This window comes from Streptomyces sp. NBC_01454 (assembly GCF_036227565.1).
GTDB lineage: Bacteria > Actinomycetota > Actinomycetes > Streptomycetales > Streptomycetaceae > Streptomyces.
The window spans coordinates 957842-1419214 of the sequence record NZ_CP109460.1 but is presented as its reverse complement, the minus strand read 5'-3'; the positions used below and the strand labels follow the sequence as shown (position 1 = coordinate 1419214).

The 461373-nt window shown below is 71.7% G+C and carries 379 protein-coding genes, 3 tRNA genes and 7 pseudogenes (2 of these 389 only partly in view); 189 read left to right on the top strand and 200 right to left on the bottom strand.

Annotated features, from left to right (window positions below):
* Positions 1–384 carry the final stretch of a TIGR03086 family metal-binding protein gene (locus OIU81_RS06050; protein WP_329144607.1) on the top strand. The gene continues 1191 nt to the left of window position 1, outside the view, so 384 of the gene's 1575 nt are visible here — the last part of the coding sequence; its start codon lies off the left edge, out of view; its stop codon occupies positions 382–384.
* A 155-nt stretch (positions 385–539) separates the two neighbouring features.
* On the opposite strand, the gene OIU81_RS06045 is transcribed toward OIU81_RS06050, so the two are convergent.
* On the bottom strand, positions 540–1013 hold the full coding sequence (locus tag OIU81_RS06045) for a hypothetical protein (protein WP_329144605.1): 474 nt from the start codon (positions 1011–1013) through the stop codon (positions 540–542).
* Positions 1014–1317: 304 nt separating this feature from the next.
* Entirely contained in the window at positions 1318–1794 is a 477-nt protein-coding gene (locus tag OIU81_RS06040; RefSeq protein ID WP_329144603.1) for an SseB family protein, read from the bottom strand.
* A 271-nt stretch (positions 1795–2065) separates the two neighbouring features.
* On the opposite strand from OIU81_RS06040, the gene OIU81_RS06035 reads away from it, so the two are divergent.
* Together OIU81_RS06035 and OIU81_RS06030 are read left to right on the top strand one after the other, a co-directional pair.
* A complete protein-coding gene (locus tag OIU81_RS06035) occupies positions 2066–2671 on the top strand; it encodes a GrpB family protein (protein ID WP_329144602.1) in 606 nt (201 codons plus the stop codon).
* A 199-nt stretch (positions 2672–2870) separates the two neighbouring features.
* Entirely contained in the window at positions 2871–3281 is a 411-nt protein-coding gene (locus OIU81_RS06030) for a nuclear transport factor 2 family protein (RefSeq protein WP_329154915.1), read from the top strand.
* Positions 3282–3391: 110 nt separating this feature from the next.
* On the opposite strand, the gene OIU81_RS06025 is transcribed toward OIU81_RS06030, so the two are convergent.
* Entirely contained in the window at positions 3392–4207 is an 816-nt protein-coding gene (locus OIU81_RS06025) for a helix-turn-helix domain-containing protein (RefSeq protein WP_329144600.1), read from the bottom strand.
* A 200-nt stretch (positions 4208–4407) separates the two neighbouring features.
* Between OIU81_RS06025 and OIU81_RS06020 the strand changes: the two genes are divergently transcribed.
* The gene (locus tag OIU81_RS06020) at positions 4408–4719 is read left to right on the top strand and encodes a 4a-hydroxytetrahydrobiopterin dehydratase (RefSeq protein WP_329144599.1); all 312 of its coding nucleotides are present in this window, start codon (positions 4408–4410) and stop codon (positions 4717–4719) included.
* Between the two features lie 12 nt (positions 4720–4731).
* Here OIU81_RS06020 and OIU81_RS06015 read toward each other — a convergent pair whose 3' ends face one another.
* The 3 genes and pseudogenes from OIU81_RS06015 to OIU81_RS06005 form a co-directional block, all read right to left on the bottom strand.
* Positions 4732–5676, bottom strand: a complete 945-nt coding sequence (locus OIU81_RS06015; RefSeq protein WP_329144597.1) for a YihY/virulence factor BrkB family protein — start codon at positions 5674–5676, stop codon at positions 4732–4734.
* A gap of 86 nt (positions 5677–5762) precedes the next feature.
* Positions 5763–7141, bottom strand: a pseudogene (locus OIU81_RS06010) (cryptochrome/photolyase family protein).
* A 58-nt stretch (positions 7142–7199) separates the two neighbouring features.
* A complete protein-coding gene (locus OIU81_RS06005) occupies positions 7200–8276 on the bottom strand; it encodes a DUF1266 domain-containing protein (RefSeq protein ID WP_329144595.1) in 1077 nt (358 codons plus the stop codon).
* 101 nt (positions 8277–8377) lie between these two features.
* Between OIU81_RS06005 and OIU81_RS06000 the strand changes: the two genes are divergently transcribed.
* From OIU81_RS06000 to OIU81_RS05990, 3 genes are all read left to right on the top strand, one after another.
* Positions 8378–9292 (top strand): class I SAM-dependent methyltransferase, encoded by a 915-nt coding sequence (locus tag OIU81_RS06000; protein WP_329144593.1) that lies wholly within the window; start codon positions 8378–8380, stop codon positions 9290–9292.
* Between the two features lie 156 nt (positions 9293–9448).
* Positions 9449–11557 carry an NB-ARC domain-containing protein gene (locus tag OIU81_RS05995; RefSeq protein WP_329144591.1) on the top strand — a complete coding sequence of 703 codons (2109 nt, stop codon included), beginning with the start codon at positions 9449–9451 and terminating at the stop codon, positions 11555–11557.
* 110 nt (positions 11558–11667) lie between these two features.
* Positions 11668–13386, top strand: a complete 1719-nt coding sequence (locus OIU81_RS05990) for a hypothetical protein (RefSeq protein WP_329144589.1) — start codon at positions 11668–11670, stop codon at positions 13384–13386.
* 46 nt (positions 13387–13432) lie between these two features.
* Here OIU81_RS05990 and OIU81_RS05985 read toward each other — a convergent pair whose 3' ends face one another.
* From OIU81_RS05985 to OIU81_RS05970, 4 genes are all read right to left on the bottom strand, one after another.
* Complete coding sequence (locus OIU81_RS05985) at positions 13433–14218, bottom strand: VOC family protein (RefSeq protein WP_329144587.1); 786 nt, start codon at positions 14216–14218, stop codon at positions 13433–13435.
* Between the two features lie 207 nt (positions 14219–14425).
* On the bottom strand, positions 14426–15259 hold the full coding sequence (locus OIU81_RS05980) for an aldo/keto reductase (protein WP_329144586.1): 834 nt from the start codon (positions 15257–15259) through the stop codon (positions 14426–14428).
* Between the two features lie 155 nt (positions 15260–15414).
* Entirely contained in the window at positions 15415–17241 is a 1827-nt protein-coding gene (locus OIU81_RS05975) for an AMP-dependent synthetase/ligase (protein WP_329144584.1), read from the bottom strand.
* 312 nt (positions 17242–17553) lie between these two features.
* Complete coding sequence (locus OIU81_RS05970) at positions 17554–18417, bottom strand: LysR substrate-binding domain-containing protein (RefSeq protein WP_329144583.1); 864 nt, start codon at positions 18415–18417, stop codon at positions 17554–17556.
* 177 nt (positions 18418–18594) lie between these two features.
* On the opposite strand from OIU81_RS05970, the gene OIU81_RS05965 reads away from it, so the two are divergent.
* A complete protein-coding gene (locus OIU81_RS05965) occupies positions 18595–19677 on the top strand; it encodes a bile acid:sodium symporter family protein (RefSeq protein ID WP_329144581.1) in 1083 nt (360 codons plus the stop codon).
* 15 nt (positions 19678–19692) lie between these two features.
* On the opposite strand, the gene OIU81_RS05960 is transcribed toward OIU81_RS05965, so the two are convergent.
* Both OIU81_RS05960 and OIU81_RS05955 read right to left on the bottom strand, forming a co-directional pair.
* Positions 19693–21666: a sialidase family protein gene (locus OIU81_RS05960; protein WP_329144579.1), complete on the bottom strand. Its 1974-nt coding sequence runs from the start codon at positions 21664–21666 to the stop codon at positions 19693–19695.
* A gap of 247 nt (positions 21667–21913) precedes the next feature.
* Positions 21914–22855, bottom strand: coding sequence for a quinone oxidoreductase family protein (locus OIU81_RS05955; protein WP_329144576.1), 942 nt, complete (start codon positions 22853–22855; stop codon positions 21914–21916).
* Positions 22856–22997: 142 nt separating this feature from the next.
* On the opposite strand from OIU81_RS05955, the gene OIU81_RS05950 reads away from it, so the two are divergent.
* Positions 22998–23441 (top strand): MarR family winged helix-turn-helix transcriptional regulator, encoded by a 444-nt coding sequence (locus OIU81_RS05950; protein WP_329144574.1) that lies wholly within the window; start codon positions 22998–23000, stop codon positions 23439–23441.
* Positions 23442–23498: 57 nt separating this feature from the next.
* Here OIU81_RS05950 and fdhD read toward each other — a convergent pair whose 3' ends face one another.
* Genes fdhD through OIU81_RS05935 form a run of 3 tightly spaced genes read right to left on the bottom strand, consistent with a single transcriptional unit; the run spans position 23499 to position 25903 of the window.
* Positions 23499–24383 carry a formate dehydrogenase accessory sulfurtransferase FdhD gene (gene fdhD / locus OIU81_RS05945; protein WP_329144572.1) on the bottom strand — a complete coding sequence of 295 codons (885 nt, stop codon included), beginning with the start codon at positions 24381–24383 and terminating at the stop codon, positions 23499–23501.
* A gap of 18 nt (positions 24384–24401) precedes the next feature.
* On the bottom strand, positions 24402–24533 hold the full coding sequence (locus OIU81_RS05940; protein WP_329144570.1) for a hypothetical protein: 132 nt from the start codon (positions 24531–24533) through the stop codon (positions 24402–24404).
* Between the two features lie 17 nt (positions 24534–24550).
* Positions 24551–25903, bottom strand: a complete 1353-nt coding sequence (locus tag OIU81_RS05935; RefSeq protein ID WP_329144568.1) for an FAD-dependent monooxygenase — start codon at positions 25901–25903, stop codon at positions 24551–24553.
* 583 nt (positions 25904–26486) lie between these two features.
* Here OIU81_RS05935 and OIU81_RS05930 point away from each other — a divergent pair.
* Both OIU81_RS05930 and OIU81_RS05925 read left to right on the top strand, forming a co-directional pair.
* Complete coding sequence (locus tag OIU81_RS05930) at positions 26487–26864, top strand: chorismate mutase (protein WP_329144567.1); 378 nt, start codon at positions 26487–26489, stop codon at positions 26862–26864.
* Positions 26865–27302: 438 nt separating this feature from the next.
* Complete coding sequence (locus tag OIU81_RS05925) at positions 27303–28898, top strand: aldehyde dehydrogenase family protein (protein WP_329144564.1); 1596 nt, start codon at positions 27303–27305, stop codon at positions 28896–28898.
* Between the two features lie 77 nt (positions 28899–28975).
* Here OIU81_RS05925 and OIU81_RS05920 read toward each other — a convergent pair whose 3' ends face one another.
* Positions 28976–30310 carry a DUF2254 domain-containing protein gene (locus tag OIU81_RS05920; RefSeq protein ID WP_329144562.1) on the bottom strand — a complete coding sequence of 445 codons (1335 nt, stop codon included), beginning with the start codon at positions 30308–30310 and terminating at the stop codon, positions 28976–28978.
* A gap of 105 nt (positions 30311–30415) precedes the next feature.
* On the opposite strand from OIU81_RS05920, the gene OIU81_RS05915 reads away from it, so the two are divergent.
* A tRNA-Leu gene (locus OIU81_RS05915) sits at positions 30416–30500 on the top strand.
* Here the strand turns inward: OIU81_RS05915 and OIU81_RS05910 are convergent.
* Both OIU81_RS05910 and OIU81_RS05905 read right to left on the bottom strand, forming a co-directional pair.
* Positions 30465–31169 carry a zinc ribbon domain-containing protein gene (locus OIU81_RS05910; RefSeq protein ID WP_329144560.1) on the bottom strand — a complete coding sequence of 235 codons (705 nt, stop codon included), beginning with the start codon at positions 31167–31169 and terminating at the stop codon, positions 30465–30467. The genes OIU81_RS05915 and OIU81_RS05910 overlap by 36 nt on opposite strands.
* Before the next feature lie 300 nt (positions 31170–31469).
* Entirely contained in the window at positions 31470–32369 is a 900-nt protein-coding gene (locus tag OIU81_RS05905) for a sterol desaturase family protein (RefSeq protein ID WP_329144558.1), read from the bottom strand.
* Positions 32370–32484: 115 nt separating this feature from the next.
* Here OIU81_RS05905 and OIU81_RS05900 point away from each other — a divergent pair, with 115 nt between their 5' ends.
* Positions 32485–33459: a helix-turn-helix transcriptional regulator gene (locus OIU81_RS05900; RefSeq protein ID WP_329144555.1), complete on the top strand. Its 975-nt coding sequence runs from the start codon at positions 32485–32487 to the stop codon at positions 33457–33459.
* A gap of 457 nt (positions 33460–33916) precedes the next feature.
* Here OIU81_RS05900 and OIU81_RS05895 read toward each other — a convergent pair whose 3' ends face one another.
* Positions 33917–34831, bottom strand: coding sequence for a biotin-dependent carboxyltransferase family protein (locus OIU81_RS05895; RefSeq protein WP_329144553.1), 915 nt, complete (start codon positions 34829–34831; stop codon positions 33917–33919).
* On the bottom strand, positions 34828–35004 hold the full coding sequence (locus OIU81_RS05890) for a carboxyltransferase domain-containing protein (RefSeq protein WP_443073932.1): 177 nt from the start codon (positions 35002–35004) through the stop codon (positions 34828–34830). Before OIU81_RS05890 ends, OIU81_RS05895 begins: the two co-directional genes overlap by 4 nt.
* Positions 35005–35080: 76 nt before the next feature.
* Here OIU81_RS05890 and OIU81_RS05885 point away from each other — a divergent pair, with 76 nt between their 5' ends.
* Positions 35081–35845, top strand: coding sequence for a sodium:solute symporter family transporter (locus OIU81_RS05885; protein ID WP_329144551.1), 765 nt, complete (start codon positions 35081–35083; stop codon positions 35843–35845).
* Here OIU81_RS05885 and OIU81_RS05880 read toward each other — a convergent pair.
* Positions 35829–37910, bottom strand: coding sequence for an alkaline phosphatase family protein (locus tag OIU81_RS05880; protein WP_329144549.1), 2082 nt, complete (start codon positions 37908–37910; stop codon positions 35829–35831). The genes OIU81_RS05885 and OIU81_RS05880 overlap by 17 nt on opposite strands.
* Positions 37911–38531: 621 nt before the next feature.
* Positions 38532–39596: an NAD(+)/NADH kinase gene (locus OIU81_RS05875; protein WP_329144547.1), complete on the bottom strand. Its 1065-nt coding sequence runs from the start codon at positions 39594–39596 to the stop codon at positions 38532–38534.
* A gap of 388 nt (positions 39597–39984) precedes the next feature.
* Here OIU81_RS05875 and OIU81_RS05870 point away from each other — a divergent pair.
* A pseudogene (locus OIU81_RS05870) lies at positions 39985–40356 on the top strand (SDR family oxidoreductase); the annotation flags it as partial.
* Between the two features lie 59 nt (positions 40357–40415).
* Here the strand turns inward: OIU81_RS05870 and OIU81_RS05865 are convergent.
* Positions 40416–41375 (bottom strand): alpha/beta hydrolase family protein, encoded by a 960-nt coding sequence (locus OIU81_RS05865; protein ID WP_329144544.1) that lies wholly within the window; start codon positions 41373–41375, stop codon positions 40416–40418.
* A 166-nt stretch (positions 41376–41541) separates the two neighbouring features.
* Here OIU81_RS05865 and OIU81_RS05860 point away from each other — a divergent pair, with 166 nt between their 5' ends.
* The 3 genes from OIU81_RS05860 to OIU81_RS05850 all read left to right on the top strand — a co-directional run bounded on the left by OIU81_RS05860 (position 41542) and on the right by OIU81_RS05850 (position 44373).
* Complete coding sequence (locus tag OIU81_RS05860; RefSeq protein WP_329154913.1) at positions 41542–42138, top strand: TetR/AcrR family transcriptional regulator; 597 nt, start codon at positions 41542–41544, stop codon at positions 42136–42138.
* A gap of 621 nt (positions 42139–42759) precedes the next feature.
* Positions 42760–43947: an alpha/beta fold hydrolase gene (locus OIU81_RS05855; protein ID WP_329144542.1), complete on the top strand. Its 1188-nt coding sequence runs from the start codon at positions 42760–42762 to the stop codon at positions 43945–43947.
* Between the two features lie 87 nt (positions 43948–44034).
* Entirely contained in the window at positions 44035–44373 is a 339-nt protein-coding gene (locus OIU81_RS05850) for a hypothetical protein (protein WP_329144540.1), read from the top strand.
* Positions 44374–44924: 551 nt separating this feature from the next.
* On the opposite strand, the gene OIU81_RS05845 is transcribed toward OIU81_RS05850, so the two are convergent.
* On the bottom strand, positions 44925–45566 hold the full coding sequence (locus OIU81_RS05845; protein ID WP_329144538.1) for a TetR/AcrR family transcriptional regulator: 642 nt from the start codon (positions 45564–45566) through the stop codon (positions 44925–44927).
* 131 nt (positions 45567–45697) lie between these two features.
* Between OIU81_RS05845 and OIU81_RS05840 the strand changes: the two genes are divergently transcribed.
* Positions 45698–46633, top strand: a complete 936-nt coding sequence (locus tag OIU81_RS05840; RefSeq protein WP_329144536.1) for a carotenoid biosynthesis protein — start codon at positions 45698–45700, stop codon at positions 46631–46633.
* Positions 46634–47051: 418 nt separating this feature from the next.
* Positions 47052–48419 (top strand): ferredoxin reductase family protein, encoded by a 1368-nt coding sequence (locus tag OIU81_RS05835; protein WP_329144534.1) that lies wholly within the window; start codon positions 47052–47054, stop codon positions 48417–48419.
* A 29-nt stretch (positions 48420–48448) separates the two neighbouring features.
* Here OIU81_RS05835 and OIU81_RS05830 read toward each other — a convergent pair whose 3' ends face one another.
* A complete protein-coding gene (locus tag OIU81_RS05830) occupies positions 48449–49936 on the bottom strand; it encodes a sensor histidine kinase (RefSeq protein ID WP_329144532.1) in 1488 nt (495 codons plus the stop codon).
* Position 49937: 1 nt separating this feature from the next.
* A complete protein-coding gene (locus tag OIU81_RS05825) occupies positions 49938–50666 on the bottom strand; it encodes a response regulator transcription factor (RefSeq protein ID WP_329144530.1) in 729 nt (242 codons plus the stop codon).
* Between the two features lie 254 nt (positions 50667–50920).
* Here OIU81_RS05825 and OIU81_RS05820 point away from each other — a divergent pair, with 254 nt between their 5' ends.
* The 8 genes from OIU81_RS05820 (at position 50921) to OIU81_RS05785 (ending at position 59178) form a co-directional block, all read left to right on the top strand.
* Positions 50921–51601, top strand: a complete 681-nt coding sequence (locus OIU81_RS05820) for a DUF3159 domain-containing protein (RefSeq protein ID WP_329144528.1) — start codon at positions 50921–50923, stop codon at positions 51599–51601.
* Positions 51598–52788 carry a cytochrome P450 gene (locus OIU81_RS05815; protein ID WP_329144526.1) on the top strand — a complete coding sequence of 397 codons (1191 nt, stop codon included), beginning with the start codon at positions 51598–51600 and terminating at the stop codon, positions 52786–52788. The genes OIU81_RS05820 and OIU81_RS05815 overlap by 4 nt, the downstream gene beginning before the upstream one ends.
* Positions 52789–52864: 76 nt before the next feature.
* Entirely contained in the window at positions 52865–53059 is a 195-nt protein-coding gene (locus OIU81_RS05810) for a ferredoxin (protein WP_329144523.1), read from the top strand.
* 8 nt (positions 53060–53067) lie between these two features.
* On the top strand, positions 53068–54240 hold the full coding sequence (locus OIU81_RS05805) for an NAD(P)/FAD-dependent oxidoreductase (protein WP_329144521.1): 1173 nt from the start codon (positions 53068–53070) through the stop codon (positions 54238–54240).
* Between the two features lie 1208 nt (positions 54241–55448).
* A complete protein-coding gene (locus OIU81_RS05800; RefSeq protein ID WP_329144519.1) occupies positions 55449–56906 on the top strand; it encodes a phage tail sheath family protein in 1458 nt (485 codons plus the stop codon).
* Between the two features lie 25 nt (positions 56907–56931).
* On the top strand, positions 56932–57372 hold the full coding sequence (locus tag OIU81_RS05795; RefSeq protein WP_329144517.1) for a phage tail protein: 441 nt from the start codon (positions 56932–56934) through the stop codon (positions 57370–57372).
* A 35-nt stretch (positions 57373–57407) separates the two neighbouring features.
* Positions 57408–58733 (top strand): phage tail sheath family protein, encoded by a 1326-nt coding sequence (locus OIU81_RS05790; protein ID WP_329144515.1) that lies wholly within the window; start codon positions 57408–57410, stop codon positions 58731–58733.
* Positions 58734–58740: 7 nt separating this feature from the next.
* Positions 58741–59178, top strand: coding sequence for a hypothetical protein (locus OIU81_RS05785; protein ID WP_329144513.1), 438 nt, complete (start codon positions 58741–58743; stop codon positions 59176–59178).
* A 30-nt stretch (positions 59179–59208) separates the two neighbouring features.
* Here the strand turns inward: OIU81_RS05785 and OIU81_RS05780 are convergent, their stop codons facing one another.
* The 15 genes from OIU81_RS05780 to OIU81_RS05710 form a co-directional block, all read right to left on the bottom strand.
* Complete coding sequence (locus OIU81_RS05780) at positions 59209–61377, bottom strand: ATP-binding protein (protein ID WP_329144511.1); 2169 nt, start codon at positions 61375–61377, stop codon at positions 59209–59211.
* Positions 61374–62000 carry a DUF4255 domain-containing protein gene (locus tag OIU81_RS05775; protein WP_329144509.1) on the bottom strand — a complete coding sequence of 209 codons (627 nt, stop codon included), beginning with the start codon at positions 61998–62000 and terminating at the stop codon, positions 61374–61376. The genes OIU81_RS05780 and OIU81_RS05775 overlap by 4 nt, the downstream gene beginning before the upstream one ends.
* Before the next feature lie 48 nt (positions 62001–62048).
* On the bottom strand, positions 62049–65021 hold the full coding sequence (locus tag OIU81_RS05770) for a beta-propeller fold lactonase family protein (RefSeq protein WP_329144507.1): 2973 nt from the start codon (positions 65019–65021) through the stop codon (positions 62049–62051).
* Positions 65018–68332, bottom strand: a complete 3315-nt coding sequence (locus OIU81_RS05765; RefSeq protein WP_329144505.1) for a baseplate J/gp47 family protein — start codon at positions 68330–68332, stop codon at positions 65018–65020. The genes OIU81_RS05770 and OIU81_RS05765 overlap by 4 nt, the downstream gene beginning before the upstream one ends.
* The gene (locus OIU81_RS05760; protein WP_329144503.1) at positions 68329–68889 is read right to left on the bottom strand and encodes a phage tail protein; all 561 of its coding nucleotides are present in this window, start codon (positions 68887–68889) and stop codon (positions 68329–68331) included. Before OIU81_RS05760 ends, OIU81_RS05765 begins: the two co-directional genes overlap by 4 nt.
* Before the next feature lie 17 nt (positions 68890–68906).
* The gene (locus OIU81_RS05755) at positions 68907–71093 is read right to left on the bottom strand and encodes a hypothetical protein (RefSeq protein WP_329144501.1); all 2187 of its coding nucleotides are present in this window, start codon (positions 71091–71093) and stop codon (positions 68907–68909) included.
* A complete protein-coding gene (locus OIU81_RS05750) occupies positions 71086–71487 on the bottom strand; it encodes a GPW/gp25 family protein (protein ID WP_329144500.1) in 402 nt (133 codons plus the stop codon). The genes OIU81_RS05755 and OIU81_RS05750 overlap by 8 nt, the downstream gene beginning before the upstream one ends.
* Positions 71488–71510: 23 nt before the next feature.
* Complete coding sequence (locus tag OIU81_RS05745; RefSeq protein WP_329144497.1) at positions 71511–73307, bottom strand: VgrG-related protein; 1797 nt, start codon at positions 73305–73307, stop codon at positions 71511–71513.
* Entirely contained in the window at positions 73304–74026 is a 723-nt protein-coding gene (locus OIU81_RS05740; protein WP_329144495.1) for a CIS tube protein, read from the bottom strand. The genes OIU81_RS05745 and OIU81_RS05740 overlap by 4 nt, the downstream gene beginning before the upstream one ends.
* 52 nt (positions 74027–74078) lie before the next feature.
* The gene (locus tag OIU81_RS05735) at positions 74079–74510 is read right to left on the bottom strand and encodes a phage tail protein (protein WP_329144493.1); all 432 of its coding nucleotides are present in this window, start codon (positions 74508–74510) and stop codon (positions 74079–74081) included.
* 57 nt (positions 74511–74567) lie between these two features.
* Positions 74568–74906, bottom strand: coding sequence for a hypothetical protein (locus OIU81_RS05730; RefSeq protein ID WP_329144491.1), 339 nt, complete (start codon positions 74904–74906; stop codon positions 74568–74570).
* Positions 74907–76549: 1643 nt separating this feature from the next.
* Positions 76550–76708: a DUF6760 family protein gene (locus OIU81_RS05725; RefSeq protein ID WP_329144489.1), complete on the bottom strand. Its 159-nt coding sequence runs from the start codon at positions 76706–76708 to the stop codon at positions 76550–76552.
* Positions 76705–77100, bottom strand: a complete 396-nt coding sequence (locus OIU81_RS05720; protein ID WP_329144487.1) for a hypothetical protein — start codon at positions 77098–77100, stop codon at positions 76705–76707. The genes OIU81_RS05725 and OIU81_RS05720 overlap by 4 nt, the downstream gene beginning before the upstream one ends.
* Positions 77101–77205: 105 nt before the next feature.
* On the bottom strand, positions 77206–78762 hold the full coding sequence (locus tag OIU81_RS05715; RefSeq protein WP_329144484.1) for a hypothetical protein: 1557 nt from the start codon (positions 78760–78762) through the stop codon (positions 77206–77208).
* A 53-nt stretch (positions 78763–78815) separates the two neighbouring features.
* A complete protein-coding gene (locus tag OIU81_RS05710; protein ID WP_329144482.1) occupies positions 78816–80138 on the bottom strand; it encodes a hypothetical protein in 1323 nt (440 codons plus the stop codon).
* An 817-nt stretch (positions 80139–80955) separates the two neighbouring features.
* Here OIU81_RS05710 and OIU81_RS05705 point away from each other — a divergent pair.
* Positions 80956–82695: an eCIS core domain-containing protein gene (locus OIU81_RS05705; protein WP_329144480.1), complete on the top strand. Its 1740-nt coding sequence runs from the start codon at positions 80956–80958 to the stop codon at positions 82693–82695.
* A gap of 101 nt (positions 82696–82796) precedes the next feature.
* On the opposite strand, the gene OIU81_RS05700 is transcribed toward OIU81_RS05705, so the two are convergent.
* The 5 genes from OIU81_RS05700 to OIU81_RS05680 form a co-directional block, all read right to left on the bottom strand.
* Positions 82797–84218 carry a PE-PGRS family protein gene (locus tag OIU81_RS05700; protein ID WP_329144479.1) on the bottom strand — a complete coding sequence of 474 codons (1422 nt, stop codon included), beginning with the start codon at positions 84216–84218 and terminating at the stop codon, positions 82797–82799.
* 524 nt (positions 84219–84742) lie between these two features.
* A complete protein-coding gene (locus OIU81_RS05695) occupies positions 84743–86467 on the bottom strand; it encodes an eCIS core domain-containing protein (protein ID WP_443074124.1) in 1725 nt (574 codons plus the stop codon).
* Between the two features lie 1613 nt (positions 86468–88080).
* A complete protein-coding gene (locus OIU81_RS05690) occupies positions 88081–89643 on the bottom strand; it encodes a GMC family oxidoreductase (RefSeq protein WP_329144477.1) in 1563 nt (520 codons plus the stop codon).
* Positions 89644–89657: 14 nt separating this feature from the next.
* Entirely contained in the window at positions 89658–91232 is a 1575-nt protein-coding gene (locus OIU81_RS05685) for an APC family permease (RefSeq protein ID WP_329144475.1), read from the bottom strand.
* Positions 91229–92698 (bottom strand): aldehyde dehydrogenase family protein, encoded by a 1470-nt coding sequence (locus OIU81_RS05680; RefSeq protein ID WP_329144473.1) that lies wholly within the window; start codon positions 92696–92698, stop codon positions 91229–91231. Before OIU81_RS05680 ends, OIU81_RS05685 begins: the two co-directional genes overlap by 4 nt.
* A gap of 310 nt (positions 92699–93008) precedes the next feature.
* Here OIU81_RS05680 and OIU81_RS05675 point away from each other — a divergent pair, with 310 nt between their 5' ends.
* Complete coding sequence (locus tag OIU81_RS05675) at positions 93009–93479, top strand: DUF6314 family protein (RefSeq protein WP_329154909.1); 471 nt, start codon at positions 93009–93011, stop codon at positions 93477–93479.
* Between the two features lie 89 nt (positions 93480–93568).
* Here the strand turns inward: OIU81_RS05675 and OIU81_RS05670 are convergent, their stop codons facing one another.
* Positions 93569–95101: a hypothetical protein gene (locus tag OIU81_RS05670; protein ID WP_329144471.1), complete on the bottom strand. Its 1533-nt coding sequence runs from the start codon at positions 95099–95101 to the stop codon at positions 93569–93571.
* Positions 95102–95293: 192 nt separating this feature from the next.
* On the opposite strand from OIU81_RS05670, the gene OIU81_RS05665 reads away from it, so the two are divergent.
* Complete coding sequence (locus OIU81_RS05665; protein ID WP_329144469.1) at positions 95294–96586, top strand: helix-turn-helix domain-containing protein; 1293 nt, start codon at positions 95294–95296, stop codon at positions 96584–96586.
* 40 nt (positions 96587–96626) lie between these two features.
* Here the strand turns inward: OIU81_RS05665 and OIU81_RS05660 are convergent, their stop codons facing one another.
* Both OIU81_RS05660 and OIU81_RS05655 read right to left on the bottom strand, forming a co-directional pair.
* Entirely contained in the window at positions 96627–97499 is an 873-nt protein-coding gene (locus OIU81_RS05660; RefSeq protein ID WP_329144467.1) for a class I SAM-dependent methyltransferase, read from the bottom strand.
* Between the two features lie 87 nt (positions 97500–97586).
* On the bottom strand, positions 97587–98234 hold the full coding sequence (locus tag OIU81_RS05655) for a TetR/AcrR family transcriptional regulator (protein ID WP_329144465.1): 648 nt from the start codon (positions 98232–98234) through the stop codon (positions 97587–97589).
* A 604-nt stretch (positions 98235–98838) separates the two neighbouring features.
* Here OIU81_RS05655 and OIU81_RS05650 point away from each other — a divergent pair.
* Positions 98839–99654 (top strand): SAM-dependent methyltransferase, encoded by an 816-nt coding sequence (locus tag OIU81_RS05650; RefSeq protein WP_329144462.1) that lies wholly within the window; start codon positions 98839–98841, stop codon positions 99652–99654.
* A gap of 72 nt (positions 99655–99726) precedes the next feature.
* On the opposite strand, the gene OIU81_RS05645 is transcribed toward OIU81_RS05650, so the two are convergent.
* Positions 99727–100635: a helix-turn-helix domain-containing protein gene (locus OIU81_RS05645; protein ID WP_329144460.1), complete on the bottom strand. Its 909-nt coding sequence runs from the start codon at positions 100633–100635 to the stop codon at positions 99727–99729.
* A 168-nt stretch (positions 100636–100803) separates the two neighbouring features.
* Entirely contained in the window at positions 100804–101046 is a 243-nt protein-coding gene (locus tag OIU81_RS05640) for a DUF397 domain-containing protein (RefSeq protein ID WP_329144458.1), read from the bottom strand.
* Positions 101047–101242: 196 nt separating this feature from the next.
* Between OIU81_RS05640 and OIU81_RS05635 the strand changes: the two genes are divergently transcribed.
* Positions 101243–101749, top strand: a complete 507-nt coding sequence (locus OIU81_RS05635) for an ATP-binding protein (protein ID WP_329144456.1) — start codon at positions 101243–101245, stop codon at positions 101747–101749.
* Between the two features lie 90 nt (positions 101750–101839).
* On the opposite strand, the gene meaB is transcribed toward OIU81_RS05635, so the two are convergent.
* From meaB to OIU81_RS05620, 3 genes are read right to left on the bottom strand one after another with little or no spacing between them, the layout of a single operon-like run.
* Positions 101840–102844 (bottom strand): methylmalonyl Co-A mutase-associated GTPase MeaB, encoded by a 1005-nt coding sequence (gene meaB, locus OIU81_RS05630; protein ID WP_329144454.1) that lies wholly within the window; start codon positions 102842–102844, stop codon positions 101840–101842.
* 10 nt (positions 102845–102854) lie between these two features.
* Positions 102855–105086 (bottom strand): methylmalonyl-CoA mutase, encoded by a 2232-nt coding sequence (scpA, locus tag OIU81_RS05625; RefSeq protein WP_329144452.1) that lies wholly within the window; start codon positions 105084–105086, stop codon positions 102855–102857.
* A complete protein-coding gene (locus OIU81_RS05620) occupies positions 105086–106969 on the bottom strand; it encodes a methylmalonyl-CoA mutase subunit beta (RefSeq protein WP_329144450.1) in 1884 nt (627 codons plus the stop codon). The genes scpA and OIU81_RS05620 overlap by 1 nt, the downstream gene beginning before the upstream one ends.
* 250 nt (positions 106970–107219) lie before the next feature.
* On the opposite strand from OIU81_RS05620, the gene OIU81_RS05615 reads away from it, so the two are divergent.
* Positions 107220–108494 (top strand): DUF4185 domain-containing protein, encoded by a 1275-nt coding sequence (locus OIU81_RS05615; protein WP_329144448.1) that lies wholly within the window; start codon positions 107220–107222, stop codon positions 108492–108494.
* Between the two features lie 36 nt (positions 108495–108530).
* On the opposite strand, the gene OIU81_RS05610 is transcribed toward OIU81_RS05615, so the two are convergent.
* The 4 genes from OIU81_RS05610 to OIU81_RS05595 all read right to left on the bottom strand — a co-directional run bounded on the left by OIU81_RS05610 (position 108531) and on the right by OIU81_RS05595 (position 111981).
* Positions 108531–108932, bottom strand: coding sequence for a J-domain-containing protein (locus tag OIU81_RS05610; RefSeq protein ID WP_329144446.1), 402 nt, complete (start codon positions 108930–108932; stop codon positions 108531–108533).
* A 120-nt stretch (positions 108933–109052) separates the two neighbouring features.
* A complete protein-coding gene (locus OIU81_RS05605) occupies positions 109053–109700 on the bottom strand; it encodes a hypothetical protein (protein WP_329144443.1) in 648 nt (215 codons plus the stop codon).
* A complete protein-coding gene (locus OIU81_RS05600) occupies positions 109697–111241 on the bottom strand; it encodes a HAMP domain-containing sensor histidine kinase (protein WP_329154908.1) in 1545 nt (514 codons plus the stop codon). The genes OIU81_RS05605 and OIU81_RS05600 overlap by 4 nt, the downstream gene beginning before the upstream one ends.
* Positions 111242–111273: 32 nt before the next feature.
* On the bottom strand, positions 111274–111981 hold the full coding sequence (locus OIU81_RS05595) for a response regulator transcription factor (protein WP_329144441.1): 708 nt from the start codon (positions 111979–111981) through the stop codon (positions 111274–111276).
* 159 nt (positions 111982–112140) lie between these two features.
* On the opposite strand from OIU81_RS05595, the gene OIU81_RS05590 reads away from it, so the two are divergent.
* Positions 112141–112917: a polysaccharide deacetylase family protein gene (locus OIU81_RS05590; protein WP_329144439.1), complete on the top strand. Its 777-nt coding sequence runs from the start codon at positions 112141–112143 to the stop codon at positions 112915–112917.
* 138 nt (positions 112918–113055) lie between these two features.
* On the opposite strand, the gene OIU81_RS05585 is transcribed toward OIU81_RS05590, so the two are convergent.
* From OIU81_RS05585 to OIU81_RS05575, 3 genes are all read right to left on the bottom strand, one after another.
* Entirely contained in the window at positions 113056–113469 is a 414-nt protein-coding gene (locus OIU81_RS05585; RefSeq protein WP_329144437.1) for an SsgA family sporulation/cell division regulator, read from the bottom strand.
* A 211-nt stretch (positions 113470–113680) separates the two neighbouring features.
* Positions 113681–115360: a PH domain-containing protein gene (locus tag OIU81_RS05580; RefSeq protein WP_329144435.1), complete on the bottom strand. Its 1680-nt coding sequence runs from the start codon at positions 115358–115360 to the stop codon at positions 113681–113683.
* Positions 115357–115875 (bottom strand): PH domain-containing protein, encoded by a 519-nt coding sequence (locus OIU81_RS05575; RefSeq protein ID WP_329144433.1) that lies wholly within the window; start codon positions 115873–115875, stop codon positions 115357–115359. The genes OIU81_RS05580 and OIU81_RS05575 overlap by 4 nt, the downstream gene beginning before the upstream one ends.
* 145 nt (positions 115876–116020) lie before the next feature.
* Between OIU81_RS05575 and OIU81_RS05570 the strand changes: the two genes are divergently transcribed.
* Positions 116021–116659 (top strand): TetR/AcrR family transcriptional regulator, encoded by a 639-nt coding sequence (locus tag OIU81_RS05570; protein WP_329144431.1) that lies wholly within the window; start codon positions 116021–116023, stop codon positions 116657–116659.
* Positions 116660–116809: 150 nt separating this feature from the next.
* Here the strand turns inward: OIU81_RS05570 and OIU81_RS05565 are convergent, their stop codons facing one another.
* From OIU81_RS05565 to OIU81_RS05555, 3 genes are all read right to left on the bottom strand, one after another.
* On the bottom strand, positions 116810–117223 hold the full coding sequence (locus tag OIU81_RS05565) for an SsgA family sporulation/cell division regulator (RefSeq protein ID WP_329144429.1): 414 nt from the start codon (positions 117221–117223) through the stop codon (positions 116810–116812).
* 461 nt (positions 117224–117684) lie between these two features.
* On the bottom strand, positions 117685–118191 hold the full coding sequence (locus OIU81_RS05560; RefSeq protein WP_329144427.1) for a MarR family winged helix-turn-helix transcriptional regulator: 507 nt from the start codon (positions 118189–118191) through the stop codon (positions 117685–117687).
* An 83-nt stretch (positions 118192–118274) separates the two neighbouring features.
* A complete protein-coding gene (locus tag OIU81_RS05555) occupies positions 118275–120179 on the bottom strand; it encodes an FUSC family protein (RefSeq protein WP_329144425.1) in 1905 nt (634 codons plus the stop codon).
* 530 nt (positions 120180–120709) lie between these two features.
* Here OIU81_RS05555 and OIU81_RS05550 point away from each other — a divergent pair.
* Complete coding sequence (locus OIU81_RS05550) at positions 120710–121327, top strand: TetR/AcrR family transcriptional regulator (RefSeq protein WP_329144423.1); 618 nt, start codon at positions 120710–120712, stop codon at positions 121325–121327.
* Between the two features lie 68 nt (positions 121328–121395).
* Here the strand turns inward: OIU81_RS05550 and OIU81_RS05545 are convergent, their stop codons facing one another.
* The 4 genes from OIU81_RS05545 to OIU81_RS05530 form a co-directional block, all read right to left on the bottom strand.
* Positions 121396–121707 (bottom strand): hypothetical protein, encoded by a 312-nt coding sequence (locus OIU81_RS05545; RefSeq protein ID WP_329144421.1) that lies wholly within the window; start codon positions 121705–121707, stop codon positions 121396–121398.
* 699 nt (positions 121708–122406) lie between these two features.
* Positions 122407–123210 carry a DeoR/GlpR family DNA-binding transcription regulator gene (locus OIU81_RS05540; protein ID WP_329144419.1) on the bottom strand — a complete coding sequence of 268 codons (804 nt, stop codon included), beginning with the start codon at positions 123208–123210 and terminating at the stop codon, positions 122407–122409.
* 146 nt (positions 123211–123356) lie between these two features.
* Positions 123357–124238 carry a class II fructose-bisphosphate aldolase gene (locus tag OIU81_RS05535; RefSeq protein ID WP_329144417.1) on the bottom strand — a complete coding sequence of 294 codons (882 nt, stop codon included), beginning with the start codon at positions 124236–124238 and terminating at the stop codon, positions 123357–123359.
* A 79-nt stretch (positions 124239–124317) separates the two neighbouring features.
* Positions 124318–125223 carry an SIS domain-containing protein gene (locus OIU81_RS05530; protein ID WP_329144415.1) on the bottom strand — a complete coding sequence of 302 codons (906 nt, stop codon included), beginning with the start codon at positions 125221–125223 and terminating at the stop codon, positions 124318–124320.
* A gap of 365 nt (positions 125224–125588) precedes the next feature.
* Here OIU81_RS05530 and OIU81_RS05525 point away from each other — a divergent pair, with 365 nt between their 5' ends.
* A complete protein-coding gene (locus OIU81_RS05525; protein WP_329144413.1) occupies positions 125589–127052 on the top strand; it encodes a sugar porter family MFS transporter in 1464 nt (487 codons plus the stop codon).
* 74 nt (positions 127053–127126) lie between these two features.
* On the opposite strand, the gene OIU81_RS05520 is transcribed toward OIU81_RS05525, so the two are convergent.
* On the bottom strand, positions 127127–127426 hold the full coding sequence (locus tag OIU81_RS05520) for a YciI family protein (protein WP_329144412.1): 300 nt from the start codon (positions 127424–127426) through the stop codon (positions 127127–127129).
* Between the two features lie 85 nt (positions 127427–127511).
* Here OIU81_RS05520 and OIU81_RS05515 point away from each other — a divergent pair, with 85 nt between their 5' ends.
* A complete protein-coding gene (locus OIU81_RS05515) occupies positions 127512–128216 on the top strand; it encodes an endonuclease V (RefSeq protein ID WP_329144410.1) in 705 nt (234 codons plus the stop codon).
* Positions 128217–128237: 21 nt separating this feature from the next.
* Here the strand turns inward: OIU81_RS05515 and OIU81_RS05510 are convergent, their stop codons facing one another.
* Positions 128238–129425, bottom strand: a complete 1188-nt coding sequence (locus tag OIU81_RS05510; RefSeq protein ID WP_329144408.1) for a saccharopine dehydrogenase family protein — start codon at positions 129423–129425, stop codon at positions 128238–128240.
* Positions 129426–129795: 370 nt separating this feature from the next.
* On the opposite strand from OIU81_RS05510, the gene OIU81_RS05505 reads away from it, so the two are divergent.
* The 6 genes from OIU81_RS05505 to OIU81_RS05480 all read left to right on the top strand — a co-directional run bounded on the left by OIU81_RS05505 (position 129796) and on the right by OIU81_RS05480 (position 138213).
* Positions 129796–131280 carry a sialate:H+ symport family MFS transporter gene (locus tag OIU81_RS05505; RefSeq protein WP_329154906.1) on the top strand — a complete coding sequence of 495 codons (1485 nt, stop codon included), beginning with the start codon at positions 129796–129798 and terminating at the stop codon, positions 131278–131280.
* A 278-nt stretch (positions 131281–131558) separates the two neighbouring features.
* The gene (locus OIU81_RS05500; RefSeq protein WP_329144406.1) at positions 131559–131939 is read left to right on the top strand and encodes an MmcQ/YjbR family DNA-binding protein; all 381 of its coding nucleotides are present in this window, start codon (positions 131559–131561) and stop codon (positions 131937–131939) included.
* Between the two features lie 178 nt (positions 131940–132117).
* The gene (locus OIU81_RS05495; protein ID WP_329144404.1) at positions 132118–133317 is read left to right on the top strand and encodes a CaiB/BaiF CoA transferase family protein; all 1200 of its coding nucleotides are present in this window, start codon (positions 132118–132120) and stop codon (positions 133315–133317) included.
* A gap of 239 nt (positions 133318–133556) precedes the next feature.
* Complete coding sequence (locus OIU81_RS05490; protein ID WP_329144402.1) at positions 133557–134699, top strand: acyl-CoA dehydrogenase family protein; 1143 nt, start codon at positions 133557–133559, stop codon at positions 134697–134699.
* Between the two features lie 61 nt (positions 134700–134760).
* Entirely contained in the window at positions 134761–135975 is a 1215-nt protein-coding gene (locus OIU81_RS05485) for an acetyl-CoA C-acetyltransferase (protein ID WP_329144400.1), read from the top strand.
* A 33-nt stretch (positions 135976–136008) separates the two neighbouring features.
* Positions 136009–138213: a 3-hydroxyacyl-CoA dehydrogenase NAD-binding domain-containing protein gene (locus OIU81_RS05480; RefSeq protein ID WP_329144398.1), complete on the top strand. Its 2205-nt coding sequence runs from the start codon at positions 136009–136011 to the stop codon at positions 138211–138213.
* A 33-nt stretch (positions 138214–138246) separates the two neighbouring features.
* Here the strand turns inward: OIU81_RS05480 and OIU81_RS05475 are convergent, their stop codons facing one another.
* Positions 138247–139002 (bottom strand): MerR family transcriptional regulator, encoded by a 756-nt coding sequence (locus OIU81_RS05475; protein ID WP_329144396.1) that lies wholly within the window; start codon positions 139000–139002, stop codon positions 138247–138249.
* Positions 139003–139591: 589 nt separating this feature from the next.
* Here OIU81_RS05475 and OIU81_RS05470 point away from each other — a divergent pair.
* The gene (locus tag OIU81_RS05470; protein WP_443073931.1) at positions 139592–141052 is read left to right on the top strand and encodes an amino acid permease; all 1461 of its coding nucleotides are present in this window, start codon (positions 139592–139594) and stop codon (positions 141050–141052) included.
* Positions 141053–141210: 158 nt separating this feature from the next.
* Entirely contained in the window at positions 141211–141627 is a 417-nt protein-coding gene (locus OIU81_RS05465; RefSeq protein WP_329144394.1) for an Appr-1-p processing protein, read from the top strand.
* 55 nt (positions 141628–141682) lie between these two features.
* Here OIU81_RS05465 and sph read toward each other — a convergent pair whose 3' ends face one another.
* Complete coding sequence (gene sph / locus OIU81_RS05460) at positions 141683–142654, bottom strand: sphingomyelin phosphodiesterase (protein WP_329144392.1); 972 nt, start codon at positions 142652–142654, stop codon at positions 141683–141685.
* Between the two features lie 316 nt (positions 142655–142970).
* Here sph and OIU81_RS05455 point away from each other — a divergent pair, with 316 nt between their 5' ends.
* On the top strand, positions 142971–143822 hold the full coding sequence (locus tag OIU81_RS05455) for an oxygenase MpaB family protein (RefSeq protein WP_329144390.1): 852 nt from the start codon (positions 142971–142973) through the stop codon (positions 143820–143822).
* Between the two features lie 67 nt (positions 143823–143889).
* On the opposite strand, the gene OIU81_RS05450 is transcribed toward OIU81_RS05455, so the two are convergent.
* A complete protein-coding gene (locus tag OIU81_RS05450) occupies positions 143890–145389 on the bottom strand; it encodes a M1 family metallopeptidase (RefSeq protein WP_329144388.1) in 1500 nt (499 codons plus the stop codon).
* Positions 145390–145625: 236 nt separating this feature from the next.
* Between OIU81_RS05450 and OIU81_RS05445 the strand changes: the two genes are divergently transcribed.
* The 3 genes from OIU81_RS05445 (at position 145626) to OIU81_RS05435 (ending at position 150847) form a co-directional block, all read left to right on the top strand.
* On the top strand, positions 145626–147590 hold the full coding sequence (locus tag OIU81_RS05445) for a Xaa-Pro dipeptidyl-peptidase (RefSeq protein ID WP_329144386.1): 1965 nt from the start codon (positions 145626–145628) through the stop codon (positions 147588–147590).
* Between the two features lie 98 nt (positions 147591–147688).
* On the top strand, positions 147689–149032 hold the full coding sequence (locus tag OIU81_RS05440) for a M14 family metallopeptidase (RefSeq protein ID WP_329144384.1): 1344 nt from the start codon (positions 147689–147691) through the stop codon (positions 149030–149032).
* 78 nt (positions 149033–149110) lie between these two features.
* Positions 149111–150847, top strand: a complete 1737-nt coding sequence (locus tag OIU81_RS05435) for a BCCT family transporter (RefSeq protein ID WP_329144382.1) — start codon at positions 149111–149113, stop codon at positions 150845–150847.
* A 60-nt stretch (positions 150848–150907) separates the two neighbouring features.
* Here OIU81_RS05435 and OIU81_RS05430 read toward each other — a convergent pair whose 3' ends face one another.
* Together OIU81_RS05430 and OIU81_RS05425 are read right to left on the bottom strand one after the other, a co-directional pair.
* Positions 150908–151798, bottom strand: a complete 891-nt coding sequence (locus OIU81_RS05430) for a D-alanyl-D-alanine carboxypeptidase family protein (protein ID WP_329144380.1) — start codon at positions 151796–151798, stop codon at positions 150908–150910.
* A gap of 170 nt (positions 151799–151968) precedes the next feature.
* Positions 151969–153006 (bottom strand): FAD-dependent oxidoreductase, encoded by a 1038-nt coding sequence (locus tag OIU81_RS05425; RefSeq protein WP_329144378.1) that lies wholly within the window; start codon positions 153004–153006, stop codon positions 151969–151971.
* Between the two features lie 240 nt (positions 153007–153246).
* Between OIU81_RS05425 and OIU81_RS05420 the strand changes: the two genes are divergently transcribed.
* Entirely contained in the window at positions 153247–155250 is a 2004-nt protein-coding gene (locus OIU81_RS05420) for an FUSC family protein (protein WP_329144376.1), read from the top strand.
* A 176-nt stretch (positions 155251–155426) separates the two neighbouring features.
* Here the strand turns inward: OIU81_RS05420 and OIU81_RS05415 are convergent, their stop codons facing one another.
* The gene (locus tag OIU81_RS05415) at positions 155427–157874 is read right to left on the bottom strand and encodes a Tex family protein (RefSeq protein WP_329144374.1); all 2448 of its coding nucleotides are present in this window, start codon (positions 157872–157874) and stop codon (positions 155427–155429) included.
* 275 nt (positions 157875–158149) lie between these two features.
* Complete coding sequence (locus tag OIU81_RS05410; protein ID WP_329144372.1) at positions 158150–159019, bottom strand: SCO6745 family protein; 870 nt, start codon at positions 159017–159019, stop codon at positions 158150–158152.
* A 143-nt stretch (positions 159020–159162) separates the two neighbouring features.
* Between OIU81_RS05410 and OIU81_RS05405 the strand changes: the two genes are divergently transcribed.
* Both OIU81_RS05405 and OIU81_RS05400 read left to right on the top strand, forming a co-directional pair.
* Positions 159163–160134 (top strand): GlxA family transcriptional regulator, encoded by a 972-nt coding sequence (locus tag OIU81_RS05405; protein WP_329144370.1) that lies wholly within the window; start codon positions 159163–159165, stop codon positions 160132–160134.
* Between the two features lie 60 nt (positions 160135–160194).
* Positions 160195–160839 (top strand): DJ-1/PfpI family protein, encoded by a 645-nt coding sequence (locus tag OIU81_RS05400; protein ID WP_329144368.1) that lies wholly within the window; start codon positions 160195–160197, stop codon positions 160837–160839.
* Positions 160840–160875: 36 nt separating this feature from the next.
* Here OIU81_RS05400 and OIU81_RS05395 read toward each other — a convergent pair whose 3' ends face one another.
* Positions 160876–161646 carry an enoyl-CoA hydratase/isomerase family protein gene (locus OIU81_RS05395; protein ID WP_329144366.1) on the bottom strand — a complete coding sequence of 257 codons (771 nt, stop codon included), beginning with the start codon at positions 161644–161646 and terminating at the stop codon, positions 160876–160878.
* Positions 161647–161701: 55 nt separating this feature from the next.
* Here OIU81_RS05395 and OIU81_RS05390 point away from each other — a divergent pair, with 55 nt between their 5' ends.
* The 3 genes from OIU81_RS05390 (at position 161702) to OIU81_RS05380 (ending at position 164253) form a co-directional block, all read left to right on the top strand.
* A complete protein-coding gene (locus OIU81_RS05390; protein WP_329144364.1) occupies positions 161702–163357 on the top strand; it encodes an ABC-F family ATP-binding cassette domain-containing protein in 1656 nt (551 codons plus the stop codon).
* A gap of 86 nt (positions 163358–163443) precedes the next feature.
* Positions 163444–163517: transfer RNA gene (locus tag OIU81_RS05385), tRNA-Met, on the top strand.
* Positions 163518–163761: 244 nt separating this feature from the next.
* Complete coding sequence (locus OIU81_RS05380; protein WP_329144362.1) at positions 163762–164253, top strand: ATP-binding protein; 492 nt, start codon at positions 163762–163764, stop codon at positions 164251–164253.
* Here OIU81_RS05380 and idi read toward each other — a convergent pair.
* Positions 164228–164839 carry an isopentenyl-diphosphate Delta-isomerase gene (idi, locus tag OIU81_RS05375; RefSeq protein ID WP_329144360.1) on the bottom strand — a complete coding sequence of 204 codons (612 nt, stop codon included), beginning with the start codon at positions 164837–164839 and terminating at the stop codon, positions 164228–164230. The genes OIU81_RS05380 and idi overlap by 26 nt on opposite strands.
* Positions 164840–165397: 558 nt before the next feature.
* On the opposite strand from idi, the gene OIU81_RS05370 reads away from it, so the two are divergent.
* The 16 genes from OIU81_RS05370 (at position 165398) to OIU81_RS05295 (ending at position 184734) form a co-directional block, all read left to right on the top strand.
* Entirely contained in the window at positions 165398–167251 is a 1854-nt protein-coding gene (locus OIU81_RS05370) for a DUF5941 domain-containing protein (RefSeq protein ID WP_329154903.1), read from the top strand.
* A complete protein-coding gene (locus tag OIU81_RS05365; RefSeq protein WP_329144358.1) occupies positions 167248–167985 on the top strand; it encodes a phosphocholine cytidylyltransferase family protein in 738 nt (245 codons plus the stop codon). Before OIU81_RS05370 ends, OIU81_RS05365 begins: the two co-directional genes overlap by 4 nt.
* Positions 167973–169034: an iron-containing alcohol dehydrogenase family protein gene (locus OIU81_RS05360; protein ID WP_329144356.1), complete on the top strand. Its 1062-nt coding sequence runs from the start codon at positions 167973–167975 to the stop codon at positions 169032–169034. Before OIU81_RS05365 ends, OIU81_RS05360 begins: the two co-directional genes overlap by 13 nt.
* Positions 169012–169791: a CDP-alcohol phosphatidyltransferase family protein gene (locus tag OIU81_RS05355; protein ID WP_329144355.1), complete on the top strand. Its 780-nt coding sequence runs from the start codon at positions 169012–169014 to the stop codon at positions 169789–169791. The genes OIU81_RS05360 and OIU81_RS05355 overlap by 23 nt, the downstream gene beginning before the upstream one ends.
* An 8-nt stretch (positions 169792–169799) precedes the next feature.
* On the top strand, positions 169800–170672 hold the full coding sequence (locus OIU81_RS05350) for a glycosyltransferase family 2 protein (protein WP_443074123.1): 873 nt from the start codon (positions 169800–169802) through the stop codon (positions 170670–170672).
* A gap of 79 nt (positions 170673–170751) precedes the next feature.
* A complete protein-coding gene (locus tag OIU81_RS05345) occupies positions 170752–171681 on the top strand; it encodes an ABC transporter permease (RefSeq protein WP_329144352.1) in 930 nt (309 codons plus the stop codon).
* Positions 171656–172477: an ABC transporter ATP-binding protein gene (locus tag OIU81_RS05340; RefSeq protein ID WP_443074122.1), complete on the top strand. Its 822-nt coding sequence runs from the start codon at positions 171656–171658 to the stop codon at positions 172475–172477. The genes OIU81_RS05345 and OIU81_RS05340 overlap by 26 nt, the downstream gene beginning before the upstream one ends.
* A gap of 452 nt (positions 172478–172929) precedes the next feature.
* Positions 172930–173829, top strand: a complete 900-nt coding sequence (gene hpnC / locus OIU81_RS05335; protein ID WP_329154902.1) for a squalene synthase HpnC — start codon at positions 172930–172932, stop codon at positions 173827–173829.
* A complete protein-coding gene (gene hpnD, locus OIU81_RS05330; protein ID WP_329144350.1) occupies positions 173826–174779 on the top strand; it encodes a presqualene diphosphate synthase HpnD in 954 nt (317 codons plus the stop codon). The genes hpnC and hpnD overlap by 4 nt, the downstream gene beginning before the upstream one ends.
* 100 nt (positions 174780–174879) lie before the next feature.
* On the top strand, positions 174880–176355 hold the full coding sequence (gene hpnE / locus OIU81_RS05325) for a hydroxysqualene dehydroxylase HpnE (RefSeq protein ID WP_329144348.1): 1476 nt from the start codon (positions 174880–174882) through the stop codon (positions 176353–176355).
* Positions 176356–176408: 53 nt separating this feature from the next.
* The gene (locus OIU81_RS05320) at positions 176409–177473 is read left to right on the top strand and encodes a polyprenyl synthetase family protein (protein ID WP_329144345.1); all 1065 of its coding nucleotides are present in this window, start codon (positions 176409–176411) and stop codon (positions 177471–177473) included.
* Positions 177474–177580: 107 nt separating this feature from the next.
* A complete protein-coding gene (shc, locus tag OIU81_RS05315) occupies positions 177581–179599 on the top strand; it encodes a squalene--hopene cyclase (protein ID WP_329144344.1) in 2019 nt (672 codons plus the stop codon).
* Positions 179599–180267 carry a phosphorylase family protein gene (locus tag OIU81_RS05310; RefSeq protein WP_329144342.1) on the top strand — a complete coding sequence of 223 codons (669 nt, stop codon included), beginning with the start codon at positions 179599–179601 and terminating at the stop codon, positions 180265–180267. The genes shc and OIU81_RS05310 overlap by 1 nt, the downstream gene beginning before the upstream one ends.
* A 5-nt stretch (positions 180268–180272) precedes the next feature.
* The gene (gene hpnH / locus OIU81_RS05305) at positions 180273–181298 is read left to right on the top strand and encodes an adenosyl-hopene transferase HpnH (protein ID WP_329144341.1); all 1026 of its coding nucleotides are present in this window, start codon (positions 180273–180275) and stop codon (positions 181296–181298) included.
* A 146-nt stretch (positions 181299–181444) separates the two neighbouring features.
* Positions 181445–183349 (top strand): 1-deoxy-D-xylulose-5-phosphate synthase, encoded by a 1905-nt coding sequence (gene dxs / locus OIU81_RS05300; protein ID WP_329144339.1) that lies wholly within the window; start codon positions 181445–181447, stop codon positions 183347–183349.
* Positions 183346–184734 (top strand): aspartate aminotransferase family protein, encoded by a 1389-nt coding sequence (locus OIU81_RS05295; protein WP_329144336.1) that lies wholly within the window; start codon positions 183346–183348, stop codon positions 184732–184734. Before dxs ends, OIU81_RS05295 begins: the two co-directional genes overlap by 4 nt.
* A gap of 25 nt (positions 184735–184759) precedes the next feature.
* On the opposite strand, the gene OIU81_RS05290 is transcribed toward OIU81_RS05295, so the two are convergent.
* Positions 184760–185179: a GNAT family N-acetyltransferase gene (locus OIU81_RS05290; RefSeq protein ID WP_329144334.1), complete on the bottom strand. Its 420-nt coding sequence runs from the start codon at positions 185177–185179 to the stop codon at positions 184760–184762.
* Positions 185180–185216: 37 nt separating this feature from the next.
* Positions 185217–186023 (bottom strand): tyrosine-protein phosphatase, encoded by an 807-nt coding sequence (locus OIU81_RS05285; RefSeq protein ID WP_329144332.1) that lies wholly within the window; start codon positions 186021–186023, stop codon positions 185217–185219.
* Between the two features lie 254 nt (positions 186024–186277).
* Between OIU81_RS05285 and OIU81_RS05280 the strand changes: the two genes are divergently transcribed.
* Positions 186278–187078 carry an SGNH/GDSL hydrolase family protein gene (locus OIU81_RS05280; RefSeq protein ID WP_329144330.1) on the top strand — a complete coding sequence of 267 codons (801 nt, stop codon included), beginning with the start codon at positions 186278–186280 and terminating at the stop codon, positions 187076–187078.
* Between the two features lie 86 nt (positions 187079–187164).
* Here the strand turns inward: OIU81_RS05280 and OIU81_RS05275 are convergent, their stop codons facing one another.
* Positions 187165–187551 carry an ATP-binding protein gene (locus tag OIU81_RS05275; RefSeq protein WP_329154901.1) on the bottom strand — a complete coding sequence of 129 codons (387 nt, stop codon included), beginning with the start codon at positions 187549–187551 and terminating at the stop codon, positions 187165–187167.
* 215 nt (positions 187552–187766) lie between these two features.
* On the opposite strand from OIU81_RS05275, the gene OIU81_RS05270 reads away from it, so the two are divergent.
* The 3 genes from OIU81_RS05270 to OIU81_RS05260 are packed head-to-tail and all read left to right on the top strand — an operon-like array spanning position 187767 to position 189817.
* Positions 187767–188633 carry a helix-turn-helix domain-containing protein gene (locus OIU81_RS05270; RefSeq protein ID WP_329144328.1) on the top strand — a complete coding sequence of 289 codons (867 nt, stop codon included), beginning with the start codon at positions 187767–187769 and terminating at the stop codon, positions 188631–188633.
* A 3-nt stretch (positions 188634–188636) separates the two neighbouring features.
* A complete protein-coding gene (locus OIU81_RS05265) occupies positions 188637–188915 on the top strand; it encodes a DUF397 domain-containing protein (RefSeq protein ID WP_329144326.1) in 279 nt (92 codons plus the stop codon).
* Positions 188912–189817: an SAM-dependent methyltransferase gene (locus OIU81_RS05260; protein WP_329144325.1), complete on the top strand. Its 906-nt coding sequence runs from the start codon at positions 188912–188914 to the stop codon at positions 189815–189817. Before OIU81_RS05265 ends, OIU81_RS05260 begins: the two co-directional genes overlap by 4 nt.
* A 75-nt stretch (positions 189818–189892) precedes the next feature.
* On the opposite strand, the gene OIU81_RS05255 is transcribed toward OIU81_RS05260, so the two are convergent.
* Entirely contained in the window at positions 189893–190912 is a 1020-nt protein-coding gene (locus OIU81_RS05255; protein ID WP_329144323.1) for a carbohydrate kinase family protein, read from the bottom strand.
* A 405-nt stretch (positions 190913–191317) separates the two neighbouring features.
* Here OIU81_RS05255 and OIU81_RS05250 point away from each other — a divergent pair, with 405 nt between their 5' ends.
* The 3 genes from OIU81_RS05250 to OIU81_RS05240 all read left to right on the top strand — a co-directional run bounded on the left by OIU81_RS05250 (position 191318) and on the right by OIU81_RS05240 (position 195132).
* Entirely contained in the window at positions 191318–192748 is a 1431-nt protein-coding gene (locus OIU81_RS05250) for an NAD(P)/FAD-dependent oxidoreductase (RefSeq protein WP_329144322.1), read from the top strand.
* Between the two features lie 3 nt (positions 192749–192751).
* Positions 192752–193606 carry a GNAT family N-acetyltransferase gene (locus OIU81_RS05245; protein ID WP_329144320.1) on the top strand — a complete coding sequence of 285 codons (855 nt, stop codon included), beginning with the start codon at positions 192752–192754 and terminating at the stop codon, positions 193604–193606.
* 308 nt (positions 193607–193914) lie between these two features.
* Positions 193915–195132, top strand: a complete 1218-nt coding sequence (locus OIU81_RS05240) for an MBL fold metallo-hydrolase (RefSeq protein ID WP_329144318.1) — start codon at positions 193915–193917, stop codon at positions 195130–195132.
* 85 nt (positions 195133–195217) lie between these two features.
* Here the strand turns inward: OIU81_RS05240 and OIU81_RS05235 are convergent, their stop codons facing one another.
* On the bottom strand, positions 195218–195802 hold the full coding sequence (locus OIU81_RS05235) for a TetR/AcrR family transcriptional regulator (protein WP_443074121.1): 585 nt from the start codon (positions 195800–195802) through the stop codon (positions 195218–195220).
* A gap of 286 nt (positions 195803–196088) precedes the next feature.
* Here OIU81_RS05235 and OIU81_RS05230 point away from each other — a divergent pair, with 286 nt between their 5' ends.
* A complete protein-coding gene (locus OIU81_RS05230) occupies positions 196089–197282 on the top strand; it encodes an FAD-dependent oxidoreductase (protein ID WP_329144314.1) in 1194 nt (397 codons plus the stop codon).
* A 63-nt stretch (positions 197283–197345) separates the two neighbouring features.
* Here the strand turns inward: OIU81_RS05230 and OIU81_RS05225 are convergent, their stop codons facing one another.
* Positions 197346–197990: a LysE family translocator gene (locus tag OIU81_RS05225; protein WP_329144312.1), complete on the bottom strand. Its 645-nt coding sequence runs from the start codon at positions 197988–197990 to the stop codon at positions 197346–197348.
* A gap of 376 nt (positions 197991–198366) precedes the next feature.
* Here OIU81_RS05225 and OIU81_RS05220 point away from each other — a divergent pair, with 376 nt between their 5' ends.
* From OIU81_RS05220 to OIU81_RS05200, 5 genes are read left to right on the top strand one after another with little or no spacing between them, the layout of a single operon-like run.
* On the top strand, positions 198367–200538 hold the full coding sequence (locus tag OIU81_RS05220; RefSeq protein ID WP_329144310.1) for a sensor histidine kinase: 2172 nt from the start codon (positions 198367–198369) through the stop codon (positions 200536–200538).
* Entirely contained in the window at positions 200528–200977 is a 450-nt protein-coding gene (locus OIU81_RS05215) for a roadblock/LC7 domain-containing protein (protein ID WP_329144308.1), read from the top strand. The genes OIU81_RS05220 and OIU81_RS05215 overlap by 11 nt, the downstream gene beginning before the upstream one ends.
* A 2-nt stretch (positions 200978–200979) precedes the next feature.
* A complete protein-coding gene (locus OIU81_RS05210) occupies positions 200980–201378 on the top strand; it encodes a DUF742 domain-containing protein (protein ID WP_129250974.1) in 399 nt (132 codons plus the stop codon).
* The gene (locus OIU81_RS05205) at positions 201356–201976 is read left to right on the top strand and encodes a GTP-binding protein (protein WP_329144301.1); all 621 of its coding nucleotides are present in this window, start codon (positions 201356–201358) and stop codon (positions 201974–201976) included. Before OIU81_RS05210 ends, OIU81_RS05205 begins: the two co-directional genes overlap by 23 nt.
* Positions 201973–202578, top strand: coding sequence for a GAF domain-containing protein (locus tag OIU81_RS05200; RefSeq protein ID WP_329144299.1), 606 nt, complete (start codon positions 201973–201975; stop codon positions 202576–202578). The genes OIU81_RS05205 and OIU81_RS05200 overlap by 4 nt, the downstream gene beginning before the upstream one ends.
* A gap of 119 nt (positions 202579–202697) precedes the next feature.
* On the opposite strand, the gene OIU81_RS05195 is transcribed toward OIU81_RS05200, so the two are convergent.
* On the bottom strand, positions 202698–204017 hold the full coding sequence (locus OIU81_RS05195; protein ID WP_329144297.1) for an acyl-CoA dehydrogenase family protein: 1320 nt from the start codon (positions 204015–204017) through the stop codon (positions 202698–202700).
* A 300-nt stretch (positions 204018–204317) separates the two neighbouring features.
* Positions 204318–207521 carry an amidohydrolase family protein gene (locus tag OIU81_RS05190; protein ID WP_329144295.1) on the bottom strand — a complete coding sequence of 1068 codons (3204 nt, stop codon included), beginning with the start codon at positions 207519–207521 and terminating at the stop codon, positions 204318–204320.
* Positions 207522–207703: 182 nt separating this feature from the next.
* Between OIU81_RS05190 and OIU81_RS05185 the strand changes: the two genes are divergently transcribed.
* Positions 207704–208627 carry an alpha/beta hydrolase gene (locus OIU81_RS05185; RefSeq protein WP_329144293.1) on the top strand — a complete coding sequence of 308 codons (924 nt, stop codon included), beginning with the start codon at positions 207704–207706 and terminating at the stop codon, positions 208625–208627.
* A gap of 87 nt (positions 208628–208714) precedes the next feature.
* Here the strand turns inward: OIU81_RS05185 and OIU81_RS05180 are convergent, their stop codons facing one another.
* Positions 208715–209008 carry a YiaA/YiaB family inner membrane protein gene (locus OIU81_RS05180; protein ID WP_189095771.1) on the bottom strand — a complete coding sequence of 98 codons (294 nt, stop codon included), beginning with the start codon at positions 209006–209008 and terminating at the stop codon, positions 208715–208717.
* A gap of 164 nt (positions 209009–209172) precedes the next feature.
* Between OIU81_RS05180 and OIU81_RS05175 the strand changes: the two genes are divergently transcribed.
* From OIU81_RS05175 to OIU81_RS05150, 6 genes are all read left to right on the top strand, one after another.
* A tRNA-Pro gene (locus OIU81_RS05175) sits at positions 209173–209246 on the top strand.
* Positions 209247–209694: 448 nt separating this feature from the next.
* Positions 209695–210183: a helix-turn-helix domain-containing protein gene (locus OIU81_RS05170; RefSeq protein ID WP_329144290.1), complete on the top strand. Its 489-nt coding sequence runs from the start codon at positions 209695–209697 to the stop codon at positions 210181–210183.
* Positions 210184–210262: 79 nt separating this feature from the next.
* Positions 210263–210874 (top strand): hypothetical protein, encoded by a 612-nt coding sequence (locus OIU81_RS05165; protein WP_329154899.1) that lies wholly within the window; start codon positions 210263–210265, stop codon positions 210872–210874.
* Complete coding sequence (locus OIU81_RS05160) at positions 210867–212087, top strand: MAB_1171c family putative transporter (RefSeq protein ID WP_329144288.1); 1221 nt, start codon at positions 210867–210869, stop codon at positions 212085–212087. Before OIU81_RS05165 ends, OIU81_RS05160 begins: the two co-directional genes overlap by 8 nt.
* Positions 212088–212300: 213 nt before the next feature.
* Positions 212301–213524: a cytochrome P450 family protein gene (locus OIU81_RS05155; protein WP_329144286.1), complete on the top strand. Its 1224-nt coding sequence runs from the start codon at positions 212301–212303 to the stop codon at positions 213522–213524.
* 216 nt (positions 213525–213740) lie between these two features.
* Positions 213741–214910: a D-alanyl-D-alanine carboxypeptidase family protein gene (locus OIU81_RS05150; protein WP_329144284.1), complete on the top strand. Its 1170-nt coding sequence runs from the start codon at positions 213741–213743 to the stop codon at positions 214908–214910.
* A 102-nt stretch (positions 214911–215012) separates the two neighbouring features.
* On the opposite strand, the pseudogene OIU81_RS05145 reads toward OIU81_RS05150, so the two are convergent.
* The 6 genes and pseudogenes from OIU81_RS05145 to OIU81_RS05120 all read right to left on the bottom strand — a co-directional run.
* Positions 215013–215519: pseudogene (locus tag OIU81_RS05145) on the bottom strand (DUF309 domain-containing protein); the annotation flags it as partial.
* Positions 215520–215839: 320 nt separating this feature from the next.
* Entirely contained in the window at positions 215840–216172 is a 333-nt protein-coding gene (locus tag OIU81_RS05140; protein ID WP_329144282.1) for a DUF427 domain-containing protein, read from the bottom strand.
* A gap of 158 nt (positions 216173–216330) precedes the next feature.
* Positions 216331–216816 (bottom strand): thioesterase family protein, encoded by a 486-nt coding sequence (locus tag OIU81_RS05135; protein ID WP_329144279.1) that lies wholly within the window; start codon positions 216814–216816, stop codon positions 216331–216333.
* Positions 216813–217784: a 3-hydroxyacyl-CoA dehydrogenase NAD-binding domain-containing protein gene (locus OIU81_RS05130; protein WP_329144276.1), complete on the bottom strand. Its 972-nt coding sequence runs from the start codon at positions 217782–217784 to the stop codon at positions 216813–216815. The genes OIU81_RS05135 and OIU81_RS05130 overlap by 4 nt, the downstream gene beginning before the upstream one ends.
* A gap of 53 nt (positions 217785–217837) precedes the next feature.
* Complete coding sequence (locus OIU81_RS05125) at positions 217838–218725, bottom strand: 3-keto-5-aminohexanoate cleavage protein (protein WP_443073930.1); 888 nt, start codon at positions 218723–218725, stop codon at positions 217838–217840.
* A 74-nt stretch (positions 218726–218799) separates the two neighbouring features.
* Positions 218800–219663, bottom strand: a complete 864-nt coding sequence (locus OIU81_RS05120; RefSeq protein WP_329144274.1) for a TetR/AcrR family transcriptional regulator — start codon at positions 219661–219663, stop codon at positions 218800–218802.
* A gap of 206 nt (positions 219664–219869) precedes the next feature.
* On the opposite strand from OIU81_RS05120, the gene OIU81_RS05115 reads away from it, so the two are divergent.
* The 4 genes from OIU81_RS05115 (at position 219870) to OIU81_RS05100 (ending at position 225236) form a co-directional block, all read left to right on the top strand.
* Complete coding sequence (locus OIU81_RS05115; RefSeq protein WP_329144272.1) at positions 219870–221933, top strand: SpoIIE family protein phosphatase; 2064 nt, start codon at positions 219870–219872, stop codon at positions 221931–221933.
* 83 nt (positions 221934–222016) lie between these two features.
* Positions 222017–223417 carry a glutamine synthetase family protein gene (locus OIU81_RS05110; protein WP_329144271.1) on the top strand — a complete coding sequence of 467 codons (1401 nt, stop codon included), beginning with the start codon at positions 222017–222019 and terminating at the stop codon, positions 223415–223417.
* Positions 223418–223532: 115 nt separating this feature from the next.
* Positions 223533–223721, top strand: coding sequence for a hypothetical protein (locus OIU81_RS05105; protein ID WP_329144269.1), 189 nt, complete (start codon positions 223533–223535; stop codon positions 223719–223721).
* 240 nt (positions 223722–223961) lie between these two features.
* Positions 223962–225236: an MFS transporter gene (locus OIU81_RS05100; protein ID WP_329144267.1), complete on the top strand. Its 1275-nt coding sequence runs from the start codon at positions 223962–223964 to the stop codon at positions 225234–225236.
* Positions 225237–225343: 107 nt separating this feature from the next.
* Here OIU81_RS05100 and OIU81_RS05095 read toward each other — a convergent pair whose 3' ends face one another.
* On the bottom strand, positions 225344–226132 hold the full coding sequence (locus OIU81_RS05095; RefSeq protein ID WP_329144265.1) for a L,D-transpeptidase family protein: 789 nt from the start codon (positions 226130–226132) through the stop codon (positions 225344–225346).
* A gap of 484 nt (positions 226133–226616) precedes the next feature.
* Between OIU81_RS05095 and OIU81_RS05090 the strand changes: the two genes are divergently transcribed.
* On the top strand, positions 226617–228014 hold the full coding sequence (locus tag OIU81_RS05090) for an NADP-dependent succinic semialdehyde dehydrogenase (protein WP_329144262.1): 1398 nt from the start codon (positions 226617–226619) through the stop codon (positions 228012–228014).
* 200 nt (positions 228015–228214) lie between these two features.
* On the opposite strand, the gene OIU81_RS05085 is transcribed toward OIU81_RS05090, so the two are convergent.
* The 5 genes from OIU81_RS05085 to OIU81_RS05065 all read right to left on the bottom strand — a co-directional run bounded on the left by OIU81_RS05085 (position 228215) and on the right by OIU81_RS05065 (position 235079).
* Positions 228215–230350, bottom strand: coding sequence for a SpoIIE family protein phosphatase (locus OIU81_RS05085; RefSeq protein WP_329144259.1), 2136 nt, complete (start codon positions 230348–230350; stop codon positions 228215–228217).
* Positions 230351–230573: 223 nt separating this feature from the next.
* Positions 230574–231797 (bottom strand): metallophosphoesterase, encoded by a 1224-nt coding sequence (locus tag OIU81_RS05080; RefSeq protein WP_329144257.1) that lies wholly within the window; start codon positions 231795–231797, stop codon positions 230574–230576.
* Positions 231798–231970: 173 nt separating this feature from the next.
* A complete protein-coding gene (locus OIU81_RS05075) occupies positions 231971–232480 on the bottom strand; it encodes a DUF1990 family protein (RefSeq protein WP_329144255.1) in 510 nt (169 codons plus the stop codon).
* Between the two features lie 173 nt (positions 232481–232653).
* Positions 232654–233421: a crotonase/enoyl-CoA hydratase family protein gene (locus tag OIU81_RS05070; protein ID WP_329144253.1), complete on the bottom strand. Its 768-nt coding sequence runs from the start codon at positions 233419–233421 to the stop codon at positions 232654–232656.
* Positions 233421–235079 (bottom strand): acyl-CoA dehydrogenase family protein, encoded by a 1659-nt coding sequence (locus OIU81_RS05065; protein ID WP_329144251.1) that lies wholly within the window; start codon positions 235077–235079, stop codon positions 233421–233423. The genes OIU81_RS05070 and OIU81_RS05065 overlap by 1 nt, the downstream gene beginning before the upstream one ends.
* 74 nt (positions 235080–235153) lie before the next feature.
* Here OIU81_RS05065 and OIU81_RS05060 point away from each other — a divergent pair, with 74 nt between their 5' ends.
* The gene (locus tag OIU81_RS05060) at positions 235154–235927 is read left to right on the top strand and encodes a PaaX family transcriptional regulator C-terminal domain-containing protein (RefSeq protein WP_329144249.1); all 774 of its coding nucleotides are present in this window, start codon (positions 235154–235156) and stop codon (positions 235925–235927) included.
* Between the two features lie 4 nt (positions 235928–235931).
* Here the strand turns inward: OIU81_RS05060 and OIU81_RS05055 are convergent, their stop codons facing one another.
* Positions 235932–237338, bottom strand: a complete 1407-nt coding sequence (locus OIU81_RS05055; protein WP_329144247.1) for an amino acid permease — start codon at positions 237336–237338, stop codon at positions 235932–235934.
* A 166-nt stretch (positions 237339–237504) separates the two neighbouring features.
* Entirely contained in the window at positions 237505–238713 is a 1209-nt protein-coding gene (locus OIU81_RS05050) for a lactonase family protein (protein WP_329144245.1), read from the bottom strand.
* A gap of 295 nt (positions 238714–239008) precedes the next feature.
* On the opposite strand from OIU81_RS05050, the gene OIU81_RS05045 reads away from it, so the two are divergent.
* Positions 239009–240097, top strand: a complete 1089-nt coding sequence (locus OIU81_RS05045; RefSeq protein WP_329144242.1) for a tetratricopeptide repeat protein — start codon at positions 239009–239011, stop codon at positions 240095–240097.
* Here OIU81_RS05045 and OIU81_RS05040 read toward each other — a convergent pair.
* Positions 239991–241415: a lipase maturation factor family protein gene (locus tag OIU81_RS05040; RefSeq protein ID WP_329144241.1), complete on the bottom strand. Its 1425-nt coding sequence runs from the start codon at positions 241413–241415 to the stop codon at positions 239991–239993. The genes OIU81_RS05045 and OIU81_RS05040 overlap by 107 nt on opposite strands.
* Before the next feature lie 424 nt (positions 241416–241839).
* Here OIU81_RS05040 and OIU81_RS05035 point away from each other — a divergent pair, with 424 nt between their 5' ends.
* The gene (locus tag OIU81_RS05035; protein ID WP_329155616.1) at positions 241840–242010 is read left to right on the top strand and encodes a hypothetical protein; all 171 of its coding nucleotides are present in this window, start codon (positions 241840–241842) and stop codon (positions 242008–242010) included.
* A 305-nt stretch (positions 242011–242315) separates the two neighbouring features.
* On the top strand, positions 242316–243878 hold the full coding sequence (locus OIU81_RS05030) for an AMP-binding protein (RefSeq protein ID WP_329144239.1): 1563 nt from the start codon (positions 242316–242318) through the stop codon (positions 243876–243878).
* A 30-nt stretch (positions 243879–243908) separates the two neighbouring features.
* Here OIU81_RS05030 and OIU81_RS05025 read toward each other — a convergent pair whose 3' ends face one another.
* Positions 243909–244751 carry a nitroreductase/quinone reductase family protein gene (locus OIU81_RS05025; RefSeq protein WP_329144237.1) on the bottom strand — a complete coding sequence of 281 codons (843 nt, stop codon included), beginning with the start codon at positions 244749–244751 and terminating at the stop codon, positions 243909–243911.
* 885 nt (positions 244752–245636) lie between these two features.
* Here OIU81_RS05025 and OIU81_RS05020 point away from each other — a divergent pair.
* The 4 genes from OIU81_RS05020 (at position 245637) to OIU81_RS05005 (ending at position 250367) form a co-directional block, all read left to right on the top strand.
* Entirely contained in the window at positions 245637–245855 is a 219-nt protein-coding gene (locus OIU81_RS05020) for a hypothetical protein (RefSeq protein WP_329144235.1), read from the top strand.
* 79 nt (positions 245856–245934) lie between these two features.
* Positions 245935–247614, top strand: a complete 1680-nt coding sequence (locus OIU81_RS05015) for a DUF6895 family protein (protein ID WP_329144233.1) — start codon at positions 245935–245937, stop codon at positions 247612–247614.
* A 142-nt stretch (positions 247615–247756) separates the two neighbouring features.
* Entirely contained in the window at positions 247757–248101 is a 345-nt protein-coding gene (locus OIU81_RS05010; RefSeq protein WP_329144231.1) for a DUF1330 domain-containing protein, read from the top strand.
* A 181-nt stretch (positions 248102–248282) separates the two neighbouring features.
* Positions 248283–250367 carry a restriction endonuclease gene (locus tag OIU81_RS05005; RefSeq protein ID WP_443073929.1) on the top strand — a complete coding sequence of 695 codons (2085 nt, stop codon included), beginning with the start codon at positions 248283–248285 and terminating at the stop codon, positions 250365–250367.
* Between the two features lie 51 nt (positions 250368–250418).
* Here the strand turns inward: OIU81_RS05005 and OIU81_RS05000 are convergent, their stop codons facing one another.
* Positions 250419–251222: an alpha/beta fold hydrolase gene (locus OIU81_RS05000; RefSeq protein WP_329144227.1), complete on the bottom strand. Its 804-nt coding sequence runs from the start codon at positions 251220–251222 to the stop codon at positions 250419–250421.
* Between the two features lie 194 nt (positions 251223–251416).
* Between OIU81_RS05000 and OIU81_RS04995 the strand changes: the two genes are divergently transcribed.
* The 4 genes from OIU81_RS04995 (at position 251417) to OIU81_RS04980 (ending at position 257074) form a co-directional block, all read left to right on the top strand.
* Entirely contained in the window at positions 251417–252589 is a 1173-nt protein-coding gene (locus OIU81_RS04995; RefSeq protein ID WP_329144225.1) for a CapA family protein, read from the top strand.
* Positions 252590–252903: 314 nt separating this feature from the next.
* A complete protein-coding gene (locus OIU81_RS04990; RefSeq protein WP_329144223.1) occupies positions 252904–254283 on the top strand; it encodes an NAD(P)/FAD-dependent oxidoreductase in 1380 nt (459 codons plus the stop codon).
* Between the two features lie 20 nt (positions 254284–254303).
* Complete coding sequence (locus OIU81_RS04985) at positions 254304–256778, top strand: excinuclease ABC subunit UvrA (RefSeq protein WP_329144221.1); 2475 nt, start codon at positions 254304–254306, stop codon at positions 256776–256778.
* A gap of 83 nt (positions 256779–256861) precedes the next feature.
* The gene (locus OIU81_RS04980) at positions 256862–257074 is read left to right on the top strand and encodes an EF-hand domain-containing protein (protein WP_329144219.1); all 213 of its coding nucleotides are present in this window, start codon (positions 256862–256864) and stop codon (positions 257072–257074) included.
* Between the two features lie 86 nt (positions 257075–257160).
* Here OIU81_RS04980 and OIU81_RS04975 read toward each other — a convergent pair whose 3' ends face one another.
* Positions 257161–259542 (bottom strand): GH92 family glycosyl hydrolase, encoded by a 2382-nt coding sequence (locus OIU81_RS04975; RefSeq protein WP_329144217.1) that lies wholly within the window; start codon positions 259540–259542, stop codon positions 257161–257163.
* Positions 259543–260007: 465 nt separating this feature from the next.
* Between OIU81_RS04975 and OIU81_RS04970 the strand changes: the two genes are divergently transcribed.
* The gene (locus OIU81_RS04970; RefSeq protein WP_329144214.1) at positions 260008–260484 is read left to right on the top strand and encodes a hypothetical protein; all 477 of its coding nucleotides are present in this window, start codon (positions 260008–260010) and stop codon (positions 260482–260484) included.
* A gap of 70 nt (positions 260485–260554) precedes the next feature.
* Here OIU81_RS04970 and OIU81_RS04965 read toward each other — a convergent pair whose 3' ends face one another.
* From OIU81_RS04965 to OIU81_RS04950, 4 genes are all read right to left on the bottom strand, one after another.
* Complete coding sequence (locus OIU81_RS04965; protein WP_329144212.1) at positions 260555–262009, bottom strand: amino acid permease; 1455 nt, start codon at positions 262007–262009, stop codon at positions 260555–260557.
* 136 nt (positions 262010–262145) lie between these two features.
* Positions 262146–262361, bottom strand: a complete 216-nt coding sequence (locus OIU81_RS04960) for a dodecin (RefSeq protein ID WP_329144210.1) — start codon at positions 262359–262361, stop codon at positions 262146–262148.
* A gap of 98 nt (positions 262362–262459) precedes the next feature.
* The gene (locus OIU81_RS04955; RefSeq protein WP_329144208.1) at positions 262460–262939 is read right to left on the bottom strand and encodes a universal stress protein; all 480 of its coding nucleotides are present in this window, start codon (positions 262937–262939) and stop codon (positions 262460–262462) included.
* A gap of 79 nt (positions 262940–263018) precedes the next feature.
* Positions 263019–263729, bottom strand: a complete 711-nt coding sequence (locus OIU81_RS04950; RefSeq protein WP_329144206.1) for a PAS domain-containing protein — start codon at positions 263727–263729, stop codon at positions 263019–263021.
* A gap of 105 nt (positions 263730–263834) precedes the next feature.
* Between OIU81_RS04950 and OIU81_RS04945 the strand changes: the two genes are divergently transcribed.
* The 3 genes from OIU81_RS04945 (at position 263835) to OIU81_RS04935 (ending at position 269595) form a co-directional block, all read left to right on the top strand.
* A complete protein-coding gene (locus OIU81_RS04945) occupies positions 263835–267020 on the top strand; it encodes a cytochrome P450 (RefSeq protein WP_329144204.1) in 3186 nt (1061 codons plus the stop codon).
* A gap of 132 nt (positions 267021–267152) precedes the next feature.
* Complete coding sequence (locus OIU81_RS04940) at positions 267153–268334, top strand: FAD-dependent monooxygenase (RefSeq protein ID WP_329144202.1); 1182 nt, start codon at positions 267153–267155, stop codon at positions 268332–268334.
* 226 nt (positions 268335–268560) lie between these two features.
* Positions 268561–269595, top strand: a complete 1035-nt coding sequence (locus tag OIU81_RS04935; RefSeq protein WP_329144200.1) for a phosphatidylinositol-specific phospholipase C domain-containing protein — start codon at positions 268561–268563, stop codon at positions 269593–269595.
* Here OIU81_RS04935 and OIU81_RS04930 read toward each other — a convergent pair.
* The 8 genes from OIU81_RS04930 to OIU81_RS04895 form a co-directional block, all read right to left on the bottom strand.
* Positions 269567–270691, bottom strand: a complete 1125-nt coding sequence (locus tag OIU81_RS04930; RefSeq protein ID WP_329144198.1) for a trypsin-like serine peptidase — start codon at positions 270689–270691, stop codon at positions 269567–269569. The genes OIU81_RS04935 and OIU81_RS04930 overlap by 29 nt on opposite strands.
* Before the next feature lie 246 nt (positions 270692–270937).
* Entirely contained in the window at positions 270938–271873 is a 936-nt protein-coding gene (locus OIU81_RS04925) for a phosphatidylinositol-specific phospholipase C (RefSeq protein WP_329144197.1), read from the bottom strand.
* Between the two features lie 147 nt (positions 271874–272020).
* Positions 272021–272983: an L-histidine N(alpha)-methyltransferase gene (gene egtD / locus OIU81_RS04920; RefSeq protein ID WP_329144195.1), complete on the bottom strand. Its 963-nt coding sequence runs from the start codon at positions 272981–272983 to the stop codon at positions 272021–272023.
* Positions 272980–273735, bottom strand: coding sequence for an ergothioneine biosynthesis protein EgtC (egtC, locus tag OIU81_RS04915; protein WP_329144193.1), 756 nt, complete (start codon positions 273733–273735; stop codon positions 272980–272982). Before egtC ends, egtD begins: the two co-directional genes overlap by 4 nt.
* A 37-nt stretch (positions 273736–273772) precedes the next feature.
* Complete coding sequence (gene egtB / locus OIU81_RS04910) at positions 273773–275092, bottom strand: ergothioneine biosynthesis protein EgtB (RefSeq protein ID WP_329144191.1); 1320 nt, start codon at positions 275090–275092, stop codon at positions 273773–273775.
* Positions 275089–276366, bottom strand: coding sequence for an ergothioneine biosynthesis glutamate--cysteine ligase EgtA (gene egtA, locus OIU81_RS04905; protein WP_329144189.1), 1278 nt, complete (start codon positions 276364–276366; stop codon positions 275089–275091). Before egtA ends, egtB begins: the two co-directional genes overlap by 4 nt.
* A 424-nt stretch (positions 276367–276790) precedes the next feature.
* A complete protein-coding gene (locus tag OIU81_RS04900; RefSeq protein WP_329144187.1) occupies positions 276791–277057 on the bottom strand; it encodes a hypothetical protein in 267 nt (88 codons plus the stop codon).
* A gap of 59 nt (positions 277058–277116) precedes the next feature.
* Positions 277117–277437 carry a hypothetical protein gene (locus OIU81_RS04895; protein WP_329144185.1) on the bottom strand — a complete coding sequence of 107 codons (321 nt, stop codon included), beginning with the start codon at positions 277435–277437 and terminating at the stop codon, positions 277117–277119.
* A 444-nt stretch (positions 277438–277881) separates the two neighbouring features.
* On the opposite strand from OIU81_RS04895, the gene OIU81_RS04890 reads away from it, so the two are divergent.
* From OIU81_RS04890 to OIU81_RS04880, 3 genes and pseudogenes are all read left to right on the top strand, one after another.
* Positions 277882–278412 (top strand): phosphatase domain-containing protein, encoded by a 531-nt coding sequence (locus OIU81_RS04890; protein ID WP_329144183.1) that lies wholly within the window; start codon positions 277882–277884, stop codon positions 278410–278412.
* A 16-nt stretch (positions 278413–278428) separates the two neighbouring features.
* A pseudogene (locus OIU81_RS04885) lies at positions 278429–279220 on the top strand (IS5 family transposase).
* Between the two features lie 176 nt (positions 279221–279396).
* Positions 279397–280122: an SDR family NAD(P)-dependent oxidoreductase gene (locus OIU81_RS04880; protein WP_329330909.1), complete on the top strand. Its 726-nt coding sequence runs from the start codon at positions 279397–279399 to the stop codon at positions 280120–280122.
* 224 nt (positions 280123–280346) lie between these two features.
* Here OIU81_RS04880 and OIU81_RS04875 read toward each other — a convergent pair whose 3' ends face one another.
* The 6 genes from OIU81_RS04875 to OIU81_RS04850 form a co-directional block, all read right to left on the bottom strand.
* Positions 280347–280823 carry a polyketide cyclase gene (locus OIU81_RS04875; protein ID WP_329144180.1) on the bottom strand — a complete coding sequence of 159 codons (477 nt, stop codon included), beginning with the start codon at positions 280821–280823 and terminating at the stop codon, positions 280347–280349.
* A gap of 437 nt (positions 280824–281260) precedes the next feature.
* Entirely contained in the window at positions 281261–283843 is a 2583-nt protein-coding gene (locus tag OIU81_RS04870; RefSeq protein ID WP_329142860.1) for a TniQ family protein, read from the bottom strand.
* A complete protein-coding gene (locus OIU81_RS04865; RefSeq protein WP_329142858.1) occupies positions 283840–284967 on the bottom strand; it encodes an ATP-binding protein in 1128 nt (375 codons plus the stop codon). Before OIU81_RS04865 ends, OIU81_RS04870 begins: the two co-directional genes overlap by 4 nt.
* Complete coding sequence (locus OIU81_RS04860; protein WP_329142857.1) at positions 284964–287153, bottom strand: integrase; 2190 nt, start codon at positions 287151–287153, stop codon at positions 284964–284966. The genes OIU81_RS04865 and OIU81_RS04860 overlap by 4 nt, the downstream gene beginning before the upstream one ends.
* A complete protein-coding gene (locus OIU81_RS04855; protein ID WP_443073917.1) occupies positions 287150–287794 on the bottom strand; it encodes a TnsA-like heteromeric transposase endonuclease subunit in 645 nt (214 codons plus the stop codon). Before OIU81_RS04855 ends, OIU81_RS04860 begins: the two co-directional genes overlap by 4 nt.
* A 276-nt stretch (positions 287795–288070) precedes the next feature.
* Positions 288071–289516 carry a glyceraldehyde-3-phosphate dehydrogenase gene (locus OIU81_RS04850; RefSeq protein ID WP_329144178.1) on the bottom strand — a complete coding sequence of 482 codons (1446 nt, stop codon included), beginning with the start codon at positions 289514–289516 and terminating at the stop codon, positions 288071–288073.
* 260 nt (positions 289517–289776) lie between these two features.
* Between OIU81_RS04850 and OIU81_RS04845 the strand changes: the two genes are divergently transcribed.
* From OIU81_RS04845 to OIU81_RS04830, 4 genes are all read left to right on the top strand, one after another.
* Positions 289777–290847, top strand: coding sequence for a glycosyl hydrolase family 18 protein (locus OIU81_RS04845; RefSeq protein ID WP_329144175.1), 1071 nt, complete (start codon positions 289777–289779; stop codon positions 290845–290847).
* A gap of 170 nt (positions 290848–291017) precedes the next feature.
* Positions 291018–292016: an NADPH:quinone oxidoreductase family protein gene (locus OIU81_RS04840; protein ID WP_329144173.1), complete on the top strand. Its 999-nt coding sequence runs from the start codon at positions 291018–291020 to the stop codon at positions 292014–292016.
* Entirely contained in the window at positions 292013–293308 is a 1296-nt protein-coding gene (locus tag OIU81_RS04835; RefSeq protein WP_329144171.1) for an acyl-CoA dehydrogenase family protein, read from the top strand. Before OIU81_RS04840 ends, OIU81_RS04835 begins: the two co-directional genes overlap by 4 nt.
* Positions 293305–294462, top strand: a complete 1158-nt coding sequence (locus OIU81_RS04830) for an acyl-CoA dehydrogenase family protein (protein ID WP_329144168.1) — start codon at positions 293305–293307, stop codon at positions 294460–294462. The genes OIU81_RS04835 and OIU81_RS04830 overlap by 4 nt, the downstream gene beginning before the upstream one ends.
* Positions 294463–294484: 22 nt before the next feature.
* On the opposite strand, the gene OIU81_RS04825 is transcribed toward OIU81_RS04830, so the two are convergent.
* On the bottom strand, positions 294485–295027 hold the full coding sequence (locus OIU81_RS04825) for a Ser-Thr-rich GPI-anchored membrane family protein (RefSeq protein WP_329144166.1): 543 nt from the start codon (positions 295025–295027) through the stop codon (positions 294485–294487).
* A 203-nt stretch (positions 295028–295230) separates the two neighbouring features.
* Between OIU81_RS04825 and OIU81_RS04820 the strand changes: the two genes are divergently transcribed.
* Positions 295231–296601, top strand: a complete 1371-nt coding sequence (locus OIU81_RS04820) for a hypothetical protein (RefSeq protein WP_329144164.1) — start codon at positions 295231–295233, stop codon at positions 296599–296601.
* A gap of 4 nt (positions 296602–296605) precedes the next feature.
* Here OIU81_RS04820 and OIU81_RS04815 read toward each other — a convergent pair whose 3' ends face one another.
* Positions 296606–297055, bottom strand: coding sequence for a cell wall hydrolase (locus tag OIU81_RS04815; protein ID WP_329144162.1), 450 nt, complete (start codon positions 297053–297055; stop codon positions 296606–296608).
* Positions 297024–297149, bottom strand: a complete 126-nt coding sequence (locus tag OIU81_RS04810; RefSeq protein ID WP_329144159.1) for a hypothetical protein — start codon at positions 297147–297149, stop codon at positions 297024–297026. Before OIU81_RS04810 ends, OIU81_RS04815 begins: the two co-directional genes overlap by 32 nt.
* Positions 297150–297251: 102 nt before the next feature.
* Between OIU81_RS04810 and OIU81_RS04805 the strand changes: the two genes are divergently transcribed.
* From OIU81_RS04805 to OIU81_RS04740, 14 genes are all read left to right on the top strand, one after another.
* Positions 297252–298481 carry a S1 family peptidase gene (locus tag OIU81_RS04805; protein ID WP_329144157.1) on the top strand — a complete coding sequence of 410 codons (1230 nt, stop codon included), beginning with the start codon at positions 297252–297254 and terminating at the stop codon, positions 298479–298481.
* A gap of 153 nt (positions 298482–298634) precedes the next feature.
* Positions 298635–299108, top strand: coding sequence for an acyl-CoA thioesterase (locus OIU81_RS04800; RefSeq protein WP_329144155.1), 474 nt, complete (start codon positions 298635–298637; stop codon positions 299106–299108).
* A 72-nt stretch (positions 299109–299180) separates the two neighbouring features.
* Positions 299181–299492: a LysR family transcriptional regulator gene (locus tag OIU81_RS04795; protein ID WP_329154895.1), complete on the top strand. Its 312-nt coding sequence runs from the start codon at positions 299181–299183 to the stop codon at positions 299490–299492.
* Complete coding sequence (locus OIU81_RS04790) at positions 299456–299776, top strand: hypothetical protein (RefSeq protein ID WP_329144153.1); 321 nt, start codon at positions 299456–299458, stop codon at positions 299774–299776. Before OIU81_RS04795 ends, OIU81_RS04790 begins: the two co-directional genes overlap by 37 nt.
* Positions 299777–300304: 528 nt before the next feature.
* A complete protein-coding gene (locus OIU81_RS04785; protein WP_329144151.1) occupies positions 300305–302326 on the top strand; it encodes a LodA/GoxA family CTQ-dependent oxidase in 2022 nt (673 codons plus the stop codon).
* Positions 302323–303471 (top strand): NAD(P)/FAD-dependent oxidoreductase, encoded by a 1149-nt coding sequence (locus tag OIU81_RS04780; RefSeq protein ID WP_329144148.1) that lies wholly within the window; start codon positions 302323–302325, stop codon positions 303469–303471. The genes OIU81_RS04785 and OIU81_RS04780 overlap by 4 nt, the downstream gene beginning before the upstream one ends.
* Before the next feature lie 465 nt (positions 303472–303936).
* Positions 303937–310959, top strand: a complete 7023-nt coding sequence (locus tag OIU81_RS04775) for an SDR family NAD(P)-dependent oxidoreductase (protein WP_329144146.1) — start codon at positions 303937–303939, stop codon at positions 310957–310959.
* Positions 310952–315535 carry a polyketide synthase gene (locus OIU81_RS04770; protein ID WP_329144144.1) on the top strand — a complete coding sequence of 1528 codons (4584 nt, stop codon included), beginning with the start codon at positions 310952–310954 and terminating at the stop codon, positions 315533–315535. The genes OIU81_RS04775 and OIU81_RS04770 overlap by 8 nt, the downstream gene beginning before the upstream one ends.
* Positions 315525–315839 (top strand): phosphopantetheine-binding protein, encoded by a 315-nt coding sequence (locus tag OIU81_RS04765; RefSeq protein WP_329144142.1) that lies wholly within the window; start codon positions 315525–315527, stop codon positions 315837–315839. Before OIU81_RS04770 ends, OIU81_RS04765 begins: the two co-directional genes overlap by 11 nt.
* A gap of 7 nt (positions 315840–315846) precedes the next feature.
* Entirely contained in the window at positions 315847–316638 is a 792-nt protein-coding gene (locus tag OIU81_RS04760; protein ID WP_329144140.1) for an alpha/beta fold hydrolase, read from the top strand.
* Positions 316639–316640: 2 nt separating this feature from the next.
* The gene (locus OIU81_RS04755) at positions 316641–317909 is read left to right on the top strand and encodes a glycosyltransferase (protein ID WP_329154893.1); all 1269 of its coding nucleotides are present in this window, start codon (positions 316641–316643) and stop codon (positions 317907–317909) included.
* Between the two features lie 5 nt (positions 317910–317914).
* A complete protein-coding gene (locus OIU81_RS04750) occupies positions 317915–319795 on the top strand; it encodes a class I SAM-dependent methyltransferase (protein ID WP_329144139.1) in 1881 nt (626 codons plus the stop codon).
* A complete protein-coding gene (locus OIU81_RS04745; protein WP_329144136.1) occupies positions 319792–320751 on the top strand; it encodes a galactokinase in 960 nt (319 codons plus the stop codon). Before OIU81_RS04750 ends, OIU81_RS04745 begins: the two co-directional genes overlap by 4 nt.
* 39 nt (positions 320752–320790) lie before the next feature.
* Positions 320791–321942, top strand: a complete 1152-nt coding sequence (locus OIU81_RS04740) for an alkaline phosphatase family protein (protein ID WP_329144134.1) — start codon at positions 320791–320793, stop codon at positions 321940–321942.
* Between the two features lie 151 nt (positions 321943–322093).
* Here OIU81_RS04740 and lysX read toward each other — a convergent pair whose 3' ends face one another.
* Positions 322094–325411 carry a bifunctional lysylphosphatidylglycerol synthetase/lysine--tRNA ligase LysX gene (gene lysX / locus OIU81_RS04735; protein ID WP_329144132.1) on the bottom strand — a complete coding sequence of 1106 codons (3318 nt, stop codon included), beginning with the start codon at positions 325409–325411 and terminating at the stop codon, positions 322094–322096.
* A 68-nt stretch (positions 325412–325479) separates the two neighbouring features.
* Positions 325480–326334, bottom strand: coding sequence for an Ig-like domain-containing protein (locus tag OIU81_RS04730; RefSeq protein ID WP_329144130.1), 855 nt, complete (start codon positions 326332–326334; stop codon positions 325480–325482).
* Positions 326335–326776: 442 nt separating this feature from the next.
* Between OIU81_RS04730 and OIU81_RS04725 the strand changes: the two genes are divergently transcribed.
* Positions 326777–326971 (top strand): hypothetical protein, encoded by a 195-nt coding sequence (locus tag OIU81_RS04725; protein WP_329144127.1) that lies wholly within the window; start codon positions 326777–326779, stop codon positions 326969–326971.
* 96 nt (positions 326972–327067) lie between these two features.
* On the opposite strand, the gene OIU81_RS04720 is transcribed toward OIU81_RS04725, so the two are convergent.
* The 6 genes from OIU81_RS04720 to xylB all read right to left on the bottom strand — a co-directional run bounded on the left by OIU81_RS04720 (position 327068) and on the right by xylB (position 335231).
* Positions 327068–328306 (bottom strand): phosphodiester glycosidase family protein, encoded by a 1239-nt coding sequence (locus OIU81_RS04720; protein WP_329154891.1) that lies wholly within the window; start codon positions 328304–328306, stop codon positions 327068–327070.
* A gap of 169 nt (positions 328307–328475) precedes the next feature.
* The gene (locus OIU81_RS04715) at positions 328476–329120 is read right to left on the bottom strand and encodes an N-acetylmuramoyl-L-alanine amidase (RefSeq protein WP_329144125.1); all 645 of its coding nucleotides are present in this window, start codon (positions 329118–329120) and stop codon (positions 328476–328478) included.
* Positions 329121–329362: 242 nt separating this feature from the next.
* Entirely contained in the window at positions 329363–330778 is a 1416-nt protein-coding gene (locus OIU81_RS04710; protein WP_329144123.1) for a family 2B encapsulin nanocompartment shell protein, read from the bottom strand.
* A 105-nt stretch (positions 330779–330883) separates the two neighbouring features.
* Entirely contained in the window at positions 330884–332293 is a 1410-nt protein-coding gene (locus OIU81_RS04705; protein WP_329144121.1) for a family 2B encapsulin nanocompartment shell protein, read from the bottom strand.
* 167 nt (positions 332294–332460) lie between these two features.
* On the bottom strand, positions 332461–333771 hold the full coding sequence (locus OIU81_RS04700; RefSeq protein ID WP_329144119.1) for an ROK family transcriptional regulator: 1311 nt from the start codon (positions 333769–333771) through the stop codon (positions 332461–332463).
* Between the two features lie 29 nt (positions 333772–333800).
* A complete protein-coding gene (gene xylB, locus OIU81_RS04695; RefSeq protein WP_329144117.1) occupies positions 333801–335231 on the bottom strand; it encodes a xylulokinase in 1431 nt (476 codons plus the stop codon).
* Between the two features lie 235 nt (positions 335232–335466).
* On the opposite strand from xylB, the gene xylA reads away from it, so the two are divergent.
* Positions 335467–336630 carry a xylose isomerase gene (xylA, locus tag OIU81_RS04690; RefSeq protein ID WP_329144115.1) on the top strand — a complete coding sequence of 388 codons (1164 nt, stop codon included), beginning with the start codon at positions 335467–335469 and terminating at the stop codon, positions 336628–336630.
* Between the two features lie 55 nt (positions 336631–336685).
* Here the strand turns inward: xylA and OIU81_RS04685 are convergent, their stop codons facing one another.
* Complete coding sequence (locus tag OIU81_RS04685) at positions 336686–337651, bottom strand: acetylxylan esterase (RefSeq protein ID WP_329144113.1); 966 nt, start codon at positions 337649–337651, stop codon at positions 336686–336688.
* Between the two features lie 135 nt (positions 337652–337786).
* On the opposite strand from OIU81_RS04685, the gene OIU81_RS04680 reads away from it, so the two are divergent.
* Positions 337787–338662 (top strand): hypothetical protein, encoded by an 876-nt coding sequence (locus tag OIU81_RS04680; protein ID WP_329144111.1) that lies wholly within the window; start codon positions 337787–337789, stop codon positions 338660–338662.
* 73 nt (positions 338663–338735) lie between these two features.
* On the opposite strand, the gene OIU81_RS04675 is transcribed toward OIU81_RS04680, so the two are convergent.
* The 6 genes from OIU81_RS04675 to OIU81_RS04650 all read right to left on the bottom strand — a co-directional run bounded on the left by OIU81_RS04675 (position 338736) and on the right by OIU81_RS04650 (position 346016).
* Positions 338736–339575 (bottom strand): amino acid ABC transporter ATP-binding protein, encoded by an 840-nt coding sequence (locus OIU81_RS04675; protein ID WP_443073928.1) that lies wholly within the window; start codon positions 339573–339575, stop codon positions 338736–338738.
* Entirely contained in the window at positions 339572–340357 is a 786-nt protein-coding gene (locus OIU81_RS04670) for an amino acid ABC transporter permease (protein WP_249636210.1), read from the bottom strand. Before OIU81_RS04670 ends, OIU81_RS04675 begins: the two co-directional genes overlap by 4 nt.
* 11 nt (positions 340358–340368) lie before the next feature.
* Positions 340369–341166, bottom strand: a complete 798-nt coding sequence (locus tag OIU81_RS04665) for a basic amino acid ABC transporter substrate-binding protein (protein ID WP_443073927.1) — start codon at positions 341164–341166, stop codon at positions 340369–340371.
* A 164-nt stretch (positions 341167–341330) separates the two neighbouring features.
* Positions 341331–342251, bottom strand: coding sequence for a homocysteine S-methyltransferase (mmuM, locus tag OIU81_RS04660; protein ID WP_329144107.1), 921 nt, complete (start codon positions 342249–342251; stop codon positions 341331–341333).
* Positions 342252–342365: 114 nt separating this feature from the next.
* The gene (locus OIU81_RS04655; RefSeq protein ID WP_329144105.1) at positions 342366–345434 is read right to left on the bottom strand and encodes a glycoside hydrolase family 2 TIM barrel-domain containing protein; all 3069 of its coding nucleotides are present in this window, start codon (positions 345432–345434) and stop codon (positions 342366–342368) included.
* A gap of 108 nt (positions 345435–345542) precedes the next feature.
* Positions 345543–346016 (bottom strand): MarR family winged helix-turn-helix transcriptional regulator, encoded by a 474-nt coding sequence (locus tag OIU81_RS04650; RefSeq protein WP_329144103.1) that lies wholly within the window; start codon positions 346014–346016, stop codon positions 345543–345545.
* A 111-nt stretch (positions 346017–346127) separates the two neighbouring features.
* Between OIU81_RS04650 and OIU81_RS04645 the strand changes: the two genes are divergently transcribed.
* Positions 346128–346520, top strand: coding sequence for a nuclear transport factor 2 family protein (locus tag OIU81_RS04645; protein WP_329144101.1), 393 nt, complete (start codon positions 346128–346130; stop codon positions 346518–346520).
* A 536-nt stretch (positions 346521–347056) separates the two neighbouring features.
* On the top strand, positions 347057–347239 hold the full coding sequence (locus tag OIU81_RS04640) for a hypothetical protein (RefSeq protein ID WP_329144099.1): 183 nt from the start codon (positions 347057–347059) through the stop codon (positions 347237–347239).
* 178 nt (positions 347240–347417) lie between these two features.
* On the opposite strand, the gene OIU81_RS04635 is transcribed toward OIU81_RS04640, so the two are convergent.
* Positions 347418–348200 carry a hypothetical protein gene (locus tag OIU81_RS04635; protein ID WP_329144097.1) on the bottom strand — a complete coding sequence of 261 codons (783 nt, stop codon included), beginning with the start codon at positions 348198–348200 and terminating at the stop codon, positions 347418–347420.
* 403 nt (positions 348201–348603) lie between these two features.
* Between OIU81_RS04635 and OIU81_RS04630 the strand changes: the two genes are divergently transcribed.
* Positions 348604–349503 carry an oxygenase MpaB family protein gene (locus OIU81_RS04630; RefSeq protein WP_329144095.1) on the top strand — a complete coding sequence of 300 codons (900 nt, stop codon included), beginning with the start codon at positions 348604–348606 and terminating at the stop codon, positions 349501–349503.
* Between the two features lie 36 nt (positions 349504–349539).
* Here the strand turns inward: OIU81_RS04630 and OIU81_RS04625 are convergent, their stop codons facing one another.
* Positions 349540–350151, bottom strand: a complete 612-nt coding sequence (locus tag OIU81_RS04625; protein WP_329144093.1) for a class I SAM-dependent methyltransferase — start codon at positions 350149–350151, stop codon at positions 349540–349542.
* Positions 350148–350336 carry a hypothetical protein gene (locus OIU81_RS04620; RefSeq protein WP_329144090.1) on the bottom strand — a complete coding sequence of 63 codons (189 nt, stop codon included), beginning with the start codon at positions 350334–350336 and terminating at the stop codon, positions 350148–350150. The genes OIU81_RS04625 and OIU81_RS04620 overlap by 4 nt, the downstream gene beginning before the upstream one ends.
* 303 nt (positions 350337–350639) lie before the next feature.
* Here OIU81_RS04620 and OIU81_RS04615 point away from each other — a divergent pair, with 303 nt between their 5' ends.
* Positions 350640–351254, top strand: coding sequence for a GTP-binding protein (locus tag OIU81_RS04615; protein ID WP_329144088.1), 615 nt, complete (start codon positions 350640–350642; stop codon positions 351252–351254).
* Between the two features lie 58 nt (positions 351255–351312).
* Here the strand turns inward: OIU81_RS04615 and OIU81_RS04610 are convergent, their stop codons facing one another.
* Positions 351313–351741 carry a PPOX class F420-dependent oxidoreductase gene (locus OIU81_RS04610; RefSeq protein WP_329144086.1) on the bottom strand — a complete coding sequence of 143 codons (429 nt, stop codon included), beginning with the start codon at positions 351739–351741 and terminating at the stop codon, positions 351313–351315.
* A gap of 168 nt (positions 351742–351909) precedes the next feature.
* On the opposite strand from OIU81_RS04610, the gene OIU81_RS04605 reads away from it, so the two are divergent.
* Entirely contained in the window at positions 351910–352317 is a 408-nt protein-coding gene (locus OIU81_RS04605) for a roadblock/LC7 domain-containing protein (protein ID WP_329144084.1), read from the top strand.
* Between the two features lie 79 nt (positions 352318–352396).
* A complete protein-coding gene (locus OIU81_RS04600) occupies positions 352397–353296 on the top strand; it encodes a DUF6397 family protein (RefSeq protein ID WP_329144083.1) in 900 nt (299 codons plus the stop codon).
* On the opposite strand, the gene OIU81_RS04595 is transcribed toward OIU81_RS04600, so the two are convergent.
* Both OIU81_RS04595 and OIU81_RS04590 read right to left on the bottom strand, forming a co-directional pair.
* On the bottom strand, positions 353227–354096 hold the full coding sequence (locus OIU81_RS04595) for an acyl-CoA thioesterase (RefSeq protein ID WP_329144081.1): 870 nt from the start codon (positions 354094–354096) through the stop codon (positions 353227–353229). The genes OIU81_RS04600 and OIU81_RS04595 overlap by 70 nt on opposite strands.
* A gap of 52 nt (positions 354097–354148) precedes the next feature.
* Complete coding sequence (locus tag OIU81_RS04590) at positions 354149–356662, bottom strand: DEAD/DEAH box helicase (protein WP_329144079.1); 2514 nt, start codon at positions 356660–356662, stop codon at positions 354149–354151.
* 935 nt (positions 356663–357597) lie between these two features.
* Here OIU81_RS04590 and OIU81_RS04585 point away from each other — a divergent pair.
* A complete protein-coding gene (locus OIU81_RS04585; RefSeq protein ID WP_329144077.1) occupies positions 357598–358389 on the top strand; it encodes a metal-dependent hydrolase in 792 nt (263 codons plus the stop codon).
* A 111-nt stretch (positions 358390–358500) separates the two neighbouring features.
* Here OIU81_RS04585 and OIU81_RS04580 read toward each other — a convergent pair whose 3' ends face one another.
* Both OIU81_RS04580 and OIU81_RS04575 read right to left on the bottom strand, forming a co-directional pair.
* Positions 358501–360282, bottom strand: coding sequence for an ABC transporter ATP-binding protein (locus OIU81_RS04580; protein WP_329144075.1), 1782 nt, complete (start codon positions 360280–360282; stop codon positions 358501–358503).
* Positions 360279–362087 carry an ABC transporter ATP-binding protein gene (locus tag OIU81_RS04575; protein WP_329144074.1) on the bottom strand — a complete coding sequence of 603 codons (1809 nt, stop codon included), beginning with the start codon at positions 362085–362087 and terminating at the stop codon, positions 360279–360281. The genes OIU81_RS04580 and OIU81_RS04575 overlap by 4 nt, the downstream gene beginning before the upstream one ends.
* A gap of 227 nt (positions 362088–362314) precedes the next feature.
* On the opposite strand from OIU81_RS04575, the gene OIU81_RS04570 reads away from it, so the two are divergent.
* Positions 362315–363079, top strand: coding sequence for a hypothetical protein (locus OIU81_RS04570; RefSeq protein ID WP_329144071.1), 765 nt, complete (start codon positions 362315–362317; stop codon positions 363077–363079).
* Between the two features lie 121 nt (positions 363080–363200).
* Here OIU81_RS04570 and OIU81_RS04565 read toward each other — a convergent pair whose 3' ends face one another.
* The gene (locus tag OIU81_RS04565) at positions 363201–364658 is read right to left on the bottom strand and encodes a Gfo/Idh/MocA family protein (RefSeq protein ID WP_329144069.1); all 1458 of its coding nucleotides are present in this window, start codon (positions 364656–364658) and stop codon (positions 363201–363203) included.
* A 330-nt stretch (positions 364659–364988) separates the two neighbouring features.
* Here OIU81_RS04565 and OIU81_RS04560 point away from each other — a divergent pair, with 330 nt between their 5' ends.
* A complete protein-coding gene (locus OIU81_RS04560; RefSeq protein WP_329144067.1) occupies positions 364989–366359 on the top strand; it encodes an alpha-amylase in 1371 nt (456 codons plus the stop codon).
* Between the two features lie 11 nt (positions 366360–366370).
* On the opposite strand, the gene OIU81_RS04555 is transcribed toward OIU81_RS04560, so the two are convergent.
* Positions 366371–369340: an FAD-binding and (Fe-S)-binding domain-containing protein gene (locus OIU81_RS04555; protein ID WP_329144065.1), complete on the bottom strand. Its 2970-nt coding sequence runs from the start codon at positions 369338–369340 to the stop codon at positions 366371–366373.
* 32 nt (positions 369341–369372) lie between these two features.
* Positions 369373–369831 (bottom strand): MarR family winged helix-turn-helix transcriptional regulator, encoded by a 459-nt coding sequence (locus OIU81_RS04550; RefSeq protein WP_329144063.1) that lies wholly within the window; start codon positions 369829–369831, stop codon positions 369373–369375.
* 125 nt (positions 369832–369956) lie between these two features.
* On the opposite strand from OIU81_RS04550, the gene OIU81_RS04545 reads away from it, so the two are divergent.
* Entirely contained in the window at positions 369957–371774 is a 1818-nt protein-coding gene (locus tag OIU81_RS04545) for an ABC transporter ATP-binding protein (RefSeq protein WP_329144061.1), read from the top strand.
* A 135-nt stretch (positions 371775–371909) separates the two neighbouring features.
* On the opposite strand, the gene OIU81_RS04540 is transcribed toward OIU81_RS04545, so the two are convergent.
* The 3 genes from OIU81_RS04540 to OIU81_RS04530 are packed head-to-tail and all read right to left on the bottom strand — an operon-like array spanning position 371910 to position 374793.
* Positions 371910–372557 (bottom strand): LutC/YkgG family protein, encoded by a 648-nt coding sequence (locus tag OIU81_RS04540; RefSeq protein WP_329144059.1) that lies wholly within the window; start codon positions 372555–372557, stop codon positions 371910–371912.
* A complete protein-coding gene (locus OIU81_RS04535) occupies positions 372554–374044 on the bottom strand; it encodes a lactate utilization protein B (protein ID WP_329144058.1) in 1491 nt (496 codons plus the stop codon). The genes OIU81_RS04540 and OIU81_RS04535 overlap by 4 nt, the downstream gene beginning before the upstream one ends.
* Positions 374041–374793: a (Fe-S)-binding protein gene (locus OIU81_RS04530; RefSeq protein ID WP_329144056.1), complete on the bottom strand. Its 753-nt coding sequence runs from the start codon at positions 374791–374793 to the stop codon at positions 374041–374043. Before OIU81_RS04530 ends, OIU81_RS04535 begins: the two co-directional genes overlap by 4 nt.
* A gap of 619 nt (positions 374794–375412) precedes the next feature.
* Here OIU81_RS04530 and OIU81_RS04525 point away from each other — a divergent pair.
* Positions 375413–376789 carry an MFS transporter gene (locus OIU81_RS04525; RefSeq protein ID WP_329154888.1) on the top strand — a complete coding sequence of 459 codons (1377 nt, stop codon included), beginning with the start codon at positions 375413–375415 and terminating at the stop codon, positions 376787–376789.
* 442 nt (positions 376790–377231) lie between these two features.
* Here the strand turns inward: OIU81_RS04525 and OIU81_RS04520 are convergent, their stop codons facing one another.
* Together OIU81_RS04520 and OIU81_RS04515 are read right to left on the bottom strand one after the other, a co-directional pair.
* A complete protein-coding gene (locus OIU81_RS04520) occupies positions 377232–379523 on the bottom strand; it encodes a protein kinase domain-containing protein (protein WP_329144054.1) in 2292 nt (763 codons plus the stop codon).
* 810 nt (positions 379524–380333) lie between these two features.
* Positions 380334–380768: a cupin domain-containing protein gene (locus OIU81_RS04515; RefSeq protein ID WP_329144053.1), complete on the bottom strand. Its 435-nt coding sequence runs from the start codon at positions 380766–380768 to the stop codon at positions 380334–380336.
* A 403-nt stretch (positions 380769–381171) separates the two neighbouring features.
* Between OIU81_RS04515 and OIU81_RS04510 the strand changes: the two are divergent.
* Positions 381172–381390 (top strand): annotated as a pseudogene (locus OIU81_RS04510) (IS5/IS1182 family transposase); the annotation flags it as partial.
* A gap of 794 nt (positions 381391–382184) precedes the next feature.
* Positions 382185–383144: a hypothetical protein gene (locus OIU81_RS04500; protein ID WP_329144051.1), complete on the top strand. Its 960-nt coding sequence runs from the start codon at positions 382185–382187 to the stop codon at positions 383142–383144.
* A 54-nt stretch (positions 383145–383198) separates the two neighbouring features.
* On the opposite strand, the gene OIU81_RS04495 is transcribed toward OIU81_RS04500, so the two are convergent.
* Both OIU81_RS04495 and OIU81_RS04490 read right to left on the bottom strand, forming a co-directional pair.
* Positions 383199–383534 carry a hypothetical protein gene (locus OIU81_RS04495; RefSeq protein ID WP_329144049.1) on the bottom strand — a complete coding sequence of 112 codons (336 nt, stop codon included), beginning with the start codon at positions 383532–383534 and terminating at the stop codon, positions 383199–383201.
* Complete coding sequence (locus OIU81_RS04490) at positions 383500–384168, bottom strand: zeta toxin family protein (protein ID WP_329144047.1); 669 nt, start codon at positions 384166–384168, stop codon at positions 383500–383502. Before OIU81_RS04490 ends, OIU81_RS04495 begins: the two co-directional genes overlap by 35 nt.
* Before the next feature lie 387 nt (positions 384169–384555).
* Between OIU81_RS04490 and OIU81_RS04485 the strand changes: the two genes are divergently transcribed.
* From OIU81_RS04485 to OIU81_RS04460, 6 genes are all read left to right on the top strand, one after another.
* Positions 384556–386238 carry a WXG100-like domain-containing protein gene (locus tag OIU81_RS04485; RefSeq protein WP_329144045.1) on the top strand — a complete coding sequence of 561 codons (1683 nt, stop codon included), beginning with the start codon at positions 384556–384558 and terminating at the stop codon, positions 386236–386238.
* 70 nt (positions 386239–386308) lie between these two features.
* Complete coding sequence (locus OIU81_RS04480) at positions 386309–386938, top strand: SUKH-4 family immunity protein (protein WP_329144043.1); 630 nt, start codon at positions 386309–386311, stop codon at positions 386936–386938.
* A 12-nt stretch (positions 386939–386950) separates the two neighbouring features.
* Positions 386951–387790: a nucleic acid/nucleotide deaminase domain-containing protein gene (locus OIU81_RS04475; RefSeq protein WP_329144041.1), complete on the top strand. Its 840-nt coding sequence runs from the start codon at positions 386951–386953 to the stop codon at positions 387788–387790.
* 36 nt (positions 387791–387826) lie between these two features.
* The gene (locus OIU81_RS04470) at positions 387827–389590 is read left to right on the top strand and encodes a WD40 repeat domain-containing protein (RefSeq protein ID WP_329144039.1); all 1764 of its coding nucleotides are present in this window, start codon (positions 387827–387829) and stop codon (positions 389588–389590) included.
* Between the two features lie 630 nt (positions 389591–390220).
* The gene (locus OIU81_RS04465) at positions 390221–390469 is read left to right on the top strand and encodes a hypothetical protein (RefSeq protein WP_329144037.1); all 249 of its coding nucleotides are present in this window, start codon (positions 390221–390223) and stop codon (positions 390467–390469) included.
* Positions 390462–391559 carry a response regulator gene (locus tag OIU81_RS04460; RefSeq protein ID WP_329144035.1) on the top strand — a complete coding sequence of 366 codons (1098 nt, stop codon included), beginning with the start codon at positions 390462–390464 and terminating at the stop codon, positions 391557–391559. Before OIU81_RS04465 ends, OIU81_RS04460 begins: the two co-directional genes overlap by 8 nt.
* Before the next feature lie 172 nt (positions 391560–391731).
* Here the strand turns inward: OIU81_RS04460 and OIU81_RS04455 are convergent, their stop codons facing one another.
* Complete coding sequence (locus tag OIU81_RS04455; protein ID WP_329144033.1) at positions 391732–391977, bottom strand: LysR substrate-binding domain-containing protein; 246 nt, start codon at positions 391975–391977, stop codon at positions 391732–391734.
* Here OIU81_RS04455 and OIU81_RS04450 point away from each other — a divergent pair.
* A pseudogene (locus OIU81_RS04450) lies at positions 391978–392478 on the top strand (alcohol dehydrogenase); the annotation flags it as partial.
* Between the two features lie 491 nt (positions 392479–392969).
* Here OIU81_RS04450 and OIU81_RS04445 read toward each other — a convergent pair.
* From OIU81_RS04445 to OIU81_RS42240, 6 genes are all read right to left on the bottom strand, one after another.
* Positions 392970–394088 carry an NAD(P)-binding domain-containing protein gene (locus tag OIU81_RS04445; protein ID WP_329144031.1) on the bottom strand — a complete coding sequence of 373 codons (1119 nt, stop codon included), beginning with the start codon at positions 394086–394088 and terminating at the stop codon, positions 392970–392972.
* Between the two features lie 170 nt (positions 394089–394258).
* The gene (locus tag OIU81_RS04440) at positions 394259–395464 is read right to left on the bottom strand and encodes an LLM class flavin-dependent oxidoreductase (RefSeq protein WP_329144029.1); all 1206 of its coding nucleotides are present in this window, start codon (positions 395462–395464) and stop codon (positions 394259–394261) included.
* A 1-nt stretch (position 395465) separates the two neighbouring features.
* Positions 395466–396512, bottom strand: a complete 1047-nt coding sequence (locus tag OIU81_RS04435; RefSeq protein WP_329144027.1) for an ABC transporter substrate-binding protein — start codon at positions 396510–396512, stop codon at positions 395466–395468.
* Positions 396509–397495: an ABC transporter ATP-binding protein gene (locus OIU81_RS04430; RefSeq protein ID WP_329144025.1), complete on the bottom strand. Its 987-nt coding sequence runs from the start codon at positions 397493–397495 to the stop codon at positions 396509–396511. The genes OIU81_RS04435 and OIU81_RS04430 overlap by 4 nt, the downstream gene beginning before the upstream one ends.
* Positions 397468–398256 carry an ABC transporter permease gene (locus OIU81_RS04425; RefSeq protein ID WP_329154887.1) on the bottom strand — a complete coding sequence of 263 codons (789 nt, stop codon included), beginning with the start codon at positions 398254–398256 and terminating at the stop codon, positions 397468–397470. Before OIU81_RS04425 ends, OIU81_RS04430 begins: the two co-directional genes overlap by 28 nt.
* A 640-nt stretch (positions 398257–398896) precedes the next feature.
* Positions 398897–398986 (bottom strand): putative leader peptide, encoded by a 90-nt coding sequence (locus tag OIU81_RS42240; RefSeq protein WP_362608349.1) that lies wholly within the window; start codon positions 398984–398986, stop codon positions 398897–398899.
* A gap of 149 nt (positions 398987–399135) precedes the next feature.
* Between OIU81_RS42240 and OIU81_RS04420 the strand changes: the two genes are divergently transcribed.
* From OIU81_RS04420 to OIU81_RS04410, 3 genes are all read left to right on the top strand, one after another.
* Positions 399136–399561 carry a secondary thiamine-phosphate synthase enzyme YjbQ gene (locus tag OIU81_RS04420; protein ID WP_329144023.1) on the top strand — a complete coding sequence of 142 codons (426 nt, stop codon included), beginning with the start codon at positions 399136–399138 and terminating at the stop codon, positions 399559–399561.
* A gap of 414 nt (positions 399562–399975) precedes the next feature.
* Complete coding sequence (locus OIU81_RS04415) at positions 399976–400590, top strand: ParA family protein (RefSeq protein WP_329144021.1); 615 nt, start codon at positions 399976–399978, stop codon at positions 400588–400590.
* Entirely contained in the window at positions 400587–400838 is a 252-nt protein-coding gene (locus OIU81_RS04410; protein ID WP_329144019.1) for a hypothetical protein, read from the top strand. Before OIU81_RS04415 ends, OIU81_RS04410 begins: the two co-directional genes overlap by 4 nt.
* Positions 400839–401454: 616 nt before the next feature.
* Here the strand turns inward: OIU81_RS04410 and OIU81_RS04405 are convergent.
* On the bottom strand, positions 401455–402399 hold the full coding sequence (locus OIU81_RS04405; RefSeq protein WP_329330894.1) for a hypothetical protein: 945 nt from the start codon (positions 402397–402399) through the stop codon (positions 401455–401457).
* Positions 402400–402976: 577 nt separating this feature from the next.
* Between OIU81_RS04405 and OIU81_RS04400 the strand changes: the two genes are divergently transcribed.
* The 4 genes from OIU81_RS04400 to OIU81_RS04385 all read left to right on the top strand — a co-directional run bounded on the left by OIU81_RS04400 (position 402977) and on the right by OIU81_RS04385 (position 408283).
* Positions 402977–403138: a hypothetical protein gene (locus tag OIU81_RS04400; RefSeq protein ID WP_329144015.1), complete on the top strand. Its 162-nt coding sequence runs from the start codon at positions 402977–402979 to the stop codon at positions 403136–403138.
* A 176-nt stretch (positions 403139–403314) separates the two neighbouring features.
* Positions 403315–403605, top strand: a complete 291-nt coding sequence (locus OIU81_RS04395; RefSeq protein WP_329330892.1) for a hypothetical protein — start codon at positions 403315–403317, stop codon at positions 403603–403605.
* 1163 nt (positions 403606–404768) lie between these two features.
* Positions 404769–407282, top strand: coding sequence for an SdrD B-like domain-containing protein (locus OIU81_RS04390; protein WP_329144011.1), 2514 nt, complete (start codon positions 404769–404771; stop codon positions 407280–407282).
* Between the two features lie 320 nt (positions 407283–407602).
* Complete coding sequence (locus OIU81_RS04385) at positions 407603–408283, top strand: hypothetical protein (RefSeq protein ID WP_329154884.1); 681 nt, start codon at positions 407603–407605, stop codon at positions 408281–408283.
* Between the two features lie 7 nt (positions 408284–408290).
* Here the strand turns inward: OIU81_RS04385 and OIU81_RS04380 are convergent, their stop codons facing one another.
* A complete protein-coding gene (locus OIU81_RS04380; protein WP_329154882.1) occupies positions 408291–409502 on the bottom strand; it encodes a right-handed parallel beta-helix repeat-containing protein in 1212 nt (403 codons plus the stop codon).
* Between the two features lie 215 nt (positions 409503–409717).
* On the opposite strand from OIU81_RS04380, the gene OIU81_RS04375 reads away from it, so the two are divergent.
* Positions 409718–410761, top strand: coding sequence for a Dyp-type peroxidase (locus tag OIU81_RS04375; RefSeq protein WP_329144009.1), 1044 nt, complete (start codon positions 409718–409720; stop codon positions 410759–410761).
* Positions 410762–410782: 21 nt separating this feature from the next.
* Positions 410783–411643, top strand: coding sequence for an alpha/beta fold hydrolase (locus OIU81_RS04370; protein ID WP_329144007.1), 861 nt, complete (start codon positions 410783–410785; stop codon positions 411641–411643).
* A 211-nt stretch (positions 411644–411854) separates the two neighbouring features.
* Here the strand turns inward: OIU81_RS04370 and OIU81_RS04365 are convergent, their stop codons facing one another.
* From OIU81_RS04365 to OIU81_RS04305, 13 genes are all read right to left on the bottom strand, one after another.
* Positions 411855–412451, bottom strand: coding sequence for a DUF4328 domain-containing protein (locus tag OIU81_RS04365; RefSeq protein ID WP_329144005.1), 597 nt, complete (start codon positions 412449–412451; stop codon positions 411855–411857).
* Positions 412375–413082 carry an AAA family ATPase gene (locus OIU81_RS04360; RefSeq protein WP_329144003.1) on the bottom strand — a complete coding sequence of 236 codons (708 nt, stop codon included), beginning with the start codon at positions 413080–413082 and terminating at the stop codon, positions 412375–412377. Before OIU81_RS04360 ends, OIU81_RS04365 begins: the two co-directional genes overlap by 77 nt.
* Before the next feature lie 99 nt (positions 413083–413181).
* Complete coding sequence (locus OIU81_RS04355) at positions 413182–413310, bottom strand: LPFR motif small protein (RefSeq protein ID WP_329144001.1); 129 nt, start codon at positions 413308–413310, stop codon at positions 413182–413184.
* Between the two features lie 164 nt (positions 413311–413474).
* The gene (locus OIU81_RS04350; protein WP_329144000.1) at positions 413475–413888 is read right to left on the bottom strand and encodes a gas vesicle protein K; all 414 of its coding nucleotides are present in this window, start codon (positions 413886–413888) and stop codon (positions 413475–413477) included.
* Between the two features lie 60 nt (positions 413889–413948).
* The gene (locus tag OIU81_RS04345) at positions 413949–414206 is read right to left on the bottom strand and encodes a gas vesicle protein (protein WP_443073926.1); all 258 of its coding nucleotides are present in this window, start codon (positions 414204–414206) and stop codon (positions 413949–413951) included.
* Positions 414203–415084, bottom strand: a complete 882-nt coding sequence (locus tag OIU81_RS04340; RefSeq protein WP_329143998.1) for a GvpL/GvpF family gas vesicle protein — start codon at positions 415082–415084, stop codon at positions 414203–414205. The genes OIU81_RS04345 and OIU81_RS04340 overlap by 4 nt, the downstream gene beginning before the upstream one ends.
* Positions 415081–415542 carry a gas vesicle protein GvpJ gene (gvpJ, locus tag OIU81_RS04335; RefSeq protein WP_443073925.1) on the bottom strand — a complete coding sequence of 154 codons (462 nt, stop codon included), beginning with the start codon at positions 415540–415542 and terminating at the stop codon, positions 415081–415083. Before gvpJ ends, OIU81_RS04340 begins: the two co-directional genes overlap by 4 nt.
* Before the next feature lie 73 nt (positions 415543–415615).
* Positions 415616–416743 (bottom strand): SRPBCC family protein, encoded by a 1128-nt coding sequence (locus tag OIU81_RS04330; RefSeq protein ID WP_329143996.1) that lies wholly within the window; start codon positions 416741–416743, stop codon positions 415616–415618.
* Positions 416736–417407 (bottom strand): hypothetical protein, encoded by a 672-nt coding sequence (locus tag OIU81_RS04325; protein WP_329143994.1) that lies wholly within the window; start codon positions 417405–417407, stop codon positions 416736–416738. Before OIU81_RS04325 ends, OIU81_RS04330 begins: the two co-directional genes overlap by 8 nt.
* A gap of 27 nt (positions 417408–417434) precedes the next feature.
* On the bottom strand, positions 417435–417692 hold the full coding sequence (locus OIU81_RS04320) for a gas vesicle protein GvpG (protein WP_329143992.1): 258 nt from the start codon (positions 417690–417692) through the stop codon (positions 417435–417437).
* 32 nt (positions 417693–417724) lie between these two features.
* Complete coding sequence (locus OIU81_RS04315) at positions 417725–418438, bottom strand: GvpL/GvpF family gas vesicle protein (RefSeq protein WP_329143990.1); 714 nt, start codon at positions 418436–418438, stop codon at positions 417725–417727.
* A gap of 2 nt (positions 418439–418440) precedes the next feature.
* Positions 418441–418890, bottom strand: coding sequence for a gas vesicle structural protein GvpA (locus OIU81_RS04310; RefSeq protein ID WP_329143988.1), 450 nt, complete (start codon positions 418888–418890; stop codon positions 418441–418443).
* Positions 418891–418967: 77 nt separating this feature from the next.
* A complete protein-coding gene (locus OIU81_RS04305) occupies positions 418968–419264 on the bottom strand; it encodes a gas vesicle protein GvpO (protein ID WP_329143986.1) in 297 nt (98 codons plus the stop codon).
* A 397-nt stretch (positions 419265–419661) separates the two neighbouring features.
* Between OIU81_RS04305 and OIU81_RS04300 the strand changes: the two genes are divergently transcribed.
* The 3 genes from OIU81_RS04300 (at position 419662) to OIU81_RS04290 (ending at position 420991) form a co-directional block, all read left to right on the top strand.
* On the top strand, positions 419662–420027 hold the full coding sequence (locus OIU81_RS04300) for a hypothetical protein (RefSeq protein WP_329143985.1): 366 nt from the start codon (positions 419662–419664) through the stop codon (positions 420025–420027).
* Positions 420028–420161: 134 nt separating this feature from the next.
* A complete protein-coding gene (locus OIU81_RS04295) occupies positions 420162–420332 on the top strand; it encodes a hydrophobic protein (protein ID WP_086717956.1) in 171 nt (56 codons plus the stop codon).
* A 230-nt stretch (positions 420333–420562) separates the two neighbouring features.
* Positions 420563–420991 carry a hypothetical protein gene (locus OIU81_RS04290; protein ID WP_329143981.1) on the top strand — a complete coding sequence of 143 codons (429 nt, stop codon included), beginning with the start codon at positions 420563–420565 and terminating at the stop codon, positions 420989–420991.
* Between the two features lie 63 nt (positions 420992–421054).
* Here the strand turns inward: OIU81_RS04290 and OIU81_RS04285 are convergent, their stop codons facing one another.
* The 4 genes from OIU81_RS04285 to OIU81_RS04270 all read right to left on the bottom strand — a co-directional run bounded on the left by OIU81_RS04285 (position 421055) and on the right by OIU81_RS04270 (position 424414).
* Positions 421055–421528 (bottom strand): VOC family protein, encoded by a 474-nt coding sequence (locus OIU81_RS04285; protein ID WP_329143979.1) that lies wholly within the window; start codon positions 421526–421528, stop codon positions 421055–421057.
* Positions 421529–421593: 65 nt separating this feature from the next.
* Entirely contained in the window at positions 421594–422541 is a 948-nt protein-coding gene (locus OIU81_RS04280; protein WP_329143977.1) for a DUF5996 family protein, read from the bottom strand.
* 419 nt (positions 422542–422960) lie between these two features.
* Positions 422961–423644 (bottom strand): DUF4232 domain-containing protein, encoded by a 684-nt coding sequence (locus OIU81_RS04275; protein WP_329143975.1) that lies wholly within the window; start codon positions 423642–423644, stop codon positions 422961–422963.
* 173 nt (positions 423645–423817) lie between these two features.
* Positions 423818–424414: a TetR/AcrR family transcriptional regulator gene (locus tag OIU81_RS04270; RefSeq protein WP_329143973.1), complete on the bottom strand. Its 597-nt coding sequence runs from the start codon at positions 424412–424414 to the stop codon at positions 423818–423820.
* Between the two features lie 377 nt (positions 424415–424791).
* On the opposite strand from OIU81_RS04270, the gene OIU81_RS04265 reads away from it, so the two are divergent.
* From OIU81_RS04265 to rocD, 12 genes are all read left to right on the top strand, one after another.
* The gene (locus tag OIU81_RS04265; RefSeq protein ID WP_329143971.1) at positions 424792–425406 is read left to right on the top strand and encodes a (2Fe-2S)-binding protein; all 615 of its coding nucleotides are present in this window, start codon (positions 424792–424794) and stop codon (positions 425404–425406) included.
* The gene (locus OIU81_RS04260; protein WP_329143970.1) at positions 425403–426404 is read left to right on the top strand and encodes an FAD binding domain-containing protein; all 1002 of its coding nucleotides are present in this window, start codon (positions 425403–425405) and stop codon (positions 426402–426404) included. Before OIU81_RS04265 ends, OIU81_RS04260 begins: the two co-directional genes overlap by 4 nt.
* On the top strand, positions 426401–428545 hold the full coding sequence (locus OIU81_RS04255) for a xanthine dehydrogenase family protein molybdopterin-binding subunit (RefSeq protein ID WP_329143968.1): 2145 nt from the start codon (positions 426401–426403) through the stop codon (positions 428543–428545). Before OIU81_RS04260 ends, OIU81_RS04255 begins: the two co-directional genes overlap by 4 nt.
* Positions 428546–428605: 60 nt before the next feature.
* On the top strand, positions 428606–429763 hold the full coding sequence (locus tag OIU81_RS04250; protein WP_329143965.1) for an XdhC/CoxI family protein: 1158 nt from the start codon (positions 428606–428608) through the stop codon (positions 429761–429763).
* 71 nt (positions 429764–429834) lie between these two features.
* Positions 429835–430659 (top strand): DUF72 domain-containing protein, encoded by an 825-nt coding sequence (locus tag OIU81_RS04245; RefSeq protein ID WP_329143963.1) that lies wholly within the window; start codon positions 429835–429837, stop codon positions 430657–430659.
* A gap of 7 nt (positions 430660–430666) precedes the next feature.
* Positions 430667–430933, top strand: a complete 267-nt coding sequence (locus OIU81_RS04240) for an acylphosphatase (RefSeq protein WP_329143962.1) — start codon at positions 430667–430669, stop codon at positions 430931–430933.
* Positions 430934–431137: 204 nt separating this feature from the next.
* Positions 431138–432070: a MurR/RpiR family transcriptional regulator gene (locus OIU81_RS04235; protein ID WP_329143960.1), complete on the top strand. Its 933-nt coding sequence runs from the start codon at positions 431138–431140 to the stop codon at positions 432068–432070.
* 101 nt (positions 432071–432171) lie between these two features.
* Positions 432172–433650: an APC family permease gene (locus OIU81_RS04230; protein ID WP_329143958.1), complete on the top strand. Its 1479-nt coding sequence runs from the start codon at positions 432172–432174 to the stop codon at positions 433648–433650.
* A complete protein-coding gene (locus OIU81_RS04225) occupies positions 433647–434954 on the top strand; it encodes a glutamine synthetase family protein (protein WP_329143956.1) in 1308 nt (435 codons plus the stop codon). Before OIU81_RS04230 ends, OIU81_RS04225 begins: the two co-directional genes overlap by 4 nt.
* Positions 434944–436092 (top strand): amidohydrolase family protein, encoded by a 1149-nt coding sequence (locus tag OIU81_RS04220; RefSeq protein ID WP_329143954.1) that lies wholly within the window; start codon positions 434944–434946, stop codon positions 436090–436092. Before OIU81_RS04225 ends, OIU81_RS04220 begins: the two co-directional genes overlap by 11 nt.
* Complete coding sequence (locus OIU81_RS04215) at positions 436089–437249, top strand: M20 metallopeptidase family protein (protein ID WP_329143953.1); 1161 nt, start codon at positions 436089–436091, stop codon at positions 437247–437249. Before OIU81_RS04220 ends, OIU81_RS04215 begins: the two co-directional genes overlap by 4 nt.
* Before the next feature lie 42 nt (positions 437250–437291).
* Positions 437292–438539, top strand: a complete 1248-nt coding sequence (rocD, locus tag OIU81_RS04210) for an ornithine--oxo-acid transaminase (protein ID WP_329143951.1) — start codon at positions 437292–437294, stop codon at positions 438537–438539.
* Between the two features lie 117 nt (positions 438540–438656).
* Here the strand turns inward: rocD and OIU81_RS04205 are convergent, their stop codons facing one another.
* The 5 genes from OIU81_RS04205 to OIU81_RS04185 all read right to left on the bottom strand — a co-directional run bounded on the left by OIU81_RS04205 (position 438657) and on the right by OIU81_RS04185 (position 445250).
* Positions 438657–439790 (bottom strand): UDP-N-acetylmuramate dehydrogenase, encoded by a 1134-nt coding sequence (locus OIU81_RS04205; protein WP_329143949.1) that lies wholly within the window; start codon positions 439788–439790, stop codon positions 438657–438659.
* Between the two features lie 52 nt (positions 439791–439842).
* The gene (locus OIU81_RS04200) at positions 439843–441162 is read right to left on the bottom strand and encodes a hypothetical protein (protein WP_329143946.1); all 1320 of its coding nucleotides are present in this window, start codon (positions 441160–441162) and stop codon (positions 439843–439845) included.
* A 244-nt stretch (positions 441163–441406) separates the two neighbouring features.
* Positions 441407–442696, bottom strand: coding sequence for an MFS transporter (locus OIU81_RS04195; RefSeq protein WP_329143944.1), 1290 nt, complete (start codon positions 442694–442696; stop codon positions 441407–441409).
* 374 nt (positions 442697–443070) lie between these two features.
* Complete coding sequence (locus OIU81_RS04190; RefSeq protein WP_329143942.1) at positions 443071–444084, bottom strand: 2-hydroxyacid dehydrogenase; 1014 nt, start codon at positions 444082–444084, stop codon at positions 443071–443073.
* Complete coding sequence (locus OIU81_RS04185; RefSeq protein ID WP_329143940.1) at positions 444081–445250, bottom strand: lactate 2-monooxygenase; 1170 nt, start codon at positions 445248–445250, stop codon at positions 444081–444083. The genes OIU81_RS04190 and OIU81_RS04185 overlap by 4 nt, the downstream gene beginning before the upstream one ends.
* 114 nt (positions 445251–445364) lie before the next feature.
* Here OIU81_RS04185 and OIU81_RS04180 point away from each other — a divergent pair, with 114 nt between their 5' ends.
* A complete protein-coding gene (locus OIU81_RS04180; protein WP_329154877.1) occupies positions 445365–446528 on the top strand; it encodes a PucR family transcriptional regulator in 1164 nt (387 codons plus the stop codon).
* A gap of 18 nt (positions 446529–446546) precedes the next feature.
* Here OIU81_RS04180 and OIU81_RS04175 read toward each other — a convergent pair whose 3' ends face one another.
* Positions 446547–447008, bottom strand: coding sequence for a MarR family winged helix-turn-helix transcriptional regulator (locus OIU81_RS04175; RefSeq protein ID WP_329143938.1), 462 nt, complete (start codon positions 447006–447008; stop codon positions 446547–446549).
* A gap of 104 nt (positions 447009–447112) precedes the next feature.
* Here OIU81_RS04175 and OIU81_RS04170 point away from each other — a divergent pair, with 104 nt between their 5' ends.
* Entirely contained in the window at positions 447113–447997 is an 885-nt protein-coding gene (locus OIU81_RS04170) for an SDR family oxidoreductase (protein WP_329143936.1), read from the top strand.
* Between the two features lie 73 nt (positions 447998–448070).
* On the opposite strand, the gene OIU81_RS04165 is transcribed toward OIU81_RS04170, so the two are convergent.
* Positions 448071–448958 carry a phenylalanine 4-monooxygenase gene (locus OIU81_RS04165; RefSeq protein WP_329143934.1) on the bottom strand — a complete coding sequence of 296 codons (888 nt, stop codon included), beginning with the start codon at positions 448956–448958 and terminating at the stop codon, positions 448071–448073.
* Positions 448959–449689: 731 nt separating this feature from the next.
* Here OIU81_RS04165 and OIU81_RS04160 point away from each other — a divergent pair.
* On the top strand, positions 449690–450772 hold the full coding sequence (locus tag OIU81_RS04160; RefSeq protein ID WP_329143931.1) for a sugar ABC transporter substrate-binding protein: 1083 nt from the start codon (positions 449690–449692) through the stop codon (positions 450770–450772).
* 150 nt (positions 450773–450922) lie between these two features.
* On the opposite strand, the gene OIU81_RS04155 is transcribed toward OIU81_RS04160, so the two are convergent.
* On the bottom strand, positions 450923–451645 hold the full coding sequence (locus OIU81_RS04155) for an HAD family hydrolase (protein WP_329143929.1): 723 nt from the start codon (positions 451643–451645) through the stop codon (positions 450923–450925).
* A 26-nt stretch (positions 451646–451671) separates the two neighbouring features.
* Positions 451672–452148 carry an Lrp/AsnC family transcriptional regulator gene (locus OIU81_RS04150; RefSeq protein ID WP_329143927.1) on the bottom strand — a complete coding sequence of 159 codons (477 nt, stop codon included), beginning with the start codon at positions 452146–452148 and terminating at the stop codon, positions 451672–451674.
* A gap of 208 nt (positions 452149–452356) precedes the next feature.
* Between OIU81_RS04150 and OIU81_RS04145 the strand changes: the two genes are divergently transcribed.
* On the top strand, positions 452357–452893 hold the full coding sequence (locus OIU81_RS04145) for a 2'-5' RNA ligase family protein (protein ID WP_329143925.1): 537 nt from the start codon (positions 452357–452359) through the stop codon (positions 452891–452893).
* Positions 452894–452975: 82 nt separating this feature from the next.
* On the opposite strand, the gene OIU81_RS04140 is transcribed toward OIU81_RS04145, so the two are convergent.
* The gene (locus OIU81_RS04140; RefSeq protein ID WP_329143922.1) at positions 452976–454511 is read right to left on the bottom strand and encodes an alanine/glycine:cation symporter family protein; all 1536 of its coding nucleotides are present in this window, start codon (positions 454509–454511) and stop codon (positions 452976–452978) included.
* Between the two features lie 581 nt (positions 454512–455092).
* Here OIU81_RS04140 and OIU81_RS04135 point away from each other — a divergent pair.
* Together OIU81_RS04135 and OIU81_RS04130 are read left to right on the top strand one after the other, a co-directional pair.
* Positions 455093–456601 carry an FUSC family protein gene (locus OIU81_RS04135; RefSeq protein WP_329143921.1) on the top strand — a complete coding sequence of 503 codons (1509 nt, stop codon included), beginning with the start codon at positions 455093–455095 and terminating at the stop codon, positions 456599–456601.
* 107 nt (positions 456602–456708) lie between these two features.
* Positions 456709–457753 (top strand): annotated as a pseudogene (locus tag OIU81_RS04130) (lactonase family protein).
* Between the two features lie 14 nt (positions 457754–457767).
* Here the strand turns inward: OIU81_RS04130 and OIU81_RS04125 are convergent.
* The 4 genes from OIU81_RS04125 to OIU81_RS04110 form a co-directional block, all read right to left on the bottom strand.
* Complete coding sequence (locus OIU81_RS04125) at positions 457768–458109, bottom strand: nuclear transport factor 2 family protein (RefSeq protein WP_329143919.1); 342 nt, start codon at positions 458107–458109, stop codon at positions 457768–457770.
* 462 nt (positions 458110–458571) lie between these two features.
* Positions 458572–459528 carry a sirohydrochlorin chelatase gene (locus OIU81_RS04120; RefSeq protein ID WP_443073924.1) on the bottom strand — a complete coding sequence of 319 codons (957 nt, stop codon included), beginning with the start codon at positions 459526–459528 and terminating at the stop codon, positions 458572–458574.
* A gap of 91 nt (positions 459529–459619) precedes the next feature.
* Positions 459620–460651, bottom strand: a complete 1032-nt coding sequence (locus OIU81_RS04115) for an N-acetylglucosamine kinase (protein ID WP_329143917.1) — start codon at positions 460649–460651, stop codon at positions 459620–459622.
* Positions 460644–461373: the 3' portion of a phospholipid scramblase-related protein gene (locus OIU81_RS04110; protein ID WP_329143915.1), read on the bottom strand. Its footprint extends 362 nt past the window's final position; 730 of the gene's 1092 nt are visible here — the last part of the coding sequence; the start codon falls outside the window, past its right edge — the gene reads right to left on this strand; it ends in the stop codon at positions 460644–460646. Before OIU81_RS04110 ends, OIU81_RS04115 begins: the two co-directional genes overlap by 8 nt.

Genomic DNA, 461373 nt, shown 5'->3' with positions numbered 1-461373 from the left:
AACGGTGCCCCTCGCTCCGATGTCACCGCCGACCACCTCGGCGAGGACCACATGGAAGCGTTCCATGCCGCCGCACAGGCTTCGCTGGCCGCCTTCCGCCGCCCCGGCATGCTCGATCAGCGGTACGGGCCCGCACCGGGGCGACGGCTCGTCGAGCAACTGGTCATCGAGATGCTGGTGCACAGCTGGGACCTGGCCACAGCCATCGGACACCCACGTGACCTCGTCCCGGACCTCGCCGAGTCAGCCCTCCCGGTAGTACGGGAGATCTGCGGCAGCCTGCCGCGGACACCCGGCGGCTCCTTCGCCCCACCCCAGCCTGTGCCCCACGACGCGTCCGCCCTCGATCACCTCGCCAGCTACCTCGGCCGCACCGTCAGCTAACCTCCGGGCCCCTCAGCACAGCAGCCGACGATCGTGGACTGGACGGTGAAGTACACAAGCAGGTCCGCCAGCGGGAAATTCCGGCGGAGAGCCTCGTCACCGCCTATCTGCGCGACCTCTAAGGTTCAGGCCTCTGCCGTCGGGGACCTGCGCTCTCACGGCAGAATTCGCCCGCGCTGTGCAGGGCGAAGAACGGGATCGATCTCTGTCAGAATTTCGTGCAGCGCACGAGCCCCCAGGGCAACGCGGTCGTTGGCGTCCCGCGACATCTCCTCACACAGCCGTATCGCGCTGTCTCGATCGTCGGAGAAGATGCCGAATACGTCGACGATCGCGGTGTGGATCCATTCACTGTGATTCGAGTCGGCGACTGGCAGTGCGGAAGCGACTATCGTCAGCCCGACCCTGTCCTTTCGCCGGAGCAAGGCTTCCACGGTCCGCTGGGTGACGAAGGTGTCATCCGGGTCGAGCACGAGCGCCAGCAGCGGCTCGAGGGCCTCCTGCATCTCGGCGAACCCTGCCAGGCCGTGACCGGCATCCGCTCGGTCACGGTAGTCATGACTTCGCCCGAGCTCGCCGAGCACCACGACAGCTGCATGCCGCAGGTCACTGTCCACCTGCTTGCCCACCCCTCCCACGATTTCCGGCAAAGTACCATCGAGGCCCCCCACAGGGTGATCGCCAGGGCAGTGCCAGAGTGCTCCCGCCACCCAGCGGCACGTGGCCCATGAGAACAAGAAGCGGCGCGGGGCGGGCGCCTACACCCTCGCCTCATCTCCGTTCGGGAAGACGATCGTTCGCCGCCTGCGGGGGGGCGCTGCATCCGACTGAGGATGAATTCATCGACTTCAGCACTTCCCTTGATCGGGCGGCTATCGAAGTAGAAGTCGGTCATGAGTATGACCGGCCGTCATTCCCTGCACCCCCGCGAGTTCATCCGCTCGGATCCTCACCGAACGCCCCCGCCGCACCCCCTCCCTCGCCCTCCGCCTGGCCGTTGCGGCGGTTGAAGACGGGCAGCGCCCGCACCAGGTCCGGGGGAAGGACGAGGCCCTGTTCGGTGGACGGGTTGACCGCCAGCCACAGGTCGTCCGCCGGCCAGTTCGCGGCCAGCTCCACGACGGGCAGGCGGAGCGCGGCACCGGGATCGCCCCCGGCCGCCAGCAGCGCGTCCTCGGTGGTGAAGACGGGGACGTACCGGTTCCCGTCCTGTTCGATCACCGGCAGGGAGATGGTGCCCTCGGGGCGCTCCTCCTCGCCCTCGGCCGGCGGCGACTGCGGCAGCAGGGCCACGCTGGTCGCCAGATCGATCAGGGCGGCCTGGGTCTCCTCCGCCTCCTGCGCGGACGGGCCTCCCTCGGCGGCGGCCTCCGCCGGAGGCCCGTGTTCGTCGGGGCTGGAGCTGCTCATGGAGTGTCCTCTCGTCGGCCTTGCTCACCGGCACCCGCGCGACACGGGCCGGACGGGGGCCCCAGCCACCGCCGGACGCCGCCCAGCGGCACGGAGCCGGGGCACGCACGCCCCTACCACCAGGCTAGGCCGCCCCACGATCTCTGCAACGTCCCCGGTGCGGGCAGCGGTGGTGAGCACGAGTCGCCTGCGTGGTCGCACGGGGCCACCGGAAGGGGACAGCTCAGAATCTTCGGAGTCAGTCCGGGTGTCCTTCCCTACACTTGATCAGATGGCCAAGGACACCTCGCTCGCTCCCCTCGTGGTCGACCATGACCCTGCCTGGCAGGCGCGAGGACTCGCTCTCGCCGCGGAACTGCGCTCCGCGCTCGCCCCACTTGCGCTGCACGTGGAGCACATCGGCAGCACAGCGATCCCCGGCATGGCGGCCAAGCCGGTCCTTGACTTCCAGGTCAGCGTCGATGACCTCCAAGAGGCCGAGCGCGCCTTCGATCAGCTCCTGGCCGACCAGGGTTTCCAGCGGTCCGTCCACCAGCATGATCACGTTCCCGCCGGACGCGACGACGCGCCGGAGCGCTGGGCGAAGAGACTGTGGTTGCGGCGCGGGCATTCAGGCGAGGACGTCAACCTGCACGTCCGCGTCCTGGGCGCTCCCAACGAGCGCCTGGCGCTGCTCTTCCGCGACTGGTTCCGGTCTCACCCCGGGGCGGTTCCTGCCCATTCCCGCTTCAAGAGCACCCTCGCGGCCACCGTCGACGATGTCGGCGTCTATTCCGACGTCAAGGACCCCGTCGTCGATCTCGTCAGCACGGTCGCCGAGTCCTGGGCCGGCGAGACCGGATGGACGCCACACCCCGGCTCGAGCCCCCGAGTCTGACTCTTTGGCCATGGCCTGCCGGCAGTCCCGCGCCCGCCCCTCCGCCATTACCTCCCACGTAATCGCCCCCGCCCCCTCCGCCCGGCAAGCTGACGGCACCGGTTCACGGGCCGGCGCACTCCGGCCCGTGAACCGGCCTGTGGCAAAAGGCCGTTGATCCGTTGTGGATCACGTGGAGTACGAGGAAGAGGAGCAGGTCATGGCGCAGCGCGAGCGGCAGGGCGGGGAGCAGGGCGGCGTGGGGGACCGGTATGCGCAGGCCGTTGCGCGGTACTTCGAGGCGTGGAATGCCGCGGGGGAGGGGACGTTGGGCAAGGCCGTGGCCGCCGCGTTCGACGAGGGGGCCACGTATACCGATCCGCTGGCCGATGTGGCGGGGCACGAGGGGCTGGCGGCGGTCATCGCGGGGGCGCAGGCGCAGTTCCCCGGGTTTGTGTTCCGGCCGTCGGGGGGCGTGGACGGGCATCACGACATCGCGCGGTTCGGGTGGGAGCTGGTGAGTGCGGCGGACGGTTCGGCGCCGGTGGCCGGGTTCGACGTGGTGCGGCTGGGGGAGGACGGTCGGATCCGGTCCGTCCTCGGGTTTCTGGACCGGGTACCCGCGGCCTGATGAGGTCGCGGGTACCCGGGCGGAGGTCAATGCCGGAGCCGAGGCCGGAATGGGGGGCTGGGAGGCCGGCTCTGTCGGCCCGCCTCCTGGCCGTCCCGCCCCCGGCCCCGCTAGGACGCCGCTTCCCGCAGGTACGTGAGCGTTTCCGGGGTGGCGGGGAGGAAGGTTTCCACTGCCAGTTCGGAGACGGTCACGTCCATGGGGGTGTTGAAGGTGGCGATGGTCGAGATGAAGGAGAGCACGGTGTTGTCGTGTTCGAGCATCATGGGGAGGGCGAACGGCGCGTGGTCGCCGAGGGCCGCCCGCTCGCGGCCGCCCGGGGGCAGGGGGTAGCCGCTGACCTCGTCGTAGAGGGCGCGGAGGGGCGCGGAGCGCAGCAGGGCGAGCTGTCGCTCCATCTGGGCGAGAAGGTGGCCGCGCCACTCACGGTAGTTGCGGATGCGGGGGGCCAGGCCGTCCGGGTGCATGGTGAGCCGCATGGCGTTCAGCGGGGGCTCCAGCAGTGCGGGGTCGACGCCCGCCAGCAGCATGGTGATGCCGCGGTTCGCCGCCTGCACGTGGTAGGTGCCGTCCAGCACCAGTGCGGGGAAGGGCTCGTAGCCGGTCAGCAGCCGTTCCATGCCGGAGCGCAGGGCGGCCATCGAGGGGTCGTCCAGCGGGGTCTCGGGGAAGGTGGGGGCGTAGCCCGCGGCGATCAGCAGGGCGTTGCGTTCCCGTACGGGGACGTCGAGGTGTTCGGCGAGCCGGAGCACCATCTCCTGGCTGGGGCGTGAGCGGCCGGTCTCGATGAAGCTGATGTGGCGGGCGGAGGAGTCGGCGCGCAGGGCCAGTTCCAGCTGGCTGATCCGGCGGCGGGCACGCCACTCGCGCAGCAGGGTGCCCACACCCGTGATCGTCTCCGGCGAGGACGCCGCAGCAGTTGTCATGGCAGGGACGGTAGTCCAGACGCGTGCGGAGGCGGGCGCGGCCGTCTGGAAGGCAGGCGCGTGCCGCGGGGGCGCGGCGGAGGGGCGGGCGTGCCAGGCTGGAGGCGTCGTGGCTGCCGGGAAGCGGGGCGGCCCGGCGGGGACGGACACGTAGCGGAGCCGGCGCACCGGCGGACGGCTCACGGCGAGAGGCGGCGCACATGAATGCTCAGCTGGAACCGCTCAGCGACAAGGACATCGAGGAGCGCCTCGCGGAGCTGCCCGGATGGTCCGCAGAGGGGGACCTGCTGTGTCGCAGCTACCGGTTCCACGGGCACTTCCCGGCGGCCGCGATGGTGGTCCATATCGCGCAGATCCAGGAGGAGTTGGGCCATCATGCCGAGCTGACCCTCGGCTACAACCAGCTCGGCGTGACGGTGAACACCCACAGCGTCGGGGGCCGGATCACCCACCTCGACTTCGGGCTCGCCCGCCGTATCGAGGACATCGCACCGGCACACGACGTGCGCTGAGACGCGGGCGGTTCAGCTGCCGGAGCGCGGCCGCACCACCCGCCCGGCCCGCGCCAGCTCCACATTGAACTGCGCGCCGGACAGCAGCGACAGATGGGAGAACCACAGCCAGATCAGGAAGACCACCGGCCCGGCGAGCGAGCCGTAGAGCCGGTTGAAGGTGCCCACGTACGAGGTGTAGAGCGCGAAGGCGGCCGACGAGACCAGCCACAGCAGCACGGCGACCACCCCGCCGGGCGCCGCGCGCCGCACCCCGCGGGAGGTGGGCGGCCCGGAACGGAACAGCACCATCGCCAGCACCGTGGCCAGGAGCAGCAGCAGCGGCCACTTCAGCAGGTTCCAGGTCGCCTCGCCCGCCTCGCCGAGCCCGATCGTCCGGCCCAGCGCGGTCGCGAGCGGTCCGCTCACCAGTAGTGCCACCGCGCTGCTGATCAGCAGCGCCATCAGCAGCAGCGCCGTCATGAGGATGCGCGGTGCCTTGCGCCACGGCGGCCGGTCGTCCCGGGTACGGTGCATGGCGTGCAGCGCCCGGCGGAACACCGCCAGATAGCTGCAGGACGACCACAGGGCACTGACCATGGCGCCGCCGACCACCACCCACGCGGCGGTGCTCTGATGCGCCATGCTCAGCAGCGCACGGTGGACGGTCGGGCCGGACTGGGCCGGGGCGATCGAGCTGATCTGGTTGATGAGCTGCTCGGTGGCCGCCGGATCGGCGAGACCGACCAGCGACACCGTCACGATCAGCGACGGCAGCAGCGCCAGCACCGAGTAGTACGTCAGGCTCGCCGCCCAGTCCGTCACGTCGTCGTGCCACACGGACAGCGGCGTATGGCGCAGCGCGGTACGGCACTGGGCCCAGGTCGGCAGCGCGGCCGGCTGCCTGGGTCCCGCCGCCCCGAGCGCACGGTCCAGCAGCGTCCGGTCCATCCCGCGGCGCATACCGCTCCCGCCCATGTCGTATCCGTCCTCTCCGTCGGTCCGTCCTGCATCATCTCCCGCCGGCGCGCCGCCCGGGACACACCGGCCGCACCCCGCTCCGCCTACTCCAGCCCGCGTGCCCGCCGGAACCGCACCAGACCGTCCGCCAGTTCCACCACCGGATCCGGGTAGTCGTACGCGGCGCGCTCCGCCCCGGTCAGCTTCCACGGGCGGTGGACGGCCGCACCCGCCAGGCCGGCCAGTTCCGGCACCCAGCGCCGTACATAGTCGCCCCGCGGATCGAAGCGCCGGGCCTGGACCAGCGGATTGAGCACCCGGTTGGGCCGGGTGTCGGTGCCGGTGCCGGCCATCCACTGCCAGTTGAGCTGGTTGTTCGCGAGGTCGCCGTCCACCAGCAGATCCAGGAAGTGCCGCGCGCCCACCCGCCAGTCGGCATACAGCGTCTTGGTCAGGAAGCTCGCCACCAGCATCCGGGCCCGGTTGTGCAGCCATCCCTCGTACAGCAGCTGCCGCATTCCCGCATCGACCACCGGATACCCGGTGCGGCCCTCCTTCCACGCGCTCACCTCGTCCTCGTCGTGGCGCCAGTGGTCGTCCCTGGGGCGGTAGTCGGTGTGCGCCGCGCCGGGGCGGGCCGCCAGCACCTGATGGTGGAAGTCCCGCCAGGCCAGCTGCCGGACGAACGCCGCGGCGCCGGCGTCCGGGCGGGCGGAGGCCTTGTGCACCAGCTCGGCCGGCGAAAGACAGCCGAAGTGCAGATACGGCGACAGCCGGGACGTCGCGTCGCCCGGCAGATCGTCCTGCCGGTCCTGGTAGTCGGCCATGCCCGACCGCTGCCAGGCGGCGAACCGGCGGCGCCCCGCCCGCTCACCGCCCTCCGGCAGTGCCGGCGACTGCTTCCCACCCGGGCACAGGAACTCCGCCGACGGCAGCTCCCCGGCACGCACCCCCTCCGGGACCGGCACGGACCGCGGCGCGGACAGCACCGGCCGCACCCCCTCGGCCTGCCAGCGCCGGAAGTACGGGGTGAAGACCGCGAAGTGATCCCGGTCCGTCCCGGAAGGCAGCACCGCGCCCGGCGGCAGCGCCGTGATCACCGCGTCGTGCACCACCAGTGTCCGCCCGGCGCCCGCCAGCTCCGCGCGCAGCCGCCGCTCCCTGCGCAGCGCGTAGTCGCTCACCCCGGCCGCGAATGGACCTGCCCGGCGCCGGTCTCCGCCGCCACCCGGCAGGTCTCGGTGACCACGTCCCCCGTACGGATGACCAGCCGACCGCCGCGTTCCCGCAGTCCCGCGTCGAGATCCGCCAGCGCACCGGCCAGGAACGCCGCCCGGTTGGGGACCAGGAAACCGGCGTCAGCCACCCCGGAGTCCACCACGAACAGGGGTACCACCCGGGTCGCGGAGCGCAGCGCGGCCCGCAGCACCGGCTGGTCGTGCAGCCGGAGATCGGAGCTGAACAGGCAAACCGCTACATCCATGCCCTACGTCTACACCGAACGCGTGCCTCATGAGCCCGCCACCGCGGACGCCCGGCCGTCAGGCGAAGGGCAGATGGCGCCACGGCGACGACGGGTCCTGGGTCAGGACCCGGTGGAGGTGCAGGACCTGGGCGTACTCCGGGCCGAAGGCGCCGTTGTCGAACGCCAGCATCCGGCCGAGCGCATGGCCCGCGGCGAACTCCTCCCACGTGCCGTACGCCGCGCGGGCCCGCGCACCGGCTTGCTGCACGGCCTGCTCGGCCTGTTGCGGTCCGCACAGCCGGGCGCCCAGGCCCCAGCGGACGAGGCCGACGGCATGGGCGTGGTCCAGCGCGACGAGGGAGGTCACCCGGCCGTCCGCCGGCAGCAGGCCGTCCGCGCGGAACCGCTCCTCGTAACGGGTCACCAGCTCCGGGACGGCAGGCACCTCCGGGGCCCCGCCCGGCTTCCCGGCCGCGGCGTCCGCGGGCTCCCCGCCGGCCCGGGCGCGCAGTGCCGCCTCCGTCTGCGCCGGGACGAACTGCCCGCCGAGCAGCTGGTCGAGACGCTGCTGCCAGCCGGCCGGGTCGGTCACCGACCACTGGGTGCGCAGCGTCTCGGCGTCCGCGGCGTGGTCGAGGAAGGCCGTGCCGAGTTCGTTCCACGGCACGCTGTGGTGCACCGCGATCGGCGCGCCGCACGCCAGGCCCTGGGCGAGGGGGCCGTGCAGCGGCCCGCCGAAGTGGGTGACGAGCAGCCCGCCCGGCCGCACCCCGGCCCGGGAGCGGTGCTGCAGCCAGCCCATGCGGTGCGCGGGCGACGCGTCCAGATACGCGGCGCACGGCGTCCCGGGGTTGACCGCCAGGCGCCATTTGTCGTGCGGCCAGTCCTGTGCCAGCTCCTCCACCGACACCCGGTCGAAGAACTGCTGCGGCTGCCACGGCGGGAGCATGCCGCGGGTCAGGACGGGGATGCACCGGCCGCCCACGGCCGGGTCGTCGTAGACGGGCAGCGGGTCCTGCCCCTGCTGAGGTACCGCCAGATACAGATCCTCGCCGGCGATCGCCGCGAGCTGATCGTCCCGGTCGCCCCGCGCCGTCGCGTCGTACAGTCGCCGTTCGGTGTCCGTCGGCGGTATCCATCCCGGAGTAGCCACAGGCAGACTTTACGAGCCCCGCGGCCCCCGCCGGAAACCGGGGGTTGCCGCAACGGCAAGGATGATTGCACCTCCGCCGGTGGTGCCCCAGGCTCGCCGGCATGAGTCCTCACGAAGGCCCCGCCACCGGGCATCACCACGCATCCCACGACAGCACCGCTGTGGACTGGGCGACGCTCGCCTCGCACCTCGAACAGGAGGCCGAGCTGTACGCGCCGCTCCTCGAACAGGCCGTGGCCTGGCTGCGGGAGCTGCTCGCCGACGGGACCGGCGCCGGACCCGACGGGGTACGCCGGGTGCTCGACATCGGCAGCGGGCCGGGTGTCATCAGCTGTCTGCTGGCCCGCGCCTTCCCCGCCGCCGAGGTGGTCGCGGTGGACGCGAGCGCGGAGCTGCTGGAGCGGGCCCGCGGCCGGGCCGCCGGCCTCGGCCTCGGCGAACGGCTCCGCACCCATCTCGCCGACCTCCCGGACGGGCTCGACGCCCTGGGCGGCGGCGATGTCATCTGGTCGAGCAAGGCCCTGCACCACCTCGGTGACCAGCGCCAGGCGGTCGCCGCCCTCGCCGGTCATCTGCGGCCCGGCGGGCTGCTCGCCGTCTGCGAGGGCGGTCTGCCCCCGCGCTACCTCCCGCGGGACCTCGGCCTCGGCCGCCCGGGGCTGCAGTCCCGGATGGACGCGGTCGCCGACGAGTGGTTCAGCACGATGCGCGAAGCACTGCCCGGCTTCGTCCACGAGACCGAGGACTGGCCGGCGTTCCTCGCCGACGCCGGTCTGCGCACCCCCTCCACCCGCAGCTTCCTGCTCGATCTGCCGGCCCCGCTGTCCGACGGGGCCCGCGCCTTCGTCGTGGCTCACCTGAGCCACGGTGCCGAGAGGTGGGCCGACCGCTTCGACGAGGAGGACCGCACCACCCTCGCCCGCCTCACCGACCCCGAGGACGCCGCCGGGATCAGCCGCCGCCCCGACGCCTTCCTGCTGTCCGCGCAGACCGTCCACACCGCCCGCGCGCTGTAGGCCCCGCGACCGACGGCCGGCCCGCCGCGGCCGGCCGGGCCGGATCCGCGCGGACCCGGCCGGCGCCCGCCGCCCAGGCAATACGCTGGGCGGCGGGCCGCGACGGGGGCACCTCCCGCGCCCCCGGGGCGCGGTGACGGCATGGAGGGAGATCGGGTGGACAGCGACAGGAGCGACGGCGTCGGCGACTCCGTCCGCAATGTCATCTCGGGTGACACGGTCGTGGCCGGCCCGGTCGTGCAGGCCGGCCGGATCGAGTCCCTCACCTTCGCCGCGGCGCCGCCGCCCGCACCCCTGACGCCACGTCAAGTACCGCCGCCCCGCCCGGGCTTCGTCAACCGCACCGCGGAGTTCGCCGCCCTGGGCGAAGCGCTCGCCGCGTACGGCCCGGACAGCCCGCCGGCCACCATCGTGATCACCGGCCTGGGCGGCGTCGGCAAGACGGAACTGGTCTCCCAGTGGGTCTGGCGGGAGCTGGCCGAGCGCTTCCCCGACGGACAGCTCTACGTCGACCTCGCCGAGGTGCGCCGCGACGGCGGCATCGACGTCGGCGGCGTCATCGGCACCCTGCTGCGCGCCCTCGGCGTCCACGAGAGCCTCATCCCCGCGGGCACGGCGGACCGGTCCGCTCTGTTCCGCTCGGCGACCGCCGGCCGCCGGCTCCTCGTGGTCCTCGACAACGCCCAGCACGCCGCGGAGGTGCGGCCGGTGCTGCCCGGCCACGGACTCGTCGTCGTCCTGAGCCGCAAACGGCTGGCCTCCTTGGAGGTGGATGGCGCGGTGCCGCTGACGGTGGCCCCGCTCGACGCCGACGCCGGTCTGCAGCTGGTACGGCGCTGGCAGCACGCGGCCGCGGAGCCGGGCACGGCGTCCGGCACGGACCCCGGGGCGGCGGCCCGGCTCGTGGCGGCCTGCGGCGGTCTCCCGCTGGCGCTGCGCGCGGCCGGCGAATGGCTCATCGAGCGGCCGCACATGAGCCTGGAGGCCGTGGTCGACGCGCTGGCCGACGAACGGATCCGGCCCGCGGACACCGGCCGTTCGGTCGCGGCCGTCTTCGACGCGGTCACCGCGACCTTCTGCGCACACACCCTGGCCCTCTACCGGTTCCTGGGCGCCTTCCCCGGAACCACCTTCACCGCGGACGTCGCCGAGGCCGCGGGCGTGACCCGGTTCGAGGACGGGCTGCGCGATCTGCGCACCGCCCACATGGCCGTCGGGGCGGGCGCGCCGGGCCGGTTCCGGCTGCACGACGTGGTGGCCGCGCACGCCCGTGCGCGGACCGGCCCCGAGGAGGAGGTGCGGCAGGTACGGGAGGTGCGGCAGCGGGTGACGGACTTCTACCTCACCGCCGCGGCCCGCGCCGACCGGCTCGTCCTGGGACCGCGCCTGCGCCTCCAGGAAGCCCCGCCGGACACGTCGGCCCCCGAGGGCAGTCAGCAGCTCTTCCACACCGGCGCCGAGGCGCTGGAGTGGCTGGACGCCGAACGGGCCAATCTGCTGGCCGTGCTGCGGATGGCCGCCGACGAGGGGCGGCACGACGCGGTCTGGCGCCTGTGCGAATCGCTCTGGGCGCTCTACCACAGCCGCAAGCACTACGCCGACTGGATCGAGTCCCACCGGCTGGGCATCGAGGCGGCACGCTGGGAGGGCCGGATCGACGCCGAGGTCCGCATGCGCAACCAACTGGCCCGCGCCCACCACGCGTTGGGCGAGTACGACCTCGCCGACGCCGAGCTGCGCCGCGCCGACGAGCTCCTGGACGCGGTGGCGGACGCCCGGCTGCCCGGCATGATCCGGGAGACCCAGGGGCTGCTGTGCCTCGCCCGAAGCCGCCCCGAGGAGGCCATCGCCCTCTTCACCCGCGCCCTGCACGCCAACGAGGGGGACGCCCACGGCATCGTGGTGCAGACCTACAACCTCGGCCAGGCGGTCCTCGCCGCCGGCCGCCCGCAGGAAGCCCTGGACCTGCTGGACGGCGCGATGGCGACGGCCCGGGCCGAAGGCGATGACGCCATGCGGCTGCGGATCGGCATCGTGCGCGGCCGCGCCTACCGGGCGAGCGGAATGTTCGAGCACGCGCTGGCAGCGGCCACCGATGCCGCGCTGCTGGCCGAGCGGCTCGGCCAGGTGGTCAAGCTGAAGGAGGCGCTGGAACTCGCGGTGGAGCTCGGTGACCGGATCCAGAACCCCCAGGTCCAGCGCGCCGGCCGCCGCATGATGCGGGAGCTGCGCCAACGCACCGGAATCGGCGAACCGGTGGACTGACGGCGACCTGCCGGGGCCTTTGCTCCCTTCCCCGGCGAGCGGGGTACGGACGCTACGATCGCCCCGGCCCCGCCGCCCCGCCGTCCCGCCGCCCCGAGAGTGGATCGCCCGTGTCCCTGCTGCCCCGCCGCCGCCCCCGCAGCCGGCGGTCGCGCTGGGACACCGTGCCGGAGGACGCCCAGGTACTCGGCGTGGCGCGCACCCTCACCTCGGCCACCCGGCTGCTGGACGTGATGCGCCTGCTGCGCCCGGAGGACGGCATCGCGGTGTCCTACACCGTCAACCCGGGCTCGGTCTTCGCCGACGGACTCGCGGACTACTTCGACGGCCTGGGCGCCCGCGTGCTCAGCTGGCGCGAGGCGACCCGGCGGCGTTTCGATCTGGCCGTGGCCTGCGCGGTGCACCCCTCCATGCGGCAGCTGGACGCCCCGCTGCTGGTCATGCCGCACGGCGCCGGGTACAACCGGCTGGTCACCGAGTCCACCGGCGATCCCGGCGCGCCCGCGGGGCTGTCCCGGCGGGAGCTGATGCGTGGCCGGCGGGTGCTGCCCGCCGCGATCGGGGTCTCGCACGAGGAGCAGATCGACCGGCTCGCCCGGACCTGCCCCCAGGCCGTCCCGGTCGCCCGGCTGGTCGGCGACTACTGCTGGGACCGGATCGAGCAGAGCCGCCCCCGTCGCGACCTCTACCGTGCGCGGCTGGGCGTCGGACAGGGGCGCCGGCTGGTCGTCGTCAACAGCACGTGGAGCGAGCACTCCCTGCTCGGGCGGCATCCGGACCTGCCCGCGAAGCTGGTCGCCGCACTGCCGGCGGACGAGTTCGCGGTCGCCCTCGTCCTGCATCCCAACGTCTGGGCCCGGCACAGCCGGCACCGGGTCCACCAGCGGCTGGCCCGGGCGATGGACGCCGGGCTGCTCGTCCTGCCGCCGCAGGAGGGCTGGCGTGCCGCGCTGATCGCCAGCGACTGGGTGGTGGGGGACCACGGCAGCACCACCTTCTACTCCGCCGCCCTGCACCGCGTGCTGCTGCTCGCCGCCACCGGCCTCGACGAACTGGACCCGGCCTCGCCCACGGCCGCCCTCAGCCGCGCGGCGCCCCGGCTCGACCCCGACGGCGACCTGCTCGCCCAGCTGCTGGCCGCCGCCGAGCAGCACCGCCCGCAGCGGCTCCAGGCGCCGGTGGACGGGCAGTTGGAGGCACGGGGCGAGGCCGGCCGGCGCCTCCAGGAGGTGATGTATCCGTTCCTCGCCCACCGGAACATCACGCTGCCCGCGGAATCGCCCCTGCCGGATCCCGTCCCCGAGCCGCACCCGGAGCGGCGCGTGGGGCCGACGGCCTTCGACGTGACGGGTGAGGTACTGCCCGACGGCTCCGTGGCCGTGCGGCGCCGGCCGGTCCTCGCCCACGCAGCCCACGAAGCCCACGATCACGACGAGTCCCGCGGCTTTCTGGCGGTCACCGAGCAGGAGACCCACCGGCTGTGGCGGTCCTCGGCGGAGGTCATGGCCCGGACCGTCACCGACGGCGAACTCGCCCCCGCCGACTGGCTGCGCGCCCGCATCCACAGCCCCCGGGCGAGCCTCGACGTCGCCGTCGCCGCCCTGGCCGAGGACCGCTGTCTGCTGTTGCTGCGGCGCTGCGGCACCCTGCTCGAAGCGCATGCCCAACGTGCCTACGGCGACCCCGGGCCGCGCCTCGACCCCCTGCTGCTCGGCGCCGCCGTACAGGTGTGGCTGAACGCGCGGCGCACCGCCGCGGAACTCTCCGGCGGGCTGCTCGTCCGCACGGGACCGCGCACGCTGAACGTGGCCTTCACCTGGCCGCCGTGACCGGGCGGGCGACGGCGGGGGGCCGCCGCCCGCACACGTCCCGGCCCTACTGCATCGGCTTCGGGTTGATCACGGCGAAGGTCGCGCCCTGCGGGTCGGTCACCACGGCCATCCGCCCGGCGATCATGTCGAAGGGCTCCTGCAGCACGGCGCCGCCGGCCGCGGTCACCTTCGCGACCGTGGCATCGGTGTCGTCCACCGAGAAGTACGCCAGCCAGTGCGAGGGGGTGTCGGCGGGCATCTGCGCGGACATCGGCTGCATGCCGCCCACCGGGCGGTCGTTCACCGTCAGGCCGTAGTAGTGCTCGGCGCCCTCCATGGGTGCGTTCTCGATGCCGAAGGCCGCCTGGTAGAAGGCGCCGGCCGCCGAGGGGTCGGTGGTGTTGAGCTCGTTCCAGATCAGGGCGCCGGCTTCGTTGACGATGCCGGCGCCGGGGAAGTCCGTGGCCTGCCAGATGCCGAACACCGCTCCCGTGGGGTCGGCCACGATGGCCATCCGGCCGAGCGTCATCACGTCCATGACGGGCATCAGGACCGTGCCGCCGGCCGTGCTCACCGCCTGTGAGGTGGCCTCCGCGTCGGCGGCCGCGAGATAGGTGGTCCACACCGTCGGCGGCGCGGGCTGGCCGCCCATCGGGACCGCGGCCATGATGCCGGCCACCGGCTTGCCGTGCAGCCGGCACACGGCGTAGCCACCGGTCTCCGCCGGCCCGATCTCTCCGGTCCACCCGAGGACCTGGGAGTAGAAGTCGATGGCGGCTTGCTGGTCAGGTGCCGCGAGATCGACCCAGCAAGGCGTCCCGGGCTGGTAGGGATCGGTGACTTCAGACATCGTGGCCTCCTCGACGGGGGCACCTCCCCCGGCCGTACGGCACAAGGGAGGAGCAGGACGAAGCGCAGGGGTACCGGCCCCGGTCGGCGCGCCGCGGGGGCCGCCCCGCACTCACCCTCCACACTTCCTGGCGTCCGCCGAGCCCGCCACTCGGGTACGCCGCGGCGCCGCCCGGCCGGGCCGGGCGGCGCCGTCGGGGAAGCCGGGTCAGCCCACGTCGAAGGTGGCCGGGTCCGGGCCGAGGCGGTTGCCGGAGTCCAGTGCGGCGAGGGTTGCGAGGTCCGTGTCATCCAGCGCGAAGTCGAAGACGTCGATGTTCTCGGCGATGCGCGAGGGCGTGACGGACTTCGGGATGACGACATTGCCCAGCTGGAGGTGCCAGCGCAGCACCACCTGAGCCGGCGTCCTGCCGTGCTTGGCGGCGAGCTCGGCGAGCGTCGCGTGCTCCAGGAGGCCCTTGCCCTGGCCCAGCGGCGACCAGGCCTCGGTGACGATGTGGTGCCGGGCGTGGAGGGCGCGGGACTCGGCCTGCTGGAACTGCGGGTGCAGCTCGATCTGGTTGACGGCCGGGACGACGGAGGTCTCGCCCAGCAGCCGCTCCAGATGTCCGGGCAGGAAGTTGGAGACGCCGATCGCCTTGGCGCGGCCGTCCGCGTGGATCTTCTCCAGAGCCTTGTACGTGTCGACGTACGTGTCCCGGGACGGCAGCGGCCAGTGGATCAGATAGAGGTCCACATACTCCAGGCCGAGCTTGGTGAGGGAGCGGTCGAAGGCCCGCAGCGCCGCGTCGTGACCCTGGTCGCCGTTCCAGAGCTTCGTCGTGACGAACAGCTCCTCACGGGCGAGGCCGGACGCCGCGAGTGCCTTGCCCGTGCCCTCTTCGTTGCCGTAGATCGCCGCGGTGTCGATGCTGCGGTACCCGGCCTCCAGGGCCTGGCCGACGGCGGTGAACGCCTGGTCGTCCTCGATCTGCCAGACGCCGAAGCCGAGCTGCGGCATCGCGATGCCGTTGTTGAGCGTGATGGAGGGAACCTTGCTCACGGGGAAATCGGTCCTTACGTCGACTGCTGCGTTCAGGGATGACAACGATCATCCGCCGTCACGCATTCCCGGGCATGCCCACGGGATGCGTGCGGCCCGCGGTGGAGGGCGGCCGTGGGGCCGGCCTACCCCGGCGAACCGGCCCGCCCGGCCCCTCACGACCCGTAGAGCGCGTCCACCTCGACCGAGTACGCCGTCTCGATCGCCTTGCGCTTGAGCTTCAGCGACGGGGTCAGCAGCCCGTGCTCCTCGCTGAACTGGTGAGCCAGTATCCGGAACGTACGGATCGACTCTGCCTGGGAGACCAGCGTGTTGGCGGCCACGACGGCACGCCGGATCTCGGTCTCCAGGTCCGGGTCGCGCACCAGGTCGGTCGGCGGCATCTCCGGCTTCTCGCGCATGGCCAGCCAGTGGGTGACCGCCTCCGGGTCCAGGGTCACCAGCGCGGCGATGAACGGGCGGTCGTTGCCGACCACGATGCACTGGGCGACCAGCGGATGCGCCCGCACCCGCTCCTCCAGGCCCACCGGCGAGACCGTCTTGCCGCCGGAGGTGACCAGGATTTCCTTCTTCCGGCCGGTGATCGTCAGATAGCCGTCCTCGTCGAGCGCGCCGAGGTCACCGGTGGAGAACCAGCCGTCGTGCAGCACGGCGTCGGTCGCCTTCGGGTCGTTGTGGTAACCGTGGAAGACCTGTCCGCCGTACAGCCAGACCTCGCCGTCCTCCGCGATGTGCACGGTGGTCCCCGGCACGGGGGTGCCGACGGAGCCGAAGCGGGTGCGCTCGGGCGGGTTGGCGGTGGCGGCCGCGGTGCTCTCCGTCAGGCCGTAGCCCTCGAAGATCCGCACGCCGGCGCCGGCGAAGAACAGCCCGAGGCGGCGCTCCATCGCCGAGCCGCCCGACATCGCGTGCCGCACCCGGCCGCCCATCGCCGCCCTGACCTTGCTGTAGACCAGCTTGTCGAAGAGCTGGTGCTGCATCCGCAGCGAGGCGCTGGGGCCGGACCCGGTGCCGAACGCCTTGTTCTCCTGCGCCTCGGCATAGCGGACCGCGATCTCGACGGCCTTGTCGAACGGCCCGACCTTGCCGTCCGCCTCCGCCCGCCGCCGGGCCGCGGCGAAGACCTTCTCGAAGATGTACGGCACCGCGAGGATGAACGTCGGCTGGAGGGACTGCAGATCGGGCAGCAGGGCACGGGCCGCCAGCTCGGGCTGGTGGCCCAGCTTGACCCGGCCACGGAGCGCCGCGACCTGCACCATCCGGCCGAAGACGTGCGCCAGCGGCAGGAAGAGCAGGGTGGCCGCCTCGTCGCCCGGCTTGGAGTGGAAGACCTTTTCGTAGCGGAGCACCATGTTGTCGGACTCGGCCATGAAATTGGCGTGGGTGATCAGACAGCCCTTGGGACGTCCGGTGGTGCCGGAGGTGTAGATGATCGTCGCCGTGGCGTCCGGGGTGACGGCCATGCGGTGCCGGTGCACCACGTCGTCGTCGATATGCGCACCGGCCGCGGTCAGCTCGGCCACCGGGTCGGCGTCCAGCTGCCACAGCTTGCGCAGGTGGGGCAGCCGGTCGATGACCGAGCCGATGGTCATCGCATGGTCCTCGTGCTCGACCAGACAGGCCGAGACGTCCGCGTTGTGCAGCATCCAGAAGACCTGCTCGGCCGAGGACGTCGGATACAGCGGCACGGACTGGACGCCGATCGACCACAGCGCGAAGTCGAACAGGGTCCACTCGTAGCGGGTACGGGACATGATGCCGATCCGGTCGCCGAACCGGACGCCCTGCGCGAGCAGGCCCTTGGCCAGCGCGAGGACCTCGTCCCGGAATTGCCCGGCGGTGACGTTCTGCCAGTTTCCCTCGTCGTCCTTACGCGCCAGCGCGACGCGTCCGGGATCGGCTTCGGCATGCTCGTAGACGGTGTCCGCCAGCCCGCCGACCCGGGGCGCGGTCGCCAGTGGCGGGACGGTGAACTCGCGCAATGACCCAGCTCCTCGTGGTGCTCCTCACAAGGCCGCGACCGTACCCCACGGTGACCGCATCCGGCAGTGCCGTACCACGTCACGAAACCGGCTGCACGGGAAATGGCCAACAGGCGAAAACGGGCTACTTCGGAGAAGCGCGGACACGTTCCCGCCGGTTCAACGTCGGACGATCACGACGCCGGGACCATATCTGCACCAAATCTCTGCACAGGAAAACGCCGCTTTCGCCGCACATGAGGACGGCGCTCCGAAGGGCCCGGCCGAAGGGCTCGGAGGCGGCCCCGGACCGGCGGACAGGTCACCGCCCGGTCAGGGGAGCTGCAGCCGGTCGCCGCCCGCGAGGATCGCGTCGGCGAGGGCCTCGGCCGGTCCCCGCGCCGCACGGTCACGCTCTCCATGGAGAAGAGCGAAATCCACCCCGCCCAGTTCCGGCAGACCGGCGCGTGGCGAGATCTCAGCCAAACCTGGCGGGATCATGCCCCTCGTATGTGCCATCACGCCCAGACTTGCCCGAGTTGCGGCGATCAGTCCGTTGAGACTCCCGCTGGTGCAGACGATCCGCCACTCCCGGCCCGCGCGCTCCAGTGCCTCCAGGGCCCGGGCGCGGGTCAGCGCGGGTGACGGGAAGACGACCAGCGGGACCGGACGCTGCGGATCGAGACGCAGCCGCCCGGCGCCGACCCACACCAGGCGGTCGCGCCACACCAGCCGTCCGTGGGACGCCCCCGGGCGCCGCTTGGCGAGAACGAGATCGAGCCGCCCGGCCGCCAGCAGCTCGTGCAGGGTCCCCGACAGTTCGACCCTCAGCTCCAGATCGACCTCGGGGTGGTCCCGCCGGAACCCTTCGAGGACCTCCGGCAGCCGGGTCAGCACGAAGTCCTCCGAGGCGCCGAAGCGGAGCCGGCCGCGCAGCCGGGTCCCCGTGAAGAAGCTCGTGGCCCGCTCGTTCGCCTCCAGGATCGTCCGGGCGAAGCCGAGCATCGCCTCACCGTCCTCGGTCAGCTCCACGCCGTGGGTGTCCCGGGTGAACAGCCGGCGCCCGGCGGTCTCCTCCAGCTTCCGTACGTGCTGGCTCACGGTCGACTGCCGCAGCCCGAGCCGGTGCGCGGCCTGGGTGAAGCTCAGGGTCTGCGCCACGGCGAGAAAGGTGCGCAGCTGCACGGGTTCGAACACGGGCCCTCCGTCCCGGCCGCTCCGCCGCCGGGCGCCGTTCATCGTGGAACGTGATAGCAGTGACCATGGTAAGCAGGGTTCCCGATCGTCGCAGCTCGCGGCAGTCTGGACCGGGGCTGCGCCGGCACCGCACCGGGCAGCCCGGCCCGAGAGACGCCGAACGACCGAAGCGAGATCATGCACCGCCCTGTGCCCAAGCTGCCCTCCTGGCTGCCCGTGGACGGATTCATCCTGGCGCTGCTGGGGACCGTCGCGCTGGCCGCGCTGCTGCCCGCCCGCGGACCGGGCGCCACCGTCGCCGAAGGCGCCTCGACCGGGGCCGTGGCACTGCTCTTCTTCCTCTACGGCGCCCGGCTCTCCACCCGCGAGGCCCTCGACGGGCTGCGCCACTGGCGGCTCCACCTCACCGTCCTGGCCTGCACCTTCGTGCTGTTCCCCGGGCTCGGCCTGGCCGCTCGCGTCCTGGTCCCCGAGGTGCTCCCGCCGACCCTCTACACCGGGCTGCTGTTCCTGTGCCTGGTGCCGTCCACGGTCCAGTCCTCGATCGCCTTCACCGCCCTGGCCCGCGGCAATGTCGCGGCGGCGATCTGCGCCGGCTCGTTCTCCAGCCTCGCCGGCATCGTCCTCACCCCGCTGCTGGCGGGACTCGTCCTGCCGGGCAACGGCGGTGGTTTCCGAGCGGGTGCACTGCTGCCGATCGTCTGTCAGCTGCTGCTCCCGTTCCTCGCCGGGCAGCTGCTGCGGCGGTGGATCGGTGGTTTCCTCACCCGCCACAAGAGGGTCCTGGGCCGGGTGGACCGGGGCTCGATCCTGCTCGTCGTCTACGCCGCCTTCAGCGCCGGCGTCGTCCGGGGCATCTGGCACCAGGTCTCCGCACCGCGGCTGCTGTGCCTGCTGGGGGTGGAGGCGGTGCTGCTCGCCGTGATGCTGACGGTCTCCTCGTACGGCGCCGGGAAGCTCGGCTTCCGCCGCGCGGACCGGATCGCGATCACCTTCGCCGGTTCGAAGAAGAGCCTGGCGGCCGGTCTGCCGATGGCCAGTGTCCTCTTCGGCGCGCAGGCCGGGCTCGTGGTGCTGCCGCTGATGCTGTTCCACCAGATGCAGTTGATGGTGTGCGCGTTCCTGGCCAAGCGGATGGCGGCCCGCGCCGTACCGGAGCCGCGGCGGGCAAAGGCCCCGGTCGGTCCCGAGGGCACGGCCCCGGCGGACGCGCCGGCGGTGGCGGCGGCCGGGCAGCGGCCGCCGCCACCGCGTGGGTGACGCCCGGCCGCGGGCCTAACGCCCCGCGCCCCGCACCCGGTCCAGCGGAAGCCCGAGGACCAGCGGGCCGGGCGCGGCGGCGTTTTCGGTGCGCAGGGCGGTCAGTTCGGCATCGCTCAGGGCGCGCCGGTAGACGCGGACCTCGTCCAGCGCGCCGGTGAACTGGACCCGGCCGTCGGGCTTCTGCCCCAGGTGCACACCGAACACCGAGCCCTGGCTGACCGACCCCGGGACATCGGGCACCACGGTGGTCTCGCCGCCGTCCACGTCGAGCAGCAGCCGGCCGCCGGTGCGGCGCAGCGCCAGATGGTGCCAGCCGCCGTCGTTGTAGGCGCTGTGGGTCACGGCCTGGGCGGTGGCGGCCGGGGCGGCGCCGTTGACGGCGGTCAGGCGGCCGACGATCCGGCCGTGGGCGGGGTCGGCCTCCACCGCGACCTGCGGGGTTCTGGTGCCCACACCGCCCATCCACAACAGCGGCTGTTCGCCGGTCGTGGCGTCGTAGCGGAACCACAGACTGCACGTGAAGTCGCGGGTGCCCAGGGGGAGGGAGGAGCGGAAGGGGAGGCGTACCGCGTCGTCGGTGCCGTCGAAGGACAGCGCCCGGCCGAAGCGGCCGTCGGTGCCGCGGGGGCCGCCGAGCACGGGCGCGGGCCGGGCGCCGGGGGCGGTGTCGCGGGTCGTGGGGTCCGGGCCGCGGCGCGGGCCGAGCCAGTCCTCGGTGAAGCGGGCGAAGCGGATCTCGTCCCGGGCGTCGACCGCGCCGCCCTCGTACATCAGGCCGGTGACCTCGGGGGAGAGGGCGACCAGGTCCGAGTAGCCGGACCAGTCGGTGGTGACCCGGGCGCCCCGCTCCACGCCCTCCCAGGTCCGGCCCTCGTCCCAGGAGGAGCGGATGGTCATGGTGCGGCGCCGGTCGGGGTCGGCGGGCGCCGCGAGGAGGGTGCGGCTGCGGCCGCCCGCGGCGGACGAGTGCGGCAGCAGCAGCGCGGAGCCCTGCACCATCGGGGTGTAGAGGTCGGGCAGGGCGCGGAACGGCGCGCTGAACGACGCGCCGCCGTCGCGGCTGACGGCCGCGGTGCGATGACCCAGATCGGTGCCGTCCTGCTCCCGGCCGTTGACGTAGACCGAGCCGTCGGAGCGTTCCAGGAGGGCCATCTCGGAGGGCTTCTGCCGGAAGGTGCCGTCGGCGGCGACCGGCCAGGTGTCCAGCGCGCCGACCTTCCAGGTGGCGCCGCCGTCGTCGCTGTGGACCAGCGCGGCGTGGTTGGCGGTGACCCGGTTGTCCGCGTAGCTCTCGGAGTTGATGCCGAAGACCAGCCGGCCGCGGTGCCGTCCGCGGGTGAGCTGGATGCCGTGCAGGGGGCCGGTGGCGTACCAGGAATTCCACTGCGGGGGACGGATGGCGGGGGTCAGGTCCCGGGGCGGGGACCAGGTCACGCCGTCGTCGTCGCTGTACTGGAGGTGCGGGGTGCGGTCACAGGGGACGTCGCAGCTGAGTCCGTCGGTGCGGCCCTTGTTGTAGGTCTCGGCCAGCACGATACGGCCGGTGCGGCGGTCCACCACGGGCGCCGGGTTGCCGTGGGTGTCGCCGCCTCCGTGGTTGACGACCTGGAGCGGGCCCCAGGTGCGGCCGCCGTCGGTGGACCGCTTGAGGACCAGGTCGATGTCGCCGGCGTCCCCGCAGTCGTGCCGCCGGCCCTCGGCGAACGCGAGGAGGGTCCCCCGGGCCGACTCCACGACGGCCGGTATCCGGAAGCAGAAGTAGCCCTGTTCCTGGGACGCCTTGAAGAGGATCCGCTGGTCGAATCCGCCGGCCGGGGAGGGCGCCGCGGCAGCCGGGGCGCCGGGCGCACCGCCGGGCGCGGCCTGGGCGGGGGCGGTCGGCAGCAGGGCGAGGGCGGTGGCGGCCAGCGTGGCGAGCAACGTCGCGGCACGGCGGTGCGGGGGTCTGCTGCGGTGGCTGGGGTGTGCGCGGAGAACTGACGTCATGGTCCGGCCTGCCCTTCGAGGCATCGGCGTCGGGTCATCAGGACATCCCACGTCCTATGTGCATCGCGACGGAAGCTACTGCCGCGTGCGGACCGCGACAAGGAGCATGCGTCGGTTCTCCGCGCCGCAGCCGGAATTCACCCGCCCGGCCCGCAAGTGCTGCGTCGCGTGGGCCGGACGGGGCGTGGGGGAGGGGAGTGCCGAGTGCGCCGGGTGCCCCGCAGACACCGCGGCGGCCCCTCGTGGCTCACGGCCGCAGCACCACCTTGCCGAGGTTGGTCCTGGCCTCGATGATCTCGTGCGCCTTCGCGGCCTCGGCCAGCGGCAGTTCGGCATGGACGGCGGCCCGCAGCCGGCCGGATCGGGCCAGCTCCCACAGAAGTTCCCCGTCCCGCGCGTACCGCTCGCGGTGCACGGCGGCGAAGCGGCGCATGGTCAGCCCGGTGATGGTCCGGTCGCCGGCCAGCAGCTCGTACGCCGGGACCGTACCGCCACCGGAGTTGAAGAAGATCAGCCGCCCGCCGGGAGCCGACGCGGCCAGGGCGCGCGGCAGCAGCTCGCCCCCGACGCCGTCCAGCACGATGTCGACCGGCTCGCCCCAGGACTCCTGGTCGTAGGTGACCACCTCATCGGCGCCCAGCCCGCGGAGGAACTCCGCCTTGGCGGCCGAGCTGACGGCGGCCACCACGCGCGCTGCGCCCCGGAGCTTCGCGAGTTGGACGGCGAGATGCCCGGTGCCGCCGGCCGCGCCGGTGATCAGGACGGACTCGGCAGCCCTCGGCGCGGCGGTGTGCAGCACGGCGAGCGCGACATGCCCGCCGCGCACCAGTGCCACCGCTTCCACGGCACTGGCGCCGTCCGGTATCCGGCTCGCCAGAAAGGCGGGGGCGAGGGCGAGTTCGGCGTAGGAACCGGTGAGGGTGAGCGAGGTGACGCGGTCACCGACGGCGAAGCCGGTGACGCCCGCCCCGAGCGCGACGACCACACCGGCGATCTCGCCGCCGGGCATGGCGGGCAGGGGATCGCCGCCCCCGTTGCCGTCGCCGCGCACCCGGCGCACACACGGCAGCGTGACGCCGATCGCCTCGGTGCGGACGAGGAGTTCACCGGGGCCGGGCTCCGGCGCCTCGGCTTCCTCGACGCGCAGGACCTCGGGACCGCCGTAGGCATGGAAGCGGACTCGGCGCATGGGGGACACCTCCTGGACGATGTCTCCGGCCGGCGCGCACCGCCCGGATGTCATTGGGTTGCCCAACGATAACGCGAAACCCGTTGGTGTCACCCACGTTTTTTCGTAGGGCCTCCCCATGATTTCCGGGTACGGTGGTCCGATGTCCGACACCCCCTACGCCCCCAGCCGCATCCGCGCGCTCCCCAGCTGGCTGCTGGGCCGCGCCGCCGCCCGGGGGCACCGGCTCGTCGCCGACGCCCTCGCCGCCGAGGGCATGCGGATGATGCATCACGCCGTGCTGTCGGCCGTCGCCGAACTCGGCCCGGTCTCCCAGGCGGAGCTCGGCCGGACGCTCGGTATCGACCCCAAGGACATGGTCGTGCTCGTCAACGACCTGCAACGGGACGGGCTGGTGACCCGCACCCCCGACCCGGCGGACCGGCGCAAGAATGCCGTCGAGATCTCCGCCGACGGCCGGCGGCGGCTGCGCCGCACTCAGCGGCTCGGTGACCGGGCCAACGCGGAACTGACCGCCGCCCTGACCCCGGCCGAGCGCGAGCAGCTGATCGCCCTGCTCACCCGGATCGCGCTGCCCGAGGAGTGACGCACGGCGGCCCGGGCGCCGGCGTCACCCGCCTGGCGGGCCCGGCCCGCCGCAGGCTCAGCCGGCCGTTCCGGGCACCACCACACGGTGCTCGCCCGCGTACACGTTCATCGAGGAGCCGCGCAGAAACCCGATCAGGGTCAGTCCGGTCTCGGCGGCCAGATCGACGGCGAGCGAGGACGGCGCCGAGACCGCGGCCAGCACCGGAATGCCTGCCATCACGGCCTTCTGCGCCAGCTCGAACGAGGCGCGCGCGGAGACCATCAGCACACACGAGGACAGCGGCAGCCGCCCCTCCTGCAAGGCCCGGCCGATGATCTTGTCGACGGCGTTGTGCCGCCCCACGTCCTCCCGGATGTCGAGCAGTTCACCGTCCGCCGTGAACAGCGCCGCCGCGTGCAGACCGCCGGTGCGCTCGAACACGCGCTGGGCGGCCCGCAGCCGGTCGGGCAGCGCGGCGAGCGTCGCCGGCGTGACACGGACCGGGGTGCCGGGGCCGGTCTCCAGGGGCCAGCGGGTGCGGGTGCGCACCGCGTCCAGGCTGGCCTTGCCGCACAGCCCGCACGACGACGTCGTATAGACGTTGCGCTCCAGGGTGATGTCCGGGACCGGCACCCCGTCCGCGAGCCGCACATCCACGACGTTGTAGGAATTCATCCCTCCCGCACTCCCCGCTTCGCTCGCGGGGGAGGGGGCCTCGCCGGTCGCCCCCGCGCAGTAGACGATGTGCGCCAGCTCGTCGGCGCGCGCCAGGACGCCCTCGCTGACGAGGAAGCCGGCGGCGAGCGCGAAGTCGTCACCCGGTGTGCGCATCGTGATCGCCAGCGGCTTGCCGCCGAGCCGGATCTCCAGCGGCTCCTCGGCGACGAGGGTGTCCGGCCGGGTGCTCACGACACCGTCGCGGATGCGGATGACGCGGCGTCGCTCGGTGACCCGTCCCATGTCTGATCAGTCCCGTCCTCACCGGCCCTGGATCCGGTGGCGTAGGTGCGGAGCGCCGAAGCGGCCCTGGATGCGGCGGCTGCCGTGGGGCGGGGGCGCGTGCTGCGCCACGGCGGCTCCGCCCGTCTTGGCCTCCTCATTCTCCCGCATGCGTCGCGGCCCCGGCCTCAGCGCCCCGGCCCGCCGGGCCCCGCCTCGTTCCCCGCTTCCTTCAGCTCGCGGCCGCCGAAGGCGCCCGAGCCGTCGGCCGCGGCCCAGGCCGCCTCCAGCCCGGCCTGGTCCAGCGTCCGCCAGTCCGGGGTGTCCTGGACGAAGGACCGTCCCAGCCGCCGCCCCAGCTCGACCATGCTCCGGCCGGTCCGGCCCCGCTCGGTGCCGTACTCCGCCAGCGCGTCCGGCCGCTCCGGCAGGGCCCGCAGTGCGGCCTCCAGGGCGGCGGCGTCCTGGAGCGCCTTGACCGCGCCGCCGCCGGTGTGCGGACGGGCGACGGTGGCGGCATCGCCCGCGAGCAGCAGCCGCCCGGCGGTGTAGCGCGGCGCCGTGAAGTCGTACATGGGCTGGAGGAACAGCTCCTGGCGCGTCGTCAGTCGCATCAGCCCGCCCCAGTAGGGCGGCAGCAACTCGCCCGTGACGTACTGGAGATGGGCGTGCAGCGCGTCGGTGAGGGCGCCGGGCGGCAGGCCGGCGGGGGCGTGCGGCCCGAAGTCGAGGCCGTCGGGCGGCGCGGTGTACAGCACCCAGTTGGCGCGCAGTCCGCCGTGGCCGTCGGGGATGCGGTAGATGATGACGTGGCCGCCGGGGAAGACGCCGTAGACACAGTCCTCCTCCGCCCACGGCTCGGACGGCAGGCCGGGAAAGTCCAGCGCCGCCATCCGGTCGGCAGGGACGGTGCCCCGCCAGGCCAGATAGCCGGCGTAGCCGGGCCGGACGCCGGGGAACGCGGCCTCGCGCACCACCGAGCGGTAGCCGTCCGCACCGATGACCAGATCGAAGCGCTCCGAACGGCCGCCGGTAGCGGCGTGGTCCCGCGGCCCGCCGGCGCCCGAGGCCAGGTCACCGCCTCCGCTGCCGTCGTCGCCACCGAAACGCAGCACCGCACCGTCCGCGTCGCTGTCCACTCCGGCCACCCGGGTCCCCGGCCGGAACACCGTGTCCCGCGGCAGCCGTTGGCGTAACTCCCGCCAGAGCGGCCCCCAGCAGTACGAGCGGAACGGGAAGGGCTGGACGGCGATCTGGCGGCCGAGCGGAGCGGCGCCGTCGCGGACGTACCAGCGGCGGGTGGTCAGCTGCGCCCACGGCATCGCGGTGTCCAGATAGCCGGCCGCCGCGAGCTCGGCGTACCGGGCGTCGTGCACCACGAGGCCGACACCACGGTCCGCGAGGAGACCCGCGGTGCGCTCATGGAGGGTGATCCGGCCCGCGCCGGCGCGGTGTGCGGCCAGTGCCGCGGCGCATCCGGCGATGCTGCCGCCCACGACGGCGACATCGGCCCCTGCGATCGTCATGTGGTGCGTGCTCATACGGTGCCCCCTGCGCTGTCCCGCAGCCGAGGGCCGGTCGGCCGCCCGGTCCGATCGGGCGCATTGTGGCAGGAGTTCCCCTTCGGCGCCCGGAGATCCGGAAAGACCGCGGGAATGACGTACATGCGGAGCAGGAGGGATGGCCGGGCGACAGCCTGGGTATATGCCTGAGCCGGGGCCGGACGAGTGAATCGGCCCCGCGGCAAAGCGGCCCGGTGGCGGGATCTGTGGGGGGTCCCGTCACCGGGCGTACACCGGGTCCGTCCGAAGGACGCGCCCCCGGGCCGCGCCGGACCGCGCGACACCGCCGAAGCACCCCGCGCAAGCTCCGCGCCCGCGCCGCACCAGGCCCCCGCCCGACCGCCGCGCCCCTGCTCAGGGCCGTTCCCCGCCCGTGTCCCCCGGCCAGGGTTCCCGCCGGTCCGCTCCGTGAGATCACCCCCGGTCAACACCCACCGTCCGGGTAATGTGCCTGTGGATCACTCTGATCATCCTGATCATCCTGATCACCCGATCCCCCCCGACGCACCGGAAGCACCACATCGCACCGGGCACCCGACCGACCACGAATGGCGAGACGCACATGAGCGAAGGGACAGCACCGGCGGCCGGCGACGCGGCCTCCGTCGCTGACGAGGCGGCCCGCGAGCAGCTGCGCTACCTGCGCGGCAGCATCGACAACCTCGACGCCGCCCTGGTGCATCTGCTCGCCGAGCGCTTCAAGTGCACCCAGCAGGTCGGCGAACTCAAGGCCCGGCACCACCTGCCGCCCGCCGACCCGGCCCGCGAGGCCGCGCAGATCGAACGGCTGCGCCGACTGGCCGAGGACGCCAAGCTGGACCCGGCCTTCGCCGAGAAGTTCCTCAACTTCATCATCGGCGAAGTGGTCCGCCACCACCGGGCGATCGCCGACCGCACCCAGGAAGGGGCGGCGGAGCGCCCCGAACCGGCCGCGGGCTGAGTACGGGGCGTCTGCCATAGGGGGTGGGCGGGCAGTGGGAGCGGCCCACCTCTCGCGGAGCAACTTCCCTCCGTCAAGGGGGACTTGGCGAGCCATTCGGCCACAGGGCGCCCCTCTTCGCTGAGTACGGCCACTGCCCGGAATCAGGCTGCCTCCGTACCTCGTCACCCACCGGCCACCTCACCACCGGCCGTCCCGCGCGGCCATGTCACGCACCGGGCACCCCGTCCGCGGTCGCTCGTCCCTCGCTCACCACCCACCCCGACCGCCTCACCCGGGTGGCCCCGTCGCGCGGGCCGAGTGACACTCGCCATACCTGACGCTGGACCGTCCCGCAGTGCCCCCATGCCCACTACCGTCCAGTAGCGCGGTTCCCCCGGGACCGCCCGAGCGCCACCACCCTGCCCCTCCGGCCGTGCACCGAGAGCGGAGACAACGATGGCCCCCACCTCCCCATCCACCTCGAACGCGCAGCGGGACGCGCGCGCCACGCCCGCCCCGACGCTCATCCTCAAACCCGGTACGTCCTGGCAGGACGCCTGGCAGCGCAGCCTGGCGGCGGCCCCCGAGGCGTTCCGCGACGACCGGGCCCTCAATCTGTGGGCCGGCGCCTGGCACCCGGACGGCGATCCGCTGCCCGCCACCAGCCCCGTCGACGGCACCCCCATCGCCGGCCCGCCCCGCCTGGACGCGGATGCCGCGCTGCACGCCGTACGGGCCTCCCTCGACCAGCACCGGGCCTGGCGCCAGGTCCCGTTGACCGAGCGCAAGGCCAGGATCTCCGCCACCCTCGACGCGCTGACCGAGCACCGTGAACTGCTCGCCCTGCTCCTGGTCTGGGAGATCGGCAAGCCCTGGAAGCTCGCCCAGGCCGATGTCGACCGCGCCATCGACGGCGTCCGCTGGTACGTCTCCGAGATCGAGCGGATGCTCGCCGACCGCGCCCCGCTGCCCGGCCCGGTCAGCAACATCGCCAGCTGGAACTATCCGATGTCGGTGCTGATCCACGCGATGCTGGTGCAGGCACTGGCCGGCAACGCGGTGCTGGCCAAGACCCCCACCGACGGCGGTCTGGTCTGTCTCACCCTCGCCTGCGCCCTGGCCGCCCGCGAGGGGGTGCCGGCCACCCTCGTCAGCGGCAGCGGCAAGGAACTCTCACCCGCCCTGGTCCGGTCACCCGAGATCGGCTGTGTCTCCTTCGTCGGCGGCCGGGACACCGGCGCCCGGGTCGCCACCGCCGTCGCCGACCTCGGCAAACGCCACATCCTCGAACAGGAGGGCCTCAATACCTGGGGCATCTGGAACTTCAGCGACTGGCAGGCCCTGACGCCGCTGCTGCGCAAGACCTTCGACTACGCCAAGCAGCGCTGCACCGCCTACCCCCGCTTCGTCGTCCAGCGCGAGGCCTTCGCCGACTTCCTCACCGCCTATCTCCCGGCCGTACGCAGCGTCCGCTTCGGACACCCGCTGGCCGTCGCCGATCCCGCGGACCCGCTCCCCGAACTCGACTTCGGCCCGCTGATCAACGCCGGCAAGGCCAAGGAGCTGGCCGACCTCACCTCCGAGGCGATCACCCGGGGTGCCGTCCCCCTGCACCGGGGCAGCCTCGCCGACGGCCGCTTCCTGTCCTCCCAGGACACCTCGGCCTACTTCCCGCCCACCACGCTGCTGGCCCCGCCCTCCTCCTCCCCGCTCCACCACGCCGAGCCCTTCGGCCCCGTCGACACGATCGTGCCCGTCGACACCGAGGCCGAGCTGCTCACCGCCATGAACGCCAGCAACGGCGCGCTGGTCGCCAGCCTGTCCTGCGACGACAAGGACACCTACGACCGCCTGGCCCCGCAGATCCGCGCCTTCAAGGTCGGCCATGGCAAGCCCCGCTCCCGCGGCGACCGCGATGAACTCTTCGGCGGCTTCGGCAACTCCTGGAGCGGCGCCTTCGTCGGCGGCGAACTCCTGGTCCGCGCGGTGACCGAGGGACCGTCCGCCGAACGCCTGCCGGGCAACTTCCCGGACTACCACCTGATGCCGTAGCGGGGCGCCCGGCTACGGCAGCCCGGGGCCGGCGGACCGGGGACAGGACGCCCGCCCCCCCCGCGCCGTCGGCCCCCCTAGCCGATCCCCTGCCGGTCCGGACACGAGGCGAACCGCCGGTCCGCCGCCGAGGGCACCGCACGCTCGATCGCCTGCAGGAGCAGCGTGCGGTGCCGCAGCAGCGGCTGCCGCCGTTCCTGCGGTGCGAGCAGCAGCAGATCCTCGATCCCGGCCAGGAGCCGCCGACTGACCTGCGGGCCGGCCACCGCGGCCGTCCGGATCTCGGTCAGCCCCAGATCCACCAGATCCGTCCAGCCCGGGATGCTCTGCGTCAGCCGCACCGCACCCCGGCGGTCCCGGTGCTGCACCGTCCCGAGCGGCAGCGGCGCCACCGCCGCCAGAATCTGCACGATCCGGTCCAGGCACTGCACGGCCGTGGTCGGGTCGTTCACCGCCGGCGACAGCGCCCGCAGCGCGATGTCCGACAACTGCCGGAGCCCGAGGCCGAGATCCTGGTGAAAGGTCCGCTCCATCCCCACCGACACCGTGTACCGCAGCGCCCGCCGCGGTGGCGCCGCCCCGCCGTGCACCGCGAGCACCGGCGTCCCCGGCAGTACGAAGTCCCCGATCCGGGGGATCAGCCGCAGAACGACCCCGTGCCGCCGCGCCACCCGCACCAGCCGGGCCACATGCACATCCAGCAGCACACCGGCCCGCCCCTCATGCGCCACGCGCTCCGTCTCGGGCCCCGGCGGCACCCCGGATCCCGCACCCTCCGCCCCCGTCCCCTGGCGCGCCAGCATCCGCAGTGCCTCCCGGGCGATGCGGTCGACCACCGGCCCCACCTGCATCAGCCGCAGCGTGGCGGACACATAGACGACGAACAGCACCAGACTGAGCCCCACCAGCAGCAGCGTCAGCACGGTCTGCGCCAGGGGCACCGAGGTCACCTGCCGCGCGTTCTGCTCACTCTCGTAGGAGGTGAGCACCAGCAGCGAGAAGAGAAAGGTCGCGAGGAAGACCGTGAAGGTGAGCTTGCTGATCCGGCTGCGGATGAAGATCCGCACCACCCGCGGTGTGCGCTGACCGCTCGCCATCTGCAACGCGACCAGCGAAATGCTGAAGACCACCCCGATGAACGTCAACATCGCCGAGCTGATCGTCGTCACGATGACTTTGGTGTCCTCGGTGAGCGCGGCCAGCTCCCGCACCTCCGCGTAGGCATGAATCCGCCGCAGATGCGCGAGGAACGCCTCATCGAGAGCGCCTGCCGCCCACCACAGCAGGACCGCACACACCAGCCCCGCCATGGGCGCGAACCAGAACGTGTCCCGCAGATGCTCCCGCAACGGGGAAAGCGCTCTTGGCCTGCGTGGACCATCGATATGCGCGATGTGTACTTTATTGCCCATAAATCGAGGTTATGTGGCGCCCGGATACGCAGGTGAAGGGCACTCCGAAACCTTGGTATTGTTGTCCATGTCGCCGCGGGGAACGCCCCGTGACGATCACACCTAGTCCGGGTGGCGGAATGGCAGACGCGCTAGCTTGAGGTGCTAGTGCCCTTTATCGGGCGTGGGGGTTCAAGTCCCCCCTCGGACACGCAGATAGGCACATGTCAGCGGGTTGTGACCGTACGGTCACAACCCGCTGATTTGCGTGGTACTCCAGCTCAAGGCCGAAGTCGGCGTAGAGCGGTGCTTTGTCCTCGGGGTCGGCGGCCTGGAGCCGGCCGGTCATGTTGCCGAGGGTCTTGATCATGTGGTGGATCTGTTCCTCGGTGAGGATCTCCCGCTGGGCGTGCGACGCGGCGGCGAGCTGTTGGCGGGCAGCTGTCTGCTCGTTCTGGGCGGCGGTGATCCAGCCGGCTACGACCGCGGGGTCGGCTCCGGCATCCAGTGCAACGCGGTATCGGTCGATGCGTCGATTCGTCTCGGTGATGGTCCGCCGTGCGGTTTCCAGGCCGGGGGCGGCAGCCGGTTGCCGCTGCTGGCTCTCACACATGGCCCGGATGGTGCGGCCAAGATGTCCGGGCGCGAAGACGCGGGCGAGCCATGTGTCGAGCGCCGGAAGGATCGCGTTCTGACGCACGTAGACGGTCAGCGGATGTTCCAGGGCGGCACTCTTGGCGTACTCGGCGGTGTAGCGGCAGCGGTAGTAGGGCTGACCGTTGTTGTAGTTGCCCTGCATCTTGCGGCGGCAGATGCCGCAACGCAGTCGGCCACGGAGTGGGTAGGCGCGGTGGGTGGTGCGGGGGCTGCGCTCGGGCACCCCCGATCGGCGGGTGAACGTCTTTGCCCGGGCGCGCCGCGGATGAACGGCGGGATGGTCAGCTCGGGGCGAAGAACTGGAGTTTCACGCCCTCGGCCAGCGGCAACGCGGTCTCGTCGCCGTCCCAGGTCCCGGCGAAGAACGCGATGAGCTGGCCGGCCGCTCGCAGTGCGGTATCAAAGACGGCCCCAAGCCCCTCAGTATCAGAGAGTGGACCTGCGGAGCATGCGGGGCCGTCCTCGACCCCTTTAGGGAGGAGTGGATGTCAATTGGCCCCTCGTGGAGCCTCGTCGCGGCCGGTCACTCGGCAGGTGCCGGGATCGAGGCGCGGGCCGGGCGGAACGGCCAGGCAAGGGTGGCAAGGAATCGGCGCGGGTCGGGGTAGGAGGCCGGGTCGTCGAGGCCGAGGCGACCGGGGACTCTCCTGGGCTCGTACATGAAGGTGCCGAAGGCTATGTCCCAGATCGCCAGCACTGAGCCATAGTTGACCCGCTCGCCTGCGCCGTGGTGCCAACGGTGCGTCTCGGCTCCGATCAGCAGGTAGTTGAGCGGCCCGGTGCGGATATCGGCGTTCACATGGCTGATCGTCTGCTGAAGGTTGAGTGCCATCAGGACCAGGAAAGCGGCGTCAGGGGTGGCGCCGCTGAACCGGAACACCAGCAGGGAGATCACGAACCGGGAGACCAGCAGGTCGATCGGGTGGAAAACCGGGTGCATGAACATGTACAGCTGCGAGGGCGCGTGGTGCACTCCGTGCGCTCGCCACAGCCGCGGGATGGTGTGCGCAGTTCGGTGATAGCCGTACCAGAGCAGATCCAAGGCCAGCAGCACCAGCAGGGCCTGGACCAGGAGCGGAAGGCGTGTGATCGGTCCGAAGCCGCCGTCGGGGACGAGCTGGGCTGCGACGAAGGAAACGCCCATTGTTGCGACCTGCTCGACCATGAAGGCCAGTCCGATGAACGGCAGGTCACGGCCCACGAAGCTGTCGCGGGTCATCCCCCAGCGGTCGAGCATCGGGTTGACCCGCTCGACGGTGAAGGCGACCGCGATGGTGCATATGGTCAGCAGAGCGATGGCGGCCCCCCTCGGGATCGCCAGTTGGTGAGTGACGGCCGCCCAGGCGATGACGGTCGTGGCCGCGGCCAGGAGGGGATAGGTACCGTAGGTCAGAACCGGCCGCGCCGGTTTGTCGAGTTCCATGCGGCCAACTTCGCAGCCGACCCGAGGGGCGTGCTTTCCTGTGGGCGTAACCCTTTTCCCTTCTCGCGCACCCAGGGACGACGACAGGGGCGGCCCTGACGGCGCTGCCCTGATCATGGAGCTGGAGCTGCGGGCCTACGCCCTCACACGGGGGGCTGTTCTGCCGGATCTCCTGGCGACGGATGATCGCGCGCAGGTCGATTGGCTGGCACCGCTCTGGGACGCACTGCGGCAGGCCGGTGTGGTCTATCCCGGGCTGATGTTCGGCACGTCGGCCGAGCCCTCCGCGCTCGGCGGAGTGCTGTCATCGATTCTCGCCAACACCCCCGACATCGGCGCGATGCTGGACACTCTGGTGCGCTTCCACCCCCTGATCGGTCGCAATGAGCTGGTGGTAAGGCGGCGCCCCGGCAGCCGCGGGCCGGGTGAGGTCTCGCTGAGCCTGCGGGCTCTGGATGGCGGGGCGGGACATCCGGACACCGTGGATGCCTTTTTCACGATGCTGTGCGCCGCCGTTCGTCGGCGCGCCGGTCAGGGCGTGGGGCCGGACCGTGTACTGCTGCGGCGGTCCGAACCCGCGCGGCCAGAGGCGTACCGGCGCGCGCTGGGCCCGGTGGCCTTCGGGCAGCCGGCGGATGCCTGCGTGTTCGGGGCGACCGCACTGCGCGCGCAGGTGCGGCACGCCGATCCGGTGGTGCTGGCGATGCTCGCTCCCTACGCGCAGCGGCAGCTTGCGGTGAACCACACACCATGGTCGGAGGCGGTGCGGGCGGCTCTGCAGGAGGGCGGGGGCTCACTCGGCTCGCCTCGGTTGGCGGACGTGGCACGGGCATTGGCGGTCAGCCGCCGCACGCTCCAGTTGAGGCTTCAAGAAGAAGGGTGCTCGTTCTCAACCCTGATGGAGACCAGACAGCGGGAACGCGCGCTGGCCTTGTTGGCCGAGCCCGAGCCGGTCGGACTACCGATGACCGCCATCGCTACGCAGGTGGGCTTCGCGACACCGGCCGCCTTCACCCGCGCTGTGCGCAGATGGACGGGCCTGACCCCCTCGGCGTACCGGCGAGGCGAAGGCGCGCAGCACAGCGGGTGAATTTTCCGATGGTGGGCGAACCTGGGTGGCCGGGGGAACTTCCAGTTCTGCGGGTGGGCGTTGATGCGTCCCACGGCGGCGGGTCACGGCGTGGGGTCGCCGCTGCTGGCCCCAGACTCCCCTCAAAGAGGGGGCGGCTCCCTGCTCCACTGCTTTGTTCTTGTAGCCGGTGTCGGCCCAGGCCTTGGTGACGGTGGGGTGGCTGGCTGCCGGCACGGCAGTCTGGGCGAGCGGGACCAACACCGGGTCGTCGAGCCTCTTCACTCCAGCAGGCCGACCGTAGGAAGGCCGTCCGGGAAATCTGCCTTGTTGCCAACGAACCGAACCGGCGCATCCACCGGGACCTGGACCGTTTCTCCCCTGTCCGCTGGCTCGTTGAGCTGAACGGGTCAAGGGAAGCGAGAGGGGCACCCGAACGTGGGGCGGGATCTGGGGCTGGACGGGATGGTGGACCACTTCACCCTGTCCGAAGACGAGGCGGGCTGGTTACGGAACAAGACCGGGGCCGGGTGGTGCGGCGGCGCGGGGAGGTCCGGAAACGTACGGTCTGGCCGGGGCGCAGTTGGGCGGCCTGGTCGAGGTCGGCCTCGTGCACCACGGCCATGACGGGATAGCCGCCGGTGACGGGGTGGTCGGCGAGGAAGAGGACCGGTTGACCGTTGGGCGGTATCTGGAGGGCACCTCGGACCATGCCTTCGGGCGGCAGCTCGTGGTGGATGACCCGGACCAGTGGTGGTCCGGCCAGGCGTGCGCCGACACGATTGCTGTCAGCGGTCACCTCGTAGGCGCTGGTGCACAGAGTCGTCAGCGCTTCGGGGGTGAACCAGTCGTTCCGGGGGCCGGGAACGATGTGGAGCACGGGTTGGTGCTGGAATTCGCGGCGGGGCGCGAAGTCGGTGGGAGGGAAGCGGAGTGCGGCCGTGCCCGTTGGCAGGTGGATGCCCGCGCCCAGCGGTGCCGGCCCGATGCCGGAGAGGGTGTCGGTGGAGCGCGAGCCGAGCACCGGCGGTATGTCGATGCCCCCGCGGACGGCGAGGTAGGTGCGCAGGGCACGGCTCGGGAAGCCGACGGTGAGTTCCTGGCCGGAGGCGGCATGGACGGGTCCGTTCATGCCGATCTGGCGGCCGTCGAGCGTGGCCGGGCAGGGCGCCCCGGTCAGGGCCAGGGTGATCGGCGCGTGGAAGCGGACGGTCAGGCCGCCGCAGGTCATTTCCAGGGCCGCGGCGGATTCGGCGTTGCCCACCAGGCGGTTGGCCAGCCGTAGGCTGCCTCGGTCCGCGGCGCCGCCGGCCCCCACGCCTCGAGCGGCGTGCCCCGGACGGCCGAGGTCCTGCACCGTGGTCAGGGGGCCTGGACGGAGTATTTCGATCATGATGTCGCCTGTACGAAGCGGACCTGAGTTCCCGGAGTGAGCAGGCTGGGCGGTTGGCGGTCGATGCTCCACAGCTCGGCCGAGGTACGGCCCAGCAGGTGCCAGCCGCCGGGCGACGCGCGGGGGTAGACGCTGGTGAACTGGTCCGCGACGGCAACTGAACCGGGGTCCACGCGGGTTCGCGGGGCCGCTCAATGTCGGTTTCGCCCCTGCGCTGTTGCTCCTCGCCACTACCGTCGGCGCGACGCAGTGGCACGCCCGCTACGCCCGCACCGCCCCGGTCCCCCCGGACGGACCGACCGGACCGGCCGTACAGCAGCGGGAGCCGAGACGGCGACTCCGTCCACGCACGCCTCCTCCGTCCTCGTGGTCTTCCCCTTCTTCGTCGTCGGCGCGCTGTTCCTGTCGGTGTGGGCCGCCTCGTACCGCGACACCACGAGCGACTTCTACATTGGCGGAGGCCGGCTGACCTCCACCCGCAACGGGCTCGCGCTCTTCGGGGACCACATGTCCGCCGCGGCGCTGCTCGGGAACCCCGGGCTGTTGGCCCTCAACGGCTACGACGGCATTCCGTACGTCCTCGGGCCGGCCGTCGCCTGGACGGTCATCGGGCTGCTGGTCGCCGAGCGCTTTCACGGCACGGGACGGTTCACCGTCGGGGACAGTCTCGCCGACCGTCTGCGCCCACGGTCCGCGCACCTGGCCTCAGCAGTGGCGGCGAGCCGTGTCCCGGCGGCCGGCCCCTCGCCCCGCGGCGCCCGTCGAGCCGGCGGTCCGCAGGCTCCGTACGGCGGCGCCGACCGCTCGACAGTGTTCGGTAATGGCGCGCTGCGCTGGCGAGGTCGCTGTCGTCGCAGGGGATTCTGTCTCCTGCGTTTGTTGCATAGCGCAGAAGGTGGCGGTCAGCCGTCCGGGGGCGAAGGTCGTTGCGCAGCACGGCGAGCACCGTGGCGACGGTGGCCAGGACGGCCGCCGTCGCCGCGGATGTCCTGGCCGATCAGTCCTTTCCGGTAGTGGCGATCCGGCCGGCGTAGCGCTGCGTCCAGGTCGTGTCGGTGTCGACGGTGACGACCACGTCGTAGTAGCCCTCCTGGGTCGGCCACATGACAGCCTTCGTCTCGCCGTGGGCCACCGTGACCTTCCGGGTACGGCCGAGGTAGTCGTGAGCGGTGAGCGTGTAGTCCACCGGCTTGGTGCCGTCGTTGTGCAACGTGAGCTTCGCCTGGGCCTCGGGCTTGGTGCCCTCGCCCTTCAGCAGGTCGACCTCCACGCGCGGGAGGCCACCGTCCGACTTTCCGGCGGGCGCGACCTGGCCGGCGAAGGAGCGCACAAAGCCGTCGTTGGAGTAGATCGAGAACGCGTACTTGCCGTCGGTGGCCTTGGCGTCCCAGGTGTACTCGCGCGGCTTGCGCGCGGTGACGGTGAACGGCGTGCTGGAGAACGCCCGGTACTTATCGGGGAAGACCTGGAAGCACAAGGCCTTGTCCGTCGGGCCGCCGGTCAGGGTCATCCTGGCGGTGACCGTCCCCGACGCGCGGTCCTCCGAGATCGTCGCGTGCGGATGGAAGCTCAGCGGGCGCGGCTTCATGTGGTCGGCGGCGATAGACACCGGTTGCTCGGCGCGCGGGTCCGGGAAGGTGGCCGGCCCCGGTTGCGGGTGGGCGAAGTCGAGCGCGCTGGTCAGGTCGCCCGCGATCGAGCGCCGCCAGTCGCTGATGTTGGGGCAGCGGAACGGCTTGCCGAGGTGGGTCGCCCAGGTTTCGAGGAACTTGATCGTCGAGGTGTGGTCGAAGACCTCCGAGGCCACGTACCCGCCGCGGGTCCACGGCGAGACCAGCAGCATCGGCACCCGCGCACCGAAACCGAGCGGGTAGTCGCCGGCGTACTCACGCGCCGTGCCCGGCTCGGGCCACGGCGGCAGCACGTGGTCGAACTTCCCGTCGTTCTCGTCGTAGTTGAGGATGAAGAGGGTGTGGTTCCAGATGTCGGGGTTGCTCTGGAGGATGTCGAGCACCTTCTTGACGTAGCGCTCGCCGTGCAGGCTGTCCGCGTCCGGGTGCTCGGACCAGCCGTAGGGCGCCACAATCCAGGAGACTGCCGGCAGCGGGTGTTCCGCGCCCGGCCGGCAGGCGTCATGGAGGTTTTTGAGGACCGCGTCGAGGTTGTCGTCGGAGTCGTCGTTCGGCGAGGTCATGCCGGAGTAGTACGTGGCGTTGCCGCGCCAGATCAGCCCGGTGCCGGGCGTCAGCTTGGGGTCGTCGGCGCTCAGTCCCTCCGGGTCGAACCCCTTGAAGTACTTCAGCTCGTTGTCGCCGTAGTCGCCGACCCAGGTGCTGACGTAACCCTGTCGCCCGTTGCCGCTGTTGTCGGAGTAGAGCCGCCAGTCGATGCCGGCCTGCTGGAGCTGCTCGGCCACCGTGATCCAGGGACGGGAGTAGTTGGACTCATCGGCATTGCCCGTCTCGCTGTTGGCGGTACCGCTCCACAGGTACTTCCGGTTGGGATCGGTCGGCCCGAACTCGGAGCAGAAGTTCTGGTCGGCGATGGTGTACTGGGCGGCGACCGAGTGGTAGAAGCCCATGTAGGCGTCGCTGTGGTAGTTCATGCAGCTGGCGCCGCTGTGCTGCACCCACAGGTCCCACTTGCGGTGGTCGACGTCGCCCCAGGCTCCGTGGTCGTTGCCCCAGGCTCCGTCGTCGACCTGCGGGGTGACGATGTTGCCGTTGCTGTCCTTCTGCTGGAAGACGGTGGTGCCGTCCTGGAACCGCAGCGCCTGCTTGTCGTGAAAGCCGCGTATGCCGGGGAGCGTGCCGAAGTAGTGGTCGAGGGACCGGTTCTCCTGCATCAGGATCACGACATGCTTCAGGTCGGACATGTTGCCCTTGAAGCCCTTGGGCATGACGTACCTGGGATTCGGAGCGGCGTACGCGCCGCCCGCCCCGGCGGTCGCGCCGAGCACCAGCGCCCCGGCGGCAACCCCCGTGCCCTGGAGGAACCTACGGCGGGTGGTACCGGTCGTCGTCGCGGGTCTGTCGCCGAGCTCTGACTCGGACGTCGGGATGATCGGATCGGGGACCATGGAAGCTCCTCACATGGGCATGGAGAGTCGGGGATGGGTGCTGCAGTCCGCTCATCGAAGCGAGTGGACACCAACTCTGTGTGAACACTGGCCGAGCGATCAGCAGGACATCGACTGCTAGGTCGTCAACTTCTGCGGGTATGTGGTGTTGTGCGTCCTTCACGACAGCCGTAAGTCGTGGTCTCCATGGGGTTGTTGGGCAGGGTCAGCTGCTGGGATGAGGACAGTCGCCGCGATGCGGCTGCGTGAGGAGGCCGAGCCGCGCCGAGCTGGAGGCATGGAGGCGTCGGTCCTTGCGCCGGCCGACTGACGGCGCCTGGGCGGCGGCGCTTCGACATCGGGGAACTGTGCCAGGGCCCTGGGATGGTAGTGGTGCCCATTCGGGCGGGTGATGGGCTGCGGCCTTCCGCTCGGCGGCGGAGGATCAAATCGGCTGCTGCGAAACGTACTTGCTCACGCCGGGCCCGCTCCTCAGCGGTCAGCCCACCCGCGGCTCTGTCGCCGTCTGCGGCTGGCCGCGGGAAGAAGCATGTCAACGTCGCCATTGCGGGCTGCCGGCGCCGGAAATGGGGTGGGAGAACGAGCCGGTGAGGGCCAGTGCCCGTCCAAGTGGAGTTCAGTTCAGTCGACGTCCGCGGGCAGAGGCGGAAGGCGCAGGTGTGCGAGGTCATCGGGGGCTGGGCTGGTGTGGGGCCACATGGGGGTGATGTCGGCGTCGGCTGTCGCGGGGGCATCGGTCAGGCGCATGCGCTCACGCAGCCTGCCGTAGAAGTCGGTTGGTCCGAGCCGCGCGACGCGCAGGCGCTGGGGAGCCGCGTAGACACCGATCCAGTCCCCCGGATCCAGGACACCGCGCAACTGGCCGTCGACGCTCACCGCCGCGCGGCCGGAGTGGCTCAGGACGCGTAGGGCGACGGCCTCGTCGGGTGCCGCCACGACCGAGCGGTTGAAGGTCATGTGCGGAGCGACAGGGGTGAAGACGATGGCGTCGGCTCCGGGGGAGATGACGGGGCCGCCGGCGGCGAAGCTGTAGGCGGTGGACCCGGTGGGTGTGGCGACCAGGACGGCGTCGGCGGAGTAGGAGGCGAGCAGTCGGCCCGCGAGGTACACGCCGAGGGAGACCTGCCGGTCGCGTGCCAGTTTCTCCAGGACGATGTCGTTGAGGGCCGTCACGTTCAAGGCCACCCCCCAGTCCAGGGCGACGGCACACTCGGGGCGCACCGGCGGAGGTGGCAGCGCGGGACCGCGGCCGTAGCGCAGGAGGGTCTCCATCCCGTCGGGGACTTCCAGCGGACAGGACGCCCGCATCGTCAGCATCAGGCGGGTCTCGACATCCGCGTGGCCGCGGTGGACGGTGTCCAGCGCGCACTCGACGTCGTCGGCCGGGACCTCGGTCAGGAAGCCGAGGGTGCCGAGGTCGACACCGAGGACAAGCGCGTCGTTCTGTGCGGCCAGGCATGCTCCGCGGAGGAAGGTGCCGTCTCCTCCGAGCGTGACGATCAGGTCGGGGCTGCCGGCAGCGTCGACCTCCTCCCGCGCGTCCCGCCGTTGTTCGTCCTGACTCCACACGTCGATGGCGACGCAGCCGACGTCCCGGCGTTCGCACCACCGTCGGACGACGTCGGCAGCCGCCACGGCACGGGGACGTCCTCCGCGGACGACGATGCCCACCCGTTGCACGCTCACGTAGCGTCCTCTCCCTCCGGATGGCCTGTTCGCCCGCCCCTGTGGGACGGTCGCGGACTTCCCGTCCGTCAACCGACCAGGTGCCACGAGCACCATGACTGACCGCTTACGGCCGACCAGGAACGCCCACTCCGCTCGCGGACGGAACCCGCCCCGGCGCACCGTTCGGACACCAGCACCCGAAGGCCGCCGATAGCGCCCTACATGTGGAAGTTTGACTGCATTCTCAGGGCATCTTAACGGGCATCCCGATCCCCATTGGGGCAGCAGGTCACGCCAAGCGGCATAATTTCCCGTCTGGATTTCCCGTCTGGAAACCCGCAATCACCGACGTACACAGCACCTCACTTGCTTCCGCGCATCGAGGGCGTAGGAGTGCAGCTCCGTCAACGCGCGACTGCCGTTCCCCATGGTGGTCGACTACTCGGCGGCCAAAGCCGCGTTGAGCAACCTCACCAAGGCGTTGTCGGAAGAGTTCGCGCCGCGCGGCGTGCGTGTCAACGCAGTTGCTCCTGGACCGGTCCGCACCCCGTTCTGGACCGCTCCCGGTGGCTTTGCCGATTCCGTCCCCGCCGATGCCGGCAGTACTGCCCAAGAGGCGTTGGACGAGATCGTGCCCCAGCAGATGGGCCTCTCCACGGGACGGATCAGCGAACCTCAGGAGGTTGCCGACCTCGCCGTTTTCCTGGCCTCTCCCCGTGCCGGCAATATCACCGGCGCCGAATTCGTCATCGACGGCGGCCAGATCAAGACCACCTGACTCGTCTGCCTGCCTGAGTCCCGTAACGGCATCACGCAAAGAGATGGTGCTTCTTTGGCTTACTTGGAATCGACTCGTCCGAGCGGGTTGGGGCCGGCCGTCAGCGCGTCACGCGCTGCCTGCCAAGAGGAATCCCCGGGATAGAGCTCGGTGCGGAGGTAGGCCCAGGTGAGCCGCTGGACCGCAGACACCCGCTCGGGGCTCTCGTCCGTGGTCTCGGCGACGTCATATCCAGAGACCCCGCCGAGCCCGTGCTCTGCGTCGAACAGGGTGAGCAGGGACTTGGCGCCCGGGGAGAGGGCGTACGGATCGGTGTGCCAGTCCGGGCCCCGAACCGTCGGGTGGGCAGAGGTGTCCTTATCGCCGGCGACCACGAGCGCGGGCGTCGTCATCTCGGAGAAATCCGTGGTCGAGAAGAAGGAGTAATTCTCGGCCACGAACTCGGTGAGGGCATCGCCCCCTCTGCCGGGCGCGGCAAGCAGCACACCCGCCTTGATCCGGGGCTCGGCCAGGTTCACTTCCGTTCCGTCGTGCGGATCGGTGAGCCGGGCGCCCAGCAGCAGGCTCGCGGTGTGCCCGCCCATCGAGTGCCCGGCTACGGCGACCTTGCTTCGGTCCAGGCGCCCGAGAAGCTGCGGGACAGCGGCCTCGATCACGTCGAGCTGGTCGAGGATGCGCTTCATGTCCTCGGCCCGTGATCGCCAGTACAGCGGCGCCCCGGGGGTATCGGGATCCAGGCTCAGCGTCCTGGAGCTCAGATGGGTGGGCTGGATCACGACGAAGCCGTGCGCCGCCCAGAAGTTGGCGAGTGGCGCGTAGCCGTTCAGCGAGGAGAGGTTGTTCGAGTAGCCCTGACCGTGCGAGAGGAGGATGACCGGCAGGTCGCTCCCGGTCACGGGCGCGGAGACTCGCACCTGAAGGTCCACGGCCCGGCCGGGAGCTGACAGCGCTACCGGACTGACCGAGAGGACGGGAGTGGGCGAGCTGACGGTATCGGCCGTGTAAGTCGATGCACTCATGATGCGTTTTTCCCTTCCATGGCCTCGGCTGCCGGTCTCATTCGGCCGGCGGTGGGTGAGGCGGTTAGGAGCGTCCCGCTTCAGCTAGACTGAAAGCGGAGCGTTGTTCCATTTAACATACGGAGCAGTGTTCCGCTTTGTCAACGGCCGCCGGAAGGAGAGCGTGGTGCCCGCTTCAAGCCCGTCCGGGGAGGTGCCTGGCCGAAGCAAGCGGGCCGACGCGCTGCGCAACCAGCAGACGCTGCTTGCCGCCGCCGCTGAGGTGTTCGTCACCTCCGGCGTCGACGCGCCGATCCGTGAGATCGCAGCCAGAGCCGGCGTCGGGATGGGGACGATCTACCGCCACTTCCCGACTCGGGCGGATCTCGTCGTCGCCGTCTACCGCCACCAGGTCGAGGCCTGCGCCGAGGCCGGCCCGAGGCTGCTGGTCAGTGCCGACTCTCCGCTCGCAGCACTGCGTCAGTGGGTCGACCTCTTCGTTGATTTCCTGGTCACGAAGCACGGACTCGCCAACGCGCTGCAATCGGACAGCAGCGGCTTCGACGCACTACACGCCTACTTCCTCGACCGCCTGGTGCCTGTCTGCGCGCAGTTGCTCGACGCCGCAGTCAAGGCTGGCGAAATCAGGCCCGGTACGCACGCCTACGAACTGATGCGCGGCATCGGCAACCTCTGCATCGGACGTGACAGCGACCCCCGCTATGACCCCCGCCGATTGGTCGAACTGCTCCTCCAGGGACTACAGAGACCGCAGTCATCCTGATGCCGACGGTCACCCGGTATGCGGTGAGGGACTGTTCGGGCGGCGTGGTGTCGTCAGGCTGCCTGGGTAGCAGAACGTGTACGCGCCGGCGAGATCGCCCGGAGCCGGCCCCCATGCTGCCTGTCGACGGCGGCCGCACGGCCGTGTGAACCAGGCGTCCATGTCTCCAGGCCCCGGATATTCGCCCGCGCCAGGACCACCCCCGGCCACGGCGGCGATCAGGGTGGGTACGGAGGCTCTCAAGGAGCGGTACTTCAGAGTGGGCCATGGACCGCTGCTGCTCAGGATGTCGCTACGGGGCGCGGTCACGGTGCACCTCTACTGGCCCCGGATGTCTGTCTCCCCCGTGTCGGTGTGAAAGCCCGGCTGCTGTTGAGTGCATCGGATGGTGAGCCTTGCCATGTGAGGCGCTCAGTCGAATCGGCGTGAGGCCTGAGCTCGATCCGCTCCCTCCGGTGGCGAGGCGAACGTCGCTCGGCCGATCGGAGCGATTGGCCTACCCGTTGGGGTCACACGGGAGGCTCCGGCGGCCGTGCGCATGGCATCGGGTGGCCGCCCCTCGGATTCTGGCCTGGTCCGGACATCCGTCTCGTGCTGAGCCGACCGAGAGGAACGCAAGTAATGGCAACGGGCATCATCACCAAGGACTACGCGGTCCCGCATACCTCGACCAATCCCGCGAACGTGAACGACAGCGTCGAGCTCTTCGTACGGGAGTACGACGGTACCAAGCCGAGCCATTCGCCCGAGGCCGTCCTGATGCTGCACGGCAGGAGTACCCCGGCCCTGCCGGGGTTCGACCTCGAACACGGCCGACACGACAGGTACAGCTGGTCCAAGAATCTGGCAGATGCGGGCTACGACGTGTTCATCATGGATCTCCAGGGATCCGGCCGGTCGACGCGCCCGAAGATGGATAACCCCTGCAATGCCAACCCCGCCCAGCAGCAGGACATCCTGGTCCCCAACCCGCTGTCGGCGCCGTGCTCACCGGTCTACACGTCTCAGCTGAACAACTCGCAGAGCGACTGGGACGAGCTGGACACCGTCATCAAGTTCATCCAGCACCAGCGCGGCGTGTCGAAGGTCCGGCTCGTCGGCTGGTCCGCGGCCGCGTTCGTGATGGGACCGTACGCGGTGCAGCACCCCCAGAACGTGGAGAGCCTGCTCCTGCTCGCACCGATCTTCCCGCCGCAGGGCAGGGCGAGCAAGCCCGGAACCGATTTCGGAGCACCGGTCGCGCTGCCGGTCTCCACCCCGGCGGCACTGTTCGGCTTCCCGATGAACCTCGGCACCAAAGAGGCCTTCGCCAGCTCATGGGACAGGGAACTGCACTGCGCGAACCAGCGGGAGCCCGGCATGGTCGACGTGGTGTGGGACGCCACCATGGACAACGACACCGTCAGCAGTGGCTGGGGACCCAAGGAAGACGGGGTGGCGCAGGGCGTGAACCGGATCCGCAACTCCTATTGGTGGGGCTGGAACTCCACCACGGTGCCGCTGCACGGCACGCTCGGCCGGGACGTGCCGGTGTGCATCGTGTACGGAGAGCTCGACACCCAGGCGAACACGCCGGTGTCCTCGGGCCCCTTGCTCCACTTCTCGGTCCCCGCGCTCTACGACGCCGTCCCGGGCACCAAGAAGCTGATGTTCCGCGTCGCCTGTACCGGGCACCTCATGGTCTGGGAACGCCAGTCCAAATTCCTTCACCACATGTCCCGGCAGTGGCTCAAGCACGGCACCGTCGAAGGCCTCTCCAACGGAAGCTATTTCCGGGACGAGGACGGCGTCATCATGCCCGCAGCGTAGAAGGCTCCGCAGGCTGCCGAGACCGGCAGTCCGTGGCGGGCTCTGCGGCGCTCCCCACCCGTAGTCGCACAGGCCCTTGTGGGCCTGTTGACCGTCGCGCTGGGCTGCGGCGTGCTGCTCGACGTCGACACTGCGACACCCGCGTGGGTGACTGCCCTGCTGATGATCCCGCTGGGCGTCGGCGGCTCCCTCGCCATGCCGGCGCTGACCTCCCTGATGCTTGACAGCGTCGCCGCGGAGCGGGCCGGCACGGCAGCGGCGCTGCTCAACACCAGCCGGCAGACGGGTGGGGCGCTCAGCATCGCCGTCTTCGGTGCGCTCCTCGCAGGGGACTTCGCGTCGGGTATGCGGGAGAGTCTGTTGCTCGCCGCCTGCCTGCTGGTGGCCATGGCGCTGGGCGCGGGGGCACTGCTGCCGCGACGGTGAGGGCAGCCGCCGTGGCCGCAGTACGCATGCGGTCACGAGGTGCCGTCCGCCAGATCTCTTGCGCAGGCGCAGGAAGCCTCGGGAGCGAAAAGCCGTCACGCGCGTCGAGCCGCCGCTCCGGGAACACGGTCTGCCGGTGCCTCTCCCGGATCTGGTGAAGACCACTACGTCCTCGCGTTGGACGGCTGAAGGGGAGATGCCTTGTCGGCGGGCGTCGCGGACGTCCTTCATCTGGAAGAACGACGGGCGGGCAACGAGGCGGCCGTTGCGAACAGTGATCACCCACTGTCGGCCACGAACTTCCGGCACATGACGGGCAGTCAGCTCACTGCGCTCGGAAACAGCCTCAGGGGACCAGCAGGAAGAGCGAAGTGCAACGGGAGTACCAGGGCCTGCCCGATGGGGCATGGCCGGTTCCGCGGCGTCTGGCAGGACACCTCGCCGCTTTGCCGAATCAGTCCGCACAGTTCCGCTATGAGGATGCTCCGGCGCCTTGTGATGCACCGCACCCGACGCCGCGGCCCGTCCGCCCCTGACCCATCGGACGGACCCTAGGAGGGTGACCCGTCCGCCCGGACGACGGCCTCGAAGACCTGGACGCAGTGGGCGATCAGGCACTCGGCCGAGATGTCCACTTCCTTGAAGTGCCAGGCGGTGACCGCCTGATCCATCGCCCCGATGGCCGAGAAGGCCGTCATGCGGAGGTGGGCCTCAGACGTGTCCGGCGGCAGGATGTCGCGGATCATGTCGGCGACGAGGTCGACGAAGCGCCGGATGCCCGCGCGGGCGTGCTGCCGCACGACGTCGTTGACGCCGTGCACTTCGACGAAGAGCAGGCGGGCCTTGCGCGGGTCTGCGGCGAGTTCGCGCACGAATGCCTCGACCGTGGCCTGCTCTCGCTCCGGGGAAGTCTGGGGTGCCGAGGCCGCCGCCTGCGTGATGCGGTGCAGCAATTGCTCGGTCACGGTGTCGAACACGGCGAGGAGGAGAACCTCCCGGTTCGCGAAGGATTCGTAGAAGTAGCGGTCGGTGAGTCCGGCCTCGCGGCACAGGTCCTTGACTCCGGTGGACATGTAGCCCTGGGCGGTGAAGAGCGCCAGGCCTGCCTCGATCAGCTTCGCTCGCCGAGCGGCGATGCGCTCGGAGGCGTCGACCCCGGCGTAGGCGCGGAAGGGCGGGTTGGGGGTTGTCATGGCGGCCAGTCTAATTGACGAAATGGTTCTTCAGTTTTAATATTCTGACTATCTCAGTCGTCGGTATTGCCGTCGGCCCGACCGGCTCGCTCGCCGCATCGGCGTCAGCCCTGAACAACGGAGCTGCGAAGATGACCCCGCAGTCGAACCAGCGAAGTAAAGCCTCATCCAGCCTCGCCCTGTGGGCGGTGGTCGCCGTGTTCGCGTTGTGCGCACTACTGTGGCCGCTGCTCCCCGGCGCTCTGTCCAACCTGCTCTTCATCGTCCCCTTGATCGCTTTCGGGGCGATGCACGGGACGATGCGTTACGGCTGGCGGGCGATGGTGGTGTTCACTGTCATCACGTTGATCGTGAGCAACATCATGGAGAACCTGAGCATCATCACGGGCTTCCCCTTCGGTCACTACCACTACACGGACAACTTGGGTCCCAAGCTCTTCCTCGTACCGCTGCTCATCGGACCCGCATACGTCGCGGTCGGGTATCTGTCGTGGGTGATCGGCACCGTTCTGATCGGTCCGGTGCGAAGGGGATCACGCCTCTTCAACACCGTGGCCGTCCCCGCCGTCGCCACGTTCGTGATGGTCTTCTGGGACATCTGCATGGACCCCACCATGGCCAACGTGCACCGGAACTGGATCTGGGAGGAAGGGGGCGGCTTCTTCGGCGTACCGCTGGAGAACTACCTCGGCTGGTTCTTCACGGTCTACCTGTTCCTCCAGATGTTCGCGCTCTTCCTGCGTCACCGCGGCGACGCCGGGGCCGACGTCACACCTCTGCCGAAGGCGTACTACTTCCAGGCCATCGCCATGTACGCCGCTGTCGCGGTCAAGTACCCCACTGTCTACGTTGCCGGCCTTCTCAGGGGTGACAGCGGGTCGGTGACGGATGCGGCCGGCCACACGTGGTGGACCGGGGACATCAGTGAAACCGCCACGCTGATGAGCATCGTCACCATGCTCTTCGTGACCGTCCTCGCCGCACTACAACTGGCCCAGGGGCGCCCCACCCTGCCCAGTACGGACCGCACGGACACACCGGCCCTGAGCACGGCCGGTCAACGATGACCAGGGGTGCCTCCGGCGCCCCGATCGCTGTACGGCCGCTGCGGAAACCGGGCGCGTGGGACGCGGAGACACAGCTCGCCACTCACGCCATGGGTGTCCGGGCCGGCCGCTGCCCGGCGATCCGAGCTTCCCGCCTCCCTCCCACCGTCGCGCTCCAGGCGACCTGACTCCCGGCACAGCAGGAGCAGACCGTGGTGTACCGGCCGGCCGATCGCGGCGCTGCTGCGGTCGGCGCACCACTTCCCGCTCCTCCTGATCGGAACCTGCCGACCGGGCCACCTCAGTGAGGCCGTGGGAATGGCCCCTGCGCTGGGGCATCGGGCGGGCCGCCTTCGGCCGCGGCGGGCCGTCCACCTGGGGGCGACGGGGTGAGCCCGGTGCCCTGTCGTACCCCTTCCACACCCTTGAGAGGCCGGCCATGTCCCTTCTGATCGCGATGGCCTTCTACGCCGTCCGGATTGCGCGCGCTCCCGTGGATGTGCGCCTGAAGAAGCGCCACGCCGGTCCGCTGGCGGTGGCGGCCGGGGGCGTTGTCCTCTACCTGGCCTGGGACCGGCTCCGTCCGGACGGCATCGGCACCGGGTACTTCGTCGGCGAGTTCGCCGGCGTGGGCGCCGCATACCTGATGTCGTGCACCCTGGTGCTGGCGACCCGGCTGACGTGGCTGGAGCAGTGGTTCGGCGGCCTGGACCGCATGTACTTGCGGCACAAGCAGTATGCCCTGCTGTCCATGCTCCTGCTCGCGCCCCACCTCCTCCTCCACTTCTTCTCCGGCTTCGAGGCGAGCGCAATCGACCACGTCGACGCCGACCAGGCCGCCCAGTTCGTGGGGACGGGCCGCCTCCTCGGCGCCCTCTCCGCCCTCGGGCTGCTCGCGCTCGTCGCCATCTCACTCGGCCGGATCAGCCGCATCATGCAACTGCCCTACGAGCGCTGGCTTCTCCTGCACCGCCTCACCGGCCTGCTGCTCCTGAGCGCCCTCCTCCACGGCTGGTTCCTGGACCTGGTCATCCGCGGATCCACGCCCCTTCTGGCCCTCTACGTCACGATGGCCACCGTCGGCATGGCCGCCTACGCCTACGACGAACTGGTGCTGCGGCGCAGGGAGCCCGGGGCCGACTACACCATCCGCCGCGTCGAACGGCCCACGGCCGACATCGTCGACCTCACTCTGGCTCCCACCGGCTCGGACGCGCTGCCCCTGACCGGCGGGCAGTTCGTCTACTTGCGAGTCGGCGGCCGCCGCGCCTGGCGCGAACACCCCTTCAGCGTGGCCGGAGTCCAGCCCGACGGCTCGGTCCGTCTCACCATCCGCGCGCTCGGCCATGACACCCGCAGGCTCCACACAGACGTGCGCGAAGGACTGCCCGCCACCCTCAACGGCCCGTACGGCATGTTCGACCACACCCTCGGCGGGTCCCGCCAGATCTGGATCGCCGGTGGCATCGGCGTCGCCCCCTTCCTCGGCTGGCTCACCCACCCGAGCGACACGCTCCCCCGCGCCGACCTCTTCTACTGCGCCCCCAGCAGCGACGACGCACCGTTCCTCCCGGAACTCACCGCAGTCGCCGAACGCCTCCCCGCTCTCCGGCTCCACCCGACGTTCAGCCGCAGCCAGGGCCACCTCACCGTCGACAGGATCCAGGCAGCGGCCGGCCCACTCACTCCGGACACCCATGTCTTCCTCTGCGGCCCCGCGTCCATGGTCGAAGACCTCAGCCGCGGCCTCCACCGCCAGGGCATCCCCCGGGACCACGTCCACGCCGAGCACTTCGCCTTCCGCTGAGGCTGCCCGGGCCCCTGCGTTGACGCGCGTCAGCAACTCGGCCCGACCGAGCGGACCAGCCGGCCGGCCGGTCCGCCGGGGCGAGTGCCGCAGGCGGGCAGCGTGACGGTGAACGTGCTGCCCTCACCTGGCGCGGTGCGTACCGTCACCGTGCCGCCGTGCGCTTCGACGATCGACTTGACGATGCTCAGGCCGAGTCCCGTGCCGCCGCTGCCGGGGGTGCGGGATTCGTCGCCGCGGTAGAAGCGCTCGAAGATCCGGTCGGCGGTGTCGGGGGCCATGCCGGGCCCCTGGTCGGTGACGCCCAGCTCGACGGTGTCGCCGTCCGGCGAACGCATCGCCACCGATATCGGCGTGTCGGGTGGGGTGTACCGCAGGGCGTTGTCCAGCAGGTTCCGCAGCACCTGGAGCAGCCGGTCCTCGTCACCGTGCGCGAACGCCCCGCCCTGCTCCTCGACGGTGATCGGCCTGCCGGGGTCGAGGGCGTGGGCGTCGGCGACGGCATCCCGGGCGAGTCTGCCGAGGTCGACCGGTGTGGCGGCGAGCGGGCGGCCCTGGTCGAGCCGGGCGAGCAGCAGCAACTCCTCGACCATGGTGTGCATGCGGGCTGCCTCGTCCTCGATGCGCAGCATCGCCCGCTCGACGAGTTCGGGGTCCCGGGCGAGGCCGTGCAGGTGCAGTTGGGCCCAGCCGCTGATCGTGGTCAGGGGGGTGCGCAGTTCGTGTGAGGCGTCGGCCACGAACTGGCGCAGCTTCTCCTCGGAGCGCTGCCGCTCGTCGAACGCGCGGTTGAGCGCGGTGGCGACCTCGCCGATCTCGGAGGGACGGCCGGCGACCTCGATGCGCTGGTCCACGTCGCCGTCGGCGATCGCGGTCGCGGTCGCGGCCATGTTCCGCAAGGGGCGCAGGCCCACGCGCAGTACGCCGTGGCTGAGGAGGACGATTCCCCCGAGTGCGGTCAGGGTGGCGACGGCATCGGCGCCGATCAGCCAGTACAGGAGGTCTTCCGAGGGCCCGAGGCTCGCAGCGACTATCACGGTGCTGAACTGCTTCGGGGGGACGCCGGGCCGTGGCTGGACCGTGGCGTGCCGGCCGAGGGGGAAGGCAAGGGTGCGGTATTTCGGCAGGGAAGCGCCCTGGGCCGGCAGGGTGACGGCGGGCTCGGCGAATCCGTCCGGGACCGGTGTCGGCAGGTCGGGTCCGGGGGTGGGGCGGCCGGTGAGGTTCTTCGACGGCGCCTGTGCGACCACTCGGCCGTGCTCGTCGAGCAGCGCGACGTAGCCGCCGCCGGGCACCAGAGGGAGGAGGTCGGCCTCATTCACCCGTGCGGGCAGGTCCACGACGTGCTGCTGGAGGGTGTCGCGGGTCTTGGTGAGCTTGGCGTCGGCGACATCGACGAGGTAGGCGCGCAGGCCGACCAGCGAGGCCACGTTGACCGCCACCATGCCCAGGGCTGCCAGCAGGACGACCCCCACCATGAGGCGGGCCCGCAGGGAGCCGTGCCATGCGCGGGCCATGTCACCCGTCTCCGGGGAGCCGAAGGCTGTAGCCGAATCCGCGCACCGTCTGGATCAGGGGCGGCGCCTGTGCGTCCACCTTCGCCCGGAGCCGGGAGACCAGCTTCTCGACGACACCGTCGCTGAAGTGGTGCTGCCAGACGTGGTCCATGATCTGCTCCTTCGAGACCACGTACTCGGCGTTGACCAGCAAGTACCGCAGAAGCTTGTACTCGGTCGGCGACAGTGCGATCAGGCGGCCGGCGCGGCGGACCCGCCGGCTGCGTTCGTCCACGGTCAGGTCCGCGAAGCCGAGTACGGGGCTGGTCTCTGCGGTGGTGCCGGCTCTGCGCAGCAAGGCGTGCACCCTGGCCAGCAGTTCGGGAACGCTGAACGGCTTGGTGAGGTAGTCGTCGGCACCCATGGCGAAGCCGGTCACCCGGTCCTCCACCGCGTCCCGCGCGGTCAGGAACAACACCGGCAGCCGGGCCCCGTTCCCGACGAGTCTCCGGCATACCGCGAACCCGTCCATGTCGGGCAACATCACGTCCAGGACCAGCAGTTCCGGGGAGACCGCGTCGTAGGCGCGCAGGGCTGCGACGCCGCGGTCCGCAGTCGTCACCTCGTACCCCGCCAGGCTCAGCGTCGTCTCCAGCAGCTCTGCCATCCGCTGGTCGTCGTCCACGACGAGCAGTCGCTGCCCGGTGCCCCGGGGCAGTGACAGTCCGTTGGCCGGTGAGGCGGAGTGCATGACAGATACCCATCGGGGGAGGTTGCCGCGTTCGCGGTGACAACGCGCACCCGCGCCCACAGGTTCCCTGCGCGGCGGACCGGCTGCCGCCCGGCGCGCGGTGTCCACGGCACCGTGATCCACGCGGGCGCATGGGATCGCCGACTGTCAGGCAATGGTCAGGTGGGCGACCGGGGCGGGTCAGCGGTAGTGGGTTTTCTTGAGGCAGCAGGACACCCCAACGACCATCGTTCGCCGAGAGGCCGGGAGCAGCCGTGGACCGCGCAGTACACCCTGAAGCCGGCAGTGAGGACGCGGCCCAGGCCGCCGTCCGCAGCCGGCTGCGCAGCGGAATGATCGACGTCGCGCCCTTCTTCGGCTTCACCCTGAGCCTGGCCGCCACCCATCGTGTTGCCGTTGCGTTGACGGTCGCTCTGACGGTCGGGGCCGGGGCCTGCGTCGTGCGGCTGGTGCGCAGAGAACCTGTGCGGCGCACGCTCGGAGTGCTCGGCCTCCTCTGCGTCGGCGGTGCTCTGGCCGCAACCACCGGGCAGGCCACCTCCTTCTTCCTCCCGAGCCTGGTGGTCCACTGCGTGATGGCCGTGGCGACTCCGGTGCTGCTGCTCCTCGGATGGCCCCCGATGGGCCTGGCGGTGGGCCTGATCACCGGTGAGAAGACCCGATGGCGCCGTTGCCCGGTGCGCCGACGGGCTTTCACCAGGGGCAACTTGGCCATCCTCGCCGGGAATTACGCGACGTTGGCCATCCAGCTCCCGCTGTTCCTGTCCGGCCAGGCCGTCGCTCTCGGCACGGTCGAAGTCTTCAGCCCGATCGTTCTCGCGATCGGCACCCTGCTGGGCTGGCGCATCTACCGACGCGTCGTCGGCACGCACCGCTGCGCCGACAGCCGCCTGAACACCGCTACACCCCCTACCTTGGAAAGGACTGCTTCATGACCGCGACACAGCCCACCACCAGGACACAGCCCACGGTACGGACCTGCCCCTTCGACCTGCCGGAGGAGTACCGCACGCTGCGTGAGCAGGACCCGATCATCCAAGGGACCCTCCCCGACGGCGTGCCGGGCTGGCTGATCACCCGGTACGAAGACGTCAGGGCGGTGCTTGCCGATCCGCGGTTCGGCGCCAGCCGCCCCCGGATGGTGGGCGGTGACGCGGACGGCGCCACACCGGCACCGCCCCCGGGGACGTTCATCTTCCTGGACCCGCCGGAGCACACCCGGTTCCGGCGGCTGCTCACCGGCCGGTTCACCGTGCGCCGGATGCAGCAACTGACCCCGGCGGTGGAAGAGATCGTCGCCGAGCGGCTGGATGACATGGCCCGCGCCGAGTCCCCGGTCGACCTCGTCCAGGCCTTCGCACTGCCGGTTCCCTCACTGGTGATCTGCGAGCTGCTCGGGGTGCCCTACGCCGACCGTGAGGAGTTCCAGCGGAACTCGGCCACGATGATCAGTCTCACCGCAAGCCCCGAGGCGTTCCAGGAGGCCCGGGAGGCAATGCGGCAGCACATCCACCGCCTGGTGCTCGCCAAGCGCGCCGATCCCACCGACGACATCCTCAGCGAGCTCGTCCAGACCGGCGAGCTCACCGACGAGGAACTGGCCGGCGTGGGATCGCTGCTGCTGCTCGCCGGGCACGAGACGACCGCGAACATGATCGCGCTGGGCACCATGTGCCTGCTGCGCAACCCCGAGCAGGTGGCGGCGCTCCGCGCCGACCCGACGCTGATGGACGGTGCCGTCGAGGAACTGCTGCGCTACCTGACCATCGTTCAGTTCGGCCTGCGCCGCGTGGCGCGGGAGGACGTGGAACTGCACGGGCACCGGATCAAGACCGGCTCCGTGGTGGTTGCCGCCCTGTCCTCGGGAAACCGGGACTCGACGCAGTTTGCCGACGCCCCCGACCAGTTGGAGGTGGGCAGGAAGTACAGCCCGCACCTCGCCTTCGGCCACGGTATCCACCAGTGCCTCGGGCAGCAGCTCGCCCGGGTGGAGATGAAGGCGGCGCTGGGCGCCCTGTTCAAGCGGTTCCCCACCCTGCGGCTCGCGGTGCCGGAGGAGGACGTGCCGATGCGCCACGACATGCTCGTCTACGGCGTCCACGAGCTGCCGGTGACCTGGTAGTCGGCCGGCACGACATGGCCGGCAGACATGACTGCCGAAGAGCAACCCGCATTCTCACCTGACACGGAGAACCGCCATGAAGGTCATCATTGACGAGAACAAGTGCGTCGGCGCAGGACAGTGCGTGCTGGCCGCCGCCGACGTCTTCGACCAACGCGACGAGGACGGCATCGTCGTACTGCTCAACCCCCTCCCGCCGGACGACCTCGGCGCCCAGGTCGAGGACGCCGCCCTCCGCTGTCCCGCGCTGGCCATCGAGGTGGTGAAGTAGTGCCTGCCATGGACCACATCGTCCTGGTGGGCGCGTCGGCCGCGGGCCTGACCGCGGCCGACGCCCTGCGGCTCGAAGGCTTCACCGGCACCCTGACCATGGTCGGCGAGGAACTGTGTCCGCCGTACGACCGCCCACCGCTGTCGAAGCATGTCCTGGCCGGCACGCTGGAACCGCACAAAACCACCCTGCGACAGGACGCCGACCTTCAACGGCTGCGGATGGACCTGAAACTGGGCCGCCGCGCCACCCACCTGGATCCGGCGGCGCGTACCGTCACACTGGCCGACGGGGACCGGCTGGACTTCGACGGCCTGATCATCGCCACCGGACTGCGCCCCCGCCGGCTGCCCTTCGGCCGCGACCTGGCCGGTGTGCACGTGCTGCGCACCCTCGACGAAGCGCTGACGCTACGCGCACAGTTGCTGGCCGGACCACGCGTCGTCGTCATCGGCGCCGGATTCCTCGGCACCGAAATCGCCGCCACCACCCGCAGCCTCGGCCTGGACGTCACACTCGTCGGCATCGAACCCACCCCACTGGCCGGGCAACTAGGCACCCAGGTGGGCGGTCTGGTGGCCGATATGCACCAGGAAAACGGGGTCCGCCTGTGCATGGGCCGCAGCGTCACCGACCTGCTCGGTGCGGGCGGCCGGGTCAGCGCGGTGGTACTCGACGACGACACCCTGCTCCCCGCCGACGTGGTCGTGGTCGCCATCGGCTCGGTACCGGCCGTCGACTGGCTGGCCGACTCCGGGCTCCCGCTGGGTGACGGGGTGCTGTGCGACAGCACCTGCCAGGTCGCGCCCGGGATCTACGCGGCAGGGGACGTCGCCAACTGGCCCCACCCCCTCACCGGCGAACGCACCCGCCTGGAACAACGCACCAACGCCACCCAACAAGCCCTCACCGCCGCCAGAAACCTCCTCGCCGGACCCGGCGGCGCGAAACCCTATGCACCGATCCCGTTCGGGTGGACCGACCAATACGACGCCAAGATCCAGTTCCATGGCTGGTGCCCGGCCGATGCCCGCATCGAATACGTCGACGGCGACCCACAGGCACGCAAGTTCGTTGCGCTCTACCACGCCGGCGGCCGCGTCGTAGGCGCTCTCGGCTGGAACAGCGCCCGTACCCTGCGCGCCTACCACGGCCGGCTCGCCGCGCCCATCGCCGCCTGACCCTCGTCGCCGGCTCCCGACGGTTGTCGCGGCGCACAGTGGTGGCGCCGGGAACCTGCTCTGTCTGTGTGCGCTTCCGCATTCCGCAGATCAGCGCTCCGAGCACGACCAGCTCTGCCGGGTGGCCGCTCCCCAGGGCCCTCGAACCGATGGTTACGGCAATGGCAATTCGCCCCGCATCACCGGCATGTGCGTAAGGTGCGTGTCCCCCCTCGGACACGTTTCATATGTACATGCAGAAGAGGGTTGTGACTCTACGGTCACGACCCTCTTCTGCATGTCGAGGAGCATGTGGGGTTCCAGAACGGGGCCACCAGTGCTGACCTGCGCGCCTACGCCGCGCGCTGGTACTCGTTGATGAGGCCTCCGAGTGCTGGTCGGCGCTTGATCCGCTCTCGGGAGAGGTCAGCCATGGGGTGGTCCGGCCGAGGCGGGTGCAGCCGTTGTCCGCGGTGAGGCCTGCGGCCGTTGTAGTGCTGGGAGTATTGCTTCAGGACGGTTCGCAGGTGGTGCTGACCGAAGATCAGCATTCGGTCGGTTACCTCCGATCGGACGGTCCCGTCCGAAGCGGGCAACCTCGGCCGGCCGGAGGTGGCGGGCCGGTACCGCCTGCTGGCCGGGCGGATCACGGAAGCGCGGCGGCCGCCGCGACAGCCCCAGGCTGCCCCGGGAGTTCGCGGGCGGACGTTGATAGCCGGCACGACGGGCCGTGGAGGGGGCGACCTGCCGGCTGTCAGGGGCCCGTGCCGGAAGTGACACCGTGGTTCCGCTTCTCACGTTCGTGAGTCTTCTGGCGCGGCCACGACGGGGGACCGGTGGCCACAGTCCGCAGCGGGCCTGATCGGACGGTGCCTGTGTCCTTGCGCCGGGTGCCCCAGCTCGTCGTTGCCCGTGGCCTGCCCTTTCACGCGTGTAAGCGCCATTGGAGGAGACGTGGAGGGGCAGCGGGTGGCCACTGCGATGGACCTCGACGGCTGACACGGGAAGGGGGGCTCACTTGGCGGGATACAAGCGGACACACTACGTCTTCTGTCGTACCTTCCTCCGTTTGCATGCGTGCGCCCCACGGGAGTGGTTGGCTGAAGTACCGCATTCTCGATGAGAGCCGCATTCTCGATGAGAGGGGCAAACAGGGCATGGTTTCAGGTCCGTTGGCACCCGGAGTGTTCGTCAAGGAGCGTTCGAGCGGAGTCCGAACGATCACCGGGGTGGGGACGTCCACCCCCGCATTTCTCGGCTACACCGTGCGCGGCCCACAGAAGTCCACGCCGCCGGTACGGGTCGGCAGTTGGTCGGAGTTCGTGGACACGTTCCACTTCCGCTCCCCGATGGGTGCGGAGGGGGTGGGGCGGGAGCTGGCGAGGCTGCCCGGGGCCATCGCGGAGGGCACTGCGGAGCTTGAGCGTCTGGGAACGGATCTCGCCGAGAAGGCCACCACGGGCGAGTCCCCTGTCCTCACCGAGCAGGAAATCACCGTCCTCGCCTTGGTGCAGGCTGCCGACTGGGCCGGGGAAGCCGTCGCGGAGGAGGACAGGAAGGCGGCGGAGGCCGCGGCGAAGAAGGTGGTGGAAGCCCTTCCCGGGCCGTACGGGCTCTGGGTCGCGGCCGGGAACGACGTGGCCGGCCTCGAGCGGCGTGAGGGGGAGCTGACCGTCATCGCCGGATACTTCGTTGAGTCCGGAAGGTACCAACTGCCCGAAGTGGTCTACGGGTTCTTCGCCAACGGAGGAACAGCCTGCTACGTCCTCCGGCTCGACCCCGACCAGCCCCTCTCGGACGAGGTCGACGGACACCCCGACGCACGCACGGGTCTGGCCGGACTCAAGACGGTGCCGGACGTGACCATGGTTGCCGTCCCGGACGTATGGCATGAGGAGACCCCTGCGGAGGTCCGCCCCGTCATCATGCGCAAGGTGGTCGGCCACTGCGCGACCATGCGCAACCGGCTCGCCCTCCTCGAGCCGCCACCCGACACGACACCTGCCGAAGTGCCGGCGTTCCTCGAGAAGTTGGACGGCCCGGATGAAGACGCCGCGGCGTTCACGGCGCTGTACTACCCCTGGGTCACGGTGCCCGGCGTGGACGGCACCCCGCGCACCGTCGTCCCGTCCGGCCATCTGGCCGGTGTGTGGGCCCGTACGGACGCCGAGCGCGGCGTGTTCAAGGCCCCCGCCAACCAGAGCCTGCGCGGCGTGCTGTCCCTCCCCACGCCGCTCACCGACCAACGGCACGGCGAGCTGAACGAGAAGGGGGTCAACTGTCTCCGCGTCTTCCCCGGCCGGGGGCTGTTGGTGTGGGGTGCCCGGACGCGCTCAAGTAGTCGTGACTGGCGTTATCTCAATGTGCGGCGGCTGGTGTCGTTCCTGTCCGACTCCATCCGCCAGTCCTCCACCTGGGCCGTCTTCGAGCCCAACGACGACCGTCTCTGGGGCACCCTTCGGCATGCGGTCAGCAGTTTCCTGACCGATCAGTGGCGTCAGGGTGCGCTGCTGGGTCGTACGCCCGACGAGGCGTTCTACGTGATCTGTGACCGTACGAACAACACCTCGGCGACGATCGACGCCGGTCAGGTGATCTGCGACATCGGTATCGCGCCCGTGCGCCCCGCCGAGTTCGTCCAGTTCACCATCACCCAGATCGCCGGCCAGCCCGGTACCGACAACTGACGCCCGGAATTCAGGAGGCACGCACGTGTTGACCGGTGACACCTTCAGCAGCAGCACCTTCGCCATCGAACTCGGTAAGTTCCAGGTCGAGACCGTCCAGGACGTATCCGGCCTGACACTGGAACAGGACGTCGTCGAAACCCGGCAGGTGTCCTCGACCGGCGAGCTGATCGTGCGCAAACAGCCGGGCGCGCGCAGGACCGGCGAGATCACCGTCACCCGCGGCATGGACAAGAGCACCGCGTTCACCGACTGGATCAAGGCCACCCTGGTCAACGCCGACCTCGACAGCGCCCGGCAGAACATCACCATTGCCCTGAAGGACGCGCAGAAGCAGACCGTCCGCCGCATCCACCTCACCAACGCCTGGGCATCCCGCTGGGAGGGTCCCCAACTCGGCGCGACCAACTCCGCGAACGCGACGGAACAGGTGACGATCACCTACGAGGACATCACCGTCGAATAACCAGGAGCCGACCAGCCGAGAGGGGAACGACAGCGATGACCACAAAGCCTCCGGGTGTCTACGTCACGGAGAAGTCCAGCGGCGTGCGCATGATCGTCGGAGTGGGCACCTCCACCCCGGCCTTCCTCGGATACACCACCACACCGACCGGGCCTGCCGGTGAGACGACGACCCCTCCGTTCAGACCGGACGAACGGACGATCCCGCAGCCGATCCGCGGGTGGCAGGAGTTCGCCGACCGGTACAGCATTCCAGCGCTGGGGACGGAGCTGGCGGCCCTCCTGAAGAAGAAACCGCAGGTGGCCGAGGACCTGAAGAGGGTCCAGGTGCTCCAGCGCTGCTTCACCCTTGCCGAGGCGGTCTATGGGTTCTTCGCCAACGGCGGCACGTCCTGCTACGTCGTCGGCTTCCTGAACCCGGAGGCGGCCGTGACGGAATCCGGCCTCGGCGGAGACCCGGAGGCGCGCACGGGCCTCGGCGGCCTGGCGACGGTGCCGGAAGTGGCCATGGTCGCGGTGCCCAGCCTCTGGGACATGACCGTCGCGGCCACCGACACCGAACACTCGCCAGAGCCGAATTTGCCGATGGGAAAGACACTCATCGGCAAGGTCCTTGCCCACTGCGCCGACCAGCGCAACCGTCTCGCAGTGGTCGACGCTCCTCCCGGCCAACTCGTCGGACCGCTCAAGGGGTTCGTCGACACGCTTGTCTCGCCGGACGAGGACGCCGCGGCGTTCATGGCGCTGTACTACCCGTGGGTCAAGGTGCCCGGTGTGGACGGTGTTCCGCGTACGGTGCCGCCCTCCGGCCATCTGGCCGGTGTGTGGGCCCGTACGGACGCCGAGCGCGGCGTGTTCAAGGCCCCCGCCAACCAGAGCCTGCGCGGCGTGCTCGACCTCCCCACCCTGCTGACCGATGACCAGAACGGGGAACTCAACGAGAAGGGGGTCAACTGTCTCCGCGTCTTCCCCGGCCGGGGGCTGTTGGTGTGGGGTGCCCGGACGCGTTCCAGTAGTCGTGACTGGCGTTATCTCAATGTGCGGCGGTTGGTGTCGTTCCTGTCCGACTCCATCCGCCAGTCCTCCACCTGGGCCGTCTTCGAGCCCAACGACGACCGTCTCTGGGGCACCCTTCGGCATGCGGTCAGCAGTTTCCTGACCGATCAGTGGCGTCAGGGTGCGCTGCTGGGTCGTACGCCCGACGAGGCGTTCTACGTGATCTGTGACCGTACGAACAACACCTCGGCGACGATCGACGCCGGTCAGGTGATCTGCGACATCGGTATCGCGCCCGTGCGCCCCGCCGAGTTCGTCCAGTTCACCATCACCCAGATCGCCGGCCAGCCCGGTACGAGCAGCTGAGACGCCCATGCCGAAGATCGTGGTCAGGCAGGGCGACACCCTTACCCTCGTGCCGGCCCTGACGCCCCTGGCGACGCTCGTCCCGCCACCCCCGACACCCATCCCACACGGCACAGCGGGTTTCCGGATCGAAGGGCCTCCCGCTTGTGTACCGGACGACATCGAGTCGCTGGTCATCTCTCCCGTCGCCTATACGACGCCGGCCCTACCGCAGGCCGGATCAGGCCGTGTCGAGCTGAAGGTTCCCGCACAAAACCGTGCCAAGTACGCCAGGGCGAGCCAGGGCGAGACGGAGGTCGTCGTCAACGGTGGTCCGTTCGACGTGGTCTTCACCGTGCAGACCCCGGCGAGCAACTCCGCCGGCGCCACGGACACCCCAGGGGCCACGTATCGGGGCAAGGCACCCGTCAACTGCCCCCGCGTACGGCCGGTGCGGGCCGGATAGCCCCGCCTGAGCCCTTGACCCCGAAAAGGGTCAAGGGCTCAGGCGCGCTCGGTCCGCGGCAGCCGTCCCGGGCAGCCGGCCCCCGGTCGGGAAGCGGGACTCGTCCACATAGCGGCCGAGTTTGGCGTACTCCTCGCGGACGGCCGTCAGCAGATCCGCCATGGCGAGCGGACGGTCCTCGTCGGCGGCCCGGTAGGCGGCGGTGATGACGCAGCAGCGGATCGCGCCGCCGGACAGGTCGACGGCCGCGGCGAGGGCCGCGAGGCCGGCCCGGTCGACGTCGTCGGCCCGGGGCACGGCGGGTCCCAGACAGCGGTCCCACAGGGCCTGGCGCCGGGCTTCGTCGGGCGCGGGGAAGTGGACGACGAGGTCGAGACGGCGCAGGAACGCCGAGTCGATGTTGGCATGCATGTTGGTGGTGAGCAGGGCCAGGCCGGCAAAGGACTCCAGGCGCTGGAGGAGGTAGGACGTGCCGGTGTTGGCGTAGCGGTCGTGGGCGTCCTGGGTGGCCGTGCGCTTGCCGAAGACGGCATCCGCCTCGTCGAAGAGGAGGAGGGCGTCGACGGCGTCGGCCTCGGTGAAGATCCGTTCCAGGTGTTTCTCGGTCTCGCCGATGTACTTGTCGACCACTGCGGCGAGGTCGACGACGTACAGGTCGAGGCCGAGATCGGCGGCCACGACCTCCGCGGCCAGGGTCTTTCCGGTCCCGGAGCCGCCGCTGAACAGGGCGGTGACGCCACGTCCGCGCCCCCCTCCCGGCCGCATCCGCCACTCTCCCAGGACCCGGTCACGATGGCGTACGCGCCGGGTGAGACCCCGCAGTTGCTCCTGTGTCCGCTCGGGCAGCACCAGATCGTCCCAGCCGACAGCCGGGCGTACGGGCCGGGCGAAGCGGTCGAGCGCGGCGCCGTTCCAGGAGCGGGCCGCGTCCCGGACCGCGGCCGCGTCGACGGGGGTGCCGTGCGCGGCGGCCTGCCGGCCCGCCGCGGCGGCCACGGCGCGGATCCGGCGGGGGCCGAGCCGGTACCGGGCGCCGGCGGCGACCGCCTCGTCGGTGACGGTGCCGGCCTGGGCGCCGAGCTCGAGGCGCCACAGTGCCGTGCGTTCCGGTCCCGTCAGGGGCGGGCAATCGGCGAGCAGCGGGCGAACGGCCGTCCAACGGGCGTCCCAGGGCTGCCGTCCGGTGAGGACCAGCGGGACCGGTGCGCCGTCGAGCGGGGCGAGCAGGTCGTGTACGTGCCGCGTGTCGGGGGAGTCGACGGAGCCGACGATCAGCCCGTGGCCGCGCAGCCGCGCTTCGAGGAGCGCCGCGCGAACGGACCCCGCCGGGTCCGCCTCGTGGGCCAGGTCCGCGAGGTCCAGACGGAGCGCGGGGCGTCCGCACGCGCGCAGCGCCGCCTCCGCGACGGGTCCCGCCGTACCGTCCGGGCTGTCGCGCAGGTGCACCGGGTGGCGGTGGGCGAGTAGCCGGGTCAGGTGCCGCACGGCTTCGGACACGGGGCCTTCGCCCCATGCCTGGCCGGGTTCCGGCAGGGCCGGCAGGTGATGCGGACCGGGCGGAAGGGGGGCATCGCCCAGCAGATGTGCGGTGACCCGGTCGGGGACACGCAGGGCCCGGGTCAGATAGGGGCGGGAGACGTCGGGGATCTCCACGAGGCCACCGGCGCGCAGGGGCGCGTCGGCCGCGAAGACCCGGTGGGCGGTCGCCGAGGCGCTCGGGACGCCACAAAGGGCGAGCGCCAGGCCGGTGGTGGCGTGGCGGCAGGTGATGTCGTCGTTGAGGTAGCCGTAGCAGCGCTCGAACCGGGCGTCGACGTCGGGGGCGAGCGCGAGCACCACGATGTCGAGGGCGAGCGCGTCCAGCCCGAACTCCTCGGCGAGGCGGCGCAGGGGCGGTGCGGCCCCGGCCGCCGCTGCCGCGTCCTCCCGGGTGCGCAGAGCGGTGGCAAGGGTGTCGTCCGCGGTGGCGGGGGGCAGGGGCACGGCCGGTGTGTCCAGGAGGTGCGTGGCTGTGTCGTCGGAGATGTAGAGCCCTTGGAACGGGTCGAAGGGCGGCTCCAGGAGCTCTGCCGGTGTGGACTCCTCGCCCGTGCGGAGAGCGATCGCGCGCCGCACCCGGGCCTCGACGACGGCCAGCCGGGCGAGGAGCCAGTCCGCGGCCGTGGGGGCGGGTGCTCCGGGGTGCACGGTTGCGGTCACCGTGCCTCCTCGTCCGTCCCCGGCCCGGACTTGAGCACCTCGCGGACGACCGGCGGCGCGGTGACCCAGTGGGTGTAGCTCTCCGGGACGAAGGTCGGCAGGGGGATGGTCACGGTCACGTTCAGGGCGGGGAGGAGGGTGTGGCCCACCGCGCTCCACAGTTCCGTCAGGGCTCGGTCCTCGGCGGGCGGATGGCCGACGTCGAGGAGACCGGACAACTCCATCTCCTGCAGTTCCGGGGGCAGGGGCACGGGGAACGCCCGGCTCCTGGCGAAGCCGACGAGGAGTTCTCCGAGGATGCGGTGGACGCCCAGGGCGTCCGGCGCCCAGGCCGTGACCAGGTACGACAGCCGGGTGTAGCGCGGCGGGTCGAACTCTGCCCTCTTCAAACAGGGTGCGCCGCCGACCGACGCCACGTCGTACTGGTAGACGGTGCCGGTCTGCCGCCGGTCGAGGTCCTCGCGGATGTCGTACAGATAGATGCCGACCGCCTCGGAGCCGGCGGTCTCACCGTGCGTTCCGTCACGGCCGGGCGGCTGGAAGGTGACCGGGAAGCCCGGTGGCGGCCACGTCAGGTCCTGCCGTACGCGCGACTCCAGTGCCTGGTCGACCAGTTCGATCATGTCTGTGCCCCTGTCCGACGCCGGATGGGTGGGTGAGAGCCGATGGGGTCAGGCCGTGGCGGTCCCGCCGACCGCCTGCCGTACGTCGAGCCCCAGCGGTGTCCCGTCCAGAGAGCGGAGCGGCGTGGTGTCGACCACCGCGACGGCCTCTCCCGCCTCGTCGACCAGGTACACCAGATGGGTTGTGGGGTGCGGGTGCGGTGTGCTTCCGACGAGCTTCTCGCCAGCCGGCACGGTGAACCCGGGTGTTCCGGTCCGGGTGTCGAGCATCAGCAGTGCTCCGCTGTTCTCGGTGGTCACGAAGAGCCAGGCACCGTCGGCCGATACCGACACCGACTCGGGCTTGGCGATCCGTGGGTGCCGCCAGGTCGCCACGACTTCGGGCGCGCCCGGCGCACCGTCGCCGTTGCCGGAGGAGCGTTCGATGACCGAGATGCTGTCGTCCCCGTGGTTGGCGACGTAGGCCCGCAGCCCGCCCGGGGCGCTCGTCACGCCCATGGGGTCCCGGCCCACGTCCAGGGAGGTCACGTCGTGGTCGGAGAGGCGGATGCACCGCAGGGCGGCGGCGGTGCGGTCGGTGATGTAGGCGTAGGTGCCGTCGTCGGTGACGGCCACGTCCCACGGCTGTGACGCGCCCGGTTGACCGACCGGGACGGGCGTCACCTTGGACCCGAGGACGGTGACCGTCCTGCTGGTGTAGTTGGCGACGTACAGTGTCCCGTCCTCGGAGATCGCCGCCGCGTACGGCAGGTCGTTCTTGTCGAGGGGGCGGGACTCGGCGCTCTCGACACCGAGTCGCGAAGCATCCAGGGTGATCACCGCCAGGCACGCTTCGCCGGTGTCGGGGCTTTCCTTCCTGCCCTGGTTGACGACGTACAGGGTGTGGTCGTCCCGGCAGACCAGCGCATTGGGCCGGTCGATGTGTGCTTGGGGGGCGGTGGCGACGACGTGCATCTCGTCGCCCTCATCGAGTTGGATGCCGTACACCGTGCCCGACGCCCCGGTGGGCGACCGCGAGGATTTGGCGTCGACCGCGTAGAGGTAGTCGCCGCGAGGGGAGAGGGCGAGCCCGGCGTTGAGGGGGACCTCGGTGGTCTTGATCTTGATCGTTCCCTGATGCTCCGCCGGGTTGGTGGAGACGTCGAACACCTCGACCGTTGCCTTCTTGTCGGCGTCGTTGGACACGTAGAGCGTCCCTCCGTCCGGTGACAGGGCCAGGCCGGTGGGCTGCTTCATGGCGGTTGGGGACTTGGCCACCGTCATCTCATGACGCCATCGGGCGTTCACCGTGTCGCGGGTGAGGACCGAGACGGTCCCGTTCTGGTAGTTGGCGACGTAGAGCCGGAGTTCGTCGCACGACAGGGCCATCTCGTGCGGTCCCGACAGGGCACCCGTCGTCGCGTCGACGATGTCCTGGGGCTCCCACTCTCCCGGCCCTGTCCTCCGGAGGATCGCGAGCTGCCCGCCTGGCTCCCCTTGCGAGGTGCGGGCGAAGTCCGCCACGTAGAGCGTCCGGCCGTCCTTGGAGACGGCGGCACCGGTGGGCTCCTGGCACCCCACGATCTCGGCATTGATCGTGTACTTACCGCCCTTCGGGTCGACGAGCCAGACCGTCGCCGTACCGCTGTCGGCGGTCACCGCGTACCGGCTGTCGGAGGTGACGGCCACTCCGTGAGGGCGTGCGCCGGACTCCAGGGGAACCGGCGTCACCTCGACGTCGCCGTCGGCACCGAGCTTCGTCCCCTGCGCGGGTGTGAGGACGAGGAGATGCGACGAGTCCGGACTGGTCGTGCAGGCGAACCCCAGGTCGGGTGCGAGGGCGACATCCCAAGGCTTGTGCCCGGCCCCGAGGTTGATCGGGTCGAGCGGGGCGAGGCCGCCGAGGTCCAGTACCGCGACCCGGTCCGATGCGGAGTCGGCCACGTAGGCCCAGGTGCCGTCCGGAGAGACGGCGGCGTTGACCGGCCTCGACCCCGCTCCGGTGGGGATACCGGCCGTCGTGCAAGGTGCGGCCCGTACGACGGTCAGCGCTCCGGTGGCCTGGTCGGTGACGAAGGAGTGCCGGCCATCCGGGCCGAACACCACCCCCGCGGGCACCCCTCCCACCGGAACGGCCGTGTGGTCGAGGGTGTCCGCGCGGATGGCCGTGAGGGTGCCCGAAGTCTGGCCGACGACATGGATCACGCCGCCGTCCGGGGCGAAGGCCACCGCGACCGGATGCGATCCGGTCGGGACCGCTACGGGAGCGTCGACCAGACCGCTGCCCGGGTGCACGGTGGCGACGGAGACGGACGCGGAGCCGTAGTTCGCCACGCAGAGGCGGTCGCCGACGGGACTGAGCGCGAGGGCGCGGGGCTCGGCCCCGACGGGCACGGGGTCGCCCGACGGCGCGCCGTCCGAGTCCAGGTCCAGCACCGTCACCCGGCCATCGGCCGTGCCCTCTCCCCGGCTCGCGACGTACGCGAACCGCCCTCCCGGCGCCACCGCGGCCGCCCTGGTGAGCCCGGGTACGGAGACGGGAGGCACGGTGACGAACGGCGCGTCCGCCCGGTTCACATCGACCACCGACACCGCGGCGTCCGTCTCGTCGATCACACAGACCCGTCCCGCCCCACCGCCCGGGGCCGCCACCAGCGCGCAGGGGCCGCTGCCGACCGGCAGGGGCGGCCCCTGCCGAAGTCCTTCCTTGTCGAACACCACGACCGCGCCGTCCGCCCACGCGGCCACGCAGACCTGGTCGTCCACAAGCCCTGCCGCGACGGCGCACGGGCCGTTCCCGGCGGGAACGGTGCACAGCACCGGGTGTTCCGGAGCCGTGAGGTCCACCACGGACAGCGTTCCGTCGTCGTGGTTCACGACGTAGGCCCGGGTGCCGTCCGTACTGACGGCGACGGCACGTGGGTTGCCGCCCGCAGCGGTGATACGGACCTCGGGCTGTTCCGGTGCCGTGAGACCCACGACCGCCAGGGCGTCCGCACCCCAGTCCGGGGCCACCAGCAAGGGCTCGTTCCGATCGCTCATGAGGGCACCTCCGCCACGGTGACTCGGTGTTCGACGGAATACACGGTTTCGCCGGGCCCGCAGGGGATCCGCACGACCGGGTCCGACTCCGAGCCGTCGAGCGGATCGACCGGGACGAGCTCGGCCGTGGCGACCCGGCCCACCCCCGGCACCCGTTCCAGGACCCGGAACGCCTCGCCCGCGTACACCGGGCGCCCCAGCGGCCATCCGGTGCCGTCCGGCCCGCCGCCGACGGGGCTGAAGTACCGGTACAGGGCGCGTTCCGCGGCGGCACGGAGCTCGTCGCGTTCGTCGGCGGTGCGGTAGTCGGCGGGAACGATCCGGGCATCGACCCGGACGCCGTGGTAGACGGGCTGCTTCAGCCACACCGGAACGCCCTCCGGCTGGACGGCGCGCAGGGAGCGGCGCAAGGTGTCGCAGGCGTCGCGGGTGGGGGTGAGCATGTGGAAGGGGAACCAGCCCCGTTCGTCGGCGGTCACGAAGGGGATGATCATCAGCGTCACGCCGGCCTGGGTGCTGCCGCCGCTGGTGTCGGTGTAGCCGTTCCTGCCGTCGTGTGAGGTGGTGAGGTTGTGCACGCCGACGATGCGGTCGTCCGGGTTCTTCAGCCGGTTGATCTCGCCCGGGCGTCTGCCGTTGCCCGCGGCGCCGAACGTGGTGTTGTACGAGCCGTCCACGGTGATGGGCGTGCCCGGGGGCAGGGGAACGGCGCCGTACCGCCGGCTGCCCGAGGGGCCGCCCGTCACCTCCGGGCCGAAGTGGACCTCGCCCGTACTGGCGTTGATGACCACGTCCTTGCTGTCCTCACGGGAATCGTGGAAGGACGTGACGGTACGCCAGTCCTCGTCGCCGACGCGGACCGTGGGGAGGGGCTTGTTCCCGGCGGTGTGCACCTCCTCCGGGACGTACACCGGGGAGTACAACAGGGGGTAGACCTGACCGGGCTTGTCCGTGGACGAGAACGGCTCTCGGGCCCGGCTGTGCTCCTCGTACTGTCCGGCGGGCACGGCGTCCGTCGTCCCGGAGTCGACGTAGACGGTGTAGGGCGTGGTGGGTGTGCCTTTGGGGTCGAGGATCTGGACGGCGAGCCAGCAGGCGGCCCGCTCGCTCGGGAAGCCGTTGCCCCGCGTGCCGACGGCGTCCTGCGCCGTGCCGGCGAGGTCGCCGCGGGCGACGGCCGCCCGCCAGCGCGCGGACTCGGTCAGGTGGACGGGATGGGCGGAGACCGTCGACCCGCCGGCCACCGTGATCTCTTGCGCGGGCGCGGAGGCGTAGGCAAGGGGGGCGGCGGTGTCCCACCACGGAGTTGTCTTCCTCGGTGCGAACACGGATACCGCGATGCGGTCCTCCGGTGCACGGTCGCCTCCCGCCGTCACCCAGAGCGTGAGGCGGTCCGGATCGTGCGGTTCCCCGATCTCCACCAGGGCCAGGACCAGTCCGGCGCCCTCCTTGAAGGGCCCGGAGAACGTCCCGTTCGCCTGGTAGTCATCCGCCTCGAACATCTCGACGGCGGCGCTGCCGGGAGCGAGTCCGAGGCGTGCCGCGCCCGCCGCGTCCGGCGGTCTGCGCGTGGCCTCTCCCGTAGTGGTGAAGACCAACTCGCCGTTTTCGGTGGTGACTTGAACCCCTGCGGGAACCGTCCGTGTGCCTGGCGCCAGAGTGAAGAGGACGTCTGTCCTGGCCGGCTGCCACGGCAGGTAGTTGCGGGCCGGGTCGAGCGCGTCGTCGGGTACGTCCCGGACGTGGTGGATGCGGGCCATGCCCGCAGAGGCGGCCAGTGCGAGCTGCTCGTAGTCGGCGGGGACGACCGCTCGCTCCGGCACCGGGGAACCCAGGGGCAGGCGCGTGGCGCAGGCGGCCGCGCTCTCGCCTTCCGTGCCGCCGACCGCCGGTGCGGGGTTGGTCACGGCGGAGACGTACGGCAGCGGAGTGCGCAGCACGGTGACGGTGCGGGCGGGTACGTTGCCCCGGGCACCGCCGCCGGTCAGATAGCGCCGGATCCGTACGACAGCTCCCGCCGGAAGTGGCGCACCGTGCTGTCCCGGTCCTCGGGCACCGGCCACCACGGGTGCGAAGACGGCCTGCCCGGTGCGCGGGTCGAGGGTGAAGTGCCGGTCGTCGGGCCCCGATCCGGCGAGCGAGGCGACGTACGTCCACTGTGTGGTCCGACCGTCGAGGAAGGCTTCGACGACGAGGGGGTCGGTGCTGCGGGTCAGCGGGGGATGGGCGAAGCGGAGGCGTTCGCCGGGGGTGCCCGTCGCGGTGCCCAGGGTCTCGTGCTGTACGAGCCGGGCCTGGATGACGGGGACGGAGACGGCGAGCACCGGGGCGAGCTCGACCCGGGTCAGCGGGCTCCGGCCCGCGTCGGCGCGGTAGCGGATCAGCCCGACGTCCCTCAGCCGCTGCACGGAGTCGCCGCCGTCCTCGCCGGCCGTCCGGTGGAGCAGGAGCTGGGCGGGGGCATGGGCGGGGGGCAGGTCGAGCGTGACCTTGCCCGACCGGCCCCGGGCGGCCACGGTGTCCGTGACGACCCGGCAGCCGGTCCAGTGCGTCCCCTGCCATGCCTCCCAGTGCCCCCGGCTGAGGCTGGTGCCCGCCTTGGGTGCGAGACCGACGCCCATGCTCACGCCCAACGTCACCCGCGTACTCGGTACCGGGACCGACAGGACGACCAGGGCGTACGACGGGAGCGGGGAGTCGCCACTGCTTGTGCTCACCCGGCCGGTGTCCGCCAAGGCGTCCCCGGGCGGCGGGAAGTCGCCGAGATAGGGGAGGTTGAGGTGGAAGGCCGGTCCGGCGAAGTCGGGGCCGCCCGGTTCGACGGTCCGGCCCGTCCGCGGGCCGAAGGCGGTGAGTGTGCCTTCGAGGGCGCCGTCGGCCCGCCCCGACTCCGCGAAGTTCCCGTCGGCGAGGAGCACACAGGGGTTGAGCACCGCCTCCGTCAGCGTGCTGAAGACGACCGGCTCCGCTGCACCCACCGGTCGCGTGGCCACCTCCTGGCCCGCGGGGACGACCACCGGCTCGGGCGGCGGTGCGGCGAGCCCGAGGACGACCTCGGCCTGCGCGGGCGCGGGCCGGTAGGGCCGCACGCCCAGGAGCCGCAGTATCTGCAGCCGGCGCTGGTCGGGGGCCAGGTTGAGCCGGTCGCGCAGGGCCGTGACCATGTCGGTGCACATCTCGATCAGGCCCCGGCCGGGGTCCGTCCGGTCCTGGCCGTTCCAGGCCGGCTCCGCCCGCCGTACGGCGGCGACGGCGGTGGCGACGACCTCGTCGCGGGTGCGCCCGTCGTACTCGGGCGTCGGCAGACTCATCCCTGCTGTGACCTCTCATCAGGACCCTTGCGCGCGAGGGTGACCGTGACCTTGAAGGGGAGATGGGCGGGGCAGTGCGCCCGTACCAGGCGCGTGAGGCTGCTCTCCAGTGCCCGCTGGTCCTCGGCGGCCGGGGCGGTCAGGGTGACGTTGAGCAGGCGTCCGGCTCCGGGCGCCTGGTCGTCGTGGGGGAAGACGTGGCCGGGGTCGTCGACGACGAGTGCGAAGCCGGGCGGCACCCAGCCGTGGATCTCCTGGGCCTCCAGCAGCAGCCCGTACGGTGTCCCGCGGTGAGCGGCCAGGCGGGGCGCGAGGTCGACGGCCTTGCGTCGCAGGACCTCCGGCCAGCCCGGCTCCACCCGGGCGCCGGTGATCCGGATCAGCCAGTCCAGGAAGGCCGGTGGCGCGCGCCATGGGTCGAGCACCGCGTCGAGACCGTCGATCCGTTCCTCGGCGGGGGCCATGACCTCGCCGATCGCGGCGGCGAACGCGAGCGCGACCTCGTCGTGCCCGTAGACGGCCGGCAGGGGGAGCGGACGTGCGGGGTACGGGGACATGCGCGGTCCTCTCTTCCTCAGCCTTCGGTGATGTCGACGAGGATGCCCACGCCGCCCAGGAGGACCAGTCCGCCTTCCGAGACCTCGACGGACGGCACGGCACGGTCGCCGTCGCCGACGAACAGGCTCACGTCCGTCGTGTCCCGGACCTGCGGCACCGCCTCCAGCACGGCGAAGACGTCGCCCGCGTGGACGCGCCGGCCCCACGGCCAGCCCCGCCCGTCGGGCCCGCCGGCCGTGGGGTGGAAGAAGTGGCGCAGGGCCCGTTCGGCCGCCCGCCCGGTCTGCTCCTGGTCCGCCGGCGTGCTGCTCCAGGGGCGTACGGTCGCCGCGATCCCGAAGAGGTGGTACTGGGGTTCCCTGACCCGCAGTCGTTCGCCCAGCAGTCGGGCGGCGTCGGCGACGCCCACCACCGAGTCCCGGACGCCCGGAGGGATGCCGAACGCGTCATCGGGCGGATCCTCCTCCGGGTCTCCCTCGAAGCGGGGCACCAGAAGGACGTGGAGCGGGTCGTCCTCGCGGCGCCAGAGGGCGGGCTCGGTCCGCATCCCCTTCATGAAGAAGAAGACGCCGTCGATGACGGCCACCGCGTCCGGGGACACCTGGCACTGTGGGGAGAGGCCGGGGAACGCCTCCGAGATCAGGGACCGCACCCCCCGGCTGCCCGGCTGCGGCACGAAGGCCCGGCCGGTGGAGGCGTAGGCGCGGTGGTAGAAGGTCTCGCCCTTGAAGAAGAACAGTTCGTAGGCGTCGGCCGAGGCGGGGTCGGCGAGGACGGCCACCTCGTCGAGCTTCGACGAGAACTCCTCCGGCAGATCGGGGAACGCGCCGCTGATGGCCTGCGATGAGGCGTCCGCGCCGTCCCAGAGGCACTGGGCCCCGTAGAACCACAGTCTGGGCTTGTCCTCGCCGGTGCGGATGACGGCGTCGAGGCACTTGGCGTCCGCAACGGGCTGTGGCACCGCATCGACGGACTGCGGCACCGCATCACCTTCGTCGGGCCCGCCAGGTGGTTCCAGGGACTCCGGGTGAGGGGCGATGGTTCCGCCGTCGTCGAAGTAGTGCACGGCCCGCAGCGGGTGCCGGGCGGCGACGACACAGGCGAGGACTCCGGCCGGGCGTCGCGGCACCGTGAGGGCGGTGGGCAGGCGTGAGTCGGTGGGCCGGGTGAGCGCCGTGACCCGGACCCGGGCGAGCCCCGCCACGTGCTCCTCGATGATCTGCTCGTGGTCGGCGGCCGTGACCGCGCGGCGCAGCGGGGCCAGGCCCAGCCCCGCGCGCTCCAACGCCTGCTGCCAGTCCTCCGCGTCCTCGGCGGGGGCGAGCACGCCGTGAACGGTCGCGGACAGCCCGGTCTGCGACACCGCCGTCAGTGGTGTTCCGATGGGCACGCTGCCCTTCCGCCCTCGGTACACGCGGTATTCCGCGCTGATTTCCGTGCCCTTCGACGGCACGTTCCCATGCTGCTCGGGCCCGCCCTCGGCGGGGACCAGAGGTCCGAGAACGACCTCGCACGAGGCGTCGTCCCACCAGTGGACCCGGTCGTCCGGCCCGGCCTCCGCGAAGGTACGGACCGCCCGCCAGACGTCGCCCCCGACCCGGAGCGTCAGCGGCGGGCCGAACACCGGCTCCGCGACCGGAGTGCCGGGCCCCCAGGGGCGGTGGCGGGTCGCGAAGCGACCGCCCGCGAGGCCGTCGGACGTGCCCAGCACCTCGGTGACCGGGACGAGTTGTTCGACGGCCTCCACCACTCCTGCGGACTGCTTCTCGGCGAGGACGAGAGGTGCGGTGGTCGCCAGGACGACCGGCTGCTCGCCCTCGGTCACGACCTGGGTTCCCTCAGGGATCTTGCGGCGTCCGGTCGTGGTGTCGGTGCGTGCGAACAGAACGGTGATCCTGGCGGGTGAGGCGGGCAGCGGCGCGATGCCCATGAGCCGTAGTAGGGCCGATCGCTGACGCTCTGTCATGCGGTTGATGCGGTAGAGAAGTTGGTCGGTCCGCTCGGCGCAGGCCTCGATCAGGGTGACGCCGGGGTCGGAGACGTTGTGGTCGGTCCACTCGGGGACACGCTGCGGCAGGGCGCGCTTGGCGGCGTCCACGAGCGGCTGGAAGCGCAGGTCGTCCAGGTCCGGGACGGGAACGTCGGACGCGTCGGACAACGCGGATGGCTCGGGCGGCGGTTCGGCCATGGGGAGGTCACTCACTCGGGGAGTCTCCGGGCAGGGTGTAGAAGGGGAAGACGAGGTTGCGGGGTTCGTTGGTGGCGCGCAGCCGGTAGCGGATGTCGATGTAGAGCACGCCGATGTCCTCGCTGTCCGTGCTGAACAGCAGGTCGTCGACCTCGATCCGCGGTTCCCACCGGTCGAGTGCCCGGCGCACCTCCGCATCGGCACGGGCGACAGTCGTGGCGTCGAGCGAGCCGAAGACCAGGCCGTGGATGCCGCAGCCGAACTCCGGCCGCATCGACCGCTCGCCCGGCGCGGTGGACAGGATGATGCGCACGGCCTGTGCCACGTCCTCGGCACCGGTCGCCAGACCCACGCGGCCGGTGCCGGTGATGACGGCGGGGAACGCCCACCCCGCGCCGATGATGTCCACGGTCTTCTTCCCTCCGTGCCGGGTCAGTTGATGTCGACGGTGTTGCCGGTGATCGTGGTCCGCTGCCCTTCGAGCTTGAGATCGCCGCCGCTCTTCACCGTGACGGTGGCGCCCTCCAGCGTCAGCTGCCCGCCGCCGCTGCCGGCCGCCGTGACGTTCACCGTGCCGGCCCTGAGAATCAGGGTGCCCGTCTCGCCCGCGTCGATGGTCAAGGTGCCGTCACCGCGGCCGTCGAGCGAGACCCGTACGGTTTTCGCTCCCTCCCCCGCCGTGACGGCGATGGTGGTGTCCTTCCGGTCGAGGTGGGTGACGAGCTTGCCGTCGCCGCTCAGGAGGCGGACGCCCTGGGGGCCGTCGGCGGCGCTGAGCAGTTCGAGGCGATCACCTGAACGGGACGCCAGGGAACGCCTGTTGGCCCGGCCGGTACCGGCGTCGACGAGTGGCAGGCCGTGATCGGTGGGGGCGTCGACGCCGTTGTAGAGCCCGCCGAGGACGTACGGCCGGTCCAGCCGCCCGTGCTCGAACCCGACGAGGACCTCGTCCCCCGCCTCCGGAGCGAACACGCCGCCGCCATCGACCCCGCCCCACTGGACGGTACGGACCCAGTCCGTCACATAGTCCTGCGACAGCCACGGAAGACGCAGCCGTACGGCGCCCCGCTGCCCCTCTCCCGGTTCCTTGATGTCCGTGACGACCGCCACCGCGACGCCCAGCGCGCACAGCGGCGGCGGGTAGGGCACGACGGGCGGGGGAAGCGGGCCCACCCGGACCAGGGTCCGGTAGCCCTGGTCCCCGTCGAAGACGTGACCACAGGAGGTGATGGTGTACTTGCCGGTGAACGGCTCACCCACCCCGGCCAGCGCCACCGCGACGCCCGCCCGCAGCTCGGGGGTGCCCGCGACCTCGGCGGCCAACGTGGCCATCGCCGCCGCCGACTCCGCCGCCAGGGCGCGGGCCGCCGCGTCCACCTGCGGCGCGGTGGTGTCCGCCCGGCCGCCGACGAGCAGTTCCGGCGCCGGGCCGGGGAAGGCCGTGCCGAGCCGCGCGGGCGTGACGCCCAGGCGCAGCCGTTCGCTGTCGCCCGCACCGGCCTTCGCGGACAGCGCGGCCTTGCCGTCGGGATCCCAGCCCCGGACCTCCACCTCGGCGACCTGCGCCTCGGAGGACACGGCGGCGCGCAGCCCCAGCAGGTTCACCCCGTGCTCCAGGACGAACGGGCTTCGGTCCGCCCCCGTGCCGGGTGCGGGCGCCGCGTCGGCGGCGGCCGGGCGGCGCATGTGGAGGGTGCTCCCGTCGACCGTCAGGCGCAGGCCGCGCTGGTCGGCGAGGTGGTTCAGGAACTCCCAGTCGGTCAGGTTGGGTTGGGCCACGTGCGGGATGCGGGTGCGCTCGGCGTCGATCCGGCCGGTCGTCAGCCCGTGCCGGGAGGCGGCCTGCCGGGCGACCTCGGCCACCGTGGTCTCGACGTAGGCGGTCACCCGCCGCCCCCGCGTCAGTCGGTGCCCCCGGTCCATGGCCCGCACGGTCGTGAACGTCCCGTCCGCGTCCACCTCGGTCTCCAGCGCCGTGACCTCGCCGTCGAAGATCCCCACCCGGGTGCGGCGGCGTGCGGCGGCCACCGCCACGGTCAGCGGCTCGCCGACGGCGATGCGCGCCGCTGCCAGGAGCTGGTGCCCGGGATCGCGGAACCGTAGGGTCGCGCGGGCCGGCAGACCCACGGACGTGTCCACGGAAGCCTCCACCAGCCGTTCCGCCCACTGCTCCCGCAGCGGGGAACCGAAGGCCATGAGCGGCTCCGCCGCGTACAGCCGCTCTGTCACCAGGTACCTCCAGAGGGTCGTTCCTCCAGGACCGGCAGAACCAGCACCGTGCCCACGGGCACCTGGGCCGGATCGTCGACGCCGTTGGCCGCGGCGATCGCCCGCCACCTCGTCGGATCGCCGTACGCCTGCCACGCCAGTCCGGCCAGGGTGTCGCCCGCCACCACGAGGTGGGTGTCCACCGCCCCGTCGCCGCCCGACGTCGGGTTCTGTCGGGGCGTCGAGCCGCCCACCTCCTCCAGGGAGACGGTGCAGGTGGCGCGCAGCGGTGTGCCGTCGTGCCCGAACCGGGTGTACGCCGCGTCGACCTGCGTCACGAGCGCGAGGAACGCGGTCGTGCGAGAACGCCCCCACTCCAGCCGCACCCAGGGTGCCGACGCGGGCTTCGCCGTGGCGCTCCGCGCGGTCGGGGCGCAGCAGTCGAGCAGCTTCTCCACCTGGTCCTGTACGCCGGAGCGGAAGTCGCCCGCGTCCAGGAACACCTCCAGCGTCATCGTGCGCGGCTGGGCCCCCACGAACTGCGCCCGCGCCGCCTCCTCGCTGGAGGGCGCCGGGCTGCGGTCCCAGCGGGCCTGCTTGCCGACCTGGACCCGGTCGGGGTTGAAGTGGAAGCGGACGCGGCCGCGTTCCGGCCCCGGGGCGTTGCCGGTCCCCGTCGGCGGGTCGTAGATCACGAGGGCGGCGCGTACCGGCGCGCCTCCCAACAGCTCGGGAAGCATGTGGTCCTCTCGGCGGTTCGGACGGGTCAGCGGTTCGGAGGGCTCGGACGGGTCAGACGGTGATGCCCAGGAAGCCGTCGTGGGCGATCTCCAAGGTCTCCCGGGCAGGCTGCGACTGGTCCACATCGAACGTCGGTCCGCTCCAGCGCACCGGCAGCACACCGTCGAGCAGCCACCGCACCAGCGGCCGCCGGTCCGGGCCGAGGGCGACGAGTTGCCCCGGCAGCCGCACCGGTTCGATCACCTGCGCCCGCAGCCACGCCCAGACGAGCACGGTCTCCTGGGTCAGCGGCCTGCTGACCACGACGTTCGTGTAGCGCAGCCGTGTCGGCAGCTGCCACACGTGCCCGTTCGTCCCGCCCTCGATGCGCTCCTCGACGTCCATGGCGCAGCCGAGCCCTTCGCAGGAGGTGAAGGAGCCGAGGGCGTGCATGCCGATGGAGAGCTGGAAGTGGGAACTGACGGCGAACGGCTGGTCCGGCATGTGCGTGCACTCCGTGGGATCAGGCGGTTGGCTGCTGCGGGAGTGAAGCGTGGGGCGTCAGCGGGGCGGATAGGTACCCCAGGGGTTGTCTTCCCTGGGCGGTGGTGCGGGCAGCGACTGCGACTGCCACCGCGTCGCCGCGCGGCGCATCAGCCGGGAGAGCCCGAGGGACGGAACCACGGCCTCGGCCAGGAGACCGGCGTGCCGCCGGGCGATTTCCTGAGCCACCTCGCGGGCGAGGGCAGCGGTGTCCGGTGTGGTCGGTTTTCGTGTGGTCTGCGGGGGTGGGGCGGGGGACGGGGTGGAGGTGAACACGGGGGCGTCGGTGGACGGACCACCGGCCGCTGCGCCGGGCGGTGGTCCGTTCCCGGCGGCGGGCGGGGTGACGAACGGCATGGCGGTGACGGGTACCTGAGGGAGCGGCTGCCCGACGCCGAGTCGGTGCCGGGGACCGGTCGGAGGGAGGGTTCCCTGTTCCCGCCCCTTCCCCGGTCCGGGGCTCCGCCTCGGCCCCCGCGGAGGGTTGGGGGCGGGCGGTTCGCCGGGGGCCTGCCGGCCGCTGAGTTGCTCCGACACTCCCGGCCGCGTCGTGCTGGGGAACGCGTCGTGGTCCTGCCGGTCCAGGGGGCGACCGGAACCTTGCGGCGGCGTCGCTCGGCCCTCGCTGTGGCCGCCCCGGGTCCCGGCGCGGCCGGGGCTCCTCGGGGTGACGGGATCGGGGACATCTCCTTGTCCCCACTTGCCTTGACCGTCGCCCGGTTCCCTTGCCGGGTCGGGAGTATCGGCTGTGTCCCGGCCCGGTTGGCGCCGCCGCCGGCGGTGCCCGGGGTTCCCGGGAGGGGCAACGCCGGGGGCTTCGCCCTGGCCGGTCTGGTCCTGATGGCGCCCCGCACCCCATGACGCGCCGGAGCCGTCGGCCGCGCCCTGGTTCGATCCGTGCCGGCGGTGCCTGCGGCTCCAAGGAAGACGAAACACGGGGCGCTCGCCTTGGCTTGGTCGGGCACGGTGCGGTTCCTGGCCCTTTGCCGGGTCGGGGCGGTCGGCTTCGGCCCGGGTGGGGCGGGGTCGGCGGTCTCCGAGGTGATGAGGAAGCCCACGGCCGGGTGCTTCACCCGGGCCGGTTGGGCTCTGGCGAGGTCCCGGGGCGCCCCCTGTCGGGTTGTGGCCGTCGGCTTCACCTCGGTTCGGGTGAGCTTCACGGTGGCCGAGGCAGTCTCCGTCGCGCCCCGGGACGATGGCACGACCAGGGGCCCGGTCGGCTTCGGGCCCGTCGTGCCCCGGACTCGCCGGCGTATCGGTGCCGTCGGCTTTCCCCCTGGCCCCTGGCCCCCGGTGCTTCCCGGGGCTGTCGACAGGCCCGGGTGTACGGTCCTCGGCACGCTCCGGGCCCGGCGAAGCTCCGGACCGGTCCTCGGGCCCGCTTCGGGCTCGCCGGTCCGCGCCATCTCCCTGCGGGGGCAGGCGGATTCCCCGCGAAGGCAGGCGGAGTTCCGCAACCTCGTCAACGGCCTCGTCCCCGCACCGGGCGCCCGTCCCGTACGCGCCGGGCCGATGACCCACGTGCCCGGCGTCCACCAGCGGAACGGCGGCGAAGCCCCCGGTTCCGGGAAGGGGTGGGACCGGGGAGGAGGCCACCTCCACCCCCGACAACTCGGATGGCGGTAACCCCCCGGCGGCCGGCGGCACTTCCGTCACCACTGCCACCGCGAACGGTGGAGCGCCATGGTCGGCCGGCACCAGCGCCAGCGGCACCCCGCGTGGCAGCAGCCGGCCGTCGGCCGTGACGAGCGGCGCCGGGCGCCAGGCCGCGAGGTCCTGCCGGAAGCCGTCGAGCCCGCAGGAGAGCGGCACCGGCAGCCGTAACAGGCCGACAGGTGCGACGACGCTCCAGTCCGCACGTGGCGGAGGGCCGGGCAGAGCCCCCTCCGGAGAGGCCGGCGCCGGTGCTCGGCCCGTACGCCGCCCCCGCCGCCACCGCTCGGGCTTCAAAGAGCCCAACGGGTTCAACCGCTTGAGCACCCCCACCACCCCCACCACACTCACCGCCCCTCACCGATCGAGGAGTTGATCCGCGCGATCTCACGCACCCACGCGCGCCGCTCCGCGTGCGGCAGGGCGAGGATGTCCTCGTACGCCCAGTGGAAGTGATAGGCGAGGTAGGCGCTCTCCTCACGGAGCCGGCGCTCCGGGTGCGTCATGCTTCCCCCAGGCGGCCGCCCGTGGCCGGTCCGGGCAGGGCGAAGCTCGTTCCGCAGGAGGGGCAGGCGACGGCTCCGTGACCGGAGTCCAGGCCGTTGATGCGTCGGTAGAGGTCCTGGAGATGGGCGAGGTCCTTGGCGAAGAGCCGTTCCACCACGCCCGCGTGGATGTCGCTCACGGTCCCCAGCCGCGTGATGACGAGGCTGAGGAGGACGACCCCCAGATAGGCGGGGTTCTCCCGGACCCGCTGGTCGATCAGGGGCGACAGCTCGTCGCGGGCCGTGGCGAGCCGCATGGCGCCCTTGCGGTGCACAGTGCCCGCGGCGTCCACATAGCCGTGGGGAAGCTCGAAGTCGTACTCGGTGCGCAGCAGCGAATCGTTCTCCTGCATGGTGGGGCGGTCCCTCCTTCTGCGCCGGGCAACCGGGTGCCGGCCGGCGGATCCCGGCTCCCGCCGCAGGGGTGGGAGCCGGGAGGGTCGGTCAGTGCGCGGCCGTCACTGGATGTACTGGTCGAGCAGAAGGCTGACCGGGGTCTTCGCCACCCGGACCCGTACGGCGAACACGTCCGCCTTGTCACCGGCCGTCAGCACCGGGGAGGCGGCCGAACCGTCGGTTCCGCTGGTCACCTTGGCGGTGTCCACTCCGCCGGGGAACGTCGCCGCACCCTCGTCCCGGATCTTGAAGGTGACCTCGGCGCCCGGAACGGGACTGCCGTTCTCGTCCTCCACGATGACCTTCATCGGCTCGTCGAAGGACTTCCCCGGGGTTACGGTCTGCCCGGCACCCGCGATGTACCGGACGTGGTGCGCGGCACCCACCGGCGGGGTGACGGTGAGCCGGGAGAAGGAGGCGACGGCCTCGGTCTCCGACCAGCGGGCGGTGACGACGCAGGGGCCTTCCTTGAGCGTCTTGAGCAGGGAGCTCGTGGCGACGCCGGCCTGGTCGAGGTCGCTGCCGGTGTATCGGACCTCCTTCGGTTTGCCGTTCTCGAAGACGGCCGAACCGCCCTCGACGGAGAACTCGATCCGTTGCTGGGCCACCGGCGTACCGTCCAGCTGGACGGCCTTGACCACGAGCGGTTCGGGGAAGCGCTGACCGACCGCGACCGACTGGTCGTCTCCGGAGACGACGGCCAGCCGGTACCGGGACACGCGCCGCAACGCCGGCCTGCCGGAGAGCGCGGCCCACAGTCGGCTGTCGGCGGACACGGCCAGCCCCGAGGGCTGCGAACCGTCGCCGGTGGAGAACATGGTCGCCCTGCCCTCTCCGGGCAGGACGTAGCCGATGGCGTCGCCCTGGGTGCTGGTGAACCAGAGGGTGCCGTCCGCCGTCGTCTTCAGGCGGTGTGCCGGAGAGGGGGCGTCGACACGCGTGATCAGACCGTCCTCGACGCCGTACTTGAAGATCGCGTTGTCCGGGCCGGCCACCCATACGGTGTCGCCCGACGGCGTCACCGCCAGGTCCCGTGCCTCGACGCCGATGTTGACGGGAGGCAGGAAGGCGCCGTTGTGCGCGTCATACCTGACCAGCGACCTGCCCCCGGGAGAGCTGAGCCAGTAGAGGGTCGGCTCGCGCTCCGAGACGGCCACGCCGTAGAGGCCGTCATCGTACGAGAGTGAATTCGAGGTGACACCACCGGAGTTGACGAAGACCAGCCGGTTCCGGTCGGACAGTACCGCGACGATGCGGTCCCATCCTTCACGGCTCTTGGCGAACGCCATGGAGTGGCATTCCCGCCCGCTGTCCAGAGGGTGGATCTGATAGCTGCCGTGGTTGTCGCATTTGACGAAGGCGGCTTCGCTCTGTCCCGAGACGAAGGTCCACACCCCGTGGCCGGGCCAGGCGACCAGGGAGTCAGCGGTACCGGCAAAGGGCGGCCCCGGAGTGAAGACGGTGCTGCCCCAGGGGCTACGGGGCTCGAAGCGGCCGATCGTGCCCTCTGCTGTCACGAACCACAGGTTCTGGTCGTCGCTCTGCCACGCCAGGTCCACGGCGGGCGCGCCGATGGGGAACTCGTCGGGATTGCTGGCTGGGATCGTAGTGGCTGTCATTCTGGTGCTCCCTCCTGAAGGCGGGATGAACCGCACGGGTCGATGCCGGTCCGCTAGTCCTGGGTGATCCTCAGCGTCGTGGTCGCGTGCGGTTCGGTGTTGCCCAGACCGACGCTCAGGATCGCCACTTCCTCGATCAGCCCGGCAGCCACGGGCGGCACGGCGACCCGGCCGAGCTGGTCGGTCAGCACCACACGCTCCCGGGTCCCGTCGTCGAAGGTCGCCCCGTCCGCATCGATGCGGCAGGTGAGCGGAATGCCCGGTACGGGGTGGCCGTTGGAGATGTACTCGGCGATGAGGGGCTGCTGGACGTGGTCCTTCATGTGCACCACGGACTCGCCCTGATAGACCACCTGGGTTCGGCCGACGAGGGAAGCACCACCGTATGGAGGCGGAGGTACGACGTACTTGCCGAAGGACTTGTTCCCGGGACTCGTGTACCAGAGCTCCCCGTTGATACCGACGCAGAGGCCCTGAGCGCCTTTGCCGTGGGGGAGGTCGATCGTGGATTCCAGGCTCGGCTGATGGCGGTCGATTTCGTGCAGGCCCTTGCTGGAGGCCACCCACACCTTGTCGTCCGTGTAGAACACCAGCTGTTGCGGCACCGCGTCGCCCAGCGACACGGTGGTGCTGAGGCCCTCCGCGATGTCCCAGCGGATCACCTGGTTGGGGTTGGTGGCGGTGAACCAGACCGCCTCGGTGTCGGCGATGATGTAGAAGGGCTTCTGCTCGGGGCCGTCGAGGATTCCGACGCTTTCCCATGTCGACTGTCCGGGCGAGCGCCGGAACACGCCGTTCTTGGTCCTGGTGGGGTTGCTGGCCCGCTTCTGACCTGTCGCCCAGTAGGTATGGGTCTTCTTGTCCGTCGGGTCCGTCGCGACGGCCACGTCCCAGAGATAGGTGTCGTGACCGACGGGCATCTTGGCGTATGTGCCGCCCTGGGCGGGGATGGGGAGGATGCCGATGTAGTTGTGGATCGGCTCGGCGAACAGCAGGTCGTAGCTGATGTTCGGTTTGCCCTCGGTACCCTTGTCGGTCGTCCGGAGCTTGATGCTCTCCGCCCGGCCGTCCCGCGGCTCCAACTCGTACACGGTGATCGGGAAAGACCCTTGGGTTTCCATCATCAGGATGGGGTCCACCTTGTCCGGCGACGCCATCCAGATCCGCTGGTTCTCGGACACCGGGTCCTTCATGACTCCGGCGGTGAGGTCGTAATTCAGGGTCGGGATTTCTCGCCTGCTGTTGGGGTCGTTGGGATTGACCCTGATGACCTTCCGGTTGCTGGTGGTGATCCACAAGTAGCGCTGATTTCCCACGGCCACCGAATGCGGTGTCAGATTGAGGTTGAAGTCCTGGATGTTGGCGGTGTCTGCCACGTGATCCCCCTCTGGCCTTTTGTTGAAGCGTGAACCCATCGGAGGGCGCGTGGAAGTGAACACCCGCAAAAGGTGCCGCAGAGTGATGGCTCACGTCAGGACGATGCTCGGCCGGTTGAGAGTATGCCGCCAGCACTCGCCTACGCACCTGGGTGAAACCGGCCACCGCGGGGGCAGTGTTTCGAGCCTCCGGGCGGTGCGACTCCGACACCTGGGGCATGGATGGCCGTTCGGCTGCAAACAGGGGTGTCCGGCGGCATCATTCCACGCGATCCCCTTTTGTTTCCTCTCGTTTGTCGTCACGTCAAGGACGCTTATCCGCCGTCGATTTGAAGGAAGGGCGTGGCCGGAAATATGTCAAGAATCGTTTCCGCACACGGGGAAAGTAGCTTTGCGGAGGGAAACGACCTCAGCTGAATTCGTGCGGACCCGTGAATGCCCATAGCCGGCCCCTCGTGCTTCACAGCCCCGAGGTACCGGCAGGAAGGCCAGGCCACCGACAGGCAGCATCGCAGTCTGGTCATCGGACCGGATTGGCAGGGCCTCCCCTCAATGTCCCATCGTGTTCTCCTCTCCCCAACGGACAGGAAACGGACCGCACTTGACGCTGCTGAACGTCACGGTCCACTGTGTGGTGGTTTTGCCTTGAGGAGGAGCCTTGCGCAGTCGGACTCCGTTATCGGATCGGTCGCAGTGCCCGGCGCGGAAGCCGCCTGGGTCCGAGCGGGCCAGGCCGGCGTCGGCCCGGGCTCCCTCCGGGAGGTCCCCATTGCTCCTGGCCCTCCAACGAGCCGTGGGAAACGGCGCGGTCCTCAGGATGCTGCAAGCCGGCGGTGCTCCCCGCGAACAGTCCACCGTGCCCGAGGTGCTGCGCAGCGGCGGCCGTCCGCTCGACGCCCCCATCCGGAGCGAAATGGAAGCACGGCTCGGTGCCGACCTGTCCGACGTGCGCGTCCACAGTGATGCCGCCGCCCACCGCTCGGCCAAGGAGATCGGTGCGCGCGCCTACACCGCCGGCAATCATGTCGTCATCGGGCACGACGAGGCGGACCTGGCTACTTTGGCGCACGAGCTCACGCACGTCATCCAGCAGCGCCGGGGCCCGGTGGCGGGTTCCGACACCGGTCACGGATTCGCGGTGAGCGACCCGGGCGACCGCTTCGAACGGGAGGCCGAGGCCCACGCGTCACGGGTCATGAGCGCGTCGGTGGGAGCGACGGAGCGCCGGCCTCTCGCCCCAGCGCCTGCACCGCCCGCGAGCACTCCGGTCGTGCAGCGCGCGATGCACCTGGCCAATTACGACGAGCGTATCTACCAGGACTCGCGCGACCCGAATGCCGAGTACGCCTTTGTGAAGAAGACCGACGGCAGGCTGCTCTTCGCGCGGTACGACGGCGTCGACAGGCTGAAGGCTGCACTTGGTGCCGCCGGCTTCGTCGGCGACGTCCGGCCGAGCGCCCTCGACGATTTCATCAAGGACGCCTACCGGGAGAGGAGCCGCCGATGGAGCCGTCTTTGGCACGCACTCGGGGGCCTCTTCCACTACGACAGCGTCGCCAAGACCGTCCTTCCGGTCGACGAGGAGACTCTGGGCCGCGCCACGCCCGGTCTCGTCGCCGCGATCGCCAGGCACGGTCCGCAAATCTGGCACCACTCCGGTGGCTCGCGAGTACCGAGGGCGGAAGGACATCTGTACGGCCTGGATCTGTCCCACTGCCAGGCCCTGGAAGTGCTCGGCATCGACGAGGACACCGCCTCCGACTTCGATGGCGTGCCGTACGAGCGTCTCGCTGAGCGCCAGTACGAACAACGACGCCTGATTTTCGAGAACCAGGACAACGGTGCCAACTTCTTCGAGTACGGAGGCCGCTTCCCGGGAGACCGTACGCGGGTCATGTACGTCTCCACGGCCGGCACGGTCCGGTCCGCCGCGCACCGCATCCGCATCGCGAACCGACGGTTCGGCGACGCGGAGTTCTTCGCGCCGGACCTGTCCGAGGAGACGCAGAGCGCGCTACGGGCCGAGTACGCCCGGCTCACCCCTCCCCGCTCGGACACCGGCTGGGTGCCGGGCACGGAGCTGACCGCCGTGGACCGCGGCGCCGGCCAGGACAGCGCGATGAACGGGTGGAACGCTCTCGGCGTGGTGGCCTACGCCAAGCGCTTCCTGGGCACCCCGTACGAGCTGGACCAGAACTGGGAATGGCTGCACGTGCAGGGCGCGCAGATCGGCGGGGTAACCGACGCGAGCAACCTGGTGGCGGGCACCTACGTCACCAACTCCGCGATGATCCCCTACGAGGACATGATCGCCAAGTGGGCCAGAACGGATGCCCGGAGCTTCTGGGCCCGGTTCGAAGTAACCCCTGGGGGGACCCTGTTCCCGGACAGGATCAGGTTTTCCCTCAAGACCGACGAGCACCGGGACCTGGGCACGCTCCCCGGGATGGTTCTCGCGGAGTTCGATCCGCTCCGCGGCAGGATCGTCGATCGCCTCGCCGGTGAAATCACGAAGCGCAATGTCGACGCCACCCGCGGGCTGTACGAGCCCGGCTGAAACCAGGACCTCGGCCGGCCATCACCTCCACCCGCCACGGGGCTCGCCGAGGCCCGCCTCGGCACCGACGACAACCGTGCCCAACGCCGCCTCTTCCGCCGTCATTCGTCCCGGCGGCGGCCGGCCAGCTCCGAGTAGAGCGCACGCCGTGCGACGGGATCGGTCCCGGCCGCGGCCAGCCGTCGCGCCCAGTCCTCCTTCAGCTCCTCCAGGAACCGCATCCAGCCGCCGCCCGTCGGGGTCCGGAACTCGCCGATGTCGACGTAGCGCTGGTTCACGGCCAGCTTCCCCTCGCCGATCTTGTCCTTCTTGTGCCCGTAGAAGCTGGATTCCGGGTTGGCGGTGGCCTCGGTGGAGCGCCACGTGTGCCGGTACCCGACCGGGCTGGGGCCACCCGGTGACGTGGTCTCGATTCCCACTTGCAGGGCACCGGCGCGATTGCGGCGCGGCGGGGTGAAGCCGAGGAACATATGGCCGTGCCCACCGTCCGGGAGGACCACGTCGCCATTGAAGTCGCGGCTGCCCAGGCCACCGGCGGCCAGATCGAGGCCGTAGAGCCGCACCCGCTCGAACCTGCTTCCGAACTGCACGACGTTCTTCACCGAGGCGAGCTTGCCACCCTGCTCCCTGAACTTGCCCGCGACGCCGTCCCTGTTCTCGCCGATCTTCATGTGGTGGGTGCCGAAGGCGCGTCGCTCTGCGGGATTCACCTCGTGCCCGCCGTCGCGGGTCACCCCGAGCCAGTCGGTGAGCGCGAAGGCGGAATCCCTGACCTCCAGTTGCGGGATCCGGATGTTGACCCGTCCGCCGTGGGCCAGCGCGCGGGCGACGTCTCCTTCCCTGAAGTCGATGTGATCCGCGCCTTCCTTGTACACCTTCAGGCCGTTCTGCAGGATCAGAAAGACGTGGGTCAGGATGGTCCGGGCCCGGGCGTCCTTCCGCCACGCGTCCGGGTCGTTCGGTACGAGGGCGGCGCGGGGATCCAGCGTGTCGACGAAGGTCCCGTGGATCTGCCGATCACGCTCTTCTTCGGCGCTCTTTCGCGCGTCGTCGGGCAGGGAGCCGCGCAGGGCCAGGTGACGGCCGAGGGTGTATGCGGGACTGGTGGGAGTCGGCTGGCCCTCTTCCGGCCGGCGCCTCGTCCACTCCAGGGTGGCGATGAGCAGGCGGCGACCCGGCTGCAGCCGCAGCCAAGTGCGATAGTCGCCCTTCTCGGTGTACTTTTCGGCGTCCTCGTAGCGGCCGATGCCGATGTCGTCGAGCCACTCCGGTGACCGGGAGAGGATCTGGATGTTCCGGAGCTCGTCGGCGCTGAACACCGGACCCTCGGTGAGACGTCGGGTCAGGGCGGCCCTGACATGGCTGGTACGGATCTGCCGGGTACCGCTGTCCCGTCCGGTGAGCAGCTCACCGAGACGCCCCCTTGCGGCGCGTTGCTCGGCGACCAGTGCCACGGCGCGGTTGCCCAGGACGGGCTGCAGATCGGCCAACCCGGCGGCCGGCGGCGCTAACGGCCGTGTCACGGCCTGGTGTGCGGGGCTGGTAAGCGTCGCCGAACCCGTCCGACGGCTTTCGTCGAGGTGTTGCCCCCTGTACGAGCGCATCCGCCTACCCCTCCGTGGTCGATGAAGCCCAGGGCCACCGCTTGAAGGACGGTCGCCCCAGCGCCCATTTTATCCGGAGACAGAGGGCGTTGTCAGAGTATGGTCACGCTGCGAAAGACCTTGGGCGCACCCGGTGGGAGTGGGATACGACGTCTCCCCGTGAACTACGGATGAGGGAGAGACGTGCGGGGTCGCCCGTAGTCGGCTATGGCATGACGGCCGGTGGAGTCGTTGCTCAGGGGCGGTAGTCGGTGGAGGAGGAGCGGGATGCGGGCTCAGGAATCGCGGCATGCCCGGCAGAGGAGCGGGGGTGGCCGGCTCCCGACGGAGTGCCGATGCCTTCTCCAAAGCGCAAAGCACACCCGTACTTTCTCCCGGGGTTGCTCGGAGTGCGAGCCCGGGAAGCCCATCGACCCCAGGGGGCGGGGTCCGCGAGCGACGGTTCAGCGACCCAGCTCCTTGTAGGCGCGGCTGACTGCGTAGAGCAGACTGTTCCTGCTCCGGAACGCAATCTCCACCACCTGGTCATCGAGCTTCGCCAGCATCTGGTTCTCCCTGATCCTGGCCTTGAGGCCCTTGGTGTCGATGGGGCTGTTGGAGGTCAGTTTCTTGGCGGCCAGACTCCTGAGCACGCTCAGGTCGGTCACTTTCGCGTAGACGAGTTCGGCCAGGGCCAGCTTCACGTCATTGTCCAGTCCGTACACCGTGGCGACGCGGTCCTGCCACTCCTGCTTCCTGGCATGGCTCTGTGCGAGGTCGAAGAGCTTCTTGAGCGTGTCTTCGGTGACAGCCTGGCCCTTCCTGTGCCCCCCGACGTTCGTGCCGACCCGGTCCATGTCGGTGGTGATCGCGTACCGGGAGTCGAAGCCCTCTGTCACGTTGTCACGCTTGGAGCGCAGCGAGTTCACCAACTGCTCGCCCTCCAGCCTGCCGGTCCCGAAGGAGATGCCGTCCTCCAGCTGGTCCATGTCCCAGTCTGTCTTCACCTTCACGAAGGTGTTCGGCTCGGGGTAGTAAACGGAGCGTGGATTCACCTCGGCCATGGCGTTCCGGACGGCGAGGTCCACCTGATTGGCGTGCCAGATCAGGATGCCTTCGTCGGTGTCCTTGGTGTCCTCGGAGGCCGTGTAGCCGCCGCTGAACAGGTCCTTCTCCCCGGTGTCCAGGACCTTGGCGGCTGCCGAGAACAGCGGTCCCGCCTTGGTGTCGAACGACTGGGTGTCGGAGTCGCCGGTGTGCAGATAGACATGGTCCCTGCCACGGTCCGTCAGCCCTCGGACCAGTTCGCTCACCACGGGGTGGCGCAGGATCTGGTCCCTGATCTCGCCGTAGGGGATGGTGGCCTGGTTGATGTTCGCGGTGGACGAGACCCTGTGGTCGGCCCAGGTGAATCCGACGACCTCGACCCGGAATCGGTTGTTGTCCCAGCGGCTCGTGAAGTCGTTGATCTTGTTCCTGAGCAAGGTCTCCTTGGCAGCCGCGCTCTCCTGTCGCTGGAGCCAACAGTTCACCCCGATCACCAGGGCGAATCGGTCCACGGGCGCCGTCTCCCCGGTGAATCCCGTGTTGTACTTGTCGGCGATCGCGAAGAGGTCCAGTTGGTCGCTGAGCACGGCGGGCACGAGCGCGACCGTCCCCATGCCTCCGGGTTCGACTTCGTCCTGGCCGAAGGTGCCGGCCCGCGCGGATGCGTCGAGGGGGGTGATCTCCCCCGCCCGCTGTACGGCCAGCGGCCCTGCCTTCAATGCGGACTGCGGCGCTGAGCGCTCCACTGCCCGTTGGGCCGAGCCCGCCGGGCTGGGGCCGAGGCTCATGGCGCGGGTGGCGTTGGCCACGGCCGCGCGTTCGAAGCGGTCGGACGGGTCGCTGATCTTCAGGCCCGTCCCATCGTCGGTACCGGCGACGGGGCCTTGGCGTTGTTGGATGATGTGGGCGAGTTCGTGGGCGAGGGTGTGTTTGTCGCTGCCGCCGTCGCCGATGACGATGTGGTTGCCGCTGGTGTAAGCGCGGGCGCCGACTTCGGCTGCGGATTTCTTGGCGGAGGCGTCGGTGTGGATCCGGACGTCGGAGAAGTCCGCGCCGAAGCGGGCCTCCATGTCCGTACGGGTGGCAACGTCCAAAGGTCGCCCGCCGGCGCGCAGGACGTTGTGGACTGCGGAGCGCTGCATCTGGCGTTGTGCGTCCTGGTGGCCGCAGCCGACACCGTACTGGTGCTGTTTTTGGGCCCGGGGGCGCCTGGCCTGGCGGAGCATCTGTACAACGGCGGCGTTTCCGGCCGTACTCTGAAGAGCGAGGAGATGCGGGACCTGGGCGCGTACTGCGGCCTCAGGCTTGCGGGCGGGGGCTCGCCCGCTCGTGGTGCAGGCCGAGGAGATCTTGTCGTGGTCGCGCAACGGGGCCTCTTTCCCGCATCTGGTCGGCGACTACCTCATGCAGTCTTACTGGATGGTGACCGAGAAGGTCAAGCGCTGGTCGCCTGCCCTCGTGCATGGCGCCACGCACGGACTGCCGTTCCCCCTGATCACGCAGTCTCCGTTCGACCTGACGGTGATTGTGGTGACGCATATCGTCCTGGACCGCACTCGTGCCGCGAAGTATCCGGTCCGGGTGCGCAACCTGCTGGTGCTGACCTTGCGCCGGGGGCGGGGCGACGTGCAGCGGAACCAGGGCTCGCCGGTGGCCGTTCCGTCCGGCCCGGCGAACGTCTTGGTCCTTGCCGCCGGCAACGTGGTGCACCTGGCCATCAACGCGGCTGCGCTGGCGTGGTGGGCTGCCGCCGCTGACCCGGTCAGTGGTTCACCGGGGCCATCAGCTTGCGGTTGGCCGTTCGTGCCGCGGCGAAGTCCTCGTCCCGTTCGGCGAGTTCCGCGCGGTGGCCGAGGACCTCCTGCTCCAACTCACCGACCCGGCGGGCGAGCCTTCCGACGTCTGCCGGGGCGCCGAGGCCGGAGGCTTCCCAATCGTTTGCCCAGGTCCTCGGAGACCGTCTGTGTCGCACTTTGACTCATCACCAAGTCCGCCGACCCGTGTCTTTGGTAGGTGCATCGACACAGTCACCACGAGCGAATCTCCACAGGCCAAATGGCGTGCAACACGACCAGCCTCTCTTTGCGGCCCCCGCCCAGGGGCCGAACCGGCTGTTACGGCAAGTGCAACTCACCCCGCAATACCGGCATGTGCGTAGGGTTCCATTCTCCCCTCGGACACACAGCGAAGCACATCGCAGCGGGTTGCGGCCACACGGTCACAACCCGTTGTTTTGCGTGCTGCCCCTCTCCGCCGCGCGTTCGGGATATCGCGGCGCTTTACCGGTCGGTTCGACGGCTCGATCACGAAGACGGGTTACGTACGGCGAAGGGGCGGTAGGGCCTGCCGAGGGAGAACATGGCGACCGGCTCCACGTCCGGACGGCACCGGTTTGGCGAAGCCGGTGTATACGGATGGTGGCCGTTTGTTCACGCAGGGCTCGCATGTGCCTCAGGTCCCCGCGCAGACCCCTCGTGACCAGGGCTTTTCTCCCTGCGTGAGGCTGTGGGATGGGCGGCAAAATACCCCTTCCATCCCTCTTGTTCCGGAGTATCCTGGTACAAGGCCTACGGGGCGAGCGAGGGAGTTCGACCGGACGGGCCTCGGGGAAGAGAGTTCTGGCTCTCGCCGAGGACATGAAGGAAGGTCGGGCTGAGAGGCTGGAAGGTCGTGAGACCGGAAGGCGACCCCTAGCACCTGATCCGGACAATGCCGGCGAAGGGAGCCCACCTCGTAGGTCGTCAGTGTGCCTTGATCAGGCGGTACGCAGCAGGTCGGCGCACTTCTCCCCGATCATCATGGTGGTGATGCACGGGTTCACGGCGGGCAGGAACGGCATCACGGAGCCGTCGGCCACGCGCACGCCGGTGACGCCCTTCACGCGGAGTTGGGGGTCGAGCGGGGTCGCCCGGTCGTCCGTCGCGCCCATGCGGACGGTGCAGGCCGGGTGGTAGACGGTGTTGTGGGTCGTGCGGATGTAGTCGAGCAGGTCGGCGTCGGAGCGGGCGGAGGGGCCGGGGGCGAGTTCGGTGCCGGCCCAGTCGGCCATGGGGGGCTGGGAAATGATCTCGCGGGCCAGGCGGAGTCCCGCGGTCATGACGCGCACATCGTGCTCATCGGTGAAGTAGCGCGGGTCGACCATGGGCTTGTCGCGGAAGTCGCGGGTGCGCAGACGTACGGTGCCCAGGGAGCGGGCGCGGGTGACGTTCGGGGTGAGGCAGAAGGCGTTCTCGGAGGTCGGGTAACCGCGGCGGTAGGTGTTCATGTCGAACGGCATCGCGCCGTAGTGGAACATCAGGTCCGGGCGGTCGAGGCCGGGTTCGGTGTCGGCGAAGATGCCGATCTCCCACCACTGGGTGGACGAGGTGACCATGGGCCGCCGGGCGTCCCACATGATCACGCCCTCCGGGTGGTCCTGGAGGAAGGAGCCGACGCCGGGGGAGTCGACGAGCGGGTCGATGCCGGTGGCGCGCAGATGGGTGGCCGGGCCGATGCCGGAGAGCATGAGCAGCTTCGGGGTGTCGATGGCGCCGCAGGAGACGACGGTCTCGCGGCGGGCGTGGACGGTGCGGGTGTGGACCAGGTCGGGGGCGAGGTAGTCCACGCCGGTGCAGCGCCGGGAGGAGTCGAAGTTCAGGCGTCTGGCCTGGAGTCCGGTGCGTACCTCGAGGTTCTTGCGGGTGCCCATGACGGGGTGGAGGTAGGACACCGAGGACGAGGAACGGGTGCCGTCCGGGCGGCAGTTGATCTGGAACCAGTGCGCGCCGCGGATGACGGTCCGGCCGGTGTTGAACGGCGTCGTCGGGATGCCGGCCGCCGCGCAGGCCTCCAGGAGGGCCACCCCGCACGGATCGTTGGGCGGGATGGTGCGCAGGGTCACCGGGCCGCTGCGGCCGTGGTGGTCGCCGGGGGCGTCGTTGTTCTCCAGCCGCTGGTAGAGCGGGAAGCAGTCGGCCGCGCTCCAGCCCGTACAGCCCATCGCGGCCCACTCGTCGAGGTCCTCGGCCGGGGCCCAGAAGGCGATGCAGGAGTTGTGCGAGGAGCAGCCGCCGAGCACCTTGGCACGGGCGTGCCGCATGAAGCTGTTGCCGTTCTCCTGGGGCTCGACCGGATAGTCCCAGTCGTAGCCGGACTCCAGCAGCCCCATCCAGCGGTCCAGGCGCAGGATGTCGTCGTCACCGACGTCGGAGGGGCCGGCCTCCAGGAGGCAGACGCTGACCGCCGGGTCCTCGCTGAGCCGGGCCGCGACGACGGCTCCGGCCGTGCCGCCGCCGACCACCACGTAGTCGAACTCGTCCACAGGCGCTTCTCGGGACATCGTGCCGCTCCAGATCAGGGGGTGGGGGCGCCGCTGTCGCCCGGGGTGCCGCTGTCGGAGGCGACGGCGGCATGCATGGCCAAAACGCCCGTCTTCTTGCGCTGGACGAACCAGTAGTAGGCGAACCCGCCGATCGCCACGACTCCGATGAACAGGAAGGCGCCCCAGCGCAGATACCAGTGCTGGGGGCCGGTCGCGTTGTAGACCGCGGCGCGCGGCCAGGCGAGGTTGAGGGACATGGCGAAGCCCCAGAGGACGGCCAGGACGTTCACCGGGAGGCCGAACCTGCCGAGGGAGAACCTCCCCTTGACCGGTGTCCAGTTGCCGCGCAGCCGCTGGACCAGCATCGGCAGGGTGACCGCCAGATACGCCAGATAGATCATGATGATCGCGATGCTGGTGATCACCGAGAAGATCTGCGGCTGGTTGACGTTGATGAGCAGGATGCCGATGCCCACCAGCCCGATGATGACGGCCGGCAGCACCGGCGTCTGGAAGCGCGGGCTGACCTTGGCGAGCAGGGAGGCGGCCGGCAGGTTGTTGTCCCGGGCCATCGCGAACGCCAGCCGGATGCCGGCGGTGTGCACCGCCAGCTCGCACACCGTGATCGCGATGACCACACACCAGAGCACGATCTGTCCCACGGTCGATCCGAGCGTGGAGAGCACCACGTACTGCAGACCGTCCACGGACAGCTGCTTGGCGTGCAGATCGGGCACGGCCAGCAGGGCGAACAGCAGGATCAGGCCGCCGATGATGAAGGAGGCGACCAGTGCCCGCAGGATCGCCCGGGGGGCGTTGCGGCCGGGGTCCTTGGACTCCTCACCGAGCGAGGAGGCCGTGTCGAAGCCGTACATCACATATGCCGAGGCCAGCGACGCGGTGAGGAACGCGCCGAAGTAGCCCAGGCTCTGGCCCTGGCCCAGACCGAAGGTTTCGGTCACCGCGGAGGGGCCGCGGGCGATGTGCGCGGCCAGCAGCAGGACCAGGACGATGGCGGCGATCAGCTCGATCGCCACGCCCGCGGAGTTGATCCGTGCCATCAGCTTCACGCCGAAGGCGTTCACCAGGGTGGTGAAGGCGATCAGGACGGTGCCGAGGAGCACGGCGTTCTCGGCGGCGGACTTGCCGGTGCCGTCGCCGATGAACTGGAACCACGACGAGATCTGCGGCAGCGTCACCTGGTAGGCCAGCGCCACCGCGGACAGCGAGACCATGGAGGCGGTCAGCATCATCCAGCCGCCGAGCCAGCCGACGTGCGGACCGCCGAGCTTCTTGGCCCAGTTGTAGATGGATCCGGCCACCGGATAGCGGGCGGCCAGTTCACAGAAGCACAAGGCGACCATCAGCTGCCCGAGGAAGACCATCGGCCAGGACCACCAGTACGCCGGGCCGCCGTGGGCGATACCGAAGTAGAACAGCTGGAAGGTGCCGGTGAGGATCGAGATGTAGCTGATGCCGGCCGCGAAGGTGTGGAAGTTGCCCAGGGTGCGCTTGAGTTCGGGCTTGTAGCCGAGTTCGGCGATGGCCTCGTCGTCGTGCGCGTGGTCCGCCGCGGTGTCGGGCCGCGAAGCTGCGGGATCGGTCACTCGAACCACCTCTGCGGACGCGGCGCGGTATTGCGCCAGACGTGCTTGGCCTCCTGGTACTCGGCCAGCCCCGCGGGCCCCAGCTCCCGTCCGACGCCCGACTGCTTCATCCCGCCCCACTCCGCCTGCGGCACGTACGGATGGAAGTCGTTGATCCACACCGTTCCCGCGCGCAGCCGGGCGGCGACCCGGTGGGCCCGTTCGCTGTTCTGCGTCCACACCGCGCCGGCCAGCCCGTACACCGTGTCGTTGGCCAGTGAGACCGCCTCGTCCTCGTCCCGGAACCGTTCGACGGTCAGCACCGGGCCGAAGCTCTCGTCGCGGACGACGGACATGTCCGGGGTGCACTCGTCCAGCACGGTCGGCAGGTAGTAGAAGCCGTGGGACAGCGACGGATCGTCGGGCGCCGAGCCGCCGCAGAGGAGGACGGCGCCCTCGTCCAGCCCGGCCGCCACATACGCCTCCACCTTCGCGCGGTGCGCGGCCGAGATCAGCGGACCGGTGCGGGCGTAGTCGTCGAACGGTCCGCCGAGCCGGATCCGCTGGGCGCGGGAGACCAGCTCGTCGACGAACGCGTCGTGCAGCTCCTCCTGGACGAGCAGCCGGGCGCCGGCCGAGCAGACCTGGCCGGAGTGCAGGAAGACCGCCATCAGGGCGTAGTCGACGGCGGTGTCGAAATCGGCGTCGGCGAACACGATGTTGGGGTTCTTGCCGCCCAGCTCCAGAGCGATCTTCTTCACGGTGGGCGCCGCCGCGGCCATGATGCGCCGGCCGGTGACCAGCCCGCCGGTGAACGAGACCATGTCCACCCGCGGGTCCTCGGTCAGCAGTGCGCCCACGGTCTGTCCGGTGCCCAGCACCAGGTTGGCGGCGCCGTCCGGCACCCCGGCCTCGGCCAGCAGCCGCAAGAGGTGGATGGCGGTGTGCGGGGTCAGCTCGCTGGGCTTGAGGACGAAGGTGTTGCCGGTGACCAGGCAGGGCGCGACCTTCCAGGCGGTCTGCAGCAGCGGGTAGTTCCACGGGGTGATCAGCGAGCAGACCCCGACCGGCTCATGACGCACCGTGCTGTCGATCTCCGGTGCCCCGGCGTCCACCACCCGGTCGGCCGCGCCGGCCGCGCCGAGGTTGCCGAAGTAGCGGAAGCAGTTGGCGATGTCGTCCATGTCGTAGGCGCTCTCGACCAGCCGCTTCCCGGTGTCCAGCGACTCGGCCCGGGCCAGCGTGTCCTTGTCGCGCTCCAGCAGCTCGGCGATCCGCAGCACCACCTGGCCGCGCTCGGCCGCCGGGGTCCGCGGCCAGGATCCGTCGTCGAAGGCGGTACGGGCGGCGAAGACCGCTGCCGCCGCGTCCTTCGGTCCGCCCTCGTCGACCGTCGCGACCAGCGTGCCGTCCGCGGGGCAGCGGATCTCACGCAGCTGCCCGTCGGCCGCTGCGGTCCACTGGCCGCCGATGAACAGATCCGGCATGTGCTGCCTCCGGTCTCCGGGCTCGTACGGGGCGGCAGCGGCGGGCGCGGCGCCCCGACCGGCGGCGTCAGGCCGCCGGCTGGCCCGCCGTGCGGACCTCGGTGACGATCACTGCACCGAGAGTAAGACGGGCACTGCGGCTCCGCACGGCACGAGGGGCCGGGGGAGCGGGGGCCGCCCCGGGTGGGGCCGGCGGAGTGCCGGGGCGGGCGGACGGGAGAATGGGGGCATGGGCAGCGAGCGGGACCGGGACCGGGAGCGGCGGCGGGCGCCGGGGCCGGGGACGTACGCCGGGCCGGCGGCGGATGCCGTGAGGGAGCCGGACCCGGACCCCGGGTGTGCGCACCCGTACCCGGTGCCCGATGCCGCCGCCTATCTGGCCGGCCGCTGGGACGTCGAGCGCACCGTCCACGATCTGCGGACCGGCATCGAGGGGCACTTCCGCGGCACCGCGGTGTTCCGGCCCGAGGGGACGGGCGACGTCCTGCTGCATCAGGAGGAGGGGCAGCTGACCTGGGGCGGCACGGTGTATCCGGCGAGCCGCACGCTGCGGCTGCGGCCCCGCCCGGACGGCACCGCCGGGGTCGACTTCGCCGATGGCCGGCCCTTCCACGACCTCGATCTGCGAACCGGCCGGTGGACCGCGCGCCACCCCTGTGCCGAGGACCGCTACGAGGGGTGTTTCACCGCCGTCACGGCCGACGAGTGGCGGCTGCGCTGGCGGGTCGGCGGGCCCGCGAAGGACCAGCTGCTGTGCTCGGTCTACCGGCGCCGGACGTGAGCGCGGCGGCCGGCCGGTGACGAACGGAAAGGCGCCCCCGGGGGCAGGAGTTCCCCCGGGGGCGCGGTCTTTCGTCCGGCAGCGGCCGGTCAGGCGGCGGGCAGTTTGCCCTGGCCGAAGAGCTTCCGCTCGTCATGCAGGGCGAACGGCGTGGTCCGCAGATCGGCGATCTGGATGCCGAAGATCTTCAGTTGCAGCATCAGTTCGGTCTTCAGGTCGTAGCCCGCGCTGAGCGCCCATGCCGGGGCCCCGCCGCCGTGCGCGGCTGCGGCCTGTCCGGTCAGGTGGACGGACAGCTCGCCGCCGACACCGGCCGTGTCGTAGAGGAACACCTGGGCGTGTGCCCCGATGCGGGCCGTCGCCGTGGCCGCGCCCTCGACCCGGGGAGTGGAGCCCTTCGTCTGCTGGTCCGCCGTGTGCAGCGGCTGCCAGCCGTTCGTGCGGTCGTACTTCGCGCCCACCGCGAACGCGCCGGAGGTGCGCTGGTCGGCGTCGAGCACGATCCGGCCGCCGGCCGTGAAGCGGTAGGTGAAGGTCACCTCGGTGCTCACCACGACGGGAACCGGGCCCACCCAGAAGACGTGCCGGCCGGTGACCGCCGCCAGCGGCACCGAGACCTGCCCGGTGTCGGCGGTCCCGCGCACCTTGCCGTGCACCTGCCAGCCGTAGGCGTAGGAGCCGCCGAGGCCGACGGCCGCGCGCTGCGGCAGCAGGTTCAGCCCGCCGCGCTTCTCGTACTGGAAGATCAGCTCGGGCCGGAACTTCACCTCACCGGACAGCCGGGCCGGCGACCGGTCGGTGGCCTGTATGTCCTTGGGCAGCGGCACATTGACGCCGAGGCCCAGGGTGGTGAGCGCCTTCCTCGCCTCGGGCGGCAGCGCGTCGCCGGAGCCGGAGGAGGCACCGGCCGCGCCCGCGCCGGGGCGGGCGAGCTGCGCACGCGTCCCCGGCGCGGGCGACGCGTCGCTCGCCGAGGGGCTGGGGGAGGTGCTGGGTGAGGCGTCCGGGCTTCCGCCGGAGGGCGCGCTCGGCTCGCCGGACGGCGTGGACGACGCGCCGCCGCCCTGGCCGGTGCCGGGCTTCTGCACGGTGACACCGGACGACAGCGGCTTGACGGAGAGCTCACCGGGCCGCAAGGCCGTGCGCTGGTCCACCTTCTGATCGCCGAGCAGCTCGGAGAGCGTGGCGGGGGCGGTGGACACCCGGACCTCGCCGTCATGGGAGCCGGTGACCTTGCGCACCTTGAACAGCGCGCCCGAGGGGGCGTGCCGGTTCGGTGCGGCGGCGATCACATCGCCGCTGCGCACGGTCTTGCCGGCGGACGGCTTGAGCACCGCCCGCTTGCTCTGCGCGTCATACGAGGAGAGCTTCACCGCGACCGAACGGCCTTGTCCGGTGGGCGCGTTGGACGGCGCGGCGGCCACGGCGGCGCCCTCGGAGCCGCTCGCTCCCTCGGTGCCGTCCGGAGCCGAGTTCGGGCCCGGGGACCCGGCGGCACGTATCGCGGCCGGGGACGAGCCGGGGTCGTCGTGCGACAGAAGCGCATGGGTGCCGAGGGCGGCGGGGACGAGTACGCCGACCGCGGCGGCGGGCACCGCTATCCGGCGCCAGGAAACAGCCAATGGAATTCCTTGGGGTGCGGGGGGTGGCAAGGAGGTACTACGGGGCCGCGGGCCGAACCCGGAACGATCCGGGCGACGGGGGAAAAGTCATCCAACATCGAACATCTGTAGGGGTTCGGGCGGCTTCCTCGTAGCATGGCGACGAATGATCGCTTTCGCCATGGGGAAAGTCACTGAGTCGGGAGGGGACGCGTGGAGAATTCCACAACGGTGCCGGAGGCCGTCGCCGCGCTGCACACCGCGATCGACGCGCTCACCGACGAGGTCGTCGACGGGCTCCGCGCCCAACTCCCCTCCTACGCCGCGGTCCGCCTCGACAAGCTCCGGCCACGGGTGCTGGCGTCCCTGCGCAACGGCCTGTCGCTGGTGCAGCGCTGGTCCGGGGAACGGCGGGGCGCCCTCGGATCCGTGCCCGGCGAAGGCGGCACCTACGGCGTTCCGGAGACCCATCTCGACGAGGTCACGGCGCTGGCCCGCGCGCTGCCCGTCGAGGACATCATCTCGGCCTACCGGATCGGCGCGGACGTCGTCTGGCGGCGGTTCGGCGAGGAGATGGCGGCCCGCCGCGGCACCGCCGAGGACCTGCTGCCGATCGCCGAGACCCTGCGCGCCTGGGCCGACGCCAACACCCTGCGCGTCGTCCGCAGCTGCCGCATCGGGATCCAGGAGGACGCGATGACGGACCGCCGGCGCGCGGCGCTGGTCCGCGCCCTGCTGCTCGGCCAGGCGCAGTGGGACGAGTCCCTGTCCGGGGACCGCACGGCCGCCGACGGGCCCGGTGACGGGGAGCTGACGGACGGCTCGTACGACCGCAGCGCACTCCGGCTCCCCTTCCGCGCCTGCCTGCCCGGGGCCGCCCCGCCCGACGGCCCGGGGGCCGGCCCCGCCGCGCACACCCCCGGCCACCCCGGCCCGGGGCACGGCGCCTTCCACCGGATCGTCGCCGCGCTGCGTCCCTGGCTCGCGCTGGACAAGGCGGGTGCGCCCCTGGTCACGACCGTGGACGGGGAGGTGGCCGGACTGCTGGCCGGGCGCCCGGGCGGGCTGTGCCGCAGCCTGGTCCTGGGGCTGGGCGCCCCGGTGCCGCCCGGCGGGCTCGCCGCGGAGTTCACCCGGGCCACCCAGGCGCTGCGGGCCGCCCTCGGGTTCGGGCTCGTCGGTGCGTTCACCCGCGAGGAACTCGGGCTGCGGGCCACGGTCGTGGCGCTCCCGGCCGTGGGGGAGGGCCTGGTGCGGCTGCGCCTGGCGCCGCTGGCCGAGCGCGGCGAGGACGGCGCCCAGCTGGAGGAGGCGGCGGCCGCCTATCTGCGGCAGGGGCTGCGCCTGGACGCCGCGGCCCGGACCCTCTACGTGCACCCCAACACCCTGCGCAACCGGCTCCGGCGCTTCGAGGAGATCACCGGCACCAGCCTGCGTGACCCGGCCGATCTGGCGGAGATCTGGTGGGCGCTGACGCACCGCCGCCTCCACGGCCCGGAGGGCTGAGGCGCCCGCCCGCGCCGCGGGCGCTCAGCGGCTCAGCGGCTCAGTCCTTCACCGCCCGCAGCGCGTACAGCAGCGGAACGATCGGCTCCGACGGCGGCAGACGCCACCAGCCGTTCTCGGCCGGCACCATGGCGTCGAACCGCTTCCAGGGCAGCAGCTCGGTCTCCCGCACCAGCTGGAGGGTCATCCCCGCGCCGATCACCGCGGACACGACCTCCCCGAGGCCGTGCCGCCACTCATAGCTGGTCGTGGCGCCCCGCACCGGCGGACCGTCGGTGTAGGTGTGGGGGGTATCGCTCCTGAGCGGCCCGCGTCCCGCCAAGTAGTCGTGGTGCAGCCGCAGTTGCTGTCGGTCGGGGCTCGGCGTCGGCCCCAGGGCGTCGAGCAGCGGATGGAACTCGACCAGATAGAACGTCCCGCCGGGCCGCAGCAGCGAGCTGACGACCTCCGCCCAGGCCGTCAGGTCCGGCAGGTAACACAGCGCCCCCTTGCCGGTGTAGACGACGTCGAACCGTCGCCCGCCGAGCGCGTCCACGGCCCGGTGCACATCCGACCGGACGAACTCCACGGACCGGCCGGCCTCCGCGGCGAGCCGCCGCGCCTCCGCCACGGCCGCGACGGAGAAGTCCAGCCCCACCGTGTGCGCGGCGCCCCGCTCGGCGAACGCGGCGGTCTCGGTGCCCAGATGGCACTGCAGATGCAGCACCTCCCGCCCCGCCAGATCGCCGAGATCCGTCCACTCGAACGGCGCGAACCAGTCCTCGGCGGTCCGTGAACCGTCCAGCCCGTAGAACGCGCTGGACACATGGACCGGGGTGCGCGCATCCCAGTTCGCCTGGTTGGCCAGGAGCATCTCCTCGGTGCTGGGCAGGGTCACCGGGAGCGGCGCCGGCTCGCTCTTCTCTGTGGTCATCCATGACTCCTACCCGCGGGGCGGCGAAGCCCATTCCCCGCGGGACCGCGGAGGCGAGCCGGGCGGAGCCCGCGCGCCCGAGGGCTCCTACGGGGTCTGCGACGGCGTCGTCCACACCTCCCCGTCGAGCACATTGCGCATCCCCACCCACACCATGTTCATCAGCCGCAGGGTGATCCGCTCCGGGGGCTCGTCGGGGTGCAGCGCCATCCAGTCGGTGAGCGAGTCCGCCGCACCGACCAGGGTGTACGCCACGAACTCGGCGTCGTCGTCGGGACAGGCGGGCCCGTCACTGGCCGCGATATCGGCCCGGACCAGGGCGGTGACCTCCGCCAGCAGCGCCCGCCGCGACCGGGCCAGCTCCGCGGTGATCGCCGGGCTCGGCTCCGAGGACTGGCGGTGCAGCACCACCCAGCTGTCGCGGTGTTCGGTGACGAAGGTGAAGAACGCCAGCAGTCCGGCCCGCAGCCGCAGCTCGGGGGAGTGCGCGGGGACCGCGGCGGCCCGGAAGGCGGCCAGCAGGCGTTCGGCCTCGCGCCGCAGACAGGCGAGGAACAGCCCTTCCTTGGAGTCGAGATAGAGATAGACCATCGGCTTGGAAATCCCGGCGAGTTCGGCGATCTCGTCGACCGAGGCGGCGTGGTAGCCGCGCCGGGCGAAGACCCGGATCGCCGCATCGATGATCTGCTGCTCCCGGACCGGCCGGGGGACGCGTCGCCTGCGTATGTCGCTCATTCGCGTCAGCCTACCGTAACCTTACTGCCGAGTAAGGTTACGCAGAAGTAAGGCCGTGGAGTGCGGGGGAGGCCCGTCCTCCTGATCGTCGGCAGGTGTAAAGCGGGCCGGGGGTGGTAGGCGATTCCACGTAACGCCCCGTACCGCAACGGCCGTTGATCGGGTGATGGCCGAGGCGGCGCTGTATGTGGCACGAGCCGGGAGTGCTCCTCGGCCGGGCCGTGTCACACGGGGCGGAGCCCGGCGCTGGGTGTCGCCGGGGGAAGTGAGAGCGGGTCGCCGCTGATGAGTGGCGAGGCGGCGGCCCGCACCCAGCCCCCGGCCGACCTCTGACCCCGCGGGCGATTCCCGGCCACAGGGTCCCTGGAGCGACTCCCCGCGACCGCCGACTGGCCGGTTGAACCCCCTTGATTCGCACGCCTGTTGGGATTACTTCCCGTCGACGGAGCCACAGCGGTAACTCCGTGCACGTGACCCGCTCACTTGTCTGCACCAACCCCCGTCCGGTGGGTATGTTGGGGGCTGCGGGGCGTGGTCGTACACATACGGAACGATCGCGGCTGCCCCCTGGCTGAATGCTGTCGAAGCGACGGGAAAGTGTGGAATGAGCCAAGAAGCGCGACCGCAGTCCGGAGTCGTCGACGTCAGCATCCCGAGCGTTGCCCGGATGTACGACTACTACCTCGGCGGCAAGGACAACTACGCCGTCGACCGCGAGGCCTGCGAAGAGCTGAGCAAGGTCGTTCCGAGCACTCAGGTGCTGGCGATCAACAACCGGCGCTTTCTGCAGCGGGTGGTCCGCTGGCTGGCTCGCGAGCACGGCATCCGGCAGTTCATCGACCACGGATCCGGCCTCCCGACGCAGGACAACGTCCACCAGGTCGCCCAGCAGGTCGACCCCGCCTCCCGTGTGGTCTACGTCGACAACGACCCCATCGTGCTGGCACACGGCCGCGCCCTGCTGGAGGAGAACACCCACACCGCCGTCATCCAGGCGGACATGCGGGACACCGACGGCATCCTGAGCAGCCCGGAGGTGACCCGGCTGATCGACTTCGACCAGCCCGTCGCCGCCCTGTTCGTCTCCGTGCTCCACTGCATACCGGACGCCGACGACCCGGCCGGTCTCATCAAGCGGGTCGCCGACCGTCTGGCGCCGGGCAGCTTCCTGGTGGTGTGCCAGCTGGTCAGCGAGGACGCCGCCACCCGCGACTTCGTCACCGAGTTCATGCGGGTCAGCACCCAGGGCCAGTGGGGCCGGGTACGCCAGGCGCATGAGCTGGCCGGCTTCCTGGAGGGTTTGGAGATCCAGGAACCGGGTCTGAGGGAGGTCTCCACCTGGATGCCGGATGCGGACATCGGCCCCAAGCAGCTGACCCAGGAGTGGATCGAGTTCGGCGGCGTCGCCCGCAAGCCGTAGCGCGGCGGCCGCGGGCGAAGAGGGGCGGGGCAGCCATCGGAACCCGGCCCCTCCTCCGCCCGGAAACGGGCGTCAGCTCTCCTGCTTGAGCAGCCGTTCCAGTATCACCAGGGATTCCCGCGGGGACTCGGACTGTGCGCTGAGCCGGTCCATCACCGCGAGGTAGTGGTCGACATCATCGCGCTTGTCCAGATAGAGCGCGCTGGTCAGCTGCTCCAGATAGACGATGTCCGGCAGGTCCGGCTCCAGGAACCGCAGGATCGTGATCGGACCGCCGGCCGCCGCCAGACCACCGAGGCTGAACGGTGCGATCTGCAGCGTGACATTCGGCAGCTCGGCCATCGTCAGCAGATGCCGGAGCTGACCCTCCATCACCTCGGGCCCGCCGAGCGGACGGCGCAGCGACGCCTCGTCGATCACGGCCCACACCCGCGGCGCATCCGGGACGGTCAGCAGCTCCTGACGCTGTACGCGCAGTCGCACCCGTCGCTCGATCTCCTCGGCCGACGCCCGCGGATGACCGAGCTGCGTCACCGCCCGCGCGTAGTCCGGCGTCTGCAACAGGCCCGGCACGAACTGGACTTCGTAGGTGCGGATCACCGAGGCGGCCTCTTCGAGGCCGATGTGCGTCTCGAACCAGCCCGGCAGCACATCGCCGTACTGATGCCACCAGCCGGGAGTGCTGGTCCGGCGGGCCAGGGTGAGGAAGTCCGAGCGGATCGTTTCATCCGTGACGTTGTAGAGCGTCAGCAGATCGGCGACGTCCCGCTCCTTGCAGCTCACCCGTCCCAGCTCCAGGCGGCTGATCTTCGCGTGCGAACCGCGGATGGCGTCCCCCGCGGCCTCGCGGGTGATGCCCGCGCCTTCCCGCAGCCGGCGAAGCTGGGTGCCCAGCACGATGCGCAGGACGGTCGGGCCGCCCCGCGGGTGTTCGAGATAGCGGCGCAGGGACGGATCGCTGCTCGGCTGCGCGGCGCTCATGCCGACACCTCGTTTCGCTCGGCCTCGCACTCGCGCGGCGCGCACCGTTCCACGGTTCGCTCGCGGCGCTCGCTCATGCTGACTCCCCTGGGTGGTCGGGCGAACGCCCAGTGTCCCATCGGCTCCAGTCCGCGTACAGCCGGGGCGGGTATTCGGCCGACATATGCGTCAGCCGCGGCCGATGAGATCGTCGAAGTCGCCGTCCTTGGCGCCCTGGACGAAGGCGGTCATCTCGTCGCGGGTGTAGACCAGCGCCGGACCCGAGGGAAAACGGGAGTTGCGCACCGCTACCTCGCCGTCCGAAAGAACCGCCAGTTCAACGCAGTTGCCACTGGGGTTGCTGCGGCGGCTCTTGCGCCAGGCGGCGCCGTCGAGGGCGGTTGCCTGTATGCCGTTGGTCACCGGCTCCATATCAGATGCTCCCTTGCTGGAGGACGCGCCTCCGACCGATCCCGGGCCGTCGCTCACCTTGGCGTGAACGTGCCCCTGTGTCCCCGTACTTACCGATGTAATTGCAGATGCACTTGCATCGACGGACGGCTGACGAGGATATTAGCTCTCCGAGGCAGTCCGGCCCAGTCCCGAAATCCCCCTCGCGGAGATGTTGATGACCACTCATCCGGCAGAGACCGTGCACGACGCCCTCCGGGATGAAGCGTGTGACGACACCTGGTGGATGCCCGCCCCGGACGACTTCGCGGCGTGCGCACTGAGCAGCTCGGCCCGCACCGTCGCCGAGGCCCGCCGGTTCACCCGGGTGACGCTCGAAGGCTGGAAACTGTGCGCCGGCGTCGCCGAGGACGCGGCCCTGGTCGTGTCCGAACTCGTCAGCAACGCCCTGCGCTACGGCAGTCGGACCGAGGGGGAGCGCGAGCGCCGCGAGGCGTTGGCCGCGCTGTGTCCGGCCTGGCTGGCCCTGACCCGGCAGGGCGCCACGGTGCTGTGCGCGGTCTCGGACGCCGGCGCCGGCGCACCCGTCGTCGGGCCCCAGGACACCCTGGCGGAATCGGGGCGCGGGCTGCAGATCGTCGACCGGCTGAGCGACGCCTGGGGCTGGACGCCGCCGGACCGCTCGGGGAAGACGGTGTGGGCGACGGTGTCGGAGCGCGACTGAGGCAGGCTCCTGCCGCTGCGACGACGCGGCCCCGCCCCGAGTGTGCCGATGGCTGCTCGGGGCGGGGCCGCGTCATGGTGCGGGTGGCGCTCAGTTCCGCGGGGGAGGGTCTCCCAGTCCGAACGCGGTCAGCAGCCGCTCGGCCGCCAGCGTCGCGGTCAGTTCGCCGTCGCGCACGGCCTGTTCGACCTCGGGGCCCAGCCGGCGCACCTCCGGGTGCTCCTGGAGCCGGTCGATCATCCGGTCCCGGACCATCGACCACGTCCAGTCGACCTGCTGGGTGCGGCGCCGCTCGGCCAGCGCCCCGGTGGAATCCAGCAGGGTGCGATGCTGCTCGACCCGCTCCCACAGCGCCTTCAGACCGGTGCCCTCGCGGGCGCTGCAGGTCAGGACGGGCGGCGTCCAGGCCGCGTCGACGGGCTGCAACAGCCGCAGCGCACCGGCCAGTTCGCGGGCCGCGGAGCGGGCGTCCCGCTCGTGCGGCCCGTCGGCCTTGTTGACGGAGACCAGGTCCGCCAGCTCCAGTACGCCCTTCTTGATGCCCTGGAGCTGGTCGCCGGTGCGGGCCAGGGTCAGCAGCAGAAAGGTGTCGACCATGCCCGCGACGGTGGTCTCGGACTGGCCGACGCCCACCGTCTCCACCAGGACGACGTCATAGCCCGCCGCCTCCATCACCACGATGGACTCCCGGGTGGCCCGCGCCACTCCGCCCAGCGTGCCGGAGGTGGGGGAGGGCCGGACGAACGCCGCCGGGTCGGTCGCCAGACGCTCCATCCTGGTCTTGTCGCCCAGGATGGAGCCGCCGGTGCGGCTGGAGGACGGGTCCACGGCGAGCACCGCGACCCGGTGCCCCCTCCCCGTCAGCAGCGTGCCGAGGGCGTCGATGAAGGTCGACTTGCCGACACCCGGCACCCCGCTGATGCCCACTCTGCGGGCCGCACCGGAGTACGGCAGCAGCTCGATCAGCAGCCGCTGGGCCGCCGTCCGGTGGTCGGGGCGGGTGGACTCGACCAGGGTGACGGCCCGGGCGATCCAGGCCCGGGAACCCGCGCGGACACCCTCGGCGTACCGTTCGACATCGATCCTCGCCGGCATGTCCCCCCGCTCACAGCTCGTGGCCGAGGACCGCTGCCAGGTCCCGCACCAGATCGTGGGCGGCCTCGGGGATCACCGTGCCGGGCAGGAAGACCGCGGCGGCGCCCATGTCGCGCAGCGGCTGCACGTCCTGCGGCGGGATCACCCCGCCCACCACGATGGTGATGTCCTCCCGGTCCTCCGCGGCCAGCGCCTCCCGCAGCGCGGGCACCAGCGTCAGGTGGCCGGCCGCCAGGGAGGAGACCCCGACGATATGGACGTCCGCCTCCACGGCCTGGCGGGCCACCTCGGCCGGGGTCTGGAACAGCGGGCCGACATCGACGTCGAAGCCCAGGTCGGCGAAGGCCGTGGCGATCACCTTCTGGCCGCGGTCATGGCCGTCCTGGCCCATCTTGGCCACCAGGATGCGCGGCCGGCGGCCCTCGGCGCGCTCGAACTCGGCCACCAGCGACCGGGTGCGCTCGACACCGGAGGAGGGGCCCGCTTCGTCTCGGTACACACCGGAGATCGTACGGATCTGGCCGGAGTGCCGCCCGTAGACCGACTCCAGTGCGTCCGAGATCTCACCGACGGTCGCCATGGCGCGGGCCGCGTCCACCGCCAGCGCCAGCAGATTGCCCTCCAGCCCTTCGCCGGGACCGGACTTCGCCGCCGCGGTCAGCGCCCGCAGCGCCTCCTGGCAGGCCTGCTCGTCGCGCTCGGCACGCAGCCGCTTGAGCTTGTCGATCTGCTGGGCGCGCACCGAGGAGTTGTCGACCTTGAGGACCTCGATCTCCTCATCGGTCTCCACCCGGTACTTGTTGACGCCGATCAGCGCCTGCCGCCCGGAGTCGATCCGCGCCTGGGTGCGGGCCGCGGCCTCCTCCACCCGCAGCTTCGGGATGCCGGCGTCGATGGCCTTGGCCATGCCGCCGGCCTCCTCGACCTCCTCGATGTGCTGCCAGGCGCGGCGGGCCAGATCGTGGGTGAGCTTCTCGATGTAGGCGCTGCCGCCCCATGGGTCGATGACCCGGCAGGTGCCCGACTCCTGCTGCAGGAACAGCTGGGTGTTGCGGGCGATCCGGGCGGAGAAGTCGGTGGGCAGCGCCAGCGCCTCGTCCAGGGCGTTGGTGTGCAGGGACTGGGTGTGGCCCTGGGTGGCGGCCATCGCCTCCACACACGTCCGCGTGACGTTGTTGAACACGTCCTGCGCGGTCAGCGACCAGCCCGAGGTCTGCGAATGGGTGCGCAGCGAAAGGGACTTGGGGTTCTTCGGCTCGAAGCGCTGCACCAGGCGCGCCCACAGCAGTCGGGCCGCGCGCAGCTTGGCGATCTCCATGAAGAAGTTCATGCCGATCGCCCAGAAGAAGGACAGGCGCGGCGCGAAGGCGTCCACGTCCATCCCGGCCGCCAGGCCCGCGCGCAGGTACTCGACCCCGTCGGCGAGGGTGTACGCCAGCTCCAGGTCGGCCGTCGCACCCGCCTCCTGGATGTGATAGCCGGAGATCGAGATGGAGTTGTAGCGCGGCATCTTCTGCGAGGTGTACGCGAAGATGTCGGAGATGATCCGCATCGAGGGCTGCGGCGGATAGATGTAGGTGTTGCGGACCATGAACTCCTTGAGGATGTCGTTCTGAATGGTCCCGGCCAGCTTCTCGGGCGCTACGCCCTGTTCCTCCGCCGCCACGATGTAGAGGGCGAGCACGGGCAGCACCGCGCCGTTCATCGTCATCGACACGGTCATCTTGTCCAGCGGGATGCCCTCGAAGAGCTGCCGCATGTCGTAGATCGAGTCGATGGCGACGCCCGCCATGCCGACGTCACCGGTCACCCGCGGGTGGTCGCTGTCGTAGCCGCGGTGCGTGGGCAGGTCGAAGGCGACCGACAGGCCCTTCTGGCCGGCCGCGAGGTTGCGGCGGTAGAAGGCGTTGGACTCCTCGGCCGTGGAGAAGCCGGCGTACTGCCGGATCGTCCAGGGCTGGTTGACGTACATCGTCGGGTAGGGGCCGCGCAGATACGGCGTGATCCCCGGGTACGTCCCCAGGAAGTCCAGGCCGTCGAGGTCCGCCTCCGTGTAGAGCGGTTTGACGTCGATGCCCTCCGGCGTCTCCCACGTCAGATCCGCCACGCCCTTGCCGGTGGCCCGTTCGACCGCCTCGGCCCATCGTGCGCCGTCGCCCGCGCCGTGCGCCGCGTCCGCATCCCCCAGCTCGACCGTGCTGAAGTCCGGGATGGCGCCGGCCTGCTGCGTCGTGTCTCCCATCACGCCACCTCCATGACATCCAGGGCCGAGGAGAGGACCTCGACCGCGTCGCAGCCGGCGAAGACAAAGGTGTCCACGCCCGCCGCGGTGAATTCCTCCCGGCGCTCGCCCGGCTTGCCCGCCAGCAGCACCCGTACCGCTCCCGCCGACTTCAGCGCGGCCGCCACGGCCGCCGCCTGCTCGCCGTACACCGTGTCGCTCGCACACAGACAGGCGATCCGCGCGCCGCTGCGGGCGAACGCCTCGGCGACCGACTCCGTGTCCACCGGCGCGGGTTCGGCCACCGTCTCGATGCCGCCCGCCTGGAACAGATTGGCGGCGAACGCCAGCCGGGCGGTGTGCGCCGCGACCGGGCCCAGCGCGGCCAGAAAGACCTTCGGGCGGGCGCCGCTCGCCGCCAGATGGGCGTCGGAACGCGACCGCAGCCGCTCGTACGCGTCGTCCCGGCGCACCCGTGGCAGCCCTCCGCCGATCGGCGCGGGTGCCGGCTCGCGGTGTACCGGGGGCTCGGCGAGATGGGGGAACTCGCTGACGCCGGTGATCGGTTCGCGCCGGCGGGCGAGGTCGTCGGTGCGGCGCTGCCAGGTGCCGGCCAGCCGGCCGGCGATCATCCCGGAGCGCAGCGCCGCGGCCTGGCCGCCCGCGCCCTCGATCTCCTGGAACCACGCCCAGGCGGCGCGGGCCAGCTCGTCGGTGAGGCTCTCGACGTACCAGGAGCCGCCCGCCGGGTCGATGACCTTCGACAGATGCGACTCCTCCAGCAGCACGGACTGGGTGTTGCGGGCGATCCGCCGGGCGAACGCGTCGGGCAGGCCCAGCGCGGCATCGAACGGCAGCACCGTCACCGCCTCCGCGCCGCCCACTCCGGCGGACAGCCCGGCGACCGTGGTGCGCAGCATGTTCACCCAGGGGTCGCGACGGGCCATCATCACCGTGGAGGTGACCGCGTGCTGGCGCTGCGCGGCCGCGGCGGGCGAGGCCCCGCACACCTCGGCGACCCGGGCCCACAGCCGGCGGGCCGCGCGCAGCTTGGCGATGGTCAGGAACTGGTCCGCGGTGGCGGCATAGCGGAACTCCAGCTGCCGGCAGGCGTCGTCGATGCCGAGCCCGGCTTCCGTCAGCTGCCGCAGATAGGCGACGCCGGTGGCCAGCGAGGTGCCCAGTTCCTCGGCGGCCGAGCCGCCCGCCTCGTGGTACGGCAGCGCGTCGACGGCCAGCGCCCGCAGGCCCGGCGCCTCGTCGGTGCAGCGCCCGGCCAGGCGGGCGGCCGACTCCAGCTGGAGGCGCAGCTTGGCATCGTCACCCGTACGGGCCAGCAGGCCGAGCGGGTCGGCGCCCAGCGCGCCGGCCGCCTCGCCGAGCGGTGCGCCGGAGGCCGTGTACAGCCGCAGCAACTCCTCGGCGGCCGCCGTGAAATCGGCGCCCGCGTCCAGGACCACCGCGGCCAGATCCAGATAGACGCCCTGCAGCGCCTGCTCCAGACCGGAGACCGGCACCCCGCCGTCGCCGACGGTCAGCCAGATCGACGTGACGCCGTTCTCGAGGTCGGCCAGGATCGATGCATTGGCCCGCCGCGGATCGGTGTGGACGTGCTGCTGGCGTACGTCCCACCCGGCGACGGTGGTGCCTTCGGGCCGGCCGGCCCGTACGAAGGGAGGGAAGCCCGGGTGGCCCGGGACGGCCGTACCGTCCTCGGCGGTGTAGAGCGGGCGGATGCGGATGCCGTCCTGGAGGCCGGTGGCGAGCGCGTCCTCGGCGGCGGCGCCGGACGCCTCGGTGACGCCCGATTTGCGCAGCACACCTTCGACGAGGCGCTGCCATTGCTCTCGGTCGGCATCCGGGAAGGCGGCGGCCAGGGGGAGTTCGGGGGACTCGGCGGTCATGGCAGCAGGCTAGGCGAACGACCGTTAGCCGGAGCAGGGTCTCAGGCTGTGACCTTGCACTCGTTGACCATGAGTGGATCTTCCTGTTCTTACGCGAGAAGGGGCAGGTGGGACGGGTCGGCCGGATCGTGCGCCGTCGTCTTTTCCGGTACCCGACGCGCCTGCTCCGGCGCGGGCGCCCGGTTCACTACGGTGGGCGCGGCACCCTCCCCCGGGCTCGTAAGGAGCAGGGGACCCCCAGAGGAGCGCGATGCCCCAGGCGCCGATCCGCACCGCGGCCGCCGCCGGACTGCTTCTGCTCACCGCCGGAGCCGTCCGGCTGCTGCCGGGGCCCGCCGCCCCGGGCCCGCGCGCGGACTGCGCCGGACGCCGGATCGCCTCCTGGTCCGACGATTTCCGGCATACCGCGGAATTCACCCGTTACGGCAACGACAACACCCGCCTGGACGACTGGACCGGCGGCGACGGCACCCACTCGGTGCGCCTCCCCGACGGCCGCACCCTGTGGCTGTTCTCCGACACCTTCCTCGACCGGGTCCACGCACCGCCCGGCCCGCACGGCGAAAGTCACCACTGGCGCACCTCCGGCACCGGCGGTACGCCCTCCCTGCGGCACAACTCCGCCGTGGTGATGTCCCGTTCGGGCCGCCTGGAGCGCACCCTGACCGGCGGTGGGGCGGCCGCTCCCGGACCGCTCTTCCCCGACCCGCCGGGCGGCGGCCGGCGCTGGCCGGTCGGTGCGCGCGTGGAGCCCCGTGCGCCCGGCGCCACCAGGAAGGTCGTCCGCGTCCTGCTGTGGCACCGCACCCCCGGCACCGGGCCGTGGATCTTCGGCGAGCCGCGCGCCACCGAGGTGGCCACGCTCTCGCTCCCCGGACTGCGTCCGGAGGGCCTCACGCGGACCGTGGACCAGGCGGCCGTCCCGGACCCGGGACGGCGGGTCCTCTATGGTACGGCGGTGGTCCCCGCGGGCGGCTGGACGTATGTCTTCGGCGGCGACGATCCGCCGTCCTCACCTGCCTCCAGCGCCTTCCTCGCGAGGGTCCCGGCCGGGCGGCTGGCGGATCGCGGCAGCTGGCGGTTCTGGGACGGCGCCCGCTGGCAGCGCCGGGCCGGCCGGGCCGGGCCGGTGCTGCGGGGCGGCGGCCGGCGCGGCGTGGGCAGCGCCTTCACCGTGGTGCGCGACGGCCCGGCCTGGGTGCTGTTCACCATGGACACCGGCGGCGACGGCACGGCCGGGCTGCGGGCGGTCACCAGCTACTGGTCCTGTGCGCCGCAGGGCCCCTGGCACGGTCCGCACGGCCGTCTCACCCCACCCCGTCCGCCCGCCGCCGACCCGCGGTACGTCGCCGTCTACAACCCGCAGGCGCACCCCGAGTTCACCGCGGGCCGTGGGCTGCTGCTCAGCTATGACATCAACTGGCTCGGCCCGCCCGGCGTCCCGCCCGGCCCCCGGATCAACGGCGCGGTGGAGCTGTACCGGCCGCGGTTCCTGCGGGTACGGCCGGCGCCGGCCGGGCCGTGACGACGGGCGGGCCGGTGCGGCCCTCGCGCCCCGGCCTCAACCCCCGTGGTCCCGGCGCCAGGTGCGGGCCGCCTCCTCGATGTCGAACGGGACGAGGTGCAGCGGGGGGCCGTCGAGGGGCGCACGGAGTGCCGCGCGGATCCGCTCGTTGATCTCGGACAGGATGCGGCGCAGCGCGGCCTCGCCGGGCGCCGCGGCCGCGGCCTCCCGGGCGTCCTCGGCCTCCTTGCGCAGGACCAGGCTGGGCGGCAGGAAGGAGAGCTGCTCGCGGCGCATCTTCTCCTTGATCCACCACATCTCGTCGTACGGCCGGTCGAGGTGGGGGAGGGGCTTGCCGGCCCCCGTGAGCCCGTCGAAGGCGCCGCGCTCGGCGGCCTCGCGGATCTGCCGGTCCGCCCAGGTCTCGAAGCTGATACCGGGGGGTTTGCGCTCGGTCATCGTCAGCGTCTCCCGAGGATGCGGACGCCGGCCGAACCGCTCCGTCCGGCGTGCGGGGAAGGCGGAAGCCTGTCTTCACCGTAACGCGGGGCCCGGGCCCGGCGGGCGGTCCGCGGTGGTTCAGCCCGTCGGCTCCGATGTCCCGCCCGCCGCGTCGGTGCCGCCCGGGCCCCCTTCGGACGGCCGGGTGACGGAGGGAGTGGGCTCGACGACCGGGAAGACGTTGTTGCCGCCGCACACCATCGGGCCGATGCGGACGGACGTGCCGACGAGGGTCACCGGCACCCGGTCCGGCGGCTTGTTCCCGGGCACCCGGGCATTGGCCGCGGTGCACACCAGCTGGTTGAGCGAGGCGGAGTCCAGTAGCTTCACATTCATCGGCAGGCCGATCTCGACGCCGCCGTTGCGGGCCTCGGCGGTCAGTGGGCCGGGGAACTTCGGCAGCACGCTGGACAGACCCCGCATCCGTTCGGCGTGGTTCGGCCCGTCCAGCAGCAGCTTGATGGCCTGATCCGGGTCGGCCGGTGCCTTCGCCGGCCGGGTCGCGGAGCGCAGCCCGGAGGGGCCGTAGAAGAACAGCTGGACATCGGCCTCGGGCTGGCCCGGCGACTTCACGCCGCTGGCGGGCTCACCGGCGTCGATGACATCGGTGGGCGCGATACCGCAGCCGGCCAGCGCGGCGGTGAGGACACCGGCGAGCGCGACGCCCGGCAGATGGCGCCGGGCCCGCAGCGCACGCGGGACGTTCGGGACGGACGGGGTGTTCATACGTGGTGTGCCTTCCCGGCCACGGGACGTGCGTCGTCCCGGTCGTCCTCCGCGGCCGGCTCCGCGGCCGCCCCCGCGTCCTTCGGCAGCGCGGAGTCTTCCTCGTCGGCGGCCTCACCCGCCTCCTCGTGGCGCAGCGGCAGCTCCACCGTGAACACCGCACCGCCCTCGGGGGAATTGGCGGCGTGCAGGGTGCCGCCGTGCAGCCGGATGTTCTCCTGCGCGATGGCGAGCCCCAGGCCGCTGCCCTCCGAGCGGGCGCGGGCGGAGTCCGCCTTGTAGAAGCGGTCGAAGACATGCGGCAGGACCTCGGGGTCGATGCCGGGGCCGCTGTCGAAGATCTCGATCCGCAGCCGGTCCGCGTCCCGCTCCGGGGCGTGCAGCACCACCCGGACCGGCTCGCCGCCGTGATGCAGGGCGTTGCCGACGAGATTGGCGACCACCACATCCAGCCGCCGCGGATCGAGCCGGGCCCGGACGTCCGCCGGCAGATCCGCGGCCACCCGCTTCTGCCAGGCCCTGGCCTGCAGCGTCTTGCGGATGGTCTCGGCGACGTCCACCTCGTCCAGATGCAGGGCCGCGGCCCCCGCGTCGAAGCGTGACACCTCCATCAAGTCCTCCACCATCCGCGCCAGTTTCCCGGTCTCCTGGCTGATCAGCCGGACCGCGGAGGCGGTGTCGGGGTCCAGGGACCCGGCGTCCTCGTCGAGCACATCGGTCACCGCGGACATCGCCGCCAGCGGTGTGCGCAGCTCGTGCGAGACATCGGCAGCGAACCGCCGGGCGTTGGACTCCAGACGGCGCAACTCGGCCATGCTCTCCTCCAGCCGGGCTGCCATGTCGTTGAAGGTCCGGGACAGCTCGGCGAGTTCGTCGGCACCCTTGACCTCCAGCCGGGTGTCCAGCCTGCCCTCGGCGATCCGCCCGGCGGCCTGCCGCAGGCCGCGGACCGGCCGCAGCACCCCGCGCGCGGCCAGCAGCGCCAGGACCACGGTCAATACCAGCACCGGCACCACGCCCCGCTGGGCGGCGCTCACCAGCGCCTCGACATTGGACTCCTCGGCGCTCAGCGGCACCTGCGCATAGACGGACAGCGCGGAGGCCCGGCCGTCCGACTGCCGTACCGGCATCCCGATCAGCAGCCAGGGATCCCCGCCGCGGTCCACCCGCTGGAAGGCCGGCACATGCCGCTTCTCCACGGAGTCCTTGAGGCCGGCCGGTACCGTGAAGCCGCCCTGCAGACTGCTGTCGCCGCCGTCCGGCACCCCCCGGTAGTGCGCCGAGATGTCCCAGTCCCGTGACTTGCCCGAGCGCTCCAGCTGGACCCGGAAGAAGTCCAGGTCGGCCCGGGACGGCGGGGTCGGCAGCTCGGGGGCCAGCGAATTGACCTGTGCCCGCAGGTCGTTGACGGCGGTGTCCTGGGAGCGCTGGAGGATGGCGTTACGGGCCTCCTGGTAGGTCAGCAGGGCGGTGGTCAGCGCGCTGATGGCGGCCACCACCAGAAATCCGACGACGAGCCGGGCCCGCAGCCCGCGCAGCATGGTGCCGGTCGGTATCCGGCGGCCGAGGCGCTTCACAGCGGGCCGAAGCGGTAGCCGAAGCCGCGCACGGTCTGGACGTAACGGGGGCTGCGCGGGGTGTCCTCTATCTTCGTCCGCAGCCGCATGACACAGGCGTCCACCAGCCGCGCATCGCCGTGGTAACTGTGCTCCCACACCTGCTCCAGCAGCTGCTGGCGGCTGAAGACCTGCCCCGGAGTGGCGGACAGGAACAGCAGCAGCTTCATCTCCGAGGGGGCCAGCGCCAGGTCCTTGCCGGCCTTGCCCACGACCAGACCGGCCCGGTCTATGGCGAGTTCGCCATAGGTCTCGACGGGGGAGGGGCCCGGCTCGGCGGCGGCCGGCGCCCCGTCGGCGGGAAGAGCAGTACGGCGCAGCACCGCACGGATGCGTGCTTCGAGGACCTCACCGCGGGCCGGCTTGACGATGTAGTCGTCGGCCCCCGCCTCCAGTCCGAGCACCACGTCCAGATCGTCACCACGGGCGGTGAGCATGATGATCGGGAGCTGCCGCTCGGCGCGGATCAGCCGGCAGACCTCGAAGCCGTCCTTGCCGGGGAGCATCAGATCCAGCAGCACGATGTCGGGGCGGAAGCCCGGCAGGGCGTCGAGGCCCTCCTCGCCGCTGGCCGCGGCAGCCACTTCGTGGCCGCGCCGCCGCAGCGCGAGGGACACCCCGTCCCGTACGGCGGCGTCGTCCTCGATCAGAAGTACACGTGGCATGGGTCCAGTATCAATAATTTTCATGATGGATCCGTAACAGGAGCAGCCTCCCCGGCCTCCCGTGCATCTCTCGTGGTGCAGGTGGCGTGAGACGTACGGAAGAAGTATCCGCCGCCGACCGGTACGGACACGAGCACGGTGATGAGGGACGGGATCAGGATGGCACGGCGCTTCGGAGTTGAGGGCGGCATCATCGGAGTGACCGCGGCTGCGGTGGTATCGGTGGTGGTCGCGGGGGCACTTGCCTTCTCGAACGCCGGGGGAGGCTCCAAAGCGGAGGCGGACGACGTCGCGTCCGGCCAGAAGGCCAAGGGGGCGGGCGCTCCGGTCTCCTCCTCCATAGTCCACTCCTCGGACCGCCCCGGCCGTAGCCTGAACATCACCATCGACGACGGCCCGGACCCGACGTGGACCCCGAGGGTGCTCGACGTGCTGAAGAAGCACAACGTCAAAGCCGTCTTCTGCATGATCGGCCCGCAGGCCGCGGCCCACCCGGATCTGGTCAAGAAGGTGGTGGCCGCCGGCCACAAGCTCTGCGACCACACCATCAGCCACGACACCACCATGAACAAGAAGCCGGAGAGCTACCAGTCCAAGGAGATACTCGACGCCGAGAAGATGATCGAAAAGGCGGCGGGCGGTGCGCAGGTCGAGTACTACCGCGCCCCCGGCGGTGCGTTCACCCCCTACAGCCGGAAGCTGGCCGCGGACCGCGGGATGCGCCCGCTGGGCTGGAACGTCGACAGCAAGGACTTCGAGGGCGGCAGCGTCGAGACGATCGAGTCGACGGTGCGCCATGAACTCACGCTCCCCCACCACACGACCGTCCTGTTCCACGACGGCGGCGGCAACCGCTCCCGGACCGTCGACTCCCTGGACCGCCTGCTGCCGTGGATGCAGAGCCAGGGCTACGGGTTCGGCTTCCCGCAGCGCTGAGCGAGCGGCGTACGAAGGCACTCGGCGCAACAGGACCGAAGACTGATCGGGGCCGGACACCTTGAGGGGTGTCCGGCCCCGAGTGTGCAACGGCTGGGTGGCGTGGGCGGGTTGGGGGACCTGCATGGATCACCCGCCTTACGCCGCGCCGAACAGTTCCGCGAGGTCGCGCTCCATGCCGAGGTACGCCATTTCGCTGCCGGCGGGCACGGCCCGGTACGAGCGGGCGAGGAACCGCCGGACATCGGCGGTCTTCAACTGGAGTATGGCGATGCCCTCGTCCGAATGGAACTCCATCACCGTCCGGTCCGGACCGCAGGGCCGCACCCGCACATCGCCCCGGCCGGCGGGCGTCCGCAGCCCCTCCTGGAGCAGCTCCCGGGCGAACGCCCAGTCCACCCCGGTGCCGTCCAGCGAGATCTCCGGCGGGAACGACATCCGCACCGCCAGCGGGTCGGCGGGCTGGTAGTGCAGCACGGCGGGCGCGGGGTGCATGCGGGGAGAGGTGGCGACGAGACGGACCTGAACGGCTTGGTCGATGACGCGGTGCATCGCGCTGCTCCCTCACGGCTGTCGAATCACGGTGGCTCATCCAGTAGGACGATGCCGCCGCCCCCGTAGTGCACACGAGAGGTGTGTGAGGTATCTCATGTCGGCCGCTCTTGACCGGGGTCCGGGTGGGGAGGTGGGCGGCGAGCGCCGCGGTGTCCGGCGGGTGGTGGGCCGCCTCACCGGACCGACACCCACTGTCCCGCCGGGCCCCTCAGTGCAACCGCTGTTCCGGAAGGTGCCCCGGTTCCCCTGGGTGCACCAGGAACTCCTCCAGGATCCCCGGGGCCGCCGTCGCGGCGAAGCCGGGGGCCTCCTCGGCCGCGAGGTCCGGGATGCGATAGCCGTCGTCGCCGGCCGCGACCGCGGCGGTGAGTGCGACGAGGCCGGCCCGGCGAGTGAAGGGCGAGGTCGTGAACGTCCAGGCGGCGATGGCATCGCGCTGAAGGGCGAGGGTGTCACGGCTGATGGTGCCCGAGCGGGCGACCAGATACGGGCCGTCGACGCCGTGCCCCAGACTGCGGTACGCATCCCGGGCCAGCCACCGCACCAGCACCGTGCCGACCACCGCGTAGATCCAGGCGCAGTGCAGCAGGACGGGGGTGAACGCCGCGCCGAGACCGGCGAGGACGGTGGTGCCGGGCAGCACCACGAACAGCAGGCCGCGCACCCGCCGCCGGCGCAGGGCGACGCGGGGGTGCGAGGTCAGCGCGGCCGGCGAACCGTCGCCGGGGAACGGCGCCCGCAGGGCGCCGCCCGCCACCCGGAGCGCCTCCGTGCGGGGCGCGGGCGGCAGCAGACCGCTGCGCTTGCGGTTCTCCTCCCGGTTGCCCAGGCCGCCGGCCACCGCACGCACCGTCGCCCCGCCACCGGCCCGCAGCAGCAGCGGTTCGCGCAGCAACACCCCGCGCATCCGGGCCCGTTCGATGGTCACCGCGCGCGTGGTCAACAGTCCGCGGCGCACCCGCAGCGTGCGGGCGTCGGTCCACTCCAGGCAGTAGTTCCACCAGTTCTCGACGTACAGCACCACGGCGCCGACCGAGCCGAGAGCGAGGACGGCCAGCAGCACCGCCGGGACCGTCAACCAGAGTGCGCCGGCGCCGAGTTCGGTGAACGCCCGCCGGACGATGCCGAGTTTCCACGGCTCGATGCCGATGCCGTCCAGCACCCGGTAGGCCGACCCGGCCACCACGAACACCCCTCCGATGACCCAGAAGGTGAGCGGCGCATACCGCAGCCAGCGCCAGCTGATGCGCGCCACCACCGGGTCGTTCGCGGTCGCGTCGGCGTCGGCGTACGCGAGCAGCTCCGCCCGCAGCCGTTCCGCCTCGGGGACCGCGAGCGCCTCCAGCGACAGCTCCTTGCTGCCGTCACCCGAGCCCGCCGTACCGGCCCGCAGCACGGTGACGCCCAGCAGCCGGTGCAGCGGTGAGGCCGTCAGATCGACGGTACGGATCCGGTGCAGCGGCACACTGCGCAGCCGCCGGGTCAGCAGCCCGCTGCGGACATCGAACGTGCGGGCGCCGCTCGCGCGGTCACCGCCGGCGGCGTCGCCCGTCCCGCCGTCATGACTCCGGGGCGCGGCGATCCGGAACTCCGTACGGGCCCAGCGGATCAGGCCGATCGTGGTCACCACGGCGAACGAGACGGCGAGGGCGCCGAGGGTGAACCAGGCCTTGGCGGTGATCCGGCCACCGGTGGCCAGCGCCGTCAGCGCCATCGAGCCGAGAGGTGCGGCCAGCCAGCCGCAGTGCACCAGCAGCGTGCGCGGATCCAGCCGCCGCCACTCGCCCGTACCTCCGGCGGGGGCGCCGGTGCCCGAGGCGGCAGGGGTTGTGCCGGGGTGCGTGCCGGGCTGCGTATCGGGTGCACGCGGGTCCAGTGGCGCGCTCATGCGGCGTCACCCGGCACGTCCTGCGCGGCCTCGCCGATCCGCCGGGACAGCTCTTCGGCGTCCGCGTCGGACAGCCCCGCGATCTTGATGTCGCCCGCGGTCGAGGCGGTGGTGACGGTCACCGTCGCCAGCCCGTACCGCCGCTGAAGCGGGCCGCGCACGGTGTCCACCGTCTGCACCCGGCTCAGCGGCGCGATCCGCCGCTTCTGCCAGAACCAGCCGCCCGCCGCGTAGACCGCCCGCTCGCCCAGCTCCCAGGCGTGCACCGCGTACCGCCACCGCGGCATGACCGCGAGATAGCTCACGGCCGGCGCCACGAGCACGACCAGCAGCAACGGGCCCAGCCAGGGCAGTGCGCCGGGAAAGAAGAGGAGGGAGAGAACCGCCATGGTGAGCGCGATGAGCAGCATCGGGCCGCTGAGGGTCACCAGTGCCTGAAGCGTCCACCAGCGTCGGGCCCGGGGGTCGACGCGGTGGCGGGGCGGACGCAGCAGCGCCGCGGCGTGTTCGGGCATGAGGTCACCGGTTTCCAAGTCAAGCGTATTGAGTGGCGATACGTTATAACGGTACAAGCGACTTGTGAAAGTGGGCAGGGTTCCGCGAAGCCAGAACTCCCTGCAGGGGGCCACGTAGCGAAGTACCGAGCGTGGGAGGTCATCCGTGCCCAAGAAGGTGGACCACGAAGCCAGGCGCCAGGAGATCTCCGAGGCGCTGTGGCGGCTCGCGAGCGCCCGCGGGCTGGAGGGCGCGAGCCTGCGCGATGTCGCCGCGGAGGCCGGCATCTCGCTCGGCCGGTTGCAGCACTACTTCCGCTCCAAGGACGAGATGCTGCTCTTCGCCCTCCGGCACATCAACCGGCTCGCCGGGGACCGCATCCGCGAGCGCATCGAGGCACTGCCCGAGGAGCCGACGCCCCGCGAGGTGCTGCGCGCCTGCCTGTCGGGCATGCTGCCGCTGGACGAGAAGAGCCGCGTCGGAGTGCTGGTCGGCGCCGCCTACTTCGCCCGTGCCGCGTATGACGAGAGCCTGCGCGCCGAGGCCAAGAACGGCATCCCCCAGCTCCGTGCCTTGTTCGCCGACCAGCTGCGGCGCGCCGCGGAACGCGGCGAACTCCCCCCGGAACGCGCCACCGAGGACGAGGCGATGCTGCTCATCAGCATGGTCGACGGCCTGTCCACCTACGTCCTGCTCGATGTGCACGACGCCCGGACCGCGCTGCGACTGCTGGACCTGCATCTGGCGCAGCTCTTCGGGACGGACGGGGCTGCCGTCGGTGCGCCGGTGGCGGGCCGGGTCTGACCTTGCCGGGGTGGGGCGCGGGGTGAGGTGAAGGGGGCGGTTGATGCGGTGGGGGGCGGCGCGGCGCGGTGGTTGAGGTGGCGGGAGGGGCTGCCGCGGCGACGAACGCGCGGGTGCGCCGCCCGGTGCCGGCAGAGGGCCGGGGGCGGTCTACGCCTCGCGCAACAGCGCGGCGAGATCGGCCTCGACGTCCAGGTGGCCGGCCTCCTCGCCCTTGGCGACGATCCCGTACGACCGGGTCAGAAACGTCCGCAGCTCCAGCGCGTCGAACTGCACCACCGCCATGCCGCCGACCGCATGGAACTCGATGACCACCGCGTCGGAGTCGTACGGCCAGATCTGCACATCGCCCGCCCCCGCCGGTGTGTGCAGCCCCTCCTCCAGCAGATCCCGCCCGAACGTCCAGGCCACCTCCGCGCCGTCCAGCGACGCGGCGGGCGGGAAGACCAAGCGCACCGCGAACGGATCGGCACGGTCGTATCGCAGGTTCGCCGGAATCACCTGCGACCGGGGAGCGGTCGCGATGAGACGGGCCTGAACGGCTTGGTCGATGACGCTGGACATCGCCGGCTCCCTTGCATTCGTTGCGGACACTTGCGGCTTTGGCCACTAGGACGCACGGGATATCGCGCCAGTGCATTGGATTCCTGCGTGACTTGCATCACGGGCCTTCGAATGTACGTATATGCCCTCTTTGCTGGGGCCCGGTGGGTGCAATCGGCGCCCGGAAGCTCGATCTGACGGAGCTTCAGTGGCCTGAGTGTGGCCTGATCATGACCCCCGGAATGACGCCGAGGCGTGTCGTGTGGTGGCGCAGCTATGGGTGCGGATGGCGACCGGGGCGTGGCGCGGCGGCATTCCGGGGGAGGGGCCGGAGCTGCGTGCGTCCGGGACCGATCGCCAGTGGGGCCAGTGGGGCCAGTGGGGAGCTGGGCCGGGCGGCCCGTGGGCGAGGGCCCCCACGGCATGCATCGCCCGAGTGCGCCGGACTCCGGACTCTGGACTCGGGACCCGGGACCCGGGACTCAGTCCATCAGGCCGGCGAGCCGCCCCTCCAACACCACCAGCAACTCGCTCAGCGCCGCGGAGAGTTCCTCTTGCCGGTGGTCGTCGATGCCGCTGAGCAGCGCTGCCTCGTACCCCAGCTGTTCGGGCAGCAGCCGGTCGACGGTTTCGCGGCCCTCGTCGGTGAGCGAGAGGTGCGCGACCCGGCGGTCCCGGCCGTCGGGCCGGCGGGCTACCAGTCCCCGCTCCTCCAGCTGCCGTACGCGCTTGGTCACCGCGGCGCCGGAGGCGAAGGTCTCGCGGGCCACCCTCCCGGGGGTCAGCTCGCGGTCCATCCGGCGCAAGGTGCCGAGGATGTCGAACTCGGGACGGGTGAGTCCGGCCTTCCGCAGCGGCGCATCAGCCGCCTGCTGGAGCAGCGCGGAGCAGCGGTTGAGCCGCCCGATCACCGCCATCGGGCCGGTGTCCAGCCCGGGGTGCACCTGCTGCCACTGGCGCTGCACCCTCGCGACGATGTCCTCGGTCACCCGCACTCTCCTCTCGGTCCGGCCGTACGCCACCTCAATTGTGCCTGCCGCACGCTGTCGTCCGCCGGGCGGCACCGTGTGCGTCAGACGGCTGCCACCGGCACCGGGAGCCGGACGAGCAGCGCCAGCGTCCGGTGGCCCTGCTGCTGGGCATGGTCGATCCGTTCCTCCGGAAGGGCGCGCTGCCACCATTCACCGGACGCCACCTCCACGGCCTCACGGAGCTCGACCAGACAACCGGCCAGCCGGTCACGGGCCCAACCGGTCTCCCGCGCACCGTCCGTACCGCCCGCACTGTCCGTACCGCCCGCACCGGGCGCGGACCGCGCTGCGAGCAGCCGGGACGCCGCCGCTTCCGCGGCCGCGACCCGCTCCAAGGCGCTCTCGATACGGTCCGCGGCCCGTCGATTGGTGACCGCGACACAGCAGGCCAGACCCACCGCCGCGCCCACCACGGTGTCGATCCAGCGGTCGGCGATCAGCGCCCTCGCCGGCAGCTGACTGCCGAACCCGGAGAGCAGCAGGGCCAGTGGTGTGACACAGGTCGAGCCGAGCCAGTAGTTGCGGCTGATCCAGGCCTCCGCGCCGACCTGGCAGGCCAGCGCCAGCCCGATCATCGCGAGGTGCCCCAGGTGTATCAGCGGCAGCAACGCCGTATAGAGCAGCAGACCGAACAGATTCCCGAGGGTGCGCTGCAGCGCCCGCTGCCAGGTGAGGGTGGTGTTGGCCTGGTAGATCGAGGCGGCGGTGACCACGGCCCAGTACGGGTGCCCGACACCGAGAGCCATCGATGCCCAGCCCGCCAGCACACAACCGGCAGTGACCCGCGCACCGATCGGCAGCAGCGGAGACCCCGGCGTGAGCCGGGCGAGCACCGGCCGCACCCCGCGCGGATGACCGGGCGCGGGCCGCCGCACGCCGGACACCTCGCCTCCGACGCCCACCCCCTCCCCGTCCTGCCCGGCCGAGGCGACGGCCGCCACCTCCGGCAGCGGCCCTCCACCGCGCAGCTCACGGGCCCAGCCACTGAGCAGGTCGGCTTCGAGGTGCTGGAGGCGCCGGCCGAAGCCATGGTCAAAGTCGTCGTCGAAGCCCTGCCCGTAGTGCCGACCGTCATACGGCCCGGCCGCCCGCTCGGCCGCCCGCTCGGCCTCCCGTCCGGCTTCCTGCCCCACACTCCCCAGCACCGACTCGGCCCGCACCAGCAGCCGTTCGAGCCCTGCCCGGGCAGCGGCCTTCGCCGGGTTGTGTGCCGGGACCATGTACAACGTGTGCCAGGCGGCATTCACCGCGGCGGCGGTGGTATGCCGGGCGTCCGCCACCCCGGTCGGCCGCATGCCGTCGGCGCCCGGTTCCGCATGCAGCAGCCCCGCGGCTGCCTCCAGCGCGCGGGCGACGACGATCCGCTCGGGACCCTGCGGCCGCAGCAGTGCCGGAGCCATACAGATCAGCCAGGCCAGGATGCCGGCGCCGAGTGTCAGAGCGAGGTGCAAAGGCACCTGCCCGAGGTGCTGCGGCACAAAGAACGCCGACGCGGTGACGAACGTCAGGATGATGTTCCCCGGCGGCCCGATGCGGGTCGCCTCACAGACCGTCTTGTGGATCGCGGCGACCAGTGCGGCGAACACGACGAGCAGTGCGGTCGACGTGGTCAGCGACGCCGCGGTCAGCGCGACACCGAGGCTCGCCACCATTCCGAGGACCACCCACGGCAGGGTGCGGGCCCGGGCGGCATACGGCAGACCGTGCCCGTACAGGGCGCACAAGGCCCCGGCCGAGGTGTAGAGGATCAGGTCCAGCCGCCCCAGGGCGAACAGCGTGAGGTCCGGAACGGCCATCGCCACCAACGCCCCGACGGCCGACTTGTGCCAGATATCGCTGGGGCGACGCAGCCGCAGGGTGCCGCGGAGGGGCAACGGTCGGACCCGCACCGTGCTTCCCGGCCCGGTACGGCGGCTTTGCCCGAACGGCTTGCGATGCTTCCCCATACGAAAAAGATTAACAGGTGTTTCACTCGTAAAAGACATGCCTCTGGCCGGGAGGGGCCTGGGCGCTGTGCACCCGGCACTGGCGGAGCGGCCGCAGGGGGAGAAGCGGGTGGGGCGGGGGAGGCCGACAGGGAACGGGAGCCCCGGCAACGACGACAAGGAAGAGAGAGAAGCGGGCATCGCGAACAGGTACCGAAACCAGGGCCGGCGCATCCAAGGGGGCAGCGCAACGAAGGCGACAGCGCATCGAAAGGGCAGCGCATCGAGGAAGCCAACCCGGCGAAGAACGTGCGAGGCAACGGAGAGGAGGGTGACAGGGAGGAGTAGCAAGGCAGCAGGTATGTGCAGAAGCGGCGACGCGCAGAAGCGGCGACGCGAGAAGCGGCGTAGCGAGAACGGGCGTAGCAAGAAGGCAGAGTGAACCAGGGGAGGGGCGAAGCAAAGAAGAGAGCTGCCGAAGCAAAGAAGAGAGCTGCCGAAGTAAAGAAGACGGAACGCGACAGTGACGCCCGGGAAGCGACAATGGCTGGGTGTCAGCCGCCAAGAAGAAGACGACGACCGCGAACGCGTCCCCCGAGCGACGCCGCGAACTGCTCCACACCGCGGCGGAGGTCTTCGCCGCGCACGGCTACAACGCCACCACCGTCCGCCGTATCGCGGACGAGGCCGGGATGCTCGCGGGCAGCCTCTACTACCACTTCGATTCGAAGGAATCGATGCTGGACGAGATCTTGTCCAGCTTCCTCACCGAGTTGTGGGACGGCTATGACGCCGTACTCGCCGCCGGACTGGGCCCCCGGGAGACCATCGAAGCCCTGGTCACCGAGTCCTTCCGGGAAATCGACCGGCACCGTGCGGCCGTCGCCATCTACCAGAAGGAATCCAGGCACCTCGCCGCCCTGCCCCGCTTCGGCTATCTCACCGATTCCCAGCGGAAGTTCGAAAAGGCCTGGCTCGGCACACTGGAGCGCGGCGTGGCCGATGGAGTCTTCCGTGCCGACCTCGATATCCGGCTCACCTACCGCTTCGTCCGCGACACCGTCTGGGTCGCGGCGAGCTGGTACCGGCCGGGCGGACAACACAGCCCCGAGGAGATCGCCCGCCAGTACCTCTCCATGGTGTTGGACGGCATCGCCGCACGCGGGTGACGCCCCCCGGCGGGCGGCGGTGCTCTCCGCGCCCGCCGAGGTTCGTCCCGTCCGTTACCGGGGTCCGGTCAGCAGGGCGTGTTCTTCACGAACAGCGCTCGCGAGCCCTCGGTCGTGCCGTAGCGGATGTCCTTCGTCGCGCCCTTGGGGAGGCTGCCGTGAGGGTCACGCTGATGCGGGACGACGATGGTGAAGCACGAGGTCCGCTTGGTGCACAGATTCGTCAGGCGGACGTAGCGCTGATGGCCCTTGTTGAAGTACTTCCGGACTTTGACGCACTGCGGCGACCGGTCGGCGGCTGCCGCACTCGAGGCCGCGGTCAGCGTGATAGAGGCGCTGCACGCCACTATCGCCACCACTATGGCCAAAAACTTCCTCATGTGATCCCCCCGCTGGACAACTCAGATTCCCCCGCGAAGCGTCTCGTCGCTTCGCACGTGCATTCCCCATTGTCCACAAGTACTCAGGGAAACTCAGCCCCGGGGGCCACACAGGGACACAAGCGCGACACAAGCGCGACCCTTTCGGGACCGGCCCGGGCGGCGGCGGTGTGGCTCCGCGACCCCTCGGTCGAGGGGAGCCCCTGGCACCCCTCCCGCCGGCCTGCGACCCATTACGTCGCAGGTCAGGGCCCTCTCAGCGGTGCGCGATGGGCGCCGTCATCCGACGCGCAACCTCCTCCGCCGCTCGCCGATGCGGAGATAGTTCAATGCGAGACGGGCCAGGTTGGTCACATTTTCCGGTTTGCCCTGTCTGCCCTGTCCGGCCCGGCGCGATCCGGCCACGCTGGACCCCCACACCGTGCCTCCGGCACGCCTTGTGCGGGGTAAGCGCCGCTACGGGCGGTCCTGAATCTCTCGGCTGGAAGGGAGCCATCGCCTCCGAATGGCCGGATCCGTGTGCATGATCCGCATCGGTCGACGAGCCTGCCCGAGCCCGGCGAGCCGCCGGACCGAAGTCGAGCGCCGAAGCCAACGGCCGGAGCCAACGGCCGAAGCCGGGGATCACAGCCGAGCGCTGAGGCCAAGGGCCGGGGTCACACCTGCCACTCCGCCCCCTGGGCGGCCCCGGCCGGGAGGTCACTCGCCCGCGGAGGGGCGTGCCGTCACCACTCTCAGGCCGCGGTCCGCGAACTCGCGGCGGGTGGCCTCCTTCGCCCCGCCGTCCGTGATGAAGGTGTCAAAGACATCCGCGTCGCCTACCCGGGCGAAGCAGCGCTCGCCGATCTTCGACGAGTCCGCGACGACCACGGCACGCCGGGCGCGCTCGGCCATCAGGCGGTTGACCCGGGCCTCGGCCTCGTCGTGCACTGTGGCGCCCATCATCGGTTCCATGCCGTTGGCTCCGATGAACGCGATGTCGATCGAGATCTGCTGAAGCACCAACTCGCTGAAAGGGCCGACCAGTTCGAACGACCTGGAGTGCGCCACCCCACCCGTGAGCACAATCTTGATCTGTGGCCGCACCGCCAGCTCATTCGCGATGTTGAGGGAGTTGGTGACAATCGTCAGATGCGGTTGCGGGCCCGCCTCCGCGAAGTCCGGACGGGTGGCGAGCGCACGGGCGATGGCCGTGGTCGTGGTGCCACCGCTGAGTCCGACCACATCTCCCCGTTCGACCAGCTTCGCCGCGGCGTGGGCCACCGCCTCCTTCTCCGCAGAGCGGTGAGCGTGCTTGTAGCGGATCGGCAGGTCGTACGCCACCGAGCTGAGCACCGCGCCACCCCGGGTGCGGGTCAGCAACTGCTGCTCCGCCAGGGCGTCCATGTCGCGCCGCATCGTGGCGGCCGAGACCTCCAGGGCGGTCGCGGCCTCCTCGACGTCCACCCGGCCCCGGTCCCCGAGCAGCTCGAGCAGTGCGTTCATCCGTTCATGGCGCTTCATGCCGCGAGCCTAATTCGTTTCAGCACGTCACGGTGGTGCACGGTGGGCGCCCTCGCGAGGGGTGGCAGACGGGCCGGCCTCCAAGCGGTACTGCCGGGGTGAGGTGCCGTGGGGAAGCCAGTGCCGCCTCCACCTCCTCCACCGGGTCATCCCGGGGCCGGGGCCTGGGTGGCGTACTGGCCCGGGACCGTCGCCGGTGTGCCCAGGACGTCCAACAGGCGTGCCGCCTCCTCGGCCACTGCCGCCCGAGCCGGCTTGACGTACTTCCGGGAGTCGACGAGCGCCGGGTCGGCATCCAGAGTCTGCCGTATCGACTGGGTGAAGACGGACACCAGATGAGTGGAGATATTGATCTTGGTCATTCCGGCGGCGATGGCGTGGCGCAGCTCGTCGTCCGGCACTCCGGAGGAGCCGTGCAGTACCAACGGCACCGGCAGGGTGGAATGCAGCGCCGCGATGAGTTCCTTGTCGAGAACGGCCGTGCGTTCCTGCATCGCATGGGAGGAGCCGACGGCCACGGCGAGGGCATCGACGCCCGTTGCGCGGACGAAGGCCAAGGCGTCGTCCGGGTCGGTACGCACCCCTGGTGCATGGACCCCGTCCTTGCCGCCGATCTCGCCGAGTTCGGCCTCGACGTAGGCGCCGCGCTCGTGACACCAGGCGGTGACTTCTGCGGTGGTGGCGACGTTCTCCTCGTACGGAAGGGCCGAGGCATCCACCATGACGGAGCCCACCCCGGCCCTGATGCCCTGATGAACCAGCTCCCTGTCGGTGATGTGGTCGAGGTGTACCGCGATCCGGGCGGTGGACTCCTCGGCGAGGGCGAGGGTGGCACGCGTGAGGGGCAGCAGGCTGCCGTGATAGCGGATGCAGTTCTCGCTGATCTGCAGGATCAAGGGGATGCCGGTGCGCTCGGCGGCGGTGACGAGTGCCTCGGCGGTCTCCAGATGGATGACGTTGAAAGCTGCGGCACCGACCCGCGCCGCAGACGCGGCAGCGACGATCGATGAGGTCGGAACGAGGGGCATGGGACGCTGACTCCCTTGCGGGTGGGGCTGGTTGACGTGAGGAAGGCGGCTGCGGTGCGCGGTGGAGGCGGGCGGCGGGCTAGGAGACGGCCGGCGCCTCGAGCATCACCGAGCGGGTCAGACTGCGCGGGTTGTCCGGATCCAGGCCGCGGGCACGGGCCCGCTCCAGCGCCACCCGCTGGACCAGCACCAGATCCGCCAGCGGATCGCGGTCATGGCGCACGAAGCGGGCACCGGTCCGCACCACATCGGCCTCCAGCCCGTCCGGTGCCTGGCCGAACAGCCAGGTCACCCGGCCCGGTGCGGCTATCGCGATCGGACCGTGGCGGTACTCCATCGCGGGGTAGGACTCCGTCCAACTCTGCGACGCCTCCCGCATCTTGAGCGCCGCCTCATTGGCCAGACCGAAGGTCCAGCCCGTGCCGAGGAAGGAGAACTGCTCGGCTTCCACCCATTCCTTCTCCACCGGTGCGGCCAGTGCCTCTTCCGCGTCGGCCACCGCCCGGGAGACGTCCTCGCCCAGATGCGCACGCAGCAGTGTCAGCGCCGTCGTGGCGAAGCGGGTCTGCACCACCGACTTCTCGTCGGCGAAGGGCAGCGCGAACGTCCTCTCGGAGAGAGCCACCGCGGGTGTCCCGGGATCGCCGATGATCGTCACCGTCGGGATACGGCCCTTGACGGCGTCGAGCACGCGCAGTACCTCGGTCGTGGTCCCGGACCGTGTGATGGCCACGACCACGTCATAGCCGCGGTCGCTGCCGAGGAAGGCCTCCGAGGCGGCGAACGGATCCGTCACCCCCTGCCCGGCCGCCTCCCGCAGCGCCGCATACGACTGCGCCATGAACCACGACGTGCCGCAGCCGATGACTGCCACCCGCTGTCCGGCCTCGGGCAGCGGGCCGGCCGCCATACCGAGCCGCGCGGCCTCCCGCCAGGTCTCCGGCTGACTGTGCAGTTCCTGCTCCATGTACGAGATCTCGTTCATGGCCACCCTCCCGTGATCTTCACCGTGCCGTGCTGGACGACGTGTCTGCGCAAAGCTGCAATCTTTTGCTTCGTTGCAATCGACTGTACGCAGAAATCGCGCAGCGTTCCATCCCTCGAACGAGTGGACGCATCGGAGGGGGCGCGGGCGCGGAAACTTCGCATAGCTCCGGCCTTCCCGGCGCGCATGGACCGCAGCTGAGCCTGATCGGAGTGCCCGGCCCGGGTGGGCGGGGGGCGGAAAGGGCGGTGAGGAGGTGAGAGATGGGTGTTGACAGCTGCGCGAAAGGAGCCGAATACTCGCAAGATCAGTCACACACGTTCCGTCATGCAGCAAGGCCCGCCCCGCCGCACAAAGGACTTCCCGTGTCCACTGCCACGCTCTCCGCGAAGCCCCCGCCGCCCTCACCCGAGACCGCACGCCGCACCGGCAGGATGTTCGCGCTCACCGGCGCCGTCGTCGGCGTCATCTATGGCTATGACACCGGCAGCATCTCCGGTGCCCTGGTGTTCCTGAGCAGGGATTTCCATCTCACCGAGGTCGAAAAAGGCCTGGTCAACAGCATCTTGGTGGGAGGCTCCATCGTGGGCGCACTGATCGGCGGCAGGCTCGCGGATGCCCTGGGCCGCAAGGCCGCGATGCTGATCGTCGCCGCTTCCTACGCGGTGTTCGTCGCGCTGTCCGCCCTCGCACCCGACGTCATCGTGCTCGACATCGTCCGCTTCCTGCTGGGCATCGCCATCGGTATCTCGATCGTCGCCGCCCCGCTCTATGTCGCCGAATCAACACCGGCACGCATCCGCGGAGCCTCCGTCGCCGCCTATCAAGTCGCCACGGTCGCGGGCATCGTCCTCACGTACTTCGTCAACTGGGGCCTGTCCGGCGGCGGTCACTGGCGCTGGATGCTCGGCCTCTCCGCGATCCCCGCCGCACTGGTCCTGATCCCGCTGCTCCGGCTGCCGGACACGCCGCGCTGGTACGTCCTCAAGGGGCGTACGGAACGAGCCGTCGAGGTCATGGCCATGACCGACCCGGAGGTCGATCCGCGTACCGAGGTCGCCGCTGTGGAGGCGGCGCTCGCGGAGGAGAGCGGCGGCGCGGTGAGGTCCTTGCTGCGCAAGCCGTACGCCCGTGCCGCGCTCTTCGTCGTCGGCCTCGGGTTCTTCTGCCAGATCACCGGCATCAACGCGGTGACGTACTACAGCCCGCAGATCTTCGAGGAGATGGGCTTCACCGGCAACGGCCAGAACTTCCTGCTGCCGTCGTTCGTCCAGCTCGCCTCGCTCGCCGCGACGGTGCTCGCCATCCTCATCATCGACCGGCTCGGCCGCCGGGTGGTGCTGCTCAGCGGCATCGGCACGATGGCCGTGATGCTCGCCGTGCTGACCGCGGTCTTCGGCACGGGTGAGCTGCACGGCACCATGACCTGGGTGGGTTTCGCCGCCATCCTGTTGTTCACCGCGGCCTTCAACTTCGGCTTCGGCTCACTGATCTGGGTCTATGCGAGCGAGTCGTTCCCCGCCCAGCTGCGCTCGACCGGGGCGTCGGTGATGCTCACCGCCGACCTGGTCGCCAACCTCCTGATCGCCCAGTTCTTCCCCTCGCTGATGGCATGGGCGGGCGCCGCCCGGACGTTCGCGGGACTCGGCGTCCTCGCGCTCGCCGCCCTGGTCTTCGCCTTTGCCACCGCGCCCGAGACCAAGGGGCGCCAGCTGGAGGAGATCCAGGACTTCTGGCGCAACGGGGGACGCTGGCCCGCGCCGCTCGCAGCGGCGTCCGCGTCCGCCTCGGATGGTGAGGCAGTGGTACCTCCCACCACGACGACGTAGAGGCGAGCCGGCGGCGCCCCACGAGTCCCGGTGGGTGCGCCGCCTGCACACCGCGGGCTGCGCGGGCTGCCGTCTCAGGACGGCAGTTGCTCCCGGTACTGCTCCAGCGCGGGCGCGGTCGTCGTCGCCACGAACTCGGTGACGCGGTACTCGCACACGCCGGCGAGGACGAAGGGGTCCTCGGCCACGATCCTCTCCACGGTCGCACGGTCCGTCCCGGCGGCGAGAATCACGCCGCCCTCGCGCGGAACCTTGCGGCCGGCCGCGATGAAATGCCCCGCGGCGTATTCCTTCTTCAGCCACTCCACGTGGTCGGGAAGGACCTCGTCGACGCGTGCGAGAGGTGCGGTATAGGTCAACTCCAATACGAACATGGCGGCAATATAGAGGAGAACCGGGCGGGGCCGGCCGATACGCCCGCACCGGACTCGCGCAGTGGTCGGTAGCGTGGCGATCATCATGGACACTCCCGGAATGCTCCCCAGCGACGACGAACTGCGGCACTGGCCCACCGACGAATCCCAGGCGCGCGCGGTGCAGGACCGACTGCGGCCCCGTGTACGGCTCGATGAACCCGGTCCGGAACCGGGGTTCGACGGCACCGTGGTGGGTGTGGATGTGGCCTACGACGACGCCCGGGATGTCGTCGCCGCGGCCGCCGTCGCGCTGGACGCCCGTACGCTCGCCGTCGTCGACGAAGCCACCGCCGTCGGCCGGATCTCCTTTCCGTACGTCCCCGGGCTGCTCGCCTTCCGTGAGATCCCCACCGTGCTCGACGCGCTCGCCCGCCTCGCCCGCGTGCCCGGCCTCGTGGTCTGTGACGGGTACGGGCTGGCGCACCCGAGGCGCTTCGGACTGGCCAGTCACCTGGGGGTGTTGACGGGGCTGCCCACCATCGGGGTGGCCAAGAACCCCTTCACCTTCCGCTACGCACCTCCCGGACCGGACCGCGGCGCCACCTCCCCGCTGCTGGACGGTGCCGAGGAGGTGGGACGTGCGCTGCGTACCCAAAAGGGCGTCAAGCCGGTCTTCGTCTCCGTGGGGCACCGGGTCGGCCTCGACCGGGCGTGTGCGCATACGCTCCGCCTGGCAGCCCACTACCGCCTTCCGGAGACGACGCGGGCCGCCGACTCGCTGTGCCGGAAGGCACTCGCGAACGCCTGAGACGGGGGCGAGGGATCCGGACTACTCCTGGACGACGCGGAAGGTGATGCCGGCCTCCTGGAGGCGAGCGGTCAGCGCGTCCCCCATGGCGACCGCGGTCGTCACCTGGCCCGCGGTTTCCGGCAGGTCGTCGAAGGCCAGGCTGAGCGCCGACTCGGCGAGCATCTTCGCCGTCTCGTCATAGCCGGGGTCCCCGCCCGCGACTTCGGTGATCAGGCGTTTTCCGCCGGCGGAGGCGACGAAACGCACCTTGAACCAGCTGCGTGCACGGCGCTCGGGGTCCGGCCCGTCACCCGGCTCCAGCCGCCCCGACAGCCAGCGTCGTGCGGGCGGCACCTGGGCGAGTGCGACCAGCGCCCCCGCTCCCAGCGTCCCGCCGACCGCGATCGGCAGTCGTTGGACGCCGGCGTAATGGCGATAGCGGAAATCGGGTCCGTAGCGCTCCAGCGCGGCGGCCGAGCGGGCGATGACCTGCGCATCGACGGTCGGCAACGGCACACCCCAGGTGCCTGTTTCGCGGCTCCTGAGGGGCGTGCCGAGAGGCGCGCGCACCGTACGGCCGGCCGGTCGGGGTGTGGTCCGCTGCCGTGCGCGGGCGGCCCGCGCCATGGCGACCGGACGCGAGGCGGCGGTCAGTACGGAGGCCAGCGTGCCGCCGGAGAACGTGGCGTTGGTCCGTACGAAACCGTCGATGCGTACGGGGGCGCCTTCGGGGAGGAGCCCCACCGTGAAGAGCACCCCCAGGTCGTGCGGGACGGAGTCGAAGCCGCAGGCGTGGACGAGGCGGGCACCCGTGGCGCGGGCGGTGGCGTCGTGCCGGACGTACATCCGGTCGATGAACTCCGACTCCCCGGACAGATCGACATAGTCGGTGCCGGCTGCGGCGCACGCGGCCACCAGCGGCTCACCGTGCCGCACATAGGGGCCGACCGTCGACACCAGTACCCGGGTGCCGGTGGCGAGTGCGCGGAGCGAGCCGGGGTCGCCGCTGTCGGCCCGCAGCAGCGGCAGCTCGGCACAGGCGGGGTCGATCTTCACCAGCCGGTCGCGCAGCTGCTCCAGTTTGGCGGTGTTGCGCCCGGCCAGGGCCCAGCGGCAGTCCCTGGGGGCGTGGGCCGCCAGATATTCGGCAGTGAGTGCGCCGGTGAAACCTGTCGCGCCGTAGAGGACGAGGTCATGGGCCCGTCCGGTGGTGTCCTGCCGTCGCATCCCGCGTCCTCTCCAGCACCCGCTCGACCTGGAGTCCGGACCCTAGGCAGTCACCGTCGCCCCGTCAACGTCCTTCGACGGCAGCTGCCTTGGGGGGTTCGGGGGCGGGCGCGGTGCGGCGCGCAGTCTTGACAGTGCGTCGGTACGGGGCCAGATTCACGGAGAGCACCCTGACATAGGACGTCCGATGTCCGGTCTGCCGGTCGCTGCTCCCGCCCCTCCGCCCTCCTCCTCCGACCGCTGCCGGGCCGGTGTGCCGGTGTGCGGTCGCCGCGCCGGACGGGTGCCGGTGGCATCGCGGTCACCGCGCCGACGATGCCGCGCACCGAACCGTCCGCCGACTGCCGGAGGAGGCCGGATCGCTGTGACGATGCGCCCCAGGGACATGCCCGGCCGGATACGGAGCGGGTGGCGGGAGGTCACCCCGCCCCAGTGGAAGGCGATGTTCGCCGCCTGGATCGGCTATCTCCTGGACGGCTTCGACTTCGTCCTGATCACGCTGGTGCTGACCGACATCGCCGATGACTTCCATCTGCGCACCGCCACCGCGGCGTCGCTGATCTCCGGTGCCTTCATCACCCGGTGGCTGGGCGGTGCCGCACTGGGCGCGATGGGTGACCGCTACGGCCGCAGGGCCGCCATGATCGCCAGCATTCTGCTCTACTCGCTCGGCACCTTCGCCTGCGGGTTCGCCTGGGACTACACCAGTTTGTTCGTCGCCCGGCTGGTCATCGGTCTGGGGATGGCGGGGGAGTACAGCGCCAGTGCTACGTATGTGCTGGAGAGCTGGCCCACCCGATGGCGTAACCGCGCCTCCGGATTCCTGATCTCCGGCTATGCGGGCGGCACCGTCCTCGCGGCCGAGCTCTACAAGTGGGTGGTCCCTCACGGCGGCTGGCGCTGGATGTTCTGGATCGGCGTACTGCCCGTCCTGGTCGCCCTCTGGGTGCGCAGATCGCTGCCGGAGGCCGGGGACTGGCAGCGGCAGATCGCCGCCCGTGCGGACGGGGAACGCCCTGACGCCTTGCGGCCGTTGTTCACCGGCCGTCTCCGCGGCTGGGGCAACGCGGCCCTGGCGGCGGTCGCCTCGGTCGCGCTGTTCTGCGTCTTCACGCCGGTCGGCGCCGGCGGCGTGCCCTGGCTGTCGGGCGTCGCCGCGCTGTGCCTGATCGCGTTCGCGGTGCAGCTGGGCGGCCGCCGGGGTGGGCTGCTGTACGTCTCCCTCATGGCGACGGTGTTCTGCGCCTTCCTCTACAGCTGGCCGATCCAGGCCCTGCTGCCCACCTACCTCAAGACCGACCTCGGATATGCCCCCGCGCAGGTCACCGACGTGATGTTCTACGCGGGCTTCGGCACCATGGCGGGCTGCTGGCTGGCGGGCTTCGCCGGCGACCTGCTCGGCACCCGCCGCGCCTACGCGTACACCCTGCTGGCCTCACTGGCCTTCGTCTTCCCGGTCTTCGCGGTACGGGACAGCCTCCCGGTGCTGGGTGTGCTCCTCTTCGGGCTGCTCGCGCTCGGCCAGGGCATCTCCGGAATCCTGCCGAAGTACCTCGCCGGACACTTCCCCACCGCGACCCGCGCCGCCTCCCTGGGCTTCGTCTACAACGTCGGCGCCCTGGGCGGCGCGGTGGCACCCGTCCTCGGGGCCCGTCTGGCCGAAGGCATGCCCCTGGGGAGGGCACTCGCCGTGCTCACCTTCGGGCTGACGCTCGTCGTCATTCTCCTGGTGGGCGGCAACGTCCCCCGGCGGCTGGGGCGCCTTGCGGACCGTCAGGCGCCCGACGACCAGCTCGTACCGGAGACCGGGGGAGTGGGAGGCCGGCCCTCGGGAGCGGCGCCTGACGTGCCGTAGCGGTGCCCGGCGCCTCGGGGCCACTGCCGGCCGCACCACGCGGGCGCCGTGCGCAGCAGCTCACGCCGCGCGCCGCGGCCGCCGGCGAGCGTGGCGCCCTGCCGGGCCGGGCAGGCATGGCGGCAGGTGTCCCTCGGCCGGCAGGGCGTCCGGCGCTCCGCGAAGCCGTTGTCAGTGGTCGCCGTTAGCGTGGAATGCGTTGGGCCGGCCCGCGCGGTGTGCGCGTGGCGCCGGGCGGCACCGCGGGTGCCGTACGGGGGACGGACGTGGAGGAAGCCATGGCGAAGGCGTCGGATCCGGCGGCGGTGCGGGAGCGGGTGCGGGCGTTCGCGCTGGGCCTTCCCGGGACCGTGGAGGAGTTTCCCTGGGGCGAGAGCGTCATCAAGGTCAACAAGAAGGTCTTCGTCTTCCTCGGTGTCGGGGACGGCAGCCATCCGCTCGGGGTCACGCTGAAGCTCAAGGACCCGGAGGCGCATGCCCACGCACTGACCTCGCCCGGTGCCAAGCCCGCCGGTTACGGCCTGGGCGCGTCCGGGTGGGTGCAGGTCCCCCTGGAGGGGAAGGGCGCTCCGCCGGCCGACCTGCTCTGCGACTGGGCGGAGGAGTCATATCGCGTCATAGCCCCCAAGAAGCTCATCGCCGAGCTCGACGGGGGATAGCGGCGCAGCGGCAGCGGACGCGCGAAGGCCCGTGACGGCGATGGCAGTTGAGCCTCGCCGGCACGGGCCTTTTCCGCGGTCGCCACTTGGCATGAGGGGCTTGTGGAAAGTGGAACACGTTCTTAACATCACGAGTGTTACATCAGAAGTGTCACAGTGCGGAAAGGCATGGGGCGCGATGGCAGAGTCAGGGAACGGCCCGCTGAGCGGGGTGCGGGTCGTCGAACTCGCAGGCATCGGCCCCGGCCCCTTCGCGGCCATGCTGCTGGCCGACCTGGGCGCCGATGTCGTCCGCGTCGACCGCCCCGGAGGCGCCGGGCTGGGCATCGACCCCGCCTACGACATCACCAACCGCAACAAACGCTCCGTCCTGGTGGACCTGAAGAGCCCCGATGGGGTGGCGCAGGTACTGGACCTGGTCGAACGCGCCGATGTGCTGGTGGAGGGCTACCGTCCCGGGGTGGCCGAGCGGCTGGGAGTGGGCCCCGAGGAGTGCCTGGCGCGCAACCCCCGGCTGGTCTACGGCCGGATGACGGGCTGGGGGCAGCAGGGCCCGCTCGCCGACACCGCCGGACACGACATCGGCTATATCGCCATCACGGGTGCCCTAGGCATGATCGGCCCGCCCGACGGCCCGCCCGCCATTCCCGCCAACCTCGTCGGTGACTACGCCGGCGGCTCCCTCTACCTCGTCATCGGCGTCCTCGCCGCCCTCCAGCACGCCCGTACCGAAGACGGCAGGGGCCAGGTCGTGGATGCCGCCATCGTCGACGGCACGGCCCATCTGACGGCGATGATCCACGGCATGCTGGCGGCCGGCGGCTGGCAGGACCGGCGCGGCAGCAATCTGCTCGACGGCGGCGCACCCTTCTACGGTGCCTACGAGACCGCGGACGGCGGCCATATGGCGGTCGGCGCGCTGGAGAAGCGCTTCTACGCCGAGTTCATCCGGCTGCTGGGCCTCGCACAGGAGGTCCCCGACCGCGACGACCTCGCCGCATGGGGAGAGCTGCGCACGGCCATCGCCGACCGCTTCAAGACCCGGACCCGGGAGGAATGGACGGCGGTCTTCCAGGAGTCCGACGCCTGTGTGGCGCCCGTACTCTCCCTCCGCGAGGCGCCGCAGCATCCGCATCTCGCCGCCCGTGGCACGTTCGTCGAGCACTCCGGGATCACCCAGCCCGCGCCCGCGCCGCGGTTCTCCCGCACGCCGGGAACGGTCCGCAGACCCCCCGCACGGCCCGGTGCCGACACCGCAGAGATCGCGCGCGACTGGCAGGTCCCCGGCCTCCTCGCTCCGTCGCCGGCCGATCCGTCCGAAGCCGCGCCCGCCGGCCGGGGCGTGGGACGGACCGAGGAGAAGGACGCGGCCGGCTGATGGCACGCGCCACCGCACTCCGCGCGCCCCGCCCCGCCGGGCACACACAGGTGGCCGCCGCTGCCCCGGACGCATGCCGCCCACCGCTGCCGCCCCGCGCGCCCGGGAGGGGAGCCGTCGACCGGAGCACGGCATGGCGGGAGGCGGGCGTGACGTCTCCCGTCGTCTGCCCCCAGGGGCCGGAGGCCGCCACCTTGACCGAGACCGTCCAGCACTGGCTCTGAGGAGGGCCCGGACAGATGAAGCGCCAGATCTTCACCGCGGACCACGACGCATTCCGCGAGACCGTACGCACCTTCCTCGCCAGGGAAGTGACACCCCACTACGAGCAGTGGGAGAAGGACGGCATCGTCAGCCGCGACGCCTGGCGGGCGGCCGGTACCCAGGGGCTGCTGGGCCTCGCGGTGCCCGAGGAGTACGGCGGGGGCGGACAGTCCGACTTCCGCTACAGCGTGGTGCTCGCCGAGGAATTCACCCGGGCCGGCGCCGCCGGGCTCGCCGTGGGCCTGCACAACGACATCATCGGCCCCTATCTGACGTCCCTCGCCACCGAGGAGCAAAAGCGCCGCTGGCTGCCCGGTTTCTGCAGCGGCGAGATCATCAGCGCCATCGCGATGACCGAACCCGGAGCCGGCTCCGACCTGCAGGGCATCCGCACCCACGCCGAGGACGCCGGGGACCACTGGATCCTCAACGGTTCCAAGACCTTCATCTCCAACGGGATCCTCGCCGACCTGGTCATCGTCGTGGCCAGGACGACACCCGAGGGCGGGGCGCGCGGCCTGAGCCTGCTGGTCGTCGAGCGGGGCATGGCGGGTTTCGAGCGCGGCCGCAACCTCGACAAGATCGGCCAGAAGGCCCAGGACACCGCCGAACTGTTCTTCCACGACGTGCGCGTCCCCAAGGAGAACCTGCTCGGCGAGCGGAACGGCGCCTTCATCCATCTGATGACCCATCTTGCCCAGGAACGGATGAACATCGCCGTCTCCGGGATCGCCGCCGCCGAGCATCTGCTGGAGATCACCAGCCGGTACGTCAAGGAGCGCGAGGCCTTCGGACGCCCCCTGGCCAAGCTCCAGCACATCCGCTTCGAGATAGCCGAGATGGCCACCGAGTGCGCCGTCACCCGCGCCTTCCTCGACCGCTGTATCTCCGATCACGCCGCCGGTGAGCTGGACGCGACGCATGCCTCGATGGCCAAGTGGTGGGCCACCGAGCTGCAAAAACGCGTCGCCGACCGCTGTCTGCAACTCCATGGCGGTTACGGCTATATGGCCGAATATCGCGTGGCCAAGGCCTTCACCGACGGCCGTATCCAGACGATCTACGGAGGGACCACCGAGATCATGAAGGAGATCATCGGACGCTCCCTGCTCGATTGACCCGGACGGCCCCGGACCACCCGCCGCCCCTGCCCCACCCTCATGCGAAAGGCTTGTTGACTTGAGTACCGAAGCGTACGTATACGACGCGATCCGCACCCCGCGCGGCCGCGGCAAGGCCAATGGCGCGCTGCACGGCACCAAGCCGATCGACCTGGTCGTCGGACTGATCCACGAAGTGCGCCGGCGCTTCCCCGGGCTCGACCCGGCCGCCGTCGACGACATCGTGCTCGGCGTGGTCGGCCCGGTCGGCGACCAGGGATCCGACATCGCCCGGATCGCGGCGATCGCCGCCGGGCTGCCCGACACCGTCGCCGGCGTACAGGAGAACCGCTTCTGTGCCTCGGGTCTCGAAGCCGTCAACATGGCCGCGGCCAAGGTGCGTTCGGGCTGGGAGGACCTGGTCCTGGCCGGCGGTGTCGAATCCATGTCACGGGTCCCGATGGCCTCGGACGGCGGCGCCTGGTTCGCCGACCCGATGACCAACTTCGACACCGGCTTCGTCCCGCAGGGCATCGGCGCCGACCTCATCGCCACCATCGAGGGCTACACCCGGCGCGATGTCGACGAATTCGCCGAGCTCTCCCAGGAGCGCGCCGCCGAGGCATGGAAGGACGGCCGCTTCGACCGCTCCGTCGTCCCGGTGCGCGACCGCAACGGCCTGGTCGTCCTCGACCGCGACGAGTACATGCGGCCCGGCACCACCGCCGACTCCCTGGCCGGCCTCAAGCCGTCCTTCGCCACCATCGGTGACGCCGGCGGCTTCGACGCGGTCGCCCTCCAGAAGTACCACTGGGTCGAGAAGATCGACCACGTCCACCACGCCGGCAACTCCTCCGGCATCGTGGACGGCGCGGCGCTCGTCGCCATCGGCTCCAAGGAGGTCGGCGACCGCTACGGCCTGACCCCGCGGGCCCGCATCCTGTCCGCCGCGGTCTCCGGCTCCGAGCCGACGATCATGCTCACCGGCCCCGCGCCCGCGAGCCGCAAGGCCCTGGCCAAGGCCGGGCTGACCATCGACGACATCGACCTCGTCGAGATCAACGAGGCCTTCGCCGCGGTGGTGCTGCGCTTCGTCAAGGACATGGGCCTGAGCCTGGACAAGGTCAACGTCAACGGTGGTGCCATCGCCCTGGGCCACCCCCTCGGCGCCACCGGCGCAATGATCCTCGGCACCCTGATCGACGAGCTGGAGCGGCAGGACAAGCGCTACGGCCTGGCCACCCTCTGCGTCGGCGGCGGCATGGGCATCGCCACCGTCATCGAGCGCCTCTGACCGCCCGTCCCCACCCCTTACGGAGAAGCCACAGTGAGCGAGTCCCCTGCGTCGTCGACCATCCGCTGGGAACAGGACGAGACCGGCATCGTCACCCTGGTCCTGGACGACCCCGCCCAGTCCGCCAACACCATGAACAACGCCTTCAAGGCCTCCCTGACCGCGGTCGCCGACCGCCTGGAGGCCGAGAAGGACAGCATCCGCGGCATCATCTTCACCTCCGCCAAGAAGACCTTCTTCGCCGGCGGCGACCTGCACGACCTGATCGCCATCACCCCCGCACAGGCTGAGCAGGCCTTCGCCGCGGGCAACGGCATCAAGCGGGACCTGCGCCGTATCGAAACCCTCGGCAAGCCCGTCGTCGCCGCGATCAACGGCGCCGCGCTGGGCGGCGGTTACGAGATCGCGCTGGCCTGCCACCACCGCGTCGCCCTCGACACCCCCGGCACCAAGATCGGCCTGCCCGAGGTCACCCTCGGCCTGCTGCCCGCCGCCGGCGGTGTCACCCGCACCGTCCGGCTGCTCGGGATCGCCGACGCACTGCTGAAGGTGCTGCTCCAGGGCACCCAGTACAACGCCACCCGCGCCCAGGACGCCGGGCTGATCCACGAGGTCGCCGCCACCCCCGAGGAACTGCTCGCCAAGGCCCGCGCCTTCGTCGACGAGCACCCCGAGTCCCAGCAGCCCTGGGACGTCAAGGGTTACCGCATCCCCGGCGGCACTCCCGCCCAGCCGAAGTTCGCGGCCAACCTCCCGGCGTTCCCCGCCAACCTCAAGAAGCAGCTGAACGGCGCGCCGTACCCGGCCCCGCGCAACATCCTGGCCGCGGCGGTCGAGGGCTCTCAGGTCGACTTCGACACGGCGCAGACCATCGAGGCGCGCTACTTCGTCGAGCTGGTCACCGGCCAGATCTCCAAGAACATGATCCAGGCCTTCTTCTTCGATCTCCAGGCCGTCAACTCCGGGGCCAACCGGCCCCAGGGCATCGAGCCCCGCAAGGTCGAGAAGGTCGCGGTCCTCGGCGCCGGCATGATGGGCGCGGGCATCGCCTACTCCTGCGCCCGGGCCGGGATGCAGGTCGTCCTCAAGGACATCTCCCCGGAAGCGGCCCAGAAGGGCAAGGCCTATTCGGAGGGGCTGCTCGCCAAGGCGGTCGCCCGGGGCCGGACGACCGAGCAGCAGCGCGATGAGCTGCTGGCGCGCATCACGCCCACCGCGGAGCCCACCGACCTCGCGGGCTGTGACGCCGTCATCGAGGCGGTCTTCGAGGACGTGGGCCTCAAGCACAAGGTGTTCAAGGAGATCCAGCACATCGTCGCCCCCGACGCGCTGCTGTGCTCCAACACCTCCACCCTGCCCATCACGCTGCTGTCCGAGGGTGTGGAGCGCGAGCAGGACTTCATCGGGCTGCACTTCTTCTCGCCGGTCGACAAGATGCCGCTGGTGGAGATCATCAAGGGCGAGCGGACCGGTGACGAGGCGCTGGCCCGCGCCTTCGACCTGGTCCGGCAGATCCGCAAGACGCCGATCGTCGTCAATGACTCGCGGGGCTTCTTCACCTCCCGCGTCATCGGCCACTTCATCAACGAGGGCGTGGCGATGATCGGCGAGGGCCTCGACCCGGTCTCCGTCGAGCAGGCCGCCGCCCAGGCCGGCTACCCGGCCAAGGTGTTGTCGCTGATGGACGAGCTGACCCTGACCCTGCCGCGCAAGATCCGCGAGGAGAGCAAGCGGGCGGTCGAGGAGTCCGGTGGCACCTGGCAGCCGCACCCTGCCGACGCGGTCATCGACCGGATGGTCGACGAGTTCGGCCGCCCCGGGCGCAGCGGCGGCGCCGGCTTCTACGAGTACGGCGACGACGGCAAGCGCGCCGGTCTGTGGCCGGGGCTGCGGGAGCACTTCGTCCAGGAGGGCGCCGCCATCCCGTTCGCCGACATGCAGGAGCGGATGCTGTTCGCCGAGGCGCTGGACACCGTCCGCTGCCTGGAGGAGGGCGTGCTCACCTCCGTCGCCGACGCGAACATCGGCTCCATCCTCGGCATCGGCTTCCCGGGCTGGACCGGCGGAGTGCTCCAGTACATCAACGGCTACCAGGGTGGGCCAGGGCGGGAGAACCTCGTCGGTCTGCCCGGATTCGTGGCCCGCGCCCGTGAGCTGCAGGCTGCTTACGGAGACCGGTTCGCGCCGTCCCCGCTGCTGGTCGACAAGGCCGGCAAGGGCGAGAAGTTCAGCGACTGAACGGTGGGGGCGGGCCCCGGCGGCCCGCCCCCGTCACCCCTGGGGCCCCTCCCGCCGGCTCCGGTCGCCTTCCTTGCCGAACGACTCCCGCAGCTCCTGCTTCATCGACCGCTGGAAGGCGGTGACCAGTGCCTGCACCACCATCGGCTGCATATGGGCCGACAGCGACTTCATCCGCGCCATCTCCTCCTCGTCCGGCCCGCCGTGCCGGTTCGGCTCCCATACCTCGTCCTTGAAGAGCCGGCTGAGCTCCCGGGCCGCCGCACGGGTGTGCTCGATGACCACGCTGCGCGCCGCGAGGATGGTCTCCAGCGCGATCGGGACGTCCAGCAGACGCGTGCCCAGGTGGAGCAGCCCCGGATCGACCCGGAAGATCCGCGGGTCATCGGTCCGTACGAGCACACTCATCGCCGCCAGACGGTCCACGTCCTCCTCGGCCAGTGCCCGGCCGACCCGTCGCTCCAGCTGCTCCCGGGTCGCGTCCTCCGCCTTGTCCGGAATCCAGCTCGCCACCAGCGCCCGGTGGATGGCCAGGTCCTGCGCGCTCAGATCGGGCGGCAGCTGCTCCAGGTAGCGCTCGATCGCCGACAGCGTCAGCCCCTGGTGCTGGAGCTCCTCGATGAGCGCGAGCCGTGAGAGGTGGTCCGGCCCGTAGCGGCCGACCCGGCGCGGACCGATCTCCGGCGGCGGCAGCAGACCGCGGGTGCTGTAGAAGCGGATCGTGCGGACCGTGACGCCGGCGCGGGCGGCCAGCTCGTCGACGGTCAGATCGGTGGCGGGCTCCATCATGTTCAACAGTATTGCTGTCTCACCACTCTTGTGAAACCTCTCTGCGCCTTCTCCGCCGGGCGGTACCGCCGCGGGCCCGGGCGCGTCCGCGGCTCCGCGGCACGTGCGCAGGAGGCCACCGTGACCACGCTCCTCCGCATGCCCGGCGCACCGGACGAATGCACCTCGCCGACGGCTGATTCGCGACGGATGAGGGCCCTGAATGCCGGGTCTGCACCCGCCTGGGCGGCGCGGCGCGCTATCGAGGGGAGTTTGCGGGCGTCGGCCGGGCATTCCCCCTCGCGCGGTCGGCGATCGAGCAAGTTGTCGTTTTGGCCAACATCCGCCGCAGCGGGGCCGAACGGGTTCAAAAATCTGCGGTGCCGGGCGCGGAGTGAGGTCCGGAATCGGGCGAACTGAGGCCCTCATTCAAAAAGATAGGCCGGGCAAATCGCTGGAAATACGGACAAATCTTAGATGGCCTGTACGCGATGTGATCTTGCGCACAGACGGGGGGCCGCTCTTCAGGGAGGGTGTGCCGTCGGCCGGACGTGCGATCCGCGAAATCCGGCCATCGCTCAAGCCTGCCCGAAAGCGAGATGCACCAGCAGTGAGCACAGAAACCGTCATCGACGCAGCCCACAGGTCACCTGACGGGGGGAGCGGCGCCCAGCAGGATGCGGGCGACGCGGGCTACAGCAAGGGCCTCAAGGGCCGGCACATCAACATGATCGCCATCGGTGGAGCGATCGGCACCGGGTTGTTCCTGGGCGCCGGAGGCCGGCTGCACTCCGCCGGACCCGCACTGGCCATCGCCTACGCGGTCTGTGGCCTCTTCGCCTTCTTCGTTGTACGTGCCCTGGGCGAGCTGGTGCTGCACCGCCCGTCGTCCGGCTCGTTCGTCTCCTACGCCCGCGAGTTCCTGGGGGAGAAGGGCGCCTACGTCGCCGGATGGATGTACGTCGTCAACTGGTCGACGACCGGTATCGCCGACATCACCGCGATCGCGCTCTACACCCACTACTGGAGCATGTTCACCAGCGTTCCCCAGTGGGTCATGGCGCTGATCGCGCTCGCGGTCGTGCTGACGGTGAACCTCATCTCGGTGAAGATCTTCGGTGAGCTGGAGTTCTGGTTCGCGATCATCAAGGTCGCCGCGCTGGTCGCCTTCATGTTCATCGGCATCTTCCTGCTGGCCACCCACCACCCGGTCGCCGGTCATGCGCCGGGTCTGAACCTGATCACCGACCACGGCGGTATCTTCCCGACCGGCCTGCTGCCCGTCGTGATCGTCCTGCAGGGTGTGGTCTTCGCCTACTCCGCGGTCGAGCTGGTCGGTGTGACCGCTGGTGAGACCGGTGAGCCGGAGAAGGTCGTGCCCAAGGCCGTCAACTCCATCATGTGGCGGGTCGGCGTCTTCTACGTCGGTTCGGTGATCCTGCTGGCCATGCTGCTGCCGTGGAACAAGTACACCGGCAGTGAGAGCCCCTTCGTCACCGTGCTGTCCAACGTGGGTGTGCCGGCGGCGGGCGATGTGATGAACCTCGTCGTGCTGACCGCGGCGATGTCCAGCCTGAACTCCGGGCTCTACTCCACCGGCCGCATCCTGCGCTCCATGTCGATGGCGGGGTCCGCGCCCAAGTTCGCCGGCCGGATGAACCGCAACCAGGTGCCGTACGGCGGCATCATGCTCACCTCCACGGTCTGTGTGCTGGGCGTCGCGCTCAACTACGTCGTGCCGGGTAAGGCGTTCGAGATCGTGCTGAACATCGCGGCGCTGGGCATCATCAGCACCTGGTGCACGATCATGGTCTGTCACATGGTGTTCGTCCGCAGGTCGAAGGAGGGCCTGGTCGAGCGTCCGCGCTTCCGGCTGCCGGGCACGCCGGTCACCGACATCGCCACCATCGTCTTCCTGCTCGGCGTCATCGTGCTGATGTGGTTCGACGACGGTGTCGGCCGGCAGACCGTGATGATCATTCCGGTGCTCGCCGCCGCCCTGGTGGCCGGCTGGTTCGCGGTCCGCGGCCGGGTGAGCCAGCTCGCCAAGGAACGCGAACTGTCGCAGTAGCCACGCGGGAGCGGGGCGCCTGAAACCTGGGGCGGTCGCGGATGCCGAGAGGCGTCCGCGACCGCCCTCGTGCGTGGCAGGCCCCGCAGGTACGGTGCCGGGCGCGTCCGGCGGTGCGGTCCCGGCCGATTGTCAGTGCCTGGCCCTACCGTGAAGACATGGCCGAGAACACGGGGATCACGTACATCAGGGGGGACGCCACCGCGCCGGAGGGCAAGGGCGAGCGTGCGCACAACGACTTCGGGCTGGGTGCGGTGCAGTTCGTCCAGGTGGGCGACGACCTCTGGGTGGCCAACGTGGTCGGGCAGCGGGGGATCCTTCCCTCAAGCTCTCGACCCGGCTCGAGGAGTGCGAAGAGGGGCGCCCCTTTCAGCAGCGAGGGTGCCCCGGTGCGTGACGAGGCGATCGACGTCGGGCTCGGTCGGATTGCGGCCAGGGCCCGGCAGCTCGGGGCGTCCGTCCATATGCCACGCATCGGGTGCGGGTTGGCGGGCGGCGTCTGGTCCAGGGTGGAGCCGCTGATATCCGGCCGGCTGACCCGGTGCGGCATACCGGTGACGGTCTACGACCGCTGAACTCCGCCTGCCGCCTGCCGCCTGCCGCCTGCCGCCTGCCGCCCGCCGTAGGCTGTCAGCCGCCGATGAGCGGATAGTGGTCGGAGAGGTTGGTGTAGGTGTAGTCCTTGCCCCAGCTGGATACCGTCCAGGGTGCCGACTCCTCCTTCACCACGGTGTTCTGCCATCCGGCGGGCCGGGCGTGGCCGTTGCGGTGCAGGACGTAGTCCAGGTCCTCGCGGGGGTCGTTCGGGTAGCGGTACTTCGCGATCGAGTTTTCCTGGGTGTCGAAGGAGTAGGGGTGTCCGGTGCGGCTGTCGGCGGGTGCCAGATCGGCGTTGGTGAGCAGTGTGTGGTACTCGTCGCTGTGTGAGTCGATGTTCAGATCGCCGGCCACCATCACCTCTTCGTCCGCCGGGATGTTCTTGGCGTCCAGGAAGGCGTCCATCTCCTTGAGCTGCTTGGCGCGGTCCGCGGCCGCCTCGCCCGCCCGGCAGCCCGAGTCGGTGGACTGTGCGTGGGTGCCGACCACGTGCACCCTGGTGCCGTTGACGTCCAACACCGCATAGACGAAGCCCTTGTTGGAGAAGTAGTCCGACCCGCAGGCGTCCTTGTAGATGTACTGCTCCTTGTGGACGACGGGCCACTTGCTCAGCAGCGTGACCCCGCCGTCCTCCGGGGTGACGGCCGAGTAGGCACCGCCCGTGGCGTCCCAGCCGCTGCGGCTCCGGCCCACCACCGGTGTCTGGTAGGGGTACCGCGCCGCGGCCCGGCTCTTCAGTGCATCGGAGGCGGAGTTGTCGAACGCCTCCTGGAGCACGACGACGTCGTTGCCCTGGAAGAAGTCCGCGTCCGCGATGGCCTGCGCGCGGTGGTCCTGGCCCCAGTTGGGGTACAGCGTCTTGCTCATCAGGAAGGTGTTGTAACTGAGCACCTTCAGATGGGGGACGGGGGCGGCCGACGCGGAGGGGGCGGCGGCCACGGTGACGGCGGCAAGGGCCGCGGCGAGGGCAGCGATCCGGGACGTGCGCAGCGAGGAGTGCGACACTGAATCTCCCTGTGGGGGTGGGGACTTGAATCGGCGACGCTCATCCAACCAGCTGGGGTTACTTTCAGGTAGCCGCTCGGGGGGTGTGAGATGTACGGAGCGAAGCGGTAGCGGGGGGCGGGGGCCCGGCGGGCTCGGGGTCCCCGGGCCGGGGGCCGCGGGAGCGGGAGCCGGGGTGGCCGCGAGGCCCGTTCCTCCCGCCGGTGACCCGTCGGCGCGCCGGATGCCCGGACCGCGCAAAGGGCCCGAGCGGGTGACGCGGACACGGTGCCCTCCCACGCCGGTCACAGGGTGTCGCCGTATGATTAGTAGTGCAATGAACACGGTAGATAACGATCCAAAACCGCCGCCGGTCGGAGGTGTGCTCTGGTCGCTGGCCGGGGACATCCGCATGCTGCTGACCCTGCCGGCGGCGCTGACCATGCAGGTAGCCCACCCGGCGGTGGGTGCCGGAGTGGACGAGCACTCCGTGTTCCGTACGGATCCATGGGGACGCGGCGAGCGGTCGCTGACCTCGCTGCAATTGTGGGTGTACGGCGGTGAGGGCGCGGCCGCGGAGGGGCGCCGGCTGCGGCGGCTGCACAAGACCATTCAGGGGACCGACGCACACGGCCGCAGGTACCACGCGCTCACCCCCACCTACTACGCCTGGGTGCACGCCACCGGCTATCCCGTCTTCCGCCACGCCCAGCAGTATCTGGGCCGCCCCTTCACCGAGGCACAGGAGCGGCAGCTGTATGCGGAGTGGCTGCAGGTCGGCCGGGTGCTGGGCATCCATGACCGCGATATGCCGCAGACCATCGAGGAGTTCTGGCCGTATTACCGCAAGGTCCTCGAGAACGAGCTCGAAGCGACCATCGTGGTACGGGAGTTGATCGCGCCGGACCAGCCGGTCCCCGCCCCCGACCGCGGCCCCCGGTGGCTGCGCCTGCTCCTCCGGTTGGCCTGGCCGTGGCTGTGCCCGCGGTTCACCCGCGTCCGGCGCTTCCTCACGATCGGGCTGATGCCTCCGGACGCCCGCGATGCCCTGGGCCTGGAGTGGACGGACGCGCAGGAGCGCAGGCTGCGCCGCGTCGGCCGGGTGGTGCGCGCCGTGGTGCCGGCCCTTCCGGAGCGGCTGCGTTTCATGCCGCTCGCCCGCCGGGCCCGCCGGGCGGCGCGCGGCTGAGCCCGCGGTACGCGCACGGAGCCGAGGGCGTCCCCGGCTCCGTGCGATGGGGCGTGTGACGGCCGGCTCAGTGCCCGTGCACTCCGTGCACGCCATGGGTGGCCGCCGCGATCTGCCGCCACGACCTGGGCTCGGCGACGGCCGTGTGCGGCGCGCCGAACGCCTGCCGGCCCGCGCCCGCGGCGGGCCGGGTCGGCTCGAAGAGCCAGGTGTCGAAGAAGCCGTCCAGCGACTTGCCGGACTTCTTCCCGGCGAACTTCACGAAGTCGGCCACCGAGGCGTTGCCGTACCGGTGCTCCGTCGGCCAGGACTTGAGGATGCCGAAGAAGACCTTGTCGCCGACCTTGTTGCGGAGCGCCTGCAGGGCCAGCGCGCCACGGTCGTAGACCGCGTCGTCGAACTGGTTCTCCGCGCCCGGGTTGCCCGGCCGGACCTTCCAGAACGGGTCATCGGCCGGGTGCTGGGCGTAGACGTAGTCCGCCAGCTGCTGAGCGGTGCCGTCGCCCTCCTTCTCCGACCAGAGCCACTGGCTGTAGGCCGCGAAGCCCTCGTTGATCCAGATGTCCTTCCAGTCCTTGAGCGAGACGCTGTCGCCGTACCACTGGTGCGCCAGTTCATGCACCACGACGGACACGTTGGTGCCCTTGTCGAAGGCCTTCTTCCCGTAGAACGGGCGGGTCTGGGTCTCCAGCGCGTAGTGGGCCGGCACATTCGGCACATAGCCGCCCACCGAGTTGAACGGGTAGGGGCCGAAGACGCTCCCCAGCCACTCGGTGGCCTCGGCGGTGCGCGCGATGCTCGCCCTCGCCGATCCCTCGTTCGCGCCGAGGTCCTTGCTGACCGCGTTGATCACCGGCAGGCCGTTCGCGGTGGTGTCGGTGGTGATGTCGAACTTGCCGACGGCCAGCGTCGTCAGATACGTCGCCTGCGGCTTGTCCGAGCGCCAGTTGTAGCGGGTCCAGCCCAGCTTGGAGGACTGCGAGGCCAGTACGCCGTTGCTGAGCGCCTGGGTGCCGTCCGGGACCGCCACCGAGACGTCGTACGTCGCCTTGTCGGTGGGGTGGTCGTTGCTGGGGAACCACCACACGGCGGCGTCCGGCTCCTGTGCGACCACACCGCCGTCGGGCGTACGGGCCCAGCCGCTGTAGTTGTCGATCTTCACTTCGGAGGGCTTGCCCGCGTAGCGCACGACGACGCTGATCTGCTTGCCCTTCTCCAGCGGGGTGGCCGGGGTGACCTCCAGCTCGTGCTTGCCGGAGGTGGCGAAGCGGGCCTTCGTGCCGTTGACCCGGATTTCGCTGACCTTCAGCGCGAAGTCCAGGTTGAAGCGGGAGAGGTCCTGGGTGGTCGTGGCGAGCAGCGTCGCCGTGCCCTCCAGCAGATCCGTTTTCGGCTGGTACTTGAGCCGCAGATCGTAGTGGGAAACGTCGTATCCGCCGTTCCCGCTCTCGGGGTAGTAGGTGTCGCCCACACCCGGAGCGCCCGGGGTGAAGTCGGCCGCGGAGGCCGGGACCGCCAGCACCAGGCTGAGTGCGGCCGCGCCCGGGACGAGGAGTCTGTGACGCACGAGTCCTCCAACTCGTAGGGGGGATGGCTCTGTTCAGACCTTATGTACTCCGTCGGGTCAGCGTCATGTACATGGCCTCATCTGACACATGACCGACATGAACGCCATCCGGCCACTTCCGGCCACCTCTGGCTACGTCTGCCCCGTCCCGCCCGCCCTGGCTCCGTCACCGGCCGCACATCCGTCGTCACCCGCACCCTTACGCACAGGAGTTGAGCCGCGCTACCGTCCGCTTCGTGACCAGTCCTGCGCGAATCCCCCGCATCTCCTTCACAGTGCTCGTGCTGGCGGCCGTCGCCGCCCTGCTGTCCGCCCTGCTCGGGCCGGCCGCCGCGCAGGCGGCGCCCGGCGAGAGCAGACCCGTCTACTCCTACGACCACGCGATACGCGAATCGGTCTGGGTGGACACGGGGCTCGACGGCGACGCGGACGGGAGGACCGACCGGGTCGCCGCCGACATCGTGCGGCCGTCCGAACCCGCCCGGCAGGGCCGCCGCATACCCGTGATCATGGATGCCAGCCCGTACTACTCGTGCTGCGGACGCGGCAACGAGAGCCAGAAGAAGACCTATGACGACCGGGGCCGGCCGGCCGGCTTCCCGCTCTTCTACGACAACTACTTCGTGCCGCGCGGCTATGCGACGGTCCTCGTCGACCTCGCGGGGACCAACCGCTCCGACGGCTGCGTGGATGTCGGCGGCCGCTCCGACATCCGGTCGGCCAGGGCCGTCGTCGACTGGCTCGGCGGCAGGGGCCGCGCCTACACGGCCCGGACGGGCGGCAGACCCGTCACGGCGGGCTGGTCCAACGGCCGCACCGGCATGATCGGCAAGAGCTGGGACGCCACCATCGCCAACGGAGTGGCGGCCACCGGGGTCAGCGGGCTGAAAACCATCGTTCCGATCTCCGGAATCTCCTCCTGGTACGACTACTACTTCTCCCAGGGCGCCCCGCTCTACGACTCCGGCCCCGACTCCCTCGCCAACCTGGTCGAGAGTCCCGAGGCCCGCCGGCACTGCGCCGCGGTGCAGCACGAGCTCGCCGCCGGCGCCCCGCGCAGCGGCGACTGGACCCGGCTGTGGACCGCGCGCGACTACGTCCGCAGCGCGGGCAAGGTCCGGGCCAGCGTCTTCCTGGTCCACGGCATGCAGGACCTCAACGTCCGCACCCGGCACGCCGGACAGTGGTGGGACGCGCTCGCCCGGCACGGCGTGGAGCGCAAGATCTGGCTGTCCCAGACCGGGCACGTCGACCCCTTCGACTACCGTCGCGCCGAGTGGGTCACGACCCTGCACCACTGGTTCGACCACTATCTGATGGGCTACGACAACGGCATCGAGCGCGCTCCGGGGGCCGATGTCGAGCGGGCGCCCGGCCACTGGTCCACCGACGCCCGATGGCCCGCACCCGGCACCGCGACGACCGTCCTGCGGCCGCGCGGCGGCGGCGCGCCCGGCGTCGGCGTCCTGGGCACCGCCAAGGCACCGCGGGGCGCGACCGAGACCTTCACCGACGACCCCGAGCACGGCGAGGCCGACTGGGCCGCCCGGGCCGGTCAACCGACCCCGGACAAGGCCGGGTTCAGCACCGGGGCGCTACGCACGCCGCTGCGGCTGTCCGGCTCCGGAACGGTAACGGTGACCGCCACCCCGAGCACCTCGACCGCCCATCTCTCCGCCGTCCTGGTGGACCTCGGCCCCGCCACCATCCGCAACTACACCGCCGACGGCGAGGGCATCACCACGCTCGACAAGAGCACCTGCTGGGGCGCGGGCACCCCGGCCGACACCGGCTGCTTCAAGGAGACCGCCGCCGACACCCGGAAGGTGGCATACACCGTCTTCAGCCGCGGCTGGGCCGACCTCGGCACCTACGCCGACGCCCGCAAGGGCCGCCCGCTCACCCCCGGAAAGCCGTACACGATCACCCTGCACCTCGCCGCGAGCGACCATGTCGTGCCCGCCGGACACCGGCTCGCGCTCCTGGTGGGCGGCACCGACGCCGGACTTATCGACCCGCCCGCCTCCCGCCCGGCGCTCACCCTCGACCTGTCCCGCACTGCCGCCGCGCTCCCGCTGACCGGTGGCGCCCCCGCCTTCGTACGGGCCACCGCGGGCGCGCCCCGGCCCCCGGTGGGCGGTACCCCGCTGGACGGTCTGGCCCCGCCGCGCGCCCCGAGCCGGATGCCGGCCGGCGGCTGACCGCCCGGCACCGTACCGCCGCGGAACGACCGTCGGGGCCGCCCACCGCGGGCGGCCCCACCCCACCCCCACCGCTCACCCAAGGGAGGCACCCCCTCGTGACACCCCGCTCCCACCGCCTCGCCCGAGGGATGCTGGCCATCGGACTGACGGCCACCCTCGGCGCGACCCTGCCGGCCCCTCCCGCCGTCGCCACCGGAACCCCCACGCCCCGTACGGGATTCGAGTCCAGCCACGGTGCCCACTGGACCACTGAGGCCGAGGAGCAGGAGTTCCTCGCCGCCGTCGACCGCGGATCCGCGCGCGTCCGCATCGACCGGATCGGCACCACCGCGCAGGGCCGGCCGATACGGCTCGTACGGATCGGGGCCCCGGCTCCCGCGCGGCCGGCGGACGTACGGCGCGGCAACTCCGTCCTGCTGACCTGCTCCCAGCACGGTGACGAACCCTCCGGGCGCGAGGCGTGCCTGACCACCGTGCGCGCTCTCGCCTACGCCCGGGACCCGGCGACCCGGCGCTTCCTGGCGCGGACCGGCGTCCTGGTCATCCCCACCGCCAACCCCGACGGCCGGGCCGCCGACACCCGCGGCAACTCCGACGGTGTGGACATCAACCGCGACCACCTCGCCCTGAAGACCGCCGAGGCCGGTGCGATGGCCGCCGTCCTGCGCGACTACCGCCCCGACACCGTCTACGACCTGCACGAGTACGGGCCCACCGCCCCGTACTACCGCAAGGACGTGCTGTCGCTGTGGCCGCGCAACCTCAACACCGCGGATCCCGTGCACCGCGAAGCCGCCTCGCTCTCCCAGGACTTCGTGGCGCCCGCCGTCCGCCGGGCCGGCTTCTCCGCCGGCGTCTACGGCATCTGGACCGACCCGGAGACCGGCGACCCCGTCAAGCAGGTCGCGGGCGACGGTCAGGAGCGGATTCTGCGCAACACCGCGGGGGTCAAGGGCTCGCTCGGCATGCTGGTCGAGACCCGGGTCGATGCGCTGACCGACGCCGAGAAGGCCGATCCCGCACGCAACAACAGGCGCCGGGTGGATTCCCAGCTCGCCGCGCTCAGGGGCGCGTTCACCTTCCTCGACCGGCACCGCCCGCGCATCGAAGCGGCCACCACCGCCGCCCGGCTCGCCGGTGACACCGACCGTGGCCCGGTCTACCTCGGCGGCGCGGACAACGAACCCGCCACCGCCGAGCAGACCCTGACCGATCCGCCCTGCGCCTACCGCCTGGACGCGGAGCGGTTCGCGCAGGTCAAGGACGTGCTGAGGGGGCACGGGGTGCTCTGGAAGCGGGATCGCGAGGGCGTGGTCGTCCCGCTGCGCCAGTCGCTGCGCACCCTCGTCCCCCTGCTGCTGGACGCACGGGCCGCCTCTCACGTCACGGCCGCGGCACCCCTGTACGCCTGCCCCCGTGTGGTAGGGGGTAACGGGTAAGGAAAATATGGCTCCTTGAAAGGTTGACAGGTGTCGGACACAGCCAAGAGAACCGGAGAGGGGGGTGGCACGTCCTCGGTGGCGGATCTCCCCGATGTCCCGCAGGGGACCGGGCCCCCGCAGACCGACCGGGTGGTCTTCGGCGTGACCGCGCTGCTCACCCTCGCCTTCATCGCCTGGGGAGCGGCCTCCACGGCCTCGCTCAAGAACGCGTCGACCGCGATGCTGAACTGGGTGATCGACAACGGGGGCTGGGCGTTCGTGCTGTCCGCCTCCGGCTTTGTGATCTTCGCGATCTGGCTGGCCGTCAGCAAGTACGGCCGGATCACGCTTGGCGAGGAGGGCGAGGAGCCCGAGTTCCGCACCGTGTCCTGGATCGCGATGATGTTCAGCGCGGGCATGGGCATCGGCCTGATGTTCTACGGCGTCAGTGAGCCGCTGGGGCACTTCACCAGCCCGCCGCCGGGCACCGATCCCCGGGACGCCGCCCAGGCGATGGACACCGCGATGGCCACCACGATGTTCCACTGGACGCTGCACCCGTGGGCGATCTACGCGGTCGTGGGCCTGGCCATCGCCTACAGCTGCTTCCGGCGGGGGAGGCGGCAGACGATCAGCGCGGTGTTCACGCCGCTGATCGGCGCCCGGCGCGCGAACGGCTGGGGCGGCCGCGTCATCGACATCCTGGCCATCTTCGCCACCCTCTTCGGCTCCGCGGCCTCGCTCGGGCTCGGGGCGCTGCAGATCGGCAGCGGCCTGAAGGTGCTCGGCTGGATGGACGGCGTCGGCACCGGTCTGCTGGTCGTCATCATCGCCGTGCTGACCCTCGCCTTCGTCCTGTCCGCGGTCTCCGGCATCGCCAAGGGCGTCCAGATGCTGTCGAACATCAACATGGTGCTGGCGGTGATCCTGGCGGCCTTCGTGTTCGTGGTCGGGCCGACCGTCCTCGTCCTCAACCTGCTGCCGACCTCCCTCGCCTCGTTCCTCGGCCAACTGCCGCAGCTGGCGGGCCGGACGGAGGCGAGCAGCGGCGCCGAGGTGGGCAGCTGGCTGCGCCACTGGACGGTCTTCTACTGGGCGTGGTGGATCTCCTGGACGCCCTTCGTCGGCATGTTCATCGCCCGGATCAGCCGGGGCCGGACGATCCGCCAGTTCATCGGCGGCGTCATCCTCGTTCCGAGCGTGGTCAGCCTGGTGTGGTTCGCGGTGTTCGGCGGCTCGGCCATGAAGCTCCAGGCAACCGGGCAGCTGGGCGGAGCCGGCACGCCCGAGGGCCAGCTCTTCGATGTGCTGCACCAGTACCCGCTCGCCACGGCCATGAGCATCCTGGTCATGATCCTGGTCGGCATCTTCTTCGTGTCGGGCGCCGATGCCGCGTCCATCGTCATGGGCACCCTCTCGCAGAAGGGCACCTTCGAGCCGACCCGGCCCGTGGTGATCTTCTGGGGTGTGGTGACCGGCGCGGTCGCCGCGGTCATGCTGCTGATCGGCGGCGGCTCGGGGGACGCCCTGACGGGATTGCAGAACCTGACGATCCTGGTCGCGGTGCCGTTCATGGTCGTGATGATCGCCATGTGCGGGGCGCTGCTGCGCGACCTGCGCAGCGATCCGCTGATCGTCCGCGGCCGGCAGGGCGCGGAGGCCGTCGAGAGGGCCGTCATCGCGGGCCACGAGCGGTACGACGGTGACTTCGCGTTCCGGATCGGGCCGGGCGGCAACGGCAACGGCGACGGCGGCGGTGACCGCAACGGTGACGGCGAGGCCATCGGGGCCGGGAGCCGCCGCGCGGGTCCGGGAGGGACCACCCGCCCATGACGAAGGGGCCCGTCCGCGGCTGTTCGGCCGCGGACAGGCCCCTCGCCGGACCCGGACGGGTTACTTCTTGAAGCCGTAGTCCATCAGCTTCTTGGCGTCCGCGGTGCGGTTGGCCACCGAGGAGGAGGCCAGGACCGTGCCGATGACCGTCTTGCTGCCCCGGGTGGCGGCGAAGACCAGGCAGTACTTGGCCTCCGGGCCCGAGCCGGTCTTGACGCCGATGGTGCCCGCGTAGCTGCCCAGCAGATTGTTGGTGTTGGTCCACGACATGTAGCGGTAGCCACCGCTCTTCGTCGTGACCTTCTGCTTGGTCGACTTGGTCTTCACGACCGTACGGAACGTCGAGTACTTCATCGCGTTGCTGGCGAGTTTCGTCAGGTCGCGCGGGGTCGAGTAGTTCCCGCCGCTGCCGATGCCGTCGAACGAGTCGAAGCGCGTGTTCGTCAGGCCGAGACTCTTGGCCGTGGTGTTCATCTTGCCGATGAAGGACTTCACCCGCGCGGCCCGGGTCGACCCGCTGCCGAACTTGTCGGCCAGCGCGTACGCCGCGTCGCAGCCGGACGGCAGCATCAGCCCGTACAGCAGCTGGCGGACGGTGACCTTGTCACCGACGATCAGATGCGCCGACGACGCCGTCTTGGAGACGATGTAGTCGCTGTACGCCTTCTGGACCGTGACCTTGGAGTCAAGGTTGAGGTTCTGCTGTGCCAGCACCACCCGAGCCGTCATGATCTTGGTGGTGGAGCCGGTGGAGAGCTGGGAGTCCGCGGCCTTGGTGAAGAGAGTCTTCCCCGTGCCGTTGTTCATCACGAAACCGCCCTTGGCGGAGATCGTGGGGGTGTTGAGCGTGGCGGCCTGCGCCGGGGACGTGAACGCCCCGGCCGTCAGGACGGCTCCCGCGGTGACGACAACCGCGGACACGCGCCGAATGCCCTTAATGCCGATTTTCAAGTGAATGCTCCAAATGAAATGCCCCTGCTGTGCGGCCTCATGAGAGTGCCGCTCGGAGGTGAGACGCCTGAGACAGGCGGATGGATGCACGCGCGGAGCGGCAAATATGTTCGTGTCCGGATGCCGGACGGCGTGCTGAGGTGGGGCGGCCCCGTCAGGGAGCGCTTCGACTAGCAGCGGTCGCCCTCCCGGATCTCCCGTACGGTCCGCAGGACTTCGTCCGCGCAGCCCCATGCCACGGTCACGCCCGCACCGCCGTGCCCGTAGTTGTGGACGCACACCGCGCCGCCGGCCAGCCGCTCGGCCTCCAGCCGCACCGCGGGGCGGGCCGGCCGCAGGCCCACCTTGTGCTCCAGGACCCGGGCCCGCGCCAGCTCGGGGAAGTACCGGGCGCACCGTGCCACGATGGCCCGGGCCACCGCCGGATCGGGCTCCCTCGACCAGGCGTGCTCCACGGCCGTACCGCCGAGGACCAGGCCGTACGGCTGCGGCAGCAGATAGGTCGTGTCCGCCGCACCGGTGTCGGCGCGGACGTACCACTCCTCGATACCGGGGTTCTCCACGACCACCAACTGGCCCTGGACCGGATGGACGTCCGGGTCGGGTACCAGGTCACGGGCGCCGAGTCCCGAGCAGTTCACGAGCAGGCCCGCGGCCCGGCCGGCCTCTTCCAGGGAGGTGACCGTGCGCTGCTCCACGGTCCCGCCGGCGGCCGTCAGCCGCCCTTCCAGGTACCGGAGATGGGCCGGCATGTCGACGAGAGGGGTCCGGGCCCGCCACCCGGAGGCGCACCCGGCGAGGAGCTCCTCCGGGTGCGCCCGCCGCAGCCCCGGGACCGCCTCGTACCAGGAGGCCAGGCCGTCCTCGACGCCGTCGTCCGGCTCCTGCGGGGTGTGGTCCTCGCGCACCGCGTCGGGCTCCGTGCCCACCGCCATCGTGCCGGTCACCATCCGGGCGCCCGTCTCCTGCGGCCGCCGGGCGAGTGCGGCGAGCGCCTGGAAGGACCGTACCGACCACCGCACCGCCCGCTCGTACGGCTGGATGCGGTAGGGCCAGCACAGCCCGCCGGCCACCGCGGACGTCGTCCCGCCGGCCGCGTCACGGCGCACCACCCGTACCCGGAGCCCGTCCTCCGCCAGCGCGATCGCCGAGGTCAGCCCGATCACGCCGCCGCCGATCACCCATATGTCGTCCGTCCTGATCGTCATGGGGCGACGCTAACCCGTGCGGCCCGGGAAGCCGAGGGCCGGAAAGGGGGCGGAAGGAGAGCGGCGGACCGGTGCGGCCGTCTTCCCGCCGCCCGCTTGTGATCTTGCGGTAACCCCGCAGCCGCGAGGCGGACAATCCCGGCGCTTAGGCTGGGAGCACCACCGTCGGCCGATGTCGCCCTTCGGATCCCGCCGGACCGGCCCCACGCGCCGTCCGGACGTCGTCGTCTGAGGAGGCCCATGCTCCGCGCGCAGCGCGCCGTGCCCGCCTGGCTGGCCCACCCCTTCCGCTGGCAGCGGCTGCCCGTGCCCTGGGCGGCCGTGGCCCGTGGTGCGCTGTGTGCGGGACCGCTGCTGGGCGCGGGTATCGCGACCGGCCACCCGGCGCCCGGCGTGCTGGCCGGGCTCGGCTCGATGCTGGCGGGGGTCAACGACCGCCCCGGTACGCGGCGCACCGGCATCGTCCACATCGGTCTGCCGGCCCTCGCCTCGGCGCTCGGCATGCTGATCGGCGCCTCTTTGCAGGCGGCCGGTGCGGGCTGGTGGATCGTTCCGGCGCTGTTCGCCGTCGCCTTCGTCTCGGGCGCGGGCAGCGTGGCCGGACCGGTGCGCTCCAACGCCGGGATGCAGATGCTGGCCACCACTGTGCTCGGCGCCGGGATGCCGCTGCCCGGCGCGCCCTGGACGAAGGCCCTCTATGTCCTCGCCGGCTGTCTGTGGCTGCTCCTGCTGCGGCTGGCACTGCGCTCGCCGCGTCCCGCCGGCGGGGCGCTCAGCGGTGAGCGGGCGGCCGTCGCCACGGTCTTCGACGCGCTCGCCGGCGCCCTGGGCGCGGTCGGCGGGCCCGGTGCCGAGCCCGCACGGCGCCGGCTGACCGCGGCCCTGGACCGCGCCGACGAGGCGCTGCGGCTGCGCCGGCTCACCAGCCGGCTGCTGCATCGTCCGGCCCGTACGGAAGAACTCCTGCTCACCGAGCGGTTCGCCGCGGCCACCGCGCTGTGCGAGGCGAGCGTCGCGCTGTTGTGGGAGGCCCGTCCGCTGCCGTCCCGGGTGGCGGAGAGCCCCCGCCGGTTCGCCGACGCACTGCGCACGGGACGCTCCCCGGGACGGGTGGCCGCCCCGGAGACCAGTACGGCCGCCCGCGGCGCCTTCGACCGGGCGCTGCTGGACGCCGCGGTCGCCTTCGCCCGCCCGGAGCCGCTGCCCGGTACGGAGCCGGTCCCGGCGCCGCGGAGCCGTCCCGGCCGGGTGCGGATGCCGTTGGCCGTGGCCGGCCGCGCGCTGGCGGCCGTCGGTGGCCGCACCCGGCGCGGCCGCAGCCTGTTCGGACCCGCCGGCCGCGACTACGGGCTGCGGGTCGCCGTCTGCATCGCCGCGAGCGCCGCCGTGGCCCTGATGCTCCGCGCCGACCACTGGTACTGGCTCCCGGCGACCGCCACCTTCCTCGTCAAGCCGGACCTGGGGCCGCTCTTCTCCCGTACCGTCAACCGCTTCGCCGGGACCGTCGCCGGTGTGCTGGTCTTCGCCGGGGCGGGGCTGCTGTTGACCGGCACCTGGTGGCCGGCGCTGGTGGCCGGCGCTGGCGGTGCGCTGCTGCCGTTCGCCACCCGCCACTTCGCGCTGCAGACCGTCGCGATCACCCTCATGGTGCTGTCGTTCGTGACCGTGAGCGGTGATCCCCAGGCCGCCGCCGAGCGGATCGTCGACACCTCCATCGCCTGCGGGATCGTCCTCGTCGTCGGGCATCTGCCGCACCTCGCCGATCCACGGCGACGGGTCGGCCAGCGGGTGACCGCGGCGCTGCGGGCCGCCGAGCACTTCCTCCGGCACGTCCTGGAGGCCGAGCCGGGCGCGGACCCCACCGCGCGGCTGGCGCTGCGCCGCGCCGCCTACCGGGCGCTGGCCGAGGCCAGGGCCGCGGCCGAGACCGCCGCGGCCGAACTCCTCGCCGCCCGCGACCGCAACCCCGACTGGCTGACCGTCGTCACCGCGGCCGAACGCATCGTGGACGCCGCGACCGCCTGTGCGGTACGCCTCGATCACGGCGCGCACCGCCCGGACACGGCCGAGGCCGAGCGCCTGTGCCGGGCGCTGTCGGCGATGGCGGACGCCCTGGAGGACCCGCGCCGTCCGTCCGGCGCCGGCCTGCCGGGCTCCGCGCTGCGGCCGGTCCCGGACTGCGCCACGCTCACCGATGTGGCGGCGGAGCTGGAGCGCATCCGCGGGTACGCGGGCGCCGGCTGAGCAAAGTTGAGCCGCGGCGGGGCGACCGGCCGGGCCGCGGCTTCGGAGTGCGGCTCCCGCCGGCACAACTCCGCAGCGGCCGAAGCCTGCTGGGCCGGCGCGTCGTCATCCGGCCGCGGTGACCGGGCGCGGCAGCGGCGGGAGCCCGTCCCGCCGCTGCCGGCCGCCGGCGAGCCTCAGCGGCCGCCCCGCTCCTTGCCCAGGAGCCCGGCCCGCCGCAGGGCGTCCGCCATCGCGTCGTTGGCGGGCGCGGCGTCACGGCCGCCCCGGCGGTCACCCCCGCGCCGGCCGTCGCCGCCCTGCCGCTGCCGCGGGGCACCGCCCCGGCCGCCCTCCCGGCCGCCGTCCCGCGGTCCGCGGCCGCCGCCCGTGCCGCCGCCGCGGCGCTCGCCGCCGCCCGCCGCCTGGCCGCCCTTGCCGTGCTCGTCCTCCAGCCGCAGCGTCAGCGAGATCCGCTTGCGCGGAATGTCGACATCGAGCACCTTGACCCGCACGATGTCGCCCGGCTTCACCACGTCCCGCGGGTCCTTGACGAAGGTCTTCGACATCGCCGAGACATGGACCAGACCGTCCTGGTGGACGCCCACGTCCACGAACGCCCCGAAGGCGGCGACATTGGTCACCACGCCCTCCAGGATCATCCCCGGCTGCAGATCGCCGATCTTCTCCACGCCCTCCTTGAAGGCCGCGGTCTTGAAGACCGGGCGCGGGTCGCGACCCGGCTTCTCCAGCTCCTGGAGAATGTCGCTGACCGTCGGCAGGCCGAAGGAGTCGTCGACGAAGTCGGCGGCCTTCAGGGCGCGCAGCACCGAGGCGTTGCCGATCAGCGAGCCGACCTCGGTGCCCGCCGACTTCACCATCCGCCGCACCACCGGGTACGCCTCCGGGTGCACGCTGGAGGCGTCCAGCGGGTCGTCACCGCCCCGGATCCGCAGGAAGCCCGCGCACTGCTCGTACGCCTTCGGACCGAGCCGCGCCACGTCCTTGAGGGCCTTGCGGGAGCGGAACGGGCCGTTGCTGTCCCGGTGTGTGACGATGTTCTCGGCGAGCCCGGAGCCGATGCCCGACACCCTCGACAACAGCGGCGCGGACGCGGTGTTGACGTCCACCCCGACGCCGTTCACACAGTCCTCGACGACCGCGTCGAGCGAGCGCGACAGCTTCACCTCGGACAGGTCGTGCTGGTACTGGCCCACCCCGATCGACTTCGGGTCGATCTTGACCAGCTCGGCCAGCGGGTCCTGGAGGCGCCGGGCGATGGACACCGCGCCGCGCAGCGAGACATCCAGCTCGGGCAGCTCCTGGGAGGCGAACGCGGAGGCGGAGTACACCGAGGCACCGGCCTCGGACACCATCACCTTCGTCAGCTTCAGCTCCGGCTGGGCGGCGATCAGATCGGCCGCCAGCTTGTCGGTCTCGCGCGAGGCGGTGCCGTTGCCGATCGCGATCAGCTCGACGTTGTGCGCACGGGCCAGCTTCGCGAGCGTGGCCAGCGAGGCGTCCCACTTCTGCTGCGGGACATGGGGGTAGATGGTCTCCGTGGCGGCCACCTTGCCGGTCGCGTCCACCACCGCGACCTTCACGCCCGTACGGAAACCGGGGTCCAGGCCCATCGTGGCGCGCGTCCCGGCGGGCGCCGCCAGCAGCAGATCACGCAGGTTCGACGCGAAGACCCGCACCGCCTCGTCCTCGGCGGCCTGCCGCAGCCGCAGCCGCAGATCGATCCCGAGGTGCACCTGGACGCGGGTGCGCCAGGCCCAACGGACGGTGTCCTTGAGCCACTTGTCCGCCGGGCGGCCGCGGTCGGCGATACCGAAGCGGTGCGCGATGGACTGCTCGTAGGAGCTCGGGCCCTCCGTGACCGCAGACGGGTCCTCCGGGTCCAGGGTGAGGTCGAGGACCTCCTCCTTCTCGCCGCGGAACATCGCCAGCACCCGGTGCGAGGGCAGTGCGGTGAACGGCTCGGCGAAGTCGAAGTAGTCGGCGAACTTCGCGCCGGCCTCCTCCTTGCCCGCGCGCACCTTCGCCGCGACCTGCCCGCGCGACCACATCCGCTCGCGCAGCTCACCGATCAGATCCGCGTCCTCGCCGAACCGCTCGGTCAGGATGGCCCGCGCGCCCTCCAGGGCGGCGGCCGCATCGGCGACGCCCTTGTCTGCGTCCACGAACGCCGCGGCGGCCGCGGCCGGCTCCGCCGACGGATCGGCCAGCAGCCCGTCGGCGAGCGGCTCCAGGCCCGCCTCCCGGGCGATCTGCGCCTTGGTGCGCCGCTTGGGCTTGAACGGGAGGTAGATGTCCTCCAGGCGCGCCTTGGAATCGGCGCCGCGGATCTGCGCCTCCAGGGCGGCGTCCAGCTTGCCCTGGGACCGTACGGACTCCAGGATCGCGGTCCGCCGCTCCTCCAGCTCCCGCAGATAACGCAGCCGTTCCTCGAGCGCGCGCAGCTGCGCGTCGTCGAGCGTCTCGGTGGCTTCCTTGCGGTAGCGCGCGATGAACGGGACGGTCGAGCCGCCGTCGAGCAGTTCGACCGCGGCCTTCACCTGCCGCTCCTTGACGCCGAGCTCCCCGGCGATCCTCGCTTCGATGGACCCGAGGGCCCCGATGGGCTCAGTGGATGCCGTCACGTTGATCCTGACCTGCCTTCCAGCGCTTGCATGAGCCTGCATTGTGCCGGGTGGCGGGCCGCACTGTCGTGCCGCCCAGCCGACGGGGAGTGTCCGCGAGGTTTCCCGGCCACCCGCAGGCCCGCGGGCACTTCGTGTCCGTTCCCCGGCGCCGGGGGTGTGCGTGCGGCCGCGCACACCCCCGCCCGGAAAGCCGGATTCGCCACCTCCGAGGGGCCGTTGCTCCCGGGAGCGGTTCCCGGACCGCCCGCCGGATCACCGCCCCGGCTGCCGGCTCACTTGCCGAACAGCGTGGCCGGGAACGCCCCGGCCTCCATGACGGCGGTGGTGAATCCGGTGGCGAGCTCGGTGAGCCGGGCCACGCCCTCGGCGCCCAGGTGCGCGTACGGCGCCCGGTCCAGCCGGTCCGTCGCCTGCTCCAGGTCCTTGCGCAGCTGCACCCCGGCCTCGGTCAACTCGCCCTCGGCATCCAGCAGCCCGCGGCCGCGCAGCCGCTCCTGTGCGGCGCTCCAGTCCTCCTCCGACCAGCCACGGGTCGCCATGACGCCCTGGTAGCTCATCCCGCGGCCGCTGGCGGTGTGCGTGACCAGCGCCTCCAGGCCGTCGAGTCCGGCGTCCAGCAGCGCGGACAGATGGCCGTCGCCGCGGTGTTCGCGCAGCAGCGTGGCGGCGTGCCAGTAGGCCAGGTGCGGGGCGTCGGGCACCGGCAGGTCGGCGTGCGCGGCGTACAGCGGCCGGGCCCGGCGGGAGCAGCCCTCGGTGGCGCGCAGCGCCAGCTCCGCGGCCTCGGCCATCTCCGGGGAGGCGACGGCCTCCGGGCCGAGCAGCCGGCGCAGCGTGGCGTCCGCGGCGCGCAGCCGCGCGTCCAGCACCGCCTGCGGCGTGGTGACCGTCCAGACGTGCGGGACGTGCGCGGCGACGAGCTCGTGCTTGAAGTTGTAGAAGGTCGCCGTGATGGTGCCGGGGCCCACCGCGCCCATGGCCGCGCCACGACAGGCGAAGTAGCCGGCGCTGCGGTTCTCGATGCCGGCCTTCGCCAGCTCCGCGGCGAGCTCCGGCGCGAAGTAGTGCGTGGAGTGGAAGGGGTTGATGACGTGGTGGCAGGTACGGCCGGCCTGCTCGGGCAGTGCGCTGGAAGTGGTCATGGAGGCAGGCTACCGACCGGTGGGTATGGAGCAAGCGCCAGGGGACCGGAACCGGCCGCACCCTCCGCTTTTGGCCCGCCGGTGGCAGGAAAGGTGGGAAACCCGTCATTGCTGCCGTCCGCCGCGGTGCCGAGGATGGAGACATGGAACAGCGCGAGGTACTCGTGGTCCTTTTCGACGGTGTGCAGGCACTCGACGTCTGCGGACCGGTCGAGGTCTTCCACGGGGCGTCCCGGGGGGAGCCGGCCGCCTACCGGATCCGCACCGCCGCACTCGACGGCGCCCCGGTCCGCACCACCAGCGGGCTCACGCTCGTCCCCGACCTCACGCTCGCCGAGGCCGGGGTACCGCACACCCTGCTGGTGCCCGGTGGCCAGGGCACCCGCGCCCCCGACCCCCGGCTGATCGACTGGCTGCGCGACAACGCCCACCGCGCCCGGCGGAAGGTCTCGGTGTGCAGCGGAGCGCTGCTGCTGGCGGAGGCCGGGCTGCTGGACGGCCGCCGCGCGACCACCCACTGGATGCTCTGCGACACCCTCGCCCGCCGGTACCCCGCCGTGCACGTCGAACCGGAGCCGATCTACGTGCGGGACGGCGATGTGGCCACCTCCGCGGGCGTGACGGCCGGCATCGACCTCGCGCTGGCCCTGGTGGAGGAGGACCTCGGCCGGGACATCGCGCTGACCGTCGCCCGGCACCTGGTCGTCTTCCTGCGCCGGCCGGGTAACCAGACCCAGTTCAGCGCCCAGCTCGCCGTCCAGCTCGCCGAGCGGCGGCCGCTGCGCGACCTCCAGCAGTGGATCACCGAGCACCCGGCGGCGGATCTGTCCGTCGATGCCCTCGCGGACCGTGCGGGCCTGTCCCCACGGCACTTCGCCCGGGCCTTCCGCGACGAGGTCGGCATGCCGCCGGGGCGCTATGTCGACCGGGTCCGGCTGGAGGCTGCCCGCCGGCGCCTGGAGGACACCGCCGACGGCATTGCGCAGGTCTCGCGCCACTGCGGCTACGGCACCCCCGAGGCCATGCGCCGCGCCTTCCTCCGCGCCCTGGACACCTCCCCGGCCGAATACCGCCGCCGCTTCCGGCCGGCCGCGCCGCCCGTGCCCGCAGCCTGAACCACACCGGCCACCGGGACCTCACCGGGCCGGCACCACCCCTACCGACAGGAACCCGCCATGCAGCTCGCGATCCTCCTCTTCGACCGGTTCACCACCCTGGACGCCGTCGGCCCCTACGAAACCCTCAGCCGGCTGCCCGGGGCCGAGGCGGTCTTCGTCGGCGAACGCACCGGCCCCTACCGCAACGAGACCGGCTCGCTGGGGCTGGTCGCCGATGCCGCGCTGGACGAGGTCACCGCACCGGACATCCTCGTCGTGCCCGGCGGACCGGGGCAGACCGCGCAGATGGCCAACGGCCCGCTGCACGAGTGGATCCGTGCCGTGGACGCCACCACCGCCTGGACCACCTCGGTGTGCACCGGCTCGCTCATCCTCGGCGCCGCGGGCCTGCTCAGGGGGCGGCGGGCCACCTCGCACTGGCTCGCGCTGGACCAGCTCCCGGCGCTGGGCGCCGAGCCGACCGGGGAGCGGGTGGTCTTCGACGGCAAGTACGTCACGGCGGCCGGCGTCTCCTCCGGCATCGACATGGGGCTGACGCTGGCGGGCCGGATCGCCGGGGACGGCACGGCCCAGATGATCCAGCTCGGCATCGAGTACGACCCGCAGCCGCCGTACGACGCGGGCTCCCCGGACAAGGCCCCGGCCGAGGTCACCGCGGCGCTGCGGGAGCGCAGCCGGTTCCTGCTGGCGGGGGAGCGGTGAGGGGCCGGCACCCGGCGCCCGCGCGCCCCGGCCCGCTCAGCCCGCGGGCCAGGTGAAGCGCGGCGCCCTGCGCTCCAGGAAGGCGGCGGCCCCCTCCACGGTGTCGCCGCTCGCCCGGGCCTGCGCCGCCCAGTGGGAGCCCCGTTCCTCGGCCTCGGCCGGCGGCACGTCCCAGGTGCCGTTGGCCAGCTCCTTCGCCGCGGTCTGCGTCAGCAGCGACCGGCTCGCCAGGACGGCCGAGAACTCCGTCACCCGCTTTCCCAGCTCGCCCTCGGCCAGCACCTCGTCCACCAGGCCGGTGCGCAGCGCCCGCGCACAGTCGATCAGCTCCCCGGAGAAGAGCAGGTACTTGGCGGTGGAGAGTCCGACCAGCCGGACCAGCCGCCGGGTGGCGGACGCCGGATAGACCACCGCCAGCTTGGCCGGCGTCACCCCGAACAGCGCGCCCTCCTCCGCGAAGCGCAGATCGCAGGCGGCCGCCAACTGGGCGCCGCCGCCCACGCAGTAGCCGCGTATCGCCGCCAGCGTCGGACCGGGGAACGCCGCCAGCGCCTCCTCCGCCGCCACCGCCAGGCCCTGCGACTCACCGGCCGCCTCCCGCAGCGCCCCGATGTCCGCCCCCGCGCAGAACGTCCCGCCCTCCCCGGTCAGCACCAGCGACCGTACGGACCCGTCGCCCGCCAGCCGCTCCAGCAGCGGCGGCAGATCCCGCCACATCTGCACCGTCATGGCATTCCGCTTGCCGGTGTTGCTGATCGTGACGGTCGCGGTGCCGTCGCTGACATGCGTTTTCAGGCCGGGTTCCATGCCCCGGATAGTAGAGCGCCCGCCGCGGGCCCGGCCGGATAACATCGGCGGCCTGATGTCAGCCACTCTCGTCGCCAAAGACCTCGCCGCCGGCCACGGCGAGCGCGTCCTGTTCTCCGGTCTCGACCTGGTCATCGCCCCCGGCGATGTGGTCGGCCTCGTCGGCGCCAACGGCGCGGGCAAGTCCACCCTGCTGCGCCTGCTGGCCGGCCTGGACACCCCGGAGGACGGCAAGCTCGCGCTCAGCCCGCCCGCCGCCACCGTCGGCCACCTCCCGCAGGAACCCGACCGCCGCCCCGGGGAGACCGTACGGGCCTTCCTCGCCCGGCGTACGGGCGTGGCCGCCGCCCAGCTCGCCCTGGACACCGCCACCGAGGCGCTCGTCGAGGAGCGGCCCGGTGCGGACGACGCCTATGCCACGGCGCTGGAGCGCTGGCTCGCGCTGGGCGCCGCCGACCTCGACGAGCGCGCCGCGGAGACCGCCGCCCAGCTCGGCCTCTCCGTCGGCCTCGACCAGCCGATGACCACGCTCTCCGGCGGCCAGGCCGCCCGCGCCTCCCTGGCCTCACTCCTGCTCTCCCGCTACGACATCTTCCTGCTGGACGAGCCCACCAACGATCTCGATCTGGACGGCCTGCACCGACTGGAGTCCTTCGTCACCGGGCTGCGCGCCGGCACCGTCCTGGTCAGCCACGACCGCGAGTTCCTGACCCGTACGGTCAGCCGCGTCGTCGAACTCGACCTCGCCCAGCAGCAGGTCAACACCTACGGCGGTGGCTACGCCTCCTATCTGGAGGAGCGCGAGCGGGCCCGGCGCCACGCCCGCGAGCAGTACGACGAGTACGCCGACACCAGGTCCGCCCTGGAGACCCGGGCGCACACCCAGCGCAACTGGATGGAGAAGGGCGTTAAGAACGCCCGCCGCAAGGCCCCCGACAACGACAAGGTCGGCCGCAACGCCCGGGTCGAGGCCACCGAGAAGCAGGCCGCGAAGGCCAAGCAGACCCAGCGCATGATCGAGCGGCTGGAGGTCGTCGAGGAGCCGCGCAAGGAGTGGGAGCTGCGGATGGAGATCGCCGCCGCGCCGCGGGCCGGCGCGGTGGTGGCCACCCTCCGCGGCGCCGGGGTGCGGCGCGGCACCTTCCGCTTCGGCCCGGTGGACCTCCAGATCGACTGGGCGGACCGGGTCGCCATCACCGGCCCCAACGGCGCGGGCAAGTCCACCCTGCTCGCCGCCCTCCTCGGCCGGCTGCCGCTGGACGAGGGGCATGCCGCGCTGGGCCCCGGGGTCGTGGTCGGCGAGGTCGACCAGGCGCGCGGCCAGCTCTTCGGCGACGGCGGGGGCCAGGAGCCGCTGATGGAGGCCTTCCGGGTCCATGTCCCGGAGCTGTCGCCGGCCGATGTCCGCACCCTGCTCGCCAAGTTCGGGCTGAAGGCGGCGCATGTCCAGCGCCCGGCCCGCACCCTCTCACCGGGCGAGCGGACCCGCGCCGCGCTCGCGCTCCTCCAGGGCCGCGGGGTCAACCTCCTCGTCCTCGACGAGCCGACCAACCACCTCGATCTGCCGGCCATCGAACAACTGGAGTCGGCTCTCGCCACGTACCCCGGCACCCTGCTGCTGGTCACCCACGACCGACGGATGCTCCAAGCGGTGCACACCACCCGCCGGATCGAGGTCGACGCCGGACGGATCACCGACCGGCCGGTGTGAGCGCGGCGGGACCAGGCGCCCGCGGGACCCGCGCGGATTATCGATTTGGCCCACCGGCCACCGACCCGTAGGGTGGTGTGCACCGACGCGGGGTGGAGCAGCTCGGTAGCTCGCTGGGCTCATAACCCAGAGGTCGCAGGTTCAAATCCTGTCCCCGCTACTGCACAGATACAGCCGGTCCGGTGCTCAGGCACCGGACCGGCTGTGCTGTAGGGCCGGACGGTCCACGGACGGGCCGGCGGGGCGATGCTTCGCGGCAGTCCGCGAGCGAGGCACGAGAGGGACAGGACCGGTCGCCGGGCCCGCCGAAACGCTCGGATGTGGCCAAAAGGCGTCGATAGACGCCGACTTGTGGTCAGCAGCCCGGTCCGGACCAGCGCATTCCCAACACTCTTCCTGTGAGGATGCCTTCCGGACCCCCCGCAGAACCCCCCGAAGAGCTGACCTCCCCGCTCGCGTACGAAGGTGTCTGGCGGTTCACCGCCCCGGCACTGGATGCCTCGGTGCCGCAGGCACGGCACGCGGTCCGGGATCTGCTCGCCGAACAGCGCGTGCCCGTGGCCGCCGAGATCATGGACGGCCTGCTGCTCATCGTCTCCGAACTCGTCACCAACGCCGTCCGGCACGCCGCCCTGCTCTCGCCCCAGATCGCCGTACAGCTCACCATCGGCCCGAACTGGCTGCAGATCGCGGTCGAGGACAGCCACCCCTACCGCCCCAAGGCTCTCGAGGCGGATCAGGGTGACGTCGGCGGACGCGGCCTGTGGCTGGTCAAGTCGCTCACCGCGGAGGCGGGCGGCAAATGCGGTGTGGAGCTCACGGCGAACGGCGGCAAGGCCATCTGGGCCGAGCTTCCGCTCGCCCCGTTCGCTACCAGCCCGCCGCGTGTCCGGTGAGTTCGCGCACCGCCGGGCGCGCCGCATCCAGCACGGTCATGAACCACGCGGAGAACGGCGCCTCGGCATGCCGGTCGGCCAGTTCCTGGGGCGTCACGAACGCGATCTCGCCGATCTCCTCCGGGTCGGGCGCCGGTTCGGCCCGCACCAGCCCGACGAACAGGTGGTTGTACTCCTGCTCCACGAGGCCGGAGGCCGGATCGGGGTGGTTGTAGCGCACCGTGCCCGCCTCGGCCAGCAGGGAGGGGGCCAGGCCCAGTTCCTCGGCCGTGCGGCGCGCCGCGGCCGCGAAGGGCGCCTCACCGGGATACGGGTGACCGCAGCAGGTGTTGGACCACACACCGGGGGAGTGGTACTTCCCCAGGGCCCGGCGCTGGAGCAGCAGTCGGCCCTTCTCGTCGAAGAGAAAGACCGAAAACGCGCGGTGCAGCTGCCCGGGAGGCTGATGGGCGGCGAGCTTCTCAGCGGTGCCGATCGTCGTACCGTCCTCGTCGACCAGCTCCAGCATGATCGGTTCGGCGGCGCCGCCCGGTGTGCTCACCGCCGGGTCCCCGGCGGTCTGTCCGTTGGCAGGTGTGATCGGCATGCCCATCCTTGTCGTCGGTCTTCGACGCCAAGTCTGCCCTAGCCAGGTCCGCATCAGCGGCACAGCGGGTGCGCGGCGCCACATGCCAGCGCGCCGGACCGGGAGTGCGCCCGCCGTGAGAGGGGCCACATCGGCCGCCCCGTGCGGTGCCCCCGGCGCCGAGATCGCGGCCGCCCGGTCGGTGGCAGCGGCGCGCGGCCACCGCCCGCCGGATGCGGGATGGCGCGCACCACACCTGCCCCGGCACAACCCGCCCGCCTCGTGACCAGCCCTCTCATAAGGGGCACCGGGGCGGCCACCGGGGGCGCAGCGCAGTTGTTCATGCGCCGCCCGATCCACCATGATGATCGCGGCAGGCGCAGCCGTCGGTCACTCGATCGTGCGGTGAATGCGCGGTGAACGGCCGCATCCGGCGATCCGATAACCTCTGCCGACGTGCCACCCCACCCCTCCGGGGGCGAGGTGTGCCACGCCCGCTGCCCGGGTAGCTCGTGTCGAATGCGGAATCGACTGCGGACCGCCCGTGCTGCCTTGTCAGCTTCCAAGGAGTGAGTTCGTCTGTCGACCGCCATCCTCACCGGTCCGCCGGTCGCCGGGTCGCCGCTCGAAGCCGACCTGCGCACGCTGGGTTTTGACGTCCGCACGGCGAACGATCCCGCTGCCGCCGGCGAGCTGATCGCCGCGGTGCCCGCACAGGAGCGGGTCGCCGTCGTCGACCCCCGTTTCGTCGGCCATCTGCACGCCCTGCGGCTGGCGCTGACCGACCCCCGCTTCCCGGCCGCGGCCGTGCCGGGCGCGCTCACCGTGCAGCCCGGGGCCCGCGGCGCGCTGGCCCGGGCCGTCGGCCGGATCCCGGTCGGCGCCGGCACCGCCCACCTCACGGACGTCCTCACCGACACCCTCACCGAGGCCCTCGACCGCGACGGCGCCGGCCTGCACCGCGTCGAGCTGGGCAGCCTGGTCGCCACCGTCGCGCTCACCCCCGCCCGGCGCGAGGAGGCGCGGGAAGCCGTCGCCGCCGTCGACGACGAGGCGGTCCGGCTGCGCACCGCCGTGAAGTCCCGCGACGGGTTCTTCACCACCCACTGCATCAGCCCGTACTCCCGCTACCTCGCCCGCTGGTGCGCCCGGCGCGGGCTCACCCCCAACCAGGTCACCACCGCGTCCCTGCTCACCGCGCTGATCGCGGCCGGCTGCGCGGCCACCGGAACCCGCGGCGGCTTCGTCGCCGCCGGCCTGCTGCTGCTCTTCTCCTTCGTCCTGGACTGCACCGACGGGCAGCTCGCCCGCTACTCCCTGCAGTACTCGACGATGGGTGCCTGGCTGGACGCCACCTTCGACCGGGCCAAGGAGTACGCGTACTACGCGGGCCTGGCCCTGGGGGCATCGGCCGCGAGCGGCAGTGGGGGAGGGGACGACGTCTGGGCGCTGGCGCTCGGCGCGATGGTGCTGCAGACCTGCCGCCATGTCGTCGACTTCTCCTTCAACGAGGCGAATCACGATGCAACGGGTGCGAGCGCCAATACGAGCCCGACCGCGGCGCTCTCCGACAAGCTCGACAGCGTCGGCTGGACGGTCTGGGTGCGGCGCATGATCGTGCTGCCGATCGGCGAGCGCTGGGCCATGATCGCGGTGCTCACCGCCCTCACCACCCCGCGCATCGTCTTCTACGCCCTGCTCATCGGCTGTGCGCTGGCCGCCTGCTACACCACGGCGGGCCGGGTGCTGCGCTCGCTGACCCTCCCCCGGCTAACGCCGGGGGGACCCCCAGCCCGGCGCACCGACCGCGCCGCCCGGGCGCTGGCCGACCTCGCCGACTCCGGACCACTGGCCGAGCTGATCGCCGCCGGGGCCCGCGGCCGCGGCCGCACCGGTTCCTTCCTGGCCCCCGTCATGGCATTTCTCTCAGCCGCCGTGCTGCTGGTCTGGGTGCTCTTCCAGGACGACCCCACGTCCTGGCTCACCGTCGGTGTCGCCGTCTGCTCCGCACTGCTGGCCGGTGCGGCGGTGTCCCGCCCGCTCAAGGGCGCCCTCGACTGGCTGGTGCCGCCCTTCTTCCGGGCCGGCGAATACGTCACGATCCTGGTGCTGGCCGCCCGCTCGGACGTCCCCGGGGCGCTGCCCGCGGCGTACGGGCTGGTCGCGGCGGTCGCCTACCATCACTACGACACCGTCTACCGCATCCGCGGTGGCACCGGGGCCCCGCCGCGGTGGCTGGTCCGGGCAACCGGCGGGCACGAGGGACGCGTCCTTGTGGTCACCGTCCTCGCGGCCGCGCTGTCCCCTGAAGGTTTCACAATCGCGCTCACGGCCCTTGCCGTGGTCCTGGCGCTGCTGGTGCTCGTCGAGAGCATCCGTTTCTGGGTGTCCTCCCAAGCACCCGCCGTACACGATGAAGGAGAACCCGCATGATCGGCCTCGTGCTGGCTGCCGGCGCCGGACGGCGTCTGCGCCCCTACACCGACACCCTGCCCAAGGCTCTGGTGCCGGTCGATGGGGACACGACCATCCTCGACCTGACCCTCGGCAACTTCGCCGAGATCGGCCTGACCGAGGTCGCCATCATCGTCGGCTACCGCAAGGAAGCCGTCTACGAGCGCAAGGCCGCCCTGGAGCAGAAGTACGGCCTCAAGCTCACCCTCATCGACAACGACAAGGCCGAGGAGTGGAACAACGCCTACTCCCTGTGGTGCGGCCGTGACTCCCTCAAGCACACCGTGATCCTCGCCAACGGCGACACCGTGCACCCGGTCTCCGTCGAGAAGACCCTGCTCGCCGCCCGCGGCAACGGCCAGAAGATCATCCTCGCCCTCGACACGGTCAAGCAGCTGGCCGACGAGGAGATGAAGGTCGTCGTGGACCCCGCCAAGGGCGTCCAGAAGATCACCAAGCTGATGGACCCGGCCGAGGCGACCGGCGAGTACATCGGTGTCACCCTCATCGAGGGCGAGGCCGCCGACGAGCTGGCCGACGCCCTGAAGACCACCTTCGAGCGGGACCCCGACCTCTACTACGAGGACGGCTACCAGGAGCTCGTCAACCGCGGCTTCAAGGTGGACGTGGCGCCGATCGGCGACATCAAGTGGGTCGAGATCGACAACCACGACGACCTGGCGAAGGGCCGTGACATCGCATGCCAGTACTGACCCGCCTCATTCCGTCCCCGGTCGTCGTCGACATCAACGCCGGCGCCCTGGACGACCTGGCGGGCCTGCTGGCCGATCAGCGCATCTCCGCGTCCGGCAAGCTCGCCATCGCGATCAGCGGCGGCTCGGGGGCCCGGCTGCGGGAGCGGCTGTCGCCCGCGCTGCCGGGCGCCGAGTGGTACGAGGTCGACGGCGGCACCCTGGACGACGCGATCAAGCTTGCCGACGCCATGAAGAAGGGGCACTACGACGCCGTCGTGGGCCTGGGCGGCGGCAAGATCATCGACTGTGCCAAGTTCGCCGCGGCGCGCATCGGCCTGCCGCTGGTCGCCGTCGCGACGAACCTGTCGCACGACGGCCTGTGCTCGCCGGTCGCCACCCTCGACAACGACGCCGGCCGCGGCTCCTACGGGGTGCCGAACCCGATCGCCGTGGTGATCGACCTCGACATCATCCGTGAGGCCCCGGTCCGGTTCGTCCGCTCCGGTATCGGCGACGCGATCTCCAACATCTCCGCGGTCGCGGACTGGGAGCTCGCCCACCGCGAGACCGGCGAGGACCTCGACGGACTGGCCGCCGCCATGGCCCGCCAGGCCGGCGAGGCCGTGCTGCGTCACCCCGGAGGTGTCGGCGACGACAAGTTCCTCCAGGTGCTGGCCGAGGGCCTGGTCCTGACCGGCATCTCGATGTCGGTCGCGGGCGACAGCCGTCCGGCCTCCGGCGCCTGCCACGAGATCAACCACGCCTTCGACCTCCTCTTCCCCAAGCGCGCCGCGAGCCACGGCGAGCAGTGCGGCCTGGGCGCCGCGTTCGCCACGCATCTGCGCGGGGACAAGGAGACCCGTGACCTGATGGTCCAGGTGCTGCGCCGGCACGGCCTGCCGGTCACGCCGGGTGAGATCGGCTTCACCGACGAGGAATTCGTCCAGGTCGTCGAGTACGCACCCAAGACCCGCCCCGGGCGCTACACCATCCTGGAGCACCTCGACCTGTCCACCGACCAGATCAGGGACGCTTACGCCGACTATGCAGAAGCCATCGGTAGCTGAGCTCCGCCCGGTCGTTCACCCTCCGGGGGTGAAGGACCGGCGGAGCGGCGAGCACTGGGCCGGCCGGCTCTACATGCGCGAGCTCTCGCTGCGCATCGACCGCCACCTGGTGAACACGCGGATCACGCCCAACCAGCTGACCTACGTGATGACCGTCGCCGGCGTCCTCGCCGCTCCGGCCCTTCTGGTGCCGGGGATCGCGGGGGCACTGCTCGGCGTGCTGATGGTCCAGCTCTATCTGCTGCTCGACTGCGTCGACGGCGAGGTCGCCCGCTGGAAGAAGCAGTTCTCCCTGGGCGGGGTGTACCTGGACCGGGTCGGCGCCTACCTGTGCGACGCCGCGGTGCTGGTCGGCTTCGGCCTGCGCGCTGCCGACCTGTGGGGCGCGGGGCGGGTCGACTGGCTGTGGGCCTTCCTCGGCACGCTCGCCGCGCTCGGCGCCATCCTGATCAAGGCCGAGACCGACCTCGTCGGTGTCGCCCGTCACCAGGGCGGTCTGCCGCCGGTCAAGGAGACGGCGTCCGAGCCGCGCTCGTCCGGCATGGCGCTGGCCCGCAAGGCGGCCGCGGCGCTGAAGTTCCACCGCCTTGTCCTCGGGGTCGAGGCCTCCCTGCTGATCCTGGTCCTGGCGGTCCTGGACACGGTCCGGGGCGACCTGTTCTTCTCCCGGCTCGGTGTCGCCGTGCTGGCCGGCATCGCGCTCCTGCAGACGCTGCTGCACCTGGTGTCCATCCTGGCGTCGAGCAGGCTGAAGTGAGGAGCACGATGAAGGTCGGCGCGGTCATCATCACGATGGGCAACCGCCCCGAGGAGCTGCGCGCCCTCCTGGACTCGGTCGCCAAGCAGGACGGCGACCGGGTCGAGATCGCGGTGGTCGGCAACGGTTCGCCGCTGCCCGAGCTCCCCGAGGGCATACGGACCGTCGAGCTGCCGGAGAACGTCGGCATCCCGGCCGGCCGCAATGCCGGTATCGAGGCGTTCGGGCCCGGCGGCCGCGATGTCGATGTGCTGCTCTTCCTCGACGACGACGGACTGCTGGCCCACGAGGACACCGCCGAGCTGTGCCGCCAGGCCTTCGCCGCGGACCCCCGGCTGGGCATCATCAGCTTCCGGATCGCCGACCCGGACACCGGCGAGACCCAGCGCCGGCACGTCCCGCGGCTGCGCGCCGCCGACCCGATGCGCTCGTCGCGGGTGACCACCTTCCTCGGTGGCGCGAACGCGGTCCGTACGGCGGTCTTCGCGGAGGTCGGCGGGCTGCCCGACGACTTCTTCTACGCCCATGAGGAGACGGACCTCGCCTGGCGGGCCCTGGACGCGGGGTGGCAGATCGACTACCGGTCGGACATGGTCCTCTTCCACCCGACGACGGCCCCGGCCCGGCACGCGGTCTACCACCGCATGGTGGCCCGCAACCGCGTCTGGCTGGCCCGCCGCAACCTCCCCGCCCCGCTGGTGCCGGTCTACCTCGGCGTCTGGCTTCTGCTCACCCTCGCCCGCCGGCCGTCGCGGCCGGCGCTGCGGGCCTGGCTGGGCGGCTTCAAGGAGGGCTGGGTCTCGCCGTGCGGTCCCAGGCGCCCCATGAAGTGGGCTACCGTTTGGCGACTGACCCGACTGGGCCGCCCTCCCGTCATCTGACAAGCTCGTATCTGAAGAGCATCAGGCGCGAGCCGGGGCGTGGCCCCGGCAGCGCACCTTGAGGACGAAAGTGTCAACTGTGAGCGAGACCACGCACGACAGTGCGGTCGCCATGAGTGCCCCGCCATCTTCCGATGAGGGGCTCACCCCTGCCCAGCGGGCCCAGAAGTACGGGCTCTCGCAGAGCGGCGCCCGTCCGGGCCTCCTGGAGTACATCGGGCAGCTGTGGCACCGCCGGCATTTCATCTCCGCCTTCGCCAGCGCCAAGCTGACGGCGCAGTACAGCCAGGCCAAGCTGGGCCAGGTCTGGCAGGTGGCGACGCCGCTGCTCAACGCGGGCGTCTACTACTTGATCTTCGGTGTGCTGATCGGCACGAGCCGGGGCGTTCCCAACTACGTCCTGTTCCTGGTGACCGGCGTCTTCATCTTCACCTTCACCCAGAGCTCGGTGATGGCCGGCACCCGGGCGATCTCGGGCAGCCTGGGGCTGGTGCGGGCGCTGCACTTCCCGCGGGCCTGTCTGCCGATCTCGTTCTGCCTGATGCAGCTGCAGCAGCTGCTGTTCTCCATGGGCGTGCTGGTGATCATCCTGCTCGGCTTCGGGCAGGTGCCGACGTGGTCGTGGCTGCTCGCCCTGCCGACGCTGGCGCTGCAGTTCGTGTTCAACACCGGTCTGGCGATGGTGATGGCGCGGCTGGGGGCGAAGACCCCGGACCTGGCGCAGCTGATGCCGTTCATCATGCGGACCTGGATGTACGCCTCCGGCGTGATGTTCAGCATCAGCGTGATCCTCAAGGGCAAGGACGTCCCGAAGTTCGTGGAGGTTCTCCTCAACGGGAATCCGGCCGTCGTCTACATCGACCTGATGCGGTTCGCGCTGATCGACACCTTCAAGGCGAACCAGCTGCCGCACCATGTGTGGGCGTTCGCCATCGGCTGGGCGCTGCTCGCGGGCGTGGCCGGCTTTGTGTACTTCTGGAAGGCTGAGGAGCGGTACGGACGTGGCTGAGCAGACCAACGGCGTCCAGCCGACCGAGGCGGCGCGGGAGCGGATCCCCACCGTGATCGCGGACGATCTGCACATCGTCTACCGCGTCTACGGCACGGGCGCCGGCAAGGGCAGCGCCACCGCGGCGCTGAACCGCATCATCCGCCGCAAGCCCTCCACGGGTGTGCGGGAGGTGCACGCGGTCAAGGGTGTGTCCTTCACCGCCTACCGCGGCGAGTCGATCGGCCTGATCGGCTCCAACGGCTCGGGCAAGTCCACCCTGCTCAAGGCGGTCGCCGGCCTGCTGCCCGCCGAGAGCGGCAAGGTCTACACCCACGGCCAGCCCTCCCTGCTGGGCGTGAACGCGGCGCTGATGAACGACCTGACCGGCGAGAAGAACGTCCTGCTCGGCGGCCTGGCCATGGGCATGTCCCGCGAGCAGGTCCGCGAGCGCTACGACGGGATCGTCGACTTCTCCGGCATCAACGAGAAGGGCGACTTCATCTCGCTGCCGATGCGCACCTATTCGTCCGGCATGGCGGCCCGGCTGCGGTTCTCCATCGCCGCCGCCAAGGACCACGACGTGCTGATGATCGACGAGGCCCTGGCCACCGGCGACCGCAGCTTCCAAAAGCGCTCCGAGGCCCGCATCCGCGAACTGCGCAAGGAAGCCGGCACCGTCTTCCTGGTCAGCCACAACAACAAGTCCATCCGCGACACCTGCGACCGGGTCCTGTGGCTGGAGCGCGGCGAACTGCTGATGGACGGCCCCACCGACGAGGTCATCAAGGCGTACGAGAAGGAGACGGGCAAGTAGCCCCCGTCCCGCACCCGAAGGCCTCCGCGAGTCCGCCTCGCGGAGGCCTTCGGATGTGAAGGAATCGTCAACTCTCCGGGCATCGGGAACAGTTCGGATGGCCGGGATGTTGAGCGGAAGAGGGGCGGGGGCACGGGTACCCCCGCGGAGGCGGGCGAGACGTACGGCGTAAGCTGTACGGGTACTGAACAGCGTCAAGTGGTACATGTCGGGCAGTGCTCACCCAAGCGGGCGATACGGGCCCGATCGGGCGCGTCGCCTGCTGCGGCGTGTCCGAAATAGGATGTTTTAGCTTGGCGGTGTAGAACGGGAGACGTGACGGCAATGGCTACTGGTTCGCTCCGGCACCGAAATGCGCCGGGCAGCCCCCGGTGAGCCGAGACAACGAGCAGGTGCGTCGCGCCTTCCCCCGGAAGGGGGCGGCGGGCGACGGGCGGGAGCAGACGCGCACCGTGCTCGATCAGGCCGCACACGAGAACTTCCCGGTCGCGCCGTTCTTCCTGCCCCGGGTCTGGCGGGCCGATCTGATGGCCGTTTACGGCTTCGCCCGGCTCGTCGACGACATCGGTGACGGCGATCTCGCACCCGGCGGCGGCGACGCCGTGCTCCTCGGGCTGGACCGCGCGCAGGACGGGGGCACCGCCCGCTCGAGCGCAGAGAGCGGGGGAGAGCGGCTCGCGCTGCTGGACGCCCTGGAGGCGGATCTGCACCGCGTCTTCAGCGACCGTGCCCCGGGGCCCCGCCATCCGCTCATGCGCCGGCTCGGCCCGACCGTCCGCCGCTGCCGCCTGACCCCCGAGCCGTTCCTCGATCTGATCGCGGCCAACCGGCAGGACCAGCGGGTCAGCCGCTACGGCACCTACGACGATCTGGCCGCCTACTGCGAGCTGTCCGCGAACCCCGTCGGCCGGCTCGTCCTCGGCATCACCGGCACCGCGAGCCCCGAGCGCATCCGCCGCTCGGACGCCGTCTGCACCGCCCTCCAGATCGTCGAACACCTCCAGGACGTGGCCGAGGATCTCGGGCGCGACCGCATCTACCTCCCCGCCGAGGACATGAAACGCTTCGGCGTCACCGAGTCCGATCTGGCCGCGCCCAGCGGGGGCGCATCGGTGCGCGCGCTGATCGCCTACGAGGCGGAACGCGCCCGTGACCTGCTGAATGAAGGCACCCCGCTGGTGGGTAGCGTCCACGGCAGACTCAAGCTGCTGCTGGCCGGTTTCGTGGCCGGCGGGCGTGCCGCGCTCCAGGCGGTCGCGGCCGCCGATCATGACGTACTCCCTGGACCGCCCAAGCCGACCAAGCTCAGCCTGCTGCGCGAGGTAGCGGCGACATTGCGAAGAGAGGGGTGAGTCGGACCGTGGAGGACACTGCACACGCGTCCGCGCCGGTGCTCGCTGCGTACCGCTACTGCGAGGCCATCACCGGGCAGCAGGCACGGAACTTCGCCTACGGCATCCGGCTGCTGCCGACCGACAAGCGACAGGCCATGTCGGCGCTCTACGCCTTCTCCCGCCGGATCGACGACATCGGTGACGGCACCCTGGAGCCCACCGCCAAACAGGGGCGCCTGGAGGACACCCGGGCGCTGCTGGCCCGCATCAAGGACGGCCGGATCGACGACGACGACACCGACCCGGTGGCCGTCGCGCTCTCCGACGCCGCCCGCCGCTTCCCGCTGCCCCTGGACGGTCTCGACGAGCTGATCGACGGCGTGCTGATGGACGTGCGCGGCGAGACGTACGAGACCTGGGACGAGCTGAAGGTCTACTGCCGTTGTGTGGCCGGCGCGATCGGCCGGCTCTCGCTCGGTGTGTTCGGCACGGTGCCGGGCGCGCAGGACGCCGAGCGCGCCTCGGAGTACGCCGACACCCTCGGCCTCGCCCTCCAACTGACCAACATTCTCAGGGACGTTCGCGAGGACGCCGGCAACGGCCGCACCTACCTCCCCGCCGAGGACCTCGCCAAGTTCGGCTGCGCGGACGGCTTCGACCGCCCCGTACCGCCGCCCGGCTCCGACTTCGCCGGCCTGGTGCACTTCGAGGTCAACCGCGCCCGTGCGCTGTTCGCCGAGGGCTTCCAGCTGCTGCCGATGCTCGACCGGCGCAGCGGTGCCTGCGTGGCCGCGATGGCCGGCATCTACCACCGCCTGCTCTCCCGGATCGCCGCCGACCCCGGGGCGGTGCTGCGCGGCCGGGTCTCGCTGCCCGGCCGGGAGAAGGCCTTCGTCGCGGTGCGCGGGCTGTCCGGGCTCGACGCACGGGCGATCGGCCGGCGGCAGTCCGTCCGGAGGCGCGGATGATGCGCCCGACGGCGAAGGACGGCGGTGACCCCGCGTCAGCGCGGCGGGCAACCCTCCCCGGGGTGGCTGCGTCCCTGACAGCAGTATGGGGGGAGAGCACATGACACCGGGAGCCACGCGGCTCGGTCACGACTCCGGCCTGCCGTCCGGCCGTCCGCAGGGGGCGGCCGCGGTGGTCATCGGCGGCGGTCTCGCGGGCACGACCGCGGCGCTCGCGCTGGCCGACGCCGGGCTGCGGGTCACCCTGATCGAGGGCCGGCCCCGGCTCGGCGGGCTGGTCTTCTCCTTCCGGCGCGAGTCCGCGGCCGGTGCGCTGAGTGTCGACAACGGCCAGCACGTCTACCTGCGCTGCTGCACCGCGTACCGCACGTTCCTGGAGCGGATCGGCGCCACGGACCTGGTGCCCCTCCAGGACCGCATGGACGTACCGGTCCTGGACCCCGGAGGCAGCTTCGGCCGGGGAAGGATGCGGCTGGGCCGGCTGCGCCGCACCGCCCTGCCCGTCCCGCTGCACCTCGCCCGCAGCCTGGCCGGCTACCCGCATCTCTCCCCCGCCGAGCGGGCCCGCGTCGTCCGCGCCACCCTGGCGCTCAAGGGACTCGACCCGGCCGACCCCGCGCTGGACGGGATCGACTTCGGCAGCTGGCTGCGCTGCCACGGCCAGTCGGACCGGGCCGTCGAGGCGCTGTGGGACCTGGTCGGCATCGCCACCCTCAACGCCCGTGCTGAGGACGCCTCGATGGGCCTGGCCGCCAAGGTCTTCCGGACCGGGCTGCTGTCCGCGCCGGGCGCCGCCGACATCGGCTGGTCCCGCGTCCCGCTCGGCGACGTCCATGACACCCTCGCCCGCACCGCACTGGAGAAGGCCGGGGTGCGCCTCGCCCTGCGCACCCGCGCCGGTGCCGTCACGCGCGGCGGGGACGGCTGGCAGGTCTCGGTGGAGAACGGCCCGCACGGCGGCGAGCGGCTGACCGCCGACACCGTCGTCCTCGCCGTACCGCAGCGCGAGGCCCACGGCCTGCTGCCCGACGGGGCGCTGGAGGGCAAGGACCGGCTGCTGGAGATCGGCACCGCGCCGATCCTCAACCTCCATGTCGTCTACGACCGCAAGGTGCTGCGCCGCCCCTTCTTCGCCGCGATCGGCTCCCCGGTCCAGTGGGTCTTCGACCGCACCGACGCCTCGGGGCTCACGCGCGCGGGCGGCAACGAGCGCTGCCAGTATCTGGCGGTCTCGCAGTCCGCCGCGCAGGAGGAGATCGACCAGCCGGTCGCCAAGCTCCGCGCCCGCTATCTGCCGGAGCTGGAGCGCCTGCTGCCCGCCGCCCGGGGCGCCAGGATCCACGACTTCTTCGTCACCCGCGAGCGCACCGCGACCTTCGCGCCCGCACCGGGCGTCGGCAGGCTCCGCCCCGCCGCCCGCACCCAAGCTTCCGGCCTGTTCCTGGCCGGCGCGTGGACCGCCACCGGGTGGCCCGCGACCATGGAAAGCGCTGTTCGCAGCGGCACTGCCGCCGCTCGCGAGGCACTCACCGAACTCGGCTTCCCCCAGGGCCAGTTGCCTCAGGAGGCGGCATGACTACGAGTACGAGCGCTCGCACGAGCACGAGCATCGGAAACAGAGGAGAAACCGTGAATCCGGCTTCCCCAGCTATCGACACCGAGAGCGTCACCGCGCTGCTGGAGCGCGGGCGGACACTCGCCACTCCCGTGCTGCGTGCCGCCGTCAACCGGCTCGCTTCTCCCATGGACACCGTCGCCGCCTACCACTTCGGCTGGATCGACGCCGAGGGCCACCCCACCACGGGGGACAGCGGCAAGGCGGTACGGCCCGCGCTCGCCCTGCTGTCGGCCGAGGCCGCGGGGGCGGCCCCCGAGGTCGGCATCCCCGGCGCGGTCGCCGTCGAGCTGGTGCACAACTTCTCGCTGCTGCACGACGACCTCATGGACGGCGACGAGCAGCGCAGGCACCGCGACACCGTCTGGAAGGTGCACGGCCCCGCGCAGGCCATCCTCGTCGGCGACGCGCTGTTCGCCCTGGCCAACGAAATACTGCTGGAGCTCGGCACGGTCGACGCCGGCCGCGCCACCCGCCGCCTCACCCAGGCCTCCCGCAAGCTGATCGACGGTCAGGCCCAGGACATCTCCTACGAGCACCGCGAGCGGGTCACCGTCGAGGAGTGCCTGGAGATGGAGGGCAACAAGACCGGCGCGCTGCTGGCCTGTGCCGTCTCCATCGGCGCGGTGCTCGGTGGCGCCGACGACCGTATGGCGGACACCCTCGAGAAGTACGGCTACCACCTCGGTCTCGCCTTCCAGGCCGTGGACGACCTGCTCGGCATCTGGGGCGACCCGGACGCCACCGGCAAGCAGACCTGGAGCGATCTGCGGCAGCGCAAGAAGTCGCTGCCGGTCGTCGCGGCCCTGGCCGCCGGCGGCGAGGCCTCCGAGCGGCTGGCCCGGATCCTGGCGGCCGACGCCAAGAAGAGCGAGAGCGAGATCGCCGACTTCACCGAGGAGGAGTTCGCCTCCCGCGCGGCCCTCATCGAGGAGGCCGGCGGCCGTGAGTGGACTTCCCAGGAGGCCCGCCGTCAGCACACCACCGCCATCGCCGCGCTCGACGAGATCGAGATGCCGCAGAAAGTCCGTGCCGAGCTCGTCGCGCTCGCTGACTTCGTCGTCGTACGAAAGAGATGAGCGCCATCGACACCGAATAGTTCGCAGTCGCCGGCCGGTGCCAGCCGGGCGCCGGCCGACGGAATCCCTGAGCACGCTTTTCACAGTTCACTGCCGAAGGGGAAGCCATGACAGCGACGACCGACGGAAGCACCGGGGCGCTGCCGCCCCGGTCCCCTTCGGCCAGCGATGCCACCACTGAGAACACCACGGCATCCGCCCGTACGCGCACCGCCTTACGGGACGACACGGCGGACACCGCCCGCCGCGCGACCACCCGCGCCACCGACCATCTGCTGTCCGCCCAGGACCCCGCCGGATGGTGGAAGGGCGACCTCGAGACCAACGTCACGATGGACGCCGAAGACCTGCTGCTCCGTCAGTTCCTGGGTATCCAGGACCCCGAACTCACCGAGGCGGCCGCCCGCTACATCCGCGGCGAGCAGGGCACGGACGGCACCTGGGCCACCTTCTACGGCGGGCCCGGCGAACTCTCCACCACCATCGAGGCTTATGTCGCCCTGCGGCTCGCCGGGGACGCCCCCGACGCACCGCACATGGCCAGGGCCTCCGCATGGGTCCGCGAGCAGGGCGGCATCGCTTCGGCCCGGGTCTTCACCCGCATCTGGCTGGCCCTGTTCGGCTGGTGGAAGTGGGACGACCTGCCCCAACTGCCCCCAGAACTCCTCTACTTCCCCAAGTGGTTCCCGCTCAACATCTATGACTTCGGGTGCTGGGCGCGGCAGACGATCGTGCCGCTGACCATCGTCTCGGCCAAACGCCCGGTGCGCCCGGCGCCGTTCGCCCTCGACGAGCTGCACACCGATCCGCGCCGCCCCAACCCGCCGCGGCCGCTCGCCCCCGCCGTCAGCTGGGACGGCCTGTTCCAGCGCCTCGACAAGGCGCTGCACCTCTACCGCAAGGTCGCCTTCCGCCGGCTGCGCCGTGCCGCGATGCGCTCCGCCGCCCGCTGGATCATCGAACGCCAGGAGAACGACGGCTGCTGGGGCGGTATCCAGCCGCCCGCCGTCTACTCCGTCATCGCCCTGCATCTCCTCGGCTACGACCTCGACCACCCCGTGCTGCGCGCCGGCCTGGCCTCCCTCGACCGGTTCGCGGTACGGCGCGAGGACGGCGCCCGGATGATCGAGGCCTGTCAGTCCCCGGTCTGGGACACCTGCCTGGCCACCATCGCGCTCGCCGACGCCGGTCTGCCCGCCGATCACCCCCAGCTGGTCAAGGCCGTCGACTGGATGCTCGCCGAGCAGATCGACCGCCCCGGCGACTGGAGCGTGCGGCGTCCCCAACTCCCCTCCGGAGGCTGGGCGTTCGAGTTCGAGAACGACAACTACCCGGACATCGACGACACCGCCGAGGTGGTGATCGCCCTGCGCCGGGTGAAGCACCCCGATCCGCAGCGGGTCGACGCCGCGGTGCGCCGCGCGGTGCGCTGGAACTTCGGCATGCAGTCCAAGGACGGCGGCTGGGGCGCCTTCGACGTCGACAACACCAGCCCGCTGCCCAACCGGCTGCCGTTCTGTGACTTCGGGGAGGTCATCGACCCGCCGTCGGCCGATGTCACCGCCCATGTCGTCGAGATGCTCGCGGAGGTGGGCCGCACCCACGATCCGCGCACCCGCCGCGGTATCGCCTGGCTGCTGGCCGAACAGGACACCTGCGGCGCCTGGTTCGGCCGCTGGGGCACCAACTACCTCTACGGCACCGGATCGGTGCTCCCCGCGCTGGCCGCCGCCGGCATCCCGCGCGCGCACCCCGCCGTCCGCCGCGCGGTCCTGTGGCTGGAGCGGGTGCAGAACGACGACGGCGGCTGGGGCGAGGACCAGCGGTCCTACCAGGACAAGGAGCAGTGGGCCGGGCGCGGCGCCTCGACCGCCTCACAGACCGCCTGGGCACTGATGGCGCTGCTCGCGGCCGGCGAGCGCGACAGCGAGGCGGTACGGCGCGGGGTGCGCTGGCTGGCCTCGACCCAGCGCGAGGACGGCACCTGGGACGAGCCGTACTTCACCGGCACGGGCTTCCCCTGGGACTTCTCCATCAATTACCACCTCTACCGCCAGGTCTTCCCCCTGACGGCGCTGGGTCGCTACCTGGGCGGGGGACCGGCCGCCGCACCGGTGAGGGCCTGATGCCGGGCCGGCACCCGGCGGACGCGGATCCGCCGCTGCTGGTTGCCTGTGCGCTCGGGATCGAGCGGTTCGCGCTGCGCGGCGGCGACCGCGGGGGAGCGGCGGAGCGGGCCTGGCCACGGCCGGTCGTGCTCCGCACGGGCATGGGCCCCCAGGCGGCCGAACGCACCCTGGCCACGGCGCTGGGTGAGGGTGCGGTCACCGAGCGTTCCCCGGTGGTCGCCAGCGGCTTCTGCGCCGGTCTCGCCCCCGGCATGCGGCCCGGGGACGTGATCGTCGCCTCGGCCACCCGCGGCCACCACCCGGACGCCCCGGAGACGCCCTGCCGGGACAACGGTCCGCTGCTGCGGGCCCTGCGGGAGCGCGGTCTGAGGGTGCACAGCGGTCTGCTGTGCGGCTCCGACCACGTGGTGCGCGGTGCGGAGCGGGCCGAGCTGCACGCCGCCGGGGCGGTCGCGGTGGACATGGAGTCCGCCGCCACGCTCCGTGCGGCACGGCGGGCCGGTCCCCGTCCGGTTGCGGCCGTCCGGGTGGTCGTGGACGCTCCAGAACATGAACTCGTGCGTATCGGCACCGTGCGCGGTGGAATATCAGCCTTCCGAGTCCTGCGTTCCATCCTGCCTGTTTTCTACGAATGGCACCGTTCTTTGCTGCTCCCCTGGAGGTGAGTCAGATGGTCATGCCGCTTCGTCAGTCCATCCGGGTCGGTACCTATCTTTTTGAGCAGAAAATGATCCGGCGGCGGGAGAAGTTCCCGCTCATTGTCGAGCTGGAACCGCTCTTCGCCTGCAATCTGAAATGTGAGGGCTGCGGGAAGATCCAGCATCCGGCGGGCGTGCTCAAGCAGCGCATGCCGGTGGCCCAGGCGGTCGGCGCGGTGCTGGAGTCGGGTGCCCCGATGGTCTCCATCGCCGGTGGCGAACCCCTGATGCACCCGCAGATCGACGAAATCGTGCGGCAGTTGGTGGCCAAGCGGAAATATGTCTTCCTGTGCACCAACGCCATGCTGCTGCGCAAGAAGTTGGAAGACTTCCGGCCCTCCCAGTATTTCGCGTTCGCCGTGCACATCGACGGTATGCGTGAGCGGCATGACGAATCGGTCGCCAAGGAAGGTGTATTCGACGAGGCGGTGGAGGCGATCAAGGAGGCCAAGCGGCGCGGCTTCCGGGTCACCACCAACTCCACCTTCTTCAACACCGACACCCCGCAGACCATCATCGAGGTCCTCAATTTCCTCAATGACGACCTCCAGGTCGACGAGATGATGCTCTCGCCCGCCTACGCCTACGAGAAGGCTCCCGACCAGGAGCACTTCCTGGGCGTCGAGCAGACCCGTGAGCTGTTCAAGAAGGCCTTCGCCGGCGGCAACCGGCGCCGCTGGCGGCTCAACCACAGCCCGCTCTTCCTGGACTTCCTGGAGGGTAAGGCGGACTTCCCCTGCACGGCCTGGGCGATCCCCAACTACTCGCTCTTCGGCTGGCAGCGCCCCTGCTACCTGATGAGCGACGGCTACGTCCCGACGTACCGGGAGCTCATCGAGGAGACCGACTGGGAGAAGTACGGCCGCGGCAAGGACCCGCGGTGCGCCAACTGCATGGCGCACTGCGGCTATGAGCCGACCGCCGTCCTCGCCACCATGGGCTCGCTGAAGGAGTCCCTGCGGGCGGCCAGGGAGACCATCGCGGGAAACCGCGGATGACCCGCTGAGCGAAGGGGAGCCCGCGCAGCCGGGCTCCCCGCGTCACGGCCCGGCCCGCCGTCGCACCCCGCCCGCGACGGCGGACCGGACCGGCAGGACCGGCAGGACCGGCAGGGACGCCTGAACGAGTGAGTGGGGGACCGTACATGACGATGCTGGAACACCTCCGGGAACCGCGCCACCTCAAGGCGCTCCCGGAGGCCCGACTGCCCGAACTCGCCGAGGAGATCCGGCACTTCCTCGTCCGGGCGGTCACCCGCACCGGCGGCCATCTGGGCCCCAACCTCGGTGTGGTCGAGCTGACCATCGCCCTGCACCGGGTCTTCGACTCACCCGCCGACCGCATCCTGTGGGACACCGGGCACCAGTCCTATGTGCACAAGCTGCTGACGGGACGGCAGGACTTCTCCAAGCTGCGGGCCAAGGGCGGGCTGTCCGGATATCCCTCGCGCGCCGAGTCCGTGCACGACGTCATCGAGAACAGCCATGCCTCGACGGTGCTGGGCTGGGCCGACGGTCTGGCCAAGGCCCACCGCATCCGCGGTACCCGAGGCACCCGCAACCATGTGGTGGCCGTGATCGGCGACGGCGCGCTGACCGGCGGCATGGCCTGGGAGGCGCTGAACAACATCGCGGCCGCCAAGGACCGCCCGCTGATCATCGTCGTCAACGACAACACCCGCTCCTACGCCCCGACCATCGGCGGCCTCGCCGACCACCTCGCCCTCCTGCGCACCACCGACGGCTACGAGAAGTTCCTGGCCTGGGGCAAGGACGTCCTCCAGCGCACCCCGGTCCTGGGCGCACCCCTGTACGACTCGCTGCACGGCGCCAAGAAGGGACTGAAGGACTTCATCGCCCCCCAGGGCATGTTCGAGGACCTGGGCCTGAAGTACGTCGGTCCGGTCGACGGCCATGACATCGCGGCCGTCGAATCGGCGCTGCGCCGGGCGGCGGGCTTCCACGGGCCGGTGCTGGTGCACTGCCTGACCGAGAAGGGCCGCGGCTACCCGCCCGCCCTGGAGGACGAGGCGGACCACTTCCACACCGTCGGCGTGATGGACCCGCTGACCTGCGCGCCGGCCGCCGCGCCCGGCGCTCCCTCCTGGACCTCCGTCTTCGGCGACGAAATGCTGCGCATCGGCGCCGAACGCGAGGACGTGGTCGCCCTGACGGCGGCGATGCTGCAGCCGGTCGGTCTGGAGCAGTTCGCCCGGGCCTACCCGGACCGGGTGTGGGACGTGGGCATCGCCGAGCAGCACGCGGCCGTGTCGGCGGCGGGCCTGGCGACCGGCGGCCTGCACCCCGTCGTCGCCGTCTACGCCACCTTCCTCAACCGTGCCTTCGACCAGGTGCTGATGGACGTGGCGCTGCACAGGTGCGGGGTGACCTTCGTGCTGGACCGGGCCGGTGTCACCGGCACCGACGGCGCCTCCCACAACGGCATGTGGGACATGTCGATCCTGCAGGTCGTCCCGGGCCTGCGGATCGCCGCGCCGCGCGACGCCGACCAGCTCCGCGCCCAGCTGCGCGAGGCGCTGGACGTGGACGACGCACCGACCGTCGTCCGCTTCCCCAAGGCGGCGGTGGACGACCCGGTCCCGGCCGTCGACCGGATCGGGGGCGTCGACGTCCTCCACCGGGCACCGCACCCGGACGTCCTGCTGGTCGCCGTCGGGGTGATGGCCCCGGTCTGTCTGCGGGTCGCCGAACTCCTCGCCGCGCGCGGGGTCGACGCCACCGTCATCGACCCGCGCTGGGTCAAGCCGGTCGACGAGACCATCGGGCAGCTCGCCGCGCAGCACGCCATGGTGGCCGTCGTCGAGGACAACAGCCGGACCGGCGGCGTCGGCTGGGCGGTCGGCCAGGCCCTGCGGGACGCGGAGGTGGACGTGCCGCTGCGCACCTTCGGGATCCCCGAGCAGTTCCTGCCGCACGCCCGGCGCGGTGAGCTGCTGGCCGACATCGGACTCACGCCGGCCGAGATCGCCGGACAGATCAGCGCCGCGCTGGGCCGCGCCGCGACGGGCCGTAAGGAGAGCACACCGTGACCGGATTCGATCTGACCGGGCTCCTCGCCGAGCGCGGCGGTGAGCGCTACGAGCTGCACGCCCGCCACCTCAACCACCAGCTCCCGCGGATGCTGCACACCATCGGTTTCGACCGGGTCTACGAGCGGGCCGAGGGCGCGTACTTCTGGGACGCCGAGGGCCAGGAGTACCTCGACATGCTCGCCGGGTTCGGGGTGATGGGCCTGGGCCGGCACCATCCCGTCGTCCGGCAGGCGCTGCACGACGTCCTCGACGCCTCGCTGGCCGATCTCACCCGCTTCGACTGCCAGCCGCTGCCGGGGCTGCTCGCCGAGAAGCTGCTCCGCCATGCGCCCCACCTCGACCGGGTCTTCTTCGGCAACAGCGGCACCGAAGCCGTCGAGACCGCCCTGAAGTTCGCCCGCTACGCCACCGGCAGACCGCGCATCCTCTACTGCACCCACGCCTTTCACGGCCTGACGACCGGCGCGCTCTCCGTCAACGGCGAGGACGGCTTCCGCGACGGCTTCGCCCCGCTGCTGCCGGACACCGCCATCGAGATGGGCGATCTGGCCGCACTGGAGCGGGAGCTGAAGCGCGGCGACGTGGCCGGGTTCGTGGTCGAACCCATCCAAGGCAAGGGCGTCCACCCCACCCCGCCCGGCTTCCTGCGCGCCGCCCAGGAACTGCTGCAACGCCACAAGGCGCTGCTCATCGCCGACGAGGTGCAGACCGGCCTCGGCCGCACCGGCGACTTCTTCGCCTACCAGCACGAGGACGGCGTCGAACCGGACCTGGTGTGCGTGGCCAAGGCGCTCTCCGGCGGCTATGTCCCCATCGGCGCGACCCTCGGCAAGGACTGGATCTTCAAGAAGGTCTACTCGTCCATGGACCGGGTCCTGGTGCACTCCGCGAGCTTCGGCTCCAACGCCCAGGCGATGGCGGCCGGTCTCGCGGTGCTCGCGGTGATGGAGGACGAGCAGCTCGTCGCCCACGCCCGGCACATCGGTGACCTGCTGCGCTCCCGGCTCGCCGCGCTCATCGACGACTACGAGCTGCTGCACGACGTACGGGGCCGCGGCCTGATGATCGGCATCGAGTTCGGCCGCCCCAAGTCCCTGAGCCTGCGCGGCCGCTGGACCATGCTGCAGGCCGCCCGCAAGGGGCTGTTCGCGCAGATGGTCGTGGTGCCGCTGCTGCAACGGCACCACATCCTGACCCAGGTCTCCGGCGACCACCTGGAGGTCATCAAGCTGATCCCGCCGCTGATCATCGACGAGCGGGACGTCGACCGGTTCCTCACGGCCTTCACCGCCGTCATGGACGACGCCCACAACGGCGGCGGCCTGATGTGGGACTTCGGCCGGACACTGGTGAAGCAGTCCTTGCAGACGGGCCGGGGCTGACCGGCGCCCCCACTGTGACCGGGCACTACTGGCGTCCGTACGCCATCCACTTCGCGGGTTCCGTCAACGGGCGGAACCCGGCCTTCCCGTAGACCTCATGGGCATCGGCGGTGGCGAGGAGAATGCGGCGCACGTCGTAGGGGGCCAGCTGGTCGCGGACCGCGGCGACCAGTGCCGTGCCTATCCCCTTGCCGCGCGCCTCGCGGGCGACGTAGACATCGCAGAGCCAGGCGAAGGTGACCCGGTCGGTGACCACCCGCGCATAGGCGACCTGGGCGCCCGAGCGGGTGTCGTAGGCACCGAAGTTCAGTGAGCCGGCGATCGCCCGGTCCTGCTTGTCGCGTGAACGGCCCGCCGCCCAGTACGTGTCGGTGGACAGCCAGTGGTGCACCAGAGCGGCGTCCAGCCGGGCCGGATCGCTGGAGAACTCATAGTTGTCGATCATGCCGGGAAGACTGCCACAGGGGCACCGCTCGCGGGTGTCAGTCCGTCAGCAGCTGGTCCCGCAGCCGGTCCCGGACGGCGGGGGTCAGCTTCAGCCCGTCGGCGAGGTAGGCCTCGGTCGAGCCCCAGGTCCGCTCGATCGCGTCGTAGGCGGCCGTGAGGTAGTCGGTGTGCGCGCCGAACAGCGGCGAGAGCAGCTCCATGACCTCCGGCGACATCCCCACCGCCGAGCTGTCGGAGCGGCGGATCTTGTAGCGGCGGTGCGGGTCGTTGGACTTGAGGTAGTCCGCCTCGATGGCGTCCCGCTCCACGCCGACCGCCAGCAGGGTCACGGCCACGGACAGGCCCGCCCGGTCCTTGCCCGCCGCGCAGTGCATCAGCGCCGGCACGCTGTCCTCGGCGAGCGCATGCAGCACCCGGCTGTGGTCCTCGGTGCGGGTGGTGATGATGTGGCGGTAGGTGGCGGCCATCCGGGCCGCGGCCTTCCCGTCGCCGAGCGCGCCGCGCAGCTGGTCCAGCTCGCCGTCGCGCACCATCGTCCAGAACTCCGCACCGTCGGCCGGGTCGGTGAGCGGGATGTTCACATTGCGCACACCGGGCAGGGCGACATCCGGCCCCTCCAGCTTGATGTCCGAGGCATTGCGGAAATCAAAGACGGTGTGCAGTCCGAGTCCGGCCAGAAATGCCGCATCGTCCTCCGTCGCATGGGCGAGATGCCCGCTGCGGAACAGCCTGCCCTCCCGTACACGACGCCCGTCCACGGTCGGCAGTCCGCCCACGTCACGGAAGTTGCGGACCTCCGCGAGCTCGGTCTGGGCCGGTGGAACCTGCGGCGTCTGCGTCACGGGCGCTCCTCGGTGTCGGCCGCCGACGCTGCTCGTCGACGTGGCGGGTCACCATCCGACGATACGACATTGATGCAAGGGGCAATCAGGCCGCAATCAGGGCGCGTGGGGGTGCGGCGAAGCGCTCGGGAAGCAAGGGGTGATCGTTCGTTATTCCCATTTGGGCAGAATTTGACTTGGTGGCATTTATCACCCGCCGTCAACCCCTGGTTACGGTGGCGTAGGTCACTTCTCGAGGTGAAATATGTCCTGACGTGGCAGACGATTCGAAGAACCTCAGCAGCGGCGCCCATGGCGCCATCGGGTCGTACGCAGCCGTCGGGGACAGCTTCACGGAGGGGGTCGGGGATCCCGGCCCTGACGGGGTGTACATCGGTTGGGCGGACCGGCTCGCGGTCCTGCTCTCGGACCAGCGGGCGGAGGAGGACTTCCGCTATGCGAACCTCGCCGTCAGGGGACGGCTCCTGGGCCAGATCATCGAAGAACAGGTGCCGCGGGCCAAGGAGCTCGCCCCCGCGCTGGTGACGTTCTGTGCCGGCGGCAATGACATCCTGCGCCCGGGCTCGGACCCGGACGCGGTCGCCGAGCGTTACGAGGCGGCGGTCCGCGATCTGGCCGGATCGGTCGGCACGGTCCTGCTCTGCACGGGTTTCGACACCCGCGGGATCCCCGTGCTCAAGCATCTGCGCGGCAAGATCGCCACGTATACGGCGCACGTCCGGGCCATCGCGGACCGGCACGGCTGCCCCGTCCTGGACCTGTGGTCGCTGAAGTCGGTGCAGGACCGGCGGGCCTGGAGCGAGGACCGGCTTCATCTGTCGGCCGACGGGCACACCCGGGTGGCGCTGCGCGCGGCCCAGGTGCTCGGGCTGGGGGTGCCGGCCGACCCGGACCAGCCGTGGCCTCCGGAGGCGGAGCGGACGGCCGCCGACGCGCGGCGGGACAACATCCACTGGGCGCGGGAGCATCTCGTACCGTGGATCGGCCGCCGGCTGCGCGGTGAGTCCTCCGGCGACCACGTCGAGCCGAAGCGGCCCGATCTGCTGCCGCTCTAGGGCATGTCCGCCCCAGGGATCCTCGCCGGGCGGCACCGGCCCGAGCATGACGGAGGCCCCGACTGCGCCGATGGCGGAGCGGGGCCTCAGTGTGCCGCGGTGCCGGTGTAGGGCAGGTCCGCCCAGACGACCCGGCCCGGTCCGCTGTCGGCGGGCCGGGAGCCCCAGCAGTCGGACAGCGCGCCGACGAGGAACAGGCCCCGTCCGCACTCCTTGTCCACGCTGCCGGGCTGGACGTGCGGTGCCGCATTCTCCGGGCCGCCCTGGTCGGTGATCTCTATGCGTATGTGCGCGCCGGACAGGGCGAGTTCACACCCGATCTTCTCGCTGTCGGTGTGCCGCAGCGCATTGGTGAACAGCTCGGAGACCACCAACTCCACGTCGTCGCGGACTTGTTGAGCCGCGCCCCACTCGCTCAGCAGCGCGCTGACGCGCCGCCGTGCCTCGGGCACGGACGTGCGTTGCGCCGGCAAGTGGAACGCGTCCTGCGGGTACTGGGCGACGGAACTGCCACAGCGCCCTAACGAAGGAGCGTTGTTGGAGGAAGCCACTCCGTAACTATGTGCGATGCCGGTGACCGATGGCAAGGATCACTCTGCAATTTGCAGAATCGTAAGATGCAGTCTGTTCGCGCTCCTGACGGCATGACACACTGCTGCACACTGAATTCAGTGGGAGGCGATCGGACGTGGCGGACCCACGGTCGGCAGGTGCACCGACCGTCCTGCGGGTGGTGCTCGGCAAGCGACTGCAGGACCTGCGCGAGAAGGCGGGGCTCTCCTTCGAACAGGCCGCCGCGGCTCTCGACGTGACCCACGCCACGATACGGCGCATGGAGAAGGCCGAGGTCGGCCTCAAGCTCCCCTACGTCGAGAAGCTGCTGGCGACCTACGGCGTGGTCGGCGAGGACGAGATCGAGGGCTTTCTCTCGCTCGCCCGCGAGGCCAACAAGCCCGGCTGGTGGCACCGGTTCCGGGACGTCCTGCCCGAGTGGTTCAGCGCATACGTCAGCCTGGAGAGCGAGGCCAACCTCATCCGGGCCTACCAACCGCACTACGTCCCCGGGCTGTTGCAGACGGAGGACTACGCCGCCGCCGTGCTGCGGGCGGGGATGCCGCACGCCGCACCGGCGGACATCGACCGGATCGTCGCCCTGCGGATGGAACGGCAGTCCCTGCTGACCCGCGACAACGCACCGATGCTGTGGGTCGTCATGGACGAGACCGTGCTGCGGCGGCCGATCGGCGGCTCCCCGGTGATGCGGGAGCAGATTTCCCGGCTCATGGAAGCCACCGCGTTGCCGAACGTCCGGCTGCAGATCATGCCCTTCGCCGCGGGCCCGCACCCGGCCATGTACGGCCCTTTCCACCTCTTCCGCTTCCCGATCCCGGAGCTTCCGGACATCGCATACGCGGAAAGCCTCGTCGGAGCCGTGTACTTCGACCAGCGCAACGACGTCTCGCAGTTCCTGGAGGCCCTCGACCGGATGTGTGCGCAGGCCGCGCCGGCACACCACACCGAGGCCATTCTGGGTGGCTTTCGCAAGGAGATCTGAACCATGGATCGCATACGTATCTACAACGGCATGCCCGCCAAAGAGCTGGGCACGGACGGCTGGCACAAGCCGTGGAGCGGCGGAAACGGCGGCGAGTGCGTCGAGGCCATGCGGCTGGGGGACGGCCGGATCGCGCTGCGCCAGTCGACCGACCCGGACGGCCCTGCCCTGATCTACACGCACCGCGAAATGGTGAGCTTCATCGAGGGCGCGAAGGCGGGTCACGCCGACTTCCTCCTCGCGGCGGCACCGGGCCGGTGCACCGAGCGGAGGACGGCATGAGCGCCCAGAACAGCTCCCCGCCCGCACCGGACGACGCGGTCACCGGCATCGGACCGTACGTCCAGGGCCCGGAGCACTCCGGCTTCTCGGCCGAGGAGATCGACACCAGCCGGCCGCACCCGGCCCGGATGTACGACTACTACCTCGGCGGCTGGGACAACTACGAGGTCGACCGGGTGGCCGCGGAGCGCGTCATCGAGGTCCACCCGCAGGTACGGCTCAGCGCCCGCGCGAACCGGGCCTTTCTGCGGCGGGCGGTGCGCGCACTCGCCGCCGACGGCATCCGGCAGATCATCGACATCGGCACCGGCATCCCCACCTCACCCAGCACCCACGACGTGGCCCGCGAGACCGCGCCCGACACCCGCGTCGTCTACGTCGACAACGACCCCATCGTCGCCACCCACGCCGGGGCCCGGCTGACCAACACCGAGGGCACCGCATTCGTGCTCGGGGACGTCCGGGACCCCAAGGCCGTGCTGGACCACCCGGCCGTCCGGGAACTGATCGACTTCGACTGTCCGGTGGCGCTGCTGCTGGTCGCCGTCCTCCACTTCATCCGGGACGACGAGGATCCCGCCGGGCTCGTCGCCACCCTCGCCGAGGCGCTCCCCGCGGGCAGCTGTCTCGTGCTGTCGCACGCCACCGGCGAACCCTACGAGGCCTATGCACCGGGCCGCACGGACGAGCGGGCGCGCGACGGCGTGGTGAGCGTCTACCAGAGCTCCACCGCCGGCCTCAATCTGCGCGGGAAGGCCGGCATCGCGCCGCTCTTCGGACCGTTCACCCTGCTGGAGCCGGGTGTCGTACGGGTGCCGCTGTGGCGGCCGGACGGTGCGGTGCCCGGCGCCGAGGAGCTCAACAACACCATTTTCTACGGCGGCGTCGGCCGCAAGGACTGAGCCGGGCGGCCGGACGGGCGGGGCGTCCCCTGACGGGGAAGACGCCGCGCGGACCGTCCGGCCGGGAGCGGGCGGCTACGCCCCCGCGGGGGAGACCCGGTCGTCCGCCGGGCCCGCGAGGCCGGTGCCGGGCGGCGTGGCGGAGTGCGGCGGAGCGGCGGGCCGCGGCGTCGTGGTGGGCACCGCGCGCAGCACGTCCGGACCGATGAGGGCGGTGTACGTGCCGGCCGAGGTACAGGCATGGGCCCCGGCGACGGCGCCCAGCCGCGCGCAGTCCTCCAGGCTCCGGCCCAGATACCGCCCGTAGAGGAACCCGCAGGTGAAGGCGTCGCCCGCGCCGTGGGTGTCCACGACCGGCCCGGGCGGCACCACGGCCGGCACCGGACGCGGGGAGCGGTCGTCGGCGGCCAGGAGATAGGCGCCGCCGGCCCCCGCCGTCGCGATCACGGCCTCGGCACGCCCCTCGTGCAGGATCTCCCGCATCACGGACGCGATCCGTTCCCCCGCCCCGGAGGTGCTGAGGAACACCAGGTCCGAGCGGAGTGCGAACTCCCGGTGATGCTCCGTCAGCCCGTCCCAGTCGTGCAGGTCCGTGGAGACGGGGAGGCCCAGCGCTTCGATGTCGTCGTACAGGAAGCGGGCGAAGTGCGTGATCGACAGATGGACGTGCCGGGCCCGGCGCAGCGCCGGGAGGTAGTGCTCCGGCGGCATGCGCAGGTCGAGCGGGTCGCGGGCGTCGTAGAAGGACATCCGGCGGCCGTCGGGGGCGACGAGATTGACCGCGCGCCGGGTGCCGTGCGGGGAGATCAGTGGCCGGAAGTCGACGCCGGTGGCGGCCATCCGTGCGCGGACCAGGCTGCCGGGGTGGTCGTCGCCGATGAAGTCCACGAATCCGGTGGTGAGCCCGAGCGCCGCGCAGCCCAGCGCGACGCCGGTGCCGGTGTGTCCCACCCCTTCGCGAATGGGGGGCACCGCGGCGGAATCGGTGAGCGGCAGCGGCAGCGCGCCGACCGGTACGACGGTGTCCACGCCCGACCCGCCGACGACGAGTACGTCATAGGCGTCATACGGCTCAGAAACCTGCTGGAATGTCACAAGCGTCCCTGGATCCCTTGCTGGTGAGACGAATCCCTTGCTGGTGAGACCGTTTGCGGACGATGTCCGTCCGCTGCCGGGAGTCTAGACGCAGGCGCGCCTCATGACGGGATGTCAGGGAGGGTGGTGACGCGAGGGGGAAACGCATCGCCCGGGGCCCTGGGTGCGTCTGTGGTGGGTGAGGAGCGAGGGAGAACCGGCGCCCGGCGGGAGCGCACCGCACATTCGTCCAGCAGGTGAGACGGAAGGCCGTTGACACGGGCGTCGCGGACACTGAAGCGTGAACAACCACCGGTGACCGGCTACCGGAAGCGGCGGGCGGAGCCCCGGCGCGCGAGCCGGCCGGGAGACATGAACGAGCGGGCGTACGGCGGCCGGACGGGCCGGCGGGGGAGCGAGGCAGGGATGGCAGAGCACTCCAATGGCGGACGCACCGCGATCGTCATCGGCGGCGGACTCGCCGGGATGCTGGCCGTCACGGCCCTGACCGGGCAGGTCGACGCGATCACGGTCGTCGAACGCGACCGCTATCCGCAGGGCCGGGCCTTCCGCAAGGGCGTCCCGCAGGCCCGCCATCTGCACATCCTCCTCAGCGGCGGCGAGCGGGCACTGGAGGAGCTGTTGCCCGGCACGGTCGACGCCCTCGGCGAAGCGGGCGCCCGCAGCCTGGAGCTGCCGCGCGATCTGCTCACCCGTACCCCCACCGGCTGGCAGCGCCGCTTCGACGAGCGCCGGCACCGCACCCTGAGTGTGACCCGGCCGGTGCTGGACGCGGTCGTCCGCGAGCGGGTGCTGCGGGCCGCCGCCGGTTCGGGCACCCGCGTCGAGGTCCTCGAAGCGACCGAGGCCGTCGGACTGACCGGGGACGCCCGCCGGGTGACGGGTGTACGGGTGCGGTCGCGGGACGGTGCGCGGTCCGTGCGGGATCTGACGGCCGGGCTCGTCGTGGACGCCTCGGGCCGCGGCTCCCGCACCCCGCAGTGGTACGCCGCACTCGGCCGCACCGCCCCGCACGAGGTGACCGTCGATGCGGGGATCGCCTACGCCACTCGGATGTACCGCCCCAAGGACGCGGCCGCGCCCGACGTGGGCGTCAACGTCCCCGGCTGGCCCGAGTGCCCGCGCGGCGGGGCGTACGTACCGGTCGAGGACGGCAACTGGCTGCTGACACTGTCCGGTGTGCGCGGACACCACCCGCCCACGGACGCCGCGGAGTTCACCGCGTTCAGCGCGACGATCGGCGACCCGTACGTCCATGAACTGCTCAGCGGGGCCGAGCCGCTCTCGCCGGTGTACGGCTTCCGCGACACCTGCAACCGCCGCCGGCACTTCGAACGGTCCGGTGCGCTCCCCGACGGATTCCTCGTCCTGGGGGACGCCTGCTGCACCTTCAACCCCGTGTACGGGCAGGGCATGTCGGTGGCCGCCCTCGGCGCGCTGGCGGTGCGCGGCACGCTCGCCGGCGGCGGGAGCACCGCCGAGGCGCAGCGGGCGGTGGCCCGTGCCATGGAGCCCGCCTGGCTCGCCGCGGTCGGCGCGGACCGCCCGTATGCGAGCGCCGCGGACGCCAAGGCCGGTGCCGGCGAGCGGCTGACCACGTGGTATCTCGACCGGCTCGCCGCCCGCGCCGCCATCGACCCCGTCGTCGGCGCGGCCTACCGGGACGTTTTCTGCCTCACCGCGCCGCCCGCCCGCCTCATCGCCCCGCGCATCGCCCTGCGCACCGTCTTCCTGCCGCGCCGCCCCGGTCTCCCCGTCCCGCCCACAGCCGTCGAGGGGGTGTCCGCCGGCCCGCGAAAACCGGCTGCGTCCGCGCGCAGGCCCACGGGAGGATGAGGCATGGCGTGGACCACGACCCAGGATCCTGAGGACTTCGAAGCGGCCGCGGGAGCCTTCCTGCGCAGCCGGCCCACCGCGCACACGGTGCTGCTGTCGGTGGTGTCGTCGCTGCGCTCGCTCGGGGCGGATGTGTACGGGGCGGACGCGCCGGCGTTCGGCTGGTGGCGGCCGAGCGGGCAGGCCCCGGTCGGCGCCGCGTTCGTGTGGACCCCGCCGCGTACGGTGCTGCTGTCGCCGATGCCGGACGAGGCCGCGGGCGCGCTGGTGGAGACACTGGCGGCGGAGCGGACCGAGATCCCTGGGGTGAAGGGCGGCCGGGCGGTGGCCGAGGCGGTCGCCGGTGCCTGGCAGCGGCGCCATGGCGGCACGGTGATCTGCGCCCAACGCCTCCGGCTCCACCGGCTGGACCAGCTGATCGAGCCGTCCCCGGCGCCACCGGGCGCGGCCCGGCGCGCCACGACCGCCGACCGGGACCTGCTGCTCGCCTGGTTCACCGCCTTCGCCGCGGAGATCGGGGGCACGCCGCCCCGCGACGCCCGGGCGGCCGACGACCGGATCGCCGGCGGCCGCTGCCTGTTGTGGGAGACCGGCGGCCGTCCCGTCTCGATGGCCTGCCACACCGACCCGCTCGCCGGCGCGGCCCGCGTCGCCCCCGTTTACACCCCTCCCGAGCTGCGCGGACGCGGGTATGCGGGAGCGGTGACGGCCGCCGTCTCCCGCGCCGTACGGGCCCGTGGCACGCAGGAGGTGCTGCTCTTCACCGACCTCGCCAACCCCACCAGCAACGCCCTCTACCGGCGGCTGGGCTATCGCCCGGTCGAGGATCAGCTCGCCCTGGAGTTCGGGCGGGAGTAGGGCTCCGCCGCAGGTGCGGGCGAACGGCGGCCGTCCGTCCTTGCGGGCGCCGCAGCTCACCGCAATGGACGCGTCCGAGGTGCCGAAATGCCCCTACCGGGAGGCGCCGCGGCCGCCCTTGGCAAAATCACCTCCGATCCCCGGAATGTCACAGCCGGTCGCGCGGTTTGACTCAGAGGGTGATGGTGTGGAGTCCGGGTGTCGTGGTGCGGAAGCCGTACGACGGCGCCGAGTGGCGCGGTGTGCCGGAACCTGCCGCTTACGGGCGGCCCGTATCACTACGCGTTCGCCCTGACCATGGAGGTGCCGTGACCGGTTCCCGTCCCCGCCGTGCTGGCCTTTCCGCGCTGCGCCCCGCGAGCTTCGGCATCGAACCCACGGGAGAGCGCCTGGCCAGGATGCGCAGATCGCCACAGTTCGTGGACGGCCAGTTCCGTAATCCGGCGCCGACCGGACGGCCGCCCAAGGGCGCCGCGCTGGAGATGGCGCGGGCGCAGTTGAGCCGGGAGGGACGGCTGCGCCGGGCGCCGGTCGGCCCGATTCCGGTGCACCGCCCGACCGCCGAGGACTGGGGGCAGCCGCCGGCTTCCGGGCTGCGGCTCACCTGGATGGGGCATTCGAGCGTGCTGGCCGAGATCGACGGCCGGCGGGTGCTCTTCGACCCGGTCTGGGGGGAGCGCTGCTCGCCGTTCGACTGGGCCGGCCCCAAGCGGCTGCACCCGGTCCCCGTCGGGCTGGACGAGCTGCCGCCGGTCGACGTCGTGGTGATCTCGCACGACCACTACGACCATCTGGACATGCCGACGGTCCAGGGGCTGACCGGCACCGGCGCGGCTTTCGTGGTACCGCTCGGTATCGGCGCCGACCTGGAGTTCTGGGGCGTGCCGGCGGAGCGGATCACCGAGCTCGACTGGCACGAGTCCACCCGCGTCGGCGGGCTGACCCTCACGGCCACCCCCGCGCAGCACTTCTGCGGCCGCGGGCTGCGCGGCCCGCAGCACACCCTGTGGTCGTCCTGGGTGGTCGCCGGGCCCGACCACCGGATCTTCCACAGCGGCGACACCGGCTACTTCTCCGGCTTCGCGGAGATCGGCGCGGCGCACGGCCCGTTCGACGCCACGATGATCCAGATCGGCGCGTACAGCGATTTCTGGCCCAGGAACCACGCCTCCGACACCCGGCACCCGGGCATGTGGCCGGACATCCACATGAATCCCGAACAGGGCGTGCTCTCCCACCTCGACCTCCAGGGCGGTACGCCCGGCGGGGTGCTGCTGCCGATCCACTGGGGCACGTTCAACCTGGCGCTGCACCCCTGGGCGGAGCCCGCCGACTGGACGCTGACCGCTGCCCGCAAGGCCGGCGTCAGCACCGTGCACCCGAGGCCGGGCGAGCCCTTCGAGCCTGCCGATCCGCCGGCCGTCTACCCGTGGTGGCGGGCGATCGCGGTACCGCCCGCCCATGGCTGGCCCGCCTGGCCCGCGGTGGTGTCCCCCACGGACGTGGACCTCGCTGCGGACCGCTGAGGCGGGGGACCCGGCGGCCGGCCGACGCGGCGCTCCGCGGGCCGGCCGCCCGTTTCGCTGAGCGCGCCCGCCCGCCCCGTGCTCCTCAAGTCCCCTGGCCCGTGCCCCGGGTGGGGCCGGGCCAGCCGTGTTCGAGGAGGGCGAAGGCGGCTTCGAGGGTGGTGCGGGGATCGTCCCGGCCGTGGGTGAGGGCGACCGATTCCAGGGCGAAGTGGGCGAGCGCGGCGCAGGCGGGGTCGTCCTGGGGGGCGCCGGTCTCGTCGGCGATCGCCTCCGTGAGGGCGGCCTCATGGCGCATCCACATGCGGTGGCCGTACTCGCGCAGCACCGGCGTGCTGAGAATGAGGTGCTTGTAGCGGGTGAATCCGGGGTCGGCCGCCTTGGGGAGGTGGGTGCGCAGGAGGTGGTCGAGCAGAGCGGCGGGGAGGGAGCGGCCGGTGGGCCGTTCGCGGACCGCGGCGACGAGGGCGGCCTGCTGGTCGGTGTCCTCGTCGAAGACCAGGGCCTCCTTGCTGGGGAAGTGCTTGAACAGCGTCGTGGTGGACACGTCGGCGGCCTCGGCCACGTCCTTGACGCTGACCTGGTCATAGCCGTGTTCGAGGAACAGGTTCAGGGCCGCGTCGGCCAGTGCCTGACGGGTGGCGGCCTTCTTGCGCTCGCGGCGCCCCACGGGCTTCGGTGTATCGCTCACCACCGCACTGTACCCACTTGTTGCCTCGCTCCGAAAGTTGACTCGTTGCACTTTTTTAGTGAGTGTGCTCTTCTGGGTAGGCCGGTGGCGGGGCGCAGTCCCGACCGGCATCACCCCTCGCCCTGACGGATCGAGCGAGGTGCTGCCCTGCCCACCCCGGATCCGGCGGCGACCGGTGCACCCGCACCGCCGTCCCCCTCGGATCCGGCGGCCCGGGTACCACCGACGCCCACCCACCGCACCGTCCCGACGCAACGGAGCCCTCATGAACGCCAATCCCACCCCCGCCCCCGCACCCCGCATCGCCGTCATCGGCGCCGGCCCCGGCGGCCTGACCTGCGCCCGCGTCCTGGAGCGGCACGGCATCGCGGTCACCGTCTACGAGCGCGACGCCTCCGCCGACGCCCGCGACCAGGGCGGCACCCTCGATCTGCATGCCGACTCCGGGCAGATCGCCCTCAAGGCGGCCGGCCTGCTCGACGAGTTCTTCGCGCTGGCCCGGCCGGAAGGGCAGGCCATGCGCGTCCTCAGCCGTCATGGCGAGGTCCTCGTCGACTACCGGCCCCCGGCCGGCGAGGACGCCGCTCCCGAGATCGACCGCGGACGGCTGCGCACACTCCTGGCCGACTCCCTCGCCCCCGGCACCGTCCGGTGGGGTCACGCCCTGCGCTCCGCCGCCGCCCGCCCGGACGGCACCCACCGCCTGACCTTCGACAACGGCACGACTGCCGATGCCGACCTCGTCATCGGCGCGGACGGGGCCTGGTCACGGGTGCGGCCGCTGGTCAGCGACGCCATGCCCGTCTACTCCGGAGTGACCTTCATCGAGGCCCACTTCGACCAGGTCGACACCGACCACCCCGACGTCGCCGCACTCGTCGGCGACGGGCACACCTTCGCCACCGGCGACCACAAGGGCCTGCTCGCGCAGCGCAACGGCAACCAGCATGTGCGCGCCTACATCGCCGTCCGTGAGGAGAGCGACGGCGGCCAGCCGGCCGGTATCCCCGGCGACACCGAGGCCGTACGCGCCGCCCTGCTGGAGAAGTTCACCGGCTGGGACGAGCGGCTCCGCATCCTGATCACCGACAACGACGGTCCCTACGTCCACCGCCCGCTGTTCGTCCTGCCCGCCCCGCACACCTGGCCGCACACCCCCGGCGTCACCCTGCTCGGCGACGCCGCCCATCTGATGGCGCCCTTCGGTGGCAACGGCGCCAATCTCGCCATGCTCGACGGCTGTGAACTCGCGCTGGCCCTTGTCCGCCACGACACCGTCGATGCGGCGGTCACCGCCTACGAGGAGGTCATGCTGCCCCGGGCGGCCGAGACCGGTGACGGCGCGGACGCCCTCGACCGGGTCTTCGGCCCCGGCGACCGCACCGCCGCCGACGTGCCCGACTTCGAGCGGGAGAAGGAGGAGTACCGGCGCGCCGCCGACGCCTACGGCAGCCGGTGATCCCGCCGCGCCGCCGGCTGCTGCGCACGGCGGCGCGAAGGGGCCGGCGGCAGGGCGTGGCGGTCAGTCCGCGCGGCCGGTGACCGCCACCGTCACACCCAGGCCGATCATGGCGAAGCCGCCGGCCCCGCCGATCATCGACAGCCGGCGCTCGGAGCGGGCGAACCAGCCGCGGGCCGCCGAGGCCGTCAGCCCCCACACGGTGTCGGTGATCAGGCCGATGCAGATCGGCACCAGGCCCAGGATCAGCATCTGGGCGGGCAGCCCGCCCGCCGACGGGTCCACGAACTGGGGGAGCACGGCGGCGAAGAAGACGATCCCCTTCGGGTTGGTGACGCCGACCAGGAGGCCGTCGGCGATCGTCCGCAGATCACCGCGAGCCGCCGGCCCGGACGCTTCCATGGCCCCCAGCTTCATGTCCTTGCGGTGCCGGAAGGCCTGGACGCCGAGGAAGACCAGGTAGGCCGCACCGGCCAGTTTCACGGCCACGAAGACCGCGGCGGACCGCTCCACCAGCGAGCCGAGACCCAGCGCGACCGCGGCCACCAGGAGGTAGGAGCCCAGCACATTGCCCAGGACGGTCGCCAGGGCCGTTCGCCGGCCGTGGGCCAGCGCCCGGCCGATCACGAACAGCACGCTGGGCCCCGGGATCACGATCACCAGCAGGGACATCGCCGCGAACGCCAGAATCCGGTCGGTACTCACCATGTCTCTCACCTCGGTGGCCATTGAATCAGCCGGACCCCGGACTCCGTCAGTTGTGGGCGGCGTGCGGCAACGGATGCCTCGCGGCCCGGTCCGCCGCCGGCCGGGCCGGGCCCGTCGTGCCGCGCGGACGCGGACACCGCCGTGAGCCCCCGGAGGCACGCTTCCGGAGGCAGTAACTCCGCCTCGCTGAACGGAAGTTCGGATTGTGTCGCACTGATGTGCGCGCTTCGCCCACTCAAGGAGGTGGCGAGGGGTAGCGAAAGCCCGAAGTGGCTCCGGACACTCCCCCCGTAACAACTAGCGTGCGTGCTCCGCGAACTGCCAACGGCCGATCCGGAGGGCGCCGATGCCTACCGCATTCCCCCAGGGGACCCAGATGTCCCAGGAGCCTGAGAGGTCCCCGGGACCCCACAGCTCCCCGGGGGCCGCTCCTGTCCCCACCTCTACCCGGCGGCGGGAGCGTGACGGCGGACGGCACGGCCGGGCCTCGTTCCCCGAGTCGGCCGCCGATGCGGCGATACGGTCCCGGCTGGTCAGGCTCGCCGCCGTGCCCTGTCTCCTCGTCGCCGTCGTCTGCACCGCCGTCGCCGCGTTCGTGGTGCAGGCCGGCGGTGCCCGGCTGACCGGGCGGGAAGGGGTGGTGCTGGCCGGCGGGCTCGCCCTGGTGTGCGTCATCGTGCTGACCGCGGCCGCCGCCGCCAACGCCGAGTCCCGCGCCGCCGTGGCCCGCTACGACCGGCTCCGCGAGGTCTGCGCCCGCAGCCAGTCCGACCTCTACGACCTGCTGGACCGGGTACGGCAGGGCGAATGGCTCCAGCGCCGCGAGCCGGACACATCCCCCGCGCCCACCGGCGACACCCTCGACCTGCTCGCCCATGAGGTCGCCGTCGCCGGCCGGGCCGCCGAGTCCGCCGTCATCGACGCGGTCGCCATCGCCCGCAGCAACGCCAGCGGCAGCGAGCAGAAGGTCGAGGTCTTCGTGAACCTCGCCCGCCGGCTGCAGTCCCTGGTCCACCGCGAGATCGAGCTGCTGGACGAGCTGGAGAACCAGGTCGAGGACCCGGACCTGCTGAAGGGCCTCTTCCACGTCGATCATCTGGCCACCCGCATCCGCCGGCACGCCGAGAACCTCGCCGTGCTCGGCGGCGCCATCTCGCGCCGCCAGTGGAGCCGCCCGGTGTCCATGACCGAGGTACTGCGCTCCTCGATCGCCGAGGTCGAGCAGTACCCGAGGATCAAGCTGGTGCCGCCGATCGAGGGCACCCTGCGCGGCCATGCCGTCGCCGACGTCATCCACCTGCTCGCCGAACTCGTCGAGAACGCCTCGATCTACTCCGCTCCGCAGACCCCGGTCCTGCTGCGCGCGCAGCTCGTCACCGCCGGTCTCGCGGTCGAGGTGGAGGACCGCGGACTGGGGATGTCGGCGGACGAGCAGAGCCGGATGAACGCGCTGCTGGCCGACCCCGAACACATCGATGTCGCCGAGCTGTTGAGCGACGGCCGCATCGGGCTGTTCGTGGTCTCCTCGCTCGCCCGGCGGCATGGCATCGTTGTCCGGCTGCAGAGCAACATCTACGGCGGCGTGCAGGCCGTCCTGATCGTGCCCCAGGGGCTGCTCGGCGCGGAACCGGCCGACGGGGAGAGCGGCGGGGCGGATGCGTCGCTCGCCGAATCCCCGGACACCGGGTTGGCGTTGGAGCACGACGGGGCATACGGCACCGGATACACCGACGACCGTGACACCGGCCCGGCGCGGCACGCGCGCCGCGACCGCTATGAGCCTCATGACCGGCACGACCTTCATGACCGGCACGAGTTTCATGACCGCCACGACCTTCCTGCCCGGCATGAGCTTCACGACCGTCATGCCGTTCCTGACGGGCCTGACGGTCCTGACCGTCGTGACCGCGGTGAGGCGGACGCCGGCGGCTCCTGGACCGTGGCCGTCCCCCGCCCCGCCCCGGCCCCGGACCACGCGCTCGACCTGTCGCCGCGCGGTTTCGACGACCGTACGGACGGGATTCCGGCCCCCGCCGCTGCCCCCGCCGAGCCCGGTCCCGACGCCGGCGCCGCCCGCCGCCGGCTCGTTCACGCCTCCGGCGTCCGCACCCCTGAAGTCCCCATGGCCGACGCCCAGTTGCCCGAGCCGCACCCCCGCGAGCTCGCCCCCGCCGACCGCCCGGCCGACCCCGGCCCGGTCGTGCTGCCGCCCGCGCCGCCGGCCGTGGACAACAGCGCCCGCCCCCGGCTGCCCCGGCGGCGCAAGCAGACCCATCTCGTCCCCGAGCTGCGCGGCGAGCCGATCCTGCCGTCCGCCACCCGCCGAACGGGCCCGGAGCCCGAGCACGACCCCGGCCTGATGGCGGCCTTCCGGCGCGGATTCAGCCTCGCCGACGACTGCTACGCCGGAGACACCGGCGAGCACCTCATCCCCCCGGCCCCGGGCGGCGACACCGCCGGCCCGGCCGGCGACGACCTTCTCTACGACCGTGACCACGACGCCCCGATGGCCCGCCCCCGAGGAGACGACCGCAACCATGGTGAGTGATGTGCGTGCGCAGACGCATTCGCAAGTGCAGGGAAGCCAGCACACCGACCTGTCCTGGCTGCTGACCGGGCTCGTACAGCGCGTGCCGCACGCCCGCAGCGCGCTCCTGCTGACCTCGGACGGCCTGGTCAAGGCCGCCCACGGCTTCGACCCGGACAGCGCCGACCACATGGCGGCCCTCTCCTCCGGCCTCTACTCCCTCGCCCGCAGCGCGGGGGTGCGCTTCGGGGAGGGCGACGACGTCCTGCAGGTCGTCGTCGAGCTGGAGTCCACCTTCCTGTTCGTCTCCACCGCCGGTTCGGGCGCCTGCCTGGCCGTCCTGGCCGGCCGGGAAGCCGATGTGGCGGTCCTGGGTTACGAGATGTCGATGCTGGTCAAGAGCGTCCGCCCGTACCTGTCCACGCCCGCCCGCCAACAGGCCCCCGCGGGTGGTCGATGACCATGGCCGTGCGTCGCCGACGGCGGCAGGGCGGGGAACCCTGGTACGACGACGCGGCGGGCCGGCTGGTCCGCCCGTACACCATCAGCAACGGCCGCACCCGTCCGACGGCGCACTTCGACCTGCTGACGATGGTGATGGCCACCGGCCGGCGGCCCGTCTCCTGCCAGGGCCCCGACTACGCCCAGGTGCTGGGGCTGTGCGGCGGGCCGGTCTCCGTGGCGGAGATCGCGGCCCACATACGGCTGCCCGCCGTGGTCACCAAGGTGCTCCTCGCCGACCTCGTCGACTGCGGGGCGCTCACCGCGCGGGCCCCCGCGGCCGTTTCGGCAGGGCCCGCGTCCCGTACCGACCGTGCCCTGCTGGAGGCGGTGTTGAATGGACTTCGCAAACGACTGTGACCTCCGGGCCCCGGGGGATCCCGCGGCCGATGTCTTCCCCACCGCGCTCAAGATCCTGATCGCGGGCGGCTTCGGCGTCGGCAAGACGACCTTCGTCGGAGCGGTCAGCGAGATCGAACCGCTCAGCACGGAAGAGCTCCTCACCCAGATCAGCGTCGGCACGGACGACCTGGCGGGTGTCGAGGACAAGAGCACCACCACCGTCGCCATGGACTTCGGCCGCATCACCCTCAGCCCCGCCCATCTGCTCTACCTCTTCGGGACGCCGGGGCAGCAGCGCTTCTGGTTCATGTGGGACGAGCTGTCCAACGGCGCGCTCGGCGCGGTGATCCTCGCCGACACCCGGCGGCTGGACCAGTGCTTCGGCGCCGTCGACTTCTTCGAGCGGCGCGGTATCCGCTTCATCGTCGCCGTCAACGAGTTCGACGGCGCCTACCACTACGCACCGGACGAGGTCCGCAGCGCCATGGACCTCTCCCCGGACGTCCCCGTCGTGCTCTGCGACGCCCGACGGAGCAGCTCGGCGACCCGCGTCCTGGTGGCGCTCGTCCAGCATCTGCTCACCCCCGCCCTCGCCGCGACCCCGGAGCTGCCATGAACCACCCCGCCTCCCGCGTTCCCTACATCTCCTACGACCCGACGCGGCATCTGCTGCTCACCCCGCAGGACGACGAGGCCCCCGCCCGCGTCGCCCGGCTGCGCGCCCTGGGGATCGGTGAATCCCCGCTGCCCGCGTTCGACGAGTTCGCCCGCAAGCTCGCCCGGACCACCCGCGCGCCGTACTCGATGGTCAACTTCATCGACGAGCGCCGGCAGTACTTCGCCGGTCTCTACACGCCCGACCAGGACCGGGCCGTCGAGTTGGGGCCGGCACCCGCCAGTGCCCAGCCGGGCCGGGTGATGGACCGGGACCACGGCTACTGCCCGCATGTCATCGTTCGCCGCAAGGCCCTGGTGCTGGAGGACGTCTGTGACTATCCGCGGTTCGCCGGCAACCCCGTCGTCGACGAGATCGGCATCCGCTCCTACCTCGGTGCGCCGCTGATCGACCGTACGGGGATGGCCCTGGGCACCGTCTGCGTCGTGGACCTCGAACCGCGCCCCTGGGGGCGGGAAGGGCTGGAGACCATCAAGGCGATGGCGGCCGAACTCGTCGAGCAGATCCACAGCATGGAGAGGCAGCACACCGACGCGCCCTGATCCGCCCGCTCCTCCCGGCCCCGGGCCCGGCGTACGGCCCTGTGCCGGACGGCCGGCCCGGGGCCGCCGCATGGGCTCCGGGCCGGTGGCGGCCGCGACTCGGGGACGCGGCCGGCCGCTCACTTCCGCCCGGTGCACCACGGGCGCCGGCGCGACCCTCCCGTGCGCTGAACCGGCACCGTGGCCGCGGCGTCCTCGCCCGGCACCGTTGCCGGCGGGTCCGCGGCGGGGTCGTCGTCCGGCCACTCCGAGGGCTCCAGCCGCAGCAGGTCCGCCAGGCGGCTGGACCACTCGCCGTGCGCCCGGCCCAGGGCCAGCTCGCCCAGGCGCAACAGCTGGATGTCGGAGGTGCCGGCCGGCGCGAAGATGTGATGGGCGTCCCGCAGAAAACGCTCGATCGGCCGGTCGGTGAACAGTCCGCACCCGGCATGGATGTCCATCGCATCGCGCGCCGACTCCAGCGCGGACTCCACATTGACCAGCTTGGCGTTCATCAACTCCGCGTCGCACGGCTGCCCTTGGTCGAGCAGATGCACCGCGTGATAGGCCGACAGCCGGGCCAGCAGCAGCCGTGACTGGATCCGTCCGAGCTTGAGCTTGACGGTGCTCAGATCGGCCAGTGGCTTGCCGTAGCGCTGCCGTTCGGCGCAGAACGCGGTCGTCTCGTCCAGCACCGCCTGGTGGATCCCCAGGGAGACGGCGGTGAGGTTCGGGCGTCCGTACAGCACGCTGGAGGAGTAGGCGACCGAGAGCCCGTCGCCCTCCCGGCCCAGCAGATTCGCGGCCGGGACCCGGCAGTTGTCGAAGAACAGCTCACCGAAGCTGAAGCCGTGCAGCCCCATCGCGGGCCGCTGCTCCCCGACCCGGAAGCCGGGGCTGTCGGACTCCACGAGGAAGGCCGACAGACCCCTGGAGCCCTCGCCGGTGCGCACCACCACGCCGTGCAGATCGCCGACATGGCTGTTGCCGACGTAGATCTTGCGGCCGTTGAGGAGGTAGTCGTCGCCGTCGCGGACCGCGGTGGAGGCCATGCCCAGTACATGGCTGCCGGACTGCGGTTCGGTGACGGCGATGGTCGGCAGGCAGTCGCCGGAGGCTATCGCGGGCAGCCAGGTCTTCTTCTGTTCCTCGCTGCCGAAGTGGACGATCTTCGCCACCCCCAGCTGGGACGCCTGCACCATGGCGCCCATCGCGGCGCTCACCCGGGACAGCTCCTCGATGATGAGGGTCTTGGCGACGTGCCCGGCTCCCATTCCGCCGTAGGCGCGGTGCACGGTGGCGCCTATCCACCCCTGACGGGCGATCAGACGCGAGAGATCGCGGCACACGGAACGGTTCTCCTCCATCTCCGCAATCCGGGGGCGGACCTCCCTTTCGGCGAAATCCCGCACCCGGCTGCGGAGTGCCTCGTGTCTCTGGTCCGTGAAATAGCCATGCAAGACGAGCCCCTCCTCCGCGATCTTCCCCGTGCTGGTCGCACCCCGCCTAGGGACGGCACCGTCGGCGCCGTCTGCAGTGAACGTTCCGGAACGTGAGCTATCGCTTACCCCGTGCAATACCCGTTGGCATACCTACTCCCGGCCGCATGAAACATCAACTGGTGACGTTCGGACGAAGAGTTGAAGTGCGGAGGGGAGGCGCACCACCCCTGGTTCGACGATGCCCGGGGCGGGTTCCGAGGGCTTCGGGAACCGCGCCACCCCACGCCTCCCCGGCCCCTCGCGGAGCGGTGCGGCGGCTCAGTGCGAGGCGTCGCAGCAGGACTCACGGCGCTGCTGCCGGCCCACCTCCAGCCAGTCGGTGCCACCGCCCGCCCGCAACGAGGGGTGGGCGGGCGCCGGGAAGGAGCCGGTCAGCTCCCGCTGCTCGAAGAGCCGCCCGCCGCGCAGCACCGCCGAGGTCCGCACCAGCGAGTCGAAGTCCTCGAACGGATCGCCGTCCACCACCGTCATGTCGCCGAGCTTGCCGGCCTCCAGCGTCCCCAGATCGCGCTCCGCGCCGAACACCCGGGCGGGCAGAGCGGTGGCGGTGCGCAGTGTCCGGGCCACCCCGAGACCGCCGCGGTGCAGCGCCCGCAGGCACAGATGCAGGCCCAGTCCCACCGGCACCAGCGGCTGGTCGGTCCCCAGGGCGACCAGACCGCCGCCGTCCAGCACCCGCCGGTAGAAGGCGACTTCGGTGGCGATGTCGGCCAGCTGGGCCGGGGTGGGGCGGTGCCCGGCGCTCTCCCGTACGACCGCGGTGTCCCAGGGCGGCATCAACCTTCCCACCCGTGGATCGTCGGCCAGCGCGGGATCGTCACCCAGCAGGGCGGCCGCCGAGAACGGCGTGGCCAGCAGGTGGAAGTCGGTGCCGGTGTAGATCTCCTCGACGTCCTGGTAGGCGTGCCCGGAGCCGGTCACCGCATGCCCGAACTCCAGTCGCTGGGTGGCCTGCAGATGGGTCGTCAGGTCCTGGCCGAGCTGCACGCCCGGGGTGAGCAGATGGCTCCCGCAGCGGACCTGGAGCCGCTGATGGGCGAAGCGTGCGGCCTCCTCCATGACCCAGCCCGGCGCCCGCACGTAGGTCTTGACGAAATCCCAGTCCAGTGCCGCACCGCGCTCCAGCGAGCGGCGCAGCCCCTCGCGGGTGCGGTGCGCCCGGCCCATGCTGTACGCGACCCGCCCGCCGTCCAGCAGCTCGCCGCAGGTCAGCAGCCGCGGCCCGGCGAGCACGCCGTCCGCGACGGCCTCCCGGATGCGGGCCTGTTCATAGGAGAAGCCGCCGCAGGAGACCGCGGTGGTGATGCCGTACGCGAGCTGCAGCGCGGTCTGCCGCCCGCCGTACGTCACCTGCCAGGGGTGGGTGTGCGCGTCCCACAGTCCGGGCAGCACGGTCTGCCCGGAGGCGTCCACCCGGCGGGCGGCCGCGGCCCGGTGGGGACGGTGCGGTTCCACGGCGGTGATCCGACCGTCCCGCACCACCACATCGACATCGGAGCGCACCTCCTCCCCGGTGCCGTCCCAGAACCGGCCCGCGTGGACGACCGTGTCCCGGGCCCGCGAGGGCTGCCGGGCGAGGGACAGCGGGACGGTCCGTGCCGCACCGCCGGCCACCCCGGTCAACCGCAGTTTCCCGGCCGACAGATACAGCAGCGTGCCGGAGTCGCCGGACCACGACGGGTGGTCGGCGCTCTCGTCGGTCAGCCGTCGCGGGGCACCGTCCGGCGTCCCGTCCGGCCGCACCGGCAGCACCCACAGCGCGGACTCGGCGATCACCGCCATCCAGCGTCCGTCGGGCGACCACACGGGCCCCGAGTCATGGCGGTCGGCGATCGAGACATGCTCGGCGACCGCATACCGCCGGTCCTTCCCGGTCTCGGTGTCGACGACCCGGATGATGTGGTAACCCTCGCGGAAACGGCGGTTGAGGCGGTTGCGGTCGCAGTACGCCAGATGGCGCCCGTCGGGGGACCAGCTGGGGCGGCCGGGCAGCCCGCCGGCGCCCAGCGGCGCGGCCAGCACCTTCTCCGTGCCGTCGGCCGGCGTCCGTACGACGAGGTTCCCCGACATGTCCAGCGCGGCCAGCCGCCCGCCGTCCGGCGACAGCGCGGGCAGCACCCGGCCGCCGGTGGCCAGCACCGTCTCCGTGCCGGTGGCCAGGTCCCGCCGGCGCACCGCGAACAGCCCGTCCCGGTCGTCCGTGTAGAGCAGCGCACGCCCGTCACGGGTCCAGCTCGGCGCCGAGACATAGCGGGTGGCATCGGCCCGGACCACCCTGCGCGCCGCACCGGAGCCCGAAGTGGGCGCGATCCACAGGGAGTTGAGCGCACCGAAGGCCACCTGGCGGCCGTCGGGGGAGAGCGCCGGCAGATGGACCCCGCGCACCGGGCCCGCCGTCGCCCGCTCGAAGCCGTAGTCCTTGACGCGGTGGCCCGGGCGGTCCAGCGGCAGGCGCGCGGTGAACGGGATGTGCTCGGTGTGCCGGGGCGCGTCGGCCCGGACGATGCGGAACTGCCCGCCGACCGTCAGCAGCAGCGCGTCGCGCGAGACCCAGCGCGGCGGTACCGGCTCCACATCGCCGTCGAGGGCGACCGGTGCGCCGTCCACCACCAGCGTGCAGGTCGGCCCCGGATAGTCCGTGGTCCGCAGATGGGCCAGCCGCCCCGCCGGGGACAGGGCCGGTGCCAGGACCTGGGCGGCCGCCGTCTCGGTGTACTCGGTGTGCGCCGGGCCGCGTCCGTCGGCCGGTACGGAGGCGACCGTACGGGACACCAGCGCCGCACCCGCCACCTGCCCGCGCACGAACCACAGCCGCGAGCCGTCCGGGGACCAGCACGGATCGAAGTCCTCCCAGGCGCCGTCCTGATGGGGCCCGTCCTGGCCGGGCAGCCCGGTGATCCGGGTCAGCAGTCCGGTGCGGACCTCCACCACCCACAGCCGGTAGGGGCTGCCCGCCACCGCGTCGCCGCCCCGTTCCGAGGCGAAGGCGATCCGGGTCCCGTCGGGCGACCAGGCGGGACCGCGGTCGTCCCACGGGCCGTCGGTCAGCTGCCGCAGGCCCGTGCCGTCGGTGCCGAGCGTCCACAGATGGAAGCCGCCGCCGCGGTAGGCGCAGACGGCGAGCGTGCGGCCGTCGGGGGAGTGCACCGGACGGGTGGGTTCCAGATCGGGCGGGGTCAGCGCCACCGCCTCGCCGCCGGCCCGCGGCAGCGACCACAGGACGTTCTGGATCTCGGCGATCAGCCGGTCGCCGGCGGGGGCGAGGGAGGCCGCGCCATTGGTGGCGGCCGTGAAGGACAGGGCGGCACCGGACGGGCCGGCCTCGTGCGCCGCCGCGCCGGGGGCGGCGACCCCGGCCAGCCCCGCCACCGCGGCGGCCGAGGCGGTGCCCCGCAGAAATCTGCGGCGGGACAGCGGAGAAGGGGGACGGGGGGAGTTCTCGGAACGGTCTGCGGTGTCCAACGATCCTCCTGCGAAGGGGGGTTGCGGCACAGGCGCCGGGAAACAGCCGGCTGATCGTGTCACGCGCCGCCGCGGCCGGGCCATCTCCGCCGCGCGCGTCCCATGGCGTACCCCCGCCCGGCGCGGAAGAGTGGGCGCCGAGACCCGTCAGCCACCGCACCGGCAGTTCAGGAGACGACGCCATGCAGGCCATGCAGCCAGCTGTCCACCAGGCCCCGGACGGCGCCCGGATCGCCACCTACACCTGGCTCCCGGAGTCCGGCCACCCGCGTGCCCTCGTCCAGATCGCCCACGGCGCCGCCGAACACGGCAGGCGCTACGACCGCTTCGCCCGCTTCCTGGCCGGCCACGGCTATGGCGTGATCGCCTCCGACCACCGGGGGCACGGCGCCACCGCCCCCTCCACCGGTGGCCGCGGGGTGGTCGGCGAGGACGCCTGGCGGGCGATCGTCAGCGACCTCAAGGGCATCGGCAACCACGCGGCCGCCGCCCACCCCGGCGTCCCCCTGGTGCTGCTCGGCCACAGCATGGGCTCGCTGCTGGCCCGTGACTACGCCCAGGAGTACGGCGCCGACCTCGCCGGACTGATCCTCACCGGCACCTTCCGGACCCTGCCCGGCCTGGACATCGAGGGGGCCGTGGCCGAACTGGAGGCGGAGGCCGCCGAGCACGGCCGCGGCGCGCTGTCGGCCTTCATCCCGCGCACCTTCCGCTCCTTCAACGACGCCTTCACCCACCGCACCGGCTACGAATGGCTCTCCCGCGACACCGCCGAGGTGGACGCCTACGTCGCCGACGAGGACTGCGGCTTCCCGTTCTGCGCCGGGCTGGCCCTCGACTGGGTACGCGCCATCCGCAAGATCAACGACCCGGACAACCTCGCCCGCATCCCGCGCGGACTGCCCGTCCATGTCGCCGTCGGCGCGCTGGACCCCTGCCACCAGGGGATGACCCTGGTCCATGAACTCCTGGAGGACTTCCGCTACCTGGGCACCCGCGATCTGACCTGGCAGGCTTACCCGGAGGCCCGCCACGAGATCCTCAACGAGACCCATCGCGACGAGGTCCAGGACGATCTGCTGGCCTGGCTCGACAAGCGCATCTGACCCGCAGGGGCCGGGCGGCGGGGCCGGAGCGGCGGCGCCCGGCCGCCGGCACCGGCGTCCCGCTCGTCGCCGCCCGTCCCCTGCGGGTCAGACCTTCCCCGGGTGGAAGACGTCCTGCTCGATGAGGATCTTGTCGATCCGGGCCTTGTCCACCCGGTTCGTCACCTCCGCGACCTCCTGGCGGTCGCGTACGCACTTGGCCAGCGTGAACGCCGAGGACACCACGAAGACCAGCCCGAGGGCGAGAAACCCGCGCTCCCAGGGCCCCACGGGCAGCCGGGTGATCCCGATCATCAGCGCCACCAGCGAGAGCCCGAAGGAGATCGCCGACTGCACGAAGAAGGCCGTGGTCGTCGGCCGCTGAATCGATGGAGTTGTCATGTGCGTAGCGTGGGGGCGCGGTGACAGCGGCGCATGAGTACGGGTACTCATCTCGCCGACCGGCCAGGTGGGGCCGCGCGCCTCGAAATGGCAGCACCCACCCTCTGACATGCGGTATTGTTCTCGTGCGCGGTCAGCCGGGACAACCCGGCCGGAACGGGCATCGGGACGTGGCGCAGCTTGGTAGCGCACTTGACTGGGGGTCAAGGGGTCGCAGGTTCAAATCCTGTCGTCCCGACTTGCTTTTCTGCAGGTCGGAGGTCGTTTCCCTGAGGGGAACGGCCTCTTTTGCATGTCCGCCCGCCGTGGTGCGGGAAGGGGAGTCGAGCCCGCGTGTGCCTCCGCGGTCCATCTGCCCGATTCGTCCGCCGACGACGGGCCGTCGGCGTCCGTGTCTTCGCGCGCAGGGCCGTGGCTGCCCCGGTCTCCGGTGTGCGCTTCCGGAAGGTGCGGATGAACTCCGCTCTCGGCGGTGTGGGTTGAGATGCGGTGCCGGCTGCCCGTCCGCCGGGTCGCCGTTGTTCACGCTCTGTATGACTGCACTGTCACTCAACTGCCGGTTAAGTCGATCGGCCCTTACTGTCTGTAAGTGGACTGGTGCACGGTGTTCCCGGCGTGACAAGATGAGGGTGGTAATTCCAGTGCCTTAACTGTTCGTTGGGCTCGATCGATGGGGGACGGTGGGCATGAGCGTGGGGGGCGACGGCCGATCCAAGGGGGCGGGCAGTGCGCTCGCGGAGCGGCTCAACCATCTCTTCGCGAACATGCACCCGCCCGGCGCCCCGTACACCAACGCCTTCGTGGCCGAGGAGATCAGCGGGGGAGCGGAGGAGTACGGCGGGGTCAAGGTGACCGAGCAGTATCTGTCGATGCTGCGCAACAGCAGGCGTACGAACCCGAGTCCGGAACTGCTGCGCGCGCTGGCCAAGTTCTTCGCGGTGCCGGTGGGCTATCTGCTGGGGGACCTCTCGCAGCCGCAGGCCGCGCGGGTGGAGGAGGAGGTGCGCTTCCTCGCCGCCATGCGCGATCAGCGGGTGCGCGCCATCGCACTGCGCTCCGTCGGGCTGCCGCCGGAGGTGCAGGACAGCCTGACGACGATCATCGGCCAGTTCCGGGAGCAGATGAATCTGCCGGCCGATCCGCCGGAGCAGGGCGGTGACCGGCGCGGTGAGTGAGTCGACACGGACCGCTGAGCGCGGCCAGATCTTCGCCACCTGGCAGCGGTCCGGACACGAGGACGGGACGAGCATGCGAGTGGGGCAGATACGCAGGCGGTGCAAGCAGCTGATCAAGGAGCTGGCACTGCCCGCCGCAATCGATCTGCGCGGGATGTGTGACATCGTCGCCGCGCGGGTGGCGCGGCCCGTCCACCTGGTGCCGATGAGCCTGGGCGGGGTGGTCTCCGGGATGACGGCCGTCACCGACGACGGCTACTGGGTCTTCTACGAGCTCAAGACCTCGCCGTGGCACCAGGCGCACATCGTGCTGCACGAACTGAGCCACCTCCTGCTGGGACACGCCCAGGATCCCTCGGTCACCGAGGACGCGCTGAAGCTGTGGACACCGTCCGTCGATGTCGCCACCGCCATGCGGCGGATGGGCCTGACCATGGGCTTCGCCCGGCATCACGGCTATGACAACCTCGCCGAGCGGGAGACCGAGGTGCTCGGCACGCTGCTGATGGAGCGGGTGGCGCCGTCCGCTGCCGAGCGTGAACTCCCTCTGGAGGGACAGGCGGCCGAGCTGGCGGCGGCGCTCGGGCCCGCACTCCAGCACATCCGGCGCCGGCAGGGGGTTCCGGCCGGCGGCGCGGGACCCGAGGGCGCCGGTGCGGACGCGGCCGGGGACGGGGGCTCGCGTGTTTGATGCCCTCTATCTGTCGTTCGGGCTGGCCGCCTGGGTGATCGTCGGATACAAATCCGTCGCGTGGTTCCGTGACCGCAGCAATGCGGATCTGGGGCTGGCCTGTGTGATGACCGGCGGGGTGGCCACGGTCTTCCTCTTCTCCGCGCCCAGCCTCTACCGCGCGTTCGATCGGCTGACCGGTGTGGCGAACCTCGCCATGGTCTTCCTCTACTCCTCCGTCGTGGTGTTCGCCGCGGGCGCCATGGTGTTGCTGCTGCGCTGGACGGCGGGGGAGGGGGCGGCCGGGAAGGCCCGTGCGCGGGCCAGGGCGCGGGTCGCCGTCGGGGGCGTGGCCGTGCTCTGGGCGGTGGCGATCGCCGGATTCCTCGCCGGCCGGCCGGACGCCGTCGAGCATCCCCGTGACTTCAGCACCGCGTACACCGACTCTCCTGGCGTGATGCTGTTCCTGGTGCTGTATCTGGCCATTTTCGGCTTCGCCTCGGCGGCCCTGGGGACGCTGTGCCCGCGCTACGCCGCCCGGCTCGGCGGCACGTATCTGGCGCGCGGTCTGCGGGTGCTGGCCGCGGGCTGCTGGCTGGGCCTCGTCTACTGCGCGTGCAAGGTCGTCGGGTTCGTCCTGTCCTGGGCGGGCCACCCGGCGCTGTGGCTCTCCAACGGAGTGGCCCCGCTGAGCGCCTCGGTCGCGGCCCTCATGGTCCTCGCCGGATTCGCCCTGCCGGCGGCAGGCCCGCGGGTCGCCGCCTGGCGCCGGCTGCGCCGCCTCTCCCCGCTCTGGCGGACCGTCACCGCGCAGACCCCGGAGGTGACGATGGAGACCTCGACGTGGTCCGTGCAATGGCCGTTCGCCGATCTGGAGTGGCGGGCCAACCGGCAGATGGCCGAGATCCGGGACGTGCAGCGCGGTATCCGGCGGCATGTGGAGTCCGACGCCGTCGATGTCGCCCGTGAGCGGGCCCGCGCGGTCGCCCTGGACGACCGGCAGCTGGCGGCCGTCGCCGAGGCCGCCGCGCTCCGCCGCGGTCTGGAGAACCGTGCGGTCGGTCATGTCCCCGAGCACGGCGCGGACAGTGTGGTGGTCTCCAGCGGCAGCGCACCGGCCGAACTCTCCGCGGAGTACGAACACTTGGCCCTGGTGGCGGATGTCTACCACTCGCCGCTGATCGACACCGTGCTCACCGAACTGCGCCAGCGCAGCGCGGTGGCGCGCAGTTGAGAAACACCCCCTGAGACGGGGTGGCCCGGGACGGGGGTCCGGGCCGCCCGTACCACCGAGGCGGCACCGGTTCCTGAACCGGTGCCGTCCTCGCGGGTATTGCCGGACGGCGGACGGCTCATGGCGGACGGCTCGTGGCGGACGACAGCGCGCGTGCGTGCCAGGCGTCGTGTGCCGGGCGGGACTTCGCGGCCACGGCCTAGAGTCGGGCCCATGCAGAACACCGCCGAGACCGGCCCCGACGCCCCCATCGACGTGACGCCTCTCCTCGACGATCCGTACGCCGCCTACGCCGCACTGCGCGAGTCCGGCCCGGTGCACCGGATCACCGGCGCCGACGGAAGCCCCGCCTGGCTGGTCACCCGCTACGAGGACGTCCGCAGCGCCCTGGCCGACCCCCGGCTCTCCCTGGACAAGCGCCATGCCGGGCCCGGCGGGTACCGGGGTTTCGCGCTGCCACCCGCGCTGGACGCCAATCTGCTGAACATGGACCCGCCGGACCACACCCGGGTCCGCCGCCTGGTGGTCAAGGCCTTCACCCCGGGCCGGGTCGAGACGCTGCGGGCGCCCGTACGGCGGGTCGCCGACGAGCTGCTGGACGCGATGGCCGAGCGCGGCCGCGCGGACCTGATCGCCGACTACGCGGGGCCCCTGCCGATCACCGTGATCTGCGATCTGCTCGGCATCCCGCAGCGCGACCGCCGGGACTTCCTGGCCTGGTCGGACGCGCTGATCACCCCCGACCCGAGCCGGCCGGAGGGGATGAAGCACGCGATCGGGGCGATGCTGGAGTTCTACACCGGGCTGATCGCGGCCAAGCGCGCCGAGCCGGGCGACGACCTGCTCTCGGACCTGATCGCGGTCCGCGATGACGCGCCCGGGGACGACGGGAGCGACCGGCTCACCGAGGACGAGCTGACCTCGCTCGCCTTCCTCATTCTCTTCGCCGGATACGAGAACACCGTCCACCTCATCGGCAACGCCGTGCTCGGCCTGCTCGACCATCCGGAACTACTGCGTCAGTTGCAGCACAATCCAGCCGAACTGCCGACCGCCGTGGAGGAGTTCCTGCGCTTCGACAGCCCCGGTCCTCTGGCGATCCGCCGCTTCCCCCTCCAGGACCTGGAGATCGGCGGCGTACGGATCCCGGCCGGGGACAGTGTGCTGCTGTCGATCGCGTCCGCGAACCGCGACGCCGCACGCTTCCCCGCGCCGGACGCGCTGGACCGCGGCAGGGACCTCTCCGGGCACCTCGCGATGGGCCATGGCATCCATTACTGCCTCGGCGCGCCGCTCGCCCGGATGGAGGCCGTCACCGCGCTCGAGGCGCTCCTCGACCGCTTCCCGGGGCTGCGACTGGACGTCCCGCGTGCTGAATTGCGGCATCGCAGGTCCCTCCGCTCGCGTGGCCTGATTTCGCTGCCCATCGCTTGGTAGTCAATAAGCGAACAAGTTTTTGAGGCATGACCGTTCGCTCATGAGGTAAAAAGGTGTCTGAGCCCGCCCGGTGTGCATCCCCCGTCGCACCGGGCGGGCCTTTCCTTTGGGCGTTTGCGCCGTTTGCAGCTGCGACACGCCGGGCGGGCGGCGCCACCGTGGTCCGTCTGGCTCAACTGTGCTGCGGGTTGCCGCTCCGCTCCATAGCGTGACGCCATGGCACTTCACGCGCGGATGTCCAAGAAGGCGGCGTCGACGGTACTGATCATTGCCGCCGGGGTCTCACTGACGTGCATACCGGCCGTGGCGGACGGGGCGACGACCCGTCAGTCCCGTGCGGGCGACGCCGGGGTGCGGGCCGTCACCGCCCCCGGCATACCGAGGCTGCCCGGCGGGCTGTCCGCACTGTCCTGGTTGGTGGCCGACGCGGACACCGGCAATGTGCTGGCCGCCAAGAGCCCGCACCGGAAGCTGGCGCCGGCCAGCACCCTCAAGACGCTGTTCGCGGTCACCGTCCTGCCGAAGTTCCCGTCCGGCACCGTGCGCCAGGTCAGCTCCGCGGACCTCGCGGGCGTCGGGGCGGGCAGCAGCGTCGTCGGCGTCCGGCAGGGCCGCAGCTACACCGTCGCCGATCTGTGGCGCGGGGTCTTCCTGCGCTCCGGCAACGACGCGGTGCATGTGCTGGCGTCGATGAACGGCGGCTGGCGGACCACCGCGCGCGAGATGCAGCAGACCGCCCGCAGGCTCGGCGCGCGCGACACCACCGTCAAGTCCCCCGACGGGTATGACGCGCCCGGCCAGGTGTCCTCGGCGTACGACCTGACGGTCTTCGCCCGCGCCGGGCTCGCCAACGCCGACTTCGCCCGCTACTGCTCCACCCCCAGCGCCCTGTTCCCCGGCGCCGGCGGTGCCACCCGGATCGAGAACACCAACCGCATGCTGGTGGGCTCGCACGGGCTGTCCCGATACCCGGGCATCATCGGCGTGAAGAACGGCTACACCTCCCAGGCCGGCAACACCCTGATCGCTGCCGCCCGCCGCAACGGCCGCACCCTGCTGGTCACCGTGATGAACCCCCGGTCGACGCAGGCCAACGGCGTCTACAAGGAGGCCGGTTCGCTGCTCGACTGGGGCTTCGGCGCCGAGGGCAAGGCCCAGCCGGTGGGCACCCTGCACGCCGTGAACGCCTCCTACGACGGTGGCGCCCGGCCGGGTCCGGTGGCAGCAGGTATCACCGGAGCCGAGATCCGCGGTGGTTCCCCTTGGCGCTCGGCCCTGGTCCTGGGGGCGGGCGGCGCCGGCGTCGCGGCGATCGGGCTGGGCGCCCTGCTGACCCGAGGGCGACAGGGACGCGGCCGCGGTGGAGAGCGGCGCGGCGCGGCGTAGGCCCGCAACGCCGGTGGCCCGGGACGTACGGCCGGTGAGCACCGGAGGTCCCGCCGTACGACGGGGGGAAGGGGCTCCGCATGTCCCCGCGGAGCCCCTTCCTCACCCGTCGGCGGTGGGGAGGTTTTCGGTCGTCCCGCCGGTGGCCCGGAGCCGGGGGGCGGTCTCCGCGGCCGGTACGGCCCCGGAGCCGGCCAGCCGTCCGGTCAGCTCCCGGGACCAGGCGAGGAGCCCCGCGATGTCGATCCCGTAGGGGGCCGCCTCCGCATACGGCGCGAGGGCCGATATCCCCCGGTCGAGCAGCGCCCTGCCGCCCACGGCATTGCCGCGTGCCGCATGGGTGAGCCCCACGGCGAGCTGGGCGAGTCCCCGCCACAGCTCGCGCTCCGCTTCGGGCGCCGCTTTCCAGGCGTCCTCCAGCACCTCGTGGGCGTGGAACGGCATCCCGTCGTCGAGCAGCCGCTGGGCTTCGGCCAGCGACTGCGCGGGTGTCCGTGACACCCCTTCGGGCTGGCGCGCCACCCCTGGGGAGCCGTACGGGAGCGGCCGGCCGAGTCCGTCGCGGGGGCGGGCGCTGCGGGCCCGCCCCTCCTCGTCGCGGTCCCGGCGGACCGGTGCGGCCCGCCGCTCGGGGTCGAGGCGGGAGCCGGTCCCGGCTCCGCCGTCGCGGTCCGTGTCGCCGTCCGTGCCGCCCGCACGCTCCGTGTCGTCCGCCGCCCCCGCGCCGCAGTACGCGCAGACCTCGCTGCCGGGCCGTTCGCGGATCCGGCCGCAGGCCGCACACACCTGGTCCAGCCAGCAGGCCGGATCGCCGCCCTGCTCACCCGCCCATGGGGGGCCGGAGGTCCGGGACGGGGGCGGGTTCGGTGCGTCGGGTGTCTTGTCCGCGGGGTTCACCCTTCGATTGTGCGGGGTGGGGCCCGCCGGTGTCAGTCCCGCTCGACCTCGTAGAAGCAGAAATGATCCTTGATCGGGGCGACCTGGTCATGCGGCTCGGGGTAGGCCCAGACGAGGTCCTCCGGGCCGCCGGGCAGCGACCAGTAGGAGGCCGTGCCCTTGAAGGGGCACACGGTGTGCGTGTCGGAGGGCACCAGCAGCTCGGTCCGTACGTCCTCGGGCGGGAAGTAGTACCGCACCGGGTAGCCGGTCTCCGCGAGCAGGAGCGGGCGGCTGCTCTCGGCGATCAGCCGGCCGTCGATCTCGACGCGGACGTGCTCGGTGCCCTGCGTGACGTCGATGTGGTGGCCTTGCGTTGTGCTCATGGTCGGGTCTCCTTGCCGGATCGGTGGGTGTGGCCCGCCTCCCAGGATGGCACCGGGCAGGGGCGGTGGCGCTCCCGCCCGGCATCCGGCGGCGGGATACGGGTGAGGGGGCGGCCGGAGCAGGCGTCCCCCGCGGCTCCGGCGACCCCCACCGCACCTCACACCTCTCGGATACCGTGCCCCGCCCACGGCGGCGCGGGAGCGACCAGGCCGGTGAGGAAGGTGCGGGTGGCTTCCGGCAGGGGCACCGAGCGGCCCGCGGCCCGGTCGACATGCAGGGTGAACTGCTCCCCGGTGGCCACCGGTTCTCCCGTCGGCTCACCGGCGAACATCTCGTGGAGGAAGCGGAGCTTCTTGCCGTCCACCCCCAGCACGGTGGTGCGGACGGTGAGTTCGGTGTCGCGGGCCACCTCGTGGAGATAGCGGACATGTGTCTCGACCGTGTAGAGGGAGCAGCCGGAGCGCTCGCGGTAGGAGGGGCCGAGGCCGGCCGCCGCCATCAGCGCATCGGTCGCGAAGCCGAAGACCAGGACGTAATAGGCCTCGCTGAGGTGGCCGTTGTAGTCGATCCAGTCGTCCTGGACCTTGTGGCGGAAGAGCGGGAGGCGTTCCGGGGGGAGGTGTTCCGGCGGGTGGGTGCTCATCGGGCGGTGCCTCCCAGTCGGCCGGTGGCGCGGAGGACGTCGATGACGCCCTGGTCGCGTGCGGCGACGAGGTCCGCATAGCTGCGGTCGCCCGCCGCCTGTGTGCAGCCCTCGACCATGGCGTCGCGCAGCGCGCGGTCCAGCTCGGGCGCCTCCAGCCGGGTCCACGGTGACTTCAGGGACGGGCCGAAGTGATCGAGCATGTGCGCCATGCCGCCCTCGCCGCCGGCCAGCGCGAAGGTCAGGCAGGGGCCCATGAACGCCCAGCGCAGCCCCGGGCCTTCGGTGATCGAGGCGTCGATGTCCTCGACCGAGGCCTCGCCGTTGGCGACCATGTGCAGCGCTTCGCGCCACAGCGCCTCCTGGAGGCGGTTGGCGATGAAGCCCGGCAGTTCGCGGTCCATGGTGAGGACGGACTTGCCCGCCACCTCGTAGAAGCGGGACGCCCAGTCGACGGCCGCGCGGTCGGTCCGTTCGCCGCCGACGACCTCGACCAGCGGGATGAGGTACGGCGGATTGAAGGGGTGGCCGACGACCAGGCGGCCGGCGTCGTCGGCCGCGGTCTGCATATCGGTCATCGGATAGCCGGAGGTCGAGGAGGCGATGACCACGCCCGGCCGGGTCGCGGCGGTCAGCTCGGCCAGCAGCGACCGCTTCAACTCCAGCTTCTCGGGGGCGCTCTCCTGGACGAAGTCCGCGTTGGCGACCGCCTCGGCGAGCGTGCCGGCGACGGTCAGCCGCTCCGGTGCCGCCCCCTCGGCCGTTCCCATCTGCTCCAGCGCGGGCCAGGCGGCGGCCACCAGACGGCGGAGCTTCTCCTCGGCGTCGGGGGCCGGGTCCCAGGCGGTGACGTCGTAGCCGCGGGCGAGGAAGTGGGCGGCCCAGCCGCCGCCGATCACTCCGGCGCCGATACAGGCGACACGGCGTACGTCCTCGGGGGCGCAAGGGGCGGGGGTGGTCTCAGACATGGCGGGCGGCTCCAGGCGGAGAGGCGGGGGAGGGGAGAGAGGGGCGCACGGGGTCAGCTGCGCGGCTTCAGGCCCAGGCGGGCGCGTGCCTGGTCGGGGGTGGCGACCGTGGCGCCGAGCAGCTCGGTGAGCTGTACCGCACGCTCGACGAGCTGCCCGTTGGTGGCCTTGACGCCCTTGCTCAGGTAGAGGTTGTCCTCCAGGCCGACGCGGACGTTGCCGCCGAGGAGGATGGACTGGGCGGCCCACGGCAGCTGCATCCGGCCGAGCGCGAAACTCGCCCACTGGGCGCCCTCGGGCAGCATGTGCACCATGGACTGGAGCACCCCGGGGTCGGCCGGGGCGCCCCACGGAATGCCCATGCACAGCTGGAAGACCGTCGGGTCGTCCAGCAGCCCCTCGGCCAGCAGTTGCGTGGCGAACCACAGCTGACCGGTGTCGAAGATCTCCAACTCCGGCCGTACGCCGAGCTCCTGGATGCGCCGGGCGCCCGCCCGCAGCATGTCGGGAGTGGAGACGTAGAGGGTGGATCCGTCCCCGAAGTTGAGGGAGCCGCAGTCCAGGGTGCAGATGTCGGGCAGCAGTTCCTCGACGTGCGGCAGCCGTTCCAGGCCGCTCACCAGGTCTGTGCCGGGCAGCTGCCGGAGCGGCCGATCGGGGTCGATCACCAGGTCACCGCCCATGCCGGCGGTGAGGTTGATGACGACATCGGTGCCGGTCTCCCTGATCCGCTCGACCACCTCCGCGTACAGCCGCGGATCGCGGGACGGGTCGCCGGTCTCGGGGTCGCGTACATGGATGTGCACGACGGCGGCGCCCGCGGACGCCGCCTCGACGGCCGACGCGGCGATCTGCTCGGGCGTCACCGGGACGTACGGGGAGCGGCGGACGGTGTCACCGGCGCCGGTGAGCGCACAGGTGATGATGACCTCGTTGTTCACGGGGATCCCTTCGGTGGGGTGGGGTGCCTCGGGGCGCGGGACGGCGGGACGGCGGGACGGTAAAAAAGGGGGCCTCACCCGGCGGGGGTGAGTTCGCTCGCCACGAAGGCCAGCAGGGCGGTGTGCATGGTGTCGGGGCCGGTGCTGTCCGGCGCGGTGGCCAGCACCTGCGTGGCCAGGCCGTCGATGAGAGCGGTCAGCCGCAGTGCGGTGAACTCCGGATCGACGGCACAGAAGACGCCCTGGGCGATGCCGCGCCGGACGACATCGGCGACGGTGGTGCGCCACTGCCGGTAGTAGTGCTCGTGGAGCCGGCCGACGGCGGTGGAACGGGCGGCCTGGGCCCACAGGTCGAGCCAGACCAGCCACTGGCGGCGCTGCTGCTCGGTGCGCGGGGTCTGCAGCGCGATCAGATGCAGCAGCTCGGCGTGGGCGTCGGGGGCCTCGGCCAGACCGGCGGTGCGGCGTTCGGTGTCCTCGTCCATGCACCAGCGCACCGCGGCCTCCAGCAGCTCGTCGCGGCCGGGGAAGTGGTAGTGGACGGCGGCGGTGCTGGTGCCGCAGGCAGCCGCGATATCGGCGACCCGTACGCCGTGGAAGCCGTGTTCGGCGATCAGCCGGACGGTCTCCCGCACGATCTGCAGCGGCCGGCCGCCCTCGGGGACGGCCGCCGGCTCGCGGTCGGGCGCCGGCGCGGGCCGGGCCGGGGCGCCGAGCAGCCAGCCGGTGTCGACCGCGCCGATATCGGCGATCCGCACGATCTCGGCGAGGGTGAACCGCCGGGTGCCGCCCAGTGACCTGGACAGCTTCGAGGGGTCCATCACGATCCGGCGGGCGAATTCGCGATGGCTGCAACCGAGCCGGCCGATCACCTGGCGGACACGGTCCGTGACATCGCCGCTGTCGTCGGTGACCCGGTCTCCGGGGGAGTCGTCCATGGTCCGGGACCGTAACAGCGTGTTGAGATCATCGCAATGGCGCGAGGGGGGAGCTAGGGGCTTCATCAGCTTGTTCCGGCGGATGCCGGGCGTGTGATGCGGAGGTGACTGATGCGAGAGTCAGTATGGCGGGAGGGTGCGTCGGAAGGCTTCGAGCCGATACGCTGGATACGCCGCAATCCGGGTGAATGTGGCAAAGTGACGTCATGGCTGACCGGGGAGCGAAGCGGCCCACCGTGTCGGTGCCGGACGACTGGCCCGCCCACCCGGACCTGACCCTGGCCCTCAACGGCATGGGCGGCTTCGACTGGGACCTCGACAGCGGGCTGATGCACATGGATGCGCCCGCCCTCGAGGTGTTCGACATGCTCCCGGCGGACTACGACGACCGTCCGGAGAGCCTCCGGTGCCGCCTCCCGGCCCATGAGGCGGCCCGGCTGGACGCCCTGGTCGCCCGTGCTCTCAAGGACGGCAGCGACTCCTACGGCGCCTACTTCCGGGTACGGCTGCGCGACGGCGAACTGCGCTGGACCCACAGCCAGGGCAGCATCCGCCGGGACCGCGGCGGCCGGCCCCGCCGCATCATCGGCGTGGTCCGCGATGCCAGCCACGAGTACGCCCACGCGGCGGAGCGGGTCGCCGGCGACGAGGAACGCCGCCGGCACACCAGCGTCGTCGAGCGCACCACCGCCGCCCTGGCGCATGCCCGAACGGTCGGTGACGTGATCGCCGTGCTCGCCGACGAGCAGGGGCTGAGCCGGCTGGGCGCGGAGAACGTGATCCTCGGTCTCGTCGAGGCGGGCCGTATCCGGCTGATCTCCGAGGGCAAGGCGGGCAGCTTCGTACCGGACCTGGAATACACGCGGGTGGGGGACGAATTCCCGATGAGCGAGGTGGTCCGCACCCTCACCCCGCGGTATGTGTCCAGCCGCGCGGAGTTCCGGCACGGCTGGCCGCGGCTGTGGCCGGCCATCGAGCCGCTGAACGTCAACTCGGCCGCCTATCTGCCGCTGATCGCCCAGGGCCGCCCGATCGGTGTGATCGGCCTGTTCTTCGAGCGCGAGAGCGACTTCCGCGACCAGGAGCGCAGCGTCCTGCTGGCGCTGGGCAGCAGCATCGCGCAGAGCCTGGCCCGCGCCATGCTCTACGACCAGGAGCACGATCTCGCCGCGGGCCTCCAGCAGGCGATGCTGCCCCGCCGGATCCCCGGCGTCGCCCACGCGCAGATCGCCGTCCGCTACCGCTCCGCCCGTATGGGCCGGGACATCGGCGGCGACTGGTACGACGTCATCCCGCTGCCCGACGGCCGGGTCGCGGCCGTCATCGGCGACGTCCAGGGCCATGACACCCAGGCCGCGGCGCTGATGGGCCAGCTGCGGATCGTGCTGCGCGCCTACGCCTCCGAGGGGCACGCCCCGGCCACCGTCGTGGCCCGCGCCTCCGCCTTCCTCCACGAACTCGACACCGACCGCTTCGCGACCTGCACCTATGTCGATGCGGACCTGAGCACCGGCGCGGCCCGGATCGTCCGGGCCGGCCATATCGACCCGCTGCTGCGGCACGCCGAAGGCATGTGCCGCAGACTGCCGGTGGCCGGCGGGCTGCCGCTCGGCATCGCCTCCGAATTCCGCCGGCTCGACTACCCCGTCACCACCGTCCAGCTCGCCCCGGGCGACACCCTGCTGCTGTGCACCGACGGCATCGTCGAACGGCCCGGCACCGACCTCGACGTCGGGATGCGGCAGTTGGCCCGCGAGGTCCGCGACGGCCCCCAGGACGTCCAGCAACTCGCCGACCGGCTCTGCGAGTCGGCGGGCGTGCGGACCGGCGAGGACGACATGGCGCTGCTGCTGCTGCGCCGCCTCGGCGTCCCGGAGCACGACACCGTCGGACGGTTCCGTCAGCACATCGCACCCGCCGACCCCGACGGGCTGTCGGCCGCACGGCACATGATCCGGGCCGCGGTGCGCGCCTGGGGCGCGGCCGAGCGGGCCGAGGAGATCGAGCTGGTCGCCGATGAGCTGATCACCAACGCGCTGCTGCACACCGACGGCGAGGCCGTCGTCAACATCCGTATGCCGCACAGCGTCGGGCGGCTGCTGCGGCTGGAGGTCGAGGACCACTCCAGCAGCCTGCCGCGCCGCCGCGAACCGGGCGAGGCCGGTGTCTCCGGCCGCGGTCTGCTCCTCGTCGACCGCCTGGCCGATGTGTGGGGTGTGGAACCGCGCGGCAGCGGAAAGTGCGTATGGTGCGAGTTCAACTGCTCCTGACCCGCGCGGCATCGGGCCGCGGCGGGCGGGCAGTCAGCACAGCGGGCGCCGAGGGTTCGGCACGGTCGAGTGAGGACGGTTCTATGGCATCGCGGGCACCGGAACAGCGCGAGGAAGCCCGCCGGCTGGCGGCGCAACTGACCGCGGAAGGCGTGCTGAACGTCGCGCTGACCTGGGTGGACAATGCGGGCATCGCCCGCGTCAAGACCGTTCCGGTGCAGCGGTTCGCGGCGGCGGCCCAGCGGGGCGTGGGGATGTCGCCGGTCTTCGACGTCTTCACCTCGTACGACGACATCACCGCCTCCGACCACGTCGGCGGGCCCGACGGGGACCTGCGGCTCATCCCCGACCTGGACCGCGTCGTCACCCTCGCCGCCCAGCCCGGCTGGGCCTGGGCGCCGGTGGACCGCTACGACCAGCTCGGCCGGCCGCACCCCGCCTGCCAGCGGCAGTTCGCCCGGCGGATGGTGGAACGGGCCGCCGCGGCCGGCCTGCAACTGCGGATGGGCTTCGAAACGGAGTGGGTCGTCACCCGCGCCCCGGCGGGGCACGGCCCGGCCGCCGAGGGCGCGGACGAGGCGCTCGACCACCCCTGCGCGGGCCCCGCCTACGGCATGACGCGCGTCGTCGAACTCTCCGACTACCTCCGGGACGTCACCGAGGCGCTCGGTGTCCAGGGCCTCGACGTCCTCCAGCTCCACCCCGAGTACGCCCCGGGCCAGTTCGAGGTCACCACCGCCCCCGCCGATCCGGTCCGGGCCGCCGACGACGTGGTGCTGGTCCGCGAGACCGTCCGCGCCGTCTCCGCCCGGCACGGGCTGCGCGCCTCGTTCGCCCCGTCGGTCGTCGCCGGCCAGGTCGGCAACGGCTGCCATCTCCACCTCGGCCTCTACCGCGACGGCGCCAGCCTGCACCGCGCCCCCGGTGCCGAATGGGGCCTGGCGCCGGACGCGGTGGCCTTCCTCGGCGGCCTCGTCGCCGCCCTGCCCGCGCTGCTCGCCATCGGCTGCCCCTCACCCGCCAGCTATCTGCGGCTGCAGCCCTCCCACTGGGCAGGCGTCTACCAGTGCTGGGGAGTGGAGAACCGGGAGGCGGCGCTGCGGCTGATCACCGGCGCCCCCGACGACCCGGACGGCGGCCACGCCGAGGTGAAGACCTTCGACGCCGCCGCCAACCCGTATCTCGCCGTCGGCACGGTCATCGCCGCCGGACTGCACGGCATCGAGTCGGCGACGCAGCTGCCCGCCCCGCAGACCGGCGACCCGGGCGTGCTCGGCGTCCGCGAGCGGGCCCGGCGCGGCATCGTCCGGCTGCCCGCCACCCTCACCGAGGCCGCCGACCGGCTGGAGAAGTCGGCCCCGCTGCACGAGGCGATGGGGGAGGTGCTGCACGGCGCGGTACTGGCCGTGCGGCGCGCGGAGGAGGCCCACTTCGCCGAGAGCGAGCCCGAGGAGATCGTCGCGGCCACCCGCTGGCGGTGGTAATACCCGCGAACCTCGCGGGCGCCGGCCCGGCCGATGGTCTGCCGCCGCGGGTGGACCAGCACTGCCACGGAGTGATCGGCTGCTGCTGCGCGCCACCGGCGTCGGCAGCTATCCGGTGGTCACCGGGCTGCCCGGTGACCTGACCGGCCCCGCCGAGACGGCCGGGGACGGCGGCGGCACCGGCGTGCGCCATCGCATCGCACTCGCCGTCGCCACCGGCCGCCCGCTCCGGCTCCGCTCCAGCTCCACACCGGCTTCGGCGACCCCGACCTGCGGCTCGACCACGCCGAGCCGGCGCTGCTGACCGGTCTGGTCCGGGCCACCGCCGACGCCGGTGCGACCTGGTGCTGCTGCACTGCTACCCGATCCACCGTCAGGCCGCCTACCTGGCAAGCGTGTTCCCGCACGGGTACGCCGACATCGGGCTGACGCCGACGCTCAGCCACAGCGGTGGAAGGCGGCGGTATGTAAGGGGCGAGTGCCGCGTGCGGCTGTTCCCACCCTGTCGTCCCTTCCGGACCGGCGGCATGCTTTACTGCGCCGCGTGGCCCCTACAGCAACCTCCGAAAAGGGCGAAATACCCCTGCGCTCCCGGATATTCGCCGATCTGACCCCACTGCGCACCTCCCCGGACTACCGCCGTCTGTGGTGCGGCAACACCATCTCCTGGATGGGCCAGCAGATGACCGCCCTCGCGGTCTCCCTCCAGGTCTACGCCCTCACCCACTCCACCTTCTCGGTCGGTCTGGTGGGTCTGTGCGCACTGGTCCCGCTGGTGGTCTTCGGTCTGTACGGCGGCGCCATCGCCGATACCGTCGACCGGCGCACACTGGGCCTCTACAGCGCCGTGGGCGCCACCGCGATGTCCGTCACGCTGGCCGTCGCCGCACTGGCCGGATTCCACCGGGTCTGGCTGCTCTACGGGGTCGTCGCCGTCCAGGCCGTCTGCTTCGCGATGAACTCGCCGGCCCGCTCCTCGATGATCCCGCGGCTGCTGCCCGCCGAGCAGCTGCCGGCCGCCAACGCCCTCAACTCCCTGACCAGCAACCTCGGTCTGATGGGCGGGCCGATGCTGGGCGGCGTCATCGTCGGTCTGTGGGGCTACCAGACCGCGTATCTGATCGACGTGGTGGCCTTCAGCGGCTCGCTGTACGCGATGTGGCGGCTGCCGTCCATGCGGCCCGACCAGGGGGAGGGGCCGCGGCGCCGGGCCTCCGTCCTGGACGGGCTGCGTTTTCTCGCCACCCGGCCGAATCTGCGGATGACGTTCTTCTCCGACCTGGCGGCGATGGTGCTCGCCCAGCCGCGGGCGCTGTTCCCCGCGGTCGCGGTGCTCTGGTTCGCCGGGGACGCCAAGACCGTCGGTCTGCTGGTCGCCGCGCCCGCGGTGGGCGCCGTACTGGGCGGGCTGTTCTCCGGCTGGCTCGGCGGGATCCGCCGGCACGGTCTGGCCATTCTGCTGGCGGTGGCCTCCTGGGGTGCGGCCGTGGCCTGCTTCGGGCTCTCGCGCCAGCTGTGGCTCGGCCTGTTCTTCCTGGCGGTGGCCGGCTGCGCGGACACCGTCTCGATGGTGTTCCGCAGCACCATGCTCCAGGCCGCGACGCCGGACGCGATGCGCGGCCGGCTCCAGGGCGTCTTCATCGTGGTGGTCGCGGGCGGGCCGCGGCTGGGCGACTTCCTGGCCGGGTCGGCGGCCGATCTGACCTCCCCGGCCACCGCGGTGATCGGCGGCGGTCTGGCCTGCTTGCTGGTGGTGACCGGCCTGGGCCTCGCCCGCCGCGGCTTCGCCCGCTACGACGCCCGCGCACCACAGCCGTGAGGAGCGGGGTCTGCCGCCGCGGCTCCCGCGCCGGCCCACCCGGACGCCGGACGGCGTGGCCCTGTCCCGTCCCTGCCCCTTTCCCCGTGCCGCCCGGGCGGACGGCGTCAGTAGCGGGTGAGCGCGGTCGGTCCGTGCGCCGTGCCGATGGCGAGGTGCGGATGCCGGGACGGCCGCACCCAGGACAGGATCCGCGCCATCGCCCCGGCCGGTACGGACACACAGCCGGCCGTGGCGCCCTTCCCCTGGACATGGAGGAAGATCCCGGCGCCGCGGCCGTGCACCGGACGGCGGTAGTTGAAGCCGGTGACCAGGGCCCGGTCGTACTGCGTCGGATAGTCCGCCAGCCGTTCGGACTCGGCGGCCGCGCAGTCCGGCGGCAGGGGCGCCACCCAGCGGTTGTAGGAGGCCGAGGCGTTGTCCTCGCACCACCAGGAGTCCGCGCCGACCCGGCGGTAGGGGAGGGCGGTACCGGGCGGCGCCGGGGCGAGGCCGAACGCGAACGGCAGGTCGTACAGCCCGGTGGGGGTGGTCGAGGTGCCCTGCACCCGGGTGCGGCCTTCGGTCAGCCCGCCGGCACCGAACCGGGCCGGCGCCCGACCCGCCCGCCGCCAGCGGCCGTTGTGGCGCTCCCACCACGTCACCGTCCCGGTGGTGGCACGCGGGGTGCGCGCCCGGGCGGTGATGAGCTGCCCGCCGCCCCCGGTGTCCGCCATACGGGCGGGCAGCGGGACGGGGGAGCCCGCGGGCCGCGCGGCGGCCGCCGGGGCGGGCGCGCAGAGCGCGAGGAGCAGCGCGGCGGCCGCCGGCGGCACCGCGGCCCGGATCGCGCCGCCGGCCGCGGTCCTGGCCCCGGCCGCGGCCGGGTGCGTCGTCCTGATACGCGTCATGGGCATGACCGCACGGTAGAGCGCGGCGGGCTCCCCGGGCGCCGCCCGATCAGGTCACATCCACCGCCCCCGGCCCCCGCGCACTCCGTCCGCCGCAATCCGTCGTGCGCCGGGGCCATGGACGGGCGAAACTCGGGTACGGGGCCCATGTGCCACTAGACGTCTCACTCTGGAGGCCCACCGTGCAGCGGCAACCGCATACGCGCAGCGACCGCACGCTCGACCGCGATCCGCAGCCCACCCCGCCCCCGGATCCGGGAGGCCCGCCGCCGGCCCCCGTCCCGGACCCGCTGCCCGGCCCGCCGAGCCCACCCGGCCCGCCGGACCCCATCCCGCCGGAACCGTCACCGATCCCACGGCCGCCCGGACCCGACCCCGACCCGGTCCCGGAGCCGTCCCCGGCGCCCTCGCCGCTCTCCTAGGAGCCGCCCGGACCGTCGCCCCGTCGTTCGCGGGTGTTCACGCCCGCACCACCAAGGAGGTGCCGACCATGGCCATCGCCACGGTCAACCCGGCAACCGGCGAGACCCTGAAGACCTTCGACGCGCTCAACGCCGGCGAGATCGAAGACCATCTGGTCCGGGCGGACCAGGCCTTCCAGGAGCACCGCCGCACCAGCTTCGCCCACCGCGCGGAACTGCTGCACAAGGCCGCCGAACTGCTCGACGCCGACCAGGACGGCATCGCCCGCACGATGACCACGGAGATGGGCAAACCGCTGGCCCAGGCGCGCGCGGAGGCCGCGAAGTGCGCCAAGACCATGCGCTGGTACGCCGACCACGCCGAGGAACTGCTCGCCGACGAGCACCCCGACCCCGCCGACGTCAGCGACTCCGGCGCCGCCCGCGCCGTGGTGCGCTACCGCCCCCTCGGCACCGTCCTCGCGGTGATGCCGTGGAACTTCCCGCTGTGGCAGGTCGTCCGGTTCGCCGCACCCGCCCTGATGGCCGGCAACACCGGCCTGCTCAAGCACGCCTCGAACGTCCCGCAGACCGCGCTGTACCTGGAGGAGCTCTTCCGCCGCGCCGGCTACGCCGAGGGCTGTTTCCAGACCCTGCTGATCGGCTCCGGCGCCGTCGAGGACATCCTGCGCGACCCGCGGATCGCCGCCGCCACGCTGACCGGCAGCGAGCCGGCCGGCCGCGCGGTCGCCTCGGTCGCCGGTGACGAGGTCAAGAAGACCGTCCTCGAACTCGGCGGCAGCGACCCGTTCATCGTCCTGCCCTCCGCCGACCTCGACAAGGCGGCCCGGGTCGCGGTCACCGCGCGTGTCCAGAACAACGGGCAGTCGTGCATCGCGGCCAAGCGGTTCCTCGTGCACGACGAGATCTACGACGCCTTCACCGAGCGGTTCACCGACCGGATGGCGGCGCTGACCGTCGGCGACCCGATGGACGAGCGGACCGATGTCGGGCCGCTCGCCAGCGAACAGGGCCGCTCCGACCTGGAGGAACTCGTCGACGACGCGATCCACAAGGGAGCCGCGGCGCTGTGCGGCGGACGGCGGCCGCCACAGCACCGCGCGGGCTGGTTCTACGAGCCGACGGTGCTGTCCGACATCACCCCCGGCATGCGCATCCACTACGAGGAGGCGTTCGGGCCGGTGGCCACGCTCTACCGCGTCGCCGACGTGGACGAGGCGGTGCGGATCGCCAACGACACCCCGTTCGGGCTCAGTTCCAACGCCTGGACCCGGGACCCCGACGAGCAGGCCCGGTTCGCCCGCGATGTGCAGGCCGGCGGTGTCTTCTTCAACGGGATGACCGCCTCGCACCCGGGCCTCCCCTTCGGCGGCGCCAAGCGCTCCGGCTATGGGCGGGAGCTGTCCGGGCACGGCATCCGGGAGTTCTGCAACATGACGACACTGTGGTACGGGCCGGAGGACTGAGCGGCACGGTCCGGGGCGGTTTTCGTCGCGGAGTTCAGGGTGTACGGTCCCGTCAGGCCGAGTCGGCCCACGGCCAGGTCGGCCGGCTCGGCCGCCCCTCCGCCGCGGCCGGCGACAGAGGGCCCGCACGCGGGAAAGGCCGTGCTCCATACGGTTACTGACGCCCCGTCAGGTAACTTCGCGAGGGCGGCGGACCGGGGTCACTGCGGGCCGTCGGGCACCGCGAACTCACACCACAGCGCCTTGCCCGCACCGCGCGGCTCCGCGCCCCAGCGGTCCGCGAAGGCCTCGACCAGCATCAGCCCCCGGCCCGAGGTCGCGGTCTCCCCGGGGCTGCGCCGCCGCGGCCACCGGCTGGAGCGGTCCTCGACCTCCAGCCGGATCCGCCGCGGGGTGCCGGGCAGCAGCTCCACGGAGACCAGGGCACCGCTCTCCGTGTGGGTCAGCGCATTGGCGATCAGCTCGGAGGCGGCGACCTCGACGTGGTGGGCGACGGCGCCCGCCCGCCACTGGTCCAGCGTGCGGCGCAGCGCCGAGCGGACCTCCGCCGTGCCCGAGGGGTCGGCCTGGTGGACATGCAGCCGCAGCCGGGGAGTGGTGGCCGGCCCGGGGCCGGGGAGCCGGTGCAGCAGCAGGAGCGCCATGTCGTCCTCCGAGCCGGGGGCGGCCCACAGCTGGTCCGAGAGCCGGTCGGCGAGCGCTTCCAGCTCCGTAGGGCCCTCGCGGACGGCCTCGGACAGCGCGTCGATGCCGGAGGAGATGTCGTGGCCGGGCCGCTCGACCAGCCCGTCGGTGCACAGCAGCAGCGTCGACCCGGGCTCCAGGAACAGCTGCGTCTCCGGGAAGTGGTCGTGCCCGAAGGCGGTGGCCAGGCCCAGCGGCAACCCGCCACGGACCTCGGGCCAGTCGATGTGCCGGGAGCTGTTGCTGATCAGCGGCCCGAGATGGCCGGCCCGTGCGAGATGCAGCGCCCCGGACTCCAGATCGGCCTGGATGTAGGTGCACGTGGCGAAGCGCTCGGTGTCCAGCTCGGACAGAAAGCGGGAGGCCCGCACCAGCACGGTTTCCGGCGTGTGCCCCTCGCTGGCGTAGGCCCGCAGCGCGATCCGCAGCTGGCCCATCACGGCGGCCGCATGGGTGTCATGGCCCTGGACGTCGCCGACCACCAGCCCGGTGCGCCCCTGCGGCAGCGCGATGACGTCGTACCAGTCGCCGCCGACGTCCCGTCCGACGCTCGCCGGGTGATAGCGCACGGTGACCGCACCGCCCGCCAGGGGCGGCAGCCGGCGCGGCAGCATCGTCGCCTGCAGTCCCGTGGCGAACTCCCGCTCCTGGTCGAAGAGGGTCGCCCGCTGCACCGACTGGGCGACCACACCGGCCAGCGCCAGCGCCACATTCCTGGCCTCCGGCGACTGCACCGCGGGCTCCGCGTTGAACAGCCCCAGCGCCCCGATGACGGTGTCCTGCGCCACCAGCGGCAGGAACGCCGCGCTGCCCGTCGGCAGCACCTCGGTGTACGGGCGCAGCCGTGGAAAGCGGGCGATCAGCTCGCTCCGGCTGCTGAGGAAGAGCGGCCGCCGCGAACGCGCCGTGTCGGCCAGCGGCAGGGTGTCGTCCAGCCGCGAGGTCATCATGTCGTCGGGCACCTCGCCCTCCAGGCCGGCGGCGGCGATCACCTCGAACCGGTCGTTCTCGACCAGCCCGAGCAGCAGGCCGTCCGCGCCGAACCGCCGGGCGCCGCCGCTGTCGGTGAGCACCCGGGTCACATCCTTGACGGACAGCGCGCGGGCCAGCGCCGCGGTCGTCTGCTGCACCATCACGGTCTGCCGCTGCCGCTCCTGCTGGAGCGAGCGCAGCAGCGCGGAGTCCGCCAGCTCGCTGGTCGCCTCCCGGACGATGCCGATGATCCGGTACGGCATTCCGTCCGCGTCGTGCAGGATCCGCCCCTGGGAGTGGGTCCAGCGCTGGGTCCCGTCGCGGCACTGGACGCGGAAGTAGGAGCCGTAGGACGAGTGGCCGTCCCGCAGGGCCTGGGCGAGCGCCTCGTCCAGCCGCAGGCCCTCCTCCGGAGGGACCCGGGAGACCAGGGACATCGGCGCGCCGTCGTATTCGTCCGGGCGCAGATCGAAGACGTCCATGGCGCCGGGGTCCAGGTCCATGAACCCGTCGTCCAGATCCCAGTCGAAGGTGCCCATCCGGTTGAGTGACAGCCGCTCGCGCAGACCGATGGGCTTGTGGTCCGACACCCCGGGCGCGTCCTCCGTGACCGGGCGCCAGTCCCGGTCGGCCCGGGGGTCGTAGTCCTCGCCGGGCGATTCCACGAACCGGCCGGTCATGGCGCGTCACGTCGCGCGGCCCGGTCCTGCGCGGCGCGGGTATCCGCCGCTGCCGGGCAGCCGCGTGCCAGGGCGGGCCGCGCCGCGCCGAGCACGTCTCGTGCCCACGGTCGCGGGCCGTTGACCGGGGCCGATATCCACCGGAGCGCGGCCATGCGAACACCCTAGGCGCGGGCCGGATAACCCGCATTTCCGGCGCCGCAACCTGTGAGGCGTGCGCCCGTCAGGCGTGCGCCCGCGCGGGTGCGGATACCGGCCGGGTCTGCCGCGCCCGGTGCGCCAGGGTGGCCTTCCGGGTCGCCACGTCCACCGTGTACGCATCGATGGTCAGCCGGGCGCCGGACACCTTCAGCAGCATGAAGCCGTGGTCGGAGAAGTTCTGCCAGGCCGCCGGGTGCCCGAAGTGTGCCTTGCCGTCCTCCGTCTTGGCCGACGCCCCGCACACCACCTGCCGGGTGCCGCCCGTGCGGGCCGTCGGCTCCAGGATCTGCAGGGTGTGATCGTGACCGGACAGGATCAGATCGGCCCGGCCGGCCACCACGTTCTCGTACATGTCCTTGAGGTGGACCCCGCTGGTGTAGTTCCCGATCTCGAACCCGTCATAGGAACCGGCACTGCCGTGCTTGCCGTTGTTGAGGTACGGGTGATGGCCGATCACCACCTTCCAGCGGGCGCGCGAGGCACGCAGCGCGCCGTCCAGCCAGCTCCGCTGCTCGCGCATGTACGGCCCGTCCCACCGGTAGTGCGGGTCGAGCTGGGCGACGTACGAGGACCACGGAATGGTGTCGATCGCGAAGAACTCCACCAGCGGATCGGCGGCCGGCAGCGGCACGCTGTAGTAGCGGCTCGGCATGTACCAGCGCCGCGACGTGGCGGCGTAGGCGACCTCGCGGTCACCGCGGGACGGGTCGCCGCCGCTGCCGGGAATCAGCCCCGAGCAGTCGTGGTTGCCCAGCACCATCAGCCACGGCACATCGATGCCGCTGTTGGGCTTCTCGAACTTGTCCTGGAATTCCGAGTCGTCGGCGGATTCCGGCCCGTTCTCGTAGATGTTGTCGCCCAGACCCACCGCGAGACTCACTCGCTCGGCCCGGCAGACATCGCGTGCGGCGGCCGCCACCGCGTACTGCGCCTCGTCTCCCGTCCCCGCGTCCCCGGTGACCAGAATCGCGAACTCTCCCTTGCCATTGGGGTGTTCGGGGAACGGGAAGGCTCCCGGGGCCCCCGGGCGGGGAGCGGCGGAGGCGGGCGACTGTGCCGGCGACGGCAGTACCGCGAGCGCCGCGCCGGCCATCGCGCCGCCCAGCAGCGTCCGCCGGTTCACGAAGGGCAGCGTGCGCCCCGTCGTAGGCATCGACGGCTCCCCGGCCGCCGTCGCCGAGCCGGTGCGCAGCCACTCCTGCTCGGTCATGTCCGCCTGCGGCGGGATCAGTTCGTCCTCACACATGTCTGGATTTCTCTCACGGCCGTCGGAGGCGATGGTGACGGATTGATGAAGGCCAAGTGGACGTCTGGGAACGGGGAGCCCTGAATCTACGCGTCGGTAACAAAGCGTCTTCCGGGGACCGGCAGGGCGTAGCGAACGGTGTGAGCGCCGGGGAGAACGCCCCCGAGGCGCGCTCACCGATGCGACGTCAGACGGCGCAGTGTGCGGCCGAGATGACGGATGTACCGGCGCTGGAAGACGGGTACCAGTGGGCCGGCGAGGCGGGTGAGCGTCCGGGCGGGGCGGCTGAAAGCGGTCACCGTGAACCACACCGAGCCATCGGCGCGCAGTTCGGCGAGGAACGCCTCCTCGCCGCACACGGGATGCCCCTCGCGGGTCCCGTATCCGAAGCCGATGCGGTCCTCCTCGTCCGCCGTCCACACCACGGTGCACGGCGCCCGCACGCGCATCGGGCCGATGCCCGGCGCGACCTCGACCCGCACGCCCGGCGCGGCCCGCGGGGCGTCGGCCCGGATGCCGGCGCCCGCCGCACGGTGCATCCGGAAGGTGGTGATCGCCTCACCCGCCGCCGCCAGCGCCGCCCGCCCGTGGCCGATCGGCAGCTCCTCGTGGAGGTGGCGGTAGCCGGGCGGCAGCGGGGTGTGCCGGGTGCCGCCCTCCTCGGGGTAGTTCAACTCGCTCATGCGGTGCTCCTGGCAGCGGGGCGGGGACGGCGCGACCGTACGCGGCGAGCCGGCCGCGGGCAACGAGACCCGCCCTGTCCGCGGCGGCGGTGTTCGCGCCCCGCCCGCGGACGGGGCGCGAACACGGCCGTGACCGGTTACCGGACCGGGTGGGACCCGGACCGGGCGCCGTCTCACCCGTTCGGGTCCGCCGCCCCGTGCCGCCCCGCCCCCGCGGCGAACCGCGCCGCGCCCTCCTGGGCCTCGGCCAGGACGGCCTGCCCGTGGGCGAGTTCCACGGCCATGGCCGACTCCTCGTCCCGGCCCTCCTGGTCCAGCAGGGAGGCGCGGTCGCTGCGCAGGCACGCCTGCGGGAAACGGGCGATCTCCGCCGCCAGCAGCTCCGCCTCCGCACGAGCCGAACCGGCCGGCACCACACGGTGGACCAGCCCGATGGACAGCGCCTCCGCGGCCGGGACCGGCCGCCCCGTCAGCACCAGGTCCCTCGCCCGGCTCGCGCCGATCAGCCGCGGCAGCCGCACCGTGCCGCCGTCGATCAACGGCACGCCCCAGCGCCGGCAGAAGACGCCGAGGACCGCGTCCTCCTCCGCCACCCGGAGATCGCACCACAGCGCCAGCTCCAGACCGCCGGCCACCGCGTGCCCGGCGATCGCCGCGATCACCGGCTTGCCGAGCCGCATCCGGGTCGGCCCCATCGGCCCGTCCCCGTCCGCCGCCACGCGGTTGCCGCGCTCGGTGCCGATCGCCTTGAGGTCGGCACCGGAGCAGAACGTCCCGCCCTCGCCCCACAGCACCGCGACCCGCGCCGCCGCATCGGCGTCGAACTCCCGGAAGGCATCGGCCAGTTGACGTGCCGTCGGACCGTCGACCGCGTTGCGGGACGCCGGCCGGGAGAGCACCACCGTGGTCACCGGACCGGTGCGCTCCACCCGTACGGACATCAGGCCCCGCCCCCGCGCGCGGTCTGCGGCCGCACATGCTCCAGGATCGCCGTCAGATCGGTGCCGGCCGGCAGCGTGCCGAAGGCATTGCCCCACTCCCCGTCGAGCCGCGAGGCGCAGAACGCGTCGGCGAGGGCCGGGTGGCTGTACCGCACCAGCAGCGACCCCTGGAGCACCAGCGCCATCCGCTCCGCCAGCGACCGTGCCATCAGCTGCGCCCGCTCCGGACCGGCCGACGAGCCGAGCATCTTGCGGACGCCCGCCACCGCCGCGTCCAGCCGGCGATCCGCGCCCGCCGCGGTCTCCACCTCGGCGAAGAACGCCTCCAGCGCGGCCGGTTCCCTGCCCAGCGCCCGCAGCACATCGAGCGCCGCGACATTGCCCGAGCCCTCCCAGATGGACAGTAGCGGCGCCTCCCGGTAGAGCCGCGGCATGCCGGAGTCCTCGACATAGCCGTTGCCGCCCAGGCACTCCAGCGCCTCCGCCGCGTGCGCGCTGCCCCGCTTGCACACCCAGTACTTGCCGGCCGCCAGCGCCAGCCGGCGCAGCGCCGCCTCACCGGCGTCCCCGGCCTGCGAGCGGTCCACCGCCGTCGCCAGCCGCATCCCCAGCAGTGTCGCCGCCTCCGACTCGATCGCCAGATCCGCGAGCACCGAGCGCATCAGCGGCTGCCGGTCCAGCTCCCGCCCGAACGCCCGCCGGTGCGCGGTGTGGTGCAGCGCCTGCCGCAGCCCGGCCCGCATCCCGGCCGCCGAGCCCAGCACACAGTCCAGCCGGGTCATGTTCACCATCTCGACGATGGTCCGCACCCCGCGGCCCGGCTCCCCGACCGGCCAGGCCACCGCCTGGTCGTACTCGATCTCGGAGGACGCGTTGGAGCGGTTGCCCAGCTTGTCCTTGAGCCGCATCAGCCGCATGCCGTTGAGCGTGCCGTCCGGCAGCACCCGCGGCAGCAGGAAGCAGCCGAGCCCCTCCTCGGTCTGCGCCAGCGCCAGGAAGACGTCGCTCATCGGCGCGGAGGTGAACCACTTGTGGCCGGTGATGCGGTACGTCCCGTCGCCGGCCGGCACCGCGCGGGTGGTGTTGGCCCGTACGTCGGAGCCGCCCTGCTTCTCCGTCATCGACATGCCGGCGATCAGGCCCGACTTGGTCAGCGGCGCCCGCAGCCCGAAGTCGTAGCTGCGGGCGGCGAGCAGCGGCTCGTACCGCGCGGCGAGAACCGGTGCGGCGCGCAGCGCGGGGACCGCGGCGTAGGTCATCGAGACCGGGCAGCCGTGTCCCGGCTCGGCCTGCGACCAGACGTAGAACTTCGCGGCACGGACCAGATGCGCGCCGGGGCGGTCGTCGGCCCAGGGCGCGGCGTGCAGACCCCGCTCCACGGCCACCGTCATCAGCTGATGCCAGGCCGGGTGGAACTCGACCTCGTCGACGCGGTGGCCGAACCGGTCATGGGTGCGCAGCCGGGGCGGATGCTCCTCCGCCCAGCGGGCCTGGTCCTGGACCGCCGCCGAACCGGCCAGCGCACCGAGCTCGGCGACCTCCGGTACGCCCCACTCGGCCCCGTCCCGGCGCAGCGCCTCCAGGAGGGCCGGCTCGTCCGCCGTACTGAACCCGGTCAGCGGCGGAGCCTGATTCACGACTTCATGGGTGACGGTCATACCCTTGACGTTACAGAAGTCGAACAGATGCGGGAAGACTGTAATGGAGGGCCTCGCTAGAGTTTCGGGCACATATGAACGACGACGACACCGGCACCAGCGGCGACCCGGCGGCCACCGCGCTCGCCCTGCGGCCGCTCACCGCCCGCTCCATCGTGCTGAGCACCCTGCTGGGGCATCACCCGCCGCGGCTGCCCGCCCGTGCCCTGGTGCGGGTCGGCGAGCTCTTCGGCATCGCCGAGGGCACCGTGCGGGTCGCGCTCTCCCGCATGGTGGCCGCCGGTGACCTGCGCCAGAGCGACGGCGCGTACGCACTCACCCCCCGGCTGCTGGACCGCCAGACCCGCCAGGACGAGAGCCGCGCACCGAGGACCCGGCCCTGGCACGGGGACTGGGAGATCGCCGTGGTCACCACCCCGGAGCGCCGGCCGGCCGCCGAGCGCACCGCGCTGCGCCAGGCGATGGCGGCGCTGCGGCTGGCCGAGCTGCGCGAGGGCAGCTGGCTGCGCCCCGCCAACCTCGACCGACCCCGCCCGGCCGTCGTCACCGAGCAGTGCACCTGGCTCACCGGCACCCCGGACGGCGACCCCGCGGCGCTCGCCGGCCGGCTGTGGGACCTGCCCGGCTGGGCACGGCGGGCCCGCGACCTGAGCGCCGCACTGGGCGGCGCCGCGACCCCCGCCGACCGCTTCACCGTCGCGGCCGCCGCACTCCGCCACCTCCTCGCCGACCCCCTGCTCCCCGCCGGACTGCTCCCCGAGAGCTGGCCCGGCGAACAACTCCGCCTGCACTACGCCGAGTTCGAGGACGAGCTGGGCGAGCTGCTGCGGCAGTACGTGGGCGGGTAGGGGGCTATCCGCCGGCCGGCCCCTTCCGGCGGCGCAGTTCGTAGCCGGCCAGCACCACGGCCACCGTCAGCAGACTCAGCCAGAACTGCGCCCGGCTGTCCGGCAGGAACGCCATCGACCCGATCACCACCGTCATCAGGGCGATGGTCAGCCGGCTCAGCCACGGGAACAGCCACATCCGCAGCGTCAGCCGCTCCGGCTCCGTACGCTCCAGCTTCCGCCGCATCCGTACCTGCGCGACCGCGATCGCCAGATAGACGAACAGGGCGACGGCACCATAGGAGTTGATCAGGAACGGGAAGACGACATCGGGTGAGATCCAGGCCGCGATCACCGACAGATAGCCGGCGGACGTCCCGGCCAGCAGCGCCCTGCGCGGGACCCCGCCCCCGCTGACCTTCGCGAAGCCGTGTGGTGCGTCCCCGTTGCGGGTGAGCGCGAACAGCATCCGGGAGGACGTGTACAGCGCGGAGTTCAGGCAGGACAGCACGGCAATCAGCACCAGGGCGTTCATGACCGTACCGGCCGCGGGGACGGCGAGCCGGTCCAGCACCGCCGCGTACGGACTCACCCCGACCGCCTTCGAGGTCCACGGCACCACCGCGACCACCAGGAAGACCGACAGCACGTAGAACGCCACCACGCGCAGCACGATCGAGCGGATCGCCTCCGCCACCGCCCGCTCCGGCTCGGCCGATTCGGCGGCCGCGATCGTCACGATCTCGGCGCCGGTGAAGAACCCGACGCAGGGCACGACACCGGCCAGCACCGCGCCGGCGCCCGCGGGCGCGAACCCGCCGTGCGCCGTCAGAGTGCCCAGACCGCCCGGCGAGCCCGGCCACAGCCCCAGCACGTACAGCGCGCCGAGGAAGAGGAACACCACGATCGCCAGGATCTTGACCGACGAGAACCAGTACTCGAACTCGCCGTAGGAGCGCGCCGAGACCATGTTGGTCGCGGTCAGCAGCCCCATCAGGACCAGGCTGACCGCCCACAACGGGGCGCCGGGAAGCCACAGTTGGACGATCCGGCCGCCGGCCACCGCCTCGACGGCGACCACGATGACGAAGAAGTACCAGTACAGCCAGCCCACCGTGAACCCGGCCCGCAGCCCCAGGGTCTCGCGGACATGGGCGTAGAAGGACCCCAGCGCCGGGCGGGCGACGGTCATCTCGGCCAGCATCCGCATGATCAGCACGGTGAGCACCCCGGCCGCCAGGAACGACAGCACGGCGGCCGGACCGGTGGCGCGGATGACCACTCCGCTGCCGACGAACAGCCCGGCCCCGATGACCCCGCCCAGCGCGATCAACCGCATATGGCGTTGCTTGAGCCCCTGCCGCAGCCCGCCCGGCGCGGCCGGCGCCTCGGTCCGTGCGGTGCTGTCGTCCCGAATCGTTCCCGTACTCATGGAGGCCGACGCTAATCGGCCCACCATGCAGGGCCATTGCCGCAATGTTTCAGCAGCCGGATGCCGGCAGACGGAGGACGGCGAACGGGATACGGGATACGGGATACGGGCATGGATTCCGGCGGCGGGACCTCCATGGCGGGCCCGGCCCGTCGGCGTCCCGCTCTCACAGCGGCAGCACGCACACCGGGATCGGCGCCGCGAACGGCGCGCCGGCGCTGCGCAGCGCTCCGGTCCGGGCGTCCACCGCGAACACCGTCACCGACCCCGACTTCTGGTTCGCCGCGAACAGCCACCGCTGATCCGGCGAGAAGGCGATCTGCCGGGGGAAGTCCCCGCCCACCGGCACGGTGTCCAGCAGCCGCAGCCGCGCCCCGGCCGCCTCCACGGCATAGCGGGTGAGGCTGTTGTCACCGCGATTGGCGAGATAGGCGAAGCGGCCGTCCCGGGTGACCAGGATCTCCGACGGGAAGCTGGTGCCCGGACCGGTCCCCGTCGACTGCGGCGCACCGGGCACGAGCCGCCCCGTCCGGCGGTCGTAGCGGCAGACCACGACCGTGTTGTCGACCTCGTTCGCCAGATAGGCGAAGGCCCCGGAGGGGTGGAAGGTCAGATGCCGGGGGCCGGCGCCGGGCCGCAGCGCCGCGGTCGACACCTGGACGAGCCGTCCGGCCGGCTCGTCCAGCCGGTAGGTGTAGACGGTGTCGTTGCCGAGGTCGACCGCCAGCACGAAGCGGCCGTCCGGGCTGCTGAGGATCTGGTGGGCATGCGGCCCGTCCTGGCCGGGACCGGGCGGCGGGCTGGAGTGCGTGACCAGGTCCGTGCGCGCGCCCAGCGCCCCCGTGGCCGGGTCGATCGGATGCACCGCCACACTGCCGGAGAGGTAGTTGGCGCTCAGCAGCCGGCGCCCGCCGGGATGCACCGACAGATGGCAGGGCCCCGCGCCGCCCGTCGACCGGGACCCCAGCACCACGGGCGGCCCGTCCGGCCGCAGCGCCATGGCCGTCACCGCGCCCTGCTCCTGCTCATCGACCGCGTAGAGGGTGCGACCGGACGGCGCCACGGCGAGAAAGGAGGGATCGGCGACCCCCTCCACGACCCCGGTGGTGGTGATCTGCCCAGTCGTGGTGTCGTACGTGCCGACCCCGACGCCGGTCCCGCCGCCGGGCGGGGAGGTGTACGTCCCCAGGAAGAGCGGCCGGGTGCCGGGGGGCCGGCGGCCGGGACGACGGGTGGCGGGTGCGGGCCGCGCGTCCTGCCTCGTCGGCAGCCCCGCCCCCGTCCCGGCGGTCGCGGTCAGCCCGGCCGCGACGCCGAGGAACCGCCGGCGGCCGATCCCTGCCCCGGCCCTCGTTCCCGTACGTGTTGCGCTCATGCCACACCTCGGTGGTCGGCGGTGCCGGTAGGCGATCGGTCGGTCGGGGAAAGCCTGGCTCGTCCGGCCCGTGGAGGCAAGCAGGGCAGGGCGTGAGGCCCCGGTGTGCCACCCACCATGACGGCCGTGTCGGACGGTTGACCCTGACATGCCCCTACATCCTCATGATGACCACCAGCCCCACCCGTAGCACTCGAGTCGTACGGCACAACACATACGCGGACGGATTCGCCGGGCTCTCACCGCTCATAGGTTTGTGATCAAGGTACGGAGCTGATCGGGAGGCCACGGAGATATGTACGGCAAGGCATTCGCCCCGGAATACCAGGGCGAGTTGGGCTCGGCGCTGGGTGTGAACTCCTCCTACGAGGAGGTGTTGGCCACGGCGAGTCGCGCACACGCCGAGGCGGGCACCGCACTGGAGCGGGCCCGGGCCGCGCTCGCGGTCGCCGAGGCCAACCGGCGGCTCGGCCGGGTGACGGAGGCGGGCGAGGCCTGGCGCGAGAGCTACCGCAGTGCCCGCACCGCGGGTGATGCCGGCGCCAGGGCCTGGGCGTTGTGGAGCGGTGGCACCCTGGCGCGGCAGTGCGGATCCCTGCCGCTCGCCCGTCGGCTGCTCGCCCACGCCGTCACCCTCGCCGAGGGCAGTGGCGACCGCCTCGCCCACGGCTATGCGCTCGCCGGCCTGGCCGAAACCGGCCGTATCCAGGGCGACTACGCCGCGGTCGCCGCACTCCACGAGGAGTTGCTCGCACAGGCCCAACAGCACGGCGAGGCCCGGCACACGGTCTGGGCGATGTCGGGCATCGCCCAGATGCACCGCAACACCGGCGGGTACGCCAAGGCCCTGGAACTCTTCGAGGAGTCCGCCCGCATAGCCGCCGACGCGGAGGACCACCGCGGGCGCGCCTGGTCGCTGCGCGGCGTCGCCGACGTCCTGTCCGTACAGGGCGAGACGGACCGGGCGCTGGCACTGCTGTCCGAGGCGGAGGCGATCTGCCGCACCATGGACCTGGCGAGCGCGCTGGCCTACAACCACAAGATGCGCGGCAATGTCTTCTACCGCGCGGGACGTTACGAGTGCGCGCGCGAGACCTACTCGGTCGCGCTGCGCGAGTTCCGCGAGATGCAGGAGCCGCGCGGGGTGGCCCTCTCCCGGCTCGGACTGGCCAAGTCCCGCGCCCGCCTGGGCCGTGACCGGGACGAGACGCTGACCGAACTCGCCGCGCTGGAGCGGGACTTCCGGCGGATCGGACTGCGTCACGCCCGCGACATGGTCATCGCCTTCCGTGCAGAGCTGACCGCCCGGCCGGCGCCAGAAACTCCTGCTCCTCGGTCCGGTGCCACCACGCTCCGGTCTCCCGCAGTTCCCGCCACGTCGTGAAGCGGTAGCGGAAGACCCGGGCCCTGATCCGGGCTGGCGGCACCTCGGGGAACGGATTGCTGCGCAGCAGCCGCAGGGTGTCCCGGTCGTTCTCCAGCAGCCGCGCCACGAACGGCACGAACCACGCCCGCGCATAGGCGGGCGACAGCGCGGCGAACCACATCAGCCAGTCCAGCCGCAGGTGGTACGGCGCGAACTGGCGCGGCAGCCGCCGTACCCCGCCCGGCTTCCCGTGGAACTCGTACGCCAGCCAGATGGTCTCCGGCCCGGTCACCGCGTCCGCCGTCCCCTCCACCACGATCTCCCGTCGCACCCGGGTGATCGTGCCGAAGGCCCCGTACGAATTGACCAGATGCAGCGACTCGTAGGACGTGTTCATCATCTGCTGCCGGGTCAGCAGATTGCGTGCGGGCCGGTAGCTGAGCGCGAGCACGCCGGCGGTGGCGAGGAGGACCAGCACCTCGAACCACAGCGGCGGCGCGCCGGACGGTGCGGACGGCCCGCCCCACAGCGGGGCGGCGGCCGACAGGGCGAGGGCGATGGTCACCCAGTTCAGCCAGGCGAAGTTCCCGGACAGCACCAGCCACAGCTGGGTGATGACCATCGCGGCGGCGGCCCACCCGGCAATCGGCTGCGGAGTGAACAGCAGGACCGGGACGGCGAGTTGCGCGACATGGTTGGCGGCCGTCTCGACCCGGTGGAGGGGCCGCGGCAGATGGTGGAAGAACCAGCTCAGCGGGCCGGGCATCGGCTGGGTCTCGTGGTGGTAGTACAGACAGGTCAGATCCCGCCAGCAGCGGTCGCCGCGCATCTTGATCAGCCCGGCCCCGAACTCCACCCGGAACAGCACCCACCGCAGCAGCCACATGACCAGGACCGGGGGAGCGGTGTCGGCATTGCCGAGGAACACCGCCAGCGAGCCGGCCTCCAGCAGCAGCGATTCCCAGCCGAAGCCGTACCAGGTCTGCCCGACGTTCACGATCGACAGATACAGCACCCACAGCGCGGCCCACATCAGCATCGCCGCCCACAGCGGGACGGCGTCCGCGGCACCCGCCGCCACGGCCGCGGACAGCAGGACCCCGCCCCACGACCAGAGGGCGAAGAAGCGGTCCGAGTAGTGCCAGTGGAACACCGAGGGCGCGGCACGGAACGGCACCCGCGCCACATACGCGGGCACCGGCAGCATGCCGCGCGCCCCGATGAGCGCGCGGAACTGGCGCACCGCCGCGAGGAACGCGACCAGATAGAGAACGGCCAGCGTGCGCTGGAAGACGAGCCGCCCCAGCCAGTAACCGGAATCCGAGAACCAAGCCACCCGCCCATGGGTAGCACTGCGGCCGCGCGCTCTGCGGCATGGCGCGCGGCCTCGACGGCGGGATCCCCGCTCACTCTTCAGCGTAGGGAGTGGGGCGAATGCAGCAACCCGGGGGCCGTTGCGGTGACCGCGGGCAGGGGCGATGAGGGCCGTTCGGGTGAGTGACGTACATCACACAATCGCCCGGATTTCCCGCTGCCCAAGGGGGACGGAATATCCGCCTTGCCGTCCCATTACCCTCTCGCTGGAAAACGTCGAGCGCGGCGCGTGCGGCGTAGTTACTCTGAGGGACGACGGACGACCTTTCTGGGAGACGCCAACACCATTGGCCCGTCGCGGGAACGCCACAAACCTTGGCTGACCTCCCGGTTTGTGAAACAAGGCGCCACCGCGTCAGACCAATACCTCGATGAAGGAGTGCGTGGTGGCTTTGCACAAGGCTCAACACAAGCAGCCCCGCTTGAAGCAGGGCGAGCGGCCAGGCCGGATCAAGGAAGTCCGCAATCTGGAAGTCTGGGACCGCTGTGCCCCGGTGCGCCTGGCCGGCTGCGAGGACGACCCCGCCGAGTCCAATATCTTCCGCGGCATCGACTGATCAGCTGAACCCTGCGCCGGTCCTGCCCCTGGGGCGATTTCCCTGGGGGCGGGGCCGGCGCCCGAGCGGGCGCGGCGGCGTCGCGCCACGATCTGTGGGGGCTGGCGCTGGGGCCGGGGCTGTCTGCGGTCGGCGGCTGGAAGCCCGGCACCCCCGTGATTCCCGCTGGTTGAGACGGGCGGGGCCGGTCGCGGGAGAGCTGACCGGAAGTCGGCGTTTGGTCCGCCGGCCCACCCTCGTCACCCTGGCGGACAACGGGACGTGACGGTTCAATGAGCGGCCAGGTCGCACTCATTGGAGGCACCATGGAAGCCGTCGTCCCGTCCGCCGCCGGCATCCCGGCCATCCGCTGTGCGGGCCATGAACGCGACTATCGGGCCTTCCTCGAGCGTGCGGCGCGGATCGCCACCGGCCTGCGGGCCGCGGGCGTGGAACCGGGCGACCGGATCGCCGTCGTGATGCGCAACGAGCCCGCCCATCTGGAGATCACCGCCGCGGCCGCCCTGGCCGGGGCCTCGGCGGTGCCCGTGAACTGGCACTTCCGGCAGCATGAACTGCGGCATGTGCTCACCGACAGCGGCAGCAAGGTGGTCTTCGCACACACCGACCTGCTGGCCGGGGTGAGCGCGGTGCTCCCCGACGGCGTACGGATCATCGAGGCTGCCGTCCCTGCCGGTGTCGCGGCCGCCTGCGGGTTCGAGGTGCCCGCCCCCTCCGGCGACCATCCGCTGCTCGACCGCTGGCTGGCCGGTCATCCCCCGCTCGACCGGGCCGCCGCGGAGCACCCGCCCACCGTCATCTACAGCTCCGGAACCACGGGAAGCCCCAAAGGGGTACTGCGCGAACCGGTCGCCCGGGACCGGCTCGACGAAGCGGTGCAGCGGTTCCTGGAGTACTTCGCGGTCGCTCCGGGCGGCCGCACCCTCATCCCCGCCCCGCTCTACCACGCCTCGCCCAGCCAGCACGCCGTCCTCGCCCTCGCGGCCGGGCTGGACATCACGCTGATGCCGAGGTTCGACGCCGAGGAATTCCTGCGGCTGATCGACCGTCACCGCATCGAGCAGGTGCAGGTCGTCCCCACGATGTTCGTCCGGCTGCTGCGGCTGCCCAAGGAGGTCCGCGAGCGCTATGACCTCTCCTCGCTCACCTCGGTCGTCCACGCCGCGGCACCCTGCCCGCCGCATGTCAAACACGCCATGATCGACTGGCTGGGACCGGTCCTGCGGGAGTACTACGGCGGCAGTGAGACCGGCGCCGTGACATGGTGCGACAGCGCGGAGTGGCTGGATCACCCCGGCACCGTCGGACGGGCCACCGGCACCTGCGCGGTCGCGGTCCTCGACCCCGGCGGGAAGCCGCTGCCGGCCGGCGACACCGGCGACATCTACCTCAAACCGGGCGACGACTGGCCCCGGTTCACCTACCTCGGCGACCCGGACCGGCGCGCCGCCATGGAAGCGCCCGACCTGCCCGGCTACGTCACCATCGGGGACATCGGCCATCTCGACGCGGACGGCTACCTCTACCTCAGCGACCGCCGCAACGACATGGTCATCTCCGGTGGTGTCAACATCTACCCCGCCGAGATCGAGGGCTGTCTGCTGGCCCTCGACGGGATCAGCGATGCGGCGGTCTTCGGCATCCCCGACAAGGAGTTCGGTGAAACCCTCGCCGCGCATCTGCAGACCGAACCGGGTGTGGTGCTCAGCGCCGAGGAGGTACGCGCCCATGTCGCCGGGCGGCTCGCCGGCTACAAGGTGCCCCGCGCGGTGGTCTTCGAGGAGCGGCTGCCGCGCGACGAGTCGGGCAAACTCTTCAAGCGGCAGCTGCGGGACCCGTACTGGGCGGGTCACGACGGGGCGATCTGACCGCCCTGACCCGCCCGGCGCGGCCCGGTCTCAGCAGACGGGCCCGTCGAGGACCGGGATCAACTGCTTCTCCTCGTAGGCCAGATGCTTTTCCACCTCCCCGGTCAGCCGCTCGACCTCGGCGAGCACCCGTTCAGGATCTGCGTCTTGCGCGGAAATGACCTGGCGCAGTTCGCCGAGAAGAACGGCGAGCTTCTCGTGTTCCTGGCGCATCCGCTCCAGGGCCGGGGCGAGTTCGGGATGGCCCCGGCCGAGCATCGGAAACATTCCGGCGTCCTCACCGGTGTGGTGATGGTGCAGACCCTGGCAGAGCGTCAGGCAATTGACCCGGAGCTGGGCGCCGAGGCCCGGGCCCGATGCGGCGATTTCCTTGCGGATCAGGTCGAGTTCCCGCCGGAATCCGTCATGTACGGCCTTGAGCGCGGCACCCGCCGAGGCAGCGGCGATATTCGGCGGCCCCGCGGGAATTTCCTGGAGGGCGACCACCGGGAGTACCCGCTCGGTCCGGTCCTGGTATGCGGACCATCCGGGATCGGCCTCGGCCGCGCGGGCGAAGGCGCGGTCGCGTTCGATGCCCTCCAGGACGAGGGCCTCTGCTTCGTAAGTGAAGACGCCGGCCTCGACCGTGACGCGGGGGTGGGCCACCAGGTTGTGGAACCAGGCCGGATGCCGGGGCGCCCCGGCGGCCGAGGCGATGACCAGGGCGCGTCCGCCACCGTCGGGAAGGTAGCCGAGCGGGGTGGTGTGCGACGCACCGGACCGGGCGCCGGTGGTCGTCAACAGCAGCAGACGGCCGCCCTCGAAGGGGCCACCGACCCGCCCGCCATGGGCGCGGAACTCCTCGATGATCCGTCGGTTGAAATCGTTGGGCATGGTGGGTGTTTTCTCCTGTAGTGGTGAGCGCGGACGAGTCCGCGGGAGGTGTACGGACCCATCGCGGGCACGCTGGACCGACATGGCGCAGTGCCCGCGAATAAGGCATGACGCAGTGCACGGCGAACGGGCCGTGGAATGGCGGCAGATGGCCGTGGAGCGGGAAGGGGAAGGGGGAAGAAGAAGAGGGAAGAAGAAGAGGGAAGGAGGAACGCGGAAGGGGAACGAGACGGGAGCGGCATTCATGCAAGGTGCGCAGGCTTGCGGAATGTGCGGCTCGTGGCGCGTGACCCGTGGTCCGTATCCCGGATCCCGTAGGCGAACAGCACGGCCCGCAGGCGGAATTCGTCTACAGATACGGAGGAGAAGGCGCGGAACGCGCGAACTGTGGAGGAGGGGAGGGGCGGGCCTCTGATCGCCCGCCTCGCGGTCACGTGGTGACCGGGAACCTCACTCGCTCGTGGCCCATGGCCGACCCGGTAGTCACGCCATCAGGGTAATGCCGTAAGGGTGAGCGGGCAACGCCGGATGGGCGCGGAGGTTCGGTTCCGCTCGGACCGGTCCCGCGTGATCCGGCCCGGTGCGAGACGGTCAGCCCGACGACCCGGTTCGATCCGCTCCCACCCCCAACTCCCGGTAGGGATGCGACTGATGGGACCCCGACGGTCAACCCCGACCCCGTAGCGGCGGAGTCAAGCCGCGCCCTTTTCTTCCGAACCTCTTGGCGATTACCCACCCCTCGGGGTGGTTTGGCGCGCTCGACAGCGGCTCCGAACAGGTCCGATGGAAGCGCCCGCGCTTCGACAGGGAGTGCATGCGGTGACCACCCAGTCATTCGTCGTGATACTCGCAATGTCCCTTCGAACCACTCAAAAGGAGCAAGTCATGTCCTGTCCTCCCCCTTCTGTCGATGCCCGGAAGGCGCTCGACTTCCTGAGAACCAGCGGGCTCGTCGACCTCAACGTCCCGTTGGAGCGCGTCGTCGACCAGGTCAGCCAACTCGATGAGGTGGCCGGCTATGTGCTCGCCTGGGAGCGCTACGTCCTGGTGGTCGCCAACCACGTAGCGGAGTCCGACGACACCACCACCACCGCCGGCAACTGAGGCATCGACAGCACCGATCGCCGGGAGGCATTCAATGGACACGACGCAGCCCGGTGACGGATCGGCAGAGAGGCGCGCGGTGGGGTCACGGGCAGTCGCCTGGCTCGCTGCGCGCCGCGATCGGATCGACCCGGCCCACGCGGCCCCGAACGGGGTGTTGTTCGCCCGTAAGGCCCTCCTCGAAACCGCGTTCCTGGTGGGACTGCGGGCGCGTCTCGACCCGGCGCCGCTGGACGGCGACCATGCGGCCCTCCTGGACACGATCCAGGACATCGCGGCCCGGCCCTCCTACCGCGAGCTGATCGCCCGGGACGAGGCCGCCCTCCTGCTGTACGCGGGCACGTATGCGGCACTGCGGCTCTGCGGGCGGGAGGACCCGGAGTTCCGGACCCTCATCCAGCAGGCGGTGTCGGGCGGTTATGCGGCCGCCTTCGAACGGATCCCCTACCGGCAGCTCGATCTGCTGCACACCCTGGAGCTGTGCGGCATTGCGCACACCCTGCCGTCCATGGCGGAGGTGATGCCCTTCACGCTGCTGCACAACAGCCCCAACGTCCTCAAGCTCGCCGACCGCGACATCTACGCCCTGACCCACACGATCTTCTACGTCACGGACTTCGGTCTGCGCCGGCCGAGCGGGCCACGGAGCTTCGACCAGGGCGCGGCGGTCGAGCTCCTGGAGGCACTTCTCGTCCTCACCCGCGGTCAGGGCAATGCCGACCTGGTGGGGGAGCTGCTGTGCTGTCTGCTGTGTCTGGGGGTGCGGGATTCCGAAGAGGCGTGCAGGGCCTGGGAGTTCCTGCTCTCGGTCCAGGAGGCCGACGGGCGGGTGAACGGCCCCCAGGGCGTGGTGCACCCCGGCCTCACCGACGGCGACGACGCCTACGGGCACTGGGCCACCGGCTACCACACCACCATCGTCGCCGCCCTGGCCGCGCTCCTGGACCGCAGTCCCCGGGTGCTGCGGACGGCCCGGCCCACCGCCTTGCCCTCCCGTCAGGACGTGGCGCAACCACTGCGGCGGGCGGTGGAGTGGCTGGCTCGTACGGTCCGGCGCCATGACCCGGCCAGGTGGCTGCCGGCCGCCGCGGCCGCCGCCCACGCGGCCGATGCCCTGGGCGAGCCCGCACTCACCCGCCCGCTGCTCCTCGACTGCGCCGCGCGCCTCGCGGAGGCGGACGCCGCCGTGTGGCAGGAGCACGGGATGGAGGTCGTCGGCGCCTTCGCGTCCGGTCTGCGGGCGCACGGCATCACCTGTGTCTCGCTCGACGGATTCCTGACGTCCACCGCGGCCGCCGTCGAACTCCTGGACACCGTCCCTGCCCAAGCGGCACCCAGCGTCCAGCGTCTGGCCGACCTCGGGCTGTTGTCCCCCCGGCGGGCCGCCGCGCTGACCGGCGGCGGAACCACGGCGCCGCTTGCGGCCCCGGAGGCGGCCACCGGCGACCTGCCCGGGGCCTGGAGGAACTATCACCTGGGGAAGATCGCCGGCATCGTCCGCGACCTGGCCCGCAGGGGAGGGGCGGCGCATCGTCTCACCCGGGACGCCGTGGCGTTCCTCCTCGCCCAGCAGAGCCCGTGCGGCGCCTTCGGCCGCCCGGCCTGCGACGATCCCGAGGAGCGGGAGCGGGCGATGCTGTCATGGACGCAGAGCGTCGTCACCGCCCTGGCAGCCGTGCATGCCGCCGGAGGGCCGGGCCCGGCCCCGACCACAACCGACGCGAGCGCACCGGCCGAAACCGGGTCGCCGGTGGCGTAACCGGCTGTGGGCACCCCGCCTTGGCGCGCGGGCTCCCCGGGGGCCGAAGCCGCCGCGATGACCCCGGAGGTAATCGACCCGTGCCGCGGCGAATGGAACGGTGGACACCGACGGACCAACCGCCCACGGGAAAGGCCGCACCATGACCGCTTACGCCATCGCCCACCTGCGTCCCGCCGGCCTGCACCCGGAGATCCTCACGTACATCGAGACCATCCAGGCGACGATGGACCCCTTCGGCGGCCGCTTCCTCGTGCACGGTGACGAGGCGGTGGTCAAGGAGGGCAGCTGGCCCGGAACCGTCGTCGTCATCGCCTTCCCGGACATGGCGCAGGCCCGTGGCTGGTACGACTCGCCCGCCTACCGGGAGATCCTTCCGCTGCGCACCCGGCACATGGCCGGCGATGTGGTGCTGGTGCCGGGCGTGGCCGACGGCTACGACCCGGCGACGACGGCGGCGAAGCTGCGGGCCGCGGCAGCCGGATGACGCCGGACGCGCCCCGGTCGCGGTGCCGGCCGGGGCGCGCTGTGGACAACGCGGCGCCTCTTCGTCCACAACCGGTGACCGGTCTCGCGCTCCCCCGCTAAAGTCGTATCAACAGCGCAGGTGAGGCCGCTTCCGAAGGGTTTCCGGGGGCAGCTGCCCCGGGGGGAGGACGAAGACCAGCATGAGCCGCCGTTCCCATGGATTAATGGCTGTCTGGGCCGAGGCGCAGCGTCAGCAGCAGCGCCAGCAGGAAGCCCAGCGCCGCGCGCTGGCACAGCAGCAGCGCGACCAGGAGCGGCAGGCCCGGGACGCCGAACGCGCCATGGCGCGGATGCACCGCGAGCGGCAGACGGCCTACCGGCAGCAGCGTGAGGCCGACGCCCGCCGCCGTACCGAGGAGCTGGCGGCCCGGGTCGCCGCGCTCTGTGGCCTGCTCGCCGACGGCTGCCGCGCCCCCGCCTTCACCACCGCCGCGCTGCTGCGCCCCGAGCAGGTCGAGGAGTTCGCGCCCGGCGCCCTGGCCACCCCGGTGCCGATGCCCGACCCGGCCCGCTACCACACGCCCACCGGCGGCTGGCAACTCGGCGCCCGCCGCGACCGCGCCCAGGAAGAGGCCCGCGCCCGCTACGAACAGGACTGGTACGCCGCCCAGGCCGCGGAGAGCCGCCGGCAGGCCCAACTCACCGCCTACCGGCAGCAGTACGACCAGTGGGCCGCCGGGGCGCTGCAGGACATCCGGGCACACAATTCCGGCATCGAGGAGCTGCGCCGCGGCCTGCGCGACGGCGACGCGGATGCGGCCGTCGAGTACTTCTCGGCCGCGCTGTACTCCTCCATAGCCTGGCCGGAGGGCTTTCCCCGGCAGGTCGCCGCGGCCTACGACCCGGCCGCCCGCCAGCTCGTGCTGGACTGGGAACTCCCCGGCTACGACATCGTTCCGCAGACCAAATCCGTCCGGTACATGCCCACCGCCGACCAGGAGAAGGAGACCGCCCGGCCGGCCGCGCAGTGCCGGGCGCTCTACCGCGATGTGCTGGCCCAGAGCATGCTGCTGGTGCTGCGCGACCTCTTCGCCGCCGACACCCACGGGACGCTGGAATCGGTGGCGCTCAACGGCTTCGTGGACGATGTCGACCCGGCGACCGGCCGCCCCGCCCGGGTGTGTCTGGCGACCGTCATGGCGCCCCGCGGCGCCTTCGGCCTGCTCCGCCTCGAACAGGTCAGCGCGGTGGAGTGTCTGACCGAGGGGCTGCGCGGCCAGCTCTCCGCCCGCCCCGACCAGCGGGCCGCGGTGCGCCCCGGACGGCTGCCCGGCGACGTCGACGGCGGGGCCGCGGTCGTCTCGCACGGCACGGACAGCGAGCCGGATCTCTACGAGATGGACCCGGTCGCCTTCGAGAACCTGATCGCCGAACTGTTCCGGGCCATGGGCATGCAGGCCGTGACCACCCAGCGGTCCGGCGACGGTGGGGTCGATGTGGACGCGCTGGATCCCGACCCGGTCCGCGGCGGCAAGATCGTGGTGCAGGTCAAGCGCTACCGCCACACCGTCCCGCCCACCGCTGTCCGCGACCTCTACGGCACCGTCCAGTCCGAGGGCGCCAACAAGGGCGTGCTGGTGACGACCTCCCGGTTCGGTCCCGGCGCCCACACCTTCGCCAACGGCAAGCCGCTCGGCCTCATCGCCGGACCCGAACTCGTCGATCTGCTCGGACGGTACGGGCTGCGCGGCCGGCTCGGCGCGGCCGCCCCGGCCGGGCCCGACTCCGCCGAGGAGCCACCCGACCACAACATCCTCGGCATGAACTGGTCCGGCGAGGTCGCCCTCGATGTCTGTGCCCTGGTGTGCAAGGGGGCCGGGGTGCTCGGCGACGAGCAGTTCGTCTTCTACAACAACCCGCGCAATCCGGACGGTTCGGTGCGGATGCTGCCCGGGTTCGCCCCCGACCGTGCCGCGATGCAGGTGCGGTTCGAGGCGCTGCCGGCGGACGCCGACCGGCTGGTCCTGGTCGCCGCGATCGACCCCCAGGTCAACCCCGACGCCGATCTCTCCGGTTTCACCGATGCCCGGATCCGGCTGCTGGACGCCTCGGGGGAGGAGCTGGGGCAACTGGAGGTCTCGGACGGGCGGCCGGGAGAGACCGCCCTGGTCCTGGGCTCGTTCCGGCAACGGCCGGGCGGTGACTGGGACTTCGTGATCGGCGGCAAGGGCTTCGCCGGCGGCCTGGAGGCGCTGGTGCAGGAGTACGGCATTGAGGTCGCGTGAGGGGGCGGGGCAGCTGCGGTCCGCTCCACACCCCCGGCTTCGCCGCCCTCGTCAGTGCTGCCACAGCCGGGTGAGTACCGCGTTCACCTGTTCCGGGCGGTCCTGGTGCGGGGCGTGGGCCGCGCCGCTCACCCGGATGTGCCGGGCGCCGATCACCTCGGCGAGATACTCCCCGCAGGCCGCCAGCGCCTCGCCGGTGAACTCCCGGTAGGCCGGGTGCGCGGTCTCCCAGGTCCCGTTGATGACCGCCTTGGGCATGGTCGCTCTGGCCAGCGGACCGAGCGGGATCTCCGCTTCCCACACGGGCCGTTCGCGCATCGCCGAGCGCACCGCACGCAGCAGCCGCGGGGTCGACTCCGGCAGCGGCAGGCCGTACGGCTCGGTGGACCGCCGCAGATGCTCGTGCGGGCTCAACTCCTCGGCGGGACCTGCGAACGACGCCCGGATGCGTTCCAGGGCGGCCGCCACGAGGGGATGCCCGGCCGCGGTGCGCAGCACGGACGGCTCGATGAGGGTCAGTGACTGCACGGCCTCCGGGCGGGCCGAAGCGGCCAGCATCACGGCGGCCGCGCCGTAGGAATGCCCGACCAAGTGTGCGCCGGTGCCGAGCAGTTGGGTGAGATCCTCGGCGTCGATGGCGTAGTCGCTGCGCTCGGTGTCCGGGCTGTCGCCGAAGCCGCGCCGGTCGACGAGTTCGAGACGGAACATCTCGGCCAGCGGCCGCTGGCCCGCGAAGCACTCCGTGCCCCAGCTCATGGTGCCGTGGACCAGCAGCGCCCGCGGTGCACCGGGCGTCGCCTCGTCCCACACCGTCACATGAAGCGGCTCACGGCCCGGAGGCGGTTCACAGTTCATACGTGCCGATGCTAGAGGGTTCCCGGCGGCCGAGGGCCGGGACGGACGGCCGGCCCGAGCGCGCCGGACGTACGCCCGGCGCGCTCCGCCACCTCCCCCGAGCCCGCGGGAGCCAGGGGTCCGTATGGGGGAGAGTGCCGGACACCGGGGGACGGGACCATTTGCTGGCATAAATCTGCTGATATGTGTCGAGCATGAGCGCGTACACCCGGTCTGCCGCCGTTGCCGTGCTGGTCGCGCTGGCCGCGCTGGCCGTGGGCTGCGGAGGCTCGCACGCCGTACCGCGGCCGGCGCCGCGGCCCACCCCGGAACCCTCGCCCCGCGCCCACGCCGGCGCCCCCGTCGTCGCCGCCCGCCGGCCCTTCACGCTGGTCGCCGCGGGTGCCGTCCTCCCCTCCCAGCCGGCGGTCCTCGCCACGGCACGGAAGGACGCCGCGCACGACGGCTACGACTACCGGCCGATGCTCAAGGGCGTGCGGCCGGTCATCTCCTCCGCCGGCCTGGCGCTGTGTCAGCTCGGCGCACCGCTCGGGCCGCTGGACGGGCCCTTCGCCGGGTACCCCGTGCTCCAGGCGCCGCCGCAGATCGCCACCGCCCTGAAGGCGACCGGCTACGACTCCTGCGCCACCGCCTCCGGCCATGCCCTCGATCAGGGCGTCCCGGGTGTGCGGCGCACCCTGGACGCGCTGGACACCGTCGGGCTGCGGCATGCGGGCTCGGCGCGTGACGCGGCCGGTAGCGGCAGCCCGGCGCTGCTGCGGGCCCCCGGCGGCGCACGGGTGGCCCAGCTGTCGTACACCGAGGGCACCGGGGGCGCCCGCCGCGCGGCGCCCGCGCGCTGGGTGGTCGATCCGCTCGACGAGCGGCGGATCATCGACGATGCCCGGGCGGCCCGCCGGGCCGGGGCCGACGTCGTGGTCGTCAGCCCGTATTGGGGCGCGGCGCACCGCACGGCCCCCGACGGCCGGCAGCTCGCGCTCGCCCGTGCGCTCACCGCCTCCAGGTCCCACGGGCGGCCCGACATCGATCTGATCGTGGGCACCCGGGCACACACCCCGCAGCCCTACGAGAAGGTCAACGGCACCTGGGTCGTCTACGGGCTCGGCGACCAGATCACCGGGGCCACGAAGAAGCCGCACGGCACCTGGAGCAGCATCGCCCGCTTCCGGTTCGCCCCGCCGCACCCGGCCGGAGGCCGCTGGCGGGTCGTCAGGGCCGAGTACATCCCTCAGCTCGCCGAGCAAGGGGCGCGGGTGCGGGTGCGCAAACTGGGTCGGACCACCGGTCACGGCCAGGTCGGCAAGAAGATCGGCAAGGCGGTACTGAGCCGGGGCGCGGCGGCCGACGGGCTGACGCGGGGGAGGTGAGGGGGAGGTGAGGGGGAGGTGAGGGGGCGACGACACGCGCCGCAGCACCCTGGACGCCCCTGACGCCCCTGACGCCCCTGACGACCCCGGCAAGCTCCCGTTCCATACCGGTATGTCCCTTCACCGCCGTCACGCCCCGCCCGTTAACTGGTGACATCGGCACCGTCGACGGGTGATCGTGGTACCGGACCGGTCCGTCCGCTCCTGCACACCCCGACAACCCCCACGGAGCCTTCCGCCATGAAGATCACCCTTGATGCCGACACGGCCCGCGGCGCCGCCGTCCGCCCGGCCGCCGTGCGCGAGGTGCGCGCATGACCGCCCGGCCGATAGCCGTCGTCGGCGCCTCGGCGGCCGGCCTCGCCGCGGCCGAGGCGCTGCGGCGCGGCGGCTGGCGCGGTCCGCTCACCCTCATCGGCGATGAACCCCACCTCCCGTACGACCGGCCGCCGTTGTCCAAGCAGCTGCTGCACGGCGCCTGGGAGCCGGAGAAGCTGCTGCTGCGCACCAAGGACCAGCTCGATCCGCTCGACCTGGACCTGCGGCTCGGCACCCGCGCCACCGGCCTCGACGTGGCCACCCGCACCCTCACCCTCGACGGCGGGGTGGGGGTCTCCCCGCCCGAGCGAGGCCGGGAGCCGGAGACGCTCGCCTGCGCCGGCGTGATCATCGCGACCGGTGTCGCGGCCCGCTCGCTGCCCGGCGCCGACCGGATCGCCGGTGTGCACACCCTGCGCACCCTGGACGACGCGCTGACCCTGCGCGGTCTGCTGGCCGGCGGCGGACGGCGCCTGGTGATCGTCGGAAACGGCGTACTGGGCTGCGAAGCGGCCGCGGTGGCCCGGGAGTTGGGGCACGAGGTCACCCTCGTGGGCATCACGGCGACCCCGATGGCCGAGGCCGTCGGCGCGGAGGTCGGCGAACTGCTCGCCGAGGAGCACCGCGCCCGCGGCGTCGAGCTGCGCACCGGCACGGTGGAAGGCTTCGAGACGGGCCCTGCGGACCCGGCGGGAGCGGGCGACGGACAGGTCACCGCCGTCCGGCTGGCCAAGGGGGGTCCCCCCGGCAGTGGGGGCGTAGCCGCCGGGGGAGAGAGCCGGCTGCCGGCCGACCTCGTGTTGCTGGCGATCGGTTCCCGGCCCGCCGTCGAATGGCTGGCCGACCCCGCCCTGGACACCACCGACGGGCTGCGCTGCGACGCGTACTGCGCCGCCGCCCCCGGCATCTACGCCGCCGGTGACGTGGCGCGCTGGGACCATCCGCTGCACGGCCGTCCGCTGCGCTTCGAGCACCGGATGAACGCCACCGAGCAGGGCATGGCCGCCGCCCGCAACCTCCTGGCCGAACTCGCCGCCGAGGCCCCCGCCGACGGCGACGGGGACGCCGCCCCGGCAGCGGAACGCCGCCCCTTCGCCCCCGTCCCGTATTTCTGGTCCGACCAGTACCACCTCAAGATCCAGGCCTACGGCCTCACCGCGGGCGCCGACCGTGTCGAGACCACCGTCCTGGACCGGGCCCAGCGGCATGCCGTCGCCCTCTACGGCCGGGACGGCAGCGCCGTCGGCGTGCTGGCCGCCGGACTCCCGCCCCGCCGGCTGCGTGCCCTGCGCGCGGTCGTCGCCACCCCGCTCGCCTGGGACGAGGCCCGCGAGCGGATCCGCGCCGCCCTCGCGTCCGGCCCGGACACACCCTGACGGTGCCCGATCATGGGGGGATGACCGACTCGTACGTACGGGTGCGCGGCGCCCGTGAGCACAACCTCCGCAACATCGACGTGGACATCCCGAGGGACGCGCTGGTCGCGTTCACCGGGGTGTCCGGGTCGGGCAAGTCCTCCCTCGCCTTCGGCACCCTCTACGCCGAGGCGCAGCGCCGCTACTTCGAGTCGGTGGCCCCTTACGCCCGGCGGCTGATCCACCAGGTGGGCGCGCCCAAGGTCGAGGACATCACCGGGCTGCCGCCCGCCGTCGCCCTGGAACAGCGGCGCTCCGCGCCCACCTCCCGCTCCTCGGTCGGCACCGTCACCACCCTGTCCAACACCCTGCGCATGCTCTTCTCCCGCGCCGGCGACTACCCGCCGGGTGCGCAGCGGCTGGACTGCGACGCCTTCTCGCCCAACACCGCGGCCGGCGCCTGCCCGGAGTGCCACGGCCTGGGCACCGTGCACCGCGTCACCGAGGAGTCCCTGGTCCCCGACCCGTCGCTCTCCCTGCGCGAGGGTGCCATCGCCGCCTGGCCGGGCGCCTGGCAGGGCAAGAACCTCCGCGACATCCTCGCCACCCTCGGATACGACCTCGACCGGCCCTGGCGGGAGCTGCCGCAGGCCGACCGTGACTGGATCCTGTTCACCGATGAACAGCCTGTCGTCACCGTGCACCCGGTGCGCGACGTGGGCCGGATCCAACGCCCCTACAAGGGCCAGTACATGAGCGCCCGCCGCTATGTGCTGCACACCTTCGCCGACTCCAAGAGCGACACGCTGCGCGGGCGCGTCCAGGGGTTCATGGTCGCCGAGCCCTGCCCGGTGTGCCTCGGGCGGCGGCTGCGACCCGAGGCACTCGCCGTCACCTTCGAGGGGCACGACATCGCCACCCTTGCCGGGCAGCCGCTGAGCGCGCTGGACCGGCTGCTGCGGCCCACCGCCGGGCGGGCGGACGACGGGGCCGCCCCGACCCTCGCCCGCGACCTGGTGGCCCGCATCGAGGTGCTCACCGAACTCGGCCTGGGCTACCTCAGCATGGACCGGCCCGCGCCCACCCTGTCCGCCGGTGAACTCCAGCGCCTGCGACTGGCCACCCAACTGCGCTCCGGCCTCTTCGGCGTCGTCTACGTCCTGGACGAACCGTCCGCCGGACTCCACCCCGCCGACACGGAGTCGCTGCTCACGGTGCTGGGCCGGCTCAAGGAAGCGGGCAACTCCCTGTTCGTCGTCGAGCACGACATGGCGGTGGTGCGCCGCGCCGACTGGATCGTGGACGTCGGCCCGCGCGCCGGGGAACACGGCGGACAGGTGCTGCACAGTGGACCCGTCGCCGGGCTCGCGGACACCGCCGCCTCCGCCACCCGCCGCTTCCTCTTCGCCACCGAACCGCCCCCCGCGCGCACCGTGCGCCGCCCCGCGGGCGCCCTGACGCTGCGCGGCATCACCCTGCACAATCTGCGCGGTCTGGACGCCACCTTCCCGCTCGGCGTCTTCACCGCCGTCACCGGCGTCTCCGGCTCCGGCAAGTCGACGCTGGTCACCCGGGTCCTCGCGGACGCCGTACGCGACCACCTCGGCACCGGCACCGGCGAGGAACGGCAGACCGCGGCCGGCGGGGACGACACCGAGGCCACCGGCGCCGGACCGGGCGTCCGCGCGGAGCTCACCGGCACCGCGGGGCTGGAGGCGATCGACCGGCTGGTGCGCGTCGACCAGAAGCCGATCGGCCGGACGCCGCGCTCCAACCTCGCCACCTACACCGGGCTGTTCGACGCGGTCCGCAAGGTCTTCGCCGCCACCGACGAGGCCCGCGCCCGGGGCTACACCGCCGGACGGTTCTCCTTCAACGTCGCCGCCGGCCGCTGCGAGACCTGCCAGGGCGAGGGCTTCGTCGCCGTCGAACTGCTCTTCCTGCCCGGCACCTACGCGCCCTGCAGCACCTGTCACGGCGCCCGCTACCGCCCCGAGACCCTCCAGATCACCTACCGCGACCGCACCGTCGCCGACGTCCTGGAGATGACCGTGGACGAGGCCGCCGGCTTCCTGGCCGATGTCCCCGCGGCCGCCCGCAGCCTGCGCACCCTCCAGGACGTCGGCCTGGGCTATCTGCGGCTCGGCCAGCCCGCGACCGAACTGTCCGGCGGCGAGGCCCAGCGCATCAAGCTCGCCTCCGAACTCCAGCGCACCCGCCGCGGCCACACCCTCTACCTGCTCGACGAGCCCACCACCGGACTGCACCCCGCCGACACCGAGGTGCTGCTGCACCAGCTGCACGGACTGGTCGACGCCGGCCACACCGTGGTGGTCGTCGAGCACGACATGGGGGTGGTCGCCGGCGCCGACCACGTCATCGACCTCGGCCCCGGCGGCGGCGCGGAGGGCGGCCGGATCGTGGCCAAGGGAACGCCGGCCGAGGTCGCGGCGGCCCCGGGCAGCCGTACCGCGCCCTATCTGGCCCGGCAGAGGGCGCGGCCGGACGCCTCCTGACGGTCCGCTAATGTACGCAGGTCAGATCACCAGGCAACAGCACCGCGCAGCACTGCGCACCATCACGAAGGGGGCACCCTCTCATGGCAAACATCGAGCAGGCCCGGGCGACGTTCGACCGGTTCGACGCGGACGGCGACGGCCAGGTCACGCCGGACGAGTTCAAGCACGCGATGGCCGAGATGGGCGACCCCTACGTCACCGGCCCGATGGCCGAGGCCGTCATCAAGTCCAAGGACACCGACCACGACGGCAAGATGTCCTTCGACGAGTTCTGGCAGGCCCTGCAGGGCTGACGCCGGCCCGGCCCACGCTCGGCAGGGCGCGGTGCCGGCCCACGGGGGGTCGGGCCGGCACCGCCCTGCTCTCGGCAGCCCTGATCTCAGTGCCGGTGATCGCGCTGCCGCTGTGTGGCTGAGCCGCCCACCGGCGGTGGGGCGGCATGGGCGCCGGTGCCCCAGGCGGACGGTTTCGGCCCCACGGTGAAGGACAGTTCGTGGGCCGCGCGCAGATCGCCGGTGGTGAGGTACGTGCGGTCATGGTCGGTGCCGTCCAGGCGGACGGACTGTGCATAGCGGTTGGCGGAGGACGTACCGGGCGCCGTGACGGAGAAGTGGCCGGACGGGTAGAAGCGCCGGTCCAGTGTCAGATCCACCCGGTCGAAGACCGGAGTGCTCAGTCCCCAGGTGTCGGTGCCCGGCTGGACCGGGAACATCCCCATCGAGGAGAGCACCATCCACGCCGACATCGTCCCCAGGTCGTCGTTTCCGGTCATCCCGGTGGGGGCGTCGGTGAACAGGGTCAGCGCGGCGTGCACCACATCGGTCGTCTTCCAGGGGCGGCCGGTGGAGAGATACGTGTACGGCGCGATCAGATCGGGCTCGTTCTGCGGGTTGTACTTGTCCGCGTTGTAGTAGTCGTAGGGGCCGTTGACCCACACCTCGCGTGCCGTCTTCCCCGGGTCCGCCAGCAACCGGGGGTAGGCGAAGAAGGCGTCCAGGCGCGCGTCGGCCTTGTCCTTGCCGCCGATCAGCGCCAGCATCCCCGGGAGGTCCTGCGGGACCAGCCACTGGTACTGCCAGGACGTGCCCTCGTGGAAGCCCACGCTCTTGGCCGGGTCGGCGGGGCCGGTGAAGGCGCCCTTCCCGTCGCGGGCCCGGAAGAAGCCGGTCGAACTGTCGAAGAGTGTGCGGTAGTTGCGGGACCGGGCCGCATAGCGGTCGGCGTCCCCGCCGTGGCCCAGATCGCGTGCCATCTGGGCGAGCATGGCGTCCGACAGGGCGTATTCGAGGGTCGCCGAGGCGCCCTGGGCGAAGTCGGAGTCGCCGGACTTGGGATGCGGGTGGTCCTTGAGGTACGGCACGAAGCCGTCCTTCACATACTGCGCGTTGGCCTCCCGCCCGATGGCCGGGGAGTCGGCCGGCGGCACCCCGTCGGCGTTCTTCTTCAGCGCCGCGTACGCCTCCTCCTCATGGCCCCGCAACAGCCCCTGCTGGTAGGCGTTGGTGAGGAAGGGAGTGACCGGATCGCCGGTCATGATGTTGGTTTCGACCGTGCCGTAGCCCCACTTGGGCAGCCAGCCGCTCTCCTTGTCGATCCGCAGGACCGACAGCGCCATGTCGCGGGCCTCACCCGGCGCCAGCAGCGACAGCAGCTGTGTCTGGGTGCGGTAGGTGTCCCACAGTGACCAGTTCTGGTAGTACGTGAACCCCTCGGCCCGGTGGGCGCGCTGGTCCCAGCCGGTGTAACGGCCGTCCACGTCACTGCCGATGTTCGGCGCGAGGAAGGACCGGTAGAGCGAGGAGTAGAAGGTGCGGCGCAGCGCCTGGTCGCCGCCCTGCGTCCGCACCAGCGCCAGCCGGTGTTCCCAGGCGGCGTCGGCCGCGGCCCTCGTCCGGTCGAAGGAACGGCCGCCCTCGGCACGCAGGTTGCCCGCCGCGCCCGCCGCGTCCACATAGCTGATCGCGGTGGTCGCCTCGACGGTGCGGTCCGTGCGGGTGTCGAAGCGGGCGTAGGCCCCGTGGCGGCCGGTGGCGGTGGAGTCCCGGGAGCCCGCCGTCACCTTGTCGCCGTCCCAGGTGCCGTACGAGGCGAAGGGCCGGTCGAAGCGGGTGAGGGTGTGGACGGTGTACGGCTTGGTGTCCTGGCAGAAGCCGCGGCCCGTGATCGTCGTGCGGATGGTGCGGGAGTCGAGCACCTCGACCCGCGTCGAGACCGTCCGGTGCAGCGACTGGCCCGCGTCGAGCAGCACATTGGCCCGGTCGGTGGCCGGGAAGGTGTAGCGCTGCTTGCCGGTGCGGGTGGTGGCCGTCAGTTCGGCGGTGATCCCGCCGTAGGACTTCAGGCCGACGCGGTAGTAGCCCGGGCGGGCCGACTCGTCGTCATGGCCGTAAGCGGCCGCGTACTTCGCGTTGTCGGTCTCGGTGATGTCGCCCGTGGTGGGCAGCACCGGCAGATCACCGCCGATCCCGCAGCCGACACCGGACAGATGCACCGCGCTGAAGCCGCGGATGTGGTCGTCGTCCCAGCCGTAGCCGGCGTAATGGCCGGTGTCGGGGGAGAGTTGGACCATGCCGAACGGGACGGCGGCACCCGGGTAGGTGTTGCCGTCGTTGCGGGTGCCGATGAACGGGTTGACCAGATCGGTGAGCGGGCCGCCGGGCGGCTCGGCCTGTGCGGCGGGGGCCGTGAGCGCACACCCGAGGAGCGCGGCCGCCAGCACCGCGCCCGCGGTACGCAGCCGGGTACGTCTGAGCCATGGCATGGATTCGGACCTCCGGGGTCGGGTCGTCGTCGCACGGGATCGCCGGGCGCGGGGACGGCAGGTGCACCCGGCGCCGGCGTTCGACAACGTTGTCAAGGCGCGCTCATTCTTGGGGCCGGTCAGATGTGCGTCAAGAGGGCGTGGGGGTAACTCCGGTGCGTCCGGGGCCTGGAGGCGGGTGCGGGTGCGGGTGTGGCCCCGGAGGTGGCAGTGGGGCAAGGGGAGGGAAGCGGTGGCGCGGTGGGGGCGGCACCCGAAAATCATGCGGTGCCTGCCTTGCTCTCTTCAGGGGTGCGTGCCTCAATGGGCAGCGTCATACGGGTTGGTGACTGTTCGTCAGATCATGGCGTCCGGTCGGCACGGGGTCCGGCCGCGGCCCCCGGGTGGCTGCCTGTCGTTCCCTCGCGTACCCCCTCGACGGCCGGTGGTATCGACCCGCACCCCCCTCACGAAGGCGGTACCCCCATGAGACACCTCAGACCCGGCAGACTCGGCTTCGGGACGGCCCTCGGCGTCGCCCTCGCCGCCGCGGGCACACTCGCCATGGCGCCCGCCGCCACCGCGGTGACACCCGGCACCGCGACCCTCTCGTTCGACTGCGGTTGGTACGGCTCCGGCTCGGCGACGCTCACCGCGACCGAGAACGGCACGGCCGCGACCATCAGCCTGGCCACCAAGGCGATCAGCTCCCCCATACCCATCGGCGCGCACTCGGTCACCTCCACCCTCACGCTCACCAAGAACGGCTCGGGCACCACGCAGTTCAAGGGCAGCGCCAACCCGGCGATCCCGGCCGGCGGCGAGGTCTCCACCGGCCCCCTCACCGGCACGGTCGCTCCGGGGGACAGCCTGGCGGCCACCTCGCTGACGGTCGTGGTGCTGGGCATCACGGCCACCTGTCACGCCACCTCCCCGCAGTCGCCGGGGCCGTTCGTCTTCTGACCGCGCGCGGGGGCCGGCCGATCGATCCGCCGGTCCCCGTCGTGTGCGCCGCCCGGCCGGCGGCCATGGCTCACCGCGGTGTGCCGCCGCCGTCCGTACCGGAGGCGGTCCGCCCCTCCGCCCGCGCCAGGTTCGAACGGCGGTAGGAGTACGAGAAGTAGATGACCATGCCGATCAGGAACCACACCACGAACCGGACCCAGGTCTGCCACGCCAAAAACGTGATCAGCCAGATCGAGAAGCACACCCCGATGGCCGGCACCACCGGCATCCCGGGCGTACGGAACGTCCGCGGCAGCTCGGGGCGCTTGTAGCGCAGCACGATGACCGCGACACAGACCACCACGAACGCGAGCAGAATCCCGATGTTCGTCAGCTCGGCGGCCTCACCGATCGGCAGGAAGCCGGCGATGGCCGCGGAGGCGAAGCCCACGATCCAGGTGACCCGGGTCGGTACACGGTGCTTGGCGCTGGTCTTGGCGAACCACTTCGGCAGCAGCCCGTCCCGGCTCATCGAGAACCACACCCGGGTCACCCCGAGCATGAAGGTGAACATGACGGTCAGAATGCCGATGATCGCGCCGACCGCGATGACATCCGCCAGGCCGCTGAGGCCCACCGACTTGAACGCCGAGGAGAAACCGCTCTCCGGGTCGATGTGCCGGTAGTTCTGCATACCCGTCAGCACCAGGCAGGCCAGGACGTACAGCACCATGGAGATGGCCAGCGAATACATGATCGCCTTCGGCATGTGGCGCTGGGCGTCCTTGGACTCCTCGGCCGCGGTGCTCATCGCGTCATAGCCGAAGACCGCGAAGAAGACCGTGGCCGCGCCGGTGAAGGCGCCGCTCACCCCGAACGGGAAGAACGGGTGGTAGTTCGCGGTGTTGATGTGGAAGAAGCCGACCGCGATGACCACGATGACCACGATGACCTTCAGGCCCACCACGACCGTCTCGAAGCGTGCGGCGTTCTTGATGCCCAGGGTCAGCAAATAGGCGATCAGCAGGCACAGCACCGCCGCGAAGAGGTCCACCCGGTGCCCCGGACCCGTGCCCGGCGCGCCCAGCATCCAGGCGGGCAGATCGACGCCCAGCTCACCGAGCAGAAAGCCGAAGTAGCCGGAGATGCCGATCGCCACCACCGCCACGATCGCGGTGTACTCCAGCAGCAGGTCCCAGCCGATGAACCAGCCCGCCAGCTCGCCGAGGACCGCGTAGCCATAGGTGTAGGCCGACCCCGCCTTCGGGATCAGCCCGGCGAACTCGGCGTAGGAGAAGGCCGCCGCGGCGCTCGCGATGCCCGCGATGAGGAAGGAGATCACCACCGCCGGGCCGGCCTTGCCGTTCGCGACGGTGCCGGCCAGGGTGAAGATGCCCGCGCCGATGATGCCGCCGACACCGATGGCCGTCAGCTGCCACAGACCGAGCGCCCGGGTGAGCTGCTGACTCGCGCTGCCTTCCGCCTCTTCAATGTGTTCGATCGGTTTACGGCGCCATACGCCCTGTCCCGCGCGCAGCCCCATGCGTCATCCCTCCGTCGCTCCGTTGTGGTCCGACGGCGGCTCATCATGGACCCTCGGGGACGACTAAGGAAGGCGACGCCACCGGAGCGGTCCCCGTACGGCGGGGACTCGCCGGGAAACGTACGCGCACGGAGTGTCAGTCGGCCTCCTCCAGCCGGAACCCGACCTTCAGACCGACCTGGTAGTGATCGATCGCGCCGTCGACGATATGCCCGCGGACCTGGGTCACCTCGAACCAGTCGAGATTGCGCAGGGTCTCCGAGGCGCGCCTGATGCCATTGCTGACCGCGGCGTCCACGCTCTGCTGGGACGTTCCGACGATCTCGGTCACGCGATACGTGCGGTCGGTCACGGTGGTCTCCCTCGCCGGGGCGGCGCTCCGCCCGTCCACTTCCCACCGTGCCTCAGGCCGCCCCGCCCCACCAGCGGAGCAGCCGCCCTCAAGAGGGCTTAGGGGACGACGGTGACCGGCCAGCGTCCGGCCTTGACCAGGCGCACGGCGACCGAGCCCATGATGCGGTGCCCGGCCGACTCCGAGGCGCCGACCACCACCGCGTCGGCCTTGAGGTCATCGGCCATCTGCACCATCCCGTTGTACGGGTCGCCACGCAGCGTGTGGAACTCCCAGCGCAGGGGGCGCGTCCCCGAGGGGCGCTCGGTCGCCCGGCGGATCTCGGCCATCAGCTCCTCGGCCACCTCGTCCGTGGCATCGGCGACCGGCGCCCCCATCGCCGCCCCGGCCGGCAGCACCGGCTGGACGTAGACCAGGGCGAGCTTCGAGGACTGACGCCGGGCCAGCCCCGCCGCGTAGGCGGCGGCGCGCCACGACGAGTCGGAGCCGTCGATGCCCACGACGATGACCTTCGGGCCGTCCGTGCCGCGCTCGAACTGCGCGATCGTGTGCTCCTCGTGCTCCTCGTTCTCTTCCACACGAGGGAGGTTATCCGCACATGCGTGCTGCCGGCACCGCGGGCCCGGCAGCCGCCCGACGGCCCGCCGCCCCGGACGGTCAGGCGGGCGCCGGCGGCCAGCTGTCCGGTGACAGCACGCCCAGCACATACGCCCTGGCCACCAGCGCGGTACGGCCCTGTACCCGCCAGCGGCGGGCCAGCCGGGTGAGGTGGTAGTTCACCCCGTCGACGGTCAGCCCCAGCGCCGTCCCGATCGACGCCGTGGTCGCGCCGCCCGCGGCCAGCGCCAGGATCCGCGCCTCCACCGGGCTGGCCGACCCGCGCGCAGCGGGCGGCGGGCCGGGCTCGCGCACCCGCAGCAGCGCCAGCAGCGCGGGCGGGCTCACCGAGGGGTCGCCCACCGGGTCGACCGTCAGCTCCCCTTCCCGTGCGGTGCCGTCGGGGCCGGCGGACCACCGCACCTCGATCGGATAGCGTGACCGGCGCCCCAGCCGCAGGGCCTCGGCGAGCCGGTCGAGCTGCGCCTTCGCACGGGGCTCGAAGAGATCCAGCAGATTGCGGCCGCGCAGTTGTCCCGGGTGCGCGCCCCACTCGGTGGCCATGGCCGGATTGGCGATCAGCACCTCGCCGTGGGCCGTGCACACCGCGATCGGCGTGGGGATGCGGTCCAGCAGGATCAGGAAGTAGTTGCGCCAGGGGCCGCCCGCGTAGGGCCCGGCCGGATCGACCGGGTCGACCGGGCGCGGCGCACAGGGCGGCTTGCCGGGGTCACCGGTCTCCGGCACCCCGTCGGCAGTCTCGTTCTCCATTGCCCTTTCTCCGGTCCGTGTGCAAGAGCGCGCGGTGAAAAACCACTGCACAATCATGCAGTTGCCAGGTCCCGACCTGCGCTCCGGGCCCTGCACGCTGGAGTCATGACCGACACCATCGCGCTCCACAGTGACGAACGCGCCGCCGATGACGGCATTCCGGTGGCCGACCTCACCGAGGCCGGGCTCACCCACACGCCCATCCAGCAGTCCATGGACCTCGCCCGGATCCACGGCCCGGCCTTCCAGCGCAAGTTCGGCGACCACCGCACCCTCTTCGTCTCCTCGCTCGACCTGGTCACCGAGGTTGCCGACGAAACCCGCTTCCGCAAGGGGGTGTCGGTCGTGCTGGAGAACGTCCGGGAGTTCGCCGGTGACGGTCTGTTCACCGCCTACAACGAGGAGCCGAACTGGGCCAAGGCGCACGAGGTCCTGATGCCGGCCTTCGCGCTCGGCTCGATGCGCACCTACCACCCGGCGATGCTCAAGGTCGCCCGCCGCGTCATGGCGTCCTGGGACCGCCGGGTGGCCGACGGCACGCCCGTCCAGGTCGCCGAGGACATGACCCGGATGACGCTGGACACCATCGGACTGGCCGGCTTCGGCTTCGACTTCGAGTCGTTCTCCCGCGGTGAGAGCGCGCATCCCTTCGTCGAGGCGATGGTGCGCTGCCTGGAATGGAGCATGACGAAGTTCTCCCGTGACCCCGGCGCCGACCACTCCGCGGCGGACGCGGCGTTCCAGGCCGACGCGGACTATCTCGCCTCCGTCGTCGACGAGGTCATCGCCGCCCGGACGGCGGGCGGGGAGAGCGGGGAGGACGATCTGCTCGGACTGATGCTCGGCGCCCGGGGCCAGGGGGACGGCGCGGCGGCGGACGGTCCCACCCTCGATCTCGCCAACATCCGCAACCAGGTCATCACCTTCCTGATCGCGGGCCACGAGACCACCTCGGGCGCGCTCTCCTTCGCCCTCTACCACCTGCTCAAGGACCCGCTGGCGCTGCGGATGGTGCAGCGCGAGGCGGACGAGCTGTGGGGCGACCAGGCCGACCCCGACCCGTCGTTCGAGGACATCGGCCGGCTGCCGTTCACCCGCCAGGTCCTCAACGAGGCGCTGCGGCTGTGGCCCACCGCCGCCGCGTTCAGCCGCCAGGCCCGCGAGGACACCCTGCTCGGCGGCCGCTACCCGGTGAAGGCGGGGGAACTGGTCACCGTGCTCACCCCGATGCTGCACCGCGACCCGGCCTGGGGCGACAATCCCGAGCTGTTCGACCCCTCCCGCTTCAGCCCGGAGGCCGAGGCGGCGCGCTCCCCGCACGCGTACAAGCCGTTCGGCACCGGTGAACGCGCCTGCATCGGGCGGCAGTTCGCCCTCCACGAGGCGACCATGCTGCTCGCCCTCCTCGCCCACCGCTACCGGCTGATCGACGACGCCGGCTACCGGCTGCGCATCAAGGAGACGCTCACCCTCAAGCCCGACGGGTTCACGCTGACCCTGGCCGCCCGTACGCCCGCCGACCGGGCGGCGGTCCGCACCGCGCTGGCCGTGCTCCCCGGAGGCGGCGCGGGCACCGAGGAGGGCGCCGCGACCGACGAGGGGCTGGCGACGCGGGTGCGCCAGGGCACCGGACTGCTGGTGTTGCACGGCAGCAACTACGGCACCTGCCGGGAGTTCGCCGAGCGGCTCGCCGACGAGGCCACCGGCCTGGGCTGCGCCGCCGAGGTGGCCCCGCTGGACGCGGCTGCCGGCGCGCTGCCGGACGACCGGCCGGTCGTCATCGTCGCCGCCTCCTACAACGGCCGGCCCACCGATGACGCGGCCGCGTTCGTGCAGTGGCTGAACACCGCGCCGGACGGCGCCGCCGCCGAGGTACCGTTCGCCGTCCTCGGCGTGGGAGACCGCAACTGGGCCGCCACCTACCAGCACATACCGACCCTCATCGACGACCGGCTGGACGCGCTGGGCGCACACCGGCTGCTGCCGCGCGCCGAGGCCGACGCCTCCGGCGACCTGGGCGGAACCGTCAAGGAGTTCACCGCCGCGCTGCGCAACCGGCTGCTGACCCGCTACGGCGACCCGGACACCATCGGCGCCACACCGGCCGCGCAGGACACCGGCTACACCGTCACCGAGATCACCGGCGGCCCGCTGGACGCGCTCGCCGCCCGCCACGACCTCGTCCCGATGACCGTCACCGAGGCCCGTGACCTGACCGCCGATGGCTGGCCCCGGCCCAAGCGCTTCCTGCGGATCGCCCTGCCCGACGGCGTCACCTACCGCACCGCCGACCACCTCGCCGTGCTCCCGGCCAACGCCCCCGCCGCCGTCGCACGCGCCGCCCACGCCCTGGGCGCCGACCTCGACACTCTCCTGGCGCTGCACAGCGCCGGCCGGCCGGCCCGTGACACGCTGCCCGTCGACCGCCCCGTGACGGTGCGCCAACTCCTCACCCACCACCTGGAACTGGGCCACCGGCCCACCCCCGCACAGCGCGCCGTGCTCGCCGCGCACCACCCGTGCCCGCCCGAGCGGCTCGCCCTGGAGAACCTCGCCGAGGACGACCCGCGCACCCTGATCGAGCTGATCGAGGCGCACCCGGCGCTGCGCGGGGCGCTGCCCTGGCCGGTGGTCGTGGAGCTGCTGCCGCCGCTGCGCACCCGCCACTACTCCCTGTCGTCCTCGCCGGCCACCGACGCCCGGCACGCCGATCTGATGGTCTCGCTGCTGCCCGGCGGCACCGGCTCGACCCATCTGCACGCGCTGCGTCCCGGCGACACCGTCCTGGCCCGTGTGCAGCCCTGCCGTGCGGCCTTCCGCCTCGATCCGGCCGACGACACCCCGGTCATCCTGGTGGCGGCGGGCACCGGCCTGGCGCCCTTCCGCGGTGTGGTCGCCGACCGGGTCGCCGCCGGGCAAACGGCGCCCGCCCGGCTCTACTTCGGCTGTGACGACCCGGACGGCGACTTCCTGCACGCCGCGGAGTTCACCGCCGCCGAGGCCGCCGGTGCGGTGTCCGTGCGCCCGGTCTTCAGCGCGCGTCCCGAGCACGGCCACCGCTTCGTCCAGCACCGGATCGCCGCCGAGGGCGCCGAGGTGTGGGAGCTGCTGCAGGCCGGCGCGCGGGTGTATGTCTGCGGCGACGGCAGCCGGATGGCGCCCGGTGTACGGGCCGCCTTCCGCGCACTGCACGGCACCCGCACCGGCGCCTCCCCGCAGGAGTCCGAGGCCTGGCTGCGCGAACTGACCGCCTCCGGCCGCTACATCGAGGACGTCTACGCGGCAGGCTGAAATCCGCCTCCCCACCCCGGCGGACTGGATCTCCCGGCCCGCCGGGGCCAAGGTGGACCGGGTGCGGCCGACCGGGGCCGCACCGTTCGCCGTCCGTGACCGGGCCGGCGACTGGACCGGGGGGAAGAGGACATGGCCAAGGCCCTGATCATCGGTGGTGGCATCGCGGGGGCGGTGACCGCGATGGCGCTGCAGAAGGCGGATATCGACGCGGAGATCTTCGAGGCCCATCCGAGCGGCGCCGACGATGTCGGCGCCTTCCTCGTGGTCTTCGCCAACGGCCTGGAGGCGCTCCGGGTGATCGACGCGCACGGCCCCGTCGTCGCCCACTCCTTCCCCGCGCGGCGGGTGGAGTTCTTCGACGGGAGCGGGGAGCGGCTGGGGGCGCGGCCGATCGCCGGCGCCGCACAGGGCGCCGGCCTGGGCCCGCGCATCCTGCGGCGGGCCACGCTCTCTCAGGTGCTGCACGCCGAGGCGGCCCGCCGCGGAATCGCGGTGCGGCACGGCAAGCGGCTGGTCGGCGCGGAGACCGTGGCCTCCGCCGAGGGCACACGGGTCATCGCCACCTTCGCCGACGGCAGCCGCGCCGAGGGCGATGTCCTCATCGGCGCCGACGGCCTGCACTCCGTCACCCGTGGCCTCATCGACCCGGCCGCGCCCCGCCCCCGCTACACCGGCCAGGACACCGTCTGCGGCTATGTCCGCGACACCGAGATCCCGCTCCCGCCGGACACCTGCACCCTGATCCGCGGCAAGCGGGCCTTCTTCGGCTGCACCCGCGCTCCCGACGGCGCGGTCTGGTGGTTCGCCCACGTCCCCGGCACGGAACTGGACCGCTTTGATCCGCCGGCCGTCACCCCCGGCGCCTGGCGCGAGCGGGTGGCCGACCTCTTCGCGGACGACGACACCCCGGCCGCCGCCCTGGTCCGCGCCAGCGGCGACCGCGTCATCGCCTCCGGCGCCTATGACCTCGCCACCATCGCGACCTGGCACACCGACACCATGGTCGTCCTCGGCGACGCCGCCCATGCCGCCGCACCCCACGCCGCCCAGGGCGCCTCCATGGCCATCGAGGACGCCCTCGTGCTCGCCCGGTGCCTGCGCGACCGGCCCGACGCGCAGAGAGCCTTCGCCGCGTACGAGGAGCTGCGCAGGGAGCGGGTGGAGCGGGTCGTGGCGGCGAGCGCGGGCATGGCCGAACTCGTCGTCGGCGGGGACACCGGGGCCACCGACCGTTCCGCTCCCCGGGACGGCGCACAGCGTGGCAGCGCGGGCGCCGACGACTGGCTGACCGGGTACCGCATCGAGTGGTGAGCCGCCGGGCGCGGCGGGCCGGAAGCGGCCGGGTCCCCGGCCCGGCCGGCCCGTCGCCCGGCCGCCGCTCCGCCGGCACCGGCCGTTCCTCCACTCTCCACCGTCTCCGTGGTCCCCTCCGACCCCAACTCCCGTACGCTGCTGCCCGATCGTCCGGGCGACCGACCGGACGGGCGGCGTCCGGACCGGTGCCGGACGGCCAACGACCTCCAGGAAAGCGGGGAACATGAACGGCAAGCGGAGTGTGGGAACGGTCGCCGTCGCGGCGGCGGCACTGCTCGCGGTGAGCGGACCGGCGGGCGCCGTACCCGCCGGCGCGACCTACGGCACCAGCACGTCCGTGGGCGTGCACAACGCCTACGACAAGGGGAAGTACCCCTACTTCGCGGACGCCCTGGACTCCGGCGCCGCGCTGCTCGAACTCGACCTCTGGACCAACGGACTGGGCAGGTCCTTCCGGGTCTCGCACGCCAACCCGCTCGGCAACGACAACAACTGCGAGGGCGCGGCCGACGCGTCACAGCTGCGCACCAAGGCCCGCAACCAGGACTTCGCCGGCTGCCTCGCCGACATGAGGGCCTGGCACGACGCCCACCCCGGCCACCGTCCCATTCTGCTCAAGGTCGAGATGAAGGACGGCTTCAACGCCAAGGGCGGCCGCGGCCCGGCCGAGTTCGACGCACTGGTGCGCCAGAAGCTGGGCGACGCGGTCTACGGCCCCGGCGACCTCGCCGGCGGGCACGCCACCCTGGACGAGGCGGTGCGGGCCGGCGGCTGGCCGGCCCGTGCCGACCTGGCCGGCAAGTTCCTCTTCGAGCTGATACCGGGCACCGTCGAGGAGAAGAACCCGTTCGACAAGCTGTGGACGGACGTGGAGTACGCCGGCCACCTCAAGGACCTCGCGGCGCAGGGGAAGCTGGCGCGGTCCACGGCGTTCCCCGCGGTGCACGGCGCGGCCCCCGGCGACCCCCGCGAGCGCTACGCGGACCCGGCGCTGCGCCCCTGGTTCGTGGTCTTCGACGGTGACGCCGCGACCTATCTGAACGGCAGTATCGACACCGCCTGGTACGACACCCGCCACTACCTGCTCATCATGACCGACGCACACAATGTGCCGCCGGCCATCGACGCCACCCACCCGACCGAGGCGCAGGCGCTGTCCCGGGTCGGTCAGCTGGCCTCGGCACATGCGAGCTTCGCCACCGCCGACTGGTATCCGCTGCCGTCCGTCCTCAAGACCGTGGTGCCGCGCGGGGCCTGACCCCGATCGCCTCGGTTCCGGGGGCCGGCCGGGCCGCCTTCGTGGCCGGCCCCGCGGTCGCCCGCCGGTAGAGCGCGGCCACGTCCGCACCGAACCGGCTGCTGTACGAGACGAGGTCGTCACCGCCTTCGTCGAGACCGCCTATCACGCCGATCAGCGAGCCGGTGCCGGTGCCCGGGTCGAGGTCGGTGAGCATCGGCCCGCCGCTCGTCCCGTTCGGGAACCCCGGGCAGGCGAAGCGGAGTTGGGTCGGGCTCTGGACGTCCGCCGTGTGCCGGCAGCTGACCGCTCTGTCCTGGTCCTCGGGGTAGCCGGTCAGCTGCGCCGGGCGTCCGGGCGGCGCGTCGAAGCGGATCCGTTCGGCGCCGGTGACGTCCTCGATCCGGCCGCCGGCCCGCCCCGCCCGGCGCACCCGCAGGAACGCCACGTCGTGGTCGGGGTCCCGGTTGCTGATCCAGCGCGGGTCGACATCGATCCGGCTGGGCACCCACAGCCCGAACGACGCGACCCCGTCGTGCAGACCGGGTGCGAACACCAGCCGGGTACGGAAGCCGTCGTCGTGCACACAGTGCGCCGCGGTGACGACCAGGTCGCCCGCGGGGGAGTGCACCACGCTGGCCGTGCAGTGGTGGACCGGAGTGCCGTCGTCGTCGGGGGAGAAGAGCGCGCCGACCGCCGGCGCGGGGTCCGCCGGGGCCGCCATGAGCGGCCGCGACACCGACGTCGGGGCGGCCATGGCGGTGCCGCGCCGGGCCGGGACCAGCGGCCCCGGCCGCTCCACATACGGTCCGGAGAGCACGGCGGCGGCGGCCCGCTCGCCCTCGGCCGGCGGCGCGAGATACGCCCCGGAGGCGGGGTCCCCGGGGGCCAGGTACGGGTCGTGCGACGAGGAGCGCAGCGCCAGTGCCGCGCTGCCCACCACGATGGCCACCACCCCGAGCGCCAGCGACGTCCGCAGCGGGACGCCCGGCCGGCCGCGCCCCGTGCACGGCGGCCCGCCGGGAGCCGGGCAGCCGGGGGCCGCCGGTGCTCCGGCGCCCTCGTCCGTCCGCCCGGGGTCGTCCGCCGGCGCGGTACCGCGTTCGCTCGTCGTCACCGGCCGCCGCCTCCCCGCATCAGCCGGTGTCACCCCGTCGGACGCGGGATCGGCACCGGAACCAGACATTTCACCCAGTCTGATGCAGGGCGGGGCGTCGCGGTTGGCTCACCTGGGCAAATCCTCCGCACCGAGGGCCAAGAGCACGCCCGCATGGCATCGGAACACCCGTCACATCCGGGGTCCGGTAGGCCGGATGGCCGGGTCGTACCGTGCGGGGCGACGGCGGGGCGCGGCGCGGTTCCGTTAGGCCGGTCGGGTGAGCCGGACCGCCTGCCCCGCGAGGTGGTGTGCGATCAGCGCCTCGGCCAGCCCGACCTCGTTCGGGAAGTCCATCGGGACGATGCCCAGGCCGGTCCAGCGACTGCCCTCCGAGCCCGTCAGCAACCCCTTGACCTGCGGGTTGAGGCGGTCCGCGTTGGAGCGGGGCGGGAGCCAGGCGGAGGTGCTGACGTAGTTGACGAAGAGCTTGCCCGGCTGGGTGACGGCCTTGCGGAACTGGGCCTCGATCTTCGGGTACTTCCCGAACGGCTCCGCCATGTAGTCGTCCTGCACGTCGAACAGCTGCGGATCGGCGTAGCGGACGCCGCCCAGGCCGTCGGAGTCCGCCAGCAGCACGACCCTGCCGCGGGCCTGTCCCAGCGTCGGCAGCCCGTCGTCCAGGCGGAACAGCGGACGGTAGCCCTTGTCGTCGAGGTAGCTGACGAAGATCCGGCGGAAGTCGTCGGCGGAGACCTCCGAGTACTCCTGCTTGACCCGCATCAGCACCGTCTCGGAGGGGTGTGCCTGGAGGAACGCCCGGCAGGCGTTGAGCACATCGCCGAACATCAGCTGCTGGTAGAACGCGCCGTGGTGGATGGCGAAGACGCCGTCGACGGCCCGGCAGCGGACATCCAGAAAGCGGATGCCGGAGGCGAGTTGCGCGTCCACGGAGGTGTTCTGGCAGGCGACCCAGGGGCCGCCGATCCGGGCACCGGAGTCATGGGTGCCCGGGATCGTCAGCCGCTGGACGGGGGTGGAGTCGCCGAGCGCCGACATCCAGTCCTGTACGGACACCGCGGAGGGGCGGCGCTGTGCCGCGCGCGCCGTGAACTGCCCGCTGCCGATGCCCGTCAGCGCCCCGGCGGCCGACAGCCCGGCCGCGCCTCTGAGGAACCCCCGCCGATCCAGTCCCAGCCCCATGCCGCTTCCCCTGTCCGTCGAGTCTGCGTGCCCCCGCACCGGCCGCTCCGGTACGAAGCTGCGATCGGGGCATCGAACCACATTGACCGTGGACATGACACCCGGCCGGCGGACCTGTGGGTCACACCGGCCGGGTGGGGACGGCTCTCAGACGCGGAAGGCCAGGGACAACGCGAAACGGTCCGCGCTGTCCGTCCACCAGCTGTTCAACTCCAGTCCGGCCGCGGCGAGTTCCGCGCGCACGCCCTCCTGGCGGAACTTGGCCGAGACCTCGGTCCGCATCTCCTCGCCCGCGGCGAAGGTCACCGCGAGATCTACGCCGGGGATCTTCACCGTGAGGTCCTGGCGGGCCCGCAGCCGCATCTCGATCCACTCCTGCCGGGCGTCCCACACGGCGACGTGGTCGAAGTCCGCCGGATCGAAGTCGCCGCCCAGCTCGCGGTTGATGACCTCCAGGACGTTCTTGTTGAACGCGGCCGTCACCCGCTGCGGATCGTCGTAGGCGGCCACCAGGGTGGCCTCGTCCTTGACCAGGTCCGTGCCGAGCAGCAGGGCGTCGCCCGGGGACAGCATGGCGTGCACCGAGCGCAGGAAGGCCGCGCGCTCGTCCGGCAGCAGATTCCCGAGGGTGCCGCCGAGGAAGGCGAGCAGCCGCGGGCCGGGGGTGTCGGGCAGTTCGATGCCCCGCTGGAAGTCGGCGACCAGCGCGTGCACGGTGAGACCGGGATGGTCGCTCAGCAGCGCCTCGCCCGCCGCGGCCAGCGCCGATTCGCTGACGTCGATGGGCACATAGGTGTGCAGCGAGCCGAGCGCGCCGATGAGGTGACGGGTCTTGTCGGACGAACCGGAGCCCAGCTCGACCAGCGTGCGGGCCTGCGTGGCAGCGGCGATGTGATCGGCGCGGGTGAGCAGGATCTCCCGCTCGGCGCGGGTCGGGTAGTAGTCGGGCAGCTTGGTGATGTCCTCGAACAGCTCGCTGCCGCGGGCGTCGTAGAACCACTTGGGCGGCAGCTGCTTGGGAGTGCGGGTCAGCCCCTGCGTGACATCGGCGCGCAGCGCGGCCGCGGTGGCGTCGGCGGGGAGGGTGCGGGTGATGCTGAGCGGGCTCACGTGGCGGGCTCCTTGAGCGGGGTGAGGTGGACCTCGGTCCGGGTGGCCCGCAGCAGGGTGCGGTCCGGGACCTCGGTCCAGTGGGGGGAATCGTTGTACGGTTCGGAGGCGACGGCTGTGCCGCCTCCGGGGACGGCCAGGTGGCAGAGCGTGTCGCCCCAGGCGGTGGCGGCGATGGTGGTGCCGTCGGTGAGCAGCAGATTGAGCCGGGAGCCGGGTGCGGCGGCGGCGACGGCCGTGACGGTGGCGGCCAGTGCCTCGCCGAGCTCGTCGTCGCGCTCCAGCCGGTGCCGGACCAGCGCCCACAGGAACGCCGCGTCGCAGCGGGCCGGCAGCCGCAGCAGCTCCCCGGCGGGCAGCTCCGCGGCCAGCGGGGCGAGTGAGTCCGGCCAGCCGGTCACCGCGCCGTTGTGGCTGAACAGATGGCGTCCGGCGGCGTACGGCGCGGCCGCGGCCTCGGCGTCCGCACCGGCCACCGTGGCGTCCCGCACGGCGGCGAGCAGCGCGCCGGTGCGTACCACCCGCGCCAGGTCGGGCAGCTGCTCGTCGCCCCAGATCGGTCCGGCCCGCCGGTAGCGGGCGGGCACCGGGTCGCCCGGCGCGTACCAGCCGATGCCGAAGCCGTCCGCGTTGACCGTGCCGTGCCGCTGGTGGCGCGGTGCCCACGACTGCCGGTAGAGGCTGTGCGGCGGGGACAGCACCAGGCGCCCGAAGGGTATCTCCGGCCCCAGATAGGCGAGATGACGGCACATCAGTACATGACCTTCCGGACCGGCCGGGCGGTGGGCCTCATGCGCCCGCCTCCGGGTCGGCGTCCCGGGCGGTACGGAACCCGGAGAAGATCTGCCGCCGCACGGGCAGGTCCCAGTTGCGGAAGGTGCCCCGGCAGGCGACCGGGTCGACCGCGAACGACCCGCCGCGCAGCACCTTGTACTCGTCGCCGAAGAACACCTCCGAGTACTCCCGGTAGGGGAAGGCGGCGAAGCCCGGGTACGGCAGGAAGTCGCTCGACGTCCACTCCCACACATCGCCGATCAGCTGCCGTACGCCCAGCGGGGACTGTCCGTCCGGGTAGCTGCCGATCGGGGCGGGCCGCAGATGCCGCTGGCCGAGGTTGGCGTGGGCCGGGGTGGCGTCCTCGTTGCCCCAGGGGTAGCGCCTCGCCCGCCCGGTCGCCGGGTCGTAGCGGGCGGCCTTCTCCCACTCGGCCTCGGACGGCAGCCGCCGCCCCGCCCAGCGGGCATAGGCGTCCGCCTCGTACCAGCTCACATGCAGGACCGGCTCGTCCGGCGGCACCGGCTCGGTCACCCCGAACCTCCGGCGCAGCCACTGGCCGCCGTCCCGCTTCCAGAACATCGGGGCGTGCAGCCCGTGTTCCTGTACCTGCGCCCAGCCCTCGGGGGTCCACCAGCGCGGGTCCGCGTAACCGCCGGCCTCGAGGAACCGCTGGTAGGCGCCGTTGCTGACGGGTGTGGTGTCGATCAGGAAGGCGGGGACCAGCCGGGGGTGGGCGGGCCGTTCGTTGTCCAGCGCCCAGGGCTCGGTGGAGGTGCCCATGGTGAACGGGCCGCCGGGTATGAGGACTTCGGCCGGAATGATCTCGTCCGTGACGGGCGGCGGCTCGGGCGCGGTGAGCACGGCCGGGCCGTTGCGCAGCTGGTGGGTGATGAGCATGGTCTCGTCGTGCTGCTGCTCGTGCTGGGCGATCATGCCGAAGGCGAAGCCGGAGTCCAGCAGCGGACCGCCGTGCAGCGGGGTCCGCTCCAGGATGTCCAGCACCCGGCCGCGGACCTCGGCGACATAGCCGTGCGCCTCGTCCGGCGCCAGCAGCGGCAGCGAGGGGCGGGTGGCGCGGGGGTGCTCGAAGGCGTCGTAGACGGAGTCGATGTCGGGGCGCAGCGCGTCACGGCCGCCGACGGTGCGCAGCAGCCACTGCTCCTCCTGGTTGCCTATGTGTGCCAGGTCCCACACCAGGGGGGACATCAACGGGGAGTGCTGGGCGACGAGATCGGGATGCTCGACGCAGGTGGTCAGCAGGCGGGTGCGGTCGCGGGCGGCCAGCAGCGCCGAGGCAGCCCGCTCACGAAGGAGCTCGGGGTCGATGGTCACTGGCTGTCCTTCTCAACGATGAGGTCGCCCTCCGCGGCGTACAGGGCGTCGAGATGATCGTCCGCGGGGCAGCGGCCGCGGGCCACGTAGCGCTCGGTGAACTCCACGACCGCCGTGCACACCTCGGGCGAGGCGCCGAGCCGCGGCAGGGCCTCCTGCGCGGCGGCGAAGCAGGCAACCGCCGCGGCGTGCAGCTCGGGGTCGGTCAGTGCCCCGCGGGCGGCCCGCCGCCACAGCGGATTGCGCGGCGCCGGCCGCGCACCGGCGGTCTCCGCGAGGGGCTTGACGACGCGGTAGGCACGCTCCGTGGCCTCCGGGTCGTCGAACAGCGCGGCGGTGACGGCCAGCGGCACGATCCACCCGGCCTCGCCCGACTGCGCGTCGATCATGCGCAGTTCCAGATGGCCGCGCGGACGCACGGGCGGGAAGAGCGTGGTGACGTGGTAGTCCAGATCCTCCTGGGTGGGCGGCCGGGGGACGCCGGTCCGGACCCACTCACGGAAGGTGAGACCCTCCGGCGCGTCCCACGGGCCGTCCTTGGCGCGGATGCACATCACCGGTGCGTCCATGACGTAGCGCACCCAGGCGCCGCGCGGGTCCGGCCCCTGCGGCGGGGCGAGGGTACGGGCCGGGTCGAGCTGCGACCAGACGACCTGGCGGGTGGTGCGGTAGCCGGTGGGGCAGCCCTCGCTGGTCGGCGAATTGGCGAACGCCGCGGCCAGCACCGCACCCAGCAGATGGGCCAGCAGCCAGCGCCGGCCGTGGCCGAACGGGCCGGGCTCCTCGTACCCGGCGTCCACACACACCTGCACGGAGGCGGTGGCGCACATCATGGACCTCCCGGCGGAGCCCCAGTGGTCGAAGTACGCCTCCATGGCGTTGTAGCGCGGCTCGGTGAGGACCCGCTGCGGGCGGTGCCAGGGGTTGTGGCCGTGGCCGGCCATGCCCAGACCCATCGCCCGCATGGCGGGGCGGACCAGGGCGAGATCGGCGGTGATGGCCTCGATGCAGCCGGTGAGGGAGGTGGCGGCGGGCGAGCTGAGTTCCAGCTGGCCGCCCGGTTCGAAGGTCAGCAGGGAGTTCAGGGGAAGGGCGCGCAGGGTCGTGGCGGCGCTGCGCAGCCGGGCCGGTTCGACCGGACACCGGGGGTTGCGCGCGTCGTGGACCAGCCACTCGATCTCGACCCCGAGACGGCGCGGTGGCCCGGTCTTGAAGCATATTCCGCGCAGGTGAGCTTCAAGCTCCGCTTCCGTGACAGCAGGCCTTACGGGCATGGAATCCCTCTCCCTCGTGGGGCGGCGGCAGGATTGCCGCCCTCCACCTAATCTGTTGCGGGCGATGCGCTCAAGAGCGCATCCGCCGCCCGGACGGCGGCGGAGGGGCTTTCACCGGGCCGACGGGCCGTCCGGACCGGAAGACTTCCCAAGGGTGCCACGGCGCCTCCTGGGCACCAGGAAGGCCGCTCCGCCCGCCGTGGGGTCCGGCGACCCGCCGGGTGACCGGCGGACGGGGGCGAGCGGAACGTACGGCTGTTCGAGTGAGTGTGCGGCGGGGTGTGGCGTGACGGCGGCTTCATGTGCGCTTCATGCGGCCGGCGAGTGTTCCGGTCGGCTCGCCTCGTGGCGGACGGGGGCGGCACGCGCACCCGCGACGCCACTGGGGCGAGCGGACGGGTTCCTCTCTGCCGTGCAGCGTCCTTCACACCGCGAAGTAGTCGTTCCAGGCGTCGACGAGCATTTGCCGGACCGCCTGGTCGGCCTGTTGTGCCGCCTGATTGAACGTGCCGGTCACGCCGTAGTAGTAATACGCTCCGTCGTTCGTGGCCATATGGTCGTCGGCGGGATTGTCGACGTGGCGGCTGAAATGGAGATTCGCGAAGGCTGCCGCGGCGGAACAGATGTAGTACACCCAATTCCCGGTCCGGTTCTCCATGGCATTCGTGATACGCCAGTTGTCCATGGGCATGCTGATCCCATCCCCCTCTTTCGCTTCCGATTCCGCTCTTTCGCTGACGATTTCGCGGATCAGACCGCGGACAGCGTGATGTCGCCCGTGTTGCTGACCGTCATGCGGTAATCCTGCGGACTGTGCTCGACCTTGGCGAGGACGACCTCCCCCCTGCCGTCGTCCCACTGCCCCTTGATCTTCCAGTCGTCGTCCCAGATGATGCACCTGCCCCGGCCGGTCTGCACGCTCAGCGGCTTGTCCTTGTGCTGCGAGATCCATGCGTAGGCGTCGCTGTACGACCTCGGGTGCACGGACTCGCTGTCCCCGGCGTGCTCCTCGTTGACGAAGGACACGTACGAGTTCGACTGGTTGTCGCAGCCCTTGATTCCAGTGGTCATGCGGTATCGCTTTCCTTTCGCTGGACATGGCGAATTCGACGTACCCGACATGGCGGTGGCTCCGGCACATACGAATGCCGTGCTTTCGGACCGGCCGTATCGAGGCACAGCGCAAAAATTACCGAGGTGCGGGGGCCTTTGCGGGGCAACGGAGGTAATCGGCTGGAAAGTTGATCCTGGCCGGTTGGGTGCTCTTGCGCAGAACCGGAATGGCGAATGTCATCTACCGTGACCGCAGAGGTTCTTGTGCCGCCGCTTTCCCGCCCGCGCGCCCTCTCCCGCTCTCTTGTGCGCTCTCCCGAGGGCCCCGGGGCATCGCGCTCCGTATCGCCCTCGCGTACCATCGCTGTCCCTCGCACAGGGAATCGATATCGCCCGGATCGCGGTCAGCCTGGCCCGAGGCATCCGGCGAGGACGACGGACACGGAAGAGGACGGCGACGGCATGACGGCACGCCCCTTGGCGGTCTTCGACCTGGACGGCACGCTCGCCGACTCCACCCACCGGCAGCATCTGCTGGAGCGCACCCCCCGCGACTGGAAGGCCTTCTTCGCGGCGGCCCCCGGGGACCCGACGTTCGCCGAGGGAGTGGCCCTGGCGCTCCGCAGCGCCGAGGACTGCGCGGTGGTCTACCTCACCGGCCGTCCGGAGCGCTGCCGCCGCGACACACTGGCCTGGCTCGCCCGACACGGCCTGCCGAAGGGCCGGTTGTGGATGCGCCCCGACCACGACCGGCGCCCGGCCCGGCACACCAAGCTGGAAGTCCTGCGCCGGATCGCCCTCGACCGCCAGGTCCGCCATGTGGTCGATGACGACGAACTCGTCTGCGACGCATGCGAGAAGGCCGGCTTCCCGGTGATCCGCGCCCGCTGGTCGTCCCCGTCCGACACCTTGCGGGACGCCCAGCAGCGGGCGGGCGCACTTAGAACTTCTAACGAAATGCTTTGCAAGGTGGTTGGATCACTCCGGGACTGATGATCTGGGGTGCGGGGTGGCGCGGTCGAAGCCATGGGAAGTCGACGGCGAGCTGTGGGCGGTGATCGAGCCACCGCTGCCCAAGGTCGAGCGTCGGGCTCGGCACTCCGGGCGCAAGGGTCATCCGGACCGGCTGGTGTTCCAGGGCATCCTGTTCGTCCTGCATACCGGGATCGCCTGGGAACACCTGCCGCAGGAACTCGGCTTCGGTTCGGGTATGACCTGCTGGCGCCGCCTGGCCGAGTGGACCGAGGCCGGTGTGTGACCCCGGCTTCACGAGGTTCTCCTCGCCGAACTCCGCACCGCAGACGCCCGGGACTTCTCCCGGGCGGCGGTCGACGGCTCCCACATCCGGGCGTTAAAAGGGGCACCAAGACGGGACGAAGCCCTGTCGACCGGGGCAGGACGGGCAGCAAGCATCACCTGATCACCGACGCCACCGGTATCCCGCTCGCCGCCACCTTGACCGGCGGCAACCGCAACGACGTCACCCAGCTGATCCCGCTGCTTCAGGCGGTACCGCCGGCGCGGGGCAAGCGAGGCCGGCCCCGGCGCCGCCCGGACGTGGTGCTGGGCGACCGCGGCTACGACCACGACAAGTACCGCCGTCTGGTCCGGGATCTCGGCGTGAAGCCGCTGATCGCCCGCCGGGGCACCGAGCATGGGTCCGGACTCGGCACCCAACGCCGGGTCGTAGCGCGCGTTCGCCCACCTGCACTGGTTCCGCCGCCTGCGGATCCGCTGGGAGATACGCAAAGACATCCACGAAGCCTTCCTCGCTCTCGGATGCGCACTCATCTGTTGGTGACGCCTGAACTCATTCCGAAAGGAGATTCAAGGGTGACTCTTGCGGCCAGGCACACCGGAAGCGATGGGCCGAGAGCTGTGGGCGCCTTCTGCGAAGAGGTCAAGTCCCATGGCACCTGCGACGGCTGACGAATCGTTCGCGTCTACCCTCCTCGTGAGACGAGTCTTGAGAGGATCATGTCGAGTATGACGACTGCGGACATAGCCATGGTGACAGGCGCGAACCAGGGAATCGGGCGAGAGGTGGCCCGACAACTCGCCGCTGTGGGGATGGTGGTCTATCTCGGTGCGCGCGATCGGGAACGGGGCCGTGCGGCCGCACGTGAGTTGTCGGCTGGTGGAGCCGACGTGCGGTTCGTGCCCCTGGACGTGGCAGACCAGTCGCAGGTCGAAGCCGCGGCTCGGACGATCGAGGCGGAGTGCGGCAGGCTCGACGTACTGGTGAACAACGCGGGCATCGGCGGCACCCGCCCGGCAGTGGAGGAGACGACCGCGGACGATTTCACGGACGTCATGGACGTCAACCTGCTCGGCGCGGTCCGGACGACGCACGCCCTTCTGCCTTCATTGCACAAGGGCCGGCGTCCGCGCATCGTGAACGTGACGAGCGGCCGCGGATCGTTCACCATCAACGACGACCCGGAGAGCATGGAATCCCGGTTGCAGGGCCTGGTCTACCCCGTCTCGAAGGCGGCCTTGAACATGCTCACCTACCAGTACGCCCGCGCCCTGCCGGGCTTCCGCGTCAATGCCGTCGACCCGGGGTTCACCGCGACGGCACTCAACAACCACACCGGTACCAGCACGCCCGCGCAGAGCGCCGCGACGGTCGTGCGGCTCGCCCTGGCGATCGACGGGCCCAGCGGACGGCTCTTCGACTCCACAGGTGAGGTCGGCTGGTAGCGAGGAACCGCGGGTTCACGGAGTTCTCGCCGGGGACCGCCCGCCCGGTGCCGAATAGACCGGGGCCGGCGTGGGGCCTCGGTTGCGTGACGTTCTTGCCCATCCGCTGGGAGATACGCGACGAAGCGAAGCCTTCCTCACCCTCGGATGCGCACAGTTCTCCTGGCGATGTCCGAAGCCATTTCGATGGGAGTTCTTAGGGCCGGTCGTCTCGGACGCTGACGTCACCGACCGGAGGCAAGCTCGGCCAGGTGGTGCAGCGAGTTGGTGAGATGCTCGGGGCCGAATGGCGGGAACTGGATGTACTCGCGGATGGACTGTGGCACCGCCGACCAGTCGTAGGTGAGCGTGACCTCGGTCTCGGACGGGCCGAGCGGCGCAAGGTCGTAGCGCCAGGTCCAGCCGCCGAACTCCAGGTGACCGTCGTCCTTCTCCGTCCCGGTCCGCCAGCCGATGGTGCGCGGCGGGTCGAGCACGTGGACCTGGTTGGCCACCCGGTAGTCACCGTCGGGATGGTTGGGGTGGTACATGTCCATGCGGAAAATCTGGCCCACCTCGGTCAGCGGCGCCCGGTCGGCGGCTTTTTGCACCCAGCCGGTGCCATCGATCGCGGAGTGGGTCGTCGGGTCCGCCAGCACCGCGAACACCCTCGCGTCGGGCACGGCGACCGTCAGGGTGGCGCTCACGTTCTCCTGGTCCACGGTGTGCACGCTCCTTGTCCTCGCATCTCGGCCTCCCGCGGGCGCGGAAGGGGGACGTCCCCCTCTGCAGACGACGCGACGACGCGGAACTCATCGGTCGTGGGGGCGGAACCCGCACCCGTGCGAGTAGGGGCGGGCTCGTACGGGGCACGTTACGAGGACGCCGGCATTCCCGCTGCTGAAGTCCTGAGACGACTGTGGCCCGGCGCCGGGCGGGTGGCGGTGGGCGAGCAACCGGATACCGCTCGGTATCGGTTGCCGCCCCACTGCCACCCGGGCTTCCGGCGCCGGGCCCCTGTGTCCGCTCTGTCTGCCGCTGTAGGTTCCTCATGATCATTGACACTGTTTCCTGCAGAAACGCCGAAATCCGGGTCAGATTGGCAACGCCGTTGTCAGCCCAGGCTTCTCAATCTTGGCGTTGAGCACCGCTCCGGCAATCACCGTGAGTGGTCTGAGGTCCTGCTCGAGCCGGTTGCGACCAGCGTTGCGGCGCTGTCGAAACGATCAAGGAGATCGCGAGCTTCGGTCAGGAATCTCACGCCCGTCGGAGTGGGAGACAGCGGGTCGGTTCGCTCGATCACGCTGAACCCCACGACGCTTTCAATGATCCTGAGCTGCCGGCGGAGGGTGACCTCGGGGACGCTGATTGCCGGTGCGGCAGCCGACAGGCCGGGGTGTCCGGGTATTTGGAGGAGGTTGCGTAGCCACGGCAGGCAGCTCCTCCTATTACTGAGGCGTCGCATTTCTGGCGAGAGCGCGACACCGAGGTGGGCGAAGGGGTTCGAACCGAGTCCGTTGGAACGTCGCGGGATGTCCCAAATCCGCAGGAAGCGCGACACGGTGTCTTGATGGAGGCCGAGTTCGTGCGCGATATCAAGACAGCCGCGTCCTTTCATGGCGTACTCCCCTTCCAGCCAATCTCTGGTAACCATGCCCGGCAGGAGGGGAGGAACTCCGCGCCCTGAGCTAGGGATCTTGGCCTCGACGAGTGCTCGACGAACGGTGCGAGAGCTGCACCCCGCGAGCTGCGCGATATCGACGACAGAGAGTCGCTGTTCCTGGTAGAGCCGTTGCAGTTCTCGTGGCGAGAGAACGTCTTGGCGCGGAATGTTGCGGCCCGGAACGCTGGGACGCGGCGGGGGATCGGGCGCTGTCCCACCGATATCAGCCATTTCAAGGTGCAAGAGGACGTGGTCCTCGCTGATGTCCAGGTGTCTCGCAACCTCCGCCAGCGGGCGGCCCGCGATCAGCATCTCGGCGAGTGCGGAGTGGTCGATCTTTTCGGGATCTTCTCCGGGCCATGCAATTCTTTCGAGCCAGGTGGCCGGCGGTTGCCAAAGCACGGGTTCTTCAATTTGGTGAGCCTGGAGGTTCTTTACTGCCTGCTGGAAGAGGAATCCTTTGAGCTCTGTGGTGATCTGGTGCGAGAGGTTCGTGTTCCAGGTCGGGGTCCGGGATGAGCTGCCAGGGTCTGCTCCGAGGAGAATCTTGAGAAGGTGCCACCGGAGTCTCTTGATCTGCGTCGGTCCGCTCCGAAGGCCGCGACGGCGGCAGTACCCATGGAAGGCGTCCAGGTCGAATCTGATAGTGGCCTCGGAGAAGATGGTCCGCCGACGGCGATAGTCGATGGGAACTGGATGAGCGTCAATAGCGCGAGCTAACTCGGCCAAGAGTGCGGCAAGTTCATCGGGGCGCTGCTTTTCGAGTGCTGCGTCGAGAGCATTCCTGTTGTCGGATGTGTGCGGATTGCCCAGAAGTTCAGCGGCTCTAGGATAGTCCCAGAATGTTCCAGGCGTAAGGAGCAGAGTCGCGCATGCTCGGCGGAGTCCGGACAACCTGAATAGGGGTTCGGGCAGGCGAGGCAACATCCGGATTGTCCAAGAGGGCCAGAGCATCGCCGGCAGTCGGGCCGCTCGACGTCGTACGTCTTCGTCGGCGAGGGTCGGCCAGGTCGGACCACTCGTGGTCGTGCCGAAACGCAGGCGCGCAGTCCAGGTCAGTTCGTTGGACACGGCGGTCAGAGCACGAGACATCACGCGGGGTCCGGCTGGAACCCAGTCAACGAGCCAGGATGTCGGATAAGTATTCTTCCGCCTCGAACGTTGGGCCTCCATCAACCAAGCAAAGACTGCATCACTGTCATCCCGGTCCTGGAGCACTGCAATCCTGGCGATGGTGGTGCCAACTGCCACGCCGTGAGCGTTCACTCCGCTCTCTCGATTCGCTAGTTTAGGCAGATCACCACCGAGTTCCGCGAGGACTTCATGGACAACGGAAGGCGCTGTGGACAGCCTGTCGTTGATCCCGCGCAATGCCGACCGGCCGAGGACGGCCAGTTCGCGACCATGCAGCAAGGAGTCGTCCAGAGAATCACCGATTTGCAAGAATTTGGAGGTGGCGTCTTGCTGGGCATTGAGGACCAATGAGTCTGCAGAGAGGACAGGGGTAGCCGCGTGCGGCAGGAAGAACTCGCAGGGGGCGGCGCCGGCAGTGCCCGTTCCGTAGAGGCAGACTCCCGCAGGAGAGTTCCGCAGGTGCTGTCGCCCATGAACCACGGGCGGTTGTCCGCATTCTGGGCAGCAATCGAGCAACAGCATTCCGTGCCGGGTGCAGGCAAATGACCACGGCAGTCGCCATGAAATCTGCCAACGTCCGGCGCTTTCGTCGAGACAACCGGGGCAGAAGCGGCTGGTATTGCCGGTGTGCCGCCAGTTCGGTGGGCGGCTCAGACGGCGCGTCGGACGGTCGATGTTCACCGCCACTCCGTCCCAGGGTTCGAGCGTCATCGGCGTCAGTTCCTCCGAGGCGAGCCCCGTGCGTTCGGAAAGTACCTGCCGTTCGCGGTCTGTCAGATACCGGACCATGTGGTTGGGACGGGCTCTGTGCAGACCAATGAAGCTCAGGAACTGCGGCACGCCCGTCCGCAGGCGGCGGGCGTATGCCGCCAGCCAGCTGTCGAGGGACTCCCCCTCAACCGGGGGAACCCAGAGAGGAATGCGGTCATCCGTCCATTCCGTCATGCCGATTTCCTGCCGGGTGATGCGGGATGACTGGTCAGCAGGCCGGCCTCGATGGCGGCTTCGAGTTCCTCACGGGCTTCCTCGGCAGCGACGTCGTTCTTCACCTGGTCCATGAGGTCCTTGTCGAGGCGCTCATGGCCGCAGCGGATGGCGCGGAGGCAGCCGCGGTTGATCAGTGCCATGAGGGAGGCAAAGTGGCCGGTGGAGCGAGAGTAGAGATAGTCGGAAAGTTCCTGGGCGAGCATCCCTGGGTATTTCTCCGCCAGGACGAGCTTCTTCTCGATCGTCTTCAGCAGGACCTGCCACTGCCGACGTCCCTCCTCGTTCTCGATCTGGAAAGGGAGCAATGTCAGTGGAGTGGTGCGGCGTCCGAACTGGGCGAGTTCGTTCTTCTTGCCGGAGAATCCCTCGCTGAGGATGCCGCGCTGCTGGACCCCGACGCCGACATAGATGAGGGTGACAGGGAAGACGTTTGCCAGGTACTTCAACTGGTTGGACATGCGAACCGAGTTGGTTTTCGCTCCGGCCAGGAAGTGGATGTCGTCGATGATGAAAACGGCGGTTCTCATGGACAACACCGCGTCCACAGCCCGCTCGGCCAGGGTGTCGGCGTCCCCCGTGACCGGCAGTCCGTAGAAGCGGCAGATCGCGGCGTTCAGGCCGCGGATCTGTGTGTTCCCACTCAGTGCGATGTAGATGATGGGGACCCTGCGGTCTCCGCTAGGGGTGGTTTCCCCGCGCAAGGTGATCTGTTCACGGAATAGCTTCCGGCCGTAGGCGCGGACTGCGGTGCTCTTTCCGAGTCCTGGGTAGGAATCCAGCAGTGCTGCCGGTTTCGTCTTATCCCCGTCCTGCCGGTTCGAATCGACAATCTCGTCCAGCTCATCGTGTAGTTGGAGGAGTTGCGGGGTTTCAATCGGGCCGATGTTGGCATGCCAGACCGCCCGGCTGTCGTTATGCATTAAGAGCGCTCGCGGCGAGAGGTCAGCCAGTTGCGCTCTGGTGTGCTGTTCCGGTCGGATCCGGTCCGGCCCGTTGACCTCCTGAAGCCAGCCCGGAAGCCGGGTGGGACTGTACTGGCGGTCGTCGCCTTCGAACGGCTCGACGCCGTCCGGCGCTTTCAACGGCTGTCCCAGATATCGGCGTAGTAGTCGTCCTCATCGATGAGAGCGGATTCGTCGCCCGGGAAGGCTGCCTCGCATTCCTCATCCTCGTCGTCGTCCCCGCCGAGTTCGTTGTCCTCAGTTCCGACGATGACAAGGCCGGGCTCGGCGGGCTCGGCTTCTGCTGGGTCTTGTTCGGATGGACTCAGGGCGGCAATGCGTCGGACCGATGGCAGCGAGGCGACCTCGTCCTCTGCCTCCCGTGGTTCGTCGGCCTCTCCCACCAGCTGTAGCCGTTCCTGGGAGAGACGGAGGGCCATGCGTCGCTCAGTGCGATCCGCGGCCAATCCGGCGCCCCACCGTTCGAGGAGTTCGACCAACGCGCGTTTGGTGTCGGGGAACCGGTGCGTCTTCTTCGCAATCCGGCGAGCGTAGACCAGCGCCTCTCTGCTGAACGGTCCATTCAGGGCGGCCGCGTGTTCCCAGTCGAGCGTATGCCATGTCCGAAGGTCTGGGTCCTGGAAATACACCTTGCGCATATCGCCGCGGTCCACCGCGATCGGCCACTTGCCCGCGTCCACTCCGCGATAGGGGCTGGGCTGGTTGCGGTAGTTGTTCAGCGCATCCCCGTTGTAGCGCATCCCTTCGATCTCGACGCCGTAGTGGTGGATCGGGACGCGTTCCTCCTCCAGGAACTCCAGAGCCATATTGGGGCGGGCCGGGATCCGCAGTGGTCCCGCCCGGGTGACTCCGTGCTCGAACATGTCCAGCGGACTGAGCTGAAGCCCAGGGACCTCCGGAATCCGCAGGCCGCGGTGGCGGCGCCGGTGATAGATCAGAGTGATCCATTCACGGATGATCGCTTCGAGTTCGTCGATGAAGAAGAATGCCTCGTCCTCGACCTTCTCGCCGCGGCTGTGCACGTCCGAGCCCTTGTAGCCGGGCAGCGCGGCCAGCACTCCCTGGTTGAGGGTTCGGAACCAGCGTTCGACCGGCTTGTCGGTCGGTGTCTTCGGCCGGGCCGGCTGCAGAGAGATGTCCAGCTTCGCGCAGACGCTCTCGATGTGGTTCGACAGGTAGACCTTGCCGTGGTCATAGATGATCGTCTCGGCCGCGACCGTGGGCAGCAGCGGCTGCCCGTCCCGGTCGACGAGCTTGTCCGCATCGACCACGACGGTGGACGGCACTCCGCAATACGGCAGCGGCTCGCTCCCGTCCCCCGGAACGTCTTGTGGCCGGACCGTCTCGAACAACACCCCAGCCACGTCCGTTGACTTCGTCGACACCGGGGTGAGGCGGAGCCCGGTGATGCACCGGCTATAGAGATCCATCGCGACCGTGAGCTCACACCGCACCCACCGGCAGGTCACCGGTTCCATCGCGAAGACGTCCAGGCAGTTGGTGTCCAGCACCACATACTCGCCCGGTCGTGTCGCGCGCAGCCGACCGTAGGTCCCCTTCGGGGCGTCCGCGATCGACCTCTTCCCCTTCGTGCTGCCCTCGAAGGCGTTCGTTCCCTTGGTAAGCACTCGAAGTGCCTCATAGCCCGTCGTGCGGGCCGGAAACGGGACCGTGCCATCCCCATACTTCTTGGCCAGACGCTCTTCGATCTCGATCAGGATCAGACTCCGCACCGGCCGGGATGACTTCTCGTGGCCTTTCAAAACTGACCGGGTCATCTCCAGCCACCGAGGGTCGACCTTGTCAAGCACGCTCTTTTGAGGGCGGTCGCGAACCAGGCCGGCCGGGCCGGAGCTATTCACTTGCCGTACCCAGTTGCGGATCGTGGTTTCGGAAACTCCCAGTTCTGCCGCCTTGGCCGCGTACCGGTGCATTTTCGGTGTTCCGGGCGCGTAGTCGGGTCGTGGCTCGCCCGCCAGAGCCAGTTCCTCGCTGCCGAGTTGATAGCCGGTGCGGACCTCCTGGACATGGCGAAACTGCCGGGTCAGCTCATCGTCCTCTTTGTCGCTGAGACCGCTCAGGGCAGCCGCATCAGCTGATTCACCTTGCGGGGCCGGAGTGAGGATCTCGGTGGTGGGATGCGCCAACAGCACAGAGATATCAACCTGCCGCCACTGCGGGACACCGACGACAGAGACTGCCGGCTGGAGAAGAATCCGGCGACCCTCAATTTCGGCGACCGTGAATTGTTCACCGTCGAAGCTGATCGGCAACCCTGGCCTCAAGGGCGTCGTCCACGTGCTCATACGCACCTGCGCAGCACCGACTCACCCGACAACGGACGCGACAGGTCCGTCGTCAACCGTCCCGACCACAACAGAGCCATGAACGCTGGCCTCGCCTCCTCGGCGGGCCGCCCATTGGCCAACTGGCGCTCAGCCAAGGCCAGTTTTTCGCCGTCGGTCACCTGCTGCCATGCCTGCTCTGTTTCCGTTGCGGACACCACACCGGGACGCCGGTAGGCAGCGAGGAACCGCACGTTCTCCAGCAGCACCCGATCCGCTCCGGACCAGATTTCGTAGTCCCAGCCATGCTGCCGGAACAGCTCGCCAGGCCACGCAAGAGCCTCCACGATCTTCGGATCCTTCAAGCGGCTCGCTGGCTTGACATTCACCACCCGCACGGTCCCCGAACGCATGACCAGCAGAAAGTCCGGCACGTGGTGGCGAGTCCGGTCGCCGACCCGGGCCGCCAGGCGGCACGGCTGAGCAAAGATCCCCCGCACTTCCGGATCGAAGTCCGCCAGCAGCAATCGGGCGAGCTCCAGGCGGCTTTCGTACACCACGTGCCCACCCGTCGTTGCAGACGAGTACTTGCCCGAGTAGTGGGCCATCCCGTGGACGGAGCGAACAGCCCGCCACGGCTGGGACTCCGCAAAATCGGTCAACCTGAGTTGTCGGATCGGGACTTCGCGTACCGATCCATCGACGTACCGGATCGAGGTCGAAGGGACTTTTCGTGTACGACGGGTACCGCCCGCTCTCCGTACTGCCATGCTTGAGACGGTACGGAGAGCGGGCGTTGCAGACTCAGCGGAGATCGAAAGAGGCCCAGAGAGGACCGCTACTGAACGTAGCCATTGTCAAAGGAACCGCGGATTTGCCAATCCGATGTCAATGAAACACCTTCATTGTCAATGATCATGCGGATCCTAGAGCCGCGATCAGACGACCGGGGCCGGGTAGGTCGGGTACTCCACCCCGGAGACGTGCTGGACGACGCGGATGACCTGGCAGGAGTAGCCGAACTCGTTGTCGTACCAGAGGTAGAGGATCGCGTTGTCGCCCTCGACCTTGGTGGCGCCGGCGTCGACGATCGAGGCGTGGCGCGAGCCGATGAAGTCGTTCGAGACGGCGTCGGGCGCGCTGGTGAAGTCGATCTGGCGCTTGAGCGGCGAGGTCAGCGACACGTGGCGGAGGTAGTCGAGGACCTCCTCGCGGTTGGTCTCCCGCGCGAGCTGGAGGTTGAGGATCGCGATCGAGACATCCGGCACCGGGACGCGGATCGAGCTGCCGGTGATCTTCGCGTCCAGGTCGGGCAGCGCCTTGGCGACGGCCGAGGCGGCACCGGTCTCGGTGATGACCATGTTGAGCGGCGCCGAGCGGCCGCGACGGTCGGAGTTGTGGTAGTTGTCCAGCAGGTTCTGGTCGTTGGTGAAGGAGTGGACGGTCTCCACGTGGCCGCGCAGGACGCCGTACTCGTCCGCCATCGCCTTCAGCGGTGGGACGATCGCGTTGGTGGTGCAGGACGCGCAGGACAGGATCTGCTCGTCCGGCTTGATCGAGTCGTGGTTGACGCCGTGGACGACGTTGGGGACGTCACCCTTGCCCGGGGCGGTCAGGACGACCTTGTCGATACCGGGGCGCAGGTGCTTCGAGAGGCCCTCGCGGTCGCGCCACTTTCCGGTGTTGTCGATGAGGATGGCGTCCTTGATGCCGTACGCCGTGTAGTCGACCTCCGACGGGTCGCTCGCGTAGATCACCTTGATCTCGTTGCCATTGGCGATGATCTTGCTGTTCGCCTCGTCGACGGTGATCGTGCCCTGGAACTGGCCGTGGATGGAGTCGCGGCGCAGCAGCGAGGCGCGCTTGACGAGGTCCTGCTCGCCACCCTGGCGGACGACGACGGCGCGCAGCCGCAGGCCGTTGCCGGAGCCGGCCTTCTCGATGAGCAGGCGGGCGACGAGGCGGCCGATGCGGCCGAACCCGTAGAGGACGACGTCGCGCGGCTCGCGGCGCTCGATCTTGTCGGTACCCGTGGCACCGGCGACGGCCTCGGCGGTGAACTCCTCCACCGACAGACCGCGGTCGTCGGTCCGGTACGTCTCGGCGAGCATCGCGATGTCGATCTGCGACGGGCCGAGATCGAGCGTGGTGAGGGCCTGCAGGAACGGCAGCGTCTCGGTGATCGAGAGCTCCTCGCCGGCGATCTGCCGGGCGAAGCGGTGCGTCTTGAGGATGCTGACCACCGACTTGTTCACCAAGGAGCGGCTGTGTAGCAGGACCGTGACGTCCCGCTCACGGTGCAGCTTCCCGATGATCGGGATCATCGACTCCGCGATCTCTTCGCGGTTTTTCCAGTTGGTGAACGAGTCGTCATTGACAGTCACAGGTTTATCTTTCGAGCTAGGCGGTGCTCATATGCTAACCCGACGCCCCTTCGCTCCTTCAAGGGGTGCCGTCATGAGGGCGTACCGGGATCGGATCCATGGTCATTCCGGGTGGGGGGCGGACCGCGGTGCGGGGGCTTCCGTGTCGCACCGCCGGCCGCGCCCAAGATCGGTCCGCCACTCCGCCCGCCCTTCCGCGCATCTCCCCGTTCAGCGCATCTGACGGTGCGTCAGTAGCGGTGCCGGGTGACGCTCGGATCATGGAACAGCCTTCGGGATCCCGGCTGCGCACCGGCCTTGCGCTCCTCCTGGCCGTCACGGCGCTCCTCGTGCCCTGGTCCCCGGCGGCCGCCGCGCCCAAGGAGTCGAGGGACGGCGGGCGCACCGGCTCGGCCTGGCTTCCCTACTGGGGCGACACCGACGCCGCCTACCGCGACGCCCTGCGGCACGCCTCCCAGCTGCACACCGTCAGCCCGTTCTGGTACCAGGCCTCCTCGGACACCGCCGTCACGGGGCACGAAGGGGCGGGCCGGCGCGGCGTCATCGACGGGCTGCACGACGCGGGGATCGATGTGGTCCCCACCGTGACCGAAACGCTCGGCGCCGAGCGGATGGCCGAGCTGATGCATGATCCGCAGCGGCGCGCGGACCATGTGCAGGCCTTGCTGGGGATTATGGACAGCCGGCCGTACGACGGGCTCGACCTGGATTACGAGTCGATGGCGGTCACCCACGACAAGGAGGTCCGCGCCCGGGTGCGCACGGGATACAGCGCGCTCGTCAGGCAGCTGTGCGCGCGGCTGCACGCCCGCGACGCGCAGTGCGTGGTCACGGTGCCCGCCCGGGTCCGCGGGTCCGGTGAGGCCTTCGACTACGAGGAGCTCGGCCGGTACGCCGACCGGGTCCGGATCATGGGCTATGACCTGCACTGGTCGGGCGGCGAGGCGGGGCCGCTGTCCGCCAGGGACTGGTACGGCGAATTCCTGCGCTACGCCACCGACACCATCCCCCGGGACAAGATCGAGGTGGCCTTCCCCGGCTACGGCTGGGACTGGGTCACCGGTGTCACCGGCCATGCCGCGCACCGGACCTGGAAGGAGGCCGAGGCGCTGCGCGAGCGGGAGGACGCGGACTACCTCTTCGACGAGCGGTCCGGCACCCCGCACTTCACCTACCGCAAGGACGGCGACGACCACGAGGTCTGGTACCAGGACGCGCGCGGTGTCCGGGAGCTGATGCCGCTGCTGCGGAAGTACGGGGTGCGCGGCACCGGGCTGTGGGCACTCGGCTTCGAGGACCCGGGGACCTGGGCGGCGCTCCGCGGCGAGTAGTCGCGGCGCCGCCCGGGGAGCGTCAGGGGGCGGATGCCCGTCGTCGCCCGTCGTCGCCGCCGTGTGGCGGAGACTGTTCCCTCAGGGATACCGACCGCTTAGTATGTCGCTGGCGAGGGGGCCGGTGTGCCCTTCGCCCCACCGCGTATCCAAGTCTGTGGAGGCACCAGGTGAAGGCATGGCGCGTACACGCGAACGGCGAGCCGCGTGAAGTGATGCGGCTGGAGGAGGTGCCGGATCCCCAGCCGGGCCCCGGGCAGCTGCTGCTGCGGGTGCGGGCCGCCAACGTCAACTTCCCGGACGCGCTGCTGTGCCGCGGGCTCTACCAGGCGCGGCCGCCGCTGCCGTTCACCCCGGGCGTGGAGATCTGCGGCGAGGTCCTCGCCGTGGGGGAGGGCGCGACCGGTGACATCGGCGCGCGGGTGCTCGCCCAGCCGCCGCTGCCCGGCGGGGGACTGGCCGAACTCGCCGTCGTCGACGCGGCAACCGTCCGCCCCGCCCCCGAGGTCCTGGACGACGCCGAGGCCGCGGCGCTGCACGTCGGCTACCAGACCGGCTGGTTCGGACTGCACCGCCGGGCCCGTCTCCAGCCGGGCGAGACCCTGCTGGTGCACGCCGCCGCGGGTGGCGTCGGCAGCGCCGCCGTCCAGCTCGGCAAGGCCGCCGGTGCGCGGGTCATCGGTGTCGTGGGCGGCGCGGAGAAGGCCCGTGTCGCCCGTGAACTGGGCTGCGACCTCGTGCTCGACCGGCACCGCGACGACCTCGTCGCCGCCGTCAAGGACGCCACCGGCGGCCGCGGCGCCGATGTCGTCTACGACCCGGTGGGTGGCGAGGCGTACGCCAAGTCGGTCAAGTGCATCGCGTTCGAGGGCCGGATCGTCGTCGTCGGCTTCGCCGGCGGCGCCATCCCCAGCCCGGCCCTCAACCACGCCCTGGTGAAGAACTACGCGATCCTGGGCCTGCATTGGGGCCTGTACCAGATCAAGGACCCGGCCGCGATCGACGCCTGCCACGAAGAGCTGACCAAACTCGCCGCGCAGGGCACCGTCAAGCCGCTCATCGGCGGGCGGGTCCCGCTGGCCGCGGCCGCCGACGCCGTCCAGCGGGTCGCCGACGGGACGTCCGTCGGCCGGCTCGTGGTGCTCCCCGGAGCGGAGGAGGCACGATGACCGACGCCGCGGACCTGCGGCGGCGCACCGCCGCCCTGCTCACCGCCCACCCGCCGGCCACCACCGGACGGCTGGACTTCCTGCGCGCCCGCTTCGACGCCGGGCTCGCCTGGGTCCACTTCCCCGAGGGCCTCGGCGGACTCGACGCGCCCCGCTCCCTGCAGTCCGTCGTGGACGCCGAGCTCACGGCCGCCGGCGCCCCCGACAACGACCCGGGACGGATCGGCATCGGCCTCGGCATGGCCGCGCCGACCATCCTGCGCTTCGGCTCCGAGGAGCAGAAACAGCGCTGGCTGCGCCCCTTGTGGACCGGCGAGGAGGTGTGGTGCCAGCTGTTCAGCGAGCCCGGGGCGGGCTCCGACCTGGCGGCGCTGGCGACCCGCGCGGTACGGGACGCGGAAGGCGCCCGCTCGGACGCCGAGGGCGGGGGAGACCGGGTTGTGGAGGGCGGGAGAGACCAGGGTGTGGAGGGCGGGGGAGGCTGGGTCGTGGACGGCCAGAAGGTCTGGACGTCCAGCGCGCATCTGGCCCGCTGGGCCATTCTGATCGCCCGCACCGACCCCTCGGTGCCCAAGCACCGCGGTATCAGCTACTTCGTGTGCGACATGACCGACCCCGGCGTCGAGGTGCGGCCGCTACGGCAGATCACCGGCGAGGCCGAGTTCAACGAGGTCTTCCTCACCGGGGTGCGGATCCCCGACGCCCATCGCCTCGGCGAGGTCGGCGAGGGCTGGAAGGTCGCGCAGACCACGCTGATGAACGAGCGGGTCGCCATCGGAGGCTCCCGTATCCCCCGTGAGGGCGGCATGATCGGCGTCGCCGCCGAGGACTGGCGCGCCCGCCCCGCACTGCGCACCCACGACCTGCACCAGCGGCTGCTGACGCTGTGGGTGGAGGCCGAGGTCGCCCGGCTGACCGGCGAGCGGCTGCGCCAGCAGCTCTCCCCCACTCTCAACTCCGTTCGAGCGGGAGGTGCCCCCACGGGCCAACCCGGCCCCGAGGGCAGCGGGATGAAGCTGGCGTTCGCCCGGCTCGCCCAGGAGATCAGCGGCTGGGAGGTGGAGTTCCTCGCCGAGGACGGGCTGACCTACGACGACTGGACGATGCGCCGGCCCGACGGCGTCGACTTCACCGGCCGCGAGGCCGGCTACCGCTATCTGCGCGCCAAGGGGAACTCCATCGAAGGAGGCACCTCGGAAGTGCTGCTCAACATCGTCGCCGAACGCGTGCTGGGGCTGCCGCCCGAGCCGCGCACCGACAAGGACGTCGCGTGGAAGGACCTCCCCCGATGACCGACGGGACACCCCGCCCCGGCGCCCCGGCGCCCGACCCCGACCTCCTGTACTCCGAGGACGAGGAGGCGCTGCGCGCCGCCGTACGGTCGCTGCTCGCCGACCGCGGCGCCCCGGCCACCGTGCTCGCCGCCCTGGAGTCCGGCGCCCCCCACGACACCGGCCTGTGGCGGGCGCTCGCCACCGACATCGGCACCGCGGGACTGCTGGTCCCCGAGAAGCTCGGCGGACACGGCGCGAGCGCCCGCGAGGCCGCCGTGGTCCTGGAGGAGCTGGGCCGCTCGGTGGCGCCCGTGCCCTATCTGACCAGCGCCGTCATCGCGGTGACCGCACTGCTCGGCTGCGGCGACGGTGCCGGGGTCGCCGCGCCGCTCGCCGCACTCGCCGCCGGCCGCACCGTCGGCGTGCTGGCCCTCCCGCTGCCCACCGCTCCCGGCACCCCGCCGGACCTCGCCGTACGGGCCGCGGCGGACGGCACCCTCACCGGCCGGGTGACCTCGGTCGCCGACGCCGCGTCCGCCGCGCTGCTGCTGGTCCCCGCCGAGGGCACCGACGGACCGGCGCTGTACGCGGTCGAGGCCGCGGCGGAGGGCGTCCGCACCGACACCGTCACCCCCCTCGACCTCACCCGCCCCCTCGGCCATCTCACCTTCGACGGCGCCCGCGGCCGCCTGCTGGCCACCGGGGACCGCGCCCGCGCCGCCGTCGACCGTGCCCTGCTCACCGGTGCCGGACTGCTCGCCTCGGAACAGCTGGGCGTGGCCGAATGGTGTCTGGCCGAGACCGTGCGCCATACCGCCGAGCGCACCCAGTTCGGCCGCCCCGTCGGCTCGTTCCAGGCGCTCAAGCACCGGATGGCCGCGCTCTGGCTGGAGGTCGCCTCGGCCCGCGCCGCCGCCCGGTACGCCGCCGACGCCCTGGCCTCCGACAGCCCCGACGCCCCGGTGGCGGTGGCCGTCGCCCAGGCGTACTGCGGGCCGGTGGCGGTACGCGCCGCCGAGGAGTGCGTCCAGCTGCACGGCGGCATCGGCATGACCTGGGAGCACCCGGCCCATCTGTTCCTCAAGCGGGCCAAGAGCGATGAACTCGCCCTCGGCTCGCCGGGACGGCACCGGGACGCCCTGGGCGCCCTGGTCGGGATCGACGCACCGTAGGGGCTGCACCGCGCGGCGGCGGTCACGCGGTGACGGCGAAGGTCCGGCTGACCCCCCGGACCGCGCCGTCACCGGCGGTGGCCACCTCCAGGAAGTAGCGGGGGCCCGGCGGCACGTTGGGCAGCGTCACCAGTGCCTCGCCCTGCCGCCCGTCGCCGGCCCGGGGCGCCACCACCGACACCCGCTCCGCGGGGCCGTGGCCGTTGTCCGACCACAGCCAGATGTCCACCTGCTCACCCGTGGTGTTCGTCCAGGCCACCGTGGTGCTGCCGTTCGCCTTGTAGTCGACGCCCGGCGCGGGGGCGGTCACCACGATCCGCCCCGTCGGGGGAGAGGTGTACCGCCCCTCGCCGGTATCGGCGGCGGGTGCGCCCAGGGCCGAGGTGGCGGCCCGCGCGGCCGAGCCCGCATGACCGGACGTGGCGGCCACCGCACCGCCCTCCCGCGGCCGGCTCTTCGCGGCCTCGGGGTGCGACGGCGCCAGCGAGATCACCAGCATGCATCCGACGGCGGTGGTGGCGACGGCGACGGCCAGACTGGTGGCCATCGAGGTGGCCCTGCACATCGTCTCCTCGTTTCCTCGGGGGAGGGGCGAGCGGGTATATCCCCGGCACTTCGATCATCAAAAACGACGCGCTGAGCGATCACCTGGATGGACATCTCCGGCGCGACAGGCTCCCCGCGGTGCAGGAAAATCCCCCGGTGTGAACGATGCCGGTCGCTACATCGGTGATGTCTGGAAAGTGCGGTTCGGGTAGCGTCGCACGCATGAAGACCGCAACTCGTCGTGCTCTGACCGGACCCGTTCTGCTGCTGGTGGCCCTGCTGCTGGCGGCGGCCGCGGCGATGGCACCGCAGGCCCGTGCTGCCGGGGGGCTCGACGAAGCCGCGGCCGCCCTGAAGAAGGGCCCGGTCTACGTCGATCCGCGCGCCTCGGGCCAGTTCTCCACCGCCCAGGCGGACAGCCTGGCCAAGAAGATCAAGGACGCGGACAAGCCGGTCTTCGTCGCCGTGCTGCCGCGCACCGCCGACTACCCGCCCCGCACGCTGCTGAAGGACCTGCGCACCAAGGTCGGCATCAGCGGCGTCTACGCCGTCGCCCTCGGTGACGGCTTCAACGCCGGCGCCGACCCGCGGGTGATGTCGCACAACTCGGTGCAGAACCTCGTCGGCTCGGTCAAGCGCTCGGGGTACCCGACGGTCAGCGCCCGCCTGAACAGCTTCGTCGACTCCGCGGACCGGTCGGCAAGCGGCCAGGCCCCGTCCTCCTGGGGCGGCTCCGGCTCCGGCTCCGGCTTCGACACCGGCACGGCGATCGGGCTCGGGGTGCTGGTCGTCGTCGGCGGTGGCGGCGCCTACGCCCTCGCCCGCCGCACCCGCAAGCGGCGGGCCGAGGCGGAGCGGGCCGCGCTGGAGGAGCTGCGGGTCGTCGTCGACGAGGACATCACCGCCTTCGGCGAGGAGCTGGACCGGCTCGACTTCCACCCCGGTGAGGCCGGCGCCGACGACGCGATGCGCGCGGACTACAGCCGTGCGCTGGACTCGTACGAGAGCGCCAAGTCGTCGATGGCGGCGGCCCAGCACCCCGGCGAGGTGCAGGCCGTGACCCAGGCCCTGGAGGACGGCCGGTTCTCGCTGGCCACCCTTGCCGCGCGCCGGGCGGGCGAACCGCTGCCCGAGCGCCGGCTGCCCTGCTTCTTCGACCCGCGCCACGGCCCGTCCGTCGTCGATGCCACCTGGGCGCCGGCGGGCGGTGCCCAGCGCACCGTGCCGGTCTGCGCCGCCGACAAGAGCCGCCTGGACGACGGCCGGGAGCCGCTGGCCCGCACGGTCCGCACGGAGAGCGGCGACCGCCCCTACTGGGACGCGGGACCGGCCTACGCCCCCTGGGCCGGCGGCTACTTCGGCGGCGGTCTGCTGCCCGGACTCCTGGTGGGCACGCTGCTCGGCAACGTCATGATGTCGTCGGACGCCTACGGAGCCGACTTCGGCGGCGCCGGTGCCGACGGCGGTGACTTCTCCGGATCCGACTTCAACCCCGATGACTTCGGCGGCGGCTTCGGTGGTGGCGGCGGGTTCGGCGACGGTGGCGGCTTCGGCGACGGCGGCGGGTTCGGCGGGGGAGACGGCGGCTTCTGAGCCGTCAGCGGCCCGTCGTGCGCAGCACCCGTTTGGCACCGAGGAACCGCCGGTAGCGCGGCCGCGCCGCGAAGTCCGCATAGCGCCAGACGACGGGCCGGCCGGCCTCCCGGCACAGATGCAGCACCTGGTCGGGCCCCAGATGGACGCCCACATGCGCGCCGTACCCCGGGGGCCGGCCGGCGGCCCGGCCGCCGTCGAACAGCACCAGGTCCAGCGGCCGCGGACGGCCGGCCCGCCGGGTCGCCCGGTCGTCCGCCCAGAGCTCCGCGGAGCGCAACGGCGGTACCAGCAGCCCGAAGTGGCGCAGCACGGCATAGGCGTAGCGCTGGCAGTTGGCGCCGCCGGCCAGGTCGGCGAAGGCGTCGGGGACGGGCGGGCCGGCGGTACCGGCGGCCCCGTGCGGCGCGTGTGACGGGCATTCAGGTGTCCCGGCTCCCGGAATGGCGGGCACCCGAGTAGGTCACCTTGCGCAGCGCCTCGGGCAGCCGGGCGAGCGCTACCGCGCCGTCGGCGGCGGGGACTTGGCGGCGGGACTCGTCGGTCATCCGGTCATGGTGCACGGATTCTCCCTCATGCCGCACGTCGTGGTGTCGCGCAGGCTCGCTCCATCGGATCCGACGTGCACCCGACACCGCGAGGAGACCCCGATGGAACGCCGCTTTCGCCTGGCAGCTCTCTGGGGCGCGACCGTGGCCGCCGTCCTGGTGGCGGCCGGCCCGATCGGCCCGGCACACGCCGAGCCCCGGCCCGACCCGTCGCCCCAGCCCGCGCCGCGCGGCATGCTCGACGCGATGCGGCGGGACCTCGGGCTGACGGCGGCGCAGGTGCGGACCCGGCTCGCGCAGGAGGCCGATGCCCACCGTTCGGTGGCCGCCGTGCGCCGGGCGCTGAGCGCGCCGCCCGCCGGCATGTGGTTCGACCCGTCGACCGGCCGGCTCGTGGTCGCGGTCACCGGGGCCGCCGACGCGCGGCGGGTACGGGACGTCGGGGCGGTGGCCAGGACGGTGCCGCACAGCCGGGCCGCGCTCACCGGGCTCGTACGCCGGATCAACAGCCGGGCCGGCCACGGGGTGCCGGGCGTCACCGGGTGGGGGGTGGACGAGCGCGCCAACGGTGTCGTGCTCCGGGTCGGGCGCACCCGGCGTGGCCCGCGGACCGACGCCTTCGAGCGGACCGTCCGTGGCCTGGGGGCGCGGGCGAGGATCCCGGTCGCCGTCGAGCGCAGCGACCAGACGCCGCGCCAGCAGGGCGGCTCGGTGGTGGGCGGCGAGCGGTGGATGCCCGGCAGCGAGGGCATCTGCTCCATCGGCTTCTCGGTGACCGGACCGGGCGACTTCCAGGGCTTTCTGACGGCCGGCCACTGCACGCTCACCGCCGACCAGGCCGCCTACGGCAAGGACGGCAGCCGTCTGGGGACGGCCAACCAGGGCGGTGGGCACAGCGTCAACGGGCGCGAGGGCGACTTCGGGCTGGTCGGGGTCGACGGGCCGGGCTGGACCGTCAGCGCGAACGTGGCGGGTCAGGGCGGCACACCGGTCGCCGTCACCGGCCTCCAGGAGGGGCTGGTCGGGATGTCGATGTGCCGCTCCGGACAGAGCAGCGGCTGGCACTGCGGGGAGATCACCCGGGTCGACCAGACCGTGGACTACGGAAACACGGTCATCGAGGGCCTGTCGTTCACCAACGCCTGCTCGGCGCCCGGTGATTCGGGCGGTTCGTACGTCACCCAGCCCAGCGCCCCGATGGCACTCGGCGTGCACTCCGGAGGCGGCCCCGCCACCTGCGGCAACTTCGGCGGCCCCACCCTCACCATCTTCCAGCCGATCGGCGAGGCCCTGGCCAAGTGGAATCTGCGGCTGAAGACGGGCAGCCCCTGACGGCCGGTCGCCCGCGCGGGTCATACGGGCCGGCGCCCGCTCACCGGGAGACGCCCCGGCCCCGGCACCCGGCGCCTACGATGGGAAGCCAGTTGCTGATGAGCCCGGTGTGCCCCCTGTGGCGGGCCGGCGTCCGAGGGGAGCGGAGCGATCGTGACGGAAGCGACGGGCACGGCGGCGGACACCACCCACGAGGCGGCGGAGCCGTTCGCCGTCCCCATCACGGTGCGCGGCTACGAGACGGACACCCAGGGCCATCTCAACCAGAGCGTCTACCTCCAGTACGCCGAGCACGCCCGCTGGTCGCTGCTGCAGGCGAGCGGGATCCGCCAGAGCGCCATGGTGGACCGGCGCATCGGCCCGGTGACGGTCGAGACCACCATCCGCTACCGGCGGGAGCTGCGGGCCGGTGACGAGACCGAGGTGAGCTGCGCGTTCGTCTGGGGCGAGGGCAAGACCTTCCGGATCGAGCAGATCGTCCGCAGGACGGACGGGGTGGTGGCCGCCGAGGTGAGCGCCGTCTGCGGACTGCTCGACCTCACCACGCGCAAGCTGCTGACCGACCCGCGGGCGGCCTTCCGCGAACTGGCCGAGGACCCCTCGCTGCTGGGCCTCGCCGCGGACTGACGGATGTGCCGTGCGCGGCCGCCCCGGGCCACGGGGCGCGCTGCCCGGCCCGGGTAGTGGGGGCGCGTGGACATGCTGCACCTGCGCTACTTCGTGGCGGTGGCCGAAGAGCTGAATTTCTCCCAGGCGGCACGCAGGTTGCACATGGCGGCCTCTCCCCTGAGCCGGCGGATCAAGGACCTGGAACGTGAGCTGGACCAGACGCTTTTCGACCGCACCACGCACCACGTCGAACTGACCCCGGCCGGTGCCGCGTTGCTGCCGATGGCGCGCGAGGTCCTCGAACGCGTCCACGCCATCCCCTGGCGGCTGCGGGAGGCCGTCCGTCCGCAGCGCACCACCCAGCCATGCCCGCGTATTTCGATGAAATCGACACCCGCCTGAATTCCGCCGGGCTGAAGAAGGGAATTCGCCTCAACAGCTCCGATGACGCGGGAACTTTGGAACTGGTCTCCGGCGGCATCGCCTTCTCCATGACGATGCTGTCGCCGGACAGCCCGATGCATCTGTACCGGCTGGACAATGTCACCGTCCTGCCGGTGGTGGACTTCCGGCCCGAGCTGGCCACCGGGCTGCTCTACCGCAAGAACCGGGCGGAGCCGGGCGGCGACCTCGAAGCGCTCGTCGGTGCGGCGCGGCGCATCTTCGCCGAGGAGCTCTTCGCCTGAGCCGTGCGCGCCCGCACCCTGCGGAGAAGGGTATGACCGCTGTGGTCATGCCCTTCTCCGTTTCTTGATCGTTCTCATTCCGCGGCGTCGCGCCTACTGCCGGAGACGGAAACATTCGCAGTACATCTACTTCCGGCAGGAGCGACAAGTGGGACTCCCCCGGCCGCCCCGAGCAGGGCCCCGAACAGACCGAACGGCTCATCAGGGCCGTCGAGGACGCCTACGGCTCCCGCTCGTACCGCGACCTCGGCCAGGAACGGGACCGCAAGCAGCTCGCCGTCCTCGCCACCCTCCAGGACGCCGGCACCCGTGGTGAGCGGCACCGGGAGAACGGGGCATGACCACCCGCCACCCCGGGGCCGTGCCGTCCGACGGCCCCGGGTGCCCCGGGCGGCTCCGCGCGCGGGCCGTCCCGAAAGGGTGAATCCTTGCGCCCATTGCGACGCCTCGACCTCACCTCACGCGGGACGCCGAACTTACGTTTGACGCCACCGGGGGCATCCCCACCTGACCAGTGAGAGGCCTTCGATGGACACGCAGATCGCCCAGGTGAAGATCCACCCCGCCCTCGGCATCGCCCGGGTCGGCAACAGCGACCAGCCGCCCTTCCTCGGCCCGGAGTCCCCCGACGAGCCGCCGCCACCACCCGGCTCCCGCAAGGACGGCGCGGGGAAGATCATCCGGCAGGCCGCCCGCTTCCGGGTCTACGGCTACAACCAGGCGGGGGAGGTCGTCAGGGAGCTCAAGCTGGGCGACGAGGAGGTCACCGAGATCAAGTGGTCGGTGCACCTGGCCAACAAGAAGGCCGCCTGGTACCAGTTCCACCTCCCGCTCGACATCCCCGAGGCCGCGGGGCTGCCGGACACCCAGCGCCGGCGGCGGAACTTCGGCGTCAGGGGAGCGGAGCGCAAGAAGCTGGTCATCGACCCCGGCCGCCAGACCATCCGCGCCTCCACGCACGAGACCGCCACCTTCGCCGGGAAGATCATGAACCGGCCGGTCTCCCTGGGCGCGATCTCCACCCAGACCGACGGCCGGCTGCTGGTCGTCGGCGGTGTCGGCAGATCGGCGTCCTACACCGTGCCCGAGACGCCGATCTCCGGCGTCGCCAACAACGACACCTGGTACGACGACGTCTCCGACGGCCCGGTCACGGCGGAGGTCACCATCCGGGGCGTCACGAAGACCGCGACCCCCGCCTGGGCCGTGGTCGCCCCGCCGCACTTCGCCCCCGGCGTGAAGACCGTCCGCACCCTCTACGACCTGCTGTACGACGTGTTCGTCACCGAGCACACCCTGCCCGCCGTGCAGCAGATCTCCTACCCGGACCACATCGAACCGCTGCTGCGGCGGTTCTGTGATCTGCAGTGGGTCAACCACGGCTTCGCCACCCAGTTCGGCCGGCAAGGCCCGTACGACTTCCTCGCCCCGGCCCTGCGCCAGCGGCTCGCCGACCCGGGACCGGCCTGCCAGGAACTCCGCCGCCAGGTCTATGTGCACCTGCGCGACTACGACCGGGACGGCACCTCCCCGGTGCCCTGGCCGTGGCTCTACGGCGACGCCATGTCCAGCGGCAAGCCCACCTCCGTCCGGCAGCACCTCACGCTCTCCCCGGCCCAGGACCGGATGCTGGCCGAGTGGGCCGCGGGGCACTTCACCTCCGGCCCGCCCCGCACCGGCTTCCCGGCCGTGGACGAGGCGCCGCCCGCCGAGCAGCCGGGGCTGCTGGACCGGGCCGCGCTGGAGAACTGCGCCGCCGACGCGTTCCACCCCGGCATCGAGGTCACCTGGCCCATGCGGCACAAGACCCTCTACGCCGAGCCGTTCCGCATCCTGCACCGCACCCCGGACAACCCCGAACGCGACTACGGCGACGTCCTCACGCTCCAGGACGCCCTGGGCAAGAACGGCCCGCTGTACGCGCAGGGGCCGGGCGACCTCACCCGCTGGATGGCGGCCCCCTGGCAGTGCGACGCGGCGAGCTGCCGCTCCGGCTACGAGGTACGGTCCGGGCTCGGCCCCCGCTACAGCCCCTATCTGCCCACTTTCTGGCCCGCCCAGGTCCCCAACCACGTGCTCAAGCAGTCGGACTTCGCCACCGTCAACACCCCGCCGGCCGGCTCCGACGACAGCGCCCGGGAGCAGGCCTTCGAGAACCGGGCGGTGTGGCTGCGCGGCCTGACGGGCTCGGACTTCAGCAAGCAGCGCCGGCAGATGATCGACGACTGGTTCCGGTTCGGCATCGTCGAGACCCGCGAATACACCGTGGGCGACGGGAAGTTCCCCCGGTACCTCCAGGTGGAGTCCGAGCCCGGCTATCCGCCGGCCACCGACCACGCCAACCTCATCAACGTCCAGGTGCCCGAGGCGGGCGTGCCCCAACTGGCCGCCGTGGCCGGTACCTGGACCGGGGAGGTCGAAGCCGAGTCGGTCGAGTCCATGCTCGTGCGGCAGGCGGTCCAGGAGGTGAAGGAGGCGACCGGACACGACGAGACGGCGATCGCCGCCGGATACCTGGAGAAGCTCGACCCCTTCCACGGCGCCGGGTGACCCCCGCACCCGGCTATGACGTCGTGATCGCGGGCGGCGGGCCGGCCGGCTGCGCCGCCGCGCTCACCCTCGTACGGGCCGGGCGCACGGTCCTGCTGGCCGACGCCGGCACCGGCCCGCCCAAGACCGGCGAGGCACTGGTGTCCATGGGCCGGCTGCTCCTGGCCGACCTCGGCGTCGCGGAGCCGGTTCTGGGCAGCGGCCATCTGCCCTGCCACGGCAACCTCTCCGCCTGGGGCTCGGCCGCCCTGCACGCCGTGGACTTCCTCCACGACCCCTACGGGCACGGCTGGCACCTCGACCGTCCGCTCTTCGACCGCCGGCTGCGCGCCGCCGCCCACGCGGCGGGCGCCGACGTCGCCGAGCACACCGGCGTACGACGCCCCGTCCGGCAGCCGGACGGCACCTGGCGGCTCACCCTGTGCGACACCTCCGGCGCCGGGGAGCGGACGGTGCGCTGCCGCTGGGTGGTGGACGCCACCGGGCGGAAGGCCGCGATCGCCGTCCGCTCGGGTGCCCGGCGGCGCACCGGCGACCGGCTCACCGCGCTGCACGTCCTCCTCGACCCGGCCCCGCAGGTACCCGCCGACGGTCGTTCGCTGGTCGAGTCCGACCAGGACGGCTGGTGGTACACCGCGCTGCTGCCCTCCCGGCACCGGCTGGTCGCCTACTTCACCGACCCCGATCTGCCCGTCGCCGCCGCCCGCGGCGCCGAGCGGTTCCGCGACCGGCTGCTGGCCACCCGGCACCTCTCCCGCCACGCCCGTCCGCACGGCCTGGCCACCCTGCGGCCGCCCCGCCGCGCCCCCGCGCACAGCGCCCATCTGGACCGGGTGCACGGTGCGGGCTGGACGGCCGCCGGAGACGCGGCGGCCGCCTTCGACCCGCTCAGCTCCCAGGGCATCCTCACCGCCCTCTACACCGGGCTGAGCGCCGGCGAGGCGGTCGACGCCCGGCTGCGCGGCGACCGGGCCGCGCTCGCGGGCTACGCGGCGAAGGTCGTCACGGCCCGCGCCGCCTACCGGCACGGCCACCGTGTCGTGCACGCCCAGGAAACCCGCTGGGCCGACCGCCCGTTCTGGGCCCGGCGGCAGCGGACCACCCGGCCGGACCCCCGCCCGACGCCAGGCGCGCCCGCCTCATGACCCCACGCCCGCCCCGGTCATGCCTGACGCGGGCGCCGGGCCGGCGGATTGAGGGAAGCGGTTATCGGCCACCCCTGGGGCCGGTGGGCGATAACGGGCCGGTGGGGATCGCGGGGCCCGGGGCCGCCGGTGTGACGGCGTGTGGACAGCGGCCTTGTGCCGCACCGCCGCGGAGGAGGAGCGGGCCGGGCGGGGAGCGGACCTGCTCGACCGGGCGGCGCACCGGGCCCGGTGCAGCCGGACGCCCGGCGCGGCGGTGCACCTCGGAGCGGGGACGGCGGCCACCACGGCGGTCCGGCACGGCGCCTTGGTGACCTTGGCGGAATCAACTACCGCCTGGCGCAGATGCGTTGACAGTGCACGGGGGCGGCCCCACGATGCAACGCGGCAATCAGCGGGCTACCACTGGGTAGCGCAGGTGGCAGTGGTCAGCGTGTTCGCCCCCCTCCGGCAGAAGGAGCGCCCGTGGTCCCCCCGCCCCCGTTCCCCGGCACCCCCCGGCCCCGATCCTCCGCCCCCGCCGGACCTTTGCACCCCGAGGTCCCCGAACGTGATCTCGTCGTCGTGCTCTCGCCCTTCGAGGAGCCCGGCGAGCGGATCGTCGTGGCGGCCGCCCGCGCGGGCGCGCTCGGCCTGCTGGACCTCGGCCGGGACGCGGACGCGGCGCGCGCGGCGCTGGCCCGGACCGGACGGCTGCCCCACGGTGTGCGCATACCGGTGGGCTGCCCCTGCACCCCCGGCGAGCTGCCCGACACCGTCGACACCGTGCTGCTCGCCGATCCACGGGCGTACGCCGGGTCCGCCCCGCGCGGCGGCCGGCCCGCCGGGGCCGTGTCACCCGGCCCGCGGGACTGGGCCGACGGCGGCCGCCGGCGCGTCTGGGCCGAGGTCACCACCCCCGAGGAGGCCGCCGCGGCGTGCGCCGCCGGCGTCTCCGCGCTGGTCGCCCGCGGCCATGAGTCGGGCGGCCGGGTGGGCGAACTCACCACCTGTGTGCTGCTCCAGCGGATCCTGGCCGACCCGGCCGTGACCGTCCCCGTCCTCGCCGCCGGCGGCATCGGTGTGCACACCGCCGCCGCGGCCGTCGTCGGCGGGGCCGCCGGGGTGCTGCTCGACTCCCAGCTCGCGCTCACCACCGAGGGCGTGGACCGGCTGCCCCGGGCGGTCGCCACCGCGATCCGGGCCATGGACGGCAGCGAGACCACGCTCCTCGCCGGCCACCGGGTCCTCCGGCGCCCCGGCTTCGCCCCGCCGGGCGCCGACCCGGCCGACCGCACGGGCGGCGTGCCCGATGCGGTCCAGGACATCGACCCCGCCCGCCTCACCGGTCTCCTCGGCACCCGTGATCTGTCCGTCCAGCTGCTCCCCGTCGGCCAGGACGGCGCGTTCGCCGCCCGGCTCGCCGCGCGCCATCACACCACCGCCGGCATCGTGCAGGCCGTCCGCGCCGCCCTCACCGGCCACCTCACGGCGGCGGCCCGCAACCGCCCGCTGGCCCGCCGCCCCGGGGCCCGCCATCTCCCCGTCGCCCAGGGGCCGATGACCCGGGTCAGCGACGGGGCCGCCTTCGCCGCCGCCGTGGCCGCCGAGGGCGGGCTGCCCTTTCTCGCCCTGGCCGTGATGGACGGCGACCAGGTGCGCCGGCTGCTGGCCGAGACCGCCGAACGGCTGGGCGAGCGGCCCTGGGGCGTCGGCCTGCTCGGCTTCGCCCCGCCCGCGCTGCGCGCCGAACAGCTCGCCGCGGTGGCCGAGTTCGCCCCCCGGTACGCACTGATCGCCGGCGGCCGGCCCGCCCAGGCCGCGCCCCTCGAAGCGGCCGGCACCCACACCTACCTGCACGTCCCGGCGCCCGGCCTGCTGACGCGCTACCTCGCCGAGGGCGCCCGCAGATTCGTCTTCGAAGGGCAGGAGTGCGGGGGCCACATCGGCCCCCGGGCCAGCTTCCCGCTGTGGGACGAGCAGATCGAACGCCTGCTGGAGCACGCCCGGGCGCACGGCGGCACGGCTCAGGAACTGGACGTGCTCTTCGCGGGCGGCATCCACGACGCCCGCTCGGCGGCCATGGCCATGGCGGCGGCCGCCCCGCTCGCCGAGCGCGGCGCCACCCTCGGGGTCCTGATGGGCACCGCCTACCTCTTCACGGAGGAGGCCGTGGCCACCGGCGCCGTCGTCCCCGGCTTCCAGCAGACCGCGCTGGCCTGCGACCGGACCGTCCTGCTGCGGACCGCGCCGGGCCACGCCACCCGCTGCGCCGACACCGCCTACGCCGGCGAATTCGCGGCCGCCGCCCGCCGGCTGGCCGCGGACGGCACGGACCCGCGGGCCCGCTGGGAGGAGCTGGAGCGGCGCAACCTCGGCCGGCTGCGCCTGGCGAGCAAGGGCCTGCGGCACACCGACGGCGGGCGACCGGCGACGGTGGGGGAGCCGGAACAGCGCCGGGAGGGCCTGTACATGCTGGGCCAGGCCGCCACCATCCGCAGCGCCACCACCACCGTCGCCGCGCTGCACACCGACGTGACCGACGGCGCCACCGCCCTGCTCGGCGCACGGGCCCGGCGGTTCCGGCCGCCCACCGCGGTGCCGGGCCCCGAGGCGGCGCCGCTGGACATCGCCATCGTCGGCATGGCCTGCTGCTTCCCGGGCGCCGCCGACACCGCCCGCTACTGGTCCAACGTCGTCCACGGCGTCGACTCCGTCACCGAGGTGCCCGCCGAGCGCTGGGACGCCGCCACCTACCACGACCCGGACCCCGCGCGGGCGGGCGAGCGCACCCCCTCGCGCTGGGGCGGCTTCCTGCCGCCGGTCCCCTTCGACGCCCTCGCCCACGGCATCCCCCCGGCCTCCCTCACCGCCGTCGAACCGGTGCAGCTGCTCGCCCTCGACGCCGCAGCCAAGGCCCTGGCGGACGCCGGATACGCCGAACGGGACTTCGACCGCGCCCGCACCGGCGTCGTCTTCGGCGCCGAGGCGGGTACCGAACTCGCCGGTGCCTACGGGCTGCGCGCGCTGCACCCCGGCTACCTCGGCGCGCTCCCGCCCGCCCTCGACGCCGAACTGCCCCGCCTGACCGAGGACTCCTTCCCCGGCGTGCTCGCCAATGTCATCGCCGGACGGATCGCCGGCCGCCTCGACCTGGGCGGCGCCAACTGCACCGTGGACGCCGCGTGCGCGTCCTCGCTCGCCGCGCTCGACCTGGCCTGCCGGCAACTGCGCGACCACGACGCCGACATGGTCCTGTGCGGCGGCGCCGATGTGCACAACGGCATCAACGACTACCTGATGTTCGCGTCCGTCCGCGCCCTGTCGCCCACCGGCCGCTGCCGCCCGTTCGACGCCGCGGCCGACGGGATCGCGCTCGGCGAGGGCGTCGGCGCGCTGGTGCTGCGGCGCCTCGCGGACGCCGAGCGGGACGGCGACCGGATCTACGCGGTCGTCAAGGCGGTCGGCACCTCCAGCGACGGACGCTCCCTCGGCCTCACCGCCCCACGGCCCGAGGGGCAGCGGCGCGCCCTGGAACGCGCCTACCGGCGCGCCGGGATCAGCCCCGCGCAGGTGGGCCTCCTCGAAGCCCACGGCACCGGAACCGTCGTCGGCGACACCACCGAACTCGGCGTCCTCACCGACCTGTTCGACGCCGCGGGCGCGGCGCCCGGCAGCTGCTCGCTGGGTTCGGTCAAATCGCAGATCGGCCACACCAAATGCGCGGCCGGCCTGGCCGGACTCATCAAGGCCGCCCGCGCCGTGCACACCGGCGTGCGGCCGCCGACCCTGCATCTGACCCGCCCGACCGCGGACGACGCCGCGGCCGCCGGCCCGTTCCGCTTCGACACCCGCGGCGCCCGCCCCTGGCCGGTCCCCGCGGAGCGGCGCATCGCCGGAGTGAGCGCCTTCGGCTTCGGCGGCACCAACTACCACGCCGTGCTGGCCGGTTACGCGGGAGCGCCGGAGCCCGCCCACGCCCTGGAGGAGTGGCCCGCCGAACTCTTCTGCTTCCGCGGGGCCGACCGCGCCGCCGCCGTACGGGCCGTGGAGCGCCTCGCCGCGCGGCTGGCCGACAACGACGCCGCCGGGCGGCCGTGGCCGCTGCGCGACCTGGCCGCCGAGACCGCCGCGGCGCCGGGGCCGGTACAGCTCTGTGTGGTGGCCGAGGACCTCGACGACCTCGCCGGCAAGCTGGCGGCGGCCCGCGGGCTCACCGCCGCCGACGGGGTCCACCCGCGCCCCCGCGACGCCGGCCCCGGTCTGGTCTCCTTCCTCTTCCCCGGCCAGGGCAGCCAGCGCACCGGCATGCTGGCCGAGTTGTTCACCGCCTTCCCCGCGCTGCGCGCCCTCCTGGACGGTGCCGATCCGCAGTGGACCGCGGCCATGTTCCCGCCCGCCGCCTTCACCCCCGGGCAGCGGACCGCGCAGCAGGCGGCCCTCACCGACACCCGCGTCGCCCAGCCGGCCCTCGGCCTCGCCTCCGCCGCCGCGTACCGGCTGCTCACCACCCTCGGGGTGCGCCCCGACTGCACGGCGGGGCACTCCTACGGCGAGCTGACCGCCCTGTGGGCGGCGGGCGCCTTCGACCTGGAGGCCCTGCTGCGGCTCAGCGCCCGCCGCGCCGAGGCGATCCTCACGGCCGCCGGGGACGACCCCGGGGCGATGGCCGCCGTGGTGGCCACGCCGGACCGGGTGGCCGCGCTGACCGGCGGCACCGGTGTCGTCGTCGCCAACCACAACGCCCCGGCCCAGAGCGTGCTCTCGGGGCCCACGGACGCCGTGGACAGCGCCGTGGCGGCCCTGCGCGCGGCGGGGGTCGACGCCCGGCGGCTGCCGGTCGCCTGTGCCTTCCACAGCCCGCAGCTCGCCGCCGCCCGCGAGACGCTCGCCGCCGAACTCGACGCCACCGAGGTCCGCGCGCCCGCGGTCCCGGTCTGGTCCGGCGCCACCGCCCGCCGCTACGACCGCACCGCGGCCGCGCTGCGCGGCACCCTGGCGGGCCAGGTCGCCGCGCCGGTGCGCTTCGTGGAGCAGATCGAGGACATGTACGCCGCCGGGGTGCGCACGTTCGTGGAGGCCGGCCCCGGGCGGGTGCTCACCGGGCTCGTCGGACAGATCCTGGGCGAACGCCCGCACACCGCCGTGCCGCTGGACGTTCCGGGCGAGTCCGCGCTCGCCCGGCTGCCGCACGTCCTGGCCCGGCTCGCCGCGGCCGGGGTCCCCTTCGACCCCGAGGCCCTGTTCCACGGGCGCACGCGGATCCTGCCCGAGACCGCACCGCGCCGCCCGGGCTGGCTGGTGGACGGCCATCTGGTCCGCACCGCCGACGGCGCCTGTCTGCCGGGCGGGCTGCGACCGGCACGGCGGGTCGACACCCCACAGGCCGGTACCGGCACGGCGCACGCACCGGGCGTCGCGGTCGGCGGCCCCGCCCCGCAGGACGCGGTCCTGGAGTACCTGCGGACCACCCGGGAGCTGGTCGCCGCCCAACGGGACGTCGTCCTAAGGTACTTGGGGGAGGGCGAGGCGGCGGCCCCGCCGGACCGGGCTGCTCCGCTTCACCCCGCACCGGCCGGTGCGGAGTCTCGTGCCGAGGCCCCTGCCGCGACGCCCGCCGCACCCGCGCCGGCGCCCGCCGGGGTGGAGCGGCTGAGCCCCGAGGAACTCCTCGACGCCGTACGGGAGATCATCCACACCCGCACCGGCTACCCGCGCGAGATGCTCGACGCCGGGCTCGACCTGGAGGCCGACCTCTCGGTGGACTCCATCAAGCGGGTGGAGATCATCGGCGCGCTGGCCGACCGGATCGGACTCCCGCAGGACGCCGACGGGGCCACGGAGTCGGCGGTGGAGCAACTCGCCCGGGTCAAGACCATCAGCGGCATCGTCGACTGGATCGCCGCCGCACGCCCCGGGCCCGCACCGGCCCCGTCCGCCCCCGCACCGGCCCCTGCTCCCGCTCCCGCTCCCGCCGCCCCCGTACCACCGGCCCCCGTCCCGGCCGGACCGGACGAACCCGGCGGCGGCCCGGGCCCGTTGCCCCCGACCCGCTCGCTCATCCGGGCCGTCCCCCTCGGCCCGCCCGCCGGACGCCCGCCCGCCGAGGTGGTGGCCGGGCTCGACTTCGCCGTGGTCGAGGACGGCCAAGGGGTGGCGCTGGCCCTCACCGCCCTCCTGGAGAGCCACGGCGCACGGGTGCGCACCGTCCCGGCCGAGCGGCTGGCCGCGCTCACCGCGGACGGGGTGGACGCACTGGTGGACCTCAGCGCGCTGCGGGCGGGCCGCGAGGCCGTGCTGCCCGGCCAGTTCGCCGCCCTGCGCAGCGCACTGACCGGCGGCAGCAGCCGGCTGCTGCTGGCCACCGCGGCCGGCGGCACCTTCGGCCGGGACGCCGCCGGGGACGCGCCCGACCCGCTGCCCGGCGCCGGGCTGCGCGGCTTCGCCCGCACGGCCGCCCTCGAATACCCCGACGCCCTGATCCGCGCCGTGGACATCGACCCCAAGGACCGCCCCGAACGGATCGCCGCTCACCTCCTCGCCGAACTGTGCGCCCCCGGCGAGCCGGTGGTCGTCGGCCACGCCCGGGGCGCGCGCACCACCCTGCGCACCGTGGCCGCACCGCTGCCCCGTGACCGCGCCGCCACCGGCCGGCCCCCGCTCGACCCCGGCTCGGTGGTGCTGCTGACCGGCGGGGCCCGCGGGATCACCGCCCGTACGGCCCTCGCCCTGGCTCGCGCCCACGGCTGCCACATCGAACTCCTGGGCCGCACACCCCTGCCCGACACCCCCGAGGACCCGGCACTCGCGCACGCCCACGACCGCATCGCGCTGCGCGCCGCGCTGATCGCCCAGGGCCTGCGCCGGCCCGCCGAGATCGAGGCGGCGGCCGGCCGGGTGCTGGCCCGGCGCGAGATCGCCGCCACCCTCGCCGCCCTGGAACCGCTCGCCGCCTCCGTGCGCTACCACGCCGCCGATGTCACCGACGAGCGCGCCGTACACGCCGTGGTGCACGACATCCGGACCCGGCACGGCCGCCTCGACGGAATCGTGCACGGCGCCGGCACCCTGGAGGACAAGCTGCTGCGCGACAAGGATCCGGCGTCCTTCGCCCGGGTCTTCGCCACCAAGGTCGACGGCGCCCGGCACCTGCAGTCGGCCGCCGGCGACGACACCGGGTTCCTCGTCCTCTTCGGCAGCGTCGCCGGGGTCTTCGGCAACCGCGGCCAGGCCGACTACGCCGCCGCCAACGACGCCCTGGACACCCTCGCCGGAGCCTGGTCGGCCCGGGCACCCGGCCGGGTCCTCGCCGTCGACTGGGGCCCCTGGGCCGCGACCGGCGGCGGCATGGTCACCGAGGAACTGGAACGCGCCTACGCCCGCCGCGGCATCGCGCTCCTGGACCCCGACGCCGCGGCCGCCGCCCTCCTGGACGAACTGGCCCGGGGCACCGCGGCCCAGGTCGTGCTGGCGGCGGAGGCCGACGGCCGGGCGGCGGACGATGCGTGAGGCGGTGGCCCGGCCCGGTGGGTCCGGGTCCGCCGGGCCCCGGCCCACGGACGCCGCGATCGTCGGCATGGGGGCGCTCTTCCCCGGCGCCGGTGACCTCGCCGCCTACTGGCACCACCTGGTGGCCGGTACCGACTGCATCACCGACGTCCCGCCCGGCCGCTGGGACCCGGAGGTCTATTACGACCCGCACGGCGCCGAGGGCCCCGCCCGCAGCGACCGCTTCTACTGCCGGCGCGGCGGCTTCCTCGACGAGCCGGCCGTCGTCGACCCCACCCGCTTCGGCATCATGCCCGCCGCCGTCCCGGGAGCCGAGCCCGATCAGCTGCTCGCCCTGCGGGTCATCGCCGACGCCATCGCCGACGCGGGCGGCCAGGAACGGCTGCCCGCCGACCGCTCCCGGATCGGCGTCGTCCTGGGCCGCGGCGGCTACATGGGGGTCGCCACCGCCCGCCTCGACCAGCGCGTCCGCACCGCCCACCAGCTCGCCGCCACCCTGCGCGAACTCGCCCCGGAACTGGGCGAGGACAAGATCTCGGCCGTCCGGGAGGCCTTCCAGGCGGGCCTCGGCCCCGAGGCGCCCGAGGCCTCCATCGGCCTGGTCCCCAGCTTCACCGCCGCCCGGACCGCCAACCGGCTGGACTTCCGCGGCCCCGCCTACACCCTCGACGCGGCCTGCGCCTCCTCCCTGCTGGCCGTCGCCCAGGCCGTCGATCTGCTGGCGGCCGGCCGCTGCGACCTCATGGTCGCCGGCGCCGTGCACCACTGTCATATCGCCACCCTGTGGAGCGTCTTCACCCAGCTGCGCGCGCTCAGCCCCACCCAGCACATCCGCCCCTTCGACCGCCGGGCCGACGGGACCCTGCTCTCCGAGGGCACCGGTGTCGTGCTCCTCAAGCGGCTGGCGGACGCGGAACGCGACGGGGACCGGATCTATGCGGTGATCCGCGGGGTGGGTGTGGCCGGGGACGGGCGCAGCGCGAGTCTGATGAGCCCGCAGGTCGAGGGCCAGGTCCAGGCGCTGCAACAGGCCTGGCACGGCGCGGGCCTCGACCCGGCGGCCCCCGGAGCGCTCGGGCTGCTGGAGGCGCACGGCACCGGCACCCCGGTGGGCGACCGTACCGAACTCGCCACCCTGGCAAGGGTGTTCGGACCGCCGGGGGCGGGCCGGACGCCGGTCGGCCTGGGCTCGGTGAAGTCGATGCTCGGCCACACCATGCAGGCCGCCGGCATCGCCGGACTGATCAAGGCCGCCCTCGCCGTCCACCACCGCACCCTGCCGCCGACACTGCACCTCGACGAGCCGCACGAGGACCTGGCGCGCACCCGGATGCGCCCGGTCACCGCGGCCGAACCCTGGGACGCCGGACCGGCGCCGCTGCGGGCGGGCGTCAACGCCTTCGGCTTCGGCGGGATCAACGCGCATGCCGTGTTGGAGGAGGCACCGGGACGACAGCGCCCCGACGCACCGCCCGTCCGCCGTGGCTCGCCACTGCGGACGGCGGAGCCGGAGCGCACCTACTGGCTCACCGCGGACACCCCCGCCGAACTGGCCGAGGAACTACGGAAGGCGGGGGACCGGGGCGCGGACACCGGCGTCCCCGCGCACCACCGCCCCTGCCGGCTCGCGCTGCCCGACCCCACCCCGCGGCGCCGCGCCCTGGCCGCCAGGATCCTCGCGCGCGCACTGCCCTGGCGCGGCCGCGGCGAGGTGTGGTTCACCCCGGCCCCCTTCTTCGGGCCGTACGCCCCGGAGCCGGGAGCCCGGCTCGCGTTCCTCTTCCCGGGGCTGGAGGCGGAGTTGCCGCCCCCGGTGGACGACATCGCCGACCTGCTGGCCCTGCCCCGCCCCCACCTCACCGGCGGCGCGGGACTGGTCGAGCGGGCCGTCGACACCCTCACCACCGGACGGCTGCTCGCCCGCGCCCTGCGCGAACTGGGCATCGCCCCCGATCTGCTGGCCGGCCACAGCCTCGGCGAATGGACCGCGATGGTGGTCGCCGGAATGTATCCGCCGCACGCCGTGGACGCCTTCCTCGGCTCGCTGCGGCCCACCTCCCTCGCCGTGCCGGACCTGGTCTACGCGGCCCTGGGCTGCGGCGCCGCACAGGCGGCCGCGGCGCTGACCGGGCTGGACCGGGTCGCGGTCAGCCATGACAACTGCCCGCACCAGTCGGTGATCTGCGGGGACTCCGGGCAACTGGCCGAGGCCGCGCGCCGCCTCGCTGCGCAGGGCGTACGGGCCCAGGAGATGCCCTTCCGCTCCGGCTTCCACACGCCGATGTGGGCGCCCTACCTCGACCAGGTGGGCGCCGCGTTCGACGCCCTGCCGCAACGGGACCCGCAGCTCCCCGTGTGGTCGGCCACCAGCGTCGCGCCCTTTCCCGAAGAGCCCTCCGCGGTACGCCGGCTGGTGCTGCGCCACCTGCTGGAGCCGGTCCGCTTCCAGGAGCTGACCCGGCGGCTGTACGAGACGGGGGTACGCGCCTTCGTCCAGGTCGGCGCCGGCAGCCTCACCGGGTTCGTCGCCGACACCCTCCACGGACAGGACCATCTCGCGGTGGCGGCGGCCGACACCCGCGACGGCGGAACGGCCCCGCTGCGCCGGCTGGCCGCCGCCCTGTGGGCCGAGGGGCTCAGCCCGCGCTGGGACCGGCTGGCGGGCCCCGCCACCGGACCGGCTCCTGTCACCGGCCCGGCGGCATCCGGCCCGCCGGTCCGACTCGACCTCGGCTCACCGCTCGTCCGCCTGGGCGCCACGGTGCCGGTGACGGGCCTTTTCGCGCCCGCGGGCCCGAACCCACCCCCGAGCCCCTCTCCGAACCCCTCTCCGAACGCACCCCCGGGCCCACCCGCCGCCGAGCCCGTCCGGCAGGCCCTGGACGCGGTCCTCGCCGAGACCCGCGCCGCCACCCGGACTGTCGCCGCCGCGGCCGCTACCCGGACCGTCGCCGCCGCGGCCGCCCCGCACACCGCCACCGCGCCGTCCGCCCGCCCGGCCGCGCCGCCCGGCGGCCCCCGCCGCACCGTCCGCCGCCTCTCCCTCGACACCCTCCCGTACGTCCGTGACCACTGCGTCTACCTCCAGCCCGACGACTGGCCCGAGCCCGCCGACCGCTTCCCCGTCGTGCCGATGACCACCCTGCTCGAACTGGCCGCCGAGGAGGCCCGGCTGGTGTCCCCCGGGCAGACCGTCACCGGCTACTCCGACGTACGCGCCCTGCGCTGGCTGCCGGTCGCCCCGCCCGTCGACCTGACCGTCACCGCCACCCCCGCCGGGGACGGCCGGATACGGGTCGCCCTCGGCGACTACGCCACCGTCACCGTCCACCTCGCGGCACACCACCCGGCCCCACCGCCCCCCGACCCCTCGGCGCTGACCTCCGACGGGCCGGCGCCGGTGAGCGCGGCCGCGCTCTACCGGGACCGGTGGATGTTCCACGGCCCGGCGTTCGCCGGCGTCCACGAGGTCGCCACGCTCGCCGCCGACGGCATCCGCGGCACGCTGCGCGCCCTGCCCGCACCCGGCGCCCTCCTGGACGCCGCGGGCCAGCTCCTGGGCCACTGGATGCAGTGCACACTCTCCGGCGACCGGCTGGTCTTCCCCGCCACCCTGGAGCGGGTACGGCTCCACGGGCCCCCGCCCCCCGAGGGCGCCCTGCTGGCGGCCACCGCCCGGATCCGCGCGGTACGGCCCGGCACGGTCCGCGGTGACGTCGAACTGTGCCACGCCGACGGCACCGTGTGGGCGCGGCTGGAGGGGTGGACGTACCGGCGCTTCGGTGCCGACGAGCGGGTGTGGCCGATGAAGTTCACCCCGGAGGTGTGCGGCATCGGCGAACCCCGGCCGGGCGGCTGGTGCCTGGCCCGGCGCCGCTGGTCGGACCCGGCCTCGCAGGAGCTGGTCATGCGCCGCTACCTGGGCGCGGCCGAACGCGCCCACTACGAACGGTGCGCGCCGCACGCCCGCACGGCATGGCTGCTGGGCCGGATCGCGGCCAAGGACGCGGTCCGCGAACTGCTCTGGGACGAGGGGGCCGGTCCGGTCTTCCCGGCCGAGGTCCCCCTCGTCAACGACGACCACGGCCGCCCCCGCCCCGACGGCCCGCTCGCCCGCGGCATCCATGTCTCGCTCGCCCACAAGGACCGGATCGCCGTCGCCCTCGCCCACCGGGCGGGCCCCGTCGGGATCGACATCGAGACCGTCACCGAGGATCCGCGCGCCCTCGAACGGATCGCCCTCACCCCGGCCGAACGCCGCCTGGCGGACGGTCTCCACGCCCGCGACGCCGCCGGCGGCCGTGCCCACTGGCTCACCGCACTGTGGTGCGCGAAGGAGGCCGCGGCGAAGGCGGCGGGCAGCGGCCTCGGCGGTCGCCCGCAGGCGTGGGCCGTGACCCCCGGGCCGGGCGGCGCCCTGTGGGTGACCGCCCCGGACGGCCGCCGCCACCTCGTCCACCTCGACTCCGTCCACGACCCGTCCGCACGCCATGTCGTCGCCTGGACCGGGCCGCGGCCCGGGGACCGTACGGGCGCCGACACCCCCACACCCCCGGAGGTCATCCATGGCAGCTGAGCCCCTCACCGCGCGCACCCGGACGATCGTGGACGAGATCACCGACATGCTGGTGAGCGTCGTCGGCGAGGAACTCCTCATCGTCGGGGAGATCGGCCCCGCCACCACCTTCAACGACGATCTGGCCCTGGAGAGCATCGAGTTCGTCGCCCTGGCCGAGCTGCTCCAGGACCGCTACGGCTCCTCGGTGGACTTCCTCGGCTTCCTCGCCGAGAAGGACATCGACCAGATCCTGGCCATGTCGGTGGGTGAACTCGCCGTCCATGTCGACCGGGTCACCGCCGGCCGGGCCCGCGCGAGCTGAGCGCGCCATGGCCCACACCTCCGCAGGCGGGCTGCGCCTGCACACCCAGCGGCTGCCGGGCCGCGGCGACGGCCCCACCGTGGTCTTCCTCCACGGGCTGGTGATGGACAACCTGTCGAGCTTCTACTGCACCCTCGCCGGCCCCGTCTCCCGCGCCGGCCACCCGGTGCTCCTCTACGACCAGCGCGGACACGGCCGCAGCGAGCGGCCCCCCGACGGCTACGACCGGGACACCGCGGTGGCCGACCTCACCGCCCTGCTCGCCGCCCTCGGGCTCGACCGCCGCCCGGTCCATCTGGTCGGCAACAGCTACGGCGGGGTACTGGCCCTGCACACCGCGCTCCGCCGCCCCGACCTGGTCGCCTCGCTGGTGCTGATCGACGCCCAGCTGACCGGCGACTGGGTGGAGGACATGACCGACACCCTCTCCGTCGCGGCCCTGGGCCTGGAGGACAGCCGGCTGCCCGAACAGCTCGCCGCGCTCGGACGCCGCAAGGAGGCCCGGCTGGCGGCCGGGGCCGACGCCCTGCTCAACCGCACCACCCTGATCGAGGACCTCGCCTCGGCCACCGCCTTCACCGCCCGCGACTTCGCCCGGCTGGAGTGCCCGGTCCTCGCCGTCTACGGCGCGCACTCCGAACTCCTGCCCGGCGCACGGGAGCTGGCGCGCGCCGCGCCGGACTGCGAGCTGTGCGTGCTGCCCGGCGTCGGGCACACCGTGCTCAACGAGGCCACCGAAGGGCTGTGCGCCGCGGTGCTGACCCGGCTCGGCGCCCGGGCCGGGGCGGTGGCCGGATGAGAGTGCTCTTCGCGGTCCCGCCGCTGGCCGGGCACGTCAACCCCACCGTCGCCGTCGCCGCCGAACTCACCGCCCGCGGCCACCAGGTCGCCTGGACCGGACCCGCCGCCGCCGTGGAGCCCCTGCTCCCGGCGGGCGCCCTGCTGTACGCGGCGGGGGACCGGAGCGCGGCCGAGGGCCATGACGTCCTGCACGCGCGCTGGCGCGATCTGCGGGGTGTCGCCGCGCTGCGGTTCCTGTGGGCGGAGGTCCTCATCCCGCTGGCCCGGGCCATGCTGCCCGGGGTGCACAGCGCCGTCGCCGCGTTCCGGCCCGATGTGCTGGTGGCCGACCAACAGGCCCTCGCCGGGGCCGTGGTGGCGCGCCGGCACGGTCTTCCCTGGGTGACCTCGGCGACCACGTCGGCGGAGTTCACCCGGCCGTTCGCCGGGGTCCCGAAGGTGGGGGAGTGGGTGGCGCAGAGCATCGCGGCACTGCTCGCCGACTGCGGCGCCCCCGCCGGCTGGGACCCGCGGTTCTCGCCTCACCTCGTCCTGGTCTTCTCCACCCCCGCCCTCATCGGCGCCGCCGGGCCGGACAACGCCGCGCCGCCCGCCGGCCCGGGCACCGGGGACGCGGGCGGATATCCGCCCCACTACGCCTTCGTCGGACCCGCCTTCGGCGCCCGCCCGACGGCCCGCGGCTTCCCCTGGCACCGGCTGGATCCCGCCCGGCCGCGGGTGCTGGTCTCCCTGGGCACCCTCAACCGCGAGGCGGGCGCCCGCTTCTACCCCGCGGTGCTGCGCGCCGCGGAGGCCCTCGCCGACCGGGCGCAGCTGATCCTCGCCGCCCCCGGCGACCTCGTCGGGACCGTCCCGCACCACATGGTGCACCAGGAGTACGTCCCCCAGCTGCAACTGCTGCCGCACCTGGACGCGGTGCTGTGTCACGGCGGCCACAACACCGTGTGCGAGGCCCTCGCGTACGGGCTGCCGCTGGTGGTGGCGCCGGTCCGCGACGATCAGCCGATCGTCGCCCGCCAGGTGGCCGAGGCCGGCGTGGGCGTACGGGTGCGCTTCGGCCGGGCCCGCGCCGACGAACTGCACCGGGCCCTGGCCGCCGTCCTGGACGATCCGGCCCACCGCCGCGCGGCCCGCCGCATTCAGGCCTCCTTCGCCGAGGCGGGCGGCGCCGCCGCCGCGGCCGACCGCCTGGAGAAACTGCCGCACGGGCAGCGCCCGCACCTGCCCGTTCCCGGCACCGCCCGCACCGTGACCGTGAAGGGACCGTGAGCCAGATGACGCGAGCGCACCGTTCGGGACGACGCACGCGATGGGCGGCGGCCGCCGCCTTCACGGCCCTGGGCGCGGGCACCGTACGCGCCCGCCGCCGCCTCGCCGCGCTGCCCGTGCTCGACCCCGCCCCCCAGGACACCGGGCTGTACGACGCCTCGCACGACACCGTGCCGCCGCTGGGCTGGCGGCTGCTCACCGCGCCCGGTGTCACGGCCGACGCGGCGACCCTGCGCGCCGCGGTCGCCCACGCCGTACGCGAAGGACTCCAGGTCCTGGACCTCGTCCCGGCACGACTGGACGCCGAGAGCACGCTCGGGCTGCTCCGGCTGCTCGACCCCGCGGCCCACCGCACCGACCGCTGCGCTCCGGGCCACGGCGCGGGCCGTGCGCTGCTGGTGACCGACGAGGTCCTCGGACGGGCCGGGCTCGGCGCCGGGGAGCCACCGCGCTCGCCGGCCGATCTGCTTCGCCTCGTCCGCACCCTCAAGGAGTACGCTCCGGACGCCACCGGCTGGGCCCTCGCCCCCGGCCTGACGGCGCCGCCCCCCGGCCCCGGGGAGCACGCCGAGGAGCTGCGCGCCCGCGGCCTGCCGCCGGGGCTGCTGTCCGCCGCCCAGCTCGCCGGGCTCGCCCTGCTGGTGAAGTGCTGCGTCTCGGCGCCGCGTTGGGGCACGGCCGCGGCCGCCCTGTACTGGCTGCAGCCCGTCGCCGTACTGGCCCCGGGTATCGGGCCGCGCCCCGCCGGCCTGGCCCGCGCCACCGCGGCACGTCCGCTGCGCTCCCTGACCACCGCCCTGCGGACCCTGGCGACACCCCCCGCCGATCCGCCCGAACCCGCCGACCGGGCGGCGCGCCGGGCGGCTTACACCGGTGAACTCGCCGCCGGCACCGAGCGGTTCCTCGAATCCCGCCGCACCGACTGCCCCTGGTGCTCCGCGCCGGACCTCACCGTGCGGGTCCGCATGCCCGACCTGCTCCAGGGCAAGCCCGGCCGTTTCACCCTGGAGGAGTGCCGCCGCTGCGGCCATGTCTTCCAGAACCCCCGCCTCACCCCGGACGGACTGGACTTCTACTACCGCGACTTCTACGAAGGGCTCGGCGGCGAGGGCGCCGCCCTGGTCCTGGGCCGGATGAGCGGCACCTACCGCGACCGCGCCGAACTGCTGCGGCCCTTCACCACCCCCAGGGCCTGGCTCGACGTCGGCACCGCCGCGGGACATTTCTGCAACGCGGCACGCGCCGTATGGCCCGACACCCGCTTCGACGGCCTGGACATGGGCGAGGGGGTCCACGAGGCCGCCCGCCGGGGCTGGATCACCACCGCCTACCAGGGCCAGTTCCCCGACCTGGCCGACCGGCTCGCCGGCCGCTACGACACGGTGAGCATGCACCACTACCTCGAACACACCCGGGACCCCTTCGCCGAACTCGACGCGGCCGTCAAGGTCCTGGCCCCCGGCGGCCATCTGCTGATCGAGCTCCCCGACCCCGAGTCCCGTACGGGCCGGCTGCTCGGCCCCTACTGGCTGCCCTGGTTCCAGCCCCAGCACCAGCACCTCATGCCCGCCGGCAACGTCACACAGGCCCTGGCCGCACGCGGCTTCACCGTCCTCGCCGAGCAGCACGGCGCGGCGCACCAGGGCAACGGCGACTTCCTCGCGGCCGTCGCCCTCTTCGCGAACCGGCTCGCCCCCGACCCGCGTGCCCCCTGGGCCACCGTCCCCGACACCCCGGCCCGCCGCGCCGCCCGCAGCACCGTCCAGGCCATGGCGGTGCCCTGCTACGCCGCGGCCTTCGCCCTGGACGCCCTGGGCACCGTGGCGGCCCGGGCCACCGACGGCGGCAACGCCTACCGGCTGCTGGCCCGCAAAGCACTGGGGTGAGGACGGTGGACCTGGCCCGGCGCGCGACGGCGGACCCGCTGCTGCGGCTGCTCGCCCACGGTTTCGCGACGACATACGGGCGCCCGCCCGGCGCGGTGTGGCGGGCCCCGTACGCCTTCCGGCTCGCGGCCTCCGCCGTCGATCCCGGCCCGCCCGTGCCCACGGCGGCCCCGCGGACCGACTGGGTCGCGGCGGCCAACTGGTATGTCGCCGCGGCCGTCTCCCCGCGCGCCGACGGTCTGCTCCGCTGCGGCTCGCTCAACCACCCGGCCGAGTCCGCCGAACTCCCCCTGACCGGACCGGCCGCCCGCGCCCCCGGCTGGGCGGCCCGCCCCTACGCCGTGCTGCGGGCGCTCGCCGCCGCCGGGTTCGGCCGCGGCGGCGCCGATCTGCACGTGAACGCCACCCTGCCCGACGCCGTCGGGCTACCCGTCGCCGAACCGCTGGAGTGCGCGGTCGCACTGGCCCTCGCGGACGTCCACGCCGCCCGGGGCGCCCGCCCGCTGTCCCGCGCCCACCTGGCGGACCTCCTCGGCGCCGCCGTACCGGGCGACCACGGACTGCGCCGTGCGGTGCTCTTCGGCCGCACCGGTCACCTCCTGGCAGCCGACGGCAGCGCCCACCGGCCGCTGCACGCCCCCGACGACGGCCCCGCTCCCTGTGTGCTGCTCCTGACGGCCCGTACCGCCACTGCCACCGGCAGCGGTACGGCGGACACCGGCGTCGCCGCGGTGGCCACCGGCCTGGCCACCGCGGTGCGCGAAGCCCTCAAAGCCGGTGCCCGGTCCGCCTCCTGGCCGGGCACCCGTCCGGGCCGCAGCGTCCTGCTGCTGATGCCCCCGGAGCGGCGCACCGCCGTCCGCACCGCCGTCATCGACGCCTTCCGCCGCTGTGACCTGCCCGTACCGCGTCTGCTGCGGATCTGTGTCACGGCCGCCGCCCGTCGCGAGGACTGACCCCCACCTGCCCGCTTCCCCCAGGAGGAGTGAGAGCTGATGAGACGAACAGTGAGCCGCCGGCGCCGGGCGCTCGCGGCCGTGCTCGGTGCGCTCGGTCTGATCGCCGTCGCCACCACGGCCGACGCCCACACCGGCCGGTCTGCGCTGCCCTCCTACGACCATGTCGTGGTCGTCGTCTTCGAGAACAAGCAGTACGGCGAGATCATCGGCAACCACGACGCGCCCTATCTCAACGAACTCGCCCAGAGCGGCGCCGACCTGACCGGCATGAAGGCGCTGACCCACCCCAGCCAGCCGAACTACTTCAACCTCTTCTCCGGCGCCACCCAGGGCATCACCGGCGACGGCTGCTACACCGCCCGGTCGATGACCGCGCCCAACCTCGCCCAGGAGCTGATCGCGGCCGGCAAGACCTTCGCGAGCTACAACGAGGGCCTGCCCGCCCAGGGCTCCACCACCTGCTCCGACGGCCGTTACGCACAACGGCACAGCCCCTGGTTCGCCTTCCGGAACGTGCCGCTGGACACCGGCAAGACCTTCGCCCAGTTCCCCCGGGACGACTTCGCCGCGCTGCCGACCCTGTCGTTCGTCATCCCGGACATGTGCAACGACATGCACGACTGCGCGGTCGGCAGCGGTGACAGCTGGCTGAAGAACAACCTCGCCGGCTACGCCCGGTGGGCCGAGGACCACAACAGTCTGCTGATGGTGACCTGGGACGAGGACAACTACCTGGGCTCCAACCGGATCGCGACCGTCTTCCACGGCGCCCACCTCACCCGGGGCAGCCTCAGCGGCGACTACAACCACTACAGCCTGCTGCGGACCTTCGAGGACATGTACGGCACCGGGCACGCGGGCAACGCGGCCACCGCCACCCCGGTCACCGGCGTCTTCGACACCGGAGGCACCGAACCGCCCGGCGGCGGCCTCGCACTGGCCACCCCCGGCCCGCAGACCTGCCGCTTCGCCCAGGAATGCACCGTCACACTCACCGCCAGCGGCGGCACGCCCCCGCTCACCTACCGTGCCACCGGTCTGCCGCTGGGCCTGTCCGCCGACGCGGGCGGCGGCCGGATCGGCGGCCGCCCCTGGCAGACCGGCAGTTTCCCGGTCACGGCGACCGTCACCGACGCCCGGGGCGCCACCGCCACCGCCACCTTCCCGCTCACCGTCAACTGGTTCTGACCGACGCCGAGAGAAGCCCCCGGAACCGGAGAAGCCACCGGAGCCACAAGAACCCCCGGGAGCACGCGAAGACCCCGGCATCCACGAAAGGCCCGGGCCCGCCACCGCAGGGGTGGCGGGCCCGGGCCGGATGCCGGCAGGCGGGATGCGCTCAGCGGCGCCGCACCAGCGGGAACGGCAGCGTCTCGCGGATCGACAGACCGGTGAGGAACATGACCAGCCGGTCCACGCCGATGCCCAGACCACCGGTCGGCGGCATCGCGTACTCCAGCGCCTGGAGGAAGTCCTCGTCCACCTCCATGGCCTCCGGGTCACCGCCGGCCGCCAGCAGTGACTGTGCGGTGAGCCGCCGGCGCTGCTCCACCGGGTCGGTCAACTCCGAGTAGGCGGTGCCCAGTTCGGTGCCGAACGCGACCAGGTCCCAGCGCTCGGCGAGCCGCGGGTCCCGCCGGTGCTGACGGGTCAGCGGGGACACATCGGTCGGGAAGTCCTTGTAGAAGGTGGGGAGCGTGGTCTTCTCCTCGACCAGGCGCTCGTACATCTCCAGCACGATGTCGCCCCGGCCGCTCTCCGGCTTGACCGGCACGCCCGACGTCGCGCACAGCCGGCGCAGCGCCTCCGGGTTCGTGTCGGCGTCGACCTCCTCGCCCAGCGCCTCCGAGATCGCCCCGTAGACGGTCTTGACCGGCCAGATCCCCGAGATGTCGTGCTCGACCAGCCGGCCGCGCTCGTCCGCCTTGCGGGCGGTGGCGCTGCCGAACGCGGCGACGGCCGCGCTCTGGATCAGCTCCCGGGTCAGGTCGAGCATCACGTCGTAGTCGGCGAACGCCTGGTAGGCCTCCAGCATCGTGAACTCGGGGTTGTGCTTGTAGGAGATGCCCTCGTTGCGGAAGATCCGCCCCATCTCGAAGACCTTCTCCATACCGCCCACGCACAGCCGCTTGAGATACAGCTCCGGCGCGATCCGCAGATACAGATCGAGGTCGTAGGCGTTGATGTGGGTCTGGAAGGGGCGGGCGTTGGCGCCACCGTGGATCTGCTGCAGCATCGGCGTCTCGACCTCGAGGTAGCCCCGGTCGATCAGCCCCTGGCGCAGCGCCTGCACGGCAGTGCTGCGGGCCCGCAGATTGTCCCGTGCGTCCGTCGAGACGACCAGGTCCACATACCGCTGGCGGACCTTGGCCTCCGGGTCGGACAGGCCGCGCCGCTTGTCCGGCAGCGGCCGCAGACACTTGGCGGTCAGCCGCCACGTGCTGACGAACACCGTCAGCTCACCGCGGTCACTGGCGCCGATCTCGCCCTCCACCTCGACATGGTCACCGAGGTCGATGTCCGCGCCGAAGCGGTCCAGCGGTCCGGCGCCGCTGCCGTCGCGGGTCAGCGCGATCTGCAGATCGCCCGACCAGTCGCGCAGCACCGCGAAGAGCACCCCGCCGTGGTCGCGGGTGAGCAGCACCCGGCCGGCGACGGTGACGGTCTTGCCGGTCCGCGCCCCGGCCTTGAGCTCGGGGCATTCGCTGCGGACCTCGTCCAGGGTGTGCGTCCGCTGCACGCCCACCGGATACGGGTCGGTGCCGGCCTCCCGCAGCCGCTCCAGCTTCCGGTGGCGCACCCGCACCTGCTCGGGCAGCGCGGCGAGCTCCCGCTCGTGCAGCTCCTCCTCGGTGGCCGGACCCGTCTGGACCAGGCCGAGTTCGTCCAGCGACGGCAGCCCCGCGGTGCTCGCGGGGGCCAGCAGCCGCTTCTTGTGACCCTTGCCCCACAGCTTGCCCAGGCTCGGCACGGCGACGAAACCCTCGGCGATACCGGAGGCCAGACCGATACGGGCCAGCGCGCCGGCGTCCGCGTAGCACAGGAACCGCGGGTACCACTCCGGGTTGTACTTCGCGTTGGAGCGGTACAGGGCCTCCAGCTGCCACCACTTGGAGAAGAACAGCAGCAGCTTGCGCCAGAACTTCAGCACCGGCCCGGCACCGATCCGGGCGCCCTCCTCGAAGGCGGACCGGAACACCGCGAAGTTCAGCGAGACCCGGCGTACGCCCATCGTCCCGGCCTGTGTGCACAGCCGGGCCACCATGAACTCCATGACGCCGTTGGGCGCGGTGCGGTCACGGCGCATGACGTCCAGCGAGATGCCGTCCTTGCCCCACGGCACGAAGGACAGCAGAGCGATCATGTTGCCGTCGCCGTCGAACGCCTCGGCCAGCAGGCAGTCCCCGTCCTCCGGGTCGCCCAGCCGGTCCAGCGCCATCGAGAAGCCGCGTTCGGTCTCGGTGTCCCGCCAGGCATCCGCCCGGTGGATGACTTCCTGCATCTCCTCGTCGGTCAGCGCCGAGTGGCGCCGCAGGCGGAAGGTCGCGCCGGTCCGCTCGACGCGGTTGACGGCCTGGCGGGTGACCCGCATCTCCCGGCCGTCCAGGTCGAAGTCCTTGACGTGCAGGATCGCCTCGTCGCCGAGCTGCAGCGCACCCAGGCCGCAGCGCGCGAACGCCTTGGCGCCGCTCTCGCTGGCGCCCATGACGGCCGGCTGCCAGCCGTAGCGCCCGGCGACCTCCAGCCAGGCCTCGATGGCCTGCGTCCAGGCCTCGCGGTCACCGACCGGGTCACCACTGGCCAGACAGACACCGGCCTCGACGCGGTAGGTGACGGCGGCCTTGCCGCTGGGGGAGAAGACCACGGCCTTGTCGCGGCGGGAGGCGAAGTAGCCGAGGGAGTCCTGGCTGCCGTAGCGCTCCAGGAGCGCCCGGATCCGGTCCTCCTCGTCGCCGTGCAGCGCGGCTTCCATCCGCTGCGAACGGAACAGCGTGGCCGCGGCGTTCAGCAGCGCCAACGCACCGAGCAGACCGAGCATGAAGGTGGTCCAGTGCGGCGGATGGCCCTCGATCAGCCGGCCGCCGACCAGCCCGAAGCAGACGCGGTTGGCCGCCCACAGCAGCCGGTTGCCGCCGCCGGCCTCCAGGGTGCCCGGCGTCAGCGTCACCAGCCCCCAGCCGATCAGCACCGCGACGACCGCCCCGGCGATCAGCACGCCGATGGCCCGCAGGAACGCACCGCGCCGGGTGATCGCATAGAACTCACGGTGCGAGAGGAGCAGGAGCACCAGCACGCCGACGCACAGCACCAGGGAGAAGGCGAACTCCCAGTAGCCCATGGCCAGGAACAGCGCGTCCGCCAGGGCGACCAGCACCATGTAGGCCACCAGGCACCGCAGCGCCACCCGTTTGCGTGCGGTCAGCGCCGCGGCCAACAGGAAGAGGAGCACCGCATAGGCGAGGTTCGGCGGCACCGGGACGGTGAGCGTGTCCAGCCAGTAGATCACCGGATGGAGTCCGCGCCGCAGCGGCCCGATCACCGCGGTCAGGGCGCAGAAGAGCCCCAGCATGGTGAAGATGATGGCGAAGCCATTGGGGACCCGGCGCCGGAAGCGCCGCCACCCCGTAAGTTGATCCTGGTCCTGCACGGTGCTCATTCCGTCACATTAGGCTCTGAAAAGGGTCAGCTGCTCGGCGCGAGGGCGCTGTTCGTCCGTCGTGGGGATCAGCCGGCATGCCAGTCTCCGATCCTCGTGGTCCTGTCGTCTTTCCCTCGTACGGAGGACGCGGCGACCTCGAGGGGGTCACCCACCTGGACCTTGCCACACTCCCGGCCCGCCGCCGAGTCGGTGCAACTCCGGCCGATCGTGAAGTTCAGGTCATAGTCCTGGGTGACGCCGCCGCCGGAGTCGTCCGCGTCGAGCTCCGCCCACAGGGCGACCGCGGCGCCGGACTGCCCGCGCCGCGCGGGCGACCAGTCCGCCCGGTCCTGGCCGCCGTGGTCCTTGGTCCAGGTCCATGATCCGGTCGTGCGGCGGTCGGTGAGGATGTTCAGCCGGCGCTGCACCTCTTCCCGGTGGGTCACCGGGAAGCCGAAGGTGACCGCCAGGGGCAGGTCGGTGCCGGCCACGCCGTCCGGCCGGCCGGGGCCGGACGCCTGCATCCCGACCCGCGCCGGCTTCGCGGTGGTCAGCGACTCCTTGGTCGCGGCGACGTCGCCCTGCGGATTCCTGGTCCGGGCGACGACGGAGTATTTGGTGCCCGGTGCGGTTTTCGTCCGGGCCGTCCACACGGTCTTGTCGCCCCCGAGCCCGCCGGGCAGCTTGTGGCCGCCGGGGTCGGTGACGGTCACCTCGGTGAGCACCCCGCCCTGTGCGGTCACCGTGATCCGGTCGCCGGCCTGCACGGTTCTCGTCCCGCTCGCCGCCCCCAGCGCGACCTTCACCGGCTCGCCCTCGGGGGCCGACGAGGCGAGCCCACCGCATGCGGTGAGCGTGCCCATGGCGATCACCGGGAGCGCGCACAGCGGGACGCGCAGTGACCGGGCCGGCCGACGGCGGGGGGAGGGGGTCTGGCTCATACGGGCTTTCCGTCTGCGAGGAGGGGAGAGGGGCGCAATGTCGGCCGCTAAGACGAACGGGCGACACCGTTCGTTGCAGGGAGTGATGTGATATGCGCCACATTGGCTGGCGCGGTGCGACGGGTGGCCTGAACGCACCACCGTCATTGGGTACTTGGGGTGATATGGGCCATATGTCCCTCATGACCGTGTGGCGGTGGGTGACGTGGACCTCGGGAGGGCGGGTCGGTCGCGGGGGAAGGGAGGGTGGTCGCGCTTCCCGTCCTGGAGCGGCCCCCGCTGCCGTCCGTCCTCGCCGGAGGCCCGCTTCTCACTCGCGGCCGGTGACCCGCAGTGATCACCCGATCGGAGCACCCGCCCGAGAACCGGACATACTCCGAAATACGCCAAACTAGCCACCCATTGCCGCCCGTTCGGGCGGCGGTCGAGGAGGGTGCGTCCCGTGGCAATTTCCATCTCGGTCGTGCTGTTGCTGGTGGTCCTGACCGTGATCTTCCTGCGCAGCGGCAAGCTCAAGTTCTCGCACGCCCTGGTGTGTGGGCTGCTCGGTTTCTACCTGGCGAACAGCAGTCTCGCCCCCGACATCCACCAGGGCCTGTCCGGCGCCGCCGACGTGCTGAGCAGCGTGCGTCCGTGACGTGGCGGTCCGCCGAAGTCCGCTACCCGCCCCCGCGGTCCCACGGCCGTCCCCAGGGGTGAGGGCGGGACCGCGGGGGCGGCGGCACACGGGTGCTCAGCCGCGTACCCGCTCACCCGGCCGCTGCCCGGAGAAGACCCCGATCGCGTTGGCGACCGGCCGCTCCGCCCCGCCCGACGGATGGTTGCGCACCGTCTCCCCGTAGGCGTCGCCGGTGACCAGCGTGGAGGACCCGCCCCCGTCCAGATCCACCGCGTCCCGTGCCCCCAACTGCTCCATCAGGTCGGCCAGCTCACTGACCGTCAGGCCGGTCTGGCCCGGTGCCCCGTCCAGCGCCAGCAGATACAGCACCCGGCCACCGGCTCCGGTCCCCGCGGAGGTGCGCACCGCCACCGCGCCGGAGTCCAGCCCGGCCACCGGTACCCCGTCGCGCACGATCGGGAAGCCGCCCACCGCGCACCGCAGCGGGCCCGGCCCCCGGCCCGTCAGATGGTGGCTGACGCTCACCCGCTCACCGACGTGCAGCTTGCGCAGCTGCCGGGCGCCTTCTTCCCTGCCCACCAGCACCACGCTCCCCACGGCCACCCCGCCGGCGCCCGGCACCTCGCCGAGCGCCGTCACCCGGCCGTGGCGGACTGTCACCTCCGTGGTGTCCGCGCTGCACGGCGCCGCCCGGTCGGTGTCCGTCCCGCAGGTGGCGCGCAGCCGCGAGGCCGGGCCCCAGCGTGCGGTGTAGGCGCCGATCCCGTCGACGGGCAGGGCGTACTGGTTCAGCCCGCGCAACGGCAGCGCCCCCGCGGGGGTCAGCACCGCGCCGTGCAGGGTGAGCCGGTCCAGCCGGGCCCGGCGGTCGTAGCCGACGCCGATGACGTCCTCGGTGGTGGCGCCGGGCGGCATGACCGGTCCGAAGCGCTGTCCGTCGGGCACCGCGCCCTTCAGTTGCCGCCCCGAGGCCACGGCCGGGCCGACGGAGGCGCCGGTGGCCTCCACGCCGGGGTGCTGACCCTCGCTGATGTTGAAGAAGTCGCCGTTGACCGCGCCCACCGCGCCACGGTCCGCGGCCAGTTGGGACACCGGAGAGCGGGCGCCGACCGCCCCCGGGTACAGCAGATCCACCCCGACCCGCGGATCGGTCAGATCGACGGTCAGCAGATGCCCGTGCACCAGGCCGCGGGGCACCGTCAGCCGGAATTCGGAATAGGAGACACCGGGCGCCACCGGCGCGGCACCGGAGCGGCTGAGGCCGGTGTCCAAGGCGGTGGCCGGGGCGCCGCCCGCCATCCCGCCGCCGGTCAGCGCACCCCATGTCACCAGCACGGTCAGCATCGCGCGCACCCGAACGAATCGCTGCTTCACGAGCCCCCCTGACGTCACGTCAACTGTCCCAGGTGCCGAAGATGTTCACTATGGCCCGGAGATGTCATGAATCCGTACACCCCGGGAACGGCCGCCGTGTCGCCGGGCGGGGTGGCCGCGCCGGGTCGCAGGACGGTCAAAGGGCAGGTCAGAGAGCGGTTCGCCAGGAGAGGCCGTTCACCAGCTGGAGATAGCGTGCCCAGTCCCAGAACTGGCCGGGGTCCGTGTGGTCGGAGCCGGGGACCTCCACATGGCCGATGATGTGCTCGCGGTCCTTGGGGATCGAGTAGCGGTCACAGATGGCGGCGGTGAGCTGGGCGGACCGGGTGTAGAGCACGTCGGTGAACCACGCGGGGTCGTCGATCCAGCCCTCGTGCTCGATGCCGATGCTGCGGGTGTTGTAGTCCCAGTTCCCGGCGTGCCAGGCGACGTTCCGCTCGCTGACGCACTGGGCGAGATGGCCGTCGGCGGACCGCAGGACATAGTGCGCGGCCGCCTTGTGTGCGGGGTTCGCGAAGAGCTTGAGGGTGTGGGCGTAGGTCTCCTGCGTCACATGGATCACGACCATCTCGACGGGATACTGCGTCGGACGGTCGGCGGCGGTGAAGTTGGACGGGCTGGCCGGGACCCACTGCCTGGGGGGATAGCTGCCGCCGAACGGTGTGTGGCGGCGTGCGGCGGCAGCGGCACCGGAGGCGGCCGTGGCGAGGGGGGTGAGTGCGGCGGACGCGGTGAGCGCGGCCGCACCGGTGAGCAGGCGTCTGCGGGCCGGGCGACGGGGGTCGGACTCCATGTGAACTCCTGACAGGGACCGAGGGGTGGTCGCGTACATGTCACGCACAGCCGGTGCGTTCATGATGCGCAACAGAGCTCGCCCTGCCAAGGGAATGGCCGTTCTGCCAATGGCTCGACCAAAGGCAGAACGGCGCAGGTCAGAAGTCCAGGAGATACCTGATCGGACGTCACCCGGGTGCCGCACCCCGGCCCTGACGGGCGGTGGCGGGCGCGGCACCCGGAGCCCCGGCTCCCCGGCGGTCAGTGTCCGATCTCTACGTCCTCCAGGATGCCCAGCGCGTCCGGCACCAGCACCGCCGCGGAGTAGTAGGCACTGACCAGATAGTTGATGACGGCCTGGTCATTGATGCCCATGAAGCGGACCGACAGACCGGGCCGGTACTCATCCGGAATGCCCGTCTGATGCAGCCCGACCACCCCCTGGTTCTCCTCGCCGACCCGCATCGCCAGGACCGAGCTGGTCCCCTCCGGGGTGATGGGGATCTTGTTGCAGGGCAGCAGCGGAATGCCCCGCCAGGCACGGACCGCGGTGCCCTCGATCTCCGCGGTCGTGGGGTAGATGCCCCGGGCGTTCCACTCCCGCCCGATGGCCGCGATGGTGCGCGGATGGGCCAGCAGGAACTGGGTCTTGCGGCGCCGGGAGATCAGCTCGTCGAGGTCGTCGGGGGTGGGCGGGCCGCTGTGGGTGTGCAGGCGCTGCTTGAGGTCGGCGTTGTGCAGCAGCCCGAAGTCCCGGTTGTTGACCATCTCGTGTTCCTGGCGCTCCCGCAGCGCCTCGACGGTCAGCCGCAGCTGCTGGTCCAGCTGGTTCATCGGGTCGTTGTAGAGATCGGCGACCCGGGAATGCACCTTCAACACGGTCTGCGCCACGCTGAGTTCGTACTCCCGCGGCGTCATGTCGTAGTCGGCGAAGGTGCCGGGCAGGGCCGGCTCGCCGACATGGCCCGCGGCCAGCTCGATGGCCGACTCGCCGTGCTTGTTCTGCGCGGGCACCAGCGCCTCGCGGAAGTCCTCCAGATGGGAGCGCAGCGACTCCGACCGGCCCAGCACCTCCTCGAGGTCGCTGCGGTACAGGGTCAGCGCGGTCACCCGGGTCACCGCGCGCACGGAGTGCTCCCACTGCGCGTCCGGCGACAGCAGCGCCGCCGCCCCGAGGGCGTCGCCGTCGGCCAGCACTCCCAGCACCGACTCGTCGCCGTACTTGCCGGTGCCGGTGCGGTCGAGCTTGCCGTGCGCGATCAGGATGACCCGGTCGGCCTGTCCACCCTGCCGGGCCAGCACATCGCCCGGTGCGAACTCCCGCTGGACGAACCGGTCGGCCAGTGCCTCCAGCGTCGCCGCGTCGGTGTAGCCGCGCAGCGGGGCCAGTTCGCGCAGCTCCGCCGGGATGACCCGGACGTCGGAACCGGTCGAGACGAACTCCACCCGGCCGTCACCGAGGGTGTGGGTCAGCCGCCGGTTGACGCGGTACGTGCCGCCGGAGACCTGTGTCCAGGGCAGGATCCGCAGCAGCCAGCGGGAGGAGATCCCCTGCATCTGCGGCACGGTCTTGGTCGTGGTCGCCAGCTTGCGGGCGGCCGCGGTGTCCAGGCTGGACCGGCTCTGCTCGGGTGCGGACGGCTCGGGGCCGGACGTCGGATCCACCGATGTGGTCATGAAGAAAGCTCACCTGTTCCAGTTCGCTGCGGTGCGTAGGGTGCGCGCGCCGGGGCGGGCACACGGGGCCGCTCCCCGGGCGCGCGGTGTTCTTCCGCGGATCGTTCAGTGGCCGATCTGGACGTCGTCGAGCACGCCCAGCGCGTCGGGTACGAGAACGGCCGCCGAGTAGTAGGCGCTGACGAGATATTTGAGAACGGCCCGGTCGTCGAGGCCCATATAGCGCACCGAAAGGCTCGGCTCGTATTCATCGGGAATTCCGGTCTGGTGCAGGCCGACCACCCCCTGCTTCTCCTCGCCGGTGCGCATCAGCAGAATGGAGCTGGTCCGCTCCTTGGTCACCGGAATCTTGTTGCACGGGAAAATCGGCACGCCGCGCCACGACGGCAGCGAATGCCCCATGAAATCGACCGCTGTCGGATACAGGCCGCGGGCCGAGCACTCCCGGCCGATCGCGGCGATCGTCTGCGGATGGGCGAGCAGAAAGCCCGGGTCCTTCCAGACCGTCGCGAGCAGGTCGTCGAGGTCGTCGGGGGTGGGCGGGCCGCTGCGGGTGTGGATGCGCTGCTGGAGCGCCACGTTGTGCAGCAGCCCGAACTCCCGGTTGTTGATCATCTCGTGTTCCTGGCGCTCCCGCAGTGCCTGGACCGTCAGCTTCAGCTGCTCCTCGACCTGGTTCATCGGGTCGCTGTAGAGGTCGCCGACCCGGCTGTGGGTGCGCAGCACCGTCTGCGCCACGCTCAGTTCGTACTCCCGCGGCGCCAGGTCGTAATCGACGAACGTACCGGGGAGGGACGGCTCGCCGTGGTGCCCGGAGGCGAGCGAAACCGCCGACTCCCCACTGGCGTTGGTGGGCTGCGCCCCGTCCTGCCGGGCCGTCGCCAGATGCTCGCGCAGACCGGGGGAGCGGTCCATGACCTCCTGCGCGGCCAGGCGGGACAGTGCCATGACGGTCACCCGGGTCACCGCGCGATAGCTGAACCGCCAGATCCCGTCCGGGGCGGTGAGCGGCTCGTCGCCGAGGTGGTCACCGCCGGCCAGCGCCTCGAGGACGGTGTCCTCGCCGTATTTGCCGGTACCGATCCGGTCCACCCGGCCGTGCGCGATCAGCACCAGGCGATCGCCCGGCGCACCCGCCTCGGCGATGAGTTCACCGGGCGCGTATTCCTGCTGGGTGAACCGCTCGCCCAGCGCGGCCAGTGCTCCGGCATCGGTGAAGTCCCGCAGCGCCGGCAGCTCGCGCAGCTCCTCGGGGATGATCGACACATCGCTGCCGGAGATGTCGAAATCGATGCGCCCGTCGCCGAGCGTGTACGCCAGTCGGCGGTTCACGCGGTACGTACCGCCGGACACCTGCACCCAGGGCAGCAGCCGCAGCAGCCAGCGGGACGTGATGCCCTGCATCTGTGGTGCGGTCTTGGTGGTCGTCGCCAAATTCCGCGCTGCGGTGGTACTCAGACTGGAATTCTGGGATTCTTCCGCGTGGTCGTGCAGCGATTCGCCGGCAATCGTCATCCTGCCACCTGTCTCTTCGGAGGGTGCCCAACAGGCCGCCCCGAAACCCCAGTTCAGGGCAGTTCCGCGGCAACCCGCCGAACCGAAGGTAGCCGTGCGGATTTTATCGGCACAATCGCCCGATGGGGTGGCATGGAATTCCCGCGCCCTGGAAAGGTTTAGCGGGCTCAATTGCGGGGAGAGTGTGCCGGGGTGTGGGAATGGAGGGGGTCGTCCAGGACGGTCTGCAGTGCGGCGTGCGCCGCCCCGAGCAGCGGCCCGTCCGCTCCCAGCCCGGACACCGTCACCAGCGGCCCGCCACCCCGCCCGTCCGCCGCCGCGACAGCCGTGCGCCGCGTCAACTCCCGTTCCAGGGACGGCAGGAACCATGGCGCCAGCCCGGCCAGCGCGCCCCCGAGCACCACCGCCTGCGGGTCGAGCAGATTCACCGCCCCGGCGAGCGCGATCCCGAGCGCCGTCCCCGCCTCCTGAAGCGCACGGACCGTGGCCGCGTCCCCGTCGGCGGCCCGCCGCGCCAGCAAGCCGATGCGGGCACCCGGCCCCGCGGGCACGGCCGCCGCTCCCTCCGGCGCGAGCCCGCCCGCGCGCAGCACGGCCCGTTCCCCCGCGTACTGCTCCAGACAGCCCCGGCCGCCGCAGTCGCACAACGGCCCGTCCGGATACACCGGCACATGCCCCAGCTCGCCCGCGAACCCCCGTGCCCCCCGCAGCAGTTGGCCGTCCACCACGACCGCGGCCCCGATACCGGTCTCGGCCGAGACATGCACGAAGTCCGGCGGCGGGACCGGCCGGCCCCCGCTTCCCCCCAGCCACAGCTCGGCCAGCGCGCCGAGATTGGCCTCGTTCTCGACGGTGAGCGGGAGGACGGCCTCGCGCCCCGGGACCGTCGCCCCGGCGAGGCCCGGTGCCAGATCGGCCGCCCGCCAGCCGAGATTGGGGGCGTGCACCACCGTCGTCGACCCCCGCGCCACCAGGCCGGGCACGGCGACGGTCAGCCCGGCCGGCCGCAGCCCCTCGGTCGCGAGGCCGGCCGTCACCTCCGCCAGCAGCGCGGACAGCCGCCGCAGCACCGGCCCCGGTGCGCTGTGCCGGTTCGCCGCGTCGGCCGCCACCCGCGCGCGCACCCGCCCGCGCAGATCGACCGCGCACACCGCCAGATGATCGACGCCTATCTCCGCCCCGATCCCGGCCGGGCCACGGTCACTGACGGCCAGTTCGCCGCCCGGCCGGCCCCGGCCGCCGGTCGCCGCCCGCCCCGTCTCGACCAGCAGCCCGGCCCGCAGCAACTCCTCGACGAGCGGCGCCACCCCCGCCCGGGTCAGCCCGATCCGCGCCGCGACCGCCGGCCGCGACAGCGGCCCCCGCGCGGCCACGGTCCGCAGCACCCGGGCCAGATTGCGGCGCCGGATGCCGTGCTGGGTGTCGCCGCCGGACGCGGTCACAGAGGTCTCCTCGGGGTGCCGGGCGGGCGCGCACATTCCGCCGGACGGGGGGTGGGGAAGGGCGGTCAGCGTCGCAGCAGCGCCGCGCCGTCGGCGAGCGTCGCCGTCAGCCGGTCCCAGGCGGCGCCGTCCCTCGGCCGCGCCTCGTACTCCGCGCCGCGCGCCGTGCCCCAGCGACGGGCCACCGCCGCCGGATCCTCGCCCAGCAGCAGTCCGGCCGCCTGCGCCGCCGCGCCGAGCGCCACCAGCTCCTGCGCCTCGGGCACCACCACCGGGCGGCCGGAGAGCCGGCGCACCGTCTCCCGCCACGCCCGCCCCCGCGCCCCGCCGCCGATCAGCAGCAGCGGGGCATCGGGCGCGGCGTCCGCCTCCAGCACCCGGTCCAGCGCCTGCAGCAGCGCGAACACCGCGCCGTCGTAGGCGGCCTGGAGCAGCCGGCCGGGCGTGGTGTCATGGCGCAGCCCGTGCACCAGCCCCGAGGCGCCGGGCAGATTGGGGGTCCGCTCGCCGTCCAGGAACGGCAGCATCACCACCTCGCCGCCCTCCTCCACGGCCTCCCGGTCGCGCCCCAGCAGCGCCGCCACCCGGTCCACGGCGAGCGTGCAGTTCAGGGTGCAGGCCAGCGGCAGCCAGTCCCCGCGGGCGTCGGCGAACCCCGCCACGGTCCCGGTCGGATCGGTGGGCCGGCGGGTGGCGAGGGCGTAGACCGTCCCCGACGTCCCCAGGCTCAGCACCGGCTGCCCGGGACGCAGGCCCAGCCCGAGCGCGGCCGCCATGTTGTCGCCGGTGCCGGCCGCCACCAACGCGCCGCGGGGCAGTGGCAGATCCTCGGCGTGCACGGTGCCGGCCGCCTCGCCCGGCCGCGCCACTCGTGGCAACGCCTCGGCGGACAGCCCGACATGGTCCAGGATCCGCTGGTCGTAGGACTCGGTGTGCGAGGCCCACCAGCCGGTGCCGGAGGCGTCGCCGCGGTCGGTGACGGCCTCACCGGTCAGCCGCTCCACGAGATAGTCGTGCGGCAGCCGCACCGCGGCGGTGGCGTCGGCCGCGGCCGGCTCGTTCTCCCGCAGCCAGGCCCACTTGGCCACCGTGAAGGCCGGCCCCGGCACGCTCCCCACCCGCTCCGCCCAGGCCCGCGCCCCGCCCAGCTCCGCGATCAGCCGCTCGCTCTGGGGCGCCGGCCGGACGTCGTTCCACAGCAGCGCGGGGCGCACCGGCGCCCCGGCCGCGTCCAGCGTGACCAGCCCGTGCTGCTGACCGCCCACCGACAGCGCCGAGGCCTGCCGCGCCGCCTCGCCGCACTGCGCCAGCGCCTCGCCCAGCGCCCGCCACCACTGACCGGGGTCGCTCTCCTTGCCCTCGCCGCCGCTGACCGTGTGCGGGGCCTGGCCCCGGGCGAGCACCACACCGGTGTCGGCGTCCACGACCAGCGTCTTGGTGGACTGGGTCGAGCTGTCCACCCCGACGACGAGCGGTCCCGCTGACTGTGCGCCCATCGTGCACTCTCCCTTGGCGGCCCGTGTGCCTCGGTCTCGGTCCAGGGGGTTCCCCGGTGTGCTGCCGCATATTAGTTTGGCCGCGGCGGAATTTGTAAAGCGCGTTGACGAAATAACCGAGGGAGTCGCGCATGAGGGAACACAGTGTGGGGATCCGCCCGGCCCGGGGCCGGTGGGGGGCCACCGGAGGGTGCCCGCCGCGCGCATGCGGGGCCGCGCGGAGCGAGGTGCCGGCATGAGCCGTCAGCCCGTCCCCGCGGACAAATTCAGCTTCGGCCTGTGGACCATCGGCTGGCAGGGCCGCGACCCCTTCGGGGAGGCCACCCGCCGCGCCCTGGACCCCGTCGAATCGGTCCACCGCCTCGCCGACCTCGGCGCGTACGGCGTCACCTTCCACGACGACGATCTGATCCCGCCCGGCGCAGGGGACACCGCACGCGAAGCGGCCGTGGCCCGCTTCCGGCAGGCCCTGGACGCCACCGGCCTGGTCGTCCCGATGGCCACCACCAACCTCTTCACCCACCCCGTCTTCAAGGACGGCGCCTTCACCGCCAACGACCGTGATGTCCGCCGCTACGCGCTGCGCAAGACACTCCGCAACATCGACCTCGCCGCCGGGCTGGGCGCGCACATCTATGTGGCATGGGGCGGCCGGGAGGGCGCGGAGTCCGGCGCGGCCAAGGACGTCCGGGCGGCGCTGGACCGGATGAAGGAGGCCTTCGACCTGCTCGGCCAGTACGTCGTCGAGCAGGGCTACGACCTGCGGTTCGCCATCGAGCCCAAGCCCAACGAGCCGCGCGGCGACATCCTGCTGCCCACCGTGGGCCACGCCCTCGCCTTCATCGAACAGCTGGAGCGCCCCGAGCTCTACGGCGTCAACCCCGAGGTCGGGCACGAGCAGATGGCCGGGCTGAACTTCCCGCACGGCATCGCCCAGGCGCTCTGGGCGGACAAGCTCTTCCACATCGACCTCAACGGCCAGAGCGGGATCAAGTACGACCAGGACCTGCGGTTCGGCGCCGGCGACCTGCGCTCCGCGTTCTGGCTGGTCGACCTGCTGGAGACGGCCGGCTACGACGGCCCGCGGCACTTCGACTTCAAACCGCCGCGCACCGAGGACCTCGACGGTGTCTGGACCTCGGCGGCCGGCTGTATGCGCAACTACCTCCTCCTGCGGGAGCGCGCGGCGGCCTTCCGTACCGACCCGGCCGTCCAGGACGCCCTGCACGCCGCGCGGCTGGACCAGCTGGGCCGCCCCACCGCCGACGACGGCCTCGCCGGGCTGCTGGCCGACCCCACCGCGTACGAGTCCTTCGACGCCGAGGCCGCCGCCGCCCGGGGGATGGCCTTCGAGCATCTGGATCAGCTGGCGCTGGAGCATCTGATGGGGGCGGTCTGAGGGGTTCGGCGCGACGCCCGGGGCCGGTCTTCGACGGCCGGCAGAGGCGCCACCCTCACCCGAGCACCCGCCGCACGAACGCCAGCTCCGCCGCCCGCTGTTCGCCGCCGCCGCTCTCATGGGCATTGAACCGCCACACCTCCAGCTCCTTCTCGCCCGCGTAGTGGTGGTACGCGGCGAAGCCGGTGGACGGCGGCACCACCGCATCGCGCAGCGCCGTGCCGAACAGGGCCGGGGCGGTCGCGCGGACGGCGAAGTTCAGGCCGTCGAAGTGGTCCAGGGTGTGCAGGGCGGTGTCGATATGGCCGCGGGCGCCGGCGAAGTAGCGGGACAGTTCGCCGTACGGGCCCGCGTCCGTGACCTCGAGCGCCCGCCGGATGTGCGTCAGGAAGGGCACATCGATCAGCGCCCCCGCCAGCCCGGGGACCAGTCCGGTCATGGCCAGGGCGAGCGCGCCGCCCTGGCTGTGGCCGGCGACCACGACGCGCTCGGCGTCCACCGCGTCATGGCCGCGCGCCGCCTCCACGGCCCGTACGGCGTCGGTGTACAACCGCCGGTAGTAGTAGTCGTCGGGGTCGAGCAGGCCCTGGGTGAGTTTGCCGGGGACGCCCGGATTGCCTGAGCCGACCGGATCGGGGGTGTCCCCGGGGCGGTTGGGCCCGCTCTGGCCGCGGGTGTCCATGACCAGCGTGGCGTACCCGGCGGACGGCCACAGCAGCCAGTCGTGCGGCAGCAGCCGGCCGCCGCCGTAGCCGAGGTACTGCACGACGCACGGCAGCGGCCCGGCGGCCGCGCGCGGCCGCAGGAACCAGCCGCGGATACGGTGCCCGCCGAAGCCGGCGAACTCGGCGTCATGGCAGCTGAGGAGGGCGAGCCCGGTATCGACCTCGGTGAAGCGGGCAGCGAGGTCATGGGTGCGGGCCGCGTCGAGGGTGCGCTGCCAGAACGCGTCGAAGCCGGGGGGTTCGGGCACCGGCGGGCGGTAGGCGTGGAGCTCGTCCAGGGGCAGGTCGATGAACACGGGAAACCTCCGCGCCGTAGGGTGGCTGGCTGCCTGTCGCCAACGGTGCCCAGGGAGCGGACATTTCAGACGCGCAATGTTCCAGGTTGGTCACCGGGCCCCTCACAACCGAGTAAAGAAGCGATCATTTCCCTCATGAGTTTTCCTCCGCCGCCGCCGAACCAGCCGCCTCATGACCCACCCGGCGGCTTCGGCCCGCCGGCCGGCGGCTACGGGCCGGGCGGCCCTGCCCAGGGCGGCTACGGTCCCGGTGGCTACGGCTCGCCCCCGGGCGGCAACCAGCCCCCAGCCGGTTTCGGCCCGCCCGCGGGCGGCTACGGACCCGGCGGCCCGGCCGGCCCCCAGGGCCCCGGCGGCTGGCAGCAGCCGCCCGGCCCGCCCGGCGGTGGCGGCGGCAACGGCAAGATCATCGCGGCGATCCTCGCCGGCGGCGCGGTCGTCCTGGCCGTCGTCATCACCCTCGTCGTGGTGAACACCGGTGACAGCGGCACCCACCGTGCCCAGCCGTCCGCTTCGCGCACTCCTGCCACACCCTCCGGGGACGCGTCCGCGACGCCCACCGACGAGGCCGGCCCCACCACGACGCCCACCTACGGGCCCGACCCCACCGGCACGCCCACCGACAGCGACTTCGCGAGCGGCATGCCGACGCCGTCCAACGGCAAGCTCCCCTTCTACCTGCTGAAGGTCGGCGACTGCTACGACCTCCCGGCGGGCGGCGGCGGCAACAACGACGCGGCCTCCTGCAACGGCCCGCATGACGCCGAGGTCGTCACCACACACCGCCTGGACGTCGGTCTGACGACCGAATCCGCCATCAAGGGCAGGGCCTCGTCGCTGTGCAGTGGCGAGCTGGAGCGCAAGGCGGCCCGGCAGCCCGCGGGGACCACCCGGGGCACCTACATCCAGTACCCCAGCCTCAGCGGGTACAAGCTCGGCATCAAGTCCGTCAGCTGCAGCCTGATGGCCGACCGCACCGGCACCAAGAAGCTCACCAAGCCGCTGACCTGAACGAACGGGCGGGCGCACCGCCGCCGGCCGCCCCCGCCCAGCAGCCGTGCGGGTGCCGGGCGGGGGCTGCCGGTCAGCGGTCGATGCGCCTGCCCGCCGCGCCGCCGTCCGCGACCTCCCCGACCTCCGCGGCGGCCGGGTCGAGCACCCGCGCCAGAAAGGTCCGGGTCCGCTCGTGCTGCGGGGCGCCCACCACCTGTTCCGGGGTGCCTTCCTCGACGATCACCCCGCCGTCCATGAACACCACCCGGTCGGCGACCTCCCGGGCGAAGCTCATCTCATGGGTGACGACGAGCATCGTCATGCCCTCCTGCGCCAGCCCGCGCATCACCGCCAGCACATCCCCGACCAGCTCCGGGTCGAGTGCCGAGGTCGGCTCGTCGAACAGCATCAGCTCCGGTTCCATGGACAGCGCCCGGGCGATGGCCACCCGCTGCTGCTGCCCGCCCGACAACTGCGCCGGATAGGCCGCCTCCTTGTCGCTGAGCCCCACCCGTTCGAGGTTGGCGCGGGCGATCCGCTCCGCCTCGGCGCGGTCGCGGCCGAGCACCCGCCGCTGCGCGATCGTCAGATTCTCCAGCGCGCTCAGATGCGGAAAGAGATTGAAGGCTTGGAAGACCATCCCGATCCGCCGCCGGACCCTGTCGATGTCCACGTCCGGGTCGGTGACCTCGGTCCCGGCCACCGTCACCCGGCCCGCGCTCGGCTCCTCCAGCAGATTCACACAGCGCAGCAGGGTCGACTTTCCCGACCCCGAGGGCCCGATGACACACACCACCTCCCCGCGCGCCACCGAGAAGTCGATCCCGCGCAACACCTCCAGCGCACCGAACGCCTTGCGCAGCCCCTGCACCTCGATGGCGTTCGCCGCCGCCGCGCCCGGTGCCGTCGTCTCCGCCGTCACGTCACTCACCTGGCCTTCGCCGTACGGGCCTCCAGGCGCCGGACCAGCTGGCCGAGCGGGAGGGTGATCACGAGATAGAGCAGCCCGGCGATCAGGATCGGGGTCAGGCTCTTGTGCTCATTGAGCGCGTCCCGGCCGAAGTTGGCCAGTTCGAACTGGGACAGGGACAACCCCAGCAGATACACCAGCGAGGAATCCTTGGTCAGCAGGATCAGTTCATTGGTCAGCGGCGGCAGCACGATGCGGAACGCCTGCGGAATGACGATGGAGACCATCGCCCGCCCGTGCGACATTCCCAGCGAACGTGCCGCCTCCGTCTGGCCCTTGGGGACCGCCTGAATTCCGGCCCGGATGGTCTCGGCCATGTATGCCGCGCCCACCAGCCCGAGCGACAGCATCACCGTGACGTTCATGTCGAGGGCGACCTCGAAGGCCAGCGGCACACCGAAGCCGAGCGCGATGAACACCAGCAGACAGGGGATCCCGCGGAAGAATTCGATATAGGTGACGGCGATCCAGCGGTAGGGCGGCACGGAGGACAGCCGCATCAGCGCGAGCACCAGCCCCAGCGCGAGTCCGAAGCCGAAGCCGAGCAGGGTGTAGAGGACGGTATTGACGAGCGCCGTGGTGATGATCTCGGGGAAGAGCGCCTTGACGACGCCGACATCGAAGAACGCCATCCGCAGCTGGTGCCAGTCGGCGACCAGCGCGAAGACCACCACGGCGACGACCAGGACGCCGTACTGCACACCGCGGATGATCCGGGCGCGCTGTCGTTTGGACACAGACATGACGGCCGGCCTCAGCTCTGCGGGGTGGTGCCGAACCACTTCTTGTAGATCCGGTCGTACGTCCCGTCGGATTTCGCCTTCTTGATGACCTCGTTGATCTTCTTGCGCAGCACGTCGTTCCCGGTACGGACACCGATGCCGTAGTGCTCGCCCGTATTGAATTCGGCGGTGACCGCGGTGTCGGGATTCTGCTTCACATAGTCGAAGAGCACACCGTTGTCATTGATGCCGGCGTCGACCTGGCCGGACTTCACGGCGGTCAGCAGCAGCCCCAGATCCTCGAACTCCACGAGTTCGACGCCCTTGCCGTGGTCCTTGGCGTAGATCCCGCCGGTGGTGGCCTTCTGATAGCCGAGCTTCTTGCCCTTGAGGTCCTCGACCTTCTTGTAGGGCTTGCCCTTCTTCGTCAACAGCGCCTGGGTGGCGTTGAAATAGGGGTCGGAGAAGTCCATCACCTTGTCGCGCTCGGGCGTGATCGTCATGCCGGCCGCGGCCAGATCGCATTTGCGGATGGTGAAGTCCTGGCCGGTCTCGATGCCTTCGAAGGGGGTGTTGACGATCTCCTGCTTGATCCCGAGGTTCTTGGCAACGAGGTCGACCAGATCCACATCGAACCCGACGATCTTGCCGTTCTTCTTCACCTGGAACGGCGCGTACGGAAGGTGGGTGCAGGTCTTCAGCGTCCCGGAGGAGACGAGCTCCAGCCCGCCGGCCCCCTTCTTCCCGTTGGACGCGGTGCTGCTGCACCCCGCCACGACGGCGACGGCAGCGACAACGGCTATGACAGACGACACGGAGCGAGCGGACACGGGTCCTCCAGGGCATGATGCTGATCAACCAAGCCGCGCATGCTGCGATGTGGCTGCATCCTGCCACCGGCCCGGTGCGCTGTCCCCGCCCCGTCGGTTGCGTCTGTGTAACGCCTTCGGCCCGCGACCCGGCCCCGGCCGTCCGCCCGTTCCCCGGGCGGACCTCAGCGGCCCAGCGCGGCCGCCACGGCGGCGATGGCCTCCGGGCCCACCCGGCAGCAGCCGCCGATGAGCCCGGCGCCGTCCGCGGCCCAGGCGGCGACCCGCTCCGCATCGAACGCCGCGCTCCCGCGCCAGGCCCGGGCCCCGGCGTCCCAGCTCTCCCCGCTGTTGGGGTAGACCACCACCGGCTTTCCGGTGAGCCGTGCCGCCAGCCGTACCGCGCGGTCCGCATCCTGTGGTGCGCAGCAGTTCACGCCCACCGCGATCACCTCGTCGGCCTCCGCCGTCACCGCGAACGCCTCCGCCAGCGGCTGCCCGGCGCGGGTGCTCCCGCCCGCGACGCTGTACGACAGATACGCCGGGACCCCCAGCCCGCGCACCGCGCGCAGCAGTGCCCGGGCCTCGTCGGCGTCCGGCACCGTCTCCAGCGCCAGCACATCGGGCCGCGCCGCGGCCAGCACCTCCAGCCGCGGCCGGTGGAAACGCTCCAGCGCCGCCACCGACAGGCCGTAGCGGCCGCGGTATTCGGAGCCGTCCGCCAGCATCGCCCCGTACGGGCCCGCCGACGCGGCCACATACAGCGGCCCGGCGACCCCGCCGGCCCGCGCCCGCCCGGCCGCCTCGCGGGCCAGCTCCACACTCCGGCCGAGCAGTTCCGCGGCCTGCCGGGTGCCGATGCCGCGCCGCGCGAAGCCCTCGAACGTCGCCTGGTAGCTGGCGGTGATCGCGACCTGCGCTCCGGCCTCGTAGTAGGCCTGGTGCGCCCGCACGAGGGCCTCCGGCTCCTCGGCCAGCAGGCGGGCCGACCACAGCGCGTCGCTCAGGTCGTGCCCGGCGGCCTCCAGCTGGTTCGACAGGCCCCCGTCGAGGACGACCGGCCCCGCGGCGAGGGCCTCGGTGAGTGACGGGGACGTGCTGACCATGGTGCGAAGCCTCCCGGTTACGGTCCGGACGCGTGCGTGGTGCGCCCCTCCTCCTGAGCGTAATGCCGCCCGGGGACAGTGCCCCGGCCGGCACCGGGCGTGCCCGGCGCCGGGTCAGCGCAACGACGAGAACACGAACGAGAACCGTGCCGGTGCCGCCTCCAGCCGGTGCTGCGGCAGCACCCCCGGCCCGCACGACTGGCTGCCGATCCCGTGCTGCGCATGGTCGAGATGGAGCCACAGCCCCCCGCCGGGCCGCAGATCCGTGGTGTGCCGGGCCGCGGTGAGCTCCTCGGCCGACCACCGGCGGGCGGCGAAGTAGAAATCCGGGTCGCCCTCGATCCGCAGGCCCGAGCCGTCCGTACGGGTCAGCTCCACCCAGCGCACACCGGGCCGTGCGCCGTTCTCCTGCGGCCGCACATACGGCGTCTGCAGCGCGTCCACCGGCATCGACCAGCGGCCCACGCGGGTGGCGGCCCGGGTGTCCGGATAGCCCTCGCCGGGCCCGCCGCCGAACCACTCGGCGCAGCCCAGACTGCCGCACACCAGCATCCGCACGCCCAGCCGCGGCAGCGGAACCGTCCAGTCACCTTCCGGTTCGACGCTCAACTCCAGCCGCAGCCGGTCCGCTTGGGCCGTCCAGTGGTAGACCGTGCGCAGCGCGAGCGGCGAGCCGGCCGGGGCGAGACGGGTCCGTACCCGCACGCCGTCCGGCCCCGTCTCGACGGCGTCCACGCGATGCCGCATCCGGTGCAGTCCGATCCGCCGCCACTCGGTGGCCGGCCGTGGCCCCGGCTGCCAGGGCGCGGCCTCGTCGTTGTCGGTCGGCGCCCGCCAGACGTCCAGCCGGGGGCCGCCGATCCGGAAGCCGTCGAGATAGCCGAGTGTCCCCGTGGCGGCGTCGAAGGTCCCCGGGCCCAGGACGATCACGTTGCCCACGCCGCGGCGCGGGGCGGCGGTGGCCGTCCAGGAGACGGCGGGGCGCGGGCCGGCCGGCAGCTGGCCCCAGGCGATCTCGTGCCCGGCCGGCGCCCAGGCGGTGTCCTCGTCCAGCACCGCCGAAACCGTCCACAGCGCCTCGCCGTCCTCGCCCGGCTCGACCGGCGGCGTCGGCAGCGGGACCGTCGCCGACGCGCCGGGCGCCACCGGCGGTACGTCCAGCCGGCCGTGCCCGCGCAGCTCGCCGGCGACCTCGTAGATCCACCGGAAGGTGAGATGACCGAGGCCGCCGAAGTCGTAGCGATTGGTGAGCCGGACCGCGTCCGGGTGGCCCTCGTCGTCGGTCCCGGCCTCGATCCGCACCGGCTCGAAGACCTTCTTCAGCTCCAACAGGCCCGGCGAGGGCACCCGGTCGGGGAAGACCAGCCCGTCGCAGACGAAGTTCCCGTCGTGCAGCTCCTCGCCGAAGTCGCCGCCGTAGGCGTGGAAGATCTCGCCGGCGGGCGTCCGCTGCCGCAGCCCGTGATCGATCCACTCCCAGACGAAGCCGCCCTGGCAGCGCGCGTACCGCTCGAACAGCCGCTGGTACTCGCCCAGTCCGCCCGGACCGTTGCCCATGGCATGGGCGTACTCACACAGCAGAAACGGCAGGTGCCGCCGGCGGGTGTCCAGCTCCGGATCGGGCAGCGGCTCCTCGGCGCGCTGCCCGATGCGCTCCACCTCGGCGTGCCCGGCGTACATCCGGGAGTAGACATCGGTGTCCGCGCAACTGCGGTCGCCCTCGTAGTGCAACGAGCGGGACGGGTCGCGCTCCCTCATCCAGGCGGCCATGACGGACAGTCCGTGTCCCGTGCCGCACTCGTTGCCCAGCGACCACAGCACGATGCTGGGGTGGTTCTTGTCCCGCTCGACCATCCGCTGTGCCCGGTCGAGCAGCGCAGGCTCCCAGCGCGGATCGTCGACCGGGTTGTCCCGCCAGTCCTGCTGGGCGAACCCGTGCGTCTCCAGATCGCATTCCTCGACGACCCACAGCCCCAGCTCGTCGCACAGGCCGAGGAAGGCGGGGTCCGGCGGATAGTGGCTGGTGCGCACCGCGTTGATGTGGTGCCGCTTCATCAGCAGCAGATCGCGGCGCATCGTTTCGGGGTCCAGGGCGCGGCCGTGGCGCGGGTGGAACTCATGGCGGTTGACGCCGCGCAGCAGGATCCGGCGGCCGTTGACCTTCAGCAGCCCGTCCTCGACGCGGACCGTGCGGAAGCCGATCCGCAGCGGGATCCGCTCGCCGGGGGTGACCAGCTCCCCGTCGTAGAGATGCGGATCCTCGGCCGTCCAGGGGCGCACCGGCACCGTCGCGCGCTCCCCGGTCGCCAGATCGAGCCCGAGCGCCGGCACGGTCACCCGGCCGGCCGGAGCGCACTCCACCTCCAGGGTGCCGTGACCGGTGCGGTGGTCGAACCCGGCGTGGACGAAGTGGTCGGCGACCGAGCCCTCGGGACGGCGGTGGAGGCAGACGTCCCGGAAGATGCCGGGCAGCCACCACTGGTCCTGGTCCTCCAGGTAGCTCCCCGACGACCACTGGTGGACCCGCACGGCCAGCACATTGCGGCGCGGCCGCAGCAGATGCCCGGCCTCGAACTCGTGCGGCAGCCGGCTGCCCTTGAAGTGGCCCAGTTCCTGCCCGTTGAGCCAGACCCGGGCGCAGGACTCCACCCCGCCGAAGTGCAGGACGGCGGGCCCCTCGCCCCACTCCTCGGGCAGATCGAAGACCCGCCGGTGATCGCCCGTCGGGTTCTCGTCCGGCACCCGCGGCGGGTCGACCGGGAAGGGGTAGGCGGTGTTGGTGTAGGCGGGCGCGCCGTTCGCCCGGGCCGCTCCGCCGCCCTCGTGGGAGCCGTCGGCGGCGGTGCGTCCCTGCAGCACCCAGTGGCCGGGCACCCGCAGGTCCTGCCACTGCGCATCGTCGAAGTCCGGCCGCGCGAACGACTCGTCCTCGGCGGTGGCGCCCGCCGAGAGCCGGAACCGCCAGATGCCGTTCAGGGAGAGCCGGGCGGCATCCGATCCCGCGTACCAGGCGCGTGGCGGCAGGACCCCGCTCCCCGGTGAACGGTCCTCGTAGTACGGGGAGGGGGCCGGGGGGCGGTCGGGGTGGCCGGGGCGGTGCGGTGCGCGGTCCGTCTCGTCGGCGGTCCGGGGGGCGGGTGCGGGCGGCGTGTGGTGCGGCGCGTGCGGCGAAGTGCCGGTCACTGGTCCTCCTGCTGCGGGCGACGTGCCGGGCGGTGGGGGATCACTTCAGCGAAGCATGAGCGGCCGCACGGCGCAGCAGGATGGGCAGGATTGGAGGGCCACACCGTCTCAGGAAGCCCCGGGCCGGTCCTGCCTCTGCTGTACGAACGGTCCTTCGACTGTGAAGCGGCGCAGGAGGTGGGCGAATTGCCCCACCTCCCCCGGCGGCCAGGAGGACATGCCCGTCATGAGGTGCGCGGCCAGACGCGCGCGCAGCTCCGCCACCGCGGACCGGCCCTGGTCGGTGAGGACGAGCAGGTGTGCGCGCCGGTCGGTGGGGTCCGCCTCGCGGCGGACGAGGCCGGCGTCCGCCAGCCGGGAGGCGCGGCGGGTGACGCCGGAGCGGTCGACGTCGACATCGGGGGCCAGTTCGGCCGCGCTGCGGGATCCCGTGCGGGCCAGGGCGCTCAGTACCGGGTAGGTCAGTTCGTCCACCGCCTCGTCCATGCCTTCGGTGAGCTGTTTGTACAGCTGGGTGCGGGTGGTGCGCCGGAGCAGAACGCCCAGCGCGTCTGCGATCTCCTGCCCTGCTTCGTTCTCCACCTCGAAAGAATAGCGTGCGCTGCGCACGCAGTTGGTGCTACAGTCCAGGAGATGCGTGCGGAGCGCACGCACTACTGCTTCTCCTTCTGCCCTTCCCTGAAAGGAACCCCCATGACGCGCACCGGTATGGAGACCGCCCTGACCGACCTGCTCTTCAACGGTGACATCACCCTGCAGGAGGCCGTCGACCGTCACTTCACCCCGGAGTACCGCCAGCGCACGGACGGCGAGTGGGCCGACCGCGCCCAGTTCCTGGAGCACATGACCCACGTACGCGGCCTTGTCGCCGACGGTCGTGTCGAGGTGCACGAGGAGCTGTACGACGGCGGCAACTACGCCGACCGGCACACCGTCCACCTCACCAAGAAGGACGGCTCGACCGTGAGCATGGAGGTCTACGTGTTCGCCGACCTCGCGTCGGACGGCCGGTTCAGCCGCATCGAGGAGACCACCCTGATGCTCCAGGGCTCCGACGCCGACCGCACCATCGGCAGCGCCCGTTAGGCCGTGCTTCCCGGACCCTCCCGGGGCCGCGACGCCGGCGCCCGGTAGCCCCCCTCCTGGTCTCCCCGTGCGCCCAGGACGTCACCAACCGCTACCTGACCCCCCGCACGCTGCCCGCACTGCACACCACCTGCACCAACTGAACCACCGCCGAGTTCACCGTGGACGGGACAGGCGCCCCTGGGGCGGTACGGCTGCGTACCTCCCCAGGGGCGCCCCGCGAGACGGTGGCATGTGGAGGCGGACCAGGGACGCGGTGCCCCGGAAGGCGGCGGCCGGACGGGTGGCCCGGGCCGCTCGTGCGGGGGCGAGCACCGGTGGGGCGTCGGCGACCGGTACCCGCGGGGCTGCGCCGGCGCGACAGCCGGGCCGGGGAAGATGTCACGGGCGACCCGGGCTGATCACAGGTGACTACTGAGGGTTCCTGAAACGCCCCGGGCACCCGACGCCGCGCCGCATAGTGGAACCTGTGGCGCGCGATCGGCGTTCAATGGAGTACACAGAGCGCGGCAGGCGCCGCGGAAGGGGCGTGAAGGATGTCCACACAGGCGAAGGTCGCGGTCGGCGGGGTCGCGGTGGGAGTGATCCTGCTGTGGCTGCTGCCCTTCTGGGCGGCTCTCCTGGTCATGGTAGGGATTCCGGCCGTCGCGTATCTGACGCTCGACTCCTCCCAGCGGCGCCGGCTGCGCCGCGTCGGCCACAAGCAGATCGGCCGCTGAGCGAGCCGGTCCCCGCGCACCTCACGGTAGTGGGCCGCCCCGGTCACCCGGTCCGGCCGCGTACGGCGGGCGGCAGGGCCGGGGCCCGGACAGCCGGTGGGCGCGGCCGGAGGCACCTGCCGGCCCCTCACCCGTCCCGGTCCGGCGCGGTCCGCGCCACGGCAGGCACCGGACCGGCTCAGACCGGCCGCACCGCCAGCTCGTCCAGCGACGACAGCAGACCGGGCAGTTCGGGCCCCCGGCCTACCGGATGCACCTCACCCGGCTCCTCGTCCAGCAGCACGAACGCGATGTCATCGGTGCGGGCGACCATGCTCCAGCCGGGCCCGTCGACCCGCAGGGTGCGCGCCTCACCGGCCGCGAACGACGACCGCACCCGTCCGGGCGGCGGCGGATCGGCCACATAGCCGCGCGCCTCCGCCAGCACCCTGCGCACCCCTTGGTGCGTCTCGTCGCCCGGCTCGGCAAAGCTGTCTTCGCCGTCCACCTGCTCGCGCCATACCGGCCACTGCATGGCGATCTCGTCCGCGCCGAGCCGCCGTTGCGCCGGCCCCCACGCCTCGGCATCCGGCGGCGTCAGCGGCGCGGGGTCGCCCTCCTGCGGTTCCGGGTCGTGCGGTTGCGGCACCCCCGGCGCCGAGACGGCGAGCGCGAGCGGCCATCCCGGAAGCGCCCCGACGATGCTGTGCTCCCCGGGGGAGAGGTCGTACTCCATCCCGCAGTCCCAGGCCGCGATCGCACAGGCCACCAGCGGCACGTCCTCCGTCACCACCGTCCAGCGGGCACCGTCCCCGTCCTGGCCGAGGACCAGCCCATAGCCCTCCGCATACGGCTCGAGGCCGAGCCCCGCACACACCTCGGGGTAGTCGTCGCCGAGCACGCTCGGGAACTGCGCGGGCGTCAGCAGCACCGCCGTCAGCACGAACAACTGGTCGTTGTCGGCGCTCTCGGTCGTGGGCACGCGGGCCTCCCCCATCCAATCCATCGCGGAGTACGTCGGCGCACCCTAATTGGCGCGGCACGGCCTTGTCACCAGCCCTACGCTGCGCAGATGCCTTTTTGCCGGCGCGGTGTGCCCCTCGCGCGGGCGGCGCGGCCGGGCCGCGGGGAAGGCGGCGCCGGCCTCGCGGGAGTCCCGGTGGGCACCCCGGTGGCACCCCGGTAGCACCGCGGTACCCGCCCGAACGGGGGCGATCCCGGCGGGGCGACCCGCCCGGCCGTCGCGCCGGCTCGCCCGCCCAAAGGCCGCCCGCCACGACGGGATCCGGCCACCGTACGGCCCGATCCGGCACCCGGCGTTGCCCTCAACTGGCGCCCGCCGGACTAAAATTGACCCCGTCGGCGACCGAAGGGACGGGTATCAGGTGCGGCGTTACGACTGGTTACGGGAGATCCGCCGGCTCGACCCGGAGCGCGATTTCCTGCGTATCTACCGCATCATCGCGACCCATGAATTCCCCTGGGACCTGACCCGCGCCCTGGAGCTGGCGCTCTACCGCACCTATGCCGTGCCGAGCATCGGCCGGCTGCTCGCCGAGACGGCGGAGCTGACGGACCGTACGCAAAAGCGCTATGACGACACCGCCCTCCTCCTGGACGCCGTCGTCGAGCACGGCTTCGACAGCACGGACGGCCGGACGGCGATCCGCCGCATCAACCAGATGCACCGCGGCTACGACATCAGCAACGAGGACATGCGCTACGTCCTGTGCACCTTCGTGGTGGTGCCCAAGCGCTGGCTCGACGAGTACGGCTGGCGGCGGCTGACCGCACACGAACAGCAGGCCGTCGCCGCCTACTACCGCACCCTCGGCCGGCACATGGGCATCACCGCGATCCCGCAGACCTACGAGGACTTCGAGCGCTGCCTCGACGCCTACGAGGCGGCCCACTTCGGCTGGGACGAGGGCGCACGCCGGGTGTCGGACGCCACCCTGGATCTGATGGCGGGCTGGTACGGCCCGCTCGCCCCGGTGGTGCGCGGCGCCGGCCTGGCCCTCCTGGACGACACGCTCCTGGCGGTGTTCCGGTACGAGCGGCCCGCGCCGGCGGTGCGCAAGACGGTCCGCACGGCGCTGAAGCTGCGCGCCCGGGCCGTGCGACTGCTGCCGCCCCGCCGCACCCCGCACTACGCCCGCCAGAACCCCGAGATCAAGGGCTATCCGAACGGCTTCCGGGTGGCCGCACTCGGCACCTTCCCCGCCGCCCGCCGCACGGGCAGCTGCCCGGTCCCGCACGGAGAGGACCCGGCGGCTCCCGAATGACACATGGGCGGCCCGTTTCACCCCCGGGGCCCCGGCTCACCCCCGCCGGACGGCCAGCGCCAGATAGCGGGCGTCCTCGTCCTCGTACCGGATCAGCTCCCACCCGGCGGCGGTGAGAAGCGGCCGCAGATTCGGCTCGGCGCGCAGGTCGCCGGAGGTCAGCGGGCGCCCCTTGCGCGCGGCGAGGGCCGCCCGCCCGATGGGGTGGAACAGCGCCAGCCGGCCACCGGGGCGTACGACCCGGGCGAGTTCGGCCAGGCCGCCCGCCGAGTGGGACAGATGGGACAGCAGCCCGGCGGCGAAGACCGCGTCCAGCGCGGCATCCGGCAGCGGCAGCCGGGTCACGTCCGCGAGGAGCAGCGCCGCCTCACGGTCCCGCCCGGCCCGCACGGCGGCCTCCAGCATCTCGGGCGTGAGATCCGCGCCCAGCACCGTCCCGCGCGGCCCCACGGCCGACCGCAGCGCGGACAGTGCCCGCCCCGTACCGCAGCCGGCGTCCAGGACCCGGTCGCCTTCCTGGAGGCCCAGTTCGGCGATGCCCGCGGCGTAGGCCGGGCCGTCGTCGGGGAACTTGGCGTCCCAGCCGGCCGCGCGGGCGGCGAAGAACGCGCGGACCTCGTGCGGCCGGTCGGCGTGATGGTCGGTCATCGGGCTCCTTCGCGGGCGGGACGGTCGGTGAGGGAGGCGGCGCAGGCGTACCGGGCGATCGCGATGGTCAGGGGCACCGGGACGACCGCCGACCACGGACCGGCACCGTGGCGTCCGACGGTGAGGTCTGTCGGCATCCATGCGGCGGGTGTACCGTGCCGCTCCTGCGCCTGCTGTTGAGCCATACCCCGCATGATCCCGCAACGGCCCGCTCCCCGGCGGCGAACGCCGGGTGCGCCCGGGACCGGTGGGTCTCCGGCTCCCGGGTGGGGTCCCGCTGCGACCGGCTATCACGAAATCCGGGGCCGATGCGCTTCTTGATCGGAAGACATGGTGGCTTTGGTGAATCCTCGGACATCCCGGTCAGCGGGCGGTACGGTCCTCGCCATGGATTCGGACGGCGCTGTGCCGCCGAAGGCTCCACTCGCCGAGCCGTGATCCGTACACCCCGTGACGCGCAGGACCCTTGCACCTGGAGGAGACGGCCGATGAACGGCGCACAGGGGGCCCCGACGGGCACAGCCCCGGGCTCCGACCCCGATGTGACCCTGAAAGTCTTAGTCGCGGGCGGCTTCGGCGCGGGCAAGACGACCCTGGTGGGCGCGGTCAGCGAAATCCACCCGCTCCGCACGGAGGAACGGCTCAGCGAGGCGGGCGAGACCGTGGACGACACCGGGGGAGTGGACCTCAAGGGCAGCACCACGGTGGCGATGGACTTCGGCCGCATCACCATCAGGCAGGGCCTGTCCCTCTACCTCTTCGGCACCCCGGGACAGGACCGCTTCTGGTTCCTGTGGGACGACCTGTCGGAGGGCGCGCTGGGCGCCGTGGTGCTGGCCGACACCCGGCGGCTGCAGGACTGCTTTCCCGCGGTCGACTACTTCGAGCGCCGCTCGATCCCGTTCCTGGTCGCCGTCAACTGCTTTGCCGAGTCGCACTCCTACGGGGCCGACGAGGTCTCCCGGGCACTGGACCTGGACCGCAGCATCCCGGTCGTGCTCTGCGACGTGCGCGACCGCGACTCCGGCAAGGAGGTGCTGGTCCGGCTCGTCGAGCACGCGGGACGGTGGCGCTCCGACCGGGTCCTGGACCCGGTGGGGTGACCGGCGCCGGGGGCCGGGCGCGGCGCGGACCCCGGACGGGCCCGCGCCACGGGCACCCTCAGCTCGCCAGTGCCGCCACCGCGACGACCTTGTCGATCCTGACCCGTACGACCAGCTCGCCCGGCACTCCGTTGCGCGCGCCGTACTCCTCCGCCCGGTCCTCACCCATGTAACGCGCCGCGATCCGCGTCGCCCAGTGGCGCACGTCCGCCTGCTCACTGCTGGTCTCCGCCGTCCCGTGGACGACCGCGAAGGAGAACGGCGGGGTGTCGTCGTCGACGCACAGCGCCACCCGGCCGTCACGGGCGAGGTTGCGGCCCTTGACCGTGTCCTCACCGGTGTTGAACACCAGCTCGTCGCCGTCCATGAGGAACCACACCGGCGCGACATGCGGGCTGCCGTCGGCCCGTACGGTCGCCAGCTTGCCGGTACGGGTCCCCTCGGAAAGGAACCTCTGCCACTCGTCCTTGGTCATCTTGTGTGCCATGCGGACATCCTCATCCATCGGGCGCGGAGTGGCGCCCAGTGGCACGCCGGGCCGTGGGGCCGCTTGCCGAGACGGCGGCGGTGGGACAGGCTGGCACGGCAGTTCGCGGACGGACCGTGGGCTGCCGTCCGGCCGGAAGCACGGCGAGGACACGGGGAGGAAGCGGCAATGGCATTGAGCAGCGGACTCGACTGGCTGCTGGACGACCTGACCAAGCGGGTGGAGAAGGTACGGCACGCGTTGGTGCTCTCCAACGACGGGCTGGTGACCGGGGCGAGCGAGCAACTGGCGGGGGAGGACGCCGAGCATCTCGCGGCGGTCGCCTCGGGACTGCACAGCCTGGCGAAGGGATCGGGGCTCCACTTCGGCATCGGCCGGGTGCGCCAGACGATGGTGGAGTTCGACGACGGCGTGCTGTTCGTGACGGCGGCGGGGGACGGCAGCGCGCTGTGCGTGCTGGCGGGCGCCGAGGCCGACATGGGCCAGATCGCCTACGAAATGACGCTGCTGGTCAATCGCGTCGGGGAGCATCTGGGGGTCGCGGTCCGCCGCCCCGAGAGTTATCCACAGATCTGAGGCGGGGATTGACCCACCGTCATCGCCTGCGGCTACAGTCGTCACTGTCAGTGATCGACCGAGAAGCGGGGGAAACGGCATGACAGTGATGTGCGACGGGCAGCAGACGCTCACGACGGGGCGGGCCGCCCGTGAACTGGAGCTGAGGACCGGCGAGTTCGAGCTCGCCGTCCAGCTCGGAGAAGTGCGGACGGTGCCGGCCGGGAGCGAGGACCGGCCGGCAGCGGCCGGATCGCCGGGCCGGCACCACCGGGTCCCGGCGGAGGAGATCGCCCGGCTGCAGGCCGAACCGGGCTTTCCGGAAGCCCTCCGCGAACGGATCCGCGCGGTCAGCACGACCGAGGCCGCCGCGCTGATGGGCGTCGGGCCCGGCCGGGTGGCGCGCCTGACCCGGGCCGGGTGCCTCGGCCCCGTCCGGTTCTATGTGAATCGCTTCGGCGCGGTGGTCTGGCTGTACCTCGCGTCCGAAGTCACCCGCTTCGCCGAGCGGGAACCCGAACTCATGCGGGGCAACACCCCGGCGGCGATGCGGGTGATGCTCGACAGCGGACAGGACTGGCGGGCCCGCCAGTGGCGCAGCCGGCGGGTCGCCCAGCTCATGGGACAGACCGACGACCCCTGGGAATCGGCTGCGGTGATCGCCGCGGTGCTCCCGCCGGAGGAACTGGCCTCGGTGGCCGAGGACCCGCTGGAGCGGTCCCTGCTGCGCCGGCTCCGGCCCACGCTGGCGTCCGTCATCACGGTGACCCCGGCCGCCCGCGAATCCTTTGAACGGGTGGTGACGGCGGAGGAGTTCGACGAGGTGCTGTGGTACCGCGTCAACCTCTCCCGTGGCCTGGAGCGCGCCCGCCGGGACGACCCGGGGCGGCTGCGGACGCCGGCCGCCATGCCCTCCGCCGCCCGCCCGGATCAGCCGCCCAGCTTCCTGAAAAGCCCCTCCTGGACGACCGAGACCAGCAGCCTGCCCTCCCGGTCGTAGATCCGCCCCCGGGCCAGGCCGCGGCCGCCGGTGGCGATCGGCGACTCCTGGTCGTAGAGGAACCACTCATCGGCGCGGAACGGCCGGTGGAACCACATCGCATGGTCGAGCGAGGCCATGTCGAACCCGCGCGGCCCCCAGAGCGGCTCGATCGGGATGCGGACCGCGTCCAGCAGCGTCATATCGCTGGCGTAGGTCAGCGCGCAGGTGTGCACGAGCGGATCGTCGCCCAGCGGCCCGACCGCGCGCATCCACACCGCGCTGCGCGGCTCGGCACCCTCGATCTCGTCCGGGGTCCACCGCAGCCGGTCGACATACCGGATCTCGAACGGCATCCGGCGCGCCATCCGCTCCAGGGACTGGGGCAGTTCGCGCAGATACTCGCGGACCTCTTCCGCGAGCGTGGGCAGCTCTTCCGGGTCGGGCACCGCCCGGCGCAGCGGCAACTGATGATCGAAGCCGGGTTCCGGCTTGTGAAAGGAGGCGGTCAGATTGAAGATCGTGCGTCCCTGCTGGACGGCGACGACCCGGCGGGTGGTGAAGGACCGCCCGTCGCGCACCCGCTCGACCTGGTACACGATCGGCAGCCCGGGCCGGCCCGGCCGCAGAAAGTACGCATGGAGCGAGTGGACCGGGCGGTCACCTTCCGTGGTCCGCCCGGCAGCCACCAGCGCCTGCCCCGCGACCTGGCCGCCGAAGACCCGCTGCAGCGATTCCTGGGGGCTGCGGCCCCGGAAGATGTTCACTTCGATCTGTTCGAGATCCAGCAGATCGACCAGCTTGTCGGCGGGATTGCTCATGACCGGTGGCCCTCCGTCGCATCCTCCGGCGGCCTCGGTCGAAGCCGTCGCCTCACATCTGACCCACATCCGTGACCCGCACCACGGCGCGTCCCTCCTCGTCGGAGGCGGCCAGGTCCACCTCCGCGGAGATACCCCAGTCGTGATCACCGTTCGGGTCCGCGAAAGTCTGCCGTACCTTCCACAGCCCGTGCTCGGCATCCTCCTGGATCTGCAGGAGCTTCGGGCCGCGCGCGTCCGGGCCGGTGCCCAGCTCGTCGTACTCATCCCAGTAGGCGTCCATCGCCTCGCCCCAGGCGTCCGTGCCCCAGCCGGACTCGGCATCCATCTCGCCGAGCTCCTCGACCTTGTCCAGCGCCGCCAGCTCCACCCGCCGGAACATCGCATTGCGCACCAGCACCCGGAACGCCCGCGCGTTGGCCGTGACCGGCCGGACCTGATCGGCCCGCTCGGCGGCCTGCTCCGCCGTCTCCACCTCGGGGTTGGCGAGCTGCTCCCACTCGTCCAGCAGACTGGAGTCGACCTGCCGCACCATCTCGCCCAGCCAGGCGATGATGTCCTCGAAGTCCTCCGACTTCAGATCGTCCGGCACGGTGTGGTCCAGCGCCTTGAAGGCACTCGCCAGGTAGCGCAGGACGATCCCCTCGGTGCGCGCCAGCTCGTAGAAGGACGTGAACTCCGTGAAGGTCATGGCGCGTTCGTACATATCGCGGATGACCGACTTCGGCGACAGCGGGTGGTCGCCGACCCACGGGTGGCTCTTGCGGTAGAGGCCGTAGGCGTGGAAGAGCAGCTCCTCCAGCGGCTTGGGGTACTCCACGTCCATGAGCCGTTCCATGCGGTCTTCGTACTCGACCCCGTCGGCCTTCATCTGGGCGACCGCCTCGCCGCGGGCCTTGTTCTGCTGCGCGGCCAGGATCTGCCGCGGATCGTCCAGCGTGGACTCCACGACCGAGACCATGTCCAGCGCGTAGGACGGCGACTCGGGGTCGAGGAGGTCGAACGCGGCGAGCGCGAAGGTCGACAGCGGCTGGTTGAGCGCGAAGTCCTGCTGGAGATCCACGGTCAGCCGGACGATCCGGCCCTCCGCATCCGGCTCCGCCAGCCGCTCCACGATTCCGCCGTCCAGCAGCGAACGGTAGATCGCGATGGCCCGCCGGATGTGCCGGAGCTGGTTCCTGCGCGGCTCATGGTTGTCCTCGAGCAGCTTGCGCATCGCGTCGAAGGCATTGCCCGGCCGTGCGATCACGGCCAGCAGCATCGCGTGCGTCACCCGGAAGCGCGAGGTCAGCGGCTCCGGATCGGAGGCGATCAGCTTCTCGAAGGTGTTCTCACCCCAGTTGACGAAGCCCTCCGGCGCCTTCTTGCGCACCACCTTCCGGCGCTTCTTGGGGTCGTCGCCCGCCTTGGCCAGCGCCTTCTCGTTCTCCACGACATGCTCGGGGGCCTGCGCGACCACGAAGCCCGCGGTGTCGAAACCGGCCCGCCCGGCGCGGCCTGCGATCTGGTGGAACTCCCGCGCCCGCAGCGTCCGCACCCGCGACCCGTCGTACTTCGTCAGCGCGGTGAACAACACCGTGCGGATCGGGACGTTGACGCCCACGCCGAGGGTGTCCGTACCGCAGATGACCTTCAACAGGCCCGCCTGTGCCAGCTTTTCGACGAGCCGGCGGTACTTGGGCAGCATGCCCGCATGGTGCACGCCGATGCCATGGCGGACGTACCGCGAGAGGTTCCGGCCGAACTTCGTGGTGAACCGGAAGTTCCCGATGAGCTGCGCGATTTCGTCCTTCTCGGCACGCGTGCACATATTGATGCTCATCAGTGCCTGCGCCCGCTCCACGGCGGCGGCCTGGGTGAAGTGCACGATATAGACCGGCGACTGGCGGGTCTCCAGCAGCTCGGTGAGCGTCTCCGTCATCGCCGACGTGCGGTACTCGTACGACAGCGGCACCGGTCGTGTCGCCGAGCGCACCATCGTCGTCGGCTTCCCCGTGCGCCGGGTCAGGTCCTCTTCGAAGCGCGACATGTCGCCGAGCGTCGCCGACATCAGAATGAACTGCGCCTGCGGCAGCTCGAGCAGCGGAATCTGCCAGGCCCAGCCGCGGTCCTGCTCGGCATAGAAATGGAATTCGTCCATCACGACCTGGCCGATGTCCGCGTCCTTGCCGTCCCGCAGCGCTATCGAGGCGAGGATCTCGGCGGTGCAGCAGATGACCGGCGCATCGGCGTTGACCGACGCATCGCCGGTGAGCATGCCGACGTTCTCGGTACCGAACAGCTTGCAGAGGTCGAAGAACTTCTCCGAGACCAGTGCCTTGATGGGCGCGGTGTAGAAGGTGACCTGATCGTTGGCGAGGGCGGTGAAGTGCGCACCGGCCGCCACCAGGCTCTTACCGGAGCCGGTGGGGGTGGACAGGATGACGTTCGCCCCCGAGACCACCTCGATCAGCGCCTCCTCCTGGGCAGGGTAGAGCGAGATGCCCTGCTGCTCGGCCCAGCCCGAAAAGGCTTCGAAGAGGGCATCGGGGTCGGCGTCGTTCGGCAGATGATCGATGAGGGTCACGCCCCCATACTGCCTGCCTTCGGCCCCGATCAGGGAACCGGCGGCTCACCGGGAGATCAACTGAAGCTCCCCGACCGCACAAGCCGACCGGCCCACCGGCCCCGCCACCCCGCGACGCCGGCCCCACCACCGCCCGGGTACGCGCCTTCAGCGACCCTGAGCAGCACAAATGTCCACCTTCACGGCTCGGGCCACAGGGGCGCGAGGGGAGCGAGGGGCAGTGTTCTCACTTTCCGTGCCAGGGAGCGTACGCGTCGTCGCCATCGGCATCCGCCGGCTGCGCCGCAGTCCGTCGGCACGTGGCGGAGATCACGCACGGTATGCGAGGCGCATCGGCGGAGGGGGCATCCGCCTTGATCATCGTGCGGCCTGAGCCCGGACTGATCAACGCCCGGATTGATCAACGTCAGGCCTGAGCGACCGGCCTGAGCCCGGATTGATCAATGCCCGGGCTGATCAACGTCAGGCCTGAGCGACGCCGGCCTGATCGATGCCCCCTGATGCACGTCGGCCGTGGTCGACCTCCGGCTTGATTGACCTCCGGTGTGGTCGACCTCTGCGGCGGGCGGCGGGCGGCGGGCGGCGGGCGACGGACGAGGGACGAGGGACGAGGGACGAGGGGCGGCCGGGAGCCGGCGAGGGGGGACGGCTGAGGGGCGGCGGTCGGCCGTCCCACCGTCAGAAGGCCGCACCGTCGCCGCTCATCCGCCAGCGGCCGCCCCCTCAAGCACGCCCCCAACTACCCCGACCCCGCCGCCTGCGCTGCTGGCGCCCCGTCACCCCGCAGCGTGGGGGCTCACCCCGGCCCGCCGGCGAGATCATCTGGCGCTACGCTGAGTCGCCGAACGGGTGTCAGGGGCGCAGCTCAGCGGCGTGCGAGGCACATGGTGCGTGCGGGAGAACACGCGCAAGAGAACAGAGGGTGGGAGCACATCATGATGGGACCGGCGCACTCGCTGTCCGGGGCCGCAGCCTGGCTGGGGGTGGGTGCCGGGGCCGCTGCCGCTGGATATCCGATGCCTTGGCCGGTGCTCGTCTGCGGAGCTCTGATCTGTGCCGGAGCGGCGCTGGCCCCGGACCTCGACCACAAGTCCGCGACCATCTCGCGGGCCTTCGGTCCGCTTTCGCGGATTCTGTGCGAAGTGGTCGACGCCCTCTCGCACGCGGTCTACAAGGCGACCAAGATGCGCGGTGATTCGAACCGCAATGGCGGGCACCGCACGCTCACCCACACCTGGTTGTGGGCCGTGCTGGTCGGTGGCGGTATGTCACTGCTGGCGATGAAGGGTGGCCACTGGGCGGTGCTCGGCATCCTCTTCGTCCACATGGTGCTCGCCATCGAGGGGTTGCTGTGGCGGGCGGCACGGGTCTCCAGCGACGTGCTGGTGTGGCTGCTGGGCGCCGCCGCGGCCTGGATCCTGGGCGGCATACTCGATCAGCCGGGCAACGGCGCGAGTTGGCTGTTCACCGAGCCGGGGCAGCAGTACCTCTGGCTGGGTCTGCCGGTCGTCCTGGGGGCGCTGGTCCATGACATCGGCGACGCCCTGACGGTCTCGGGTTGTCCCGTCCTGTGGCCCATCCCGATAGGCCGCAAGCGCTGGTTCCCCGTCGGCCCGCCCCAGGCCATGCGTTTCAAGGCCGGCAGCTGGGTGGAGCTGAAGGTGCTGATGCCGGTGTTCATGCTGCTGGGAGGCATCGGCGGCCTGGGCGCCCTCGGCTATATCTGACGAAGCTCAGGAGCGAGGAGCGAGGACCGAGGGCCGAGGGCCGAGAAGTTCCGAGTTCGGAGCGAGCGGGAGGGGCCGGAGCCCGAAGCCCCCGCCCCGCTCCCGCCCCCCTCAGCCGTGCCACGACCGCCAGAGTGCCGCGTAGGCGCCCTCGGCGGCGACCAGTTCGTCGTGGCTGCCCAGTTCGCTGATCCGGCCCTCCTCGACGACCGCGATCACATCGGCGTCATGCGCGGTGTGCAGCCGGTGTGCGATCGCCACCACCGTGCGGCCGTCGAGCACCCTGCCCAGCGAACGCTCCAGATGGCGGGCCGCCCGTGGGTCGAGCAGGGAGGTCGCCTCGTCCAGGACGAGCGTGTGAGGGTCGGCGAGGACGAGCCGGGCCAGCGCGATCTGCTGTGCCTGGGCCGGGGTCAGCGTATGGCCGCCCGAGCCGACCTCGGTGTCCAGTCCCTTGCCCAGGGCCCGTGCCCAGCCGTCGGCGTCCACCGCGCCGAGTGCGGCCCACAGTTCGGTTTCGTCCGCCGCGGGGCGGGCCAGCCGGAGATTGTCGCGCAGGGAGCCCACGAAGACGTGGTGTTCCTGGTTGACCAGCGCGACCTGCTCGCGGATCCGCTCGGCCGGCAGCGCGGAGAGCTCGGCCCCGCCGAGGGTGACGGTCCCGGTGCGGGGGCCGTAGATGCCGGCCAGCAGCCGGCCCAGCGTCGACTTGCCGGCGCCGGACGGCCCCACCAGTGCCAGCCGGCTCCCCGGACGGATCTGCAACGAGACCTCGCGCAGCACATCCACGTCGGCGTGGTAGCCGAAGCTGACCCGGTCGGCGTGCACGTCGCGGCCGTCCGGGAAGCGCTCCGGATCCCCGGCCTCCGGTTCGATCTCCCGGACGCCGACGAGTCGCGCGAGGGACACCTGGGCCACCTGCAGTTCGTCGTACCACCGCAGGATCAGGCCGACCGGCTCGATCATCATCTGCGACAGCAGCGCGCCGGTCGTCAGCTGCCCCGGAGTGATCCAGCCGCCGATGACGAACGCCCCGCCCAGCAGCAACACCGTGCCCAGCAGCAGTACATGCGTCAGATCGACGACGGGGAAGAGCACCGACCGGAGGTAGAGGGTGTAGCGCTCCCATTGGGTCCATTCGCGGATCCGGTGCTCCGAGAGGGCGATGCGGCGGGCGCCCAGCCGGTGGGCCTCGATCGTGCGCCCCGCGTCCACGGACTCGGTGAGCACGGCCGACACCGCGGCGTAGCCGGCCGCCTCCGAGCGATAGGCGCTCGGGGCCCGCTTGAAGTACCAGCGACAGCCGACGATCAGCAGCGGCAGCGCGAGCAGCACGGACAGTGCGAGCGGCGGCGCGGTCACGGTGATCCCGCCGAGCAGCAGCGCCGCCCACACCACGCCGATGGCCAGTTGCGGCACCGCCTCGCGCATCGCGCTGGAGAGCCGGTCGACATCGGTGGTGATCCGTGACAGCAGATCGCCGGTGCCGGCCCGCTCCAGGACGCCCGGCGGCAGCGCCACGGACCGTACGAGGAAGTCCTCGCGCAGGTCCGCCAGCATCCGCTCGCCGAGCATCGCCCCGCGCAGCCGGACCATCCGGACGAACACCGTCTGGGCGGCCAGCGCGAGGGCGAACAGGACGAGGGTGCGCTCCAGCGGGATGTCCCGGTCGCCCGCGGAGAGTTTCTCCACGACGCCGCCGAGCAGGTACGGCCCGGCCATGGAGGCGATCACCGCCGCGGCGTTCACGGCGACCAGCACGGTGAATGCCGTGCGGTGACGGCGGATCAGGCCGCCGACGTAACCGCGTACCGTCGCCGGTGAGCCGACGGGCAGGGTGGTGACGGTCTGCGGGGCGTCCGGGTCGTGTGCCGGGGGTGCCAGGCCGATCATGCGGTCCTACCTTCTCGCTCAGGATGGCCGGCCGACAGTGCCGGCTCGGGGTCCGATGCGCGGGTCACGACCGCGCGGTAGGCGGGGTGGAGGTGCAGCAGTTCGCGGTGGGTGGCCCGGGCGGCGACCGTGCCCTCCTGGAGGAACACCACCTCGTCGGCCCGGTCCAGCAAGAGCGGACTGGAGGTGAGAACGACCGTGGTGCGTCCGCGTCTCAACTCCCGCAGGCCGTCGGCGATCCGGGCCTCGGTGTGGGCGTCGACGGCGCTGCTCGGCTCGTCCAGCACCAGCACCTCCGGGTCGGTGACCAGCGATCGGGCCAGCGCCAGCCGCTGTCGCTGGCCACCGGACAGCGACCGGCCGCGCTCGGTGATGTGGGTGCGCATCGGGTCGCCCGAATCGTCGGCGGTGGCCTGGGCCAGCGCGGTCAGCACATCGCCGCACTGCGCCGCGGCCAGTGCCTGCGTCGCGCCCACCCGCCCGGAGGCCGGTACGTCGAGCAGTTCGCCGAGCGTGCCGGAGAGCAGCATCGGGTCCTTGTCCTGGACGAGTACGGCCCGGCGGGCGGCGTCGCGCGGTAGTTCGTCCAGCGGGGTGCCGCCGAGGAGGACGGATGGCGGGCGGGCCTTCCCGCTGTCGTCGTCCGCCGACGGCGGGTGCCCGCCGAGGTGTTCGGCGAGCCGGCCCGCCGCGTCGGGGTCGCCGCAGACCACGGCGGTCAGCCGGCCGGCCTGTGCGGTCAGTCCGCTGACGGGGTCGTGCAGTTCGCCGGTGGGTGGCGTCGCCGTGTCCTCGGCCGGTGCGCCGGCCGGACGGTGCTGGGCCAGCACGCGGGCCGTGCGGGTCGCGGACGGTCTGGCGAAGGCATAGGCCTGCGCGATCTCTTCGAAGTGCCGGAGCGGGAAGAGGAGAAAGGCGACCGCGCTGTAGAGGGTGACGAGATCGCCGACGGTGATCGTGCCGTCGAGGGCGAGCCGGGCGCCGTACCAGACCACCGCGAGCAGCAGCAGGCCCGGCAGCAGTACCTGGACGGCCGAGATCAGCGACCACATCCGGGCGCTGCGGACGGCGGCCTTGCGCACCTCCTGGGAGGCGCTGCGGTAGCGGTCGAGGAAGAGTTCCTCACCGCCGATGCCGCGCAGCACGCGCAGCCCGGCGACGGTGTCGGAGGCCAGTTCGGTAGCCTGGCCGGCCTTGTCGCGCTGTGCGTCGGCGCGCCGGATGGCGGGCGGCAGCAACGGCAGGACGGCCAGCGCCATGACGGGCACGCCCAGAGCCACCAGGGCACCCAGCGCCGGCTGGTAGCAGGCGAGTGCGACACAGAGACCGGCCGTGGTCACCGCCGAGGCACCGAACCGGGAGAGCGCCTCGACGAACCAGCCGATCTTCTCCAGGTCGCCGGTGCTGACGGCGGCGATCTCGCCGGCCGCCACCCGCCGGGTCATGGCCGAGCCCAGTTCCGTGGTCTTGCGGGCGAGCAGCTGCTGCATCCGGGCGACGGCGGTGATCCAGTTGGTGACCGCGGCGCGGTGGAGCATCACCCCGCCGACCGCGCTCAGCAGTCCGAGGGCCAGGACCAGAGCGCCGGCCAGGAGGAGCCGGCCGCCGTCGCGGTCCACCACGGCCTGCACGGCGAGGCCCACCGCCAGTGGGGAGGCGGCGATGCCGCCGAGGTTCAGCAGTCCCCAGGCGAGGGCCGACAGCTGTCCGCCGACTTGCTGTGCACAGAGCCAGCGGAGGAAGGCGCCGCCCGTACGGACGTCGGGGACGCCCGGGTCGGTATGCGGAAGGTCGCGAATGTGCATGATGTCCCAGGCGAAGTCGGGGTGGGGTGGATGGCGGCAGGCCGTCCGGGCAAGGGGAAGTGACCCTCGCGCCGGTCGTGTCGCGGGCGGAGGTTCTGGAAGGTTGGCCCGCCGGGAGGTCTGATTTCAAACGGTTTTTCCGCTGTGACCCCCTCTTTCGGACACGCGTGTGGCGGTCCGCACAGAGCGGGCGGGTGCCGGCGGTGCGCCGCCCCGGCGGTGCGACCATGGGGGCCATGCGAACAGCGGGCAGTGCGATGCGGATGGCGGCGGTGGCCGCGGCGGGGCTGGTCCTTCTGGCGGGCTGCGGCGGCAGCGGGAGCGGCGGCCGCGGCGACGGCAGGGACGACGGCGCGGGGAAGGGGGAGCGCCCCGGCGGCCCGGCCCGCGGGGCCTCGGCCACCACCCACCTCAAGCACATCCCCGAAGTCGGCTCCGCGCTGCGGTCACGGATCCCCGCCGGCTCCCGGCAGGTCGTCGCGGTCTACGGGGACGGGGTGAACTCCGCCGACGCCACCGTCGTCCTCTACGACAAGGGCGCCAACGGCTGGGATCAAAAGGGGCGTTGGGCCGCGCACAACGGCCGGCGCGGCTGGACGGTGAACCATCACGAAGGGGACAAGCGCAGCCCGGTCGGGGTGTTCGCGCTGACCGATGCGGGCGGTGTGCTCGCCGACCCCGGCGCCAAGCTGCCCTATACGCACTCCACGGCGTTCACCCCGCCGTCGTACTGGTCCAAGAACACCCGCCACGACTTCGACTATGTCGTCGCGATCAACTACAACCGCGTCAAGGGGACCTCTCCGCTGGATCCGTCCCGCCCCGAGGGGCAGTCCAAGGGCGGCGGGGTCTGGCTGCACATGGACCACGGCAGCGGCACCTCCGCCTGCGTCAGTGTGCCGAAGGCCGGGATGCAGGCCCTGCTGCGCGCCCTGGAACCGGCCCGGCAGCCGGTGGTGGTCATGGGGGACAAGGCGCATCTGGCGGTCTGACGCCGTGCCTTCGGTGCTTCGAAGCTGCCGCGAAAGGCCGGCGGTACGCCGGGCCGTGGCACCCGCCGGCTGACGCGCGGGCCCGGCGGACGCACCGCCCGCCGGGCCCGCGCCCGCGCGCCTACTCCTCCGGCTTCTGCGAATCCATCCCCGGCCGGGCCTTCTTCCACAGTCCGCGGGTGAAGTCGGGAATCTCCTGCGGGGCGCCGTTCGCCTTGATCGAGAGGTCGCTCAGCGGCACCGGCGCGGTCCAGGTCGCCGCGTCATAGACGTCGAAGTCCGGTACGAGGCCCAGCCGCATGCACTGGATCAGCCGGAAGATCAGCAGGTAGTCCATGCCGCCGTGTCCGCCGGGCGGGTTGGCGTGCTCCTTCCAGAGCCAGTGGTCCCACTGCGCGTACGTGCCGAAGTCGCCCCACTCGTCGTTGCTGTGGTCCGGCTCGATATAGATCCGCTCGGGGTAGTCCTCGAAGAGTCCCTTGGTGCCGCCGAGGCTGTTGATGCGGCTGTAGGGATGCGGGGTGGAGACATCGTGCTCCAGCCGGATCACCCGCCCCTTGGCGGTCTGGACGAGGCTGATCGTCCGGTCGCTCCCGATGTACGACTCCTTCCAGCTGGGGTCGCCGGCGGGCATGTGGTCCTTGCGGTAGGCGGCGAGGCCGAGGGCGGGGGTGCCGATGCTGGAGATGCGGACGGCGCGGTCCCCGCGGTTGAGGTCCATGTAGTTGGCGACCGGGCCGAACCCGTGGTTGGGGTAGAGGTCGCCGCGCAGCCGGGTGTGCCACAGCCGGCGCCATGGCCCCTCGTAATACTTCGGGTCGAACATCAGGCCGCGCAGATCGTGGACGTAGGCACCGGCGCCGTGCAGCAGCTCGCCGAAGAGGCCCGCGTGTGCCATCCGCAGCACCCGCATCTCATTCCTGCCGTAACAGCAGTTCTCCAGCTGCATGCAGTGTCTGCGGGTGCGTTCGGAGAGATCGACCAGCTCCCACAGCTGGTCCAGCCGCAGGGCGAGGGGGCATTCGACGCCCACGTGCTTGCCGTGCAGCAGCGCCGTCTTCGCCATCTCGAAGTGCCGGTCCCAGGGCGTCGCGGCGTAGACGAAGTCGAGGTCGCCGCGCGCGCAGAGGTTCTCGAAGTCGTGCTCGCCGTGGGTGTAGACGGCGGGTGCGGGCTGCCCCGCGGCGGTGACCTTCTTGGCGGCCTTGGCGGTCTTGTCCTTCACCGGGTCGCACAGGGCGACGACGCGGACGCCCGGCATCGCGAGAAAGAGGTCGATCATGCTGCCGCCGCGGTTGCCGAGGCCGATGATGCCGACGCGTACGGTGCCGCGCCGCTCGAACGGCACCCCGATCATGGTCCGGCCCTTGGCCGCGGGGGAGGCGGCGGCCGCGGAGCCGGGCGTCGCGGGTGCGGCCGCCGCGGCCTGAGTGGACGTCAGGCCGCCGAGTCCCAGCCCGGCGCCCGCCGCACCGGCGGTCCACAGGACCGAACGGCGGCTCGGACCCGCCTCGTTGGGGTCGTGCCGGCCGTCGTGGCCGTCGTGGTCGTCGTGGTTCTGCGAGGGTGCCTCGTGCATCGATCCTCCAGGGAACGGTGGGGTACCGGGGCATGCGTGAACCTCGGTCAGGACCTTGTCGGCCGATGGGCCGGGGCACAAGAGGGCCGGGGGGGAGGCCGGTCGCGGCACATGTGGATTCTTTGCCGCACCACGCGACCTTCTCCCGCAAGTTCGGGCGTCTCGCCGTCAGCTTCTTTCGCAAGCAGCTGAAAAGCCTTGCGGAAGGCCTTGACGTGTCCACAAGGCAAACGGCAGGCTCCGGTACACCATCCCCCCATGGCGGCCGGCGCGTGGCTGCACTCGTGGGCGCGGTGTGCCTGCCGTGCCCCATGACCAAGGAGCCGCAAGATGCAGCAACGTTCCCGTGTGGTGGGCGGGGCGCTGGCCGGCGTGCTGGCCGCGGCCGGCCTCGCCACCTTCGCGCCGTGGTCCTCCCAGGCCGCCCCGCCCGGCGAAAAGACCGTCACCGCCACGCTGTTCGAGTGGAAGTACGCGGACGTCGCCAAGGCCTGTACGGACCGGCTCGGTCCGGACGGCTACGGCTATGTCGAGGTCTCGCCCGCCTCCGAGCACATCAAGGGCGACCAGTGGTGGACCTCGTACCAGCCCGTCAGCTACAAGATCGCCGGGCGGCTGGGCGACCGGAACGCCTTCGCCTCGATGGTCCGCACCTGCCACGGCGCGGGCGTCAAGGTCATCGCCGACGCCGTCATCAACCACATGGCCGCGGGCTCCGGCACCGGCACCGGCGGGACCCGGTACACCAAGTACCGGTACCCCGGCTTCTATCAGGACCAGGACTTCCACGGCTGCCGCCGGAGCATCTCCGACTACGGCAACCGCACCGACGTCCAGACCTGCGAACTGGTGGGCCTGTCCGACCTCGACACCGGCAGCGAGTACGTCCGTACCACCATCGCCAAGTACCTCGACGGACTGCGGTCGATGGGGGTCGACGGCTTCCGGGTGGACGCCGCCAAGCACATCTCCGCCACCGACCTCGCCGCCATCAAGGGCAAGATGCGCGATCCCGGTTACTGGGTGCAGGAGGTCATCTACGGCGCCGGCGAGGCCGTGCAGCCCGACGAGTACACCGGCACCGGCGACGTGGACGAGTTCCGGTACGGCAGCCAGCTCAAGAGCGCCTTCCAGGGCGGCGGTCTCGCTCAGCTCAAGTCCGTCGCGGACGGCAAGCTCGACGGCGACAAGGCCCGTACCTTCGTCGACAACTGGGACACCGAGCGCAATGGCTCGACCCTGACCTACAAGGACGGCGCGGCCTACACCCTCGCCAACGTCTTCATGCTCGCCTCGCCCTACGGCTCACCGAACGTCTACTCCGGCTACGAGTGGTCCGACAAGGACGCCGGACCGCCGAGCGGCAGCGCCGGCTGGACCCGTGAGCACGCCAAGCGGGAGATCACCGGGATGGTCGGGTTCCGCAACGCGGTGGGCTCCGCCCCGCTGACCGACTGGTGGGACAACGGGAGCAGCGCGCTCGCCTTCGGGCGCGACGGCAAGGGCTTCGTCGCGCTCAACAACGGCGAGGGGGAGCTGAACCAGACCTTCGCGACCTCGCTGCCCGGCGGTACGTACTGCGATGCGGTCGCCGCCGACCCGTCCTCGTGCGGCGGCCACACGGTCACCGTCGGGGACGACGGGAAGGTCCATCTGACCGTCCCGGCGAAGCGTGCGGTGGCGCTGCTTCCCGTGCGCTGAGCCGCTGTTCCTCAACCGCCGGACGGGCCCGGCCGCCCCGGCCCGTCCGGCCCGCCGGGCCGGGTGGCCCGCTCCAGCGCCAGCAGGACCGAGTGATAGCCGCGGCCCCCGGTGGCGTGGTCCATCCCGATCTCGCACATCCGGTTCGCCGACAGATACGCGTCGAAGCGCCGCCCGGTCACCTCGGCCGCCTCCTTCGCGGTGGCCGACTCCGTCAGCTCCCGGTGCAGCATCCCGCGGTCCCCGGCGAAGGCACAGCAGCCCGCGTCATCGGGCACCACCACCTCCCGCGCACACGCCCGGGCCACCTCCCGCAGCTGCTCCTCGTTCCCCAGGTGCGCCATGGCGCAGGTGGGATGGAGCACCGCGGACCCGGCCGTGCGTACCGGCTCCAGATGCGGCAGCAGATGTCCGGCGGCCCAGACGACCGAGTCGACGACGGTCAGGCCGTCGTGCAGCGCACGGTTGACCGGCGTCAGATACGGCACGACCTCCCGGGCCAGGCCCAGGGTGCACGAGGAGGCGTCCACCACCAGCGGCAGTCTGCCGCCCGCCGTCCACCCCCAGGCCGCCTCGACCACGCGGTTGGCCATCACCGCCGTCCCGCGCCGGTATCCCTTGGACTGCCAGATCGTCGCGCAGCAGGTCCCGGCGACATCCGGCGGGATCCACACCGGCCGGCCCGCCCGCCGCGACACCGCCACCATCGCCTCCGGCAGCGAAGGCCCGTGGTACCCGGCGGGCCCGCCGAAGATCCGGTTCACACACGCCGGGTAGTAGACCGCGGCCGCTCCCGCCCGCCGGGTCCCGGGCAGGTGGCGGGCCGCCGGGCCGGGCATCCGCGGCAGCCACTCGGGCACCAGATCCGGGCGCACGGCCCGGCGGGCGGCGCGGGTGAGCGCGGTCAGCAGCCGGTCGTCGAGCCGCTCCGCCGCGGCCACCGCCAGCCGCGCCGCCCGCTCGACGGTCCGGAAGTGCCGGGCGGCCCGGGCGGCGACCGACTCCTCGCGGGCGGTGTGGCGCCGGTGGCGGAAGTCCTTCATCAGCGCGCCGGTGTCGATGCCCACCGGGCAGTCCAGGGCGCAGGTCGAGTCGCCGGCGCAGGTGTCCACCGCGTCATAGCCGTACGCGTCCAGCAGCGCGGCGGTGACCGGGGATCCGGCCGGCTGCCGCAGCATTTCGCGGCGCAGCACGATCCGCTGGCGTGGTGTGGTGGTCAGGTCCGCGCTGGGGCAGGTCGGTTCGCAGAAGCCGCATTCGATGCACGGGTCGGCGGCCGCCTCGATCCCGGGGAGGGTCTTCAGCCCGCGCAGATGCGCCCGGGGGTCGCGGTCGAGGAGGACCCTCGGGGCCAGCACGCCCCGCGGGTCCACCAGTTCCTTGATCCGCCACATCAACTCCGTTGCGCGCGGCCCCCATTCGAGGGAGAGAAACGGCGCGATGTTCCGGCCGGTGGCGTGCTCCGCCTTCAGCGACCCGTCGAAACGCTCCACGACCAGCCGGCAGAACTCCGCCATGAAGGCGGCATAGCGCGCCACGTCGTCCGGCTTCGCCGCGTCGAAGGCGAGCAGGAAGTGCAGATTGCCGTGGGCGGCGTGGCCGGCGACCGCGGTGTCGAAGCCGTGCCGCGACTGCAGGTCCAGCAGGGCCGTACAGGCGTCCGCGAGCCGGGCCGGGGGCACCGCGAAGTCCTCGGTGATCAGCGTCGTGCCCGGCGGCCGGGAGCCGCCGACCGCCGTGACGAACGCCTTGCGGGCCTTCCAGTAGCCGCCGAGGGCCGCCGGATCCCGGGTGAAGGCGTTGGTGACGGACGCGACCGGGGCGACCGGTTCCAGCTCCGCCAGCACCCGCCCCCCGGCCCGCTCGTAGCCGTCGAGGGTGCTCTCGTCGGGTGCCCGGAACTCCACCAGCAGCGCGGTGGTCTCCTTGGGCAGCTCCGCCCAGTCGGCGGGCACCCCGGCCACCCGTACCGAGGCGCGCAGCGTGTTGCCGTCCATCAGCTCCACGGCCCGCGCGCCCGCCTCGTTGAACCGCCCCACGGCCGCGGCCGCGGCGCGCAGCGTCGGGAAGAACAACAGCGCGCCGGTGGTGTGCCGGTCCAGTGGCACGGTGTCGAAGACGGTTTCGGCGAGGAAGCCGAGGGTGCCCTGGGAGCCGACCATCAGCCCGCGCAGGATCTGCACCGGTGTCGTGCCGTCGAGGAAGGCGTCCAGGCGGTAGCCGTTGGTGTTCTTGATCTGGTACTTGGCGCGGATCCTGGCCGTCAGCGCGGCATCCGCCTCGATCTCCGCCTTCAGCGCCAGCAGGCCCGCGCACAGCGCCGGTTCGGCCTCGGCCAGCCGCGCGTCGGCGTCCGGCCGCGCGGTGTCCACGACCGTGCCCGACGGCAGCACGAGGGTGAGGGAGGCCAGCGTCCGGTAGGAGTTACGGGTGGTGCCGGCGGTCATCCCGGAGGCGTTGTTGGCGACCACACCGCCCAGGGTGCAGGCCGGCGCGCTGGCCGGATCGGGCCCGAGCAGCCGGCCGTGGCGGGCCAGGGCGACGTTGGCGCGCAGCACGGTGGTGCCCGGCCGGATCCGCGCCCGGGCGCCGTCGTCCAGCACCTCGATCCCGGACCAGTGGCGGCGCACCTCGACGAGGATGTCCTCGCCCTGGGCCTGGCCGTTGAGCGAGGTCCCGGCGGCCCGGAAGACGACGTGGCGGCCGTGGTCCCGGGCGTAGGCGAGGACCGCGGAGACGTCGTCGAGGTCCTCGGCCACGACCACGGCCCGGGGGACGAAGCGGTACGGGCTGGCGTCGGAGGCATGGCGGACCAGGTCGGAGATCGTGTGGAGCACCTTGTCCGCGCCGAGCAGCGCGATCAGGTCGTCCCGCAGCCGCTCGGGGGTGCCCGCCGCGCGCAGGGCGGCCACCCGGTCGGGTGCCGGACCGGGGGGAGCGGTGGGCCGCAGGCTCTGGGGGTCCGGCTCCAGCAGGGGCATGGCGGCACTCCTCCGGTGGGCGGTGCGTCAGCTCAATGCGGTGCACCCGGCCCGTCGACCAGGGTGGACAGCAGTCCGCCGAGCACCTCGCGCTGATCGGTGGTCAGGGGGGCCAGGATCTCCTCCGCCGCGGCCCGCCGGGCGCTGCGCAACGCGCGCAGGGTGGACCGGCCGGTGTCGGTCAGCTCGATCCGCACCACCCGCCGGTTGGCCGGATCGGGCACCCGGCGCACCGCGCCGTTCGCCTCCAGCGCGTCCACCAGCGTCGTCACCGCGCGCGGGACGACCTCCAGCCGCTCGGCGAGGTCGGTCATCCGCGGCGGGGTGCCGCGGTAGTGGTCGACGATCCGCAGCAGCCGGGACTGCGCGGGGGTGAAGGCGATGTCCAGGTGCTCCAGATGGTGCTTCTGGGCGCGGTGCATCCGGCGGGTCAGCCGTACCAGCTGTTCGGCGAGGTTCGAGGTGCTGACCGTCGGCTCGGGGGAGGGCATACCGCGAGGATAGCGGATATCAGGACCTGGTTCATTGTGAGTATAGGTAACAATGAGCTAAGCTCCACGACGCTTGCCTCCGGCCGTCCCCGGCCGGCCTCTCCCGCACCCTTTCGAAGGAGCCCATGCGCAGCGACGATCCCCAGTGGACCGCACCGCCCAAGGACCCGGACACACCGGTGCCGTTGCGGCGGATCCTTGCCCTCTTCCGCCCCTACCGCGGCCGGCTGACCGTCGTCGGCCTGCTCGTCGGCGCCTCCTCGCTGGTGTCGGTGGCCTCCCCGTTCCTCCTCCGCGAGATCCTGGACGTGGCCATCCCCGGCCGGCGCACCGGACTGCTGAGCCTGCTCGCCCTCGGCATGATCGCCACGGCCGTCACCACCAGCGTCTTCGGCGTGCTGCAGACCCTGCTGTCGACCACCGTCGGCCAGCGCGTCATGCACGACCTGCGCACCGCCGTCTACGCCAAGCTCCAGCGGATGCCGCTGGCCTTCTTCACCCGCACCCGCACCGGCGAGGTCCAGTCCCGGATCGCCAACGACATCGGCGGCATGCAGGCGACGGTCACCTCCACCGCCACCTCCCTGGTCTCCAACCTGACCTCCGTCCTCGCCACCGTCTGCGCGATGGTCGCCCTCGACTGGCGGCTGACCGTCGTCTCCCTGCTGCTGCTTCCGCTCTTCGTCTGGATCAGCCGCCGGGTCGGCAACGAACGCAAGAAGATCACCACCCGGCGCCAGAAGCAGATGGCCGCGATGTCCGCGATGGTCACCGAGTCCCTCTCGGTCAGCGGCATCCTCCTCGGCCGCACCATGGGCCGCGCCGACTCCCTCACCAAGGGCTTCGCCGACGAGTCCGAGCGCCTGGTCGAGCTGGAGATCCGCGCCAACATGGCGGGCCGCTGGCGGATGGCCACGATCGGCATCGTCATGGCCGCCATGCCCGCGCTGATCTACTGGGCGGCCGGACTCGTGCTCCAGCTCGGCGGCCCCGCCTTCTCCCTGGGCACCCTGGTCGCCTTCGTCTCGCTCCAGCAGGGTCTGCTGCGGCCCACCGTCTCCCTGCTGTCCACCGGCGTGCAGATGCAGACCTCACTCGCGCTCTTCCAGCGCATCTTCGAATACCTCGATCTGCCGGTGGCCATCACCGAGCCCGCCGAACCGGTCAAGATCGCCGCCCCGCGGGGTGCGATCCGCTTCGAGAACGTCACCTTCCGCTATGACCCCGAGGCCGCCCCCACCCTCGACGGCATCGACCTGACCGTCCCCGCCGGCGGCAGCCTCGCGGTCGTCGGACCGACCGGCAGCGGCAAGAGCACCCTGAGCTACCTCGTGCCGCGGCTCTACGACGTGACCGGCGGCCGGGTCACCCTCGACGGCACCGATGTCCGCGACCTCGACTTCGACACCCTCGCCCGCGCGATCGGGGTGGTCTCCCAGGAGACCTACCTCTTCCACGCCTCGGTCGCCGACAACCTCCGCTTCGCCAAGCCGGACGCCACCGACGACGAGATCGAACGCGCCGCCCGGGCCGCCCAGATCCACGACCACATCGCCGCCCTCCCCGACGGCTACGACACCCTCGTCGGCGAGCGCGGCTACCGCTTCTCCGGCGGTGAGAAGCAGCGCCTCGCCATCGCCCGGACCATCCTGCGCGACCCGCCCGTCCTCGTCCTGGACGAAGCGACCAGCGCCCTGGACACCCGCACCGAACACGCCGTTCAGCAGGCCATCGACGAGCTGTCCGCGGGCCGCACCACCCTCACCATCGCCCACCGCCTCTCCACGGTCCGTGACGCCGACCAGATCGTGGTGCTGGACGCCGGCCGGATCGCCGAGCGCGGCACCCACGACGAACTGCTCGCCGCCGACGGGCGCTATGCCGCGCTGGTACGGCGTGACGCAGACCTCACCCCGGCCGGTGAGCAGATGATGGCCCCGTAAGTGACCCGCGGGTAAGGTCGGGGGCGCGGCGGCCAGTTCATTGGTCGGGGTGGCCGCCGCACCCCCTTCTGGCCTACGGACGGCTGCCGGCCCAGCTCCCCCTGATCGGCTGGGCCCTGCACACCGCCCGCACGGCTACGCCCCCGCCAGCAGGATGACCTCCAGCGTCCGCGGCCCGTGCACCCCCTCCACCCGGTCGAGTTCGATGTCGCTGGTGGCGGACGGTCCGGAGATCCAGGTCAGCGGGCGGTCCGGGGCCAGCCGCGGCAGCGCCTCCGGCACCGAACCGACCACCTGGTCAGGGACGCGGACCACACAGAGGTGATGGTCGGGCACCAGCGTGATCCGGCGCAGGCCCTGATCGGGCCCGCCGTCCAGTACCAGGGTGCCGGTCTCCGCGATCGCCACCGCACAGCCCGTCAGCACACTGTCCACGGCATCGAGTTCGCGCGCCGTGGCCGACGCCCGGTCCTCGACCCGGGTGAGGTCCGATGCGGCCACCCAGGAGGCATCCAGGCCCGGCGGCACCAGCAGCGTGCGCGCGCCGCGCTCCGCCAGCAGCCGGCCGATCAGCCCCGGCAGCGCGCCGGCGGTACTGCGGTGCACCAGCGCCCGGTAGTCCGCGAGGTTCTCCGCGAGCAGCTCGACGGTCTCCGCCGTCGTACGGGACCCGTGCACCCGCCGGTAGTCACGCGCCACCGGTGCCTCGTCCGGCCGCTCACCGCGCGGCACATCCGTCAGTGCCCGGCGCACCCGCGCCAGCACCACCTCTCGGCTGCTCATGCGTCGTCTCCTCGCTGCTCGGACGGTGCCCGGCGGGTGCGCTGCCACCAGTCGCGGAAGGACTCGGCGGGCACCGCGGGCAGATCGCGGGTCCGCGACCAGGCGCGGCCCGGCCCCGGCAGCCGCCGTGGATGCAGCCGCCGGGTGCGCGCCGCCAGCCGTTCCCCGGCACGCAGCACCCCCGGGTGGTCGAAGGCCCAGGTCGCCGCGCGCATCGCGGCGCGCTCCGCGGCATGGCCCCTGGCCGGCTTGAGCACGACCCGCGACCCGCCCCGGGTCACCGGCCCGCCCTGCACCACCCGCTCCCGCAGATGCACCAGTACCTCGGGGATGTCGATGGCGACCGGACACACCTCGTAGCACGCCCCGCACAGCGACGAGGCATACGGCAGCGACGCCTCCAACGGCCCGCCGATACCGCGTAGTTGGGGTGTGAGGATGGCGCCGATCGGGCCGGGGTAGGGCGAGCCGTAGGCATGGCCGCCGGCCCGTTCGTACACCGGGCAGACGTTCAGGCAGGCCGAGCAGCGGATACAGCGCAGCGCCTGCCGTCCGACGGTGTCGGCGAGGGTATCGGTCCGGCCGTTGTCGAGCAGCACGAGATGGAAGGTCTGCGGACCGTCGCCGTCCGTCGTGCCCGTCCAGGTGGAGGTGTACGGATTCATCCGCTCCGCGGTGGAGGAACGGGGCAGCAGCTGAAGGAAGACCTCCAGATCCCGCCAGCTCGGCACCACCTTCTCGATGCCGACAACGGAGATCAGGGTCTCGGGCAGGGTCAGACACATCCGGCCGTTGCCCTCGGACTCCACCACGACCAGCGTGCCGGTCTCGGCCACCATGAAGTTGGCGCCGGAGATCCCGACCTTCGCTGACAGGAACTTCTCCCGCAGATGCAGCCGCGCCGCCTCGGCCAGCTCGGCGGGGGAGTCGGAGAGCCCCTCGGGCGCCGGACGGCCCCAGCCGGCCATCTCCCGGCGGAAGATGTCACGGATCTCGGAGCGGTTGCGATGGATCGCCGGCACCAGAATGTGCGAGGGCAGATCCCCGCCGAGCTGCACGATCAGCTCGGCCAGATCCGTCTCGTAGGCACGGATGCCGGCCTCGGCCAGCGCCTCGTTCAGCCCGATCTCCTGCGTCGCCATCGACTTGACCTTGACGACCTCACGCTCACCGGTCTCCCGCACCAGCCGGGTCACCAGCGCGTTGGCCTCGTCGGCGTCCGCCGCCCAGTGGACCTGCCCGCCCGCCGCCGTGACCGCGGCCTCCAACTGCTCCAGATAGTGATCCAGATGGCGCAGCGTACGGTCCTTCACCGCCGCGCCCGCCGCCCGCAGCTGTGCCCAGTCGTCCAGCTCGGCCACGGCCGCCGCCCGCTTGTCACGGATGGTGTGGGTGGCATGGGTGAGGTTGGCACGCAGCCGGCTGTCGCGAGTGGCGGCCGCCGCGGCCCGGGGGAAGGCTGGCATGCCCAGGTAGGTACCGCTCACCACACACGTCCTTCCGTACTGGCCAGAATCTCGGCGATATGCACCGGGCGGACCGCCGCGCCCTGCCGGCTGAGCGTCCCGCCGAGGTGCAGCAGACAGGAGTTGTCGACCGTGCAGAGGGCCTCGGCGCCGGTCGCGCGCACGTTGCGGACCTTGTCGGCGCCCATCGCCGCCGAGACCGCCTCGTTCTTCACCGCGAAGGTGCCGCCGAAGCCGCAGCACTCCTCGGCGCCCGGCAACTCCCGCAGCTCCAGCCCCCTGACCCGCTCCAGCAGCCGCCGCGGCCGGTCACCCAGCCCCAGCAACCGCAGTCCGTGACAGGTGGGGTGATAGGTGACGGTATGCGGATAGTAGGCGCCGACATCCTCCACCTTCAGCACATCCACCAGGAACTCCGTCAGCTCGTACGTCTTGGCCACCGCGGCCGCCGCCGCATCCGCGAGCTGCGGTCCGCGCCCCTCGGCCACCGCCTTCGCGCCGATCCGCGGGTAGTTGTCCCGCACCATCGCGGCACACGACCCGGACGGGGTGATCACATGGTCGTAGTCGCGGAACACCCGGTCGAAACGGCGCACCAGCGGCTCGGTCGCCTGCCGGTACCCGGTGTTGAACTGCGGCTGGCCACAGCAGCTCTGCCCCTCCGGGAAGCCGACCTCCACCCCCAGCCGTTCCAGCAGCGCCACCACCGCCTGCCCCGTCCGTGGCTGGAGCAGGTCGTTGATACAGGTGACGAACAGTGCTACACGCACGTTGCACTCTCCTTTCGGCCGCCACGGCCCCTGGCGGCCCTCCGCTTCCGCGGTACATGATCACCAGTGGCCCATCCTGCCCCAGCGGCAGGCCCACGAGAAGAACCCGGAGCGGAGGACCATGTCGAGTGCCGAGTACGCCGAGTACATGGCCGAGGGCCGGGCACCCGACGGTGCCCGCCCGCCGTCGCGGCTACGGCAGTTGGCCGCCGCCTCCACCGGGAACGCCGTCGAGTGATACGACTGGCCTTCCTGTACGGGCGCGCAGGGTTCTCCTGTACGGGCGCGCAGGGAGTCCACTTGAGCGCCCCGTACCTGCATCTTCGCAGGTCGGAGCGATCATGCGGGTGATCATGCATATGCGAGTGCTGCTGAGTTCCGCCGTCTCCGGGGTCGGCTCGAGGCTGACTGTTTGCTGACATATCTGACGTTGCGTCAGCAGTGCTGCGAGTGCCCGGGCTGAGTCTTTGTGTGGGGGTGGAGGTGATCGCTCCGGGTGTCAGGCGCCCTGGATGGAACGGTCGACGGTGAAGGTTCGCTTGTGGCGTGAAGCGCTACGAAATATGGAGAGGTCGGCGCGGTGTGATTGCCGTGCTCGAAGGCGAGGGGATGCGTGATCATGGGAGCTTTCATCGAAGGGCCTGCGTCCGAGGAGGGGTTGGATTCCCCTGCTGAGGGGGCTCGCGCCGGCGCCGTGGCTCCTCCGGCGCGTCCTGTGCGGCAGCTGCTCGCCGCCTCGGTCGGCAATGCGGTTGAATGGTATGATTGGTATACATATACCTTCCTTGCCACGTATATCGCCGCGCAGATCTTCCCTATGGGCGCGGCGAATTCGCTGGTGCCGCTGCTCTCGACGTTCGCGGTCTTCGCGGTGGGATTCTTCATGCGGCCCGTCGGCGGACTGTTGATGGGCGCGGTCGCCGACCGGCGCGGGCGCCGTGCGGCGCTGACGGTGACCATTCTGCTGATGGGCGGCAGCAGCCTGCTGGTGGGACTGACACCGACGTACGCTGCCGCCGGGATCCTCGCACCGGTCGTCCTCGTCCTGGCCAGGCTGCTGCAAGGGCTGTCGGTGGGCGGGGAGTTCGCCGCCTCCACCACGTTCCTTGTGGAGTCGGCCGGGCCCGGACGGCGGGGGCTCTTCTCCAGCTTCCAGTATGTGTCGACGACCATCGGCCAGCTCCTCGCTTCCGGCGTCGCGGCGATGCTCGTCGCGAATCTCGCGCCCGCCACCATGGGCAGCTGGGGCTGGCGGATCCCGTTCGTGCTGGGCGCGCTCCTGAGCCTCGTGGGCTTCTGGGTCCGGCGCGACGCGCGCGAGACGCTTCCCCAAGCTCCCAACTCCGTTCGAGCAGGGGAGACCCCGATCGAGGAACAGACGAAGGCGTCCCGGCCGGGCCTCTTCGAGGCATTGCGCCGCCATCCGCGCGAGTCGCTGCTGATCTGCGGAATCACAGCGGGCGGCACACTCGCGTACTACACGTGGACGTCGTACCTGCCGACGTACGCCGAGCTCAACGCCGGGGTGGCGAAAACAGACGCGTTGCTGGCGGGCACCCTCTCGCTGACGTTCTTCGCCGTGCTCCAGCCCCTCGCGGGCATAGTGTCCGACCGGATCGGGCGCAAGCCGCTGTTGCTGATGTTCGGGATCGGCTTCGCCGTGCTGGTCGTGCCGTTGCTGCGCATGCTCGACGATTCCTTCGTCACGCTGCTGCTCGTGCAGTGCGCGGGCATGGTCCTGCTGAGCGGTTTCACGGCCGTCTCGGCGGCCGTGAACGCGGAGACGTTCCCGGCACGGGTGCGCGCCGCGGGAATCGGTTTCCCCTACTCGCTCACCGTTGCCCTCTTCGGCGGCACGGCACCCTATGTCGGCACGCTGTTCAAGGACATGGGGCACACCGGTCTCTTCCCCCTCTACGTGGCCGTGCTGTGCCTGGTCTCCTCCGCCGTCTACCTTCGACTGCCCGAGACCGCTCACAGCCCGCTGGAGCGGTGAGGGCGCGAAGTGTCTGCTACCGGAGGGCGGCCTCTTCCTGGGGGCGTCGAAGGTGAGACCTGGGCACCTAACATCATGAAGTCGTCTACCTGGCTGCCTTGACCTGGGGTGATGCGGTCATACGTGTCTCTGGCCGTGGTGCTCCTGCGCCGGGGGGACGGGGTGCTGCGTACGGTGCTGCCGCCGGCCAGGAGCTGAGGCCCCGCGGGGTTGCGTGACACAGGGGAAAGTCCCTCTCACCAGCGGATACGCTGGTGAGAGGGACTTTCTTGATGTGTCCGAGGGGCAGGCCGGAGTGCGGGGAGATGCGCCTTCTGCCCGGGGAGGGGCGCCCATGCGTGAGGGCGCCCGAGGCCGTCATAGCCCTCGACGACGACCAGCAGGACCCATGCCAGGGGTATGACCAGCGATCGCTCCCCGAGCAGGGGGCGGGATGGGAGCATCAGCCCTGCTGCCGTCCAGCCACCGGGTCAGCCCGACTCGGCGGCTTCTGCGCGTCAAAAGCGAAGAGAGTGTTCTTGGCCGCGGCCACGATCACCGCACGCCCCGCAAGAGTCACACGTGGGCTTGCGCCCTGCTCGCCCGTCAAACCATCGACCTGCGGATCTGTTGTCCACAGGATTTTGCCATCGTCCGGCGACAGCGCGACCACCCGGCCGGTGGCCGAGCTGAAATACAGTGCGTCCGCTCCCGCACCAGGACCCGACGCGCCCTCTACGCCAGTCTGCCGCGACCACTTCTTCCGGCCGGTCGCGGGGTCGAGTGCTGTGACGAGACCGGTCTGCCCGCTCACGTATACGGTACTGTCCGCCATGCCGGGCGTCCCCTCGTATGTCTTGGCCAGTCGGGAGTACGTGACCTTCCGCGAGACCGGGTCGACCTGCGCCACCCCGTTGTAGCCGGCCAGCTCCGTTCCCTTCCTGCGTACTTGCAGGAGTACGAGCCTGCCGTTGGCGACGCCCATCGGCACGGCGGGGCCGTTGACCGCGATGGGCCTGCCCAGTGTCCCCGAGGCGCGGTCGACCGGGTACAGGGTGGGGTGGCGCACTGCCAAGGCATCCACCTCCGCATCCTTCGCGCACATCGCGACGAGCTGTGAGCCCAGCGGGACGGGAGCGCACTGCGTACCCGCTGGGAATGGCGACGTCCATGTGACCTGACCGCTGTGCGCGTTGCGGGCCTCGAAGCGGGAGTTGGAAGCGTCGACCGTCACGACGTCGGAACCGACCACCATGGCGTCCTGAGTCCGACCCGTGACGGCCGTCGACTGGGCGCCGGACGGCACGGACCACAGCTCCCGTCCGTTGTTCGCGTCGATGGCCACCACCTCGCTCGGAGGGTCCTGCGGGGCGTCCTGGGCGGCGAAGCGGTAACCGAGCACCGTGTCGTCGGTGGCGCCCACCAGGTGCATGCCGTTGACGGGGACGCCGGGGCTCTTCGCCGTCCACACCCGCGAGCCGTCCCTGGCCCTGATACGGGTCGCGACAACACTGCCGCCCCCGCAGAACAGCGCGTCGCCACGCACGACGCAACGCAGCTCGTCGGGGATGTCCGGGCGACCGCCGGGCACGGCCTTGTGCCACGGCTCGAAGCCGTCCGGAAGTGCGGCACCCGGCACCGCAAGGCTGTTGCCCTTGTCGCCGCCGCTGTTCCCCCCGAAGCCGCCCGCCGTCAGTGCGGCGACTCCTCCACCGATCGCTGCCACCGTCACCGCGACCGCGGCCGCGAACATGGGACGCCATCGGGGACGCAATCGGCGGCCGATGGAGGTGATGGCGCTCCCCGTATCGGGACCGGCCGGGGTGGTGGTCGGGGCTGACGGCGTCGGGGTGGTTGGTGTGGGGGTGGCCGGCGTCGCGAAGTGATGCTCGGTGACCATGTCGCGGGTGCGGCCCGCGCCAACTCCCCTCGCGTCGATCTGGCCGAGGTCGGTCGGCAGGTCCCGAAGCAGTACGAGGAGTTCGTCCGCCGAGGGGCGCCCGTTGGACTCCTTGGCCAGGCACGACTCGGCGACCGTGCGCAAGGCCACCGGCACATCTTCCAGCGACGGCTCCTCGTGCACCACCTGATACGCAGCTATGTATGGGCTGTCCGCGTCGAAGGGCCCGTGGCCCGTCGCTGCGTACGTCAGCAGCGTCCCCAGCGAGAAGACATCGGACCGTGGCCCCACGTCGCGCGGCGCCTGCAACTGCTCCGGCGACATGAAGGGCGGCGTACCTATGACCCGCCCTGTAATCGTCAGCGTCTGCTGGTCCACGGCGCGCGAAATGCCGAAGTCGATGACGCGTGGGCCCTCGGGCGAGAGCACCACGTTCGAGGGCTTCAGATCACGGTGGACAACCCCCACCCGGTGGATGTCCCGCAGCGCCTCCGCCAGCCCGATGGCGAGCCTCCGCAGCTCCGCTCCGCTCAGCGGGCCTTTCATGGCGATGCGCCGGGCGAGCGTGGGCCCCTGGATGTAGGTCGTCGCCATCCACGGCTGCTCGGCCTCAGGGGCAGCGTCGACCACGGCGGCGGTGAACGCGCCGCTCACTCGCCTTGCCGCCGCCACCTCCTGCCGGAAGCGGATGCGGAACTCGTCGTCCGCCGCGAACTGCGGGTGGATCAGTTTGATCGCGACAGGACGACCCGAACTTGTACGGGCCAGAAAGACCGCGCCCATGCCACCCGAGCCGAGTCGCGCCTCAAGCGGATAACCGCCGATTTCGGCTGGATCACCTGCGCGCAGCGACACTCTTCCCGACCTCCCGTCCCTCGTGCACCTCTGCCACCACGGGCCTGCGTACCTGTCCTGCACACAAATTAGCCGCAGGGCAGTACAGCAGAGCACAGCGGGTGACGAACAGGACCCCAGGGTTGCTCCTGTGCCGCACACGACGATGCCCCGCCAAGAGGAAGTCCGTTCCGAATGGCGTCGACTCCGCGCAAGTTCAAGTCTTCTCCGCCTCCGCGGAGATGCACCGAGGCCCTGGCCATCAGCGAGGAAGAGGAAGGGGCCTGCTCCGCGTTCGCGGAGATGCGCCGCCGTATAGATCACCACGCCTTGACACAGCACTGCGCTCCGAGTGATCGCAGGCCATGCCGCCTGGGTATACCGGTTGAGGTACCCACGCGCCGGGCTCTGACTCGTGAGAAATCGGACCCGAGTGTCCGGCCCTACCTTCGTCGATCACCAGTGCGGGGCGTACTGCCACCGGGCTGCTGAGGCGTGTCTTAAGGGTATACATGCCGTGAACTGGGCACTGTCTCACCGCTGACCGCCTTGCCGGCCCGGTGGCGAGGGCCGGCAAGCCCGAAGAGCAGGAGGCGCGCCCCTGACTAGTGTCCCAAGTTCTGACGACCGTCCGCCTGCTGTCGGCAGCTGAACGGCCACCGCGGTGCCAGCACGGGTCCGTTGGCCGCGCGGAGCGGAAGGTGACCGTTGATCCCGGGGGTGCGCGGTGGTCCGCGGAGGCCTCATCGCAACGGGGATACGGGCTCGCCACCCTTCTGCCGAGCGGCAGCGAGCCACGTACTCTTCTCTTCAATTTCCTACTGGAAGTACCTACTGGAAGGAACATCCCGGGTTGGGGGCATCTTCGGATAGAGGTGCTCCGTGGGGGAGGACGTAGAGGACTTCTAGGACCATAGGTGTGGTACCGAGATTGCGTCCAATGTGAACATTTTTGGAGCCGCTGGGCTCCGTAAGACTGTCACCAGCCTGATAAACACCGTCGGACTTACAAGTGGCGTCGAAGTGGCTCAGAGTCCCCTGTTCGACAGAGCCGTACAGGGTTCCGTCGTGGTAGTGCCAGCCGGTGCTCTGGCCAGGCGGAATGGTGACCTTCCGCAATATGTAATCCGTGCCACCCACCGTGGTCTGCGAAATGGTCGTTCCGGTGACGCCAGGGCCGGGCGGAGTTGCATAGGCCGCACCAGAGGCCATGGACATGCCAATGGCTGCGGATCCAATCAGCCCTACGCGGAGTATGTTCTGCATGAAGTGAAATCCTTTGCGAAAACGGCCAAGGGAGCCTTTAAGCGCAGCCGACTATCGTGATTGCACAGTCGGCAGCGTCATGGACTGAAGGGGCCGGTAGGGCAGGGTGTAGGGAGTCGACGAATCTGAAAATGAGCGGCCAAGCGCAGTGATGTATAGGTATCTGCTCGCCGCTGTGTCAGGCTCCTGGATTCAAGAAGAATCATCGCAGGATGACCTAGAGACCTGAAGCTTTCATTTCGATCTCGCCAACGGATACGCGTTCGCTCACCGCGCCACAATGCGTCCTCTCGCGTGAATCCCTTGCCCTGCTGCCGGGATGAATTACTTCCCTGATTCTGAGGCCTGCCATTCAGCCCAGACAGTGACGAAAGGCCTCAAACGCGGGGGGCCTTTTGCCTCTAAAACCCTGTTCGCGGCCATCGTCTACGTCCTGGTCAGCAGCTGCGTCTGGAGGGCTCTACCGCCGAGCTTCGGATGGGTATCGAAGTCGATGGCACGCCGCAGCTTCCTGATCTGGCCAAGGGCCAGCGTCAGGGGCCGACCGCACGAAGGGAGCCTGCATTGCCTGGGCGACGCCGGTCTGCTCGCTCTCTCCCGCGCCGTCCTTGCTTCCGTCCACGGGGCCCGTACGATCCACCGCTCGCTGTCGGAGACATCTGTGGAGTCCGGCGAGGTTGGTGACGCGGCCGGCTGCGAGGGTGCGGGGGTAGCTCAGAGGGGCCAATATCGGCGCGACGATCCGAGCACGGATGCAGTCCGCCGACCAGGCCCCGGACGTCAATGCCCGATCTGCCCGGCTCGGGAGATGCTGCGGGCTCCGCTCATGAGCCTGGCCTGGTGTGCCAGCAGTACCGCCTGCACCCGGCTGCCGCGCCCCGTCTTCCCCAGGAGCGAGCAGACGTGGCTCTTGACCGTCCCCACACCGATGCCGAGCCGCCTGCCGCTCTCCAACTCTGTCTTTGGACAGAGACCCTCGTCGTCCGTCAGGTTAAAGCGACGGTGGTAGGTCTCACCTTTGACGGGTAGTGCATCCCGACCTGAGCGCGATGAATCCGCGGCGCAACACGGCCACGATGGTTGGGAACGTGGACCTCTTTCAGGACTGACCATACCGCACCCTTCCATCTCTAAACCTGCCTCGTTGATTTCGGCAGAACGGCAGAAGGGCTATATGGAAGGCCGGGCCAAAGGCTCATCAGGACGGGCCCAAATACCCTCTTGGGGCCCTTTCTGGCAGGTCACGTTGCCGGTGTTGCCGTGCGGCTTCGCCTAGCGAATCGTAAGGGAGATATCGCCATGATGCGTCCAGTTTCAGCTCCGGGTCGGGCGTCCAGCCGCACGACCAGTAGAGCAGCAGTCCTGGTCGCGGCCATGCTGGTAGCGGCGCCCCTGGTGGGTGCAACGACACCGGCCGTGGCTGCCGAAGATCCGAAGGAGATCGACAGAACAAAGATCTACTCGTCGGAGGACGACATCATCGCGGCGATGAAGAAGTGGGCGCCGGTCGAAGATTCGGAGAGCGTTATGGGATACCCGATGGGTGTCCGAGACGAGAAGGGCGCCATCACGTCTGTTGACCTGGACTATGCGGCGAAGCAGTACGATTCGAAGCAGGCGGTCGTGGACGCCAAGGCGGCGGCGAAGAAGTACGCGGCCCTCCCGAATCCAAAGACAGCTCTCGTGACCGCCGCCAATAAGATTGCGGATACACCCCTCACCGAACCCGAGACACGCCAGAACACCCTTGACGACAACGTTTATTCGAGTTCGTCAAAGTATCCAAGGTGGCCTGCCCCGAATTACTGTGATGGCAAAGACTCTGATGGCAAGCCGATGGTGACTGGCCCCGAGCCGAAGCCGTGCATGTTCGTCGGCAAGCTCGACAATGCACCCGAGTCCCTGTACCCCAAGGCCGGGGGCAGCACCGGCATCGCGGGCGGGGGGAAGAAGACCTACAAGATCTCGCAGCAGAACACCGACGAAAAGACCGACACGGTAGGCTGGTCGATGGGGGGAAAGGTCTCGGGCAAGGTCACCAGTATCCCCGAAAATGGGGGAACCGGGGGCGAGGTCGGTCCTGAGATCAGCTTCACCTACAGCTACTCCAGCACCTCGACCCATCGAAACATGAAGCAGGTGGACGACCAGACCGACGCCACCTTCCCGAGCGAGGTGAAGGGCAGCCTGCAGGGTCGGCGCGACGGCGCGTATTACGTCGGCTACATCATCACCTACTACTCCGACGAGGACCAGGGTTTCAAGGACGACCCGAACATGACGGAGAAGACCCTCACCGCCATTCCGGCCCGGGTCTACGTCCAGTCCCCCAAGTCCAGCACCGCGCTCGACTACTTCAATTACCAGGAGAGCTAGCCCAGCGGTCATCGCGCATGACGGCCGAACGTGGGCGAAGTTTCGCGACGGGCTTCAGGCGGGCACAGGCAGCGCGGCCGCGGGGGCCGACCTGCGGAGCTGGCGCGGCTGCTGGGCGGGCATCAGCGGGCAGGCCAGCCCAGCGATCGCGATGAGGTCGTCGCGATACTGCGGCACCGCCGTGTGCAACCAGCGCTGGACGGCCCAGAACCCAGCCGCTTCCTCGCAGCTGTAGGTGCGGGCCTGTTCCGCTGCCAGGGCCAGCGCGGCGCCCCGGCGCATCACCAGCACCTCGTCGACGACCGCCAGCCGCTCGGCCGTCGCCACCACCTCGGGCAGCACCGAGTGGCAGCTGTCATGCCCGGCGGCAGTGGTGAACCGCGCCGGCACCCCCGCCGCTCACCTTGGCGTAGCGGGCGGCCGTGCCCTGCCGGGAATCGGCCGCGCGCACCGCCAGGACCACCAACTCGACCCGGTACCCGGCCTGCCGGTACAGGGCGGCACCGGCGGCGAACCCGGCGGCGCTGGACGGGGTGAGCTCGATGACCACGTCCCCGCGCCGCTCGCGCACGTACGCCTCGGCCTGCGCCTGCCAGGTCCGGTAGTCGGCGCGGATCCGCTCCGAGGCCGTACGCGGCTCCTCCCGCAACAGCTGACGGTAGTCCGGGTGGGAGAACTTGAAGTCGTCACCGCGGATGTGGGCCGCACCGGCGCGCAGGGTGCGGCGGACCATCTGCGCGGCCCCCGTCTTGCCCGCGCCGGGCCGGTCCACCACGTACACCGCGACGGGCTGCTCCTGCGGCGTGATCCGCCCCAGCCCCGGGGCGATCAGCTCGTCAAAGAACCACTTGTGTTCCTCTACGGAGAGCCGGTGGTAGTCGACTCCGGGCGCCTCCTGGCGGGGCTGGGGCAGCCGGGGATCGGCAAGGTGCCGGTCGGCGTCGGCGAGCTGACGGCGGAAGCGGCCCGTGGCGCCTCGGTTCGGCGGCGTTCTCCGCTCCGACAGACGACGGATTCGTCCCACCTACCGCCTCACACAGCCCACTTCAATGCCGCACTTCGATGCCGTGGGAACCGCGCTGCGGTACCAGTGGGGTCTGCGTTGATCCCGAACCTGGACTCGCTGTCGTCAGGAGAGGTGCCTCCGGAGGGCATGGGCACGCGGTGGAGCGCCGTCGAATGCACAGCGGTGCGGCACAGGCGGGGGTGTGTCGAGGCACCGTGTGGTGGCGGTCGCCTGGAGACCCGACTCTGGGGCAGCTTGGCTCGGCGCCGGCCGGGAGTCATGTGGTGGCGCGCAGGACTGCCGGCAACTGGCTTCGCGGCGGCCTAAACGCCTCGTGAGGAACCGGCCCCGGTCGAACAGCGTCTATCCCGGCGTGCGGTTTTGGCTAATGGGGGGCATGTTCGCGTGGGTGTTGTGCTGCCGGGCTGGGCGGATGAAATTCTCGACATCATCGGCGTTTCGTGGCCGAACGTGGATGAGGACGACTACCGCGACATGGCCGATGCTCTTCGTGGGTTTGCTGACGACATTGACGGCGGCGCCAACGAAGCTCATCAGGCCATCCAGAGTCTTGTCGGCTCTGCGGGCGGCTCGCTGGGGGTGCAAGCGCTCAATGCACATTGGGGCAAAGTCAACGGCAAGCACCTGAAGGGTCTTGCCGAGTGCGGGCGACTGGCCGGCACAGCCATGGACGCTGTCGCGGTCCTCATCGAGGGCGCCAAAATCGCAGCCATCGCTCAACTTGCCATCCTCGCCGCCGAGGTGATCGCTGCACAGGCCGCGGCGCCCTTCACGTTCGGATTGTCCGAGCTGGGGGCAGTGGCCGGGACTCAAGTGACCCGTGTCGCCGTGAAAAGGATCATCAAGGAGGTCTGCGAGCAGGTCGTCGAGCGGGTGGTCAGCACCGCTTTGAGTCCGATCGAGGAAGCTCTCGGTGCGATGGTCGGCGACTTGGTTGTTCAGCTCGGCTCCAATGCCCTTGGTCTGCAGAAGGGGGTAGACCTCGGCCACGCGGCTCAGGCAGGAAAGGGCGCCGGAAAGTCCGCAGCCGATGGCATGCAGTTGCTGAGCGCCGGCGACGAGGGCGGTGGCGCCGGAGGCGGAGGCAGCGGCGGTGGCGCCGGAAGCGGTGGCTTCACCTTCGACCCCGATGCACATGATGGCGCCGTCACCGGCCTGCAGAGTGCCGGCGGCACCTTCCGCAACAAGGCGGGCGACAAGATCGGACGGGCCAAGAGCCATCACGGACGCACCCGCGGGAAGGACGCCATCGCCAATGCTGCCGCGCCGATGATCGACAAGGTCATCGAGGGGTTGGAGACCGGCGTCAAGAGGACTGCCAAGCATCTCGACGACGACATGTCCCGCGGCGTCAAGCAGATGAAGAAGAACCACCACGAGAACGATGCCGGAATCGCGACCGAGCTTCAGGGCATCCACAAGAAATCCTCCGGCGGCCCCGCTCCGACGTACTTCGTTGACGACAAGGGGAAGGCCACACGCCTGACGGACCAGGGGCATCGGGATCTGACTGATGAGGACCGCAAGCGGCTGTCTCCCCTCGGGCTTCAGGACGACAGTGTTCCGAAGAGACAGGCGTCGAAATACCCGCTGCCCGATAAGGCCGACCGGAAGAAGAAGCCCTCCCAGCAGGTTGGTTTCGGGAGCACGGATCTGTCGCGTGCCACACGCACGGCACGCGACGCCGAAAGTGATTACGGCAGGAAGAAGAAGGACAAATTCACGAGTCGGAACTACGCTGCGACCCGGCATGGCGAGCGGGGAGCTGACGACGAGTTCGTCCTTGTCGGGCGCAGCAAATGGCCGGGAGCGCATTCAGAGCGTCAAGTCGGCATACCTTTCCTCGACGCTGGAACGACGCATGGAATGAGGGAGCTCTACACGGAACGTGAGCCGTGTACTTCGGGGAAGGGCTCGGTGGACTGTAGCGCTTGGATGTCGAAACATCTTCCTGATGGGGTGCAGGTTTCGCATAGCGTCGAGTACGGCGAAACCGAGGACTCCAAGAAGCGCGGCAACGATCAGATGAAGCAATACCTTGACGGAATTAAGCCCAAAAAGAAGTAGCAATTGACTCCCAAATGCCGCCCCCGATAGGATGGCGAGCACTAGTGACGAACATGCGACAGGACAATGTATGCCACAGCTCATCAACCGCACGATGATGGAGTCGGTATTCCCCTCGGAAGAGCTCGTGACCCTGCAGGAAGCCAACCTGCCGCACGAGCTGAACGAGGCCGCCCGGACGATTCTGACCAGTGTCGGACTCCCGGACGACCGGAGCTCCTTCTTCTTCGTCGATGGGCGGCTGACCGACGAGGAACCAGTCGGTCGTTTCGCCCGCTGCGCGGAGCTGCCCCACTTCTCCCAGTACAAGGACATGCCGGAGGGCTGGGAGAACTGGTTGGTGATCGGAGGGATCTACGAGGACGGTGTGGCCCTGGACCCCGTCTCCGGAATGGTGTACTCCCTGCCGGACGGCGAGTACCGGGCCCGTCCGCTGAACCAGAGCCTCGAATCGTTCGTCTACTTCCTCTATCTTCTCCAGTTCGAGCGCCCCAACTTCGACTTCTCGGTGTCGGAAGAGATCACCGACTCGGAGGGCGTGGCCGTTTCTCTCAGAGAGCGGATGATTCACGTCGATCCGCTTCCTTTTGAAGGGGTGGAGCCCGCGTGGTCGGAGGAATTCGACTGGGATGCCGAGGACGCCCCTCCCCTTCCCGCATGGGATCATGTTCTCTGGGACGTTTACGAGTCGGTTGGTTAGGCGGATTCACTCATGAGACATCCCGAAGGCGCCCTTCGGTCCTTCAGCTCCGAGTCCGGGAGTGACGCCGGCAGTGCACATCCGAGCGTTCAGCGGCTTGCACGGATCACCGTTCCTCTCCAGGTGGGCCCGTACTTCGCCACGGCCCACGACGAGGCCGTGCCGTTGCACGAGTATGCCGACTCCGTCGGGCGCAGGGTGATGGACGAGAGCTGCCTGACGTGGGCCCGGCTCGGGTCGGACCGCGGGTTCGAGATCTGCGCCGACCACGACGGAGCTGTGCACGCGGTGCTGCTGGACCTCAACGAGGCAGTACGTCCGGTCAATTCGACTCCGGAAGCCTTCGCAGAGTCACTTGGAGCACTGGACCAGGCTCTGGGCGCGATCCTCACCGCGGACAGCCCGCACACGGCGCAATCTGCGTTCGAGCAGTTGGAGCAGCGGCTGTGGGCGATCGACCGGGGCGCCTTCGCCGAACGCGAGTACTGGTGGCCTCTTGTGCTCGACGACATCAGGGACACGGCGAGCGCCGAGTGGTTCACCGCGTTCGAGGTCGTCGACGGGCAAGGTGAGAAGCAGATCCTCACGGCGTCCGGCGGAGTCGGGATCCACCCGGAGGAAAAGCTGTGGCAGCAGCTTCGGTCGGCCGGTGTGCAGCCAGAGCAGGTGCTGCGGATCCACACGGAGTTGGAGGCGTGCTTCATGCCCGGCCATTACTGCTCGTTGTGGCTTGGCGAGGTTTTCCCCGAAGCGCAGCTCACGCACAACTTCCCGTACGGAGAGACTGCTGCCTCACGCGCCGAGGGCATCCAGCAGCTGCGTGAGGCAGCCGCTGAGCAGCCGTCGCAGTAGCGCCACGAGCAAGGGCAGAGGAATAGAGGGGGAACTGTGGCCACCGTCATTCCAGCACCGGACATCGCCGCCTGGCCGCATGTCGAGGGGGTGCCCGGCCAGCAGCAGCTGTTCGACTGGGTCGTCGACGTGGACGGAGACCGGCCGGGTCTGTGCCTGGTGCGCGGCAGTCAAAGCACCGGCAAGAGCCGCCTGTTGGCGTGGTTTCTGGCGGGAGCAGCTGCGGCTGGCCACCCCCGCACGACGGTCCACGCCACTGTCCCCGCCGACGGGCTGACCGCGGATACCTTCGCCTGGGGCCTCGGCCGCCAGTTGGGCTACGGGCCCCTTCCCCTGGACCGCCTGTTGAACCAGGTCGCCGCCGACCAGCGGCCAACGCTCCTTCTCGTTCCCGACCTGCACCGGGCCGGACGCGGCTCAGCCGACCTCGCGCAGGCCGATCCGACGACGCTCGTCACTGCGTTCCTCGGGCCTCTCCTTGCGCTTCCTCACATCCGGGCCGTGATCGAGGTCGGTGATTCGGGGCTGCTCTCTGATCATTCTGCCGAAATCATCGAGGGGCACCCTGACGGCGCTCACGAAATGGCCGGCGCAGGAACCACCGCTTTCGCAGATCTCAAGGCGGCTGTTCCGCACACCGCCGCCGGCCGCCCTGACTGGGCGCAGACTCCGGATGACATCCGCCGGCGCGTGCTCGATCAAGCGCTGTATGAGACCGCCGGTCAGCCGACTGCGGAGGTCGAGCGTCTGCTTGCTGACCCCGGCTTTCTCGTCTACGGGTCAGCCCACGCCATCACCGCCGTGATGGACGACGAACGCGTCCGGCTGCCTGCCGGGGCGCGCCGCATCTGGCGCCGGGCAGCGCCGCAGCTCACCGCGACCGAGCACAGCCACTTGGAGCGGGCGGCTCTCCTGCACGCTGCTGCACTCGGTGACAACGACCGTCTCGCCGCATACCTCCAGCCCCTTGCCGAACAGCATCACTGGACAGCCACCTGGGCACAGCACAACACACCGGTCACCGCACATTGCCAGCTATCGGGAGACGACGGCCGACTACTGGTCTCCGACCCTCTGGGCCGACTCCACCTTCACGACCTCGAATCAGGGCAGCACACGAGCATCCCGTCGGCATTGCCGGTGCGCTCCGCGGGCATCGTTGGGACCGACTCCGACGCCCTACTGGTTCTCGACGACGACGGAGTCCCCCACGCCGTCACGTCCGATGAGGACGGGGCAGCCGCCACGTTGCTCGGGCACATCGTTGCCCACCACACCCAGGCGCTCCCGTCCACGGAGGGCTCGCAGCCCACTGCTCTCGGCTCCTGTTCCCGGTCGCCTCTGCTATCCGTCGGGGACACCGGCGGAGCCGTCCATGTCTGGTCCCTGACTGCCTACTCACCAACCCCCCGGAGCCACCGCCTCCACACAGTTCCGATCACGGCGGTCACCTGTCTGCCACTCGGCGACGACGGATCCATCCTCGTGTTCAGTGCCGCCTTCGACGGGTCCATCCGGATGTGGGAGACGAGCCAGGAACCGATGGAAGCCCCCGTCGACCAACGGCCCGCAGTAGTCACAGCTTTGGCCGCGGCGAATACCGACATCGGCCCGGTACTCGCCGCTGCGTGGAACGACGGCGAGGTCCACCTCTGGCATCTGACGAGCGGAGCGGTCAGGACCGTGCCGCTGCTCTACCGCTGTAATGCGCTATCCCTCACATCGAGCGGACACCTGACCGTCAGCGGCCCTGATGGCTACCACACCATCCGTCTCAGCCTGCATCGGCTTTGGCCCTGAGCTTGTCCTTCCACACTCCAACCGCCTCAGCCGGAGTTCACTCACCAGGTCTGCGGGATGTACCCCCATACGCCCGACCGACGCCGCCCATGCCCCGGCCGAGCCGCTGAGCACCCTGCGCTCTGCTGCTCCCGACTCCTGCGGGGATGAGCCCACGGTGAGCGTCCCGGACGTGTCCTACGGGGACCGCTCTCCTGTCTGCCCGTGGGGCACGGCTTGGGCGTCGTGCCGGGCGACGGTACCGAGAGGCGCGGTGTTCGCACGGTGGAGAGCCTGCCTGCGTGCCGCGTCTGGCTCGTCGATCTCGACGCCCATGGAAGAGGGACGCGCTGGGGTGGACATGGCAGCGCTGAGCCTCACTCCGGCCTGGACGCAGCCTCGACCCGCGCCGATGCGGTGCCGCTGCAACGCCCATAGTGTTGCAGCTTGTTCTCGCAATGCGGGGCGCGGTATGGGAACAACTGGCGCTTCAACTGGGCTTTTGCCGTTCGATTCACTCCTGCAGTGAGAAGGCAACGCCGCGTGGCTCCCGCAACGGCCTCGCAACGGCTTCGTCAGCCGCCATGCTGAGCTCGCCGGCATAGCGCCGGCATAGCACCGCATCATGCGGTCGTAGCAAAGGGGCCCGATGTGAAACCGTCGTTGCTGTCGCTGAGAGCAGTCGTGCTGCTATCCCTCGGCATGGTGGGCGGTGTCGTGACCGTGGCCTTATCCCTCCTGGCCGGTCACGCAATAGCCGACAGCCTGCTGGGCGGAATGGCCAGCGCAGGCGGGATGATCACCTTCCTCGACCGCATTGTGGCGACCGGAGCGAACGGCACCGCTCAAGGCGCCCTGCCTCAAGGCGATGGGTCTGAAGAGGCTCACCGCCATGTCTGAGATGAACCCCCTCCCCGAAGAACTGAGCGACGAAGCACGGGCTCTGGCAACCGCACTACGGGAGCTTTTCCAAGGGCTGAATGTCTCTTTGCGCCGTTACTCCAGCAGACGGCACCGCAACGCGGCCACCTTCTCGCGCTACTTCAGCGGCAGAGCCGTCCCTCCCTGGGACGTGGTCATGGACCTGCTCGCCGACCTCGCCGAACACCGCGGTAAGCCGGCCACGCAAGAGGCGATGGACCTGCTGCGCCGTTTGCACCAGGCCGCAATCTCCACCACATCCTCGCCCAAGCACGCGGTGGAGATCCTCGAGAGGCAGCTCGCGGACGCGGACCGTACCGCCCGCAGCACAACGGCTCACAGCGACGTCATCGGCGAAGCGCTGCTGGACCGCCAGCACCGCATCGCCGACCTCGAGGTCCGCCTGACACACCTGGAATCCGAGTGGAGCGCGGAGCGAGCACGCGCTGACGCTCTGGAGGCCCACGCCCCTGATATCGCCAACCTGCTGCGAGAGCGTGACGCCCTGAGTTCCGAAGTCACCAGGCTCACCAACGAGCTGGAAGCCGTCCAGATTCGGCACAGCCAAGCGGAGGAACGCTGCAAGCTGCTGGAACGGCAGATCGACACCATCGAGGAACAGCGACAGGCGCCCCTCGAGGCTACTGCTGACGAGCCCAACCCGCCCTGCCTTCCCAAAGTACTGGTGGTCGACGATCAGCCGGAGAACCTGCTCGCCATGACAGCAGTCCTGGACGGCTTGGACCAGGAGATCGTCGCTGTCTCCAGCGGCCGGGAAGCACTCAAAGCGCTCCTCGACCATGACGACTTCGCCGTCCTGCTTCTGGACGTCCAAATGCCCGAGATGGACGGCTACGAGACTGCAGCCCAGATTAAACGGCGCTCCCGCCACAGGGACCTGCCGATCATCTTCCTTACCGCGATGAGCATCGACTCCGAACATTCTGCCCGCGCTTATTCCGCAGGCGCCGTGGATTACATCGCCAAGCCGTTTGATCCCTGGGCCCTACGCGCCAAGGTTGCCGTCTTCACGGAGATCTTTTACGAACGACGCCAACGGGAACGCTGAATCCCTAAGAGGGTGGTTTGAGGGGGCTTAGTGGGGATCGGACACGAAACCCCGACCAGTGTCACGTTGGGCGTGTCCTCCGGAAACGAGCCCGCTTGCCTCCGCGGACGGCCGGCTGCCGGCGGCCGCTATCGGGGTACACGCGATCGTGTGCGGCTGCCTTGGCGGCGGTTCAGGCGGTCGAAGTGATCGCTCGGGTGACGGCTGTGATCGCCGGGGTGGGGTGGCCGCAGAGGCGTGCCACGAGCACCCGGCGAATTTCGGGGGGTGCGCCGTCGACGCGCAGCACGCTCACCCCGGGCAGCAGCATCGGTGAGAGCCCGGACGGCACCGTGGTCACGCCGAAGCCGCCGGCGACCAACTGGAGCTTCGTCAGCCAGTCGCGCGCGGAGTGGACGACGCGCGGCCGTCCGGGCACCGCGTGGTTGCCCCCGGCCGCAACAAGGACGCGCTCGACCTCCTCGCCGACCGGTTCGGTCCGCGTCTGCGCCCGGTCCCGCTGACCGGAGACGAGGCCACCGACCGCGCGGCGGTGTCCACGGCGGCCGACGGCCCGATCGACATGGTGATCGACCTGCTCCCGCCGAGCGCACCCAGCTCGGCCTCGCGCGCGGCGGCCATGACCGTGCGCGAGTACGGCCGCGTCGTCCTCATGGGCGGCGTCGGCATGCTCGGTGGCGACGACCTCGCACTCCCGTACCCATGGATCATGCGCAACTCGATCACCGTGCGCGGGCAGTGGATGTACCCGCGCACAGCCAATGTCGGCATCATCCGGCTCCTCGCCTCGGGCGCTTTGGATCTCGCCCCCGAACGGGTCCGGTCGTTCGGCCTCGATGCCGTCAACGACGCCATCGCGTACGCCGCCGCGCACGGCGGCCCGTTCGACCGCACCAGCCTCACCCCATCAGCTGCCTGACACGGCCCACTGGTCCCCACCACGGGGCTCGGCCGATTACTGCTTCCTGGCGAAGCTGCCAGTTCGAACTCGGTGAGGATGTCGAGTTTGACCAGGCGTTTTACGTCGGGCGCGGGGCTCGCCGCACGCGAAGGCGCCGCCGCTCCAGGGACAGGGACGGCGGCGCCTTCATGCGGGGTTGGTCAAATAAGCCACCCCACGAAGTGAAGGACGCACGCGAGAAGGTTGGTGAGGATGTTCATCGGGGCTTCTCCTTGACGTGTGGTGTGGGATCCAACTCGTCGGCCCGGCAAGAGGTATCGACCGGAGGACGTCGGCGTTTCGGTCTGCAGCCCGCCGCCTGCGCCTCGTCAACAGTGACCGGCGCGGGAAGTCAATTGAAGGCCCCGTCTCTTCGATCATGCTTACCTGCGAACGTGCGTTCCCGCGCCGGACGTGCGCGGCCGCGGAGTCTTTGGCGGCGCCCCGGGGCGGCAGTGAGCCGCCCTGCCTCATGAGGCCAGCCTCCCCACCAACTCCGTCTCGTGTCCGTCCAGTTGAAGGGGGCTGTCGAGCAGCCGCCGGATGTCCCGGACCGCGACACGCCCCGCCCGGTTGGCGCCGATGGTGCTCGCCGACGGTCCGTATCCGACGAGGTGCACCCGCGCCTCGCGCAGGGTGCGGGTGCCGTCCAGCCGGATGCCGCCGCCCGGCTCGCGCAGCCGCAGCGGGGCGAGATGGTCGAGCGCCGCGCGAAAGCCCGTCGCGTACAGGACCACATCGGCCTCGACCGTACGGCCGTCGGCCCAGGCCACACCGCCGGGCGTGAGGCGCTCGAAGAGCGGCTGCCGTGCCAGCACGCCGCTCGCCCGGGCCTGCCGAAGTGCCTCGGTCATCGGCAGCCCCGTCACGCTCACCACGCTCCGCGGCGGCAGGCCCTGCCGTACCCGCTGCTCCACGAGAGCGACGGCGGCCCGGCCCTGCTCCTCGCCGAACGGCCCCTCCCGGAACACCGGCGGCCGACGGGTCACCCATGTCGTGGCGGCCGCGACCGGCGCGATCTCCAGCAGCTGCTGGACGGCCGACGTCCCGCCACCCACGACCACGACCCGCGCGCCGCGGAAGTCCGCCGGCCCCGCGTACTGCGCGCTGTGCAGCTGGCGGCCGGCGAACACCTCCTGGCCGGGAAACCGTGGCCAGAACGGCCGGTCCCAGGTCCCGGTCGCATTGATCAGCGCCCGCGGTGCGTAGGCGCCCTCGGACGTCTCGACCAGCAGCCGTCCGCCGGCGCCCGTACGCACCGCCGCCACGTTCACCGGCCGGTGCACCCGCAGCCCGAAGGTCCGCTCATAACGTGCGAAGTACCCGCCGATCACCTCGGACGACGGGCGCCGCGGGTCGGCGCCGGTCAGCTCCATACCCGGCAGCGCATGCATCCCGTGCACCTTGTCGAAGGTCAGCGTGGGCCACCGGAACTGCCAGGCCCCGCCGGGGCGCGGAGAGTGATCGAGGACGACGAAGTCCCGATCCGGCGCCCAGCCGGCCCGCCGCAGATGGAAGGCCGCGGCCAGACCGGCCTGCCCGGCACCGATCACCACGACCTCGACGTCACGCACCCCGGAGTGGTTCATGTTTCATCCAACCCGGGAGGCGGGGGATCTCTTCCCGGGCCGCCCGGACGCCTACCGGAGCAGCGGGCCTCGGCCTGGACGCCGCCCGCTCGGACCAGACGCGGGCCCGCGTGGGGCGCGGCGATCACCGCCACCGCGCCCCAGGCACCACGTCCTCCGCACCACTCCGCTCAGCGACCGCCCGCGAACAGCAGGGGCGCGCCACCCGGTGCGGACGCCGGCCGGCCGTGGGCGGCGGGCACCCCGTCGAGCGGCGGGCGTCCGGCATCCAGCAGTCCGCGGGCGGCGAGCTCCGGCCGTACGCCCTCCCCGAACCAGTACGCCTCCTCCAGATGCGGATAGCCGGAGAGCACGAAGTGCTCGACGCCCAGCGCGTGGTACTCCTCGATCCGGTCGGCGACCTCGGCATGACTGCCGACCAGCGCCGTCCCGGCACCACCGCGCACCAGACCGACGCCCGCCCACAGGTTGGGCGAGATCTCCAGCTTGTCCCGCGACCCGCCGTGCAGCGCCAGCATCCGCTGCTGTCCCACCGACTCGCTCCGGCCCAGCGCCTGCTGCGCGGACGCGATCGTCTCCGGGTCGAGATCGTCGAGCAGCCGTCCGGCGGTCGCCCAGGCATCCTTCGACGCATCCCGCGAGATGGTGTGCAGCCGAATGCCGAACCGGACCGTACGCCCCTCCTTCTCCGCCAGCCCGCGAATCCAGTCGATCTTCTGCCGGACTTGCTCGGGCGGCTCGCCCCAGGTGAGGTAGACATCCACGTTCCGGGCGGCGACCGGCCCCGCGGCGGGCGAGGAGCCGCCGAAGAAGATCTGCGGCAGCGGATCCGGCGGCAGCGCCGTCAGACCACCCTCGATCTGGTAATGCTCGCCCCGGAAGTCGAACGGCGCGCCACCCCACACCCCGCGCACGACCTGCAGGAACTCATCCGTGCGGGCATAGCGCCGGTCATGGTCGAGGGAGTCCCCGAACCGCCTCTGCTCGGTCGAGTCGCCACCCGTCACCACGTTCAGCAGCAGTCGCCCCCGCGAGATCCGCTGGTACGTCGCGGCCATCTGCGCCGCCAGCACCGGCGAGATCACCCCGGGCCGGAACGCGACGAGGAACTTCAGGCGCTCCGTCACCTGGGTGAGCGCCACCGTCGTCAGCCAGGCGTCCTCGCACCAGGTGCCGGTCGGCGTGAGCACCGCCTCGAACCCCAACTGCTCGGCTGCCTTGGCGATTTGGGCGAGATACTCGATGTCCGGGGCCCGTACCCCGCTCACCGGCGTGATGCGGTCCCGCCGGATGCCGCCGTCGGTGTAGGCATGCCGGTCGACGAGGGTCCGCCCGTCGCCGCCGGTCGGCAGAAACCAGTGCAGGTGTACGGACATCTCAGCGCGCCTTTCCATAGGTGTGCGGTGCCGTGCTCGAAGGCGGCAGGTCACCGTTGAAACGAGGGTCGACGAAGTCCCCGAAGTCGAAGGACCGCGGAATCAGCTTCTGTGCCGCGAACGCGTCCACGATCCCCTGCTCGGAGGCGATGGCGGGCTTGTCCACGGCGACCGCGACCGCCGTGCCCCGGGTACGCCGGACCGCGTCCAGCGCCGCCTTCTGCGGCAGCCCGGTCTCCTTCACCCAGGCCTTCGCGAAGTCGTCGGGGTGTGTGAACACCCAGTGTTGCGCCCGCCGCAGCCGGTCGGTGTAGTCCTTCAGCGCCGCGGACTTCTTCTTGTCGTCCAGCGCGGCCGGCGCGGCGACCTGGAAGCCGAGCCCGTTGACCACGCCCTGCCCGGTGGTCAGCACCCGGGCCCCGGCCCGGTCCAGCGCCTGCGAGGTGTACGGGTCCCATACCGCCCAGGCGTCCACCTTCCCCCGGGTGAACGCCGCGAGCGCGTCGGCCGGCTGGAGGTAGCTGAGCGTGACGTCCTTCGGCGTCAGTCCCGCCTTCTTCAGCGAGGCGATGAGTTGGTAGTGCGCGGAACTGCCCTGGGCAACGGCGACGGTCTTGCCCTTGAGCTGTGCCGGCCGCCGGAGCGGGGAGTTCTTCCGCACCAGGATCGCCTCGCCGTCCGACCTGCTGTGCGTCGCGGCGATCACCTTGATCTTCGACTTCGCCGCGGCGGCGAACACGGGCGGGGTGTTGCCGACCGCGCCGACATCCACCGCCCCCGCGTTGATCGCCTCCAGCAGCGGCGGCCCCGAGGTGAACGTCGACCACTTGATCTTGTACGGAAGGTCGTCCAGCTCCCCTGCGGCACGCAGCAGCGCCTCCGAACCCCCCTTCTGGTCACCGACGTTGAGGGTCAGCGACCCCTTGCCGTCCGTGCCGCTGCCGGTTCCGCCCCCGGCCCCCTCGGCCCGCGACGCACCCCCGCAGCCGGCCAGCAGCAGAGTGAGCGGAAGCAGCAGGGCGGCCGGGCCGAGATGGTGTGCTCTCATGGCGTGTCCGTTTCGTTCTGGGGTCGGTGCGGGGTGTTGGGGACGGGTGCGGGGACGGGGACGGGGGCGGGGATGGGTGCGGGGACGGCTGAGGGCGTGGGGTGTTGCCCGGCGTCGGCGTCGGCGTCGACGCCGACGTCTGCGGGGGCGGCTGTCTGCGCACGGGTCCGGGCGTCGGCCTCTCCCGCCTCGGAGCCTTCCTGGCCCGCCTCGGAAACTTCCGCGCCCTCCACCCCGAGCCGGTCGAGCAGTCGGGCGCGCAGCGCACCGAAGCGCGGAGCGGAGATATCGCGCGGCCGTGCCAGATCCACCGTGGCCTCGTACGCGATCCGCCCGTCCTCCATCACCAGCACCCGGTCGGCGAGCAGCAGCGCCTCCTCCACGTCATGGGTGACCAGCAGCACCGCGCAGCCGCGCTCCTGCCACAACTCCGCCACCAGACGCTGGGCCTTGAGCCGGGTCAGCGCGTCGAGGGCACCGAACGGCTCGTCGAGCAGCAGCAGATCCGGCTCCCGCACCAGCGCACGGGCCAGCGACGCGCGCTGTGCCTCGCCGCCCGAGAGCGTCTTGGGCCAGGCGTCCGCCCGATGGCCGAGCCCGACCTCCGTCAACGCCCGTACAGCAGCCTCGCGTCGCGGACGCCCCGGCAGTCCCAGCAGCACATTGCGCCAGACCCGCTTCCAGGGCATCAGCCGCGGCGCCTGGAACGCCACGGCCTTACGGCGCGGCACCAGCACCTCGCCCGTGATCTCCCGGTCGAGTCCCGCCAGTACCCGCAGCAGGGTCGACTTCCCGCAACCGCTGCGTCCGAGCAGCGCCACGAACTCACCGGTCCGGACGGACAGCTCCAGACCGTCGATGACCACCCGGTCACCGAACGCCCGTACCAGCCCGTCCACCTCCACGGCGGCGCCGGAGCCCGCGGGGTGCGGACGCCGCCGGTGTTCGATCCCGGTCACTGGCCCGTGAACGTCGGTCGCCATTGCAGCAGCAGCCTTTCGAGAGTACGGATGACGAAATCGGCGAGCAGCCCGAGGAGCGCATAGACGACCAGGCACACCACGATCACGTCGGTGCGGAAGAACTCCCTGGCCTGGTTCATCAGAAAGCCCAGCCCGTCATCGGCATTGATCTGCTCACCGAAGACCAGCGCGAGCCACGCGGTGGCGAGCGAGTAGCGCAGCCCGGTCATGGCGCCCGGCAGCGCACCGGGCAGCACCACATGCCGGACGAGGCCCCATCGGGTCAGCCCGAGCGAGTTCCCCGCCTCCACCAACTGGGCATCCACGCCACGGATCCCGGCATGCACGTTCAGATACAGATGGAAGGCCACACCCAGCGAGATCAGCGCGATCTTGGGTGCCTCACCGATGCCCAGCCAGATGATGAACAGCGGGATCACCCCCACCCACGGGATGGCCCGCAGCATCTGCACGGTGGCGTCCACCAGGTCCTCACCGAGCCGCGAAAGCCCCGACACCAGCGCCAGCACCACACCCGTCACGCCGCCCAACAGCAGCCCGACCGCGACCCGTTGCACGGACACCAGCATCGCCGAGGGCAGCGTGCCGTCCGAGACCAGCTCGCCCGCGGTGGCCGCGATGGTGCCGGGCGACGCCAGAATGCCGGCCTCCAGCACCCCACTGGCGCTCGACACCTGCCACAGCACCAGGAGCGCCACGGGCCCGGCCGTACGCCGCAACCACCGCGGCACCGCCCACCGACGCCGGGAACCCGCCACCACACGGACAAGCTCAAGCCCCTCGTCACGGCCGCCGGCCCCACCTTCGGCCTCACCACCCGCCGGCCCCACTCCACGTGCGGACTTCTCCGGCGGCTTCCTCCGCTCTTCCGAACTCTTCAAGTGTGCGTGCTGCACCGGCTGCACCGAGGGATCGGAGGTATCGGGCGGCACATGGCCGCGCACGGCCTGCTCAACAGTCATGAATGCTCCACGGGCGGGAGAGGGGAGGGGAGGGGAGGGGAGGGGAGGGGAGGGGAGGGGAGGGGAGATAAGGCGGGAGGGGGATGCACCGAACGCACGACTCACCGGGCACGACCCGACCCGACCCGACACGACAGACGCGACTCGCCGGCCTCGGCGGCGGCACGGCCCACTGAACCGCTACGTACGCGGGAATGCCCGGCAGACCAGCGAGATCAGGGAAAGAGACAGGTCACAAAAGACGCCTGCACGAAGCACCACGAAGCACCGCGAAGGATAGGCAACGCCCACGGAAGGCTTGCGACACCCATCCCCGCGATGCGAGACCCTGCAACGCACATCCCTGGGCTAAGCACATCCCTGGGCTACAAAACCCCGCGTAGCAATTCCTGCGGAACCGAGCCCATGACGAACAACAGGCCCCGCGTCTGCACTGACGTCAGCAACGGCCGCCGCGGCGACACGCGGCAGAGGCCACCCGCACCAGGTCGATATGACCGCGCGTGGTGAGCAGGGCTGAGGTAGACATGCCGATGAACGTAGCCGCGCCCTCGAAGAGAGGTCAATCGTCATCTCGGCTGCCGGACCCTTATTGCCGGAACGTGGCGGCAACATTGCGGAAGGCGCCCGCGGGGCTAGCCGGCGACGAGGACACGCCGCCCAGAGGAAAATGAACGCATGAGCACCGCATTCACCACCCGCACCCTGGAAATCACCACCGGCACGGCCGAGTCCGTCGCCGATCTCACCGCCGACTGCACGGTCTTCCTCCAAGAGGCGGCAGACGGCCGCGACGGCCTGCTGAACATCTTCGTCCCCCACGCAACGGCCGGTATCGCCGTGCTGGAAACCGGCGCCGGCAGCGACGAAGACCTCCTGGCCGCGCTCCACGACCTCCTGCCCGCCGACAACCGCTGGCGCCACCGCCACGGCAGCCCCGGCCACGGCCGCGACCACGTCCTGCCCGCCCTCGTCCCACCCCACGCCACCCTCCCGGTCGTATCGGGCCGAATGGCACTGGGCACCTGGCAGTCGGTCTGCCTGGTCGACACCAACGTCGACAACCCGAACCGCCAGGTGCGGTTGAGTTTCCTCGGCTGGTGAGCGGTGCGAGAACGAGGCGTACGGGCCCTTGCCGGCCGGATGGGACATCTCGCGGAGGTGGTGGCCAAGGGCGGGCGGATTCCATGCGGCTCCGAGGGGGAGGGGGAGGGTGTGCCCTCAGCTCATGGCCGAGGCCGCGCCGTCCACCATCCGCGCTGGTCCGCCAGGTTCTGTGGGCCGGTCGTGGCGGGGCCGAGCGGAGTAGCAGCTGAGGACGGGATCGGGCTGAATGCTGTCCGGCGCGCGGGCAAGAAGAGGCCGCCGCTGGTGCACATGGTCGACTGTGACAACAACCGGGTGCCCGCCGTTTCTCACTCGCGTGCGGGTGAACCACGAAGCTACGCCCTCGTGTCGGCCGAGGCTGGACGATCGCGCCCGTTAGCGTCAGCTCTCGTGCCGTTGAGCTGTGCGTTTGTGAACCTCAAGCCCGGCGTCGGAAAGACGACGAGTGCTGTGTGGCTGGCCCATGCGCTTCATGAGTTGGGACTGTCCCCCCTGCTGGTCGACGGTGACCCAGCCGCTTCCGCGCTGCGCTGGAGCGAGCTGGCCGGTGGCTTTCCGTTTCCGGTGATCGCCCTGCCGGTGGGGGACGTCCACCGTCGCGTGAACGACTTCCTCGGCGACCGGCAGGCCGTCGTGCTCGATGCGCCCCAGCTGGAGGACCATCCCCGGATTGCCCGCAGCATCATGAGGTACGCCGGTGAGTGGATCGTGCCCGTCACTCCCGCTCCCATCGAACTGGACCGGATGGCACCCATCCTCGGTGAGATGGCGGACGTGCAGTCCCTGCGTGCTGAGCCGGCCCGCACAGCGGTCCTGCTCAATCGGACCAACCGTCCCGATGCCACGCGCACCGGGCCCGATGCCGACGCTCGCGAGGCACTTACCGAGCGGGGTTTCGAGGTGCTGGACACCCATATCGCGCGGCTCGACCTGTACGCCCAATCCTTCGGGAACTCGGTCCAGGCCAAGGAGTCGGCGTATATGGACTTCGCGGAGGAATTGATCAAGCGTCAGGAAGAGTCATGAGCCAACGCAGGGAAAACTACCGCGCCGCATTGCGGCGCGAGCAGGACGACGTCTCCGGACCCCGATCCACCAAGGTCACCACGCTGCAGAGCAGGTACATCCGGGTGACCGTCGAGGTGGATCCCGACCTGCAAGGCGATCTGACGCGATGGGTGGTCCGGCCGGTCTCCTCGGTGGCGTTCGTCGGCACGGCCGTCCTGCGTACCCTGGTCGACACCGTCAGCAGGGTGTCTCGGCCCGGAGGCTAGGCCGCTTCGCCCCACCATCGCGCTGCGTTGATGACCAGGTGCCGATTGCTCCCCGGGGCCGTCAGGCAACAGCCCTGCGCCGGGGTCGGTGGGATCATGCCGTTACTGCCCTCGTCCGGTCTGGTTCGCCTGGGCACCGCCGGCGTACAGGATGACTGGTGACGTTGGCTCAGGCATCCCGTGTCCTCGACGCAGCGCGATGGCGTAAGGCCCGCGTGGATCCGGCCGTTGGCCGATTCGGACCACCAACCCTGGGCTCCCAGAGCCGCTGTACCCCCATCACGGGCCGGCCCCGGCCCGCCATGCCCAGCGTCGCCTCAGGGTCACGTCAGTGCGCCCGTCCCCCTCAGGGCCGCCAGGACGACGGGCTCGACCCGCAGCCGGTCGATGTCGCGTTCCCGCACCTGGAGGATCTCCGGACAGCCGACGACGGTGAGTCGACCTGATTGACCGTCAACGGTGCGGCACGGTTGCCGAAGAGTTCCGTGCGGCTCTCCAGCACCACGGTTTCCTCCAGTCGGCATGCCCGCTCCGCACTCAACAGCCGGGGAGGTATGCGCAGGAGCGCGGCAGCTGCCGGGCCGGCGGCCGCCTCGGCGGCGAGCAGTGTACGGACTCAGAACGACACGGTGAGGGCGATGGCGATGACGTTGGCGACGATGTAGCAGCCCGTCGCGATGGCGAAAATGCGGTTGTTGAAGCGCCGCGCCGCCGGTCGGGCCATGGGATCGGTCAACAGTCCCATGACGTAGGTGGTGTTGGCGACACCGATCAGTACGTAGAGCAGGCTCATGAAGTGGATCTCTTCGACCAGCGTCACGTTCAGGAACGTGCCCATCGCCTCGTCGACTGCCCGCAAGTTGAGCATGATCGTGAAGAGCGCGGCACCGAGAATCCCGAGCCGTGCGACCATGGCGACCTCGTCGTCCGTCGACCAGATCAGAAACGAGACCAGGGCGACCAGGAAAGCCACATATACCGGCAGGATCTGCTTGCCGAAGCTCGTGATGTCCTCTCGGGTGAGCTGGAACTTGATCACCAGCTGGGAGTAGCGGCTGCTGCCTCCTTGCTTGAGCCTGGGATCGCCGAAGTTCGTCCTGTAGGGCGCGTCCACGACACCGATCCGGAATTTCGTGATCTTGAAGTCGTCGGGATGGATCCTGGGGCTGTACGTGGAGTTCTTCACATCCGCCCGGTAGACGAACCGTGACTCGTCCAGCTCGTTTTCCTCAACCCGGATCCGGACGACCTGCTTGTCGAACGGAAAGTCCGTCAGGTCGAAGTTCTGCCGGAAGGTCCCGGACACTTTGACCTGCGTCCAGTATTCGTTGTCCACCTTTTCGCTGGAAGGGGCGGTCAGCGTCGTGCTCGTCGCGTTGGTGAACTCGAGACGCTGGACAGCGGCCAGATCCTTGCGTGGGCATACGCTCCACAGCCACAGTTCCGCGTTCACGGTGCGCCTGACCGGATCCACCGCGTAGAGGTCGGTGACGTAAGCCCCGACGCGGCAACTGGGCACGGCCGCAGCGGCGGGCGTAGCGATGATCAGCGTGCTCAGCACCGCAGCGGCGGCTGCGAGCAGAGCGGCCGCTCCCGACCGGAGCCCGGCCGGGAAGCCACGTCGGCCGTCCGCTGGCCCGCCATACGAACGGGGCATACCCGCGAGCCTCCAAGAACACCAGCGGGAGCAGCAGGAACTGTCCCAGGGGAGCGTCTCCACGCGGGACCATAGCCCGGCGGCCGAGGCAAGATCACGATCACAGTGGCTCACCCCCGCAGACCGGCTCAGGATGCACCTGTTCGGCCCATGCCCAGGGCCGCGGCGCGACGCGGCTGCCGACCACGCAGGCGGCATGCTCGTGATCGCCCAGGCAGCGCCCCCGATGTGGACAGGTGGCGGGGCGGTGCGTGCGGATTCGTCTCAGCGACGTTACCGAGCCCGCGCGTCTCATCCAAAGCTCGCTTTTCCCGTATGGCTGGCCGTGATTGCTTCCCCAGATTGAGTAGCCCCCATAAGGCCAATCAGTGGCTTTATGCAGTCTTTCGCTGCGCTATGTGGGCATTCTGAGGGGCGCCGGGATCTTCGAGTCACGAGTCCGGGCAGGCCGGTACGACACGCGCCGCTGGAGAGGAAAACCATGGCCATCGATCAGTCCACCGAGTCCCAGGACAGCGCGCCGCAGAACAGCGTGGTCTACGAGACGCCGCCGCCGGAGCTGGTGGAGCGGGCGGAGCGCGCGCAAGGAACTGGAGGCGCGGGGCGCCACCGTGGAGTTCAAGGCGAAGTGGTGGGGGTTTGAGGTTCACCTCAACCAGGCGGCGGTGGATGCGTACCTCGAGATCAAGACCTCCTCGCGGATTTCCTCGGCGAGGCGCTCAAGGAGCCTCTCTCGTCCCTGGTCACCCTGGCGGCCATGGCGCAGAAGGGTTGGGTCCAGGCGGTGTCGAGGGGGTACGGCTGCAAGTTGGTCTCGCCGTGGATCTCGCCGACGATGCTCATCCCGATCGGCATCAACCCCGCCGAGGACCCCAACCTGTGGTGGACGGTGTTGGCCGTAATGCGAATACCGGTCGCTTCGAGTGGAACGAGGACGCCATGTTCCCCGGCCACACCAGCGGCGCCGGCCCAGCCGTGATCGCCTACCGCGACAAGAAGCGCACGCAAGACCAACTCATGGTCGTCCACCGCGGCTATGGCAAGCGCGCCGCCGGCACCGACAGCGACGAAACGCACGCACGGATCGCCGCCGAGGAAGGCGCCGGCTGAACCACCGGCGCTCCCGCCAACCGACCTTGATCACGGGTCGGCGGGAGCGCCACCTGCGCCGGTCTTCCGGTGACTGTCACCCATCCGGCGGCTCGGGGACCGAGCCGGAGTGCGCCGCCCTTGGTGCGGGGCCCGGGGTGGGCCGGTGCGCACTCCCCGCAGGCAGCTGCGGTGGTCCCGCATCCTGGGCAGGCGGCGCCCGCCGTCGTGCACCCTGCTGCCACGCGTGCTGCCACGCGTGCTGCCTTGTTGCTCACGTCCATCGACAGCACCGCGACGTCCGCGATCGACGGGAACAACAGCTCCTCCAGTCGGAGCACCACCTCTTCCACGGCCTCGAACTGTCAGCCACACCTCATCGGGCACTGATCGTTTTCGGGCAACTTCCCAAGGGTCGCACGACGTTCAGCCGTCACGCCTCCTGTGCACTCCACAGAAGTTGCGCCAGAACCAGGGTTTCGGGCGGCACTTGGTGATCGTTGGTGATCGTCGGCCGTCTGGATGTTCACGGGAATTCCCGTAAACCTCACTATCCCCGCCGACTGACAACTGCCACCCACACGCATCGACAATTGCTGTCCAGAAGTGAAAGAAGCCACGCTCAACGGGACCGGATCCGGCCGTTATGTCGCTGTCGCACATTCTTCCGGTCTCCATTCTCTGGGCACTTGGGGACTCTCGCGGATCCCGATGGGTGCCAGGTCGGGCGTTCTGCTGGTGACGGCGAGATGTCAGCGGATAGAATATCGGGCGCTGCTCGCGATGGCGGTCGGCGAGGTCGGTGGTGGGGGCGAGGGCGCCGTGATGGAGTTGCAAGAACACACAACCCAGGGCCGTCCTGCCCGAGGTCCTGAACGCGCGTTCGCTTTTCCTGGCCTGCGACGCTTACCACTCGTCCGCAATACCCTCAAGCGATCACCACAAAGCGGTCCACGCAACAGCGTGGGCCCTTTTTCTTTTCCGTGGCGTTCGCGCCGGCGTCCGCGTCCGGGGCCATGAAGTGAACGTGCAGCGAGAAACGGGTACTTCGTTTTCCTGACAAGAAAAGTGTGGAGTGTGATGCCATGAAACGAGTCGGCAGAGATTCTCGCCGGTCGGCCTGGAGGCTTGTGGAGCCGCTGGCACGCATAGGGTTATCCGTTCTGTTGCTGGCAGGCGGTGCCGTGGGAGCGACGGCTGGTCCGGCCGCCGCTTCGACCGCCGACGGCACGCTGACGGTTGCGGTGCTGCGTGACTTCTTCGGCACCGGCGTGATCAACGCGACGATGGACGTCCCACAGCGGGGCATGAAGGTGGAGATCTCCGACCCCGCCGGGCACGATGTCACCGGCGTCACGGATGCCACCGGGAAGGTCGTGGTGTCGCGGTCGACCGTGCTGAGCGGCGGCCGCTACCGCGTCGACGTCAGCATCCCGGCACCGTACAGCGACTACTTGCGGGCGGCGCCTGCGTCGACGGCGGAGAACCACTTCAACAGCTTCACGTCGTTCGTGGATGTGTCGGACGAAAAGAACGCCTCGGTGGTGACGGGGGTGTGGGATCCGGCCGACTACACGCTGCCGGACTCACGGTATTTCGTGCCGGTTCAGAATGGCGGCGCTAACGGAACCGACACCCGGGCACTGGTGGCGTTCGGGACGAAGACCCGGGGCACGTGTCCTGCCGGTGTGTCGTGCCCGGACACGCTGGCCACGCAGGCCCAGGTGGGCACGACGTTCGGGTTGGCGTACGACAAGTACCGGAGCCGGCTGTTCCAGAGCGCGTTCGCCCGCCGGTACGCCCCGTACGGGCCGAAGGGCAGTGACGCGATCTATACGGTGCCGGCCAGCGGCTCGGGTGCGCCGGAGTTGTTCGCGCAGGTGCCGGGTGCTGCGGTGACGCCGCACGACACCGCCGACATGAACAGGGATCCCGGGTTCACCGACGCACCGGGCAAGGAGAGCATCGGTGGCCTGACCCTGTCGGAGGACGGCTCCACGCTGTACGCGGTGAACCTGCTGACCCGCAGCCTGGTGAGCTTCGACGCGACAGGGGCCACCGCCTCAGCGCCCGAGGCGACGGTGCGGATCCCGGACCCGGGGTGCGCGAGCACCGGCGACTGGCGGCCGTTCGGTCTCGCCGTCCACAACAACACGCTGTACGTCGGCGGCGTGTGCAACGCAGAGAGCACGCGGCAGCGCGCGGACCTGAAAGCCGTCGTCTACAGCTACGACGGCAAGCGGTTCTCCACGGTGCTGACCCACGCGCTCACCGACAAGCGCGGCACCGTCTTCACGGGTGCCGGTGACGCCGACCAGGCCACCCACTGGAACCCGTGGAACACCACCCTGGACACGTGGGACCAACGAAAGGTGGGCGGCGCCTTCATCGATCCGCAGCCGGAGCTCGCCTCCCTCGCCTTCGGCCGCGACGGTTCGCTGATCCTGGGTTTCCGCGACCGGTTCATGGACGTTCTCAGTGCGAAGGGGCTGGACCCCCGCCCGGGGAACAACACGCCGGAAATGGGCATGTCCGGTGGTGACATCACCATGGCCTGTGCCAGTCCCACCGGTGGATACGAGTGGGAAGGCACCGGAAACTGCCCCCACCACGCCACCCCCGCCAACGATGGCGGCCAGGCCAACGATGTCGTCGAATACTTCCCGGGCGACTTCTTCCGCGGCGGCGTGCACCAGGAGACCGCGCTGGGGTCGGTGGCCTATATCCCGCAGCAGCAGTGGGTCGTCAGCACGGAGTTCGATCCGGCCGTCGACATCGAAGCCGCTGGGACCGGTTACTACGACATCACGACCGGTCAGGGACCGGGCAACGGTCCGGCCGCCAACGCGTACCAGTTCGTCGGTCAGGAACAGAACGGGTTCGGCAAGGCCGGCGGGCTCGGTGACATCGCGTACGCAGCGGCGAACGCGCCGATCCAGATCGGTAACCTCGTGTGGTTCGACGGCGACCACAACGGGATCCAGGACCCGGCGGAAGTGCTGCTGCCGGGGGCGACGATCAACCTGCTGGACGCGGACGGCAAGCAGGTCGCCACGACCAGGACCGATGCCGCCGGCGAGTACTACTTCGGTGGTGTCGGCGCCGCGTACCAGCTCACGCCGGGTGCGAAATACATGGTGCAGTTCGACGTGTGTACCGCGGACACCGGCAAGGTGCCCGGCCGGCCCCCGTCAAGCGAGCTGCGGTTCACCCTCCCGCGAGCCGGTGCCCACCGTGCGCATGACTCCAATGTGACCCCGCCGACCACCGGGCGGTTGTGCAACGGCCACGCGCCTGTCACGGCGCCGGACAAGCCGGGCGGGGTCAATCACACGATCGACGCCGGGGTGTACATCCCGAAGGCAACGCCGACCCCGACGCCGACCCCGACCTCTACGCCGACCTCTACGCCGACCTCGACCCCGACCTCGCCCCCGACCTCGACGCCGAGCCCGAGCCTGACCCCGACCGCGACCTCGACCTCGACCTCGACGCCGAGCCCGACCTCGCCGCCGGCCGCTACGCCGCCGCCACCCGCACCGCCTGCCAACCCGGCCCCGGCCGGTGGGAGCAAGGGCTCGCTGGCGAACACCGGTACGTCCGGGCTGCCAGAGATGATCGCCCTGGTCGGTCTGCTGGTGGGTGCGGGCCTGGTCATCGTGTTCACGAGCCGGAAGCGTCGCGCCCGGAAGCACTGAACGAACCGAACGAACCGAACAACTGTGATCTGCCTGCCCGCGGTCCGGATGGCGCGGTCGGGCAGATCACGTCTCGGCCGGCCCACGAGGGCCGGCCTTGGCGTCGTCCGTCACTGGACCGGCGCGTTCCGCCGTGACCGCACGCCGGCCGAGCAGTGTGGGGATCGAGAGGATGGATGAGAAGAGTGTCAGCGTCGAGCCGCGTGCGGAGCGCGAGAAGCCGGCAAGCTCTACCGGGCCGTGCGGCTGACCGGCGCCGATGGCTACGGCCACGCCGGGCGGCAGTCGTCATCGGCACAGTGGCCGTCGCGGTGGCCGCGGTGGCCGCGTTCCTGGTCGCCGACGGCGGCTCCGGCCCCGGCGGTCCGCGCGCGCTGACTTCGGATGAGGCGAACCGGTTGGCGATCACGCGGTTCCGTAACTACGAGGCGCACGGGCGCGCGGTGACGATCACTGTGCCGGGCACCGCCGGCGGGCTGATCGTCACCGGGTCCGTCGACTACCGAGGCAAGCTCGGATACGGCGTGGTGCACGGCACCGGGCGCGACACATCCAGCGACGGCCTGATCGAGTGGACGGCCACCTCGGTGTTCGTCCACCCGATGGCGCACGCCCCGGCGCACGCACCCGCGTCGCCGCCCCGCTCGGCCTGGTACCGCCGTCCGCTGCTGTCGTCCGGCAGCTCGCTGGACAGTTCGCTGACCATCGCGCTCCGGCTCGGCAGCGACCGACCGGACAACGCCGAACTGCTGCCGCAGAACGGCGCCGCCTGGTGGGGACGAGACCAGGTGGACGGGCATCGGGTGGACGTCATGACGGGGCCGTCCTCCCATGACCGCTCCGGTACGGCGGGCAATGCGCGCTACTGGGTCGGCTCGGACGGCACCATGTACCGGGTCCGCGTCAGCATGGGTTCCGAGCCGCAGCCGGTGGGCATCGATTTCGACACCCACAAGTACGTTCCGGTCAAGCCGGTACCCGGAGTCACCCCGACCCGGTAGCCGCTGTTCAGGACGTCTGCACCCGCGCGTTCACGGCGAGCAGGGACGCGGACGGCAGCGGGATGCCTGCCGTCTTCGGCAGGGCCGGAACGGCCGGGACAGCGGTGGCGCCCGTAGTAGTGGCGTGGGGGAACTGCGGCTGTGGACCCGGCACCGCGACCTCGGTGAACGGGATGCCACCGGGCGCCTTCGGCATCGCCCACCTGCCGGCCGGCGAGGGCGACCGGGCCGGAAGCGGGCAGGACGCGGTTGTCGCGAGCCGCGCGGGCACTGTGGTGCGCAGCTCGTTGCCACGCAGGCAGTTGCCCCGTCCCCGCGTGGCGGTGGGGAACGTCCAGCCGACATCGATGCCGTTGCCGTGGAACGTGTTGTCCACGACCTGGTTGCCCATCGGAGGCAGATCGGCGGTTGCGGTGATCACCAGCCCGGCGTTGCTGTTGTCGGCGATGCGGTTGCGGAGGAACTGGTTGTCGCTGCCGCCGTCGATGCCGATGCCGGTACCCCACCCGCCGTCGGCCTGCTCCGGGGTGGCCCTCTGCTGGTTGGCCGCGATCAGATTGCCCGCGATGAGGGCGCCCCGCTGCGGGAGCAGCTTCTCCTGATGGTCGGAGTCGGTGGTCAGGCCGACCCGGTTGCCGACCAGGCGGTTGCCGACCACGTACATGTCTTTGCTGGCGTTGGTGCCTTCGTAACCGACCGCGTTGAGTTCGGCGATGTTGTCCCGCACCACGATGTGACAGGGCTTGCACTGTCCGACGTAGATCCCGGAGTCGGCCCCGCCTGACGCGTATGAGTGCTCGATGACACCGTTCTGCGCGGAGAACGCGTAGATGCCGTACAGCCCGTTGCGGGTCGCGGTCACGTGGGAGACCAGGAACGACTTCAGGAAGGTGACAGGCTCATCGCCGGTGTCGTAGCCCCCGGAACGCCCCGGTAGCCCGGCGCCCGCCTTCGCCGAACCGGTGACCAGGACCCCGTTCTGCGTGTTGTTCTTCACGGTCAGGTTCTCCACGGCCACCCCGGGCGCGGTGACGAGGATGCCGTTCGGTTGCTGCAACCGCCCGTCGATCACGACCTTGTCCCGGGACTCCCCACGAACAGTGACACGAGGCGTGGAGACCTTCACCGACTCGTGGTACCCGCCCGGCGCGACCAACACCAGGTCACCGGGGTGAGCGAGAGACACCGCAGCCGAGATCGTCGGGGCGTCAGCCGGCACTCTGATCGTCACGTGCGCGCCGGGTGGTCGCCGGCCGTGGTTGGACCCGTCATCGCCGGGCCCGCAGCCCGCCAGTACGCATGTCAGTGTGCTCAGTAACGCGACCATCACGCGAAGACGGAGACGAGGCATGACCTCATCCTGGCATGAAGTCATCCCTGCGCGGAGGTCGATCAACTCGCCTGCGCCAGACGGGATATGGCATTCTCCACGCCGTGAGCCGAGCCGACTCCCATCCATCACGCCGCGCGTTCATCGGTGCCACCGGGGCCGCGGCGACCACCGGGCTCACCGCCGGGTGCGAATCGCCTGCACCTCGGCCAAGCCGGCCTTCTTCCCCCGCGTCACCTGAACGGGTGTCGCCGACCGGCCGCTATCAGGCAGGCATCACGCTCCCGCAACCGGCCCAGCCGAACCTCCTGGCGGTGGTGGCCGACCTCGGCGACGCCGTGGCCATCGGCCCGCTGCTGGCCGAACTCGGCCGGGCCGTTCGCACGCTCACCGCGGGAACCGACCCACGACTGGTGGGCCTGCCGCCGGGCGATCTCACCGTGACGATCGGGGTGGGCCCACGGCTGGTGCGCATGGCCGATCCCGCCCTGCCCGGCGCGGCAGACCTCCCCCGGTTCTCCCGCGAGCAGATCGCCCCGCAGTCACGCGGCGGGGACCTGTTGTTACAGATCTGCGCCGGCGACCCCTTGCCGTTACCGGTCGTCGCTGCCGCGCTTCTGGAGCAGGCCGGTCACCGGATACGTGAGCGCTGGCGGCAGTCCGGACGCCGCGGTCCGAACATCCCTGTGGACAAGGGCATCTCCGCGCCACGAAACCTGCTCGGCTTCATCGACGGCATCGTGGGCCCGCACACGACGGCCGAACACCAACGCCACCTGTGGCTGGCCGGGCCGGCTCCCGTCGGCGGCGGGACGATCGCCGTGGTGCGGCGCATGGAGTTCGACCTGCCGCGGTTCACCGCGCTCTCCGTCGCCGAGCAGGAAGCGGTCTTCGGCCGGCGCAGAGCCACCGGCGTGCCTCTCTCCGGCGGGACCGCAGCCTGGGACCCGAACCTCGGCGCCAAAACACCGGACGGGCGCTACCTCGTCCCGGCCGACGCCCACGTCCGCCGGGCCAACCCCCACGTGGTCGGCGTTGGCCGAGTGTCTGGAGACCAGTGCTTCGCGGCCGGATGGCACGCGGCATCTTCGGTACGTGCCCAAGCTTCGCTTCGACGAAGACCTTTAATCCGGTGTCCGAAATGTTAAGTCCCCCTACAGTGAAGCCCGATGACACTCCTACATGCTCATGACTACGGGGGCGATGGCCCTCAACTGGTACTTCTGCACGGTTACGCACGATCGCTCACCGACTGGGACGCCTCGGCCGCTCTGCTCACCGCCGGGCATCGTGTGCTCGCCGTTGACCTTCCCGGGCACGGCCGCTCTCCCGGTATCTCCCCCTGGACCATCCCCACCGTGGTGCGGAGCCTCGCGGACACGCTCGACGCACATGGCGTGCCGGAGGCCGTTGTGGTGGGCCATTCTCTCGGCGGGCTGGTCGCGGTCGAGTACGCCCGGGCGAACCCGCACCGGGCCCGTGCACGTGCCGCCGTGAATCTCGACGGCTTCTGGTGGGGACGTGAGTACCCCGGTGCTGAACGGGTGAGTGAGGGGCTGCTGGCGTCGGCCGGGGCCATCGCGCCACCCGAGTACATCGAAGGGCAGGTCATCAACTCCGCCCGGTTCGGGATTCCCGCCGACCGTGCGGAGGCCGCTGCCCGCGCGGCGGCACGCCCGTTGCCCGACGGCAGATGGCAGACGCTCCCGGAACGGGCGGCGGCGCTGGAGATCCTCGACGAACTCCACAGGCTCGGCGCGCTCGGTGTCACCACATGGCTGGACGGGGTCGACTGCCCGCTGCTGCTGGTACAGGCCGGCCGTCGGCTACCGCCTGCGCCCGGCATGGAGTGGTTCGACGAGTTCAGCGCCCGGTTCGCAAGCGGGGTCTCCGACGAGCTGGCTGCGCTGTCCCGCACCCAGCCGACGATCAACATCAACCGGATTGACGCCACCCACCCCATGATCCTGGAGACTCCGGAAGGGGTGGCGACGTTGGTCGCCGGGTTTGTTCGAGGGCTGCCCGAGTGAACAATCCTGCATAGCTGACGAGCCCGCATTCGCCGTTCTTCCCGCCGCGCGAATGCGTGCTCGGCAAAGCCCCGTTGATCTGTGCGCACAGATCAACGGGGCTTTCGCCCGTGAACTCGTGGTCATCGGGCGGAGGTTCAGCGGACCGTGGATGGCGACCGCTTGCGGAAGCGTCGAGGTGGGCCTGCGGAGGCTGAGGGGCCCGCCGCGGTCAGAGTGCCGGGCCGCGCAATGCCTTTTCGTGCTGCATGCGGGTGAGGCGATGCACGAAGAGGATGGCGAGGGCGGCGGCTGCGATGTTGAAGGCATCGCTTGCCATGAGGCCGGCGATTGCTCCCTTGATTTCGTCCGCCGTCCTGGCCCTGCTGTACCGCTGGCTGGCGAGCCGTCCGAAGATGAGGTTCAGGAGCCATAGTGACCACCACCCGTTGAGCAGTGCCCTGGAGCGGGAGGGCACGTCGGCGCTGGCATTCCAGATGTCGGTGGCGATCCGCCGGGGGAACCACAGGTTGACCACCGGTACGAACCAGCCCCAGATCGCCCAGGCGCGCCTCTTCGCGTGGTACTCGGGGGCGAAGACCTCGGCGTTGACACGGGTGCGGTGGAACCAGATGACGAAGACCGCAGCGGTCGCGAGGGTGGCCACGAGCTGCACGATCCCGGACGCCCCGTACAGCGAGTCTGCCTGGTCGATCTCCTGCGAGTGGGACAGGCGTGGGGGCAGGGCGACCTCAGTCGAGGATGTGCCGCAGGTAGGACTGGGGGTTGCCGAGGTAGCGGCGCCAGTGGTCGACCAGGGCGAGTTCATTCCAGGCCGCTCGACGCAGGCCGTGTTCGCCGATCTCGACGATGTCCGCGCCCGGCAGCGCGGTCAGGAGTGGAGAGTGGGTGGCGCAGATGACCTGACCGCCGTTCTTCACCAACTGGTCGATGTGGCCGAGTAGTTCGAGGCAGGACGCGAATGACAGGGCTGCTTCCGGCTCGTCCATCACATACAACCCGGGCTGGAGGAACTTCCGCCGAAACGCCTCCAGGAAACCTTCGCCATGGCTGACGTAATCCGGCGCGAACCCTTCCCGCTCCAGCGCGTTCAGTGCCGTTTCGGCGCGCAGGAAGAAACCCTTGCGGGCCGACCAGCTGCTCAGCATGCGCCGACCGCGCGGCGCCGCGTCGAAGCGGATCCGTTCCCCGAGCACTGATTTGGTGCGGTGGCTCGCGTAGCGCCAGTCGTGGGAGCCGCCCCAGGGATCCAGGCCGAAGCCTTCGGCGAGGGCCTCGATCAGAGTCGATTTGCCCGAGCCGTTCTCGCCGACCAGGAACGTCACCGGTGCGGTGAAGCGCAGCCCGTTCGCCAGGAGCGCGCGTACGCAGGGCACGGACCAGGGCCACTCGCCTTCGTCGTGGGCAGCCGTGTATGCGTACGCACGTTCGATAATCATCTGGCGAGTCTCGCACACGGGGCCGGTGGCGAGGGGCGTCTGTGCGTCGATGCGCGACGAAAACGCGGTCACTCGCACGTGGCGGCGGCAGGGGTCGCCTCAGTGGCGGCCGTGTGCGGAGTCGGCGGCCCCTCCGAAGAGCCGGCCTACGGCCCGGAAAGGCAGGGTGACGACGGTGGCGATGGCGCCACCGATGGCCCGGAAAACGTCTGCGATCGCGCTCAGCATGGGCGGACCTCCGTCCTGACTGCCCGGTGGCCGGAAGGGGCTCGGGAGCCCCGGGAGACTCGCCTGGCAGTGATGCGAACAGTCCCGCCTCACTATAGGCGGGTATCCCCAATGTCGGCATTTCAGGGGAAGCGGAGGCTGGGGAGCCGGGCAGGCGACCGACGTCATCGGTCGACGTCGCCCGGTGCCGTGGTCGGGAGCAGTGAGCCCAGCGGTCCGAGATCCAGGTTGAGGTCGCTCATGGTGAGTCCATAGCGGCCGCAGAGTTCCGACATCCGGTCCTCGAGAATCATCAGCGTCATACCGATGCGTTCTTCCTGCTCCTCGGTCAGGTCGCCGTGGTCGGTGCGGTGCAATGCGGTGCGCTCCATGAGCTGCCGCAAGAGCTCGACGATGGTCAGCACCAACTTGATGAGATCTCGCTCGACGGTCTCCGGGTCGGTCTCCAGCCGCCGCGCCACGTCGTTGCCCGACGTCCGGTCGTTCGTCCCCGCCGGCACCAGATCGAACGCCCGGGCCGCGGCCTGGGCGACCTCCGCGAAGGCCGGGTTGGGGGCATGAGCGTGGTCTTCCGACACGGGCACACTCCTCCTCGTAGGGTGAACTGCCGCTCTGGGCAACGACGTTGAGGGGTTCCTTCACCACGGTGCCGGGTCGTCGGGCGTGATCGAGTGAATGACCGCGCGCAGATTGATCCGGACCAGGTCCACATCGGCGACCGACAGGACGAGATCGCCGGTGAGGACCGCGCCACCGTTCAGCAGGCGATCGAGGAGGTCGATCAGGGCGACCTGACGCCCGGCGAGCGACTCCTCCTCGGACAGATCGGTGATGCCGAGGTCGCCAGGGACGCCGGGGAGCCCGCCGCTGTTCGTCGAAGCCTGGTCGTGTCTCATGTGCCGGCGCCCGCCGTGGGGGGTGTGGCGAAGGAATACGGTGCCCACGGGCCGGTGATCTCGACCTGTACGCCGGGCACCTCGTCGGCCAGCCCTGCCAGCGCCTGGCGGAACTGATCTATCCGCTCGACGGGTACCAGGTAGGCCTCGTTGGAGATGTTCTCACCCGGGCCCGAAGCCAGCTCACCCTGCTGCGGACGGTGCGCCACCCTGGCCCGGGCGAGTGCGGCCACTCGGTCCGGTACGGCGCCCGCGACCGCCCCCGCCGCACGGTACGCGTCGCGGTGATGGCGCCGCTGCGCCCGGCGTTGCTGTAGGTACGCGCGGCCGGAGCCGGCCGGCGCGGAGGCGGGGGCGGGTGCGGGTGGCGCTGCGGCGGCCTCGCGCGGGTCGGCGTAGACCTTGACCCCCAGCTCGATGTGCCCGTCGAGCCAGGCCAGCAGGTCGCCGAAGTCCGTACGGCGCTCGTGAAGCATCGACCGGACCCGGGCGTCGTCCAGATATACCGTGGCCAGCCGCATGGGGAGCGCCGCTGTGGTGGCGTACGCGGCTTCGATCACCGCGTGATGGGTACGGGCGACGGCCTCCAGCTCGGACAGGTCCTCCAGCCGTGCCCGCATGCCCTCCTCGCTGTATGCGCCGGCGGGCACGGAGGACACGAGGGCGGTCAGCTCGCCACAGCTGACGGTCCGGAGCGGCCCGCCCTCCAACCCGGTGAGGTGCGGGGCCGTCGTCTCGAGTTCCGAGCCTGCGCGGCTGATGGCGTAGACATACGAGACCGTGGTGGCGGGGTTCGTGGCGCCGGGGTCCGTCGGAGTGTCCGGACCGCCGAGGGGAGGAGCGGCGTCCGTTCCGATGGGCCGGGAGTCGGTGTTCACCGTTCCTCCTCCTCATGCTCCTCGTGATCCTCATGCTGGTGCGCCGTCTGCGGTGTTCCGTCGCCCTGGGAACTCTTCGGCAGGCCGACGGCGGCGCGTAGTTCGGCGAGCTCGGCGCGCAGCCGGGCGTTCTCCTCGGCCAGGCGGTCGTCGCCCGCCGGCGGAGCGGCTGCGGGCGCGACCTGCCCGGGGGAGTGGGCGCGGGACGAGAGCGAGGGATCGTGCTCCCACCAGTCGATGCCCATCTCCTTGGCCTTGTCGACGGAGGCGACGAGCAACCGCAGTTTGATGGTCAGCAGCTCGATGTCGAGCAGGTTGATCTGAATGTCGCCCGCGATGACGACGCCCTTGTCGAGGACGCGTTCGAGAATGTCGGCCAGGTTGGCGGACGACCCTTGCCCGTTGTACGGGGACACCCCGGAGGACGGCCCCATACGGCCGGCGAGTGAATCGGACACGTGATCAGCCTCGTCTGTGCGTCAAGGACAGGGGATAGGGGGCAGGTGGGGCAGGTGGGGCAGGTGGGCAGGTTTATTGACGGGTGGCCGCGACGGGGCGGCGCCGTGTGCGACGGGCGGTCGGGGCGTCCTCGTCGTCTTCCTCGCCTATCTCGCCTTCCTCGTCCGCTTCCTCCTCTGCGAGGTCTGCTTCTGGCTCGTCGTCTGCTTCGGCCTCCTCGTCGGCCTCGTCCCGGACGTCGTCCTCGTACGCCTCGTCGCCCCGCACGTCGTCCGCGTCCGCGATGGCGTCATCGGGGTCGCCCTCGAACTCGTCCTCGGCGGAGGACTCGTCCTCGCCGGCCTGCTCTTCGTCCTCCACGGCATCGGCGTGCTCGACGACGACCTTGCCGTCCCGGATTTCGCCCCGCCAGCCGTCGGTCGCCTCGCCGCGCATCATGAGGAACTTGCGGTAGAGCTTGAGGTCGAGGCGGGCGCGACGGCCCTGGGCGCGCCAGATGTTGCCCGTCTTCTCGAAGAGGCCCTTGGGGAAGTACTCGAGAACCAGCAGCACTCGCGTCAGGTCTTCGGTGAGGGGGTGGAAGGTCACCACGCCCTTGACCGTTCCCTTGGCGCCCTCGGTGGTCCAGGTGATGCGCTCGTCGGGCACTTGCTCGGTGACGTTCGCGCGCCAACTGCGCGTGGACTTGGCGACCTTCACCTTCCAGTTACTGGTGGTGTCGTCGGACTTCTCGACACTGACGACACCCTTGGCGAAGGTGCTGAATTCCTGGAACTGTGTCCACTGGTCGTATGCCTCACGGACCGGCACACCCACGTCGATGTCCTCGACGATCGTCACGCTCTTGGACTTGCCGCCCCCGCTCTCGCGGCCCTTGCCGAACAAGCCCTTGACCTTGTCCTTGACCTTGCCCTTGACGGTGTCCTTGAGGTGCGAGGCACCGGCAGTCAGTGCGGCCTGCGCCGGTGAGCTGCCCTCGCCGAGCGCCTTGCCGCCCTTGGCGAGGCTGCTGACCAGCGAGCCCGCACCCTGGCCGGGCTCGCCGAGTCGGGCGACGCTTTCGCCCAGTCGGTGGCCGAGGCTGGTGACGGCGTGCTGCGCCCGGGCCTGGAGGTACTTCTGGAATTCCTCCTTGAGATCTTCCGCGGCCGGGCTCTTCACCACGTCGTTCTTCACCTTGCTGAACGCGGACTCAGTCATCGCGGCCTCCCCGGTCAGCCGTGCTGCGTGCCGTCCCCGCGGCCTTCTTCCGAGTGCCGGTGGTGGCCTTTCGCGCGCCCGAAGCGGTCTTTCCCGCCCGGTGAGTCGCCTTGCCCGTGGCGGACGTGCCGGACGTGGCTGCCTTGGCCGACCTGCTCGACGTGGCCGCCTTGGCGGACTTGGCTCGTTGGGATGTCTTTGCTGCCGATGTCTTCGCCGATGACTTGCTCGCGGCGGGCTTGCTCGACCGTGCGGACGAGGTGGCCGCCCTCTTGCCCGAGGGCGCCGGCTGCTCGTCCTCGGAGTCCGGGTGTTCGGCGTTCTCCGGCTCGTCCGCCGACTCCGCGCCGCGGCCGGTGTCGCTGCCCGCATCGCTGAGTTCCAGGGTCCGCTCGTGCAGGGAGTCGGTGAGAGCGGACATGCGCTGGGTGAGCGCGGAGGTGGCCGCCGACTTCGTGGCGTCCACGAGCTCGCTGCGTACCTGGTCGTTGAGGGGACCGAGCACCGGTGAATTGGCCACCAGCTTGCCCAGTTGCCTCGGATCCAGGTTCAGCCGCTTGCCGGCGAGGTACATGCCCAGGCCGATGGCCAGTTTGGCTTTCTTCGTGCGTCCCAGGACGTAGCCCCCTACGAGGGCCACCCCTATCTTGACGTTGCTCATCATCTCTCGTACACCTCGTTCTCCTCGTGATCAGGAGTCGGTACGCAGCCGCTGCTGGTTGGCCTCCAGCCATTCCAGGCGGTCCAGAAGGTCGTCCTCCCGCCGGTCGAACTCCTCGGGCGTGATGCTTTCGTCGAGCAACTGCCGCTCCAGCTGCCGTAGTTCCTCGCGTACGGGCTCCGGGTCGTAGTACTCGCGCTCCGCGGTCAGCAGTACCTGGTCGAGTACCCAGACGGTGCCCCGCACCGGGGCCAGCGGCAGGGTCAGGATGTTCGTGATGAGGCCCATGGCGTGTCTCCGCTCGGCGTGCTCGGCCGGGGTCAGACGAAGCTGTAGGGCGGCAGCGGGCCGTTCAGGTGGAACGTGTAGGCCTCGCCGCGCTGTTCGGCCTCCTGGTGGACGGCCTCGGAGAACGCTCCGGTCTTCTCACGCTTCACCAGGAACGACACGTTCAGGAAGTGCGTCTTGGTCGGCTCGGCGACCGCCGTGCGTTCCGCCGCCGGCGTCAGGCGGGCCACCAGCTCGGTGCCCATACGGTCCTGCCGGGCCTGGACCTCCTGGGCGACCAGTTCGCCGAGCGCCAGCCGGTCGTCGTGCGCGGCGGGATTGTCCCGGGTGCGCTCGTTGAGCCGCCGTACGTCGGCGGATTCCGCCACGACTTCCCGCAGCAGGTCGTCCTCGTCGCGGGCGACCTTGAGGTTGTACTCCAGGCAGCCGGCGATCTCCTTGAGGCGCTCGGCGTAGGTGTCCCGCTGCTCCTCCAGGATGGTCGCGACCTGGGCGTCATCGGGCCCGACCAGGCCGAACCGCATCGGCAGCGCGGGACCGTCGGCGAGCAGACGCTCCTGCACGCTCTGGTGGGCGACCAGATCCCTGCGCTTGGCCCGCAGATCCGCCGGCGCATCGCTGACCACCGCGCTGAGCTGCTCGGTCCGGACGGTGCGCAGCTCCGCTGCGGGGTCGCCGACCCCGGGGATGCCGTCCAGACGGAGCGGATGGCCGGCGTCGGTGATGGCGTAGACGTAGGTCGGCATGGTCACTCCTCCCGGCGGTGAGCCGTGCGGCGCTTGCTGGACGCGGAAGACTTACGCGCGGGGCGCTCCTCTTCCTCCTGCTCGGGTTCCTCGCGACCCTTCTGGAAGGAATCGCTGAAGGCCTCGATGGCGCCGGTCAGTGCGCCTTTCGATTTGCCTTTGGCGCCGTCCTCGGTCACTTCACCCACGAGATCGGTGAGTTGGCTGGGCGCCTTGCGGCCCGATTCCAGATCCAGTCGATTGCACGCCTCGGCGAAACGCAGATAGGTGTCCACGCTCGCGACGACGACACGTACATCGATCTTGAGTATCTCGATACCGACGAGGGACACGCGGACGAAGGCGTCGATGACGAGCCCCCGGTCGAGTATCAGCTCAAGAACATCGTAGAGATTCCCTGAGCCGCTGCCACTGCTGCTGTTCGGTGCGTTTGATTGCTGAACGACAGACACAGTTGATCTTCCCTTCCAGTGTGCTGGAGCGGGTCATGGAACGTTTGCTATTTCTGTGGAGCCTTTTCCCGTACCGGTTACCGGTCGATCTGGCCCCTGGCATAACGGCGAGTCCGCTCGTATCCCATGAGTTCACCCAGGTGATCCAGGTGAACCCGGTAGGAAGCCATGACGCTCGCGGTGTCCGGTATCCGTGGGATCTCCACTATTTCCACGTCCGCCGACCAACCGTCGTCAGTGCCTCGGAGTGCGGATACCGAGCCGGGCTCGCATTGGAGCATCTGGGCGAGTTGCGCAGCTGCGTGACGCATCGCTGCGGGGGCGCCGATACGCTTCGGCCCACTCGTTCCTTCCGTGCTCTCCGTTGTCGCCATGATCCCGTCCGTTGTACGTCGTGTGGTCTCGTTCGTACGCCGTGTGGTTTCGCTGAAGACCCCTGTGCGATGGGGAGTTTCGGCGGTAGAACACCGCCTGCCCCTCGGCGTCGAACGTATGCGTGGCGGCGGTTGCGCCGCCTCCGTCCGCCGGCGCATCCCGGTGGGCGGCGCAGCACGGTGAGCGCGGAACGCGCCATTCCCCGGCGGGACGGCGCTTTCCTGTAACCCGGCTTGTTGTTCGCCGGTCCCGGTCAGTCCCTACCGTCCCGAGAACAACATGGGTCGACAGTGAACGATCTTCAACGGCGAGGTTATTGACGCTGAATCAGTTGCGGCAGGTGTCGGCATACAGCTTCCGGGGTTTCAAAGCGGAAAGAGCGGCGAGACGAATGGCATGAGTGACGAACGAAAGAAGTCCGACGGTCCCTCCGGCGCGGTGCAGCGCAAATCCAAGGCGGCTGCCTCGGCAGGGACGAAGTCTGCCGAAAATGCAGGTCGTGTCGCCACGAAGGAAGCCGCGACGGCCGGTGAGCGTGCCAAGTCGAGCGTCGAAAGCGGTCGGCAGGCCGCCGTGGCCGCGACCGAGCACTTCGCTGCCACGGCCGTCACCACCTGGAAGGTCGTCAAGAAGCGGAAGGCCATTGCCGCGAGCGTCGGTGCCGGGCTGATCGGCGCCGTCGGCGCTGCTTTCGCCGCGGGTCGTGCCACGGCGAAGCCGCGAACCGGTCCCCTGACGCGACTTGTACACGGCCGCATCTGAGCCGGCCTCCTTCCCTCAACCCCCCTTTCCCTCAAGAAGCCTGAAGATTCCCCGTAGCCACCTCTGGCGCTTTCCACTGGAGGACGCACTCTCGCTGCGTGGAGTCGAAGTCCCCGATTCGGAGGTTGACTCTCATGGTTCCCCTGCTCCTAGTCCTGCTTCTCGCACTGCTTCTCTTCGGTGCCGGATTCGCATTGAAGGCCCTGTGGATCGTCGCCGTCGTCGTGCTGGCATTCTGGCTGCTCGGCTTCCTGATGCGGTCGGCGGGCGCCGGCGGCCGGCGCGGCCGCTGGTACCGCTGGTGACGTCACCGCCCGCGCGGGCCCCGCAGCAATCGCGACACTGTCCGCGAATCCTGGGGGCCGCACGTGAGGTCGGCCTTCGCGCCCCGTTGTGGTCGTGAAGGCCGATTTTGTGTGGGGGCCCGGTGTGCCTTGCCGGGAAATTTCTCCGTGATCTGGTCATGTCACAGGTTGCCCTGGAGGATCGCCCGACCTGTCGGCTCCGGCGGGTCCGAGAGCGAAGGAGCTCGCCCATGGCACGCTTCAGACGTATGTCCCGGGCAGCGAAAATCATGGCGATCGCCGGTATGACGGCCGCCTGTCTCACGGTTCTGCCCGGGACCTCCGCGCTCGCCTCAGCCCGGAGCACTTCCGGTCCGGTGCTGATCGTCAACGGACTGTGGTCCGACCGCATCCTCTGTGCCAGTCCCCACGACGACTCCGTCTGGCTCCAGAAGATCACGTACAGCAACCCTTACTGCCAGTGGACCCCGTCCGGTGACGACGGGCGCTTCGCGCTCTTCAACGTCGCCAAGAACAAGAACATGGCGTACGAGGGCGGGAACGAGGGCCCCTTGGTCATGGAGACCACGTCCTTCCCCACGCCGCACCAGCAGCAGTTCTCCTTCGGCGGCCGGGAAGGGTGGGGCGCGTACGCCCTCCAGTTCTGGATCAGACGGTAAGCGGGCGGAGTGCGGTGGCAGGCCGGCGCTCGGTGTGTCCTGGGCGCATGTCCCGGCGCACCCTCAGGGATTTCCGGCACCCGGCGCGGGCGGACCGCTCGGATCCGCGAAGACGCCCTCCAGCATCCCGGTGGCCTGGCCCACCTCGATCAGATAGCCGTCCGGATCGCGGAGATAGCAGCGGATCTCGGCCTTGCGGTCGAGCGGCTCGGTCAGGAACTGCGCGCCCTTGGCGACGGCCTGTTCGTAGAAGGCCGCGATATCGGCCACCCGCACGTTGAGGAAGGACGACACCGGGTCGCCGGGTTCGGGCGCGGTGAGGGTGACGTCGGGTTTGTCGGGGGTGGGGCCGCCACCGGGGTTCATGATGATCCAGCCGTTGGCGATCTTCACAATGCAGGGGTTCTCGGCCAGCACCACCTCACCGCCGAACACCTCCGCGTAGAAGCGGCGGGACGCGGCGACGTCCCGCACGGTCAGGAAGTGGGTCAGTACCAGCCCCTGAGCGGGCGTCGGCCAGTCGTCGCGAGGAGTCATCGGGTCTTCCCTTCGGCTGAGGCGCAGTGCGCCGCGTACGTCCCACGCCGTGGCGGTGCCGCCGCCTATCGGACGAGGTTCCAGCGCTCCGGATCGACCTCCAGCGCCGCACGGTCCCACCCGGCCCGGTCGGCGGCGGCCGCGTAGGTGCTGTGCAGGAAGCGGGTGAGTGTCAGGTCCGGGTCCGTGGCGCTGCGTACCGCCTCGTACGGCAACAGGAATTGACCGTTCTGCGCGCTGTAGAACGCTTCGGGGGGAGCGACCGGACTCTCGGCGAAGCCTTCCGGTTCGGGGTACGCGTAGGCGTAGAAGGCGCCCTCGTCCCCGCCGCCGGGCCAGAATCCGCAACTGCTCAGCTCGCGTGAGTAGCCCTCCACCATGACCCAGTCGCCGCAGTTCGGTGCGCCTCCGGGGTGCCGCGGGGCGCCGCGTCCGGAGAAGCGGGTGCAGGCCAGATCCATGGCTCCCCAGAAGAAGTGGACCGGGCTGACCTTCCCGGCGAACTCCGCTCGGAACTCCCCCAGCACCCGGTTCGCCTGGAGGAGTTGACGCCAGAAGAGCTGTGCGGCGTGCGGGTCGTAGGTGTGGTGCCGGTAGTCCTCCGCGAACGGGATCGCCTGCTCGACCTCGTTGGGATGCGCCTGGATCGTGGTGGGGACGTCCAGCTCCTCCAGGGCCCTCAGGACACGGGCGTGGAAGTCGGTCACCGGCATGGATTCCAGCGCGATGCGGCGGGTGCCGCCGTCGCTGGTGCGCAGGTGCAGCACGTGATCGAGGAAGTCGAATTCGATGTCGAAGGCGCCCGTGCCGTGCGGGACGGCGGAGGTGGTCAGGCCCCGCGGGCTGACGTAGAGCGTCACCTGCCACCAGTGGTTGACCAGCGGCGCGTGGGCCAGCCTTACCTTGCCGACGATCTGTGTCCACATGTGCAGCGTGTCGCGGGTGTCGGTCCAGTCGGCCACCCGCAACTGCGGCCACGCCGCAGCCGTCCGGGCGGTGTGCGTTGTCCCCATGGTTCCTCCGCTCCGTGGCGTCGGACGCTCCGCGGGCCGGACGTCTCTCCGGTACGCCGCCGGGCCCGGCCGGGCGGATCCGGGCGATGGGGGACCGGTGTGCAGGGGCCCTCCCGGGCCTGCGCGGTGTGCCACCGCCCCGCGGCCGCGCCCGTCCGACGGCGGCGGCCGCTGCCTCCGTCCGCTCTCCACCTTGCCCAGGGCCGGTGGCCTCCGGCAACTCGGCATCGGCGGGTCAGCCCGAGAACCGCTTGCCGCCCCCCGCCGGGTCGGGAGCGACAGGCGCACGGGCCCGCCCGCCGGCCGGAGCCGGTACCGGGCGGGCCCGCAGTGCTGAGCCTCGCGTCATGGCGTGATCGCGCTATGGGCGGCGCGCCGGCCCTCTGTACGGCAGGAGACGCCAAGCCCAGGGATGCGGGTCAGGCGGCCGCACCGGGCGCGACGGTGGTGACGCTGAACTCCTCGCCGCAGACCCGCAGTCCGGAGGCGCGTGCGGTCAGCGACTCCTTCGAGCCGGGCGGGTACGCCTGGACCAGGGCCCCGGCCGGCCAGCAGCCGGAGCCCTTCGTCCCCTCGCTGACCGTGTGCAGCACCGCATGGGCGCTGTTACCGGGGGCGAGCGTGACGGCCGCACCCGCCGAACCCTCACGGGTGGCCGGCTTGCCGACCGACTGCCCGTCCTTGGCCAGCAGCGAGACCCCGGGGAAGCCACGCAGCGTGCAGGACTGCTTGCCGCTGTTGGTGAAGGTCAGCGCATAGTGGATGTTGCCCGCGCCCGGGTCGGGCTGCCCCAGCGTCATGCGCATCGGGGCCGCGGTGCAGCGGTGCGGCGAGTTGTCGGTGGACGCGGCGCTCCGCGCGGCAGTGGGCTGCCGGGAGGTGCCCGCCGAGCCACCGGAGTTCTGCGCACCGGCGCCGGTGCCGCCCCCGTTGGCGCCGGATGCGGTGCCCGACGAGCTGCCGTCCGACGCGGCCGACGACGGGCTCTGCGCACTGTCGGGCTTGCCGTCCTGGCACGCGGTGAGCGCGGCCGCGGCCGTCACGGCGAGCAGTGTGGCGGCGAGGGTGCGGGCGTGGCGGCGGGGGGAGGTCTGGGGGGACATGGTGCTCCTGATCTGATCGAGCGTGGTGACTGAGCAGTGGTGCGCTCGGGTACCTGCTCTGGGGGCAGCAGGCGCCGCAACACCCCTGACGCCGAGGGCGGTCAGGTGGGGCCGGGGTTGCGGCGAGCAGGGACAACTCTTCCTGCTGTCACTGTCGGTCCACTAACGGAGCGCTAACGTCCTGTTGTCTCGCACGCCCCCGGAGCGCCCGCTCGGAGTCCGTCCATGACCAGGTCCAAGAGGCGGCCGGCGCGTGACTGCCAGTCGCTGTGCGGGTCGATCTGCCAGAGGCCGGCGATGGCGAGGACGAAGTCGTCGGGGGTCACCCCGGGGCGGATGGCGCCGGCCTCCTCGTTCGCCTTCAGGAGCAGGGCGACGGCCGAGGTCACCGGGCCATGGCCCAGGCCCGCCAGGCTGCCGTGTGCGCTGGTGGCCTTGCGCATGGCGTCGGCCAGGCCCGCCTTGGCCATGGCGTACTGGGCCAGGCGGTCCATCCACTCCCGCAGGGCCTCCTCGGGAGCGCGGCTTTCGAGCAGCTGGGAGGCGGTGTCGGCGACCTGCTGCACCTCGTAGCGGTAGACCTCCAGGACGAGTGACTCGCGGTTGGGGAAGTTCCGGTAGAACGTCCCCTGTCCGACGCCTGCCTTCTTCGCGATCGCGCTCAGCGGGGCGTCCGCCGAGTGCGTCAGCTCCGCCAGTGCCACTTCCAGGATGCGCTCGCGATTCCGTTGCGCGTCCGAGCGCAGGGGCGCGTCCTTCCGCTGCTGCACTCGTCCTCCTTTCAGGCTTTCGGGAATCACGCAGAATCCGGTCTTGATAACCGGACAGTTGTCCGGTAGCTTCGATGGAGTGGACAGCTGTCCGCTTAGGTCCACCATAGCGGCAGATTCCAAGCGGCAGATACAGCCCGGAGGGGAGGACTGAGGGTGCCCGCGCTGATCCTGCTCCCACAGCGCCCCTCGCGGTCCCGAGCCGGCGCCGCTCCGCACAGGGACAGTGCCCGTTCCTCCCCGACCGCCCGTGAGATACCCGCCCGGCGCTCCCGGACCCGCGCCACGGGGATCGTCCGACTCCTGGTGGACCCGCCGGCCGCAGGCCCGCGTCCCGACGCCCGCCGCGCCTGACCTACGCGAAAGAAGGCTGAGAGATGGCCCCACCGACGTCCAGCGCCATCACACTGCACGTCAACGGCGAGAAGCACACGCTGCCCGTCGACCACCGCACCACCCTGCTTGACGCGCTGCGTGAGCAGCTCGATCTGACCGGCACCAAGAAGGGCTGTGACCAGGGGCAGTGCGGTGCCTGCACGGTGCTGCTCGACGGGCGCCGGGCGGTTTCCTGTCTGCAGCTCGCCGTCGCCGCCGAGGGGCGCGCGATCACCACCATCGAGGGCGTGGCGGACGGCGACCGGCTGCATCCGGTGCAGCAGGCGTTCCTCGACCTCGACGGCTTCCAGTGCGGCTATTGCACACCGGGACAGATCTGTTCGGCCCTCGCGGTGATCGAGGAGCACGCGGCGGGCTGGCCCAGCGCCGCGACCGCTGATGTACGGCCCGAGGCGGGCGTGCCGGAGCTCAGCGCCGAGGAGATCCGGGAGCGGATGAGCGGCAACCTCTGCCGCTGCGGCGCGTATGTGTCGATAGTCCAGGCGGTCGCCCGGGCGGCCGGGGCGGCCGGACGATCGGGCGCCCCGTCGGAGCCGTGGCAGGCCGGCGGCCTGGGTGAGGCCGGCGCCCCGGCGGACGGAGAGGCGGTCGCATGAGGGAATTCGGCTATCGGCGGGCGAGCGACGTCCAGGGCGCGGTCGCGCTGCTCGCCGCCGATCCGCGGGCGCGCCTCCTCGGTGGCGGGACCAATCTCGTCGATCTGATGAAGACGGGGGTGGAGCGGCCCGCGCTGCTCATCGACGTCCAGGACCTCCCCCTCGACCGGATCGAGGTCACGCCGGACGGCGGCCTGCACATCGGCGCGACGGTCACCAACAGCGATCTCGCCGCCGATCCCGAGGTCCGGCGCCGCTATCCGGCGCTGGCGCAGGCCGTGCTGTCCGGCGCCTCGGGGCAGTTGCGCAACATGGCCACGGTCGGCGGCAATCTGCTGCAGCGCACGCGCTGCGGCTACTTCACCGACCCGGCCGCGGCGTGCAACAAGCGCGTCCCCGGCAGCGGCTGCCCGGCCATCGGGGGCGAGCACCACAACCATGCGATCCTCGGTGCCTCCGCGCACTGTGTCGCCGTCCACCCCTCGGACATGGGGGTGGCGCTCGCCGCCTTCGATGCCGTCGTCGGATATGAAACGGCCGACGGACCAGGGGAGTTGCCCCTGGCGGAGTTCTATCTTCCGGTAGGGCGGACCCCGCATCTGGAGACCGCGCTGCCGTCCGGCGCGCTGATCACCGGGCTCCGGCTCCCGCCGGCTCCGGTCGCCGCCGTCTCCCGTTACCGCAAGGTGCGCGAGCGGGCGTCGTTCGCCTTCGCCATCGGCTCGCTCGCCGCCGCCCTCGACGTCCACGACGGCACGGTCCGCGAGGTCCGGCTCGCCTTCGGCGCGGTGGCGTCCCGGCCGTGGCGGGCCCGGACGGCCGAGCGGGCGCTGACCGGGGGGCCGGCGAGCGCCGAGGCGTTCGCCGCCGCCGCGGATGCCGAACTCGCGGCCGCCGAGGTGCTGCCCCACAACGGATACAAGGTGACGCTGCTGCGCAACCTCGTCGTCGCCCTGCTGACCGAGCTCACCGAGCTCACCGAGGAGGCCGCGCGATGACCACGACGACCACGGGAACCACCGCGGTGACAGGGGCCGTCGGCGCCGCCCACACCCGCATGGAGGGCCTGGCCAAGGTCACCGGGGCGGCCCGGTACGCGGGGGAGATCCCGTTCGCCGAACTCGCCCATGGCTGGCTGGTGGTGTCCACCATCGCCCGTGGGCGCATCCGTGCCGTGGAGTCCGCCCCCGTGCTGGCGATGCCCGGAGTGCTCGCCGTGCTCCACCACGGCAACGCCCCGCGCGTCGACGGCAACTACACCGGTGCCCTGGGGAAGCCCGACCCGGTCCTCCAGGTCTTCCAGCACGACCGGGTGCCCTACGCGGGCTGGCCGGTGGCGCTGGTCGTCGCCGAAACGCCCGAGCAGGCGAGGGAGGCCGCCGCGGCGCTGGTGGTCCGCTACGACCAGGAGCCGCACGAGGTCGCGTTCGCCGCCGGGCATCCGGGCAGGTACACGCCCCAGGACTCCCCGAACTCCCCGGCGGAGACGGCGAAGGGCGACCTGGCGGCCGCGCTCGCCGCGTCCACCGTGGTGGTGGACGCGCAGTACACCACGCCCGAGGAGCACCACCATCCGCTGGAGCCGCATGCGGCGATGGCGCGCTGGGAGGGCGGCCGGCTGGAGGTCGTCGATTCCAACCAGGGCAGCGCATTCGTCGCGCAGGAACTCGCGCACCTCTTCTCCCTGGAGCCGGCCTCGGTACGGGTGCGGTCCGAGCACGTCGGCGGCGGCTTCGGGTCCAAGGCCACCCGCCCGCACCAGGTGCTCGCCGCCATGGCGGCGACCGTCCTTCAGCGCCCGGTCAGGGTCGTCCTGACGCGCCGGCAGATGTTCTCGCTCGTCGGCTACCGCAGCCCCACCGCGCAGCGGGTCAGGCTCGGCGCCGACGCCGACGGACGGCTGCGCGCCTTCGAGCACCAAGCCGAGTGCGTCACCTCGACGGTGTATGAATTCATCGAGCGCAGCGCCGACATGGGGCGGGTGATGTACGACGCCGACGCGCACCACACCGTCAACCGTGTCGTCCCGCTCGATGTGCCGACGCCGAGCTGGATGCGGGCGCCGGGCGAGGCGCCGGGCTCGTTCGCGCTGGAGTCCGCGCTCGACGAACTCGCCGAGAAGTGCGGGATGGACCCGATCGCGCTACGGGCACGCAACGAACCGGAAGCCGGCCCCGTCTCCGGTCTCCCGTTCAGCAGCCACAAGCTGCAGGCGTGCTTCCAGGAGGGCGCCCGCAGATTCGGCTGGGCGGAGCGCGACCCGCGTCCCGGCGGGCGGCGCGACGGTCGCTGGCTGCTCGGCACCGGCACGGCCGCCTCGCAGTTCCCCGCTCGCGCCGCCCCGTCCACGGCGGCCGTGACGGCGGAGGCGGACGGCGATTTCACCGTACGGATCACCGCGGCGGACATCGGCACCGGCGCGCGCACCGCGCTGACCCTGGTGGCCGCGGACGCGCTGCGGGTGGCTCCGGAACGCATCCGGATGCGGATCGCGGACAGCGACTTCGGCCCGGCGATGATCGCGGGCGGCTCGATGGGCACCCGCTCCTGGTCCTGGGCGGTGATGGCCGCGGCGGGCGAACTGCGGGAGCAACTGGCCCTGGGCGGCGGGATTCCGCCGCAGGGGATCACGGTCCGGTCGGACACCGCCGCGGCGATTGCCGCCCTCGCGGCCACCGAACGGCACGCCTTCGGCGCGCAGTTCGCCGAGGTCGCCGTGGACATCACCAGTGGGGAGGTCCGTGTGCGCCGGATGCTCGGTATCTTCGCCGCCGGCCGGATCGTCAATCCGCTGACCGCCCGCAGTCAGTTCATCGGCGGCATGACCTGGGGGCTGTCCATGGCGCTGCACGAGGAGGCGGTCCGCGACCGGGCGTCGGGCGCCCCTGTCGGCGCCGACCTCGCGGGCTATCACGTCGCCGCGCACGCCGACGTGCCCCCCATCGAGGCGGACTGGGTGGACGACCCGGACGAGAGCGATCCGGTCGGCATCAAGGGGATAGGTGAGATCGGGGTCGTCGGCGGTGCGGCGGCGATCGCCAACGCGGTCTGGCACGCGACCGGGGTACGCCACCGGCATCTGCCGATCCGCCCCGACCGCGTCCTGCTGGCGGGAGGTGGGGGCCGCGCCGGCGGATGACCCGTGCGGACGTCCGCGGTGCCGCCGCCCCGCCGCCCCACGAATCACGAGGAGACCACGATGCTGGACATCGCCGACGAGCTGACCCGATGGGTCGAACAGGGCCGGGACTTCGCCGTGGCCACCGTCGTGGCCGTCGGCGGCAGTGCCCCGCGCCGGCCCGGTGCCGCTCTCGCCGTCGACAGCGGGGGCACGGCCGTCGGGTCGGTCTCCGGAGGCTGTGTGGAGGCGGCGGTGTATGACCTGTGCGTCCAGGCGCTCCGGGAGGGGGTGACGCTGCGCGAACGGTTCGGCTACAGCGCGGAGGACGCCTTCGCGGTGGGACTGACCTGCGGGGGCGAGATCGAGGTCCTGATCACGCCGGTGTCGGCGGCCGGGCCGGACCGCAGCGTGTGGGCGGCGGCGCTGGCGACCGCCGCCCGGGGCACGGCGGCGGCCCTCGCCCGGGTCGTCCGGGGCCCGGCCGCACTCCTCGGCAGACCGCTGCTCGTCCGTCCCGACGGGTCGTACGAGGGCGGCCTCGGCGGGCGTCCGGGGCTGGACCGCGCGGCGGCGGAGCAGGCCCGCGCCCTGCTGGACGCCGGGCGCACCGGTTCCTGCGAGGTCACGGAGGGCGGAGCGCGCTGCGGGCCGGCCGTGACGCTGTTCGTCGAATCGAGCGCACCACCGCCCCGCATGATCATCTTTGGTGCGGTGGACTTCGCCGCGGCGCTGGTGCGGGCGGGCAAGTTCCTCGGCTACCACGTGACGGTGTGCGACGCCCGCCCCGTCTTCACCACCCGGGCGCGCTTTCCCGAGGCCGACGACCTCGTGGTCGAGTGGCCGCACCGCTACCTCCAGCACACCGCGACCGACGGCCGCACGGTGGTGTGTGTGCTCACCCACGACGCCAAGTTCGACATTCCCCTGCTGGAGGAGGCGCTACGGCTGCCGGTCGCCTTCGTCGGCGCGATGGGCTCACGCCGGACCCACGAGGACCGCAACCGTCAACTCCGCGCAGCCGGCCTCACCGCGGCCGAACTCGCCCGGCTCCACTCGCCGATCGGCCTCGACCTGGGCGCCCGTACGCCCGAGGAGACCGCCCTGTCCATCGCGGCGGAGATCGTCGCGGCCCGGCGGGGTGGCACGGGCGTCCCGCTGACCGGCCTCCGGACACCGATCCACCGTGCCGCGGACGAGGGAGGTGCTGGTGCCGCCGGGTCGCCTGCCGCGGCCTGACCGCTGCCCGGCCGCCGGGCCGTGCGGGGGCGGCTGATACGTCCGGGCCCCGGCCGGGCAGGGATGCGCACATGACCGTCCTCGTCGGAACCTCCGGCTGGCAGTACAAGGACTGGCGTACGGTCCTCTACCCGCCCGGCCGGCCGCAGCGGCTGTGGCTGGAGGAGTACGCGCGGCACTTCGCCACCGTCGAGAGCAATGCCGCCTTCTACCGGCTGCCCGAGGAGAAGACCTTCGCCGACTGGCGGGCGCGGACCCCCGACGGGTTCGTCCTGGCCGTCAAGGCAAGCCGCTACCTCACCCACATCAAGCGGCTGCGCGACCCCGCGGAGCCGGTCGCACGGCTGATGTCGCGGGCCGCCGCCCTCGGCCCCCGGCTCGGCCCCGTCCTGCTCCAACTGCCGCCCACGCTCCCCGCGGACGCCCGGCTGCTGGACACCTGCCTCGGCTGTTTCCCCGCCGGCACCCGGGTGGCGGTCGAACCCCGACACCCCTCGTGGTGGACCGCGGAGATCCGTACGGTGCTGGAGCGGCGGGGCGCCGCGCTGTGCTGGGCCGACCGCGGCTCCCGGCCCGTGACGCCCCTCTGGCGGACCGCCGACTGGGGGTATGTCCGCTTCCACGGAGGCCGTGCGGAACCCTCGCCGCGCTACGGTCGGCAGGCGCTCGGCACCTGGGTGCGGCGGATCACCGACACCTGGCCGGACCGGGCGGACGTCCATGCGTACTTCAACAACGACACGAACGGCGCGGCCGTCCTGGACGCCGCACACTTCGGCCGGGCCGTCGCGGCCGCCGGACGCTCCGTCAGCCGCACGCCGACCGGGCGCGGCGCCAGCGGCCGGCCACCGGGCCGGGAGCGGTCCGCGCGGGTGCCGCCAGGCGAGGAGAGGTGAGCGACGGATGATCCGCAGACATGTGGTGGTCTCCGGGAGGGTGCAGGGGGTGTTCTTCCGTGACACCTGCCGGCGCATGGCGGCCGAGCACGCCGTGGCCGGCTGGGTCGGCAACCGCCCGGACGGCACGGTGGAGGCCGTGTTCGAGGGGGAGCCCGAGCGGGTGGCGACGCTGATGGACTGGGTGCGCGAGGGCCCGCCCCTGGCGACCGTCGACACCGTGACCGTCCAGGAGGAGGAACCGGAGGGCCTGACGTGCTTCGAGGTCCGTTAGCAGTGGTTGCCACGTCACGCCCACATCAGGAGTGAGGCGGGAGTGACGGCCGGCCGGTAGGTCTCGGCGGTCTTGCCCTAGCGGGTGGCGATGCCGCCCTGACAGCCGTCCGAGTTGCGGGGCGGGCCGCAGACGTGACCACGACTGGTCTTCCTGGCCGTGTGTCACGATCGTTGCGTCAAGCAGTGCGGAGAAGGGACGCGGATGGCTGATCTGGCCGGAGAGCACAGCGATCTTGCGAAGGGCGACACGGGGCGGGAGCCGGCTGGTCATGACGCCGGCCCGGGAATCACCGTGGCCGAGCTGGTGCGGCGTGTGGAGGGCGGGCTGTCTCCCGCCGAACGGAAGATCGCGCGGGCGCTGACCGCCAACTACCCGGCGGCCGGGCTGGAGTCCGCTTCGGGGCTCGCGTCCCAGGCGGGGGTCAGCGCCCCCACCGTGGTGCGTTTCGTCGCCCGGCTCGGGTTCGACGGCTACCGGCACTTCCAGCAGTCGCTCCGTGAGGAAGTGCAGGCGCGTCACGCCTCGCCGCTGACCCTGGCGCCGGTGATCGGCAGGGATTCTCCGACCTCCGAACTGGTCGAGGCGGCGCGGCAGGTGAGCAGCGTGACCATGGAGCAGACGTTCGCAGCGCTGCCCGAGCGGGAGTTCGATCAGGCGGTCGGATTGATCTGCAACCCCGCCAAGCGGATCGCATCCTTCGGCGGCCGGTTCTCCCAGCTGCTGGCCGAGTACCTCGACCTGCATCTTCGGCTGCTGCGTCCGGGGACCTTCGTGCACATCGCGGCCCCGGGGCGCGACGCGGGCTTCCGTGTCGACCTGAGCCGGCGGGATGTGTGTGTGGTCTTCGACTTCCGCCGCTACCAGGACGACACCGTGCAGCTCGCCCGGTACGCGCACGAACGCGGGGCCAAGGTCGTGCTGTTCACCGACCCGTGGCTCTCGCCCGTGGCCGAGTTCGCCGACGTGGTGCTCCCCGCGCGGGTGGAGGCCCCCAGCCCGTTCGACAGCATTGTGGCGCCCATGGCGCTCGTGGAGACCCTGGTCGCCGCCGTGCACGCGCGTCTGGGGCCGGCGGCCGAGGAGCGGATGCGGGCCGCGGAGGAGGCGTGGCGTGGCGAGGCCGGCACCGTCTGAAAAATTCATTTCACCGCGACTCTTGACGCGCTACTTGTAACGAATATTTCATGAGGGTGTCGGGCCACATCCAGGCGGCCCCCTTCTGCTCGGGAGTGCTTGTGCCCGATCATCCTCATACCTCACGCAAGCTGCGCCTGTGGGAAGCGCTGGCCCTCTCCGTCGGACTCATGGGCCCGACCCTGGCCATGGGACTCAACGGGGCCGGCGTCGCGGCCGCCGTGGGCAAGGCCGTTCCCCTGGTCTTCCTGCTCGGCCTGCTCGGCGTCGGCCTCGTGGGCTACGGCTTCTGGCGGCTGACCCAGCACTTCCACCACGCCGGCTCCGTCTACGCCCTGGCCGGGGCCACCATCGGACCCCGCGCCGGCTTCTTCGGCGGGTTCGCCCTGCTGGGGACCTACCTCGCCTTCCTGATCTGCACCCTGGCCGCGACCGGGGTCTTCGCCCACGCGTTCCTGCACGCTCTGGGCATGACGTCCACCGGCCCGTGGGCGGCCGTCTCGGCCCTCGCGGGCCTGGGTGTCACGCTGCTCAACTCGCGCGACACCCGGCTCACCGCCCGCACCTTGCTGATCGCCGAAGGCATCGGCATCGCGGCCATGCTGGTCCTCGCCGTCGTCGTCCTGGGGCGCACCGGCACCGGAACGGCGCCTCGGCACCAGACCTTCGACCTGTCGGTCTTCGCCCCCGGCGGAGCCACCTACGGCGCCGTCATGACGGCGACCGTCTTCGCCTTCCTGTCCTGGGCCGGATTCGAGGCGTGCGCGTCACTGGGCGAGGAGACCGACAACCCCAGGCGCAACATCCCGCGCGCCCTGGCGGGCAGTGTGCTGCTCACCGGTGTTCTGTACGTCCTGATGATGTTCGTCCAGACCATAGGGTTCGGGACCGATGACAAGGGCGTGCGGGAATTCGCCGGGGCGGAATCGGCCCTGGTGACGCTGTCCGGCAGCTACCTCGGCACCTGGTTCTCACTCGTCATCGCCTTCACCGCGGTCGCCTCCGCCTTCGCCGCCGCGCTGTCCTCGTCCGCCGCCGCCGCACGCATGGTCTCCGCGCTGGCCCGCGACGGCTTCGGACCGGCCGCCCTCGCCCGTACCGATCAGGCCACCGGTGCCCCCACCAGGGCCCTGCGGCTGTGCGGCGCCGTGGCCGTCGCGATCGCGGTGGTCATGTACGGCCTGGGCACCACCGCCTTCGACGCCTACTACTGGTACGCGACCATCGGCGTGCTGTGCGTCCTGGTCGTCTACGCCGTAGCCGGGGTCGGCGTGATCGTCTTCACCCTCTCCCGCCGCGGCCACATCCCCCGCCGCGAACTGGTCATCCCACTCGCCGGACTGGGCTACCTCTGCTTCGTCTTCTACCAACAGTCCACCGGCCAGAGCGCCCCCTACACCTACTTCCCCTGGATCGCGGCAGCCTGGTGCGCGACCGGCCTCGCCGTCGTCCTCCTCGCCCCCTCCCTCGCCCGGCGCATCGGCGCCCGCCTCACCAGTGAACTGAACGGAGCCGAGGACCACCGCCAGGAGCGCAGCCTCGAACTGCCCGCCACCGACAGCGTGAAGGTGACCCCATGACTCCCCGCACCGACGACTACGCGACCGTCTTCGTCGCCACCTGCGACCTGGCCGGCCAAGTACGGGGACGCGCCGTTCCGCCGTCCGAACATGACGCGGTCCTGCGCAGCGGCACCGGCTGGGTCCCCGCGAACCTCGCCCTCTCCTCGTTCGGACCGATCGCCCCCGACCACGTCTTCGGGTCCCGCGGTGACCTGCGGCTGATTCCCGACGCCGGCACCGCCGTCGGCATCCCGGCCGACGGCACCGCCCCGGGGATGCTGCTCTACCTCGCCGACCAGCGACTGCCCGACGGACAGCCCTGGGCCGGCTGCCCGCGCACCTTCCTGCGCGACGCCCTCTGCGAGCTGCGCGAACGGACCGGGCTGGAGGTCGTCGCCGCCTTCGAGCACGAGTTCGTGCTCGGCAACCTGCCCGAGAGCGCCCCGTTCTCCCTGCGGCGCTTCCGGGACGCCGAGCCGTTCGGCACCGACCTGGTACGCCTGCTGGAGCACGCCGGCCTCGAACCGGAGACATGGATCCCCGAGTACGGCGACGGGCAGTTCGAGGTCACCGTGCGCCCCGCCCCCGCCACGGTCGCGGCCGACCGGGCCGTCCTCCTCAAGGAACTCGTCCGCGATCTGGCCCGCCGCCGTGGCCTGCCCGTCACCTTCGCCCCTCTCCTGGACACCGACGGAGTGGGCAACGGCGTCCATGTCCACCTGAGTCTGCGGGACGCCGACGGCCGCCCCGTGCTGTACGACCCGCAGCGCCCCGGCCGGCTGTCCGCCCTCGGCGCCCGCTTCAGCGCCGGCGTCCTGGCCCACGCCCCGGCCCTCACCGCCCTGACCGCACCGAGCCCGGTGTCCTTCCTGCGCCTGACACCGAACCGCTGGAGCGCCGGCGGGGCGTTCCTGGCCGAGCGCAACCGCGAGGCGCTGCTGCGCATCTGCCCCACCACCGAGCTCGGCGGCTCCGGCCCCGCCGCCCAGTTCAACCTCGAATACCGCGCCGCCGACGCCACGGCCAACCCCTGGCTCGCCCTGGCCGTCCTCATCCGCGCCGGCCTGGCCGGCCTGACCGGGGACTACGACGAGCCCACGGTATGGCCCGAGGACACCGACCAGTCCGTGCTCGCGCTGGCGCCGCCCCTGCCCAGCACGCTCGATGAGGCCCTGGAGGCCCTGGAGAAGGACGATGTCGTCCGGTCCTGGTTCGACCCACAGCTGCTGTCCACCCACCTCGCGGTCAAGCGGTCCGAACTCGCCCAGCTCGACGGCCTGGACGACGCCGCACGCATTCGAAAGGTCCGTCATGTCTACTGAACGACTCCTCGCGGAGATCGACCGGCTCCCCCTGGTGGACCACCATGTCCACGGCGCCCTCCGCCACGACGCCGACCGCTCCGCCCTGGAGCAGATGCTCACCGAGTCCGACCGCCCGATCCCGCCGTGGATGACCCAGTTCGACTCGCAGATCGGCTTCGCCGTCCGCCGCTGGTGCGCCCCCGTCCTCGGCCTCGCACCGCACGCCGACCCGGAGACGTACGTCGCCCGGCGCACCGAACTCGGCACCGACGAGGTCACCCGCAGACTGCTCGACGCCTCCGGCATCGGCCACTATCTGCTGGAGACCGGCTACAAGGGCGAGGACATCCTCGGCCCCCAGGGCATGGCGGCCGCCTCCGGGCGCCCCGTCGACGAGGTGGTGCGCCTGGAGACCGTGCTGGAGGACGTGGCGCGCGCCGGTGTCACCGCCGCCGAACTCCCCGGCCGGTTCCGGGAAACCCTGGCCACCCGCTCGGCCACCGCGGTCGGCCTCAAGAGCATCGTCGCCTACCGCCACGGCTTCGACTTCGACCCCGCCCGTCCCCACGACCACGAGGTGACCGCCGCGGCGGGTGCCTGGCTCGCCGAGTGCGAAGCCACCGGCACCGTCCGCGTCAGCCACCCGGTGCTGCTGCGCTTCGCCCTGTGGTGCGGTGTCGACCGCGGCCTGCCGATCCAGCTGCACGCCGGCTACGGCGACCCGGACGTCGAACTCCACCGCTGCGACCCGCTGTTGCTCACCCGCTTCATCAAGAACGTGGAACCGTACGGCACCGACCTGCTGCTGTTGCACTGCTACCCCTTCCAGCGCAACGCGGGCTACCTCGCCCAGGTCTTCCCGCATGTGTACTTCGATGTCGGCCTCGGCATCAACTACACCGGCATGCGCTCCGACGCCGTCATCGCCGAATCACTGGAACTCGCCCCCTTCGCCAAGATCCTCTTCTCCTCCGACGCCTGGGGACCGCCGGAACTGCACCATCTCGGCGCCCTGTTGTGGCGCCGCGGCATGGCCCGGACCCTCGCCGCATGGACCGACAGCGGCGAGTGGGACCTCGGTGAAGCCCTCAAGGTCGTGCGCATGATCGGCCACGACAACGCCCGCCGCGTCTACCGGCTGGAGGACCCGGCATGACCGCCCACCACCTGTCCTCCCTGGCCGCCGCGCTCGACGAGGAGTTGCCGGCTGCCGCGGCACTGCGCCACCGCATCCACGCCCGCCCCTGCCAGTCCGGCGCCGAGGCCGCCACCCGCGACCGCGTGCTCGCCGCACTGCCCGCCGGCGCCACCACCAAGGTCGCCGGCTCCGGCGCCGTCGTCCGGATCGGCGGACCGGGCCCGGCCGTCGCCGTCCGCGCCGAACTCGACGCCCTCGCCGTGCAGGAGAAGACCGGCGCGGCATGGACGTCCGAACACCCCGGCCTCATGCACGCCTGCGGCCACGACGTGCACCTGGCCGCGCTCACCGCCCTGGCCCGGGCCCTCGACCGGAAGGGCGGCCCGGCCCCCCTGCTGGCCGTCCTGCAGCCCAGAGAGGAGACCTACCCCTCCGGCGCCCAGGACATCGTCGAGGACGGCATCCTCGACCGGGAGCAGTGCCGGTCGGTGATCGGGGCGCATGTGCAGCCACTGCTGCCGGCCGGCACCGTCGCCTGCACCTCCGGAGGCGTCAACGCCTCCGCCGACGAGTTCACGGTCACGGTGCACGGCCGCGGCGGCCACGCCGCCTACCCGCACCTCACCCGCGACCCCGTCGTCACCCTGGCCCATATCGTCGTCGCCCTGCAGAGCCTGGTCAGCCGCGGCACGGACCCCATGTCCCACGTCGTCCTCAGCGTCAGCACCCTCGCGGCCGGCACCGCGGCCAACGTCATCCCCGGCACCGCGGAGGCCCGCGGCACACTGCGCGCGCTGGGCACCGGCGACCGCGAGACCCTGCACGCCCGGCTGGCCGAGGTCGCCGGACTGGTGGCGCAGGCCCACGGCTGCACCGCGCAGGTGGACATCACCCGCGGCGAGCCCGTGCTCGACAACGACGCGGCGCTGACAGCCGCCACCGGACCGCTGCTCGGTTCCCTGGGCCTGAGCGTCGGTGACGACCTGCGCTCGGCCGGCTCGGACGACTTCTCCTTCTTCTGCGCACAACTGCCGTCGCTGATGCTGTTCGTGGGCACCCACGGTGGCACCGAACAGCTGCACTCACCCACGTTCCTGCCGCCCGACGAACGGATCCGGGACGTTGCCCACGCCATGCTCGCCGGCTACCTCGCCGCCGCGGAACTCCACACCTGAACCCCCGGCGCCCCCGCGCCCTTCGCTCCCAAGGACCGCACCATGACCACCACCGACACACACGGCACACCCCACCCCGGCCCGGCCACCCAGCACCATGTGTCCCTGGCCGAGACGGCCACCGCCCGCAACTACCAGCCCCTGCCCGTCGTACTGGCCTCCGGCCAGGGCGCCTGGGTCACCGATGTCGACGGCCGCCGCTACCTGGACTGCCTGGCCGGATACTCGGCCCTCAACTTCGGCCACAGCCACCCCCGGCTGACCGCCGCGGCCCAGGAGCAGCTGGGCCGCCTCACCCTGACCAGCCGGGCGTTCCACAACGACCGCCTCGGCCCGTTCTGCCGGGACCTCGCCGAACTCGCCGGCATGGACCTCGTGCTGCCCATGAACACCGGCGCCGAGGCCGTCGAAACCGCGATCAAGGTCGCCCGCAAATGGGGCTATGAACGCAAGGGCGTCGCCCCGGACCGCGCCACCGTCATCGTCGCCGACGGCAACTTCCACGGGCGCACCACCACGATCGTCAGCTTCTCCACCGACCCTGTCGCCCGCGACGGCTTCGGCCCCTTCACCCCCGGCTTCCGCACTGTCCCCTACGGCGACAGCGCCGCGCTGGAAGCGGCGGTCGACGAGAACACCGTGGCCGTGCTCCTCGAACCCATCCAGGGTGAAGCCGGCGTACTCATCCCCCCGCCGGGCTACCTCCAGGCCGTACGGGACGTGTGCACTCGCGAGAACGTGCTGTTCATCGCGGACGAGATCCAGTCCGGCCTCGGCCGTACCGGCACCACCTTCGCCTGCGACGCCGAGGGCGTGACCCCGGACGTCTATGTCCTGGGCAAGGCCCTCGGCGGGGGCATCGTGCCCGTCTCCGCCGTGGTTTCCCGCCATGACGTCCTCGACGTCATCCGGCCCGGCAATCACGGCTCCACTTTCGGCGGCAACCCACTGGCGGCTGCCGTCGGGCATGCCGTGGTGGGGCTGCTGCGCAGCGGTGAATACCAGGCACGGGCGGCCGCACTGGGGGAGCGGCTGCGCGGACGGCTCGACGGACTGATCGGCCGCGGCGCCGTCGCCGTCAGATCCCGCGGCCTGTGGGCCGGCATCGACCTCGACCCCGCGCTGATGACCGGGCGCGAGGCCTGTATGCGGCTCCTGGACCGCGGTGTGCTCGCCAAGGACACCCATGGCTCCACCCTCCGGCTCGCCCCGCCGCTGATCATCGAAGCCGAGCAACTCGACTGGATGTGCGATCAGTTGGATGACGTCCTGACACAGGACGGAGGCTGACGGCATGTGACGGCATGTGACGGCAGATCCCGGGGCCGTGTCCGCGACATCCCGTAGTCCGGCTGCGGGCCGGCGCCCGCCGGGCCCGGCCGGTGCCGTGCCTGGTCGGCGCCCTCCTCACAGGAGGTCGATCTCCGAGGTCAGCCGTACCCCGGTGCGCCGCAGGACCTGCCGGAACACGATGTCGATCGCCTCGGTGAAGGCGGCGGCACTCGCGCCCTCTTCGGCCACCAGCGTGTAGTGCAGCGAGGACAGCCGCACGCCCGGCACGACCGGGCTGCGCAGCGCGAACCCGGCCCGGCGGATGAGCCAGCTCGCACTCACCCGCACCGAGCCGTCCGGGAAGTGGTTCACCGGAGCGTTCTGCGCGCGCAGGCCGTCGGCCTGGGCGGGGGAGATCTCGGGGCTGAGGAACACACTGCCGACCGACCGGTTGTCGGTGCCGCTGCAGCCGAGCACCATGCCCTTGCTCCGCCGCACGGTCAGCACCGCCTGCGCCACCTCCTCCAGGGGGACCCGGCTCCCCACCGGCACGTCGAGTGCGGCGGCGACCGGACGGTAGCCGACCGGTGCGCTCAGCTCGGACCGGCGCAGCGCGAAGACCAGGCTCAGCAGCGTCCAGCGGCGGGAGCGTTTGAAGACGCTGGTGCGGTGGCCCAGCCCGCACGCCGAGGCATCGAGGGTGACCATCCGGCCCGACGACCAGTCCCACGCGGTCACTTCCACCAGGCTGTCGGCGGTCTCCTGACCGTAGGCACCGACGTTCTGGACCGGTGTGGCGCCGGTGGTCCCGGGGATGCCCACCAGCATCTCCATGCCGGTGAGGCCCTCGGCGATGGTCATGTCGACCAGGTCGGAGAGCAGATGACCGGCCTGCACCTCGACCAGCACCCGTCCGTCCGCCGTGCTCCCCGTCATCCGTACGCCCTTGGTGCTCATGCGCAGCACGGCACCGTCGCATCCGGCATCGCTGACCAGCACATTGCTCCCCTCGCCCAGGCAGACCGGCGCGCCGGGCAAGGCGTCGGCCAGGGCGACGAACTCGGGGAAGTCCGCGGGGTCGTGCAGCTCCATCAGGGCCGCGGCCGGTCCTCCGATGCCCAGCGTCGTCATCGGGGCAAGCGGTACCGCGTGAGTGACTCGCATAGGGTCCTGTTTCTCCTGGATTCCGTTCCGTGTCAGAGGGGGTCCCGGGGGCGGGTGTGCAGCGGGGGGTGCCGGGCCCGCGCTCAGTCCGTGCCGTAGGGGCATCGCTCCCGCGCATGTGCACTGTATGCGGGGGCCGCCGACCCGCTTAAGGCGCTCATGGCGCCAGGCCGTGGCGCATCGGCGGTGTCCGGCCCGCATGCAGGAGATCGTCCGCCCGTTGCACGATCTCGCGGGCCACCGCGCTGTCGTACCGCAGAAACCTCCGGCGCAGGCTCATCAGCCGGCTGTGGGCGCGCTGCGAGGTGACGGTCTCGGTCAGCGCCAGCGCGTCCGCGGTGGCCTGCGCCGCGCCGTCGAGCTCACAGCGCGCCAGCCGGGCCTCGGCCAGTGAGGCGCTGTGCAGCAGCAGGTTGCGCGGCTGGCTGCCCTGGAGCATGTCGATCCCGCGGGTCAGATGGGTCTCCGCCCGCTGCGGGCGCCCCAGCTCCAGCCAGGCCCGTCCGGCGTCGGCCACCATCACCGCGGGCGTGAGCCAGTACGCCCAGGGCGGCTCGCACGAGGGCCGGCCGGACCGGCTGAGCTCGGCGGCCTCCTCCAGCGCGCGTTGACAGCCCGCCTCGTCGCCGAGGCCCGCATGGGCCCGGGCCTCACGGGTGGCCAGCAGCGCCTGGCCGATGCCCATGTCCTCGCGCGCCGTCCCCTTGCGGGCGATGCGGATCAGACGCAGCGCCTCCTCCGCCCGCCCGGCCCACGCGGCGCGGTAGCTCATGCAGGAGATGATGTACGCGGCGAGCGGCCGGTCGCCGGCGGCACGTGCGGCGCCCAGTGCGGTCAGAAAGCGGGAGGTGCTCAGGGCGTCCATGCCCTGGTCGGCGGTCAGCCACGCGGTGAGCTGGCCGAGTTCGGCGATGATGCGGTGCAGCTGGAGACCCGTCGTGGCGTCGTAGGCGTACTTGGCGGCCAGCTTCTGTGCCCACCGCAGGTCCGCGAGTGCCCAGTCCAGTACGAGTCCGCCGGCGGCGCTGTCGTCGAGCTGCCGCAGCTGCTGGATCCGGACGGTCAGCATGCCCACCGCGGCCTCGGGGACCTCCTCCCCACGGTGGCGCGAGGGCGGCGGGGCCTCGTCGGTCACCAGCCAGTCCACCGAGGCCGTCAACGGGTCCGGGGCGGTGGGCTGAGCGAGGGGCATCACGGGCTGCCGCAGGGTGGGGCCCTGGGGGAGCGGGGGTGAGCCGGCCGGGAAGTGCTGGGGCCACAGCGCCTCGACCGCTATCGGCTCACCGAGCTGCTCGGAGAGGATGGTGGCGACGATGTGGGGGAGCCGACGGCGGGGGCAGGCGCCCTTCAGCCAGTTGTAGGGGGCTTTGCTGCTGATGGTGCCGCTGCCGCAGCGTCTGTTGATCTCCCGGGCCAGCCGCTCCGGCGGCCAGGATAATCGCGCCAGACACGAGGCCAGGACGGAGGTCGCGGTCATCGGCGGACGCCCCCGGCCGGTGCCGGCGACTGGCGGTCCGGCCCCGCGGCGGGCCCGGACCCGGGCCGGATCGGGCCGACGGTGTGCCTCACTGCCTTCCACGCTCCCTTGCCAGAACTGCCGGACGCTACTAGGGATGCCCCTGGGCACGACACGAAATCTGTGACGACAGCCACAGCTCCTGCCCGCCGGACGCAGCCGCAAAGGCGGTGCGGGACATGCCGGAAACGGACGTGGCACGGCCTCAGACGCGGTCCAGCTGCCGGGCCGGCGGGGCCGCGTCCGGCACCGGGGACGGGTACAGCGCCCACCAGTAGAGCGCGACGCCGACGGCCAGGACGGCGACCGCGCACACGAAGGGCGCATCGAAGGATCCGGTCACCTGCGCCAGCCAACCGGTGAGCAGCACGCCGCCGGCGGTGGCCGCCGTATTGAGGAAGTTCATCAGTCCGCTGACCGCTCCCACCGTCCCCGGCGGCGCGAGCAGACCGGGCAGGCTCCAGGCGACGGGCGCGGCGACCGCCAGCCCGGCGAGGGAGGCGGACATCCAGCACACCGCGAGGGCCGGCGATGCCGCGCTCCCCGCGGCGCCGATCGTCGCGCCGAGTACCAGCCCGCAGGTCAGCACGGTTCGGCGCACCCGCCACGGCTGACGGCCCCGGCGCACCAGCCGGTCCACCAGCCAGCCGCCGAAGGCCAGTTCGGCCACCGTGGCCACCGCCCACGGAATCATCGAGTAGAGGCCGGACTGCAACAGCCGCACATGGAACTGCCGCTGGAGGAACTCGGGCATCCAGGTCAGCACGATGTTGATGGTGTAGCCGTAACAGGCGAAGCCGCAGCACAGGATCCAGATCCTGCCCGAGCGCAGGGCCGTGCGGAACTGCCGGGCGCCGCCCCGGTCGGTGTCCCGTGCCCCGCCCTGGAGGATGAAGTCCCGCTCGGCCGGACGCAGGGAGCGCAGCGCGGACGGGTCCCGGTAGCCCCACCACCACACGGCCGTGAACAGCACACTGACCGCGGCGGTGAACAGGAAGCCGGCCCGCCAGCCCCACTCGCTCATCACGAACGCCAGCACCGGGAACGCCACCATGTTGGCCAGCTTGGTGGCTCCGTCGAACATCGCCGTCGCCATCCCGCGCTCACCGAGGGGGAACCAGGCAGCGGTCGCCTTGGAGGCGCCGACCATCGACGGCCCTTCGGCCACCCCGAGCAGCAGCCGGGCCACGATGAGCGGGCCGACCCCGCCGGCCACCGCGGTCAGCAGGCCGGCAACGGCCCAGAGCGCGGAGGCGACCCGGGTGAGCCGGGAGACACCCAGCAGGTCCACCAGCATGCCGGCGGGTAACTGGACCAGGCAGTACGACCAGGTGAAGGCGGACAGCACCACCCCGAGTTGCTGGAGATCCAGCCCGAAGTCAGCGGCGATCGAGGAGCTCGCCACCGATATCGCCGTGCGATCGAGGAAGTTGACGACGATGCCGCCGGCCAGCAGTCCGCCGATCGCCCAACGGGTGCGTCCACGGGGTTCCACGTGCGTACGTCCGCCTTTCCTGGTGCGGCCGTCGCCGAGCGCGGACCGGCCACGGATGTCCGGGCCGGACGTCCCGCCGGCGCCCGCGGCGGTCCGGTGGGGGACGTCCGGACGGCCCGGGCCGACCGGCGGGACGCCCGAATTTCCGGGCGGACGCTACACCCGTTGCGCGCCCGGCAGATCCGGGCTGTCGTGAAATGGCGGTGGCCGGTCGGCGGGGTGCCGCCGCCTCGCCCCGCCGAGGTGGTCGGTGCCGCTCACCGGAGGAGTCGAACAATGGCCGAAAGTCGGGGCAGAGTCATGGGGAAGGCTTGTGAAGTCCCGTGGGCCGGACCGGACTTCGCCCGCCCCGGACGCGCCATACCGGAGCGGTCTCAGGAGACGACGTCCCGCAGCGGCTTGCCCGCCAGATGGTCGATGACGTTCTGCACGGCGGCCAGTGCGATGCGCACCAGCGTCTCGCGGGTGACGCCCGCGACATGCGGGGAGAGGACCACGTTCGGGGCCTTGAGCAGACGCAGGGCAGCCGTGGGCGGCTCGGGGTCGAAGACGTCGAGACCGGCGCCGGCGAGGGCACCGGCCTCCAGCGCGTCCGCGAGGGCGTCCTGGTCGATGAGGGCGCCGCGGGCGGTGTTGATGACGAACGCGGTCGGCTTGAGGAGGGCGAGGCGCTCCGCGTCGAGAAGGTGGCGGGTGTGCTCGGTGAGCGGGGCGTGCAGGCTGATGTAGTCGGCGGTGCGCAGCAGTTCGTCGACGCTCAGATGGCGGGCGCCGCCGAACCGGGCCTCGGCCTCGGGGGCGAGCGGCCTCGGCCCGGCATAGACGATGTCCATGTCGAACGCGACCGCGCGCCGGGCCACCTCCGCACCGATCTGGCCGAGTCCGATGATGCCGAGGGTCTTGCCGGACAGCTCGGTGAGGGACTGCTGGAGGCGGGGCAGCGCCCAGTCGGCCGCCACCAGCGCGGTGTGTGCGGGGACCAGCTGTTTGGCCAGGGCGAGCATCAGGGCGAAGGTCTGCTCGGCCACGTTCTGCTTCTCGGCGCCGCTGGAGCCGATGGTGCAGACCGGGATGCCGCGCGCCCGGGCCGCGTCCAGATCGACGTAGTCGAAGCCGTGGCTGGCGCACTGGACGAGTTCCAGGTCCGGTGCCGCGGCGAGGTGGGCGGCGGTGACCGGACTCAGCCCGGTGATCAGGATCTGGGCGTCGCGCAGGGCCGTGGGGTCCTCATCGGCCGTTTCGACGACGGTGACCCGGGCCTGCCCGGGGAAGAGGCCGGTCAGCGCGGCACCGGCGGTGCGCCCGCCCACGTGCGGGGAGACGACGGCGAGGACGTTCTTCACGGGCTGCGCCCAGGTGGCGGCGGCCGGATCAGTCGTGGGCGTCATGCGGACTCCTCGAGGAGGTCGTCGGCGGTCAGGGTGGTGGGGCGGGAGTGCCCGGACAGGGCGAGGGTCAGGTCGAACTCGGCGAGCAGACAGCGGATGACGTGCTCCACGCCCGCCTGGCCGTCGAGGCCGAGCCCATAGGCGTAAGGGCGCCCCACCAGCACCGACTTCGCGCCCAGGGCCAGGGCCTTGACGATGTCGTCGCCGGTGCGGATCCCGCTGTCGAACAGGACGGTCAGCCGGTCCCCGGCCGCCTTCGCCACCCGGGGCAGCGCGTCGGCGGCGGCGACGGAGCCCGCCACCTGGCGGCCGCCGTGGTTGGAGACCACCACCCCGTCCATCCCGGCCTCGGCGGCCAGCAGCGCGTCCTGCGGGTGCAGGATGCCCTTGAGCACGATCGGGCCGTCCCAGTTCTCGCGCAGGAACGCCAGGTCCGGCCAGGTCTTGCCGGGTTCGGCGAACATCCCCACGAAGTGCATCACGGCCGCGTCGGGGTCCTCGTGCACCGGCTTGGCGAGCCCGGCCGTGAACGCCGGGTCGGTGAAGTAGTTGGCGGTGCCCACGCCGTGCAGGAACGGCAGGTACGCCTGGTCGAGATCGCGCGGCCGCCAGGCGAGGAGCGGGGTGTCGAGGGTGACGAACAGCGCGGTGAACCCCGCCGCCTTCGCCCGGTGCAGAAAGCTGCGGGTCACCTCGCGCTCCTTCGCCCAGTACAGCTGGAACCACCGCTCCCCGTCACCCATCGCCGCGGCGACCTCCTCCATGGGGGTGCTCGAGGCGGAGGACAGGATGTACGGCACACCCTGCGCCGCGGCGGCCCGGGCGGCGGCGGGCTCGGCGTCCGGATGCATGAGGGACAGCACGCCCACCGGCGCCAGCGCGAGCGGCGCGGGCAGCGACCGGCCCAGGACCTCCACGGACAGGTCGCGGGCGGCCACGTCCCGCAGCATCCGCGGGACGATCCGCCGGCGGTCCAGCGCGGCCCGGTTGGCCGCGGCGGTGCTGCCGGTGCCCGCGCTGCCGGCCACATAGCCGACCGGGCCGGGGCCGAGCCGCTGCTCGGTGAGCTCTTCCAGCCGCGACAGATCGGTGGGCAGCCGTGGTACGGCGCCCGTCATGCCGCGGAGATAGATCTCGTACTGGAAGTCCGCCCAGTGCTTCGCCATCCGTCCGTCCCGCCTCTCGTCGCCGATACCCCGTGCTCACCGCGATCCTGGCGACAGTGACAAGACCCGTCCACCACGGTGCGCACCACGCGCGGCTGACATCATCACCCTGTGATGAAGGATCGGGAGCGCATCCGGCAGCAGCTGACCGCCTCCCCGCGCGTGGTCGCCTCGATCGTCACCGCGGTGCGTGCGCAGGTACCGGCCTACGCGGTGCTCGACGACAGCCGGCTCCAGGAGGTCCGTGCCATCGCCGCCTGGGCGCTGGAGCGGATGCTCGAACTGTGGGCCACCGACGGCGCCCTCACCCCGGCCGATCTCCGGCGGTTCCGCGGGATCGCGGCGGCGCGGGCCGCGGACGGCCGCCCGGTGCAGGCGGTCCTGCGGGCCTACCGGGTCGCGGCGACGGTCCTCACGGACGAGGTCGCGCACGGTACGCCGGCACCGGACGCGCCCGACGCCTTCGCCTTCGTCCGGATGGCGCTGACCATCCTGGACCTGCTCTCCGAGGAGATGGTCACGGCGTACACCGCCGCCAGCGAGGACCTCGCCGGGGACCGCGACCGGGCGCTGCGGCTGCTCCTCGACGATCTGATCGCCGGCCGGCACGCCTCCCTCGGCGCCCTGACCGACCGTGCCGCCCGGCTGGGCCGTCAACTCCCGGACCCCTACAGCCTGTTGGTGGCCGAACCACTCGCGCTGGCGGGTCCGCCGGTGACGCAGGAGGCGGCTCTCGGGCTGCTGGCCGCGCTCGACGGCCATGCCCACGACGCCACCGCGCTGGCGACGGTGCGCGCCTCACGCCTCGTCCTGCTGTTGCCCGCCGCGGCCGGCGCGGCCGCGCCGGAGGCGCTGCGGGAGCGTGGTCTGCGGGGGTGTGCGATCTCGGGGGAGAGTCAGGACCGGATCGCCGTCGCCTACCGGCTCGCGGCTGATGCCCTGGACACGGCGCCCGCGCACGCCCACCATCCGGCGCGGCTCCTGACGGACGGCGACGCCCAGGTGCTGGCCCTGCTCGGCGGGCGACCCGCCGCCGCCCCCGAACAGATCAGCCGGCTGATCCTCGGCCCGCTCGTCCGGCCGGGCCGCGGCCCTCTCCTGGCGGCGCTGACCACCTACCTCGATGAGGGCTCCGCGAACGCCGCCGCCCGCAGCCTCGGCCTCCACCCCCAGTCGTTGCGCTACCGGCTGCGCCGGATAGCCGACCTCACCCTGCGCGACCCACGGGACCCCTGGCAGCGGCTCACCCTGGACATCGCCCGCACGATCGGCCACTGATCCCGGGGTGAGCGGGCCCTACCCGTCCTTGTTGGCCTTGAGCTTCTTCCACACCGTGCCCAGCGCTTTGAGGTCCTCCTGGTCGAGGAGGTCGGTGAACACCGGCGCCAGGCAGGTGCGGCGGGTGGCATCGGCCTCCTCGAAGAGCTGGTGGCCCGCCGGTGTGAGGGACACCTCGACGGACCGGGCGTCACGCGCCGAAGGGGTGCGCACGACCAGCCCACGGCCCTGGAGGGCGTCCACCACGCGGGAGACCTGGCTGCGGCTGAGCATGGTGCTGTTGCCGAGCACGGAGGCCGGGACCGGGTCCGGGCTGGAGGCGAGCCAGAGCATCACCTCGAACCACGAGACCGGCAGGTCGTGGGCCTTGGTCAGGACGCGGTCCACGCGTTCGGTGAGTACGGTTCCGGCCCAGACCAGCCCGTAGAAGGCGTAGTCAGCCTCGGGCATCTCGGTCTGGGTGAGCTTCCTCTTCGCCATGCCGGCAAGACTACCGGTTGCGTGTACGCACACATAATGTCTATGGTGTGTGTACACGCACTCAATTCGCGCCACGCAGCACTCCAGCACTCGAAAGGTCCACCATGTCTGCCACGCCCTCCGCCTCCGCCGCTTCTTCTGCGTCTGCCGCCTCTTCCAAGGTTGTTCTGGTCACCGGTACGTCCTCCGGCATCGGCCTGGCCGCGGCGGTCGCCGCCGCACGGGCCGGCTGGCGGGTCGTGGCGACGCTGCGCGACCCCTCCCGCGCCGGGGTGCTGCGCACGGCTGCCGCCGAGGCGGGGGTGGAGCTCGACATCCGGCAGCTCGACGTCACCGACGAGGCTTCCGTGGCCGCCGCGATCAGCGGGGTGCTCGCCGACCACGGCCGCCTGGACGCGGTGATCAACAACGCCGGCGCCGGGCACCTCGGCACCCTGGAGAACGAGTCCGTGGCCGAGGTCCGCACCGTCATGGAGGTCAACTTCTTCGGCGTGCTGCACGTCTCGAAGGCGGCGCTGCCCCACCTGCGCGCGACCGGCGGCCGTCTGATCACCGTCACCAGCGTCGGCGGAGTCGTCGGACAGCCCTTCAACGAGGCCTACTGCGCCGCCAAGTTCGCCGTCGAGGGCTACATGGAGAGCCTGGCGCCGGTCGCGGCCGCGCTCGGGGTGTCCGTATCCGTCGTCGAGCCGGGCGCCGTGGCGACCGAGTTCGTCAACAACATCGGGATCGATCTGCAGTCGGAGGTCGACGCCGCGGGCCCGTACGCGAAGCCGCTGCAGGCCTACCTGGAGCGCACCACCGCGCAGTTCCTCAACGGCGCGCAGACCCCGGCCGAGGCCGCCGAGGCCGTGCTGGAGGTGCTCACCGCGGACCGGCCCGCGTTCCGGATCCAGACGTCGGACTGGGCGTGTGGCTTCACCGGCACCAAGCTCACCGACCTGGACGGCTCGGCGGTGCTCGGGCTCACGGCCGGGTGGGTGAGCTGACCCGCCGCCGCGGATCCCGCCGCGGCCCCGCCGGGGCCGGCCGGGCGTCCCGGCGCGGCTCGCCCGGTGCGGCCTACGCCCGGTCGCGGGAGAGCGCGGGAACGCGCAGCCGGCTCGCGGCGTCGTCGTCGAAGCCGGTACAGAAGGCGCCGAGCATGTCCTCGAGCTGGGCCAGCGAACGCACGGAGTACAGGACGGGCTGGTAGCCGGAGATGCGGTACGGGGTGGCCGCGGCGGCGCGGAAGTCCAGGGGCCGGACCATGCGCCGGTCGTGGGCGGCGATCTCGCCGTAGGACGACAGCAGGGCCGCGCCGTACGCCTTGGGTGTGCCGCACTCGGTGATCAGCCCGTATTCGAGGGTGAACCAGTACACCCGGCTGAGGATGTCGAGCGCCTCGGCGGTTTCGGTGCGGTGGGCGGCCTGCCCGATGAGCCGGTACAGCCGGGCGAAGCGCGGGCACGAGAGATGGATGCCGTGCCCGAAGACGTCGTGCAGGACGTCGGGTTCGGGGGCGTACAGCGGGACCGCCGGGTGGCGGACGAACTGCACGGCGTGGAAGTAGCCGTACTCCAGCGCCCCCAGGAACCGTTCGTTGGACACCACCCCGCCGGCCGGGGTGAAGGTGAATCCCGTCCGGGCGGCGAGCAGGGAGCTGACCTCCGTGTGCTGCGGGATGTGCTCGGCGGGGATCCCCGCGTCCTCACCGGCCTGGAGCACCGCACGGCAGGCGTGGGCACGCAGCGCCGGGCCGAGCGCCCGGTGCATCACCTGCCAGGTGCGGTGTTCCTCGTCGGTGTAGTGGACGGCCGGAGAGGGCGACCCGACGCGATGGCCGTCCGCCCGTGCGGCGAGTGCGTTGCGGCGCCGCAGATAGACCGGGTCGCTGCGGCCCGGGTGCTCGCCCGGGAGTCCCAGCCGGCCGTCGGCGGAGATGGGTGTCCGTCTGCACACCGTGCTCATGTCTGTCACCTGGTTCTGCACCCGGCAGGCCGTGTTCCGCGTCCGGAGGGACGTCCCCGGATTTCCGGCCCCGGCCGATCGGCGCGGGCTTTTCACCTCTCGCGGATCCGGACCGCGTCGAGGGCATCTTCGGAAACCGGAGTCCCGGCCGCAAAAAATTAAGCTAAAGAGATTCCCAGGGATTCCCCATAGCTTCCGCCGTATTTGGTTGCGGAGCGGGAAAACTCGCCGTGACCGTCGCCGGAGCACGGTGGGCGCTCGCTTCGACGCCCGAACCATGCCCTGTCCGGTGCTTCGATCGCACCAGAAAGCTGTGCCCAGCACCTATATTTCTTGTCTTCTCCTGGCTTCTCCCAGTCTGGCACGCGGCGTGCGGGGCTGCATCCGCGCCCGCAACCGATGTCACCGCGCGCAGGTCGTTTCCCAACTCCCCTCCCTCGCTTCCTGGTTGACCTGCGCAAGCGCGCCCCGAGGGCCGCATTCCCGCCCGCATCTCCCACCATCGCCCGGACCAGCTGACTCATGCGTAACCGGAATTACCGCGTGATACGGAACGAATAGAACGTTTTCGGGACTGTCCGGAAAGCCCGTCGAGTGACGGCCCTTCAGAGAGTCATCTCACAGCTCGCTTTCATATCGTTGTTGGTTCGATTCTTGACGATTGGGCCGTGAGTGACGTTCACTTCAGCCGTTCTGGGCCGGTCAGGAGGCCCCTTTGGAGGTACCGGGAAATGAATGCAATAATGCGGCGCGCCCTCACCGGCGCGATGGCGCTTTCGCTCGCAGCACCCTTGGCGGCCTGCGGAAACGATCATCAGGACGCCGGTGCCGGCAAGGACTCCATCGGTCTGCTGCTCCCGGAGAGCAATGCGGCCCGTTATGAGAAGTTCGACCGCCGCATCATTTCGGCGCGCGTTGCGTCCCTCTGCCTCGAATGCAAAGTCGACTACCACAATGCCGAGCAGCAGGTCGATGCCCAGAAGAGACAGTTCGACACGCTGGTGAAGAAGGGCGTCAAGGTCATCATTCTGGACCCGGTCGACGCCGCGGCGGCCAAGAGCTGGGTGGATTCGGCCGCCAAGAAGGGCGTCAAGGTCATCGCGTACGACCGGCTCGCCGAGGGCGATGTCGCGGCCTATGTCTCCTACGACAACGAGAAGATCGGCCGGCTCCAGGGGCAGGGGATCCTCGCCGCTCTCGGTTCGCAGGCGGCCGCTTCCGACCTCGTCATGATGGACGGCTCGCCGACCGACCCGAATGCGCCGTCCTACAAGAAGGGCGCCCACGAGGTCCTCGACGGCAAGGTCCATAAGATCGTCTTCGAGAAGGAGATCCCCGACTGGTCCGCGGCGAAGGCCAAGAAGGAGATGACCGACCTCATCAACGCCGAGGGCCCGGAGGGCTTTGACGCGGTCTACTCGGCCAATGACGGCATGGCGGGCGGCGTTGCCGCGGCCCTCAAGTCCGCCGGAATCAAGAATGTGCCGCTCGGTGGCCAGGACGCCGAACTCCCCGCTCTGCAGCGGCTGGTCGAGGGCACCCAGTCCTTCACCATTTACAAGGAAGTCCGGCCGGAGGCGGAAACCGCCGCCGAAATCGCCTTCCGTCTTCTGCGCGGGAAGAGCATCACGTCCCTCACCTCGACCACCGCGCACAACACGAGCAAGTCCGGTATCCCCGCTCGGCTGTTCAAGGCGCAGATCGTCACCAGGAAGAACATGAAGGACACCGTCGTCCGTGACGGCGTCGTGCGCACCGATCTGCTCTGCGTCGGCGGCCTTGCCGCCAAGTGCAAGTCCGCCGGTCTGAACTGACCGCAATCGCCCCCCGGCACACCCCTCGGTAAGTGCCGGAGCAGGCATTGTCCGCCCGTCGAGGGCCGGTACCCGGTACTCGGTACCGGCCCCCGACGGGGCGGACCGCAGACCGGGCGCCGGACACGGCGAAGCGGCCGCGCCCCTCCGTCAGCTGCCCCCGCTCCCTCGTCGTCCCAGCCAGTCGTACGCGGCCCGGGCCGTGAACTCCTCCTGGCCGCCCTTGAACAGCAGCCCGGCATGCGCGAACGCCGGGTCGTCGGCGGTGCCGGTCACATACGGAACGGCGATGCACCGCATGCCCGCCCGGTGCGCCGCGAGCACCCCGGGCGCGGCATCCTCCAGCACCACACAGTCGGCCGGATCGGCACCCAGCCGGCCTGCCGCCTCCAGGAACACATCCGGCGCGGGCTTGCCGTGCGCCACCTCCTCGGCCGACACCACCGTGGGCAGCAGCCCAACGAGCCCGGTGCCGGCCAGCACCGCCTCGATCGCGGCCCGCGACGAGCCGGACGCCACCGCCAGCGGATGCCCGGCCTCCGCAAGCCGCTCCACCAGCGCACGCATCTCGGGGAAGACCTCGGTGTGTGCCCGCGCCAGCTCCAGATAGCAGCGGTTCGTCCCGGCCAGCAGCTCCTCGACCGGTGCCCCGATGCCGAACTCCCGGCGGAGGATCTCCAGAGTTTCGCGGGTGCCGATGCCGATGAAGCGGGTGTGGTGCTCCCAGCTGAAGTCCGGTACGCCGTGGGCCGCCAGCAGTCGGCGCCCGGCTTCGTAGTAGTTCGGCTCGCTGTCCACCAAAGTGCCGTCGAGATCGAAGATCACCGGTGCCGGCGGGGCGGGCGTGACCCGGGAGGTGGGGGAGGCGCTCATGCCCACCAGCATGCCAAGCCGCCCACTCATCGCGACCTGGCGCCGCCCACCGCCTCGACCAGCGGCAGCATCCGGTGCGGCACCCGCTCGCGCAGCGCGACCTCCGTACGGGTCCGGACCACGCCCGGCATGCTGATCAGCTGCTGGATCACATCCTCCAGATGCGCCGCGTCCCGGGCCACCACCCGCGTCAGCAGGTCGCCGCCCCCGGTCGTCGAGAACGCCTCGATGATCTGCGGCACCTCGGCCAGTGCGTCGGCCACCTCCTCCAGGTGCCCCTGCGTGACCTCGATGTGGACGAAGGCCAGGACGGGGTGATCGAGTGCGGCGGGGGACAGCCGGGGACTGTACGCGGTGATCACACCGTCCCGTTCGAGACGGTCCAGACGCGCCTGGACGGTGCCCCGGGCGACCCCGAGGAGGCGGGCGTACTCCCGCACACTGGTACGCGGCTGCTCCAGCAGCAGCCGAAGGATCTTGGCATCCAGCGCATCCACGGCCATGGCTCCACGGCCTCCTCCCGGTCGGCGTATCTCCTAATGACGGTACCAATGGCCCAGTGGGTGGGCCGGTTGCTGTGCCAGTGGCCCCTTTCCGTTCCTCGCTTCCCGGTCGGCCCGGCGTGCGGCGAACGACGGCTGCACGGGCGGGTGCCCGCCGGAGTCCGGCACTTCCCGCACCGTCGCCCGGGTTCCTTGCTAAACAGGTCCGGTGACGGATGACGACACCAGCGAGCTCCGGGCCGGACGAACGGGGCTGATCGTGAAGATCCCCGAGGCCGAACCCGCCGTACGCGCGTGGCGGGAACGGCTGGACCCCGGGGCCCGGGAGGGAGTTCCGGCGCATGTCACCGTGCTCTTCCCGTTCCTCCGGGCACACCGCATCGATGGTGCCGTCCGCCGTGCTCTGGGAGAGGTGCTGGCCGTCCACCCGGCCTTCACGGTGCGGTTCGAGAGCTGCGGACGATTCCCCGGGGTGCTGTATCTGACTCCCGAACCGGACGTACCGTTCCGGCAGCTCACTCGGGCGGTCGCCGAACGGTGGCCGGAAGCCCCGCCGTTCGGCGGCCGGTTCGACGAGGTCGTCCCGCATCTGACCGTCGGCCAAGGGCGCGACGAAGCCGCTCTGGAGAGCGCCGAGGCCGCACTCGCCGGCGGTACGCCCCTCACCGCGCACGTCTCGTCGGTCGCGCTCTTGGTGCACGACGGCAGGAGGTGGCACGAGCGCGCGTCCTTCGCGCTCGGGTAGGTCTCCCGACCTGTCGCCGCCCGGCGGTGGGCGGTTGCGTCAGGCGTACGGACCCCGCTTGGGGAGCCGGGCCGCGGGGCGGTCAGACGGTGGTCTTCACCGGCTCCTGGTCTTCGTCGGCCTCGCTGCTTTCTCCGGCCTTGCGGGCGCGGACGAACTCCAGGAAGGAGTTCAGCTCGCGCTTGACGACCGGGGCGAGGAGGTAGAGGCCGATGATGTTGATGACGGCCAGCATGAAGAGCACGGCGTCGGCCATGTCGATCAGGGTCTGGAGCGTGAGCAGGGAGCCCGCGACGGCGAACAGCGTGTAGAAGACCTTGAAGGTCAGCTCGCTGGTCCTGCTGCGGCCGAAGAGGTGCGTCCATGCCTTGAGGCAGTAGTAGCCCCAGGTCAGCACCGTGGAGATGGCGAACAGCAGCACCGCGAGGGTGAGGACGTACGGGAACCAGGGCAGCACCGTGCCGAAGGCGTCCGAGGTGATGGTGACACCGCCGATGTCCCCGCCCTCGCGGGCCTCGTTCCAGCTGGCGGGGTTGGCGATGACGATGGTCAGTGCGGTCATCGTGCAGACGAGGACGGTGTCGATGAACGGCTCCAGCAGGGCGACCAGGCCCTCGCTGGCGGGGTGCTCGGTCTTGACCGCGGAGTGGGCGATCGGGGCGGAGCCGAGACCCGCCTCGTTGGAGAACGCGGCCCGTTTGAAGCCGATGATCAGGGCGCCCAGGACACCGCCGGCGACGCCTTCGGGGTGGAAGGCGCCCTCGATGATCGTGGCGAAGGCGTCGGGGACGGCGGTGATGTTCACCAGGATGACGGCCAGGCACGCGGCGATGTAGACGCCGGCCATGGCCGGCACCAGCTTGCTGGTGACGTTGGTGATGGAGCGGATACCGCCGAGCAGGACGATGCCGACCAGCGCGGCGATGAGGATGCCGAAGAACAGGGCACCGGCGGAGGAACCCACGACCCCGTTCTCGCCGCCGGAGACGGAGACGAGCTGGGCGTAGCTCTGGTTGACCTGGAACAGGTTGCCGCCGAAGAGGCCGAAGAAGAGCACCATGGCCGAGGCGAGAACGGCGAGGATCTTGCCGAGCTTCTTGCCGTTGCTACCGAAGCGGTCGGCGAGGCCCTTGGGCAGATAGTGCATCGGACCGCCGGAGACGGTGCCGTCGGCGTGCACCTCGCGGTACTTCACGCCGAGAGTGACCTCGACGAACTTGGTGGCCATGCCGAGCAGACCGCAGAGGATCATCCAGAACGTCGCACCGGGACCACCGATGGAGACCGCGACGGCGACCCCCGCGATGTTGCCGAGTCCGACCGTGCCGGAGACGGCCGTTGTCAGCGCCTGGAAGTGGTTGACCTCACCGGCCGACCCCTTCTTGTCGTACTTGCCTCGCACCACGTCGACGGCGAGCCGGAACTTGCGGATCTGCACACATCCGAACCAGCCGGTGAAGACGAGACCGGCGACCACGAGCCAGGCGACGATGAGGGGCAGCTCCGTACCGGCGACGGGAACGGAGTAGAAGACGATGTCGCCGAGCCAGGTGGCTATGGGTTCGAAGAACGTGCTGACTGCTTTGTCAACAGAACTGGTGAATGCATCGAGAGACACGTTGGCTACCTCGGAGGCGCAGGGACCGGCGCACGGAAGGTTGTGCCGGTGGATGTGCGGTCTTTGAGCGAACGCCGTTGTCCGGTCGGCGCCCCGCGATAGCACGGTCCGCGGACTCGGCCCGTGATCACTGGTCGTGCTGCCGGTGCGTGCCGGCACTCCGCGCTGCGGCGAGGGGGAGCCGCTTGCGGACTTGGCGTAGTTTTAGCACGCCCTTTACCGATTCTTGGGTGATGTACCTCACATGACGGCGGGTGGCTTTCGAAAGCCTCAGCGCGCGAGATCGATCCGTTATCCAGGTGTGACTCGGAAGAGGGAAACCTCACTCCCGCCCTCACGCACGCGTCCTCGATGCCGCGGATTCCTTGCCCCCCGTGTCGGGGCACGGAGGCCGCCCGGGGCCGCGCTCCGCCCATTGGCACCCTTCTGGCCTGACGAAGGGCGTGTACGCTGTACCAATGGCCCACTGGTTCCGGCCACTGTTGAGCAAGCTGTCTCAATAGTGCTCTGATGGTCCCGTCGATGGCGCTGCGGATTCCGCGGCGCCTTTTTCATGCGGAACCACCGAAGGGGCAAAAGCCGTGCTGAAGAGGGTGTTCGTGGCTCCGGATCCGGGCCGGCTGCGGCTGCGCGGCGCGGTGCGGTCCGTCCTCGGCATCGGCCTGGCGGTCACGGTCTGCGGTCTCGCCGCCCACTCGCTCGTCGCCGCCGTCCTCGGCGGACTGGGCGCGCTGCTGGCCCTCTTCACGGTCACCGACGCGACGGTCCGCGGCCAGCTGGTCACCACGGCCCTGCTGCCCGCCGTCGGCTTCCCCGTGCTCGCCGCCGCGGCGGAGCTGCACGACCACCCGGTGGCCCGTGACACGGCCTTCCTCGCCGTGGTCGGCGCCGGGGTCTACGCCCGCAGGTGGGGGCCGCGGGGCCACGCCCTGGGCGTGTTCGCGTTCATGACGTTCTTCGCGGCCCAGTTCCTGCAGGCCGAACCGGACCGGCTGCCCGAGCTGTACGCCGCCCTCGCCCTCGCCCTGCTCGCCTCCTCCACCGTCCGCTTCGGGCTGTGGTGCTACGAGCGCCGGCTGCCCCCGGCCGCCGTACCCGCCCCGCCGGCGGGCCGTGGACTGGCCCGGATCACCACCCGCCAGGCGATCCAGGCCACCGCCGGCGCCGGCTTCGCCCTCATGGCGGGCCAGCTGCTCTCCGACCAGCGCTGGTACTGGGCCGTGGGCGCCACCTGGTGGATCTTCGTGAACACCACCTCGCGCGGCGAAACCCTGGTCCGGGGCTTCCGCCGGGCCCTGGGCACGGTGCTCGGCATCGCCCTCGGCCTGGTCGTCGCCGTCCCGCTGCACGGAGCCGTCGTCCCCACGGTGGCGCTGCTCGCGGTCAGCGTCTTCGGGATCTTCTACACGGCCGCGGTGTCCTACACCTGGATGATGCTCGCGGTGACCCTGCTGGCCGGGCTGCTCTACGGCCTCCTGGGGGTGCTGGACCCCGCCCTGCTCGCGCTGCGGCTCGCGGAGACCGGCGTCGGGGCGCTCGGTGCCGTGCTCGCCGTGCTCCTGGTGCTGCCCGTCACCACCCACGCCACCACCGATGCCTGGATCCAGCGCGCGCTGCGCTGTGTGCACCTGTGCACCGCCGAGGCCGCCGCCCGCCTCGCGGGTTCCGAGACCGCCGACCCCGCCGCGCACGTCGCCGCGCTGGAGCCCTTGCTCGGCAGGGTCCGGCTCTCCCTCGCACCGCTCGTGCACCCGCTGAGCCCCCTGCGGGCCCGTAAGGCCCGGGCCCGCCAGGTGCTCGTGCTGCTCGACGACTGCGCCCGCGAGGTCCGCGGGCTGGCCGCCGTCGCCGCCGACCCGGAGGCCTCCCACGACGCCCGGCTCACCGCGGCCTGCCAGCGGGTGGAAGCCGCCGTCGAGGCCCTCACCACCCCGCAACGGCCGGGCGACGCGGCCACCGTCACGGTGTCCGTGCCGCACCCTCCCGTCGCGGAACCCGCGCTGATGCATCTGCACGGACTGGAACGGGCCCTGGCCGAACTTTCCGCACCGTTGCGCAGCTCCCCGCGCGCACCGCTGGTCGACGCCTGAGCGACGCGTCACGAGCCACGGCTCACCGCTCCCCGGTGTCGCCTCGCCGCCACGGGCGCTAGCGTCATCCCAGCACCTCAACGGGCCGGCGGACGAAGGGCACAGCCGTGGCGACGGGCGACAGCGGACTACGGGCGTACCTCGGATCGTTCACCTCGGCGGGCGGCGCCGGTATCACCACCGCGGCCGTCGACCCGGAGTCCGGCGCCCTCACCCCGCTGCACGCCACCGATGCCGTCGCCAACCCCTCCTACCTGGCGCCGAGCCCCGACGGCCGGTACCTCTACGCGGTCAGCGAGACCCAGGAGGGCGCCGCGGCCGCCTTCGCGCTCACCCCCGGCGGACCCGAACTGCTCGCCCCCGCCGTGTCCGTCCAGGGCGCCGACCCCACCCATCTCACCCCTGGCCGCGGGCCATCTCGTCACCGCCAACTACAGTTCCGCCGGCGTCAGTACGCTCCCGGTACGGGCCGACGGCGCGCCGGCCGGCCCCGCCACCGTGCTCGCCCACGAGGGCAGCGGCCCGCGGACCGACCGCCAGGAGAGCCCGCACCCGCACGCCGTGCTGACCGACCCCAGCGGCCGCTGGCTGCTCAGCGTCGATCTGGGCACCGACTCCGTCCGCAGCTGCACCCTGGCCGCCGCCGACGGGGCGCTGACCGTACGCGCCGAGACCCGGCTGCGGCCCGGCAGCGGACCGCGCCACCTCGCGTTCCACCCGCGCGGCGACCTCGCCTACGTCATCCACGAGCTGGATCCGGCGGTGACGGTCTGCCGGTGGGACGCCGGCACCGGAACGCTGACTCCGCTGGGGGAGACCCGCCTGCTGCCGGACGGCGTCGCCGCGGACGGCACGTTCCCCTCCGCGCTCGTCATCTCCCCGGACGGCCGGTTCGCCTGGGCCGCCAACCGGGGCCACGACAGCCTCTCCGTCCTCGCCCTCGACGGCGCTGCCGCAGCTCTCGTCACCACCGTCCCCTGCGGCGGCCACTGGCCCCGTGACCTGGCGCTGCACCCTGACGGCCGGCATCTGTACGCCGCCAACGAGCGCTCCGGCGACATCACCTGGTTCGCCGTCGATCCGGCGACCGGTATTCCCGCCCGCACCGGATCCGTCGAGGCGCCCGCGGCCTCCTGCGTCGTCTTCGCCTGACCGGCCCGCGCCGCTCAGCCCTGCGGAAAGCGCCCGCCGAAATACACCTGGGTCTCGGTGAGCCGGCCGTCCCGCACCGTCGTCACCTCGACATTGCGATGCCGCTCGCCCGTCGTCAGCTCGTACTCGTAGCGCACGCAGACCTGCTCGCCGTCGAGGGCCACCGCATCGAGGATCTCCTGCCCGCGCAGCCGGTCCGCGGTGGGGAAGCAGACCTCCAGGAACGCGGCCTTGCCGATGTGGTCGTCCTGCGGGCTGGTGAACACGTATTCCTCGGCGAGCAGCCGGTCCATGGCCGCGCGGTCCTGGGCGAGATAGGCCGCGAAGGCGGCACGGACGACATCGATGTGCGACATGAACTTCCTTCCGTGGGCGGCCCGCTCGCGCTCCGGGGCGATCGCGGCCGGCGAGTGGCCGCGCTCGCGCTGCGCACGGCTCCGGCGGAACGTATCGCGTACCGGCGGCTCACCCGCACGGTCTTCTCCCGCGAGTCGCACGGGCCATGTGCCCCGGGCGGCTCCGGGTGTGGCCGGCAGCCATGCTTCAGGCGTGTATCGGCCGCTGGTGTACGGCATGCCGCCCGGCGCCCGGCGCCTCAGCGGTACGGCAGGCGCCCTGCGCGGCGCCCTGGCGGGCGTACGGCCCGTTGGGGCGCCGCACCATGGCCTCGTCGCTCCCGGGCCGCCTGGCGGGCGCCTGCGCCGCTCGTCGCGGTTCCGGTTCCGGTACCTGTGCCCGGACGGCGAAGGGCCGCCCCCGCGCTGCGCGAGGACGGCCGTTCGATCCTTCGATGCCGTGGATCCGGCAGGGGGGCGGCCCTAGCGGACCGGTACCCCCTGCGACTGCGTCGGCAGGGTGATGCCCACCGCCGCCGCGTAGTTCGACAGCACCAGCCGGCCCACCGTGCTGTAGGCGCCCAGGGCCTCGGCCGAGGCGCAGCCCGCCTCCGCCGCGGCCGCCCCCAGGAGGCCGTCGGCGATCTCCGGGCCGATCAGGTACGGGGCCAGCGCCAGTTGCTGCGAACCGGATTCGCGCAGCTGCTCGGCCGTACGGGAGATGGCGCCCTCCTCGTCGAGGGCGGCGGCCAGCACCGGCACCGCGAGCCGGGCGGAGAGCAGCATGCCGGTGATGCCGGCGGCCTGCACGGCCTCGTCGCCGCCCACGGTGGCGAGGATGATGCCGTCGGCGGCCGTGGCGACCGTGAACAGCCGGGCACGGTCGGCGCGCGCCAGACCGGACTCGGAGAGCCGGACGTGCAGCGCCTCGGCGAGCAGCGGATGCGGGCCGAGGACATCGGTCAGCTCCGCGCCGGAGCCGCTGTTCATCATTGCCTGGCGTATCCGGCGCAGCAGCGCGCTGTCCGGTCCGGCCAGCAGCGGCACCACGACGGCGGCGGGGCCGGGGCCGGGCTGTCCGTCGGCGTCCACCCGCGCCTTGTGCTCCGTGGCGGCGTGCGCCAGCACGGCCTCCAGGGACGGGAACTCGTCGTCGCCACCGTCGACATACCCGATACGGGCGTCGAGGCCGGGGAGTTCGGAGCGGGCGATGCTGGAGATCTCGTCGGCCAGGCTGCGCGAGGCGGACGAGGGGGTGCCGGGTACGGCCAGCACCAGGGCGGGCGCGCCCTCGGGCGCGGCCAGGGGTTCCGGCTTGCGGTGGCGGCCGGACTGCCGCGCGCGCGGCATTCGTACCGGCAGGCCGGGCGCGGCTCCCGGGCTCGGGGGTGCGGCGTCAAAATGGGGCGAGCCAGGTGCGGGCCCAGTGGGGGAACTCATGGCGCCGCATGCTAACGCCTCGGGTCCTACCCGCGCGGAGGGAGGGTTCGGTGACGAGGTATCCGTCCCGTTTTATCCCGCGCGTCCTTGGTCACGGACCCGGCGCAGGCCGTGTGATCTGCAACAACTTCCCGTCGGCGGGCAGCGTCAGACGGTCGCCGGCCAGCGCCGCGGCGATGGTCAGCGCCCCGTCGAGCGGGCTCCCGGCGGCGACCGTCCGGCGTGCTCGCGGCAGCCGCTCGGCGAGCGCCGTGCGCAGCGGCGCCCACAGCGGCTCGCCCAGGCCGAACAGCCCGCCGGTGCAGGCCACCGCGCTGTCCGCGGCCGGCGGGCAGACCGCGGCCGCGGCATCGGCGAGATGGCCCGCGGCGGCCCGCAGGATGCCGAGCGCCACCGGGTCGCCCCCGGTGGCGCAGCCGGCCACCTCCGGGGCGAACGAGGCGAGGGCGGCGGGCCGGTCGGCGCGCGGGTAGAGGGCGCCGGGCAGTTCACCGGCCGGCCCGAACACCGCTTCCGCGCGCGCCAGCAGGGCGGCCGAACCGCCGGGCCGCCCGTCGTACGCCCGCAGCGCGGCCTCCAGTCCGGCGCGGCCCAGCCAGGCTCCGCCGCCGCAATCGCCCAGCAGATGGCCCCAGCCGTCCGCACGGCGCCAGCCGCCCGGGGTGGTCGGATCCGTGCCCAGGGCGATCATGCCGGTGCCCGCGACGACCACGGCACCGGGGCGCTGCCCCAGTGCCCCGGCGTACGCGGTGACCGCGTCCGCGGCCACCGCGCAGCGCCGCACTCCGAGGGCGGTGGCCAGTGCGGCGGGCAGCCGGCCGCGCAGCTCATCGCCCAGCGTGGCCGCACCGGCCGCGCCCACGCACACCGCGGTGAACCCGTCCGCACCCGCTTCGCGCCGCAACTCCTGTGCTGCGGGCAGCAGTTGGGACAGCAGATGTCCGGCGTCGATCCCGGCGGGGCCGGTGCGCACCGGCTCGCGGGAGACGCGTACGGCCAGCGGGCGGGCGGCCTCGTCGTCCGCGCGGGCGACGGCGATCCGCAGCCCCGACCCACCCGAGTCCACGCCGAGGACATGACCGGCCCCGGCGGCGTCCCGGCCGTGGCCGGGGGGCTCACCCAAGGCCGCGGGCGTCCTGCTTGAGGGCGGTGTCGACGGTCAGGGCCGTGGCGACGACCAGGCTCAGCAACGGGTCGGGCAGCTGGTGGTGGATCTGCAGGACGTAGTTGTCCGCCGTCGTGAACATCGTCTTGGCCAGCCCCTCCCAGGTCTTGGTGATCCGGGCGACCTCGGTGTCGGCGTGGTCGACGATGGCGAAGTTCCAGGCGCGCCAGTTCTCGGCCTTGATGGCGCCGATCTGCTGGCCGTTGACCATCATCGCGAAGTTGATCTTCCCGATGGCGTTCTGCTGCACGATCTCGCCGACCGGCGAGCCGTCCGGACGCTGCACGATCACCTTGGACTTGAGGATCTTCGCCGGCCGGGTCAGCACCAGCTGCGGCTGGCCGTAGGCGTCCCGGATCTCCAGCTTGTGGGTCATGTACTGATCGAGGCTGGAGACGACGCGCAGGACCTTCTTGGCCGTGCTCTGGCCGACCTGGACGACCGTGCCGATGGTGTTGCCGTGCTGGTCGAAGACGCTGTACTCGTTGGTGACCTCGATCAGCTTGGCCTTCTGGTTGACCACCAGCACCGGTTCGGTGAACAGGCTGCCGCCGCCCGGCCCGCCGGGCGCCACCCCGGCCTGCTGCTGCACCTGATGCTGCACGGCGCCCGGATTCCCGGCGGGCTGCCCCGGCATCGGCTGCTGTCCGTACGGCTGCTGCATCTGCTGGCCGGGCAAC

Bases quoted from the DNA above. Each gene is read 5' to 3' on its own strand.
- OIU81_RS05515 (WP_329144410.1), top strand. From the start codon at position 127,512: ATGGACACTCCCGGAATGCTCCCCAGCGACGACGAACTGCGGCACTGG.
- OIU81_RS05655 (WP_329144465.1), bottom strand. From the start codon at position 98,234: ATGAGCGACATACGCAGGCGACGCGTCCCCCGGCCGGTCCGGGAGCAG.
- OIU81_RS04715 (WP_329144125.1), bottom strand. From the start codon at position 329,120: ATGGAGTCCGACCCCCGTCGCCCGGCCCGCAGACGCCTGCTCACCGGT.
- OIU81_RS05565 (WP_329144429.1), bottom strand. From the start codon at position 117,223: ATGTCCAGCGTCATCGACCAAGCCGTTCAGGCCCGTCTCATCGCGACC.
- hpnH (WP_329144341.1), top strand. From the start codon at position 180,273: ATGGTCATGCCGCTTCGTCAGTCCATCCGGGTCGGTACCTATCTTTTT.
- OIU81_RS05640 (WP_329144458.1), bottom strand. From the start codon at position 101,046: ATGGAGCCGGTGACCAACGGCATACAGGCAACCGCCCTCGACGGCGCC.
- OIU81_RS04895 (WP_329144185.1), bottom strand. From the start codon at position 277,437: ATGACCACTGGAATCAAGGGCTGCGACAACCAGTCGAACTCGTACGTG.
- OIU81_RS05465 (WP_329144394.1), top strand. From the start codon at position 141,211: ATGGCCGAGAACACGGGGATCACGTACATCAGGGGGGACGCCACCGCG.
- OIU81_RS05120 (WP_329144274.1), bottom strand. From the start codon at position 219,663: ATGGACGACTCCCCCGGAGACCGGGTCACCGACGACAGCGGCGATGTC.
- OIU81_RS04300 (WP_329143985.1), top strand. From the start codon at position 419,662: ATGAGTGACGAACGAAAGAAGTCCGACGGTCCCTCCGGCGCGGTGCAG.
- OIU81_RS05110 (WP_329144271.1), top strand. From the start codon at position 222,017: ATGGCATCGCGGGCACCGGAACAGCGCGAGGAAGCCCGCCGGCTGGCG.
- OIU81_RS05130 (WP_329144276.1), bottom strand. From the start codon at position 217,784: ATGTCTGAGACCACCCCCGCCCCTTGCGCCCCCGAGGACGTACGCCGT.
- OIU81_RS05635 (WP_329144456.1), top strand. From the start codon at position 101,243: ATGACCACTCATCCGGCAGAGACCGTGCACGACGCCCTCCGGGATGAA.
- OIU81_RS04860 (WP_329142857.1), bottom strand. From the start codon at position 287,153: ATGAGCACGTGGACGACGCCCTTGAGGCCAGGGTTGCCGATCAGCTTC.
- OIU81_RS05220 (WP_329144310.1), top strand. From the start codon at position 198,367: ATGTCCCAGGAGCCTGAGAGGTCCCCGGGACCCCACAGCTCCCCGGGG.
- OIU81_RS04150 (WP_329143927.1), bottom strand. From the start codon at position 452,148: ATGGCCGTGGATGCGCTGGATGCCAAGATCCTTCGGCTGCTGCTGGAG.
- OIU81_RS05510 (WP_329144408.1), bottom strand. From the start codon at position 129,425: ATGCGACGGCAGGACACCACCGGACGGGCCCATGACCTCGTCCTCTAC.
- OIU81_RS04620 (WP_329144090.1), bottom strand. From the start codon at position 350,336: ATGGCTCAACAGCAGGCGCAGGAGCGGCACGGTACACCCGCCGCATGG.
- OIU81_RS05880 (WP_329144549.1), bottom strand. From the start codon at position 37,910: ATGGTCCCCGATCCGATCATCCCGACGTCCGAGTCAGAGCTCGGCGAC.
- OIU81_RS06025 (WP_329144600.1), bottom strand. From the start codon at position 4,207: ATGACAACTGCTGCGGCGTCCTCGCCGGAGACGATCACGGGTGTGGGC.
- OIU81_RS04175 (WP_329143938.1), bottom strand. From the start codon at position 447,008: ATGGCGAAGAGGAAGCTCACCCAGACCGAGATGCCCGAGGCTGACTAC.
- OIU81_RS04940 (WP_329144202.1), top strand. From the start codon at position 267,153: ATGGCCAAGGCCCTGATCATCGGTGGTGGCATCGCGGGGGCGGTGACC.
- OIU81_RS04200 (WP_329143946.1), bottom strand. From the start codon at position 441,162: ATGACCGCGACCTCCGTCCTGGCCTCGTGTCTGGCGCGATTATCCTGG.
- meaB (WP_329144454.1), bottom strand. From the start codon at position 102,844: ATGCCGGCGAGGATCGATGTCGAACGGTACGCCGAGGGTGTCCGCGCG.
- OIU81_RS05230 (WP_329144314.1), top strand. From the start codon at position 196,089: ATGAACGCCAATCCCACCCCCGCCCCCGCACCCCGCATCGCCGTCATC.
- OIU81_RS05170 (WP_329144290.1), top strand. From the start codon at position 209,695: ATGAGCGTGGGGGGCGACGGCCGATCCAAGGGGGCGGGCAGTGCGCTC.
- OIU81_RS05615 (WP_329144448.1), top strand. From the start codon at position 107,220: ATGCCCCAGGCGCCGATCCGCACCGCGGCCGCCGCCGGACTGCTTCTG.
- OIU81_RS05245 (WP_329144320.1), top strand. From the start codon at position 192,752: ATGGCGTGGACCACGACCCAGGATCCTGAGGACTTCGAAGCGGCCGCG.
- OIU81_RS05855 (WP_329144542.1), top strand. From the start codon at position 42,760: ATGGCAACGGGCATCATCACCAAGGACTACGCGGTCCCGCATACCTCG.
- OIU81_RS05790 (WP_329144515.1), top strand. From the start codon at position 57,408: ATGACCACAAAGCCTCCGGGTGTCTACGTCACGGAGAAGTCCAGCGGC.
- OIU81_RS42240 (WP_362608349.1), bottom strand. From the start codon at position 398,986: ATGTCTACCTCAGCCCTGCTCACCACGCGCGGTCATATCGACCTGGTG.
- OIU81_RS04160 (WP_329143931.1), top strand. From the start codon at position 449,690: ATGAATGCAATAATGCGGCGCGCCCTCACCGGCGCGATGGCGCTTTCG.
- OIU81_RS04325 (WP_329143994.1), bottom strand. From the start codon at position 417,407: ATGATGAGCAACGTCAAGATAGGGGTGGCCCTCGTAGGGGGCTACGTC.
- OIU81_RS04935 (WP_329144200.1), top strand. From the start codon at position 268,561: ATGAACGGCAAGCGGAGTGTGGGAACGGTCGCCGTCGCGGCGGCGGCA.
- OIU81_RS04750 (WP_329144139.1), top strand. From the start codon at position 317,915: ATGACGCGAGCGCACCGTTCGGGACGACGCACGCGATGGGCGGCGGCC.
- OIU81_RS05155 (WP_329144286.1), top strand. From the start codon at position 212,301: ATGCAGAACACCGCCGAGACCGGCCCCGACGCCCCCATCGACGTGACG.
- OIU81_RS05115 (WP_329144272.1), top strand. From the start codon at position 219,870: ATGGCTGACCGGGGAGCGAAGCGGCCCACCGTGTCGGTGCCGGACGAC.
- OIU81_RS04440 (WP_329144029.1), bottom strand. From the start codon at position 395,464: ATGTCCGTACACCTGCACTGGTTTCTGCCGACCGGCGGCGACGGGCGG.
- OIU81_RS05380 (WP_329144362.1), top strand. From the start codon at position 163,762: ATGCCTTCCGGACCCCCCGCAGAACCCCCCGAAGAGCTGACCTCCCCG.
- OIU81_RS05410 (WP_329144372.1), bottom strand. From the start codon at position 159,019: ATGACCACTTCCAGCGCACTGCCCGAGCAGGCCGGCCGTACCTGCCAC.
- OIU81_RS04575 (WP_329144074.1), bottom strand. From the start codon at position 362,087: ATGCACATTCGCGACCTTCCGCATACCGACCCGGGCGTCCCCGACGTC.
- OIU81_RS04585 (WP_329144077.1), top strand. From the start codon at position 357,598: ATGATGGGACCGGCGCACTCGCTGTCCGGGGCCGCAGCCTGGCTGGGG.
- OIU81_RS04900 (WP_329144187.1), bottom strand. From the start codon at position 277,057: ATGCCCATGGACAACTGGCGTATCACGAATGCCATGGAGAACCGGACC.
- OIU81_RS05940 (WP_329144570.1), bottom strand. From the start codon at position 24,533: ATGCGGGAGAATGAGGAGGCCAAGACGGGCGGAGCCGCCGTGGCGCAG.
- OIU81_RS05000 (WP_329144227.1), bottom strand. From the start codon at position 251,222: ATGAACTGTGAACCGCCTCCGGGCCGTGAGCCGCTTCATGTGACGGTG.
- OIU81_RS05935 (WP_329144568.1), bottom strand. From the start codon at position 25,903: ATGAGCACGCACCACATGACGATCGCAGGGGCCGATGTCGCCGTCGTG.
- OIU81_RS04945 (WP_329144204.1), top strand. From the start codon at position 263,835: ATGACCGACACCATCGCGCTCCACAGTGACGAACGCGCCGCCGATGAC.
- OIU81_RS04445 (WP_329144031.1), bottom strand. From the start codon at position 394,088: ATGAACCACTCCGGGGTGCGTGACGTCGAGGTCGTGGTGATCGGTGCC.
- OIU81_RS04605 (WP_329144084.1), top strand. From the start codon at position 351,910: ATGGCATTGAGCAGCGGACTCGACTGGCTGCTGGACGACCTGACCAAG.
- OIU81_RS04400 (WP_329144015.1), top strand. From the start codon at position 402,977: ATGGCCATCGATCAGTCCACCGAGTCCCAGGACAGCGCGCCGCAGAAC.
- OIU81_RS05290 (WP_329144334.1), bottom strand. From the start codon at position 185,179: ATGATCGACAACTATGAGTTCTCCAGCGATCCGGCCCGGCTGGACGCC.
- OIU81_RS04410 (WP_329144019.1), top strand. From the start codon at position 400,587: ATGAGCCAACGCAGGGAAAACTACCGCGCCGCATTGCGGCGCGAGCAG.
- OIU81_RS05770 (WP_329144507.1), bottom strand. From the start codon at position 65,021: ATGAGCGATCGGAACGAGCCCTTGCTGGTGGCCCCGGACTGGGGTGCG.
- OIU81_RS04730 (WP_329144130.1), bottom strand. From the start codon at position 326,334: ATGAGCCAGACCCCCTCCCCCCGCCGTCGGCCGGCCCGGTCACTGCGC.
- OIU81_RS05005 (WP_443073929.1), top strand. From the start codon at position 248,283: ATGAGCCGCCGTTCCCATGGATTAATGGCTGTCTGGGCCGAGGCGCAG.
- OIU81_RS04925 (WP_329144197.1), bottom strand. From the start codon at position 271,873: ATGGGGCTGGGACTGGATCGGCGGGGGTTCCTCAGAGGCGCGGCCGGG.
- OIU81_RS04170 (WP_329143936.1), top strand. From the start codon at position 447,113: ATGTCTGCCACGCCCTCCGCCTCCGCCGCTTCTTCTGCGTCTGCCGCC.
- OIU81_RS05210 (WP_129250974.1), top strand. From the start codon at position 200,980: ATGGCCGTGCGTCGCCGACGGCGGCAGGGCGGGGAACCCTGGTACGAC.
- OIU81_RS04565 (WP_329144069.1), bottom strand. From the start codon at position 364,658: ATGCACGAGGCACCCTCGCAGAACCACGACGACCACGACGGCCACGAC.
- OIU81_RS04845 (WP_329144175.1), top strand. From the start codon at position 289,777: ATGGAACAGCCTTCGGGATCCCGGCTGCGCACCGGCCTTGCGCTCCTC.
- OIU81_RS04285 (WP_329143979.1), bottom strand. From the start codon at position 421,528: ATGACTCCTCGCGACGACTGGCCGACGCCCGCTCAGGGGCTGGTACTG.
- OIU81_RS05955 (WP_329144576.1), bottom strand. From the start codon at position 22,855: ATGCGCCGAGTCCGCTTCCATGCCTACGGCGGTCCCGAGGTCCTGCGC.
- OIU81_RS06015 (WP_329144597.1), bottom strand. From the start codon at position 5,676: ATGGGCGGGAGCGGTATGCGCCGCGGGATGGACCGGACGCTGCTGGAC.
- OIU81_RS05950 (WP_329144574.1), top strand. From the start codon at position 22,998: ATGTCCGACACCCCCTACGCCCCCAGCCGCATCCGCGCGCTCCCCAGC.
- OIU81_RS04615 (WP_329144088.1), top strand. From the start codon at position 350,640: ATGAACGGCGCACAGGGGGCCCCGACGGGCACAGCCCCGGGCTCCGAC.
- lysX (WP_329144132.1), bottom strand. From the start codon at position 325,411: ATGAGCACCGTGCAGGACCAGGATCAACTTACGGGGTGGCGGCGCTTC.
- OIU81_RS04680 (WP_329144111.1), top strand. From the start codon at position 337,787: ATGAGTTTTCCTCCGCCGCCGCCGAACCAGCCGCCTCATGACCCACCC.
- OIU81_RS05925 (WP_329144564.1), top strand. From the start codon at position 27,303: ATGGCCCCCACCTCCCCATCCACCTCGAACGCGCAGCGGGACGCGCGC.
- OIU81_RS05695 (WP_443074124.1), bottom strand. From the start codon at position 86,467: ATGCAGCGCTCCGCAGTCCACAACGTCCTGCGCGCCGGCGGGCGACCT.
- OIU81_RS04570 (WP_329144071.1), top strand. From the start codon at position 362,315: ATGGGGGCCATGCGAACAGCGGGCAGTGCGATGCGGATGGCGGCGGTG.
- OIU81_RS04245 (WP_329143963.1), top strand. From the start codon at position 429,835: ATGACCGTCCTCGTCGGAACCTCCGGCTGGCAGTACAAGGACTGGCGT.
- OIU81_RS04795 (WP_329154895.1), top strand. From the start codon at position 299,181: ATGCTGCACCTGCGCTACTTCGTGGCGGTGGCCGAAGAGCTGAATTTC.
- OIU81_RS04560 (WP_329144067.1), top strand. From the start codon at position 364,989: ATGCAGCAACGTTCCCGTGTGGTGGGCGGGGCGCTGGCCGGCGTGCTG.
- OIU81_RS04835 (WP_329144171.1), top strand. From the start codon at position 292,013: ATGACCGACGCCGCGGACCTGCGGCGGCGCACCGCCGCCCTGCTCACC.
- OIU81_RS05350 (WP_443074123.1), top strand. From the start codon at position 169,800: ATGAAGGTCGGCGCGGTCATCATCACGATGGGCAACCGCCCCGAGGAG.
- OIU81_RS05495 (WP_329144404.1), top strand. From the start codon at position 132,118: ATGGCAGAGTCAGGGAACGGCCCGCTGAGCGGGGTGCGGGTCGTCGAA.
- OIU81_RS04595 (WP_329144081.1), bottom strand. From the start codon at position 354,096: ATGAGCAATCCCGCCGACAAGCTGGTCGATCTGCTGGATCTCGAACAG.
- OIU81_RS04430 (WP_329144025.1), bottom strand. From the start codon at position 397,495: ATGGCGACCGACGTTCACGGGCCAGTGACCGGGATCGAACACCGGCGG.
- OIU81_RS05805 (WP_329144521.1), top strand. From the start codon at position 53,068: ATGGACCACATCGTCCTGGTGGGCGCGTCGGCCGCGGGCCTGACCGCG.
- OIU81_RS04295 (WP_086717956.1), top strand. From the start codon at position 420,162: ATGGTTCCCCTGCTCCTAGTCCTGCTTCTCGCACTGCTTCTCTTCGGT.
- OIU81_RS04600 (WP_329144083.1), top strand. From the start codon at position 352,397: ATGACAGTGATGTGCGACGGGCAGCAGACGCTCACGACGGGGCGGGCC.
- OIU81_RS05030 (WP_329144239.1), top strand. From the start codon at position 242,316: ATGGAAGCCGTCGTCCCGTCCGCCGCCGGCATCCCGGCCATCCGCTGT.
- OIU81_RS04950 (WP_329144206.1), bottom strand. From the start codon at position 263,729: ATGGAGAACGAGACTGCCGACGGGGTGCCGGAGACCGGTGACCCCGGC.
- OIU81_RS04275 (WP_329143975.1), bottom strand. From the start codon at position 423,644: ATGTCCCCCCAGACCTCCCCCCGCCGCCACGCCCGCACCCTCGCCGCC.
- OIU81_RS05575 (WP_329144433.1), bottom strand. From the start codon at position 115,875: ATGCCCGAACACGCCGCGGCGCTGCTGCGTCCGCCCCGCCACCGCGTC.
- OIU81_RS04265 (WP_329143971.1), top strand. From the start codon at position 424,792: ATGGCCCCACCGACGTCCAGCGCCATCACACTGCACGTCAACGGCGAG.
- OIU81_RS05400 (WP_329144368.1), top strand. From the start codon at position 160,195: ATGCAGCTCGCGATCCTCCTCTTCGACCGGTTCACCACCCTGGACGCC.
- OIU81_RS04825 (WP_329144166.1), bottom strand. From the start codon at position 295,027: ATGTGCAGGGCCACCTCGATGGCCACCAGTCTGGCCGTCGCCGTCGCC.
- OIU81_RS05360 (WP_329144356.1), top strand. From the start codon at position 167,973: ATGCCAGTACTGACCCGCCTCATTCCGTCCCCGGTCGTCGTCGACATC.
- OIU81_RS05095 (WP_329144265.1), bottom strand. From the start codon at position 226,132: ATGCCCATGACGCGTATCAGGACGACGCACCCGGCCGCGGCCGGGGCC.
- scpA (WP_329144452.1), bottom strand. From the start codon at position 105,086: ATGGGAGACACGACGCAGCAGGCCGGCGCCATCCCGGACTTCAGCACG.
- OIU81_RS04890 (WP_329144183.1), top strand. From the start codon at position 277,882: ATGACGGCACGCCCCTTGGCGGTCTTCGACCTGGACGGCACGCTCGCC.
- OIU81_RS05740 (WP_329144495.1), bottom strand. From the start codon at position 74,026: ATGCTTCCCGAGCTGTTGGGAGGCGCGCCGGTACGCGCCGCCCTCGTG.
- OIU81_RS04545 (WP_329144061.1), top strand. From the start codon at position 369,957: ATGCGCAGCGACGATCCCCAGTGGACCGCACCGCCCAAGGACCCGGAC.
- OIU81_RS04180 (WP_329154877.1), top strand. From the start codon at position 445,365: ATGAAGGATCGGGAGCGCATCCGGCAGCAGCTGACCGCCTCCCCGCGC.
- OIU81_RS05135 (WP_329144279.1), bottom strand. From the start codon at position 216,816: ATGAGCACCCACCCGCCGGAACACCTCCCCCCGGAACGCCTCCCGCTC.
- OIU81_RS04435 (WP_329144027.1), bottom strand. From the start codon at position 396,512: ATGAGAGCACACCATCTCGGCCCGGCCGCCCTGCTGCTTCCGCTCACT.
- OIU81_RS05505 (WP_329154906.1), top strand. From the start codon at position 129,796: ATGCGCCCCAGGGACATGCCCGGCCGGATACGGAGCGGGTGGCGGGAG.
- OIU81_RS04625 (WP_329144093.1), bottom strand. From the start codon at position 350,151: ATGACCGACCATCACGCCGACCGGCCGCACGAGGTCCGCGCGTTCTTC.
- OIU81_RS04705 (WP_329144121.1), bottom strand. From the start codon at position 332,293: ATGACGATTGCCGGCGAATCGCTGCACGACCACGCGGAAGAATCCCAG.
- OIU81_RS05180 (WP_189095771.1), bottom strand. From the start codon at position 209,008: ATGACAACTCCATCGATTCAGCGGCCGACGACCACGGCCTTCTTCGTG.
- OIU81_RS05775 (WP_329144509.1), bottom strand. From the start codon at position 62,000: ATGATCGAACTGGTCGACCAGGCACTGGAGTCGCGCGTACGGCAGGAC.
- OIU81_RS05840 (WP_329144536.1), top strand. From the start codon at position 45,698: ATGACCCCGCAGTCGAACCAGCGAAGTAAAGCCTCATCCAGCCTCGCC.
- OIU81_RS05020 (WP_329144235.1), top strand. From the start codon at position 245,637: ATGTCCTGTCCTCCCCCTTCTGTCGATGCCCGGAAGGCGCTCGACTTC.
- OIU81_RS05985 (WP_329144587.1), bottom strand. From the start codon at position 14,218: ATGTCTGAAGTCACCGATCCCTACCAGCCCGGGACGCCTTGCTGGGTC.
- OIU81_RS04205 (WP_329143949.1), bottom strand. From the start codon at position 439,790: ATGCCCCTACGGCACGGACTGAGCGCGGGCCCGGCACCCCCCGCTGCA.
- OIU81_RS04345 (WP_443073926.1), bottom strand. From the start codon at position 414,206: ATGAGACACGACCAGGCTTCGACGAACAGCGGCGGGCTCCCCGGCGTC.
- OIU81_RS05065 (WP_329144251.1), bottom strand. From the start codon at position 235,079: ATGACCGTCACCCATGAAGTCGTGAATCAGGCTCCGCCGCTGACCGGG.
- egtA (WP_329144189.1), bottom strand. From the start codon at position 276,366: ATGCCCGTAAGGCCTGCTGTCACGGAAGCGGAGCTTGAAGCTCACCTG.
- OIU81_RS05010 (WP_329144231.1), top strand. From the start codon at position 247,757: ATGACCGCTTACGCCATCGCCCACCTGCGTCCCGCCGGCCTGCACCCG.
- OIU81_RS05930 (WP_329144567.1), top strand. From the start codon at position 26,487: ATGAGCGAAGGGACAGCACCGGCGGCCGGCGACGCGGCCTCCGTCGCT.
- OIU81_RS06000 (WP_329144593.1), top strand. From the start codon at position 8,378: ATGAGTCCTCACGAAGGCCCCGCCACCGGGCATCACCACGCATCCCAC.
- OIU81_RS04710 (WP_329144123.1), bottom strand. From the start codon at position 330,778: ATGACCACATCGGTGGATCCGACGTCCGGCCCCGAGCCGTCCGCACCC.
- OIU81_RS05595 (WP_329144441.1), bottom strand. From the start codon at position 111,981: ATGCCACGTGTACTTCTGATCGAGGACGACGCCGCCGTACGGGACGGG.
- OIU81_RS05540 (WP_329144419.1), bottom strand. From the start codon at position 123,210: ATGAAGCGCCATGAACGGATGAACGCACTGCTCGAGCTGCTCGGGGAC.
- OIU81_RS04320 (WP_329143992.1), bottom strand. From the start codon at position 417,692: ATGGGCCTCATCACGAACATCCTGACCCTGCCGCTGGCCCCGGTGCGG.
- OIU81_RS04785 (WP_329144151.1), top strand. From the start codon at position 300,305: ATGGACACGCAGATCGCCCAGGTGAAGATCCACCCCGCCCTCGGCATC.
- OIU81_RS04120 (WP_443073924.1), bottom strand. From the start codon at position 459,528: ATGAGTTCCCCCACTGGGCCCGCACCTGGCTCGCCCCATTTTGACGCC.
- OIU81_RS05520 (WP_329144412.1), bottom strand. From the start codon at position 127,426: ATGTTCGTATTGGAGTTGACCTATACCGCACCTCTCGCACGCGTCGAC.
- OIU81_RS04305 (WP_329143986.1), bottom strand. From the start codon at position 419,264: ATGGCGACAACGGAGAGCACGGAAGGAACGAGTGGGCCGAAGCGTATC.
- OIU81_RS05830 (WP_329144532.1), bottom strand. From the start codon at position 49,936: ATGGCCCGCGCATGGCACGGCTCCCTGCGGGCCCGCCTCATGGTGGGG.
- OIU81_RS05455 (WP_329144390.1), top strand. From the start codon at position 142,971: ATGAACACGGTAGATAACGATCCAAAACCGCCGCCGGTCGGAGGTGTG.
- OIU81_RS04670 (WP_249636210.1), bottom strand. From the start codon at position 340,357: ATGTCTGTGTCCAAACGACAGCGCGCCCGGATCATCCGCGGTGTGCAG.
- OIU81_RS05265 (WP_329144326.1), top strand. From the start codon at position 188,637: ATGGATCGCATACGTATCTACAACGGCATGCCCGCCAAAGAGCTGGGC.
- OIU81_RS05730 (WP_329144491.1), bottom strand. From the start codon at position 74,906: ATGCCGTTCGTCACCCCGCCCGCCGCCGGGAACGGACCACCGCCCGGC.
- OIU81_RS05690 (WP_329144477.1), bottom strand. From the start codon at position 89,643: ATGTCCCGAGAAGCGCCTGTGGACGAGTTCGACTACGTGGTGGTCGGC.
- OIU81_RS04790 (WP_329144153.1), top strand. From the start codon at position 299,456: ATGCCCGCGTATTTCGATGAAATCGACACCCGCCTGAATTCCGCCGGG.
- OIU81_RS05620 (WP_329144450.1), bottom strand. From the start codon at position 106,969: ATGACCGCCGAGTCCCCCGAACTCCCCCTGGCCGCCGCCTTCCCGGAT.
- OIU81_RS04190 (WP_329143942.1), bottom strand. From the start codon at position 444,084: ATGACGCCCACGACTGATCCGGCCGCCGCCACCTGGGCGCAGCCCGTG.
- OIU81_RS05905 (WP_329144558.1), bottom strand. From the start codon at position 32,369: ATGGAACTCGACAAACCGGCGCGGCCGGTTCTGACCTACGGTACCTAT.
- hpnE (WP_329144348.1), top strand. From the start codon at position 174,880: ATGACACCGGGAGCCACGCGGCTCGGTCACGACTCCGGCCTGCCGTCC.
- OIU81_RS04355 (WP_329144001.1), bottom strand. From the start codon at position 413,310: ATGCTGAGCGCGATCGCAGACGTTTTCCGGGCCATCGGTGGCGCCATC.
- OIU81_RS04965 (WP_329144212.1), bottom strand. From the start codon at position 262,009: ATGGGGCTGCGCGCGGGACAGGGCGTATGGCGCCGTAAACCGATCGAA.
- OIU81_RS05735 (WP_329144493.1), bottom strand. From the start codon at position 74,510: ATGCCGGACCAGCCGTTCGCCGTCAGTTCCCACTTCCAGCTCTCCATC.
- OIU81_RS04975 (WP_329144217.1), bottom strand. From the start codon at position 259,542: ATGCCATGGCTCAGACGTACCCGGCTGCGTACCGCGGGCGCGGTGCTG.
- OIU81_RS05425 (WP_329144378.1), bottom strand. From the start codon at position 153,006: ATGACGATCAGGACGGACGACATATGGGTGATCGGCGGCGGCGTGATC.
- OIU81_RS04640 (WP_329144099.1), top strand. From the start codon at position 347,057: ATGTCCACACAGGCGAAGGTCGCGGTCGGCGGGGTCGCGGTGGGAGTG.
- OIU81_RS04315 (WP_329143990.1), bottom strand. From the start codon at position 418,438: ATGCCGACCTACGTCTACGCCATCACCGACGCCGGCCATCCGCTCCGT.
- OIU81_RS05205 (WP_329144301.1), top strand. From the start codon at position 201,356: ATGGACTTCGCAAACGACTGTGACCTCCGGGCCCCGGGGGATCCCGCG.
- OIU81_RS04805 (WP_329144157.1), top strand. From the start codon at position 297,252: ATGGAACGCCGCTTTCGCCTGGCAGCTCTCTGGGGCGCGACCGTGGCC.
- OIU81_RS05965 (WP_329144581.1), top strand. From the start codon at position 18,595: ATGCACCGCCCTGTGCCCAAGCTGCCCTCCTGGCTGCCCGTGGACGGA.
- OIU81_RS05075 (WP_329144255.1), bottom strand. From the start codon at position 232,480: ATGAGCGAGTTGAACTACCCCGAGGAGGGCGGCACCCGGCACACCCCG.
- OIU81_RS04260 (WP_329143970.1), top strand. From the start codon at position 425,403: ATGAGGGAATTCGGCTATCGGCGGGCGAGCGACGTCCAGGGCGCGGTC.
- OIU81_RS06035 (WP_329144602.1), top strand. From the start codon at position 2,066: ATGGCCAAGGACACCTCGCTCGCTCCCCTCGTGGTCGACCATGACCCT.
- OIU81_RS05845 (WP_329144538.1), bottom strand. From the start codon at position 45,566: ATGACAACCCCCAACCCGCCCTTCCGCGCCTACGCCGGGGTCGACGCC.
- OIU81_RS05785 (WP_329144513.1), top strand. From the start codon at position 58,741: ATGCCGAAGATCGTGGTCAGGCAGGGCGACACCCTTACCCTCGTGCCG.
- OIU81_RS04580 (WP_329144075.1), bottom strand. From the start codon at position 360,282: ATGATCGGCCTGGCACCCCCGGCACACGACCCGGACGCCCCGCAGACC.
- OIU81_RS05025 (WP_329144237.1), bottom strand. From the start codon at position 244,751: ATGCCCAACGATTTCAACCGACGGATCATCGAGGAGTTCCGCGCCCAT.
- OIU81_RS04700 (WP_329144119.1), bottom strand. From the start codon at position 333,771: ATGTGCGCGCCCGCCCGGCACCCCGAGGAGACCTCTGTGACCGCGTCC.
- OIU81_RS05200 (WP_329144299.1), top strand. From the start codon at position 201,973: ATGAACCACCCCGCCTCCCGCGTTCCCTACATCTCCTACGACCCGACG.
- OIU81_RS05835 (WP_329144534.1), top strand. From the start codon at position 47,052: ATGTCCCTTCTGATCGCGATGGCCTTCTACGCCGTCCGGATTGCGCGC.
- OIU81_RS04165 (WP_329143934.1), bottom strand. From the start codon at position 448,958: ATGAGCACGGTGTGCAGACGGACACCCATCTCCGCCGACGGCCGGCTG.
- OIU81_RS04225 (WP_329143956.1), top strand. From the start codon at position 433,647: ATGACTCCCCGCACCGACGACTACGCGACCGTCTTCGTCGCCACCTGC.
- OIU81_RS04765 (WP_329144142.1), top strand. From the start codon at position 315,525: ATGGCAGCTGAGCCCCTCACCGCGCGCACCCGGACGATCGTGGACGAG.
- OIU81_RS05405 (WP_329144370.1), top strand. From the start codon at position 159,163: ATGGAACAGCGCGAGGTACTCGTGGTCCTTTTCGACGGTGTGCAGGCA.
- egtC (WP_329144193.1), bottom strand. From the start codon at position 273,735: ATGTGCCGTCATCTCGCCTATCTGGGGCCGGAGATACCCTTCGGGCGC.
- OIU81_RS04365 (WP_329144005.1), bottom strand. From the start codon at position 412,451: ATGAACTCGCCCTGGTCGACCACTGGCGCCGCTACCTCGGCAACCCCC.
- OIU81_RS04770 (WP_329144144.1), top strand. From the start codon at position 310,952: ATGCGTGAGGCGGTGGCCCGGCCCGGTGGGTCCGGGTCCGCCGGGCCC.
- OIU81_RS05660 (WP_329144467.1), bottom strand. From the start codon at position 97,499: ATGACCACAGAGAAGAGCGAGCCGGCGCCGCTCCCGGTGACCCTGCCC.
- OIU81_RS05420 (WP_329144376.1), top strand. From the start codon at position 153,247: ATGCTCCGCGCGCAGCGCGCCGTGCCCGCCTGGCTGGCCCACCCCTTC.
- OIU81_RS05585 (WP_329144437.1), bottom strand. From the start codon at position 113,469: ATGCACCGCGTCATCGACCAAGCCGTTCAGGTCCGTCTCGTCGCCACC.
- OIU81_RS05720 (WP_329144487.1), bottom strand. From the start codon at position 77,100: ATGCAGGAGAACGATTCGCTGCTGCGCACCGAGTACGACTTCGAGCTT.
- OIU81_RS05310 (WP_329144342.1), top strand. From the start codon at position 179,599: ATGCCGGGCCGGCACCCGGCGGACGCGGATCCGCCGCTGCTGGTTGCC.
- OIU81_RS04235 (WP_329143960.1), top strand. From the start codon at position 431,138: ATGGCTGATCTGGCCGGAGAGCACAGCGATCTTGCGAAGGGCGACACG.
- OIU81_RS05765 (WP_329144505.1), bottom strand. From the start codon at position 68,332: ATGAGTCTGCCGACGCCCGAGTACGACGGGCGCACCCGCGACGAGGTC.
- OIU81_RS04555 (WP_329144065.1), bottom strand. From the start codon at position 369,340: ATGCCCCTGCTGGAGCCGGACCCCCAGAGCCTGCGGCCCACCGCTCCC.
- OIU81_RS05500 (WP_329144406.1), top strand. From the start codon at position 131,559: ATGGCGAAGGCGTCGGATCCGGCGGCGGTGCGGGAGCGGGTGCGGGCG.
- OIU81_RS04550 (WP_329144063.1), bottom strand. From the start codon at position 369,831: ATGCCCTCCCCCGAGCCGACGGTCAGCACCTCGAACCTCGCCGAACAG.
- OIU81_RS04250 (WP_329143965.1), top strand. From the start codon at position 428,606: ATGCTGGACATCGCCGACGAGCTGACCCGATGGGTCGAACAGGGCCGG.
- OIU81_RS05535 (WP_329144417.1), bottom strand. From the start codon at position 124,238: ATGCCCCTCGTTCCGACCTCATCGATCGTCGCTGCCGCGTCTGCGGCG.
- OIU81_RS05725 (WP_329144489.1), bottom strand. From the start codon at position 76,708: ATGACGCACCCGGAGCGCCGGCTCCGTGAGGAGAGCGCCTACCTCGCC.
- OIU81_RS05825 (WP_329144530.1), bottom strand. From the start codon at position 50,666: ATGCACTCCGCCTCACCGGCCAACGGACTGTCACTGCCCCGGGGCACC.
- OIU81_RS04760 (WP_329144140.1), top strand. From the start codon at position 315,847: ATGGCCCACACCTCCGCAGGCGGGCTGCGCCTGCACACCCAGCGGCTG.
- OIU81_RS05600 (WP_329154908.1), bottom strand. From the start codon at position 111,241: ATGCTGCGCGGGCTGCGGGCCCGGCTCGTCGTCGGATTTCTGGTGGTG.
- OIU81_RS04820 (WP_329144164.1), top strand. From the start codon at position 295,231: ATGAAGACCGCAACTCGTCGTGCTCTGACCGGACCCGTTCTGCTGCTG.
- OIU81_RS04125 (WP_329143919.1), bottom strand. From the start codon at position 458,109: ATGTCGCACATCGATGTCGTCCGTGCCGCCTTCGCGGCCTATCTCGCC.
- dxs (WP_329144339.1), top strand. From the start codon at position 181,445: ATGACGATGCTGGAACACCTCCGGGAACCGCGCCACCTCAAGGCGCTC.
- OIU81_RS04460 (WP_329144035.1), top strand. From the start codon at position 390,462: ATGTCTGAGATGAACCCCCTCCCCGAAGAACTGAGCGACGAAGCACGG.
- OIU81_RS06020 (WP_329144599.1), top strand. From the start codon at position 4,408: ATGAATGCTCAGCTGGAACCGCTCAGCGACAAGGACATCGAGGAGCGC.
- OIU81_RS04290 (WP_329143981.1), top strand. From the start codon at position 420,563: ATGGCACGCTTCAGACGTATGTCCCGGGCAGCGAAAATCATGGCGATC.
- OIU81_RS04880 (WP_329330909.1), top strand. From the start codon at position 279,397: ATGTCGAGTATGACGACTGCGGACATAGCCATGGTGACAGGCGCGAAC.
- OIU81_RS04645 (WP_329144101.1), top strand. From the start codon at position 346,128: ATGACGCGCACCGGTATGGAGACCGCCCTGACCGACCTGCTCTTCAAC.
- OIU81_RS04215 (WP_329143953.1), top strand. From the start codon at position 436,089: ATGACCGCCCACCACCTGTCCTCCCTGGCCGCCGCGCTCGACGAGGAG.
- OIU81_RS05085 (WP_329144259.1), bottom strand. From the start codon at position 230,350: ATGACCGGCCGGTTCGTGGAATCGCCCGGCGAGGACTACGACCCCCGG.
- OIU81_RS04220 (WP_329143954.1), top strand. From the start codon at position 434,944: ATGTCTACTGAACGACTCCTCGCGGAGATCGACCGGCTCCCCCTGGTG.
- OIU81_RS04280 (WP_329143977.1), bottom strand. From the start codon at position 422,541: ATGGGGACAACGCACACCGCCCGGACGGCTGCGGCGTGGCCGCAGTTG.
- xylA (WP_329144115.1), top strand. From the start codon at position 335,467: ATGAGCCGTCAGCCCGTCCCCGCGGACAAATTCAGCTTCGGCCTGTGG.
- OIU81_RS05080 (WP_329144257.1), bottom strand. From the start codon at position 231,797: ATGTGTGAGGACGAACTGATCCCGCCGCAGGCGGACATGACCGAGCAG.
- OIU81_RS04810 (WP_329144159.1), bottom strand. From the start codon at position 297,149: ATGACCGACGAGTCCCGCCGCCAAGTCCCCGCCGCCGACGGCGCGGTA.
- OIU81_RS04370 (WP_329144007.1), top strand. From the start codon at position 410,783: ATGACACTCCTACATGCTCATGACTACGGGGGCGATGGCCCTCAACTG.
- OIU81_RS05490 (WP_329144402.1), top strand. From the start codon at position 133,557: ATGAAGCGCCAGATCTTCACCGCGGACCACGACGCATTCCGCGAGACC.
- OIU81_RS04540 (WP_329144059.1), bottom strand. From the start codon at position 372,557: ATGAGCAGCCGAGAGGTGGTGCTGGCGCGGGTGCGCCGGGCACTGACG.
- OIU81_RS04515 (WP_329144053.1), bottom strand. From the start codon at position 380,768: ATGCAGAACATACTCCGCGTAGGGCTGATTGGATCCGCAGCCATTGGC.
- OIU81_RS05605 (WP_329144443.1), bottom strand. From the start codon at position 109,700: ATGAACACCCCGTCCGTCCCGAACGTCCCGCGTGCGCTGCGGGCCCGG.
- OIU81_RS05355 (WP_329144355.1), top strand. From the start codon at position 169,012: ATGCAGAAGCCATCGGTAGCTGAGCTCCGCCCGGTCGTTCACCCTCCG.
- OIU81_RS05090 (WP_329144262.1), top strand. From the start codon at position 226,617: ATGGCCATCGCCACGGTCAACCCGGCAACCGGCGAGACCCTGAAGACC.
- idi (WP_329144360.1), bottom strand. From the start codon at position 164,839: ATGCCGATCACACCTGCCAACGGACAGACCGCCGGGGACCCGGCGGTG.
- OIU81_RS05610 (WP_329144446.1), bottom strand. From the start codon at position 108,932: ATGACCGAGCGCAAACCCCCCGGTATCAGCTTCGAGACCTGGGCGGAC.
- OIU81_RS06040 (WP_329144603.1), bottom strand. From the start codon at position 1,794: ATGAGCAGCTCCAGCCCCGACGAACACGGGCCTCCGGCGGAGGCCGCC.
- OIU81_RS04870 (WP_329142860.1), bottom strand. From the start codon at position 283,843: ATGACGGAATGGACGGATGACCGCATTCCTCTCTGGGTTCCCCCGGTT.
- OIU81_RS05590 (WP_329144439.1), top strand. From the start codon at position 112,141: ATGGCACGGCGCTTCGGAGTTGAGGGCGGCATCATCGGAGTGACCGCG.
- OIU81_RS05185 (WP_329144293.1), top strand. From the start codon at position 207,704: ATGCAGGCCATGCAGCCAGCTGTCCACCAGGCCCCGGACGGCGCCCGG.
- OIU81_RS05715 (WP_329144484.1), bottom strand. From the start codon at position 78,762: ATGACAGCCACTACGATCCCAGCCAGCAATCCCGACGAGTTCCCCATC.
- OIU81_RS04420 (WP_329144023.1), top strand. From the start codon at position 399,136: ATGAGCACCGCATTCACCACCCGCACCCTGGAAATCACCACCGGCACG.
- OIU81_RS04155 (WP_329143929.1), bottom strand. From the start codon at position 451,645: ATGAGCGCCTCCCCCACCTCCCGGGTCACGCCCGCCCCGCCGGCACCG.
- OIU81_RS05250 (WP_329144322.1), top strand. From the start codon at position 191,318: ATGGCAGAGCACTCCAATGGCGGACGCACCGCGATCGTCATCGGCGGC.
- shc (WP_329144344.1), top strand. From the start codon at position 177,581: ATGACAGCGACGACCGACGGAAGCACCGGGGCGCTGCCGCCCCGGTCC.
- OIU81_RS04255 (WP_329143968.1), top strand. From the start codon at position 426,401: ATGACCACGACGACCACGGGAACCACCGCGGTGACAGGGGCCGTCGGC.
- OIU81_RS05545 (WP_329144421.1), bottom strand. From the start codon at position 121,707: ATGAGGAAGTTTTTGGCCATAGTGGTGGCGATAGTGGCGTGCAGCGCC.
- OIU81_RS04360 (WP_329144003.1), bottom strand. From the start codon at position 413,082: ATGATTATCGAACGTGCGTACGCATACACGGCTGCCCACGACGAAGGC.
- OIU81_RS05810 (WP_329144523.1), top strand. From the start codon at position 52,865: ATGAAGGTCATCATTGACGAGAACAAGTGCGTCGGCGCAGGACAGTGC.
- OIU81_RS05060 (WP_329144249.1), top strand. From the start codon at position 235,154: ATGAACGACGACGACACCGGCACCAGCGGCGACCCGGCGGCCACCGCG.
- OIU81_RS06030 (WP_329154915.1), top strand. From the start codon at position 2,871: ATGGCGCAGCGCGAGCGGCAGGGCGGGGAGCAGGGCGGCGTGGGGGAC.
- OIU81_RS05960 (WP_329144579.1), bottom strand. From the start codon at position 21,666: ATGACGTCAGTTCTCCGCGCACACCCCAGCCACCGCAGCAGACCCCCG.
- OIU81_RS05815 (WP_329144526.1), top strand. From the start codon at position 51,598: ATGACCGCGACACAGCCCACCACCAGGACACAGCCCACGGTACGGACC.
- OIU81_RS05475 (WP_329144396.1), bottom strand. From the start codon at position 139,002: ATGATGGAGCCCGCCACCGATCTGACCGTCGACGAGCTGGCCGCCCGC.
- OIU81_RS05215 (WP_329144308.1), top strand. From the start codon at position 200,528: ATGGTGAGTGATGTGCGTGCGCAGACGCATTCGCAAGTGCAGGGAAGC.
- OIU81_RS04185 (WP_329143940.1), bottom strand. From the start codon at position 445,250: ATGGCGAAGCACTGGGCGGACTTCCAGTACGAGATCTATCTCCGCGGC.
- OIU81_RS05920 (WP_329144562.1), bottom strand. From the start codon at position 30,310: ATGGGCAATAAAGTACACATCGCGCATATCGATGGTCCACGCAGGCCA.
- OIU81_RS05650 (WP_329144462.1), top strand. From the start codon at position 98,839: ATGAGCCAAGAAGCGCGACCGCAGTCCGGAGTCGTCGACGTCAGCATC.
- OIU81_RS05395 (WP_329144366.1), bottom strand. From the start codon at position 161,646: ATGGAACCCGGCCTGAAAACGCATGTCAGCGACGGCACCGCGACCGTC.
- OIU81_RS05070 (WP_329144253.1), bottom strand. From the start codon at position 233,421: ATGTCCGTACGGGTGGAGCGCACCGGTCCGGTGACCACGGTGGTGCTC.
- OIU81_RS04985 (WP_329144221.1), top strand. From the start codon at position 254,304: ATGACCGACTCGTACGTACGGGTGCGCGGCGCCCGTGAGCACAACCTC.
- fdhD (WP_329144572.1), bottom strand. From the start codon at position 24,383: ATGGGACGGGTCACCGAGCGACGCCGCGTCATCCGCATCCGCGACGGT.
- OIU81_RS05680 (WP_329144473.1), bottom strand. From the start codon at position 92,698: ATGCCGGATCTGTTCATCGGCGGCCAGTGGACCGCAGCGGCCGACGGG.
- OIU81_RS05390 (WP_329144364.1), top strand. From the start codon at position 161,702: ATGTCAGCCACTCTCGTCGCCAAAGACCTCGCCGCCGGCCACGGCGAG.
- OIU81_RS05365 (WP_329144358.1), top strand. From the start codon at position 167,248: ATGATCGGCCTCGTGCTGGCTGCCGGCGCCGGACGGCGTCTGCGCCCC.
- xylB (WP_329144117.1), bottom strand. From the start codon at position 335,231: ATGGGCGCACAGTCAGCGGGACCGCTCGTCGTCGGGGTGGACAGCTCG.
- OIU81_RS05760 (WP_329144503.1), bottom strand. From the start codon at position 68,889: ATGTCCCCGTACCCCGCACGTCCGCTCCCCCTGCCGGCCGTCTACGGG.
- OIU81_RS04480 (WP_329144043.1), top strand. From the start codon at position 386,309: ATGCCACAGCTCATCAACCGCACGATGATGGAGTCGGTATTCCCCTCG.
- OIU81_RS05645 (WP_329144460.1), bottom strand. From the start codon at position 100,635: ATGAGCGCCGCGCAGCCGAGCAGCGATCCGTCCCTGCGCCGCTATCTC.
- rocD (WP_329143951.1), top strand. From the start codon at position 437,292: ATGACCACCACCGACACACACGGCACACCCCACCCCGGCCCGGCCACC.
- OIU81_RS05900 (WP_329144555.1), top strand. From the start codon at position 32,485: ATGGAGCTGGAGCTGCGGGCCTACGCCCTCACACGGGGGGCTGTTCTG.
- OIU81_RS05045 (WP_329144242.1), top strand. From the start codon at position 239,009: ATGTACGGCAAGGCATTCGCCCCGGAATACCAGGGCGAGTTGGGCTCG.
- OIU81_RS05225 (WP_329144312.1), bottom strand. From the start codon at position 197,990: ATGGTGAGTACCGACCGGATTCTGGCGTTCGCGGCGATGTCCCTGCTG.
- OIU81_RS04995 (WP_329144225.1), top strand. From the start codon at position 251,417: ATGAGCGCGTACACCCGGTCTGCCGCCGTTGCCGTGCTGGTCGCGCTG.
- OIU81_RS04525 (WP_329154888.1), top strand. From the start codon at position 375,413: ATGGGAGCTTTCATCGAAGGGCCTGCGTCCGAGGAGGGGTTGGATTCC.
- OIU81_RS05150 (WP_329144284.1), top strand. From the start codon at position 213,741: ATGGCACTTCACGCGCGGATGTCCAAGAAGGCGGCGTCGACGGTACTG.
- OIU81_RS05895 (WP_329144553.1), bottom strand. From the start codon at position 34,831: ATGATCGAAATACTCCGTCCAGGCCCCCTGACCACGGTGCAGGACCTC.
- OIU81_RS04970 (WP_329144214.1), top strand. From the start codon at position 260,008: ATGAGACACCTCAGACCCGGCAGACTCGGCTTCGGGACGGCCCTCGGC.
- OIU81_RS04475 (WP_329144041.1), top strand. From the start codon at position 386,951: ATGAGACATCCCGAAGGCGCCCTTCGGTCCTTCAGCTCCGAGTCCGGG.
- OIU81_RS04740 (WP_329144134.1), top strand. From the start codon at position 320,791: ATGAGACGAACAGTGAGCCGCCGGCGCCGGGCGCTCGCGGCCGTGCTC.
- OIU81_RS04990 (WP_329144223.1), top strand. From the start codon at position 252,904: ATGACCGCCCGGCCGATAGCCGTCGTCGGCGCCTCGGCGGCCGGCCTC.
- OIU81_RS05555 (WP_329144425.1), bottom strand. From the start codon at position 120,179: ATGGGGAAGCATCGCAAGCCGTTCGGGCAAAGCCGCCGTACCGGGCCG.
- OIU81_RS04330 (WP_329143996.1), bottom strand. From the start codon at position 416,743: ATGACTGAGTCCGCGTTCAGCAAGGTGAAGAACGACGTGGTGAAGAGC.
- OIU81_RS04610 (WP_329144086.1), bottom strand. From the start codon at position 351,741: ATGGCACACAAGATGACCAAGGACGAGTGGCAGAGGTTCCTTTCCGAG.
- OIU81_RS04980 (WP_329144219.1), top strand. From the start codon at position 256,862: ATGGCAAACATCGAGCAGGCCCGGGCGACGTTCGACCGGTTCGACGCG.
- OIU81_RS05055 (WP_329144247.1), bottom strand. From the start codon at position 237,338: ATGAGTACGGGAACGATTCGGGACGACAGCACCGCACGGACCGAGGCG.
- OIU81_RS04830 (WP_329144168.1), top strand. From the start codon at position 293,305: ATGACCGACGGGACACCCCGCCCCGGCGCCCCGGCGCCCGACCCCGAC.
- OIU81_RS05865 (WP_329144544.1), bottom strand. From the start codon at position 41,375: ATGAGTGCATCGACTTACACGGCCGATACCGTCAGCTCGCCCACTCCC.
- OIU81_RS05705 (WP_329144480.1), top strand. From the start codon at position 80,956: ATGCTGCAAGCCGGCGGTGCTCCCCGCGAACAGTCCACCGTGCCCGAG.
- OIU81_RS05580 (WP_329144435.1), bottom strand. From the start codon at position 115,360: ATGAGCGCGCCACTGGACCCGCGTGCACCCGATACGCAGCCCGGCACG.
- OIU81_RS05140 (WP_329144282.1), bottom strand. From the start codon at position 216,172: ATGAGCACAACGCAAGGCCACCACATCGACGTCACGCAGGGCACCGAG.
- OIU81_RS05260 (WP_329144325.1), top strand. From the start codon at position 188,912: ATGAGCGCCCAGAACAGCTCCCCGCCCGCACCGGACGACGCGGTCACC.
- mmuM (WP_329144107.1), bottom strand. From the start codon at position 342,251: ATGGTCAGCACGTCCCCGTCACTCACCGAGGCCCTCGCCGCGGGGCCG.
- OIU81_RS04240 (WP_329143962.1), top strand. From the start codon at position 430,667: ATGATCCGCAGACATGTGGTGGTCTCCGGGAGGGTGCAGGGGGTGTTC.
- OIU81_RS05530 (WP_329144415.1), bottom strand. From the start codon at position 125,223: ATGAACGAGATCTCGTACATGGAGCAGGAACTGCACAGTCAGCCGGAG.
- OIU81_RS05050 (WP_329144245.1), bottom strand. From the start codon at position 238,713: ATGAGCGCAACACGTACGGGAACGAGGGCCGGGGCAGGGATCGGCCGC.